Raw genomic sequence first — 379,191 nt, 5'->3', positions numbered from 1 at the left:
AGAGTTCAACGACAGCCTCGCCATCCCCCGCAATCTCTCCGACCTCGGCGTCACCAAAGCCGCCATCCCCGAACTGGTCCAGGGCGCAATCATCGACCCCTCATGCGGAGGGAATCCGATCGAATTGACCGAAGAAAACCTGACAACGCTCTTCAACGCAGCACACTGACAGGCTTGCCGAACCCATCCCTCACCTCTCATACTAGTCGGAGGTGAGGGAGATTTTCATGACGAAAGAGATTGTTCTGATCCACGGTGCTTTTGCCGGGCCGTGGTGTATGGAGGATTATGCGGGCTTCTTTCGTGCACGTGGCTGGACGGTGCATACGCCCGCGCTACGCTATCATGGTGGCGACCCCAAGGCCGACCCCGATCCCGGCCTCACCGACACGAGCGTCATGGATTATGCCGATGACATCGCAGACTTCGTGCAGGGGTTGGAGAGCAAACCTGTTCTTCTGGGCCATGCCATCGCCGGGGTAGTGGCGCAGAAGGTGGCGTCTCAGGGGTTGGCCAGCGCAATTGTCCTGATCAACCCAAACGCGGCTTGGGGCACATTGCCGGAAACCGACGACGAACGCGCTGTGCCGCGCGCGTTGATGGAGGGTGGGGCGTTCTGGAAACAGCCCATGCGCGTTGATTTCGAACTGATGGCCCCCTTTGCGCTCAACAAGATGCCCGAGGCGCAGCAGCATGAGGTGTTCGACCAGCTCGGCCCCGAAAGCGGGCGGGTGATGTTCGAGATGTTCTTCTGGATGTTCGACGATCACCATGCGATGAAGGTGGAAATCGACAAGGTCGATTGCCCGGTGCTGATTGTTTCAGGCACCGAGGACCGGGCCGTGAACCCCAACACCTGCCGCGCGCTGGCGAAACTCTATGGTGATCGCGCGACTTTCCTGCCCGTCGAGAACCACGCGCATTTTCTGTTCATGGAGCCGGACTGGGGAGGCCCAGCCGAACAGATTGCCGACTGGTTGGATCGGAATGTTGGGTAAGATGGGGTTTTACCCCATCGTCCCCGCTCCGCTTTGATGGGTTGGAAACCCATCCTACGTCAGTTGTTGGTTTGAAACGTGCTCTGCGGTTTCCAGACCAGAGAGCCATCGTCATTGCGATGACACCGCAGCAAGCGTTCCTCGCGCGTGCTGATGGTTGAGGTGACGGTATTGTCTCCGGTCAGCAGGATGAAGGCGTCTGGCGAATAGGCCATGCCGTCATAGTAGCAAAACCGCGTCTCGGCCCCGTCCGGAATGGGCGATGCAGTGCTGAGCATCTGCTGCGCGGGGGCTGCCGAGGCCAGCAGGGTCAGGGCCAGCCCTAGGGTTAGTGTTTTCATGTCGTCCTCCCGTTCGGAATTATTTCGTGGTTAAATAGGGTCTTGGACGCTCGGAACCTCAAATGTCGCTCTTGGATGACGGTTTGAAGTTAAGTGTGAACGAGATCAACGGGTTAGGCAAGGGGGCTGCGGTGTGCCGGGCTGAAGCCCGGCCTACTGGGTGGGGAGATGTTCTGCGCTATCCACCCAGTGCATGATGCAGAGCATCAGTCACGCGCCCTTCCTACCTCCTTGGTCGGGCGGGTTTCGCACACACACTCTGGCCGGATGCGAGACTAGTTATTCCTAGTCTTTAGTCTCTTCGAACTTTGGTATGCGCTTTGGTTCGGCCTCACGTTCAATTTGGGCGTATCCCTCAACCTTTCTTTCTGTAATTGTACGCGCCTCGCTGATCGCCTCCGCCAAAGGTTGCGCATCAGTGCCAAACTTTCTCACGAGATCAGAGACGTCAGAAGCAGCAGCTATAAACGATTGAAACCTTGAAATTTCGCGATGGAGCTCATTCTCGATTTTTGAGACGTGGTAGAGCATTTTTCTGCATGCCCATCCGGGTAGCGTCGTCGCTCTATCAATAATGCGCCTCGCTTCATACATTAACTCTCTAATTCGCTCTTTTTCAGATGTACTGAGCTCGGCTTGGTCGAATTCTTTGTCCAAATCATCATCGATGAAGTGTTCATCGAATTGTAGCGCAAGCACCAAAGATAGCGCTCTCGTAAGATGTGCGTTGTATTGCTGTAAACTCAGTTCGTCCTTAAGCGTCAAGTTCTCTTGAATTGACTGTCGTACTTCTTCGTCATTTACCCTTGATGCCGCAGATTTGGCTACCAATGAACTGCTAAGCAACTCAGAAAATAAGTGGTGATTTGTTTGTTTTAGTTTACCAATTTGAGCACTGCCATTTCCGCTTTTGCTCATCATGTAGACTATTATTTTGTGAAGTGCCGCAATTGGCTCTTTAGGAAGTTCACTTAAATTCAGCATTCTTAGTCCAGGATTGACAGTATAAGAATTTAGACATCCAACTCCTCCACAAACCGCGCGTTCTCCTGAATGTACTGGAACCGCAGTTCGGGTTTTTTGCCCATCAGGCGCTCGACCAGATCGCCGGTCTCGCCGGGTTCGTCCTCGTCGATGGTGACGCGGATCAGTTTGCGCGAGGCCGGGTCCATCGTGGTCTCTTTCAGGTCCTTGGCGTCCATTTCGCCCAGACCCTTGAAGCGCGAGACGTCGATCTTGCCTTTGCCGCCCAGACCTTTCTCAAGCCATTCGTCGCGCTCGGCCTCGTCCAGACAATAGACACGTTTGGCGCCTTGGGTCAGGCGATAGAGGGGAGGGCAGGCGAGGTACAAGTGGCCCGCGTCGATCATCGGCCGCATCTGGGTGAAGAAGAACGTCATCAGCAGCGAGGCGATATGCGCCCCGTCCACATCCGCGTCGGTCATGATGATGACCTTGTCATAGCGCAGGTCGTCGACGTTGAACTTGGTGCCAAGGCCAACACCCAGCGCTTGGGTCAGGTCGTTGATTTCGGCATTGGTGCCCAGTTTCGAACTGGCCGCGCCCAACACGTTCAGGATTTTGCCGCGCAGCGGCAGTAGGGCTTGGGTCTTTCGGTCGCGGCCCATTTTGGCAGAGCCACCTGCCGAGTCGCCCTCGACGATGAATAATTCCGTGCCGTCGCGTGTTGAACTACTACAGTCCACCAACTTGCCGGGGAGACGAAGTTTCTTAGTGGCGGACTTGCGTTGTGTTTCCTTCTCGGCCCGTCGGCGCAGGCGTTCTTCGGCCCTCAGTATGAGGAAGTCGAGGATCGCCCCGGCGGATTTCGTATCAGCCGCCAGCCAGTTGTCGAAATGGTCGCGGACCGAGTTTTCGACCAGCCGTTGCGCCTCGACCGTAGCCAACCGGTCTTTGGTCTGGCCGACGAATTCCGGTTCCGAGATAAAGCAGGATACCAGCGCACAGCCGCCTGTAATCAGGTCGTCACGGGTGATCTGACCAGCTTTTTTGTTGTTGATCAGCTCGCCATAGGCCTTGATCCCCTTGAGGACCGCAGCCCAGAAACCGGCGACATGTGTGCCGCCTTCGGGGGTTGGGACGGTGTTACAGTAGGACTGGATGAACCCGTCGCGCGAAGGTGTCCAGTTGATCGCCCATTCGACTTTGCCGGGGGTGCCGAACTTCTCGTTAAAGTCCACGGTGCCGGCAAAGGGCTGCTCGGCATAGGTCGACGAGCCGTTCATCGTCTCCTTCAGGTAATCCGAAAGACCGCCGGGGAAGTGAAAGGTCGCCTCGGTCGGGGTTTCGCCGTCGTCGATGGCGGATTTCCAGCGGATTTCGACGCCCGAGAACAGATAGGCCTTGGAGCGGATGGATTTGAATAGGCGCGCGGGTTTGAATTTGTGGTGGCCGAAGATGTCCGCGTCGGCGTGGAACGTGACGGTTGTACCGCGCCGGTTGGGCGCTGCGCCTACTTTTTCCACCGGACCTAGAGGGATACCGCGCGAGAAGCGTTGTTCGAATAGCTGTTTGTCGCGTGCCACCTGCACGACCATCGAATCCGACAGGGCATTCACCACCGATGCACCCACACCGTGTAGACCGCCCGAAGTCTGATACGCCTTGCCCGAGAATTTACCGCCTGCGTGCAGGGTACAGAGGATCACTTCAAGTGCCGACTTGTCGGGGAACTTGGGATGCGGGTCGATCGGAATGCCGCGCCCGTTGTCACGAACGGTCAGGGCGTAATCTGCGTGCAGCTCGACCTCTATCCGGTTGGCATGGCCCGCAACAGCTTCGTCCATTGAGTTGTCGAGTATCTCGGCCACCATATGGTGCAATGCACGCTCATCCGTGCCGCCGATATACATGCCGGGGCGTTTGCGGACCGGTTCCAGACCTTCCAGCACCTCGATGGACGAGGCGTCGTAAGCGGTCGTTGTTTCTGGCGTCAACAGATCGTCGGGCATGGGTGCTGCTCTTGTTTTTGAGTTTCCCCCATTATGGCAGGTGATGTGGTCCGGGGGAAGAGGGGCGCGAGGTGTTGTATCCGGTTTGTCGGGGCCAACGGAACCGAAGCGATATTCAGCGCTGTATTGCAGCGCGTTTACAATGACAGCCAGAGAGTTTTGTCTTTAAAGCCACCTCGAACAAGAGAACTTTTCTCAAGCACATCCGAGTATTCGTCATCCCAATCACGGAACCGGTCATTTGTGACGATAGCAGCGCCGAGATCCCGCGCTACCTGAAGAACCAGCGGGTCGGCAGGAGTACCCTTTGGCGCAACCATCACGTGGCTGCATGGCAACCCAAGCAAAGCCGCAAGGGAACTGTCGTTCATATAGCGATCTGAGATTCTGTATCCTACATTGGCATCAAAGACGACGCCCGGTGTCCGCCCCTTTGTCTTCAACTCGTCGACAACCTCGCGCACTGTGGCGATATTAGGAACACCGCCTTTCCAGTGCAAAACATTTGATCCATCGACGACAGCCCAGTTTTTCGAAGTTTTGAGCCGGCGTAGCCTTTTTCCGAACAGCAGCAGCAAACTTGCCAATGCGCACGGTCCTGTCAGCAATAACCAATCTGAGAACGCTGGATTGAACATAGCTATAGCAGAGCCAAAACAAGACAGGGCAAAAATACAGATGAGAGGGCGCACAGTTGAAAAGTCTTTGGTCAGAAAGTTGTTTCAATAGGGACGTAGCAGACAGTAGGGGTGGCTGCCCAGCATATATCAGTGATGCAAAACAAATTGATATTAAACCGCGAGCTTTCCAAGGTCTCGTCATGTTTCGAAATCCCGTTTAGGCTTTGTTCCGGAAGCAGAAATTAGGGAGCAGAAGAATTGAGCTGGATCAGAACCATTCCATTCCATGAGGCGACGGGAAAGCTGAGGAGGCTTTATGACCGGGTCACCGGGCCGGACAACAATGTGGACAATATCATGATGGCGCACAGCCTGCGGCCGCATTCGATGGAAGGCCATATGGCGATGTATAAGGCCGTGCTGCATCACTCGGGCAACAAGATACCGAAGTGGTTTCTTGAAGTGTTGGGCGTGTGGGTCAGCTCTCTGAACCGGTGCGGGTATTGCGTAGAACATCACTTTTCCGGATTGCAGCGGTTGCTGCAGGATGAGGTGCGCGGCAATGCGATCCGTGCGGCGATTGAGGCGCGTGATCCGGCCTCGGCCCCGCTGGACGCGGCACAGGTCGAAGCGATGAGATATGCGCGCAAGCTGACCGAGGCACCCGGTGATCTGACCGAGGCGGACGTGATCGCTCTGCGAGAGGCGGGGTGGGAAGATGGCGAGATTCTTGAGATCAATCAGGTGTGTTCGTATTTCTCCTATGCGAACAGAACCGTTTTGGGTTTGGGGTGTTCGACTGACGGAGACGTTTTGGGCTTGTCGCCGAACAACTCGGGCAATCCTGATGATTGGGGACATCGGTAAGTGCGGGGCTGGCCGCTCCCCCCTATGTATTTTGGGGTCATGTAAAGAACGGGCATAGGCCTGTTCTTTGACGCCCCGATAAAACCTATGTCAATTTGACACCAATCAAAGCGCGCCGTGTGACAATCGGCTAAGCATCTCCTCGACAGTGAAACCGAGGAGAACATGTATGGATGCGGCACCCCAGATCAAACAAAAATCATCTCAGATCAAAGCTGTAACTGACCTGAAGGCGGATGCCTCGGCACCAACATCCGAGAAAATCCGGCAAGCTTTTGAGAGCGGCAAGTATCCCTATGGCCGCAAGATGGCACGCAAGGATTACGAGGCGCAAAAGGCCGAGCTGCAGGCAGAGTTGCTGAAGGTTCAATTGTGGGCGCAGGAGACAGGGCAGCGGTTTGTGCTGTTGTTCGAGGGCCGCGACGCCGCCGGCAAGGGTGGGACCATCAAGCGGTTCATGGAGCATCTGAACCCGCGTCAGGCGCGTGTGGTCGCATTGAACAAGCCGACGGATGAGGAGAAGGGGCAGTGGTATTACCAGCGTTATGTGCAGCAGCTGCCCACCGTGGGCGAGATGGTGTTTTATGATCGGTCCTGGTACAACCGTGCGGGCGTCGAGCGGGTGATGGGCTTCTGCTCACCCAATGAGTATCTGGAATTCATGCGGCAGACGCCCGAGTTGGAGCGGATGCTGGTGCGCTCGGGCATTCAACTTTATAAGTACTGGTTCTCGGTCACGCAGGAAGAGCAGCAGCGGCGCTTTGGGAGTCGTGAAACTGATCCGTTGAAGCAATGGAAACTGTCACCGATTGACAAGGCTAGCCTGAGCAAATGGGATGATTATACCGAGGCGAAAGAGGCGATGTTCTTCTACACCGACACCGCTGATGCGCCCTGGACGATTGTCAAATCCAACGACAAGAAACGCGCGCGTCTGAACTGCATGCGGCATTTCCTGTCGACGCTGGACTACCCGGACAAAGACCTCAGGATCGTGGGTGAGCCTGATCCGTTGATAGTTGGGCAGGCGCATCACGTAATTCATAACTCGGACCACATTCTGGGGACAGCGCTGCATCCTGACGCGAAGATCGGTTGAAAATCGATAAACTGTAAAGCCGTTGCACCAAAGGTGATGGCTTTCGTCGCTTTGTTCTTGCGAGTCTCATTATGAAATAAGTTTGTTCCGCTCTTGTCTCGGGCAGCGCGCAAGCCTAAGGCTGGCGGAATGAACAAGGTGATGACATATCCCGGCCATTTGCGCGCAATCGCGGTGCTGGGCCTGCCATTGATTGGCGGGCATCTGGCACAGTATGCGATTGGTTTGACCGATACCGTCATGCTAGGTTGGTACGGGGTCGAGGCGTTGGCTGCCGTGACGCTGGCCAACAGCTATTACTTCGTCTTGTTCCTGTTTGGTGCCGGGTTTGGGTGGGCCGTAATGCCAATGGTGGCGACCGCTGCCGCCGAGGAGAATGAGACCAGCATTCGCCGCTCCACTCGTATGGGTCTGTGGCTATCACTGATCTATGCGACGGTGATGATGCCCCTTTTGTGGTGGTCCCATCCGATCCTGATTGCTTTGAAGCAAGAGCCGCAAGTCGCTGAAACTGCGTCAGTATACCTGCGGGTCGCGGGGTGGGGCTTGTTCCCGGCGCTGTTGGTGATGGTCCTGAAGTCCTATTTGGCCGCGCTTGAGCGGACGCAGATTGTGCTGTGGATCACGATTGTTGCAGCTGTGGTCAATGGCGTGACCAACTATGCGCTGATCTTCGGAAACTGGGGCGCGCCCGAACTTGGGGTGATTGGTGCGGCTATCGCGTCAGTGGTGACGCAGATCGTATCATTGGTGGCGGTCGTGATCTATGCGGTGCGTGCGTTGCCGGAACACAGCTTGTTTCAGCGGTTTTGGCGCCCGGATTGGGAGATGTTCATGAGCGTGCTGCGTTTGGGCGTTCCCATCGGTCTGACGACACTGGCGGAGGTGTCGTTATTCGCGATCTCTGCTGTCATGATGGGCTGGTTGGGTCCAGTGCCGCTGGCAGCTCACGGGATTGCGTTAAACCTCGCCTCGGCGACGTTCATGGTTCATTTGGGCCTGTCTAATGTGGCGACTATTCGGGCGGGCAACGCGTTGGGTCGACGGGATCGGGCGCATCTTGAGAAAGGCGCGATTACGGTGACCGGGATGTCGTTGATCGTGTCGGTCTTGACGATTGTTCTATTCCTGACATGCGCTGAGCCCCTGATCTCGCTGTTTATGGAGGCCGATGATCCGCAGCGGCCACAGATCCTGCTAATCGGTACTGGCCTGCTGGCGATGGCTGCGTTGTTCCAGCTGGTCGATGGGGCGCAGGTCATCGCACTAGGCCTGTTGCGAGGTTTGCAGGATGCAAAAATACCGATGGTGATGGCCGCACTCAGCTATTGGGTGATCGGTATCCCCGCTTCGTACTATTTCGGCTTTGTTCAAGGTATGGAGGGGATCGGAGTCTGGCTTGGCCTCGTGATTGGCCTCGCTTGTGCTGCCGTATTGTTGATGGCGCGCTTCTGGCTAAGGTCGGTGCGCGATGTAGGAGAAGTTCCCGCCTAGGGGATCATTCTTTGCTCATCCGGTCGGATTTCTTTCGAACAAGTACCGACCGCAAGTCGTGCATTGCCATCAGCAATGGGTCGGTCACGTCCTCTAATTGCGCATCCGTTGCTTTAGACTGAGCCCATTGCGTGGTCAGATTCAGGTAGTCAACCGCACGGTGTATATCATCCATATCGCGGCGGGATAGCAGGGCTTTGCGCTCTTCCATCCAGCGCGCGATTTCATCGTTGTCGGCGTCGCTTAGTACACGCTGGCCCTGCGGTTTGACCTCGCCATTGCGGATGTTGATGACCGCGATCTGTTCCATCTCGATCCGGCGATGGCGATTTTCCGTGTCGATCCTGAACACCGCTGCCCCATTTTCGCGCACGCGGAAATAGTATTCAGGCAGGGCTGTGGACATAACAAACTCCGGTATCAGGTGAGCGCGGCGCAAAAACGTTGGATGCGTGTGCAGGCTTCAGTCAGGGCCTCATCAGAGGTCGCATAGCTGACGCGGAAATTGGGGGACAGACCAAAAGCTGCGCCAAACACAACCGCCACGTCGGCCTCTTCCAGCAGGGCGATTGCGAAGGTTTCGTCCGAATCTATCACAGTGCCCGCGGGTGTGGTTTTCCCGATCAAGCCTGCGATTGATGGATAGACGTAGAACGCGCCTTCGGGTGTCGGGCACGAGATACCGTCGATTTGGCTGAGCATGTCGACGACCAGATCGCGACGGCGTTTGAAGATCTCATTATTCGGCGCAAGGAATGCTTGAGTTCCATTCAGAGCCTCGACTGCTGCCCATTGGCTGACCGAACTGGGATTCGAAGTTGATTGAGATTGCACCTTGCGCATCGCGGCGATCAACTCGACCGGGCCTGCCGCATAGCCAATACGCCAACCGGTCATGGCATAGGCTTTGGAGACGCCATTGCAGGTCAGCGTCCGATCATAAAGTCTCGGTTCCACCTGTGCGGGCGTGCAGAACTCGAACCCGTCATAGGCCAGGTGCTCATACATATCATCGGTCATCACCCAAACATGCGGATGCCGCAACAGGACATCTGTCAGTTCTTTCAGTTCAGCCCGGCTATAGCCCGCTCCGGTGGGATTCGAGGGTGAGTTGAAGATGAACCATTTCGTTTTAGGTGTGATCGCGGCTTCCAGTTGATCCGCTGTCAGTTTGAAATTGGTCTGCAGCGAAGTTTCGACGATCACTGGTGTGCCACCGGCCAGCAACACCATGTCCGGGTAGCTGACCCAATAGGGCGCGGGGATGAGGACCTCATCGCCCTCGTTCAGCGTAGCCATCAGCGCGTTGTAAAGTGTCTGCTTACCCCCGGTCCCGACCGAGACCTGAGCGGGCGTATAGTCCAATCCGTGGTCACGCTTCATCTTGGCGCAAACCGCCTGTTTCAGCTCGGGGATGCCGTCCGGAGCAGTGTATTTGGTCTTGCCCGCAGCGATGGCGGCCACGGCGGCGTCCTTGATGTTCTGTGGCGTGTCGAAATCGGGCTCGCCTGCGCTCAGCCCGATCACATCGCGCCCGGCGGCCTTCAGCTCGGCTGCTTTGGACGTCATCGCGATGGTGGGCGAGGGTTTTACGCGTGACAGTGTCGCAGACAGGAAACTCATGGTCGGCCTCGGTTTGTATGTTCAGCTCGACTGTCATAGGGTGCGCCGAAATAACGATCAAGCCAATTGAGTTTTACCCTTTGGAGACCCCGATGAACGACGAAACAGACTGGTTCGGACCGGACACCGCAACCTTCGGGGATCGCGTTGCTGGCGCACGCGAAGCCGCAGGCATGACGCAGACCCAATTGGCCCGCAGGCTTGGTGTCAAAAAAGCCACGATCACTTCGTGGGAAGATGATTTGTCGGAACCCCGCGCGAACAAGCTGTCGATGATGGCGGGGCTGCTGAATGTCTCGATCATGTGGCTTCTGACGGGCGAGGGCGACGGCATGGACGAAACAAGCCTGCATGGCGATACGGACTCGGAATTGCGCGATCTCGTTGCAGAGCTACGCACGATCCGAGGTGAGATGCGAGCCAACTCCGAGCGGCTGGCCCGCGTCGAAAAAGCGCTGCGTCTGAAATTGGAACGCAATCAATGACCGAGCCGCGCGAGACCCGGATCAAGCGCATGAAAATGCGTTCGATGCGGCGGGGCATCAAAGAGATGGATTTGATCCTGACGGCATATGCCGATCGCAATCTGTCTTCTATGGACGAGGCGGGATTGGACACATACGATGCCTTGTTGCATGAAAATGACCAGGACCTGTATCAATGGGTCACTGGTCAGGCCAGCCCGCCGGAACCGCTGGCCGAATTGATCGCGGATATCGCGCAAACCTTTCAAAAATAAGCAATCATCAGGCTTAACCGATTTTTCGGGAATTCGCGTCATGTTTTCAGAAACAGCGCGATGAATCGGAGGATTGAATGAGTATGGAGTTACAGGTCACCGCGCCCGGGACCAAGGGGTTCATGACGAGCTATCTTGAGGCGTTGGCGCTGGTCGAGCGTCTTCATCGCTTGCTTCTGGACGTTATCAAGGATGAATTCGAGCGTGTCGGCGTACTTGAGATCAACGCGGTGCAGGCCCTGCTGTTGTTCAACATAGGCGACCATGAAGTAACCGCCGGAGAGTTGAAGAGCCGTGGTTACTATCAAGGCAGCAATGTCAGCTACAATCTTAAGAAACTGGTCGAGATGGGCTATATGCACCATCAACGATGCGAGATTGACCGCCGCTCGGTACGGGTACGCCTGACGCCGCGTGGGCGTGAGATTCGCGATATCGTGTCAGACCTGTTCGCCCGCCATGCAGAAGGGCTGCAAAACCGCGGCGTGATCGGGACCGATGGGATTGAAGAGATCACCGGTTCACTGCGTCGGGTCGAACGATATTGGACCGATCAGATTCGGTATATCTACTGATAGCTTTGATGGCTGAGTTTGGGAGAGCGACAGTCCCTCAAGCTCACGGATCAGTTTACGTGTCATCGCATCTTCATAGGCTTCGAAGCCAAGGGCGACTTCGACGAAAGCATCGGGGCCTCGGATGACCCACGCGTGGTAATAAGCAGATAGCTCCCCAATCTCTACCTGGCGGGTGTCTCCTGGATTGGGGTCGTCGATGCCGATTACGAGGGCATTGATTGTAATATCAGTGTTTTGCAAAGCGGCTTTTATGTCCCGCGGGTGATGTCCGAGATTGTGTTTACCATCACCGGACAGATCCAGTGTTCGCCGCCAGCAATCGCTTTGGCTCTCCAACATCTCAGCACCGTACAACATGGCCGACCCGACCGCCGTTCCCTGCGGCGCTGATGAGCGTGTTGTGCTTTCTAAATGTTGCTGAATTCGACGCAGATCAGCAGTCGAGCGAACATCTGTCCAACCAAGCAAGAGGCGTTGGTGGCCAGGTTCGCTCCATTCGTAGATAGCGATCCGAATAAAGGTAGACGGGTTTGAAAGGATCAGTTGAACCACCTCGGGATGGCGCAACGCCGCCGCAAGGCCACTAAGTTGCAACCTGTACTCACGACTGTCGACCGAACCAGAGACATCCATTCCCAACGCCAAAGCCTGTCGACATTGCGCTGAAAGCGGGTTGGCCAGCAGGCAAAGAAGTGTCGCACACAGGCGGATCATTTCGCATTATCCGGTTGCAACGCACTAAGTTCCAACCCTTTCAATTCCCGTTCCAGTTTGCGACGCATGGCACGCTCAAAATCTTCGAACCCGGCGGCGATCTCAAGAAAAGCACCGGGTCCGTGTAGTACATTTTTCTGAAAGAACGGGATCAAGTCGATTTCTCCTTCGAAATCAGCTGCATTGATCACCAGACCATTCACGGTCGTGTTTTCGAATGGAAAGTGCTTGTAGGCGATCTGTGGCCCGTAGCCATCGTTGTTCTTGCCATCGCCCGAGATATCGATGGTTTGGAACAGACAATTCGGGGCGCTCTCCAGCAAGGTCGCCCCAAAAGCCAGTGCGTGACCCATCGCAGTTGGAAACTCGTCTTCCGATCGCTTCGATGTCCCGATCCGATGCGCGGCGGAGATCAAATTGGCCCGAGTATCGATTATCGTCCAATCCAAAAGCAATGTCTGGTTGAAACTGCCGGACCATTCATAGACGGCTAATGCAACCGGTTGAGGTGAAAGGAAGAAAGCCTCCTGCACCTCGGGCGCAATCAATGCGTTGGCCAGCCCCTGTCGTTGCAGCGCATCCTCGGTCGCGTCCACCGAGGTCGAGATGTCCATGGCCAGCGCCAGCGCCAGGCGGCAGGTCTCGGCCCAAAGGGGGCTGCCCGCGACAGCCAGCCCCAATGCTCCCAGCCAGCGGATCACCAGTGGCCGGTGCTTTCCATGCTAGACCAAGGCTCTGCCGGGGCTAACGCTTCACCATTTTGCAGCAACTCGATCGAGACATTGTCGGGCGAGCGAACGAACGCCATACGCCCGTCGCGTGGCGGGCGGTTGATCACGACGCCATTGTCCTGAAGATGCTGGCAGGTCTCGTAAATGTTGTCGACGCCATAGGCGAGGTGCCCGAAATGGCGGCTGTCGCTTGGCAGTGCGTCGTCGCCATCCCAGTTGTATGTAAGTTCAATGGGTGCGTCCTCTTGTCCCGGTGGGGCGAGGAATACCAGTGTGAACCGCGCAGCCTCGCTTTCATAACGGCGCGTTTCCTTCAGGCCCAATAGTTCATAAAACGCTATGGATTTCTCAAGATCCTTCACGCGGACCATGGTGTGGAGATATGTCAGCCCCATCGCGACTTTCCTTGCATTGGTTGTGATGCCAAGCACCTTAGCGCGCCTTCATCCCATGTCGAGGGGCTGGCCGGACACAATTCCGATTTAGCGCAATGCGCCGCACATATCGCGGTTCCGATGGCAAGCTTGCCGATATATAGTGGTCGGCGACTCATTGCTGGAAAGGATAATTTCATGCCTCTGTCTGCCGACCAACTGGCCGAGATCGAAGCTCAGCGCGCACAGTCGAGCCCGACCCGCCGCGTCGTTGCCGAAGGTATGGAAGATCATCTGTACACGGCGCATCAGGTTCTGGATCACGGGTTTGTCCGCGTTATCGACTATATGGGCGACGATGCAGCGATCTGTCAGGCCGCGCGTGTTTCCTACGGCAAAGGCACCAAATCGGTGCAAAATGATGAAGGCCTGATCCGCTATCTGATGCGCCACTGGCATTCGACCCCGTTTGAAATGTGCGAGATCAAGTTGCACGTCAAACTGCCCGTATTCGTAGCCCGCCAGTGGATCCGCCACCGCACGGCGAATGTGAACGAATATTCGGCGCGGTATTCGATACTGGATCGAGAGTTCTATATCCCGGCACCCGAACATGTCGCCGCGCAATCCGAGGTTAACAATCAGGGCCGTGGAGACTCATTGCAAGGCGAAGAGGCCGCGCGTGTGTTGGAGATACTGAAAGCGGACAGTGCGCGCTGCTATGACAACTACGAGGCGATGATCGGTCAGGACGGCCAGCAAGGGCTTGCGCGTGAACTGGCGCGGATGAACCTTCCAGCCAACATTTATACGCAATGGTATTGGAAGGTGGACTTGCACAACTTGTTCCACTTCTTGCGTCTGCGTGCCGACCCGCACGCGCAGTACGAAATCCGCGTTTACGCAGATACCATGTGCAAGATTGTCGCCGACTGGGTACCGTTTGCCTACCGCGCGTTTGAGGACTACCGCCTTGGCGCAATCAACCTCTCGGCGCAGATGGTGACCTGCTTGCGTCGGATGCTCAGCGGTGAAGATGTCACTCAGGAAAACTCAGGCATGACCGCACGGGAATGGCGTGAGTTTGAGGCTGTTATCCGAGAGGGTTGATTCAACAGAATACCGCGCACGTCCCAAGGTGGGCGCGTTCACTAGGGTTTGCGGTTAACGGCCTGAAATTGGCCGTCAACCTTCTTTTATCTTTCCCGCCGGGGCGGGCTGTGCCTTACAGCGGCTTCAAATCAGCAGCCATTTGGCGGCCGTCACGTCCGTCCTGCAACTCGTACGAGACTTTCTGATTGTCAGCGAGTCCGGTCAGACCGGATCGTTCTACGGCCGAGATATGAACAAACACATCTTTGCCCCCTTCGTCGGGCGCAATAAAACCATAGCCTTTGGTTGTATTAAACCATTTCACGGTGCCGGTTGGCATTTCCCGTGTCTCCTTCTACTTACAAGTTGTCCCACAAATTGGTGGGGGCCTTGGCTGGCAAAACCGCCACACGTCACTGTTCGCCCTCACGATACAGCCCGGGTCGCGTGTTTCGCCTTTTTCAACATTACACGGTGAAGTAAAAAATCAAGAATAACTGGGGCAGCCTGATGGGTTTGTCTAAATTTGCAGCGATTACAGGATCAGTTAGATGATGCAGCTATATGGGCTAAAAACTTGCGATACGTGCCGTAAGGCATTGAAACTGCTTCCAGATGCGGTTCTTGTTGATGTGCGCGCGCAAGGGGTTCCCAAAAATGTGCTGTCCGAGGCGTACGAGACTTTCGGCAAAGCCTTGCTCAATACGCGATCAACAACCTGGCGGGGATTGGATGATGACACACGCAATCGACCGGTGCTCGCGCTGTTGGCTGATCATCCGACCCTGATGAAACGCCCACTGATAGTATCCGATGGTCAGATGTATCTGGGCTGGACGCCTGAAACCCGTCAGGCCCTTGGTGTTGCCTGAAGAACTGCTTATGTGACACGGGCAACAAGCGGAGACCTGTGAATGCGAAACGCTGCCATGATTTTAGGCGTCATTGCCGGGCTGATCGGGATGATCGTCGGTTTTTTTGGCTACGGCTTTGTGGAACTGATCGACCAGTTTGGTGAGATCGAAGGCATTGCCGAGCAGGTAGAGAACCCCGAGTTGATCCAGACGGCTTCGATCGTGGCGCCTTTGTTGGCAATCGTTGGCGGGGCGATGGCCCATTCGCGGGCTCTGATTGCAGGCATTTTGCTGCTGATTTCTGCCGCTGGGATGTACTACGCCTTTGGCTTCGGTGTTTTCACCATGTTCCCGATTGCCTTTGCAGGCGTAGCAGGGTTGCTTGGGCTCGCCGCAGGAAAACCGGACGAGCCCAAGGCACATTTCTAGGTCACTTCAGGCGTAATAATCGATCCAGAGACAGCGGACCCGCGCCGTTGATCACAATCACCAGCAGCAGGAATGTCCACATCACGCGCTGATCCATCAACGTAATTGCGTTGTCGAATAAGCTACCTAGTTTGACGCCATGTCCGGTGACATCGGTCAGTGTTTGAACCCAGACAAATCCGATCATGCCAAGCGCGGCAAGGCGCGTCAGCAGGCCGACCAGCAAAAGCACAGGCAGGACAAATTCGGCCACTGTGCCAAAGAAGATGACGACCCGCTGGAAAAAGGTCATCTGAGTCACATCATACAGCACCGCCTCTGCAGCTTTGGGGAAGATCTGGCCGAAGGCTCCGGCCGATGGCGAAAAGATCGAGCCGTCGATTTTCAGCGTGGCCGAGTTCCAGTAGTAGACGAACAACACGGCGATAAAGACCACCCGAGCCAGGGTTGGTGTCAGCCAACCGGACGCGTGATCCGCTTTTTCCATCGCATTATTGTAAGTTGAGATCAGGGCAGTCATGTGTCCAGCCTTTCGATAGTCACAGAAGTTATTGCACCGCCCTGCAAAAGCAGTGCCAGAGTGGTTCCAAGATCAAATTCGGGTGTTTCGGCCATGGTGGATTCAAATGCCTCACCGATGGATTTGCCATCCTGAATCAGCGCGATCCATGCCGCACCACCCGTTGGCAATGGGTGAGGGGCAGGGTCGTATTCGGGACGCATGATCAAAGTATCCTGAGCGCCCGCCTCAGGTTTCGGCGCGCCTTCTTGGGTGTTAAATAGCCAGATCGCATGTACGGGCCAGCTTGAACGCAACACCTGCACCGACGGCGCGAGGGTCAGTTTGGCCTGCATCAAGTCTTCCGGTGGCAAGCTGAGCGCTTCGGCATCTATGGGTTGTCGATCAGCGGCGTGGTAAGCCCTACGCAGCGCCAGTTCCAGACGGGCAACATCTGGCAAGTAGCCCAGATGCGACAACTGCTCCATTCCTTCCAGAAATTTAGGGAATTCCTCGCCATAAAACATCATCAGGGGTGAGGACGGCGGGTGCTGGCGCAAGAATATTCCAGCCAGCCCGTCCATATTCTGCGGTCCCAACAGTTTTGTGATGACCGGGAAGGCCTGACGCATCGCCTCGGTCAGTGAGACGGCGACGTTGTTGCGATAGACGCTGAAGCGACGACCGGCCGGCTGCGCCTCGGCGTCCAGCAACCCATCGGGAATGGGCTTGTTGGCATCTAGCAGTGCCATGTGGAATGTCGTTTGCGACACGCTCATGCGGGCACGCGATCCAGCGCTTTTTGCGCGCGCTCGGCTTCGGCCCGTAACACCGGCCAGTCCGGTACATCGGTGTCCCATTCAATCAACAGGGGTTTGGGGCCGGATTTGTCTAGTACGTAGTCCAGCAGCGCCCAGACCGGGTCCACCACTTCGCGCCCGTGGCTGTCGATCAGCAAGGGATGCCCATGATCGTCCTCGTCCTCATCATGCCCGCCCAGGTGAATCTCACCGACTTGGTCCAGCGGGTAGGCATCAATATAGCCCTGCGGTGAGAAATCCAGATTGGTGGCTGAAACAAAGACGTTGTTCACGTCCAGCAGCAACCCACATCCGGTGCGCCGGGTGATTTCTCGCAAGAAATCAGGTTCGGACCATGTGCTTTCCTCGAAAGCCAAATAGCTTGAGGGGTTCTCTAACAGCATTTGCCGCCCGACAATCTCTTGTACCTCATCAATATGGTCGCAAACGCGGGCCAGAGTGGCATAGGTATAGGGCAGAGGAAGTAGATCGTTCAGGAAGTGGCTGTCATGGGTTGACCAGGCCAAATGCTCCGAAAAGCTGGCCGGGTTCAACCAGCCGACAAGATGCTTCAGGCGGTCCAGGTGATCTGGGTCAAGTGGCGTTTCGCCGCCGATCGACAGCCCGACACCATGCACTGAAATGGGGAATTGTTCGGACAGGTGACGCAGTTGTGCCAGAGGTCTGCCACCATCGCCCATATAGTTTTCGGCATGAATCTCTAGCCACGCCACAGGCTTGGCCTGTTCAAGAATCTGCGAGAAATGCTGTGGTTTGTAACCAACGCCCGGTGCTGCAGGCAGCCGGTTCGATCTGAGCGCATTGTCCAACATTTGCAAATCCCCTGATCACGTGGAAAGGGCGGGCGATCCTGCCCGCCCTTTCTGGTTCATTCGGAAAAGCCTTATGCAGGCAGGTCACGCTCCAGCGGCTCAAGCGAACCTTTGCGATCTGCACCGTCCGCTGTTTTAGGCAGCTCGATGTCGGCGCAAGTGCCTGCGTCAACCAGGGTCCATGCGTTGCCCTGATAGTCGACGGTCGAAGTGCCCGCGCAAGTTGTGCCGGGGCCGGCTGCACAGTCGTTCTGACCCGCCAGAGAAACGCCATAGCACTTTTCTTTGGCCTGGGCTGTTGCGGTTGTGGCCGCGCCGGAAACGGCTGCAGCAACTGCGCTTGCGATAACCAGTGTTTTTGCAGTGTTCGACATCTTGGTAATCCTTGTTAATGACTGCGTATGTCTGCTTGTGACAACGACAAGGTAATGGTTCAGGGGCAGCAGTTGAATTCACGAGCCCGTGTCTCACAACCCCGTCAAAGGTCGTCATGCACCCTTGAACGTTAACAAATTGTTTTTGAATTGAAAAATGATATTTGTTTCAATCCGGCCCAAAATACCGGGCCGGATTTCTAGCGGTTTGCTGCCGAATGTTACAGCAGATCGGGGGGCGTTGCAGCCACGCTCAACTCATTTGTTACAGCCTCAAGCGATTGGACCTGCGTCTGTTTTTCGCCAAGGCGACGGACACTGACCGTGCGATCTTCGACTTCACGGTGACCAACGGCCAGAATGATCGGCACTTTGCCGACCGAATGTTCGCGGACTTTATAGTTGATCTTCTCGTTGCGAATATCCGCCTCGGCGCGGATGCCTGCCGCGCGAAGGGTGCTGACCACTTCGGCCACATACTCATCGGCCTCGGAGGTGATCGAGGCCACAACGACCTGGCGCGGGGCCAGCCAGAACGGCAGCTTGCCCGCGTGTTCTTCGATCAGAATGCCGATGAAACGTTCAAACGAGCCCAAGGTCGCGCGGTGCAACATAACTGGGCGGTGTTTGCCACCATCAGCGCCGATATACGTGGCGTCCAGTCGCTCGGGCAGAACAAAGTCCACCTGATGCGTGCCGCATTGCCAATCCCGCCCGATCGCATCGGTCAGAACAAACTCGAGTTTCGGGCCGTAGAATGCCCCTTCACCCGGGTTGAGTTCCGGCTCGATCCCAGCCGCGCGGGTTGCGCTGAGCAGGGCGGCTTCAGCCTTGTCCCAAACTTCGTCCGATCCCGAGCGTTTTTCCGGCCGGTCCGAGAATTTGACCGAGAAGTTCTCAAACCCGAGGTCTTTGTAGATACCGGACAGGAACCGAATGAACTCAGCGGTTTCGGATTCGATCTGGTCTTCGGTGCAGAAGATATGGCCATCATCCTGGGTAAAGCCACGCACGCGCATGATTCCGTGCAGCGCGCCCGAAGGTTCGTACCGGTTACACGATCCGAACTCGGCCATGCGCAGAGGAAGGTCGCGATAGGATTTGAGACCCTGATTGAAAATCTGCACGTGGCAGGGGCAGTTCATCGGTTTCAGGGCGTTGACCGCCTTTTCCCGTGCATGTTCCTCGTCCACTTCGACGATGAACATGTTCTCTTGGTATTTGTCCCAATGACCCGAGGCTACCCACAGCTTGCGGTCGACGACCTGAGGGGTGTTGACCTCAACATAGCCACCTTTGCGCTGTTGCCGACGCATGTAATCTTGCAGAAGAGTGTAGATGGTCCAGCCATTAGGGTGCCAGAAAATCTGCCCTGGGGCCTCTTCCTGCATGTGGAACAAATCCATCTCGCGACCCAGCTTGCGGTGGTCGCGCTTGGCGGCTTCTTCCAACATGTGCAGATGAGCCTTAAGCTTTTCCTTGCCGGTGAAGGCCACGCCGTAGATGCGCTGTAGCATTGCGCGGTCGCTGTCGCCGCGCCAATAAGCCCCGGCGATTGACATCAGCTTGAACGCGTCGCCTGGCAGTTGACCGGTGTGCTGCAAGTGCGGGCCACGGCAGAGATCCTGCCAGTGACCGTGCCAATACATGCGCAGTGGTTCATCACCCGGGATGGATTCGATCAGCTCAACTTTATAGGGCTCATTATTGGCCTTGTAGAACTCGATCGCGCGATCGCGATCCCAGACCTCGGTGGTCACCGGGTCACGCTTGTTGATGATCTCTTTCATCTTTTTCTCGATGAGGCCGAGATCTTCGGGCGTAAACGGTTCCTCACGGTCAAAGTCATAGTACCAGCCGTTTTCGATGACGGGGCCGATGGTGACCTTGGTTGCGGGCCAAATCTCTTGCACGGCGCGGGCCATGACATGCGCCAGATCGTGTCGGATCAGCTCATTGGCTTGCGCCTCGTCCTTCATGGTGTGAATGGCGATTTGCGCGTCGGCTTCGATTGGCCATTGCAGGTCCCAATGCTGTCCGTTCACCGTGGCAGAAATGGCTTTTTTTGCCAGCGAGGTCGAGATGTCGGCGGCGACCTGTGCGGGCGTAACGCCTGCTTCATAGGATCGGGAATTGCCATCGGGAAAGGTAAGGGAGACTGACTGTGAGTCCAGGGCCATATCGGCTCTCCTCGTCGGTTTGGCGCCCACTGAACGCCCGGTTGCGGGTTATGTATGCTCGGCTCATGTGGCAGGTGGGGACACAGGTGTCAAGGGCAGGAGCGAGGGGCCAGCCTCTCGCACTCCCCGAGGTATTTTTAGCCAGATGAAGAAGGATCGGGCAATTGCAGAGAGGTGCGTGACATGCATGATGGGCGGACAAGCAAAGAGGGTAGCATGGCAGAGGCAGAATTTCTGGAAACCGCTCAGGGACGACGTCTGGCGTATCACAAGAGTGATGGGCGCGGGCCGACCATCGTTTTTCTAGGTGGCTTGAAATCAGATATGGAGGGCACCAAGGCGGTGCATCTGGAAGCGTGGGCTCGCGCGCGCGGGCAGGGGTTCCTTCGGTTTGACTATTCGGGGCACGGTGAAAGCTCGGGCGCCTTTACTGACGGGTGTATCGGGGACTGGCACGAGGATACGCTGGCAGCAGTTTCTCGGTTAACTGATGGTCCGCTGGTTGTTGTGGGATCGTCGATGGGCGGGTGGCAAGCGCTGTTGCTGGCGCGTGTCATGCCCGAGCGGATCGCAGGTATGGTGACAATTGCGGCGGCCCCAGATTTTACCGAGGACGGGTATTGGGCGTCGTTTTCGGACCAGCAAAAATCTGAACTAGAGACGGTTGGACATGTAGAACTGCCATCGGACTACATGGAGCCCTACGTCATCACCAAGCGGATGATTGAGGATGGGCGGCAGCGGTTGGTTTTGCGCGCTTCGCTTGATCTGCCTTTCCCTGTGCGTCTCCTGCAGGGAACAGCAGATACGGCCGTCTCGACCGATACGGCAGTGCGCCTGCTGGATCATGCCACTGGTCCGGACATGCAACTGCTGCTGGTCAAAGATGCGGATCACAGGTTCTCGGATGAGCGATGCCTCGGGCTGATTGAGCAGGCTCTGCGAGAAGTCCTGGAAGGCACCTGATGCGTCGCCTCGGCTGGGTTTTGGGGCGGGTGCTGGTGGGTTTGACGCTGGTTGGTGTGTTGATCTACGCCTTTGGCCCGCGCGAGCCAGTGGACCTGCATCCGCGTTTCGATCCGCGCAAATTTGGCGAAGGCGTTCAGGTTTACTTTGAAAGCATCGAATCCGCCTATGATGACATCGTGCCAGGTGTTGAAAAGCGCGTGGTCTGGCAAGATGGTTTTGTCGAACAGCGGACAGCTTATGCAGTGCTCTATATTCATGGGTTTTCCGCCACGTCCGAGGAGATCAGGCCAGTACCTGATCGCGTTGCGGACGCGTTGGGTGCCAACCTTGTCTACACAAGGCTTCAGGGGCATGGCCGCGATGGGGACGCAATGGCCGAAGGTACGGCGTCGGGCTGGATGCAGGATACAGCAGAGGCGTTGGCTGCCGCCAGGGCTGTTGGTGAGCAAGTCATTGTGATCGCAACCTCGACGGGGGCGACCCTGGCCGCCGCGGCTGCGATGGACACGGAACTGAGCACTGATGTGGCTGCGTTGGTTTTGGTGTCGCCGAACTTTGGCGTAAACTCGGCTGGTTCCTGGGTGCCATCTTTGCCGTGGGCCCGGCATTGGCTGCCGCCTTTGATGGGACAGGACCGGGATGTCTCAAGCACTGATCCCGAGAAGAACATCTTTTGGACAACCGTTTATCCATGGGAGGCGGTCGTGCCGATGTTTGCCCTTGTGGATGCGGTCAATGCGCTTGACTTCTCGGGCGCGCGGGTTCCGGCGCTGTTCTGGTTTTCTGATGATGATCAGGTGGTGCGTCCGGATAAAATGCATGAGGCGGCCAAGACCTGGGGTGGTCAGGCGATGGTTTCATTGGTGACAATGGGGCCCGGGGATGATCCGGCCTCACACGTGGTCGCGGGGCGTCTAATGTCACCGGGTCAGACCGACGCGGCGGTCGCGGGCATATTGGAGTGGCTGTCAGAGCAGGGGATTCAGAGGCAAAGCGGTGGCTGAATATGCGTAGACCGGGCAGTATGTGGAGCCTTGAGACGTTGGGTCGCGTGCGACTATCCCGGCATTTTTTCATGCGTGATTTCCTATATTCCGAGATCGGGAACTTTCACGCATTGCAAAATATTCCCGACAACCCTGATCTTGCGATCGAGACCGGGCGCGCGTTTTGCGAGACCCTGCTGGATCCGCTGGAAGAAACCTTTGGTCGTATCGCGGTGCGCTCGGGCTATCGCTCGCGATCTCTGAACCGGTTCGGGAACGAGAACAGGTTGAACTGTGCCCGCAATGACAACCCGTTGGAGTGCCACATTTGGGATTGGGGCGAAGGTGACGCACGTGTAGCAGGGGCGTCGGTGGTTATTCCGTGGTTTGCAGATCGCTATGCGCGGGGGCGCGATTGGCGCGATTTGGCGTGGTGGATGCATGACCATCTGGACTATTCCGAGATTTGGTTCTTTCCCAAATTATGCGCGTTCAATCTGGTCTGGCGTCCCAAGCCTGTACGGCGGATCGACAGCTACATCGCCCCGCGCGGCTGCCTGTTGCGGGCCGGGGCTGAACCCGATGAGCCGCTGAACCAAAGGCAGGAACGCTATGCGGATTTCCCACCGTTCCGGGCGATCAGCTATCCTTAAAGTTTTGCTTGCCCGGCGTCGGTAAACCTCTCATCCTGTAACAAAACAATAACAACGAGCGGAGGGCGCCGAGGTGATCGAGGCGTTGGTTTTTCTGCCCGGATTGATGTGCGACGCACGGGTGTTTCAGGCGCAGATCACCGCGCTGTCGCGTGAACGCGCGGCGATGGTCGCACCGATCACCGGCGGTGAGCGGTACGAAGAGATCGCGTCGGGCCTGCTGGATCAACTGCCACACCGGTTTGCTTTGTGCGGGTTTGGTCTGGGCGGTGGCGTCGCGCTTGAGATCGTGCGGCGCGCGCCTGAGAGGGTGACACGACTGGCCTTGCTGGCGACGGATGCGCAGGCCGACACACCTCATATCGCGGCGAGTCGCGAAGATCTGATCGTTGGCGCGCAGGCGGGGAGGTTGGACGAGGTGATGCGCAGGCTGATCGGCTCGGACATGTTGGCTCCGGGTCCGCAACGCATCCCGATTTTGAACGAAGTCTTGCAGATGGCCGAGGAACTGGGCCCGGATGTGTTTGTGCGTCAGATGCGAACCCTGCAGCGCCGCCCGGACCAACAAGGCACGCTGCGCCGGATCAGGATGCCCACGCTGATCATGTGTGGTGCCCATGACGCAGAGAATCCGGTCCGCAAGAATGCCTTCATGGCTGATCTCATTCCGGATGCAGAGTTGCGTGTGATCGATGAGGCCGGGCACTTTCCGACGCTGGAAGCGCCCGAAACCGTGATCGCGATGCTGAAGGATTGGCTGCGGAAACCACTGCGGCTGACCTAGTCGTAGAATGCCGCGCGTTGTTCTTTGGTCAGAATGATTGGTTGCACTACCGGCTCACCAGTCTCAGAGTCAAAGAATGGCGTTTTCTTCCAACGCCCGGACAGGCGTGATTTCAAAACACGTTTCAGTAAACCCACAGCGGCATAGCGGACTTTTTCATGGGATTGTTTGCCGTCAGCGCTGGGCACAAATCCGCGAGTTGTAACAGGACCCAGATTGTTAGGATCTGGGATTCGCTTCACGATGAATCCTGCAAACGGAAAGCTGGGAGTCTTTGGCGTCGTGGCCAGCGGCGCATTGCAGCATTTTGCATACCACCTCAACATACCTTTGGGGCTGAGTTGCATCGCCGCCAAGTGCTCAACCCCTGAATCGAACTTGATGTCTTCCGGCGCCATCTGAAATATCTCGACCGGGCCGGGCGCTGGGTCCGGTTGTTCGAAATAAAGCTGAGCCGCGCGGCAGTCATGGCAAAAACACACGACATGGGTGCCGGACTTGGCGCCGCTTTTGGTAATGCGACCTGAGAGCGCGCCGCATTCGCATCGGAAGGTAAGATCTCCTGCCGCTGCGCGGCTCATGCCACTTTGTTGCTGTTGGCAGCTCGGCGACGGGACTTGCGGCTGTTTTCGTTCATGAAATCAATCACTAGCGGGCGGATGTTATCGCGCCAGCTACGGCCTGCAAAGATGCCATAGTGACCCGCGCCGGGTTCAACATGGCTGGCCTTTTTGCTGTCGGGCAGACCGGTGCACAAATCCAGCGCCGCGATGCATTGTCCGGGGGCTGAGATATCGTCGTTTGTGCCCTCGACCGATTTCACAGCAACATCAGTGATCTTGCCGATATCTACCTTGTGACCGGCTACAACGAACTCGTTGCGCGCGATCTCACGGTTTTTGAAGACGCGTTCAACGGTCGACAGATAAAACTCGGCAGTCATGTCCATCACGGCCAGATATTCGTCATAGAAGCGATTATGAGCATCGTGGTCGGACGCCTCGTCACGGATAACCCGCTGGATCTGATCCGTGAACGCCTTGCTATGACGCTCGGCATTCATTGACATGAATGAGGCCAGCTGAAGCAAGCCGGGATACACCATCCGGCCTACGCCCTTGTATTTGAAACCAACACGCTGGATCATGGTTTCTTCCAGCTGACCCATCGTCACACGGCGACCGAAATCTGTAACTTCGGTCGGGGTTGCATCGGGGTCGACGGGACCGCCGATCAGGGTCAGGGTACTTGGCTGCGCCTTCGGCTCGACCTCGGCCAGATAGGCGGTTGCGGCCAGAGTCAGCGGTGCGGGCTGACAAACCGCAATAACATGCGTATCGGGGCCGAGCTCTTTCATAAAATCGACAAGGTAGAGCGTGTAATCCTCGACATCGAACTTGCCTTCGGACACGGGAATGTCGCGCGCGTTATGCCAATCGGTAATGTAGACCTCACAATTGACAAGCAGGCTTTTGACGGTCGAGCGGAGCAGGGTCGCGTAATGCCCCGACATCGGCGCAACCAGCAGCACCTTGCGTGGCTGTTCTTTGCGTCCATTAACGCGGAAATGGATCAGGTCGCCGAAAGGACGCTCAAGCACGGTTGTGATATCGACCAGATGGTCCTTGCCGTCTTCGCAGGTAAAGGTGCGGATGCCCCAATCAGGCTTGACGACCATACGCTGGAATGTGCGCTCGGTTACTTCGCCCCATGCAGCCATCCAGTTGAAGGCCGGGTTGGGTGTCATCGAGAACAGGGGGTAGGATGCCATCGCGCTTGCGGTTGCACCAAGCCATTGGTTGGTGTTACGCATGGTTTCCATCAGGTCATAGGTCATCATGTAGCGCATCGAATGTGCCTCCTGAGTATCAGCCTGAGAATTCGGACCATTCGCCGCTTTGCCCCCCGACGCCAACGACGTTATTCTGCACAGCAGCGAGACTAGGGGGGAATTGTTAAAATGACAACTACCGAAGACCAGACGCCAAAACTGACCGAAGAACATATTGAACGACTTAAAGAAAATATGGACAAAGTAGAAGAACTGTCCAAACGCCTGGTCGAGGTCATGGCCGGAAAAACGCCGCACACCCCCGCTCTGGATGGCCCGAATCAAGAGCTTTTTGCAAAAGCAGCAACTGCGTATTGGGCTGAAGCGTTTCAAAACCCCACAAAGCTGTTGGAGCAGCAAATTGAGTATTGGGGAAAATCGGTTCTCAACTTTGCGGAAGCGCAGAAAGCGATGACCCAAAGCGACGGGGATGTACCCCCAGCCGCTGCCAAAGATAAACGGTTTGCCAATCCAATGTGGGAAACCAACCCCTACTTTCGCCTCATTCGCCAGCAGTACCAAACCAATGCCGAAGCGATCGCGCAGGCCGTTGCATCGGTTGACGATTTGGAAATCAAGGATAAGCAGCGTCTGCAGTACTTCTCGCAACAGATCATAGATATGATGGCACCGACGAATTTTCTGGCCACCAACCCCGATGCGCTGGAAAAGGCGATCGAGACCGAAGGGCAGTCCCTGATACAGGGGCTGGAGAACCTCGTGTCGGACCTTGAGGCCAATGACGGCGAAATGGTTGTCAGGCTGGCTGACGAAAGTGCCTTTGAGATTGGCGGGAATATCGCAACTACACCCGGCGACGTCGTCTATCGCAATCGAATGATGGAACTGATCCAGTATAAACCGGTGACCGAGACGGTGCACGAAACGCCGATCGTTCTGTTCCCGCCATGGATCAACAAGTTCTATATCTTGGACCTGAAGGCTCAGAACAGCCTGATTAAATGGGTGACCGAGCAGGGCTATACCCTGTTTGTGGTCAGCTGGGTGAATGCCGATAGCTCGCACGCCGACATCGGGATGGAGGACTATATTCAGGAAGGGTTCCTGACCGCCATCGAAGAGGCGAAGAAAATCTGTAAGGTCAAGCAGGTCAATGCAGTTGGGTATTGCATCGCCGGTACGACGCTTAGTCTGACGCTTTCATTGATGAAGCAGCGCGGTGACAAGTCGATCAAATCTGCCACTTTCTTCACCACCCTGACAGACTTTGGTGAGCAGGGGGAGTTCACGCCGTTCCTGCAAAATGACTTTGTAGATGGCATCGAAGAACAGGTCTCGAAGGATGGTATTCTAAAGGCATGGATCATCGGGCGAACGATGTCTTTCCTGCGATCCAGAGATCTCATCTATACTCCGGCGATCCGCAGCTACATGATGGGTGAAACACCGCCAGCGTTTGACCTGTTGTACTGGAACGGCGACGGGGCCAACCTGCCAGGCCGGATGGCGATCCAGTATCTGCGCGGTTTGTGTCAGAGCAACGATTTCGTCAACGACGGGTTCGAATTGTTTGGCCATAAGCTGCATATCAAGGATGTCGATGTGCCTTTGATGGCGATCACCTGCGAGACGGATCATATTGCCGCGTGGAAGGATTGCTATCGCGGGGTACAGCAGATGGGCGCGAAGTCGAAGACCTTTGTGGTGTCCGAGTCCGGTCACATCGCGGGCATTGTGAACCCGCCCAGTAAGAAAAAATATGGTCACTATACCAATCCTGAGCTGAAGTGTGATGCTGATACATGGCTGAAAGAAGCTGACTTCCACGAAGGTTCATGGTGGCCGATGTGGGAAGCGTGGTTAAAGAAGCGATCAGGCAAGCAGGTTCCCGCGCGCGATACCGGCGATTCGGATCATCCGCGCCTTTGCCCGGCTCCGGGTACCTATGTTTTGGTCAAGGCAAACCGCTGATATCATTTTGAAACTCAAATTTTTCTGCATTGCAGCAAGAAAAAACTTGCAATGCTGCAATGCAGCAATCATATTGCCTTCAAGCTGATGAGAACCGGGGTGGGCCCGGAACGGCTAGAAGGATTTAGGACAATGGCAAAGACCCAAGACTTTACCGCGACCCTGAAAGACATGATGGGCGCGTTCCCGGTTGACACAACCGCTCTGGAAGACGCATTCAAATCGACCGCTTCTCTGAACGAAAAGCTGTCGGGTGTTGCTCTGGACGCAGCTGAGAAATCGGCTGAAATCTCGAACAAATGGACCAAAGAAACCCTGGCCAAACTGACCGAGATGTCGAAAGCAAAAACCGAGCCTGCGGATTACGCAAAAGCTGCAACCGACTTCGCAAGCGCGTCGGCTGAAGTTGCTGCTGAAAACCTGGCTGCTTTCGCTGAGATCGCGAAAAAAGTTCAGACCGAAACAGTTGAGCTGCTGATGGCGGCTGGCAAAGACGCAGCAGAAGATGCAACCGCAGCCGTCAAAAAAGCCACCAACGAGGTGACCGCTGCAGCAAAGAAAGCAGCAACCACCAAGTAAGATAAGACTGCGACTTAGCACCCATTCCTCCCAAATGGTGCAATCGCTGCGGGCAGGTCGCTTGACCTGCCCTTTCTTTTTGTTCTGCAGTCGCATAACCTGCGCTGCAACGCATCATCCTTGGGGAGGGTACAGGGTGTCGGAACAAGACAAACCTCTGCTGATCAAGCGCTATGCCAGCCGTCGGCTGTATAACACCGAGACCAGCGATTACGTGACGCTTGAAGATATCGCCGGTTTCATCCGCGACGGGCGCGAGGTTCAGATCATTGACCTGAAAACCGGTGATGACCTGACTCGTCAGTATCTGCTTCAAATCATTGCCGAACACGAAAGCCGTGGAGAAAATGTTCTGCCGATTAATGTGCTGAACGATCTGGTGCGCAGCTACATGGTGCCGGGTGGGGGCATGATGCCGCAATTCCTGCAAAGCTCATTCGACATGCTGCGCGAGAGCCAGTCCAAGATGATGGAAAACATGAACGCTATGAACCCGATGTCCCAGATGCCGGGGTTCGAGGCGATGCAGGCGCAGCAAAAGGCGTTTCTAAAAGCCATGACCGGTGGTCTGTCGGGGAACTGGTCAGGGCCGGATGACGAGCAAGAAACATCGCCCGAACCCAAAGAGGATTTGGACGACATCAAAAAGCAACTTGCCGAGCTGCAGCAAAAACTATCGAAGCTGAGCTAGCCTGACCGATGCGCTGGCTGTCTGTTCTGGGCGCGTTGATCTGGGCCCAGACTGCACAGGCCCAAGGCCAGTTTACATCCGTGTGGGAACCTATCTGCACAATGGGTCGGGATACGGCTGCGGGCTGCGACGAGATTCGCGCGCGCGAAATTCTGGATGCAACGACCCCGCCCTGGCGCGCCATTGGCCGGGTCAATTTTGCCAGCCGCAGTCAGCGGTCCCATTGTACAGGCGTGCTGGTGTCTGAGCGGCTGGTTTTGACCGCGGCACATTGCTTGTACAACAGCGCGCGCAACCGCTGGATTCCTCCGGCCAGTATCCGGTTTGCCGCAGGGTATCAGCGCGGCGAGGCTGCCGCCGTGTCCACTGTATTGGCCTATCGGCTGGATTCGGAACAGGGGCGCGACGGTGTATTCAACAATCGCGCCGATCTGGATTGGGCCGTGTTGGAGTTGGCCGAGCCAATTGGAGAGCAGGTTGGTTTTTTCGATATTTCCCGGACTGTCCCGCAGATGGGCTCGTTCGTGGGCTATCCCGGATTGCGGCCTCACGTGCTCAGTCGCACCGATAGCTGTAATGCCGCACAGGCCGGACAGGGGCTGATGCGCGCGATCTGCCCCGTCATGATGGGGGATTCCGGTGCGCCGTTTCTGATGCAAACAGAAACCGGGCTTGCCGTTGCCGGGATTTTGTCGCGCGTCGCGCCAACCCCTGACGGGATCGACGCATTGTTACTTTCAGTTCATGACCTTGATCTGCAATAGTACTGACGATCAGGTCCCGTAGACTGGCACCGGGCCGACAACCTCGCCAACAGAAGCCAGCAGGATGTCCGAGATTACGTCCAGTTCATCGCGCGTCAAACGCACGGGCAGACGTACATCGCAGGCCTTCATCAGCATCGCACGGGTCTGTGGCAGGTCGAACTGTTCGGGTAGGAACTGCCAGTTCCAGAAGGCACGAGCGTTATCCTGACTCAGGCCAAAGACCTGCACCTTGACACCGCGTGCCTCGGCTGCGGCGGCAAAGGCGCGGATTTCATCGTCGCTGAGGTCAACCAGATTGAATTGGATCGAATCCGGTGCGCGCTGCTCGGGTGTCAGAGGGGCAGGGACATCGATGTAGGGCGATGTGTTCAGACGATCAGCCACATAGTCATGGTTTGCCAGCCCGTCGCGGACACGGCGTGCCAATTCGGGGATTTGCGGACGAATGACTGCGGCGCTGAGGTTGCTCATGCGCAGGTTATACAGTGGCAACTGGTTCTGCCATTTGGCAAAGGCCTGTTCCAGCTCTGTTGAGCCAGAGTGCTTTTTCCAGTTGTGCTCGTATGCGCCCGACATGATGACAGCCCGCGCCACAAGATCCGCATCGTCGCTGACCAGAATGCCACCTTCGCCTGCGTTGATCATTTTATAGGACTGGAACGAGAAGCAGCCGACTTTACCGATGGTGCCAATATTGCGCCCATGCCAGGTTGTGCCCAATGAGTGGGCGGCGTCTTCGATCACCGGGATGTCGCGAGCTTCACACAGCTCCATAATCGCGTCCATGTCCGAGGTATGGCCGCGCATATGGCTGATGATCACTGCCTGCACGCTGTCCAGCTTGGCCGTGAAATCGGCCATATCGACGCGATAATTGTCCCCGACTTCGCACAGAACCGGAATGCAATCCGCGTGAACAATCGATGACGGCACGGCGGCAAAGGTAAATCCGGGGATCAGAACCCGCGCATCGCGGGGCAACCCAAGCGCCTTGAGCGACAAAAACAGCGCGGCAGAACAGGAAGAGACCGCCAGCGCGTATTTTGTGCCGAGCAGTTCGGCAAACTCTGCCTCCAGAAGAGCAACGGGCGCATCCTGAGGCGCGGTATAGCGAAACAGATCGCCTGACTTCATCAGGGCGTCGATTGCGTCTCGGGCGGCTGCGGGGATGGGTTCGGCTTCATGAACGTTGGGTACAAGCGTCATATTTGGATTTCCCGAATTTTATCTTTGGGAAATATAAATTCGATGTGCAGGCAAGCCAAGTCCCAATTCGCATCGTCAGCGAGATTTCACCAATTCGTCGTAGAGAATGTGTTCAGATACCCAGCTTGTCACGCAGCGCATACCAAGTCATGGCCAGTATCAGCAACGGCGTCCGCAAAGCAGGACCACCCGGGAAGGGCACTGCAGGAACGCGGGCCATGGTATCGAACCCCTCAGCCTGCCCCTGGATCGCCAACGCCATGAGTTGCCCCGCATGGGTCGCGGTGCCGACGCCGTGGCCAGAATAACCCGAGGCGGACAGGATATTTGGCGCAACCCGGGTCAAATAGGGCATACGCCGCATGGTGATGCCCAGCGTTCCGCCCCATGCGTAGTCGATTTTGACGTCACGCAGATGCGGGAAAATCTCGGTCATCGGCTTGCGGACTTTTGCGGCGATGTCCTCGGGGAAACGATAACCATAGCTTTCGCCACCCCCAAACAGCAGCCTGCCATCGGCGCTTAGCCGGAAATAGTTTATCACGAACTTGGTGTCAGCAACTGCGATATCTTTGGCCAAAACTTTTTGCACTTCAGCGCCCAAAGGTTCGGTTGCCGCGATGAAATTGTTGATGGGCATCACGCGCGATGCAACTTGCCGGTTCAGATCTCCGAGGTATCCGTTGCAGGCCAGAATAACGTGATCGGCAGTGATCTTGCCCTTTTCAGTGCGTACAGTGACACGAGCGCCCTGATCGATGCCAAGAACTTCGGTGTCTTCATGCAGTCTTAACCCGGCTCTGACAGCGGCGCGCGCAAGGCCGAGGGCGTAGTTCAACGGGTGTAGGTGCGCGGCACCATTGTCCAGATACCCACCCGCATAGGCTGGTGAGGGGCAGAGCCCGCGCGCGGCATCGGCATCTAAAGTTTCGATTTGGTCGTATTTGTATTTACCCGACAGATGCGCCGCGTGATCATGTAGCTCTGCGCGCTCCGAGTTGTTAAAGCCCAGAACCGCAATGCCGGGCTTCAGGTCGCAATCGATCTGATGTTTTGAGATCAGAGATTTGACCAGATCCTTGGCTTCTTCGGCCAGATCCCAAAGCTTTAACGCATCTTCATCGCCAACAAGCCGTTCAAGATCTTCTTGATCCAAACGCTGCGCGCTGCCCAGTTGGCCTCCGTTGCGACCCGAAGCCCCAAAGCCCGCGCGATGAGCTTCCAGCAGGACAACATCGAACCCAGCCTCAGCCAGGTGCAATGCTGCCGAAAGGCCCGTGTATCCGCCTCCGACAATGCAGACGTCTGCGGTATGGTCGCCTTCAAGCGCCGGGTGGCGGTCAAAGGCGTGCGCCGTCGCGGCATACCAGCTTGGCGGGTACTCCGCCTTGCGGTCATTAGAATACAGCAGGTTCATCGCGTCTTTGCCCTAGACGTTCATCAGCAGATGCTCGCGTTCCCACGGGGAAATGACCTGCAGGAACTCTTCGTACTCAGCACGTTTGACGATGCCGTAGACACGGGCGAACTCGGGACCCAGAACTTCGTGCAGGGCAGTGGCTTCATCAAACAGATCCAGAGCTTCACCCATGATCTGAGGGATATCGCCGTCGCCTTCATAGGCGTCGCCATAGAATTGGCGGCGTGGGCGTTCTTGCTGAGTCAGGCCCAAATAGCCACAGGCCAACGACAATGCGATACCAAGATAAGGGTTGCAGTCCATGCCTGCGATGCGGTTTTCGACCCGGCGCGCCTCGGGGCCGGACAGAGGTACGCGAATGCCAGTTGTGCGATTGTCGCGTGCCCACTCCAGATTAATCGGGGCCGCATGGTCTTTGACGTAACGGCGATAAGAATTCACATACGGTGCCATCACCGCCAGCCCTGCAGGCAGGTGGTTCTGCAAGCCGGCGATGAAGTTGTAGAAGGCGTCCGTTTCTCCGCCCTGAGGGCCCGAGAAGATATTCTGACCCGTTTCCATGTCGATAATCGAGTGATGGATGTGCATGGCCGAGCCCGGTTCATCTTCGATCGGTTTCGCCATGAATGTTGCAAAGCAGTTGTGACGCAACGCGGCTTCGCGGATCAGGCGTTTGAAATAGAATACCTCGTCCGCCAGCTTCACCGGATCGCCATGACGCAGGTTGATCTCTAGTTGTCCGGCACCGCCTTCTTGCGTGATCCCGTCAATCTCAAACCCCTGAAATTCGGCAAAGTCGTAGATGTCGTCGATCACCGGCCCGAATTCATCCACCGCTGTCATCGAGTAAGCCTGCCGCGCCGCCGCAGGTCGGCCCGAGCGGCCCATCATCGGCTTGATCCCTTGCGCGGGATCTACATTCGGCGCGACAAGAAAAAATTCCATCTCGGGGGCGACAACCGGCTTCCAACCTTTGTCGTGATACATCTTCACAACGCGTTTGAGCACATTGCGGGGGCTGAAAGGGATCGGCTCGCCATCTCGGTCGAACGCGTCGTGAATCACCTGCAAGGTCCAGTCGCCCGTCCAAGGAGCGGCCGACGCAGTTGAGAAATCGGGTTTCAGGATCATGTCCCGCTCGATGAAACCGTCCTCACCTGCAGCTTCGCCCCAATCCCCTGTGATGGTCTGGTAGAAAATGCTGTCGGGTAGGTGAAAATAGGATTGCTTGGCAAACTTTGACGCCGGGACCGCCTTGCCGCGGGCGATGCCGGGCAGGTCAGAGATGATGCATTCAACCTCATCCAGCCGTTTGCCTTCAAAGTAGGTGCGCGCCGCCTCAGGCAGCTGATCTGTCCAGTCGGCCATCAGGCCCTCACTTTCTTTAGGAACTCTGCCATGTGGTGTCCGATTTTGGCATTATCATCCGGGGCATCTTTTCGGTTCGCTGCCGCCTGCATCAACGCATCGGGAACCACGCCTTTGCCTCGGGTCTCCATCAAGCCCTGTATGAAGTCATTTCCATATTCAGGATGGGCCTGCACGGTCCAGATCGTATCGCCATAGGTGACCATGGCGTTTTGGCAAAAGTCATTCGTACCGGTGACCACCGCACCTGCGGGCAGTTTGGTCACTTGATCCTGATGCCAAGCATTCAAGGTGACGGTCTGATCGCCAAAGCTGTATTCCGTGCGTCCTACAGCCCAGCCACCATCAAACTTTTCCACTTTTCCACCAAGCGCTTGTGCGATGATCTGATGGCCAAAGCAAACACCAATCAAGGGGTTCCCTGTCTTCTGAATATCCCGGATCAGCTGTTCAAGCGGGGGAATCCAAGCGTGATCTTCGTATGCGCCATGACGAGATCCGGTGATGATCCACCCGTCGGCCTGATGCGCGTCTTCCGGAAACTCACCATCGACCACTGCGTAAGATTGGAATTCAAAGCCGTTCCCACCCAGTAATGCGCGAAACATGCCATCATATTCCCCGAATTGTTCATGCAATTCATCGGGTGGGTGGCCGGTTACAAGGATGCCGATTTTCATAGTTCACCAAATTTGATCAAATTTATTCTAACGAAGCGAAGCGAGCTGGGCAAGAGGTTCAGACGCTATCAAGATAGCTGAGCCAGTGCTCGTCAGGGGGGTGGGACGCGAATCGCGCAATTTCCTGCCGTTTGGTCATTACCAGGTTGCGGATCAGATCGTCCGGGAAAATGCGCGCAACTACCGGGTCAGTTTCGAAAGCAGAGATGGCCGACGGCCAGTCTGCTGCCAGCTGCGGCAGATCCGTCAACTCATAGGCATTGCCCGAAATCGGGCTGGGCGGTCGCAGGCCATCCTCGATCCCAACCATTGCCGCGCCCAGAACTGCGGCCAGCATGAGATAGGGGTTGATGTCACCGCCAGCAACGCGATGTTCGATCCGTCGGGCGGCAGGGGCACCACCCGGAATGCGCAGGGCCGCCGTGCGGTTTTCATAGGCCCAGCTTGCTCCGGTGGGTGCGTGGGCACCAGGCACCAGGCGCGTGTAAGAATTGCCATGCGGTGCGAAGATCAGCGTAGAGCCGGGCATCGCGGTCAGACATCCAGCAACCGCCGAGCGCAGTTCATCGGTTCCCTCGGCCCCTCCGTCATCGAAGACATTGCGTCCATCGACATCGACGACCGAGAAATGCACATGCATTCCGTTGCCCGCATCCTCGGCATAGGGCTTGGACATGAAGGTCGCTGTGAAGCCATGCTTGCGTGCCACGCCACGCGCCAAGGTCTTGAAAAGCCACGTATCATCGGCGCAGCGCATGGCGTCCTGATGGTTCAGATTGATCTCGAACTGGCCGATCCCGCTTTCAGATATTGCAGTCTGAGCGGGAATACCCATAGCGGCGCAACCATCATAGAGATCGGTGAAGAACGCATCAAACGCGTCCATTTCGGCCATCGACAGAACGGCTTCGTCCCGCAGCCTGCGGCGCGTGACCGGGTTGATCGGAGGCTGCGGTTGGTCGCCTGAGGCGTCAAGCAGAGTGAACTCGAGTTCGGTAGCGGCGATGACCGACCAGCCCCGTTCGGAAAATCGATCCAGAACCGCAGAAAGCGCGTGTCTCGGATCGCCTGCAAAAGGCGTGCCGTCATCGTGGTAGAGGCACATGGGCACCAGCGCGGTGGGTGTATCCAGCCAGGGCATGGGAATCGGACCACGCCCGGTGGGGCGCAACACACCATCTGCATCACCGCTTTCGAAGACAAGCGGGCTGCCTTCGATATCAGCGCCCCAGAGATCGACATTGAGCGCAGAGAACGGCATGCGTACGGCGCCTTTGTCCAACTTGGCACCGTATGAGGGCGGCACGCGTTTGCCACGCATCTGACCGTTGAGGTCACAGGCGGCGACGCGGAATGTATGCAGGGCGCTCAGGTCCATTGGGGGCTCCGTGGTCTAGTCACGAGAGGTTTAAATCAGGATTAGCGTCTTGTCACGAAATTTGATCAAATTACGAACAGGCGTCGCTTGCGGTGAGGCGCGATGTTGAAAATCAACCGACTTGTACAGTGGTCGAGACCGCTGTCTTCCGAGTTGTACAACATTCAGGTGCCCGATTGTGCCGGGCGTAGCGATGCCTATAGTCTCATATATGTTCATCTTTCTTACCATAGTGTTACTGATCGCAGGCGGGGTCGGCTATTACGTCTGGTCCAAGAGACAGGCCCGCGCGGCGCTGTTGGCGACGCGTCTGACCTCGGATCAACGGGACATCATTGATCAGCAAGTTCCCATCATCCGGCGGCTGCCCGCCGGGCTGCGCAGCCACTTGGATGGCAAGGTGAACCTGTTTCTGGATCAAGTAAGCTTCTACGGCTGCGACGGGTTGGAAGTGACTGAGGAGATGGAGCTGTCGATTGCGGCGCAGGCCTGTTTGCTCGTGATCAATAGCGACATTTGGTATGACAATCTGACGACCATTCTGATCTATCCCAATGCGTTCAAGTCAAAGCAGCAGCGGCGCTCGGGCTATGTCGTGTCCGAGAAAGAGATCGTGCGGACCGGGGAAAGCTGGGATCGCGGACCGGTCATTTTATCATGGGCACACAGCCAGCAGGGCGCTCTGGATGATCGCGACGGGCAGAACGTAGTGCTGCATGAATTTGCGCATCAGATCGATGATCTGTCCGGGGGTACAAATGGCGTACCGATCCTGAGTGAAGGGCAGAGCTTTGCCGAATGGGAAAAGGTATTCCTGACCGCCTATGACGCGCATGTTCACGCGGTTGAAAGCGGGCGTCGGACAGTCATCGATCCGTATGGCGCGACCGGGCATGAAGAGTTCTTTGCCGTTTCGGTTGAAGTGTTCTTTGAGCGCCCGAAGGCGCTGAAGCACGAGGTGCCCGAGGTCTATGAGCAGCTTTCGAAACTGTTCCGGCTGAACCCGGTGGAGTGGGCTTAGCGCGCCAGATTTAGTCGGAAGCGCATCTTGGCTTTCCGCTCGGCAGGTAGGTGGCGGTTCAGGCGTTTGTTGACCCTTCCGAAGCCCCAAACGATGACCAGCGTCAGCAGGATGAAATAGAACGCCAGAATCGGGTAGGGGATGAACGGGTTGAAAGTCTTGTCCGCGAAGTAGCTGGCGTAATAGAGCGCGTCGCCCCGTTGTTGCCAGGCCGGGAAGGCCGAGAAGAAGACCAGTGTGGTGGACTGGAAGACAAAGATCGCTTCGTTCGTATAGGCGGGCCACGCCAGCCGCAGCATTGTGGGCCAAACGATACGTCGGAAGCGCGACCAACCGGACATGCCATAGGCGTCGGCGGCTTCGATATCGCCCTTGGGGATTGAACGAAGGGCGCCATAGAAGATCTCGCCCGAATAGGCGGAAGTATTCAGGAACAGCACGATCAGCGCCCCCAGCCAGGCCGAGGTGAAGGCGTCGAACATCGGATAGGGCTTCTTCAGCGAAAGGAAGAAGAAATAGGCGAAGAAGAACTGGATGAACAGCGGCGAGCCGCGGAACAAAAAGATGAACCACTCGGACGGTTTACGCAGCCATTTATTCGACGAGGCTTTGCCGACGGCCAACGCGGTGGCGAGGAAGAACCCCGTGACCATCGCCATGATCCCGAAATAGATATTCCAGATCATGCCCGAGCCGATCAGCGTGAAGTGCTCGCACAGGGTGAAATCGGTTTTGGGCAGCAGGCGCTCGCCAAAGCCCAGCGAACGGAGGCCGTAGTCCTGAATGGTCTGGATGCAGCTCATGCGGTGGTCTCCTTGCGCAGAAGCTCTCCGCCCGATGTGGCCTGACCATGGGACAGGCGGCGCATCAGTTTCTCAAGCCCGATTTCCGAGACGCGGGTCATGCCGAGGTAGAAGATCAGCAGGGCGAGGAAGTACCACATGCGCCAGTCGCCATGAGGGTAATCGGTAAAGCGGGATGTTTTTGTGCCGCCCAACTCGCGCGCCCAATAGACGATATCTTCGATGCCCAGCAGAAACAGCAGTGGCGTGGCCTTGATCAGCACCATCCACAGGTTCGATAGGCCGGGTAGGGCGTAGACCCACATTTGCGGCACCAGGATACGCCAAAAGGTCTGGCGGCGCGTCATGCCGTAGGCTGCGGCCGTCTCAAGCTGGGCGTGTGGTACAGCGCGCATGCCGCCGAACAGGACGTTGGCGGCAAACGCGCCGAACACTATAGAGAATGTGACGACTGCAAGGAAGAAGCCGTAGGTTTCATGCACCCATTCGGGTGCAGTGCCCAGCGGCAGCTTGGCGGCCTGACAGACGATGAAGTCGTTGCCTTGCCGCACCGGATCGGTCCAGTCGGGGCAGAGCACTTTATGGCGCAGCCATTCAAAGCCCTGATCCAGAGCGATCACGAAGAACAGAAAAAAAGCGATATCAGGCACGCCACGCACGATGGCGATATAGGCCTTACCCAGCCAGCTGAGTGGCGGGAAATGCGATCGCGCTGCCATAGCGCCGGCAAAACCGAAGCTCAGGGCGACCGGGGCGGTGACGGCCAGCAGACCCAGCACCTTGAAGAACGACAAGTAGAACGACCAGTGGACGCCATTGGTCAGATAGCACGAGAACCAGCGGAACGTGCCCAGCGTGTCAGGATCAGCGCAGTAGGAGAACATAAGGCGTCTTTCGAACGGCTGGCCGGTCTCAGGTCCGGCAGGTCCGGCGCGCGAACGCGCCGGACAATTGGACGGAGGGCTTAGTTGGTTACGACCGAGCCGTCTGTGTTGTATGTAGCGATACCTTCGCCAAACCATTTGACCAGCATCTCGTTGAGCGTGCCGTCTGCCTTCATGGAAGAAATCGCGTCATCGAACTTGCCGCGCAGTTCTGCGTCGCTCTCGCGCAAGCCCATGCCGATGCCACCGCCCAGCGGGACAAGATCGCCGACAAAGACCAGCTCGCCACCGGATTCCTCAACAATCGGGACCAGGAAGTCATAGTCAGCCAGCACAGCATCCGCTTCGCCATTGCGCACGGCGGCGATGGTTTCTTCGGGGGTTGCGAATTCGACCAGAGTCGCGCCGGATTCAGCAACGTGACCGGCCTGAATGGTTGCGGTCTGTGCAGCGACGATGCCACCTTTCGTGTCGGCGCCATCTGAAGCAGCTACGTAAGCTGAGGCGGTCGGCGGGTAGTAGTTCTGGGTGAAGTCGATAACCTCATCACGCTCGTCCGTGATCGACATGCCGGCGATGATGGTATCGTAGTTGCCCGAAACCAGGTTCGGAATGATCGAATCCCAGTCGTTCTTGACCCATTCGCATTCCAGACCAGCGCGCTTGCACAGCTCGTCACCGACTTCACGCTCGAAGCCGTCGATCTCACCAGCATCATTGATGAAGTTGTACGGAGGGTAGGCGCCTTCGGTGCCCATGCGCACGGTTTCGGCCATTGCGATACCGGCGGTCAACGCCAGCGCTGCGGTGGTCAGAATCAGGTTTTTCATGAGTTACTCCCCTTTATTGGTTCTGTCCGTTGGTTAAGCCGCCTGAGTGGCGGAGAGAAAGCCCTGAAGCCGTTCGGATTCAGGGGCAGTGAAAATGTCTTCGGCTGAACCCTCTTCTTCGATCAGGCCCTGATGCAGGAACACAACGTGGCTGGAGATATCCGCAGCCATCTTCATGTCATGGGTCACGATGATCATGGTGCGGCCTTCTGCGGCCAGATCCTTGATCACTTTGATCACTTCCTGTTCCAGTTCGGGATCGAGCGCTGAGGTCGGTTCGTCAAACAGCAGCGCCTGAGGTTCCATGCACAGCCCACGTGCGATTGCGGCGCGTTGTTGCTGTCCGCCCGATAGTTGCGCCGGATAAACGTCGCATTTGTCGCCGATGCCGACCTTCTCCAGATATTTGCGCGCGCTGTCTTCGACCTCGGCCTTGTCGCGGCCCATGACAGTGACTGGAGCCTCCATCACATTCTGCAGGATGGTCATATGGGCCCACAGATTGAACTGCTGGAACACCATCGACAGATTTGTGCGGATGCGCAACACCTGCTTTGGATCGGCGGGACGGCGATGATTGTGGCTGCCAGTCCAACGGACGGGCTCGCCTTTGAACAGAATCTCGCCCTCTTGGCTGTCTTCCAACAGATTGCAGCAGCGCAGCAGGGTAGACTTCCCCGAGCCGGATGATCCGATCAGTGACACGACGTCGCCGCGATGCGCGGTGATGTCCACGCCCTTGAGCACCTCGAGTTGGCCAAAGCTTTTGTGCAGGTTCTTGATCTCAATGACGGGAGCGGCGTCTGTCACGGGCAGTCCAGATATGATTGGTGTTGGTGCGGTAATAGGGCTGAAAAATCGGGCTAATGCAATGCGCAATTGACAAGTTCACGCAGCGAAATTGCCAAATCGGGCGGTCGCGCTGTCTAAACTGTCAGTTTGTTGGGGGCATTCTGTGACTCGATGCACCATTATCGACAGGTCAGCCAGATCAATCTCTTGATTGCGGCCCAGAGATTCAGGTCACAGGATTCCGGATCAACCGAGGTGATCCTAAGCGAAACCGAATTTATTGAACTGGCTTGATCCAATCACCAAAACTGTTTGAATTTGGGAATAATTCGTTTTGAGTTAAAGATTGAAATATACGAATTCAATTCACGTAAGGGGCTTCTTGTGATCGCGCTATTATTTGCATTGTTCGCCGGCACGATGGTGCTGGCATACTTTAAGCTGGTCAGAATTTCATACGCATTGTTCGTGCTGACGCTTTTGGCGAGTGCCTACTGGCTGAAGTTTCACGCCACGACCCCCTTAACGATTCAACTGTGAGGTCGTCCAATGTCACCTGAGTTTGCTCGTAACATGAATGCGATTGGTGCACTGGCGGTTTGCCTGGTTCTGGTGCTTGCCTTCTACTTTCAGCTTGTCCTTTACGAACTGCCCTGTCCGTTATGTTTGCTCCAACGCGTGGGATTCGTGGCCGTTGGGTTCGGGCTTGCTCTGAACCTGTTGTGGGGTACGCGCGCCAGAAACTATGGCATCGTGCTGGTGGCGGCGATCTTTGGGATCAGTGTTTCGATCCGGCAGATTCTGCTGCATATCGTGCCCGGAACAGGGCACTACGGCTCCCCGGTTCTGGGCCTACACTTCTATACCTGGGCGGGAGTTGCCTTTGGTTTGATCATCCTTGGCACCGCAATCATGCTGGTATTCGAGAAGCAGTATGATCTTGCGTCGGACGTTCGGGCAACCGAACGCTTCGGAGGAAGTACATTGGCCAAAACAGCGTTTTTCCTGATTTTGGCATTGGCCGTCGCGAACGCTGGTTCGGCGCTTTTGGAGTGTGGGCCCGGCATCTGTGACGATCCGCCGACAGACTACAAGTTTCTGAATGAGCTTGAAGGCAGCGATTCATAGCGCTGACAACGCCCAAAGGCTTGCCGGTTGATCAGACCTTCGCCGCCTTTTGTCTTGCAAGCGCCGAATCCACATCGCTCACGCCGAGCAGGCTGACGACAAGGCGTAGCAGAGAATCCTCTTCACCGCTGCGGTGCCCATCCGCCAGTGCGACCGACCACATGGCCTGCACAACGGCCAGGCGGTCGTCATAGGCGATGGCCTCTTTGATGGCGCGAGTAAAGCGGACGGTGTCGGGCGCCTCGGCCTCAAGGTCTTCGGCTCGGGCGCGCAGGGCTGCGGCCTCAAATGGCGACAGGCCGTAGCGTTCGGCCGAGATGCGGTCGATTCGGGCCATCTCGGTATCGGCATAGTCATTGTCGGACCGCGCGATACGCACCAACAGGGCGGTGAGGGCCAGACGGGCATCATCTTCGACAAGCGGGTCGGGCTGCGGCTGTGTGAGCCGGGACAGGAAATCACTGAACATAAGCGTTTATATAGAGATAGCCTAGGTCGCTTCCAAGCGGCTTTGTATCCGCTCGCGTGCCGCTTTGCTGTCGTTGAAGCTGAGGCCCATGGCAATGCGGGCTTCTTCGACGATCTTGACCTCGCCCTCGTCCGAGTTGCCATCGGCCAGCACGACCTCCCACAGGGCGTCAAGCGCGGCCAAGCGTTCCTGAAGATCGGTGGTTTCGCGGATCAGTTTGCCGAATGTATCTGTTTCCGGAGCAGCTGCGTGTAATTTTTCGCAGGTGGCGCGGACCTTGGCGGCCTCGATCGCATTGTGCTGGTAAAGTCGCGCAAGAATGCGGTCGATCAGGCTGATCTCTTCCAGCTTGTAGTCGCGGTCGGCCTGCGCGACACGTACCAGCAATGCCCCCAGGGCCAGTTCGGCATCAGGATCGGGCAGTTTGTCATGTTGCGGCGGCCGAAAGGCCTGGAAGAATTTTTTCAACATATCGGCAGGATATTCCGTAATTCGAGGCGCGCCAAGCGGTGCTAGCCATCATAGCCCTGAATAATCACAAGATCGCCGGTCGAAACCGGATCGCGCAAGGCCTTGGCGGCTTGATAGGCATCGCTTTCATAGCAGGCCAGCGCCTGTTCATAGCTGGGAAATTCGATGACAACTGTGCGGTCGCGAGCCTTGCCTTCGGGCTCGCTCCTCTCGCCGCCGCGTACAAGAAACTTGGCCCCGTAATCGGCGAATGGGGCCGCATTGGCAGCAATGTAAGATTTGTAGGTTTCAATGTCGTCTACATCGACATGGGCAACCCAGTATCCTTTGGCCACAAGGTGTCCTCCGCTGGTATCGGATGCAAGGTGCGGAGGAACAGGTTGAAATGCAATCCCCTAAAAGTGGATCATCCACCGGATTGCAGCGCGGCGCGCGCTGAATCCTGTAACCAAGCGGTCATTTGCCGATAGGGAACCGGGCCATAGCTGATCCGGGCCACGCCGAGTTTCGCCAGCGTCGGCGTGTCAGGCGTGCCGGGCAGGGCGATGATGTTGACCGGCAAGTCGGTGGCCGCGCAAAGCTGGCCGATCATGGATTCGTCTTTCAGGCCCGGCGCGAAGAACCCGCTGGCTCCGGCATCGGCGTAGGCTGCCGCGCGGGCCATGGCGTCATCCAGCATCGCTTGATCATGCGTGTCCGGAGCGGCTTTGAGGAAGATGTCAGTGCGGGCGTTGATGAAGGCGGGAACACCGGCCACGTCACAGCTTTCGCGCATCGCAGCGACACGTGCTGCCTGTGTTTCGATGTCATAAAGATCTTTAGTTCCAACGACCTGATCTTCGAAGTTAAAGCCGATTACTCCGGTTTCCAGCGCGCGTTTGACATTGGCCGATATGCCAAAAGTATCCTCGGCATAAGCGCCTTCGAGGTCCATGGTGACCGGTATATCAACCGCCTCGACAATGCGGCGAGCGTTGTCTAACGCCAACTCAAACGGGATGTTCTGGCCGTCCGAAAACCCCTGCGCCATCGCGACCGGAGCACTGCCAGTTGCCAGCGCTTTGGCCCCTGCATCGCGTACAGCGACGGCGCTGCCGGGGTCCCAAATGTTATAGAGGATGACCGGATCACCCTTCTTGTGCAGGGCGGCAAATGTTTCTGCTTGGGTAATCTGATCGGTCATGGCCGGTCTCCTGTCGCTGCTATGGCGGCAGTTAACCGTGCAAACCGCCGGCGCGTAAAGATATTTCGCGCCGACTGGTACAAATCTGTTATCGGCCCGTGATCAGACCAGACGCGAGGTGTCTTTCGCGGCGCGCACGAATTCGCGGAACAGGGGGTGCGGGTCGAAGGGTTTGGATTTCAGTTCCGGGTGATACTGAACACCAATAAACCATGGGTGATCCGACCATTCGACGATTTCCGGCAGGCGACCATCCGGGGACATGCCCGAGAAATTCAGGCCTGCCTTTTCCAGTTTGTCGCGGTACTTGATGTCGACCTCGTAGCGGTGACGGTGGCGTTCCTCAATCTGGGTGCCGCCATAGACTTCCGCGACCTTCGAGCCTTCGGCCAGAACCGCATTATAGGCGCCCAAACGCATGGTGCCGCCCTTGTCGTCTCCGACTTTGCGTTCGACCTTGTGGTTGCCCTGCACCCATTCTTTCAGGTGGTAAACAACGGGTTCAAAACGCTTTTTGCCAGCCTCGTGGTCAAATTCCTCGGACCCGGCTTCGGTGATTCCCGCCGCGTTGCGTGCGGCTTCGATCACGGCCATCTGCATGCCCAGACAGATGCCCAGATAGGGCACTTTGTGTTCACGCGCATATTGAGCGGCCTTGATCTTGCCTTCTGTCCCACGCTCGCCAAAGCCGCCGGGGACGAGGATGGCGTGGAAGCCTTCCAGATGAGGTGCGGCGTCTTCGTTGTCAAACACCTCGGCATCGACCCACTCGATCTTGACGCGGACGCGGTTGGCCATGCCGCCATGGGTCAGGGCCTCGGCAATTGACTTATAGGCATCTTCAAGCTGGGTGTATTTGCCGACGATGGCTACTTTCACTTCGCCTTCGGCGTTGTGGATGCGGTCGCTGACGTCTTCCCATTTGGCCAGATCGGGCTTGGGGGCCGGGCTGATCTGGAATGCGTCCAGAACCGCCTGATCCAGACCTTCACGGTGATAGGCCAGCGGGGCGTCGTAGATGGTGCTGAGGTCTTGTGCGGCAATCACGCTGTCGGGGCGGACGTTACAGAACAGGGCCAGCTTTTCGCGTTCTTTAGTTGGAATCGGTCCCTCGGACCGGCAAACCAGAATGTCAGGGGCTAGACCGATCGAGCGCAACTCTTTCACCGAATGCTGGGTTGGCTTGGTTTTCAACTCGCCAGAGGCTTTGATATAGGGCAGCAGCGTCAGGTGCATGAAGATACACTGACCGCGCGGCTTGTCCTGACTGAACTGGCGGATCGCTTCAAAGAAGGGCAGGCCCTCAATATCACCTACGGTGCCGCCGATTTCGCAGAGCATGAAATCAACCTCATCCTCGCCAATGGCGATGAAATCCTTGATTTCGTTGGTGACGTGCGGGATCACCTGAATGGTCTTGCCGAGGTAATCTCCACGGCGTTCTTTCTCCAGCACGTTGGAATAAATCCGCCCCGAGCTGACCGAGTCGGTCTTGCGTGCCGCCACACCGGTGAAGCGTTCGTAGTGGCCAAGGTCCAGATCGGTTTCAGCGCCGTCATCGGTGACGAATACTTCGCCATGTTCGAAGGGCGACATGGTGCCCGGATCGACGTTTAGATAGGGGTCCAGCTTGCGCAGACGCACCGAATATCCGCGGGCCTGCAACAGCGATCCCAACGCCGCCGAAGCCAGTCCTTTGCCCAAGGACGAAACCACACCACCAGTGATGAAAATAAAACGCGCCATGTTTTTCGGCTGCTCCCGTGAGACGTCATTATTAGCTGCCCGGCGGTTCAAAAAACCGCTGCATCACGGGACTTCACGTATAAAGGATTCGCGCACATAGCGCAAGAGAACCGCAAGATGCTGTTGCAGTTCCCTTATGAATTTCTAGGTTTTGTGGCTTAGTCGCCAGCCTGCGGGATCAGCGGAGCATTGTCGCCTTGCGCCGGCGGCAACAATTCATCTGCCGATGGGACTGCCGGAGCGCTTTCCTCAGCCGGGGCCGGGGCAGGCACGCCCAAACGGTCAATCACCGAGCTGCCAGAAGATTTCTGGGCCGCCAGAATCGTCAGCGTGATCGAGGTGACGATAAAGCACGCGGCTAGGATCCATGTCAGCTTGCCCAAAGCAGTCGCTGCCGCACGGCCCGTCATGGCCCCGCCGCCACCGCCACCCATCCCAAGGCCGCCGCCTTCGGAACGTTGCATCAGCACAACGACAATCAGGCCCAAGGCCAGAAGAAGGTGGATGATGAGAACGACGTTTTCCATGGTGGTCCTGTACAGCGTGGCGTGTATCGCGTGGTACTTATGCAAGTTTGCCAGCGGGGGCAAGTCACGAGTTGGCATCACGTGCGGTGATGTTTCATATCACACCAAAGAGACTGGACAGAGCGCTGTTCTGTCGCGCAGGCTGCGCCTCATGCCACATGATGATCACGACCACCCGCACGCCCTGTTGCCTCCCGAACCCGCGCTGCGCGTCAAAGCGCTTGAGACGATTCTGACCCGCAAGGGTCTGATTGATCCTGCAGCGCTGGATGAAATCATCGATACTTATCAGAACAAGATAGGTCCACAGAACGGCGCGCATGTTGTTGCCAAGGCTTGGAGTGATCCCGATTTCAGAGCCGCGCTGCTGGCGGACGCCACATCGGTCGTGGCCGATCTGGGGTTTTACGGTCGTCAGGGTGAGCATATGGTGGTCGTCGAGAACACGCCTGAACAGCACAACATGGTCGTCTGCACCTTGTGCAGCTGTTACCCGTGGCCGCTGCTAGGAATTCCACCCGGCTGGTACAAATCTGACGCTTACCGCGCCCGCGCCGTGCGAGAACCGCGCAAGGTCCTGTCTGAGTTTGGCGTTACCTTGCCCGAAGGCACTTCGGTCCGCGTTTGGGATTCGACGGCCGAAATTCGTTACCTCGTCCTGCCGATGCGCCCAGAGGGCACAGAAGGATTGAACGCGGACGAATTGGCGGCGCTGGTCACCCGCGACAGCATGATCGGCACTGGGCTACCCAAGGTGCCGTCCTGACGCGGGTCCATGATATGGGAGGGCGCTTTGGTGATGGTCCGGTGAACCCGGAACCCGAAGACGCGCCGGTGTTTGCCGAAGACTGGCACGGTCGGGCGCTGGCGGTAACGCTCGCTGCGGGGTTTCTGGGGCAATGGAATATCGATGTCTCACGTCACGCGCGGGAAAGGTTGTCTCCTACGGACTACGCGCGGTTTTCTTACTATGAGAAATGGATGTCTGGTCTGGCTGATCTTCTGGTCGAAAAGGGTGTCCTGACGCTTGATGATTTGCGCGGTGTTGACGGGGATGGTGTTCATCCTCTGACTGAGCGTACCCTGATGGCTGACGCCGTCGCAGGCGCTTTGGCCAAAGGTGGACCCGCAGATCGCCCGTCGAACGTCGAAGTTCGGTTTCAAGCCGAACAAGCAGTCCGAACCTTGGGCCAGAGCGCCAATCGACTGGTTGATGGCGGCCACACCCGGTTGCCGATCTATGCCGCGGGTGCAACGGGTCGCATCCTCAGGCTGCATGGCACTCATGTCCTGCCGGATTCCAACGCCCATGGGTTGGGTGAAGCCCCCGAGCCGCTATATGCGGTCGTGTTTCCCGCCTCAGAACTTTGGGCAAACCCCGAGCATCCGGCGGATGAAGTCGTGCTGGACCTCTGGCAGTCTTATTTGGAGCCCGCATGAGCGATTGTATCACTCACTCGGCCCCCGAGCCGATTTTTGCCGAGCCCTGGCACGCGCAGGTTTTTGCGGTCACAGTGGCCTTGAACGAAGCGGGCCGGTTTGATTGGCCGGACTGGGCGGAACGGTTTTCCAATACTTTGAAACGGAACGGCCTCAAAAAAGATCTGGATGGTGGGGACGATTACTTTCACGCTTGGTTGGAGACCTTGGAGGCGCTGCTGGCTGAGCAGGGGGAAGCGCCCACTGATGATGTCCAGGATCTTCGCAATGCATGGGAAGAGGCTTACCTGACAACACCCCACGGTCATCCCGTACACTTGCGCTAAAAGCAGAGGGGGCGCTGCCCCCGCCGCCCGCCCGGGCGACTCCCCCGAGGTACTTTTGGCCAGATGAAGCAGGGGATCCGCTCTTCATCTGGCCAAAATCACCTCCGCCGGAGGCATCGCGCGCAGCACGATTTGTGTCTGCGGCGAAATATCGGTTTCCCTGCCGTCTGTGCCCGGCTATATGAGCCGGGTTTGAATATTCAGCGCAAAAGGACCGGATATGGCCAACGTGGTTGTTGTCGGCGCCCAGTGGGGCGACGAAGGAAAAGGCAAGATCGTCGACTGGCTCAGTGAGCGAGCGGATGTGATCGCGCGTTTTCAGGGTGGACATAATGCCGGGCACACGCTGGTCATTGAGGGTGAGGTTTACAAACTGCATGCGCTACCTTCGGGCGTGGTACGCGGCGGAAAGCTGAGCGTGATCGGCAATGGGGTCGTCTTGGACCCTTGGCACCTGATCAAAGAGATCGGAACGATCCGCGCGCAGGGTGTCGATATCACGCCCGAGACGCTGATGATTGCCGAGAACACCCCGCTGATCCTGCCGTTCCATGGCGAGCTGGATCGTGCGCGCGAAAGCCAGAACTCGGTGGCCAAGATCGGCACGACCGGTCGCGGGATCGGTCCATGCTATGAAGACAAGGTTGGTCGGCGTGTGATCCGGGTGGCTGATCTGGCTGATGATGCGACGCTGGCGCTGCGGGTCGATCGGGCCTTGGTCCATCACAATGCGCTGCGCAATGGTTTGGGGCTTGAGCCGATTGACCGGGATGCGTTGATCGCGCAGCTGAAAGAGATCGCACCACAGATTCTGCCGTTTGCCGCGCCCGTATGGAAGGTGCTGAACGAGAAGCGCAAGGCAGGCAAGCGAATCCTGTTCGAAGGCGCACAGGGTGCGCTGCTGGATATCGATTTCGGGACCTATCCGTTTGTGACATCGTCGAATGTGATTGCAGGCCAGGCCTCGACAGGCGTTGGGATTGGGCCGGGTTCGATCGACTTCGTTTTGGGCATCGTCAAGGCGTACACGACCCGCGTGGGTGAGGGGCCTTTCCCAACCGAATTAGACGACGAAGATGGCCAACGCCTGGGCGAACGGGGGCATGAGTTCGGCACCACGACGGGGCGCAAACGCCGTTGTGGTTGGTTCGATGCCTGTCTGGTACGTCAAACCTGCGCGACCAGCGGCGTGAACGGCATCTCCCTGACCAAGCTGGATGTGTTGGACGGGTTCGAGACGCTGAAAATTTGTGTCGGGTATGAGCTGGATGGCGATCGTCTGGACTATCTGCCGACCGCCGCCGACCAGCAAGCACGTTGCACGCCGATTTACGAAGAGATGCCGGGCTGGAGCGAATCCACCGAAGGCGCGCGCAGTTGGGCAGACTTGCCTGCGAACGCGATCAAATACGTGCGCCGCGTCGAGGAATTGATCGAATGTCCGGTCGCCCTTTTGTCCACCAGCCCGGAGCGGGAGGACACCATTCTGGTGACCGACCCGTTTGCAGATTGATGAGCAGCAACGACAAACCCGGCCTCAGCTATAAGGCACGTCGGCGGTGGTCATTGGTGCTGCTGCTGATCGGGCTCCCCATCTATATCGTTGCGGTTGTGACAATCGTGAACTGGTTGGATCGCCCGCCGATCTGGCTGGAACTTCTGGTATATGTCGCGCTTGGCATTGTCTGGGCGTTGCCGTTCAAATTTGTCTTCCGCGGGGTGGGCAAAGAGGACCCGGATCAAGATCAAAGCTAAGCCGCCCGATTGTCTTGGTGTCTTCTGCGTGGCACGATGTTTGCGACTTTCTTTCGCGGCAACCAGAGGCAGATAGGGCATGAAAAACCGGGTATTAGCGGCGGTTACCACAACATGTATCGCGAGCAGCGCTCAGGCCGATGATTGGCGCTATACCATTGCGCCTTATTTCTGGGGGCCGGAATTCAGAACCTCACTGGACGTGGGACCAAACCCGCCGGTGAACGGGGATACCTCGATCTTCGACATTCTGAAGGGCGCGTTCCTGATCGCTGGTCAGGCCCGAAATGGGCGTTGGACCATTGGTGGTGAGTTCAATTATCTCAATTTGGGTGACGATGTCTCGGTCGGTCGGTTTGACGATGCAGCCAGTTGGGATCTTGAGGGCACGATGGTCTCACTGGCGGCCAGCTATGCGGTCTATCAGGATGATCGGTCACGGTTGGAAGCGTTGGCCGGGCTGCGCCATTGGGACCTGGATGTTTCGACCACCGTGCTGGATCGCACCTTCAGCACAGATCAAAGCTGGACCGACCCGTTGATCGGCGCACGCTATAACTACGCGCTGAATGATCGCTGGAGCCTCACAGCGATGGGCAATATCGGCGGCTTCGGTTATGGCTCGGAATTCCAGTGGGAGGCGCTGGTGCAGGCTAGTTGGAATTGGCGTGAGAATATCAACGTTGCGGGCGGGTATCGCCATCTGGATGTTGAGTTTGAAGACGGGCGCGATGTGATTGATCTGATCCTGACCGGCCCTTACGTGGCGCTGGCGTTCAACTTCTGAACTTGATTGGCTTTTTGGCTGCCAGCCACGGAACGAAAAAGGGCCAGAGTTTCCTCTGGCCCAATTTTGTCTTGAGGGGGTATTGGGGGGATCTTGGTGTCAGCCAGCGGCACGCTCGTCGTCGTTCGGGCGGAACCCGATTTGGGTTGAGGCGGCGAAACGGCCACCTCCGGCCTTTTCGATTTTGCCGTCCCGCAGCAACTGACCGAATGAGCGCAAGCTTTCTTCGCGGTTAAACGAGTCCTGCTTGAGCGAGCGAACTTTGTTCATCAGCTGTGGACGCGAGAACTGCTCCTGACCTTCGATGAAGGACAGATAAGCCGCGGCAGCTTCCAGCAGGTCGAGTAGTGATTGGGCACCCTGTTCTTGCGCAAAGGCTGCAAAACCACCTTCTTCATCTGCAGTTTCCTCGTCCGCCGAGGTGACACGGCGCGGTGTCACCGGGCCGGTGTCAGCCGTTTCGGTATCCACCCGCTGTTCAGCCACCAGTTTCAATGGTGCGGCAGCATCCGGGGTGGGGCGTTCACTGGTGACCTCGATCTCGGGTCGGCGTGGATTGACGACCGAGGCCAGATCACCGCGATAATCATCCTCGGGGGTCTGAGATTTGTCTGCGCCATCTTCGCGGTCTGCTTCGGTTGCAGCAACGGCAGTGCGCAGGTGAGAATATGTTTCGCGCTGGCTGCTGGTGGCAGGATCATCCATATGGGCGCCCGCTTCGTCCATCAGGCGCGAGACGTCCTGATCCAGACCCGTCATATCGGGCAGCTCAGCCGTCGTGTTTGCCGCCAGCTCGGTTTCTACCAGCGCCATTTCGTCAAGCAGCAGCGCCTCATCCTCGGCCGAGATGACGCCATGGGTGAGGCCGGTAAGATCCGGTGATGTTTCATCTTCGTCGGTGTCGTCCTGGCCATTCAGAATGTTTGACGGGCCTTCGTCTTCAGTTTCAGGGTCGTCGTCGAGGTCCGAGAACAACACGTCCTTGTCCGTGACATCGGCTGCCGGCTGTTCGGGCGCTTCGTCCTCGTCTTCAAGTTCGGCAGTGATCGCCGGTGAGATGATCGGGGCTGCTTCGACTTCGTCCTGCTTGATGGCGGCAGGCGCGAGTGGTTCTTCGTCCTGAACGGGCAGCTCAGCGATCGTTGCCATTTGCTCGGGTTCGGCAGGCTGTTCGACCTGCGGGGCCGTTGCCGGAGCGTCGTCCGTAGCAGTGTCTTCCAGATCGGCCGGGCTCAGCGCGCCGGACTCAAAAGCGGCAGAGATTGCATCGACCTTTGGCTTCACGGGCTGCAGATAGCTGACGTCTTCGTCTTCAGAGTATCCGGCAGGGGCAGCATCGGAATGCGAAACAACAGCCCGGATTCGCTGCAGCTTGGCTGCGATACTGTCAGCGGCGGGGGCATCTTCGGATTGCGGAGCAGACGGAGCAGGGGGAACAACATCCGCGACAGGCTGAACAGGTTCAGGTGTTGTGGCTGGCGCAATTGCAGCGGGGGTCGGTGCTGCAACCGGGGCGGTTTCCGTTGCGCGCAGCAACAGGCCGGTCTCGTTCTGGCTGGCTTCAACCTTCTGTGCGGCGTCCCGCTGTGCGATCCGGGTCAGCATCTCGGCGTCAGGCTGAGGAGGTTCCGATCCGAAGTATCGGTCATCCGCTGCAAGGTCCCGGAAATACTCGGCGATCGCCTTCATTGTTTCAAATGAATCGTCAAAGCCTTCGAGGGTGCACGAGAAGGTGCCGTATGAAACGGTGAGTACCTTGTTGTTCTGTACCATCAGACGCATGTCCTTTACAAACTACCAGGTCGATTACCAGACACAGCAGGGGCAACCGACTCGAAACTCTAGCCATGAAGCTATCATTTTGTGGTTTCATTATGTCCAAAACTGGAAATTATGGTCAATCTTGTGGAAAATGGGGCAATTGTTCGCTCTGGCGGGCCAATCGGGCTGTTTGGTGGGGGCGAAATCTATTCAGAGGATGTGAATCTGGTGCTAAATCGCGTCAATTCTGCCGTTGCGGCGGATGGCGGTGCGGCTGCGTTGATTGATTCGGGACGGATGCCGGACGCAGTGATCGGCGATTTGGACTCGATTACGGCAGAATATCTGGCCCGGATTCCCAAGGATCGGTTGTTCCAGATATCCGAGCAGAACAGCACCGATTTTGACAAGGCGCTGCGCAATATGGATGCGCCTGTGGTGCTGGCAGCAGGATTTCTGGGCGCGCGGGTGGATCATCAGTTGGTGGCGTTCAATACTCTGGTTCGGTTGCAGGATCGGCCTTGTGTCCTGTTGGGCGCACGAGAAATTGTCTTTCATGCGCCACCCAGGATCAGTCTGGAGCTCACAGCAGGAGACACGGTTTCATTGTTTCCGCTGCGGCGGGTGACCGGGCGCAGCGAGGGGCTGGAATGGCCGATTGATGATCTGGTGCTGGAGCCGGACCGGCAGGTCGGGACCTCAAACCGAGCGCTAGGCGCGCTAACGCTTGAGATCGATGGACCCGGATTGCTGACGATCCTGCCGCGCGCGGCGTTGGATCAGGTCATGCAGGCGTTTCAGTCGGTCCGGACCGAGCGTTGGCCCGCTCGTGCAGGATAACGTAAAGCCCGGCCGCGATGGTGATGCCGATGCCAAGCGCGGCCAGCCCGTTTGGCAGGTCGTGGAAAATCAACCAGCCGATCAGGGTGGCGACCGGAATCTCTAGATATTGCATCGGAGCCAGAGTTGCAGACGGCGCATAGCGCAGAGACCATGTCATAAGTAGATGCGCCACGGTGCCCAGCACACCGATCCCCAGCAGCAGCCAGAGCGTCTCGGCCGTGGGCATCGTCAGGGACATTGCGGGCAGGCCGATCTGGGAACCCAGCAGGACAATCGGAAGCAATAAGACGGTAGCCATGGCCCCCGATACCGCCTGCAGTGCAACCGGGTCTGTTTCCTTGGCGATCTGCCGCGTAACCAACATGAACAGGGCGAAGACCACCGCAACGATCAGGGGCAGCAAGGCGGGCGCGCCGACCTCAGCAAAGCTGGGCTGGATCACCAGCAAGGTGCCAATGAATCCCACGACACAGGCGATCAAACGACGGGGGCCGACCTGTTCGCCCAAAACATACTTGCCCAACAGCAGCATGATGAAAGGCATTACAAAGGCGATGGCCACGGTATCGGCCAGCGGCATATATTGCAGCGCTGTGAACATCGCTGCGATCCCAATGATGTGCAGAAGGGTGCGGATCATCGTCAGGCGCAAAACGCGCGGCGTCATCTTCCATGGCTTGCCGGTCATCGCGATCAGTGGGATCAAGATCATCGCCTGAACAGCAAACCGCACCAGTACCAGCAGTCCCAAAGCTGTGGTTTCACCCAACAGCTTTGCCATCCCGTCACCCAGCGGTGCGAGCACGCAAAAACCGAGCATCAATATGATGCCGAGAACGGGGCGATCCTGAGTCATGTGTGCGACGCTAGCGGTTTCGCGGCAGAGGGGGAAGCTCTGATCTCAGGTGTCGGGCAGGGGTTGGATTTTGGTGTAATCCGGGCCGATGCAGGTGGGCAGGCCGTCACCAAGCTGCAGCCAGCTTAGCTTTTCTTCGTGCGCGACATGCAGGGTCGGGGTCAGCGTCTCGGGATTTTCCAGCGTTGCCACATAAAGGTGCATCACATCCGACATCACGGTCGAGCGGAAGGAGATTGGCGTGCCGCAATGGGGGCAGAAACTGCGCTCGACTCCGGGGGAGGAGTTGAACCATTTTGGCTGTTCCCCGGTCCAGCGCCAATTGCCGTCGCGCACCCCGAAATAGGTGGTCATCGGGGCCGCGCATTGGCGACGGCAGCTGTCGCAATGGCAGGTGACACAGGACAGAACCGGAGGGTCAACCTCGTATCCAATCTTGCCGCACAGGCAATGTCCGCGCATGTCACCCCACTTGTTCTTGCTGTCAGATCAGCAGTTCGGCACGTTGACGGCCAACCCGCCCAAAGATGTTTCCTTGTATTTCTCGTGCATATCCTCGCCGGTCTGGCGCATGGTTTCAATGGCCGCGTCCAAAGGCATAAAGTGCTTGCCGTCGCCGCGAAGCGCCAGCGATGCGGCTGAAACGGCCTTGATCGCGCCCAATCCGTTACGCTCGATACACGGCACCTGCACAAGGCCCGCGACTGGGTCGCAGGTCATGCCAAGGTGATGTTCCAACGCGATCTCGGCGGCGTTCTCAACCTGCTCAGGCGTACCGCCCATCACGGCGCACATGCCTGCCGCAGCCATGGCTGACGCGCTGCCAACCTCGGCCTGACAGCCCGCTTCAGCGCCCGAGATCGAAGCGTTGAACTTGACCAGACCACCGATGGCGGCGGCGGTCAGCAGGAAATCCTCGACATGGCTTTCGGACGCGCCGGGCACGTGATCGAGGTAATAGCGCAGAACTGATGGCAGCACGCCTGCCGCGCCATTTGTAGGGGCGGTGACAACTTGCCCACCGGCTGCGTTTTCCTCGTTTACGGCCATGGCGTAGACGCTCATCCAGTCGTTGATCGTATGCGGGGCATTCAGGTTCATGCCGCGTTCCGCCAGCAGGGCATCGTGAATGCCTTTGGCGCGGCGGCGCACGCTGAGGCCGCCGGGTAGGATGCCATCCGTTTTTAGCCCACGCTCGATGCAGTCATTCATGACCTGCCAAAGACGCGCGGTGCCTTTGGCAAAGCTATCCGCGCAACCGCGCGCGATCTCATTTTCGCGCTTCATCTGAGCGATGCTTTTACCGTTGTCTTTGGCCATTTGCAGCATTTCGGCGGCGGATTTGAACGGGAAGGGCACAGGCGCACCTTCGTCAGTTGCCTTGCCTTCGGCCAATTCCTCTTCCGTGAGAACAAATCCTCCACCGATGGAGTAGTAGACCTGACGCAGGATGACATCGCCTTGTGCGTCAGTGGCCATCAGGATCATACCATTGGCATGACCGGGCAGATTGTTGTCGTAGTCGAAGATCAGATCGGCTTTGGGATCAAAGCTCAGCGTCGGCAGGCCTTCGGGTGTCACCGTATGGGATTCTGCGATAGCTGCCAGTGTGGCTTCGGCCTTGTCGTTGTCATAGGTGTCAGGCACAAACCCGGCGAGGCCGAGAATGGTAGCGCGGTCGGTGGCGTGGCCGACGCCGGTAAAGGCCAGCGAGCCGTGCAACGAGCCGCGCAGGCCCGAAAACTCGAACGGCGAGGCGCGCATCAGGTCAAGGAACCGTGCGGCGGCCACCATCGGACCCATGGTGTGGGAAGAAGATGGGCCGATGCCCACTTTGAACATATCGAAGACAGAGAGAAACATATCAGGTAGCTGAGCCTTCTGGAGGGTTGGCGTAGGTCGGCGAGGTGAAGGGAGTGACCCCCAGCCCCTCGGCGGCAATAGCTGCGCGGGTCGACGGGTTTGATTCTAGCTGCACCAGGATTTTTTGCAGATAAGGCGTGTCGGCGAGTTGATACCAGCTGCGGTCCGCCTTAGCGGGATAAAGCGCCATCCAGCGCATCATGCAGGCGACATATATCGTCAGGACTGAAGGGTGATCAGCACTGAACCAGTCGGGCGCTTTTTGGGCTTGAGCATCCAGCAGTTTCAGGTGCTGCCGCAGCCGCGGGTGGATGCCGGAGCGTAGTGTATCGGCTTGATCTGCCGCGATGTATTTTTCGGCATAGAACAGGATTCGCAGATCGGCATGCAGGGTATTCGAGGCGAAGAACAGCCACTTCAGGAATGCCGCCCGATCAGGGCTGACCTGTGTCGGGGCTAATTGCCCATGCGTATCAGCCAGCCACAGCAGGATTGCGGCGGTCTCGAAGATCGGACCCTGGGGCGTCTCCAGCACCGGGATCAGCCCGTTCGGATTCAACGCCCGATACGCCGCACTATTCTGTGCATCGCTGGCGCGATCGACCAGTATGGTCTCATAGGGTAGGCCCATCTCTTCCAGCGCCAGTCGGATCACCAGCGAGGCGTTGTCGGGGGCGTAGTGCAGGCGGTATGGCGATTCCATGGCGACTATCTAGGGGGTCTGGCGATCACAATAGAGGCTGATTGCGACGTTTCCTATCGGAAACGCGTATTTCAGCGACATGTTAGCACAGGTATGGCGTGTTTTGCCTCTCGCAGTTGCGCGGGGCATTCCGTATAAGTCTGGCAGTATTCTTGGGGGAAGCTGCCATGATCAGAGACTTGTCGCCCATCGACAAAGCGAAATACGTTGCTGCCTGTCGCGCCGCCGATCTTGTTCAGGACGGGATGCGTGTGGGATTGGGGACAGGCTCGACCGCCGCATGGTTGGTGCGCCGCCTGGGTGAACGGGTGCGCGATGGAGGGTTGAAAATCAAGGGCGTTCCGACATCGACCGCGACGGCGCAATTGGCGCGGGAAGAAGGGATCGAGGTCGTCTCGCTGGATCAGGCCGGCTGGTTGGACCTGACAATCGACGGCGCGGATGAGTTTGATGGCGAGTTCAACCTGATCAAGGGCGGTGGTGCTGCGCTGTTGCAGGAAAAGATTGTGGCCACAGCCAGCGATCAGATGGTGGTGATCGCGGATGCAGGCAAAGAGGTTGAGACGCTGGGCGCATTCCCTCTGCCGGTTGAGGTGATCCCGTTCGGCTGGCAGACCACCCGCACCCTGATTGAAGAAGCGCTGGACACAATGGATGTGCTGGGCACCTCGGTCACTTTGCGCATGAACGGTGAGGCGCCCAAGGTTACAGATGAGGGCAATCACATTCTGGACCTGCATCTCAAGCGGATCGGCAATGCCCGCCAATTGGCACTGGTAATGAATCAGATCCCGGGTGTGGTCGAAAATGGGCTGTTCATTGATATTTGCGACAAGGTTGTCATTGGTTATGGCGATGGCCGGGTCGAATTGCGTGATATCAATGAGGGTACAGTCCTGACCGATATGCTGGGTGACGGTGGGGACAACCTGTTTTCCGATCTGGCGGACTAAAGATCAGGCAAGTAGCGCGATAAACTGCAGAAGAAAAATCACTATTTCCCGCGCCAGGGGTTGGCAGTTCAGGATTTGCGCCCAGATATCCAGTGAATTTTGGCCACGCGGAATAAAAGGAACTCGTACATGAGCTTTGACTATGATCTGTTCGTCATCGGAGGCGGCTCGGGCGGAGTTCGCGCGGCACGGGTGGCGGCGGGTGAAAACGGCGCCAAGGTGGCTCTGGCGGAAGAGGATCGTTACGGCGGAACCTGCGTGATCCGTGGCTGTGTACCCAAGAAGCTGATGGTTTTCGCTAGCGAGTTCGCGGATACGGTCGGGGACGCGCAGGCTTATGGCTGGGACATGCAGCCGGGTGCGTTCAACTGGAACACTTTCAAAATTAAGCTGCACGCAGAGCTCGATCGGTTGGAAGGTATCTACCGCAATATCCTGAAGAACAATGGTGTCGAGAGTTTCGACCAGCGCGCCCATGTCGTTGATCCGCATACGGTGGAACTGGCTGATGGTACCCGCAAGACAGCCAAGCATATTCTTGTCGCAACGGGCGGTCGTCCGGTTGTACCCGAGTTCCCCGGATCTGATCTTGCGATCACCTCGAATGAGATTTTCCACCTGGAGGAACTGCCCGAATCCATGCTGATCGTTGGCGGTGGATATATCGCCTGTGAATTTGCCGGGATCATGAATGGGATGGGGGTCAAAACGACTCAGTTCTATCGCGGGGCGCAGATTCTGCGGGGCTTTGATGATGAGGCGCGCGGGCTGATCAGTGAAGAGATGTGCCAGAACGGGATCGACCTGCATCTGGGTACCAACGTGCTTGAGATGAAAAAGCAAGGCGACAAAATCTGGGTGAAGGCCACAAATGGCTCCGAGCAGCTATTCGACGTTGTGATGTATGCCACGGGTCGCGCGCCGAATGCGGATGATCTGGGGCTTGAGGCTTTGGGCGTCGCGCGCGGTCGCAAGGGTGAGATCATCGTGGATGAGTACAGCCAGACCGGCGTGCCCTCGATCTTTGCCATTGGCGATGTAACGGATCGGGTGAACCTGACCCCTGTGGCGATCCGCGAAGGCATGGCCTTTGTCGAGACCGTCTTTAAAGGCAATCCAACGCCCGTTGATCACGAACTGATCCCGACCGCGATCTTTACCCAGCCGGAAATGGGTACTGTGGGCCTCAGCGAGGAAGCGGCTGCGGAACAGGAACCGATTGAGGTTTATGCGACCTCATTCAAGCCCATGCAGAAGGCGTTTGCCGGAGGCACACAGCGCGTGCTGATGAAGCTGATCGTGTCGCAAGAGACGCGGAAAATACTCGGCTGTCACATCGTTGCGCCGGGCGCGGGTGAGATGATCCAACTTGCCGGAATTGCCGTAAAGATGGGTGCCACCAAAGAAGATTTCGACCGTACGGTTGCAGTTCATCCGGTGATGGCCGAAGAACTGGTGACAATGCGGCAACCTGTGCGCACGGCTTGATTTGCAAGCGCGCGCACACACGTTACAAGGGAACCCGTGATCACACGGTCCAACACAAGGGAAAAGATACATATGGCGGGCAACAGCGGCGGCCCCTGGGGGGGCGGAGGCTCATCCGGAGGCGGAGGAAATCGGGGTAACAACGGGGATGGGCGCAAGCCCCCCGAAGGTGACGGCCCGCAGATCCCCGAGATCGATGAGCTGATGAAAAAGGGCCAGGAACAGCTGCGCGTCCTGATGGGCGGTCGTGGCGGCGGTGGCCGTGGTACAAATGGTTCGGGCGGCGGCGGTGGCCCCGCGTTTACCAAAGGGACCGTTGCGATCGGTCTGTTGGTTGCGGCAGGTCTGTGGGGGCTAGCAAGCTTTTATACAGTCAAACCCGAAGAACAATCTGTAGAACTGTTTCTGGGTGAGTTCTCGGCTGTCGGAAATCCGGGTCTGAACTTTGCGCCTTGGCCGTTTGTGACCGCCGAGGTCATTCCGGTCACCCGCGAACAGAACGAAGACATGGGCGGTGCCCGTGGCAGCGACGATGGTCTGATGCTGACCGGCGACGAGAATGTGGTCGATATCGACTATCAGGTTGTCTGGAACATCAATGACCCGGCGAAATTCCTGTTCAACCTGCGTGATCCGCGCCAGACGATCCGCGCCGTGTCTGAATCGGCGATGCGTGAGATTATTGCCCAAAGCGAGCTGGCGCCGATCCTGAACCGGGATCGTGGTATCATTGCTGATCGCCTTCAGGAGCTGATTCAGGAGACAATGGACAGCTACGATTCGGGTGTGAACATCGTTCGTGTGAACTTTGACAAGGCTGACCCACCGCAGGACGTGATTGCCGCGTTCCGCGACGTTCAGGCCGCCGCGCAGGAGCGTGACAGGTTGCAGAACGTCGCTGACGCCTATGCCAACCGCGTTCTCGCTGAGGCGCGTGGTGAAGCCGCGCAGGTACTGGAAGAGGCTGAAGCTTATCGTGCCCAGCAGATCAACGGTGCACAGGGTGAAGCCAGCCGCTTTAGCGCGGTTTTGGAGGAGTATTCCAAAGCACCTGATGTGACCCGCAAACGTCTGTATCTGGAACGCATGGAGCAGGTGCTGGGTGACGTGGACAAGATCATTCTGGATGAAAACTCGACAGGATCGGGGCAGGGCGTCGTGCCTTATCTGCCGCTCAACGAGTTGCGCCGTAACCCTGCAGGGGAGAGCAACTGATGCGTAAGACAACGTTTATTCTGCCGATCATCTTTCTTGCGATTGTCGGTGTTCTGTCCTCGATCTTCATCGTGGACGAGCGTGAACGCGCTCTGGTTCTGCAATTTGGTCGCGTTGTTGCGGTTAAGGAAGATCCGGGGCTGGCATTCAAAATCCCGCTGATTCAGGAAGTGGTGCGGTATGACGACCGTATCCTGTCGATTGACGTTCAGCCGCTGGAAGTGACGCCTCTGGACGATCGTCGTCTGGTGGTCGATGCCTTCGCACGCTACCGGATTTCTGATCTGGAACAGTTCCGTCAGGCCGTTGGTGTCGGCGGTATCCCGGTTGCCGAGGATCGTCTGGACCGCATTCTGCGTGCCGAAACCCGCGAAGTACTGGGTTCGGTTTCGTCCCGTGACATCCTCAGCTCGGATCGTGCCGCACTGATGCTGCGTATCCGCAACAGCGCGATTGCACAGGCACGTGCGCTGGGCGTGAACGTAATCGACGTGCGTCTGAAGGCGACCGATCTGCCGCAGGCCAACCTTGAGGCAACGTTTGACCGGATGAAGGCAGAACGTGAACGTGAAGCGACCGACGAACGCGCCCGCGGTAACGAAGCCGCGCAGCGTGTGCGCGCGCAGGCCGACCGGACCGTGGTTGAACTGGTTTCCGACGCCAACCGTGAGGCCGAGATCATTCGCGGTGAGGCGGATGCCGAACGCAACGCGATCTTTGCCGAAGCCTACGGCGCCGATCCGGAATTCTTTGAATTCTACCGGTCGCTCACTGCTTACGAGAACGCTCTGCAAGGCAGCAACAGCTCGTTGATCCTGAGCCCGGACTCGGAGTTTTTCAACTACCTTGCTTCTCCGACCGGGCGTCGGGCACCGGCAGCTGCGGCCGCTGAGTGATGGGCATGATCCTTCTGGCCTTCGGGCTGGTACTGATTGTCGAGGGGCTGGCCTATGCGCTGGCCCCTTCGCTTATTGAACGCATGCTTGAGGCGCTGCGCGCGTTGCCGGAACAGGCGCGGCGGCTGGTCGGGCTGCTTTGTGTGGTCAGTGGGCTGGTGCTGCTGTGGGGCGCATATCAGGTCGGTTTTTGATGCGATGGTTTCACGCACCGGTGATTTCCCCGCGATCCCGAGTTGCGGGCCGGGACAAACTGACTACATTGGTTGCAAAGAAGGGCATCCGGGTGATGCCAACAGAGAATTAGTCAACAAGGAGACCCCAAGTGCAGGCTAAGGCGCGCAGTGTGTCCGTCCGACGGGACGATTTTGTTATGAAGATGCGGCTGATGTGGCTGACCTTGGTGGGGGTGCTGCTGGTTTTGGCTCAATCTGTGTCCGCGCAGGCGCGGGGTGATAGCCTGGCGCCGCTGGCTGAACAGATTAGCCCTGCGGTGGTCAATATCACCACGTCGACGCTGATCGAAGGCCAGACTGGCCCGCAAGGGATCGTGCCTGAGGGCTCACCATTCGAAGACTTTTTCCGAGAGTTTCAGGATCGCAATGGCGGGGACAATGAAAATCGTCCACGTCGCAGCAATGCGCTGGGCTCGGGCTTCGTGATCTCGGAAGACGGCTATATCGTCACCAACAATCACGTGATTGCCGAAGCCGATGAGATATTGGTCGAGTTTTTTCCCGGTGATGGCCAGCCCGCGAAAGATTTGGTTGCCAAGGTAATCGGCCGGGACGAAAAGACCGACATCGCGCTGCTGAAAGTCGAGGCGGAAGGGCCGCTGAAATACGTGCAGTTCGGTGACAGCGACATTGCCCGCGTGGGCGATTGGGTGATCGCGATGGGGAACCCGCTGGGGCAGGGCTTTTCGGTGTCAGCAGGGATTATCTCGGCCCGGAATCGGGCGCTGAGCGGGTCATATGATGACTACATCCAGACAGATGCTGCGATCAACCGGGGCAACTCGGGTGGGCCGCTGTTCAACATGAATGGCGAGGTGATCGGCGTAAATACGGCGATCCTGTCGCCCAATGGCGGCTCGATCGGGATTGGTTTCTCGATGGCTTCGAACGTGGTGATCAAGGTCGTTGATCAACTGCGTGAGTTCGGGGAGACCCGTCGTGGTTGGCTGGGCGTGCGCATTCAGGACGTGACCGAGGATATGGCCGAGGCGATGGGGCTGGACAAACCCGGAGGTGCGTTGATCAGCGATGTACCGGACGGCCCGGCAAAAGAAGCGGGCCTGCTGGCCGGAGACGTGATCATCAGCTTTGATGGCGTCGAGGTCGAGGATACACGCGGCCTTGTGCGGCAGGTGGGAGAGACCACCGTTGGCAAATCTGTGCGTGTGGTCGTGCACCGTGATGGAGGCACCCAGACCGTGCTGGTGACGCTGGGCCGCCGCGAAGACGCCGAACGTGCCGAGAATGGCGAAGAGCCGGAAGCCGAAACGCCGACGGAGGAAGACAAGGATATTCTTGGCCTGACCATCGCTCCGCTGGGGGATAGCCAGCGCGAGGAATTGGGTCTGGATGCCGATGCCGAAGGATTGTTGGTGACCAATGTTGATGAATCCTCGGAAGCCTTTGAAAAGGGTCTGCGCGCCGGTGATCTTATCACTGAGGCGGGGCAGCAGAAGGTGACTTCGATCACTGATCTGGAGACACGGATGGATGAGGCGCGTGAAGCAGGACGCAAATCTCTGTTGCTGCTGGTGCGGCGGGGCGGGGAACCCCGGTTCGTAGCGCTGAGCCTAGAATAATAAACTCAGCGAACAGATCTGAAATTAGAAGGTCGGGATATTTTCCCGGCCTTTTTCATACTTTGTAAAGAAAAAAGCCATATGCCGGGGAAGGCATATGGCTCTGTACAGGGAGAGGTCGGTGGACAGATATCGGGGATGATAAAACCGACCTCCTACGGTAACGGGATTGACCTTAGGGCAATCTTAAAGCTGCGTATGTGAAGCGGATCACATCTGTGCCGAAAATTTAGATTAAATCGGATTCGGCCAGTTGCCGCAGCGCGTCAAAGTCGTGGATCTGCAGCCCGCCGCGCGAAGCTTCGACGACATTGTCGCGTTTCCATGTCGAAATGGTCTTTGACACTGCCTCACGCGTCGCACCGACAAATTCGGCCAATTCGCTCTGCGAAAGCGTGATACGTGCCGTTGGGCTGTCCTGTTGTCCTGCCAGGTGCAAAAGCTTGCGCGCCAGTCGGATCGGCATCGGCAGGAATACCTGCTCGTTCAATTGAGCGCCCATATAACGCATGCGAAGACCGGCCAAGCGGATCAGATCCACCGCAAGGTCAGGATGTTCCCGGATCTGCGCCATCATGTCTTTCTGGCGAACGCGCAGGACTTTGGAGGGCTCAGCTGCTGTTACGGTTGCGGTGCGGGGACCGCTGTCGAACAACGCGATTTCCCCGAACACCTCACCTGGGCGCATCATGCTGAGAGACAGCTTGCGCCCGCTCGACGCAAGAAATGACACTTCGAGCGCACCGGAAAGAATGGCATAAAGCGCATCGCCTTCATCGTCCTGCTCGAACAGGACATCGCCCCGATCCAATGTGACTTCGGTGGCCTGGGCTGCCAGCATGGTGCGCAGCTCTTCAGAGGCTTCGGACAGGAATCCACTGTTGGGAAATGCCATCATTCGGGCGCTGATCTCCGGGGTTGAGTAGTGCGGGTGGTGACCCAACTTTTCACAGCTTCAAGCTTAAGCCAAGAAATTTTGTTAGCTTGTTACGCTTGGGCAAGAACAGTTATTGCTTGTCGGGATCATCCATATAGCTTTGCAGCAGGTTGAACTGCATCATCAGAAACGCCATCAAGGCAATGGGAAAGCCGAAGGTTTCGATCTTGACCCATAGGTCCGTTGACATCGTGCGCCAGACCAATTCATTGGCTGCGGCCAGTACTGCGAAACAGGCACACAGACGCCGGGTGAGGATCATCCAGCCCTCGTGCTGCATGGGTAGCATCTCGTCCAGAACATATGCCAGGTAGGATTTCCCCTGCAAAAGCCCGATCCCGAGGATGGCGGAAAAGAAGCCATAGACCAGCGTTGTTTTCATCTTGAAAAACCGCTCGTCATTAAACCACGCGGTGAGGCCGCCGAAGAAAATCACCATGAATGCGGTGAAAATCTGCATCCGGCTGAGTTTGCCCGTCAGGTACCAGAGGATGCCCATGGCGGCCAACATCAGCGGAACGAACAGGATGGTGGCGACGATGAACCCAGAATACTCGGTGCCGCCGATCACGAAATTGTCATCACGCAGGCGCAGGTAGATGAAGAAGAAAGCCAGTGGGGGGCCAAGTTCCAGTACCTGTTTGAGGAATGGGTTGATGTCTTTTTTCTCTGCCATGATTCCAACCTGCTGCTTACCCGCCCATTTCAACTATTACTGCGCCGAGTGCAATCAATGCCATCAACGCAATGCGTCTGGGGCCGACAGTTTCTTTCAGCACCAGCCAGCCGATGAGTGCTGCGAAAACGGTGGAGGTTTCGCGCAGGACCGCCGCCTCTCCGACCTTGTCCAGTCGCGTGGCGAGCATGATGGCACCGAAGGACATCGGCGCGATGATGCCGCCCGCGAACCCGCGAAGCATCAGAGGTCCAAGCGCAGGGCGGTGGATCATTGCGCGGTATCTGAGCGCAGCATAGATCGGCATCGCGGCCCCGTCGATCATGAAGAACCACGCAAGGAAGGTGAACGGGTCGGCCGTAGCGCGGATACCGTAGGCATCATAGGTCGTATAGAGCGCCACGAAGAGGCCCGTGACGACCGCTAGCACCAGCGCGATTTGCAGCGTATCACGATTGGCCTCAAGGTAGCGCAGGTTATAGGCGGCAAGGCCAAAGATGCCCGCGAGAAGCGTCGCTACTCCTAGCCATTGGATGGCCGAGAAGGTTTCACCGAACAAAAGATAAGCTCCGATCACGGTGAAGAGCGGGCCAGTACCGCGCACGACCGGATAGACAACGGTATAGGAGCCTTTGGTGTAGGCCATCGCCTGCAGTACCTTATAGCCGATATGGATCAGCCAAACGACGCCAAAGATCGGCCACATGTATGGTTCGGGCCATGGCACGATAAAGAAGGCGAATGGCATCGCCATAAGGCAGTAGCAGGCATCGATCGCCCCGCGCGACATCCACGGGTCGTGGCGACCTTTTTGCAGTGCACCGAAAACCGCATGCAGAAAGGCCGCCATCAGCGCGAGGGCGAGGGCGAGTTGGTGGCCTGCTTCGGTGCCTTCGAGGGAGATCAGCCAGTCGCTCAAATCGGGGCTTTCGCTTGGGCGGAGAGAGTGGGGGGCTGTCTGCCCCCCACGCCCCCCGAAGGTATTTTCGGCCAGATGAAGGGGCGGATCAGGATTGTAGGCCCGTCAGGGCGGCGGCGAATTCTTCGGGATCAAACGGGGCGAGGTCGTCGATTTGCTCACCGACACCAATGGCGTGGATCGGAAGGCCGAACTTGTCGGCGAGGGCGACCAGCACGCCGCCTTTGGCTGTGCCGTCCAGTTTGGTCATCACGAGGCCCGAGACATCGGCCAGTTTGCGGAAGGTTTCGACCTGACTGAGGGCGTTTTGCCCGGTGGTGGCGTCCAGCACCAGCAGAGTGTTGTGCGGTGCGGTGTCGTCAACCTTGCGGATGACGCGGACGATTTTGGCCAGCTCTTCCATCAGGTCGGCGCGGTTTTGCAGGCGGCCTGCGGTGTCGATCATCAGAAGGTCAGCACCTTCGCTCTGGGCCTTGGTCAGTGCATCGAAGGCGAGCGAGGCAGGGTCGGACCCTTCGGGTGCCGTCAGTACGGGCACGCCTGCGCGGTCACCCCAGACCTGCAGCTGTTCGACGGCGGCGGCGCGGAATGTGTCTCCGGCGGCGATGACGATTTTCTTGCCGGCGGCTTTGAACTGGCTGGCAAGCTTACCGATTGTCGTAGTTTTGCCCGAACCGTTGACGCCAACAACCAGCACCACTTGCGGGCGTTTGGGGTAGATCGGCATGGGTTTAGCCACGGGTTCCATCACGCGGGCAACCTCCTGCGCCAGCAGCTGTTTGATTTCCTGGGTCGAGAGTTTGCGACCAAAGCGGCCCTCGGCCATGTTGGACGTAACGCGCAAGGCGGTGTCGACGCCCATATCCGAGGCGATCAGAAGCTCTTCGAGTTGCTCCAGCATGTCGTCGTCCAGCGTGCGGCGGACAACGGTCTTGGATTCATTTCGGCCAAACAGGCGACCCATCAAACCCTTGGATTCTGGAACCTCTGGGGGTGGAGGCGCCGGTGTGGGATCAGCCGGGATCGGAGCGGGAGGCTCGACCGGTTGGGGCGCGGGCGTGGGTTCCGGCACTTCGGGAACCGGTTGCGGTTCGGGTTCAGGTTCGGGGATCACCGGATCAGGATTTGGGGTTTCCTCGCCGCCATCCTCGACGATTGCATCCAGCCCCTCTTCGAGGCGCGATGAGGATTTGAACAGCTTGTCCTTGAGCTTTGAGAAAAACGCCATTTTTGATCTCCGCAGGTGTTCCCCTCACCTAATGTGGATTGAAGGCAGTTGCAAAGGGTCAGGTGAAGGCGATCAGAAACCCGGCTTGGGCCGCCCAGTAAAGCGGCCAGACCAGATAGGGCGTAAGCTTCAGGGTCGGGTGATTGGCAGGTAGCAGGAACTTTTCAGTCGCAAGCGCCAGGTCCGAGGCGATGAAGGCCATTGCGGCGGGAAGGGCCCAGCGTAAGGCTCCAGTTTCGGGAAGGGCAAGAACGGTGATGCCCATGCCCAGGATGATTGGAATATAAGCGAGGACGGGTACTTTGAGGTCTCCGGCGCGGGGGGTGAGCAGCGTGGCCATAACGATGCCCAGGATGATCAGGGACCAGAAGATCGCGGGGTGGTCGAAGATCTGTTCAGGGTTGCTGCTGGGGCTCGTCAAAAATAAGGCGATATAGGCCAAATGCCCCGCAGCAAATGCACCGATGCCTGCCATGAATGTGCTGTCGGTTTCGCGTGACAGAAGGGCATCGCCTATCGCGCAGAAGGTAAGGGCGAGGATCAGGAGCCATGGCGCGCTTGCCAGTATGGCGACGCCTGCCAGCAGCACGACCGATGCTGTTTTCAGCATGCTACGCAGCGTGCCGGCCGGGCGCGCGGTAAGTGGCAGGTAGGTCAGCGCGCAGGCCGCCGCAATCCAGAAAAGAAGTGTCGTCATGGTGCGTCCCCGATGTTTTTGAGGCAATCATCGCCATGATCTCGGCGGTGCATCAAGGCGTGACGTGGAGTTATCTTGCCGATCGTCGCGATGTGGAAAGGTTGAATGGCACTTGTGGGCTGCTTCTGACACAGTGTGGTCATGATCCGAATTTGCTTGATTCTGCTGACCCTTGCCTCACAGCCCGTTGCGGCGCAGTCGCCTCTGACGGGGTCTGAATTCGATGCGTATACGCGTGGAAAAACCTTGTACTACGGGTTCGATGGGCAGGCCTACGGAGTCGAACGGTATCTGCCAGACCGCCGAGTCATCTGGTCATTTCTGGATGGCAATTGCATGAACGGAGTTTGGTACGAGCAGGAAGATCAGATCTGTTTCATCTATGAGGATCAACTGGCGCCGCAATGCTGGGTGTTCTGGCAATCCGGGGGCGGTTTGATCGCGCAATTTGAGGGCGACCCGACCGCGACCGAGTTGTACGAGGCCGAGGATATTGGCGAAGAGATGTTGTGCTACGGACCGGATGTCGGGGTCTGAAATGGTCGCAGGTCTTGATAGTCCAGCATGACGTGATGTTGAAACGCGGGCCTTTCGGTTAGCCGTTCATAGTATCGACGCAAATGCGGTAACGGTGCGCGGACGATGTCGATATCGTAGTAGCGGTAAAGAACGTGGCCGAACTGTATATCCGCCAGTGTAAAATGCTCACCCGCAAGGAACGTGTTTTGGTCCAGCTCCTTGTCTGCGATTGCCAGTTTGATTTCCAAATCGCTGACAGCCCGACGGATCGCTGTTTGATCCTGCTGTTCAACGGGTGTTCGCACAATTTGCCAGAACACCGGAACGGTAAACGCCATCGCCACGTTGAGTTTCGCCCATTCGGCCCATTTGTCGATCGTGGCGCGCCGGGTAGGATCTGAAGGCCAGAATGCCTGATCGCCATATTGGGTGGCCAGATATCGCAGGATGGCGCCGGTTTCCCAAAGCGGTGGGTTGTCGCCATCTTGCAGGACGGGGATGGTTTTGTTTGGGTTCAGTGCCCGAAACGCTGCAGTGTCCAGCCCGCCGAAGCGATGGCCAAGATCGTGACGCTGGTATTCTAGGCCAAGCTCACCCACGCACCACATTAGGGCCTGAACGTTCGAGGATGTATTACGGCCCCAGATCGTCAGCATCGATCAGAACAGCGAACCCTGATCGGGCGGCGCTTGTTTGGGTTTCTTGGAGGGGGCTTTGTCCGATGCTCCGGTCTTTAGGCGACCATCGGCGAACTCGATCTCAAGCACAGTGTGACCCGAGGCCTGAGATTTGGTTGTGATGACCTCTCCTTCGGCGCGCACGACGGCGTAGCCACGCCCGAGCGTCGCTTTGTAGCTCAGCGTTTCACGTAGGCGGTCGGTGGCGTCCATCTGCTGGCGGAGGCGGTCCAGCCGTGTGGATTGCGCGGCGTTCAGGCGATCGGTCAGTCGGTTGAGGGTATCGCGCCGTGTTTCCAATTCGCGCTGGATCGGGCGCATTGACAGGCGCGAGGACATGTTGCGCCAGCGATCGCGGCGGGTTTCGACAAAGCTGCGCAGGGTCGAGGGGCGCAGACGCGCCGCACTGTCCAGCAGTTTGACGCGGCGGTTCTGAACACCCCGGATCAGCGCGTTGGGCAGGCGTTCCGAGATTTGGTCGAGCCTTTGGCGCGGGCTTTCCAGCAGTGTATCGGGGCGGGGCAGGGCTCGGGACAGGTCGCGCAGACGCTGGCTGCGGCGTTGCACGGCATCCGTGGAGGCGCGCGACAGGCGGGCCCCTTGTTCGTTGGTCCAAGCCAGCAGTTCCATGCGGACCGGTACGGCAAGTTCGGCAGCGGCGGTTGGCGTAGGCGCGCGGCGGTCCGAGACATAGTCGATCAGGGTGGTGTCCGTCTCGTGCCCGACGGCCGAGATCAGCGGGATTTCTGAGGCTGCAGTCGCGCGCGCGACGCATTCTTCGTTGAAGCCCCAGAGGTCTTCTATGGACCCACCGCCGCGCGCGACGATAATCAGGTCGGGTCGCGGGAGGGCCCCGCCCGGTGTGAGTTGATTGAAGCCTTCGATGGCGCGGGTCACTTCGGGGGCACAGTTTGCCCCCTGAACCGCGACGGGCCAGATCAGTACTTTGCGCGGGAACCGATCACGCAGCCGATGCAAGATGTCTCGGATCACCGCACCGGAGGGCGAAGTGACAACGCCGATGATCTGCGGCAAGTAGGGCAGGGGTTTCTTGCGTTCAGCCGCAAACAAGCCTTCGGATTCGAGCTGCTTTTTGCGCTTTTCCAGCAATGCCATCAGCGCGCCTTGCCCGGCGACGGCGACTTCATCGACATTCAGGTTGTATTTCGACTGGGCTCCAAAAGCTGTCAGGCGCCCGGTGACGACAACCTCGAGACCTTCTTCGGGAACAACTGAAAGACCAGAAATCTGCCCTTTCCAAGTTGTGCAGGCCAGCACGTTCCGGTCGTCCTTTATGTCGTAATACAGATGACCCGAGCGGGCCTTGAACACGCGGCCGACCTCACCACGCACACGGATTCGACCAAAGGTGCCCTGGAGCGTGCGCTTCACCTCGCCCGAGATGTCCGAGACAGTGTATTCGGGGGTGTTCTGACCCGGAATCGGGTCATCTAGCAGGTCGGACATTTCAGCGCCTTGTGTCAAATCTCTGCGCAGCTTAGAACGCCGCGCAGGCAAGGCCAAGCAGATCGGAGCGTTTCATGAATATCCTCATTCTCGGCAGCGGTGGACGCGAGCACAGTCTGGCTTGGGCGGTGATGCAAAACCCCAAATGTGATCGCCTGATTGTGGCGCCGGGGAATGCCGGGATCGCCCAGATCGCAGAGTGCGCGGCGTTGGATATCGAGGATGGCGGTGCTGTGGTCAACTTTGCCGAGGAAAACGCGATTGATTTCGTGATCGTTGGCCCAGAGGCGCCTTTGGCTGCGGGGGTTGCTGACCGGCTGCGGGAAGCGGGTGTGTTGGTTTTCGGGCCCTCGGCAGAAGCGGCGCGGTTGGAGGCCTCAAAAAGTTTCACCAAGGAAATCTGTGACGCATCCGGCGCGCCGACGGCGGCTTATGCCCGGTTCACCGAGGCAGGGCCAGCCAAGGAATACATCCGTGCGCAGGGGGTCCCGATTGTGGTCAAGGCCGATGGGCTGGCTGCCGGCAAGGGCGTGATCGTTGCGATGGACGAGCAAACCGCCCTGGACGCGATTGACGACATGTTCGGCGGAGCTTTTGGTGGCGCGGGGGCCGAAGTGGTGATCGAGGAGTTCATGGAGGGCGAGGAGGCGTCTCTGTTCGTGCTCTGTGACGGAGAGGATATCCTGTCGATCGGCACAGCGCAGGATCACAAGCGCGTCGGCGAGGGCGATACCGGGCTGAACACAGGGGGTATGGGCGCCTATTCTCCGGCCCCGGTGCTGAGCGCCGAGATCGAGGCCCTTGCGATGGATCAGATCGTGCGCCCGACGGTCGCCGAGATGAAGCGGCGCGGGACACCGTTTCAGGGTGTGCTCTACGCCGGTTTGATGATCATGGATGGTCAGCCCAGGTTGGTGGAGTACAACGTGCGGTTCGGAGATCCCGAATGTCAGGTACTGATGATGCGCCTTGGCGCTCAGGCCATGGACCTGATGCACGCGGCGGCCGAGGGTCGCTTGGCTGAGACGCGGGTGAACTGGGCCGACGATCACGCCATCACGGTCGTGATGGCGGCAAAGGGGTATCCTGGTTCTTATGAAAAAGGCACTGTGATCAACGGCCTGGGCGATCTGGCCGAGGATAGTAGCAACATGGTATTCCACGCGGGGACAAAAGCGGCTGAAGGCAAGGTTCAGGCCGCGGGTGGCCGCGTTCTGAATGTGACTGCGCGTGGGGAAACGCTGAAAGACGCACGCGACCGGGCGTATGACATGGTTGAAGGTGTTGATTGGCCTGAAGGGTTCTTCCGTCGCGACATCGGCTGGCGCGCGCTTTAACTCAGTAGTCGGGCTGCGCCCGGCTTGATGATTTCGGGGCGAGGGGCCAGCCCCTCGCGCTCCCCGAGGTATTTATGGCCAGATGAAGATCGGATCAGCACTTTAGTGCGTTGGCCAGATCTTTGAGACTGTTGATTGGTCCGAGGTCTTTTTGTCGCCAGCCTTTGCTGTACGAGACGCCTATGATCCGCGACCAGTCGGCGCTGGCGAGGATCAGCTCAGGGTGCGTTTCGCATTGGCGCAGACCGCCTGAAATAAAATCTTCTCCGATCCTGTGATTGGTAAGGCCAGGGATTGTCGCGATTTCAATGAGTTCACCGTCTTTGTAACGCCAGATGCGCAGAGTTTTCGCAAGGTGTGGGCGGTCGACATAGGCGATCTCGACATGTCCATCACCATCCAGATCGGCGGCACCGATGGGGGCGAGCCAGCGGTTGCGCGTGCCGATATGGGGGGTGGCGGCGATTTTTTGACCATTGACGTCATAGATCGCCAGTTGAGCACCCGTATGCTGCTGGGTCTCTACAACGATGACTTCGGGCAACCCGTCCTGATCGATATCGGCCAGGCGTGGGGCAAGATCTTCGAATACGCGGTCTTCAGGCAGACGTATTGTAACGGTCGAGCGTTTGGAGCTATCGACTTTTCGCCGCGCCGCCGAGGAAAGACTTGTACCGACGCCGATTTCCAAAGCACCGTATTCGATGGCGTCGCCAAGCACCCCATGGGCGTAGCGTGTTGTTGGTTCCGTGAAGCGAGCAAATACTTTGGTTTCGCCGCTGGCTGCGGGCATATTCCCCGTTAGCCAAATGCAAACCATCAGAACAGCGCCACGCGCCCGACGGTGCCAAAGGCGGTTGGGCTGACGCGGCGCATCAGAGTGCATCAGATCTGCTTTTCGGGCATCTGCACAACCAGACCATCCAGCGCGTCGGTGACCTTGATCTGGCAGGTCAGGCGCGAGCGGGCCGGGTCGGGTTCATAGGCGAAGTCAAGCATGTCTTCTTCCATGTCGTCCTTGGCGGGGATTCTCTCGACCCAGTCAGGATGAATATAGACGTGGCAGGTCGAGCAGGCGCAGGCACCGCCGCAATCGGCCTCGATGCCGGGAATGTTGTTGTCACGGGCCCCTTCCATGACTGTCAGTCCGTTGGCGACCTCGACTGTATGTTCGGTACCGCCATGCTCGACATAGGTGATCTTTGCCATTGCGTGCGTCTTCCTTTTTCGGTTGTCGAATTCTTCCTTAGTGAAGCGAGTTAAGTGTTTCTAGAGGGAATTGCGACTTGAACGGTCGCGCATGAATGTTCTTATCAACAATATTGTAATTGAGCCTGCGCCGATGTCAGAGGTTTTGATCGATCTCGTGGACCATGTGCAGGTGCACACCTATTCCATATTCGTCGTCCAATACGGGCACGCGCGTTTCAATTTCGACGTTAAATCCAATATGCTCATAAAAACTAACGGCTTCATTGTTGGCGGCTACGTCAAGGCATATCTGATTGCACTCGCCCGCCAAAGCTCGTTTTGTTGCTACTTCAAAGAGTTGGCCGGCAATACCAGTGCCCTGCATATCTGGACTCACGGCGAATTCGAGAATGTAGTAGGAGTTTTGACGCGGGGCAGGAAACAACCGATCCATCCAATGCAAGGCAGATTTTAGATGAAGCGCTTCATCTTCGCCAAGAGCATTAGCCTGATTATCCACGGAAAAATCGAAATTCGCAGAATACTCTTCGTCTGTATGCCCAATAAGGAGACCCGCAACCTTGTCGTGTTGCATGGCCGTAAAGGCATGTTTGTGTGAATACAAACCCTGTTGCGCAGGCCATTCCGTTCCGATGATCTTGTGCAAGACATCCATTTTACCAAACATGTAGCCGTTTAGTTTTGGATCTGTGCTCCAAAGAAGATCGGCGAGAGTCTCGGGCGGAACAGATTTAGAAGCCTATTGTACTATCGCAGTCAAAAGTCTCTCCTGATTCTAGCATCCAGAAAATATGACTTACGATCCAAACATACCCCCTGCTTACCGTTTAAACAAAACGTCCTGTGATTTCTGGTCCCGATGATCCCCGCGCAGTTCTGCATGTAAGGCTCGGCCTGCCTGCACGCTGGGTCGGGCGCTCATCATGTCCAGCCAGCGGGTGAAATGCGGTTTGTCCTCAAGCACCTGTTGCTGGCCTTCCCATAGGCTGGCCCAGCCCCAGATCGACATGTCGGCGATGGAGTAGAAATCGCCGGCGACGTATTCGTTTTCGGCCAGCCTGCGGTCGAGTACGCCGTAGAGACGCCCGACCTCACTGCGATAGCGGTCTTTCGGATAGGAATGGTCTTGTGGCGGGTCTAGATGTGGAGCGTATTTAAGGAAGTGATGCGCTTGGCCGGCCATCGGGCCTACGCCGCCCATTTGCCACATCAGCCATTCCTCGACTGCGATCCTGTCACGTTCGGTATTGCCGTAGAATCGCCCGGTCTTGCGGGCGAGGTACATCAGGATCGCGCCGCTTTCGAACACCGAAACAGGCGCGCCGTCAGGGCCATCCGGGTCAACGATGGCGGGCATACGGTTGTTAGGCGAGATCTTTAGAAATTCGGGATCGAACTGGTCGCCCTTGCCGATGTTGATTAAGTGGGTTTTGTAGGGCAGCTCCATCTCTTCCAGAGCGATGGACACTTTCCAGCCGTTGGGCGTGGGCCAGAAATAGAGATCAATCATGGGGCCTCCTTGAGTTTGGGCGATCATGAAGCTTTCTGCACAAACGGCAAGAGCGCGCCCGGCCGTGTTACGAAAGCGTGACCGGTGATCAGTCGGGCTTGACGTGTTCCGGGGCGGGGCGTAAACGCATCTTCATTCATGTGGCGATTTGTTACCGGATTGCGGGCCACGTTAAACAACACCGCTAAAAGGTCAGGATGAAAGACCCCTTTCGCTTGGCCGCGTCTGGGGTTTTTTGTTTGCCTCCAATGCGGGGCTGAAAGGAATGAGATGAGCGAGAGCTGGAACAAACGCACCCAAGCCGTCCATGGCGGCGTCCGTCGCAGTCAGTACAATGAAGTTTCTGAGTCGATCTTTCTGACGCAAGGGTTTGTCTACGAAAACGCCGAGCAGGCCGAGGCCCGGTTTATCGAAAGCGGCCCGGATGAGTTCATCTATGCCCGCTACGGCAACCCCACCGTGTCGATGTTCGAGCAGCGTATCGCAGCTTTGGAAGGCGGCGAGGATGCGTTTGCCACCGCTTCAGGTATGGCCGCTGTGAACGGCGCGCTGACTTCGATGCTGCAGGCGGGCGACCATGTGGTTTCAGCCAAGGCGCTTTTTGGGTCCTGTTTGTATATCCTCGAAAACATCCTGACGCGTTATGGCGTTGAGGTGACCTTTGTAGACGGCACCGATCTGGACGCGTGGGAGGCCGCGATCCGGCCTGACACCAAGGCAGTGTTTTTTGAATCCATGTCGAACCCGACGCTTGAAGTGATCGACATCACGTCCGTGTCGAGGCTGGCCCATGCGGTGGGTGCGGTTGTAATCGTGGACAACGTGTTCTCGACACCCGTGTTCTCGCGCGCGATCGAACAGGGAGCCGACGTGGTGGTCTATTCGGCGACCAAGCATATCGACGGGCAGGGCCGGGCGCTGGGCGGCGTGATCATCGGCACCAAGGAATTTATCCGTGGCACGGTCGAGCCTTACATGAAGCACACCGGCGGTGCGCTTAGCCCGTTCAACGCTTGGATCATGGTCAAAGGTCTTGAAACTATGGCCCTGCGCGTAAACGCCCAAGCCGACAGCGCGCAGAAGATTGCAGAAGCTTTAGAAGGGCATTCTGCACTGGAGCGGACACTGTATCCCGGGCTGAGAACCCATGCGCAAAACGCGTTGGTGCAAGAGCAGCTGGGCGGCAAGGGCGGCACGGTTCTATCGCTGGACATCAAGGGCGGCAAAGCGGCGGCGTTTGCTTTCCTGAATGCGCTGACGATCCCTGTGATCTCGAATAATTTAGGCGATGCCAAGTCGATCGCAACCCACCCGGCCACCACAACGCACCAGCGTCTGAGCGACGAACAACGCGATGAGTTGGGTATCACGCCGGGCCTGATCCGCCTTTCGGTGGGGCTGGAAGATGCCGATGATCTGCTCGCGGATATCGAACGCGCTTTGGCCGCCTCGCAGAGCTAGGACAGCGCCTATGACCCATGATCAGGCGGGTGTGATCCGCCTGATCGGGCGCTTTTGGTTGAAAAGTGACGGTTTTTTCCATCTAATTTCGATCCGGGATGATATTTGGCGCGTATCGTTCCGGACTGGTAATTAAACCTCGGTGGTATATAACCGTCGGCCTAGCAAGGGATCCGTGCCAATGAACATTCATCCGCGCGACATCAACGAGACACCCGATCACGATCAGGCCGCAGCAGCGCTCAAGGTGCTGCGCGAATGGGCGAAATCAGCCTCGGCGGCCGAGATCAGTCAACTGGACCCGGCCATTGCGCAGCTTGTCCCGGGGCTGTTGCCGTCAAACTATCCAGCCCTGTCGCGCGAATATCCCCAAGGGTTCGAGGCGGATGCAGCCTACAAGGCCACATTGCCGGATCTGCAAAACGGTCCGTCCAGCCTGATCCGGGGTTCGAAGCAGCAGATCCAGCATGTCGGCATCTCGAATTTCCGTCTGCCGATCCGGTTCCATCGCAAAAGCGGTGCCGAGCTGACACTTGAGACCTCGGTCACCGGGTCTGTCAGCCTTGAGGCCGAGAAGAAGGGCATCAACATGTCTCGGATCATGCGGTCCTTCTACAAGCACGCCGAGCGCACCTTTAGTTTTGAGGTGATGGAGGCAGCGCTGAACGACTATCTGACTGATCTGGATAGTTTGGATGCGCGCATACAGATGCGGTTTTCCTATCCCGATCGGATTGAGAGCCTGCGTTCGGGCTTGTCCGGATACCAGTATTACGACATCGCGCTGGAACTGGTTGATCAAGGCGGAGAACGTCTGAAGATTATGCATCTGGACTATGTCTATTCGTCCACATGCCCTTGTTCATTGGAACTTAGCGAACACGCGCGCGCAACCCGCGGGCAGTTGGCGACGCCGCATTCCCAGCGCTCGGTGGCGCGGATTTCGGTGGTTATCGATTGCAACGCCGATTGTCTGTGGTTCGAAGATCTGATCGCGCTGTGCCGCCGCGCGGTGCCGACCGAAACTCAGGTGATGGTCAAGCGCGAAGATGAACAGGCCTTTGCCGAACTGAACGCGGCCAATCCCATATTCGTGGAAGATGCCGCGCGTCTGTTCTGCGCCGAGCTGCAGGCCGATCATCATGTCGGCGATTTCCGTGTGATCGCCAGCCATCAGGAAAGCCTGCACAGCCATGATGCGGTCTCGATTCTGACCGAAGGTCCAACCTTCGAATCCGCGAGCCTGGACCCGCGTTTGTTCACGACGCTGTTTCATGTGGGCTGATTGACCCCGCGGAAGCTGCTGGAAAAACAGTCAAAAATCCTGCATGGGCGCTTTTTTGCCGCAATGCAGCAGGAAATGCTGCATCTGCACCTTGAATTGCGCTAGATTGTCCCCGAGTGCAGCTGCTGCGCATCCGCAAAAACCGGGACGCGCAGCCCGAAAGGAAACCGGGACGTGCAACGCCTTGGACCGCCAACCTGCAAATCCGCCCGGACGATTGGGGCGGGCGGGGTCCTTTACTCATCTACCCGCTGCCTCGGTTTTATCAGGAGAGACATGCAATGAATCCGATTACTCAACCGCTTGAGTTTCAGGCAGCGGCCATCCGGATGGCCGGTTACGCAATGGCCAGTCAGATGGAGATCATGCAGATCATGACGCGCGCGGCCTTTGATCTGCCGATGGTACCTCTGCACGGACTGAAGACAGCCGAGGCACCCGCACCGGTTGCCCGCAAAGCGGCGACCCTAGCAACGCGAAAACCAGCAAGACCGGCTGCAAAAGCCAAGGTTGCAGCAAAGCCTAAAGCCGCGCCGAAACCCAAAGCAGCACCAAAGCCAAAGGCGGCGGCTAAGCCTGCGGCGGCACCAGCGCCGAAAACGGCGGCTCCTAAGGTTGCGGCCGCTGCACCCAAGGCGGCCCCGGACGCCAAAACGGCTGTGAAAGCAGCACCGGCGAAGGCCAACGTATCTGCGAAACCCACCTCGAAAGCGGCCAAGCCAGTATCAACGGCGGCCAAGCCGGTTGCGGAGTTCAAATCTTCAGCACAAGCCAAGGCGCAACCGGCAGCCGCAGCGCCGAAAGCATCAGCAAACACGGCAAAAGCGGCGCCCAAGGCACCTGCGGTAGCTAAGCCCGCCCCGGCCAAGCCCGCCCCGGCAAAAGCTGCGCCTCAGGCCAAAGCGGCTCCGAAACCTGCCGCTGCAAAACCTGCGACGAAGAAACCCGCAGCTGCGTCGGCTGAGCAGGCCAAACCGGCACCGCGTCGTGCACGCGCCCCGTCGAAGCCACCCGCGATGCCGGGCGTTGAGATAAAATCCGACAGTTAACACGGATCATCTGCTTGACACCGTCGGGCTGGCGCGCCAACGCTGCCCGTCATGATGGATCTTCGCCCGGTCGGATATGTGATTGGCCTGCTGGTCGCCATTCTAGGGGCGACCATGCTACTGCCCATGCTTGTCGACATGATCGAGGGGCGGGGCGAGTGGCATGTTTTCTTTGAAAGCGCGGTCATCACACTGCTGACCGGCAGTGTTCTTGCGATGAGCTGTTCCAACGGGGTGGGCGAAGGTCTGACCATCCGTCAGACATTCTTGCTGACCTCGGGTGTCTGGGTGGCGTTGCCGGTTTTTGGCGCAATTCCGTTTCTGTTCGGCGAAACTGAACTGCGTTTCGTCGATGCCTATTTTGAGGCGATGTCGGGGCTGACCACCACAGGTTCAACCGTGATCTCGGGGCTAGACGAACTGCCACAGGGCTTGTTGCTCTGGCGGGGCGTTTTGCAATGGTTGGGGGGCATCGGAATCATCGTCGTGGCGATGGTGTTCCTACCCGAGCTGCGCGTTGGTGGGATGCAGATCTTCCGCTCGGAAGGGTTTGAAACCATGGGGAAAATTCTGCCTCGCGCGCAAGAGATCGCCGGGCAGATTTCCTTGATCTACGTATTTCTGACGGTGGTCTGCGCATTGGTTTATGCCGGTTTCGGCATGAGCTTTTTTGACGCCGTCGTGCATGCCATGACCACAATCGCTACGGGCGGGTTTTCAAACTATGACAGCTCTTTCGCCCGGTTTTCGGGACCTCTGGAATATGCCGCTGCCATCTTCATGATCCTCGCGGCGCTGCCATTTGTGCGGTATGTGCAATTGGCCAATGGTCACACAAGCTCGTTGTGGAAAGACAGCCAGATTCGGGCGTTTCTGGCAACCATCGTGGTTCTGGTTGTGATTATGTCGATCTTCCTGACTTCGGTCTTTCCGCACCATTGGGAGCAGGCATTCCGCGAGTCGCTGTTCAACATCACATCGATCATTTCGGGCACCGGGTACGCGAGTGTCGACTATATGGGCTGGGGCAGTTTCCCGGTCATGTTGTTCTTCCTGATCGGATTGATTGGCGGTTGCGCGGGGTCCACCGCGTGTTCGATCAAGGTGTTCCGCTATCAATTGCTGTTTGCGTCGATTAAAACCCAGCTCAGCCGAATTCGTTCGCCGCATGGTGTGTTCGTGCCGCGCTATGATGGACGACCGATCAGTCGCGACGTGCTGACCTCGGTCATGAGTTTCTTCATGTTCTTTGCACTATCGATGGGGGTTCTGTCGTGGGCGCTGGCCCTGACTGGGTTGGACTTTATCACCTCGGTATCGGGGGCCGCGACGGCACTGGCTAATGTGGGGCCGGGACTGGGGGAACAGATCGGGCCAGCAGGCAACTTTGCGGGGCTGAATGACGGTGCCAAGTGGCTGCTGACGATCGGGATGCTGGTCGGACGCCTTGAACTGCTGGCTGTCTACGCAATCTTTACCGTTCAATTCTGGAGAGGCTAATGAAACGACCCCTTGGGGCGCAAATCTCGCACATGCTTAAGGATCGTGGCGTTGACGTGATCTTTGGCATACCGGGCGTGCATAATCAGGAAATGTATCGCGGTATCGAAGAGGCCGGGATCACGCATGTTCTGGCCCGGCACGAGCAGGGGGCCGGTTTCATGGCCGATGGATATGCCCGCGCGTCTGGCAAGCCGGGGGTGGCCTATGTGATCACCGGACCGGGCCTGTGCAACATCATGACGCCGATGGGGCAGGCTTATTCGGATTCGGTGCCGATGCTGGTGTTGTCTTCTTGCCTCGAAGAGACACAAGCACTGCGTGGCCAATTGCATCAGATGAAGGATCAACGCGCTGCGGCCGAGACAGTTACAGACTGGTCCTGTCAGGCGAACGATGCCAAGGCTGCCTATGGTCTGATCGAGCGCGCCTTCGAAGAGTTTGAGCTGTCGCGCCCGCGACCGAAACACATTCAGGTACCCATCGCGCAATTGGAGGCCGAGGCAGCGCCTGCACCTTTTCCAAACCAAACTGCCTTGCGCAACCAGACTGTTCCACCGGATGTGGCACCGGTTCTGTCGCTGCTGAATATCGCGCAGCGGCCTTTGTTCATATTAGGCGGCGGGTGCCGGTCTAACCTTTGGCGACAGATCCTGACCCAGTTGGGGGCGGCGTGCTTCACGACGTATGCCGGTCGCGGGCTGGCCGGGTCCGATTATCCGCTGGATTTCGGATCGATGCTGCCACGACCGGGCAGCGCCAAAGTAATTGCCTCGGCTGATCTTGTCGTTGTTGTCGGTGCTGAACTGGGCGAGGTTGATCTGTGGCGCCATGATCTGGGCCACAACGCAACTATGGTGCGTGTTGATCTGGACCCGCAAGTGCTGTCAGACCACCATCGTGCGGCTGTCAAACTGCAGGCAGATGGTGAGAGTTTTGCGCATGCGCTGTGGGCAGTGTCCGATCAGGTAAAACCAGCCGCTGGTTGGTCTGCGGACGAGGTGCGCGAGGCGCGCGCGCGCTGGCGGGCCGAGGTAGATGCCGAGCGCCCGGGCATTGTCCCCGTGGTCGATGCACTCAGGGCGGCCATGCCCTTGGATACGATGATTTATTCGGACATGACCCAATTCGCGTATGTCGCGAAAGAAGTCTGGGACATGGGCTTTCCTTATCATTGGCACCACCCGACTGGATTTGGCACGCTGGGGTACGCCCTGCCAGCCGGGATCGGTGGTGCAGTAGCACGGCGGGGCAAACCCACAGCGGTCATCGCGGGTGACTATGGTTTTCACTACACAATGCAAGAGCTTGGGGTTGCTGTCGAACTCGGCCTGCCGCTACCCATCATTCTGTGGGACAATGGTAAACTCAAAGAGATTGAAGAGAGCATGGTGCGCGGACAGATCGCGCCTAATGCGGTGATCGCGCGAAACCCGGATTTCTGCAAACTGGCCGAGGCGTTCGAGGCACTGTCAGCTGCACCGAAGACGCTGGATGAGATGCAGGCCGCAGTGCGCGCCGCCTTTCAGGCCGAGGTTCCCACATTGATACGGGTCACACCGGATATCCTGTAAACCTATGAAAAAAGGCGTGCACCTTCGTGCAGCGCCTTTTCCCTGAACCTGATTGTTCAGTCCCAGCAGTGCACCAGAACGGTCATTCCGTTGGCTCTGCGGCTCAGTTCGTTGGGTGAAATCTGGGCTGAGCCTTGCGCGGGCTGACCTGAGATGCCCGCCTTGGTCAGAACCTCGGTCAGACGTGCCACATTCGCCGCAAGGCTGACCGAGTCGGGCAGGGTACGCCCATCGGAAGGGGCAGGTAGCAACATGCCAACAACGCTGCCGCTATCGTCAAAAACAGGTCCTCCCGCGTCGCCGGGCTGGGCGGACAGTGCAAGGCGTTTGACGCCATCTTCTCCATTCAGGCCGCGGATATCAGCGATTTCGCCAAAGGTCAGAGTAGGGGCACCCAACGCGCCTTCGTAAGAAAAGCCCGAAACAGCGACCTGAGACTGAATACGCGGAACGCCCGCGCGGAACTCGGCAACACTGATCGGGGCAAGGGTCTGGCTAGGACGCAGCACAGCGACACCAAGGTCGGCATCCTGCCAAGCCAGCTGAACCTCTTGGTCACCGTCCAGCGTGATGCGGGTGCAGCTTTCAGCGGCCTCGGTGACCGTCAGAACCGTACCATCAGCGTCGGCGAAGAAGCCCGATCGCGATAGCCGCGGTTTGCGGATTTGCAGTCCTGACATCAAATCGATGCGCTGGTCAGCATCCGCTCCAGCACCGGCATCCAGTACGGCATCGGTCGTGGCAAAGCTTGCGCGCATCGCGGCTAGAACTCGGGCGCGGCGAGCCTTATCCCCGGCAGGCCAGACCAGCGTGAAACCTTTGATCTTGCCGTCTTTCAGAGCTGCTTGCGTGAACGAGGTCATGCCATTTCCGCGCCCTTCAATCGTGAAGCTGTTGCCGCGCAGACTGCGCTCACCGTCCAGAGGAACGATTTCAAGCGACTGCATCACTTGATAAAGCGCCCGCAGGGTTGCGGCAGAGCCTTCCTGCGAGATCAGCAGCGCCTTGGCGTCCAGATCAGAAGTGGGGTTGAAATGGGCAAAGGGTGCCTCGTAACGGTCAAAGCCCAAGACGCCCATTGGCATATCCAGTTCGATCCCGGCTTGCGGGTCGGAATAGCGTGCCATCCCGACGCTGATCAGTGGAGCGTTGTAGTCATCCATCAGGGTTTTGCGCTGCAACGTGGTCAGAACGCCAGTCGCGTCGAACCCGTTGGAACGTTGCCAATCGCCCATCGAGCGCCGGGTGCCCTGACCAAAGGCTCCGTCAATTGTTGAATTGTAGAACCCGGCTGCCTGCAACGCAGTTTGCAGGTCTCTGCGCTCTTGCGCGGTCAAAAGGCGTTCGCCCTGCAGAGCCTGCGAACGGGTTTCATCTGCGTCCTGCAGGGTAAGACCGGCCAAGGGCTGCTCTGGTTGCGGCTCGGGCTGGATCGGGGCGGTGACGACGCCGCGGTTCAGGATGTTGGCACCGATGGGCCAGAACTGTTGCCCCAGCGCGCTGGAGAATGCGATGAAACTGTCCGATGGGATCTGACGCTCGGCCCGGTAAACGCGCAGCACCTGTTCGGCGTCGTCGCGTAAATAGGGTCCGATAACAATGGCATACCAGCCGGAATTCAACCGAAACCCGTTCACATCGGGCAGCGCGTTCGCATAGACCTGCGCCCGTTCCTGCGCCTCGCGCAGCGACGGCTGCGCCTCGATCTGAACAAAGACGCCCGCATCTTGCTGGGCAAAAGCGGCGCGCAGGCCGAAGAGGATAAAGAATGTAATAACCGTAAATACGCGTGTCATTGTCTGCCCGTGTTCTGCAGTGTTTTCACTTTGGCGCAGATTACGCGGAATCGCGGTCCGATTGCCATGCCCGGAATACGGGGAATTCTGTGTGTGGCCGCTCAGCGACAGAGTGGCCGTTTGGCCCGTTGACGCCCTTGGATGCCTTGCATAGGAAGGGCCGAACCCACCGGAACCGGGCGCTTGGGCGTCCAAGGGAATTGTCATGACCGAACCCAGAAGCGCACCACGTTCATTTCAAGAGATTATCCTAAGGCTTCAGACCTATTGGGCGTCGAAAGGCTGTGCGATCCTGCAACCCTATGACATGGAGGTCGGCGCAGGTACGTTCCATCCAGCAACCACGTTGCGGGCTTTGGGGTCCAAGGCTTGGGCAGCGGCCTACGTTCAGCCCTCGCGTCGCCCGACAGACGGACGTTATGGCGAAAACCCGAACCGGTTGCAGCATTACTATCAATACCAGGTGCTGATCAAACCCAGTCCGCCTGATTTGCAGGAACTGTATCTGGGCAGCCTTGAGGCCATCGGCATCGATATGGACCTGCACGACATCCGTTTTGTCGAGGATGACTGGGAAAGCCCCACTCTGGGTGCGTGGGGTCTGGGATGGGAGGTCTGGTGTGACGGCATGGAAGTCAGCCAGTTCACCTATTTCCAACAGGTCGGCGGCCATGACTGTGCGCCGGTTTCGGGTGAGCTGACCTATGGTCTGGAACGTCTGTCCATGTATGTACTGGGCATCGACCATGTGATGGACATGCCCTTCAACGATCCTCAGTCGCCCAGCCCGCTGACCTATGGCGACATCTTCAAGCAGACCGAAGAGGAATACGCCCGCTGGAACTTCGATATTGCCAATACCGAGGTCCTGCTGCGTCATTTCGAAGAGGCTGAAACCGAATGCGCGACCATTCTGGCGCAGGAACATGACGACCCGAAGACGGGCAAGCGCATCATCATGGCGCATCCCGCATATGATCAGTGCATCAAGGCCAGCCACATCTTCAACTTGCTGGACGCCCGCGGGGTGATTTCGGTTACCGAAAGACAGGCCTATATCGGCCGCGTTCGCGCATTGGCCAAGCAATGCGCAGATGCGTTCGTGCAGACCGAGGCTGCCGGGTTCGAAGCTTGATGCAGCGCCTAGGCCAGTCCGGGCAACAACGCCTTCAGGCCGTCTGCGATCATGCTGATTGCGATAGCCGCAAGGATCATGCCCATGAAGCGGCTCATTATCACTCGGGCATTGTCCGACAGCCGCTTAGCCAACGCCGATGCGTTCCAGAACGTGATCAAAAGCAAGGCCACCACGAACAGAAATACACCTGCATAGACAACGGCTTCGACCGGGGTTTTGATGTGGTGCGCATAAAGGATCAGTGTTGTGATTGTTCCGGGGCCGACCAGAATGGGAAAAGCCAAGGGATAGAACGCAACGGTCTCGGGCGCGGGATAGGATTTCTTTTCTCCGTCGGTTCCATGATGCGAGCTGCTCTGGTTCCCGTTCAGCATGTTCAGGCCGATCATCAGTACAACAAGGCCACCGGCGACGCGCAGGTCATCGACGCTGATGCCAAAGAGCCCAAGCGCGTGACTGCCGATCGCAGCGAAGGCGCCACCGAGGATCGTGCAATAAAGCGCAGTCTTCACAGCCACTTTGCGTTGATCCGAAATGGGCAGGTCTTGCGTAACACTCAGGAACACAGGCAAGTTGGTAATCGGATTCATGATTGCAAAAAGCGCGCCAAAGAATCCGACGGCAAGAGTGGTTTCCATGCGAGTAGCCTCGTTTCTGACCGTACTGCTTGGGAACCTGTCTTATTTTCTATGAACTTGAAAGAGGTGGCGTAAACGATGACTGGAAAATTGGTTGCGCTAATCCTTCTGATTTCTGGCTTTCTGGCCGGTGCTGGGATGTATTACCTGCAGGTTTATGGGTTCTATTATGAGGTAGAACCGCGCCCGGGCCAGGATGTGGTCCTGCTGGCGCAAGGGGCGGAAGCGCCCGAAGCCATCGCCTATACTGGGTTTAAGGCCATTGACGCCGACAGTTCTCCGATCCGGTATCGGGCCTGTTTCGAAACCGAGTTAAGGCCGGATCAGATGGTGGATTTTACCCCTGTCGAGAACCCCGAGCCATTGACCGCACCGGGATGGTTTGACTGCTACGACGCAGTTGCGCTGGCCGACGTATTGAAATCGGGTCAAGCACAGGCTTTCTTGGGCACCAAGAACATCCATTATGGTGTCGACCGGATCGTTGCCATTACACAGGATGGTAAAGGCTACGTCTGGCATGCGCTGAACAATTGCGGTGAAAAAGCCTATGACGGCACGGTTGTGGGCGAGGAGTGCCCGCCCAGGCCCGAGGGCTGATGCAGATGGGGATGGTCGTAGAGATACCGGAGTTCCTGACAGCAACGCTGGGCTTTGCGGTCTATCTGCTGGGGGCAGAGATCAACGCCCGTGTCGCACAATTGCGCAGCTTCAACATCCCCGAGCCGGTAACCGGGGGCCTTCTGGCCTCGCTCGTGGTATTGACGCTGTATCTTGGTTTCGGCATTGAGCTATCCTTTGGCTTGACCGCACGAGACTTTCTATTGGTTCTGTTCTTTGCCGGGATTGGTCTAAATGCCCGTCTGTCCGATTTGATCGCGGGTGGCAAGCCTTTGCTTTTGCTTCTGATTTTGACGCTTCTGACCATCTTTGCGCAAAACGTGATCGGCGCTGCGGGGGCCGCGATGTTCGGTTATCCGGCGCAAGCCGGGGTGCTGTTCGGGTCTGCTGCGCTGATCGGGGGGCACGGAACCGCGATCGCCTGGGCCCCCGAAGTTGCGGGCGCCACCGGTTTGAGTGGCGCAACCGAGTTGGGGGTGGCCGTGGCCACATTGGGTCTCGTGCTGGCCGCATTGGTCGGGGGGCCGATTGCGCGGCTGCTGATCGAGGGGCGCAAGCTCAGCCCCGAACGACCCGGGGAAGAGCATACGGTGGGTTTGCCCAATGAGGTCGACCAGAAATCCGAGATTGATCATCTGACAATCATGCGGGTGCTGCTGTACCTCAACCTCGCGATCATTTCAGGCGCGATCCTGAGCGAAGCAATCAGCGCCGCAGGGCTGAAACTGCCGTTGTTTGTGCCCTGCCTTATCATGGGGATCGTGATTGCCAATCTCCGCGCCATGTTCGCGCCGAATGCCAAGCCGGTCTCACGCACGCCCTCGCTGGCGCTGATCTCGGAATTCGCGCTTGGTGCATTTCTGGCGATGTCGCTGATGAGCCTGCAACTGTGGACCATCGCCGAACTGGGCCTTGCGATTGCGGTGATCATGACCGCCCAGACCCTGTTTGCCGTGGTGTTCGTGATCTGGGTTCTGTTTCCCTTGATGGGATCGAATTACCGCGCCGCCGTTCTGGCCGCCGGGTTCGGGGGGTTCGCTCTGGGTGCTACCCCCACTGCTATCGCAAATATGACCGCTGTAACCAAGCGATATGGCCCGTCGCCTATTGCCTTTATCGTACTGCCCCTTGTATCCGCATTCTTTGTGGACATCGCCAATGCCATCGTCATTCAGACGATTGTCAATTTCTAAGGACCGAAAATGCCCGACCTGCTGATCGAACTGTTTTCCGAGGAAATCCCCGCGCGCATGCAGACCCGCGCCGGTGAAGACCTGAAAAAGCGGATCACCGATGGTCTGGTCGAAGGCGGTCTGACCTATGCCTCTGCCGCTGCACTGACGACGCCGCGTCGCCTGACGCTTGCGGTTGAAGGCCTGCTGGCGGAAAGCCCGACAATCCGCGAAGAACGCAAAGGCCCAAAGGTCGGCGCGCCTGACAAAGCCATCGAAGGCTTTCTACGCGGCGCGGGACTGACCCGAGACCAGTTGGAAGAGCGCGACACGCCCAAAGGCGCAGTGTATTTCGCCACCATTGAAAAGGCGGGTCGTCCAGCAGCTGAAATCATCGCCGAGGTCTTAGAAGCTACCATTCGAAACTTCCCCTGGCCCAAATCCATGCGCTGGGGGGCTGGATCGATGCGGTGGGTACGGCCCTTGCACTCGATCCTGTGCATCCTGACCGATGAAGCAGGCGCGCAGGTCGTGCCGCTTGCGATCGAAGGGATCACGTCCGGTGATACGACTGAGGGCCATCGTTTCATGGCCCCGAACCGGTTTACGGTGACCTCGTTCGAGGATTATGCCGCCAAGCTGAAACGCGCATTCGTGGTGCTGTCGCCCGAAGAACGTGCCGAACATATCTGGAACGATGCCCAGAACATGGCCTTCGCCGCAGGTCTGGAAGTCGTCGACGACAAGGGGCTGCTGGCCGAGGTTGCCGGTCTGGTTGAATGGCCCGTTGTGCTGATGGGGCAGATCGACGAGGAGTTTCTTGAGCTGCCGCCCGAGGTACTGCAGACCTCGATGAAAGAGCATCAGAAGTTCTTTTCTGTAAAGAACCCCAAGACGGGGCGGATCGAGCGCTTCATTACCGTCGCCAATCGCGAGACCGCCGATAACGGCGCAACCATTCTGGCGGGGAACCAGAAGGTTTTATCGGCCCGTCTGGCCGATGCGAAATTCTTCTGGGAGAACGACCTGCGCGTTGCCAAGTCGGACATCGCCCAATGGACCCGCGCGTTGGAGAATGTGACTTTCCACAACAAGCTGGGCACTCAGGCGGAACGCATCGACCGCATTGCCGCGCTGGCCCGAGAACTTGCCCCGGTGGTCGGGGCGGATGCGGATCAGGCCGAGAAAGCCGCGCGTTTGGCCAAGGCTGATCTGAACTCCGAAATGGTCTATGAATTTCCTGAACTTCAAGGGCTTATGGGGCGGTATTATATCGAAGCGGCTGGCGAAGACGCTGCCGTCGCGGCTGTGGCGCAGGAGCATTACTCGCCGCTGGGGCCGTCGGATGACGTGCCCACCGCACCGCTGTCGGTGACCGTAGCGCTGGCCGACAAGCTAGATACGCTGACAGGATTTTGGGCGATTGATGAGAAACCAACCGGGTCGAAGGACCCGTTTGCTCTGCGTCGCGCGGCGTTAGGGGTAATTCGACTAATCGTGAATAATGGTCTGCGTCTTCGGTTGGACCGTTTTTTCGATAGTCAACTGGTTCGATCAGAACGCGCTATCAATGAGGCTTTGCCCGAAGCGAATGTCCGCGATCTCCTGGAAGAAATCGCAAAACATGGTGTCTTTGGTGCTTCATTCCAGACTGTCAAAGAAAAGCTTGAAGGATCGCCCGCAGCAGCATTTCTTGAGCTTGAGAAAAAGGTTCCTGACGCGTCTGACGATCTTCTTTCTTTCTTCCACGACCGCCTCAAAGTCTTCCTCCGAGACGAAGGCATCCGCCATGATGTCATCGACGCTTGTATCGCGATGGAGGGGAATGACGACCTCAACCTCCTGGTCAAACGCGCCCGCGCTCTGAATGCGGTGATTGCGACCGAGGATGGAGAGAACCTCGTGCAGGGGTTCAAGCGTGCGAACAACATCCTGTCTCAGGCGGAAGAGAAGGATGGAGTCGAATACTCTTACGGCGCGGATGTGAAGTTTGCTGAAACTGACAGCGAAAAGGCACTGTTTGCAGCGCTTGACGCGGCAGAGGCCAAGATCGATCCCGCGCTGAAGGCCGAGGATTTCCCGACAGCGATGGCGGCAATGGCCGAACTGCGCGGGCCGGTGGATGCGTTCTTTGAGGACGTGCAGGTCAATACCGATAATGACATTCTGCGCCGCAACCGTCTGAACCTGCTGAGCCAGATCCGTAAGGTCTGCTCTAGCGTTGCTGATCTGACGCGTATCGAGGGATAACGCCCTTGCGCCAAGGGCGCAGGGGCTTATGCTGCGGTGAAACCAAAAGGTGCCGCAGTGCAGAATAATCCGCATACCACGCTTATCACTCCAAAAGCGCCCGTTGCCGCCAATACCCATGGTGGCCGGGCGAAGTGCCTGCAACGACTGGTCAGGCTGGACATGCCGGTGCCGCGGACCGTGGCCCTTTCTTTTGACGCGGTGCAGCGAATTGCCAAGGGCGACATTCCCGACATCGCGGCCATTCTGGAACAGTTCGACGCCGAGTCATTGCTGTGTGTACGGCCCAGTTCGGAAGATCCTGACTGGGGTGGACCGGGGGCGGTGCTGAATATCGGCATGAACGATGCCCGATATCTGGATCGGTCTGCGGAAATGGGGGCGGATGCGGCGGCGGCGCTATATCTGCGGTTTGTGCAGAGCTATGCGCTCCATATTGCCCGTCTGGACCCTGACGTATTCGATACCATCGATGCGGATGGGCGCGAAGGGTTGAGCTTGTCCCTACGGGCGTATGAAGATGAAACCGACGAGGCCTTCCCGCAAGATCGAGGAGAGCAACTGATTGGTGTTCTGCGCTCGATGGCGCGTGCCTGGGATGGCACGTCGGCCCGGCTGCTGCGGCAGGCCAAGGGCGCACCTGCGGATGCCGGTTTGGGGCTGGTGATTCAAGAGATGATCCCGGGCGTCGGACAGGGGGAATGCGGTTCAGGCGTGTTGCAACTGATTGACCCCGCGACAGGTATGCCCCAAATCACGGGCCGCTATCTGAGCCAAAGCCAGGGGCGCGATGCTCTGGGCGAAGGTGTCGCTGCGTTATATCTGGAAAAGGACGAGCGTGGCCAATCGCTGGAGGATGTGGCGCCCGAGGCTTTTGCCGATCTCAAGGCCCACGCAGCGTTAATGCGCGAGAAGCTGCGCGAAGAGATGCAGGTCGAATTCGTGGTGCAGAACGGCAAGGTGCATATTCTGGACGGCGTGCGGGTTCCGCGCGGGTCGCGGGCCGGGATGCGGATCGCGGTGCGCCTGGCCGAAGACGGGATCATTCCGCCGCAAGAGGCCGTGATGCGGATCGACCCGCATTCGCTGAATGAACTTCTGCACCGGCAGGTCCATCCTGAGGCCGAGCGTGATGTGCTGACCACAGCCATCGCGGCCAGCCCCGGTGCAGCGACCGGTCGAATTGTCTTTACGGCTGCCGAAGCGCAGGCCAGCGCCGCGCGGGGGGAGCCCTGTATTCTTGTGCGCCGTGAAACCTCGCCCGAAGATGTGCGCGGAATGCATGCCGCAGTAGCTGTTCTGACCGAAAAGGGCGGGATCACCAGCCATGCGGCGGTGATTGGCCGTGGTCTGGGTCTACCGTGTATTGTCGGCGCGTCCGAAATGCGGTTTCAGACCAAGAAAAAGCTGCTAAGTGCACCGGATGGGCGTGTGTTCAAGACAGGCGATATTCTGACCATCGATGGGACTTCGGGTCAGGTATTGGCCGGACAACCCGAGATGCTTGAAGCGGCGCTGGATGATTGCTTTCAGACACTGATGAGCTGGGCCGATGCCGAGCGGGACATCGCCATCCGCGCCAACGCCGATACACCCGCTGACGCGCAAACTGCACGAAACTTCAAAGCAGAAGGGATCGGGTTGTGCCGAACGGAACACATGTTCTTCGATCCCGGTCGTTTGACCGTAATGCGCGAAATGATCTTTGCGCAGACCCCATCTGGACGCGCTGCTGTGTTGGAACGGTTGCTGCCGATGCAACGGCAGGATTTTGTGCAGTTGTTCCGGATTATGGAGGGGCAGCCGGTCTGCATCCGCCTGTTCGATCCGCCCTTGCACGAGTTTCTGCCCACTACGCGCACTGGTCAGCGCGAGCTGGCTGAGGCGCTGGATTTGCCAATCTCGGATGTCGAACGTCGGGTCGAGGCGATGAGCGAATACAACCCGATGCTGGGATTGCGCGGGGTTCGTCTGGGTGTCACCGTGCCGGAAATCTACGACATGCAGGCACGCGCGATCTTCGAGGCGACGGTTGGGGCCAGCAAAGAAGGTGACCCTGTCGTACCCGAGGTCATGATCCCGCTGGTCTCGGCCAAGCGCGAGGTTGAACTGGTCAAAACACGCATCGATACTGTAGCGGCCGAGGTTGCCTCGGAGCAGGGGCAGGAGTTCGACTATCGATTGGGAGTGATGGTGGAAACGCCTCGGGCCTGTCTGCGCGCGAATGAGATTGCGCCACATTCCGCTTTCCTAAGCTTTGGAACAAACGACCTGACCCAGATGACCTACGGATTGTCGCGCGATGACGCGGGGCGCTTCATGTCGGCATATGTCCGCCAAGGCGTGTTTGGCGAAGATCCATTTCACGTTCTGGATGCAGATGGGGTAGGTGAATTGCTGAAGCTGGGGGCCGAGCGCGGGCGTCAAGCCCAACCAGACGTTACGCTTTCTGTCTGTGGCGAACATGGTGGTAACCCCGAATCAATCGCAATCTGCCGGTCACTTGGATTCGACTATGTGTCCTGTTCCCCTTTCCGGGTTCCTGTCGCTCGGCTGTCTGCCGCTCAACTGGCGATTTCGTCCAAACTTGGGGGTTGACTAACTGTCTCCTACCTAGAAATAGTGGCGTAAGAAACGTTCCGCTGTCGATAATAATTGGCGGCGTGAGCGGTTTTTCTCTTGCATTTTTTTCAGAACTGGACGTCTCGCTTCGTCTGGGGTATTAGCCTCGTCGCGCCCGCCGGGGGAGGGTATGGCGCGTTTGTGCCTGTGCGAGGTTATCTGATGAGACGCTACATAGTGGCTGTTGCCGTGGGGGCCGCAGCCTTGCTACCGAGTTTGTCCTTTGCCGATAGGCAAGGCGATACAAAATCTGTTGAGTTGGTCACACGTAACGAGTTGCCAGCACAAAGCTTCCGCGATTACCTGAAACTGTTTAAGCCGCGTAAGGCGCCGGAAAAAGTCGAAATCTCCTACACCAAAGCCTGGCTGGACCAGCAGCCAAAGGCGACCGGAGATGAAAATTTCCGTTGTCTTGCCGAAGCGCTGTATTTCGAGGCCCGCGGTGAAAGCGTGCGTGGCCAGTTTGCTGTGGCCGAAGTTATCCTGAACCGTGTTGAAAGCGGTCGCTTTCCGGATTCACTGTGCGGTGTGATCAAGCAAGGAACGGGCAAGAAATATCAGTGCCAGTTCACCTACACCTGTGACGGGCAGAAAGAGATTATCAACGAAAAACGCGCTTATGATCGCGTTTCGAAAGTCGCCCGCGCCGCAATCGATGGTGTAGCTGAAGAGATGACCGCAGGTGCCACGCACTACCACACCAAGGCAGTGCGCCCGTCCTGGTCCCGCGTCTATAAAGAAACGGCGCGTATTGGCGTGCATATCTTCTACAAGCACAATTATCGCACGGCCAGCAACTGATTGACGCACCAGCGCTGGAAGGGTGCTGGCAACAGGCGTTTTACCAACTATGTTGCGAGCCAGGAGGCTTGCAATGACCATATCACGCCGACAGTTTCTGCAATCGACCCTGGCCTTGTCGATGATACCACGCGTGGCGATGGCATCTGCCACCGAACTGGTGGCACAGACTTCCCTCCAGCAGATCGCGCCCCAGGGATATCCGGAAACTCCGGTCTGGAGTTATGGCGGCGGTGTTCCGGGCGCGGAAATCCGTGTTCCGCAGGGGGCTCGGGTACGCCGCAAGCTTGTAAACATGCTGCCGCAACCAACGACCGTTCACTGGCATGGCATCCGGATCGACAATGCGATGGATGGAGTGCCCGGCCTGACGCAGGAAGTTGTGCAGCCAGAATCCAACTTTGAATATGATTTCGTGGTGCCGGATGCGGGAACCTATTGGTATCATGCGCACAACCAATCGATGGAGCAGGTCGCGCGTGGGCTTTATGGCCCTTTGATCGTCGAAGAAGCCAGCGGACCCGATGTTGATCAGGACCTGACCTTAATGCTGGACGATTGGCGCCTTGACACCGAGAGCGCAAAGATATCCAGCGATTTCGACAATGCTCATGATCTGAGCCATGCGGGTCGGCTGGGCAACATTGTAACGGTGAACGGAGAGTTTGACCCTTCTTATCCAGTGCAGGCGTCTGAACGATTGCGATTGCGGGTGATCAATGCCGCGAATGCCCGGGTATTCGACGTAGCGCTCGACGGGCTTGCTGGCTGGATTGTTGCGCTTGACGGTATGCCGCTTGAGATTCCATTGCGAGTTGAGAGCAGTTTTCCTTTAGCGCCTGCGCAGCGGGTTGACTTGATCGTTGATGTTTCAGCGGAATCCGGCCAGACGGCAAGTATTGTGAGTGTAGAACGGGATGGCGCTTACGGACTCGTCAAATTTGATGTGTTCGGAGTAGCATCGCGTATTGCTGATGCAAAAGTTAGACCGTTGCCAGCAAACCGAATGCCCGAAATTGAACTGCAGAATACACCTCTGCATCGTATGACGATGCAGGGGGGTGCAATGCGCTGGCTGGAGAGAGCCAAATTGGGCGATTCCGAGCTGTCGGGGCGCGAGTTGGCTCAGCTTGGACGATTCTGGGCTTTGAACGGATATGCAGAGCGGCCAGATGATCCGTTTCTGGATGCGCGATTGGGATCAGTTCATCGGATTGAATTCGCAAATGAAACGGCGTTTCCACATGCGATGCATCTGCATGGACACCATTTTCGCATTATCCTGCAGGACGGTACACTAGGGCCGTGGCGCGACACTGTTCTAGTCGAGCGAGGGCAGGTGCGGCAGGTAGCGTTGGTAGCTGACAATCCGGGCAACTGGCTGTTGCATTGTCACATGCTTGGCCATGCGGCATCGGGTATGATGAGCTGGTTCCGGGTCACGTAACGCCGCATTCCGTAGCTGGAAAGGCGTTTGCTGCGATGCTATACGCCCGCGAAACGCCTAAAGTGGGCTGATCATCAGTCCACCGAGCCCGAAAAGGTCCGCCGCATGAGCTCTGAAATCCGTCTTGCCTTTGCGCACCCGTCCGAACGGTCCGAGGCTACCGCCGCGCGCGGTGCGCTGGACCGCATTTCGCTGCGCGATCACATCGTTGAGGTCGAGATCGGGGCGTTTCAGGCCGAACGCGGTACCACGCAACGGATCTGCTTTAACATCGTGGTCGAGGTGCGTCCGCTGACAGACCCCATCGATGATGACGTGGATCGTATTCTGTCTTACGACCGTGTAACCGAAGCGATTGCGTTCGAGCTGGCTGCTGAGCGACTAAATTTGCTCGAGACACTGGCAGATCGCGTGGCGGAGCGCATTCTGCTTGAACCTCAGGCTGTAAGAGCCTTTGTTCGCATTGAAAAACTGGATCGTGGGCCCGGCGCGCTTGGCGTCGAGATCGTGCGCGGCAAGGATGCGGTACATCATGATGTGACCGAAGAAGAGCGGCCACATCCACGGTTGGTCTTTCTGTCGAATGCAGCGATTTCATCAGGTAATCTCACCGGCTGGATCGACCAACTTGAGAATCGCCAGCGCCCGCTGATCCTGTGTGTTGGGGCGTCTGATCTGGATGTGCCGCAGACGGGTCACGCAATGACCCAGCGCCGGATAGATCTGTTGGCAATTGAACAGAACGCCTGGGTTCTGGCTGCGCGCGATCACCGTTGCGTGGTCGTTTCAACGCGGACCGAGTTGGATTGGGCGATGAAAAACGGCCAGATTTGTGTTTGGGCACCCTCCAAAATTGTTCTGGATGCGGTCGATGGCCCCTCAGCCGCGCCGTCTGACGCGGTGGCGCTGGCTGCTTGGTTCGCGGCAACCTTTGAAGCCAGCGAGATGCTGGTTATTGGCGGAGACCTGCCCGAAGCCCCCAAAACGCCATTGCGCGCAGTTCCGGTGGAGCAGGCGCAACTGTGACCGTCTATTACCGCCCATTGGTCCAGCATGGGAGCACGCGCGTCGACGGGGCGGTGCCACTTGCAGGGCAGGTGCTGTGGTTCTCACAGGCCGAGCGGATTGAGCGCGGGCAAAGCACCCAGATCGTCGATGCCGTTGAAATCCCAAAGGAACAGCTGGATCGTCTGACCTGCGCGCGTCCAGCGATTGCCGGGCTTGATATGGCACGAACGCAGATCATGGGCATTCTGAATGCCACGCCGGATAGCTTCTCGGATGGGGGGCTGTATAACTCGGTCGAGGCCGCTCGGACCGCTGCCGCCGACATGGCGGCGCATGGTGCAAGTATTCTGGACATTGGCGGCGAATCCACGCGCCCGGGCGCTGATTTTGTGCCTGAAGACGAAGAGATTGCCCGCACACGCCCTTTGATTGAGGCAATTCGGGGCGAGACGGATGTGTTGATCTCGATCGATACTCGCAAGGCCGGTGTTGCCAAGGCGGCTCATCTGGCAGGTGCGGGACTGATCAACGATGTGTCGGGATTTACCTTCGATCCCAAACTTGCGCCATTTTGCGCGCAGATTGAGGCTCCGGTTTGTGTGATGCATATGCAGGGTGATCCGACCACGATGCAGGATGACCCGCGCTATGACAATGTTCTGCTGGATGTTTACGATTTCCTTGAGGGGCAAATCGCCCATCTTGAAGGACTGGGGCTCAGCCGCGATTTGATTGTCATCGATCCGGGCATCGGGTTTGGCAAGAATCTGGACCACAACCTGACCCTTCTGCGCAATCTCAGCCTGTTTCACGGGCTGGGCTGTCCAATCCTTTTGGGCGTTTCGCGCAAGGGATTTATTGGTCAGATCGGCAAAGAGCCGCGCAAGGATGCCCGCGCGCCGGGGTCAATCGCGGTTGCTCTGGCGGGAATATCACAGGGCGTGCAGATTGTACGGGTACATGACGTGGCCGAGACGGCTCAGGCCTTGCGTCTATGGGCCGCCGTCCGGTAATCCGGGCAAAAGGAATTTTCAGGAGACCGACTTATGCGCAAGCTGTTTGGAACCGACGGAGTGCGGGGCACCGCCAACACGCACCCTATGACGGCGGAAATGGCTTTGCGAATTGGCGCCGCTGTGGGGCGGTATTTCCGCCGCGATGCCTCGGGCGTACACCGCGTTGTTATTGGCAAGGATACGCGGCTGTCGGGCTATATGCTGGAAAATGCGTTGACGGCAGGTTTGACCTCGACCGGTATGAACGTGCTGCTGCTGGGGCCGGTGCCGACGCCTGCGGTGGGGTTGATGACGCGCTCGATGCGCGCTGATCTGGGCGTGATGATTTCGGCTAGCCACAATCCCGCGATCGACAACGGAATTAAGTTCTTTGGGCCGGACGGGTTCAAGCTTTCCGATCAGGCCGAGATTGAGATCGAGCGGCTGATCGAAGAAGGCGTAAGTCCCGCACAGGCGCAGAATATTGGTCGTGCGCGTCGGGTTGACGATGCGCGGTTCCGTTATGGCGAGCGTGTGAAATCATCGCTGCCGCGCAATCTGCGCTTGGATGGGCTGAAGGTCGTGATCGACTGCGCCAACGGTGCCGCGCACCGTACTGCGCCGGAAGTTCTTTGGGAGTTGGGAGCAGATGTGATCCCGGTCGGCATCGCGCCGAACGGCAAGAACATCAACTTCGGATGTGGCTCAACCCAGCCTCGTGTTGCGGCCGAAACCGTGGTTTCACATGGCGCCGATGTAGGTATCTGTCTGGATGGGGATGCCGACCGCGTCGTTGTGATCGACGAAACCGGCGCTGTTGCTGATGGGGATCAATTGATGGCCCTGTTGGCGACCGCGTGGTCCCGCGCGGATCAGCTGAAAGGCGGCGCCTTGGTGGCCACTGTGATGTCGAACCTCGGGTTGGAGCGGCACCTGGCCGGGCAGGGGCTGCGTCTGGAGAGGACTGCCGTTGGCGACCGCTATGTGGTTGAACGGATGCGCGAGGGTGGTTTCAATCTTGGTGGCGAACAGTCAGGTCACATCGTGATGAGCGATTATGCCACAACCGGTGACGGTCTGATGGCGGGGCTGCATTTTCTGGCAGAGATGGTGCAATCCGGCAAGAAAGCCTCGGACCTATCGCGCCAGTTTGAGACGGTGCCGCAATTGCTAAAGAATGTGCGCTTTAGCGCGGGGCAGGCCCCGCTGGAAGCGGCCAGCGTCAAAAGCGCGATTTCCGAGGCCGAGGCGCGTCTGAATGGGCAGGGGCGTTTGCTGATCCGCAAATCGGGCACGGAACCTCTGATCCGGGTGATGGCGGAATGCGAGGATGCCGCACTGCTGACCCAAGTGGTCGATGGGATCGTATCCGAGGTTGAGGCGGCGACAGGTTAACGCCCCAGCAGCATTTTCTGCAGAGTGAACCACTGGCTGATTGCCAGCCCGGTTAGGATCATGGCAAGCGCGATATAGAACCGCAGCGGCAGGGCTTCGGATAGAATCCAGGCCCCGAACACCATCGACCAAACGGGCACCTGATAGTTCACCAGCGTCAGAAAGACCGACCCGGCGCTGCGGGTGATGGATACTCGCAGCAGGGTGGCGAAGGCCGTGGGGACAAGGCCCAGAACGATCAGGGCCAGACTGGGGCGCGTTCCCTGCCACGAGGGAAGCCCCTCGGTTAGCAGCATGATAGGTATCAATAGTACTGCGCCAACCAGCAGCGTCAGGGCTGCCAGAGCCATCGGTTCAATCGGAGGGCAGCGGCGGGTCAGGATCGACGAACTGGCGTAGCACAAGGCTGCCGTGACGCAGGCCATTTGCGCCAGTGGCTGCGTACCCTGACCCAATTGCGCCAGACCGGGCCCGATCAACACAAGCGCGCCAGAGAAGCCAAGGCAAACGCCGACCAGACGCCGTAGGTTCATAGGCTCATCCGAAAAGAAATGTGCCAGCGGCAGAACCATCAGCGGAATCGCCGCCATGGACAGACCCGCAAAGGCCGAAGGGACAAATTGTTGCCCCCAGCTTAACAGCATGAAGGGAACCGCCGTCGACAGAATGCCGATGAAGAAAATCGAACTCAAAAGGGCTGGTGTCAAACTCGGAATACGCCGTCCGGTAAGGCGCATCAGCACCAGCAGCATAACGGCACCCAATGTGGTGCGCGACGTCGCCACGGTGACCGGTCCATAGCCTTCCAACGCCATGGCAACCACCATAAACGTCCCGCCCCAGATGAGGCCCAGCGTGAAAACACCGCTCCAATCCTGTTTTGTCGGTTGTTGAACCATTCCATCCACTTATCCCGCGAATCTGACGGTGTCACGCGTTGATATTGACATTAGGTAAGTCATTACTTACCGTAAACTATGGCTTACAAAGAAGTGCTTTCGGCTTTAGGGGATTCGACCCGTCGTCAGGTTTTTGAGGCGGTGGCCAAGCGCCCCAGGGCGGTTGGTGATCTGGCTGCGGATTTGCCCGTAAGCCGCCCGGCGGTCTCGCAACATTTAAAGGTCTTGTCCGATGCCGGACTTGTCGTTTGCAGGGCTGAGGGAACGCGCCGCATCTATGCCGCCCGACCCGAGGGGCTGGCCGACCTGCGCGCCTGGCTCGAGCAATACTGGTCGGACGTGTTGGAGAGTTTCGCCGCCGAGGTAAACGAAGGACGAGATGCATGATCGAACCAATCATCAAGACCATCGTTGTAAACGCAGCGCCCGAGCACGCCTTTGATGTTTTTGTAAATCGCATTGCCAAATGGTGGCCATTGGATGGGCACGCTGTCTCAGCGGCGCAAGGCAAGCCTGCGCTGGCAGTTGTGATCGAACCTCATGTCGGCGGTGCGGTTTATGAAACCATGTTCGATGGCACCCGCGCTGATTGGGGCAAGGTGTTGATCTTCGAACAGGGGGCTCGCCTGGCCTTCAGTTGGCACCCCGGCACCAACACCGACCGCCCCACGCGGGTTGAGGTCCGGTTCGCAGCCCACGGAGCCGGGCAGACCATGGTCACTCTGACCCATTCGGGCTGGGAAGTCTGGACATCTGAGGCGTCGGACAAACGCACCGGTTACGACAGTGGCTGGGATTATGTTCTGGGCGAATGCTACGCAAATGCTGTCACCAAATGAAAAGGGCGGCCACCGGGGCCGCCCTTTCGCTGACAATTGTCAGACTTAGTTCTTTTCTTTGTCGACCATTTTGCCAGCCGAGATCCAGGGCATCATGGCGCGCAGTTTTGCACCGGTTTCCTCGATCATGTGCTCATCGTTCGCACGGCGCGACGCTTTGATGGTCGGTTGGCCTACAGCGTTCTCCAGCATGAAGTCACGGACGAATTTACCCTGCTGGATGTCGTTCAGAACCTCTTTCATACGCGCTTTGGTCTCGTCGTATTTCAAAATACGCGGGCCGGTGACGTACTGGCCATATTCAGCCGTGTTCGAGATCGAATAATCCATGTTGGCGATGCCGCCTTCATAGATCAGGTCAACGATCAGCTTCACTTCGTGCAGACACTCGAAATATGCCATCTCGGGCGCGTAGCCGGCCTCAACCAGCGTTTCAAAGCCGCAGCGGATCAGTTCAACCAGGCCGCCGCACAGTACGGCCTGCTCACCGAACAGGTCGGTTTCGCATTCCTCGCGGAAGTTGGTTTCGATGATGCCCGAACGGCCGCCACCGATGGCCGAGCAGTAGGACAGGCCGATTTCCAGCGCTTTGCCGGTCGCGTCGTTGTCGACCGCGACGAGGCAAGGAACGCCGCCGCCTTTGGTGTATTCGCCGCGCACGGTGTGACCGGGGCCTTTGGGGGCCATCATGATCACGTCAACGCCTTCTTTCGGCTCGATCAGGCCAAAATGGACATTCAGGCCGTGGGCGAACGCGATGGCAGCGCCCGGCTTGATGTTGTCGTGGACGTATTTCTTGTACGTCTCAGCCTGCAGTTCGTCAGGCATGGTGAACATAATAACGTCGCACCAGCCTGCGGCTTCGGCGATGCCCATCACCTGCAGGCCTTCCGCTTCGGCTTTCTTGGCCGAGGGGGAGCCTTCGCGCAGGGCGATGACCAGGTTCTTGGCGCCCGAGTCGCGCAGGTTCAGCGCGTGGGCGTGGCCTTGCGAGCCATAGCCCAGAATCGCCACTTTTTTGTCTTTGATCAGGTTGATGTCGCAATCGCGATCGTAATAGACGCGCATTTCGCCGGTCCTTTCAGTTTCGGTTGATGTGCTTCTATCTTGCGTGATTGCTATTGGCGATAGGGTTTGGATTGGGTATTTGACAAATAGATGAAGAATAATTCTTCTAGTGAACAAAATGTGAAAAAATCATGCTTGATGATGTTGATCGACGTATACTACGCCGCTTCCAGGCCGAGCCAAGCCTGACAACGGCAGAATTGGCTGAGCGATGCCGCATCACTACGGGCGTCTGCTGGCGCCGGATCGAAAAGATGCAAGCGGCAGGAGTGATCGAGGGGCAGGAAGCCGTTATCGACTGGGCCGCCTTGGGCTATGCGGTCGAGGTCTCTTTGCGGATAACGCTGGACAAGACGCAGGCACGGGCGTTCGACGAATTCACGGCGGCGGCGCGGAACGTGGCCGAGGTGATCGAGATCCAGACCTTCCTTGGCCGGGTGGATGTGCGCCTATCGGTGTTGGCGCGAGATATGGCGCATTATCAACAGGTCTATCGCGATCGCATTCTGACCCTACCGCATATCGCCGATATCGAAGCCCTTATGCATATCGCCCGAGTCAAACGGGATGAGGTGTTGCCGGTATGATCGAACTGGATGAGATCGACCGCAGAATTCTGCGCGCGCTGGTGCAGGACGCGACCCAAAGCGCGGGAGCTCTGGGGCGCCGCTTTGGCTTATCGCAGCCCGCGACCTGGCGGCGTATTCGTCGACTGGAAGAAGCAGGCGTGATCAAGGGGCGGCGGCTGCGTCTGAATGCCGAGGCCCTGGGTTTTGGAGTGACCGTCTTTCTCGGCGTGAAACTTGCGCGAAAAGGGCAGGTCAGCCTTGAAGATTTTGAACGTGCCGTCAGCGCCATTCCCGAGGTGCAGACGGTTGAGCATGTGCTGGGTCTTTATGATTATCGCTTGCGCGTCGTGGCGCGGGATCTGGCAGACTTCGAACGGGTTCTGCGCCGAAGGGTGATGACCTTACCAGGGGCCGGAGAGGTCGAAGCCAATGTACTGCTGAGCGAAGAACGCCTGCCCGGGCCGATCGGTTAGTATTTAGTGCGGATGCGGAACCCCGGATGATGGGTCATGCGGGCGAAAGTCATCGGCTGCCCGTCCTTCCACGTGGTCCGTTCCAGCTGAATCATCGAAGTGCCAGTGGTCGTGCCCATGAAATCAGCTAGACGATTGTCCGCCGAGATCGCGCAAAAGGCGATTTCAGCTTCGGTGAACGGGGCAGCATTCAACAACCATTCGTGTGGGCCACTTTTGTTGAGGTCGGCTTGCTCGACCTCGGGCACGGCTTCGATATTGATCCAGCGTTCTTCAAGCTGGAAGGGGCGGTTGTCTGCATAGTGCATGCAGATCACGTGCAGAACGCGCGCGTCCGGTTCGACATTCAGTTGCGAGGTCAGCCAGCCGGGGCTGTAGACCACGTTCCGTTCCACCAGAGCATAGCGATAGGCTGAGTTTTGGTTCTCAACCGCTTGTCTCGCGAGTGAAATTTCAAGCTTGGCTTGTTTGCGTGGTTCTTTCTTGACCCGCGTTCCGCTTTTGCGCTTGCGCTCGACAAAGCCCTGTTCGGCGAGCTCCCTCAGCGCCCGGTTCACCGTGGCGCGGGCACAATTGAACTCTTCCGCTAATTGGGTTTCGGTGGGTAAAAGCGAGCCCTGAGGCCATATGCGGGATTCAATCCGCCGCTTTACCTCGTCTCGAACGACTTGAAAACTAATCCGCTTTTGCGCAGTCACGAGTAAAATTATCCGTTCTTGTTCAAAGTGTGTGTATCTGTTCAGAAACACGCTAGGGTGTAAAGGGGACCTGACTCTGGTTGGCGTCATTTCTGCTAATTGTGGCATGTAAAAACTCAAAATGAAATTTTTGGCTGTGGGTTACTTTGGGTCAACTTCAGGCCGCGTTTGACGCTTTACCGAGCGCGCAAGACAAGGCAGAACAAAAAGGACCCAATAGAAAGGATGCGTCATGCCGGCACTACTGAATACTGTTGACCCGGGCGGGCTGGAGGAGTTCTCGGTGGTTTTTACCGACCGTTCTCTGAACCATATGTCTGCAAGTTTTCAGCGAGTCATGCGCGATATTTCGGCAATGCTGCGTGAAGTTTACAATGCTGAAGGCGTTGCGGTCATTCCCGGCGGAGGCACCTATGGGATGGAAGCCGTCGCGCGACAGTTTGCGCGGGATGCTGATGTGCTTGTCGTACGCAATGGGTGGTTTTCATATCGGTGGAGTCAGATCATCGAGTCAGGTGATCTGACATCGTCGACCACCGTTCTCAAAGCGCGTGAAACCGGCAATTCCAGCCCGTCACCTTTTGCTCCGGCCCCGATTGATGAAGTTGTGGCGACAATCCATGAGAAACGACCGGGTATTGTCTTCGCGCCGCATGTTGAGACCTCGGCCGGAGTGATTCTGCCTGATGATTATGTGACAGCGATGGCCGCTGCTGCGCATGAGGTGGGGGCGTTGATGGTGCTGGACTGCATCGCCTCGGGCTGTGCCTGGGTCGATATGAAGGCCACCGGAGTGGATGTGCTGATCTCGGCTCCGCAGAAGGGGTGGAGCGCAACGCCATGCGCCGGTCTTGTCATGCTATCCGAACGCGCCGAGGCGCGGCTGGCAGAAACCTCATCCGATAGCTTTGCGATAGATTTGAAGAAATGGCGCCAGATCATGCAGGCCTACGAGAATGGAGGCCATGCCTATCACGCCACCATGCCGACGGATTCTCTGCTTTCCTTCCGCGACACAATGGCCGAGACACGCGCGTACGGCTTCGAAAAGCTGCGCGCGGCGCAATGGGCGCTGGGTGATGGCGTCCGGGCCTATCTTAGGGACAAGGGCGTCATGTCGGTTGCTGCCGAAGGGTTCGGCGCGCCCGGTGTGGTGGTCAGCTATACAGCAGACCCCGAAGTGCAGAACGGCAAGAAGTTCGCGGCCCTGGGCATGCAGATCGCAGCGGGCGTGCCGCTGCAATGTGACGAACCCGAAGGGTTCAGCACCTTCCGTCTCGGCCTGTTTGGCTTGGACAAGCTGTATGATGTTGACGACACGATTGCGCGCCTAAAACGGGTTCTGGATCAGGTGCTGTAATAGCGTGGCGGGCAGAAGCCCGCCCTATGGTTCAGCGGACGCCGAGGCCCATTTGCATTAGCGTCTTGCGCACGGGTGGTAAGGAATAGAGCGCATTCAGGCCCATCGCTCGTGCGTCGCGCAGCGGACGCGCTTCGATCATCGAGGCGCGGTTCAGCAGGTCGATGCCTTTGACGCGCAGTTCGATCTCGGTATGGCGGGCCTTGTGATAGGAATCCAGCATCTGCGCATCGCCTAAGCCCTCGGGCCGGGCTTGCGTCAATTCCAGCAAGCAGCGCAGATCGCCCAACGACATGTTCAGCCCCTGCGCACCAATAGGTGGCACCACATGCGCGGCCTCGGCCATCAGCGCGATGCGTTCACCCGACAACCGTTCCGCCGACTGGCTGATGATCGGCCAGATCGTCCGGCGTGAGGCCAATTTCAGCGGTCCGAACAGCCCGCAAGAGCGTTCGGTCATGGCGGCTTCGAACGCGTCGGATTCAAGGTTTAACAGTTCAACGGCACGTGGCCCACGTTCCATCCAGACAATGGCCGAGGACGGCTGGCCTTGCCAGTCGGGCAGGGGGACCAATGTGAACGGCCCGCCCGAGCGGTGAATCTCGGTCGAGACATTTTCATGCGGGATGGGATGGGTGACGGCGAAGGCGAGGGCCTTTTGGCCGTAGCGCGTGGTATGAACATTGATCCCGGCAGCTTCGCGCATTGGTGAACTGCGCCCGTCGGCGGCGATTACCAGTTTGCAGCGGATGCGGGTGCCGTCGCTCAGGCCAACCCGCGCCTCATTGGTGCGGGTGAACAGGCTGACCGTACCGGTGCCGGGGCGGAAATCGACATTCGGCAGTTCGGCCAGTCGCGCCACCATCTCGCGGCGCAGCAGCCAGTTGGGCAGGTTCCATCCGAATGGCTGGTCCGAGATATCGGCGGCGTTGAAATCACGTACGACGCGCGGTTCAGGCACATCGCCACCCGCATCCACGATGCGCATGATCTGCAGCGGCGCGGCGTGGGCATCCAGCTTGGCCCAAAGCCCGCAGTGTTCCAACAGACCGTGGGCAGGCTGCAAAAAAGCGGTGGTACGCAGATCCGATCCGTCCACGTCCCGCTCGGTGATCGGAGGCGTGGGATCGACGCAGACTACGTCGAACCCGGCAGCGCCAAAGGCGGCGGCGGCGGTCAATCCGGCGATTCCGCCGCCGGAAATCAGGATGTCACAGCTGTCAGTCATGAGTATGTCTCCGTTGCCGCAGACACTAGTGCTGTTGCGCGGTGGGCGCAAAGTGACATCCTGTCTCGTGCTTTATCCCCGAGAGATCAAAATCAGGACAAGGAACATCGTCGGCACCAGCATCAGGGCAGGAATGTAAAGACCCGGCAGGCCGAACAGAAGGATGGAACAGCCCCACATGCTGACCAGCGCCGCGGCTGTATAATAAAGGTCTTCAGCTTCGGCATTGGCCGCGTCCCGGGCCATCCAGCCAAACACGGGAATTGCAAACAAAAGGCGCTGCCAAACAGGCAGGCGCTGAGGCATCTCAAGCGCGGTCATTGGGGTCTCCGATTCTGTTCGTCGCTGAGCTGCATATGGGGTCAATTCTGCAACTGCGAAACGAACAGATCGTCGCAGTGTGACAGCCTATCGCAGGCGACCCAGAAACCCGGTCAGATCATCGGTGTGATGGTGAATATGGTCAGCCTGGTGCGGGTCAGGCGCGACGTGCACGGTACGCATTCCCATCTCGTGCGGGGCGGCCAGATTGCGCGGATCATCTTCGAACATGGCGGCTTTCGCGGTATCGATTCCATCCTGCGCAAAGATCGCCTCGAACGCGGCTTTTTGCGGCTTGGGGCGATAGCCTGCGTGTTCTACGCCATAGATCGCGTCGAACAGCCCATTCAGACCGCGTGCCGCCAGAACGCGCTCGGCATAAGGTGCAGATCCATTGGTATAGACAATGCGTCGCCCGGGCAAAGCGCGGATATGTTCCGCCAGCGCAACATCGGGTTCCATATGGCTCATGTCCACCTGATGCACGGCGTGCAGATAGGGATCGGGGTCCAGATCGTGCTCTGCCATCAGGCCCGCGAGTGTCGTGCCGTATTCGCGCCAGTAATGCGAACGCAGCCGGTCGGCCTCGGGGCGGTCGACGCCGATAGCTTGCACGACGTAATCCGTCATCAGCACTTCGATCTGATCGAACAGGCGCATATGCGGCGGGTAAAGCGTGTTGTCTAGATCGAACACCCATTGGGTGACATGGGAAAAGGCAGGTTTGACCATGCTTTGGGTTTAGGGCGATGGGCTGCGGTTTTCAATGCCGCACTTGATCGGGGGGGCGTGTGGCGGCTAGACAGGTCCGAACGAGGAGACAATTCAGCCGATGCCCCAATCCAAACAGTCCAATACGGACGCCTATAGCCTTATTCTCGAAGCGATAGACGTCGGTGTCTACAAGCCTGGTGATCGGCTGGTGGAAAGCGAACTGGCCGAGCGGTTTGGCGTTTCGCGCACTCCGATCCGCGAGGCGCTGCAGCGGCTGGAAACGCAGTCGTTGCTGGAACGGGACGGGCGGTCGTTGATCGTGGCCTCATTGGACCACAACCAGATGGCCGAGCTTTATGTTGTCCGGCGTGAATTGGAAGGGTTGGCCGCACGTCTGGCCGCAAAACACGCAACCGAAGAGGAAATTCGGGTCCTTCGGGACATGGTGGTGGCCGATAATGAGTTGATCGGAGATCCTGTTGCGCTGTCGCGGGCCAACCGGAGATTTCACGAACAGATTCACCTGGCTTCGCATAACCGCTATCTGGTGCAGCAGCTTGATCTGGTGCATCGGACCATGGCCTTGATGGCGACCACATCGCTGGCCGCAGAAGGGCGTGGCGAGATTGCGCAGAGCGAGCACAAAGGCATCGTGGACGCGATTGCGGCGCGAGACGAGGACGCGGCGGCCAAGGCGTTGCAGGATCACATTTCGGTCGCTTTCATGACGCGGCTGAAACAGGATGCGATCCGGCGCGAGAAATAGCGGCCTCACGTTCCTCGACCGCATGGCCGTGCTGGGTCTTGTCCCAGAAGAACGGATTGACCGCCAGTTCCCACAGGCCTTTGTAGGCCGCCAACACGCCCAGCGGATAGTAAAGCACCATGGTCGGCACCCAGGGTAGCAGGAACCTGCGTTTGCCTGCGATGACACCGCAGATACCCACCAATAGGTTGGCGGCTTCGGCGACGAGAAACAGAACCACGCAGGCAGTCAATAAACCGGGTGTCAGGATTGGTTGATACAGGTGGGGCAGCCCGAAAAAGATGGGCCAGAACGCCCACAAAAGCGGCGCCAGAAGGAATTGGCCCAGTGTTCCCAGAAAAAAGGCCTGTAAGCCCAAAAAGCGCAGCAACCCCAGATCGCGCAGCAATTGGCGTGGTGCGCGCATATGCACCAGATAGGTGACCATGAACCCTTTCAGCCAACGCGAACGCTGCTTTACCCATGGCCAGGCGCGAAAGTTCGCCTCTTCATAGGTCGTGGTGCTGACGATCTCGGTCCGATATCCGGCACGGCTTAGGCGGACACCCAGATCGGCATCTTCGGTGACATTATGGGCATCCCAACCGCCCAGTTCGACCAGCTTGTCGCGGCGAAAAAAGAAGGTTGTGCCGCCCAGCGGAACGACCAGACCAATTCGCGCGATGCCTTTCAGGACGACGCGAAACCAGCCGCTGTATTCGATGCTAAAACAGCGCGACCGCCAATTGGTGCGCGGATTGTAGTAGTCTAGAATACCTTGCAGGCACACCACTTCCTTTGGGGCGTTCGCGAAATGGCGGACAACGGTTTCAATCTGATCGGGTTGCGGGGCGTCTTCGGCATCCCAAACGCCCAAAATCTCTCCACGGCAGAAATCCAGGGCATAGTTCATCGCACGGGGCTTGGTAGTCAGGTCACCCCGATCCGGCACAACAATGGCGCGCATCCAGGTTGGCAGTTCTATTTGCCTGAGCGCCTCATTGGTTACGTCATCCCGCTCTTCCAGCACCAAAATGACATCCAGCAACGCTTTGGGATAGGTCAGGCGGCGCAGCCGGGCGATCAGGTCATCGGCAATCTCGCGTTCCTTATATAGCGGCACAAGGATCGAGACGCGGGGTAGGCGAAGTGACTCAGAGGTCTTTGTTGTTGGCTCAGATTTTTCTCGCCATAGATAAGCAATGAGCCCCGAGAGCCTGAGAGACAAGAACAGCCCCAGAGTCAGCAGTGCAAAGCCCAAAAGAAGGCCGAGGCCAACTATTGGGAAACAAACACAGAGTGCCGCGAACAGGATAAATCCAATGATCGGCCCACGGCGCGTCTGGGCCGACCAATTCCTGCAGCTTTGCCGCGCCTCAACGCGAGTTTCTGCAGCTTGTGCCAGCGGTTGAGCATATTGACGAGCGATGGCAGCATCGATCTGCTCGGGTCCTGCCAGAACCGGGATGATCGTGTAACCGTGGCCTTTCAATGCGTCTGCCACTGCGTCGAATGTATCTGGCCTGGCTGTAGCGATCAGCAGGATTGGCCCCACACGCATCCAGGGCAGTACATTGTGCTCCAACCAAAACTCGACCGGTTCAAGCAAGCAGAGATCTGCGGCAGGTGGTACCTGCGCAAGATCGGCGATCTGAAGGCCGGTTTGGTCAGACAGCGCCGAGAGAACCTGCGCACGGCTGGCCCATCCTTCACTGACCAGTATTTCTCCCAATGGCGCGTTCTGGAATACTTGCATCCGCAGGGCGCGCGCCAACTGGTCGGATGTGATGATGCCTTGTTCGACGAGACATGTGCCGAGCGGTTTGCGCGAATGCGGCCCGGGCACAGGCTGCGCCAGTGTCTGACGCTGGAGATTCAATTCGACCATAACGAAACCCTGCCGCATGTAACATCCGGCAGGGTTGCTTAGTCAGGGTTAACACACGGTTAACGCTGTTGAATTCGCCTTTAAGCTTGTGCTTTTTGATCCGCCATCGCCGCGGCAAAGCGTTCGAACAGGTAGAAACTGTCCTGCGGGCCGGGTGACGCTTCTGGATGATGCTGCACCGAATAAACCGGGCGGCCCGTCATGCGGATACCGCAGTTCGAGCCGTCAAACAGAGAGCGATGCGTTTCGACTACGCCATCGGGCAGTGTTTCCGCGTCCACGGCGAAGCCGTGGTTCATCGAGGTGATCTCGACCTTACCGGTTTCCATATCCTTGACCGGATGATTGGCACCATGGTGGCCGTGGTTCATCTTGATCGTCTGCCCGCCAAGCGCCAGTGCCAGCATCTGATGACCTAGGCAGATACCAAAGACAGGCAGATCTGTTGTATCCAGCACTTCCTTGATCATTGGAACTGCATATTCGCCGGTAGCCGCGGGATCGCCGGGTCCGTTTGACAGGAACACTCCGTCCGGCTTGTGTGCCAGCACCTCCGCAGCCGTTGCGGTGGCGGGCAATACGGTTACGTCGCAACCCGCCGAGGCGAGGCAGCGCAAGATGTTGCGCTTGGCACCATAGTCGATCGCGACCACCTTGTGCATCGGAGCTTCCTGACGCTGGTAGCCATCGGGCCAAGCCCAACGCATCTCATCCCAGCGATAGCTTTGGGCGCAGGTGACTTCTTTGGCCAGATCCATCCCTTCGAGACCCGCAAAACTACGCGCTGCAGCAATCAGGGCTTCGATATCGAAGTTTCCCTCGGGATCATGAGCTAGCGCCACGTGCGGTGCGCCTTGCTGGCGGATCGCGCGGGTCAGGCGGCGGGTATCGACGCCGCCGATTGCGATGCGACCACGTCGGGCTAACCAGCTTTTTAGCTCTTCTGTCGCGCGCCAATTCGACGGCTCGGTCGGGTCCCATTTGACCACCATCCCGGCTGCCACCGGGTCGCCGGTTTCGTCATCTTCGGGATTCACTCCGACATTGCCGATATGCGGGAAAGTGAAGGTCACGATCTGGCCCGCATAAGAAGGATCGGTCATGATCTCTTGATAGCCCGTCATGGCGGTGTTGAAACACAACTCGGCCTCGGTTTGACCGGTTGCGCCGAAGCCCACACCGTAAAACAGGGTTCCATCGGCCAACGCCAGACATGCGGTGGGCTTGGACGGGGCGTTCTGGGCCATGGCGCGACTCTCCTGTAAGGTAAACGGGCGCATAACTAAGTTGGTTATACGCTAGGGTCAAGTCTGTTCAAATTTTGGGCTATTGTTAAAAATCAATGAGTTACAATTAATGTCCACTGTTGTACCAACCTTTTTGTTTCGATATGGTCAGGGTTCCTTTGCCATGGGGATGGACAGACCATATGGATATGCGATCACGGGTGAACTCTGCCCTGAAGCAAGCTATGAAAGACAAAGCCGCCGAGCGTCTTTCGACACTGCGCCTGATCAATGCGGCGATCAAGGATCGTGATATTGCTTCGCGCGCCTCTGACAATGAAGAGACCAAAGGCTGCGGCGATGCCGAAGTGCTTGAAATTCTGGGTAAAATGACCAAGCAGCGCAAGGAAAGCGCACGCGCCTACGAAGAGGGCGGACGCCTTGATTTGGCCGCGCGGGAACTGCGCGAGGTTGAGGTGATTGAGGAATTCCTGCCCAAACAGCTGGACGACGACGAGGTTAGCAAGGCCATTCAGACCGCCATCACGTCTACTGGGGCGGGCTCAATCCGCGATATGGGCAAGGTGATGGGCGAGTTGAAGTCGCGCTATACCGGTCAGATGGATTTCGGCAAAGTAGGACCGATGGTCAAAGATCATCTTTGCGCTAACTCGAACGGCGCTTAGTCACGTCGATTTGCGCAGTTTCTGACTCAGATCATCAAACAGCGCGATCCGCTCGTCCTCGGACAGGAACGCGCCGATCTCAACTTCGCGCCCATCGCCGATCAGCGTTACGTAATGGGGTACCGGACCACCGCTGGTGTGCATTTCAGGACGGGCCCAATAGCGGTTGCAGGTCCATTCCTGATCGCCCTTGTCTGGGTGGTGGTGCACAAGGTGGGCTTGCGTCTGGCCTAAGGTCAGAACCTCGAACACGCTGCGCGCGCGATAATTTGTCTGGATTGCCAACCAGAGGCCCAGAACCGTCAGCAGTAGGAACGGCAGCAGACCCCACAGGACGATCGAACCCAACATCGCCAGCAGCGGGATCAGTCCGAACAGGAACACCGACAAGATGACGGTCATTGCACCACGTGGTGGCAAGGAGTTGTGCGGCCAAAGCCGCAGTTCCTGTTCAGCGTCCGAGTTTTCTGTCCATTGATAAGGCATGGCGAGAACCTAGCTCAGACCGGCGCAATGTCGAAGCAAAAATCAGTCAGACAACGTGGCCGACGCGGACCCATGACAGGGCATCGTCCAGCCGGTCATCGCCCCAGAACACTTCGTCGCGGACAACAAAGCTGGGTGCGCCGAAAACCCCCAGTTTGATGGCCTTGTTTGTCTCGTCCTCCAAGGCTGCAACAGCGTCCGGGCTGCGGGCACGGGCAAGCATCAGGCGTGGATCTTGTTGGCACCGAAGCAGGGCTTCGGAAATGGCGCTTTCGCTACCGGCTTCAATCCCGTCCTCGAACCAGATCCGATAAAGATTTTGCGTGAACCCCGCGCCCCAGCCGTCCTGCATGCCCAGCAAAGCCACCTGATTTGCCAGCGCCAGGTCAGAAATTGGATAGGGGGCGGGAAGTTTGGCGTGGATGTGATATTTTGCGGCGCGCCGCTCAATATCGCGCCACATATAGGCCGACTTCACCGGTTTGCCCGCGAAGGGTATATTTTGCTGTTCCGACATCACCGTGCGCACGTTGAAGGGGCGCCAGGTTACCGTCGCATCGTTTTCTTCGCACCAGCCATCCAGGCGCGTGATGGTCAGAAAACTGTAAGTGCTGCCGATTGAATACCAAAAGTCGATCTCGGGCATTGCAAGGCTCCTGTCAAAAGGGGCTTTGCCAACCAGAATACCGCAAAACGGAGGTTTTTTCGATCTTTGCCCAATTTAAATGGTCAAAGTAACGCTTTATCGATGGGTTCTGTCGGCTGAGGGGCAGTGCCGCAGGAAGTCATCTGGCGCAGGTCGATTTCGATCATGCGGCAGATGGACGAGATCGGAACATCGGTTACGTCGCCTTCGAACGGGTCCTCCATCGAGGCGCTGACCCGTTCAGTCACGAAGAAAATCCAGCAAACCAACGCTCCGATCGGAGCAAAGACTGCCCAGTCAAGCAGAACGGATTTTGTTACCGAGTAGCCCATGCCAGCGGTGATCGAGCGTTGGTCATTCAACGCCAGCGGTAACATGAAGATAAAAATATAGCTGAAGATGCGTCCGACCTCGGCGACCTGCCGTGGGAAGGGGGTATTCTTGATACGTTCGCTTTGGCCTTGCGCGTCTGCAAACCGTGCTAGCCGGTTCATCAGCGCCACATGCCAATAGGGGTCGATCTTGCCGGATTGCGCCAGTGATGAAAGCCGCTCACCCTGAAGAAACAACAGGTACGCGGCACGGTTGGATTTCCCTTCGAGCAGAGGCAAATCAGCCGCCAGTTGGGTATCGCGCCAGCATTCGGGTTCCTGATGCAGCGCGATTTTGTCCACGACCGGTTTGTGTCCGAACATCCACGGGCGGCGGGCACGTCCATGCGTTGCGGGCTGGCGCAGCTGAAATGCCAGCATGTTGAGCCAAGCGATATGACGTTCCAGCAATTCACGCCGTATCTCGGGCGCAAGCGGCGTGCCGTCAGCCTGAACCAGATTGCTGATCGTGTTGCCCCAATCGCGACTGGCGTTGACGATGTCCCCCCAGATCTTGCGGGCCTCGACCCAGCGGCCATAGGCCGAGGTGTTCTTGAAACCCAGAAAAAATGCCACTGCCAAACCCAGCATCGTGACCGGTGGGCTGGAGTTCGAGATCAACTCAAGCGGAGTAACTTCATCCACTAGTTCAAGCAGGAGTATCCAGGCCATGACGATGCAAATGAACCCGGCAGAGCCTTTGACCAGTTGCCGAAGTGTGATGCCGTGATGGAGAATCATGTGGCGCGCACCCGTCTTAGATTATGCTGTTTTCGCAAATACTAGCGGCCTGATCTTTGGTGCGTCTACGTGTTGGGTGCAGCAAGTTGCGGACTGGGGGCATAAAAAACACAAAGCCCCGCACGGGGCGGGGCTTTGCTGAATTTGGTTTGGATGGCGGGATTAGTGCGCGTGGCCCTTGTCCCAGTCTTCCTGCTTGGGCAGCTGCTCGAACGTGTGTTCAGGCGGCGGCGTGGGCAGGGTCCATTCCAACGTATCCGCGTATTCGTTCCACGGGTTCGGGCGTGTCTCTTTCGCACCACGCAGCAGGGCGTAGATCACGATGCCGAAGAACAGCAGGAACGAGGCGAACGAGATGAACGCACCAATCGACGAAACGAAGTTCCACTGAGCAAACGCTTCAGGGTAGTCGATATAGCGGCGTGGCATGCCCTGACGGCCCAGGAAGTGCTGCGGGAAGAAGGTCAGGTTGGCGCCGATGAAGAACAGCCAGAAGTGAACCTTGCCCCAGAACTCGGAATACTGACGGCCCGTCATCTTCGAGAAGTAGAAGTACACGCCAGCGAAGATCGCGAAGACGGCACCCAAGCTCATCACGTAGTGGAAGTGCGCAACGACGTAGTAGGTGTCGTGATAGGCACGGTCCACGCCGGCCTGCGACAGCACAACGCCGGTCACACCACCAACGGTGAACAGGAACAGGAAGCCGAAGGCGAACAGCATCGGGGTTTTGAACTCGATCGAGCCGCCCCACATGGTCGCGATCCACGAGAAGACCTTAACGCCGGTCGGAACCGCGATGACCATCGTGGCCAGCATGAAGTACGCTTGCTGACGCAGCGACATGCCAACGGTGTACATGTGGTGCGCCCACACGACAAAGCCCAGAACACCAATCGCGATGATCGCCCATACCATCGGCAGGTAGCCGAAGATTGGTTTGCGCGCGAAGGTCGCGATCACGTGGCTGATGATGCCAAAGCCGGGCAGGATCACAATGTACACTTCCGGGTGGCCAAAGAACCAAAGGATGTGCTGATACAGGATCGGATCGCCGCCACCGGCCGGATCAAAGAAGGTGAAGCCGAAGTTGCGGTCCATCAGCAGCATGGTGATCGCACCTGCCAGAACCGGCAGCGACAGCAGAATCAGCCACGAAGTGACGAAGATCGACCAGCTGAACAGAGGCACCTTGAACAGTGTCATTCCCGGGGCACGCATATTCAGGAAGGTGGTGATCATGTTGATTGCGCCGAGGATCGAGGAGGCGCCCGATACGTGCACGGCGAAGATCGCAAGGTCCATGGACATGCCGCCTTCTGTCGTCGACAGCGGTGGATACAGAACCCAGCCAACACCTGAACCAAGCTGGTCATTACCACCGGGGCTGAGCAGCGAGGCGACGCCCAGCGAGGTGCCAGCGACATACAGCCAGAAGGACAGGTTGTTCATCCGCGGGAACGCCATGTCCGGCGCGCCGATCTGCAACGGCATGAAATAGTTGCCAAATCCGCCGAACAGGGCAGGGATGACCACGAAGAACATCATCAGAACACCGTGATAGGTGATCATCACGTTCCAGAGGTGACCGTTGGGGGTACATGGATCGGCCATGAAACCTTCGAGGCACATATACTGAACACCGGGGTGCATCAGTTCGAGCCGCATATAGACAGTCATCAGAACCGAGATCAGACCGGCAAGGGCCGAAAAGACCAGGTAGAGAATCCCGATGTCCTTGTGGTTGGTCGACATGAACCAGCGGGTGAAAAAGCCGCGCTGATCTTCATGCTCGTGACCATGAATGGCTGCGTCTGCCATTAGGTGCCTCCTGTTGCAACTGTACCGCGCAGTCGGACCTCTCCAACGCGCGGGATTCCTGCTGGTTTTAGATTGCGAAGGGGCGACCTTCAATGGTCGAGTTTGATCTGGATCAAGATTAATTGTCGCGGGCAGACTGTGCTGCGCGATAATCTGACCTCGGATGCGAGGGATTTGGGGATTCAGTCCGCGATTACAAGTGGTGACGGGGAAACCCGCTTGACCCGCATCAAGCGGCGCCTCAGAACAACGGGTAAGTCCAACACCGGAGGCCTGTAATGACCGCTTATGATCCCGAAAATGTCTTTGCCAAGATCCTGCGCGGAGAAATCCCATCAAACCGTGTGTATGAAGACGACGACACCGTCGCGCTGATGGATATCATGCCCCGGGCGGACGGGCACTTGTTGGTGATCCCCAAAACCTCCTGTCGCAACATGCTGGATGCAACGCCCGAGCAACTGGCAGCGGTGATGGCGACGGTACAGAAGATGGCTCACGCTGTGAAAGAAGCGTTTGACGCTGATGGCGTCACCGTTCAGCAATTCAATGAGGCCGCAGGCGGGCAAGAGGTATTTCACCTTCATGTGCATGTATTGCCGCGCCACGAGGGCGTCTCGATACGCCCGCCCGGTAAAATGGGCGATTTTGACCTGATTGCTCAACACGCCGACAAGATCCGCGCGGCACTGACCTGATCCACCTTCGAAGCGAGCTGTCGCAGGCGTCGTGATCGCCAAACGCATGGAGCACGACACTTGCGTAACAGCGCTGCCCGTCGCAGACCTGAGGAATACGGATCAGTCTTGTTCCATTCATTTCATGCGTGCGATCCGGACTCGTAAAACATCAGGCTGCTGTCCGGCGATTTCATTAGCCCGGTTCAAGTTTTTCCATTTGCACTTTCGAGTGTGAGCAAAGCCTCTAATTGGGCCAGCGGGTGGCCAGATCTTGGCCATGGCGTACGCATTGCAACCGCCGCAGCGCGGTTTCGTCATAGCGGCGCCGATTACCCGCAGTAGGTTCGAACGGCGGTAGAAGTCCAGAACCGGATCGTAGGTGCTTTGAATCCAGTGCGAAATGAGGGAGCCCCGATTGCATTCATTTTCGAAAACACCCCCTTGAACCTCTAGTCACTAGAGGAATTATGTAGCATGGTGATTCAGTAAATAGGACACACTAAAATGGCTCATCAGCATTCCCACAAAGGGCACAGCCACGCGCATGTTGATCCGCAGGCCGGAGATGCGCGCGTTGCCTGGGCCATCGCGGTCAATATGTTCTTGACGCTGGCACAGATTGTGGGCGGGGTTATTTCAGGTTCGCTCGCCTTGATTGCGGACGCCTTGCACAACCTGTCAGATGCGATTGCGCTGGTCATCGCATTCTTTGCTCGCAAGATCGCTCGTCGACCCGCGAACGCGCGTATGAGTTTCGGGTATGGCCGGGCCGAGGTTGTAGCGGCGCTGGTTAACTACACAACACTGATCGTTCTGTCGGTCTATCTGCTGTACGAAGGCGTAATGCGGTTTGTCGAGCCCGAGCCGGTTAATGGCTGGATCGTTGTCTTGATCGCTGGGATCGCATTGGTCGTCGACCTTGTCACCGCTATGCTGACCTATTCCATGTCCAAGGACAGCATGAATATTCGTGCGGCATTCCTGCACAATGTGGCCGATGCATTGGGGTCCGTCGCCGTGATTGTCGCAGGTACCGCTGTAATTGTCTTCAACTGGACTTGGGTCGACCCAGCGGTCACCATCATGATCTCACTTTACATCCTTTGGCACGTCAAATCCGAGATCGGTGAAACCATACGCGTTCTGATGTTGGGCGCGCCAACAGAATTGGATCCGGAAGAGGTCGCCACAGCCATTGAAGGCGTATCGGGCGTGGCAGGAGTTCACCACATCCATCTGTGGAGCATGCAGGAGCGTGAGCCCGCGCTGTCGGCGCATCTGGTCATCAAACCCGACGCACAAGATAGTGCCGAGGATATCCGGGTGATGGTCAAGCAGGTTCTGCAGAACAAGTTTGGGCTTGGTCATGTTACGCTTGAAATCGAAGCCAGCGGGCACGCTTGCGTCGGATCAACCCGATTTGGGCATCAACAGATTTAGGGGCCTAAAACGAGAATTGCCGTTCCGATATGGGGTCGGAACGGCAGACTCGTAACCAAACACTTTCACGGATTTCGCAGGGCAGCCCTGAGATCACCGGTTAACACACCACTCACTCATGAACGGTCATTACATACTATGTGGTCAGATGGCGTTTGTAAGGAGAGGATGTGAAGAATCCCTGAATTTGAGGCGAATTGAGGCCATTCAAAGGAATTTTCTGAATGATTTTCGAAACAGAGTGCCCCAAATACTAGCATTGTCTTTTGCGTATTCTGGCCAGATCTGTCCGAATACGTGGAATCACCTATAAACTAGGCGCCCTCGGTGGCGAAGACCTCATCAAAGGTCTTTTTTAGCGCAACATCGACGTCATCCATGGTCACCGGCAACCCAAGATCGACCAGTGAGGTCACCCCGTGTTCCTGAATTCCGCAGGGCACGATTCCGGTGAAATGTGACAGGTCCGGCTCGACATTGATTGAGATGCCGTGAAAGCTGATCCATTTCCGCAGGCGAATGCCGATGGCCGCGATCTTGTCCTCGGCTGGCTGGCCGTTGATCGTCAGCGGCTTGTCTTGCCGTTGCACCCAGACGCCCACGCGGCCGTCGCGGATCTCACCGGTGACATTGAACTCGGCCAGAGCCGCAATCACCCATGCCTCAAGCTGCTGCACAAAGCGGCGCACATCATGACCGCGTTTGCCCACATCAAGCATGACGTAAACAACGCGCTGACCGGGGCCGTGATAGGTGTACTGTCCACCGCGCTTGCTTTCATAGACCGGAAAGCGATCCGGATCGGTCAGATCTTCTCGCTTGGCAGAAGTCCCAGCGGTATAAAGCGGCGGGTGTTCCAACAGCCAAATGCATTCGGCCGCTTCACCCGCTGCAATCGCGGCAACGCGCGCCTCCATGAAGGCAGTGGCCTCGTCGTAGTCGATCAGCCCGTCGGTAGTCTTCCATTCCATGCTCGTTCCTTAGACCGTCTGCGGGGCAGGGGGAAGGGGTCAGGCGGCCTCGGCCAGGCAGCGTTGCAGGACCTGCGCATAAGTGTCCGTGCCCTGTGCGCCGGTCAGCAGATATTTCCCTCCAAACACCATCGAAGGCACGCCCGAGATGCCTCGGCTGGTCCAGAAATCTTGTTTTTCACGCACCGGTTGGGCATGCGCACCTGATTCAAGTGCGGTTCGCGCCGCCTCCGGGTTGAGCCCGGCCGTCTCGACCGCGCCCATCAACACTTCGACGTCAGAGACATCCTGTTGCTTGGTGAAATAGGTTTCGAACAGGGTCAGTTTCAGCGGATGCTGACGCCCCTGTGTTTCCGCCCAGTCAAGCAGTTGATGCGCGGCAAAGGTGTTCACGATTCTGCTGTCATCAGTGAAATTGAAAGTGAACCCAAGTTCAGTACCCAACGCAGTCAAACGCTCGCGCGCCTGCTGGCTTTGTTCGGGCGTCGTGCCATATTTCTCGGCAATATGCTCCCTCAGATTCTGTCCCTCTGGCCCCATGTTGGGGTTCAGTTCGAACGGATGCCAGCGCAATCGGGCCAGCACATTCTCTTCCTTTAGTGCGGCATCGAGTTGACGAAAACCTACGATACACCACGGACAGACCACATCCGAGACGACATCAATCTGCACGGTAGGGCGGGGATCGGGCGAGGGCATGGCTGCTCCAGATTGCATTGTATCGCGGTTAGATATGGCTAAAGCACGTGATTTCAATCGGCTGTGTTTTTGCCTCTTCACATCGCGCGGCTCAGCGTCTATACGCCCCTCTACCAAGTCATTGGCAGTGCGGTCGTGGCGGAATTGGTAGACGCGCAGCGTTGAGGTCGCTGTGGGGTAACACCCGTGGAAGTTCGAGTCTTCTCGACCGCACCAACATCCTGAAATCGTTACCCGAAATTGTCAGGTGAGACGGGCGCCCTGTTGGTTGAAGCGATAGGTTCGATCATGGGCGTAGCCGAAATGGACGGATTCACCAGCGTTGACCTGATGCTGGCCGAACAGGCGCGCGGTGATCTGGTGATCTTGCATCATCGCGATCACGTTTGTGTCTCCACCCAGATGCTCAACATGGGTCACGTTTGCGGTCAGGGGGCCTTCGTCGGATAAGTACAAGTCCTCTGGGCGGATGCCCAATGTTGTGTCCGCGCTGTCGCCGATCACGCTGGCGGGGAAGAAATTCATCGACGGAGCGCCAAGGAAACCCGCGACGAACTGGTTGGCGGGGTTATTATATAGCTCCATCGGGCTGCCAACCTGTTCAACGCGCCCGTCGCGCAGGACGACGATCTTGTCAGCGAGCGTCATCGCCTCGGTCTGGTCGTGGGTGACGTAGATCATCGATGCATCGAGCTGCTGATGCAGATTGGCGATTTCCAGTCGCGTATTCATACGCAGGGCGGCGTCCAGATTGGATAAGGGTTCGTCAAACAGAAACAGTTTGGGTTCACGCACAATGGCACGCCCGATGGCGACACGTTGGCGCTGGCCGCCTGACAGTTCTGAGGGGTAACGGTCGATATAGGGCTCAAGGTTCAGCATCTTGCTGGCCTTGGCGACGCGTTCTTCGATGACCTGCTTGCTCTGGCCTTCCTGTTTCAGTGCCAGCGACATGTTCTTGCGCACATTCAGGTGGGGATAGAGTGCATAGCTTTGGAACACCATCGCGATGCCGCGTTTCGAGGGGGGCGTAAGGTTCATCACCTCTCCGCCAATGCGCACTTCGCCCGAGGTCACGTCCTCCAGCCCCGCGATCACGCGTAGCAGGGTGGACTTGCCGCAGCCGGAGGGGCCGACGAAGACGACGAATTCTCCGTCTTCGACTTCGATGTTAATATCTTTCAGTACCTCGACAGTGCCGAAGGACTTGTTCACGTTTGTCAGCGTCAGGGCGGTCATGTGCGTGCCTCTTTCAGCGAAATGGGTTGGCCAATGCGGATGCTTTCATCGGCAGCTAGACAGATGGCCAGCGATTGCACGGCGTCGTTCATATGGCGGGTCAGGTCGATGTCCTCGGCGATGGCGCGCAGCATATAGGCTTGTTCGGCATCGCAGAGCTGCTGATGGCCGGGCTCATCGGGCATGTCGATTGTCTGGTCGCCATCGGGGCGATGGACCAGAAGGCCGCCAACCTTGGTGTGTCCGTCGATATCGGCGGATGCGCCCTTGTTGCCATCGGTGATCGAGACCGAGCCGTTGGGCGACACGATGTCTTTCACGAAGAACGCAGTTTCGGACATCATCGGGCCCCAACCGGCCTCATACCAGCCGACCGAGCCATCCTCGAAGACCACCTGAAACTGGCCGTAGTTGTACATGTCTTCGGCGATCTCATCGCTTAGGCGCAGGCCCATGCCGTGGACTCGCACGGGGTCGGAGTCAGTGATCTGACACATCACGTCGACATAATGCACACCACAATCGACGATGGGCGAGGTGGTCTGCATCAGAGCTTTGTGTGTTTCCCAATCGGCCCCGCTGCTTTGCTGGTTGAGGTTCAGGCGGAACACATACGGCCCGCCGAGGTCGCGCGCCTCGGAAATCAGGCGCATCCACGAAGGATGGTGTCGCAGGATGTAACCGATCACCAGTTTGCGGTTGGTCTCAATGGCCTTTTCGACAACACGCTTGGCATCTGCCACAGTGGTCGCTAGCGGCTTTTCGACAAATACATGCGCCCCGGCCTCCATCGCCGCGCAGGCGAAATCGGCGTGGCTGTCGGAGTAGGTCGCCACAACCACCAGATCCGGGTTGGTTTCAGTCAGAGCTGCCTGAAAATCTGAATAAGCCGGATAGCCTGACAGGTCAGGATGGTCGACGCGACCGGATCGGTTCACCAACCCAACAATCTGCGCGTCCAGGTGGTTGTGGTGGGCCAAAGCGTGGCTCAGCCCCATATTGCCGAGGCCGGCGATCAGAACTTTGGTCATTTCACAGCTCCTGAAGTGATGCCGCGGATCAGTTGGCGCGAGAAGATGACATAGAGCACCAGCACCGGCAGGATCGCCATGCTGAGCGCCGACAGAACCGCGTTCCAGTCGGTGACGAACTGGCCGATAAAGACCTGGCTGCCCAGCGTCAGTGTTTTGGTTTCCTCGGCCGGGGCAAGGATCAGCGGGAACCAGAGGTCGTTCCAGATGGGGATCATGTTGAAAACGGCGACCGTTGCCATGGCGGGGCGGACCAGCGGCAGAACCAACCGGAAGAAGATGGTGTATTCGGACAGCCCATCGACGCGGCCTGCGTTCTTCAGATCGTCCGAGACTTGCCGCATGAATTCAGACAGGATGAACACGGCTAGCGGCAGCCCTTGTGCAGTATAGACAAGGATCAGCGCCCAGAGGGTGTTCACCAACCCGGTGGCAACCATCATCTCAAGTATCGCAACAGTGCCGATGCGGATCGGGATCATGATCCCAAGGGCCAGATAGAGGCCCATCAGGGTGTTGCCTTTGAACTTGTACTCGCTCAGGGCAAAGGCAGCCATGGCGCCAAATAGCAGAACGAAGGCCAGCGACACCACGGTCACGATCAGCGAGTTCTGGAAATAAAGGAAGAAATCCCCTTGTTTCATCACCGTCTGGTAACCGATCAGCGAGAAGCTTTCGGCATCGGGTAGGGCGAGTGGCTCGCGGAAAATCGAGCGGCGGGTTTTGAAGCTGTTGATGATGATCACGAAGACCGGGAACAGGGCAATCAACGTGTAGAGGATCAACGCCCCATGCATGGCGGCCGTGTTCAGCGGGTTATGGCGAGCTTTATTCATCCGGCGATCCTCACAGCTGATACCGGCGCATCCGGGTCTGGATGCCGAAGAGGTAGATACAGACACCTACAAGGATGATCGCGAACATGGCGCCAGCGATGGCGGAGCCCATGTGCGGGTCGCCCAGTTGCAGCTGGAAGCCAAAGAATGTGCGGTACATGAAGGTGCCCAGGATATCGGTTGAGAAATCCGGCCCCGCCAGTGCGCCTTGCGAGACGTAAATCAGGTCGAAGGCGTTGAAATTTCCAACAAATGTTAGGATTGAGATGATACCGATTGAAGGAATGATCAACGGTAGTTTGATCTTCCAGAAGGCTGAGGCTCCGGTGATGCCGTCAATTTCTCCGGCCTCGAGAATTTCTTCGGGGATCGACAGCAGGGCGGCGTAGATCAACATCATCGGGATGCCGACGAATTGCCAGACCGAGACAAGTGCCAGTGTCGTCAACGCGTATTCTTCCTTGCCCAGCCATGGTGCAAACAGCGACTTCAGACCAATGGCGTCCAGCATTGAAGGTGCGATGCCCCAGAGCGGTGACAGGATCAGCTTCCACGCGAAACCGACGATCACAAAGCTCAGAATGGTCGGAATGAAGATCGCGGACCGATAGAGCGCGGCAAACCGCAAGCGTGGATGCGACAGAAGCGCGGCCAAAGCGATGCCGATGGGGTTCTGAACCAGCATGTGGATCAGGAAGAACCAGAAGTTGTTGCCCAAAGCGTTCCAGAACTGCTCGGACCAGATCGGATCGAAGAACAGGGTGCGGAAATTCTGCAAGCCCACGTAGATACGTGTCTGATCAACCTCGGAGAACAGTGCGAGGCGCAGTGTGTTGAACAAGGGGAAGATCATCACTGCCGTGTAGACCAGCACCGCAGGGGCGAGGAAAACGGCAATGTGCCAGCGTATGCGGCGGGTCTGCATGGGAATCTCCGGCGGAAAGGTCCGGACGCGACGCGGTAGCCGCGTCCGGTGTGAGTGGCCTAGTTGTTACTGATGCGGTGCGTACCAGCTGGCCAGACCGTCTTGCAGTTGCTGACCCAGCGCTTCGGGTGTCTCGGCACCCTTGATGGCTGCAACGGATGCACCCCAAGTCTCGTTTTCTAGGTTCGGTGTGCCGCGCGACAGGATTTGGTAGGTCGAGCGGATTGTGCTTTCGCACTCATCCCGCCAACCGACGATTTCCTTGGCCAGTGGATCTTCCAGCTCGACCGGAGTGCTGGACAGCGGGAAGAAACCAGGTAGGGCGTTACCGAAGATGCTGGCGAATTCCGGGCTTGCGACCCAAGCCAGGAAGGTGCGCGCAGCTTCTTGGTTTTCGCTCGCCGCGTTCATGCCTATGCCGATATCGGTGTGGTCCGAAATATAGCAGGTATCGCCCGCGTTCTGGACCGGTGGCTTAAAGGCGCCCATTTCGAAATCGGCCTGCGTGTTGAAGCCCGAGATTTCCCAGCTGCCTGCTGGATAGACCGCTGCACGACCCAGCGTGAACAGGTTCTGGCTGTCGGGATAGGTTTGCGCTTCATACCCGTCGCCGAGATAGTCGGCCCACTTGGCCAGTGTCGCATACGGGGCGACCCACTGGGGGTCGGTCAGCTTCTGCTCGCCCTTGATCAGCGCCTGACGGCCTTCTTCACCTTTCCAGTAGTTCGGGCCGATATTGTTATAGCCCATCGTTGCGGCTTCCCACTGGTCATTGGTGCCCATCGCCATCGGGATATAGGTACCGTCTTCCTTGATCTTATCGAGGGCGGCAAAGAACTCAGCTTCGGTAGTTGGAACTTCGATGCCCAACTCATTGAACGCATCTTTGTTGTAGATGAAGCCGTGAATCACTGACGCCATCGGGACGCAGAAACTGGCCGAACCGTCATCGGTTTGCCACGCAGATTTGGCCACGTCCGAGAAGTTTCCCATGGCCTCAAGATCAGACAGATCGGTCAGGTGCCCCGACTCGTATAGCGCAAGCGAGGCATCAAACGGACGGCAGGTAATCAGATCGCCAGCCGAACCGGCCTCGAGCTTCGAGTTCAAGACAGCGTTGTATTCTGCCGGTGCTGAGGGCGAGAAGATCACTTTGATGCCGGGATTCTCGGCCTCGAACGCCGGAATGATCTTTTCCTGCCACAACGCCAGATCGTCGTTTCGCCAACTTTCGATGGTCAAAGTGGCCTCTTGCGCATAGGCGCTTGTGACCAGCGCCGTGCTCATCAAGGCAAGGCTAAGAACTTTGCGTGTCATTTGATATCTCCCAGGTTGATGGTTTCTTGGTTTTGTTTCATCCGCTCCAGCGCAGGGCGGAGGTGATCGTCGGTGTTGTTTAGCATTGCTTGCGCCGCGTCCAGGGACCCTGCGCCTACAGCCAAAAGGGCCGCGCATTTGAGGTTGCCCTCTGCCGCAGTCAACGCCTTTGTAGCCTGCGCCGAGGAAACGCCGGTCAACTGACAGACGATCCCGTTGGCTCGGGCGCGTAGCTTGTCATTGTCAGCGCGCAAATTGATCATCATGCCGTCCTGAATATGCCCCAGCTCCATCGCCATCAGCGTCGAAAGCATGTTCAGTGCGATTTTCTGCGCTGTACCAGCACCCATGCGGGTAGAGCCCGAGATCAGTTCAGGTGGTGTCGAAAGCAGGATTGGATGGTCAGAAAGCTGCAACAGTTCGGTGCCCCCGTTATTGGCAATGCCGATAACTGTGGCGCCTCTGTCCCGCGCGATCCGCGCTGCTGCGGTTGTGTACGGTGTGGTTCCGCTGGCCGAGACGGTGATCAAGGTGTCTTTGGCAGAAAGATCGGCCAGGTCTCGGGCAAGGCTGTCGGTGGCATCTTCGACATCTCCCGGCATCTCAACTCCTGAGGGCAATCCACCTGCCATGTGGATGCGAATCTGGCGGGCTGGTATCGAAAAAGTTCCCCCGAGTTCCAGCGCATCCGAGGCGGCCATCAAGCCGGAAGAGCCTGCCGCCAAATAGCGCAAAACCCCGCCCGATCGGATGGATTGCGCCATAGCTTTTGCGCCTGCGCAGAGGGTGGGCAGCGAGGAAAGCGGGGCAGCGGCAGCGTCGGCTTGCGAGCGGGCCAGCAGCTCGGCCACTTCAGTCAGCGGTCGGGCGTCAAGTCCGATCGCGTCTTGATGTAGCTGTTCGGTAACTGGCTTGGTCACGTGATTCTCCCCCGAGATTTTGAATATCATACCTTTTAGATACCATTAGTCTACCATTTTATTTTTACGCCCACTATTTTCAAGATTTAGACAACTATTACTGCATTATTGTGTAATTTGGTCTTCAATATTAGAAAAAGGTATTATAAAGGTATCTCCATGAGTCGCCCTTCTGATACCATTGTGCTGGCCGCTGATGGCGGTGGAACACGCTGCCGTCTTGCTGTTTCAGACGGCTCTGCGGTTCAGTGTGTCGAGGTTGGTGCGGCAAATGTATCAACCGATTTTGACGCAGCCTGCGCTGAGTTGATGCACGGAATTGCTGCTTTGGCCCGACTTGCCGGACTAGAGGCAACTCAAATTTCTCGTGCGCCAGCCTACTTGGGGCTGGCCGGTATCACGGGGCGCGCGCTGGCTGATCGGCTGGCAGAAAAGCTGCCATTTGACCATGTTCTGATTGAAGATGACAGGCCCGCCGCATTACGTGGTGCGTTGGGCTCGAAAGGCGGTTTCGTAGCGCATTGCGGAACGGGTTCTTTTCTGGCGGTCCAGAATGGGGATCGCAGGTCATTTGCCGGGGGCTGGGGACCTGTTCTCGGGGATCAGGCCTCGGCGCAATGGGTTGGGCGGCGGGCTTTGGCCTGTACGCTTGACTTTGTGGACGCTCTGAAGCCTGCGTCTGAATTGGCGGACAGCCTGTTGTCGCGTTTTGATGGCGCTGCTGGGATTGTCAGGACCGCCTCCAAGATGTCGCCTACCGAGTTCGGAGCGCTGGCGCCTGTTGTCACGCAACACGCAAAGCAAGGAGATGCGCTTGCGCTGTCGATCATGGAGGATAGTGCACAGTATCTGTCGGATCAGATGTTGGCGATGGGCTGGATGCCCGGCCTTTCGATCTGCCTGACCGGCGGCATCGGCCCGCAATATGCGGAATTTCTGCCTGCGCCAATGCAACAGGAGTTGGCCGAACCGCTGGGCGATCCGTTGACCGGTGCCATCGCGTTGGCCCACGCCTTTCAAAAGGAGACCCGACATGAGCGTTGCTGACTTCTTGCGGCCCGAGGGTTGGCTGGGTCAGACTGCCGGTCCGCGTTACGTGCAGTTGCGGCAGCGGCTGGAGCAGGGGATTGAAGAGGGTATTCTGGCCCCGAACAGTTCACTCCCGCCCGAGCGCGAGATTGCCGAACTGACGGACCTGTCGCGGGTGACGGTCCGCAAGGCGATTCAGGAACTTGTGCGCAAAGGCGCGATTGAACAGCGACAAGGCTCGGGGTCATTCGTGCGTCAAGCGGTTGCACGGGTTGAGCAGTCGCTGTCGCATTTGACCTCGTTTACCGAAGACATGGAGAGGCGCGGTTTTGAAACGACTTCAACCTGGTTGGAGCGCGGTATATTCCTGCCGTCGCCTGATGAGATGCTGGCGCTGGGTCTGTCGGCCAGCGATCAGGTCGCGCGCATTCATCGACTGCGCGCGGCTGGTGGGCGGCCAATGGCGCTGGAACGCGCGGCGTTGCCGCTGGATATATTACCTAACCCGACTGAGGTTACCGGATCGCTCTATGCCTTCCTCGAACACTCGGGCAATCGTCCGGTGCGCGCGATCCAGAAAATCTCGGCCATCAATCTCGAAGCGACCGAGGCCGGTTTGCTGGACGTTGCCGAAGGTACGGCAGGGCTGCGCATTCAGCGGACCTCATACCTAGAAAGCGGGCGCGTTGCTGAACTTACCCGATCCATCTATCACGGCGATGCCTACGATTTCGTGGCAGAGCTGCGTCTGTCAACCTGAAAGGCAGGGCACATGTCCAGCGAAACAACTCAAATGCGGCAGGAAATCAATGAGATACCTTTTGCCGTTGATCGGCTTCTCACTGATGGTGCCACGGCGATTACAAAGACGGCCAGCGCGATCCGCGCGCACGATCCCGGCTTCCTGATTTCGGTTGCGCGGGGTTCGTCGGACCATGCCTGCAGCTATCTGAAATACGCTTCGGAACTGCTGCTGGGCCTGCCCATGGCCTCGGTTGGGCCGAGCGTGAAATCGATCTATGGGGTCGATATGCGATGCCCCGGTGCGCTGTGTATTTCGGTATCCCAATCGGGTCAAAGCCCCGACATCGTACAGCTGACGAAGTCCCTGACAGAAGGCGGCGCGTATTCGGTGGCGATCACGAACGATACCACGTCTGCACTGGCCCAGAACGCCACCTCGGCTCTGCCCATCCTTGCAGGCCCCGAGCTTAGCGTGGCTGCCACCAAGACTTTCGTCACCTCTCTGGTCGCCGGGCTTTGGTTGCTGGCCGAGGTCAAGGGCGACGATACCTTGCTGGCTGCAATTCACAAATTGCCGGAAGATTTATCGCGGGCGATCACCTGCGATTGGAGCGCGGTGGTCGAGGCAGTCGATGGCCAATCCCTGTTCACTTTGGGACGTGGGATGTCCTGGGCAATTTCGAATGAGGCGGCGCTGAAATTCAAGGAAACCTGCCAGATTCATGCGGAAAGCTATTCCTCGGCCGAAGTTCTGCATGGCCCGGTTTCGATCGTGGATCAGGGCTTTCCGGTGATTGCGTTCTCGTCCGGAGACGCGGCTGAGGCCAACATCGCCGAAATCGCCGATGCGCTCGCAGCTAAGGGCGCAAAAGTCTTCGCAACGACCAATCAGGTGTCTGATGCCGTGAGGCTACCACATGTCCGCACCACGCACTGGATGACAGATCCGGTAGCCTCAATCGCTTCGTTCTACGGTATGGTCGAAACTGTGGCCACGCGCCGGGGCATCAATCCCGATGCACCGCGTCACCTGCGGAAAGTGACGGAGACGGTATGACCGATGCGACGATCACCTTCGCGGGCGGGCCTATCTTTGATGGTAAAACCCTGAAGGACGGCCACGCCGCCCGTTTCGTCGGCGGGCTGCTCGACAGTATTTTGCCCGAAGCCGAGTTGCCTTCGGATGAGATGGTTCAGGATCTGTCAGGCGATATTTTAAGCCCCGGCTATGTAGATTTGCAGGTGAATGGCGGCGGAGGCGTCATGTTCAACGACGATCCATCGGTCGAGACATTACAGCGTATTGCGGCGGCTCATCGCAAGCTTGGCGCGACGTCGATCCTTCCGACGCTGATCACGGACACGCCCGAAAAGACAACGGCTGCCATTTCTGCTGCTTCTCAGGCCATTCAGCGCGGAGTTCAGGGGATTGTCGGCTTGCATCTTGAGGGGCCGCATCTCTCGGTGCGACGCAAGGGCGCGCATGACGGCGGGCTGATCCGCCGGATGCAGGACGCTGATCTTGCACAGCTGATAGAAGCGGCAGGGGCGTTGCCTGCATTGATGGTCACGCTTGCGCCGGAAAGTGTCACGATTGCTCAGGTCGAAACGCTCAGCAAGGCGGGGGTCATCGTGTCGTTGGGGCACAGTGATGCCGAGTTTCAAACCTGCGTGGCTTACGCACAGGCGGGCGCGCACTGCGCCACCCATTTGTTTAACGCGATGAGTCAGTTGGGCAACCGCGAACCGGGGCTGGTTGGCGCAGTCTTGTCCAGCGGTGCGATGTCTGCCGGATTGATAGCGGATGCAATCCATGTTCACCCGCAGACGATGCGCGCCGCCTTTGCAGCTAAACAGGGGCCGGGGCATCTGTTTCTGGTGAGCGACGCGATGGCCGTTGCTGGAACGGATCTGCGGGAATTCAAGCTGGAAGGGCGTGTCATCCAACGTGAAAACAGCAGGCTGACCTTACCGGATGGAACCCTGGCCGGGGCCGATCTGAACCTGACCACCGCGCTGCGCGTGTTGACAACGGATGTCGGCGTTTCACAGACGGACGCCTTGGCAGCGGCCACACGCATTCCGGCGGATATCATTTCCCAGCGCTCAATCGCGCGCCTGAACTTGATATCGCAGGCCATTCGCATTTCTCCGGACTTGTCGCAGGCCCGTCCGGCGGTTGCTTAACCTCGCATTGCAACAAATTGCAAAACACCGCGTTTTTCGCATCTCGCCTCAACTGTAGCGGTTGTGTAAGACCTTAGGCGAACGTGGTTTGGGAATGTCTGTATGTATCAGATAATTGGAATAGTTGGCAGGGCATTGACCACCCGGATCGCGCAATGATCCAAACGCGTGGCGTTTTCATTGGTCAGCGTACGGATTGTTTGGGCGCGCGCCTGCTGATGATCCTGACCTGTATCCGTCTGGCCGAAGACTTTGGGACAGACTACCGGGTGAACTGGTTCCCGCAAGGCGCCGATGCGCCGGAGTTGGATCATCCCGAGGAGTTATTCACCAAAGACTGGATGGATGCGCATTTCCTTGATCAGGCAGAGTTCGACGCGATAAGCGCGACCGCTCTGCCAATTTGGGCCTTCCAGAACGATCCATCGCCCGAGCGGCTGATCGACCATTTGGCGTCTGGCCGTTCGGTTCTGGTCGAAGAAGCGAGCGAGATATTGGCCTTCCCGTGGGAAGAGATCGAAACCATCCGTCCCCGCTATCGCGATTTCATACATAGCGTAGGATTTGTGGATGAGGTTCGTCAGATCATGTATCGCGCGGATCAGAAGCTCTCGGGGCAGGGGGTTTCGGCTTACCACATTCGGCGCGGAGAAATCCTGAACGGATTACCATGGAAGCATTCAATCTGGCCCGCCAAGATCGAACCTGACGAGTTTTACGAGGCCCATCTGGAGAAATCCAAAGGCCAGACGGTGATCATGTTTTCGGATCAGCCAGAGGTGATAGACCGTTTCAAGCAACGGTTTCCGGAGCTCATGCAGATGTCAGATATCGCTGATCTGTCAGCTCTGACGCGGGCGCAGCGGGACTTTCTGGAGCTTTTTGCGATGTCACGGGCGGATCAGGTGATCGCGCCACACATATCTGGCTTTTCAATGGCTGCAGCCCGGATTTCGGGGCAGCAGCGTAAAGTGTTCCGCGATGGATTGTCCAAGGATGAGATGCAGGCGGCCAATGCGCGGTTCATCGAACGGGTTGCGAAGGGGCCATCGGCCTTTCCGAATCCCTCAGAGGCGGCGCATATCTATTCAAAGGCGGTGCAATATCTGTCAGCGCAGGATCGCTGCGAAGAGGCGTATGATAGTGCGAAACCTATTCTGGACGCCGGGGCCGACAACGCCTTTATGCCACTTCTGCAATCCCTGAACTGTTTTTACCTGTCGAAGTGGCAGGAAAGCGAGGCACTTGCAAAAGAGGGATTGCAGAACCCGCATCTCTGGCCCGAAGACTATTCTGTTTTGTGCGCGTTGCGCGGCGCTGTTCTTGGCATGCAGGGCAAGCGCGGTGCGGCGACGCTGCACTTTGCTAAAGCGTTCTGGTCCAAACCCTTACGGCCGGATGTTGTGGTGCTGGGGTCCAGAATGCTCTACCGCGCCCAACTTGCGCTTAGGCTAATGCCGCCTGTGGATTGGTCGTTGCAGAAGGTCGTTCGGCAACGCCGATTTCCACCGTTCAATAACCTGTATCTGGTTCAGCGCAATGTTGTTGTCAGGCGTCCTTGCAACTTCGATTTCATACTCTTGGATTGGGCCGAGTTGGCGCTGGATCAACGCGCAAGTCGTATCTTTGATCACCAACAAAGATTGGAAGCGCTTTCTACCTCACTCGATGAGGTTCACGACGTACCAGCAGACGACCCGCGATCGTTGGGCGCGAGGGTGATACTACAGAGGCATCTAGGGGAAATATCCGGAGCTCAGGCGATCGATAAAATCCGCCAGATCGTGGCTGGAGTGCCGGAAAGTGCCTTGTACCAAAAGCGGCTGTCCGAACTTTACGAAGCAGAAGGCGATACCGAAGCTGCGCATCGAACGATGGCTGAGGCGCTGGCTTGTGACCCGGAAAGCCCGTTTCTCATGTTCGCCATGGGTCGCTTGCTTGAGCGGACGGGCAAGATCGGGCAGGGCGAGAAGCTTATTCTGAAAGCTGCCGATCTTGATGACGTGACCGTCGTTATTCAGGGCATGGCGGGCCAGATACACATGCGGCGCGGGAACAAGAACAAGGCACGTCCCTATCTTGAGAAAGCGCGCGATCTCTATCCGCCTCACAAGCGCTTTACCAATCAGCTGAACCGGCTTTCGGGTCAGGCCTGACGCTAATCCAGCGCGACCTCTTGCCGTAGTTTTCCGGTTGTCTTGTCGAAGATCAGAATCCGATTGTCCTCGGTCACGACCGCATACCAGTTGTTGCCGATGGTCAACGCTTGCGCTTTTGCGCCGTCCGGAAGTTCGATCTGGTCGGGCAGCTTCGGAGTGCGGTCCGATAGGCGGATGACAATCAGGGCGAATGTCACTAGAACCCCGCCAATCATTACCGCGGTCAACAGCATGACCATCCGCCGCAGCAGTCGAAGCTGCGGTGTTTCCTGCGGTTCCTGAGGTTCGGAAGGGACAGTCATGGGCACCCGCCTGATAGAGTTTCATATCGCGGCCGCTCCGCCGCCCCGCCTTGATAAGGCGCTTGCGCGGGATGTGCCAGCGGAAGAGAACCTGTCGCGCACCCGGCTGGCCCGACTGATCAATGAGGGTGCCGTCACCGTTGATGGCGTCGCCGTAGAAGACCCCAAAGCTAAGATAACCGAAGGCGCGCAGATTGGGATCACCGTGGCCGAAGCCGAAGATAGTCATATCGGCGCTGAGGATATCCCACTTGAAGTCGTCTATGAGGACGACGATCTGATCGTGATCAACAAACCAGCAGGGATGGTCGTGCATCCGGCGCCGGGCTCGCCGAACGGTACGCTAGTCAATGCGCTGCTGCATCATTGCGGGGATGATCTCTCGGGTGTTGGGGGCGTCAAGCGCCCGGGCATCGTGCACCGGATCGACAAGGAAACCAGCGGGTTGCTGGTTGTGGCGAAATCGGATGCGGCGCATCACGGGCTGGCTGCCCAGTTCGAGGCGCATAGCGTCGAGCGCTACTATCGCGCGATCTGCTATGGTGTGCCGGATGCCAATGACCCTCGGTTGCGTGGGATCAAGGGTGTTAGCTTTGAGCCGGGCAACATCATGCGTCTGACGACACAGCTGGCACGGCACAAGACCGATCGACAAAAGCAGGCTGTGCTGTTTCACGGTGGGCGCCATGCGGTAACGCGCGCACGGATTGTCGAGGTTTTTGGAACGCCGGGCAGCCTCTCTCTGATCGAATGCTGGCTTGAGACGGGCCGAACGCATCAAATCCGTGTCCATATGGCCCATGCCGGCAACGGGCTTGTCGGAGACCCGGTTTACGGCGGAAAGCGCAAACTGGCCGCGCGGGCATTCACGCCTGAGGCCGCCGAGGCGGTGCAGGCTTTCCCCCGCCAAGCTCTGCACGCAGCAGTGTTAGGCTTCGAACACCCGGTTTCGGGCCAGGCATTACGTTTTGAAGCACCGCTGCCGCAGGATATGGCGGACCTGCTGGAAAATCTCAGAAAACCACTGAAATAAACTGCAAAGGCTTGTGAAAAAGGCCTTTTCAGCTTTCCTTTACATAGGGTTAATCTCAGACTGTTAACAGATCCTCTTGAATGTATCGGGTCTGGTACCCATATCCCATGTTAAGGGCTTAAACATTTGTCCAAGGGGCAGAAATAAATGGCAAATTACTCAAATCTTCCAGCGCCGACACCCGAGGGTGGGCTGAACCGCTATATGCAGGAGATTCGCAAGTTTCCTCTGCTGGAGCCGGAGGAAGAATATATGCTGGCCAAGCGCTGGGTCGAGGAACAGGATACCGAGGCCGCGCATAAAATGGTCACGTCTCATCTGCGCTTGGCGGCCAAGATCGCCATGGGATATCGCGGCTATGGCTTGCCGCAGGCCGAGGTGATTTCCGAAGCCAATGTGGGCTTGATGCAGGCGGTCAAGAAGTTTGACCCCGAAAAAGGCTTCCGGCTGGCGACCTATGCCATGTGGTGGATCCGCGCTTCGATCCAGGAATACGTCCTTCGGTCGTGGTCGATGGTGAAACTGGGTACAACATCGGCGCAGAAAAAGCTGTTCTTCAACCTGCGTAAAGCAAAGGCACGCATTGGCGCGCTGGAAGAGGGTGATCTGCGTCCTGAAAACGTGGCCAAGATTGCAGAAGACCTCGGAGTGACCGAGGAAGAAGTGATCAGCATGAACCGTCGGATGTCCGGTGGCGATGCGTCGCTGAACGCGACCGTGGGGTCCGAAGGCGAAGGCACCATGCAGTGGCAGGATTGGCTGGAAGATGAAGATGCCGATCAGGCTGGTGACTACGAGGCGCGCGATGAATTGGAAGCCCGGCGCGAATTGCTCGCTGCTGCGCTGGATGTTCTGAACGATCGCGAGAAAGACATCCTGACTCAGCGCCGTCTGATGGACCAGGCTGTTACGCTGGAAGAGCTGAGCACGCAGTACAATGTCAGCCGTGAACGTATTCGTCAGATCGAAGTGCGCGCGTTTGAGAAGCTGCAAAAGAAGATGCGTGAGCTTGCGCGCGAAAAAGGAATGCTGGGTTCAAACTAACCCCAGACTGATATCAGCCCGCCATATGAGCGGGCTGATTTTATTGTTATGCGAAAATGAAATCGGACTCGGACAGGTGGCTTGCCCAGACGCCTGATAGATAGATGCTGTCTCCGTCGTCCAATTCGATCTTGGTCCCGAAGAACTTTCCGTCGATATCGTCTTCGATGTCCTCAAAGCTGGTAATGCCATCGTATTCGGACAGGTCGATCTTGTCCTTGCCGACGCGGAAATCGACAATCCAGTCGTGACCGTCGCCCTCATCGAATACAAACGTATCCTTACCGCGCCCACCAAAGAGTTTGTCATTGCCTTCGCCACCGTCGATGATGTCTTTCCCTCGGCCTCCGAAGATTTTGTCATGGCCTTCATCGCCACGCAGAATATCCTTTCCGCGCCCCCCGAAGATTATGTCGTTCCCGGCACCGCCAAGCGCCACATCATTGCCCGAGCCGGTGTTGATCACGTCATTGCCACCATCACCGTGAACAAAGTCTTTGCCGCGTCCGGTAAAGATGAATTCATCGCTGCTGTCACCCAGGATAAAGTCCGTGTTCTTTTTGCCCAGAATGCCCGACACCGAGACGGGTAGAAGTACGCCGTCAAGTACGTGAATGATACCGTTTGACGCATCCACGTCGAACGCGATCAAGCCGGGATCGTCGATGCCCGGATCGGCATCGCCCAGACTGGGGGGATCGCTTTCAAGGTTCAGTTCGACTGACGACCCAAGCAGAGTTTGGATTTCAGCCCCGTCGCCTAGACCGACCACTGTGGTGCTGTCGAACTCACCATCGACCACGTGATACTTCAAAATGTTGGTTAGCAAAGGGATAGGGTCTCCGCCGCCAAGCAGGGTGAGCGCCTTGATGATGTGGCCCAATGCTCCAGCCTCGTCATCCCCTTTATACCCAAGCGTTTGTGCCAGAGTAATAAAGGCAGCGTCATTTGGGGCAAAGACGGTCAGTTCTGCCTCAGGATTGTCCAGCGTTTCCGCCAGCCCGGCTGCAATCACCGCTTCGCGGAGAATGTCGAAATCCTGATTGTCGCTGTCAAACGTTCCGGGATCACCGCTTTTTAGCACTGTTCCTGTAATCGTATGTGTTGCTGGCATTTCAGTAAGCCTCCCACCCTGTTTGCCGTTGCTCCGGATGTTGCCAGAGCGCCATCCGAGAATGATTCAGTCGATGTTTGAGCTACGGCGGCAGTATCAGACTGGATCAACAAAACTGATTTGCGAGGGCAGGTTTGACGCCGATCGATTTTAGATTATCGATATAAAGTATAAGGTTATCGGGGTTTTTTAATCTCATCAAAAAATTTACCGAGGCGTATGATTTTCAAATAGATAGAGAAAGGACTGACTTATTGGCAGGTGGTTGATAGACAGATCAGGAACTGAATTACATTGAGCTCGCCGTGAGCGGGTTACATCAATTTTTTGGGGGGCGCATGCATAAACCGGTCAATTGGGGTGTTCTGGGTGCGGCCAGATTCGCACGACAACACATGGCGCCCGCCATCCATGCGGCAGAGGGCGCGCGGCTGGCGGGGTTGGCGACCTCGGATCCGGCCAAGGCCGAGCCCTTTGCCAGATATTGCCCTGATTTGAATGTCTACAACAGCTATGAGGCATTGCTAGCCGATCCTGAGATTGAGGCGGTGTACATCCCGCTGCCCAACCATCTTCACGTCGAATGGAGCCTGAAGGCGCTGGATGCGGGCAAGCATGTGCTGTGCGAAAAGCCGATGACCATGCGGGCCGATGAGTTTGACGCGCTGATCGCAAAGAGGGACCAGACGGGTTTGCTGGCTGCCGAAGCATATATGATCGTGCATCACCCTCAGTGGCATCTGACCCGTAAACTGATCGCGGACGGAGTGATCGGCCGGCTGGTCCATGTCACCGGGGCGTTCAGCTATGACAACCGGGCGGACACGGGCAACATCCGCAACCGTGCGGAAACCGGTGGGGGCGGGCTGCGTGACATCGGGGTGTATGTTATCGGCAGCGCTCGGTTTGCGACTGGGCAAGAGCCGGTCTCGGTCAACGGTGCGATCCGGTGGGAAAATGACGTGGATGTCTTCACCGAGATACGCGCGCAGTTTCCCGAATTTACCTATTCCGCCTACGTCTCTACACGCATGCATCCACATCAGGAAATGGTGTTTCACGGAGAAGGTGGCATGATCCGTCTAACCGCTCCGTTCAATGCCCGTGTGTTCGGCGAGGCGCGGGTTGAACTGCACCGACCGGGCCTTGAAGTTCTGGTGCCCCGGTTTCCTGCGGACAACCACTATCAATTGCAGGTCGAAGCGTTCTGCCGATCGGTTCGCGAAGGGGTTGAATATCCCTGTTCATTGGAATTCGTGAGGGGCACACAAGAGGTTATCGATCAGGTCTTTGACGCCGCCGTTTCGCTCTAGCTTGCCACCCCTGTGGTGTCTCGCGTATCCTGTCCCGACCGGATCAGGAGGGCTAAATGGCGGGCGGCTGGGCGCGCGATGGCGCGGTGAGTGAACAGATCGAAGCGTCGATTTCAGATGAACTGGCGCGGATGCAGGCGCAAAAGCGACCTGTGGGCGAAAGCCTGACACATTGTGCTGAATGCGAAGAACCGATCCCCGAAAAACGCCGCCTTGCTCTGCCCGGCGTAAAGCTGTGCCTGGACTGTCAGCAAGAGCGTGACAACAGCTTCAAGACCCGCGGCGGGATCAATCGGCGGGGTTCGAAAGACAGTCAGTTGAAATAACGCGAGGAGCACCCGGTGAAGGATCAGCCGCAGAGATCAGTACTGCAAAACGGGTTGGTTCTTGGGTTCCTAGCCGCGTTTCTATGGGGCACGCACAGCGTTATCGTGCGATATTTGACTAGTGATCTCGGCGGGTTGCAGATTGCCGTATCACGCCTGTTCATCGCTGCGTTTGCGATTTACTGCATGCTGCGGGTGATGGGCGCACGGGTTTCAATCCAGTACAGGGATTGGAACTTCCGGCTGGCGGTGTTGTCGACGGTGGTGAACTATATCCTGTTCCACATAGGTTTGGAACATACAGGTGCTGCTAATGCGATGGTGCTTGAGAATACCGCGCCGTTTTTTGTGTTGATATTCCTGTATTTCTTCGCGGATACCACCGTTGGCCGGACTGATGTATTGGCGACCCTGCTGGCGATCCTCGGTGTGTTTCTGACCGTCTATCGGGATTTTCAAGGCGGGGGAGAACCCCTGCTGGGCGATCTGATGGAAATCGGGGCGGGACTTAGCTGGGCGGTGTTCTTGATTTCCAGCAGCTGCGCGATGCAGTCATCTGAGACCACTGCCGAAAGGTTGAACTTTCTGTTTGGCATCTTTTTGTGTTCGGGCGTTTTGCTGGTGCCACTGGCGGCTTTTTCTATTCAGATGCCGACCGCAAACGACGTGATCTTCTTGATCCTTCTGGGCGTTTTGCCGACCGCGCTTGCCTATTATCTTTGGTACGAGGCCGCCGCCCGCGTGTCGACATTGACGGCGACGTTGCTATTCGCCGCCTCGGTTGTGTTTACCTTTGTCAACTCGGCACTGTTTCTGGGCGCAACGATCACACCGCTTGCGATTGTCGGCGCAGTATTGATTGTTACGGCCATTTTCGTGACGACCATGAAATCCGCCAAAGAGAAATGAGGCAGCCATACAGGCTGCCTTTCTACTTTAGCTTTCCATCGCTTCCAGTTCGTCAATAAATCCCGAGATCATCGACAGGCCTTTGTCCCAGAACTCGGGATCACTGGCGTCCAGTCCGAACGGGGCCAGAAGCTCTTTATGGTGCTTGGAGCCACCAGCCCGCAGCATTTCGAAATACTTGTCCTCGAACCCGTCCGCACCGCTTTCGTAGACCGAATACAGCGCGTTCACGAGGCCATCACCGAAGGCATAGGCATAGACGTAGAACGGCGAGTGGACGAAGTGCGGGATATAGGCCCAGAAGGTCTCGTACCCGTCCATGAATTCGAATGCGGGGCCAAGGCTTTCAGCCTGAACGCTCATCCAAAGGGCGTTGATGTCGTCTGGTGTCAGCTCGCCCTCACGACGGGCGGCGTGCAGTTTGCATTCGAAGTCGTAGAAGGCGATCTGGCGAACGACTGTGTTGATCATGTCCTCGACCTTACCGGCCAGAAGCACCTTGCGCTGTTCCGCTGTCTCGGCCTGATCCAGCATTTTGCGGAAGGTCAGCATTTCACCAAAGACCGAAGCAGTTTCAGCCAAGGTCAGCGGGGTCGATGAAAGCATCTCGCCCTGATCGGCGGCCAATACCTGATGCACGCCGTGGCCCAATTCATGCGCCAATGTCATCACATCGCGCGGTTTGCCCAGATAGTTGAGCATCACGTAGGGATGAACTTCGGTCACGGTAGGATGCGCAAAGGCGCCAGGCGCTTTGCCGGGTTTCACTGCCGCATCGATCCAACCTTTCGAGAAGAATGGGGCTGCAATTTCACTCATGCGCGGATCGAAGGCGTTGTAGGCGTCCATCACCGTCTTCTCGGCCTCGGACCAATCGACGATGCGGGTGTCCTCCATCGGCAACGGAGCATTACGGTCCCACACTTGCATCACGTCCAGACCAAGCCATTTGCGTTTCAGTTCGTAGTAACGATGGCTCAGCTTGGGGTAGGCGGCCACAACGGCCTCGCGCAGGGCTTCGACCACTTCGGGCTCGACATCGTTCGACAGGTGGCGACCAGTTTGAGCAGTTGGCATGTTGCGCCAGCGGTCAACGATTTCTTTTTCCTTGGCCTGCGTATTGTGCACGCGCGCGAAGGTTTTGATATTGCTTTGGAAAACGGTGGCGAGTTCGCGCGCTGCGGCTTCACGCTTGGCGCGATCCTGCTCGGTCAGCAGGTTCAGCGTGCCTTCGATATTCAACTCTTCACCATCGACGGTGAAGGTCAGACCCGCGATTGTTTCGTCGAACAGGCGTTCCCACGCGTCACCGACAACGCCGAGGTCGTGCAGAAATTTCTCAAGCTCGTCGGATAGCTGATACGGTTTCATCGCGCGGATGCGACGGAACACGGGCTCGTATCGAGCCAGATCAGAATTGGCGGCAAAATGCGCAGCCAGCGCGTCATCGTCGATGCGATTCAGTTCCAGCGTGAAAAACACCAGAGGCGTGGTGAAGACGGTGATCTTCTCCTGCATGTCCGACAGGAACTTGGCGCGATCCGCGTCGGTGGTCAGTTGGTAATAGCGCAATCCGGCAAAGGACATGATCCGCCCGGCGATGGCGTTGATCTTTTCGTTGCGCAGTACGCAGGTCAGTAGGCCAGCTGCGTCCAATTCGGCCAGCTTACCCTCATAATCTGCGGCAAAGGACGCACATTCGCCTTCTAGCCAGTCCAGATCGCGGGCCAGTTCGGGTGCATCTTCCGAGGCATAGAGGTCCGTCAGATCCCATTCCGGCAAATTGCCCAGATCATCGGCACCGCCGCCTGCATTTGCATCACGGACGGGAAAGGGAAGGTCGCGCATGGAACACCTCGAATAAACTGCGTTGGCAAACATTTAGGCGCGGCACGTCCGGATCACAAGCAAGCTGTCTGGTCAAACCTTAATGACAGGGCTCGGGTTTTGGTTTCGCCGCGGCTGCCGCGAAATGTGCAGCAAGTTGATCAAAGACCGGCCCGCGCACCTCGAGTGCCTCCATCAGAACTTCGTGTTCGCCGTCGGGGATCTCGACCAGAGTACCGCTAGGCCAGTTGGCCATACGTGTCCGAATGGCCTTGCGGTCTACGATCTGTTCGTGGCTGCCCAAGAAGGTCAGGGCAGGGATCTCGGGCGCGGTCTGTTCCATCAGCCAGGTGCATTCATCCAGCGCCTCGCGCAGCCAGATGGTGGACGGTGCACCCAAAGCAAGTTCAGGGTGTGCGGCCAACTGATCCTGCATCATTCGGTACATCGCCGGATCGCGTGTCAGCACGTTTCCTTCGAAGGGCTGTGAGGCCACATAGCTCTCCAGCGTGGTGGTGGGCGGTGTTTTCTCGCCCAAGCCCAAGCGTGGCCCCCAATAGGCAGTTAGCTGGCTGAGCGGCTTCATGATTGGTGTAAAGAATATCCCCCACATCGGGCCCGTAAAGGCGCAGGCCGCAAAATCAGCCCCCTCCAGAACGGCGCGAAGCCCGATAGCTCCGCCCATGGAATGGCCTATGACGTACCAGGGCTTGGGCAACTCCAGTTTTTCGGCCAGTTTCAGTATTGAGCGAACGTCGTGCTGGTAATCGGTGAATTGTTCGACATGACCGATCCGCGGATCATCCAGCAGGCGATCTGCAAGCCCTTGCCCGCGCCAATCGACCGCGAGGCTTGCAAAGCCCCGGTTCACAAATTCCTTGGCGGTATCACCATATTTTTCGATGTATTCCGTGCGACCGGGGAACAGCATCACCGTGCCGTGCGTATCGCCTCCGGGCAGCCAATGTGCCACGCGGATACGTTTGCCATCTTCGGTGATCAGCCAATGCGCCGCACCATCGGCAGGGCCGCCGGCCACGTCTTCGAATAAGGGGGCCGGCGAAAACTCCATCAGGCCAGCACCGAGGCGAGTTTCATGGCAATACCCATGTCTCCGTCAACGCTCAGCTTGCCGGACATGAACGCACCGGTTGGGTTCAGGTCACCGCTGAGGATCTGTTCAAAGGTGTCCGCATCGGCGCTGAGGGTCACATCAGCATCTTCGTCGCTTACCCGCGCACCGCTTGCATCCAGAATGATAGAACCCAGATCGGCAATGGCAAATTTGGCTGACGCATCGAAATCGCCGCCCGACAGTTTCTCATTCAATGCCGCCGCGGCTTTTTCCAGAATATCGCTCATGGTCTTCCTCATATTGTTCATGCGCCGTGAATGGACATCCCCGGTCGCTACGCTACACTGACCATTGTTATGGGTATTGCAATCACCAATCTCAAACGTACCGTCGCGGCACTTGCCGTCATAGTCACGTTTTCCACCAGTTGCATCGCGCAGCAGGCGGATTCGCGGGACGAGGCATCACTGTTGCAGCAACTGGCGCAATCGACGCCCGAACAGGCCATCGGATTGGATCGGCAATTGCAGGCGCTGTGGTCACAATCAGGTTCGGCTTCAGCGGATTTGCTGTTGGAACGCGGACGCGAAGCGCTGGATGACGGGGATGTCGAGGCCGCGCTTGATCATTTGACGGCGCTTACCGATCACGCACCCGAATTTGCCGAGGGTTGGCATGTGCGCGCTTCGGTTTTCTTCGGCATTGACAGGTTTGGCATGGCTGCGGCGGATCTTGAACAGGCATTGACGCTGAATCCGAACAACTACGACGCTATCTACGGCCTTGGCCTCATCTTTGAGATCGTGGGCAAGCCAGAACAAGCACTTGAGGCTTATTCACGTGCGCTGGCTATACATCCCCATCATGAAGAAGTAACCAATGCCGTGAATCGGCTGAAGCCTCAGGTTGAAGGCAAGGCGCTGTAAGTCTTAGGGCGCAGGGGGCAAAGGTGAGCGGGTCATCCCGAATCGTGGCCGTACTTGGCCCGACGAACACAGGTAAAACTCATTACGCGATTGAACGTATGCTGGGGTACCGGACCGGTGTCATCGGTCTGCCGCTGCGGCTGCTCGCGCGCGAAGTCTATGACAAGATTGTCGCTATTCGCGGTCCGTCTGTGGTGGCGCTGGTGACAGGCGAGGAACGGATCGTACCGCCGCGCACCCAATACTGGGTCTGTACAGTTGAGGCGATGCCAGAAGGCAAGGGCACTGATTTTGTGGCGATTGACGAAATTCAGCTTTGCGTGGATCCCGAACGCGGCCATGTCTTTACTGATCGCCTGTTGCGGTCGCGCGGCACCAATGAAACGCTGTTTCTCGGCTCTGACACCATGCGCGGCCCCATCGCGGCCCTTGTGCCCGAAGCGCAGTTCATCCGGCGTGAACGGATGTCTCAGCTGGTCTATTCCGGTTCGAAAAAGATCAGCCGAATGCCTGCGCGCAGTGCGATCGTCGGATTCTCGGTCGACAATGTCTATGCCATCGCCGAGCTGCTTCGTCGCCAAAAGGGCGGGGCGGCGGTCGTCATGGGGGCGCTCAGCCCTCGCACGCGGAATGCGCAGGTTGACCTCTATCAAAACGGTGAGGTTGATTATCTGGTGGCTACGGATGCCATCGGTATGGGGTTGAACCTGGATGTGAACCATGTGGCGTTCTCATCTCTGACCAAGTTTGATGGCCGCCGAATGCGGCCTCTTGCCCCCAACGAGTTGGCCCAGATCGCAGGACGGGCCGGGCGCGGAATGTCGGATGGCACGTTTGGTGTGACGGGCGAGGCTCCGCCGCTGGATGAGGGCGTAGCCCAAGCCATTATGGACAGCCGGTTCACGCCTATGAAAAAGTTGAATTGGCGGAATGCCGCTTTGCGGTTCGGCTCAATCGACGCACTAATCGACTCGCTTGAGGTCAGCCCAGACAATGAGCACCTGATCAAAGCGCGGCCAGCTGACGATCTGAACGTCCTGAAATCTCTGTCCCAAGTCACCGAAGTTGTTGCCCGTGCCAGCGATGGACCGTCGATCCGTTTGCTATGGGATGTGTGTAGAATCCCCGATTTTCGCGGCATCAGCCATGCCGAACATGCCAGCCTGCTTGAGGTGATCTATGGCCATCTGCATGAGCGCGGAAGTATCCCCGATGATTTCATGGCGCGGCAAATCCGCCGTATCGACCAAACCCATGGCGACATTGATGCATTGTCCAAAAGGTTGGCATATATTCGCACTTGGACATATGTTGCGCAACGAAACGGTTGGGTGCGTGACGAATCCCATTGGCGCGAGGAAACGCGCACTGTAGAAGACAGGCTGTCGGACGCTCTTCACGACCGTTTGACTCAGCGATTTGTGGACCGGCGCACGTCAGTGTTGCTGCGCCGGCTCAAACAGAAGGAGGCCCTTTTGGCCGAAGTAAATGACAAGGGTGAAGTGACCGTCGAAGGCGAATTCGTCGGTCGTCTGGAAGGGTTCCGGTTTACCCCGGACAAAAGCGCGCAGGGGACTGAAGCGAAAGCCTTGAAGTCAGCCTCTCTGCAAGCACTCGCGCCGCAATTCCATCTGCGTGCCGATCGCTTCTACAATGCGCCCGATACCGAAATTGATTTCACCGATCAGGGTGGCCTGATGTGGGGCGAGTATGCCGTGGGCAAACTTGTTGCCGGTGCCGAGCCTCTCAAGCCTGTAGTCGAGGTTTTTGTCGATGAGGCCGCCGGGCCGGACGTGGAACAGAAGGTTCAGCGCCGCCTGCAGCATTTCATCGACCGCAAAGTGGCAGCCCTGTTTGAGCCGCTGCTGAACCTGTCGCGGGATGAAGAATTGACGGGCCTGGCGAAGGGCTTTGCCTTCCGTATGGTCGAGTCGTTGGGCGTGCTGCCCCGTGTGCAGGTTGCGCAAGAGGTCAAGGATCTGGATCAGGACGCCCGTGGTGCGCTGCGCAAACATGGCATCCGGTTCGGTCAATTCACCATCTTCATGCCGCTGCTGCTGAAACCCGCGCCAACGCGCCTGCGTCTGGTACTATGGGCATTGTCCGGCGGCTTGCAGGAGTTCCCCGAAGCACCACCTCCGGGTCTGGTTACCGTTCCGGTCGCCAAGGACGCGCCGCAGGGCTATGACACCATGTGCGGCTACCGCGATGCGGGCGAACGCTCAATCCGGATCGATATGCTGGAACGGCTGGCCGACATGCTGCGGTCCGAGGATAGCCGCGGTGGGTTCGAAGCCAAACCCGACATGTTGTCAATTACCGGCATGACCTTGGAACAGTTTGCAGACCTGATGCAGGGACTGGGTTACAAGGCCGAACGCGGCGAACGTGAGAAGGCCAAACCGGTCCCCACGGAGCAGCCTGTGGCGGAAGCCGAGGAACAACCCGTCATCGATGAGACACCGACCGCAAATGCCGAATCGGATGACGTCGGTATAACCGCCGAGGCGTCAGCCGAAGCCTCCGAAAGCACCGAGGCGGCAGCAGAGGCTACGGCCACTGAGAAATCAGCAGAGTCCAAATTGGATGAGCCCGAAATTGAGGTGTTCTACACCTTCACTTGGGGGCGCCAACGTCAGCAAAACCGTGGTCCGCGTCGCGAGCAGGGGCAGGGCAAGGGCAAGCCGCGTGGTAAACCTCAGGGCAAGCCGCATGGCAAGAAGGGGGGCAAGCCTCAGGGCGCCAAGACCTTCTCGTCACGGCCACCCAAAAAGGAAAAGGCAATCGATCCCGATAACCCATTTGCGGCAGCGTTGATGGGTCTGAAGGACGGCAACTGATCCGCGATGGCCGAGGCCAAGCTGCGGATCGACAAATGGTTGTGGCAGGCGCGGTTCTTCAAGACCCGTAGCCTGGCCGCCAAACAGGTCAGCGGCGGCCATGTGCGTCTGAACGGAAATCGGGTGCTGAAACCGGCGCAAGCCGTGGCACCCGGAGATGTCCTGACCTTTCTGCAGGGGCGTATTGTTCGGGTTGTACGTATCGAAGCGCTTGGCGTGCGTCGCGGCCCAGCCCCCGAGGCGCAAGCTTTGTACTTTGATATGACCGAAAAGCAGGACGTATCGCCCAAGAATCCTGCGTTTGAGGGAAAAGGTCGTCCAACCAAGAAAGAAAGACGCGCGCTTGATCTTTCTCGCATCCCAAAGGGGTGATCTGACCTTGAAGCGGCGGTCAGACTGGATTAGCTAGTCGCCAAAGCGCAAACGGGAAATCCAACATGACCTACGTTGTCACCGAAAACTGCATTGGCTGCAAATACACCGACTGTGTCGAGGTTTGTCCGGTGGATTGTTTCTACGAAGGTGAAAACACATTGGTCATTCACCCCGACGAATGCATTGACTGCGGTGTCTGCGAGCCCGAATGCCCCGCCGACGCCATCCGCCCCGACACCGAGCCGGGGATGGAGCAGTGGGTCGAGTTCAACCGGAAATACTCGGAAATGTGGCCGGTGATCGTGACCAAAAAAGACCCCTTACCCGAGGCCGAGGAACGCGACGGCGAAGAAGGCAAGATGGAGAAATATTTCTCGGAAGCCCCAGGCGAGGGCGGTTGACCGATTCGGCAGCCGGTTACCGTTCATTTGGCATCAATCTGTGCATTAATTAGTTGAGGTAGAAAGGGAATTTCCCATTTACCTTGGCGCGGTCTTTTGAGTGTCGCAAATTTGTGATATACTTAGGACCGAATGATGACTGTGATTGGGATGTGCTCCGTAAGTATGCTCGCTTTGGAGTTCTGAATTTATGACAAATAAGCCGCCTGACGGGGCCATGCAGGGCCTCGGCTGTGGTGCTTTTGTCGTCTCATATCCCGATCAGTAATGAAGGATGAATATGAATGTCGAAATCGAAAAAGCTTGAGTTCCGCCCGAACGATTATGTCGTCTACCCGGCTCATGGCGTAGGTCAGATCGTGTCAATCGAAGAGCAGGAAGTTGCAGGCTTCTCGCTTGAGCTGTTCGTGATTTCTTTTGAAAAAGACAAGATGACCCTGCGGGTACCAACCAACAAGGTCACCGAATCCGGTCTGCGGTCGCTTAGCTCGCCGGATGTTATCAGCCAGGCAATGAAGACGCTTAAAGGCAAGGCCAAGGTCAAACGCGCCATGTGGTCGCGCCGGGCGCAGGAATACGAGCAAAAGATCAACTCGGGTGACTTGATCTCGATCGCCGAAGTGGTCCGCGACCTGCACCGCACCGACGACCAGCGCGAGCAGAGTTACTCCGAGCGTCAGCTTTACGAAGCCGCGCTGGAACGTCTGACACGCGAAGTGGCCGCGGTTTCTGGCGCCGATGAGATTTCGGCTGCCAAACAGGTCGATGAGGTTCTGACCTCACGCGCAGCCTGATTGCGTTCGAGCCAATTTAAGGGTCGTCCCGAAATCCGGGGCGGCCCTTTTTCGTGACTAGGCGCTTGGTCTTGTGGTGTGTGTCGGGTATTTTTCTGTAACTGCAGGAAGATACGGGGACATGATGAAGCAAACTGTCAAGTTTCTCTACATCAGCCACGAGCCGGTCTCGGTCTGGTTTCGCTATGGGCTGATCCTGTTCGATATCGCCTCGATCATCTTTTTTGTCTCCACGGCGAATATCCCGCATGGGCCTGGGCTGACGGCGGCAAGTTTGGGTGTCGGGCTGATCATCCTAATGGATTTCTGCGCGCGGATGTGGATTTCCAAAGACCGCTGGAAACTGCTGCGCCAGATTTACACGATGGCAGACATCGTTGTGATCGTGTCGCTGCTGCTTGACCCGTTCCTGACCGGCAATCTCGCGTTTCTTCGGATATTGCGCGCGTTGCGGCTGATCCATTCCTATCATCTGCTGCGGGATTTGCGCCGAGATAGTCCTTTCTTCCGAACCCACGAGGACGCGGTGATTGCGGCGATCAATCTGATGGTCTTTGTTTTTGCAACCTCGACTGCAGTACTGGTCTTTTTCGTCCCCGAAGATGCGCAGACCCCCTATATCGACGCACTTTATTTCACTATGGCGACCCTGACGACAACGGGGTTCGGAGATATCACGCTGGGCACACCAGCGGGAAAGCTGTTTTCCGTTTTCATCATGGTTGTTGGCGTGGCGTTGTTTGTCCGTCTGGCGCAGGCGATCTTCATGCCGCAGAAAGTGCGCTACAAATGCCCAAGCTGCGGCCTGTTCCGGCACGATCCGGATGCTGTGCATTGCAAACACTGTGGCGCGACGCTGCGCATTGAAACCGGTGGGGCGTCTTAGATTGAGGCTGTTAGCGCCAGGAGGAAGATGATTTCCGAGACCTGCTGCGTGGCCCCCAGAATATCACCGGTTTGGCCACCGATCTTGGTCTTGGCGATGCGAGCGACAAAAGCCGCTGCAAGCAGGGCGCAGAGCATCGGCGTGATGGCTGATCCACCCAGCAGCAATAGCGACAGGACGATAGCCAACACGATACCGGCCAGCAACGCAGACAAGGGGGGCGCACCAACCGAATGGCTCAGCCCCGATTTGCGAGCGTTGGGTAGCGCGAGCATCAGCACCGGCAGCATGGCGCGTGAGAACAGGCAGGCGGCCAATATGCCCGTCAACAGACCCGCACCGATCAGTGCCATAACAGCAGCAATTCGAAGCAGTTGGCCCAGCAACAGGGCCAGTACGCCGTAAGTACCGATATGGCTGTCCTTCATGATCTCCAGTCGACGTTCGGTTGTGAAGCCGCCCCAAAGCCCGTCGGCCGTATCGGCTAGCCCGTCTTCGTGCATCGCTCCGGTTGCGATGATCAACGTGGCGAGCAGCAGGGCGGCGGTGGCAAGGGTTGGCAGCTGCGCCCAGATTGCAATCCAGGCGACGCCGCAAGCCAGCGCCCCCACAACAAGCCCGGCAAGGGGATAGGCCCAAGCCGCACGCGACTGGCGGGTGAACGCTTGATCGGGCAGGCGTGGCAGGGGCAGGCGCGTCAAAAGGACCAGAGCCAGCGGGATATCCCACAGGGAAAACGGGGCGGTGTCGTTTTTGGTCACTCCCAGGCCTTTCCGGGTCTTGTTGCTTTGCCAGCATTGGTTAAACACACACAACCACTCTGATGCAACGAGGCTTTCCATGCTGCCCGAACTCAATGACCTGAACAGTTTCCGCAATGCGCTGACCGGCGCACCCGGTCCGGACACCGCTGCCAAGCAGGGCGCGGAAGAGCGCAACGGTCAACTAACCAAACCGCCCGGCGCGTTGGGGCGGCTTGAGGATCTGGCGATCTGGTATGCAGGTTGGCGCGGGGATGCGCGGCCTCGGATCGATGCGCCGCAGGTCATCGTGTTTGCTGGCAACCATGGCGTAACTGCTCAAGGTGTCTCGGCGTTCCCGCCCGAAGTGACGGTGCAGATGGTCATGAATTTCGAACATGGCGGCGCGGCGATCAACCAGTTGGCAAAGGCTGCGGGCGCGAAGATGGACGTGCACGCGCTGGAGCTGGACCGTCCGACCGCAGATTTTACCCAAGCCCCCGCGATGAGCGAAGAGGAATTTCTAAGCGCACTGCGCACAGGATGGCAGGCGGTTGATCCGCAGGCCGATCTGCTGGTTGTTGGAGAGATGGGGATCGGAAATACCACGCCGGCTGCCGCCATCGCTTGCGCGCTATTTGGCGGGGATGCTGCCGACTGGACTGGCCGCGGGACCGGTGTGGATGATGCAGGTCTGGCGAACAAAACCAGGGTTGTTGCGGAAGGCGTCGCTCTGCATGGTCAGGGCGATGGACTTCATATTCTAAGGTGCCTCGGCGGACGCGAGATTGCGGCTATGGCGGGTGCGATAGCCGCCGCGCGCGTATTGCGGATACCGGTAATTCTGGATGGATTCATCTGCACCGCAGCAGCAGCCTGTCTGGCGCAGATTTCGGAAACAGCGCTTGATCACACCATCGCGGGCCACCAAAGCGCCGAGGGCGCGCATGCCGCGATGCTGGGCAAGCTCGGCAAGGAGCCATTGCTGACCCTGGGCCTGCGCTTGGGCGAGGGCTCGGGCGGGGCGTTGGCGATCAACATTCTGAAAAGCGCGGTTGCTTGCCATTCCGGCATGGCGACATTCGCTGAAGCGGGTGTGTCGGACGGTTAAGCCGACTTCTTGGCGTGTTCCTCGGCCAGTTCCAGCAGCGCGGTTTCCAGATCTTTTTCCAGTTGCCGCGCACGCTCGATGTATTTCTTGTTTTCGGCTGTGGGCATGCCGGGGATCCACAGTTCTGCAAGCTCGCGCACCGATCCCCGGTCGTGGTGATAAAAGGTTTGTTCAGCTTGTGCGGCCTCGTATTCACTGAGGCCAATGTTCTCCAATACATAGCGGCCCGCGCGTAGCGATCCGTCGAACATCTCGCGGACAATGTCGTTGGCCCCTGCCTGATACAGTTCATAGACATGGTTGCGGTCGCGGGCGCGGGCGATGATGTGCAGATCGGGCCGCTGGCGGCGGGCATATCCGACGAGACGGGTGACCTGTTTGTAGTCATCCATGGCCGCGACAAGGACCGCTGCCTTTTCGATTCCAGCAGCGCGCAGCAATTCGGGGCGAGTGGGGTCGCCAAGGAAGCCTTTGACACCGAACCGTCGCATCAGCTGGATCGTTTCGATATCGTGGTCCAGAACAACTGTTTTAAACCCGCTTGCCTGTACCAGCCGGTTGACGATCTGCCCAAAGCGACCGATCCCGGCGATGATGACAGGGCCTTTTTCGTCGATCTGATCGGGTTCAACCTGCGGATTGCTCTCGCCGAGAAAGCGCGAAAGTACGTCGTAGACGATAAACAGAAGCGGTGTGATCAACATGGTCAGCGCGATGATCATCAACAGTTTTTGCGACAAGCCCGGCGGAATCACGTTCTGCTGCGTAGAAAACGCCAACAAGACAAAGCCGAATTCACCGGCCTGGGCCAAACCCAGCGTGAACAGCCAGTGATCGCGCCCGCGCAGCTTGAAGGCGCGCCCGACGATGAACAGGATGATCCCCTTGGCCAGTATGACCAGCAAGGCCAAACCGATCAGGTCAAACGGGTCGGCGAAGAAATACCCGATATCGATCCCAGCGCCCACGGTGATGAAGAACAGGCCCAGCAAAAGCCCCTTGAACGGCTCAAGGTCGCTTTCCATTTCGTGTCGGAACTCCGAACTGGCCAGAACCACTCCGGCCAGAAACGCGCCAAGAGCGGGCGACAGGCCCACAAGGGTCATCAGGAACGAGATGCCGACCACGATCATTAGCGCCAGTGCCGTATACATTTCGCGCAGGTGGGTGGCGTGGATGAAACGGAACAGTGGGCGGGTCAGGTAGATGCCGGCCAATACGACAAACGCGACGGCGCCAATGGTGACAAGCGTAACGGCCCAGCCGGGCAGACCTTCGACCAGCGAGAGTTTGGCGTGATAATCCGCGTCTTTGGCTATGCCTACGCCACGGCTGATGGAGCCGTCATCTTCGATGTGGATACTTGCGGGCAGGGCAAGCAGCGGCAGGAAAGCTAGGATCGGGATTACGGCAATGTCCTGCGTCAGCAGGACCGAGAAGGTCGCTCGACCTCCGTTGGTTTGCATCAGGCCCTTTTCGGACAGGGTCTGCAGCACGATTGCCGTGGAAGAAAGCGACAAGGTCAATCCAACCGCCAGCGCCACCGACCATTGATGACCCGCATAGAACGCCACAGCTGCGATTGCGGCGGTCGACAGGCCGACCTGCAACCCGCCCAAGCCTAACAATTTGTCCCGCATATCCCACAAGGCACGGGGCTCAAGCTCGAGCCCGATCAGGAACAGCATCATCACGACGCCGAATTCGGCCACATGCTGTAGGCTTTCGGTCTCTGCGCCAACTAGCCCCAGAATTGGTCCAATCGCGATGCCTGCGGCCAGATAACCCAGCACCGATCCCAGACCCAGACGGGCGGAAAGCGGCACCGCGATCACCGCAGCTGCCAGATAGATCGATGCCTGATAAAGGAACTCGTTCATTATTGTCCTCTTAAATCCGCTCAGGTCGGGAGCGGCGCGTCGCGTTTCAATTGGTCCATTACGATCTGGCTTTGCACCCGTGCAACTGCAGGATGCGGCAGGATCACTTCGTGAAGCAAGGTATTGAGTGCGGATAAGTCGTCACAATAGACGTGAAGCAGATAATCTGCCTCACCTGTCATCGTCCAGGCGCTGGTGATCTCGGGGCGGGTGTTGACCATGCGGGCGAAGCCTGCGGATTGTTCGGGACCATGAGTGCCCAGATGCACCTGAATGAACCCCTGAACCTGTAGCCCCAGCCTCAGCGGGTCCAGTCGTGCGGTGTACCCAGTGATATAACCCTCGGCCTCAAGGCGCTGTCGGCGACGGCCCGCCTGACTGGCGGATAGATTCAGCACATCACCCAATTGCTGCGACGTCAGATGCGCGTCGCGCTGCAAAGCTGCGAGTATTCCGATATCAATCCGATCCAGCACGTGCGGCGTTTCCTCAAGATTTGCAATCAATATGCGGAAAGTACGCATCTAAACTTAGTTTATACGAAAACAATGCGCAGAAACAGCACTCATTAAGGCGTATTTTTGAATCAGCAAAGAAATTCCTGTTTTCCGAGGAGACGCGCCATGGGTCCTTTCCCGCATAACGCCCCGAAATCTGTCATCAGCGAAGAAAACCCAGCCGGTACCGACGGGTTTGAGTTTGTTGAATTCGCACACCCCGAGCCGCAAGAGCTGCGAGACCTGTTTGCGCGAATGGGCTTCGACTATGTCGGCTATCACCGCAACACCCCCAAGGTCGAGCTTTGGCAACAGGGTGATGTAACCTACATCCTGAACGCGGATCCTGACAGTTTTGCAGCCAAATTCGTGGCCGAGCACGGCCCCTGCGCCCCTGCCATGGGCTGGCGCGTTGTTGATGCTCAGAAGGCTTATGAGCGCGCGATCGCCAAAGGGGCTGAGCCTTATGATGGCGCAGACAAGACCATGAATGTTCCGGCGATCAAGGGCATTGGTGGTTCGCTGATCTACTTCATCGATCAGTATTATGACACCTCGCCCTACAACGAGGAATTTGAATGGCTGGAGCAGTCAAAACCGCGCGGCGATGGGTTCTACTATCTAGATCACCTGACCCACAACGTGTTCAAGGGCAACATGGACAAGTGGTTCAAATTCTATGGCGACCTGTTCAACTTCCGTGAAATCCGCTTTTTCGACATTCAAGGTAAGTTCACCGGGCTTTACAGTCGCGCGTTGACTTCACCTTGTGGTCGCATTCGCATTCCGATCAATGAAGATCGTGGAGAGACCGGACAGATCGTCTCCTACCTGAAGAAGTACAATGGCGAAGGCATCCAGCATATCGCGGTGGGCAGCGACGATATCTACGCCTCGACCGATGCCATTGCCGAGAAGGGTCTGAAGTTCATGCCCGGTCCGAACGAGGCCTATTATGACATGTCTTACGACCGTGTGTCCGGCCATGATGAGCCCAAGCATCGGATGATGAAGCACGGCATTCTGATCGACGGCGAAGGTGTAGTTGATGGCGGTGAGACCAAGATTCTGCTGCAGATCTTTTCGAAAACAGTCATTGGCCCGATCTTCTTTGAGTTCATTCAGCGTAAAGGGGATGACGGGTTTGGTGAGGGCAATTTCAAAGCCCTGTTTGAATCGATTGAACGTGAGCAGATCGAGTCGGGTGAAATCTCGGCAGCCTAAACATGAATCAATGAAATCAACCGAGCGCCGTGTCTGACCGACATGGCGCATTTTCTTTACCCGCGCGGCATCTTGAGCGTGATGTTCTTGCCGCGCTTCTGATAGCGCAACTCGCTGTCGCCGATGGCGATGACATTACCTCCGTCGATGCGATCGCCCACCTTCAGCTTTTTGTAGCGTCCGCTGGGCAGGCGGACCAAAGCACGACGGTTTGCCGGGGTGCCGTACACGCCGATTAGGTTCAACTTGCGCAGGTTAATCGCGTTGTCGATGGTTGCTTGTCTCGCAACTGACGCGGAAGACGGGATTTTGGGGTTGACCGTTCTGGGCTGGAACGAGCCAACTTCATCGGCATTACTGGCCACATTTGCGGTCGAGGCCAGCGCTGCACTCCCAGAACTAGGTTGCCGTGTCGCGCGCGCCGTGATGCTGGCAGGCCTGATTTTTGGACGGGGTACCCGTACAACAGCCAGCGCAGTCGGGGTTTCATCGACCTGCGGAGGGGTTTGCAGAGACTCGGGCCGCAGCTTGGGCCGGACCGAGGCCAGTTCTTGCCGGGATCGACCGCCAAGTTGCTGGCGTTCGAATTGATCCACCAGATTTTCCGGGCGTGGCCGCGGGCGAAACGCCGCGAGTCTCTCATCGACCTCTTCTATGACAACGGGTTCTGTTTCGAACCTGGTTGGGGGTTCGGGGGGCACGGATGCGGGACGACCCAGATAAACCATCACACCGGCCGGGTTCAACGTGCCTTCGGCACTTGGCGTCACAAGTCCGCGTTCATCCAGGTTGAACCGCTGCCCCGCTTGGCCTGGCAAAGAGATCGACTCAAAAGACGCATCTGTGTCCAGGCTGGCAAGTTCGGGTAGTGCGACGGAATCGGTCGACAGGTCCGAGCGATCGACCGATGTGAGATATTGATTATCCACGCCAGCCACAGGCGCTGGCTCCAGATCTGAAGGTTCAACAGGGGCGGTGCCGGTAAACTCACGAAACTCGGTTCTGCTCTCTGGCAGATCAGCGATGTCTTCGACCGGCTCCGGTTCAATCTTCAGTGCCTCGAGAATGGCCTCGTCCGTGGGGGTGAGCACCGGTTCTTCCTCTGCCACTTCAGGTTCTTGTGGGAGGCTTGCGATCTCGGTTTCCTGAGGTTCGGGTTGTGCCTGCGGTTCTGCCGTCACAATTTCTGGCTCTGGCTGCAGCTCGGGCTCTAACGGCTCGGCCACTTCGACAATTTCGGGGTCAGAGCTGTTGTAAGACCAGACACCCAGCAACATTCCAACCACAACCGACGCTGCGATCGCAGGAATTGCAAAGCGTTTCAGATCCGTTCCTGTCTTGGCAGACGAGGGCAGTGCTTTGGTAGCAGGCTCAAATGCAGGGGGGGCTGCATCTTCAGCGATGGCGTGAACCGGTATGTCCGGCGTATCAACGGGTTTGGGGGCCGCAATCACAGCGTCCTCATCCACAATGATCGGCAGTTCCAGAAATGGCGCGTCCAAAGTATCGTTGCCGGTTGCGCTGACCCAGAATGCCTCGGGGATAAAGCCATGATCGGTGGCAAATGCGCTGGCTTCGTCCAGCGTTTGCTGGGCCACAGCGGCAACCGGGGTCTCAGTCCCCACGTCGCCCGCGACATAAGCCAGCTCTGATAGCTCATAGGGCGTGGCTGCGGCCAACGTATCCTTGACCTTTTTCGCCGCTGCATCGGTGTCCAAACCATCGGTGTCGACAACCAAGCGGCGCACCTGATCGGATGGAATCACAAGCTTGCAACTCAGGTCATTTTCCAGCGCGAATCCCTGATCCCGAAGGGCCTGCATCTGGTCCGCGAAATCCGACGCATCTAACGGAACGGTTCCAATGCAGTACCAGTCTCCATCCGACTGATGATGCAAGGAAATGCCGTTTTCAGAAAATGACAGCGCAAAGGCGGGTTTCATAATCGCGATGAACCATAATTGTCGGCTTTTATGCAAACGCTTAGATGTCTGCCCACCGAGATTAGAGCAGGAACTCGCCGAGGGAAAGAAAAAGGCACGTTTCCCCCTTGCCGTGTACGGGCCTGACCACCCATCTTGAGGGCAAGCATCAAGGAGGGATCATCTTGAAGACACTTGCTTTTTTGGCCGCCATGGCCGCTGCCACCGCGACTCTGCCCGCCCATGCGGAAGAACGTCGCATCTCGGTCAGCGGGACCGGTACGGCTCTGGTTGCACCCGATATGGCAACGATAACGCTGGGCGTGACCAATCAGGATGCGCAGGCATCGGTAGCGATGCAGGCGACCTCGGATGCGGTGACGCAGATCCTCAAACGACTGGACGAAATGGGATTGGAGGCGCGCGATGTTCAGACGCGCGATCTGTCGCTTTCACCGGTCTGGTCGGGGCGCAGCAATTCCAGCAATGAGCCACCCAAGATCACTGGGTTCACCGCGTCCAACCGCGTTTCGGTTCGCGTACGGGATCTGGATAATCTGGGCCAGATCATGGATGCGGTCATCAAGGATGGTGCCAATGATTTCGGCGGTCTGAGCTTTGGCGTGCAAGAGCCTAAACCGCTTGAGGCTGAAGCACGGGCCAAAGCTGTGGCAGATGCGACCGAGAAGGCGCAGCAACTGGCGCAGGCGTCCGGAGTTACCCTGGGTCCCGTCCTATCGATCAACGACCACGGCGGAGGTGTTCGCCCGATGGCTCAGATGCGCGAGATGGCGATGTCGGACGCCGGTGGCGTGCCGGTCGCAGGCGGAGAGATTTCCGTGTCGGTCAATATCGCGATGGAGTTCGAAATCGCGGAGTAAGCTAGGATTCAGCGCGGGCTTGCAGCGGTTGGCGCTGCTGGCCCGATGCATCGAAATTCCCCGGCGCAAGCCAGTTCTCGAAGGCCGCCCGAATGCGCGGCCATTCGCTGTCGATTATCGAAAACCACGCCGTATCCCGGTTGCGCCCTTTGTAATGCGTCGCCTGCCGGAAGACGCCCTCGAATGTGAAACCCAAACGCTCGGCCGCGCGCTTTGATGGCGCGTTCAGCGCATCACATTTCCATTCGTAGCGGCGATAACCAAGCTCATCGAACACACGGCGCATCATCAGATACATAACCTCGGTCGATTGCGGTTTGCGCTGGAGCAGGGGAGAGAAGTGGATATGGCCTACCTCGATTGAACCCGCTGCTGGTTCGACCCGAAGGTATGAGGCCATCCCCACGGGTACCTCATCCGCGTCGAGCACCGTATGGAACATCGGGTCCGCATCCATGCAGTTTGACTGCGCCCATGCGGTGAAATCCGCCTCAGAGTCGAACGGGCCGTAGGGCAGATAAGTCCAATTGTGGCCGTCCATGTCATTGGCAAACGCCCGGTACAAGCCGGGCGCGTGCCTGTTTACATCCAATGGCACAACGGAACAGAACCGGCCCTGCATCGGTGTGTAAGGTGGCGTGGGGCGAGGAAACTCGCCCGTGACCGAAAAACCGATGGGTTGACCCAGTTCATTTGTGTTGTGCCCGGTCATCGGATCAGGCGCTGGCTTTGGACAGAGCCTGATCGAGATCAGCGATCAGATCGTCTGCATCCTCGATCCCGATGGATACGCGGACCACTCCAGGGCCTGCGCCTGCAGCTTCCTGCTGCTCGGGCGTCAACTGACGGTGGGTCGTCGAGGCCGAGTGGATGATCAGCGACCGTGCGTCGCCAAGGTTGGCCACGTGGCTGAAGATCTCAAGCGCGTTCACCAGCTTTACGCAGGCGTCATAGCCGCCCTTGACCGCAAAAGTGAACAGGGCACCCGCGCCGCGCGGGTAGTGCTTTTTTACCCTGTCGCTATAGGGCGAGGATGGCAGGCCAGCATATGTCACGTAATCCACACGGTCGTCTGCCTCGAGCCACGCTGCTATTTTCTGCGCGTTTTCGACATGGCGCTCCATCCGTAGCGATAGCGTTTCTATCCCCATCAGTGTGTAATGCGCCGCCTGAGGGTTCATCGTCATGCCCAGATCGCGTAGACCGATCGCGATGCCGTGGAATGTAAAGGCGAGCGGGCCGAAGGTCTCGTGGAATTTCAGTCCGTGATAGGCGGATTCGGGTTCGCTGAGCGAAGGAAACTTGTCATTTGCCGACCAGTCGAACTTGCCCGAATCCACGATGCAGCCGCCGGTCACGGTGCCGTTTCCGGTCAGGTACTTGGTGGTCGAGTGAACGACCAGAGTCGCGCCGTGTTCAATCGGGCGGCACAGGTAGGGCGTGGCCGAGGTGTTGTCGACGATCAGCGGAATGCCTGCTGCATCGGCTAAATCCGCCAGCGCACGGATATCGGTGACATAACCGCCCGGGTTGGCGATGGATTCGCAGAACACCGCGCGGGTGTTTTCGTCGATAGCGTCCTTGACGGCGTCCAGATCATCGGTGTCGACAAACTTGGCCGACCAGCCAAAGCGTTTGATCGTCTGGCTGAACTGCGTGACCGTGCCGCCGTACAGACGGGTCGAAGCCACCACGTTGCAGCCCGGTCCCATCAGCGGGAACAGCGCCATGATCTGCGCCGCGTGACCCGAGGAACAGCACACCGCGCCAACGCCGCCCTCAAGCGTCGCCACACGTTCCTGCAGCACCGCAACAGTCGGGTTGGTCAGGCGGGAATAGATGAACCCCACTTCCTGCAGATTGAACAGCGCGGCGGCGTGGTCAGCGTCGCGGAAGACATAAGCGGTGGTCTGGTAGATCGGTGTCTGGCGCGCGCCTGTGGCAGGGTCGGGGCGGGCCCCGGCGTGAATTTGCAGCGTGTCAAAACCGTAGGTGGGTCCGTCAGACATCGAGGAAATCTCCTGTTGGAATGTGTGTTGCTGAATCTCTAGGACATTGGCTCGCCCGGCACAATGTCCGCGTCACCGTAGCCAAAGCCCCTTAGACTTGATCGTTTTGCGAATGACCTGTTCGCGTGCGGGCAGGTTGTTTCGGTCGAACAATGCCCGGATCTTCGCACCCTTGCGCTGTATCACCAGCTTCTTCAGTGGATCATAGCCTTTGAGCACTTTTTTGATCTTGTTCGGGGCCACGACAGTTTCCAATACCTCGACCACATGATCACTTTCGCGGGCGTAGAGCATCGGGAACAGGCGATAGTGGCAGCTGACCGACCCATCCAGCAGGCCCTCGGGCAGGGCATCCCGTCCGCCACCGAAGGAATGGATGACCAGCGGCAAGGCGATCTGATCCAGCCACGGGTTCAGAACTTGCCCGGTCAGTTCGGGGATTTCCTCGTCGCGAATGGCGCGGGCATAGCCCATAAACCGCTCACCAAATTGGCGGGGGCATTTGTAGAAGAAATAACCGGCGTTAAAATACAGGTAGCGCCGCCAATAACCCTCGGGCTGGCTGGGATCGAGAGAGCTTTCGAAATCCAGCCCGAACCGGTCATACAGTGCGCGCCAGATACCGTCATATCCTGGGCCGTAGAGCGTGGGTTTGGGCCATGTTCCCTCGACCCGAAGTGAGGCGCCGGGCTGTTCGAAATCGAACGGGACGTCGGAAATTTCGCCGGTGATCAGAGTGTCGGAGTCGAAGAAGACAAAGGGCTCACCCTCTGGCATCGCCAGCAAAGCTTCGATCTTGTTGCCATTGGGATAGCTCGAGCCAAAAGCATGAGACTCAAAAGGCAGAATCTCGGCACCCAGATGCTGCAGGGCTTCAAGAACTTCGGCATCCTGAATGCTGGGGTTCTGAGGCCAAAGAGGGCCGGGCTGTGGCACCCCCACGAACAGCCGACCTTTGAACCCTGATGAGCTGTGGCGCAGCGAGGCGGCGAACAAAAGCGCCTCGTATTGCAGCCGGTTGTTTTGCCCGATGATGAGGATGTTAAATGTCGCCGGGCTTGCCTGCATCGTGTTGCGCTTTCTGATCGGGCCGGTATTCGGCCGCTGCCTCAACCGGAAGTACAACAAGCTGTGAAGGGCGTCAAAACCCCAAACATGACCGGTTTGCAAATCCGGCTCGTGCTCCCATCTAATGTGACAGCAACGCAGGAGGATTGCATATGCGGGTCAATGCAAATTTCACACAGCGGGTCGCCGTTCACTTTGATCAGACCGAATGGGTCGCGTCACCGGCTGCTGGCGTCGAACGCAAGATGCTGGACCGCATTGGCGAGGAAGTGGCGCGTGCCACAACCATCGTGCGCTTTGCCCCCGGCAGCGCGTTTTCGTCGCATACTCATGACGGGGGTGAGGAATATCTAGTGCTGGACGGAGTGTTCCAGGATGAAACCGGAGATTTCCCTGTCGGCAGCTATGTACGCAATCCCCCGACGTCCTCCCATACACCCTCGGCCAGCGAAGGCGCGACTATTCTGGTCAAATTGCATCAGTTCGACCCCGACGACCGCACCGAGGTTCGGCGCTCGATCAACGGGGGCGGAGATATCGATTTGTTCAAGAACGTGCATGAGGATGTCCAGGTGCAAACCTGGGGCGCGGGCGAACATATTGAATTGGACGCCGATAAGGGGTTTGAGGTCTTTGTTATCGAAGGTGGCTTTGCCGAGGCGGGCGAAGAATTTGGCACTTGGGACTGGTTGCGCTTGCCGCCTGGATCACGCTTTGCTGCTGTAGCAGCAGAGGGCGGAGCCCGTGTTTGGATCAAATCCGGCCACCTGGGTGGGATGGTCTGAGCCACCGCTGCCAACAAAATAGGCAATTTCTGACTGAATCCGGGCCATTCCGCCCGGATTTTTCATTTTTTGACCATTTGGCAAATTTTACCAATTGATAAAAAATCAGATTGTGGCAAGCTGGGGTCCATAACAAACATATCTACAGGGAGTAGAGTGATGGCACAGGGCCAGATGGCACCCGGGATCGTCTCCGGGCGGCTTTCCAGCGATGAGCTGACCTCGAATTTCACCGATCTGCATCCGCCACTGGCCCCGCACGAGGCCGCTGTGGCCGCCGATCGATGCTATTTCTGCTATGACGCGCCATGTGTGACGGCATGTCCTACGGATATCGATATTCCGTTGTTCATTCGCCAGATTCAGGCCGGGCAACCGCAGGCGGCAGGGCAGACCATTCTGGAGCAGAACATTCTGGGCGGCATGTGTGCCCGGGTTTGTCCGACCGAAACTTTGTGTGAAGAGGCTTGCGTGCGTGAGACGGCCGAAGGCAAGCCGGTCGAGATCGGACGCCTGCAGCGTTACGCAACCGATGATGTGATGGCCTCGGGTGCGCATCCGTTCGAGCGCGCCGCATCAACCGGCAAGACAATTGCCGTAGTTGGGGCAGGGCCCGCCGGTCTGGCCTGTGCGCATCGTCTGGCGATGCTGGGGCACGATGTGGTGATCCACGAAGGCAAGCCCAAGCCAGGCGGTCTGAACGAATACGGGATTGCGGCGTATAAATCTACCAATGATTTTGCACAGGCCGAGGTCGATTGGCTGCTTAAAATAGGCGGGATCGCGATCGAGACCGGTTCGATTCTGGGAGAGACGATTTCTCTGGAAGGGTTGCAGGAGAACTATGACGCTGTTTTCCTGTCAATAGGACTTGCGGGGGTGAACGCACTGCGGGCTGATGGGGTCGATAAAGACGGGGTGCGCCCGGCGGTCGACTTTATCTCGGATGTGCGACAGGCCAGCGATCTGGTTGATCTACCTGTGGGTCGCAATGTCGTTGTGATTGGCGGTGGTATGACTGCCGTAGATGCGGCAGTGAAATCGAAACTGCTAGGCGCTGAGCACGTCACCATCGCCTATCGCCGAGGTCGCGACGCGATGGGTGCCAGCCGGTACGAACAGGATTTGGCGGCGTCGCATGGTGTTCGGATTCTCTGCAATGTTCAGCCGGTGGCCATTCACGGAAATGGTGCCGCAGCAGAGATCGAATTGGAGTATACTGCTAGCCATGATGGTCGACTGACCGGAACGGGTGAAACTGTCCGTGTGCCGGCCGATCAGGTTCTTAAGGCCATCGGTCAGACGCTTGACGGTGCGCCGGAAGGGCTAACGCTGGATGGCAATAAGATTGCCGTGACCGGGGCGGGACGCACTTCAATGACCGGTGTGTGGGCTGGCGGAGACTGTGCGGCAGGAGGCGAAGACCTGACCGTGACCGCCGTAGCCGAAGGTCGCGATGCCGCGATGGATATCCACGCTGCACTGAGCGCGTGAAACTCAAAGACAAAGATGCAGAGCTGCATCAGGGAGGCCGGATAAATGGCTGATTTAACATCAAACTTTCTTGGAATATCAAGCCCGAACCCGTATTGGCTGGCCTCCGCGCCACCGACGGATAAGGAGTACAATGTTCGCCGCGCCTTCGAGGCCGGATGGGGCGGCGTAGTGTGGAAGACCTTGGGGGCCGAGGGGCCTCCGGTCGTGAATGTGAACGGCCCACGCTATGGCGCGATTTATGGCGCGGACCGCCGGTTGTTGGGACTCAACAACATCGAACTGATCACAGATCGGCCGCTTGAGGTGAACCTTGAGGAAATGGCCCGCGTAAAGGCGGATTATCCAGATCGCGCCCTGATCGCCTCGATCATGGTGCCCTGTGAGGAGGCTGCTTGGAAGGCCATTCTGCCGCGTGTGGCTGAAACCGGTGCGGACGGGATCGAGCTGAATTTTGGCTGTCCGCACGGGATGAGTGAACGGGGTATGGGGTCTGCCGTCGGGCAGGTGCCGGAATACATCGAAATGGTGACCCGTTGGTGCAAACAGTATTACGACCGCCCAGTTATCGTGAAGCTAACGCCGAACATTACGGATATCCGCAAACCTGCGGCGGCGGCGAAGAATGGGGGCGCGGATGCGGTATCGCTGATCAATACGATCAACTCGATCACCAGTGTCAATCTGGACACGTTCAGCCCCGAACCCTCGATTGACGGTAAAGGCAGCCATGGTGGCTACTGCGGACCGGCGGTGAAACCAATCGCGTTGTCGATGGTGTCCGAGATTGCGCGGGCTGAAGCCACGCATGGGCTACCGATCTCAGGCATCGGTGGCGTCACCACTTGGCGCGATGCAGCAGAGTTTATCTCGCTGGGTTGCGGCAATGTTCAGGTCTGCACTGCAGCGATGACCTATGGGTTCAAAATCATCGATGAATTGACGGCTGGCTTATCAGAATGGATGGATGAGAAAGGCTATGCCAATATCGACGAAGTGATCGGACGCGCAGTGCCCAATGTGACGGATTGGCAATATCTGAACCTCAACTACATCGCCAAAGCGAAGATCGATCAGGATCAGTGCATCAAATGCGGTCGCTGTTTTGCAGCCTGTGAAGATACCAGCCATCAGGCGATTTCGATGTCGGCGGATCGGGTGTTCGAGGTTATCGACGAGGAATGCGTGGCCTGCAATCTTTGCGTGGATGTGTGCCCTGTAGAGGGGTGTATTTCCATGGAGCCGATGGCCGCCGGAGCGGTTGATCCGCGCACAGGCAAGGTCGTTGATCCTGAATATGCCAATTGGACGACACACCCCAACAACCCCATGGCGAAAGCGGCGGAGTAGTCAGAGATTTTTCGTCGAAAAATCTTGGCGGAGAAAATTCGACGAATTTACTCAGAACAGAATGTCGATGGGTCCGTTGTGGCAGATGATGACATATTGATTGGCGGTGCGGATCAAATGGTATCCGCGCCGTTTCACTTCTGCCTGAAAAGCCGCGTGACCAACCTCGCGTTCGACCCAAGCAACTGAGCGTCGCCCCACAGCTCCCGTTCGAGCAGATCGGGACGAGAAAAGCTGGGTGATCCAAGGCTCGGGATCTGAGCGATACGTCTTCATGCTCCGAGCTTTTCTCAATAGGGTTAAGTGTCTCTTAAGGTGTAAGCAGTTTTCGATAGAGCGTTTCCACGAACGGAACTGCGCCTTCGAATGGGTCTTCTTCCCCAAGAATTGCCCGGACTTGAACATCGAAATCCGCATAATGCTGTGTCAGTGCCCAGATCGAGAAAATCAGATGATAGGGATGGACTCGTGCAATTTTGCCCTGAGCCATCCAGCTTGTCAGAATCGTGGTTTTTTCATCGACCAGTTTTTTGAGATCGCTGGACAAAGCTTCATGAATGCGCGGCGCGCCCTGAACAAGCTCATTGGCAAAGAGGCGGCTCTCGCGCGGCAGGTCGCGGCTCATCTCAAGCTTGCGTTGGATATAAGACAGTATTTCTTCCAGCGGGTCGCCATCCTCATTCAACGCGTGCAGGGGAGCGAGCCAGACTTCAAGCAGACCCGACAACAGGGCTGTATGGATCGCTTCTTTCGATGGAAAATAATAGAGCAGATTGGGCTTGCTTAGCCCCGCCTCAGCTGCAATTTGGTCGACGGTTGCGCCGCGAAAACCGTGGGCTGAGAACACATTCAGGGCCGCCTCGAGAATCGCTGCTCGGTTCTTTTGCTGAATCCGGGTTGGGGCGCGGTCTTTGGGCATGTTCACCTGTTGTCCTTTTTTCGGCCAGTTGAGCGTCAAATATGTCGAAAATTCCGGCAGGTCACTGCAATTTCTTGACTGATGTCGAACCCGTGATAGCGTGAGTTTGACCAGATGGTCAAATCAAGACACCAAAAGCGAGCTAAATCGCAAGCAACAGGGAAGAACAAGATGGCAGCTCCGGCGCAGAATCTCAGGATCGATGGCGACAGGTTATGGGACAGCCTGATGGAGATGGCCAAGATCGGGCCCGGTGTGGCAGGTGGAAATAATCGCCAGACCTTGACCGACGAGGATGCCGAGGGGCGCGCTTTGTTTCAGAAATGGTGTGAGGATGCAGGTTGCACCATGGGGCTGGATCAGATGGGCAACATGTTCGCCAGACGAGAAGGGACGGATCCGGAGGCATTGCCAGTCTATGTTGGGTCGCATCTGGATACGCAGCCGACTGGCGGCAAATACGATGGCGTACTGGGCGTGCTCGGTGGGTTGGAAATCATCCGGACCTTGAATGATCTGGGCATCAAAACCAAGCATCCCATTGTTGCGACCAACTGGACCAACGAAGAGGGCACGCGCTATGCGCCTGCAATGCTATCCTCGGGTGTGTTTGCGGGAATGCATACGCAGGATTGGGCCTATGACCGCGAGGATGCCGAAGGTAAGAAATTTGGGGACGAGCTGAACCGTATCGGCTGGCGCGGTGATGAAGAGGTTGGTGCCCGCAAGATGCATGCGTTCTTCGAACTGCACATCGAACAGGGCCCCATTCTGGAAGCGGAAGGCAAGGATATCGGTGTTGTGACCCATGGCCAGGGCTTGAGTTGGACGCAAGTCACGGTAACTGGCAAGGATGCGCATACCGGGTCGACCCCAATGCCGATGCGTAAGAATGCCGGGCTGGCGATGGCGCGTATTCTTGAGAAGGTGGATGAAATCGCTTGGTCTCATGCGCCTCATGCCGTTGGTGCGGCGGGGCATATCGATGTCTATCCGAATTCGCGCAATGTGATCCCGGGGAAGGTGGTGTTCACGGTCGATTTCAGATCGCCCGAGTTGGATGTGATCACCGATATGGAGAACCGCCTTCGGGTGGCAGCCGAAGATATCGTCGAAGAGATGGGTCTGCAGATCGAATTCGAGAAGGTGGGCGGCTTTGATCCGGTAAAGTTTGATGAGAGTTGCGTGGCGGCGGTGCGCGATGCGGCTGAGCGTTTGGGGTATTCGCATACGGATATCATCTCGGGCGCCGGGCATGATGCTTGCTGGATCAATCGGGTGGCGCCAACAGCGATGGTGATGTGCCCATGCGTTGATGGGTTGAGCCATAATGAAGCTGAGGAGATCAGCAAGGATTGGGCTGCAGCCGGGGCGGATGTTCTGTTGCATGCGGTCGTCGAGACGGCTGAGATCGTGGAATAGGGGGCTCTGCCCCCGTCGCCCGATGGGCGACTCCCCCGAGGTATTTTTAGCCAGATGAAGCAAGCGGCGCAGACCGCATCAGGGAGTTTAACATGAGCACTGTGATCAAGAACGGAACCGTTGTGACCGCTGATCTGACCTATAAGGCAGATGTGAAGGTCGAAGGTGGTGTGATTACTGAGATTGGGCCGGACCTGCGAGGTGATAAGGAACTGGATGCGAGTGGTTGTTATGTCATGCCCGGAGGGATCGATCCGCACACGCATTTGGAAATGCCGTTCATGGGGACGTATTCCAGCGATGATTTTGAAAGCGGGACCCGGGCGGCGCTGGCGGGCGGGACCACGATGGTGGTGGATTTCGCGTTGCCTAATCCGGGTGAAAGCCTGTTGGACGCCCTGAAGCGGTGGGACAACAAGTCGACGCGGGCGAACTGTGACTATTCGTTCCACATGGCGGTGACCTGGTGGGGTGAGCAGGTGTTTGATGACATCAAAACCGTCATCGAGACGCGCGGCATCAACACGTTCAAGCACTTCATGGCCTATAAAGGCGCGCTGATGGTGAACGACGATGAGCTTTTTGCCTCGTTCAAGCGTTTGGCCGAGTTGGGTGGCACCGCGATGGTCCATGCCGAGAATGGCGATGTGGTTGCTGAACTGAGCGCGAAACTGCTCGCCGAAGGCAATACTGGGCCGGAGGCACATGCTTATTCCCGCCCACCGCAGGTGGAAGGCGAGGCAACCAATCGGGCGATCATGATTGCAGATATGGCGGGTGTGCCGCTCTATGTGGTGCATACTTCCTGTGAGGAGGCGCATGAAGCCATTCGGCGCGCCAAGATGCAGGGCAAGCGGGTTTGGGGTGAACCTTTGATCCAACACCTGACATTGGATGAAAGCGAATACTTCCATCACGATTGGGAACATGCGGCACGGCGCGTCATGAGCCCTCCGTTCCGGAACAAGCAGCATCAGGACAGCTTGTGGAACGGTTTGCAATCGGGAACGCTGAGCGTCGTGGCAACGGACCATTGCGCCTTTACGACCGAGCAGAAACGCTATGGCGTGGGTGATTTCACCAAAATCCCGAACGGGACCGGAGGGTTGGAGGATCGGATGCCGATGCTTTGGACCTATGGTGTGAATACAGGTCGGCTGACGCCGAACGAGTTCGTGGCAGTAACTTCAACTAATATCGCCAAGATATTGAATTGCTATCCGAAAAAAGGTGCAGTTCTTGTGGGCGCGGATGCGGATCTGGTGGTTTGGGACCCGGACAAGGCCAAGGTGATCTCGGCTGACACGCAGCAGTCGTCGATCGACTACAACGTGTTTGAGGGTAAGGAAGTGCGCGGACTGCCTCGATTCACGCTGACCCGTGGCGCTGTGGCTGTGCATGATGGCGAGATCCAGACGCAGGAGGGGCACGGTAAGTTCGTGGCACGTGAGGCCAATACCCATGTGAACAAGGCGCTGAGCACCTGGAAAGAGTTGACAGCGCCCCGGCCTGTTGAGCGGACAGGTATACCGGCAACGGGAGTATAAACCCCTTGGGTCGCCTTTCTGGCGACTCGGGTCTGAGCTTCTTCAAGGCAATGGAATGAATACAGAAAATACTACTCAGCCCGTTATTGAGGCAAGGCAGCTGGATCTTACATTTCAGACGAATGATGGGCCTATTCATGCGCTGAAAGATGTGAACTTGTCGATTGGCAAGGGGGAGTTCGTTAGTTTTATCGGCCCCTCGGGCTGCGGCAAGACGACGTTCCTGCGCTGTATCGCAGCGCTGGAAACACCGACCGGCGGGACCCTGACCGTGAATGGCATGACGCCTGACGAAGCACGGCGAAAGCGCGCTTATGGGTATGTGTTTCAGGCGGCCGGGCTCTACCCGTGGCGGACCATTGCAAAGAACATCAAGCTGCCGCTTGAGATCATGGGCTATTCCTCCGCCGAGCAGGAGGAACGCGTTAGAAAGGTTCTGGAACTTGTTGATCTTGATGGATTTGGCGGTAAGTTCCCCTGGCAGCTCTCGGGCGGGATGCAACAGCGGGCCAGTATTGCGCGGGCCTTGGCATTTGATGCGGATATTCTGCTGATGGACGAACCGTTCGGTGCGCTGGATGAGATTGTGCGCGACCATCTGAACGAACAGCTTCTGGCATTATGGGCGCGCACCGAGAAGACCATCGGTTTCGTAACACATTCGATCCCCGAAGCGGTGTATCTCAGCACCAAGATCGTGGTAATGAGCCCTCGGCCTGGCCGGATCACGGATGTGATCGATAGCCCTCTGCCGAAAGAGCGGCCTCTGGATATCCGTGACACGCCCGAGTTTATCGAAGTCGCCCACCGCGTGCGAGAAGGATTGCGAGCGGGTCATGGGGATGATGTGTGATGGCGGATAAAGGCATCAGACGGGCATCCCGCGAAGATGTGGGGGATTGCGCGCGCATCATCGCGACCTGGGCCGCGCAGACCGATTGGATACCCGAGGAATTGCCAGAAGAAAAGCTGGCGGATCTGATCCTTGAGGCGTTTCCGAACAGGGACATCTGGATCGCAGGTGATCCGATTGATTGCTATATGTCTGTCGATCCGGTCGAACATAAGGTTGGTGCGCTGTATTGTTTGCGCACTGGGCAGGGCATCGGCAAGCAATTGCTGGATAAGGCGAAGGAGGGGCGCGACCATCTTTGGCTGACCACACATGTGCCAAATGTCGACGCGCAACGGTTTTATCGGCGCGAGGGCTTTGTTGAGACGGGAAGAGAGCCTCCGGTGCCACCTGACACGGTGCCTGTCATTCGGATGGAGTGGCACGCATGAAGCAGATCATTGCAGTCCTCACCGTGATCGCCGCCATTGTCGTTGTCTGGTACGCGGCCTGTATTCCTATGAATATCAAAGGGGTTCTGACTGAACAGGAGCGCGTGGGTGCTGAAGTCCAGCCACCTTCAGCCAAGGATCGCCGGGACATGGGTGAGATCGGTCTGGCCTTGAACAACGCGTTTGCAATCCCAGCCACATGGGAGCAGGACCGCCCCCGTCTGCCTGCACCCCATCAAGTTGGGATTGAGTTGTGGGAAACCACGATTGAGAAAAAAATCACCTCGAAACGCTCTCTGATTTATCATGGCTGGGTCACGCTGAGCGCCACGATGCTGGGTTTTGCTATCGGAACCGGGTTGGGCATCCTACTGGCGGTCGGGATCGTGCACAGTCGGGTGATGGATCTGTCGGTGATGCCCTGGGCGATCGTTAGCCAGACCATTCCTATCATTGCGCTGGCTCCGATGATCATCGTTGTTCTGTATTCTGTTGGGGTTCAGGGGATCATTCCGAAGGCGATCATTTCGGCGTATCTGAGTTTCTTCCCCGTCGTCGTAGGCATGGTAAAAGGGCTGCGCAGCCCGGATGCTATGCAGTTGGATTTGCTGCGAACCTACAATGCCAGCCGTTCGCAAGGGTTTTGGAAACTGCGGCTGCCGGCCTCGATGCCCTATCTGTTTACATCGCTGAAAATTGGCGTCGCTGCTTCGCTGGTCGGGGCCATTGTTGGAGAACTGCCGACCGGGGCTGTTGCCGGGTTGGGTGCACGGCTGCTGGCCGGTAGCTACTATGGCCAGACGGTACAGATCTGGTCGGCGCTGTTTGCTGCGGCCATTCTCGCCGCCTGTCTCGTCGGGTTGCTGGGGCTGATCGAGCGGACCGTCCTGAAACGAATGGGGATGGCACAATGATACCTATTCTTGGTGCAATCGCTGTCTGGTTATTGGGCTGGTGGTTGAACAGCCGTCTGGCCAGCGGACCCTATTCTGACACACGGATGGTGCGGTTTCTTGCGCCCCTGATCTTCGGTCTGACCGTGATTGGCATCTGGGAACTGGTGGTGCGTGGACTAGAAGTGCCCTTGGTCATCCTGCCCGCACCATCAGTCATCTGGGACCGTTTCTGGGACAGTTTGCCGACACTTTGGGCTGACTTTGTTCAAACGATCATCAAGGGAGCACTCAGCGGCTACATCATCGGCTGCGGTTCGGCCTTTCTCATGGCAATTGCCGTGGATAGATGGGATTTCCTGCGCCTCGGGCTTCTTCCCGTCGGCAACTTTGTTGCAGCGCTGCCTATCGTGGGCACCGCACCCATTTTAGTGATGTGGTTCGGGTTCGACTGGCATTCCAAGGCGGCGGTCGTCGTAGTGATGGTGTTCTTCCCGATGCTGGTGAACACGGTGGCAGGGCTGCGCGAAGCCACAACGATGCAGCGCGATCTGATGGAGACCTATGCCGCCACCTATTGGCAGAGCTTCCTGAAACTTCGCCTCCCCGCCGCGATGCCGTTTATTTTCAACGGGCTCAAGATTTCTACCACTCTGGCGCTGATCGGCGCTATCGTGGCTGAGTTCTTTGGCTCCCCCACATTGGGCATGGGCTTTCGGATATCGACCAGCGTCGGGCAATTGTCGCTGGATATGGTGTGGGCCGAGATTGTAGTGGCCGCGCTGGCGGGGACGGCCTTCTATGGCGTAGTGGCGATGATCGAAAAGGCGGTGACCTTCTGGCATCCGTCGCAGCGAGGATAAAGGAATAACTCAACAGACCCCATAAACGGGGCAAACATAAGCAACTAGGAGATATGAAGATGAAGAAGCTACTCAGTGGGGCGGTTGCGGCCTTTAGCCTGGCAGCCAGTGCGACACTTGCTGCGGATGAGGTGACACTACAATTGAAGTGGGTCACGCAAGCGCAGTTTGCGGGCTATTATGTGGCAAAAGACAAAGGGTTCTACGAAGAAGAGGGGCTGGACGTCACCATTCTGCCCGGTGGTCCTGATATTGCGCCCACACAGGTGATCGCAGGTGGTGGAGCAGACGTTACGGTGGAATGGATGCCGGCTGCACTTGCCGCGCGCGAAAAGGGTCTGCCTCTGGTGAACATCGCGCAGCCTTTCAAGAGCTCGGGCATGATGCTGACCTGCTGGAAAGATGCGGGGATTGCCTCGCCTGAAGATCTCAAAAATCGCACGCTGGGAGTCTGGTTCTTCGGCAACGAATTCCCGTTCATGAGCTGGATGAGTCAGCTGGGAATCGGTACCGATGGCAAAAGCGACAGCGGTGTCGAAGTGCTGAAACAAGGCTTTAACGTCGACCCGCTGCTGCAGCGTCAGGCCGATTGCATCAGCACCATGACCTACAATGAGTATTGGCAGGTCATTGATGCCGGTGTCACGCCCGAAGAACTGGTAACCTTCAAATACGAAGATCAGGGCGTCGCCACGCTTGAGGATGGTCTATATGTGCTTGAAGAAAATTTGAGCGATGCGGCCTTCACCGACAAGATGGAACGGTTTGTCCGTGCCTCGATGAAGGGTTGGAAATACGCCGAAGAGAACCCGGATGAAGCCGCTGAGATCGTTCTCGAAAACGATGCGACCGGTGCCCAGACCGAGGAGCATCAAAAGCGCATGATGGGCGAGATTGCCAAGCTGACCGCAGGGTCGAACGGGGCGCTGGATCCAGCCGATTTCGACCGCACGGTTGATACCCTGCTGGCGGGCGGATCTGATCCGGTTATCACCAAAAAGCCTGAAGGGGCATGGACACATCAGATCACCGACGCTGCGCTGAACTGAGCCAGCTACAGCAAAAGACGTGCCAATCAAACGCGGCCCTGACGGGGCCGCGTTCTTAGTTTTGAATGTCGAATTTGTGCCTGTACTTGCTGGACAGAACCTTTAGTATTTCCCTGTAATTTATAGCATTTTGTCACAGCATACGGCATGAATGGTAGGATATGCAGGAATTTGCATCAGAAATCACCCAAGCGCTCTCGCTGATCCTCGAAGGGGATGCAGAGCTGTGGGCAATTGTGTTGTTATCGCTGCGTGTTTCGATCTTTGCTGTTCTGATTTCGGCGGTCATCGGGATGCCTATTGGGGCAGCTTTGGCCGTCGCGCGGTTTCCGGGACGGCGGGCGCTGATTATCCTTGTGAACGCTCTGATGGGGTTCCCGCCAATCGTCGTCGGTTTGCTGGTCTACCTGATGTTGTCCCGATCCGGTCCTTTGGGGGTGCTGGAACTTCTCTACACACCCACCGCAATGATCATAGCGCAGGTGGTGCTGGTGACGCCGATCATGGCCGCACTTACCCGGCAGGTGGTCGAGATGCTGGCCGAAGAGTATTCTGAACAGCTCCGCTCGCTCGGCGTATCGCGGTTGGCTTCGATCCCGGTGCTGTTGTGGGACGCGCGTCTGGCTCTGGTCACCGCATTACTGGCCGGGTTTGGCCGGGCAATCGCCGAGGTAGGCGCAGTGATCATCGTCGGCGGCAATATCAATCACGTGACGCGTGTGATGACGACCACGATTGCGCTTGAGACTTCGAAGGGGAATTTGGCGCTGGCGCTGGCCTTGGGTGTGATCCTGATCGGTTTGGCCGTGGCGGTAAACGCGATGGTCAGCGCGTTGACCCTGCGGGCCGAGCGGGAAGGGCTGCGCCATGCGTGATGTCGTGACCGAGGCGCCGGGTATGTTAGAGGTCCAAGGGTTGCACATTGCACGCGAAGGCAAGGTGCTGCTCGATGTCCCGCATTTGTGCCTGGATGGCCCGGGTCCGACCATGATCTTGGGTCCAAACGGCGCTGGCAAAAGTCTGTTGCTGCGTTGTCTGCATGGTCTGATTCAACCCGACAGCGGGCGTGTCTGTCAGGACGGTGTTGTGTTGAATGCAGCCCACAAAGCGCGGCAGGCGATGGTGTTTCAAAGCCCCGTGCTGCTGCGCCGCTCGGTCGCGGCCAATCTGGACTTTGTGCTAAAGCGGAAATCGATGCCCCGTGCCTTGCGCAGGCATCGTATCGAAGCTTTGCTGGCCGAAGGTGGACTGGATGGCAAGGCACGTCAATCCGCGCGTTCGCTGTCTGGTGGCGAGGCGCAAAGGTTGGCGATCCTGCGCGCGTTGGCCTTGGACCCCAGGACCTTGTTTCTGGACGAACCCACCAGCGCATTGGATCCAAGCGCCATGCAGATGATCGAGCGGATGGTCCTGCGTGCCTCGGCCCGGGGTGTGCGCATCGTGATGGTGACGCATGACATCGGGCAGGCGCGGCGCCTGGCATCTGACATCGTGATGATGCAGGCAGGGCATGTGGTTGAACATGGGGGGGCACAGCAGGTGCTGGAAACCCCAAAAAGCAACGAGTCGCGCCGGTATCTTGCTGGCGGTCTGGTAACCTGATTAACAGAGATGGAGACTTCGAATGATCCCTGATTTCGTTCGGGCATCAATTGTCGCGCTTGGGCTGACCGCAGGCGCAGGTTTGGCCGAAGAACCCTTTATCGTTGTGCAATCAACGACCTCGACGCAGAATTCGGGTCTGCTGGACTATATCCTGCCGGGGTTCGAGGCCGAAACCGGTATCGACGTACGGGTTGTGGCCGTCGGGACCGGTCAGGCGATCCGGAACGCAATCAACGGCGATGGCGATGTTCTTCTGGTTCATTCCAAGCCCGCCGAAGAGCAGTTTGTGGCAGACGGTTGGGGCGTCGAACGGTTCGATGTCATGTACAATGATTTTGTATTGGTTGGCCCAAAATCTGATCCGGCCGGAATTGCCGGGGGCAACGACATTACAACCGCTTTGACAGCTGTGGCCGAAACGAAGGTACCCTTTGCCTCGCGCGGGGATGACAGCGGGACCCACAAAGCCGAAATGCGCAATTGGGAGGCGACAGGCGTTGACCCGACGGCGGCGTCGGGGACTTGGTATCGCGAGACCGGATCGGGGATGGGGGCAACGCTGAACGTGGCCAGCGGCATGGACGCGTATGCTCTGACCGACCGGGCAACCTGGTTATCCTTCAGAAACCGGGGCAATCTGGAGGTCTTGGTCGAGGGCGATCCGCGCCTGTTTAACCAATATGGTGTAATCCTTGTGAACCCTGAAAAGCACACAGGCGTCCGCGCCGCTGCCGGGCAGAGGTTCATCGACTGGCTGACCGGTCCTGATGGACAGGCGGCGATTGCGTCTTACACGCTGGATGGTGAGCAGTTGTTTTTTCCAAACGCACAGTAAGTTCGCCTCGGGTTGGCGCAACAAGGAATGGACGACGGATCAGCCACTGGCGCCGTTGTGGTGGATCCGACCCAGATTTGCGAGATCATAGCCGCCTAGTTCATCAGCGCGTTCGATAAAACGCTCGGATTTCAAAAACTGGGTCAGCGTCTGCATGGGGGCCTCGAAGACGGCGCGGCGCCAGATTGCAAGGTCCAGACGCTCGGAATGGGTGGGCATGAAACTCAGCCCATACGGGCGCGCCAGTGCACCGAGGCCAAAACCAACCTCTGCCTTGCCGTCACGCAGGGCGGTGGCCAGCTCTTCTTCTGTGCGGGCGCAAACAGGCAGGGTGTTCAGATCATCACGACCCAGACCGTGGGCGCCGAGCAGTGCATCGAACAGACGCTGGCTGGCGGCGCTGTCTTGACGCAGAATGATCCGTCTGCCTTTCAGATCCTGAAACCCCGAGATGTCCGAGGTGCCGGGTGCCAGCAACAGGCCGCGCTGCCGGTTGGCAATCTGGTAGAGGATCACAGGTGCTTCGCCAATCGTGTCGCGCAGGGTCTGAGTGTTGAAGCCTTCTGGTTCGTGGATATGCAAGGCCGCCGCCTGTGCGCTGCGCTCCGCAAGACGATTCAGCCCGTCGAAAGACCCATCATAGTAAGTCGCAAGCCCAGAGCCGCTTTCCCGCAAAGCCCAGTCCAGCAGGGGATCGTGGCTACCTGCCACGATCGGCGGCAGGGGTGGTTCGACGACATCGGGGCCAGAGCGTGAGGCGTTGAGCCACGCTATGATCTCGGCTTTTGGGAACAACAGCTTGCCCATGGCGCGTACACACGGGATTTCGCCCGAGGATGCCAGATCATAGGCCTTCCGCTCACCAATGCGCAGCAGATCCGCCAATTCGCGGGTGGTCAGGTATTGCGGCATTCAGTCGAGGCGTACAGCCGAACCGGACGTCTTGTCGGCGGCGCTGAAACCGAATTGATCCAGCGTGTAAGGAGCGGCGACAGTGATCACGACCATCGCGGCGACGGCGGTCAGAAAGGCTTTCATGTTCTCCTCCGGCTCAATCCTGCGGTGCGGTGGCGCTGCGCAGAAACGCGACCAGATCTAACCGGTCCTGTGCTTGCGTGATCCGCTGCATTGGCATCTTTGACCCCGGAATGTAATGGTCCGGGCCTTCGTCGAAAAGAGCATTTATTGTCTCTTCATTCCAAATAATATCAGAGTCTTGCAGCGTATCCGAGTACAAATAACCGGGCAATGTGCCCGCTTTCCGCCCAAAGATGTCGTGCAAGGTAGGGCCTGCACGTCGACCCCCATCCGGCGTCAGGCTGTGACAGATCGAACATTTGCGCGCAAATTGCCGTTCTCCGTTGCCCATCTCGCTTGGGTCTTTCAGAAAGCTGGGTTCGGCAGCGGCCATCTGTTCGCGATCGCCCAATGCTGAAACGGGCCAGCTGTACATTGCCTCATCAATGCCGCCTGCGTGAAGGTTTTGAGCATCGGCAGAAAAAGCGAGCGCCCAAACCGGACCGCGCAGGGTGGCGCGGAAATCTTGTGCAATGCGCCATTCAGCCGTGTCGATGACCATTATAAAGCCCTCACCATCACCGACAGCCAACAGCTTGCGATCGGGGCTCAATGCCATGGCGAGGATCGGGCGCCGATCCAACGTAAAGTCATGTTCTTCTTCGGTGGTGAGGCTTAGGATGCGTGTCACTCCATCGACGGTACCGTAGGCGATCCAGTTGTCTTGTGCGTTCAGGACCAATTCATTGATGCCAAAACCATGCTCGATCAGGCGATTTGTTTCCTGACCGCTGGCGACATCCCAGATACGCAACGCTCCGTCGACACCTGCCGAATAAAGCTGCTTTCCGTCCGGCGTAAAAACAACTGCATTCACCCCGCTGCCGATTGGCCCAAGCAGGGTCGGCTCGGACCCGTCCACCGGCCACAGGCCGATGGTACCATCCCAGCTGGCCGTCGCGATATGAGTTTTCGACGCTGCAATGCCGATAATCTTGCCTTTGTGCTGCCCGACTACATCCCCGCCGGGCCAGCGGCGGAGGGTGAAGTCATCCCCGGCAGAATAGATTGCAGTGCCATTGAAAACGACCGAGTTCACTGCCGCTTCGTGCCCCTCCAGCCATTCCGGTGTCTGTCCGGTCCAGAGACCGACCGAATTGTCGAAACTGGCCGTTGCGATGCGCCCATCCGGTGCCGAAGCGATCCCCATGATCGGCCCGCCATGGCCTTTGAGCGTGAAAAACTCGGACCAGGCGGGCAGGGGGGTCAAAACAAGCGCAAGAGCGAGCCAGCGCATCTATTCTGCAGGTGAGGCCGCTGCCTTGCCGGCCTCTTTTTCTTGCACCTCTTCCAGCCACAGCGAGTGGTGCTCGCGTGCCCATTGTTCTTCGACTTCACCGGTGCCCATGGCGTCAAACGCACCCTCCATGCCCACCGAGCCAAGGTAGATATGGGCGATGATGATGGCGATGAACACGTAGGCGACCATGACATGCCAAACTTGGGCATATTGCATCTCTTCCTGCGGTGACATCTGCACTGGCAGGTTCAGACCCAACGCCTGCGGAATACCTGTCGAATTGGCGATTGAGAAGGTTTTGGCGAACATCGGCAGCTCGAACGGGAATAGCAGCGACAGGCCTGACAGGCTGATAGAGACACCCAGTAGAATGCAAGCCCAGAAGATTATCTTTTGACCCGCATTGAATTTCTTGGCTGGTGGGTGGCTGTCTTTGGTGAACAAGCCCCCTCCGGCGGCCAACCATTTCAGGTCGGTCTTGTTGGGGATGTTATGGGCAATCCAATTTATGGTGATGATTATCAGTCCCAGCATGAAGGCCCATGCGAGGTTGTTGTGAAGCCACTTGCACCCTTGCGCGATAGTGGCGAACCCTTCTTTGCCAAAGACCGGGATCAAGAAATCGCGGCCATAAAGGGTCAGCAGGCCTGTGATGCCGAGCACAAGGAACGACCCGGCAAAGAGCCAGTGACCGAAACGTTCGAAACTGTTGAAACGAAGGACCGTGCGGCCGGTTTTTTCTCCGTCGATGCGGATTTTTCCTCGGATCAGAAAGAAAAGCACAATGATCGCAAGCATTCCGCCCAGAATGTAGGTTCCATATTCACGCAACGGGCCAGTTCGGAAGTTCAACCACCACATGCCGCCGTCTTGTATCAGCACGCTGTCCGCAGGTCCCTGGGATGAAACGGTGACGTCCGCAGATCCGTAACGCAGCGCGCGGTAGACGTCACTGTCAGAGGCAACACCATGGGTGCCGAACTGTCCCAGCAGGCCTTCAACATTGCCCTGACCGGTGTTTTCAGACCTGTAGCTGTTGTCGACCTTCTCGCCACGCTGGCGGGCCAGAATGTCCTCAAGCGTGGTCGCGCCGCCGGTTGTAGACCGGTCGGTCGAATCCGCAGGGGCGGCCCCCTCACTGGTTTGAGCGCCCGCAACTTGGGTCAGCGTTAGCGAAAGCAGGAAAGCGATGAATAAGCGCAACATCGGAACCTCAATAAAAATCCAATGCAGGACGACCCACATCTGCGGGTCATCCGTTTTGCTTTAGTAGACGGGGTCAGCCGTCTTTCTGATCGTAGGCCGTGCCCCAACCCCAAGCGCCCGAACCAAATCCGCGCGCGACGACACGCTCACGGTAAATAGCCGAGACCACGTCGCCATCGCCGGCGAGCAGGGCCTTGGTAGAACACATCTCGGCGCAGATGGGCAATTTGCCCTCTGCGATCCGGTTGCGTCCGTATTTGGCGAACTCTGCGGTCGAGTGCGTTTCCTCGGGGCCGCCAGCACAGAAGGTACATTTGTCCATCTTGCCTCGCGATCCGAAGTTGCCCGCCTGCGGGTATTGCGGCGCGCCGAAGGGGCACGCATAGAAGCAATAGCCGCAGCCAATGCACAGGTCCTTGGAGTGCAGGACGACCCCTTCTTCGTTCTGATAGAAGCAGTCGACCGGGCACACCGCCATACAGGGCGCATCCGAACAATGCATACAGGCCACCGAGATCGAGCGTTCACCCGGATTGCCGTCATTGATCGTCACCACCCTGCGGCGGTTGATGCCCCACGGCACCTCGTGCTCGTTCTTACACGCGGTTACGCAGGCATTACACTCGATGCAGCGTTCAGCGTCGCAGAGAAACTTTGCTCTAGCCATTATCGTCCTCCTTACGCTGACCAGATTTTGCAGAGAGTCGCTTTGGTCTCTTGCATCTGGGTCACTGAATCATAGCCATAGGTCTGGGCGGTGTTGGTACTTTCACCCAGCACATAGGGGTCTGCACCGGCAGGATACTTGTGCCGCTGGTCTTCGCCCTGGAAATGGCCGCCAAAGTGGAAGGGCATGAAGGCGACACCGGCGCCGACTCTGTTAGTCAGCATCGCCATCACCTTGACCTTGCCGCCCTCAGGACCTTCGACCCAGACCTGTGATCCGTCCCGAATACCAAGGTTGTTGGCATCGCGCGGATTGATCTCGACGAACATGTCCTGCTGGAGCTCAGCCAGCCACGGGTTCGACCGCGTCTCATCGCCGCCACCCTCATACTCGACCAGACGACCAGACGTGAGGATTATCGGGTAATCCTTTGAAAAGTCGTTCTTTTGGATCGACGCATAAAGGGTAGGTAGACGATAGGCCTGACGGTCATCGTAGGTTGGATAGTCCTCCACCAGATCGCGCCGGTTTGTATAGAGCGGCTCGCGGTGCAGTGGGATCGGATCCGGGAAGGTCCATACGACTGCGCGTGCCTTTGCGTTCCCGAAGGGCGCACAGCCATGGGCAATCGCGACCCGCTGGATACCGCCGCTAAGGTCGGTTTTCCAGTTGGTCTCTGGTCCCGCAACGGCGTCGATGGCCGCACGTTCCTCAGCCGTCAGATCACCGTCCCAGCCAAGGTCCATCAGCATCTGCATCGTGAATTCCGGATAACCATCCTGAATTTCCGACCCAACGCTATAGACCCCTTCGGCCAGCAGGTTGTCACCATCCCGTTCCACGCCGAAACGGGCGCGGAAGGTCAGGCCGCCTTCGGCCACCGGTTTGGACATATCATACAGGTTTGGTGTCCCTGTATGACCCATCTCAGCCGTTCCCCAGCAGGGCCAGGGCAGACCGTAATACTCGCCGTCGTTGGGGCCACCAATGGCTTGCAGCGTGGTTCTGTCGAACGTGTGCTGGTTGGCCATATGGCTTTTCAGACGTTCCGGCGACTGACCGGTATAGCCAATTGTCCAAAGGCCGCTGTTGAACTCACGCGTGATGCTTTCAACATTCGGGGTTTCGGGATCTTCCATCTCGATATTGCGGAAGAACCGATCCGCCCAGCCGAACTTGTTGGCGAACTTGGCCATGATGACCTCGTCCGGCAGGCTTTCGAACAGAGGTTCGACCACGCGGTCCCGCCACTGCAGCGATCGGTTCGAGGCCGTGACCGAGCCACGGGTTTCGAACTGCGTACAGGCGGGCAGCAGATAGACGCCATCGGTGCGGTCATGCAGCACGGCCGAGACGGTGGGATACGGGTCGATCACGACCAGCATGTCCAGCTTCTCCATCGCCGTCTTCATTTCCGTCATCCGGGTCTGCGAGTTGGGCGCGTGGCCCCACAGAACCATGGCGCGGACGTTGTTGTCCTGATCCATGTTAGCTGGGTCTTCGAGAACACCGTCGATCCAGCGGGAAACCGGGATGCCGCGCTCATTCTGCAGCGGTTTATCCTTGCCTTCCTTATCCTTGATCGTGGCGAACTGGCCTGCAAGCCACTCGGGCTCTTCACCCCAGACACGGGCCCAGTGACCCCATGCGCCTTTTGACAAGCCATAGTAGCCGGGCAGGGTATGGGACAGAACACCAAGGTCTGTCGCGCCTTGCACGTTGTCATGGCCGCGGAAGATGTTGGTGCCACCACCTGAGGTGCCCATGTTGCCAAGCGCAAGCTGAAGCACGCAGTAGGCGCGAGTGTTGTTGTTGCCGTTGGTGTGCTGCGTACCACCCATGCACCATACAACGGTACCGGGGCGGTTGTTCACCATGGTCCGTGCGACGCGGCGCAGCTGCGAGCCGGGCGTACCGGTGACGCGCTCAACCTCATCCGGGTTCCACTTGGCAACCTCTTCCCGGATTTGGTCCATCCCCCAGACACGGGTGCGGATGAACTCTTTGTCCTCCCAGCCGTTGTCGAAGATATGCCACAGGATACCCCAGATCAGAGCGACGTCGGTACCGGGGCGGAAGCGGACATATTCATCCGCATGGGCCGCGGTGCGCGTAAAGCGCGGGTCACAGACGATTAAAGGCGCATTGTTCTGCTCTTTCGCACGCAGGATATGCAGCAGCGAGACGGGGTGCGCCTCGGCCGGGTTACCACCGATGATGAAGATGGCCCGGCTGTTGTGCATGTCGTTGTACGAATTGGTCATGGCGCCGTAGCCCCATGTATTCGCAACACCCGCGACAGTGGTCGAGTGGCAGATACGGGCCTGATGGTCCACGTTGTTCGTGCCCCAATAGGCGGCGAACTTGCGGAACAGATAGGCCTGTTCGTTATTGTGCTTCGCAGACCCCAGCCAGTACACGCTGTCCGGCCCGGATTCTTCGCGGATGCTCATCATGCCATCGCCGATCTCGTTGATCGCCTCTTCCCAGCTGATGCGCTTCCACTCGCCACCTTCCTTTTTCATCGGATATTTCAGGCGGCGCTCGCCATGGGCGTGCTCGCGGACCGAGGCCCCTTTGGCGCAGTGTGCACCCAGGTTGAATGGGCTATCCCAGCCGGGTTCTTGCCCGATCCAGACTCCGTTCTGTACCTCGGCAACGACCGTGCAGCCAACCGAGCAGTGAGTGCATACGGATTTGATATTCTCAACGGCGGTGTTTGCCGCTGTCTGGGCACTGGCGGGCGTCACGGTTCCACCCGTGGCGCTGATCGCGGCAAGGCCGCCGATCGTCAGGCCCGAGCCACGCAAGAATGCGCGGCGATCGACGGTTTTCTCGCCGACCTGGGACAGGATACTTGTCCGCTGGGGGCGTCTCGCAACCCCGTTGGTCTTTTTCCTAAGCATTTCTTTCCTCCCTTGCTGGCCATGTAACCCATGGCTGGCTTGGTACTTCGCGAAACCGACTTCAGGGCCAATCGCAACCGTCAGTCGGGTATGACTACGTCCGGGTCAGAACCGGGCGCTGTCGAGGTATGCGCGCGTGTGCGCGGTGTCCTGCATCCGGGTTTCGTCCGTCGGCAGTTCGGCTGCTTCGGCTTTCCCAGACAGGCTGGCGGCGGCTACAGCAGCGGGCGCTGCGGTACCGGCCAGTTTCAGGAAGTCGCGGCGGGTTGCGCCTTCTTCCTTGGTCTTGCTCATGGGCTCCTCCTGTCCCAATTGCGGTTTGGTGCCTAAAGGCACCGGCGAATGGCGGGCTAGGCCGCCGTCATTCGAAAGGCTTCACGTTCGATCTCCATGAACACCCGACCAGCCGTGCCGACCGAGGCGTAGAGAACCGAGTTCTCGGCACCTTCCAAATCCGAATAGAAATGCGCGGCCCAGGGCCCGATATGTTTGCTCCAGAACGCCTTTTGATCTTCCAGCGTGGCGGGCGCGCCGAACCGACCGACGATCATGCCCGCCATCATTTCCATTAGCGAGGCGATGTTGTCTTCGGGTTCATAAACATTCTTCGCCCGGGTGATGCCCCGCGCGGCCATGTCATTGCGCAGCTGCGCCAGGGGTTTTTCGTTCAGAAATCCCGTCAGGTAGAAAGAGGCATAAGGCAGCAGTTCGCCTCGGCCCAATCCGATGAACAGTGCGTTGAATTCGCGCTCTGCGGCGGCAGGCTTGGTCACCTTGGCCACCCGTGCCATTGCCTGAATGGCCTGACCTAGAACCGAGTCATCACCGCTTAGCCCGGCCATCTGATCCAAAAGCAACTGATCGGGTGGACCGGCCAATAGCAGGCCAAGAAAATTATAGAAATCCGCACGCAGACGATCCTCAGTCGAGATATCCAATGTTTGCGCGTTGTCTGCGGTCATAGAGTTATCCTTCGAATTCGAATTTCATACGGCGTGGAGCAGGGGGGAGTTCGATTTCCTCTGGCTCTTCCATTTCAACCATCTGTGGGGCTTCCGGTTCTGGTTCGACGGCGTTGATCGGTTCTTCACCTGACTCGATCGCCTCGGGCATGTCAGCTTCTGTTTCTGCTTCGGACACTTCTGCCTCGGCAGCGAGCGCTTCGACATGCGCCAACATACCCTTGCCAACCTGATACGCGGTCTGGATGTTCTCAATCACGCAGGCCGCATCGGTATAATCCTCGCCGTAATCGACCAGCCCGTCGACATTGGCCAGAACAGGATTCAACCGCCATAGGCGCCGCAAGGCGCGGCGGCGCAAACGGTTAGGTACAGCTTTGGCCATGAAGCCCGAGACATCATCGCCGGCTTCCAGCGTGTCGGGATCGGGCAGATCAAACTCGGCCAGAATTTCGGCGTCGCTTTTTTCCTCCAACTCAGCTTGCCGCGTTGTGATAATCTGTTCCTCTGCGGCCAAAGCTTCTGCTTCGGTCTCGGCCTGAACGGCGGCCTTGCGGCGGGACCAGAAATCGCGGGCCTGGGTCATTGCAGCACCCGACGCGGAGCCCGGTAGACATCTGAATCCTGCCGGATTCGTGCATCGCCCTTGCCGTCTTCCACCAGATCGGTGCGTTTCTTGTCCCGTTTACGTTTTATGAACACCTCGTCCTGATGATGCTGCAGGGTGAAATCGCGGAGCCATGCAATCAACCCTTCGGTCATCGGAATCTTCTCAACGATCTCTTCGCCGGTATCCGCATAATCCTGACCCTCGAACGGTGAGGCGGTGATCAATACGGCATTCAGGGGTGTTTCGCCTTTCAGCTCATCCCGCAAAACCAGGTACAGCGAAGGTTGACCGTCCGACAGGTTGACCATGTAGGCTTCGGTTTCATCGGCCCAGAGGGTGAGGGGCAGGGTGGCTGCATGGTATTCGATGGCCTCACCTTCACGTCGCAACTCTTGCCAGTCGGCAGGCTTTGCACCTGGCAAAACAGCGACCGCGCGCCAGTTCCAACGCGCCCAGCGTGTCACCCCGGGTGTTCTGCGCACGACGACGCCAATTGTCATTTCAGTCCGGCTTGCGGCCTTGGCCACTGGCTCCTCCCCGGAAGGCTCTCCCCTGCCTTCCATTGATGTACTATGTTACATAAATTGGCGACCTGCCAAGTCTAGTTTCGCCTAATATGAGACATTCACTTAGAGTTTATTTCCAACTTCAGGTTTTGATGGCGATTTGTGATGAAAAATAATGCACATATCGGGATTTTCTCTGATGCTTCGCATTGCCTCGGCGCGGATTGGGTCTAAGCTGCTGATGGGGCAGAACGCAGCGTCGGGAGGGGAAATGGCCAGCAAGCTCATATTGTGTGATTGCGAGGGGACGCAGTCCCTGAACGCAGATGGTATTTCTGCAGCCTGCGATACGGAGTGCTCGAAGGTGCATACCGCCCTTTGTACGCGCCAGATTCAAACTGCCGCCGAGTTGATGACGGGCGATGAGCAGGTGGTGTTTGCTTGCGCTCAGGAAAGTGCAGTTTTTAGCGAGCTTGCCGAGGAACTGGGTGTTGAAGCCCCCGGATTTGTCGATCTGCGCGACCGAGCTGGCTGGTCCGAACAGGGGACCGATGCAACCCCCAAAATGGCTGCGCTCGCGGCTGAGGCATTACTGCCGCAGCCAGTGACTCCAAGTTTCGATGTCATCAGTGAAGGTACCTGCTGTATTGTGGGGCCCGGAGAGGTTGTCTTTCCGTTGGCCGAACAGCTGTCCGCTGTGTTGGCCGTGACTGTGCTTTTGGTTGACGATGCAGAACCGCTAAGCCGCAACTATGACGTTGCGCGCGCACGAATACGCAGACTGACCGGCGCGCTGGGCGGATTTGTTTGGCATCTGGATGAAGTGCAGCAACTAGATCCCTGTGGACGCGGAGAATTTGGTTGGAGCGCACCCCGTGACGGTGCAACGTCGCGCTGCGACATTGTTGTTGATCTGATCGGAGCAGCACCTTTGGTTAATGCCCCCGAAAAGCGCGAGGGGTACTTGCGCGCTGATCCCCGCGATGCGGTGGCCGTCGCGCGTCTTGCTTTTGAAGCGGTGCAACTGGTCGGGACCTTTGAAAAACCGCTCTATGTCCGATTGGATGAGACGCTTTGCGCCCATTCGCGAGCGGAACAAACGGGGTGTTCAAACTGTCTGGACGTCTGCCCGACCGGTGCGATCACACCGGCTGGCGATCATGTAGCCATTGATCCGATGATTTGCGCTGGGTGCGGTGAGTGTTCGGCGTTGTGCCCGTCGACTGCCATTACATATGAAGATCCTCCGGTGTCGGCGGTATTGTCGCGGATGCACATACTGGCCCGGACCTTCCGGCGCGCGGGCGGCGTTGCACCGCGATTACTGGTGCACGACGCCCATGGGGCGCAGATGATCCGGATGGCGGCCCGGTTTGGACGGGGACTGCCAGCGGATGTCATTCCGCTGGAGCTGAATGTGGTTTCGGGCTTTGGACATGCCGAGATGCTCGCAGCGCTGGCGCATGGCTTTGCGCGCGCCGATATCCTGATTAGCCCCAAGACCGAACGGGACGCGCTTGATCGTGAATTAGAGCTGGCTCTGGCAATCGCAGAGTACGACGCGCTGAGTCTGATCGATGAAACCGACCCGGATGCGCTGGCAGATCTGCTTTATGCGCAAGATGTTCTGCAGCCATTGGCTGATCCGGTGCTTCCACTGGGTAATCGTCGTCAAATAGCGCGTCTGGCGGCGCAGGCTTTGAACCCGGAGGTCGAGGTGCCGCTGGCCCTGCCCGAGAGCGCACCTTATGGCGCGATTGCAGTGAATACCGACACCTGTACATTGTGCCTGAGTTGCGTGTCCCTTTGCCCATCGGGGGCGCTGATCGATAACCCGGACAAGCCGCAGTTGAATTTCCAGCAGGACGCCTGCCTGCAATGCGGGATTTGCCGAACGATCTGCCCAGAACAGGCGATCACACTAGTGCCCCAGCTTGATCTGAGCGACCAAGCGCTGTCACAACAGGTGCTGAATGAAGAGGAACCCTTTGAATGCGTCGAATGCGGCGCAGCGTTTGGCGTTAAATCAACGGTTGAGCGGATCATGGAAAAGTTGTCGGGCACACATCCGATGTTCGCGACCTCGGATCAGGCGCGGATGATCCAGATGTGCGACAATTGCCGGGTGAACGCCCAGTTCCATAGCGCTGACAATCCATTTCAATCCGCCCCCAGACCACGGGTTGTCACAACGGATGATTACCTTTCAAAGCGCAAGGATCACTGAAGTTGCAGTGGCGCGCCCAGATCGGCGGCGCGCATGGCGGTCACGAAAGCCAGAATTGCTTCGAGGTCATCCAGGCTCATCTCGACCGGATGGATCGGCGAGGGACGCTCGGGCGGGAAAGGTTCGGTGACGCCCTCGATCTGCGTGAAAGCTGGGTGTGGGTTCAGGGCAAAGAACGCCTGAAACCGTTCCGACCAGTCGGGCATTGCGCGCAGCACTGCGAAAGACGGGGTCGAACCCAGCCCGTTCATCCGATTCTTTGGGCCAATTACGTGGCACCGGCCACAATGGGTCATCGACAGATCTTCGCCAAGCAGCGCGTTTCCGTCGACCACGACCTCTTTGGTAACAGTGGCAGTTTCGAAACTTGCGCTAAAGGGCGTGCCCTCGTCGGGGATGAAGTTTTCAACCGTCCGTCTGCCAATGTCGGAAAGTAGCCATTCACGAAACCTTACCTGCTTGGCGCTGTCGTCGATTCGTAGATGATAGACCACCCCGTCACGGGCAAAGACCGGATCGCCGGGCGAACTCGGGGCCAGTGACATGACGCCGCTTTCATCCGCAACAACACGTATTCCGGTCTTGAGAGAAAAGCGCGGAAGAATATGTTGCAAAAGACCTGAGTTTGTCACCTCATCCGGGGCGGCAAGGCCCAATGCCTCTTGCGACCAAGAGGGGGTGGCGGTGAGCGTCAGGCTCAGGCACAACAGGACAAAGCGCATGGTTAAGCCTAACGGCGGCTGACCCGATGCGTCAAATGTACAAAATGAGACGGAGACACATGCAATGAGCGGCGACTATATTCTGTCGATACGCAAGGCGCCCAGCGTGGGGCGGATCAAGGGGAAGACGGCATGAGCATCCGTGATGTAGTTCTAGCGAACTTAAAGAAGATTACCGATCCGGTTTCTGGTCAGGATATTGTGAGCGCGGGTATCGTGCGTGCATTGAATGTTGAAGGCGATACCGTTCGGTTTGTGCTGGAGATCGATCCCAAACAGGCCGAGAAGATGGAGCCCGTACGCGCCACAGCCGAACAGGCGGCGCAGATGGTTGATGGTGTTTCCAAGGTCTCGGCAATGTTGACCGCGCATTCGGACAAGGCGCCGCCTGATTTGAAGCCCAAGCCCAAGCCCTCACAAACCGGACCACAGGCCGTTCCCGGTGTGGACCGGATCATCGCGATTGCGTCGGGCAAGGGTGGCGTGGGCAAGTCCACCGTGTCGGCCAACCTTGCCTGCGCGCTGGCTGCTGAAGGCCGTCGCGTAGGCCTGTTGGACGCAGACGTATATGGCCCTTCACAACCCCGGATGCTGGGTGTGTCGGGGCGACCGGCCAGCCCAGATGGCAAGACGATCCTGCCGCTGCGCAATCACGGTGTCACCATGATGTCGATGGGGTTAATGACCAACGAAGGGCAGGCGGTTGTCTGGCGCGGCCCCATGCTGATGGGCGCCTTGCAGCAGATGATGAGTCAGGTGCAATGGGGCGCATTGGATGTGTTGATCGTTGATCTGCCCCCCGGAACCGGTGATGTTCAACTGACGCTGAGCCAGAAGTTTCAGGTGGATGGAGCCATTGTCGTCTCAACCCCGCAGGACGTGGCCCTGATCGACGCCCGCAAGGGGATCGATATGTTCAACCAGCTCAAAACCCCCATTGTTGGCATGATCGAAAACATGTCGACGCATATTTGTTCCAATTGCGGGCATGAAGAGCATGTCTTTGGTCATGGCGGTGTGGCTTCCGAGGCCGAGGCGCTGGGCGTGCCGTTGCTGGGGGAAATTCCGCTGCATCTGGATATCCGTGTTGCCGCCGACGGTGGCGCCCCCATCGTGGTCAGCAAGCCCGACAGCCCGCAGGCCGAAGCCTTCCGCAAGATCGCACGCGACATGGTTGCCAAGGGCAACGCGTGACCCAGCCGGTCTTTCCCCCATTGCTCAAAGGGCAACCTGCCAAGGCTGGCGAAGACCCGTTCGAGCGTGCCCAGGCGATGGCAGCGCTGGGCTGTGACGCGGGAACTGTGGTCCACAATATTCAGGCGGATCGTCTGCGCGTTGCGATTGTATTCGCGCCCGAGGTTCCGTTGCGGGATGCTATGGCGATGCTGCCGCTTTGTGCTGTCGGGTTCCAGAATGCGCTGGGCGCGCTGGCCCCACCCGAGGTCGCGGTGCACTTGGGTTGGGATGGGCTGATCTGTGTAAACGGTGCAAAATGTGGGACAATAAAAGTTGCAGCGTCGTCTGCCGAGGTGGATGAGGTTCCCGATTGGCTGATCGTTGGTTGGGAACTGGCCTTGCTTCAAACCAGCGATGCACCAGGGGAAACACCGGATGTTACCTCGCTCTATGATGAAGGATGCGCCGAGGTTTCTGCGACGCAGTTGGTCGAGAGCTGGTCGCGTCACATGTTGACCTGGTTGAACCGCTGGAACGAGGACGGTAACGCGCCGCTTCACGCTGAGTGGATGGGGCTACTGCGCGGTGTCGGAGAACCTATTGGAGAAGGGGGTGTCTTTCTGGGCACCGATGAGCGCTTCGGTATGCTGATCCGCGACGGCGCGGACACACATTTACGCCCGCTGACAGAATTATTGGAGACCGCCAGATGAAACTCGCCCGTGCTATCCATTTTGATGAAAGCGATATGAACGTGTTTCATTCACCCGCAAGAACCGGTGAATGGTGCATCTCGGGCGGATTCGAGTTTTCGAACTGGAGTGAGGCTGATCTGGAAGGCAAGGCGCGTCAGGCCTTTGCCAATGGATGGCTGGGGCTTGAAACCTTCGGGCGCGTTACATTTGTTGCCGTTACACAGGTCGAGCAGGCCGAGATTAACCAGATCACGCAATATCTGGCCGAGCATTTCGTGCAATTCTACGGCGCGCCTTCGGTTGAAGCCGCGTTAGAAGTGGCGCAGGCCGAAATCTCACATATGTCCGAGCTGTGCGAAGATCATGCCCCGAACACATTGCTGACCGTCGCCCGAGAGCTGACGGGGGCAGGGGTGCACGAGGCATTCCGCGTGATCACCCCGCAAGAGACGCAACTTGAAGCGTTGGCCGTCCACGGCTCGCTGGACGATTAGATCAGATCGGCGAAGCCGCCGAATTGTCCGCGCTTGAAGATCAGCCCCTGACCTGGGCGATGCATGACCTGTTCAACATGACCAACAAGGATCAGGTGGTCACCTGCCTCATGACGGGCCGACAGGCGGCAATCGAAGCGGGCGAGGCATTCCGCAAGTCGGGGGCGTCCGTCGTCATCCTCCTGCCAATCCGCATGGGAAAAATCGAACCCGTTTCGCGCGAATTGCAATGCTTGGTCGTGCTGGTCCTGCGCCATTACGTGGATCGCGTAATGTTCGCAGTTGTGGAACGCGTCGTACCGGTTCGAATCCCGATCAAGACACCACAGGACCAGCGGCGGGTCCAGCGATACAGACGCAAATGAGTTCACCGTTATTGCTGCGGGGCCCTCGGAGGTATTTGTGGTCACAACGGTGACGCCGGTGCCGAAACAGCCCAGGGCCTCGCGAAAGGCAAGGCTTTGCTCGGGGCTGGGAATGAAAGTTTTTTCCATCATCGCGCGCTCGTACATGGGCCTGTCTCAGGTGCCACGCGACGCCGGGATTGTCCACGGAAAGCTGCGGTGATTTTAGGAATTTCTGGTCAGTTCAGGTCTTCAAGCAACCGTCCGTGTTTGCGAGTCTCGGTGATGACGTCGCCAAAGGTCACCAAATTACGGGCCGTAAGCATCGGCAGCATCCGAACCAACACTTCGGCGGTCGCCACGGCATCGCCCAAAGCCGTGTGACGCAAGGCTTCCGGGATGGTTATGCCTAACCGCTCGCAGACCGCGTCCAGCGTATGCGTTTCGCTTGCCCCGAACAGCACCGCCGACAGCAGGACCGTGTCCAGAATGGGGTGGCTCCATTCCACCCCCATACGCTCGGCATGGCGGCGCAGGAAAGCCATGTCGAATGGTGCATTGTGGGCAACAATGACCGCATCACGAGCGAATTGGTGAAAGCTGCGACCGGCCTCGGCAATATCAGGCGCACCCTGAACCATCCGGTCGCTGACCTTATGCACTTTGGTTGAAGCTGGGGGGATCGGGATGCCGGGGTCGACCAGGGTATCAAGCCGTTCGCCTTCGACGATCTTACCCTTTACGACGCGCACCGCACCGATCTGTACGATCTCATCCTTATGCGGGAGCAGGCCCGTGGTTTCGGTGTCAAAGACTACGAAGCAGAGGTCCAAAAGAGGTCTATCTTCAAACGCGTCATCACCGGGTGTGTCGAGAAGTTCGAAATCGTAAACCAGCGGGCGGGCCGCGTCGGGGTCGATCTGCGCAGCACTGTCATCGAAAACCAGCATGTAACCAGGGGCATCGCCCAATGGTTTCATACGGGCCGAATAGGATTGCCGCCCATCAACACTGGTCAGCGTGCAATGGACGTCTTTCCCGGTCTTGACCAGCTTCGCATAAGAATCCGTCAGGCCCGTCGCTTCGAGATAGTCAAACAGCGACGCGTTCAACCGGGGATGTGCGATCTGTGCCAGAACCTCAGCCGCCTGCGCGTCATAGAGAACGATCTGATGCTTCGGTCCGGCTAAAAGCATTGCAACCGGAATCTCGGTCAGCAGCGCCGTTAGACGTTGTTTTTCCGAGGCCAGATGGGCCGTTTCCGCGGCCACGGCCTCAGCCGTGGTCATGGCGTTGGCAGCCAGTTGTTCGGCCAGTCCAGCGGCGGCGGGAGCCAGATCGCCCAAATAGCGCGCCGCTTGAAGGTCCAGATCCGTGCTGACCCCGGCGTGTGCGCGCGCCCGGAGTTGGGCCGAGAGCCGCTCGATTGGTTTTGCAACGTTATCATCAAAAAGAAGCCAGACTCCGGCAACCAGCGCCAACATTCCAAACGCGATCAGTATCTCTGCGAAGATGAACGCATCCATAAGCGCGGGATCACTTGCCCTCTGATAACCGACCCACAAAGCCAGGGTGCTGATGATCAGCCCTCCTGCCGCAAGTAATAGGAAGAACAGGAACACCCTCAGGCGCAGGCTCAGATGGTTCAACATAGTCAGACCCCGCAGGTTGCCTCGATTACCGGATCTTCAGCGTCGATCTTGATCCAGCTGGCGTTCAGCAAACGTCCGTCATCGGCGAATTCGGCCCCGTCTGCCAGGTTGGCGCGGCTGTTTTCGGCGCAGTTTACAGCGACCGGCATCTTCGAGACCGGTGCCCAGCGTCCAAAGAAGTAAAGATCGACCAGACGCTCGTCCGGCAAATTGGCATTTGTGCGTACCGATGTGGCGTCGATTGCAGCAAAGCGGTCGACAAAGGGCACGGCATACGTCCATGGACGATAGAAGGCGCGGCTTTCCACCTCCTGCACGATGGTGAGGCTGTCGGGCAGTTGGTCGCGCGTACGGTCATACCAAGAATACTCGCTGGTAATCGTCATACCGATCATCCCCGCACCTGCCGCAACCGGCGCGGCCCATTTGGGCAAGCGGCCCCCGGTCAGCTTGTTCACCACCATCACGACACCCGCAAAGGCAAAGCCTGCAAAAATCGTGCCGATCAGTTCCAGAAACATGTGATTTCTCCGTTCATTTCCAGTTTCTTAACCCAGCATTCCTTTGCCATGGCCAACCGCTGATTGCATGGTTTTTACCACGACAAAGGCATCGCGGAGATGACTTCGCTCAAAGTCCGACAATTCAGCGGGTGGCAGGTAATTGTCCGGTGCATCCCCGGATTTGACCAGACGCACTTGATGTTCCAATCGGGTCTCAGCGATCAGGTCATATGCGTCCAGTAAATCGCGTGCGCCGGACGCGCTGAGCACACCCGCAGCCTCGGCGGCGCTAAGACGGGCGCGGGTGTTCGCTTCGGTTAATTGTCCCTGCAGGCTGTAGATGCGTGCCAGATCCACGACAGGCACCACGCCATTATGCTTGAGGTCGAGCGTATTGCGATGCTCACCCGAACGTATGGTGGCGAATCCACGCAGCAGGCCCAGAGGAGGCGTGTGTTTCAGTGAGTTCGAAATCATATGCGCGACAAAGATCGAATTCGCATTGGCTGCCGCCAGCGTATCGGCCTGCAGGTCGGTGAACAGATCGAAGGACCCTCCGATGGGCCGCAGGTCAAACATCACCGAGGCCAGCATTTGCGCCTCAGGGTTGGGTTTGGCAATCCAGCCATTGAAATACTCGCGCCAGACACGCACGGGCTGGCACCAGCGAGGGTTGGTCGCCATCATGTCACCGGGGCAATAGAAATAACCGCAGGTATCCAGCCCGTCTGAGACGAATTTGGCCAGCGCAGCGAAGTAGGCCATATCACCGACCGCCACACTGTCATCTAGCATCAGGCAATTGTCCTGATCAGAAACTCCGGTCTGTTCCTGCCGTCCTTGCGAGCCGCAAGCAAGCCACAAGTAGGGCACTGGCGGCGCACCCAGTTCAGCCTCAGCCAGTGCCAGCAACCGCCGCGTCGCAGTGTCTGCGATGTCGGTGATCAGCCGTGTAACGATCTCGTGCCGGTTGCCGCCCGCTACGAGTTGGACCAGCAGTTGTGGTATCTCAGCGGTGACTTGAGCCATCTCTTGCGGGCTGTCGGCGCGGGCAATTCGTCCTACCAACTCGGCAGAATTGACCGCCTGATAGCGGGTGAGGTCGGTTTGGGTTACGATTCCGACCAGCTTACCGGCCTCGGAAATTGGAATATGACCGATGCCACGTTCCATCATCACGTGTAATACGTCCGAGCCGATATCTGTCGGGGCAAGAATGATTGGATCGGCGGTCATGATCGCCGAAACCGCGGTGTCAGCGGGCATCGCCTCGGCGACGTATTTGCCGGAAATATCGCGGAGGGTTGCGATACCCAACAATCTGTCCCCTTTGGTCACGCAAAGCGATGAGATATGGCGGTCGCGCATGATCTGCGCGGCGTTTTGAACCGGAGTATCGGGCGGGCAGGTGGCAGGGTCACGAGCCATCAGCACGTCAATTGCACTGGTAGCCAGGCTTTGCGGTCCGCTCCGCCCACCGCGTGAACGGTTAAAGAACTTGGACACCACATCGTGACCTTCGATCAGGTTTTTCACAAGGTCTGGCGGCAACACGATCAACACTGACGGCGTGTGCGCGCGCGCATGTGTGGCGGCTTTGCCGTCCTTCAGCAATCCGCGCTCACCAAAAGAATTGCGCAATCCCAGATGCGAAACGACAGCGCCGTTTTCATCGGTAATTTCTACCTGTCCTTCATAGATCACAAAGACGCCGGGCAGAGCGTTGCCCAGCTGGTAAATGCTGCCATCGGCATCGACTTCGCGCACTTCGATCTGCTTGGCCAGATCGTCCAAAGCATCATGGGGCAACGAGTCATAGGGGTGTACAGACTTCAGAAACCGGGTGATTTCGTCATGGGACAGGGGCATTTAGCTCTCCGGAGTTCCGAATAAAAAATCCCGCCCGGTGGTGTGCCGGGCGGGAACAGTAAGTCGAAAGATGCGATCGAAGACAAGAGCCGCCGACCGCATCACACTCAGTGATCCTGAGCTGCGCCCGCACCACGGGGAATGCGAATGCTTTCGACCATATCTTTGATCTCCTGCGGAGTCTCTTTGGTCATACCGGCAACGACGTAGGCAACGCCGAAGTTGATCATCGCACCGATGGCGCCGAACGAGGTCGACTTGATCGGACCCAGAAGCGGATCAGCATCGGTGAACGAGTTGGTGCCCGGAATGAACAGCCAGCCCTTATGCAGGAAGATGTAGACCAGGGTTACGGTCAGACCAGCCAGCATACCTGCAACCGCGCCGGTGTTGTTGATGCGGGTCGAGAAGATCCCCATCATCAGCGCCGGGAAGATCGAGGCTGCTGCCAGACCAAAGGCCAAGGCCACGGTTTGTGCCGCAAAGCCCGGAGGGTTGAGACCCAGATAGGTTGCAACGACGATGGCTACAGCCATGGCAATCCGTGCCGCCAGAAGTTCACCCTTTTCAGAGATCGACGGGTTGATTGCACCTTTGACAAGGTCATGGGACACAGCCGACGAGATCGCCAGCAGCAGGCCCGCAGCGGTTGACAGAGCAGCCGCAAGACCACCAGCAGCGACCAGACCAATCACCCAACCTGGCAAGTTGGCAATCTCAGGATTGGCCAGAACCAGGATGTCGCGGTTGAACTTGGTCAGTTCGTTACCAACCCAGCCCTTTTCTTCCGCGATCGCGGTCATGGCTTCCGACTTGTCGTTGTAGTACTGGATTTTGCCGTCGCCGTTCTTGTCTTCCCAATCCAGCAGACCGGTTTTCTGCCACGTGGCCATCCAGTCATAACGCGGATCGTTGTCGATTTCTTCGACCGAAACAGCGCCACCTTCGATGCCACCATTGGGCCACATCATGTCGGTGATGTTCAGGCGCGCCATTGCACCAACAGCAGGAGCCGTCAGGTACAGCAGAGCGATGAAGACCAGCGCCCAGCCTGCCGACCAACGTGCGTCAGACACTTTGGGAACGGTGAAGAAGCGCATGATGACGTGCGGCAGACCAGCTGTACCGATCATCAGCGACAGGGTGAACAGCACCATGTTCAGCGTATTCGAGTGGTGGGCCGTGTAGTCGTTAAAGCCCAGCTCGGTCACGATGGCGTCCAGCTTGGTCAGCAGGGGTTCACCGCTGGCGGTGTCACCAAACAGACCCAGCGCCGGAACAGGCGTGCCGGTCAGCTGCAGCGAGATAAAGATGGCCGGGATGGTATAAGCGGTGATCAGCACGCAGTACTGAGCGACCTGAGTGTAGGTCACGCCCTTCATCCCACCAAACACTGCGTAGGCAAACACAACGCCGGCGCCGATCAGCAGACCTGTAGTGTTGGACACTTCGAGGAAGCGACCAAAGGCCACGCCAACACCGGTCATCTGACCGATCACGTAGGTCACCGACGCAACGATCAGACAGATCACCGCAACGATACGTGCAGTCTGGCTGTAGAAACGATCGCCGATGAATTCCGACACGGTGAACTTGCCGAACTTACGCAGGTAGGGCGCAAGCAGCAGGGCCAGCAGCACGTAGCCACCGGTCCAACCCATCAGGAAGGTCGAGTTGTCGTAGCCGGTAAAGGCAATCAGGCCCGCCATCGAGATGAACGAGGCCGCAGACATCCAGTCCGCCGCTGTCGCCATACCGTTGGTGACCGGATGAACGCCGCGACCGGCGGCATAGAATTCCGATGTGGAACCCGCACGGGCCCAGATCGCGATGCCGATGTAAAGCGCAAAAGACGCGCCCACAAACAGCAGGTTGATGGTAAACTGATCCATGCCTATTACTCCTCGTCCACGCCGTGCTCAGCGTCGAGCTTGTTCATGCGCCAGGCGTAGTTGAAGATCAGCACCAGAAAGACCAGGATCGATCCTTGCTGAGCGAACCAAAAGCCCAGATCTGTACCGCCAACGGCGATGCCGGACAGCAGCGGACGCAGCAGAATGCCGAATCCAAACGACACCAGCGCCCAGATCGCGAGGCTGATGTAGATGAGGCGCAGGTTGGCCTGCCAATAGCCCTTGTCGGCTTCAGCAGTCTGCGCGGAGTTTGTTGAATGATCCGCCATCGCGGGTTCCTCCTTCGCTTCCCTCATTGGCGGCCCATTGCCCAACTCCTCCAGTGCGGTGGGCCGCTTCTCGGTTGTGCCAAACGCCCCGTGACGTCAGGCATAACTTCTCTGGTCCGCCAGGGCGGGTCCATTGAAGTATTCTGATTTAGGATCAAAGCCCTAGGGCTTATCTCCTCCCCTTATTTCATGACCTCGCCGACAATCCCGTGAAGGTCTTGTGCGATGTCGTCGATCTGGCCCATGGCATCGATGCCTTTCAGCACGCCCTGGGCTTGATAGTAGTCAATCAGCGGTGCGGTCTGCGCGTGATAGGCCGCCAGACGCGACGCGACCGTCTCGGCATTGTCGTCGGCGCGGCGTTTGAATTCTGTGTGTCCGCACTTGTCGCATTTGCCGTCTTCGACGGGATGCTTGTATGTGTCGTGATAGCCCTCACCGCATCCAGCGCAGGTGTAGCGACCCGAAATCCGCGTCACCATCTCGGCGTCTTCAACTTCAAGGCTGATGGCCGCGTTGATCTTCTGATCTGAAGACGCGAGCAGACCATCAAGAGCCTCGGCCTGGACTGTGGTCCGGGGGAAACCATCTAGTATGACGCCCTTGGCGCAGTCCGGTTCTGCCATGCGGTCGCGCAGGATCGCGATGACGATGCCGTCGCTGACAAGATCGCCTGCCTCCATAACCGCTTTGGCAGCATTACCAGCCTCGGTACCTGCGGCGACCGCGTCGCGCAGCAGATCACCGGTGCTGAGTTGTACAAGCCCGAACTTCTCCTCAAGCATACGAGCCTGCGTACCCTTCCCGGCGCCCGGAGGGCCGAGAAGGATCAGAACAGCGGGGGATATGGTCGTGGCAGCGTCCATCACATCCTCACTTGTTTGCCCGGTTTTCGATCAGGTCTTCGACCACTGACGGATCGGCCAGGGTCGACGTATCGCCAAGCGAACCAAAGTCGTTCTCGGCAATCTTGCGCAGAATTCGGCGCATGATCTTGCCCGAGCGAGTCTTGGGCAGGCCGGGAGCCCACTGGATCACATCAGGCGAAGCAATCGGGCCGATCTCGGTCCGGACCCAGGTGCGCAGCTCTTTCAGCAACTCATCCGACGGCTCGCGGTCATTCATCAAAGTGACATAGCAATAGATGCCTTGCCCTTTGATTTCATGGGGGTAACCAACCACAGCGGCCTCGGCGACGGCGGCATGGGCGACCAGCGCGCTTTCCACCTCGGCCGTGCCCATCCGGTGGCCGGAGACGTTGATTACATCATCGACGCGGCCAGTGATCCAGTAATCGCCATCCTCATCGCGACGGCAGCCATCGCCGGTGAAGTAGTAGCCTTTGTAGTCCGAGAAATAGGTCTTCTCGAACCGCTCATGATCGCCCCAGACGGTGCGCATCTGACCGGGCCAGCTGTCTTTGATGCACAGAACACCCTCAACGCCATTTCCCTCGATCTCAACACCGGATTGCGGGTCCAGAACCACCGGCTGGATGCCGAAGAACGGTTTCATCGCCGAGCCCGGCTTCATCGCATGCGCACCGGGCAGGGGGGTCATCAGGTGACCGCCGGTTTCGGTCTGCCACCAGGTGTCAACAATCGGGCATTTACCTTTGCCAACAACTTCATTGTACCAGTTCCAGGCTTCCGGGTTGATCGGCTCGCCGACTGTGCCCAGCGTCCGGAGATCGCTCAGGTCGCATTTCTCGACGAACTCGGTACCCTGACCCATCAGAGCGCGAATTGCCGTCGGAGCGGTGTAGAACTGGTTCACCTTGTGCTTTTCGCACACCTGCCAGAAGCGTGATGCATCCGGATAGGTCGGCACGCCTTCGAACATCAGTGTGGTCGCGCCGTTGGCCAGTGGACCGTAGACGATATAGCTGTGGCCGGTGACCCAGCCGACATCGGCGGTGCACCAGTAGACGTCGCCTTCATGGTAGTCGAATGTGATCTTATGTGTCATCGCGGCATAGACCAGATAACCGCCGGTCGTATGGACGACACCTTTGGGCTGACCGGTCGAACCGGAAGTATAGAGAATGAACAGCGGATCTTCGGCATTCATCTCGGCGGGTGCGCAATAGTCATCCGCTTCAAGCGCCATTTCGTTGTAATCATAGTCGCGACCATCGATCCAAGTGGTCTGCCCACCGGTGCGTTTGACCACCAGACATTTCACGCTGTCTTTGCAGTGCAGCAGGGCCGCGTCTGCGTTGGACTTCAGCGGAGTCTTGCGGCCACCACGTGGTGCCTCATCGGCAGTGATGACGACCTTGGCATCACATCCGTTGACTCGGGCTGCCAACGCATCGGGTGAAAACCCAGCAAATACAATCGAATGGATTGCTCCGATCCGTGCACAAGCCAGCATCGCATAGGCTGCTTCAGGGATCATCGGCAGATAGATCACAACGCGGTCACCTTTGCGCACGCCCATCGATTCGAGAATATTGGCCATGCGACAGGTGCGACGGTGCAATTCGGCGTAGGTAATGTGCTGAGCTTCGTCGTTTGGATCATCCGGTTCCCAGATGATCGCTGTCTGATCGCCGCGCGTATTCAAATGACGGTCAAGACAGTTGGCCGAGACGTTTAGCGTGCCGTCCGCATACCAGTTGATACCAACCGAACCAAAATCATAGCTGACGTCTTTGACCTGAGTATAAGGCTTGATCCAGTCAACGCGCTTGCCTTGCTCATCCCAGAATGCTTCGGGGTTGTTGATCGACGCAGCGTACATATCTGCGTATTTGTCGGCGTCGACATGCGCACGGGCGACAGTTTCTGCGGATGGCGGATATGTCTTGGCATCTGCCTGGGCAGCGGTAGTCATCTTTGAGGCTCCTCCCTCTGGACTGGATTACATGGGACCGATTTTGCCAGCCGATTAGGCAATCTCGATCCGGTTCCTCCCCAAGTTGAATAATACGGGGATCAGAAAAGAAATAAATAAATTGCCATAATCCTTGGATTTCTTTGTAAAGAAATTTCATTTTCGGCACTAACATTGTAAATAATTCTGAAATTGTGCGTAATATACACCTTAAATCAGCAAGATAGCTGTAATGACATAAGCACTCATTGGCATGTGTCTGGGGCTTTGGCCGATAGCTTCACTTTAATCTCTAAGTCTGGTGGCGATAACACCACTTATCCTCGCAGGGGTTGGCAGCTTCTAGACTTGGCGCTAGCTTCACAATCAAGCATCCCGATAGGGGGCGCAACTAAGGGAGATACCACTATGAAAAAGATGTTGAGCGGTGCGGCTTTTGCCGCCCTGAGTGTGGCGTTTGTCACCGAAGCAGCCGCGACCGAATGGAATGCCTCGGTCTGGGGTAAGCGCCGCGCATTTACCGAGCATGTTGAGAAACTGGCTGAACTGGTGAACGAAAAAACCGGCGGCGATTTCACCATCAATGTTAGCTATGGTGGATTGTCGAAGCCCAAGGAAAACCTGGATGGTATCGAGATTGGCGCGTTCGAGATGGCGCAGTTCTGTGCGGGCTATCACCGCGATAAGAACCGCGCGATCACCGTTTTGGAACTGCCCTTCCTTGGCGTAAACACATTGGATGAAGAGGTGGCCGTCAGCCACGCAGTCTATGATCATCCAGCAGTCAAGGACGAGATGGCGCAGTGGAACGCGCGCATCATCATGACTTCACCGATGCCTCAATATAACCTTGTCGGCACCGGTGACCCTCGTGATGAGCTTGCCGAGTTCGACGGTATGCGCGTACGCGCCACTGGCGGTTTGGGGCAAGCATTTGAGGCGGTTGGTGGCGTACCTACGTCCGTGCCCGCGACCGAAGCCTATAATGCGATGGAATCTGGCGTGGTCGATACCGTGGCCTTCGCTCAGCATGCGCATTTGTCATTCGGGACGATCAACGAAGCTGACTGGTGGACGGCCAATCTGAATCCTGGAACGGTAAACTGTCCGGTGGTGGTGAATATCGACGCTTATGAAGCGCTGCCTGCCGAACATCGCGAAGCGCTGGACAGCTCGATTAATGAGGCTATCGATCACTATCTGGCCAACTACGGTGGACTGCTTGAAAAGTGGGATGGCGTGCTGGCAGAGAAAGGCGTTGAAAAGGTCGAGATTGACGATGCCGTGCTTGAGGAGTTTCGCGCCAAAGCCGCTGATCCTATTCGCGCGAAGTGGATCGAAGACATGACCGCCCAGGGTCTGCCTGCGCAGGATCTTTATGATCTTGTGCAATCGACACTGCAACAGCAGCGCGGCGGTAACTGATCGCCACAGCCGGGTGTCATTAGGCACCCGGCATCTCCTTCAATCAAAGGAATGCTGAGATGGCAGGACATGCCACGGTGCTTGAGGATGGCAGTCTTCTAAGCCGGTTGGATCACCGTTTGTTACGTCTAGAGCGTTTTATGGCGCTGATCAGCGGATTCGCGGTTTTCGGGCTGATGGTGCTGGCTGTTGTGTCAGTCAGCGGCCGAAACGCATTAAACGCGCCTTTGCCCGGATATGTTGACTGGATTGAACAGGCGATGCCCCTGATCGCGTTTCTGGGTATTTCGTTTGTGCAGCGCGATGGCGGGCATATCCGAATGGATATCGTTATCTCGCGCTTGAAAGGGCGGGCGCTGTGGTTGTTCGAGCTGATCTCGGTTCTGTTGATTCTGCTGCTGATGCTGGCGCTGGTTTGGGGAAGTTGGTCACACTTTGACCGGTCCTTTGACTTCGGCGCTCCGATGTGGAGTCGCGACAGCTCGATTGATATCGGGATTCCTATTTGGCCAGCCAAGCTGCTGGCGCCCGTTGCTTTTTCGGTGCTGTGCGCCCGGCTAATCTTGCAGGTCTGGGGCTATGGACGCGCCTTCATGCTGGGGCTCGAGGCACCGGTGGCCGTACCGCTGATACAGGATGCCGCCGCACAGGCTGCAGCCGAGGCCGAACAATTCGAAGGACGTAACTGACCCATGGACACGATTGATATCGGCCTTTGGGTCACTGCCGGACTGTTGGTTCTTGTCGTCACTGGCATGCGGGTGGCATTTGCTGCAGGTCTGGCAGGGTTGGTTGGCCTTGTTTGGATATTCTGGGCGAAGTTTGGGTATGATCCCGAGCGGTTTGGTAAGGCACTGACGGTGGCCGTCAAAACGGCTGGCCAGGTGCCACATTCCAAGGTGGCGTCTCATACGCTGAGCCTGATCCCAACATTCATCCTGATCGGCTATCTAGCCTACTACGCTGGCCTGACCCGCGCCTTGTTTGAGGCGGCAAAACGCTGGGTGGCATGGGTGCCTGGCGGGTTGGCCGTTTCAACGATTTTTGCGACCGCCGGTTTCGCCGCCGTATCAGGTGCATCGGTCGCCACATCAGCCGTCTTTGCGCGCATCGCCATCCCTGAAATGCTGGCCGTCGGGTATAATAAACGTTTCGCCGCCGGTGTGGTTGCCGCTGGCGGGACCTTGGCCTCGCTAATCCCCCCATCTGCGATCCTTGTGATTTACGCCATCATTGTCGAGCAGGATGTGGGAAAACTGCTGCTCGCAGGCTTCATCCCCGGCGCGTTTTCGGCGGTGATCTATGGCTTGCTGATCGTCGGTATCGCCGTGATCTTCAAGTCCGTCGGACCACCGGTCACCGGGTTTACTTGGAAACAACGATTTGCTGCTCTTCCGGGCGCACTGCCCATTGTGGCGGTGATCCTCATCATAATCTGCTTTGTCTATAACCCCTTCGGCGACAAGGCTTGGGGCACCCCGACCGAGGGCGGGGCCATCGGGGCCTTCATCGTGTTCTGCTTTGCCCTGATCCACGGCATGCGCTGGCCTGAATTCAAATCGGCTTTGCTTGAAACCGCCAAACTGACCGCCATGATCTTCGCAATCATCTGGGGTGTTCTGATCTATGTGCGGTTTCTAGGATTTGCTGATTTGCCGGGGGCGTTTTCCGACTGGATCACTTCGCTCGAAATGTCACCTATGTTGATCCTGATCTGCATACTGCTGGCCTATGCAGTGCTGGGCATGTTCATGGATGCGATCGGTATGCTGCTTTTGACACTTCCGGTCGTGTATCCCGCCGTTATGGCCCTGAACGGAGGCGAGGCCGTCAGCGCAGCAGACAGCGCCTTTGGTATGTCCGGGCCGATGTGTGCGATCTGGTTTGGAATCTTGGTGGTCAAAATGGCCGAGTTTTGCCTGATCACACCTCCTATTGGTCTAAACTGTTTTGTTGTCGCAGGCGTGAGGCCTGATCTTAGTGTTCAGGATGTCTTCAAAGGGGTAACGCCGTTCTTCATTGCCGATGCTCTGACCATCGCACTGCTGGTGGCCTTTCCAGGGATTGTTCTATACCTGCCATCGCTTGCGGGATAGGAAAAAGCCCCGGCCAAAGGCCGGGGCACAGTTTTAGAAGTGCGGGTTCTTTATCCTGCCCGCATCAACATCCCGAACAGATCCCGCGGGTCGTCTGGGTCTGCGAGCATGTCCAATGGCTCATAGAAATCAGTGCCTTCAATCGCGCTTTTGATGTAACGTAGTGCCGAGAAGTCCTCGATCGCGAAGCCGACACTGTCGAACAACGTGATCTGTCGATCATCGGTGCGCCCTGTGGCTTGTCCGGTCATAACTTCCCACATCTCGGTGACAGGGTGATCATTCTCCAGAGCTTGAATTTCACCTTCGATCCGCGTTTGCTCGGGGTATTCTACAAAGATATTCGAGCGCAGAAGGATATCGCGGTGCAGTTCGGTTTTGCCGGGGCAATCACCGCCAATCGCGTTGATGTGCACACCGGGGCCGACCATGTTGTCGGTCAGGATGGTGGCGTATTTCTTGTCAGCGGTGCAGGTCGTTATGATCTGAGCGCCTTCGATTGCGTCCTCCGGCGTTTTGCAGGGCACGACCGTCAGCCCTTTGCCCTGCAGATTGGCTGCACATTTCGCCGTCGCGTTCGGGTCTGTGTCGTAGAGCCGGACCGTATCGATTCCGCACATGGCTTTGAAGGCGAGGCACTGGAACTCGGATTGCGCGCCGTTTCCAATCATCGCCATCGTCGTCGCGGATTTGGGCGCGAGATATTTGCCGACCAGCGCAGAGGTTGCCGCTGTCCGCAAAGCAGTCAACATCGTCATTTCGGTCAACAATGTCGGGTAACCGGTATAGACATCAGCCAGCAGGCCAAACGCGGTCACGGTCTGCAGGCCCTCAGACGTGTTCTTGGGATGCCCATTGACGTATTTGAACCCGTACGCCTCACCATCCGAGGTTGGCATCAGTTCGATCACCCCATGTGGTGAGTGGGCCGGGATGCGGGGCGTTTTGTCAAAGCTCTCCCAGCGTTTAAAATCGGATTCGATCTGCGCGGCAATCTGCGTGATCATCTGTTCGACCCCGATGTGATGGACCAGACGCATCATGTTGTCGACGGATACAAATGGCACGAGGGCCTTATCAGAAGGTTGCATCAAAGACTCCTATCGGCGGGAAAGATGGATACCAGCGATCATACAACGTACGGATCCACCGGCTGTTTCTATTGTGGGAACCGAGAGCGGCAGCGGAGTTGCACTGGCTTCGATGATCGCGACTTGAGCAGGTGTAAGAGCCTGTAGCGCTCGGCTGGACAACGCCAAGACAAGACCATCATTGCCACTAAGCTCAATCGCGTTTCCTGCAAAATCTGCAATCTGCTCATGGGACAGATCGATGACAGTACGGCCAGATTCCTCAAGCCGTGCCCGAACTGTTGCCCGACGTTCTGGGTTGGAAATCATGTCCAAACAGATAAGGGCGTAGTGCGTGCCGATCCCCATCAGGACATTGGTGTGATAGACATCACGGCCTTCAGCGTCCTTTGCATCAAAGGCAATCGGCTCATAGTTGAAATGCGTACAGAAACGCTCCAACAACACCGGATCGGCGCGGTTGGATCGAACAGTGTAGGCAATACGGCCCACGTGATCCAGAACCATTGCGCCAGTGCCCTCAAGCGCGAGGTCGTCCTGTTCGAGGCCGGAATAGTCGATGACGTCTTGCACTCGATATTCCCGCTTCAGTAACTCAATTACATCTGAGCGTCTTTCGCGTCTGCGCGATGGAACGAACATCGGATAAACAGCGACATGACCGCCTGGATGGGTCGAAAACCAGTTGTTTGGGAACACGCTGTCGGGTGTGTCACGTTCGCCTTCGTCGTCAAACACATGAACGGTCACACCAGCAGCGCGAAGCTGTTCTACTGCTTTGTCATGCTCATCCCGCGCGGCAGCAGACGTCGCTGCAGCAGATCGATTTGCCAGTGTTTGAAATGCATTGTCGTCGCGGGTTTCAGGATTCGACGCAAATGCGTGCGGGCGCACCATCACGACAGCTGAAGGAGATTGAAGAGAAATCATCAGAAGCTCCGGGTTGGGCGATCGAAGATGCGACGACCCATCAGCGAGGCTGCAAGATCGACCATCAGTTTTGCGGTTCGGCCGCGCTCATCCAGGAACGGGTTCAGCTCGACGAGGTCCAGCGAACAAACGAGACCGCTTTCATGCAACAATTCCATGACCAGATGCGCCTCGCGCTCGGTTGCGCCACCTGGGACAGTGGTTCCAACCGCAGGCGCAATCGAGGGATCAAGGAAGTCCACATCCAGCGAGACATGCAGGATGCCGTTTGCTGCGCGTACTTTGTCAAGGAAGGCCAGTAGGGGTGTCTTGATCCCGTGCTCGTCGATGCTGCGCATATCGGCGAGCATCGCGTGATCTTTTTCCAATGCCGCACGTTCGGCGGGATCGACCGAGCGCAGACCGATCATACCGACGCGATCCGTTGGGATCGGCGATATCAGCGGTGGAAAGGCGTCAAAGCCTGACTGGCCAGTGAAATAAGCGACCGGCGTTCCATGCAAATTGCCGCTGGCCGTGCTGCTGGGCGTATGAAAATCGCTATGTGCATCCAGCCAGAGCACGAAAAGAGGGCGCCCGATACGGTCTGCATGTGCCGCCATTCCTGCCACCGTGCCCATCGACAGGGCGTGATCACCGCCCATGAAAATAGGAAGGCCTTCAAGCGCGGCCTCTTGTGCCGTGCGGCTTAGCGCCTGTGTCCAGCCCACGCATTCCGGTAAAGAGAACAGATGGGTGTCTTCCGAAATGTCGACGGCATCTGGTCGCGTGTCACCGATGTCCGACACAGAATGCCCGAGATCTGACAGCGCTTGGGCGAGACCCGCGACCCGATAGGCATCTGGACCCATCCGACAGCCTTGGCGGTGTTTGCCGGCATCCATAGGCGCTCCGGCGAGAATGATGTTCATTTTGCTCATAAGTCTATCTATCGATACGATATGAGTTGAGAAAAGAGATCAAATTGGTCAAAGTGAATTGGCTAATTCCGATTTGGTAATCACGCATGGACGAACTGGACAATCGCTTATTGAACGCACTGCACAGGGACGCTCGGGCATCGTTGTCGGAACTGGCTGAACTGCTCGGGGTGACCCGAACAACCGTGCGCAGCCGACTAAAGCGGCTTCAGCAGTCTGGCGAAATCGTCGGCTTTACCGTTGTGACACGGCAGGGCGTATCGGAAAGCCCTGTTCGTGGATTGATGATGCTTGAGATCGCAGGCCGCGGGACCGAGCGGATCAGATCGCGAATCGCTGCGATGCGTCAGGTTCGGGCGGTGCACTCAACCAATGGAAGTTGGGATCTGATCGCAGAGATCGGAACCGATACACTGGATGAGCTTGATGAAGTCCTGTTCCAGATCCGTCGGATGGAGGGCGTTACACGATCTGAGACCAATCTGTTGCTCTCGACACGCAAGGGACGCTCGTGACGCGTTGGCCTAGGCCCTTTGCCGGATGGAAAATTCGTGCAAAGCTTTGAATTGACACTGATCTGAGGATCGCGGGGCAGGGGCGAACGGAATGACGACACAGCCGACAACGGAAGAGACACGCGCCGTACGTCTGGCCGAGTATGTGACAGGGCTGTTGGAAAAGCCGCTGGTCAAGATTGCGGTTCCGTTGCTGATTACAGGAATCGCGCTTGCGGTTCTGCATGACCTCTCTGCGCATGTGAAATGGTCAGATATCCAAAGCGATATCGCAGCGAAACCATGGAAATTCATGTTTTTTGCGATGTGCTGGACGGCTTTCAGTTTTCTGTCGCTTTCGTTCTACGATGTGCTTGCCGTGCAGAGCGTCGCCGATGGAAAAGTGCCTCTGCCCGTTGCGGGGATGGCCGGTGCAAGCGGCTATGCGGTATCGAACTGCCTGGGATTCTCCTATATCACCGGCACCGCGATCCGATACCGTATCTATGCGTCGCTGGGGCTTGATCTTGGCCGCGTGGCCGGGGTGATCGCGACTTCTTGGGTGGCGTTCTGGATGGGACTGATCCTGCTTTTGGGCCTGTTGCTTACAATACACCCGGATGGCATTTCCAAGGTCCTGCCGATCAGTGAAACGACGGAGACTGTGATCGGTCTGAGCATGTTGGCGGGGCTTGCGGTCTTGTTTGTCTGGCTTTCAAGCGGAGGGCGGCGATTGGCCTATGGTGGGTTTGGGTTCAACCTGCCGGGCGGCAAGCTGGCAAGTCTGCTGACAATCGCGGCGGTAGGCGATCTGTTCGGCGCTTCAATGGCGCTGTATGTGCTCATGCCGGACGATCTGGGGGTTGGCTACCCGTATTTCTTCGCGGTCTATATAGGCGCAATAGCGGTGGGTATCCTTAGCCATGCACCGGGAGGAATCGGTGTGTTCGAAGCCACTCTGATCGCTGGTCTAGGGGCGTCGGGCCGGTCTGATGTGATCGCTGCGCTTCTGCTCTACCGACTGGTCTATACGTTCCTTCCGTTTGCCATCGCCAGCCTGTCGATTGCGGTCGCGTCGGTTCTGACACAGCGCCATCGCATCGGGGGCGCGGTCACTTGGGTCTATCGCGCAATTCGCCCCATTGTCCCGATGGTGGCTGCCGGCGTCGCGGCTGTGGCAGGAGTTATCCTGTTGGTTTCAGGGGCTTTGCCTTCCAGTACGCAGAAACTTGGCGTACTGCGAGAGGTTTTGCCTTTGTCATTTGTCGAGGCATCTCATCTTGCAGGCAGCGCCGTGGGTGTCCTACTGCTACTTGTCTCACGTGGTCTATTCCGCAAGCTCTATCGGGCGTGGGTTGTTGCCATGCTTTTGATGGTGGCAGGTTTCTTCGCCTCGCTCGCCAAAGGGCTTGATACGCATGAAGCCCTTTCATTGCTGTTCACGATTGGCCTTTTGGCGATGTTTCGGGGAGCGTTTTACCGGGTAAGCGGTGCATCTATCTTTCGGTTAAATATCCCTTGGCTGGTCAGCGTCGTCGCGTTGCTGGCGGTGATTTTCTGGATTGGATTGTTCGCTTATTCCCATGTCGAATATCAAAACGCGCTGTGGTGGGACTTTGCCTGGAGTGGAGATGCCTCGCGATTCCTGCGGTCCAGCCTCGTGGTGGCCGTGATCGTTGGCATCGTGGCGGTGAACTCGCTGTTCGGCCGTGAAATCCCCGCGCCGGTTAGGACTGAAATCCCCGAAGTTGTCGAACGTCTCGTGATGGAGAGCGAAGACACCGAATCTCAGATTTCACTGACGGGTGATAAGCAATTCCTGATCTCGCCTGACGAAACCGCATTCCTTGCCTATGCCGATACTGGCAATGCGCTGATCACCAAAGGAGAGCCTGTGGGTGATGAGCAAGCGGGGCAGCAACTGATCTGGCAATTGCGAGAAATGGCCGATCGCGAAGGCAAGCTTTGTGCGTTTTACAGTGTATCGACCAAATATCTGCCGACATTCCTGGACCTCGGCCTATCGATCCTGAAGATCGGAGAAGTGGCCCGCGTACCGCTGCAGAATTTCTCGCTGGACGGAAAATCGCGCAAACGGTTCCGGCAGGCGAAGAACAGGGCCGAGCGTGAGGGGTACAAGTTCGAAATTATCCCCAAAGAACATCTTGCACCGGTGTTGCCCGAACTTCGTCAGATCTCGGACGATTGGTTGGCGCAAAAGGCAGGTGAGGAAAAGGGTTTTGCCTTGGGCGGCTTTGATGATGCCTACCTGTCTTATTTCGACCATGCGGTTCTGCGGGATGAGACGGGCAAGATCATGGCCTTCGCCAACCTGTTTCAAGGCGGAAACAAATCCGAACTGTCTCTGGATTTGATGCGTTATGAACCGGACAGCCCCAGCTTTGTCATGGATGCGCTGTTTGCTGAGATGATGGTCTGGGGGTCCGAGCAGGGATTCCACTGGTTCTCACTGGGCGCAGCGCCATTTTCAGGGATCGAAAACCGGCAGTTGGCCTCGCTTTGGAATCGGATCGGTGGGTTCGTTTATGAACATGGCGAACAATTCTACCACTTCGAAGGCCTGCGCGCCTTCAAGCAAAAATTCGATCCGGAATGGAGCCCCAACTATCTAGCCAGCCCCGGCGGGTTGGCCGCGCCACGTATCCTCTACGAAGTTAACATCCTGATCTCGGGTGGCCTGCGCGGGTTGACGAAATAGGCCTTAGTTCAAGCTGGCGCGTGTTGGCGTTTTCTCCAACAGATCACCCCAATCGGTGCGATAGGCCATCTCGGCCAGCACCGTCTCGGGTAGGAATTCCTGATTCTGCCGAATCTGCCAACCACCACCCAGACCTTTGTAGATCGCGACCAGATTCGAAGAGACCTCCTGCCGGGCCTCGATCAGGTTCGCCTGCGATCTTAATAGCGCGGTCTGCGTGTTCAGGATACGCGAATAGCTGGCGATGCCGTCTCGGTACTGATCGACCGCGATTTCAGCCGCCTTGCGCGAAGCTTCGACGCTGCGCTGATAAAAGGTGACCTGTTTGCGCGCCTGTGCGTAAGCAACCATCGCGCTTTCGACCTCGGAATACGCGGTCAGAACAGTATTCTGATAGTTGGCGATCAACGCTTGATAGGCGGCATCCTGCGCGCGGACATTGTTCTTGATGCGGCCATAATTCAGGACGTTCCAGACAACGCCTGCGCTAGCCAATCCTGTGGCGCTGTTGGTGCTGAACAGATCGCGCCCACCCGAGGCCTGCAAACCGATCGCGCCCGACAGGATGAATTGTGGATAGAGATCAGCCAACGCGATCCCCACCTGCGCCGATTGGGTGGCTGCCGCCAATTCGGCGGCGCGGACGTCAGGCCGCCGCCGTAGCAATTCGGCGGGCACACCAACGGCCACGTTGCTGCGCCCTGTTGGAATTCGGCCTGAATTGCCCATCAAGCCAGTCATCTGAGACGGCGTTTTTCCTAACAGAACCGCCAGTGCGTTCTTGGCTTGTTGGATATCGCTTTCCAACTCGGGCACGAGTGCCTTGGTGTTGTTGAGCAGGGCAGTCGATTCCTGCACATCCAACTCGGTTGTAACGCCGTTGTTAAAGCGCAGCTGAGTGAGGTCTGCCGATGCCTGCTGAATCGTGATGTTTTCCCGCGCGATGCGCAGAGCCTCTTGCAACGAACGGATGTTGATATAAAGCGCCGCTACGTCCCCGGTCAGCGTGACCAGTGCGTCGTCATAATTAGCAACCTGCAGTGCCAGATTCGATCGCGCGGCCTGTACGCCGCGACGTTGCTGGCCCCATACGTCCAGTTCCCATTGCGCATCAAACCCAACTTGCGAAGTCGAGAATTCGGTGTCCAAGGGAATAATCCGCCGGATGTCCGAAATCGGCCCAAGATTGTCGCTGATCTGTCGGCGTTGGAGCGAACCGCCCACGGCCTGCGATTGCGGGTAGAGCTCTCCGAATGCGATACCAAGCTGCGCGCGGGCCTGAAGTACGCGGGCACCTGCGACCTGTAAGGTCAGGTTCTGCGCATAGGCTTCGGCGATCAGCTTGTTCAGCGTCGGATCATTAAACGTTTCCCACCAGCGCACAACCGGAGCGCTGCGTGAGGTCAGGCCGCTCTGGCCCGCGCTGGGGTTGTTGACCTCCATCCATTGCTTCACGACCGGAGAGTTGGGGCGCACAAAATCAGGCCCCACTGGCGTACAGGCGGTGAGGGTAGCGGCGCAAAGGGCAGTGCCTAACAACCGGCGGAGTGTCATCGTACGCATCCTCAGATATCCAGTGGCCGGATGAAGTTGGCGAAGGAATAGAGGCGAATGTTGATGCGCCTCAGAAATTCAAAGCTTTTTCCCATGCCGGTGTAAATCGCCACCGCAGCGTGGCCACCTGCAGGAAAAGTATGCCCCTCAGGCACATCGACCGAGATCTGAACAGCGATCCGACCGGGCAGTTTTGGCAATTCAAAGCCGGGCAGGCGGCCTGAGGGCAAGTATTGGCCCTGACGTGTGGCCCACCAGACCGCCTCAACCTTGCCGGTCAGAATTTCTCCGGGATAGAGGTCCAGAGCAACTTCGACCGGTTGGCCGACCTCGACAAATTTCAGGTTCTGCTGGCGGAAGGTGGCTAGAATATAGGGGTCTTCTTCGGTGACAAAGCTGGCAATGGCACCCAGACGAATTTCCCCCACAACCATCCCCGGGCGGGCCTGTTGCGAAACGATCATGCCATTTTCGGGGGCATAGATCGTTGTGTTGTCGAGAAAATACTCGGCCTCGGCCAGCTGCGCCTCAGCCTCAATAATGCCGGTATTCACGCCGTCGATCTGCGAATCCAGCGCAAGGTTGGCCTTCTCAAGATTGGCCTGAGCTTCCTTAATCTTCGCCTGATCTTCCGCGACCTGTTCGTTCCAGCGGTCTAGTTCATCCTGACGGGCACCTCCGGCGGGAACGAGATTCTCGTATCGCGCTTGCTCGGTCAGCGCATAGGCCAACTGCGCGTTTGCGCGTTCGACCGCTTCACCAGCGGCGATGACATCCTGTTCAAGGATCTTCGCGTTTTGCTGCGCCGCCACCAGCTGTGCATTCGCCTTGTCCACGGCCAGCGAAAACACCGTGTCGTCGAACTTATACAGCGGATCGCCCTTAGTGACCCAGGTGTTGGGCTCGACCAAAACCTCGGACAGGATTGTGGGCTGTGTCAGGCGCGGGACGATCTGGATGGTGGAGCGCACGACGTGGCTGTCGACGGAAAAGGGTTGAAAGAAGCGCAGCGCGACCAAAAAGATCAGCAGCAGATGAGCGCCGACCCAGAATGAGACGATCCCCCACATGATGTTGAATTTCAGCCATTGCACCTTGAAGAAGATGAACCAGACAAAAATAATGTAGAAAAGCGTGATGCCTAGGGCGACGAACATGAGTGCTGAATTCCTTTGGCCTTAGGCTTGCTTTGTTTCGTCGGTATCAAGTGGGTCCTGGTATTCCGGTTTGACGGTGCCTCCCAGACGCTTGATTTCATCCCTTATGGCCTTGCGTTCTTCATCAGGGCCGCGGCGCATGTCGACGGTGACGCCGTCGTGAAACGCCCAGATAAAGGCGTGCACCCAAGGGACAATCGCCAAAAAACCCATCCATCCCATGATCTTGACCGCTTCGGCATGGGGGTGATTGCGTTTGATCGCGATACGTCCGGGCAGACCCATTATGAATAGAAACAACGCCATCACCGCTGCCAGCAGCAAGATAAGTGCCACAAATGTCAGATAGTCATAGTAGCCCAGCGGCTGCCCCAAAAGTCCCATGCTCGCGCCTCCTGTTGTTGGAAACTGTTCCATCCTCGGGCGCTGTTGTCCAGCTAATCAATCACTTTCTGGCTGATCGGAAGGATGCATCAGCATTCAATAATTTTGGTGTTCCAGTCTATGCACTTCTGATGGAGGTCGCCGGGCAGCGGTAGATCAGTATAAACCATATCAACATCGGATAATGAGGCGATGCGTGCGGGCGCGGTGCGCTGAAACTTTGAAGCATCCGCTACTAGGCTGATCTGCCGGGCTTGTTCAATGATAGTTTGACTGACCAGTACTTCTTGGAGATCGAAATCCATTAGATCCCCATCCGCATCCAATGCGGAACAGCCGATAATCGCGTGATCGAATTTGAACTGGCGGATGGTCGAGACCGCAAGATTCCCGACCAACCCACTATCTGATCTGCGCAGCACACCGCCTGCAACGACGATCTGGCAATCGGGGTTATCGGCCAGGATATTGGCAACGTTCATATTGTTGGTCACGACCATTAGGTTTTTGTGTTTCAGCAATTGGCGGGCAACGGCCTCGGTCGAGGTGCCTATGTTCATAAAGATCGAGCTGCCCTCGGGGATGTCGGCCGCGCAGCGTTCAGCGATGCGTGTCTTGGCTTCATGGTTCAGGGCGCGCCGGTCTTCGTATCCAATATTAGACACGCCAGAACGCAGAACGGCACCCCCGTGAACCCGATCCAACTTACCAGCTTCTGACAGTTCAGTCAGGTCACGGCGAATGGTTTGAACCGTCACCTGAAAGCGCTCGGCCAGTCCTTCGACAGTAACGCGGCCCTCTTGCTCGGCGACTAATAGAATGTCCGATTGGCGAAATGAGAGTGACATGGGCGGTCCTGAGCTCCGGTGTTTTCGTTTTTGTTCTAATTTTGCGGTTAAGCAAGGGAATTCGTTAGTTGCACTTATTAATACTCGTTGTTTCAGCTAAAAACGAACATTATCGAAAAATAAAGTTGACGATACGAACCATCATACTGCTAATGCGCTTGAAACTGCCACGTTGGGGAATCAATTGGATATGTCATCGGACAGCAGCCAAGTTACCGATCTTTTTGTGATCGGCGGGGGTATAAATGGGTGCGGTATCGCACGTGATGCGGCAGGTCGGGGCCTATCGGTCACCTTGGCTGAAATGAACGATCTGGCCTCGGCGACGTCGTCAGCCTCGACCAAACTGTTTCATGGCGGGCTACGGTACCTGGAATTTTTTGAATTTCGTTTGGTGCGTGAAGCGCTGGTCGAACGCGAGACCTTACTGCGCGCTATGCCCCATATCAGTTGGCCCATGCGTTTCGTGCTGCCCTATCACGCCGATATGCGTTTTGACTCTGAAACGCCGACCTCACGGTTGCTCAGTACGGTGATGCCATGGATGCGCGGGCGTCGTCCTGCCTGGCTAATACGGCTTGGCCTATTTTTGTATGACAATCTGGGCGGTCGCAAAATCCTGCCGGGTACACGTTCGCTGAACCTGCGCGCAGCACCCGAGGGGGCTCCGCTGCAAGACAAATTTGAAACCGCCTATGAATACTCGGACTGCTGGGTCGAGGATTCGCGGCTGGTGGTCCTGAACGCCCGCGATGCCGAGGCACGTGGTGCCAAGATCATGGTCAGGACCGAGGTTCTTTCGGCTGAGCGGATCGATGAACTGTGGCAGGTTACGATTCGGGATCGGGATAGCGGCAAGACCGAAACCGTCCTTGCGAAGATGTTGATCAATGCGGGCGGACCTTGGGTAGGTGACATCATCCAGACCAAGATCCGGGTCAATTCCCGAGAAGGCGTCCGTCTGGTGCGTGGCAGCCATATCGTGACACCCAAGCTGTTTGACCATGACAAGTGCTATTTCTTTCAGGGCGAAGACGGGCGCATCATCTTTGCGATCCCGTACGAGCAGGATTTCACCTTGATCGGAACCACGGATCAGGATCATTCCGACCCCTCCGAGCCTCCGGTCTGTACCGAGGCCGAGCAGGAGTATCTGTGCGCTTTCGCATCGAAATACTTCGCGAAGCCCGTTACCCGTGAAGATATCGTCTGGACCTATTCCGGCGTCCGTCCGCTATATGACGACGGCGCAAGCAGTGCCACAGCGGCCACGCGCGACTATACGCTGAAAGTGGACGCTGAGGGCGGGGCTCCGGTGTTGAATGTCTTTGGTGGAAAAATCACCACCTACAGACGCCTTGCAGAAAGCGCGTTGGAGAAAGTGGGCGAGCATTTCCCCGATCTTGCCGGACCATGGACCGCAGGCGTGCCGTTGCCAGGTGGGGATTTCCCGGTCGACGGCGTGCAGGGTTTGATCCGGAAACTGATGGTCGAATACCCGTTCCTGACCGATTTTTGGGCCCATCGATTGATCCGGGCCTATGGCACAGAAACCTGGGACCTTCTGGGCCCAGCAAAAGACCAGAGCGATCTGGGTGACGATTTCGGCGCGACATTGACCGAGGCCGAACTGGTTTGGCTGATGGACAAGGAATACGCGCGCACCGCGCAGGATGTTGTGTGGCGGCGCAATAAGCTGGGTCTAAGGCTCAGCCCCGAACAGATCAGCCGGATAGACGACTGGATGGCCAAACGGTTAACTGACTAGCGTGCGGATCAGTCGATCCAAGCAAAAAAGATACGCCCCGCAGATGTGCGGGGCGTTTTGCGATTTCAATGCCGGTCTTATGCGGCTTCTTCTGACGGTTCCGGATCGTTCTTGCTGCCTTTGACCCATTCGCGCAGGCTCTGCATCACAGCGTAAAGGACCGGTACCAGAATGACCCCGAACAGAGTGGCTGCCAGCATACCGCCGAACACGGCAACGCCGATGGCCTTCTGGCTGGCAGCTCCGGCCCCGTTCGCGGCCAGCAGGGGAACCACGCCCAAAAGGAAGGACAGGGCGGTCATCATCACAGCGCGGAAACGCTGATAGGCAGCCTCGGCCGCGGCCTCTTTGATTGACAACCCCTTGGCCCTTTGCTCCATCGCGAATTCGACGATCAGGATCCCGTTCTTTGACGCAAGCCCGACCAACATAATCATCCCGATCTGCGTGTAGAGGTTGATGTCGCTGCCAACGATTGCCACCGCTGCGACGGCACCGAACAAGGCCACGGTCACCGACATCAGGATCGAAACGGGCATTGTCCAACTTTCATATTGGCCGACAAGGAACAGGTACCCAAACAGGATCGCCAACCCAAGGATCACAACGACCAGACCGCCCGAGGCCAACTGCTGCTGCGCCGTTCCGGTCCATTCATAGGCATAGCCGGGGGGTAGGGCGGTCGCCGATTCCTCGGTCATGACATTGATGGCGTCCCCGGTGGATAGCCCCGGTGCCGGAACCGCCGTCACGGTGGCCGAGCGGAACAGGTTATGCCGCTTCAGCAGGACCGGACCCAGCACGTTTTCAACATCGATCAGCGTGCCTAGCGGTACCATCTCACCCTTGTTGGAGCGCACATAAAGCTCTGAGATATCTTCGACCTTATTCCGGTACGAGCCTTCGGCCTGGATCATCACGCGGTAGACACGACCAAACAGGTTGAAGTCATTCACGTAATACGAGCCAAGCTGCGCCTGCATGGTCTGGAAAATTTCGGCCACCGAGACTTGCAGTGTTTTGGCCTTTTCCCGATCCAGATCGACAAACAATTGCGGCACGTTCGCGCGGAAGGTGGTGTAGGCCTGCGCGATCTCAGGCCGCTGGTTTGCGGCGTAGACATAAGACCCAACGGCCGAGGCCAGATCCTGCGGCGAGCCGCCACCGGTCTGCTGCACCTCCATCTCTACCCCTGCGGACATACCAAGGCCCTGAATGGGCGGCGGGTTGAACGCAACAATCGACGCCGCAGATTCACCATTAGCAATCGCCAGAACCTGGCCCAGAATCGCATCCGCGCTGAGCTCGGGCTCCTGCCGCTCTTCCCAGTTGGTCAGGTTGACGAAGATGGCCGCGCCATTGGTGGTGGTCCCGTTCAAAAGCGAGAAGCCGTTGACCAGAACGGTGCTGGCCACACCCGGGATCTGCTGAATCTGTTCATCGATCCGCGCAGAAACCGCTTCGGTCCGTTCAAGCGTCGCAGCGTCGGGAAGCTGGATATCAACGAACAGATATCCATTGTCTTCCAGCGGAATAAACCCTTTGGACGTGTTGCCCATGATGGTCCCGGTGCCCGCCGCGAAGGCCGCAATGATCCCAAGCGAAATGACTGGCAGGATCAGTAGCTTCCGCACAATGGCGACATAGCCGCTGCGCATGCCGCCGATAAATCCCTCGAACACGGCCAGAAGCCCCTTGGGCGGCCCTGAACGCGCCCGCAGCACCAATCCGCACAGGGCCGGTGACAGTGTCAGAGCGTTGATCGACGAGATCACAACAGCGGTCGAGATCGTGACGGCAAACTGCGAATACAATCGCCCGGATATGCCGGGCATGAACGTCACCGGCACGAACACGGCCAGCAGCACCAGCGTGGTTGCGATGACGGGGCCGGTGATCTGGCCCATGGCCTTGCGGGTCGCCTCGGCAGGGGGCAGACCTTCATCGGCGATTATACGTTCGACGTTTTCCACCACGACGATGGCGTCATCTACAACGATCCCGATGGCTAGCACCAATGCGAACAGCGAGATCGTGTTCAGCGACATGCCAAAGGCCAGCAAGAATGCAAATGTCCCGATCAATGAGACTGGAATTGCCACCGCAGGAATGATCGTCGCCCGCCAACTGCCAAGGAAGATGAACACAACTGTGATCACCAATATGAATGTCAGGATGAGGGTCGAGACCACGTCATTGAGCGACTGTTCCACGAAATCCGTCGTATTGAATGGAACATCGTATTCGACATCTGTGGGAAAGGACCGTGACAGGCGCTCAAGTTCGGCCTCAACACGTTCGGACACCGCAAGGGCGTTTGCGCCGGGGGCCTGATAGATGCCGATAACGGTCGCAGGAACGCTTTCGAAATAGCCCGAGGCGGAATAGAACTGCGCCCCTAACTCGACGCGCGCAATGTCTTTGACGCGCACAATCGCACCGGCTTCGCCTGTACGGATTACAATATCTCCGAATTCATCGGCCGAGGTCAGGCGGCCTTTGGTCTTGATCGTGTACTGAAAGGTTTGTCCTTCAGGCACAGGAGGCGATCCGATTGAGCCCGCAGAGACCTCAATATTCTGTTCGCGGATGGCATTGATCACATCACCCGGAGTGATTGACAGCGCGGCCATCTTGTCCGGATCCATCCAGATCCGCATGGCGTATTCCAGATTGGTCAGAACATCCGCTTTACCCACGCCCTGAACCCGCGCCAGAGCGTCTTTCAGGTTGATTGAGGCATAGTTCGAAAGAAACACACTATCATAGGTGCCATTCGGTGATGTCAGCGTGACCAGCAACAGCATGTTGGTCGAGGCTTTTTGCGTGACAACACCGGATGAAGTCACTTCGGACGGCAGCGATGCCATCGCCTGTGCCACACGGTTCTGCACGTTGACCGAGGCGATATCGGGATCGGTGCCCACCTCAAACGTGACGTTCAACGAGTACGAGCCGTTATCCGATGAGGTCGACGTCATATAGATCATGTCGTCCACACCGTTGACCTGCGCCTCGATCGGGGCGGCGACGGTGTTTTCCACGGTTTCGGCATTTGCACCTGTATAGGTGGCCGTTACGCTGACCACCGGAGGCGTGATATCGGGAAACTGCGCAACCGGCAGAACCAGATAACCGATCCCGCCCAAAATGGTCAGGACCAGCGAAATGACAAGCGCCAGCTTGGGCCGGCTGATAAACAGGGCTGAGAACATCAGTTATTCTCCGGCTGCTCGGACGCAACGACTGCATCAACGGCGACGCCGGGGCGCACGCGTTGCAGGCCTTCGACGATGACGCTTTCGCCTTCGCGCAGGCCATCTGTGACGATAATCGCCGAATCCACGGTATCTCCGGTTGTGATGTAGCGCTGTTCCACCATCTGCTTGTCATTGACGACCAGAACGAATTCGCCGCGCTGATCACGCTGCAGCGCTGCTTGAGGGATCAATACCTGCAGCGTCGGCTCAAGCGCTTCGATCTGAACGTTCACGAAGGCACCATCAACGAGCAGACGCTTGGCATTGTCGAATTGAGCCGTGATCGTAATGGCGCCGGTCAGCGGGTCAATGCGGTTGTCGACAAAAATGATTTCGCCGGTTTCATCCAGCTCAGTACCGTTCGGCAGAGTCACATGAACATTCGGGCTTTGGCTGCTTTCAGCTAGCGTGGCCGGGTCTTCACCAAATTGTTCAAGAACCGACGTGAACTGCTTTTCATTCAACGAAAAATTCACATAGATGGGGGCTTCGCTGACCAGGGTGACAAGCGGCGGATTGTTGGGGCCCACAACATCACCGACACTGGTTTCCACGCGGCCGATGCGGCCCGAAAACGGGGCGTGGATCTGTGTGTAGCTCAGATCAAGCTCGGCCTGTTGGATCGCTGCATTGGCGGCTTTGACCTCGGCCTCGGCGACCAGTTCATTGGCTCGGGCAATGTCACGTTCTGATTCCGGTGTAGCGTCGCGCTTGTACAGCTCTTCCTTGCGGGCGAGATCGACTTTGGCCAGTTCAAGGTTTGCCTGCGCCCGATCCAGATCGGCTTTACGTGCCTCAAGCGTGGCTTCGTAAAGATCCGGTTCGATCGTGAACAGCAGGTCATCCTCATTCACCGGAGAGCCATCGTCGACGTTCTGGCTGTCCAGGAAACCACTGACGCGCGCGATAATATCGACCTTGTCGATTGCCTCGGCCCGTCCAATGAAGGTGGCCTGATCGGTGATCTCTTCGGTATAAGCTGCGGCGATCGACACCTTGGGCGCAGGGGCATCGCCCTGATCCTGCGCGACCGCTATCTGAGGCAGGCTGGAACATGCAAACAAAGCGGCAGAAACGCCGAGTGCCCTGAAATAGCCGCGTGGGCGGAGTGCTGGCTTCTTAAATGCAAGGGACATGTTGGCGCCTCGTTCAAAGTAAAGATTGCACAACCGGGCAACAGAAACCCCCGGATGAGTCGATTGATTTTATAGGCAGGATGGCGGGTTTGACGCAGTTTCTCAAGCGTGTTGAGGTAGTGCGTTGGCAAGAATCGACCCGAAATTTCTTTCCAATCTGCAGACTTAGCCTGCATCCGCAGGCGTTTATCTGCCCGATGACAATTGGGGCGGGCGAATTTTCTCTGCCAAAAACCAGCAGCGGAGAGGCTTCAGGGCTCCGCTGCGGCATTCATAAATCGAATTTTGTTGTTATTCACGCGTTCCCGCAAACCGATTCTGCCAGTCTTCGCGCTGTTCGTCCGTGATTTTGGCAAACAGCACGTCGGGAACCGAAAATTCATGGCCAGCGGGCAGGGCGCGCAGCGCGGCATCGATATCTTCGGGCCAGCTGGTATAGAGTGTGTTCATCGCACTAAGCATTTTTGCAGACGCATCGGGAATGAACGGCGCGCTCAGAACTGCATAGAGGCGGATCAGGTTCAGCCCCAGCCGCACCTGCGCCGCAGCCTGCGCAGGATCTTCCTTAAAGGTAGACCATGGTGCGGCAGCCTGCAGATACTCGTTGCCAGCGACCCAGATCGCTCGCAGCTCTTGCGCGGATTTGCGCACTTCCATCGCTTCCATGTGGCCTTCGTAGGCACGTACTCGTCTAGTAAGCTCAGCAATCAGGGTCTGTTCACGTTCGCCATACGCACCACCTTCGGGCACTGCTTCACCGAATTTCGAGCGGCAGAACTTAGTGATCCGGCTGACAAAGTTACCCAGAACATCCGCAAGATCTTTGTTCACCGACTGCTGGAAGTTCTCCCATGTGAACTCGCTGTCGCTGCTTTCTGGCGCATGGCTCAACAGCCACCAGCGCCAGTAGTCAGCGGGCAGAATAGCCAACGCCTGATCCATGAACACTCCACGGCCCTGCGAGGTCGAGAATTGGCCGCCATCATAGTTCAGGTAGTTAAACGATTTCAGGTGATCGACCATCTTCCAGGGCTCGCCCGAACCCAGAATGGTGGCCGGGAATGATAGGGTGTGGAAGGGCACATTGTCCTTGCCCATGAACTGAACGTAACGCACGTCGTCTGCGCCTTTGTCGGTGCGCCACCAACGCTCCCAATCGGCATCAGACTTACCATTGGCGTCGGCCCATTCCTTGGCGCAGGCAATGTATTCAATGGGGGCATCGAACCAGACATAGAAGACTTTGCCTTCCATGCCGGGCCAATCTTGATCACCTTTCTTGACTGGTACACCCCAATCCAGATCGCGGGTAATGCCGCGATCCTGCAGGCCGTCGCCATCATGCAACCATTTCTTGGCGATCGAGGTTGTCAGGATCGGCCAGTCTGTCTTGCTGTCGATCCACGCGTCCAACTGATCTTTCATTGCGGATTGACGCAAATACAGATGCTTGGTCTCACGCACCTCAAGATCGGTCGAGCCGCTGATCGCGCTGCGAGGCTCAATCAGGTCGGTCGGGTCCAGTTGTTTGGTGCAGTTCTCGCACTGGTCGCCACGTGCGCGATCATAGCCGCAATTGGGGCAGGTGCCTTCAATATAGCGGTCGGGCAGAAAACGGCCATCGGCGTTGGAATAAACCTGCTTTTCGCTGACTTCCCGGATCAGCCCGGCCTCATCCAGTTTGCCCGCGAAATGCTGGGTCAGCTTGCGGTTTTGTTCACTGGACGAGCGGCCAAAGTGATCAAAGCTCAGGCCAAAGCGCTTGGCGATATCGGCTTGCACCGCGTACATGTCGGCGCAGTATTCCTCCACCGGCTTACCTGCTTTGGCGGCGGCCAATTCGGCCGGAGTACCGTGCTCATCGGTTGCGCACAGGAACATGACCTCGTTCCCCCGGCCACGCTGATAACGCGCGTACAAATCGGCTGGCAATTGCGAGCCGATCAGGTTGCCGAGGTGTTTGATCCCGTTGATGTAAGGGATCGCCGAGGTGATGAGAATCCGGGCCATAATGCGCTTCCACATATCTGTCTGCGCGCCCGTCTACCTTATGTGGCCCGCAATCAAAAGCCCGCATTCATACACGCTTGAATTTAACGGGTATTACTACGCGACTTCGTGCATTCCCGGGAGTTTGTGTCGCGTTCGTCAGCGATTTCGCCCCGTGTGTACCAATGGTGTATGATGATCAGGAGAACCCAGCTTAGGGGGAATTTCATTATGCAGAGTTTATGGATGGGCTGCTGTGCCGCCGTTGCAGCTATTGTATTTACCGCCAGCGCCATCGCCGACCAGAGCGCCACAGATGATCCGGTGCATGCTTTTGACCACGCTATGCTCTCGATCTTTCACCGTGGCCAGGATGCGCTGACGGCTGAAACCCGGCCCGTCATGATTATCGCACGCGATGTCACGGTCATGACCGAAGACGGAGAGGCGAGCTATCCAAGGGATGCGCCAACCTATCAGCATCTGAAGTCCACGTCGCATGTTGTGTTGGGATTGATTGGGGCGGTGACTCCATGGCCTGATGAAAATATCGATGATGAGCGCTGGAAGGCGGAGTTTGCAATTATCATCAATGAGATAGATGTATTTCTTGCGACATTGGGCGAACTGGGCATGACCGAGGGCGACTTGGCGAGCCAGCGCAAAATGCTCGAAACAGCCCGGGCATTTGCTCAAGGTGCACTCGACAAGGATCAGATCACACGTGAAGCGGTTTCGCAGGTGATCAACGACATGCGGCCCATCTGGGCAGAGAATATGGAGAAATCTGCACGTGCGGAGTTGAACGCACTTCATTCCGCCGTGTCCGACGCACGCGCAGCCATGAGCGAAGAGGAGTGGACCAAGATGTATGTCGTGCATCACGGCGGCTCAAGCGTCAAAGACGTCAATGTCGTGCTACTGTACCTACAGCGCGTGATGCCGGAAAAGGTTGCTGCCGGGCAGGTTCTGTTCGCTGAGAACGCACACGGGAACGACGCGTTGGCCGGATATGCCGGATACGTTCGAATGCAGAGGCATGTTGGTGCATGGGTGTTCGGGGACCCTGAACGGATGCGGGTTGACCTGCTGGGATATGAGGCGGGATCGATCCTGGATGAAATGATCCCGGCACCACCGCCAAAGCCCACCGATTAGAGAATTACTCCAGCAGGTGTGAACAGGTGATACGTTTCGCACGGGCGAAAGAAATTGAGCTTAATGTCATGGTTGCAGATTGTACCTGACATTTGGATGTAAATAACCTCAGGTTGAAACACAGAATCACAACCTCTTGAAATTGTAGCAATGACTTCCCATTTAAAATGTATACAAAAGTATACAATAACGAGGGCAATCTGCTGATGTTTGACTTTTTACTAGAGGGCGCATTTGTGCCCTTTACCTTGGCGCTTGCGCTTCTGTTCGGTCTTCTGGGCCTTGAACTGATCGCATTGGTTTTCGGGGGAAGTCTTCTGGCAGGCGAGGGCGAGGTTGATCTGGACATGGTCGACGCGCCCGATCTGGACGTCGTCGACTTTGATCTGGATATCGACGCCGACATCGATCTGAGTGACTTGGAACTGGCCGAAATTGAAACCGATGTGCCTGCGGCTACGCCCGTCGGCCCGTTTGGCTGGTTGGGCATTGGCAAGATGCCATTCATGATCTGGCTCGTTGTGCTGCTGGCTGGTTTCGGCCTGAGTGGCATAGGCCTGCAACTGGCGCTGCGTGATCTGCTGGGCTTTGACTTACCTGCATGGTTGGCCGCGATTCCGGCCGGAGTATTCGGCCTATGGTTCGCACGTGGCTTTGGTGGTGTCTTCGCTCGCCTCCTGCCCAAAACCGAAACCGAAGCGATGTCGGAACGGATGCTGGCCCGCCGCCGTGGCGTGATCACTCAGGGTATCGCATCGCGAGGCCGTCCAGCCGAAGTCCGCGTCATGGATCGCTTTGGCAACACGCACTACCTTCGCGCAGAGCCGTTGCAGGACAAAGATGCGCTGGAGCAGGGAACAGAAGTCCTTGTTCTGCGTGATCGACAGCGCGACCGGTTCGTTCTGGTTCGCATGTCAGTTTAACCAAAAAATCTTAACCCCAATCCGGAGGATATTGCATGGAACTATCATTCCTGGCCGTTACAGTTGTGACTATTTTAGCCGTACTCTTGTTCATAGGCCTTGTACTTGGCCGCCTTTATCGACGCGCCACGCGCGAGATCAGCCTGGTGAAAACCGGCGCGGGCGGCAAAAAGGTCATTATGGATGGCGGCGTCATCATCGTACCGTTGCTGCACGAAGTCAGCCCGGTCAACATGAAGACTCTGCGCCTTGAGGTGCAGCGCAGCGGTGAGGCCGCGCTCATCACCAAAGACCGGATGCGTGTCGACGTGGGTGTCGAATTCTACGTCTCGGTGATGGCGACTGAAGAGGGCATCGCACGCGCCGCGCAAACGCTGGGTGATCGCACCTTTGACGTCGAGCAACTGCGTGAGATGATCGAAGGCAAGCTGATCGACGGTCTGCGTGCCGTGGCCGCTCAGATGACCATGGATGGTCTTCATGAAAACCGCGCCGACTTTGTGCAAGAGGTGCAGAATGCGGTGTCCGAAGACTTGCTGAAGAACGGTTTGTCGCTGGAATCCGTCTCGCTGACTGCGCTCGACCAGACGCCGTTTGAAGCGCTGGACGAGAACAACGCCTTTAACGCCGTGGGTATGCGCAAGCTGGCCGAGGTGATTGCCATATCCAAGAAAGAACGCGCGCAGATCGACGCCGAGGCCGAGGTTGAGGTGCGTCGTGCGGCGATGGAAGCGGAGCGTCAGAAGTTGCTGATCGAACAGGACGAACAGCAGGCGCGCATCGAGCAGGCGCAGAAGGTGGAAACTCTTCGTGTGGCGCAAGAGGCGGAGATCGCTGCGCGAACTGAAGACTCGGTACGCGAAACCGAACGCGCCCGGATTGCCCGTGAAGAGGCCATTCGTTCCGCCGAGATTGAGCGCGAGCGCAAGATCCGCGATGCCGAGATCGCCAAAGAGCGTGAGATCGAAGTCGCGGAACAGGAACGCCAGATCATCATCGCGCAGAAATCCGAAGAGGAAAGCCGCGCGCGCGCATCCGCCGATCTGGCTCGAGCCGAGGCGACCAAAGCAACCGAAGCCGTGGCTACGGCGCGCGAAGTGGCCGAGGCCGAGCGCCAGAAGCAGATTGTTCTGATTGAAGCCACCCGTGAGGCCGAACGTCAGGCCACCGCGATCCGTTTGTCAGCGCAGGCCGAGAAAGAGGCCGCCGCAGATCGCGCCGAAGCCCGCCGCGAGGAAGCGCAGGCCGAAGCAGACGCGTTGAACATTCGCGCCGAGGCCAAGAAGAACGACATGCTGGCCGAGGCGGAAGGTAAGCGTGCGATCGTAGAGGCCGACAATGCCCTGTCACCTGAGCAGATCCGGATGAAGGTCGACTTGACCCGCATTGAAACCATGCCCTCGATCATCTCGGAAATGGTCAAACCGGCCGAAAAAATCGACTCGATCAAAATCCATCAGGTTGGTGGGATCGGAGCTGCCAATGGTGGTGGTGTTTCAAGCGGTGAAAAGCCGGTTGTCAATCAGGCGTTGGATTCGATCATGGGAATGGCCGTGCAGATGCCAGCGCTCAAGAAACTGGGCGAAGAGCTTGGCTTGTCCATGGAGAACGGCGTCGGGGGCGTGGTGAACGGTGCGCTTGAGAGCACCGTGGATCCAGATGAGGTGGTCGACGTGGTCGAGGGCCATGGGCCAGCGGTCCAGCAGTAATACAGAAGGGCCGGGATTTCCCGGCCCTTTTTCATTGCTTTTCGCGAGAACCCTTGAGCAGCCTGCCGATGGTAAAGGATGTGCGCGGAGCATAGACATAATTCGTCCGTTTCTCGGGCGTCGGGCGCGAGCGCATACGGGCGAGGCCAAAAACAATAAGAAACACATGACCCAATGCAACAAAAGCAAACAGGGCTCCAGGGCCGAATTGCTGGATCAACGTGGATGAGATGTAGGGCGATGCAATCGCCCCCAGCGCGTACCAGAACATCAAGGCCGCTGCCAATTCAACGCGTTGTTCGGTCGTGGCAAAATCATTCGCATGCGCCGAGGAAACCGAGAAAATCGGAAACGTGGTCAGGCCAAAGAACCCGGCGGCCAGCATAACGCCGACCGTTCCAGTTCCGCTAGCCAACATCGTGACACCGCAGCTTAGCACCGCTGCCACGGATAGCCAGATCAGCACCCAGCGTCGATCATACTTGTCTGCGAGCCAACCCAAGGGGTACTGGGCCAGTGCGCCGCCCAGAACGAAAGAGGCCAGAAAGAATGCAATCTGATCTACGCCCAGTCCGACCTCCTGACCGTATACCGGGCCGACCATGCGCAATGATGCCGAACTGAGCGCAGCCACGATAACGCCCGCCACAGCCAGTGGTGAGCTGTGCCAGGCCAGCTTGGGGCGCAGGCGCGGGGTGTCCGGTGTCTTGGGTTGGCTGGCGCGAGTTAGGGCCAGCGGCAAGATCGATGCACAGCACAGGATCGCTAGCAGGTTGTATGAAACGTAAGAGGCGGGTGGCAGAACAGCAATGATAAGCTGTGCACAAAGCGAGGCCCCCATATCGGCGATACGATACGTACCCATCGCGCGCCCACGGGTTTCGTTGGTGACCTTGGCGTTAAGCCAAGCCTCGATCACGGTGTAACACCCGGCCACACAGGTGCCCGACGCGATACGCAGCGCGGCCCAGACATAAGGGTTTTCAGTCAGCGTATGCCCCAGCAACCCCATCGCGCCCAAAGCGGTGCAGACCGCAAATGCGCGCGAGTGCCCGACACTGCCCATAAGCCGCGGAGCCCACCAGCAACCAACAAAGAACCCAATAAAGTGCGATGACCCCAGCAGACCGATCTGTTCGGTCGAAAAATCAAGCGTCAGCCCCGAGATTGCATCCAACGGACCAACACCACCCGTTGAGAGCTGCAGCAGAATGACCGAAAGAAAGAGGGCGGCAAATGAAATGATCGTACGCATGATAGGTGCAACTTGACCTTGTCGCCACGAAATGCGCGCGCCTAATCGACGCCCTGACGTCGTTTTTTGCCTTTTTGTGGTTAATCCTGCCGGATGATTTCGGCGTGGATGTCCAGGCCGATCGTGGGTTGTACAAGATCAGGATATCCAGACGCGCCAAACTCATTTCGATTGATCGCCCCCTCTAGCCGGATGGACAGGGTGTCCAAATCATCCACCGCGCTTCCCGGTCTTCGATACAGGTTGGCGCTCAAAGTCACCGGACGCGTGATACCGCGCAGTGTGAGATCGCCGGTCACGGTTGCACCTTCAGAGATACGGCCAGTGGGTCCCAACTGAATCTTGGTCGTGATGAAACGGATGGTGGGGTATTGGGCAGCGTTCAACACACTTTTTCCCAACATCGGACCTCGGGCAAATGGTAGGTTCGTCCGCGCCCGGGCCACGTCCAGCACGACATCGACCCGGCTGTTTTGCAAGCGATTGGTATCAATCAGAATTTGGGCCGACTGTACTGGCATCGTGCCCGTCTGAAGCGCGCCGGACAAATCATAGGTGAAGCCAACGGAACTGCGCGATGCTGCCAGCGCATATGGGGTGAGGGCGGCCATCGCTGCCCGTGCCATTGGTAACGCGCAAAGGCTTGCAATCAGGCTGCGTCGGGTAAGGTTCCTCATGCCATCGCCGTGCGACCGCGCGGGCGCGAGCGTTTCATGAGCATCAGCACGATTGCGATGTTCAGCCCGTTCCAAAGGATGCCATTGATGAAAGCAAGCTGATAACTGCCAGTCACGTCATAGATCCAGCCCGACATCCAACCACCCAGAGCCATGCCGAGGATAGTCATCATCATGACAAAACCCACGCGCGCACCGGCCTCTTGCGGGGGCATATATTCACGTACAATCAGCGCGTAGCTGGGGACGATACCACCCTGGGCCAGCCCGAATAGCATGCTGACGACATAAAGCGAAACCATCCCATCATAAGGGAGAAACAGGAACAGAGCGATACATTGCAGGACCGAGCCAATCAGCAGTGTTGAAAGCCCTCCCAACCGGTCCGCGACAAGCCCCGAGATGATGCGGCTAACCACGCCGCCCAACAGCATCAGAGACAGCATCTCGGCCCCAACGGCCGGGCCATAGCCCAAGCCCACACAATAGGAGACAATATGGACCTGGGGCATCGACATGGCCACGCAGCAGCCGATACCAGCCAGCCCGAGGATGTACTGCAGGGCGCGGGGCGAAAAGCCGACGCTTTGTGCTTTGACCTGTGCTGCCGCTGCTGCCGTGCCGTGCGCCTCGACGGGAATCTGTCTGCGCAAAAGCAGGGACAGAGGAATGACGGCGACCAGGGTGATGACGGCGAGGCTTAGATAAACCTGCTGCCACCCTTCGCGCTGCAGAATGCCCGATAGCAGCGTGGGCCAGATCGCGCCCGACAGGTAGTTGCCACTGGCCACCAGTGCCACAGCAATCCCTCGCCTGCGCATGAACCAATGCGAGATATCGGCGATCAGTGGTCCAAATCCGATTGACGTGCCGAGCCCCAGCAGAAGATGCGCAACCGACAGCAGCGCGATATTCGGCGCAAGGGTTGCCAGCAGATAGCTTACCGCACTCAGCACAGCAGCGCCGATCAACGCCATTGTCACGCCCAGTCGGTCCACCAGCTTGCCTAGCCACATGTTGCCGAAGGCAAAGCCGATCATGGCGAGCGTATAGGGCATCGACGCCGCGGCTCGGTCTGCGCCAAACTCGGCCTCGATGGCGGGCATGACGACGATCACAGCCCACATGCCCACATTGACCACGGTTGCGATGGCCAGGGTGATCAGCAGGCGAAGCCAGGAATATCGGCTGTCATGGATCGGGTGTGTCATGCCGGCACGCTAGGGGGCAAGTCCGGTTTTGGCCAGTCACAAGTTATGTGATCATCGGAGCGTCTTCGGATTTGATCTGCTTTAACTGCAGTCCGGAATGAGGAGCAGCCCGCGTCACGTGCCAACTGGCCGGGGGCAGGGCGCGGGCGCGGCGGCGGGTCAGACACCAACTGCAGGCCTCGTGCCGATAGGTGGGCACCATATGCCAGCGCGTCTCAATCCCCTGTGCGCCACCATCGTCAGGCGTCAGCAATAGCCCCAGCGGAGCCTGTCCCGATATGCCGCCCTGTTCGGCAGCCAGATGCATTCGCCGGACCGGGGTCAGACCCGGCGGGCCGGGCAAATCGCCAATGACCAACGGGGCGGCACCGCTGCGCAAGGCTTCTTCCATGCACCACAACAGGTCTTCAGGTTTGTCAGGGTGGATCAGCAGAAACCGGGACGGATCGGCAAAAGGCAGCATGCCCTCGGGATGCAGCTGCGCCACCTCCCAAGCCGGGGCAATCCACATCACTGGCCCTTGAGTCTGCCCCGCCACCCACAGAGCAAAGCTACGCCGGGCAGGGCCGCAGGCTTCGTGTACACGGGCCAGTTGCAGACTGATCTGTGGGTGCAGGGCCACCCCGGGTGGGGTGCGCGCGGGCTTGCGGCCAAGAAGATTGGTGGACATGCTGATCAAATTAGCATGTTCTCATTTTGTTCTCAATTGGGGAATGCGGTCAACGCGACAGGATTAGACGCCCATCTGCGAACTGGATGTTCGAAAAGCGGTGCAGATACGCCATCCCTAGCAAGGATTGACCCAGATCGCCTTCATTGACCGAGGCCAGGATATCGCGATCGGTGATGGGGCCCAAAGACAGGCTGTCCAGCCGAACCGGCGCTGTACGCACAATTCCATTGGCCGTCGAGGCGCGGCCGAGATAGTTCAATTGATCCGTATCGATTCCAATTCGTTCGGCATCTTTCGGGCTGATGACGATATTGCTGGCCCCGGTATCGACCAGAAAGGTCACCGCTGTGCCATTCACCAGCATTGGTAAATAGTAGTGTCCATCATAAGAGCGGGGCACTTCAATCCGCTGATCAGTTACGGTCAGTTGCGGGGTCGGGCTGACGGTTGAACGGATGTCATCCCACAATCCGACAACGGCAATGACACCGATAAAGATAAACACCCATGCCGCGACCTGCTGCATGGTTTTTCCCAACGACTGACGGTTCTGAGTGATAAACCACATCAACAGGGCAGCACCCAGCAAAACCAGATAGGTCAATCGCCCAATATCGTAGCCGTCCATTCAATCACCCGAAATCAGTTTTCTCATACCAATATGGTGTTTCACGAGGCGAAACCAAAGGCTTTGAGGCCATCAAGAATGAACTGAACCGACAGTGCAGCCAGCAGCATACCCAGCAGCCGTGTCAGCACGTTTAGCCCGGTCTTACCAAGAATACGGGCGATCATGCCTCCGGCCAGAAAGAACACAAATACAACCAACATGACGGCAAGCATAACAGCGCAGGCCGCTGCGATCCCAGGGACGCCCGGGTTTTGTCCGGCCAAAAGAATGATTGTTGCGATCGATCCAGGGCCCGCGATCAGGGGTATGGCCAGGGGGAACACCGAAGGGTCAGAATGATCTTCTTCCTCGGCGCGGTCCTCGCGGCGTTTGGTACGGCGGTCGAACAGCATGTCCAGCGCAGTCAGAAACAAAAGCGCGCCACCTGCAACGCGGAAGGCTTCCATCGAGATGCCGACGAATCCAAGAACCGCTTCACCAAAAGCGGCAAAGGCGATCAGGATGAAAACCGCGGTCAGGCAGCTGCGAATGGCAATCTTACGGCGTGTGGCCGCGTCCATGTCCTGCGTCAAGGCAACGAAAATTGGCGTGGTTCCGAAAGGGTCGATCACCACAAACATCGTGGTGAAAGCCGTTATGAAAAAGGCCATGTCGATCATGCTGCGCTCTCTGCCTGTTCCAACCGTTCTGCGGCGGCGACCCATAGGGCTTCAGCCTTTTGCATGGCTTCGACCACCTCGGCGAATTTGCGGTTCCAGGTTTCCAGATCGTTGATCCGGTCATCTTCATAAAGCGCCGGATCCGCCAGCTTGGCAGAAAGCTTGTCGTGCATATCGGTCAGTTTCTCGACCCGGTCTTCGCATTTGCGCAGATCCGCACGCAGGGCCAATACGGTCTCGCGTGACGCACGTTTGGGTTTGGGCGCCTGTAGTTTATCTTTGACCGGTTTCTCGCGGGCCAGCAAAAGAGCGCGATAGGCCTCAAGATCGCCATCGAATGGCTTCACGGTGCCATCCGAGACCAGCCATAGCCGATCAGCGACAAGCGACAGTAGATGCATGTCGTGGCTGACCAAGATGACCGCGCCGGAATAGGCAGTCAGCGCTTCGACCAACGCTTCGCGGCTTTCGATGTCCAGATGGTTCGTCGGTTCGTCGAGGATCAGCATATGCGGCGCGTCGATGGTGGCGATCAGTAGCGACAAGCGCGCCTTTTGTCCGCCCGACAGGCGACCGACCAGCGTTTCTGCCTGATCCGCGTTCAATCCGAACCCCGCCAGACGCGAGCGCCACTTGCCGGGTGCTTCATTTGGGCGTAGGCGGCGCAGGTGATCCAATGGTGTTTCGTCAACATGCAGCTCATCTACTTGATGCTGCGCGAAATAGCCGATGCGCAGCTTGGAGCTTCGGGTCATTTTACCCGCCATCAGGGGTAGGCGGTCAGATAGCAGTTTTGAAAGGGTTGACTTGCCCTGACCATTCTTGCCCAGCAGAGCGATGCGATCATCCTGATCAATGCGCAGGTTCAGTCGTCGCAAAACCTCGGTCTCACCATAACCGGTCACGCCTCCTTCAAGCTGAATGATCGGTGGCGACAGCTCTTCTGGCTCGGGGAATGAAAAGGCGCGCAAAGCCGCCTCTTGTGGAGTTGAAACCAGTTGGATGCGCTCGATCATCTTCAAACGAGACTGGGCCTGTACGGCCTTTGACGCCTTATAGCGGAAACGATCCACGAAACTTTGCAGATGTGCGATGCGGGCCTTGGCCTTGGCGTTTTCCGACTCTGCTTGTGCCAGACGTTCAGCGCGACGTTCGGCAAACTTGTCGTAGGGAACCGCGTAATAAGTCAGTTTGCGATCTTCGAGATGCAGAATTGATCCGACGGCGCGGTTCAACAACCCCCGGTCGTGGCTGATGATGATAACGGTGTGAGGGTATTTGGCCAGATAGCTTTCCAGCCACAACGCGCCTTCAAGGTCCAGATAGTTGGTCGGTTCGTCCAGCAGAAGCAGATCAGGCTGAGAAAACAGCACTGCTGCCAGCGCCACGCGCATCCGCCAGCCGCCCGAGAAATCAGAACAGGGTTTCAGCTGATCCTCATCGTCAAAGCCCAATCCTTTGAGGATCGAGGCTGCCCGAGCTTCAGCCGACCATGCGTCGATATCAGCCAAACGCGTTTGAATCTCGGCAATCCGATCCGGATCGGTGGCGCTGACAGCTTCGGCCATCAATGAACTGCGTTCGACATCCGCGGCCAGAACGGTGTTTATCAGCGAGACATCCGACGACGGCACCTCCTGCGCCACGCCGCCGATCCGAGCGCGTTTCGGCAATGAGATATTGCCCGATTCCAGCGACAGCTCACCACGGATCAACCGGAAGAGCGTCGTCTTTCCGGTACCATTGCGCCCGACAAGGCCGACCTTGTGGCCATCCGGAATGGTCGCACTGGCCCCGTCGAATAGGGGACGGCCTTCGACGGCGTATGTGATGTTCTCGATCCGTAGCATGAGGCGCTCTTATCAGAGCATCCAAGACGCCGCCAGAGGTCACCATGTTCAAGCCAGAAGCAATGTGTTAGCGCTGTTCCGGTTCGTCTTCCAAACGGTTTCGATATGCGTGCGGCTCAAACTCCTCCGAACCTGATAACGCTGATCTTTGCAACGGCGCTCTCGGTTCTGACACTGAACATGTTCCTGCCGTCGCTGGCAAATATGAGCGAAGATTTCGGCGTGGATTATGGCCTGATTAACGTGTCTGTGGCCGGGTATCTATGTGTCTCGGCGGTCTTGCAATTGATCGTCGGGCCGCTGTCGGATCGTTACGGGCGTCGGCCGGTCCTGCTGATCGCGATGGGTATTTTCGTTGTCGCATCAATTGGATGCGTTTCAGCCGAGTCGATCTGGGCCTTCCTTGCGTTTCGGATGATTCAGGCCGCAGTGGTGGCCGGGCCGGTTCTGTCGAGCGCGTCGATCCGCGACCGATACCCACCAAACGAGGCCGCGAGCAAGCTCGGCTATGTCGCGATGGCCATGGCACTGGCACCAATGCTTGGGCCAATGCTAGGCGGCGCACTGGATATGCTTTTTGGTTGGCGGGCCGGGTTCGTGCTGTATTCGCTGCTTGGGGCAGGGGTGCTGTTGTTGTTGTGGGTCGATATGGGTGAAACCAACACCAATCGCTCGTCGACTTTCGCGGCGCAGATGCGCGAATACCCGCATTTGTTCCGCGCGCGTAGGTTCTGGGGTTACGCATTATGCGCCGCGTTCTCCATCGGTGGTTTTTTTAGTTTTATCACCGGCGCGCCATTGGTCGCCGCAGCCTGGTTCGACCTGAGCCCAGCAATGCTGGGTCTGGGCATCGGGATCATCACGGGCGGATTCATGGTCGGCAACTTCGTGACGGGGCGTATCGCCACGCGTACTCAGCTGACGACAATGATCCTATGCGGTCGGATCGTGGCATCTGTCGGACCGCTCAGTGGATTGCTGCTGTTCGTCGGCAACATGGGCTCGGTCTGGGTGTTTTTTGGATCAGCTATCTGCGTTGGTTTCGGAAATGGTCTGACCAACGCAAATGCCTCGGCCGGGGTGATGTCGGTGCGCCCGAAATTGGCCGGCAGCGCGGCTGGATTATCAGGTGCCTTGATCGTGGCACTGGGGGCTGTCTTGACCATGATGACCGGGACGTTCGTAAGCCCCGAAAACGGGCCTTATCTGGTGCTGAGCATGATGTGCGCCAGCAGCTTTGCAGGTCTTTTAGCAGTGCTCTATGTCCGTCGGTTGGATCGTACCGACCCACTGCCCGAGGCGATCTGAGCGATAAACGATCATAACGCTTTTCATGAGACAAATACCATGTTAGGCGGCGCGCGATGGATTTCGGCGCGGGTGTCGCGCCCTAAAGTCAAGGAGAGGCCGACATGGCACTGGAACGCACATTCTCGATCATCAAACCCGATGCAACCCGCCGCAACCTGACTGGCAAGATCAATGCCAAGTTCGAAGAAGCTGGCCTACGCATCGTCGCGCAAAAGCGCATTCACATGACCAAAGCTCAAGCTGGCAAGTTCTATGACGTGCACGCCGAGCGTCCGTTCTATGACGAACTGTGCGAATTCATGTCGTCGGCCCCCGTTGTTGTTCAGGTTCTCGAAGGCGAAGGCGCCATTGCAAAGAACCGCGAAGTCATGGGCGCAACCAACCCTGCAGACGCAGCACCTGGCACCATCCGCGCCGAGTTCGCTGAATCGGTCGGTGAAAACTCGGTCCACGGTTCGGACGCACCGGAAACTGCCGCGGTTGAGATCGCCTACTTCTTCTCGGGCATCGAACTGGTCGGCTAATCGGCCGTCAGATCACAGCTTTAGGCCGTACCCCATATCGGGTGCGGCCTTTCTTATGAGGGCAGGGCTCAAGAGTGTTTGTCCGCATTGCTTTAGTCGACAGGAGCGAAATGCCGTCATGAGCACAAACAAACGCATTGTTCTTTCCAGTGATCACGCTGCAATCGACCTCAGGCAGGCTATCTCTGCTTACGTTGAAGCCCAAGGTTGGGAGGCCGTAGATATCGGCCCGACCACATCGGAAAGCACTCATTATCCCGAACACGGAGCTGCCGCAGCGCGCCTTGTGGCTTCGGGTGATTGTCGCTTTGGTATCATCTTGTGTGGCACCGGTCAGGGTATCATGATGGCGGCGAACAAAATCAACGGCGTCAGATGTGGCGTTTGCAGTGATGTCTTTTCGGCCCAGATGATCCGTCAGCACAATGACGCAAACATGCTCTCGCTGGGGGCGCGGATTCTCGATGAAAAGCAAGCACTGGAAATCACGGCTGCTTTCCTGACATCCGAATTCGAAGGTGGTCGCCACGCTATGCGGGTCGACATGATCGAGGCTCTCGAAGCCTAGTCTGCCGACAAATCCTTGGCTGATATTCGCACGCCCAAAGCATCAAGATCGGCAATCATCTGATGCTTTGGCGTTATGCTGACTCCGGCTTTGATCGCATCGAACCGTTCGCGCAAGGCCTTCTTTTCCTCGCCCTTGCAGTCATTCCAGGGACGGCCTTGCAAGCCCATGACCAGCACATAATAACCGATGAAATGAGGGCGCGTTCCGGCCTGTAGCAGGCGCGTATAAGCCTCGTCTGCTCCCAACGCTCGCAATTCCTGAGCTGTCATAATGCCCGCACGCGCGCAGGCTTGCTCGAATGCCGGGCCAAGATTGCGGATGGAGGATATCGGATCAGACATGCCTTGTCTTATCCCGCCCGATACGGCCTGTCACCCGCTCAAGGTTGTTTGCAGCTTCCCTTTCCGCTACCCAAGCGTTGGAGGGGTCAAGCATGAACGATCTAAGCCTAGAGAATGTCGCGCAAAATTTGGACCTGATGAACCCGCACGAGGGGTTTGTCGACGACCCGTTCCCCTTTTATGATGCACTGCTTAAGCATGCGCCTGTATTGCGGCAGCCGGACGGTTCCATGTTGTTGTCGCGCCATGCGGATCTGGATGCCATTTATCGCAACACGACGCTTTATTCCTCGGATAAGGAGGCTGCGTTCGGCCCTAAATTCGGTGTTGGCTCGCCGTTATTCGAACATCATACAACTTCACTGGTGTTCTCCGATCCACCGCTGCACACGCGGGTGCGCAAGATCATGACCTCAGCCCTGACGCCCCGGGCAATCGCGCGGATGGAGCCGGGTCTGATCGAAACCGTTGATACGCTGCTGGATGATATGGCGGGCAGGGGACGGGTTGATCTGATTGCGGATTTTGCCTCGACCATTCCAATCCAAATCATCGGCAATCTGCTGGATGTACCGATGAACGAACGCGCGCCTCTGCGCGATTGGTCGTTGGCCATCCTTGGTGCTTTGGAACCCGCTTTGACAGAAGCTCAGCTGGAAAAGGGCCACACTGCTGTTCGCGAATTCAAAACCTATCTTCAGGATCTTGTTGCCCGTCGTCGCGCAAATCCGGGAGATCCGGAAACAGATGTTCTGACACGTCTGATCCGAGGCGAAGGCGCGGACGAGATGCTGAGCGAGATTGAGCTTCTGCAAAACTGTATCTTTATCCTGAATGCGGGTCACGAAACGACCACCAATCTGATCGGCAATGGGCTGGCGCTGCTTCATGACTATCCAGAACAACGCCAAAGACTACTGGAAAATAGCGAATTGATTGCCCCGGCGGTTGAAGAGGTCTTGCGCTTTCGGTCACCCAACCAATTTGGCAACCGGGAAACCACGGAGGACGTTGAAATCCGAGGACATCAGATCGCCAAAGGAACGAACCTGCATCTCTGTATCGGGGCAGCGAACCGTGATCCCGAGGTGTTCGCCGACCCGACCCGATTTGACATCACACGCAAGCCGAACAGGCACCTGGCCTTCGCGGGCGGGCCGCATGTCTGCGTTGGCCTGACTTTGGCGCGCCTTGAAGGTCGTGTTGCACTGGATCGATTGCTGAAGCGATTTCCCGATTACCAGATTCAAGGAAAACGGGTGCAGGGTGGTCGCATTCGTTTTCACGGATACGCGTCGTTGTCTGCACTTATATAATCTGTTCAATAATCTAGTAGATGTTCTTCATGTAATTACGAATTGCGTGACAACTTCAGAGTTGTCTCAAGCCCTGGCTTCCGGTTACGCGCAAGAAATGTGCCGCCGTGCATATGCGAAATTGCCGCCACAAGCGCCAGTCCAAGACCGGCATTGCGCCCGGTCCTTGCAGGATCAAGCGTGACAAACGGCATCTGCAATCGAGGCAGATCGCTTTCTGGTACGCCAGGGCCCCGGTCGCGAACGCTGAGTAAAGCATAGTCGCCGTCGTCTTGAATTTCGATGGTGATCGCTGTGCCGGGCGGGGCGTAGCGCATGGCGTTTTCAAGAAGGTTCGACAGCGCTTGAGACAGCAAAGGGCGGTGGCCTTGGATGGGTTTCGCGTTTCCAACGACCTCGAGTCGGATGTTCTGATCAGACGCGACAGGTTCGTATAACTCAACCACATCACCGACCAGTTGCAAAAGCTTTACCGGTTCAAATTGTTCGCGGCCCAGACCGGCCTCGGCGCGCGAAATCTCGGTCAGTTGGCTGAGAACGCGCAGCAAGTGGTCAATCTCTCCGGTCGCGCGCGCCATGTCGATCTCGCGATCTTGATCGCTTTTGCCGGGCTCAGCCAGGGATTCGACCCTTTGCCGCAGCCGCGACAAGGGAGAGCGCAGGTCATGAGCAATCGAATTGGAGGTTGTGCGCAGGTTGCTGATCAGTTCTTCAATACGATCCAGCATGTTGTTCAGTGTGCCTGCGACCTGATCGAATTCATCGCCCGTGCCACGTAGAGGCATGCGCAGAGCTAAATCGCCGGAAACGATATTGTCGGCTGTATTGGCGATGTCTTTCAGTCGTGAAAACACCAGCCGGGTCAGCAGCCAGCCGGTCAACAAACTCAGCGCCAATGCAGTGGCAAGTGCCAGTGCAACAGACCGGAACAGAACCCGGTCGAATTGCTGTCTGGCCAATGAATCACGCCCGACAAGCAGCCTTTCGCCACCCGGCAGCCGGACCGAAGCGGCAGAGATCGGGACATATTGATCCGTATCTTCTTTGCGAAGCTGAAGGTCGACCCAGCCGCTACCCGGAGTTATCCCTTCCGGCCAATGCGTCAGGTTGCCCGCCAGTTTCGTGCCTTGCCGACCTGTCAGCAAGTACAAGGCATCCCGCTCAGCCGCTGTCGGCAAGCGGCGGTCGATGGCCGAGATCAACCCGATCATGCCACGCCGTTCATATTCATCTGCCAGGCCCGTAAGCTCGGCCTGAACGACCGAACGCGTCTCGCCTGAAATCGTGCGATTGGCCGTAAAATACACCATCGTCAGAACGGTCGCCGTCAGCAAAGTGCTAAGCACCATGCTGGCCAGAACCAACCGAGTACGAGAGTTTTTCAGCGACAGGCGCAGGTTATCCATCCGAAACCATGTATCCGGCGCCTCGGACTGTTTCAATCACCGGGTCGGCTCCGTCTTCATCAAGCTGGCGGCGCAGTTTCGAAATATGGACGTCGACCACGTTGGTGTTCGGGTCAAAGTGGTAATCCCACACACCTTCAAGCAACATCGTGCGCGAGACGACGCGGTTTTTTCGGCGCAGAAAGAACTCCAGAATTTGAAATTCGCGCGGGGTCAGGGTGATTTCACGACCGTTGCGTGTGACCTTGCGGGTCAACAGATCCATTTCGAGATCGCGGCAGGCAAGGGTCGGCGTTTCTTCGGCTTCTTGCGGTCGACGCAACAGGGCTTCGATCCGGGCATGAAGTTCCTGGAATGAAAATGGTTTGACCAGATAATCGTCTGCGCCCGCGCGGAGGCCTTTGACTCGCTCGTCCACTGCACTCATGGCGGTTAACATCAGAACAGGTGTTTTCAACCCAGCCGCACGCATTGACTTAATCAGTGATAACCCGTCCAGCCCGGGAAGCATTCGGTCCAGTACGACCGCATCAAATCCGCCGTCAGTTGCGTGGTACAGGCCTTCGCGGCCATCTGATGCGACTTCGACAACATAGCCTTCTTCACCAAATCCCTTGGCAATGAAGTCCCGTGTGTCTTGGTCATCTTCAACGATCAACAAGCGTCTGCTCATGGTCAGGGCTCCTTCCCAATGGGATTTAAACACACATACTCTTTGAAAAAAACATGCCGGGTGCAATGGTGCACCCGGCTGTTCCGGCGGCACGTGGACAATCCGTGCCTGCCAGAATAAGCGCTCCAGATTTCCCCATCATGTGGCGCGCTTAGGTGTAGGGTTAGGCGATTTCGACCGCGACGAAGATCTGGTTGCCACCGCGATTGATCAAAACCAGAGCTGGATCCGTCTTTTCGTTCTCCAGCGCTTCTTTCAAAGCGTCTGGCGTAACTGTATCCAGATTGCCCAGTCGAACGATCACATCACCACGCTGCAATCCGGCCTTGGCCGCAGGGCTTTCGGGCTCCAGATCGGTGACAACAACACCATCGACGTTCTCGGCCACGCCAATCTCGGCGCGGGCGGTTTCGGTCAGCGGTGCCACGGTTACGCCCAGCGACGTACCTTCGAACTTGTCTTCAACCACGCTATCGGTAGCCGCCGAGGCTGACTGATGCTGACCGATTGTCAGTTCGATCTGTTCTTCTTTGCCATTTCGAAGAACAGTCAGCGTGCTATCAGTGCCTACCTTGGTCGTGCCAACCAGGATCGGAAGATCGTTACTGGAATCAACGGCTTCGTCATTGAAGGTCAGGATCACGTCACCTTGCTGCAGTACGCCATCGGCCGGGCTGTCAGGTACAACATCCGATACCAGTGCACCTGTTGCCGTATCGATACCCATCGCAGCAGCCAGTTCGGGGCTGACATTCTGGATTGACACTCCCAACCAACCGCGGCTGACCTCGCCGTCATCGCGCAGATCAGCCGTGATGTGATCTACAATATTCGAAGTCACCGCAAAGCCGAGTCCGACTGAGCCGCCGCTGGGCGAATAGATCGCCGAGTTCACACCGATCACCTCACCATCCATGTTGAATAGCGGACCACCCGAGTTGCCTTTGTTGATAGCAGCGTCGGTCTGGATGAATTCGGCGTAGGGACCTTCCGAAATATTGCGCCCCTTCGCGGAAACAATACCGGTCGTAACAGTTGCATTCAGGCCAAACGGGTTGCCGATGGCGACGACGTCTTCGCCCACGCGAATGACATCGCTGTCACCCATTTGAACGGCTTGCAGGTCTTCTCCTGCGTCAATTTTAAGCACGGCGATGTCAGTAAGCGGATCTGTACCAACGATTTCAGCTTCGAATGTGCGGTTATCGCTCAGACGTACGGTCACTTCGCTAGCGTTATCGACAACGTGGTGGTTGGTGACGATGTATCCTGCCATATCCAGCACAAAGCCTGATCCCAAACCCTGGCTGGGGCCTCGCTGCGGCATGTCAAATCCTTCAGGACCGCCGAACCGCTTAAAGAACTCGCCAAAGGGATGGTTTTCGAGGTCGAACTCTTGACCTTGTGTGGGGCGTGGTTTGGCATCTTGCTTGGCGGTGATCGTGACCACCGAAGGCGAGACGGTTTCGACCAGATCGGCCAGAGCCTCGTCTGCCATTGCGGGCAGGGCGGTGGTGGCCATCATGGCCGCGCCCAGTGCGGTAGCTCCCATCCAGCTGGATGTGCGTGGAATAAGCAGTGAGGATTTACGGATGCTCATTTTGACTCCTGTCTATTTCGGCGGTTGATCCCGCGCATTGAGACAGGAGATGCACTGGCAACCTTGGGATATCCTGAGAGAAATATTAAGAAACCTTAATTTCGCCACGTTTCGCCGCTTTAGTGACTCCGTTCAACGTGCTCGGGTAGCAAGAATCAGCTTGGGTGCCATGTGGCGAATCGGTGGATTGTTGCCGATAAAGTCAATAATTTCGAAAAAGCATTGAATTGATTCATTTTTGTTAACAAAGAAACGACGCTTTTGCGGTCTCAAAAATACTTCTCCTAAAAGTTGCGTGAGATGGAGTGTTCAAATTTCGAACACGCCCGTCGATGCCTTTGAAATAGGTAAGTTAGCCGTATTCTAAGTGCGCAACTGACGGAAACTTCTGGAAAAAGTATAAGTCGATGCAACCATTGGTAGAATCCAGAGTGTTGCATTGTTGCTCAAAAGCCAGTGCGCCTGCGCTGAAATTTACCATTTCATCCAATTTTACATTGTTTGAACGCATCGGATCAGCGACATTGGAGTTGCCCAAGTGAGGGGGGCCTTAGGCACTAGGGGGTGTCAAAGGCGCATCTCAGTCTCCATAGCGCTGAGCGGCATGTTAACGAGGGGGTCTTGTTTAGGTTCAGCAGCACAACGTCGGGAAGCCTGATTGGCGATCTGACCGCGCTTTAGAGATTGGTGAAAGTGGTAGTCCTGTTTTTGGGCATGCGACCCGGTCATTATTGACCGGGTCGCGTTTATTTGAGGGGCTGCTTTTGCGGTCGGCCCGCATTCCAACGGGTCCAATCGGCGGGTGTATCCAAATCAAGCAGCGCATTCTGGGCGGGCAGGCGATGCAGATGAACCTTGCCCTTGTAGCGTTGCACGACAATCTGCGCGCCGCTGTCACCGTTCAGTTCCGAAAGCTCTGAAAATAGAGAACGATCAAAGACGACAGGATGGCCGGGAGCGCCTTCCTCAGTAGCCCCACGCCATATCAGATTGTCAGGGTGGGTTTTGACCGATCGGAGAACGCTGTTCAGGTCTTGGGTTGTGAGGTCCGGAAGGTCCGATAACAGGATCATGACCGCAGGTGCATTTGCTGGAACGGAGGCTATTGCGCCTCTCAAACTGGCATTCATGCCTTCTTGCGCATTTGGGATTTCGACCAGTTGAACATCGAGGCCGTCCAGCACCGTATATCGGGGATGTGGGGCCGGAGGCAGGGCGATGATAACGTGACCTGCGGCAAGCGCCCGCTGAGCCACTCGGCGCAGAAGCGGCACGCCTTCAATCGGTTGCATTAACTTATCAGCACCACCCATGCGGCTGGATTGCCCGGCAGCGAGCAGGATGATGGGAATCTGGGTCATTTCGCAAGCATGCCGTCGGTGGATTAATAAGTCATCCCCGCATTCTTGCGCCATCGGGATCGAAAAGTGGGGTCGTGATGACACGCGCTTTGTGCATCTGACCTAGAATTTCAATTTCAACCGCACGTCCCTCGGTGGCCTGTTCAGTCGGGAGGAACCCCATGGCAATCGACTTGCCCGCAAAGTGCGAATACCCACCAGATGTACAGAAGCCGACAACAACGCCATCTAACCAGATCGGTTCGTACGCGTTTACATCTGCATCTGCCGCGTCGACCTCAAAAGCCACCAAGCGGCGATCAGCGCCAGATGCGCGCTCGGCCTCGGCCGCTGCTCGGCCTATGAAATCGCTGCTCTTGGAGAATGAGATAAACCGATCCAACCCGGTTTCTGCCGCTGTATAGTCGGGTGAAAATTCTCGCATCCACGAGCCAAAGAACTTGTCCAGACGCAGACTCATCATTGCGCGCATGCCAAATGGGGTCATGTCATGGGCTTGACCCGCTTGCCACAAACTCCACCAGAGTTGCCGTTGGGCCATTGGGTCGCAATAAATCTCATAACCCAGATCGCCGGTATAGCTGACACGCTGAACGATGCAGTCCGTCATGCCAATTGTCATCTCGCGCACGTCGAGGAACCTGAGCGAGTTGACTGCTTCTCGGGTGCAGGCCGACAAAACCTCGGTGGCCTTGGGGCCTGCGATCTGAAACCCATTCAACCGGTCGCTGATGTTCTCGATGCCCACGCCATGGTCCTGGTTTTTCAGGAACCAGCGCATATGAAATGCCTGACTGCCGTAGGAGGCGGTCAGGTGAAACAGGTCGTCGCCCAAGCAGGAGACGGTGAAATCACCGATCAGCTTACCTTTATGCGACAACATTGGCGTCAGTGAAACGCGGCCTGGTTTGGGTATGCGGCCCGCCATGATGCGATCCAGCCATGCACGAGCACAGGCACCGGTAATACGGTATTTTCCGAAATTGTGGACTTCGTTGATCCCAACACCTCCACGCACGGCACGAACTTCGCGGCCGGTGGCCTCAAAGGCGTTGGAACGGCGGAACGAGGGTGTCTCGAAATCCGGTTCATCGCCTTGGGCAAAGTAGTTTGGTACTTCCAGCCCGTATTGCTGCCCCCAAACGGCACCGAGATCGCTGAAGATGTCGTACATTGGTGTGGTTCGGTTGGGACGCGCTGCAGGCAGTTCCTCGTTCGGATAAGCGACGCTGAACCGCTTCTGATAGTTCTCGATCACCTTGGGGCGCGTATAGCCCGGGCTGATCCAATCGCCAAACCGCGCCACATCCATGGCAAACACATCGCGTTCGGGTTCGCCTTCGATCATCCATTGAGCAAGGGTCAAGCCAACACCACCGCCTTGGCTGAAACCGGCCATGACACCGCAGGCTGACCAGTAGTTCCGCACGCCAGGCACCGGACCGACCAGAGGGTTGCCATCCGGGGCAAAGGTAAACGGCCCATGGATGACGGATTTGACACCCGCCTCAGCGAGAACAGGGAAGCGTTTGTAGGCGAATTCGATGCTATCGGTGATCTTGTCGAAGTCATCGGGCAGCAATTCATGGCCAAACTCCCACGGGGTGCCGTCGACCGCCCAAGGCTTGCAGGGCTGTTCGTAGAAGCCGATGCACAGTCCACGCCCTTCCTGCCGCAGATAGCTTTCGCCAGCGGGGTCCATCACATGCGGGTGCTCGCTACCTGCGTCGATGATGGCCTCGATCTCGGGTATGTTATCGGTGACCAGATATTGATGCTCCATCGGATGCAACGGGAAATAGATCCCGGCCATCGCACCGACCTCGCGCGCCCACAATCCGCCCGCATTGACGATATGTTCGGCGTGAATTGTACCCTTGTCGGTCACCACGTCCCAAGTTCCGTCCGGGCGCTGGTTGGTCTCGCGCACCATGCAATGTGTTTCGATCGTAGCCCCGCCCATACGCGCGGCCTTGGCGTATGCGTGTGTTGTACCCGACGGATCAAGGTGCCCGTCCAGCGGATCATACAGCGCACCAAGGATGCCATCGGTGTTGGTGATCGGAGCAATTTTTTTGATCTCCTCAGGCCCGACGATCTCGGTCTCAAGACCCATGAATCGGTGCTTGGCGCGTTCGGCAAGCAACATGTCGAACCGGTCTTGATTGTCGGCCAGCGTGACGCCGCCGACGTGGTGCAGGCCGCACGACATGCCCGTGATCTCTTCCAGCTCTTTGTACAGCCGGATGGTATAGCCCTGCAGGGCGGCCATGTTTGTGTCACCGTTCAGGGTGTGAAACCCGCCCGCCGCATGCCAGGTCGAACCGCTGGTCAGCTCAGACCGTTCCAGCAGCATCACATCCGACCAACCGAGCTTGGTCAGGTGATAGAGGACCGAGCATCCGACAACGCCGCCTCCGATAACTGCGACACGGGTGGTGGTTTTCACGATGTTTCTCCCTCGGCTTTTGGCCGAGCCTGCCGAGGGCTCTGGCGTATTACTGTTCCGTTCGCGACACCGCGCGTCGTTTGCTGAATACGCGCGCTGTAGGGCTTAGAGAGGACGAACCTTGAGGGCGGTGATCCTGTTGCCTTCGCGGGCCGTGACCTCAAATCGGAAACCGTGGAACGAGAACACTTGGCCCACAATGGGGATCATCTGAGCCTCGTGGATCACCAACCCGGCCAGCGTGTTGGCTTCTTCATCCGGCAGCGACCAGTCTAGCGCGCGGTTTGCGTCGCGGATGGTCATCGCGCCTTCGACCAGATACTGGCCGTCGTCAGATCGGGTAACGGGGACATCTTCGTCGATGTCGAACTCGTCTGCGATCTCGCCCACGATCTCTTCCAGAATATCTTCCAGCGTGATCAGCCCGCGCAGCGATCCGTATTCGTCGACAACCAAGGCAAAATGGCTGTGCATCCGAAGAAACTCACGCATCTGGTCGTCCAGAGTGGTGGTTTCGGGCACGAAATAAGGATCGTTGGCAACCTTCGCGATGTCGAAATTCTTAAGCCGCTCTGGATCACCATCCGCGCCACCTACCTGCGCATACATTGCGCGAAACAGGTCTTTGGCGTGCACGACACCCACGATGTTTTCCTGTTCTTCACGGAACACAGGCAGGCGGGTGTGCGGGCTTTCCAGACATTGTTTCAAGATCGCTTCGGGTTCGTCATCCGCATCGATCATCTCAATATTCGAGCGATGAAGCATGATCTCTTCCACCGCGCGGTCGCCAAGATCGAGCGCGCCCAGAATACGGTCGCGATCTTCTTTTTCGACCACACCTTCGGAATGGCCCAGTTGCAATGCGCCAGCGATTTCTTCACGGACCGCAAGGATGTTGCTATCAGGGTCGATCTGTACGCCGAACAGGCGCAATACACCGCGCACCAGCAGTCGGACGGCAGCCACCACCGGAGAGAACACCGTTACGACGACGCTGATAACGGGTGCCACCAAGGCGGCGGCTTTTTCGGCGTTGGTAATCGCGTAGGTCTTGGGCAGCACCTCGGCAAAGATCAGCACCAGAAGGGTCATCACGAGCGTCGCTAGCGCCACACCGCTTTCGCCGAACAGGCGAGTAAACAGGGCGGTTGCCAACGAAGCGGCAAGGATGTTGACAAGGTTGTTGCCGAGAAGGACCGAGCCGATCAGACGTTCGTTATCATCGGTGATTTCCAGCGCTTTTTTCGCCCCGCGCGAGCCTTTGTCAGCCTGCGCTCTCAGCTTGCCGCGCGATGATGCGGTCAGCGCAGTTTCGGAGCCCGAGAAAAAGCCCGAGAGGACAAGGAGAAGAAGAATGGATCCTGTCGTGATCCAGAATGCGCCATCAAGCAGAGAAGGAGTGGGTTCCATTGGTCCTAGGTTGTTCGTGTTGCTGCAATCGTTATGGGGGTGCGGGCCCTACCAATCAAGGGGTTAGCCCTGATCTGTGGTGTCGTCTTTGGCCAGCGGGTGGTGTTCCAACACCAGTTCCGACAGGCGCTCATCCAGAACATGCGTATAGATCTCGGTTGTCGCCACATCTGCATGGCCCAACAGCGTCTGGATCGAGCGCAAATCCGCGCCATTGGCCAGCAGGTGCGTCGCAAACGCATGGCGCAGCGTATGAGGTGTGACTTTTTCAGGCGAAACACCGCCTTCGATCGCCAGTTCCTTGACCAGCAGAAAGAAGCGATGCCGCGTCAGGTGACCGGATTTCCCGCGCGACGGGAACAGGAAACGCGACGCTTGCCCCCCTTTGGAAACGGCTTTTTCCTCGGCCGCATCGCGGGCTTGCAGCCAGTCTGCCAACGCCTCGCGGGCAGGGGGGGACAGCGGAACCATCCGCTCTTTCCCGCCTTTGCCGAGGACCAGCAGCATGCGCGGATCACCTCTGGCTGAACTGACCGGCAGCGATACCAGTTCTGTCACCCGCATCCCCGTCGCATAGAGCAGTTCCATCAGGCACGTGTTGCGAATTTTGTCTGCGTCGGAACGACCCGTGCGCCGCGCTGCTGCAAGCAGGCGGTCAACTTCGGGCACGTCCAGTGTCTTAGGCAATTGCTTGGGGCGCCCTGGTCCCTTGATCTGGATGGCCGGGTTGCTTTCGCGCCAGCCTTCTTCGAAAGCAAATCGATACAATTGTTTGATCGCCGACAACCGCCGTGCCCTTGTCGAGCGCGACAGGCCCTGCGCATCGCAATCGATCAGGTAACCTTCGATCCGATCGCGATCCGCTTCGGAAAAGCCCGATTTCCGACGCGTCAACCAATCAGAGAAATCTTTCAGATCCCGGCCATAGGCGAGCAGGGTGTTGGTGGCAGCGCCAAGCTCGGCAGCTTGCGCTTCGAGGAAGGTGGAAATCCACAGCTCCTGAGACGCGGGCGCGGTCATGCTCAAGCCCCGTTCAATATCATCAACTGCAACGCGGCCCGACGTGCGGTGTCTTCAAGACCCACGCGGCGGAACGCAGCGATTGCAGCGGTCAGGTCGACCAGATTGCCGCGCGCGCCATGGGCGAACAATTGCATCGTTTCCAGAATGGCTTCGCCCAATTGATCGTTACTCAGCAGCCCGTCGATATCCGAAGGGATGGGCGCGGACCAGGCAAAGCCCTGCGAAATGGCATCCGCCAGAGGGGTTGGCGACGGCGCACGTTGCGGATCACCCTGTGCCAGGGCGGCCAGAAACATATTCGCATCGGAACCTTCAGGCACATCTTGTGCCGCGTCTTCATAAAGCTCGGACAACAGCAGAATACGCCACCGCAGATTCTCGGCGACCGAACCAGATAGTTTCATTGCTGCCAGACGCGGGGCAAAAAGTTCGGCAAACGGAACCTCAAGCCCGACGGTTTTCATCTGAGCCCAGACCTCAACAAGAGTTTTGGAAACTGCCTCGGGATTTCCGGTTTCCAATGCGGTTTCGAACCGTTGGATGGCAGCCACGCGATCCCACACGGCGCCCGAAGCAGCCGGCGAACGTTCGGTATACAGGCCAAGCAACTGATTGGGTGTCAGCGCCCCAATCCGCGTCAATCGTTCAGCAGCTTCGACCTGGGCTTTCCAGCCCGCCACATCGCGCAGATCGGCATTGGCGAACGCCCGTGGCAGCGAAGCCGTGGGCAAACGTTCACCAATGGCTTCGAACAGACGGAACGTAAGCGGATTCGGGTCGTCGGGCTGAGGAAGATACTCAGCCCCTTCGAACAATTCCGGGCTGAGAAAGCGATCGAGCAACGCAAGCTGGTCTTCGGGCAGCACCTGCAGCGCATGAGCGGCTTCGAGTGTCAGCGCAGCTGACGCCCAATCTCCACGACGGGCCTTGCAGAATATTTGCGCTGCGTAATCCCGAGACAAATTCGGCTGCGCGATCAGCGCCGTACAACTCCGGTCTTCGTCACCCGTCAGCAACGTCGCATCGAACCAGCGTTTGAAACGAGCTTGCGTATCGGTCGGACCGGCCAGCTGAACCAGAGATTGTACCGGATCGGATGCGCCCAATTGCATAAGGCGGTCCAGTCGCGCCATCAGCAATTTGTCTTCTGCCTGTCCTCCGCTCGGGGGACGTGCCTCGGAAAGGAGCAGGGTGAACAGCAGCCGTTGCATAGCGGGGTTGGACTTGACCCGCACCTGCGCGATCAGTTCCGCCAAGCGATCTGCATCGCTGTTCTGCCACAAGTTGACCGGCAGACCCGTGACGGAAGAGGCCACCATACCCAGCGGTGGCGACAGCGCCTCAAGCGGGGTGACCTGAATATCCGGCTGCAACCCTGTCTGGGTCACAGGCGGTTCCATCAGCACTGTGCCCGGCAGATTTTCTGGGGGGTCGGTCAGCCAGTCAATGATCGACAAGGGCTCCGTCGATTGTGCCTGCGCAGTTCCGGCCAGAAAAAACGCCAGAAGAGTGGTTCTAGTCGGCATTCAAGATGACCGGTTCGCGGACTTCACTTTGAGGAGCGGAAAAGTCCGCACCAAAAAACGGCCCGACATAGGCATACCCAACCAGCCCGATGAAACACAGGCAGATGAGGTAAATCAGGAACTTGATCAAACGGCCCATGGGTGAACGCTGCCTCAATTTTTGCTTTTGCCCAAGTTATAACTAGCATTTTTCTTAAGATCACGTCATTCACGACGAAATGAGCGAAATTAAGCATAACACGGTGCGTTCCGACACAGCGGCGCAATTTCAACTGCACAAAACCGTCGTTTTGGTCGGAATGATGGGGGCTGGAAAGACTGCGGTGGGCCGGGCTCTGGCGGCTCGGCTCGGCGTTCCCTTTCTCGATAGCGATTCCGAGATCGAATCGGCGGCCAACATGACCATCCCCGAGATCTTTGCCCGCGATGGCGAGGCGTTCTTTCGCAGCAAGGAAAGCCAGATCATCGGGCGGCTTCTGGATGAGGAAAAAGGCATCCTGTCGACCGGAGGCGGCGCGTTTCTAGCAGAAGGCAATCGAAATATGATCTCAGACCGCGGTGCATCTGTGTGGTTGCGGGCCGATCTGAACGTGTTGTGGAATCGCGTCAAACATAAAGACACGCGCCCGTTGCTGCGTACGGCAGACCCGTATGCAACGTTGCGCGGTTTGTACGAGGCGCGCGTGCCGATCTATGAACAGGCCGATCTGGTGGCTGACTCAGATGGCGAAACCGCAATCGAAGATATGGTGGATCGGGTGATTGCCGCATTGGTGACGCGCCCTGATATTTTGGAACGAATTTAATGCATCAAACCGTACATGTTGATTTGGCCGAGCGTTCTTATGATGTAGAGATCGGCCCCGGCCTTTTGGCGCAATCTGGGGAACGGATTGCTCCACTGATAAAGCGTAAGCGTGTCGCGGTTCTGACCGATGAGACTGTCGAGGGCCTGCATCTGGATGCACTGCGTGAAGGCCTGGCCTCAGCCGGGATCGAGATGAATGCTCTGGCACTGCCAGCGGGTGAGGCCACCAAAAGCTGGCCGCATTTTGAGCGCGCGGTAGAATGGTTGCTGGCGGAGAAGGTCGAACGGAACGACATCGTCGTTGCGCTAGGAGGGGGTGTGATCGGCGATCTGGCGGGATTTGCTGCAGCAGTGATCCGTCGCGGGGTACGCTTTGTTCAGATACCGACTTCGCTGCTGGCACAGGTCGACAGCTCGGTTGGCGGCAAGACTGGGATAAATGCGCCACAGGGCAAGAACCTGATTGGAGCGTTTCACCAGCCGTCACTGGTGTTGGCCGACACGGACGTGCTGGGTACGTTACAGACGCGGGACTTTCTCGCTGGATATGGCGAAGTCGTGAAATATGGACTGCTGGGCGATGCCCAGTTCTTTGAGTGGCTTGAAGATAACGGGCCTCTGTTAGCATCCGGCGACATGGCTGCGCGCGTGCAGGCCGTCACACGCTCGGTTCAGATGAAGGCCGATATCGTCGCGCGCGACGAGACCGAGCAGGGCGACCGGGCGCTGCTCAATCTGGGTCATACTTTCTGCCACGCGCTTGAGGCTGCAACCGATTATTCTGATCGATTGCTGCACGGTGAAGGTGTCGCCATCGGCTGTGCGCTGGCGTTTGAAACTTCTTCTCGCTTGGGGCTTTGCCCGCAAGAAGATCCAAGCCGTGTCAGGGCGCATTTGCGCGCCATGGGCATGAAGACTGATCTGGCCGATATTCCGGGTGAATTGCCGGATGCAGAAACGCTGGTCGATCTGATGGCGCAGGACAAAAAGGTCATGGATGGCCAGTTGCGTTTCATTATGGCACGAGGCATCGGACAGGCCTTCGTCACTTCAGAAGTGCCGCGCGAGACAGTGGTCTCGGTGCTTGATGATGCGCTGGCCGCCTGCTGAGATTCAGCGCCCCTGGATTACCATCAGCTCGCCGATGTTTTCGCGGGTGATATAGCCAACCATGTGTCCCGATTTGGTACAAACAGCAATTGCGGGTGCACCTTTATGCAGGCCATTCAGAACTTGGTCCAATCCGCTGGTGAGTGCGACTTGTGGTATGTTCTTATCCATAATCGACGCTGCAGGCTCGGATCGGGGATGGTCGCTTGCTAACGCTGCGAACAGTCGGTCACGGGTGACAAAACCCAAAAGGTTGCCATCCTCGGCCAAGACCGGAAACTCGTGCTGGGTCGTATGAATGACTGCTTGAGCCGCCGTCGCCAACGTATCATCGGGCGACAACGCCTTGAACTCGGTGATCATCGCATCCCGGGCCTTCACACGCCGCGCAACCGAACGTAGCGCAACGTCTTGGTTTTCGGAATTCGCGGCAATGAAGACAAAGACGGCGATCAGAACCAGGATCGGGTTGCCAGAGGTCAGCCCCAGAAAACCAAGCCCGACCGCTACGATCTGACCGCCAAGGGCGGCGATCCGCGTGGCCTTGGCACGTTCCATCTTCATACATAGCAAAGCGCGGAATACACGCCCGCCGTCCATCGGAAATGCCGGGATCATGTTGAAGGCCGCCAGCAGCAGATTCACATAGGCCAGACGGCTCAATAGGTTTGTGCCTGCCGAGTCGATCTGGGCCAGCGATCCAAGTTGTATCCCCGCGCCTAAAACCACGAGGATGGCCCAGATGACGACGTTTACGGCCGGGCCTGCTAAGGCGACCCAAACCTCCTGCATCGGTTTTTCCGGCATCCGCTCAAGACGTGCCAGCCCACCGATTGGCAGCAAAGTGATATCTGGGGTGCGAATCCCGTATCGCCTTGCCATGAGCGCGTGACCGAATTCATGCGCCACGACACAAGCAAACAAAGCCAGAACGAACAGGATGTTGTTGAGCGCAGCGGGCCAACCGCCGCTGGAATACGCTGCAAAACCAACCCAGGCGAGCAGCAGGAAGAAGGTGACATGGACCCTCAGTTCCGAGCCGAGCAATCGGCCAAGTGAGAAGGACCATGCCATGTTGTTTCTCCGTTTGGTTTAGAACGGAATCTCGTCGTCATCGATGCCGCCCGATGCAGGGGCAGGGGCGCTGGACTGGCCGGCATAGGGATCACCATAGCCTCCCCCGGCCTGACCACCGCCATAGCCACCACCGCCGCCACCGCCTTCACCGCGGGCATCCAGCATAGTCAGCTCGCTGCGGTAAGGGCGCAGGACAACCTCGGTCGAATAGCGATCCTGTCCCGACTGATCCTGCCACTTGCGGGTCTCTAACTGGCCCTCGACATAGACTTTGCTGCCTTTACGCAAATACTGCTCGGCAACGCGAACCAGAGGTTCCGAGAAGATGGCGACTGTGTGCCATTGGGTTCGATCCCGACGCTCACCAGTGTTGCGGTCTTTCCATGTCTCTGATGTTGCGATGCGCAGGTTGCACACCTTACCACCGTTCTGGAACGATCGCACCTCGGGGTCGGCACCGAGATTGCCGATCAGAATGACCTTGTTGACTGAACCCGCCATATATTCCCTCGTTTTACTCTGACTGGATGGCGCCCGAATCTGGCGCTGTATTCTGCTGCTGACCCTATACGGGCTACGACTTGGTTGAAACATGATTGATCGTGCAACGGTGAGCAGGAAAACATTAGGACTGTCTTAACCAAGCTTTCATTTCCGGCTGATTTAACTATAATCTGATTGGTTGTTGAGGGTGCAGGATTGGCATTAATGCGTTTTCTGGTCGGTGGTATCTCGGTATTGGGTCTTTGTCTGACGTCGTTCGCGACACAGGCAGAAACGCTGTCCACCAAGAATCGCAAGGCGATATTCCTCAAGCAATCCAAGGTTTTGGATAATCGGGCCGCTACGCAATATCGCGGCTCTGAACGGCTTAAACCCAAGACCGAGCGTGGGAAATTCGTCAAGCGTTACTCTGGTAACTATCGAGGCCAGTATCTGGATCATGCCAGAAAAGCAGCGCGGCAACATAACGTGCCGGAAGAACTTTTCCTGCGACTTGTTCAACAAGAAAGCGGGTGGAACCCGAATGCCAAATCCCACAAAGGGGCCTTGGGTCTTGCGCAACTGATGCCCCAGACCGCGCGGCTGCTTGGCGTCAATCCGCACGATCCGATCCAGAATCTGGAGGGTGGTGCGCGTTATCTTTCCTGGCAATACCGCAAGTTCAAGTCCTGGCGCCTTGCACTGGCAGCTTACAATGCAGGGCCCAAAGCAGTTGAAAAGCACGGTGGAATTCCACCCTACAAGGAAACCCAGAACTACGTAAAAGTGATCTGGGGGGGCTAGCTGCGCCGCAGCGTGTCTGTTTCTTGATCTACCGCCAAACGCTGTCCTAGTCTGATTGGATAACTTTTCGGACTGGTGCGAATTACGATGATTCAAGATCGACCCAACATACCGCCCGAAACAATGGCGAACTGGCAGCGTTTGGTCGACCTTGTTTCGCAGCTGGCCGATGTGCCCGCCACTTTGATCATGAAGACCGAAGCGCCGGATCATGCGGTTCTGATCACATCGGATCATCCAGAAAACCCATACCCGGTCGGCATGAATTTTCGACTGAACCCGAAGCTCTATTGTCAGGGCGTTCTGGAACGCGACGGCGAATTTGTTGTCGAGGACGCAACCTGTGACCCGGCCTGGAGCGACAATGAGGACATGGAGCATGGCATGTCCTTCTATATCGGTTTTCCGCTGAAGTGGCCGGATGGTTCGGTATTCGGAACAATCTGCGTTTTGGACCGTCACCGCAATCGCCGGGCCTTGTTGTTTCGTGAAGGTTTGGCACAGTTTGCGCGCATGGTTGAATCGGATTTGGCTTTGATCCAAGAGGTTTACCTGCGCCGAGCGCTGGAAGTGAAGTTGAATGAAACTCTGGCGCAACTGGAGCACCGCGTCGCGGCGAGGACGCGGGAGCTGCAGGAAACAAACACGGCGCTACGGGTGCTGTTGACCAGTTTGGACGACGATCGGAAAGACCGGGATCAGGATATCGTAGATCAGGTTCGCACGATGGTGTTGCCTTATCTGGACAAGTTGCGCGGGCTATTGACTGAAGGCGACGCCTCGCAAGTTTATCTGGAACTGGCCGAGCGTAATCTGCAAGAGATTACTTCAATGATTTCCGACAAGCTTTCGGATGCGTTTTCGGTCATGACGCCGACCGAGATCGAAATTGCTCAGCTGGTCATGTCGGGCAAAACCACGAAAGATATCGCCCGGGCGATGTCGCGCGAAACTTCTACAATTGATTTTCATCGTAACAATATTCGTCGAAAACTTGGCCTCGAAGGCCGTGATCAGAACTTGCGAAGCCATCTTTTGTCGATTTCGTGATTTCTGAATATGGGGATTTCCCCCATATTCCCCCCCGATTTTTCTGATCTGAGCAACCTGTGCCACGCGCGCTAGGCTGGTCGCAAGGGTGCGGACCAAGCCGGGCCTTTTCAACTCGGGAGGATAAAAAATGGATCGCAAAGATCTGAAACCCACAATTCTAAACGGAGAACGCGACACATTGGCAACTGGTCTGTCGCGTCGATCGTTCTTTATGGCTGCCGGGGCCGCCGGTGTCGGTGCAGGGGCCTCACTGCTGGGTAGCAAACCGGCCGAGGCGCAATCGCAGGCTTGGCTGCAGCCTGGCAACAATAACCATGTAATCGATCTACAGGGCTCGACTGGTCAGGCAAGTACGGGAGCGGTTGGAATCGATTATTACGGTCACTGCGCGATCAAAATTACCTCCCCAAACGGAGCGACCGTATTGTTTGATCCTTGGCGCGATGATCCCTCCGGCGCATGGGGCCTGTGGTTCCGCAACGAGTTCCCGCAGATCCCAGTTGATATCACCATGTCCACTCATGCTCATTTTGACCATGACGCTATCGAGCGGCCAAGTTCCACAATGGTTTTAGACAGGATGGCGGGCAATTTTGAATTTGCTGATCTTAAGATCACAGGTTTTGCTGACAAACATGCCTGCGTTGCGCCGGGTTGGTACGAATGGACCAACGCCTTGGCCGAGTTTGGCGCGGAAGCTTGTCCGCCCAACAACGTCGGACATATGGATATGGTGGTCTACCTTGTCGAAACCGGAGGCATTCGCACCTTGATCTGGGGCGACAACCGCCACAATCCGCCTCAGGAGTTCTGGGATGCTATAGGACAGGTAGACGTGCTGACTTTGCCCGTCGACGGATCGGAACACATCCTTAGCTTCGATCAGGGCAACGATATTGTCGCCAAGCTCAAGCCCAAGATCATCATCCCGACGCACTACCTCAATGAGGTTACGTCATACACGCTTACGACGCTGCAGGCCGCAGACGATTGGGTCAAAAGCCAGCAGAGTTACAAGATGCTCGACAGCGCCAGTCTAAAACTGGAGGCCGGAGATGTGGCGGGTATGAATCAGGAGTTCATGCACTTCGGCAACAACGTGATGACTGGCTGATTACGATCAGAAACTGCCACTCACCCACGACCTGCGTCGCCTGTCTCCCCACTAAACGTGACGCAAATTGAAAGGGCCGGTCTTTGACCGGCCCTTTTCTTTCGTTTGCGCGGATTTATTCGGCCGCAATTTTGATAACCGGCTCCATTTTGGCCAGAATGTCTTCGGCAAGGTGACATTTCACCTGATGACCATCCGCAAGTGTTTGCACCGGAGGCACATGGGATTCGCATCGCCCATCCGGCACTTCTGATTTCCAGCGACAGCGTGTTTGGAATGGGCAACCCGGCGGCGGGTTCATGGCCGAGGGGATATCGCCCTCAAGCACGATGTGCTGCTTTTCGATCGATGTGTCCGCGATTGGAACCGCACTTAGCAATGCCTCAGTGTAGGGATGATAGGGTGGGCTAAAGACCTGATCGGTGGTGCCCAGTTCAACCACATGCCCCAGATACATCACCATCACACGGTCACTGAGATAGCGTACGATTGAAAGGTCGTGACTGATGAACAGCAGCGTGGTTTTGTGCTCGCGCTGAATCTCCATCAACAGGTCCGTAACGGCAGCTTGTACGGATACGTCCAGCGCCGAAACCGGTTCATCCGCAACCACGATCCGTGCATCACCGGCAAAGGCGCGGGCGATACCGACGCGCTGCTTCTGACCGCCTGATAGCTGGCGTGGCATCCTGTCCGCGAAGGCGCGGGGCAATTTCACGAGATCCAGCAGTTCCAGCATCCGCTTCTTGCGATCGGCCTCGGAGTCACCGACGCCAAAGATTTCCAGCGCCCGGATGATTTGACGGCCTACGGTCATCGACGGGTTCAGCGTGTCGAACGGGTTCTGAAACACCATCTGCACTTCGCCAACGGTCTTGGCGTCGCGTTCTTCGATGGGCACGTCCTCGATATTGCGATTGTCCAGCAGGATCTGCCCGTCGGTGGCCGTTTCCAGCCCCATCAAGACCTTCGCAAAAGTGGATTTGCCGCAACCGGATTCGCCGACAATGGCAAGCGTCTCGGATTCATGCGCTTCAAAGCTTAGCGTCTCATTGGCCTTGACCACTTTGGTCTCACCACCGCCGAACAATGCATTCGCAGCCACCTCATAGTATTTCTTGAGGTTGTCCATTTTCAGAACAGTCCGGCCAATCTCGCCTTTCTCTTTCTGTTCACCAACGGTGATTGGCGCGTTCCAGTCGATTTCCTGGAATTTCAAGCATCGCGTGTGGTGTCGGTCGTTGCCCGGTACCGCCTCCATCAGGATATCCTTGGCGTCACAGCGACCTTCTTCGAAATAGTCGCAGCGCGGACCAAAGTTACAGCCCGGAGGCCGCTCATGGGGCAGGGGAAAGTTCCCAGGTATGGCCACCAGCGGGCGCGAGTTCTTGTCGGCGCCCGGCAGCGGGATCGAGCGGAACAGCGCTTGCGTATACGGGTGCTGCATTTCGTCGAATACATCCTTGATCGAGCCACGCTCGACGGCCTCACCTGAATACATCACGCAAAGCCGGTCGCAGGTTTCCAGCACCAGACCCAGATTGTGCGAGATGAACAGCATCGAGGTGCCGTATTTCTTGCCCAGATCCTTGACCAACTCGACCACGGCGGCCTCGACCGTCACGTCCAGAGCGGTTGTTGGCTCATCCAAGATCAACAAGGCAGGTTTCGACATCAGCGCCATCGCAATCACGATCCGCTGCTGCTGACCGCCTGACAGCTGATGCGGGAACGAGTTCAGCATCCGCTCAGGGTCGGGCAGGCGTACATCGGTGACCACTTCCAACGCACGAGCATAGGCCTCTTCGGCACCAACGCCCTCATGAATCATTGGCACTTCCATCAGCTGTTTGCCGATCTTCATCGCCGGGTTCAGCGAGGCCATCGGCTCCTGATAGATCATCGCGATTTCATTGCCACGAATGTCGCGCAGCTCCTCAGTGGTCATTTCACCCAGATCACGCCCCTTGAACTTGATCGAGCCACCGACGATGCGGCCATTCTTGCCCAAATCCTGCATGACACCCAACGCCACGGTAGATTTCCCACAACCTGATTCACCCACCAGACCGACGGCTTCGCCGGGTTGCACACTGACCGAGAAATCCATCACGGCAGGGATCTCACGAAGGCGGGTAAAGAAGGAAATCGAAAGCTTGTCGATCTCCAGGATTGGCCCGTCATAATCCGCCAGTTTGTTCATCTTATTACTCCTCGCGAGAGTCCGGGGGTTCCCCTTCATCTGGCTAAAAATATCTCGGGGGTCCGGGGGCAGAGCCCCCGGCCTCGATCACAATCAGTCCTTCAGACTTTCTTCGCGCAGACCATCCGCCAGCAGGTTCAAGCCAAGAACCAGCGACAGCAATGCCAGCGCGGGCGGCAGTGCGGGATGTAGATAGATCGACAGAAGCTTGCGCCCCTCGTTGATCGTCGAGCCCCAGTCCGGGCTTTCCGGTGGCAACCCCAGCCCGAAGAAACCCAAGGTTCCAAGTAGGATGGTCGTGTAGCCGATGCGCAGGCAGAAATCGACGATCAGCGGGCCACGCGCGTTGGGCAGGATTTCCCACAGCATGATGTACCATGGACCTTCGCCGCGCGTTTGGGCCGCAGCCACATAGTCGCGAGTTTTGATGTCCAGCGCCAGTCCGCGTACGATGCGGAACACGGTCGGAGAGTTCACGAAGACCACCGAGACGAACACCACCAGAATACCGCCTGGAATATCGAACAGATCAAGGTAGGTCGGCAGACCCCAGATGCGGTAGCTGTCGGTGTTGATGATGTAGCCACCGGTCGAAATCAGCGACAGGTAGAGCCAGAGCGCAACACCCAGAACCCCGATCAACAAAGGCGTTCGAAAACTGGGACGCGTATAGAAACGCGAATTCAGTAGAACGCCGAGGAAGATGATCGGGAACACGAACAGGATCGCGGCCATATAGTTCGGCACGCCGGTCGCTACGATCTCGGGCGTGACCAAAAGGTAGAACAGCAAGATCACGGGAAAGGCCAGGATCAGGTTCGCGAGGAATGACAGGAGCGTATCCAGACGCCCGCCATAGTAGCCTGCAGGTAAACCCAGAGTGATACCGACCATGAAGGCAAACATCGTCGCCAGCGGCGCGATCTGCACGACGATCCAGGCACCTTTAACCATACGGCTAAAGACGTCGCGCGCGAGGTTATCTCCACCCAGCAAATACCAAGCGTATTGACCGTCCTCCAGATTGGGAAGCGGGGTGCCCGGCACTTTGTTCTTCATACCCGAGACCTGCGACAGGGGATCGTGGGTTACGATCAGATCGAGTGCGCCAAATATGCCGGTGAACACCCAGAACATCACAAGGCCAAAGCCGATCATACCAATGGGGCTGTCGAACAGCTTGCCATATAGGCCCAGCTTGCGCTTGAACGCAATCGACATCGCATAAAGGATGATCAGCGACAGCCAGACGGGCAGAAACTGCTGAGAGATAGCGCCGATGATGCCAGCACTGGTCCCCATCAGGATGCCAAGGACAATGTACGCCACCGCGATTCCCACACTTGCCAAAAAGCTATAGCGCAGCGCCGATTGTATCAGGATTCTCAGGCCAGAGCTCGAACTGAGCGTCCCATCGGCATTCACAATCATCTGATCTTCGGGCAGCACGATACTTGCCAGCATCCAGACAACGATGGACAAAAGCATCAGTCCCAACGCAAGCATCAACAGCGGGTTCAGGAAGGCGATAGAGCCGGTCCAGGTAAGTGGTTCCATGATCTATCCCTCCTTACGAAATGCGGATGCGCGGGTTGAGGTAGACATAGCCGATATCCGAGATCAGCTGCGTCACCAGCACCACAAAGACCGACACGACCGAGATCGCCAGCAGCAGCTGGATGTCATTGTTGCCCGCTGCCTGTACAAGCGCCCAGCCAAAGCCCTTGTAGTTGAACAGGGTCTCGACGATCACGACACCATTCAGCAGCCATGGGAACTGCAGCATGATGACTGTAAAGGGCGCGATAAGCGCGTTGCGCAGCGCGTGTTTCATGACGATGTTCGGGAATGACACGCCTTTCAGACGCGCCGTCCTGATGTATTGCGCCGTCATCACCTCGGTCATTGAGGCGCGGGTCATCCGGGCGATATAGCCCATCCCGTAAAGCGCGATGGTCAACACTGGTAAGAAGAAATTCTCAAATGTCGGGTTCTCCATCGCTTGCGTGGCGGTGCCTTTGAACCATTTCAACCCGACGGCGGAGGATGTGAAGATCGCTATGAAGATAACGCCCGAGACGTATTCTGGGGTCGCCGTCGTCGTAATGGCAAAGGTTGAAAGCGTCCGGTCAGTGGCCGAACCTTCCTTCATCCCGGCCAGGATGCCCAGAATAAGTGCCGAAGGGACCATCAGCAGCATCACCCAGAACATCAGCCGTCCGGTCAGTGCCAGCCGGTTGCCAACAACGGTAGAGACCTCTTCCTTGAAGACAGTTGAATATCCCCAGTACCCCTGCAGGATACCGCAGAAATTCGGAGATTCCTCGGCAGTTTTGCCTGGCAGGATACATCTGCCCTGAACGGTACCGTCCTCATTCGTGTGTCGGAACGAGGGCAGGACACCGAGCCATTCACCGTATTTGATCGGCGTGGACTGGAGGTAGCCGTTTTTCTCCAGATAGCTTTCGACCTGTTCATCAGACATCCTGAAATTGCCCTGCGTCTTCGCAAGCTTTTCCAGGTTCGGGTAGAGATTGGTAAGGAAGAAGACCAGGAATGTCAGGCACAATGCTGTCAGCAGCATAATCCCCACACGCCTTAGAATAAAAAGTCCCATGTTAGCCCCTGTTGATCGGCTGGCGTGACAGGCATTTCGCCCCACGCATTGCTATTATTCTGGTCGCCGTATTGAGGACGAAGGGCCGCGCCAGATTGGCGCGGCCCTTGTAGGTTTCGGCTTAGGAAGTCAGGCCGAACTTATAAAGCTGCGGCAGGTCCGCAATGTGCTTTTCGACACCGACCATATTGTCGCGGTGGTGACGCATCGCGGTCCGCCAATACGGCTGGATGACCACGCCTTCGTCGATCATGATCGCCTGCAGTTTCGCCATCACCTCGCGGCGCATATCGACATCCGCGATCGAGTTCGCCTCGGCCAGCAGCTTGTCGAACTCTTCGTTGGCAAAACCAGATTCGTTCCAAGCGACACCCGACTTATACGCCAGTGCCAGAACCTGCGTGCCCAGCGGGCGGTGGTTCCAGTTGGTCGAGGAATACGGGTACTTGGTCCAGTCGTTCCAGAATGTCGAACCAGGCAGAACCGTGTGCTTTGCCTTGATGCCCGCATCGTTCAACTGAGCCACTACCGCAGCCGTGGTATTGCGACGCCAGTCATCGTCGATCGACTGCACTTCGTGCTCGAAATCGCCCATACCCGCTTCGTCCATCAGCGCCTTTGCGCCTGCCGGATCGTAAGGGATACGCGTCACAGCCGAGTCGTACTCGGGGTGCATCGGGCCTACATGACAGTTGTCGGCAGTGATGCCGTAGCCGGACATGCCAAGTTCAAGGCAGACGCCGTTGTCGACTGCCATGGCAAGGGCCTGACGGACCCTCTTGTCGCCATAGATTTTGTTGCCATCGGCGTCTTCAGCTAGCTGGTTGGGGCGAATGACAATGGTAAAGCCCGATGGGATTTCCGAGCGGACAAGGCCAATACTGTCAAAGATGTCGACAAACTCGCCAACCGATTCCCAGTTCATATCGATCTCTTCGGCCTCATAGGCGGCCAGGAAAGCGGCAGGGTCAGTGCCATAATCGATGAATTCGATCCGGTCGATATAGCCGCCTTTACCAGCTTCGTAGCCCCACCAGTCAAAGCCTTCGTTGCGGACCAGTACGCCCTTCACGCCGACCTCATGGCTTTCGGGCATCATGAAACCCGTACCAACTGGGTTGGACAGCATATCATTTGCATCAAAGCTGCTGTGTACGATTGCACCCGGATAGTCTGCCATGCCGGGGATGATCGTGATATCCGGCGCGTTGCACTTCAGCTTGACTGTATGCGAGTCGACAACGGTGATGGCGCCATCTGCGGCTTTCTGAGTGCTCTCATCCATCAGTGAGGCCATGCGCGAGGCCATCGAGTTCCCTTCCAGAGACCCGTCGCACCAACCTTCGATATTGCGAGCTACGTCTTCGGCAGTGAAATCGTCACCATTGTTCCACTTCACACCTTTGCGGACGTTCAGCGTGTATTCAGTGGCGTCATCATTGGCTTCCCAGCTTTCCAGCAGCATGGGTTTGAACGAGCCGTCATTATTGTATTCGACAAGATATTCCAGCCAGCCAGCCGTGAAGGTTGCGATCTGCGTCCAGTCATATGTGCGCGGGTCTTTCAGTGCGCGCACTTCCATTTGATAGCGGATGGTGCCGCCACGCTGAGGTTCGGCAGCGGCTGCCGGTGACTGCAGGCCAATCATGCCATATGCCGTCGGTACAGCAACGCCCAGCGCGGTTACACGGGTCAGAAATTCACGACGGCTCAGATTGCCCTCACGATATTCCTTGGCGTGCATCTCTGCCGCCCAATGCATCGGCTTTCCGTTGATTGTCTGGTTTTCCATAGATGTCTCCCTGTGACACATAATTTTTTTAGATTTCGTGTTTCTGATTGATAGAGCCGGGCACTACAGGGACCGTTTAGTCTCGGTTGGTAGGGCCACGGGCTTGGATTTACGATTTATCAACATCCCCATAGCCGCATTCGGCACCAGTTTTTTCCCTGCGTCAATGTTGGAAATCGTCATAGATGGTACAAAAACGACATCCGGGCAGAAAGTGAGGTTCGGAAAGTTTCAATGTGAAAGGAAACGAGACACGTTGTGACGGATAGATGGATACATATCTATCTCTCACCATGGTGCTGATTAAGGCGTTGTTATATTGGGCTTTATCGTATCCGGCGGCTGCAACCTTCAACGCGCTGCGTCAAGGTGATGCCAGAACTTCATGCGCGCACGGAACCATGTGCGTTGGCGCTTGGCAAACTGACGTGTCGCGATCGTCGCTTTTTCGCGCGCCTCATCCAGTGTCATGCGGCCGTCCAGGTAGCCCATTAGCTCCGGAACGCCGATCGCTTTACAGGAGGGAAAAGAGGGGTCATAGCGATCGCGCATGGCCTCCACTTCCACTATAGCTCCTTGGTCCAACATCAGGTCGAACCGTCGGTTTATGCGATCCAGCAGCCAGTCTTTTCTGGCGTCGAAAACAATCGGCACCGTGTTTTGAATATCCAGTATCGGGGCGGGTGTGTCAGCCTGCCAATCCGAAAGGGATCGCCCGGTTGCGTTCTGAACCTCCCAGGCGCGCTGAACACGCGCGCGATTTTGGGTGTCGATCCTCTGCAGGGTCAGACCGTCCAAACCCGCGATCAGTTCTTGCAACGGCAACTTATCCGCGTGTTCCCGGATTTCCGGCGGGGTTGCAGGGATATCGGCCATCCCCTCGGTCAGAGCTGTGAAATACAGACCGGTCCCTCCGACGATTATCGGACGAGGGCGTTGCGACAGCATCGGCGTGACCTCTCGCAGCCAATGACCAGTCGAATAGGTCTGGTCATAGGCAACATGCCCATACAAACGGTGCTGTGCGCGGGCCTCATCCTCGGGCGAGGGTCGGGCCGAGATAATACGCCAGCAGTCATAGATTTGACTGGCATCGGCGTTGACAATCACGCCTCCGAAACGCTCGGCGATCAACAGCGCCAGCGCCGATTTACCCGAGGCAGTGGGCCCGGCGATCAATACAGGTTTGTCATCGGGAATCGACGGCAATTGCGCCAAAAGCCGGTTCTCAGAGTTGTCGGCCATGACTGGTTGCCCCGTTCCTGACTATCCGCATTGAACCTGCGGAGGTTTTGCTTCATTTTGCGCCGGAAAATAACCCCGTGCCAGCCCGGAGCGCAACATGAGCCTTTCCCCTTCCGTCGAGACCACCGAGACCCCAAAAACAACATATGACCGTGTCATGTTGAAGATTTCCGGCGAGGCGCTGATGGGAGATCAGGGATTCGGACTGCATCCGCCCACCGTTCAGCGCATCGCGCAAGAGGTCAAATCGGTTCATGATCTTGGTGTTGAGATTTGCATGGTCATCGGGGGTGGCAATATCTTCCGTGGTCTGTCTGGATCTGCGCAGGGGATGGAGCGTACGACAGCCGACTACATGGGCATGCTGGCGACTGTCATGAACGCGCTGGCGATGCAATCCGCTCTGGAGGGGGTAGGGGTCTTTACACGTGTGATTTCGGCCATTCGGATGGATGAGGTGTGCGAGCCCTACATTCGCCGCCGTGCTGTTCGTCACCTTGAGAAAAAGCGGGTTTGCATCTTTGCCGCGGGAACCGGGAACCCCTATTTCACCACCGATACCGCTGCGACTCTGCGCGCTAACGAAATGGCGTGTCAGGCGATCTTCATGGGCAAGAACGGTGTGGATGGCGTTTATGACAAAGACCCCAAGGTACACTCGGATGCAGTGCGCTATGATCAGGTTTCCTATGACGATGTTTTGGCCAAGCGGCTGCGCGTGATGGACGCATCGGCCATTGCATTGGCGCGCGACAACAATCTGCCACTGATCGTTTTCGGTCTGGATGAACCCGGCGGGTTCCGCGGCATCCTGGCGGGTGAGGGGACTTATACCAAAGTTCAGGGCTAATGCTGATTTGAGCAACACTGAGCCGGGCATCTCTGCCCGGCATTTTCCTACCTAAAAGAAACTAAGCCTCGCGTGGGCCAATGACTTCGTCAGTGCACGCATTGCGTGGCGGCAAAAAATACTATTAACGCAATCACTTGACCCAACCTTCTACCTCTGGCTATCTGGCCGGGTCTGCTGGTGGTGATGGGGCCATCATGGGGGCTGCCGTCGATCCTTACCCGTTCCAAGGACCTGCGGCTGGGCTGGAAGACCTGCCTTGTTTTCGGGGATGTCCGGACTTTGCGCGGGCAACGACCCGGACTGTAGTGCATGATAAGGGAGAGAGATGCGATGGGCGCTCTTGATATTGAATTCGTTCGGGCACAGTTCCCGGCCTTTTCGGAACCCAGCCTTCAGGGACAGGCCTTTTTTGAGAATGCAGGTGGATCCTATACCTGCAAACCTGTGCTTGATCGGTTGAGCCGGTTCTACACCCAGCGAAAGGTTCAGCCCTACGCGCCCTATGAGGCGAGCCGTGCGGGTGGCGCGGAAATGGACGAAGCACGAGCGCGACTTGCCGCGATATTGGGGGTGGAAACAGATGAGCTGAGCTTTGGCCCTTCGACGACGCAGAACACCTATGTACTGGCTCAGGCATTCCGGCAGTGGATGCAGCCGGGCGAAGCGATTGTCGTGACCAATCAGGACCACGAAGCAAACTCGGGGCCCTGGCGGCGATTGGCCGATGAGGGGATCGAAATTCGGGAATGGAAGATTGATCCGGAGAGTGGGTCTTTGAACCCGCAAGATTTGGAGAATTTGCTGGACGAGAAAGTGCGGCTGGTGTGCTTTCCGCATTGCTCGAATGTCGTTGGGGAAATCAACCCGGTCACCGAAATCACCGCAATCGCACATGCTGCGGGTGCTTTTGCCTGTGTCGACGGGGTTTCTTACGCACCGCACGGGTTCCCCAATGTCGGTGATCTGGGCCCAGATATCTATCTGTTTTCCGCCTACAAAACCTATGGCCCGCATCAGGGTTGCATGGTTATTCGACGAGCTCTGGGTGAATTGCTGCCCAACCAAGCGCATTATTTCAACGGCGACGCTCTTTTCAAGCGGTTCACACCAGCCGGGCCTGATCATGCTCAGATCGCGGCCAGCGCAGGCATGGCGGACTATGTGGACCTGCTTTGTACCCATCATGGCGGACCGGAAGCAGGAGCTTCGGCAAGGGGGTCCTTTGTGCATGATCTGATGCGGGAACACGAGGTCGCTTTATTGCAACCTCTGCTGGACGCGGTCAAAGACCGGAACGCTCTGCGCCTGATCGGACCGTCTGATGCCAGTCGGCGCGCACCGACGGTAGCGTTAAGTCTGAATAAGAAGGCCGAGCCTGTTGCCGCCGAGCTATCCAAACACGGTATCATGGCGGGTGGCGGTGAATTCTACGCACATCGTCCGTTGCAAGCGATGGGCGTTGACGCAGACCAAGGGGTCTTGCGCCTTAGCTTTACACACTACACCAGCCGACAGGAAATTGATCAGCTTTTGGAGGCGCTTGACCGCGTTTTGTGATCCAGTTTCTGCGGCGCTTCGTAGTTCGAAGAAAACATGGGGCGGACATGGATTTTGATCATTCTCCGATCATTTTGTGGTTCAGGCGCGATCTTCGGTTAGGAGATCATCCGGCGCTGAGCGCGGCGGTGCAATCAGGTCGACCCATCGTGCCCGTATTTGTTCTCGATCATCAGGTTCAGACTTTGGGTGCCGCGCCGAAATGGCGCCTTGGTCTGGGCCTTGACGCTTTTGCCGGCAGGCTTGAGCAGCTTGGCAGCAAGTTGATACTGCGCCAGGGTCAAGCACTGGATGTTCTTTGTGAACTGGTCAGAGAAACTGGGGCAGGCTCCGTATTCTGGACGCGGGCTTATGATCCAGAGGCGATCAACAGGGATACCCAGATCAAGGCTGCTTTGACCGAACAGGGTATCCAGGCACAGTCTTTTGCTGGCCTGCTTTTGTTTGAGCCTTGGACGATCGCCACCAAAACCGGCCAGCCGTTTCGGGTCTTCACTCCGATGTGGCGATCAGTGCAGGGGCGCGAAGTCTCTTTGCCCGAGCCCGCGCCCACGCGGCTTATGACGCCGAAAACCTGGCCTGCGTCCGATCAATTGTCTGATTGGCGACTGGATCGGGATATGCAGCGCGGGGCCGCAGTGGTCCGCCCGTTTGTCCACCCGGGCGAAAATGCGGCGCTGGACCAGTTGGATGCGTTTCTAGAACGTATTGATCAGTATCGCGAACAGCGGGATCAACTGGATCAATCTGGAACCTCTGATCTTTCAGAATACCTTGCTCTGGGCGAGATCGGGCCGCGTACAATCTGGCATCGAGTGCAAATCGCCGACCAAACCGGGGCGCATGGTGGTGAAGGCTATCTGCGTCAGCTTGTGTGGCGTGAGTTCGCATATCACTTAATGTACCACTGGCCGCATCTTCTGAGTGCCAATTGGAAGCCTGAATGGGACGCATTCCCTTGGAATACTGATCCCGACACGCCCGAAGTGCGCGCGTGGCGTCAGGCAAGAACCGGAATTCCGCTTGTCGATGCCGGTCTAAGACAAATGTATGTCACCGGACGCATGCACAACCGAGCGCGGATGATTGTCGCGAGTTATCTGACAAAGCATCTGATGACGCATTGGAAAATCGGCGCCGACTGGTTCGGGGATTGCCTGATCGACTGGGACCCAGCTGCAAATGCGATGGGATGGCAATGGGTGGCCGGTTGCGGCCCTGATGCCGCACCGTATTTCCGTATCTTCAATCCCGACACACAGCGCGAGCGGTTTGATCCAAACTCAGGTTATGTGCGTCGCTGGATTGCCGAGGGCCAATCCGAGCCGCCATCGACCGCGCTGGCCTATTTTGATGCCGTGCCGCGATCATGGGGGCTTTCTCCTGACCAGATGTATCCCGCACCGGTGGTGGGGCTGAAGGAAGGCCGCGCCCGTGCGTTGGGCGCGTATAATGCCGGAAAAGACCAGTAAGGAACTGAAAACTTGCCAGAAACCGAATCCCGTCCTAGCTTTGACCCGCAACCGCAGAGGGGAGAGCGGATGTTCCTGACGAGCACCGAAGGGCAGGAAAACCTGCCGAGATATTTTACACAAGTCTTCAAGATGCTGAAGAGGATGGAGCGCGGCCGACTTGACATCGCGCTGCCCGACGGACGCATTTTCCGCGCGGATGCGCCACAACCAGGCCCCGTGGCACATGTGGACATCCACGACCCGGACGTCTTTTCCCGGCTGGTGCGCGAGGGAGAGCTGGGCTTCTCGGACGGCTACCTTGAAGGCGATTGGAGCACACCGGACCTACGCAGTTTCATGGACCTCGTGCATCTGGGAACTGAGACGGTCTACGATGATTTTACCGGACAGTTTCTTGTGCGAGCCTACGAAAGACTGCGGTTCTGGTTGCATCGTAACAACCGGTCACAGGCGAAAAAGAACATCTCGTATCACTATGATCTCGGCAATGATTTCTATGGCCTGTGGCTGGATGACACGATGACCTATTCCAGCGCCATATTTGAAACGGGTCAGGAAAGCCTCGAAAAGGCGCAGACTGCGAAATATGCCAGCCTGGTGGATGAAATGGGGGCCAAACCGGGGGATCATATCCTTGAGATCGGGTGCGGCTGGGGCGGGTTCGCCGAATATGCCGCGAAAGAGCGCGGGCTGCGCGTCACCGGGCTGACCATTAGCCAAGAGCAGTTGAAGTTTGCTAGAGAGCGAATTGAAAAAGCGGGACTTTCTGATCTCGTGGAGTTCAAGCTACAGGACTACCGCGATGAGCAGGGTCAATATGATGGAATTGCCTCGATCGAGATGTTCGAGGCAGTCGGTCAGAAATATTGGCCCGCATATTTCAACACGGTCCGTGATCGGTTGAAGCCGGGTGCCCATGCCACCTTGCAGATCATCACGGTCGCGGATCATCGTTGGGATATTTACAAGAACGGTGTTGATTTCATTCAGAAATACATCTTTCCCGGCGGGATGTTGCCAGCACCGTCTATCCTTAGAGATCAGATCGATCAGGCGGGGTTGACCGTTGTACGCTCAAAAGAGTTTGGCAAAAGCTACGATCTGACCCTGCGACGCTGGTACGAGACATTCAATGCCAAGTGGGATCAGATATCGGAGATGGGGTTTGATGAGCGTTTTCGCCGCATGTGGAATTATTATTTGACCGCATGTGGCGCAGCCTTTGACACCGGTAATTGTGATGTGACACAGATCACGATAGCCAAACCCAGTTGAAGAACGGAAAAATCGAATGCCTACAGCCTCACGTCTCGTCGCCGCGTTGTGTCTGCTGGTGATCGCATTCCTTGTTTCAGGCATGATTATCGACAACGGGGAAGAGGGTAAGGACTATGGTTATTTCACTTACGTGAACATAATCTTGGGTTGGATCTGCGGCTGGGTTGTCATGGGTAAACGTGCTGGCCGTGGCTGGACCGCGGCCGTCAACAACGGTTTGACCGGTGTTGCGGCGCTGGTGTTCTGGGGGCTGTTCGTTCAGGGCACCTACGAGATGTTCAGTCAGGCGATGCGCCATCGGTTTGGTGGTCCGTTTGAGGCTCTGCTTGCCATCTTTCAGATCGGGATTGGCTATGGTGAACAGCTTCTGGCTCCGGAAATCCTGCTTACGCTGGGTTTTGGTGCTGTTCTCAGCGGGATACTTACCGAAATTGCCTTTCGCCGCTGGCGTTAAATCTGATCTGCCAATTCGGGGCCTCTGCTTTGTCCAATCTGTTTTTCTATGGCACTTTGCGCCATGTCTCTTTGCTGGAACTCGTCATGGGTCGCAGCGCAGACGATTTATCGGCGATGCAGGCTGTTTTGCCCGATCACGCCGTATATGCGGTTCAAGATCAACCCTTTCCAATGATTGTCACCGAAAAGGGCAGTAAGGCCAGTGGTGTTCTGGTGCAGGGCCTAGGTGACGTCGAGCGTAGTCGATTGGCCTTCTATGAAGGCGGGTTCGAATATGAACTGCGCCCGGAGACAATTGTGACTGAGGATGGAAAAGAACATCAGGCCAAGGTGTTCTTTCCGGATACTGACATTTGGAAAAAAGGCGCACCGTGGGATCTTGAAACCTGGATCAGGGATTGGGGTGCGCTTTCGGTGTTCGCGGCAGACGAGGTGATGGCCCATTTTGGAAGAGTCGATGCCTCGGACATCGTGCGCAGCTTTCCAGCTATAAGAACACGCGCCTGGGCCAGATTAGCGGCAAGACAACGTGGAACGGGGGATGAGCGGAGCGTTGCGGATGACGTGATCGTTCATGACCGCAAGCACGCTTATGTCAACTATTTTGGGATGGATGAAATTGAACTGCAGCATCGTCAGTATGACGGCGCCCTGAGCCCGGTGCTGCATCGCAGCGGGTTGATGCAAGGGTCTGCAGTGATCGTCCTGCCTTATGATCCGGTGCGCGATACGGTGTTGCTGGTAGAGCAATTTCGCGCGCCCGTGTTCCTGATCGACGACCCCGAGCCATGGATGTGGGAGCCTGTGGCTGGCATGATCGATCCGGGCGAAACACCTCAGCAGGCGGCCACCCGCGAGGCCATGGAAGAAGCGCAGATTTCACTATACCAACTGGAATATGCAGGTGGTGCCTATTCATCCAGCGGATCGTCAACAGAATATGTTTATCTCTATGTCGGTCTTGGGGATCTGACTAGTACGGTTGAAAGCGGTGGCCTCGCTTCCGAAGGTGAGGATATCCGCAGCAGAATTCTGCCGTTTGATGAATTCATGAACATAGTAGATGCTCATGTTTTCAAGGATCTGCCGCTTCTAACTCTTGCTTATTGGTTGGCGCGGAACCGCGATCGACTGCGCGCTAAGTGATCCCTGCTTGTGATCGCGTCAGGGCACCTGTAAATCTGCTGCAATACCATATGACAAGAGGATGCCATGCGCATTGCACGAGACCTTGCCGACGCCGTCGGTAAAACACCTTTGATCCGGCTGCGTCGCGTCAGCGAAGAAACGGGATGCGAGATCCTCGGCAAGGCCGAATTCATGAACCCTGGTCAGTCCGTCAAAGACCGTGCTGCGTTGTTTATCATCCGCGATGCGATAGCGCGCGGTGATCTGAAACCCGGCGGCACGATTGTTGAGGGCACGGCCGGGAATACCGGCATCGGTCTGGCGCTGGTTGGTGCCTCGATGGGGTTCAAGACGGTGATCGTCATTCCCGAAACCCAATCTGAAGAGAAAAAGGATATGCTCCGCCTGGCGGGCGCTCAGCTTGTGCAGGTGCCTGCGGCGCCGTACCGTAATCCCAACAACTTTGTGCATTATTCGCGCCGACTGGCCGAACAATTGGCTCAAACCGAACCAAATGGCGCGATTTGGGCCAATCAGTTCGACAATGTCGCCAACCGTCAGGCACATGTGGAAACCACTGGTCCCGAAATCTGGGAGCAGACCGGCGGTAAAGTCGATGGCTTCATCTGTGCCGTTGGATCGGGTGGTACTCTGGCCGGGGTGGCCGAAGCGTTGCAGCCCAAGGGTGTCAAGATCGGTTTGGCTGATCCGATGGGGGCGGGGCTCTATTCCTTCTACACCACTGGTGAGATCGCGATGGAGGGAGGTTCTATCGCAGAAGGTATCGGACAGGTGCGGATTACCAAGAACCTCGAAGGGTTCACACCTGACCATTCCTGGCAGATTACCGATAGCGAAGCGCTGCCCTATATCTTCGATCTGCTGCGCGAAGAGGGTCTGGTGATGGGCGGGTCAACCGCGATCAACATTGCCGGTGCCGTCCGTTTGGCGAAAGAACTGGGTCCAGGGCACACCATTGTTACGATTTTGTGTGACTACGGCACCCGCTATCAATCCAAACTGTTCAATCCTGAATTCCTGCGTGAAAAGGAACTTCCCGTGCCCGATTGGATGACCGAAGCGCCGCGCAGTATTCCTGGCGTGTTTGAGGACGTGTGATGCTGCGACAGGTCCGCCTGTGTCTGGTTCTGGTGCTATTCTGCTTGATCGGTTTGGGCGGGATCGCCTCTGCCCAACTTACTGACCGGCAGAGCGAATATTATCAGGGCTGGGTCAGCACGGCGGACCGGGCGGAATCTGTTATTCGCGCGAACCGTGCATCCAACGCAGCATTAGAGAATTTGCGTTCGGAAATAAATGAGTATCGCGAAGACTTTAACAAAGCCCGAGGTGCCAACACCGATCGTATTCAGACGCTGGAAAGCCAACTCAAGGCGCTTGGCCCAAAGCCGGCTGACGGGGAAAGCGAGGCCGAAGACATTGCCAAGCTGCGCGCGCAACTCGAAACCCAGTTGAACAGTTTGCGTGTTCCCCGCATCATCTCGGAAGAGGCTTTCAGTCGCGCGAATGGGCTGATCAGCGAAATTGATCGGATCGTCCGGGACAGACAAAAGAAAGAGATGCTGAAACGCGGGCCGTCGCCGCTCAACCCCGTCTATTGGGGACCAGCCTGGGTCGACATCAAAGAGGCGACGCACAGTCTTATTAACGAAACCATCGAAAACTTGCGCTCTGATGTGGTGCGCGAACAAATCCGCGAGCGCGGTCTTGGCATTCTCGTGCTGTTGGTTGTTTCAGCAGTTCTATTGCTGTTTGGGCGCAAATGGTCCGAGAAAGGCGGCGAATATCTCCGCTCGCTAGGAGGTAGCGGCAGCGGGGTCTGGACCTTTATTGTCTCGCTGTTGCGCATTCTATTGCCTTGGTTGGGCGTGTTGGCGTTGGTCACCGCTGTCGTGCTAACTGGCGTGCTGGGCCTGCGCGGTACACTTTTGTTCCAGCAAATTCCCTATTGGGCCGCGATTATCTTCTATTTTGATTGGATCGGCCGGCAGGTCTATCTGATGGGAGCGGCGCAGAACTTCCAAAGACTGTCCGCAGGCAAAATCAGAGAATTGCGGGTTTATATCGACCTGTTGGCGGTCATGCTTATTCTGCACGAGCTGGCGCAATTGTTCGAGCAGATCGAGAATATCTCGGACGCGACCCGCGCCGTTGTTGGCTTCCCGATCGTTGTGGTATCGGCCCTTCTTTTGCTGCGTGTGCGTCAGGTCCGCCAATCAGAGCCTCAGCAAGAACAGACAGACCAAGAAGCTACCCGCCGTGGCGCAGGGTTCAGCCAATTGGTCGAGTTCCTGCGGCGCGCCTTGTTCATGCTTGGGATTGCGACTCCAATCTTGGGGGCCTTCGGATACATTAACGCCGCCGAAGCTATCGTATTTCCTGCCATCAAAACGCTGGTTCTGATTGCAGCTCTGGTGATCGTGCAGCGATTTATCGGTACAGTGTATGGCTGGCTTTCGGGGCAGGGCGACGCCGCGCGCGATTCACTGTTTTCGGTTCTGGTCGGGTTCGCGCTTGCCATTCTGGCGTTGCCGATATTAGCGCTTTACTGGGGCGCGCGGCAGACGGATCTGCTTGAAGCTTGGTCGCGATTGTTGCTGGGGTTCGATATTGGCGGGGTTACGATTTCACCCAGTAACTTCCTGACGTTCGTTGCCATTTTCGCCATTGGATATACGCTGACCCGTTTGCTGCAAAGCGGGCTGCGCAATTCACTGCTGCCGAAGACCAGCATTGATCCCGGCGGGCAGAATGCCATCGTGTCGGGTACCGGATATGTCGGAATTTTTCTAGCGGCACTGATCGCCATCATGGTTGCCGGTTTTGACCTGTCCTCGCTTGCGATCGTGGCGGGTGCTTTGTCGGTCGGCATCGGTTTCGGTCTTCAGACCATCGTATCGAATTTTGTCTCAGGGATCATCCTGCTGGTTGAGCGTCCTATCTCCAAAGGTGACTGGATCGATGTGAACGGCATGATGGGATATGTGCGCGATATCTCAGTCCGGTCGACGCGGATCGAGACGTTCGACCGGACGGATGTGATCGTTCCAAACTCGGACCTGATCAGTGGGGTGGTTACGAATTACACCCGGGGCAATACGATTGGCCGAGTGATCGTGCCTGTAGGCGTCGCCTATGGTACCGATAGCCGCAAGGTCGAAACTATTCTGGGCGAGATCGCAAACGGGCACCCGATGGTTCTGGCCAATCCCGCGCCCAGCGTAGTGTTCCAGGGCTTCGGTGCAGACTCGTTGGATTTTGAAATCCGCGCAATCCTGCGGGATGTGAACTGGGTGCTGTCTGTCAAATCCGACATGAACCACGAGATCAATCGCCGGTTCGTTGAGGAAGGTATCGAAATCCCGTTCGCGCAGCGTGACCTGTGGCTCCGTAACCCTGAGGTGCTGACGGGTCAGTCCGATCCGTCCAATGATGCTTCTGCCGTGGATGACGACCTATCACCCCAAGCGCCATCGACAAAACCAGTGGACATGACAGCAGACGATCTGGACGCGGCAGGGGATCAGGACGGCGAGGGCGACAACCACTGAGCGTGATGCGATCGGCATTTTCCCGCAAATGGTTATCGGACTGTTTCATTTTGATGTAGTCTGAAGTCATTTGCAGGAGGAATTTTGATGGTTACATTTTCACACAGCCTCGCGCGTATTGCCGTCTGGAATCTGGCCGGCTTCAATCCAGTAAACACAAGTCTGGGTATTCCAGCCAGCAGTGACCGGGTCACCCATCAAATCGAAGGGCTGGCCCTGCTGGACGCCGAACTGATCACTCTGGTCGAGGTCAGCCCCATCGAACATATCGATCGGCTGGCCTTGGGTCTGGCCGATAAGGGGCTGGACTATCAGGTCAAGATCCTGCCGCAGCCCAACGGCAATATCCATATCGGTTTTCTGCACAAACCGGGGGTCTCGGTGACAGGTTTGCAGCTGATCGACGGCTCGGAAGGTGACGATCCCGGCGGACGTCAGGCCCTGATCGCCGATGTCGAGGTCGGCAAATTCAAGGCTAAGCTGATCGCTGTGCATCTTAAATCCGGACGAGACCGGCCCGAGCAGCAGATACGTGACAGCCAATGCAGGATTATCGGAGACAAGATCGCCGAGATCCGCTCGACCCCCGGTCTGACACAGCGCACGATCCTTCTGATGGGTGATTTCAACATGATCCCCGGTCAGGACGTCAGCAATTTCCACCATCTTGGTGGGGACGACATGATGGACTTTGTTTCGTGCTGGGACCTGCAAGACCGGTTCTCGCATATTCTGGATAAGGGGCGCGCCAATTTGCTGGACGGTTTTGCCGTATCACGCACTTATTCCACCGATTATGTCCGCGGCAGCCTGCGACTGTTTCCAATGCACTGGACCATGAATATGGGGCGCGAGGCGTTCAAGGATGAGGTGTCGGATCATCTGCCATTTGTTGCCAGCTTTCGTATTTTTTGACCGGTCCATTTTTGCGAATGGGGCCTTGCACTCGGTTCAGAAATTCGCATAAGTCACCTCTACCGGAGAGGTGGCCGAGTGGTCGAAGGCGCACGCCTGGAAAGTGTGTAGGCGGGAAACCGTCTCCAGGGTTCGAATCCCTGTCTCTCCGCCATATACCCCATGAAATCTGAGATGCCTTGCGGTCTATGCGAGACTGTTTTGTGCACGGCTTTCAATGTGAAGTGTCGTGCACAATGCACCGGATTGATGAGATTTGACTCAATCTGACAACAAGGCGATGACTTGATCGGTTTCAGGTCTTCGTCGCGATGCCACTGGCACTTGAACCGCTAGAGCACGCCCTGTCGGGCAGGATTGCGCGTGGGCCGTTACGAGTGCACCAGATTTCAATGGCTCTTCGAGTAAGCATAGGTGCCCCATTAGCACGCCAGCTGCGGCCTTGGCCTCTTCCACGGCAAGGCTGTAAAGCGAAAAATGCGGGCCAGTTTTGACATCTGGGACCTCACAACCTGTGCTTCGCGACCATGTGGACCAATCGCTGCTCCACGTCTGATCGTGCAACAAGGGAGTGCCTTGAAACCCGTTGTTGCCGGTTAACTGATCCAGCAGAGCAGGGGCGCAAACCGGTTGGGTTTCATCCTCGCACAGCACAATTTGGTCAGGTGCTTCGTCCAAGGCCGCGAAGAAGATCGCCAAATCGAACATCTCACGCGAAAGGCTGGGTGGTGTTTCCAGCGCCGTGACCGAAAAATTGATATGCGGAAAACACTTTCTGATCCGGCGTAATCGTTTGGGCAACCAGAGTTGGGCAACAGCAGGCAAGGCGGCGATGTGAAAATCGGCATTTGGCTTGAGGTTCCGAAGGGCCCGAGCGGCATCGCCCATCTGATCAAAGGCTGTGGTGAAGACCGCGACAAGTGATTGACCTTGGGGCGTCAGTTCCACCCCTTGGGCGTTGCGGCGAAACAGCGGCGCACCTGCCCAACCCTCCAACGCCTTTACATGTTGTGAGATCGCACCCGGAGAAACGTTCAGCTCTTCCGCCGCCGCGACAAAGCTGACGTGACGCGCCGCGGCCTCGAACGCCCTCATTGCATTCAGCGGAGGTCCCTTGGGGCGTTTGGGGGAGACACTCATTGATCTAGCCTTAGTTTTTCTACGCCAAGAAATAACAATTCTGCTTTGCGGTGTCACGCGAAAGCCGCCAAACTGCAAAAAACAGGAGGATGTCAGATGACACTTGTACAAAGAGATTGGGTGCCTGCCGCAAGCGAAACTCTGATCCAGGACATCGCGACAAAGGCCGCATCGTTGTCGTCTGGCGATCTTCTGGCCCGGATCGAGCATCTGGCGGACGAAAACCGCCGCATTCACGAAAAAGAGTGCTTTAACCTCAACCCGGCGACAAATGTCATGAACCCGAGGGCCGAGGCGCTATTGTCTTCGGGCATTGGATCCAGACCATCGCTGGGATACCCCGGTGACAAATATGAAATGGGACTGGAGGCGATCGAAGAGATCGAAGTTATCGCCGCAGAACTATGTGCCGATGTCTTTGATGCGCAGTTCGCCGAGGTTCGCGTGCCCTCGGGGGCCATTGCCAACCTCTATGGCTTTATGGCGACCTGCAAACCCGGAGATACGATCATCGCTCCGCCCGCGTCGATTGGTGGCCACGTGACGCACCACCTGGCGGGGTGTGCCGGTCTGTTTGGTCTGCGCACTATTGAGGCGCCCGTCAACGCAGATGGGTATACCGTTGATCTGGACCGGTTGAGAGCATTGGCGAAAGCCGAACGCCCCAAGCTAATCACGATAGGCGGCAGTCTGAACCTGTTTGAGCATCCTGTGGCCGAAGTGCGTGCCATAGCGGATGAAATCGGCGCAAAGGTCATGTTCGACGCCGCCCACCAGTGCGGGATCATCGCCGGGCATGCGTGGTCCAACCCGCTGAAGGAGGGTGCGCATTTCATGACCATGAGTACCTACAAAAGCCTGGGCGGACCGGCCGGGGGTCTGATTGTGTCAAACGATGCGGAAATCGCCAAGGCGCTGGATACAATTGCTTTCCCCGGCATGACAGCCAACTTTGATGCAGCCAAAACGGCTGCACTTGCCGTCACCATGCTGGATTGGAAAGAGTTCGGCTCAGCCTATGCAGATGAGATGATTGCGATGTCCAAAGCACTTGCTGCCGCGTTGGATGCGCAAGGTGTTCCGGTCTTCGCGGGTGGAGAGGGTTTCACCAATTCGCATCAATTCGCGGTACTGGCAGCGCCGTATGGTGGCGGTCAGACTGCCTCCAAACTGCTTCGTAAATCCGGGTTTCTGGCATGTGGCATCGGATTGCCAGTTGAGCCGGTGGAAGGCGACATGAATGGCCTACGGATCGGCACGCCCGAGCTGGTCCGGTGGGGTATGACAGCAGGAGATGCAGAGCGTCTGGCAGAACTGATCCGACGTGGCTTGGGCGGTGAATCCGTTCTATCCGAGGTATCTGGATGGCGCGGTGAGTTCGATAGGTTGCATTTTGTGATTTGAACCAGTTGCGGCCAATCAGGTCTCAGGCCCTGATTGGTCGCTCGATCAGAAACGCTGTTTAGCCGTTATCCGCTTCTTTCAGACCTTCGATCTGAAGGTCGAAACCTTCCTGAATGTGGCTGGTGAAAGTTTCCAGCGCTTCGGTGACATCACCCGTCGCAATCGCGTCAACGAGCGTCAGGTGGTTTCCGAGCGATTTGGAGATATCGACGTTTTCAATCGCCGAAAACAGATGGAACGCCATTGCTTTGCCCCAAATCATATCGAACATGTCGATCAGAAATTTGTTGCCCGCCTCAACCATGAAGGCACGGTGAATGCGCCGGTTTGCGATAAAGTAGTCTCGGGTCGTCGGCTGGCTCAGATCTTCTTCGCGACGAATGAGTTCACGCAATCGATCAAGAACCTCTGGTTCAGCGTGTACCGCAAGTATGCGCGCGGCTTGACCTTCGATGGCTGCGCGTGCCTGGTATAGTTGCCGAACCTCGGTCTGGTCCATGCGCGCCAGTCGAAATCCGCCGCTGGCGGCCACTTCCAACACGCCTTCAGTCTCCAACCGCATGAGCGCTTCACGTACAGGCGTCCTGCTGATGTTCAACTCGGCGGCCAGTTTTTCCTGCACCAGCCGATCTTCACCGGTGATCTCGCGACTCATGATGGCTTCGACCAGTTGATCATAGACCTCGTCCGCCAGGCGTCTGCGTTGTGTTTTGATTTGTTTCAGAGCCACTCGGAGCCTCTCTTTCTGTCCTTCATGAATTCTGTATTCAATAAAACAACTGCTGCCAAGGCGAATGGGGTTGCTATTGTTCGTGTACTGTATACAGTATACAGGAAAGAATGGACAGGGAGCTCTTCATGTGTGGAATTGCTGGTAGAATACTGGCCGCGCCCGGGAAGGTTGGGGCGGATCTTGTTGACCTGATGGATGCGCAGGAACATCGAGGCGCCGACAGCACTGGCTTCGCCGTTTATGGTTTGCCACGAGAAACGGGATACGTTTTACGCGGAATGGGATTCGACAAGTCTCAACAGGATGCGGATCTCTCCGCGTTTGAAACGATATTGCGTGAACACGGAAGCAGCTTTCTGTCTGACCCCCAAATCGTAACGGACCAAAGTCGTCACTATTGCTTTCGGATGGAAATTTCAGACCCAAGGAATCTTCAAGCCTGGGTCGCGGACGCGGATGAGCTGACAGACCGCATTGAAGTTCAATCCTGCGGCCGTAGTCTTGAGATCATCAAGGATATTGGTGGTGCCGAAGCCGTGGCAGAAAAGCACGGCGTTCGCGATATGATAGGAACACATGGGCTGGGGCATGCGCGGCTTGCTACGGAAAGTTCGGTATTGCCTAACGCATCGCATCCGTTCTGGGCGCGCCCATTTTCGGATGTCGCGATCGTACATAACGGGCAGATCACCGATTACTTCACCTGGCGCGATAAGCTGACCCGAATGGGTTATCGGTTCTTGACTGAGAATGACAGCGAGTTGATTGCCGTCTGGGTCAGCGACCAGATGAAGGCGGGCCTGACCATGGAGCAGGCGCTAAAGAAGTCCATTACCTCTATCGATGGTGTGTTTACCTACATGATCGCAACGCCAAACGGGATTGGGTTTGCCAAAGACCGATTTGCAATGAAGCCTCTGGTCGTCGTCAACCGCAATGGCGATCTGGCGGCTGCGACCGAAGAACAAGCGGTCCGCCGGGTGATGACCGAGGAATGCGATGTGATCAACTACGACGGCCCGTCGCTGACCGGTATCTGGGGCGTCGGAAACCGGAGTTTGGCGGCATGAATGAGGTGGCTGCAAAGATGGATGAGATCGTCATCGAAGTCGGCAAGCGACATATCCGCGAGGTCAATCGTGAGATAATGGAAGCCTGCACAATGGGTCGGCCGATCCGCGTGGTAGATACGCTGTCTCGTCATAATTTGGGCGTGGGTCTGCCAGACAATGTGGATATCACTTTCGAGGGGTCGGTTGGTTATTACTGCGGCGGTCTCAATACCGGGGCGAAAATCACTATCGAACGCAACTGCGGCTGGGCCGTTGGCGAAGGTATGGCCAAAGGGCACATCACTGTCGGTGGCTATGCCGGTATGTCCTGTGGTGCTGCGATGATCGGCGGCACGATCCATGTCAAAGGCGATGCGGGGCCAAGGGTGGGCGTTGCGATGAAAGGTGGAAACATCGTCGTCGAAGGAAAGATTGGCTATCAGTCCGGCTTCATGGCGCATTCCGGTCGGATCATAGCGCTTGGCGGTGCGGGTGAATCCTGTGCTGATGCGCTTTGGGAAGGCGAAGTCTGGGTAGCTGGCGAGGTCGACAGCCTGGGTGTGGATGTCGACGTGATCGAACCGACTGCTGAAGAAGTGGCCGAGGTTGATGCGATCCTCGACCCGCTCGGGCTTGTCGACAGTTCGCGAAATTGGCGCAAAATGGTTTCGGGCCAGCGTCTTTGGTATTTTGAAAGCAGGGACGCAAGCGCATGGCTCATGATCTGAGTAAACCTTACGAATATCCGTTCGATGTTGCCTCGGAAGAGGAAATCAGGTTCCGCGATGCGGGAGCGATCGACGGCCGCCCGGCTGGCGTTCCTTCGTCGTATGACGAAGGAGGATCGACCCGCTGGACACCCGAGGCGATCTCGGAAGTTCACGCGCTGGCGCAGCTTGGGCGCTATCAGGTGCGTGGATACAACACGTTCAACAAGCAATTGCCGACTTTTGATGATCTGACATTCGTTCCTGCAACGATGACCCGCCTGCCGCTGGAAGGCTATCGCGAGAATTGCGATACGACGACCGTTCTGGGTGGAGGGCGCGGCCTTGTGGAGCGCCCACTTGAATTGAAGATCCCGATCTACATCGCTTCAATGTCCTTTGGTGCTTTGTCGGCATCGGCCAAGGCATCGCTGGGTTATGGGGCCTCGAAAGTAGGAACCATGACTTGCACGGGTGAGGGTGGCATGCTGGAAGAGGAGCGCGAAGCCTCCCAACGCCTGCTCTATCAGATGTCACCCGCGCGGTATGGTGTGGATCTGGATCATCTGCGCCGCGCGGATGCCTTGGAACTTGTCGTGGGGCAGGGTGCGAAACCCGGAACCGGGGGTCTGTTGCTGGGTATGAAGGTCAGCCCGCGCGTCAGCCAGATGCGAACTTTGCCCGAAGGCGTGGATCAGCGATCTACGATCCGCCATCCAGATTTTCTCGGCGCTGATGATTTGGCAGTGAAGATTGAAGAATTGCGCATCGCCACCAACTATCAGGTGCCAATCTTCATCAAGATGGGTGCGACACGTCCCCGGTTTGACGTGGCAGTTGCTGCCAAAGCGGGTGCAGATGTTGTAGTAGTTGATGGTGCCGAAGGTGGCACCGGCGCGTCTCCGGAGCTATTGCTAAACCATACCGGAATCCCAACGATGAGCGCTATTCGTGCCGCGCGTGAAGCATTGGACGAATGCGGCATGACCGGCAAAGTCTCTCTGGTCGCTGCCGGTGGCATTCGGTCCGGTGTGGACGCCGCGAAGTGTCTGGCCCTCGGTGCTGACGCTGTGATGATCGGCAACGCGGCCATGGTTGCGCTAGGATGCAACAGTCCGCGCTATCTCGAAGATTACGCGGCGTTGGGAACCTCGCCGGGCGCCTGCCACCATTGCCACACTGGTCGTTGCCCGGTTGGCATTGCGACGCAGGATGAAAGTCTCGAAGCTCGTATGAACCCTAATGCAGGGGCAGAGCGCATTGCGCGCTATCTGACGGCCATGACCATGGAGATTACAGCGCTTGCGAAAGCCTGCGGAAAGTCCTCGGTACACAATCTGGAAACCGAAGACTTGCGTGCGCTTAGCTTTCAAGCGTCAGCTTTCACTGGGGTGAAAATGGCTGGAATTGACAGGGCTTTTGACTGGTGAAAATCGCAGTTCTTGAGTTGACTAGCCACCCGCTGCCATTGTTGGAGGGAATGCCGCGGACTTCACAGCAGATTCAGGAGTGGATCGCCCCACACCTACCGGAAGCCGAGTTCGTAGTAGCCGGGGTCGTTGATGGAGAACCGCTCCCGGACGAGAGCGATTTCGACGGCGCTATAGTCGGCGGATCTGAATTTGGCGTTTATGATGACACGGATTGGATGCAGCCGCTACGTGCCTTCCTGGACCGTTGTCGAGAAATCCGAAAACCAGTCTTTGGTATCTGTTTCGGACATCAGATCATGGCTGACGTCTATGGTGGTCGGGCCGAGAAAGTCGAGGTAGGCAATGTCGTTGGCGCACGGCCCTTCAACTATGGCGGAGATAGCGTGGATGCATATGTCTGGCATCAGGATCAGGTAACAAGCATTCCGGACTCGGCTCGGGTGACCGGATCAGCGGGCCACTGTCCAGTTGGTGCACTGGATTATGATTTTCCTGCCCGCTCTGTTCAGTTTCATCCCGAATACAAGGCGCATCACTTGCGCGATCTGTTCACCAGAGGTCGAGAGGTGCTTTTGTCAGCTACGGAAGCGGATGATGGGATGTCCTCGGTCAGCGCGGCAAATGTGCCCGACGATATTGCAGCGCTTCAAGCAGTAGAGCTTTTTCGCGGTACATACGTCCCTGAGCAATAAGCCTTTGAGCGAGCGGCTCTTGATCCTAATCAAGTCCAGCCAAGCCGCACTATGTATACTGTATACGCAATCGGTTGGGAGATTTGGCAATGACGGGATACAAGGATTTCTTTGAGAGGATTGCGCGGATTGTGAATGCTCCACGCGAGGGAAGTATCAGCGATCTGGAGCTATCGGATCTCGGACTGTCCCGCACTGATTTGGCCATGTTGCGTTCTGGCGCGCCCAACGCGCGAGAGCGTATACTCTCGATGGCTAGTCAGTTTGGCCTGAGTGAAGATGATCTTAAGGCCCATCCTGAGCTTGGCCTTGAGTTGGCGGAAAAATGTGGACATTGTCGCCAAGCAAAGACCTGCCGAGATGCAATTCGATCAGGTGTTCGCCTGCCTCAGGAAAAGTGCCCGAATTCAGGGCTCTATGCGGCGCTTTCAGAAGGTTAACGCCCGCTTGGACTTTCTTTTGGGCTCAGTTTTCTTCGACCAGTGATCTTGAAACGATCAGCCGTTCCGAAATCCTTCATTCCAACACCTGCCGCAAACTCTGCAAAAACCGGCGCGTGTTTGAACAGATGTCCCGAGCAGCCTCCGGCGAACAGCACGTTTTCATGCTCGGGGTGCCAGTCGACAATAAAGTGCGTGTCAGGTGTCAGGATGATCTGGTTGAATTTGGAATCCACTATCCGCTCACCTTCAAGGCCCGGAAGACGATGACGGATGTAGCTGCGAGTGCGTCCTAGCGTTTCCTGTCGGATTAGCCTTTCGTCATTGTCCAGATCGATCTTGTCCGGGATGACGACCGCGGCTTTGACGCCTGAACCTTCGGATGAGGGTAGCCCGAATGAGCCCTGACCATGATCGATCCAGCAGGGCATCCGGCTCATATCGAACTCCTCGGACCCATCTGGCGTCGAGGTATAGAGGACATTCACACCAACCACCGTCGATATCGGCTTGATCGTCCTGGGGAACATGTCCGCCATCCAGGGGCCGGTTGAGACAATGATAAGATCAGCCTCAAGCGGCTTTCCATCCAGCATTGGGCGCTCTGATCCATCGGTGGTCACGCGACCGCGCTGTACGATCCCGCCCGCTCGACGAAACAGCTCAAGCCCGGTCAGGACGCAGCGATGCGCCATCAGCATTCCGGCTTCGGGTTCGAACAGGGCGTATTCGATGTCAGGAACGCGAAACTGCGGAAATCGCGATTCGATGTCCTGCCGCCCGAACTTGTAGTAGGGCACACCAACGCGGTCGAAGGTTTCGGCTGTGGCGTTCTCCCAGTCGCAATGACCGCCTGTTGCAAGAATCAGCGCACCGCATTCATACATCAGGTTCTGGCCGCTCTCGGCTTGCAGTTCCAGCCAGCGCAGGCGGCTTTCGCGGGCCCAACGTGTATAGAACTCATCCCGCCCGGAAATCGCACGGATGACACGGTTGTAATCCGTTGAAGATGCACGGGAATGTCCCGGTTCCCAGCGATCTATCAAAGTCACTGCCTCACCACGTCGTTGCAGTGTAAGCGCCGTCATGACGCCGACGATGCCGCCTCCGACAACGATGACCGAGTTCTTGGACATGATGCAGATTTTCCTTGTTTATCGATTGTCTTTGTGAATACTGTATACAGAATACAACAATTATAAAGCCAAAAAACAGGGAGAGCGCATCAATGAGTTCGGGATTTGATCTGCCCGAAGGCACGCACACCGTCATACTCGGTGTGGGTGACCTCAACGGCATCATGCGCGGCAAGCGCATTCCGGCCAGCCACTGGGACCACGTCTGCAAAAGCGGCAATGCGCTGTCGATTGCATTGATGGCGATCGATATGACGTGCGACGTCTGGGATACGCCTTATGTCAATTTCGACAACGGCTACCCCGATATGCACGTCTTCCCAATGACCCAGCCCGTCGCTGTGCCGTGGGAGCCAGGCGTCGCTGTTTGCTTTGGTCGGGCGGAAGGTATGGATCACAAGCCGGTTCCGATCGATCCGCGTCAGGCGTTGGTGCGTCAAGTTGAACGGGCCCGCGAAATGGGGTTCAAGGTCAATGTCGGTACTGAACTTGAATTCTATCTACTGGATCCGGAGACCGGACAGCCGCGCGATAGCGGGATCCAGGTCTACGGTCTGGGCCGTGCTGCGCGGATGGAGCACATCGTTGGGCCGATCCGCCAACAGATCAACGAGTGCGGTATTCCAATCGAGCAATCGAACCCCGAATACGCTGCGGGTCAGATTGAGGTGAATATCCGTTACGGCGAAGCGCTCGCAGCGGCAGATCGTGTCGTCTTGTTTAAGTCGCTGATCCGCCAGCTGGGCATCGCCCACGGCTATCTGGCAACCTTCATGCCAAAACCGTTCTTCGATCAGTCCGGCAACGGCTTCCACACACACTACTCTCTTTGGAAAGACGGCAAGAATGTCTTTGCCGATAACGGCAAGATAAACGATACTGGCAAATCCTTCATCGCCGGGCTGCAACAACGCATGTGCGAAACTGCAATCTGTGGCAGTGGCACCGTCAATGGTTATCGACGCCGTCAGCCTTATACTTTCTGCCCGATCAACACGAGCTGGGGTTATGACAACCGGACCGTTGGTATTCGGGTCATTGAAGGATCCGACAGCGCGGTGCGCGTAGAAAAACGTGACGCTGGTGCAGATGCCAATCCCTACCTTCTGCTGGCAGCCGAGATTGCAGCGGGGCTGGACGGGATCGAGCAGGGCCTGGCTCCCTCAGAGCCGACAACTGGCAACGGTTACGAAGAAGGGATCGGCGATCCGATCCCGACCGACTTGCCAACGGCGATCGAACTGGCGCGAGGATCCGAATGGCTTCGCGATCTCATGGGCGAAATGCTGTGGGAGTTGGTATTGCAACAGGCCGAGCGCGAGCTTGAATTCTTCAATCAACAGGTCACTCCGGTTGAGTTGGACCGTTACCTGAGGACCTTCTGATGCATTTGGGCAAGGTCGCCGGGACCGTCACAGCCACGGCCAAAGACGCAAAACTGGTCGGTACGAAACTGCTGGTGACGGATTTGGTCGATAGCGAAGGCAAGGTGATCGAACCGGCGCGGGTCGCTGTCGACACCTGCGGCGCCGGGGTGGGGGATACGGTTCTGCTGGTCAACGGCTCGGCGGCGCGTATGGCCGCCGGTCTGTCCACCGCGCCCATCGATCTGGCGATCATCGCGATTGTGGATCGCGTGTCCAAGACCTGAACCAAGAACACCAAACATCTAAATTTCTTTGGAGGAACTAGAAATGGCGAAACCAGTGGCGGGGCAAATGGCCTTGGGCATGATCGAAACGCGCGGACTGGTCGGCGCGATCGAAGCGGCAGATGCGATGGTCAAGGCGGCCAGCGTTTCGATTGTCGGCCAAACCAAGGCTGGCGGAGGCCTAGTCACCACCCTTGTGCGTGGTGAAGTCGGCGCAGTCAAAGCCGCCGCGGATGCAGGTGCGACAGCGGCAAATAAAGTTGGTGAAGTCGTATCCGTCCACGTGATCGCGCGCCCACATGATGAACTTGAGGCCATAATCGACAGCCTTGGTGCTGGCTCTGCGGCTTAATCCGTCTGTCTTGAGGAGACGCTATGTCAGCCGGTTTCGAGGAATTCACACGTGCAGCGACACGTGGCTCAACCCGGGGTGCACCTGAACATCCCAAGCTCGACCGAATATCGGTGTTGGGCGGCGGGGCTGATGCACGCCTGTTGGCCGCTCTTTGTCTTGCCGAAGGGGCTGAAGTCACCTTGTTTTCGGCCTATGGGGCCGAACTGTCGCTGTTGGCCCAGTCCTCGGGCATCTCGCTTCGCGGTGAAGGTCCGGTCGGGACCTATCAAGTCGATCGGGATGGGCTGTCGGTGCGCACAACCGCTGAGCTGGATGCAGCGGTGCGCGATGCACAGGTGATATTCCTGACCGGACCGCTTCACAAACAGCGCACGTATGCGATGGTGCTGGCCGATCACCTCAGCGACGGGCAAATCTTGGTCCTTGCGCCAGGACGATCCCTGGGGGCTGTGGAAACAGCGTGGCTATTGCGGATCGGAGGCTGCGCGGCGGACGTCACGCTGGTCGAGGTTCAGGGTCTGCCATACTGGTTCCGTTCAGAGGGCGCAGCTTTGACGCTTTCGCAGGCAGCACCGATGGCTGCGGCAACCTTGCCGCGCGGTCGGGAAGAAGTTCTGGACGCCGTGTCCGTCTATTTGTCCAACGTTCAGGCGGTCGACTCGGTTTTGTCGTGCGGCTTCAACGATCTGTCGGCCGCAGTCGAGATACCTGCGCTGATCCTCGGCGGTGCCGCAATGGGGACAGGTGGTCCTGACATTCCAATGGGTGGTGTTCCGCTTGAGGATAACCAGACGTTTGCGTCTCTGATTGGTCCGGACCAGACAGAGGTCATTCAGGGGCTTGCAGACGAACGGCGACGCATTGCTGCTGCGTTTGGAGTTCGTAATCTGCCGGAGACAGGGCAGTGGATATCCACCTTTGCCGGCGCCGAACGTGGCTCGGGCGCGCGTCCGATCCCGGATCAGCAAACGTCGCGCGGTATGATGCGGGATGGCGTGTTGGGCTCGCTTGTACCTTTGGTCTCAGCGGGTGAGCTTGCGGGTATCCCGAGCCCGCTGACGAACAGCCTGATCGCGATGTCCGACCGAATTTTGGGGGCGGATGTGGCTGCCGCCGGACGGCGCCTCGAAGCTATAGGGGTTTCAGCGGGCGACGTTGATCAAGCGCGCCGTATCTTTGACACCATGCTCACCGGAGCTTCTTGATGGATGCAGATCTGAAATCAATCGCCGCCGCACGGCGTGCCGCAGATAGCGCTTTCGAGGCTTATCGCGCCTTTCTGGGCACTGACCCGGCGCAGGTAGACGCAATAGTCGACGCCATGGCGCGCGCCATCGAGCCCGAGGCCGAACGGCTGGGGCAAATGGCCGTCGAGGAAACCGGATATGGGAATGTGCCGGACAAGCGCGTCAAGAACCTGTTCAACGCGCTTTCAGTCGCGGATTATCTAAGAGATGTGACAACGCTGGGGTTGCTCTGGCGCGATGATGCGACAAAGATCGCAGCCTTCGGTGAACCGATGGGCGTTGTGGCAGCTCTGATCCCGGTGACGAACCCCACTTCAACGATCATCTACAAAGTGCTTTCTGCGGTGAAGGCAGGCAATGCGATCGTGTGCGCGCCGCATCCACGTGGCGTGAGTTGTGGCATCGAAACGGTGCGAATTATGGCGCGCGTGGCTGAGCAAATGGGTGCGCCCAAGGGTCTAATCCAATGTCTGGATTCCGTGACAATTCAGGGCACAGCCGAGTTGATGAAACACCGCCGTACCTCGGTTGTGATGGCAACCGGTGGTCCGGCCATGGTCAAAGCGGCGTATTCCAGCGGCAAACCCACGCTCGCGGTCGGTGCGGGCAACGTGCCGTGTTACGTACACAAGTCGAAAGCACGCGATCTGGCGGAAGTCGCCGAGATGATCGTGACGTCGAAGAGCTTTGACTACGGGACCGCCTGCGTCAGTGAGCAGGCCGTCGTTGCCGACCCAGAAATCGCACGTGATTTGCGCCACGAGCTTAAGTTGAAAGGTGCCTATTTCTGCACTCCGGCTGAAGCGGATCGACTTGCCGGGGTGATCTTCAAAGGCGTGCAGGCCATGGACCCTGAGAAGGTGGGGCAAAGCCCGCAGGCGCTGGCGGATGCTGCCGGTTTTTCCATCCCACCACGCACCCGGTGCCTTGTCTCGGAAGAAACTGAAGTAGGTTGGCAGCGCCCGCTGTCTGCAGAAAAGCTGAACCCCGTTCTGGCGTTCTACGCGGCGAAATCCACAGACCATGGGATCGAGCTGGCGCAATCCATCGCCAAGTTCGAAGGCTGGGGTCATTCCTCGGTTATCCATTCGGACGACCCTGAGATCGTGGCCCGTTTTGCCACCGTGCCGACGGGTCGGGTACTGGTGAATACACCGGGCATCATGGGCGGTATGGGATATTCGACTGATCTGGAACCATCCTTCATGCTGGGCACCGGCACGTGGTCAGGTTCGATCACTTCGGACAATGTGACGGCCCTGCATCTCATCAACATCAAACGGGTAGCCTATGAAAGCAGACCCTGGCGCGACATTTATGAGGAGTATGGCGCATGAGCGAGATTACCATCCGGGCGCTGATGCAGATCGACAACCTGCAACCAAAATTCGCCGCCTATAACGGTGCGACGGTGCAAGGGTCGGTGCCCTTGTCCGGGGATACGGTTTTGATCGGAGAGTTTGCGCCGGGTAACGGAGTATTCTCGCTGATCGACCGGGCGCTCAAGGCATCTTCGGTTGAGGCGACAACACAGATGGTCGAGCGCGAGTTCGGGTTCTTTATCCTGCGGTCTCCGTCGAATGCGGAGGTGTCCGCCGCGCGCGATGCGATGCTGGCCGAGCTCGGCGCAACAATGTCTGACCGGTTGAAGCCGGCGATCAGTTCCACGCAGATTATCACCAGCGTCGAACCCTATCAGGCGCAACTGCTGAACAAATGGCGCAAGGGGGCTCTGATCGTTCCAGGGCAGACGTTGGGCATCGTCGAATGTGCCCCGGCTGCTTATATCTCGATTGCCGCGAATGAAGCGGAGAAGGCGGCAGAGATCGATATTGTCGAAGTGCGCGCCGTGGGGCGGTTTGGCCGCCTGTTCATCTCGGGGTCTGAAAACTCGGTCAAGACCGCCGTCGAGGCCGCAACCCGCGCGATAGAGGCGGTGGACGGGCAAGCCAACTGATGGCAGCGCCGCGCGTCATAGGTTCAGAGGCGGTCGAAGATGCCCGCCGTCGCGGTCGGATCGTGTTTGAAGTCCTGCCCGACGATATCGTGACGGCCTTGGCACGCGAAACTGCCGAGCGTGTTGGCATAAAGCTTGTCGACGGACCGCTGGAAAAGCCACAACCAACGCGTACAGACGCTACTATTTCAATGCAGCGTGTGTTGTATCGCCGCTCGCCCAAATGGGTTGCTCCGGTGCGTTCGAAACGCAAGGCCCGAAGGCTTGGCAAACTTGCCATGATCGGGGCAGGGGGCGTCGGGGGCAATGTGGCGCATCTGGCGGCGATGCAGGATATCGCGGATGAGATCGCGCTGATCGATATTGCGCCCGGAATGGCCGCTGCTACGGCGTTGGATCTGAACCACACGTCAGGCATTACCGGCGCTCGGTCACGATGTGTTGGCGGCGAGTCGCTGGACCTTGTGGCAGGTGCTGAGGTGGTCGTGGTGACCGCAGGCCGTGCCCGGCGTCCAGGTATGAGCCGCGCGGATCTGATCGATGTGAATGCGCGCGTGATCCGCCAGGCCGCTGAGGCCATACGCTCCGCTGCGCCTGATGCCATCGTCATCGTGGTGACCAATCCGCTTGACGAAATGACCGTAGAAATGCTGCGCGCAACCGGGTTCCCTCGTGAACGGGTGCTGGGAATGGCCGGTACTCTGGACAGCAGCCGGTTTCGCAACGCCCTTGCTATGGCTGCGGGAGTAGCGCCCGCTGATGTCGAAGCCTTCACGCTCGGAAGCCACGGGGACGAGATGGCGCCAATCCCAAGCCGGGCCAAAATTAAGGGCAGGGCATTAGACGTGTTTTTATCGCCTGATCAGATTGAGGCTTGCGTTCAGGACGCCGTGACCGGCGGTGGGCAGGTAGTTGCCCTGAAGAAATCCGGTTCCGCAACCATAGCACCGGCGCACGCGTCGATCGAGTTGATCGACCATATCCGGGGCGCACGCACCGGCCCGGTTCCGGTCTCGGTCATGTTGCAGGGGGAATATGGCATCGATGGGGTTGTGCTTGGTGTTCCTGCCCATCTGGGGTCTTCCGGGTTGGTCGAAGTCGAGGAGTTGAGGCTGACCGATCAGGAACAAGCAGCCTTGCAGAAAGCGGCGGATGCCATCCGATCGAGGTTGGGCCTGTGACCCTCCGCATCTGGAAGTCAGGCGGGCGGTTCGAAGAAGTTGCGTCTTATTCCCGCGCAAAGCGCGTCGGTCCCTTCGTTTGGGTGGCAGGGACCACAGCGATCGAACCCAGCGGGCGTATTCATGCGCCAGGAGATGTGGGAGCCCAGACAAAATACATTCTGTCCCGTATAGAAGAGGCGCTTAAGGCCGTCGGTGCCGAGATGCGCCATGTAGGCCGGGTCCGCGCATATCTGACCGATCTGTCGCGCGCGGGTGAATTCGCGAGCGTTCACGGAGAGGTATTCAAACATATCGATCCTGTTCTGACAGCCGTTCAAGCCGGGCTGACGCAACCCGGTTTGACGGTGGAAATCGATGTGGATGCGGTAATTCACGACGAAAACGGCGAAATCAGCGGAATCTGAACATGAGTCACCAAGAAAGGATTTGATCGAACTATCGTCTTGTGTACTGTATACAGAATACAAGAAGGGCACAATAAGACACAGGGAGCTAATGTGATGATCAAGACAGCGCTACTCAGCGGAACATGTATCGCGCTTGTGGCCTCGGCGGCCGCAGCTGAAATCAAGGTGGGCTTTATTGGATCTCTTTCCTCAGACACCGGTCTGTCGACGCTGCGTGGTGCAGAGATCGCGATTGAAGAGCTTAATGCGAATGGCGGCGTTATGGGGGAACAGATCACTCTGGTGTCTGCCGATACCGGTCAGGACCCGACTGAAGGTGTGCGGGCCTATGAATATCTGGTGGAAACCGAGGAAGTAGATTTCATCATCTCAGGCTCTATCGATGATGTTTCGTTGGGCTGGCTGCCGCGAATGCAGGAATACCGGATTCCGACGCTGGACACATGGACGTCATATATCGGAATCATCGACATGGTGGTCGAAGATCCCGAAAGCATGGCACCATATTTCATGAACATCGCCTCAGACGAGGCGCTTGCCACGCTTTATATCAATTTCGGTGCGGATGTTCTGAAGGAAAAGATGGGTTGGGACTCCGTTGTCATTCTGGCTGAGGATACAGCGTTTGGCGAGGCAATCACAGGATTGGTGACCGAGGCGCTTGCGCCGGTTGCGGGGATCGAGGTCAAGGACATCATCACCTATGATGTTGCCACCGTTGATTTTGCGCCGATCTTCAGCCGTGCGCAGGACACTGGGGCGGATTTCATCTACCAGGTCTCATCCGTAAATTCTCAGGTGGTCTCGTCGCAATATGTGAAACTGCAGGTGCCCATGGCGATGACAGGCGTGAACGTAGCTGCACTGGGTATGGAATATTGGGAAGACACTGGCGGAGCCGGGGGCGGCATCTCGACCCTGTCACCGATCCCGTCTGTAGGGTTCAAACTTGACCCGGCAAGCCAGACCTTTGTCGACACCTATCAGGCCAAGTATGACAGCCGCCCACTGCTGCCGCATTTCAATGGTTTCAACGCCTACCACGGTCTGAAACAGGCTATGGCTGCCGCGGAAGAGGCGGGTGGCTTCGACAATGTCGAAGGCTGGGCCGACGCAATGAAGAAGCAGGATCTGGTTCTTGAGATGGATGGTCAGCTTTGGCTGCGCTACGCCTTCTGGGGCGATGATGAGGTCGAGCCTGTGACAGGCCGCACCTATCCCCACAACATTCGCTTTGATCTTTCCGAGCCGTTTGATGATGCGGCCCCGTCAATGGTCGTGGTCCAGTGGTACGAAGACGGCACTGCCGCAGTTGTGTACCCCGAGAAATACGCGACGGGCGAGTTCACGCTGCCCAGCTGGGTAAAGCCATAAACCTGCCCCAACTATAGCTTGAAACGGGTGCGCGGCGACGCGCACTCGCAGCCAAGGATCCACACATGTTGCAGATACTGATTCAGGGGCTTTTGCTCAGCGGTCTCTACGCGCTCATCGCTATGGGGTTCACGCTGATCTTCAGCATCGGTCGCGTTCTGAATCTTGCCTATGGTGCCTATCTGATGGTCGGCGGCTACATTTACTTCTGGATATCGCAATCGCTTGGAATGCCTAAGCTTATGGGGGTTGCCGTGGCCGCTGCGCTGGGTGTGCTGATGGGAGTTCTGAAGTACCGTTTGATTGTCAAAACGCTCAAAGGGGATCACGTGGCCGTCGAGATTTCGACGCTGATCCTTGCGGTCGTCATTCAGGCCGGGATCGTTTTGGTCTTTGGCGACAGCAGCAAAATCCTTTTGCCGATTGTTCCCGGGGTGATCAATGTGGCCGGGGCCTCGGTCACGTATAACATCCTGATTGCAACCCTTATTAGCTGGGCAATTCTGCTAGGGCTCTATGCCTTTGTGCGGCTCACACATACCGGACGGGCGATGCAGGCGGTGTCGATGGATGCTAAAGGCGCTGCAATTTCCGGGATCGATCCGGATCGCATCAATCTGATCACCTGGGGTATCTCTGGCGCATTGGGCGCAATCGGAGGCGTCTTCTTTGCCAGCTACACTCAGCTATCGCCATCCATGTGGGTGGCTCCGCTAATCATTTCGGTGGCTGTGGTTATCGTTGGCGGGATCGGCTCGATCTTGGGCACTTTGGTGGTGGCGCATATTGTGGGCTTCCTCGAAGTCATCGTTGTGGCGACGCTTGCACCTGAGTTGCGGGGTGTCTTCACTATGCTGTTGATCATCGGGGTGCTGGTCACGCGACCGCAGGGCCTGTTCGGCCGAGAGGAGCTGTGACGATGGGGCTACGCTGGTTTCACTTTGCACTCTGGGGTGGCTTGATCGTCGGAATGTTCCTGCTTCCGCAATTCGTCTCGAACGGGACGATGCGCACGATGATCTTTGCCAACTACCTGGCGATCTTCGCTATCAGCTGGGACGTGTTGTCTGGCCGAACAGGCTATGTGAGCTTTGGTCATCCGTTCCTGATCGGTATCGGGGCCTACACCACGGCAATCCTGACCAAGCGCTTTGACGTCGCTGTCGAAATCTCGATCCCGATCGCCGTACTTGTTACCATGATCGCGGGCCTATTGGTGCTGCTTCCAGCGCTGCGTATCCGTGGAAGTTATTTTGCGCTCGTTACGCTGGCGTTCATGGAGTTGCTGTATCAACTGGTTCAGGTCATTCGCCCGGATCTGACTGGCGGAACGCGCGGCATGTCGGGCATTCAAACGCTGACACGCGGCGCGGCCAACGGGTATTACCTGTCCACGACGCTGATGTTGGCAATCGCCGTCAGCATGTGGCTTTTGATGAAGACGCGACTAGGTACGGCCTTGTCTGCCATCGGAATGAACGAGGAAAGTGTGCGCGGTTCGGGCCTCAGCACCACGCGCCTCAAAGCTTTTGCCTTTCTGACAAGTGCGATGATCGCGGGCTTGGGTGGTGCCTTCTACGTTCACTATCTGGGATCGCTCGCGCCGCGTGCGTTGTTTGATATTAACTTCCTGTTCACAATCATCGTTGCGGCACTTCTGGGGGGAACATCGACCATCATTGGCCCCATGATCGGCGCGTTCTTCATGACATTCCTGTTGGAGTATCTGCGACCGGTCCTTCCTGGCGCCGAACGGTATTTCGTCTACGGAGTCATAGCGCTGCTCCTCTACATGTATCAGCCGAAAGGCATTGTTGAGCTGGTTCGGCGTGGTTTCAAAGGCCTGGGCAAGGGGCGGACGACATGAGCGTGGCGTTACAGGTTTCAGGTCTGGTAAAACGTTTCGGCGGATTAGTCGCGACGAATGATCTGTCGTTTTCTCTCAAAGAGGGCGAGTCGCTTGGATTGATCGGTCCCAACGGGGCAGGCAAGACGACCGTGTTCAGCCAGATCATGGGTGAGTTGCGGCAAAACGGCGGAACGATCGAACTGTTCGGGCAGGAGATTTCGACACTGTCGACGCCACAACGCATTCGGGCCGGGGTCAGCCGAACCTATCAGATCCCGCGCCCGTTTGGTGATATGAGCGTAGCCGAAAATATCCGGGTTGGCCTAATGCCCGACAATATCTGGCAGATGATCGTCTCGCCCCCAGATAAAGAACGTGAGCGAGAGCTTGCGCTCAGCGTCGGGTTTACAGAAGCGGACTTGAATCGCGCGCCGACAGAACTGGCCATGGGTGATCTGCGTAAACTTGAGATGGCGCGCACAATGGCAACCGCGCCCAAGGTGATGCTGCTGGATGAAGTGTTTGCGGGTCTCACCACAGGAGAGATCACCCAAATCTCTGATCTCATTCAGTCGATGCGCAAAGATGGGATGACTTTTCTGATCGTCAGCCATGATTTGCCTGCGCTTGAGCCATTGGTCGACCGTGCGATCGCCATTGAACGGGGCACGATGATTGCCGAGGGCTCGTTCAGCGAAGTCATGAACGACAAGGCTGTTCAGGCCTCGTATCTGGGGGGCGCGTAATGTCTTATCTGGAAATCGAAAACCTGTCGGCATTCTATGGCAAGGCGCAAGCGCTGACCGACATCTCGATCACCGTCCAACCCGGTGAGATTGTCGCTGTGGTGGGTCCAAATGGGGCTGGAAAATCGACCTTGCTGGACAGCATCATGGGGCTAGTCAAAATCGAGGGCGATATCCGGCTCAGGGGGCACAGCCTTGCCGGTCGGACGCCTTCCGAAATTGTACGACATGGCGTGGGTTATGCGCCCGAACGCTTCAACCTGTTTCCCTATATGTCAGTGCGTGACAACCTAATGGTCGGTGCCTTCACGGCCCGCGAAGACATCCAGAGCAATCTGGCAATGGTACACAGCCTGTTCCCGCGTCTCGAAGAGAGGGAAGGGCAGGAGACCTCGACCCAGTCGGGCGGGGAACGTCAGATGGTCTCGTTCGGACGCGCGCTGATGACCAGCCCCGAGCTGTTGCTCGTCGACGAACCGACGATTGGTCTGGCCCCAAAAATCTGTCACGAAATCGCCGAGGTGGTGCGCAAGCTCAACAAGGAATACGGGCTGACAGTTGTAATCACCGAGCAAAACGCCAATTTCGCGCTTTCGCTTGCGAGCCGGATTTACGTGCTCGAGTCAGGACGCATGCAGACATCAGGCACCGCAGATGAGTTGCGGAATGATAAGCGATTGCTCGAGGCTTACTTTGGCGGTCACTAATAGCCGCTCAAAAGCGGTAAGTCGCGCCAATCAGTGGACCGGATTGGTCGAACTTGAAATCGTTTCCGTCGATGTCGTGGTCGAATGAGATATAGCGGTATCCACCGCGGATCAGCCAACGATCATTAATCGCATAGTCGGCTGTCAGCAGAACCTGCCATGTCTCGCTGCCACTGCGGAAGCCGCCATAGTCTACAAACCCAGTTCCTGACCATTTGTCCGAGAACTTGACGCGTGCGCGGGCCCCGATCACGGGATCGGTCCAGCTTGAATCAACCGTTGTTCGACGGCCGGGGGCCGCGCCTGGTTGCAATTCAAAGTCGGTTTCCGTGCTGAACCACCTGAATCCACCGACAATATCCACATTCGCGGTTTGATCCTCGTAGACCCTATAGCCGACATAGCCGCTGAGAAATTGCGTGGTAAAGGATGTGTCCAAGCCTGAGCTGGCAGGGCCGGGAGTGTCACTGCTGAAAGACAGATTGGTATAGTTATAGTCGGCCAACAGGGACCACCGGCCATTTGTGGCGGCAAACGCGGCCATGAAGGCAAAATCGAGATTGTCCAACGCATCGGAAAAACTCAGGGTGCCATCCAGTGTACCCATCGGTGTGCTGAGTGAGGTCTCAGTTTCCGGCATGAAAAGATAGATTGAGGCCTCATATGACCAGTCCGACTGTTGGGCCAAGGCCATTGGTGCCATCGAACCTGCCATTGCGAGGCCAAGCGCCAATCCTGTCCACTTTACTGTCACATCCATTTTCCGTCTCCCGCCAAGAACCTTGAATTGATTTCTATTGTCGCCTCATGCCAACCTAGCCAGGTGCATTGTTCGTTCTTTCATGCTGCCACGTCTTCGGATTTGCCTGCGCCGTCACCGACACGATTGATATCGGTGCTGGGAAAAAACTCGGACCAGACATGCCAGAACACGCCTGCGCGCAGGGTTTCGACCCGTTGTAGTTGGCCCTGATCAGACATTCCCCAAAAGTCACATTGGGTCACGGGGTGACCGCTGTCATTGTACCAAACGCCCAAGCTTTCAAATTTTGGATCGAGGCTGACGACGATATCCCGCCCGCCGACACGCGCGTTGACGATCCAATCGTTGTCGACAACGAAATCGTCGGTCCAGCAGGTGGCATCCTGTCCGATTGTGATCCCCCAGACATAGGTCTTGTTGGGTAATCGGTCATCCGATCGATCCATGTTGTCCATTACAGGAGCGTCCTCCTGATGCTGACGGCCAATGCCCCAGCCGAACGTGATCTCGGTCATCATGTCCAGCAGCCGCAGCAAGGGGTTTGGGGAGGGTTTGTTCAAAAACACCTCGCCTTCCGGGAAAGCCTTTTGAAATCCACGGAAAGTCATCCGATAGGTTGGCCAGGGTGTCATCTGCGCTTCGGGCCGCAGAGGGCACGCGAGACCGTCTGCATTTGTGTCACGATCCGCTTCGCGAAAGCCGTATATGTGCTGGATGGGCTCACCGGTGTCATTATCACGCAGGATCAGGTTGTTGCCGTGCTGGGCGAGAACCTCAAGGTTCAGCCGTTTTCCTTCGATGCTTGGCGCATACCCCTGACCGAGATTGGCCATGGCGCAATAGGTCATCACGACGTCTTCTCCGCCCAGCCCTTTATCATCGCCCGCCAAATGTGGGCGCATGATTTGTGCATCAGGATGGGCGCGGGCATGGCCGTCATTTGCAATCACCATCACGGGGGCAGTCGGCCCGACATATTTGCGGGCCTCGTCGATGGGAAAAAACTGCGCGTCATTTAGCTGATTTCTCAGACCTAGATGAACCCAGACATAGGGAAAGCCATAGAGAAGTAGAACAAGTAAAGCGGCAATGAGCCAAAGCCAGAACGGCCCGGCTCCCAGGGCGAAATGCGCGAGCGTTGCGAGAGCAAATGCGCCCAACCCGATGGCAATCAAGCGGTATTCATTGCGGATGAAACGCACCATATTCTCGCGCTTTACCTTCAACAGCATCTGGGACACGTCGCCCAAATCACGGAAATAGACGAACCCGATCCCAAGTGATCCGATTAAACCCAGTGCGAATAGGAGTAATCCAAGCATGTGATGATCCTAGAAACTTGAGTGAATGACGACGGCGACACCGTGCTATTGCTGCGGGGATTGGCTTTTGATCAGGAAAGCCTCGACCGCTTGTTGGGTTTCGGGGCGCAGGTTCTCGATCCCTTCATAGGGCACGCCATACGCGGGTGGCGTGTCGGGGAATTTCTCTTTGCGGGCCATGTGTCGGCCAAGGATGCGCGCGAATTCCTGCCCGCCCCAGGCGCCAACCTCGGTCGAGACTGAATATTCCTCGCGCGTGTCCCGGTAGAGATCAAAGAACTTTGCAAGAATGGCGCTTTCCCCGGCTCCCGGCAGCTTCAGCTTAAGCTGGTCCTTCACGATCGCCTCGGGTTTGTTCACCGAATAGATGATCACGTGATCTCTGCGCGCTTTGGCTTCGTCCGCAAACAATAGCGCTGCGGATTGATCGACGCCATCCACCAGACGATCTCGCGGGATGTATTGCTCGGCCCCCGCAAAACGTGAAAGCGTTGTATAAAGGTCCGACACGTGAATGATGCTGTTCAGCAAACCATCTGCCTGAATCATCCCCGGCCAGCGAATAAAGGCATCGACCCGAACACCGCCCTCGGTCGTATCCCCTTTGCCACCAGCATATATCATCGGAGTATAGCCCGATTGCGGGGCGTATTTGGTAAAGTGGCCGTTGTCCCCCATAACGATGACGATGGTATTCTCGCTGACCCCCAACTCTGCCATGCTGGCGAACAAATCACCCAGCCATTGATCCAAAAGTTGCATCTTGTCGACATAGAGACCGCCATTCGCGCTTTCGGGACCAGAACGTCCGGCGCGGGTATTATCCAGAGGGATCATCGGCCAATATTGCAGGAAGAAGGGGGTATCGTCGCTGGCAAGACGTTCAAGCTCAGACAAGGTTTTGTCCTGAAAGGCTTGGTTCATCTCATCGTATTTGGCCGCATTCCAGCGCTCCCCTGACTCCATCCGAATTTCGCGAATTGGACCGCCTGTTTCGCCTTCGATGACGGTCATCATCGCTGAGGCGTCCGGCCTGAACCAACCGTCCAGCGTGTATTTGTCATCATAATCTCTGATCGCGACCGAGACCTGCTCTTTGATTGCATCATCATTGAAAATCGTCAGCTGACCCTGCTGGTGAATGGCGTGTTGCGCATAGTCAAAGCCTTGGTTCATCGCCCAACTTTCCGCGATATCCCCCATGTGCCACTTGCCAACATGGCTGGTTGCGTAGCCAACCTGTTTCAGCACTTCGGCCAATGTCACTTCTGCCCCCGGCAGGCCAAAGCCGGCAATATCAACGGTGGTATCTCCCATTCCCATGCGTACAGGCAGCCGCCCTGTCATTTGGGCGACGCGAGTAGGGGTGCAAGAGGGTTCGGTATACATCCGAACCATGCGCATCGCGTCGTCGGAGAAATCGTTGATATTCGGCGTCGAATAACCCCGAACGGCGTTCAACTCGGGTATCCCCATGTCGCCGAATCCCAGATCATCGATCAGAACGCTGATGATGTTCGGTGGCTTACCGTTGTTGCCTTCGCGAAATGCAGCCAGGGCTTCATCCACAGCCATATCATCCTGGGCCCATTGCTCTGCGCGCTGTGCTTGCAAGATATAGAATTCGGCATCGTGTTGGATTGGGTTTTCTTGCGCGAACGTGCTGCGCGCGGCAAGGCCGACGAATAAAACCAATACCCCTGAAATCTTCATTCGATATCCCCCGATCGTGTACTGGGCGGAACGCAAACACTCCTGCCGCTGATTTCACATTAAAACATTATCATATTTAAACAGGAATTTCTGTAGCCTTCACTGCTGCCAGCTGGTGAACACATCGCGAGCCAGTTCAGATTCCGGGCGCAGGTTGTCGATGCCCTCGTAGGGGATGCCGCGCCCGATTTCGGAATGCGGGTGTTTCGCGATCATCTTCTGATGGCGTTTGATCATGTCCTGAAACGACGCTCCGGCCCAAAGTGAGTAACCGACCAAAGGGTGTAGTTCGCGTGGATCACGATAGATGTTGAAGGTCGGGGCCGCCGCTCCGGGTTGGCCGGGCGCGGGCAGGTGCATTTTGAATTCCTGCTTGACCACCGAGCGCAAAACCGGGCCTTCATAGACATATACATAATCGCGGCGACCGTTGCCTTCACCGTTCAGCAGCAGGGCGGTCTGATCGACACCATCGATGATGCGGTCGCGCGGGATATGATCAGTCGCGCCTGCGATCCGAGCCATTGTGGTATAGATATCAGACACATGAAAGATATCTCCGGCGGCGCTGTCAGGCTCGATTACTCCGGGCCAGCGAATGAATGCATCCGTGCGTACGCCACCTTCCAGATGTTGGGTCTTACCGCCACGATAGATCAGTTGATTGAGCCCCGAAGTTCCTTCGTAGTGGTACATCAGTCCATTGTCGGCCATCAAAACCACAATCGTGTTGTCGGCTTCTCCGGTTTCTTCGAGCTTGACCAGCAGGTCACCGATCCAGCCATCCAGTAGTTGCAGTTTGTCAGCATGAAACCCGCCGTTGCGAGAGATCGCGTTCTCGGCATAAACGAAATTCAGCGGGTAGAGCGGCCAATATTGCAGGAAAAACGGTTCTTCCTCGGCTGCGGCACGCTCCAATTGCTCAAGAGCCTGGCGCTGATACCTCTCGTTCATGGCTTCATACTTGGCTTGGGTCCAGACCTCGCCCGGTGACATATCCACCTCTCGAGCGGTGCCGCCTGCTTCTGCCTCGACACCGGTCACCAGCCCGTAGGGTTTGAAACGCTCATCCAGCAGAAACTGATTGTTCTGCCCCTCGGGCACGTATCCAAGCATGTTATTCGCGCGCATCGCCTCGGGGGTCATGAGGCTCAGTTGAACTTGTTGATGCAGGGGGAAGGCGGCCCAATCGAAACCTTGGTTGTGGGGGTAGGCCTGTTCGATATCACCTTGGTGCCACTTGCCGACATGCACGGTGTTGTAGCCAACCTCTTTTAGGATCTCGGGCAGGGTCACCTCGCTGGCTGGAAGGCCTTCGCCTACCAGAGCCACTTTGACTTCTGTCACACCGGCACGCACCGGATGTCGCCCCGTTAGCATTGCCGTGCGGGTCGGCGTGCACGAGGGTTCCGTGTACATTCGCATCAGCGACAAACCTTCGGTGGCGAACTGGTTGATGCTGGGCGTTTCGATGCCCATGACGTAGTTCATCTTGCGATCACCCATCTGACCAAAGCTGATGTCGTCGATCAGGATGTACAGGATATTGGGTGGTTTGCCCCCGTTTGCGTCGCGGATTTCGGCCAGTTTCGCGTCAATCTCAATGTCCTGGGCATCCCAGACCGCGCCGAACTGGGCACGCAGAAATTCGAACTCACCATCGTGAATAATCGGGTTCTGTTGGGCATATGCCGAAGCTGCAGTCAGGATTAGCGCGGGCAAAATGTGTTTCAGGGTCATTTCAAGCCTTTCGTTTTATCCAAATGCCCGGGCGTACCCGGAACGTCTGACAGCTTTGCTTCGATAGAGCTTCGCAAATCAGTAACGGTTTCCGCCAGATCCGCGAGGTACCGAGGGCGAACGCCCGTGTCGGAAAGAGGAGACTGTGCCAGCTCGGTCATCATCTCCTGATAGTCGAGGCAAATGCGGTCGAACTCACTGTCTTGGGCGCGCATGTTTCGCAGCAGAACGGAGGTTCCCGGGAATTGTGCGTCAAAGAAGTCTTCTTCGTCCATCCGCGTTGCCTTCGTGGAAATTGCTCATAAAGCATGCATTCCCTAGAATATGACTTGAACGTATAAAGCCGCATGCTACCGTAGCACCATGGGGTCAAGCCATTGTCATGAAAGGATAGTTCTTGATTTCCCGGGGGGATAACAAACAACGTGACACAGCGCTTTCTTTCTCGGATGAGGAGGTGCGAAGTGCTCTTGAGCGGGTATTGAACTCAGGTGGCTTCAAAGGATCTGCCCGAATGCGGGCCTTTCTTAGCTATGTCGTGACCGAAGCGCTTGCGGGCCGCACGGATGAGATCCGGGCCAAGACCATTGCCATGGATGTTTATGGCTACAGCGCCGACGACTTGACCAAGCGGGAAGGGGTTGTGCGCGTTGATGCGGGTCGTGTCAGGCGAAAGCTAAAAGCTTACTACGGAGGTGATGGCGCAACTGATCCCGTGGTGATTTCACTGCCTGTCGGTAGCTATGCACCCGAATTTACACTGGGGAGTTCGCGAGCCCAGAACCCACAGGGCATTCGGCGAAGAGCGTTGGTCATCGCGTTCTTTCTGGCTTTGATTGGCTTAGGCATCTGGGTATCAGGCTATTACTCAAAGAATGAGCCTCGCAGCGCTGTGGGCCGAGGGCAAAGCGCGATTTATGACGTATCTCCCGCCCGGGTAGAAGCGATAAACCTTTGCAGTGCTGGCCGCGATGTGATGTTCCCCGTCGTTGACCTATCGCGCCTGCAACCCGCTTTGCTGATTTTTGAGACGGCGATTGAGCGAGATCCACTGTTTTTCTGCGGCTATGCCGGAGCGGCACAGGTCGAGACCATGCTGGCCATTTTGTTGTTCTTTGAACCGGATGCAGAAAAGTATTTGAAGTCTGCCGATGAAAAAAGCGCCCATGCGATGGATATCGTACCTGATGAGGCCTGGGCGCTCTCGGCGCGGGCCTGGCTGGAATTTGCACTGGGCAATTACGATCGGGCATCGGCCCTGTCTCGCAGAGCCGTAGATCTGGCCCCCACCGATCCGCATGTCGCTGAGTTCGATGCACTTATTTCACTCTATACTCTGAATTTCGAGCGGATCCTGGCGCAATCTGAATGGTATGAAGAGCTCGCGGAACGCAGCGGCGGGCTTGTCTTTGGCAATGTACTAGGGTCTGCGCATTTTCATACCGGAGACTATGCAGCGGCGATCCGAACTTACGAGGACACGATCGAGCGCGGAGGACCATTTGGGCCGATTTCAGCGGCCTATCTGATGGCCGCACATTGGAACAATGGCGAACAAGTCGAGGCACGGCGTCTCGCCAATGTTTACCAGAAAACTTGGCCTGGTTTTCCGCTGGAGGCCCTGAAGCGCCGCGTATTCAAAGAGTCGCAACCGGTTGATGCGCTTATTGCAGGCGTGAGGGCAGCGGGAGTCCCGTTGATCGACGGCGAGACCGCCCGCGAAAGTGATTGACTGGCAGGGTCTTATTCGTCCTGTGCGACCAGACCCAAACCGCGCAGATAGATTCCAATTCCGCTCTCCAGAAGGTCTTCAGGCGGGAAGGGGGAACTTGCGCCGGTATTGCGTGCGAAAAGTTCGACAACACCATGGCTCATGGCCCAGATATGGGCGCTGAACATCGAAGCGGGCGGACGCTTCTCCGGCGGAATATGCTGCGACAGATCGCTGGCGGCCTTTTCAAGCACGTTTTTGGCCCGGTTCGCGGCCAGCGCCAGTTCCGGTGTACGATTGATTGAAATCCCGCTTTCGAACATCGCAATATAATAGCCGGGGTGCTTGCGGGCAAAGGCCAGATAGGCGCGGCCCGTGGCCTCAAACGCCGCAAGTGCCGAGGGTTGCCCTTTGTCATAGGCAAATTGCATCAGGTCGGCGAACATCTCAAACCCCTGCCGGGCAGCCTCGGCGATCAGGTCCTCACGCCCTTCGAAATGCCGATAGACGGCTGCGGGAGTGACCCCAGCAGTCTTTGCGGCCTCTGACAATGTAAAACCGGTCGGTCCCTTCTGTTCGATCAGGGACAAGGCGGCCTCCATCAAGGCTTGCTTTAGGTTTCCGTGGTGATATCCGCGTTTCGTCATCCCGGCCTCAGGCGCGTTTTATTGTATATATGCAGCGGCCAGGGCCTAATCCAGCGTAGGCTGAGCAGAGTGTTGCAATTAGCTTATGCATCCCAGATTTCCGGACCACCACTGATCTTTTCATCCGGCATGCCCACCACTTCCAGGTTTTTGCCTTCGTAGTCCAGTTGGCTTAGCACGGTGCGAATGGCTGCCAACCGGGCGCGTTTCTTGTCATCTGATCGAATGATCGTCCAAGGGCAGTTTTCGGAATGGCTTCGTGTAAGGGTTTCGGTAATCGACTGGCTGTATTCGTCCCATTTGTGTAGGCCTGCGATGTCGATCGGGCTGAGTTTCCACTGCTTCAGAGGGTCGGTTTCGCGGGCAAGAAAGCGGTTAAGCTGCTCGGCGCGCCCGACATTCAGCCAGAACTTGAAGATATGTATGCCATCATTGCTAAAACCGGTTTCTAAGGGGAGGACCTGCCTAAAAAACCGTTCACGCTCTTCCGTCGTGCAGAAGCCAAAGACATTTTCGACAACGCCCCGATTATACCAACTGCGATCAAAAAACACGATTTCACCGGCCGATGGGAGATGAGAGATATAGCGTTGGAAATACCATTGGCTGCGTTCTGCGTCCGAGGGTTTGCTGAGCGCCACGTTCCGCGCGCCCCTCGGGTTCAAATTCTCGCGGAACCGTTTGATGGTTCCGCCTTTGCCAGCGGCGTCACGGCCCTCGAACAGGATAGCGATGCGCTGGTCATTCTCTTTGACCCATCGCTGCATCTTGACCAGCTCAATCTGCAGACCTTCCATCTGCTGATCGTATTCCTTGCCTTTAAGCTTTTTGGAGTAGGGGTAGGTCGGGTTCAGAATTTCACCCTTCTTGGCCTCTTCAATAGCCGAGCGTATGGGTTTTGGGGCGTGGTTGTGAAAATAGTTCTCGATAGTGTCCGGGTCTGATTGGGTCATGCACGGCCTCGCCATAAAATCCATATCTTACTATGAATTACGGATGGACTTAACGCAAACCCGCGCGCTCGGCTGCGCGGTCGATTGCGGCGGCAACCTCTGGGGCGGCCACAACCTGCGGCATGTGTCCTATGCCGTCCAATTCGATCAGCTCAGCGCCAGGGATTTGTTCGATCAGGCGCTCGGAATGCCAGCCCAGCCCGACAGTCGTATCCGCGGTACCGTGGACAATTTCGGTTGGCACGGAGATCTCGCCATAGCGGGGTTGAAGCTCGGTGATTTCATCCAGCAGATTGGCACGCTGTTTGGCATTTGCGTGCATTGAAGACTGGCGCATGGTCAAGCCCGGCCCGAAATGCTCGGCATATCCTTCGGGGGCTTTTTGCGGTGCAAACACCTGGTCCAACGCCTTCGTAACAAACCAGTCAGGAACAAATGCGCTGACCAAAGGCAAAGCAAGGGCGTTGCCCGCTGTCGTCGCACCAATAGTGTTGAACGCGTCCAGAGGTGTTTCCCACGGGATCGCCGCCGGAGCGATCAGGACCAAAGCTGCGATGTTGTCGGGCCGGGTGACAGCCCAGGCAAGCGAAACCGAACCGCCATAGCTTTGCCCGGCGACGATCGGTTTATCTGCGCCTAGTTTCGATGCGGCCCTTTGTAGGATTTCCGCTTGTTCGACAATGGTTTCTCCGTCGGAGTTAAAGCTATCTGAATATCCAAGACCCGGGCGGTCAAAGACGATGACGCGATAGGTCTCGGCCAGAATTGGGGCCAGCGCAAAAGTCATGTCGCGCGTATTTCCACTGGATCCGTGGATCAGCACCACATCCGGCCCTTCTCCCATCACGACGGCATGAACTGCAACACCATCGACATCGACGATCTGGCCTTCTGGCGGAAACGAAGCCTCGGCGCTGCTTTCACGCTGCGCGCTGCGCCATGCGGTCACAAGAGCGAGACCCAAAAGCGCAACGCTGAGTGATATCAAAAGCTTACTGGCCAATTTTACTCATATCAAACGGGGTTGTCTGGTAAATTTCATTGATCCAGTTACCATAAAGCAGATGCGCGTGACTGCGCCACCTGTTCTGAGGGTTCTGGCTTGGATCATCGTCGGGATAGTAGTTGATAGGCACATTAATCGGCGTGTTATTTGCGATGTCCCGGTCATATTCCTGTTTGAGCGTATCGCTGTCATACTCAAAGTGATTGAAGATATAGAGCGCCCGATGCACGGGATCTTCGATCAGGCAGGGGCCGACATCATCACTGCCAAGCAAAGTGATCAGATCAGGAACCGCATCGATCTCGTATTGCCGCATCTCGGTCCAGCGGCTGACGGGTATCACGCAATCATCAGAAAAACCACGCAAAAATGGAGACGCGGGTGCTAGGTTCCGGTGCCGGAAGCAGCCAAAGGCCTTCGCATCCAGCATGTGTTTTTCAACGTCGTGGAAATGGTTGATCATCGCCATACCACCCCAGCATACGCCGAATGTGGAATGCACATTGGTCTGGGTCCACTCAAACACTTCGCGGATTTCATCCCAATAGGTGACGTCAGCGAAATCCAGATGTTCGATTGGTGCACCGGTTATGATCAGGCCGTCGAACTTCTGGTCCTTCACCTCCTGAAAAGGATGGTAGAACTCGGCCATATGCTCGGCGGCGGTATTCTTGGTCTGATGTTCCGTCATGCGGATCAGCGATAGCTCGATCTGCAGCGGGGTCGCTCCGATCAGGCGTGCGAACTGGTTTTCGGTCTGTATCTTCTTTGGCATCAGGTTCAAAAGCCCGATCCGAAGTGGGCGAATATCCTGCCGTGCGGCCTGATCATCAGCCATGACCATGACGCCCTCATTTGTCAGGACTTCAAAGGCGGGCAGGTCAGAGGGGATTTTGATCGGCATTTGGTCACGCTGTTGAAACTGCGAAGGAAGTCTGGAACTTAGGCGGGGTTGGGGCGGGTCTCAAGGGTGCGTTCGATCAACTCATCGAAATCGCCACTATCCCGCACTTTGGCGATGTCATCGGCTGCTATTGTAACGCCCCAATTTCGGGCCATCGCTTCATAGCGTGGCTGCCGGTGCGCCAGCGCTTGCGCATAGGTCCAGCGGATGAATGCATCCGGATCAACCTTGGTGCCGGAACACTTGTTGAGGGCGAGGTATTCGTCCCAAACCCGCTGCAGGAACTCGGCCTTATAGGACATAGGCTTTGGTGCCTTGTCGAAGCGTTTGATCAGTTCTTCAGTGTGGGCTTCATCGCCCTTGATCCAGATCATCAGGGTCTGGCGCGACAATTCGGTCAGAATGTGGTCATTTGGATTTTCAGGCTCTACCCATTCGCAGATTGACCCGCCGGTATCGCAGATAAAGTGTGGATAGCTATAAAGACGATTGGCCCGGTCTATGAAATACTTGGTATCCAACAGGGCATGGATTTCGGCCTGCCGAAACTGGTCTTGCCGCAGCTGATATTCCGAGATTTCAAGGCCGCCCAGATCGGGATTGCCCGGCTTGCCCAGATAAGTCGACACCGGGGTCAGGTTTTGAAACGTGATGTTCGATCCGATATATATTGAATCCGACAGCAAAAGCTCGCGGAGAAAGGGTACTTTCATCGCCTCAGCCTTGGCATTGTCCGCGATATGTTCGCCCATATAGCGGGTGCCGATGCGGTAATCGATTGAATAGTGGAACCAGTCCCCGGCATCTCGCAGCGTGTTTGAGACATAGGATTTTCCCAACCCGGACATACCGAAGAACAACACCTTCTTTCGCGCAGCCTGACGCCAGTCCGTTGCCGAGTTGTAGATCATAATCCGCCGTCCCTTGTTTTGCCCTAGCTAAAACGGGCCGCTGGCGGCGTCAATCGCGTCGGCGAGATCGGCTGAGGATGAGCAAGCCGATCGCCAGTACCGTAAAACCGATAAAAGCACGTGGTGGCAAAGCTTCATCGCGTACCAAAGCACCCATTAGTATTGCGATTGGCGGAATGATGAGCGTTACGAGCAGAACATTGCCGCTGCCTGCTTGTTGCAGTACGCGATAATACAGCAGATACGCCCCGGCCGTAGCGAGCAGGGCGTAATAGGCGATTGCCAGCCAGGTTTGCAGGGGCAGGGTGAAGGTCGGAACTCCATCGACCAACAACATAACAGGCGTCATCAGGATCGCAGATCCGGTCAACATACCTGCCGCGGCGATCTGAGGTGGAAGTGTGCTCATGTGGATGCGAGCCCAGATGGCTGCAAACGCATAAGAAAGCGTCCCAGCCAGGATCGCAACCTGACCCAGGTTGCTTGGGTTTAGGTTGCTAAACTGTCTGAGGCCAATTGTGATTGAAACGCCCAGAAACCCAAGCCCTACGCCAAGGAGGCGGGTTTTGGTCAGCCTCTCGTCCCGAAAAAACAAGGCCGCCAGAAGGACGCCAAAGATCGCGGTGGCAGCGTTCAGAATCGATGTCAGCCCAGTTTCGACATAGAGCTGCCCCCAGGCCATAAGCGAGAATGGCAGGACATTGTTCAACAGCCCCATTATCAGAAAAATACCCCAGACCTTCGGATCGCTCGGGACCGGTTGGCGTTGAAAGATGATGACGATCCACAACGCCAGCGCTGCCCAAAAAACCCTGTGGAAAACTGATGTTATGACGGGAATCGTATCAAGTGCGATTCGGATCGCAAGGAATGACATTCCCCAAATGACACCAAGCAGTATCAATTCGGACCAAGTGCGAGCTGTGAGTGTTTTCTGAGAAGTCATGGCTTGTTCTGGCATCTCTCAATCAGCATATCGACCCGGAACATGCGAAAAAGCCCCACCGAGATGGCGGGGCTTAATATGCACATTTGCATCTGCTTTAGTTCAGCGCGTAAGTCACCTGAATACCAACGCTCCATGCGCTGTTGCCAGTGAACGTGGCACGGTTATCGGGGCCAGTACCGTTGGCAGTGGCATCCCCAATATCCGTATAGCGTACACCACCGGAAATCTTGGCCTTTTCAAGAGAGTAAGTGCCGCCCAGGCCGATACTCCAGAACCCATCCGTCGGGCCTAGGTTCGAGACCGAGTTCCCCTGAGAGCTCTCGTAACCCAGCGTTACCGCGCCAGAGAATTCTTCGCTGAACTGATAGCCGAGACCCAGTGAGTAGGTCCATGTCGCCTCTTCGTAGTCGACCAGGTTAATACCTGTCAGACCAGTATAGACCGGCGGTGCGTACACGGTTTGCGGCCAGTCAACCCAACGGATCGAACCAAACAACAGCGTTTTTGGCGCGACACCTGTCTGGAAATCGAGATTGACCGATTGAGGCGTCACAACCTCGGTCGATGAATCAGCGCTGACGCGACCCACGACGGGTATGCCGGGTGGAACAATTCCAGTGATGGCATCGTTCGCTTCGGTCTGCGACAGATCATGTGTGATTTTCGAGTTATAGGTCAGAGCGACCCGTGCGGCGATATCTGGCCGTTCCCAAGCAACACCGACAACGTAACCGAAATCGATCTCGGCATCGGTTTCAACGCGGTATCCCCCGGACGCGAATGGTGTTGTGCTTGCACCAGCGATCGGAACTGAAACACTTGCTTTCAGACGCTGGGCGCGGAGACCACCGATAACACTGAAGCCACCATCCAATTTGTAGCGAAGCAAAGCCGTGATCGCATCGGTATCTGCTTTTGCGCGAAGCACGTCAGTTGTTGCTCCGGGAAGACCTGCCAGAGCCAAGACATTCTGCGACAAGGGATAATCCGAAGAATAGTCGATATCCGCGCCAAACGGCTCGTCATAAACCAGCGCGAAGTCGAGCTTTTCGGTCAAAGAAGTCTTGTATGCCAGATGCGGCGTGAAAAAGCTGTTCGAGACATTGCCCGAGTCAATCGTTTCCCCAAACGTCGGGCTGGTCGGGATTTGATCCTCCATCGATCCGCTTACGTCCGGCTTTGTATACCCAAGCCGAAACTGCACGACAGATCCCTCTTCGAAAAGGATGTTAACACCTTGCCCACTTCGGTCTAGGCCGCCGGCCTGCGCCGCGGTTGCCCCAATGCACAACGCGCATGTGTGCAACAACACTCGTTTCATATATTCCTCCCTACACTGTCCAAATTGCCTGTTATACGCATCCTCATTGGGCGTATTCGGCCTCGTTACCGCTTTTTACTGTCTTAAACTTTAAAATTGGGTCAACCGGTGACGGAGCGTTATTCAGCAAAATAGCTCTATGCGGGTGTTGCTGAATTGCTACGGTTCTCGGACCAAACGTTCAGGAAAATCCCGGCAAAGATCACCGCGGCCCCCAGAAGCGTCCAGTGATCCAGCGGCTCGTGATAAAGGACCATCCCGAGGATCGCGATGGTCGGAAGGCGTGCAAAATCAAACGGCACGACCACGGTCGCAGGCGCGATGGCCAGGGCATTGGTAATACAGTAGTGGGCCAATAGGCCTGCCAAGCCGACAAGCAAAAGAAGCGGCGCAGTCGTTAAGGTTGGAAGTGTTATTTGCCCATCCAGACCTGATGCAACCAGACCCAAACCGGCCTGCATCAAAGTAAGCCAGAACATAATGCATCCGATGCTGGCTGTGCGCGTTAAGGACTTGGTCGATATTGCTGTTAACGCGAAGAAAATCGCAGATGCGGCCGCAGCAATAACGCCGGGACTAAGTGTGGCGGCCCCTGGGCGGGCCACAATGAGAATCCCGGCAAATCCGATCAGGGCTGCGGTCAGACGCAAAGCGGTCAACCTCTCGTGCAGCAGCAGTGGGGACAGCAGGATCACCCAGATGGGCTGAGTGAATTCGAGTGCAAAGACCTGGGCCAACGGGATCACCGTTACTGCATAGAACCACAGGTTCTGCCCGGTGAAATGCAACACGTTCCGAATACCATGCAAACCAAGACGTTTGGTGGTTACCTGATGCCATTTGCGTGAAGCCGAGATGACGATTGCCACCACGCAGATACCAACTAGGCTGCGATAGAACATGATCTCAAAGGTGTCGTGTGTCACGCTCAGCTCGCGACCGGCAATGGCCATCGATGTGAATGAGGCGATCGCCCCTGTCATCCACAGCGCCGCCTTACCGATCTGCATTTTATTGCTGTTCATGAGATCTCTTACATGTGCCGTGGTGCAACGGGCTGAATAGATTGCGTTTTACCCGATGAAGCAAGGCTAAATGTAAGTCTGGCCGTCTATGATCGCTTTGGGTGAGCGGCTTAGATGATGCCAGTATTCTGACGCGAACCCGCAAATAAAAGGGGTTCTTAGCCGTTCGGCGTGCTGGCACTGATACTCAGGTGGTTGGCAGAGCTTTGCTGACCGAATCGTCGTTCAACACGTATCGAGCACCGGTATGAGGGCAGGTAACCTCACCACGACCAGTGAGAGGTAAATCCAACTGCTCGCCATATTCGCTCATCCAGCCAATCTGTTTTGCAGCGACGCCCACCATCAGTGCGTATGGCTTCACGTCAGCATTAACAACGGCACCTGCGCCGATAAACGCGTATTCTCCGATTGTGGCACCGTAAACGATCGTGCAATTGGCGCCCAGCGTGGCCCCTTTCTTTACCAGAGTATTGCGGTATTCGGCCTTTCGTTCGATCAATGAACGCGGGTTGTACACATTCGTGAACACCATGCTCGGCCCACAGAATACGCCGTCTTCCAGCGTGGTGTTGTCATAGTTCAAAACGTTGTTCTGAATTTTTTGCAATCGTCGCCAATTATGACCTTGTTCCCAACGAATACATTCTGCCCAAGTGAAACATTTCGGCCCAGCTTGGCGCCTCCGCAGATGTGCACCCAATGCCAGATTCGGCAGCCATCTCCGATCTGCGCGCCTTCATCGACGATTGCCGTTTCATGTACCGAGTAGTTGCTCATCGAATTGTCCTTCTCCCGTCAAATGCGGTGCATTTCAGCACTGCCGAGGGGGAATAATCATTCCCATTCAATCGTTCCGGGAGGTTTCGAGGTGATGTCGTAAGTGCATCGGTTGATGCCCTTGACTTCGTTGATGATACGCGTGGCGGTTTCACCGAGGAATTCGTGGCTGAACGGATAGTAGTCCGCTGTCATGCCATCGACGGATGTGACCGCGCGGAGGGCGCAGGCATAATCGTATGTTCGTCCATCCCCCATTACTCCGACCGTGCGCACCGGAAGAATGGCGACAAAGGCCTGCCAAATCTCATCATACAGACCATGTTTGCGAATCTGGTCGATATATATGGCATCGGCTTCGCGTAGGATCTCAAGCTTTTCGCGAGTTATCTCACCCGGGCAGCGAATGGCAAGGCCGGGGCCGGGGAAGGGGTGGCGACCGATGAAGCTGTCGGGCAGGCCCAACTCTCGGCCCAACGCGCGGACCTCGTCCTTGAAGAGTTCACGCAGAGGCTCGACCAGCTTCAAACCCATCTTTTCAGGCAGGCCACCCACATTGTGATGCGATTTGATGGTCACAGATGGACCGCCCGAAAACGACACGGATTCAATCACATCTGGATACAGGGTGCCCTGTGCCAAGAACTCGGCGCCGTCGATTGTGTCGGCGTGTTTCTGGAACACGTCGATGAACAGCTTGCCGATAATCTTGCGCTTGGTCTCAGGATCGGATTGACCATCAAGTTCACCCAGGAACAGTTCACTTTCGTCCGCGTGGATCAACTGGATGTTGTAATTGTCGCGGAACATGCCGACGACTTCGGCAGCTTCGTTCTTGCGTAGCAGCCCATGGTCGACAAACACGCAGGTCAGCTGATCGCCAATCGCCTCATGTATCAGGATCGCCGCAACCGAGCTGTCGACACCGCCAGACAAGCCACAAATGACTTTTTTGTCCCCGACCTGTTCGCGGATCTTGCGGATCATCTCGTCCCGATAAGCCCCCATGGTCCAATCGCCCTTGAACCCTGCCAGTTTGACAAAATTCTCATAGAGCTTTGCACCCTTGGGTGTGTGATGAACCTCGGGGTGAAATTGCACCGCATAGAAATGACGCGAGGCGTCGGCCGTGATGGCATACGGCGCGTTGGGTGAAGTGCCGAACACCTCAAAACCCGGAGCGATTTCGCTTACATGATCGCCGTGGCTCATCCAGACCTGCTCGTCACCTTCGGCGAACCAGCCATCGAGGATATCAAGCCGATTATTCGGAGTAACAAATGCGCGGCCAAATTCTGCGGTGCCGTGCCCGCTTTCAACCTTGCCGCCCAGTTGATGCATCATCACCTGCTGACCATAGCAGATGCCCAGGATCGGCACGCCGTAGTCAAAAATCTCTTGCGGGGCGCGGGGTGAACCCTCGCGCGTAACACTGTCAGGGCCGCCCGAAAAAATGACGGCCTTGGGCGCCATCTCTCGCACGAAATCCATCGTGACGTTCTGGTAGGGGTGGATTTCGCAATAGACGTTCAGTTCGCGCAAGCGGCGGGCAATAAGCTGCGTCACCTGGCTGCCGAAGTCGATGATCAAAAGGCGGTCATGGCTGTCTTGGGTCATGATTGGCTATTAGGTCGCAAGCCTTGCTTGTGCAAGCGTAATGACGTCAATTCAGCGAGGAGGCTGATACATGACCACCATAAAACTCAGAACTGCCGAACGAAGCGACGCCAAGTCGATACAAGTTTGTATCGCAAGCGCTTATGCCGATGCGATGAGAGACATTGCCGATCTGCCGGATGTTACGTCTGGTATCGAGGAAGAGATCGCAGAGCATCAGGTCGTCATTGCTGAAGTGGACGGTACATTTTTTGGTGTCATCATATTTGATCAACAGGCCGAGGCTATGATGATATTCAATCTCGCCGTTTCGCCAGAGGCTCAGGGCAAGGGTATTGCGCGGCAACTGCTTGCAGTTGCTGAAGCTAAGGCCGTTGAGGCCGGGCTTTCAGTCCTGCGCTTGCGGACACATCGGCTGATGCGTGCAACCCGCGAAATGTACACTCATCTGGGGTGGGTTGAGGTCGAGGTGTCAGGAAACACTGTCGTTATGCAGAAAAAGGCAAAGTAGTAACCGACAGACATATGTCGCAGCGGCCCGCGGTTCATGTCGCTTTTACCTCTAGAGCGCCGTAAACTACCTGTGGCGAAGTTTGCCGTTCATGTAACACATCTACCAAACCAACCAATCACGGGATTTACTCAATGGCAGAGGCAAACACCCGGCGCAGGGCACGGGGTGGCGGTGGTGCCGCCCGTCGTGCCGAGCGTACGGCGGTCAAGATCGAAACCGCGAAATATATCGAACGCAATATCCCCAATTTCGAGGTCCTCAACGAAGAGGCGCTGGAGATTATCGAAACCAATGCGGAAACCGTATTGGCTGAGATTGGCGTCAATTTCGTAGACAATCCGGCAGCGCTTGAGCGCTGGAAAGACGCGGGTGCAGATGTGGATGGTGAGCGCGTCCGCCTGCCGCGCGGCCTGGCACGTGAGCTGATCAAGACCGCCCCTAGCGAATTTACCCAGCACGCCCGCAATCCTGAGAAATCGGTAGTCATCGGCGGCCGCAATATGGTTCTGGCTCCGGTCTATGGTCCTCCGTTCGTACGCGATGCGCAAGGCGGACGTCGTTACGCGACAATGGACGATTTCAACAAGTTCGTGAAGCTGGCCTACATGTCCAAGTGGCTGCACCATTCGGGCGGTACGGTCTGCGAACCGACAGATATTCCGGTAAACAAGCGCCATTTGGACATGCTGATGGCGCATATGACACTGTCCGACAAACCGTTCATGGGTTCGGTCACTGATCCTAGCCGGGCGCAGGATTCGATCGAGATGTGCGAGATTCTGTTCGGCAAAGAGTTCGTGCAGAACAACACCGTGATGACATCGTTGACCAACATCAACTCGCCGATGACCTTTGACGACGTGATGATGGGTTCTCTGGAAGTTTATGCCGCAAACAATCAGGCCTGCATTATTTCGCCGTTCATCGTTGGTGGTGCTATGGCACCGGTTTCGGTCGCGGGCACGCTGACGCAGGTTCTGGCCGAGGTCATGGCAGGTGTAGCATATAGCCAGATCATCCGTCCGGGTGCTCCTGCGATCTTTGGGGCGTTCGTATCGTCGATCGACATGAATTCAGGAGCGCCGACCTTTGGCACCCCAGAGGCTTCGCACGTCACTTATGGTGCGGGTCAGTTGGCGCGCCGACTGGGTTTGCCATATCGCTCTGCGGGTTCGTTCTGTGGTTCAAAATTGCCGGATGCGCAAGCTGCGTATGAGACCGCGAACTCGTTGAACATGGGCCTTATGTCGGGTGTGAATTTCATGCTGCATTCCTGCGGTTGGCTCGAAGGCGGCTTGGTGGCGGATTTCGAGAAATTCGTCATGGATGCCGATCAGTTGGGCGTCTTGCACGGATTGGCCAAAGGTGTGGCCTATGATGAGAATGCACAGGCGATGGACGCCATCCGCGAAGTCGGTCCCGGAGGTCACTATTTGGGTTGTGCCCATACGCAAGCCAACTTCAAGGAAGCGTTCTGGAAAACCGATCTCTTGGATTACAAGCCGTTTGAGACCTGGGAAGAAGAAGGCGCCCGCGATACACGGACGCTGGCTTCGGCACGGGTTGAGCATCTGTTGGCGAACTACCAGCAGCCGCAGCTTGACCCTGATGTAAAGGCGGCGCTCGACGCATATGTTGCCGAAAAGAAAGCATCGATGCCGGACGCGTTCACCTGATTACTGATACTGCGTTGCGCGACTGGCCTGATACAGTTGCGCTTCGCCATTCAATGCAATCAGCAGATCAAGATGGCGAACCAGTGAATAGGCCGCGTCTTCTTCGATGCGCTGCGCGTTAATCTCACGCTCCAATTCCAGCAAACGGATCAACGCTGCTCCAGTGGCCGGCGTTGATCCATACCCAAGAAGCCGTTGCAGGTGGCGGTCGCGATTATAGTCCTGCGCCCCGATCTTGGCGGCACGGGCCAGTAGTCGCGGGCGGCGGAGTGTGGTGATCATGGTCATCAGGTCCTGCACGGCAGCTTTCCTTCTTTTTCAATTTCGCTGTTTGAAATGTGACACAACCTAAGCGGGTGTTGCCTTGTGCGGGATCACCCCGAACTATGGTTTCACCACTGTTTATCTTTTTGAATCAATTCTGCTCTGTGCCGTCTGCGATTAACGAACGAGTAACGAAAGCAACTCTAGTTAGATTTGGTTAACTAAGAATCCGACGGCTAAAACTGTCAGTTTGTTTTGTCGACGAGGGCGAAGAAATATGGAAAACAGCGTGGCATTCACTGTTCCGGCATGGGTTCCCGAAGGGGCGCAACGATATCTGGACCATACGGAGTCAGGGCGATCTATTCGGGATATCGCACGGTCCGCAGGGTGCCATGCCTCGACCATTCTGCGTCAGATCCGCAGGGTTGAGATGCGCAGGGACGATCCTTTGGTGGATGCAGCTCTGCATTCTCTGGCCCAGTCACACTTTGCGCCGATGGAGCGCACAGGTTCTGCATTTGCAATCGTGACGTCTGAGGCAGGACGGCCCGAAACCCAAGACGACGAATTCGAGCGCGAGTCGCTGCGTGTACTGAGGCGCATGTGTGAATCCGGTGCCGTGCTTGCCGTGGCCGAGGATATGGACAAGGCTGTTGTGGTTCGGGACAACGGCAAAGGAGGAACTACCAAAACAGCAGTTGTAGATTGCCGGATCGCGCAGGCACTGGCGCTGAATGATTGGATTTCATGCGATAGTCCGGGTCGGATCTCGCGCTACCGGATTTCAACCTCGGGCAGGGCTGCACTAAGTCATTTGATTGCCGAGGCCGAAAACCGGGCGCGTACGCAGAATGAATTTGGCATGGCGGAAGCGCAGGCCGCATTCAAACCCGCAACTGCGGGTGCAAGGGCGCCATCACAGCCTCGCGTCCGTTACAGCACTGTGGAAAGCCCGCTGATCGCTTTGGCGCGCCGCCGCGACCGGGATGGCAAGCCGTTTCTGGATGAAACTCTGGTGAGCGCGGGCGAGCGCTTGCGTGAGGATTTCGAACTGGCGCAGATCGGACCTCAGGTCACACAGAATTGGGATCGCTTTCTGACAGGCGGTGGACGCGGTGACTTTGCCTCGGACAGCCATGTGGGGCGAGGACCTTCTGGTGCCAGGGATCGTGTGGCCCGCGCGCTGTCTGACCTTGGGCCGGGTTTGAGCGACGTCGCGCTGCGCTGTTGTTGTTATCTAGAAGGGCTTGAGCTGGCTGAAAAGCGGATGGGCTGGTCTGCGCGATCAGGCAAGATCGTGCTGCGGATCGCGTTGCAAAGGCTGAAGCGCCACTACGAGGACCAGACCGAGCGGGATCGGATGATCGGCTGAACGATTCATGCAGCCATATACCGGCCTTGCGGAAATGACCCCAAATGATAGTCAGGGGTTATGAATTTCACCTTCCGCCAGCTGCAATATTTCCAGGCCGTCGCCGAACAGCGTAACTTTGGCCGTGCCGCGCAGGTCTGCCATGTGTCGCAGCCTGCGCTTTCGGTTCAAATCAAGTCACTGGAAGACTCGATCGGTGGGCCGTTGTTCGAACGGCAGGCCCGCGACATCCTGTTGACACCACTTGGACGAGACGTATTGGACTATGCCCAACATGTCCTGAACGCGGCCGAACGGTTGGATCGATTTGCGCGCGACCATTCGGGTGGCCATAGGTCCCTGTCGATCGGGATTATTCCTACGGTTGCGCCATATTTGCTACCGGGGGTACTGGCCGGGTTGCGGGCTGCGGATGTCTCGTTGCGGGTTCAGATTCGTGAGGCTCGGACCGAGCGGCTGCTATCCATGTTGGGCTTGGGCGAAATAGATGCCGCCGTACTGGCGCTGCCCCTGGGAAATGGAACTTTCCACGAAGAGCCACTGTTCGAAGATCGGTTCTTGCTGGCAGGAAGTCAGACTCGCATGAATCGATTGACCATCAGCCCGGAAGAGTTGCGGCCTGTGGACTTGAAGACAGCGCAATTGATGCTGTTGGAAGACGGGCACTGCCTGACAGATCAGGCGCTAGAAGTTTGCGGTCAGGATCGTACCAGCGGCCAAATTAATATGGGTGCGTCCTCACTTGCCACGTTGTCGCGTTTGGTCGCCGAAGGGTTTGGCCTGACGTTAATGCCTGAACTTGCGGCGCAGGCCGAGACGGATGCAGTCCCTGGTCTGCGATTGTTGCGATTTGGTGCGCCGCAACCGGCGAGGACCATTGGCCTGGTGCGTCGCAGCTCGACTGGAGCGGAGGAGTGGTTCGATCGATTGGCGCAAGTAATCCGGCAGGTCGGTGAAGACGTGGTAGCTAAAACTCGAACCTAACGAAAAAGGCCCGCCGAAATGGCGGGCCTTTCAAAGTAGTGCATGACAGGATTATGCCAGCGCCGGTTCGCGGGCTTCGTCCAGATGCTTCATTAGGTTTTCTGGGGACGACACGCCGTAAGGGTCTTCGGGGCAGTTATCCATCAGGCCGGGCTCTTCGAACCATGCCTCCACAACGCCATCGTTGACGATGGCTGCGTAACGCCACGAGCGCATGCCAAAGCCCAGATTGTCCTTGTCGACCAGCATACCCATTTTACGCGTGAACTCACCGGACCCATCAGGAATGACCTTGACGTTTTCCAGACCCTGATCGGCGGCCCATTTGTTCATGACAAAGCTGTCGTTGACGGACATGCAGTAGATTGCATCGATGCCCTTGGCCGCAAAATCGCCGTGGCCTTTTTCGAAACCAGGCAATTGATAGGTCGAGCATGTCGGGGTGAATGCGCCGGGCAGCGAGAACAGGATAACGCGCTTGCCTGCAAAATAATCCGCAGTTGTCTTGCCTTCCCAACGGAACGGGTTGGGGCCTTCGACGGCCTCATCGCGGACACGGGTGTGGAAGGTTACGTCAGGTAGTTTTGCACCGGTTTTCATCATCAAACTCCTGTGATTCACATATGTTTGCCGCGAGAGTTAAAATGATTCTAACTCGGCTTCAATGATATATGTGCTGCAATAGCATAATATCTTTGATGGCGATAAAGCATTATAAGTAATGCGTAAAATTATGTTCATGGTCACTTTCGCTGCGCGCGCGTAGACGTGCCGCATAGCGGCTATGCGCCGCTGGTGTAACCAAATGAGTCGGTCTATGTTATGAACAAAGAAAATTGACCCAAAGTCAGGAAAGCCAGCCGTGCGTGATCTGAAAATACCCGAGCAAAGACACCCCGAAAAGGCACATCGACCTGACAATGCGGCTCCGCGCAAACCGAACTGGATTCGGGTCAAAGCGCCGGGTGGCAAGGGCTATGCCGAGACGAATAAGATCATGCGTGACAACAATCTGGTCACCGTCTGCGAAGAAGCCGGATGCCCGAATGTGGGTGAGTGCTGGAGCCAGGGTCACGCGACCATGATGATCATGGGCGAGATTTGCACGCGCGGCTGTACATTCTGCAACATCGCGACCGGTAAGCCGGATACTCTGGATGCATTTGAACCGGGTCGCGTGGCGCATGCGGTGCAGAAGCTGGGCTTGAACCATGTGGTCATCACATCCGTGGACCGGGATGACCTGCAGGATGGAGGGGCTGACCATTTCGCCCAAACCATACGCGCAGTACGCCACCGCTCGCCCAAGACTACGATCGAGATTCTGACGCCGGATTTCCTGAAATGCGATCCCTCGGTGCTTGAGATTGTTGTCGAGGCCAAGCCAGATGTGTTCAATCACAATCTTGAAACGGTGCCGGGCCTATATCCTCAGGTGCGCCCCGGTGCGCGATATTTCCACTCATTGCGCTTACTGCAGCGGGTCAAAGAAATGGACCCGTCCATTTTCACCAAATCCGGCATAATGGTCGGACTGGGCGAGGACGAGCAGCAAGTTCGTCAGGTCATGGATGACATGCGCGCGGCGGATATCGATTTTCTGACTATCGGCCAGTATCTGCAGCCAACACCCAAGCATCATGGCATTGACCGCTTTGTTACACCCGAAGAGTTTGCGGCCTATGAAAAAGCTGCGTTCGGCAAAGGTTTCCTTATGGTCTCGGCAACTCCTTTGACCCGGTCGTCTTACCATGCGGGCGATGATTTCGCCCGTTTGCGCGAAGCTCGACAAAAGAAGTTGAACCAGAGGTGAAACCCGAACTTCAATCCTGGCTTACCGAAAAGCGCCATGAACTGCATCAAGTGCCTGAGATATCGGGCGAGGAACGTGGAACCGCGACGAGTATCTCGAACTTGCTTCAGGCGTGTGATCCCGATGCGGTTCTGACAGGTATTGGTGGCCACGGTGTCGCCGCGGTTTATGATAGCGGACAGCCCGGACCAACCATCGGAATCCGGTGTGAATTGGACGGTTTACCGATCCAGGAAATCTCAAGTGCCCGATACGCGTCGCAACATCCCGGAAAGGGGCATCTTTGCGGGCATGATGGCCATATGGCGATGGTGCTTGGTGTTGCCTTTGTATTGGGGGACAAGCGTCCGACCAATGGGCGGGTGGTTCTGATTTTTCAACCCGCCGAAGAAACCGGTCAAGGTGCGATTGCCTATCGTGCTGATCCCAAGTTTGCGGATATCGCTCCGGACTATGTGTTTTCTTTGCACAATTTGCCGGGTTTGGAATTGGGCGGGGTTGAGCTTTGCTCGGGTCCGGCGAATTGCGCCTCGCGTGGGATGCGAATTGTTTTGACGGGCAAAACCTCTCACGCGGCGGCCCCTCAGGATGGAGTGTCGCCAGCCGGTGCGTTGGCAGAGCTTATGCCTGCTTTGGCCATTCTGGGGCAGGGTGGGGCGCTGGATGCAGAATATGCGCTGACAACGGTAACCCATGCTAGGCTGGGTGAGGCCACTTTTGGTATCGCACCTGGTCAGGCCGAACTGTGGGTGACCCTGCGCACGGTCTCGGACAGCCGGATGGCAAGCCTGATCCGCGACGCAGAACAGCTGGTGGCTACACGTGCTCAGGCACAGGGATTAGGTGTTGAAATCACCTATGACGATGTGTTTGAGGCTTGCACAAATTCGGGTGAAGCCGTGCAGATCCTGTCAGAGGCCTGCCAAAGCCGCGACATCCCTTGCAAGCTGGTTGCGACCCCACAAAGGTTTTCGGAAGATTTCGGGCAGTTCGGAAAAGGCGCAAAAAGCGCCATGTTCTGGCTAGGCGCGGGGCGGGATCATCCGCAGCTACACAACCCTGACTATGATTTCCCGGATGCTTTGATCCCGATCGGGACAGATATTTTTCTGGCTGCTATCGAACAAACGCTCAAGGCCTGAGTTTTCTGGGCTGGCTTTCTGCCCATTCGGGCCACCACCCCATATATTCAATTCCGGCAATCATCAGGCAGATAAGGATCGCGCCAAACACCAGTTTCACGCGCCGTTCCGAGGGCGGGTTTCGCCCCCATTTTGACATGCGAACAAAGTGGCGCAGACTCATCAGTCCTGATGTTCGACAAATCGAACCTTGCCGATAAACGGCAGGTTGCGATTGCGCTGCGCATAGTCGATGCCATAACCCACGACAAATTCATCAGGGATTTCAAACCCGATCCAGTCCGAGCGGAAATCAACCTCGCGCCGGCTGGGTTTGTCCAGAAGGGCGATGGATTTCAACCGGTGCGGCTTGCGGGTACGGAGCAGCTTGGAGACGTGGTTCAGGGTATGGCCGGTATCCACGATATCCTCGACCACCAAAACATCGCGCCCTTCAATGGCGCCGCGTAAGTCCTTGAGAATACGAACTTCTCGACTGCTTTCCATCGAGTCACCGTAGGACGATGCCTCAAGAAAATCGACCTCGATGGGCAGGTCCAGCTCACGCACCAGATCAGCGATAAAGACGAAGCTGCCGCGCAGCAGGCCGACAACGACCAGCTTATCGGTGCCGCCGAATTCAGCCGTTATTTCGCGGCAAAGCTCTTCGATCCGGGCAGCAATTGCCTTGGCCGAGATCATCTCATCTATCACATATGCGCGCTGGCTCATCGCTGCCCCCTTGATCTTTGGCGCGCAACATACGAAATCACGCGCCATTGTCACCAGTTAATCCCGGATATCATGCCAACCCATTCCGAGACCCGCCCGCTGCCTTACACCGCTCAGCAGATGTATGATCTGGTCGCGGATGTGGCGAAATACCCCGAGTTCCTGCCATGGTGCGCTGCGGCCCGCATCCGTCGGACCTATCAAGCCGGAGATGGCAAGGTGATGGAGGCGGATCTGGTGATTTCATTCAAGGTATTCCGAGAACGCTTTGGCAGTCGGGTCACGCTATTTGATGAGCTGAAACGGATCGATACCGAGTATCTGGACGGTCCGTTCAAATACATGCGCTCGGATTGGGAATTCGAGGATACAGTTGATGGCTGCAACGTCTCGTTCCACGTTGATTTCGAATTCAAGAACGCGGTTCTGCAAGGAATCATTGGCGTGGTTTTCAACGAAGCCATGCACCGTATCGTCCGAGCATTCGAACAACGTGCTGCCGTCCTGTACGGCTGAGGCTTTACGCCCGAGCGGCGCGCGCTAGACTGCGCCACATGACCGATTTGACAACTGCCCTTGCCGAGTTTGCTGCTGGTTCTGTGTCGACCACGGCGCAGGCTCGTATCGTGACATCTCTATCCGCGTTGGACTGGCTTGCTGTGGGGCGGGCAGGCGCAGATGAGCCGGTTTCCCGCATCATACGTCAGATGGTTCTTTCCGAGAGCGGTGCCGCACAGGCGCGTTTGTTCGGAGGCGGTGATGCGCCGCTACGCGCAGCTGCGCTGGTGAATGGTACCATTTCTCATGCGCTTGATTATGACGACACGCATTTCGCTCATATCGGTCATCCATCGGTTGCTGTTTTTCCTGCAGCCCTTGCTCTTACTGCGTGGGAAGACCGACCTCTGGTCGATCTGCTTGAGGCAGCGCTAGTGGGAATGGAGTTATCGATCCGCATCGGTTTGTGGCTTGGTCGTGGTCATTATCAGGCCGGTTTTCACCAAACAGCCACGGCTGGTGCGTTTGGGGCTGCGGTGGCTGCGGGTCGGATTATGGCATTTGACGTAAAGCAGATGCGTGACCTGCTGGGGCTAACCGCGACCCGGGCCTCAGGGCAGAAATCACAGTTCGGGACTATGGGTAAACCCTATAACGCTGGACTTGCGGCCTCGAACGGGGTTGAGGCCGCCCAGTTGATCCGCAACGGTTTTCAACCCGGTGCTGACGCATTGGAAGGCCCGTTTGGGTTTGGGGCGACACATTTGGGGGCTGACGATTTAGCTGCTGCGCTTGATGGTTTGGGGGACGAGTGGCTGTTCGAAAGCATCAGCCACAAATTCCACGCTTGCTGCCATGGCCTGCACGCGGCGCTTGAGGCTGCGCGCGATCTCGACATCGCCGAGCCCGAGGTGGCCGAGATCAAGATCAAAACCCACCCCCGCTGGATGAGTGTGTGCAATCAACTGCAGCCGACCAGTGGGTTAGGAGCGAAGTTTTCCTATCGTACCGTGATTGCTATGCAGGCAATGGGCTACGATACAGCTCTGCCAGGGAGCTATTCCGACAAGATTTGTGCTGATCCAAGACTGCAATCCTTAAGGGACCGGATCACGGTCGAGGCGGATGAGAGTCTATCCGAGACACAAGCCCATCTGTCCCTGTTACGCCGGGACGGCGCGCGCCGCGAGGCCAGCCATGATCTGCTGGCTCCGATGTCTCTATCGGATCGCGAAGATCGCGTCAGGGAGAAAGCGGCGAAGCTGATCAGTGGGGATGAGGCAGACGCCATCTGGTCAATGCTACGCACCGGTGGGCGCGCAGCGGATTTGGCTGAAAGGCTAACTGATTAAGCGACGCGCCAATGCAGTGGAAAGCCCGGATCGAATACGGTCACGGGGCCGTCGCCGCTTTCGATTTTGGCCGGATAGACGACCTCATCGCCTTTGGTCAGCGTGATGGTCTCTTCGTTCACTGGCAGGCGATAGAAGGCCGGGCCGTTGAGTGACGCGAACGCCTCTAGCTTGTCCAACGCATCTGCGCGCTCGAACATTTCGGCCAGCAGTGACATTGTATTAGTTGCAGTGAAACAGCCGGCGCAGCCACAGGCCATTTCCTTGTTTGCATCCGTGTGCGGCGCGCTGTCTGTGCCCAAGAAGAAACGCGTATCGCCTGATGTCGCGGCGGTCAGCAGCGCCAGCCGATGCTCTTCGCGCTTGGCGACCGGCAAGCAGTAGTAATGCGGCTTGATGCCGCCCACCAGAATGTGGTTGCGGTTGATGATCAGATGATGCGTTGTAATCGTCGCACCCAGATCTTTCTCGTTCGCCTTGACGTAATCCACGCCGTTTGACGTCGTGATGTGCTCCATCACCACGCGCAGTCCGGGCGTTGCTTTGCGAATCGGATCAAGAACGCGGTCGATGAACACCGCCTCGCGATCGAAGATATCGATCTCGGCATCCGTGACTTCGCCGTGCACACATAGCGGCAGACCGATCTCGGCCATCTTCTCCAGCACCGGGCGCACCTTGTCGAAATCGCGAACGCCAGAAGACGAGTTGGTTGTTGCCCCAGCCGGGTAAAGCTTGACCGCCTTGACCAATCCGCTTGCATGTGCGGCGGCCACATCCGCCGGGTCCGTGTCTTCGGTCAGGTAGAGCGTCATCAGCGGCTCAAACGTCATATCCTCTGGCAGAGCAGCAAGGATGCGGTCCCGATAAGCTGCTGCGTCGTCACCTTTGACAACGGGCGGAACCAGATTCGGCATGATGATGGCACGGGCAAAATGGCGCGCGGTTTCAGGCAAGACGGCTTGCAGCATCGCGCCATCGCGCAGATGCAAATGCCAGTCATCGGGGCGGCGGATCGTCAGGGATTGGGTCATGGCCCCCGGCTAACACAGCCGCTTGAATGGTGAAAGACCCTCTTGACCTTGCCGATGAGACAGATCGCCGTAAGTCACTGACGGATGGTGGTCTTGACCTCTGGTTGTGGTCATGACCTGTTGGGGCGCAGGAAAAAGGGGAACTCATGACACAGCCAAACTCCATCGATGCCGTGCAAGAGCTTTTGGGCTCTGAGGGTTATGTCTGTGGCCGGGCTTTGGCGACGGTTGTGTTTCTTTCGCTGAAACTTGGTCGACCTCTATTTCTGGAAGGCGAGGCGGGCGTCGGCAAGACTGAGATCGCCAAGGCGCTGGCCGCAGGATTGGGGCGGCGCCTGATCAGGTTGCAGTGCTACGAAGGCCTTGATGCCTCTTCCGCTGTGTATGAGTGGAATTTCCCCGCCCAGATGGTGGCGATCCGAACCGCAGAAGCGTCGGGTGGGGCGGACCGAGGCGCGTTGCAGACCGAGCTGTTCTCGGATGATTATCTGATCGAGCGCCCCTTGCTGCAGGCCATGCGCCCGGATGCTACTGGGGCACCTGTACTGCTAATTGACGAATTGGACCGGACCGACGAACCCTTTGAGGCTTTCTTGCTGGAGGCGCTCAGTGACTTTCAGGTCACGATCCCCGAGTTAGGTACTGTCAAAGCGCCTGAACCGCCGATCGTGATCGTCACCTCGAACCGCACGCGCGAAGTACACGACGCACTGAAACGCCGCTGCCTATATCATTGGGTTGATTACCCTGACTTTGCGCGCGAAATCGAAATCCTGCACGCACGGGCTCCCGAAGCGGCAGAAGCGCTGAGCCGTGAGGTGGTCGCCTTTGTTCAGCGCTTGCGCACTGAAGATTTGTTCAAGAAACCGGGGGTGGCCGAGACTATCGATTGGGCCAAGTGCCTGCTGGCGCTGGACGTTATCAACCTCAGTCCCGAAGTAATCGGCGATACGTTGGGTGCCATCCTGAAATACCAGGACGACATCCAAAAGTTGCAGGGGTCCGAGGCCAAACGCATTCTGGATCAGGCGAAAGCCGATCTCGAACCGGCCTGATGCTTCATCTGTTCGAAAATATTTCGGGGGTTTGATGGCCGAACAACTCCCACTCGATATACCGGACAACCCCAAACTGGCCCAGAACATCACCCATTTTGCGCGCGCTTTGCGCAAGGCCGGACTGCCGATAGGAACTGGGCGCGTGGTTGACGCGATCCGCGCCGTGCAGGCTGCGGGGTTCACCGAGAAACGCGATTTCTACTGGACGCTGCATGCCTGTTTCGTGAACCGGCCGGAACATCGAGCGGTTTTTGCGCAAGTCTTCCGCCTCTATTGGCGCGATCCGCGGTATCTAGAACATATGATGTCCATGATGCTGCCCGCCATTCGCGGTGTTCAGGAGGAGCGCAAAGCGGATGCGGCTGAAAAGCGGGCGGCTGAGGCCTTGTTGGATGGCGTCGAACGCGACTTGCCAGAATCAACCGAGCAACAAGAGGAAAGCGAGATCGAGATCGACGCAACCCAAACCGCGTCATCCGAAGAACGCTTGCGCAACCTTGATTTCGAACAGATGAGTACATCCGAGATCGCCCAGGCCAAACGCATGCTGTCGCGCCTGAACTTACCGGTCAAACCCATTGAGTCTCGCCGAGGTCAAGCCAGTCACCTCGGTCACCGCATTGATCGCGCTCGGACACTTAGGTCAGCGATGCGGCAGGGTGGCGAACTACGCGATATCGCGCACTTGCAACCCAAACCTCGCTGGCCGAATTTGGTTGCGTTGTGCGATATCTCCGGGTCGATGAGCCAATACAGTCGGATCATTCTGCACTTTCTACACGCGGTTTCGAATGCCAAAGGCGCAGGTTGGGCCAAAGTGCACGCATTCACGTTTGGCACACGCCTGACCAACATCACCCGCCATCTGCATCAACGTGATGTCGATGCGGCGCTGGCCGCTGCTGGGGCCGAGGCACAGGACTGGGAAGGCGGAACCCGGATCGGAGAATGCCTGCATCAGTTCAATCGCGACTGGTCGCGGCGCGTCATGGGGCAGGGGGCGGTCGTGTTGTTGATCACCGACGGGTTAGAGCGGGGCGATCCCGAGATGCTGGAAAAGGAAATCGAGCGCCTGCACCTGTCGTCGCGGCGTCTGATTTGGCTGAACCCATTGCTGCGCTGGGACGGGTTCGCACCGAAAGCTCAGGGTGTGGCGACAATGCTTCCACATGTCGACAGCTTCCGCGCCGGGCATTCGATTGCGTCGCTGGAAGATCTGGCCGCCGTGATTTCGCAACCAGATGATCAGGGGCAGAAAGCGCGGCTGATGTCCGCGCTTTCAGACTAGCTGTTACGAAAGCTGCTCTTCATTGCACTTCCGTGCCATTTCCATGGCTTTGTAAGTGCCAGTCAGGTCAACGGTGAAGGCGAACTCTTTCTCCGGGAAAACGACCATCACCTTCTTCTTGGCAAGATCATCTGCGAACTGAGGGTCGTCTGACAGAACATACCCGCCCGAATAGCCCTTGGTGATGTTCCCCTTCATACCGGTGGCTTCTCCGACATAAATATTGTCGCCGATAAGGATGGCAACAGCCTCTTTCTCGCCTTTCTTGATGTTGGTTTTGGCCTTGGTGAAGACTCCAACATAGCCAACGCCGCGATCTTCGGTCAGGCCCATCTGCACGACATTTTCCGCGTCATCAACCGCTTCGATAAGGCAGGATTTCTTGTCCTGATCGATGAAAACCTTCCAGCCTTCGACCTCACCGTATTTCAGAAATGTGTCAGCCCAGCCGGTGCTGGCAGTCAACAGGCCGATCGCTGCTCCGAGTGTAAGAATGCGTTTCAACTGTTTGTCTCCGCTATGAAATATGTTGGGACGATCCCGAATAGGCCCCGGAATCGCATGCAGGCTAGAATGACGCCTTCCAACATTCAACAATTTGTGAATGTGAGTTCAAAATCGGCTTGTTAGCGCCACAAGATCGACCCGCTGAGCGCTTTTCATTGCTCCAAAGCTGACTATGTTGAACCCAAGCACGGCCGGAGGTCTAAATGGAACGATTCGATAGCAGCCCGGAAACCGCACTAAAATGGTATCGCGCCGGGAAGGGCGCGGCTTTGGCCACTGTGGTTGAGACCTGGGGCAGCGCGCCGCGCCGTGTAGGCGCGCAGTTGGTCATTGCGGGCGATGGTCGGATCGAAGGCTCGGTTTCTGGTGGTTGCGTCGAAGGTGCCGTGATCGTCGAAGCGCTGGAAGCCATAGAGGAAGGCGAGGCAAGGCTGCTAGAGTTCGGTGTAAGCGACGAGGATGCGTTTGCCGTCGGTCTGGCCTGCGGCGGTACGATCAGGGTTTTGGTTGAACCGGTCGGCAAGGTCCTGCCCGAACCAATGCTGGCCGAACTGGTCGCGGCACGGGCGCGGCGCGAATCCTTGGCCTATGAAGTCAATGTCGAGACGGGCCAGCGCGCGTTGCGCCGTAATGCCTATTCCGAACGCTTGCGTATGGACAGGTCCGGGTTCGAAGAGGATGGGCAAACCTTTGTCGCTGTCCACAACCCACCGCTACGGTTGATAGTGGTGGGAGCGGTGCACATCGCCCAAGCTCTGGTGCCGATGGCCCGGATCGCGGGCTATGACCCGGCGATTATAGATCCGCGCGAGGCCTTCGCATCGGACGCACGTTTTCCCGGAGAAACCATCCTGACGGATTGGCCGGATGAGGCTGTGTCAAAGCTTGGTCTCGACTCGCGCACGGCGCTTGTGTTGCTGACCCACGACCCCAAACTTGATGACCCCGCGCTTCAGGCCGGTTTGGCGGCCGATGTGTTCTACATCGGCGCACTCGGATCTAAGCGCACACATGCCAAACGCGTGGAGCGGATGAAGCAGGCCGGGTTCAACGATGACCAGATTTCACTGATTCACGGACCTGTTGGGCTTGATATCGGGGCGGCTGGACCGTCTGAGATAGCCGTTGCGATTCTGGCGCAGATGACGGCGGTCCTGCGAGGCAGAGCGTGAAGTTTGGTCCGGTACTCGTTTCCGACGCCAACGGCGCGATATTGGCCCATTCCGTCAAAGCGGGAAACCGCAAGCTTAGGAAAGGTATAACGCTTTCGTCCGAGCACATAGCCGAGTTGCACCAAGCCGGTCTGACCGAGGTCACAGTCGCCAGACTGGAGCAAGGTGATTGCCATGAGGACGAAGCCGCAGCGCTGCTGGCAGAAGCGCTTGCGCCAAATCCCGCACAGGCAAATCTGCGTGTCACCGAAGCCTTTACAGGCCGGGTCAACCTTTTAGCAAATGGACCAGGCGTCGCGGTGCTGGATACCGATGCCTTGCAAAAGTTCAATCAGGTCAACCCGATGATCACGGTTGCGACGGTGCCGCAATATCAGCAGATGGTGGCTGGCGGTATGGTAGCGACGATCAAGGTGATTTCGTATGCCGTACCTCGATCCGACGTTGAGAGTGCGGCCCGTCATGCGCAGGACGCTATTCGGTTATCGGTGCCCAAATACGAAAATGCGGGTCTCATCGTTACCGACATTGCTGGCGGGCCATCTAATGAAAAAGGTATCGCTGCTATTCGTAGCCGGGTTGAGGCTTTGGGTATGAATCTGGCAGATGTTCAGGTGGTGCCGCATCGGATGGGCGACTTAACAGCATCGATTTCGGCCATTCGGGGTGAGATCGTCATGATCCTGACCGGATCGGCCACGTCGGATAAAGATGATGTGGCGCCTGCTTCTGTGCGGGCGGCGGGGGGTATCGTCGACCGGTTTGGAATGCCGGTCGATCCGGGGAACCTGTTGTTTTTGGGATCTTCCGGCGAGCGCCCCATCATCGGTTTGCCCGGATGCGCGCGCTCACCAGCATTGAACGGGGCGGATTGGGTCTTGTCCCGCGTTGCTTGCGGAATCGAAACGACGGGCGCGGACATCGCAGGGATGGGTGTCGGTGGGCTGCTAAAAGAAATCCCGACGCGGCCACAGCCCCGCGCTGCCAAGAGTAAATGACGCAACGGCAATTTTGCCCCGTTTGGTAGACGCATCATTGTTAGAAGGCTGATCAGCGAAACTGCGGAAAAATCAGGCAAATATTTTTGTTCTCAAACGAAATTTACCGTGTTTAACTCTGGCTTAGCAAATAAGCCAAAAAAAGGGGAGGATCTTATGACCAAGGTCTCAATGACCGTGAACGGCGTTGCCGTCAGCGGTGATGTTGAAGGGCGGACTCTATTATCCGGATTTCTACGCGACCACCTGAATTTGACAGGCACACATATTGGCTGCGACACGGCTCAATGTGGCGCGTGCGTAGTGCACGTGAATGGTGAGGCGGTCAAATCCTGCAACATGCTGGCGCTGGAAGCAGACGGCGCGGATGTGGGCACGATCGAGGGGCAGGCGGCCGAAGATGGCACGCTGAACGTGATCCAACAGGCCTTTCAGGATCATCATGGGCTGCAATGTGGGTTTTGCACTCCGGGCATGGTGATGAGCGCTGCAGCATTGCTCAAGGATAACCCGCGCCCGACCGAAGGCGAAATTCGCAAGTACCTTGAGGGTAACCTATGCCGGTGCACAGGCTACCACAACATCGTCAAGGCAATCATGGCCGCATCGGGTCAAGACGTTTCCAGCATCGCCGCCGAGTGAGGCGGTTAAGAATTTTCGACGAAAATTCTTTTCCACGGAGGAGAACAAGCAATGCCCAAAGACAGTGGCATCGGAGCCAGTTCCAAGCGGCGCGAGGACGTACGCTTTCTGACCGGAGCAGGCAATTACACCGACGACATCAACGTACATGGCCAGGCCTATGTGCATTTCCTACGGTCCGACATCGCGCATGGCCGGATCACCAACATCGACACATCTGCCGCCGAGGGTATGCCGGGGGTTGTGAAGGTGTTCACCGGCAAGGACTTTGAAGGCGTGGGCGGAATGCCCTGCGGCTGGGAAGTAACCGACCGTCATGGCGCCCCGATGCAGGAACCACCGCATCCCATTCTGGCGCAAGGCAAGGTCCGACATGTAGGCGATCCCATCGCTGCCGTTGTCGCGGACAGCCTTGAACTCGCCCGCGATGCGGCGGAAGCGATTGAAGTGGATATCGAAGAGCTCCCCGCCGTGCTGGATATGAAAGCCGCAGCGCAGGATGGCGCGACGCTTATCCATGAGGATCTGAAGAACAACATCTGCTATGACTGGCATCTAGGCGAAGAAGACAATGACAAGGTCAATGAGGTTTTTGCCAACGCGGCCCATGTCACCACTCTGGACCTGATCAATAACCGTCTGGTCGCAAACCCGATGGAGCCGCGTGTTGCGGTGGCCGAGTACAGCCGGGGTACGGATGAGTACACGCTCTACACCACTTCGCAGAACCCGCATGTGATCCGCTTGCTGATGTGCGCATTTGTTCTGGGCTTGCCTGAACACAAAGTGCGTGTTGTAGCGCCTGATGTTGGTGGTGGATTTGGCACGAAGATTTTCCACTACGCGGAAGAGGCGTTCTGTACATTCGCTGCCAAGGCCTGCAACCGTCCGGTCAAATGGACCGCCAGCCGGTCCGAGGCGTTTATGTCGGATGCGCAGGGCCGCGACCACGTCAGCACGATTGAGCTCGCTTTGGACGCGGACAATAACTTCACAGGCCTCCGCACCAACACCTACGCCAATCTGGGCGCGTATCTGTCGACCTTCTCAAGCTCGGTTCCGACTTGGCTGCATGGCACTCTGATGGCGGGCAATTACAAGACGCCGGTCATTCAGGTGAATGTGAAGGCAATGTTCACCAACACAGTGCCGGTGGACGCTTATCGCGGTGCGGGTCGGCCAGAGGCGACCTATCAGCTGGAGCGCGTCATCGACAAGGCGGCGCGTGAACTGGGTGTCGATCCGATCGCCCTGCGTCGCCAGAATTTCATCACCCAGTTCCCGTATGACACACCGGTGGCGCTGACCTACGACACCGGGGATTACAACGGGACGATGGATAAGCTTGAAGCTGCTGCTGATTTGGCTGGCTTTGCCGCGCGACGGGCGGAAAGCGAGGCCAATGGCAAGCTGCGTGGCCTAGGCGTCAATTGCTATATCGAGGCCTGCGGCATCGCGCCCTCGAACATCGTCGGCATGCTGGGGGCCCGGGCGGGTCTTTATGATGCTGCCACGGTGCGAGTAAACGCCACCGGTTCCATCAGTGTCATGGTTGGTGCACATAGCCACGGGCAGGGGCATGAGACTGCTTTCCCGCAGGTTGTGGCCGACATGATCGGCATCGATGAGTCGATGGTCGAGATTGTGCATGGCGACACCTCGAAGATCCCGTTCGGCATGGGCACTTATGGCTCACGCTCGCTGGCGGTTTGTGGTTCGGCCATGGTTAAGGCTACCGAAAAGGTGATCGACAAGGCCAAGAAGATCGCGGCCCACCTGCTCGAGGCGTCCGAGGCCGATATCGAGCTGAAGGACGGTCAGTTCAGCGTCGCGGGCACTGACAAGTCGGTGGCCTGGGGTGATGTGACTCTGACAGCCTATGTACCGCACAACTTCCCATTGGAGGTTGAGCCGGGGCTGGAGGAGACCGCATTTTATGACCCGGCCAACTTCACCTTCCCAGCGGGGGCATATGCCTGCGAGGTTGAGGTGGATCCCGAGACTGGACAGGTGATCATCGAAGCCTTCACCGCTGCGGATGACTTTGGCAACATCGTTAACCCGATGATTGTGGATGGTCAGGTACATGGCGGTATCGGTCAGGGTATCGGTCAGGCTTTGTTGGAAAATTGCGCCTATGACGAGAATGGCCAGTTGCTGAGCGCATCCTTCATGGATTACGCAATGCCACGCGCCGATGATCTGCCGTTCTATGCGGTCGACCATTCCAGCCAGACGCCGTGTACGCACAACCCGTTGGGTGTGAAGGGCTGCGGTGAAGCTGGTGCGATTGGCTCGCCGCCTGCGGTAGTCAACGCGGTTCTGGATGCGCTGAACTCGGGTGGAAAGGCTGTTGATCACATTGACATGCCGATGAGCCCGTCGCGTGTTTGGACAGCAATGCATGGTTGAGAGGTTCGAGTGCGAGGGGCCAGCCCCTCGCGCTCCCCGAGATATTTATAGCCAGATGAAGGGCGGATCCGCGCTTTTCGGAAAGGAAGAACGAAATGTACAATTTCGAGTTTGAGAAACCCTCGACCATCGCTGACGCGGTTACTGCGTTGGGAGTTGAGGATGCGCAGGCACTGGGGGGTGGGCAAACCCTGATCCCCACAATGAAGCAGCGGTTGGCCGCGCCATCCAAGCTGGTTTCGGTCAACGGAATCGCTGAAATGAAAGGGGTCTGCGTCGAGGATGATGGCTCGGTAGCGATAGGCGGTGCAACAACCCACGCAAATGTGGCCGCTGAAGCTGCTGGTAACTATCCGGCGCTGGCAGCGCTGGCCGGCCAGATCGGTGATCCTGCGGTGCGTAATCGTGGCACTATTGGCGGTTCGATTGCCAACAATGATCCAGCGGCCTGTTATCCGGCGGGAGTGCTGGGTTCAGGCGCGACCATTGTCACCAATAATCGCCAGATAGCGGCGGATGACTTCTTTCAGGGCATGTTCACGACAGCTTTGGAAGAGGGCGAGATTATCACTTCGGTGCGTTTCCCCGTGCCTCAGGCGGCGAGTTATCAGAAGTTTTTGCAGCCCGCATCTCGGTTTGCGTTGGTCGGGGTATATCTTGCTCGGTTTGCCGATGGCGTTCGAGTTGCAGTAACCGGTGCAAGCGAGGAAGGAGTTTTCCGCTGGGCAGAGGCCGAGGAGGCCCTGAACAAAGAGTTCCGCGCGGACGCTTTGATGGGGCTGCACATCAATCCGATGAACATGATTGGTGATCTGCACGGGAGCAAAACGTATCGGGCGCATCTGGTCACTGTTATGACGAAACGGGCTGTCGAAGCTTGCAGTTGATCTGATTGTTAATCAGCTTTGAGAGCCTCGGTGAAAGCCGGGGCTCTTTATTCTTTCCGAACTCTTGGGGGCTTGGCGGGGCGCCAGTAGGCGCCGGTGTCTTCTCGTGCCGTCTGATAGCGTTCCACGCGGTCACGCGCGGCTGATCCCCCGGCGGCAAAGAGATGACCTAGCAGGCATTCAAGCACTGCCATCGCTCCGGAGAAGCTGGAAAAGTGATGTTGCGCGCGGGTACTGACAGGCAGCACGATGTCAGGGTCAACACCAGGGGCGATGACGTCGCTATCCGACAATAACGCGATGCGCATTCCGCGTTTACGCGCAAAACGCATGGATTGTATGGTGTCAGAGGAATAGGGGTGAACGGTAATAGCGAAAAGGCAGTCTGCTTCATCGGCCTCGAGCAAATCATCGATGGCTGATCCCATATGTCGCGGGATAAGCTGAAATCCTGGGTGTGCCATCCGGCCCGCATAGTGGAGATAATAGGCCAAAGCATAGCTGGCCCGGGTCGCGGTTATGAAACAGCGATTAGCTGCAATCATGTACTCTGTGACCTGTTGCATCAAATCAGGATCGGCCAGTCGCAGGGAGCGGGCTACGACGTTCAGTTCGTTTTGCGCAAACCCAGCTTGCGCAGCGCTGAATTGGTCCCCCGATTTCATGTGATCCAGCCAGCCCTGACCCAGCCGATCTTCTCGGTCTGTGACAAGGGTTTGGCGAAAGGGGCGTCTGAACGCATCAAAACTGTCGAACCCCATACGTTGTGCCAACCGAACCAGAACGTTTGAACTGACACCGATTTTCTCGGCGGTTAGTCGAACTGGGTCGAGCCCGAAATCGCCGGGATGGTCGATGATGTATTTCGCTGCGGCTTGCATTTGCTGAGGCAAGGTGTCGATTTCGTGCCGAAGCTGCTCGGTCAGTTGGGATGAGGTGTGTTGCATCCGATAAGAAAAACAAATGTTATGAAGAATGCAAATTGAAAACGTTGGCAGGTTGTCTAATTCGGGATCGTGCAAAACAGGTGACGGAATGTCAGAGACTGGTTCGAGGATGGCGGGAAGGCCATATGTGTTGGTGGCTCCGAACGGGGCGCGGCGGGGGCATGGGGATCATCCTGCGCTGCCGATCACAACGGACGAAATCGTCAAAGCTGCGAAGACGTGCAATCGGGCAGGTGCGCAAGGCCTGCACCTGCATGTTCGTGATCAGGCGGGTCAGCATTCGCTTGATGCGGGTTTGTATTGTGAAACCATTGCTGAACTGCGTGCTGCGGCCCCTGACATGGACATCCAGATTACGACAGAAGCTGCTGGCGTTTTCAGCGTTCAAGCACAACTTGCTTGTTTGCAAAATGTGCGCCCGGACTGGGCTTCGATTTCGGTGCGCGAGATTGCACGGTCGCCCGAACTTGCGCCAAAGGTCTACGCTCTGTGCGCGGAACAAGGGACTCGTGTTCAGCATATCCTCTATGATGTCGCTGACGTCGAGTTACTGACCCATTGGCAGGCTGAAGGGGTGGTAAATTCGGATCAGGTCGAGCGTCTGCTTGTCCTTGGTCGCTATGCCACGGCGCAGGAATCAAGCCCGTATGATCTGGATGTGTTTCCGCGCAACGCTGATCCATGGATGGTCTGTGCCTTTGGAGGGCAGGAGCATGCGTGCCTGCAAAAGGCCGCGCAGTTGGGCGGCGATGTGCGCGTTGGTTTTGAGAACAGCCTTTCCGGTCCGGATGGACAAGCCTGGGCTGACAATGCCGCATCCGTCGCGGCGCTGATTGATCTTCTGAAAAGGACGTCGACATGAGTCACGTATTTCCACGCCATACAAAGTCGGAACTGCCTGAGGCCGCTGGTGGTGACGGCTGTTATCTGATCGATTCAACCGGCCGTCGTTATTTGGATTGCGGGGATGCTGCCGTTTCATGCCTCGGCCATTCCAACGCCGCTGTGGTCAAAGCGGTGCAGGATCAGGTGGCGCAGATTGCGTTTGCGCATACCGGCTTTATGACCTCGGAACCGGCAGAGGCACTGGCTGATCTGCTGATTGAACACGCCCCCGGCGATCTGGACCGGGTCTACTTTGTCTCGGGCGGTTCAGAGGCGACCGAGGCTGCTATCAAACTGGCGCGGCAGTATTATCTTGAAACCGGTCAGCCAGAACGCCGCCATGTGATCGCGCGTCGGCAAAGCTATCACGGCAACACTTTGGGGGCACTTTCGGCGGGTGGCAATGAATGGCGGCGGGCGCAGTTTGCACCGATGCTGATCGAAATGACTCATATCGCTCCTTGCTATGAGTACGCCGAAAAGCCCGAGGATGAGAGCAGTTTTGAATATGGTCAGCGCGTTGCGAATGAGCTGGAGGCAGAAATCCTGCGCCTTGGGCCTGAAACGGTCATGGCTTTTATGGCAGAGCCGGTGGTTGGTGCGACGCTTGGGGCTGTTCCGGCAGTCGAGGGGTACTACAAGCGAATCCGTGAAATTTGCGATCAACACGGCGTTCTTCTGATCCTCGACGAAGTAATGTGCGGCATGGGTCGTACCGGGCATTTGTTTGCCTGTGATCATGACGATGTCGCGCCAGATATTCTTTGTATCGCCAAAGGGTTGGGGGCAGGGTATCAGCCTATCGGAGCGATGCTGTGTTCGGGTCGAATCTATGATGCGATCCGGGATGGATCGGGCTTCTTCCAGCATGGCCACACCTATATCGGTCATCCGGTTGCGACTGCGGCTGCGCTTGCCGTTGTACAGGAACTTACTTCTCGTGACCTGCCAGCGCGGGCCGGCGTAATGGGGGGCAAATTGCAGAGCATGTTGGAAAACAAGTTTGGCCAACACCCGAATGTCGGGGACATACGGGGCCGCGGCTTATTCCGAGGAATTGAGTTGGTCGAGGATCGGGATACGAAAACCCCGTTTGATCCGTCGCGTGGCGTGGCGGGCAAAATCAAGAAGGCAGCGATGGCCGAGGGATTGATCTGTTACCCGATGTCGGGAACGCGTGATGGACGCAACGGAGATCATATCCTCCTAGCACCGCCCTTTATCATCGAAGATGACCAACTGGTCGAGCTTGTAGACAAGCTGGATCGGGCGATATCCTCGGTGATCTGATTTAGGCGAGAAGCCAGAAAACAAAGAAGCCCCTCCGATTTCGGAGGGGCTTTTGTCATTCTACAAAAGAAAACCTACTTCTGTGGCAGCGGGCCAATCATCATGATCATCTGACGGCCTTCCATCTTGGGCATGTTCTCGATCTTGCCCAGATCCTTGACGTCTTCGGCCACACGTTCCAGCAGCTCACGCCCCAGGTTCTGGTGCGCCATCTCGCGGCCCCGGAAACGCAGGGTAACTTTGACCTTGTCGCCGTTTTCAAGAAACTTGAACACGTTGCGCATCTTGACGTCATAGTCATGCGTGTCGGTGTTGGGCCGGAACTTGACCTCTTTCACCTCAATGATCTTTTGCTTCTTGCGGGCTTCGCTTTCGCGTTTCTGCTGTTCGTACTTGAACTTGCCGAAATCCATGATTTTGCAGACCGGCGGGTTCGCGTTGGGCGAAATCTCAACCAGATCGAGGCCGACATCGGCGGCCATCTGCATGGCCTTTGCGGGATGAACCACCCCGACATTTTCACCTTCGGCGCCAATCAGGCGAATTTCGGGAGCACGGATCTTGTCATTGACGCGCGGGCCGGTATCTCGCTGTGGCGGCGCGTTGTGAGGTCTGCGGGCTATGGGTTCATTCCTTTGATGATTGCAGAATTTCGAGCCCGGAATTTAGACCGGGCTGAGAGGTGTTTCAAGCGGCATAAATTGCAAGCCGCATGAATTTTCCATGAATTTCGTGAGTTTTTGCCGGTTTAGGGTGTCGATAACTCCACCGGCAAACCCCATTAGCCCACAAATGCCTTTTCAATCACGAATTCCTTGGGTTCGGAATTTGCACCTTCTCGCAAGCCGAACTCTTCCAGAATTGCTTTGATGTCATGGTTGAAGGCAAGGCTGCCACAAACCATCGCGCGATCAGTATCTGGCTTGATACCACCTTCGATGCCCAGATCGGCAAATACGGTGCCGTCTTTTAACAGCTCGGTTATACGGCCCATCTTTGGGCTCTCTTCCCGCGTGGTGGTGGGATAATAGCGGATCTTGTCGGCGAAACCGTCACCAATCAGTTCGGCCAGCAACTCGTCCTGTTTGACGCCCTCGATCAACTCGCGACCGTAATCCAGTTCAGCTACGTCGCGGCAGGTATGGGTGATGATAACCTCGTCATAATCCTCATAGGTCTGCGGTTCACGCAGCAGCGACGCGAAGGGCGCAAAGCCTGTGCCGGTGGCGAAGAACCAGATGCGCTTGCCGGGCAGCAATGCGTCATGCACCAGCGTGCCGACGGGTTTGGGCCGAAGAATGATCTGATCACCAGGCTGGATGTGCTGCAGTTTTGAGGTCAGCGGGCCATCCTGCACTTTGATCGAGTAGAATTCCAGTTCCTCATCCCATGAAGGCGAGGCGATGGAATATGCGCGCAACAGCGGTTTGCCATTATCGCCCAGTAGGCCGATCATAACGAACTCACCCGAGCGAAAGCGCAAGGAAGCCGGGCGCGACACCTTGAAAGAGAACAGGCGGTCGGTCCAATGTTTGACCTCGGTCACAGTCTGGGCGTCGGGCAGAACGGGGGCCTTAACGGCGGTTGCTTCACTCACGGATTTCATCTCTGTCATCATTTCACTGCCGGTCTGCTAAACCGGTATCTCCGTTTAATCTTTGATCCAAGTCAGGAAAAGGGGCAGATTGCCCCTTTCGTATCACAGGTTGGCGATGGCGGGTCAGCCGCGCAGGCGGGCCTGGTAGTTGTTGTCCTGCCAATTGGCCCGGGCCAGCCACTGATCTTCGGGCTGCCGGTTCGCCAAGGTGTCATCAATTTCGACTTCGTCAAAGCCGCTACGACGCGCCATGGCGTATTGGTCTGCAAGAACATGGCCTTTTGCCCGCAGGCGACCTGTATAACCTTTCAGACGCAGAACACGCGCGATGGTGAAACCGCGCCCATCCGCTGAGGATGGAAAGTCCACGCGCACCATTTGGGCGCTGCCCAGCCGGTCAAACAGTTCATCGGGGTCAGTGTCCGAGGCGATATCCAGCGCAACCACGTCATTCGCTGCATCGTCCAGCGTGACATAGCCATCGGTCCAATCATCGGGGGCAAAGCCCTCGTCGTTTACGATTACGTTCATGTTTTCTCTCCGATGCGCACCATTTTTCCATCAACGAAATGGATGCCGCATTCTTCCTTGTTCTGATCGCGCCAGCGCCCGGCGCGGGGGTCTTCGCCTTCTTTGACCGGCGAGGTGCAGGGCGCACAGCCGATCGAGGGGTATCCTTTGGCCACCAGCGGATGCCGGGGCAGGTTGTTTTCGTCCATATAGGCGCGCACATCCTCGGGTGCCCAATGGGCCAGCGGGTTGACCTTGATCCGGCCGGTTCCGTCCTCGACCTCGAAAAAGTCCAGCGCGGCACGGGTGCCGGACTGAAACCGTTTGCGCCCGGTGATCCAGCCACAATACCCAGTCAGAGCTTTCTGCAGCGGGAAGGTCTTGCGCAGGTTGCAGCAAGCATCGGTGTCACGCAGACGTAACGCGCCATAAGGATCGTCGCGCTGAACATCTTCATCCTCGGCGCGGATGATCTGCACATTGCGCAGGCCCAGACGCTCGCTGACCTCCTGCTGGTATTCCAGCGTTTCGGCAAACAGCATCTGGGTGTCCACGAACAGCACTGGGGTCATCTTGTCGACCACTGCAGCCATATGCAGCAACACCACCGATTCCGCGCCAAAGCTGGAGACCAGAGCAAGCTCCTCGATCTCGTCCAAAGCGCCATGCATCACATCATGGGCACTGTGGTGGCGGAAGCGGGCGTTCAGCGCCTCGACCTTTTCGGTCAGTTCGGCGCGGTCAGCCCCCAGTTCCGTTTGGATCAGGTCAAGCGGCATTGGCCTGTGCCTCGGGGTAGAGCGCCGCTTTGAACGGTGCCATGCCAACGCGGCGATAGGTCTGCAAGAAGGTCTCTTCGGCGCTGTCGCGCTGCTCCAGATATGTGTCGACGATGCGCTCTACCGCCGGAACGATCTCGTCATAGGCGAAGCCCGGGCCAGTACGATCACCGATGGCGGCGGATTCGGTACCGTCACCACCCAGAGTGATCTGGTAGTTTTCGACGCCAGCGCGGTCTAGGCCAAGAATGCCGATGTGACCCACATGGTGGTGACCACAGGCGTTGATGCAGCCTGAAATCTTGATCTTCAGGTGACCGATATCATGCTCCAGCTTCAAGTCTTCGAACCGGGTCGCGATTTCCTGCGCCACGGGAATCGAACGTGCCGTCGCCAGTGCGCAGTAATCCATACCGGGACAGGCGATAATGTCGCTGATCAAGCCGATGTTGGCGGTCGCCAACTCGTGTTCTTTCAGCGTTGCGTGGATCGCGGGCAGGTCGGATTTGTGGACATGGGGCAGGATTACGTTCTGCTCATGGCTGATACGCAGTTCGTCATAGGCGAACTCTTCGGCCAGATCGGCCATCACGCGCATCTGCTCGGCAGTCGCATCGCCCGGCGTCTGGCCGTGCTTCTTGATCGAGATCGTGACGATCGCGTGGTCCGCGTTCTTGTGCGGCGCGATGTTGGTGTCGACCCACGAACGGAAGACCGGATCGTTGGTATAGGCACTCTCGAACGAGGCAACGGAACCATCACGGAAGGCTGGAGGCGCAAAGTGGCCTTTGATTTTGTCCAGCAGGTTCATATCCGCGCCTTTGAATTGCGGGCGAACCTTCAAAAAGCGTTCGTTCACTTTGGCACGGATGGCGTCGATACCATGCTCGTGCACGGTGATCTTGATACGTGCCTTGTACTTGTTGTCGCGACGGCCGATCTGGTTCCACACGGAAACGGTGGCCTCAAGATAGGCCAGCAGGTCGTCAAAGGCGACGAATTCCGATAGCTCTTTGCCGATCATGGGCGTACGGCCCAGACCACCGCCAACGATGACGCGGGCACCCAGAACGCCATCACGCTCGACCAGTTGCAGGCCGATGTCATGCGCCTTGATCACGGCGCGGTCATTCTCGCTGCCGGTGATGGCGATCTTGAATTTGCGCGGCATGAACTGGAATTCAGGATGGTCGGTCGACCACTGGCGCAGCAGTTCGGCATAGGGGCGCGGATCAGCGACCTCATCCGCGGCGGCACCGGCGAAATGATCGGCGGTCACGTTGCGGATGGTGTTACCCGAGGTCTGGATGGCGTGCATGCCAACCTCGGCCAGTGCGTCCAGCATATCCGGCACGTCGTTCAGCTTCGGCCAGTTGTACTGAATGTTCTGACGGGTGGTAAAATGGCCGTAACCTTTGTCCCATTTCTCGGCCAGCAAAGCGAGCTGACGCATCTGAGCACTGGACAGCGTGCCATATGGAATAGCGACCCGCAGCATATAAGCGTGCAATTGCAGATACAGACCATTCATCAGGCGCAGTGGCTTGAATTCGTCTTCAGTCAGCGAACCGTCAATGCGACGCTCAACCTGCGCACGGAACTGCGCGTTGCGTTCTGCCAAAAATGCTGTGTCGAACTCGGAGTAGCGATACATGTTTAGCTGTCCTTAGTTGCAGCCCCGGACCCGGGGCCTTGAAGGGGAGAGAGAATGGCCTGAGATCAGGCCCGAGGCTGCGGGGAGGTTTCCTGTTTGCCGTGGGCATAGTTGGACGGACCAGTCCGGCGGAAATCCTCCCGAAAGTGGGTGGGTTCGGGGCCGTTTTCTCCGGCCACCGCGTCGGCAAGATAGGCGCCGACGATCTTGTTGGCCTGACGCGCGGCATCCAGCAGACGAACCTGCGCGTGAGCTTCGTCCGTGATCAGTTCGGCATCGGACAACTCGCGCGACCACCGGTCATCTTCGGTCTGGTAAATCACATCACCTTCCAACAAGTCGTTGGCGGTGACGACTTTGGGGGTAAAAGCGCGGGCCATCAGGCAAGCTCCTTATTGAAAACCGAGACTTTGTGCGGGTATTGCGCAACTCGGGCGACGCCGGGTTTGTGAATGCGCATATTTGTTTGTTTGACCTGCATCGGATCATCTCGTGACTGATTTGACTTGAGTGCCAATATAGGAAATATTCCCGTCAAATCGCCATATGCGCGAAGAAATAAGAACAAACGTTCTATATGCGGTGAGTGAAAGAAGGTTTGTTCTGAATTGGAAGGGAAATTGGAATGTCGGTGCGAATAGACGACACGGATCGGAAAATTCTAGCCGAGCTGCAACGGGATGCCAGCCAGTCGCTTGACGAAATCGCAGCCCGTGTAGGGAGCTCCAAGACGCCGGTTTGGAATCGCATTCGCAAGCTGAAGGGGGCAGGAGTCATTGGCCAGCAGACCGTATTGCTGGATGCCGAAGCGTTGGGCTTTGAGGCCACATTCTTTGTGCTGATCCGTACGTCGGAACATGAAGCGGAGTGGCAGCAGAAGTTCCTGAAAGCGTTGCGCGATCGTCCAGAGGTTCAGGAAGCGCACCGATTGGCGGGAGACATTGATTACATTCTGAAAGTGCGCGTCAAGAACGCGCGTGCGTATGATGCGTTTTATCAGGCGTTGATTTCAGAGGTGCGAGTGCACAACGTAACAGCCTTGCTTTCGATGGAAGAGATCAAATCGACCACCATGCTACCACTGAAGTCTGTCGGATAGGATGAAGCGTGAATGGGGGCGCCGCCCCCGCCGCCCGAAGGCGACTCCCCCGAGATATTTATGGCCAAATGAAGCACGGATCCGGGTTTCTTGACAGGATATTAAGTCAGCCCGTTACCATGAGTTTGGTCAGCCCGTGGAAATGGTAGCTGTCCGAATACTGCGGCTCTGCCGTCAGCTTTAGCTTTGGGCATTGCTGGAACAGCATGGGCAGGGCGATCCGCATCTCAAGCCGGGCCAGCGGAGCGCCTACACAGAAGTGAAGGCCACCACCAAAGCTAGTATTGGCGCTTACATCTCGCATCGGGTCGAATGTATCGGGTTGGGACCAAGCAGCAGGGTCGCGATTGGCGGCGCCCAGAAGCAAGGCAACTTCGTCACCAGGCGCAAAGCGGTGACCGAAGAGTTCAATATCTTCATAGGCATAGCGTCTGAACATGTGCAGTGGTGGATCGAAACGCAGGATTTCCTCGACTGCGCCGTCGATGGTGCCGGGCGTCAGGACATACTGCTGTGTACCCGTCGTCAACATAGTCTTCACGCCATTGCCGATGGCGTGCACGGTGGCTTCGTGACCGGCGTTCAGCAACAAAATGCAGGTCGTGATCAGTTCGTCGCGCGAGAGTTTTTCACCATCTTCCTCTGCCGCGATCAACCGGGTGATCAGATCGTCACGCGGGTCAGTGCGGCGTTTTTCGATGTATTCTTCGAGATAGGTGGTAAAGGCTTGTGTGGCACGGACGGCTTCGTCTTCGGTCTGGCGCGTCCGGTTTGCCTGATACATGGCCACCATGGCGTGCGACCACTGCAACAGTTGCGGTGCCATGTCTTCCGGCACACCAAGCAGACGGCAGATCGTGATCACGGGGACCTGGGTGCAATAGGCCTCCAGCAGATCGAAGGGGCCAGCGGGGAACTGCTTGATCAAATCGTGGCACAACTGTTCAGTGGACCCCTCAAGCGCCGTGATCGCGCGAGAGGTAAACGCCCGCAGTACCAGAGAACGCAATCGAGTATGACGCGGGGGTTCAAGCTCTAACATCGAATGGGATTCGACTTCTAGCCAGGGTGCAAGATGGTCTGGGCCGGGTTTTGCAAGTTCCGCCGGGATTTCACGCCCGAAGCGCCGATCGCGCAGCAGAATTTGCACCGCTTTGTGCGAGACAGCCGCGACAAGGCCGTAGTCTTTCCAGTAGAACAGATCGCCCGACTGACGTGCGCTGACATAAAAGGGGTATGGGTTTTGCACGAATGCCGGGTCGGTCGGGGATTGGGTCAGCGTCTTCATGCGGTGCAGACTTGCCATGGCGGCTGCTGAATGCAAGACCCTAGATATGCAACGTTTTTGGATCATAGCCGGTTTCTTATGCGCGGTCGGATTGCTGTCAGCGGCGGTCTGGACTTATGGCTATCGTCAGGCCCTGTCGCAACTGAGCGAGAAGGCCGAGGCCGATTTAGAACTGGCCGCCGACCGTCTGAGCACTCAAATGCAGGTCTATCAGGAAGTGGCCGCCTTGATGGCGGACCATCCTGCTTTGCAGGAGCTAGAAACATCAGAACAGCAACGGGCCGCCCGAAAGGTGCTGCTGGATGTGGCAGACAAAACCGCTGCCGTTAACGTTATGTACCTGAATCCGGAGGGTCAGGTTCTGGTCGCGGCCCAACCGGTGACGCAGCGCGATATGTCCGCACATCCGGCCTTCGAGCGCGCCATGCAGGGGGCCCTGGGCAGCGCACATGGGGTCGAAGACGCAAGCAGTGACCGCATTTATTCATACGCGGCCCCATCATTCGGGGATTTGGGCCAAATAGAAGGCGCGTTGATGGTTCTGGCCGATGTGCAGGATGTGGAACAAACATGGCGCGGCAGTACCGATGCGGTGTTTTTCGTTGATACGGATGGGGTTGTCTTTATCTCGAACCGATCGGATCTGCTACTATGGCGCCGCGGGCAAGGGCAGCAAGGGCTGATGTCACCAGAAGGTGAGAATGTCGATTTCGCCTCAACCCGGATTGCGGGATATGAAGTGTGGAAGCTCAATTGGGGTCGCTATCTGCCCCGTCGCGCCCTGCATCTGACGCTCGATCTTCCGGTGATTGCGATGACCGCAGAGATGCTGGTTGATGTCGCCCCGGCGCGCCGGTTGGCGGGGTTGCAGGCGGCGGCGGTTGCGGCGATCTGTTTCGCCTTTGGTGCTTTGTTGTTTCTGGCCTCGGAACGCCGTCGGACACTTGCAGAGGCAAATACCGTGCTGGAAAGCCGGGTCGCGCAACGTACGCGCGCTTTGACGGCGGCTAATAGCGCTTTGCGTCACGAAGTTGCCGAGAGGCAGGAGGCGGAAGCCGCGCTCAAACAAGCGCAGGCCGATTTGGTTCAGGCTGGTAAGTTGAGCGCTTTGGGCAAGATGTCGGCAGGCATCAGTCATGAATTGAACCAGCCCTTGATGGCGATTCAGCAGTTTGCCGACAACGGATCTGCTTTTCTTGAGCGCGGCAAGGGCCAGAGAGCTGGCGAAAATCTGGGCCGCATTTCCGATATGGCCGCACGCATGGCGCGGATCATCAAGAACCTGCGGGCCTTTGCGAGAAATGAAAGCGAACCAATGGGGCGCGTTGATCTGGTTCAGGTTCTGAACACTGCCACAGAATTGACCGAGGCGCGCCTGCGCGATGAGAACGTCGCGTTGGAGTGGGTGCCGCCAAAGACTGCGGTCTATGCTTGGGGTGGAGAGGTGCGTCTGGTGCAGGTGTTTGTCAACCTAATCAATAATGCAGCGGATGCGATGGTCGATCGACCGACGCGCAGAATATTGGTCACTCTGTCAGGGGGAAAGCCTATTCGCGTGTCGGTGCGGGATACCGGACCCGGCATCGAGGACCCCGACCGCGTGTTTGAGCCGTTCTACACCACAAAAACGGTTGGGACGTCCGAAGGGATGGGTCTGGGGCTGTCGATATCCTACGGTCTGGTTCAGAGCTTCGGGGGGGATATTCGCGGTGCCAACACGGACGAGGGTGCTGAATTCACGGTTGAACTGGAACCCTTTGAAGAAGATGAGGCAGCATGATCCGCAAAGTGCTTTTGGTCGATGATGATGCCGCCGTACGTGAGGCCTTGGCGCAAACCCTCGAATTGGCCGAGTATGAACCGGTCACCGCGGGATCTTTCGTGGCCGCAAAGGATCATATTCATCGTGACTTCGGCGGTGTGATCATCTCGGATATTCGCATGCCGGGGCGGGATGGGTTTCATCTGCTCGCATACGCGCGCGAGGTTGATCCTGAGCTTCCGGTGGTATTGCTGACAGGTGAAGGCGATATCCCGATGGCGGTACAGGCCATGGGGCAGGGAGCATTTGATTTTCTGGAAAAGCCCTGTGCAGCAGCGGACTTATTGGCGGTACTCGAGCGAGCCTTCGCAGCGCGCGCAGAAATTCTGCAGGAACGCGAGCAACGGCGCGAACTTGAGCGTGGCGATCCCGCAGCACGCATGCTGTTTGGGTTGTCAGATCAAGCCGAGGCCTTGCGTGAGCGAGTGCGGAGCGTAGCGCCAACACGGGCCGAGGTACTGGTTACCGGGCCAGCGGGTAGCGGAGTTTCAAAGGTCGCTGAAGTTGTCCATCTGATGTCTCCGGTTGGACAGGGGCCATTTGTCAAACGCCCTGCCTCAGGCCTGAACCCGGATGATTTGTTGCGTGTCTGTAAGGATGCGGCAGGCGGATCGCTGTATCTGGATGAGATCTCGGCGATGTCGGATGCCACGCAATACGCCGCGCTGGAACTGATCGAACAAGGGACGGAAGCCAGAATCATCGCAGGGGCAACGGCCGATTTGTCGGACCTTACTGCACAGGGAAGGTTCAATGCCGATCTGTTCTATAGGTTGGATGTCATGCGGGTGCGAATCCCGGCCCTGTCAGAACGGCCCGAGGATATCCCCGTCATCTTTCGCCGCTATGTGGCGCAGGCCGCTGAGCAGGCCGGGATTGCGGAACCTGAAGTGACACCCGAGCATCTGGCCTCGCTGATGGCGCAGGATTGGCCGGGCAATGCCCGATCGTTGATGTCGGCGGCAATGCGGTTTGTGTTGGGGATGCCGGATGAGGTTGCACAGGCCGCTGATCTGGGGTTGAGCGAGCAATTGGCGCGTGTTGAGAGGTCTTTGCTGATTGCAGCCCTTGGGCGCCACAATGGCAAGGCTGCGGATGCCGCCAAGGCACTGAAGCTGCCGCGCAAAACTTTTTATGACAAGCTGACCCGCTACCACATTAGGCCAGAAGACTATCGTCGTTAGCAAAACACTTCCGCTAGGGCGAACTGCGGTTGCGCTGTGGCTTAAGCGAGCGATTCGCTCGCATCGATTCGGATATTGTGCGGAAATTCGCACAAGGTGCTGACTACCTGTGCGAAAAATCGCACAGCGTAGTTCTGCCGAAACACCAGATTTATAACGGACATCATTTAACCGTAAGAAATTATTTGGAAAAAACAGATTTCAGCAACATCTAAACAAAATGTTGAGAGTGAGGAGCCGATTCGGTTCACTCCGCAACATACGGCGCTGATTGGGCGCTCGATGGAAGTTTTAGGGAAGTCTGGGAGGATAAGACTGATGAAATTCCTGACAACGGCAGCAACCGCAATCGCACTGTCCGTGACAGCGACCGCTGGTGTAGCAGCTTGCGATGATGGCGAGATCGTCGTGAAGTTTGCGCATGTGACCAATACGGACAAACACCCCAAGGGCATCGCCGCTTCGCTGCTTGAGCAGCGCGTCAATGACGAGATGAACGGCGTGATGTGCATGGAGGTTTATCCGAACTCCACTCTTTACAACGATGACAAGGTTCTTGAAGCGATGCTGCAGGGCGACGTGCAGTTGGCCGCGCCCTCGCTGTCGAAGTTTGAGAAATTTACAAAGCAATTCCGCCTGTTCGATCTGCCGTTCATGTTCAAGAACATCGATGCTGTGGATGCGTTCCAAGCCTCGGCTGATGGTCAGGCGATGAAAGACAGCATGCAGCGCCGCGGCCTGCAGGGGCTGGCATTCTGGCACAATGGCATGAAACAGATGTCTGCGAACAAGCCGTTGGAAGATCCTTCGGATGCGAACGGCCTGAAGTTCCGCGTTCAGTCTTCGGACGTATTGGTTGCCCAGATGGAAGCAATTGGTGGCAGCCCTCAGAAGATGGCGTTCTCGGAAGTGTACGGTGCTCTGCAACAGGGCGTTGTTGACGGGCAGGAAAACACCTGGTCGAACATCTACGGCAAGAAGTTCTTCGAGGTGCAGGACGGCATCACAGAAACGAACCACGGTATCATCGATTATCTGGTTGTAACCTCAGTTGACTGGCTGGACAGCCTGGAGCCTGAAGTTCGCGATCAATTCCTGACGATTCTCGCCGAAGTGACCGAGACTCGTAACAAGGAGGCCTTTTCCGTAAACGAAGCTGCCAAGGCTTCGATCACTGACGCAGGGGGCATCATCCGGGAACTGAACCCCGAGCAGCGCCAGGCCTGGGTCGATGCGATGAAGCCAGTCTGGGATAAATTTGCCAGTGACGTTGGTCAGGACAAGATCGACGCCGCACAGGCGATCAACGCCGGGTTCTGATCCCGGTTCAAGCCACGCGTCCGGGGACTGGGGAGTTATGGACGCATAGGCTGGGCGGGCCTTAGTGGCCCGCCACACTCCCACCACTCTCATCAAAAAAATGCGGGGACAGAGAGATGTCTGGTGCGAAACCCGACCAAGGCGGGCTGGTCGACCATATCGAAGAAACCATGATTGCGTGCCTGTTGGGTCTGATGACAATTGTCACCTTCGCCAATGTGATCGCGCGGTTTGTATTCAATTCTAACATTCTTTGGGCGCTGGAACTGACAGTATTCACCTTCGGTTGGTTGGTGCTGCTGGGTGCGTCTTATGCAGTGAAAAAGCATGCACATCTGGGTGTTGATGCGATCCTGAACATGCTGGCCCCCGCGCCACGCCGGGTTTTGGCGCTGATAGCCGTGGCTTGCTGTCTGGTGTTTTCTCTGCTCCTGCTCAAGGGTTCGTATGACTACTGGGCAGTGTTTGCCGATCTGCCGCCCACCTCGGGTCGCTGGTTTCCGACCGGCTTTGACATGAGTGCGCGCAGCCAGAGCTTCTATGAAGTTGATGATATCCCGATGGTCGCGCCGCTGCGGTTTCTGGAAGATATGATCAACTATGGCGAGTATTACGAGAAACTGCCCAAGGTCGTTCCGTATTTCGTTCTGCCTCTTTCGATGTTGCTGCTGGTGATCCGTTTTGCACAGGTCGCAGTACAGATTTGGCGCGGTGAAACTGATCGCCTTGTAGCTAGCCACGAGGTCGAGGACGAGATCGAAGAAGTCCGCGCCCAGCAGGGGGAGCATGACTGATGGACGTCGTACTACTTTTCTCGATGGTCATTGGCCTATTGTTGATCGGAGTTCCGATTGCGGTGGCACTTGGTCTCAGCTCGACCCTCTTCCTGCTGATCTATTCCGACAGCTCATTGGCTTCGGTCGCTGGCACGCTGTTCGAGGCATTTGAGGGGCATTTCACCCTCTTGGCTATCCCGTTTTTCATTCTCGCGTCATCTTTCATGACCACAGGTGGAGTGGCGCGGCGGATCATCCGGTTCTCGATCGCATGTGTAGGGCACTTGCCCGGAGGTCTGGCAATTGCTGGCGTCTTCGCGTGTATGTTGTTTGCGGCCTTGTCGGGTTCGTCTCCGGCGACAGTTGTCGCAATCGGGTCGATCGTCATCGCTGGCATGCGTCAGGTGGGCTATTCCAAGGAATTCGCCGCCGGTGTGATCTGTAACGCAGGTACACTGGGCATTCTGATTCCGCCATCAATCGTGATGGTGGTCTATGCGGCAGCCGTGGAGGTTTCGGTCGGGCGGATGTTCCTTGCGGGCGTTATTCCGGGTTTGATGGCCGGTCTGATGCTGATGATCACCATTTACGTCATGGCCAAGGTCAAGAACCTTCCCAAAGGCGATTGGAAAGGTTGGGGCGAAGTCTTCACGTCAGCACGCGAGGCCGGCTGGGGTCTGTTCCTGATCGTCATCATCCTCGGCGGTATCTACGGAGGTATCTTTACCCCGACCGAGGCCGCGGCTGTTGCTGCCGTCTATGCGTTCCTGATCGCAAGTTTTGTCTACAAGGATATGGGTCCGCTCAGCACCGAAGGGGATGCGCAGAACATCTCGCTGCTCAAGAAACCCTATGCGTTGATCACGGCCTTTGTGCACCCCGACACCAAGCATACACTTTTCGAGGCGGGCAAACTGACTGTCACGCTGCTGTTCGTGATCGCCAACGCGCTGATCCTGAAACATGTGCTGACGGATGAGCAGGTGCCCCAGCATATCGCAAGCGCCATGCTATCGGCGGGTCTGGGGCCAGTGACTTTCCTGATTGTGGTCAACGTGATCCTGCTGATCGGTGGCCAGTTCATGGAGCCCTCAGGTCTGCTGGTCATTGTGGCCCCGCTGGTGTTCCCGATTGCCATCGAGCTGGGCATCGATCCTATCCATCTGGGCATCATCATGGTGGTGAACATGGAGATCGGGATGATCACGCCTCCGGTCGGGTTGAACTTGTTCGTAACCTCGGGCGTGGCGGGTATGCCGATGATGAGTGTTGTGAAGGCAGCGTTGCCGTTCTTGGCCGTGCTGTTCGTCTTCCTCATCATGGTTACTTACATCCCGTGGATTTCGACATTCCTGCCCAACACTTTCATGGGGCCTGAGATCATAACCAACTAGATCGGTTAAACCGAGCATATGAACCGGGCGGTGTAATCCGCCCGGTTTTTTTGTCTTGAAACTGATGCTTAAACCCATATCTGAGGATCAGAGGACGACCTCACCATCATGGACGATTATTCGGGACGACCCGATCTCGGAAAGTGAGGTGTTCTTATGCCCTGGATATTACTGTTGTTTGCTGGCCTGCTCGAAATCGTCTGGGCCGTCGCGATGAAGCAGACCGCTGGTTTCACGCGGCTGTGGCCGACGGCGATCATGGGTGTTGCGATGATCGGGTCATTTGGCCTGCTTGCAATGGCCATGCGGGATCTGCCGCTTGGTACCGCCTATACGATCTGGACCGGGATCGGCGCAGTAGGGGCGTTCACTGTTGGCGTCCTTTTCCTGGGCGAAGCGCTGACGCCCATGCGGATCGGCGCTGCGGTTCTAATCGTGACGGGTTTGGTCATCATGAAACTGGCCTAAGCGTTGACCGCCAGATTGGTGTCGGGCAGCTTTGCGAAACAACTCCGAACAAAGGACACCTGCATATGCTGACCGAAACCGATGCACGCTTGCTGCGCGTTGCCTATGATGAGGCGAAAGCTGGATTTGACGAAGGAGGCTGCCCAATCGGTTCAGTGCTTGCGCGGGGTGGTGAGGTCGTTGCGCAAGGGCGTAATCAGCGTGTCCAACTGGGCGACCCGATTGCCCATGGGGAAATGGATGCGCTGCGCAAGGCAGGGCGGCAGAAGACCTATCGCGATACTGTGCTCTATACCTCGCTGTCGCCTTGCATGATGTGTTCTGGCACGATCGTACAGTTCGGTATCCCGCGTGTTGTGATCGGAGACACCGTGAATTTTGGCGGCAATGAGGACTTCCTGCGCGATCGCGGTGTAGAGGTCATCATCGCAGATGACCCGGACTGCATTACATTGATGAAGCGTTTTATCGAAGAGAAGCCCGCGCTTTGGGCCGAAGATATTGCCGAATGAGGTTGGCGATCAGGCGTGTTCAAGCGCCTGAATGATGCCCGAGAAATCATTTGCTTTCAGACTGGCGCCACCCACCAACGCTCCGTCAACATTTGAAACGCCAAAAATCTCGGCAGCATTACCGGGTTTGACCGATCCGCCATACAGCAGGCGGACTGACCGGCCGACACCTTCGCCAAATCGGCGTTCCAGACGTGCGCGTATGAAATCGTGCACTTCTCCGATCTCTTCCAAAGTTGGAACCTTGCCGGTGCCGATGGCCCAGATCGGCTCATATGCGACAATCAGGTTCTCGCCTGTCGCTTGATCCGGGATCGAACCCGACATCTGTCCACCGATGATATCCAGAGTATTTGCTGCTTCGCGCTGCTCAAGGCTTTCACCGACGCAGATGATCGTCTTCAGGCCTGCATCCATGGCGGTGCGGGCTTTGGCACGGATGTCTTCGTTCTGCTCAGCATGATCTTCACGGCGCTCGGAATGGCCAAGGATCACTGCGCTTGCCCCTGCATCCAACAGCATCTCGGCACTCAGATCCCCGGTATGCGCACCCGAGAGCGCCGCGTGGCAGTCTTGGCCACCAACGGTAATGCCCGAACCTTCAACCGTATTTGCCGCGCGATGAAGCAAAGTAGCTGGTGGGCATATCAGGATTTCTACCGCAGAAGATGGGTGCGAGGCTTTCAACGCTTCTAACTCGCTCAGCGCAACGCCAGTTCCGTTCATTTTCCAGTTGCCTGCCGCCAACTTACGCCGCATCGCGATACCTCCGGTTTTCTGCTTTGAACCCTCGGATATCACCCGCAGGCGGGACTGACAATTCCGGTTGCATAGCGCTACGTGTCGGGACACATTGCGCGCGTTGTCGCGGAGGATGGCATGATAGACGATCTCGATCTCGCCAAATTGGATCTGCGTGATCCAGCTGAGATGGAAAAGCTGAGACATGCTGTTCGCCAGATCGGATTTCTAACAATCTCCAATTCCGGCCTCGATGCCGCCCGTGTGCAGCTGGTGATTGACGCGTATCGCGATTTTTTTCGTCAACCCGATGAGATCAAGCAGAGCGTCGATATGGCAGCTACGGGTGCCAACCGCGGTTGGGGTGCGCTGCGTTCCGAACAGGTGGATCTCAGGGCGAACCCGGATTTCAAAGAAGTCTTTGATAGCGGTTTTGAACTGCCAGCCGATGATCCCTATGCGGGGCGTGGATTAAGTGTGTATGCCCCAAATCTCTGGCCAGACGGGGCCGACGCGTTTCGGAGAACGATCCAGAGTTACTATTCAGACGCCTGCTCAGTTGCCATTCGCGTTTTGCGCGCGATTGCGATTGCCATCGGTAGGGATGCAAACAGTTTTGATGCGGCCTTTGATACGCCAATGGCGCTGCTGCGCGGTAACTTCTATCCCCAACGCCCTGATTGGGCAGGAGAAAAGGACTTTGGTATCGGCGCGCATACGGATTATGGCTGCCTGACTTTGCTGGCCACGGACGGCACACCGGGTCTGGAAGTTCGTATGCCTGATGGCGATTGGCAAGCTGTAAACGCCACACCGGGACAATTCATAATCAATTTCGGCGAGATGCTGGAGTTTTGGACCGCAGGAGAAGTCAAAGCGACCGAGCATAGGGTCAAAGGCAGCGTGAACGAGAGGATCTCGGTTCCGTTGTTCTTCAATCCTTCTTACGACACAAATGTTGCGCCGCCGGGTTCATACGCCACGATCCGCGCCGGAGAGCACCTGACGCGGCGATTTAATGAGACCTACGTCCACCTAAAAGCTGCGAGTTAGCGTTGTTCAGCCAAGGTTTCGTCGAACTTGATCGATTCTCCGCATCCGCATGCATCGACTACATTCGGGTTTCGGAACTTAAACCCGGCCTCAAGCAGTGAAACCTCGTAGTCGATCTCGGTTCCGAACAGGAACATCTGTGCCATGGGGGCGATCATCACACGCGCGCCATCCTGCTCGACCACTTCGTCATTCGGGTCGGCATCATCGACATAGTCCATGGTGTATTCCATCCCCGCGCAGCCGCCTTTCTTGACGCCGATGCGCAATCCGGTGTGACCGCCGGATTTCATAAGCCGAACAATCTGTTCAGCAGCTTTAGGTGTCATGGTCACGGCTTGTTTGCCGGGAATGCCAAACATGGTGGGCTCCGTTATCGCGCGTTATCTCTAATCTAAGGCCGACACGCGCCGGGCTCAAGAGAGAGCCTGTTCAAATATACACTCCGCGCAGGGTTGTCACGATGGTGCGCGAAGCTTTAGCGTATCTGAAGTAAAGGACAGGCATTCCAGAGAGGTTTGGATCGATGAGAGCGCAGAACTGGGCAGGAGCAGCCATTTTCACATCTATGTTGCTGGCGTCCGCGTCTGCGGCACTTGCGATAGATGACACAAAACGGCACCCGGTCAACTGTGCTACCGCACCCGGTGATCTGCGCGCAATCGCAGCTGAAAAGAAACATGCCGAGGACCAGCAGGCTGAAAGCGTGTTCTCGATCCTCCCTGCCGGTGCCTTGCTGGGTCTCGTCACAGGAACCGAGAGCAAGCACCTGAAGATGCTGTCAGGCGACTATATAAAAGAGCTGGACGCGCGCGCTGCTGAAATCAAGTCGACCTGTAACATCGAATAATCAAACAAAAAGGGCCGCTCTCGGGCAAGAGCGGCCCGGAATGGGCCCATTGAATGGGGGATGGCTATGGTCAGAGGCCCATGCAATTCACGAAGTATGTCAATTTAGCGGGGCAATCGGATAAGACGCCCGCTACTCGACATCCTGCGCCAGCACGTCCAGCAGATCGAAAAACGCATGCTTAATCACTGGGTCAGTACCTGAGGACCTTGTGACCCAGCATTGTGACAACATGAAAACGGTTAAGTAACACGCAGTACACCGTTTTGTAACATCGCCATGTTTTTTGTGAGTAAATCGGGCGTTACATGAAACCCAGCTCAAGCCGGGCTTCATCTGACATCATTTCCATGCCCCAAGGTGGCTCCCAAGTCAGTTCGACGTCGACCTCTTTGACGCCTGCAACGGGTTCGATTGCTTCCACGATCCAACCGGGCATTTCGCCTGCGACAGGACAACCTGGTGCAGTGAGGGTCATGATCACCTTGACCGCGTTTTCTCCGGTGATGTCGATCGTATAGATCAGACCGAGATCGTAGATATTGACTGGTATTTCTGGGTCAAACACCGTCCGGCAAGCTTCGACCACGGGTTCGTAGAGCGGGTGATCGATGGTCGAGGGAGCGATTAGGGGGCTGCCTTCGAACTGTTCACTGGGGTGGGTCATTGATGCCTCGGGTCTGTTACCTGAGAAATTATATAGGGAAAGTGCCGGGCAGCGTCCAGAGGTGCCGTGGCGCCTGATTTGGGCGCCACGACAGATCAGTCGTTGATGTCGTGCTTGAAGGTTTTGACTTGGCCGTGCGGCAAGGCAAACATACGGCGCAGAACCAGCCATGCGACCAGTGACAGAACGGCAAATATCAACAGCAGAACAGGCAGGGATGGCGTGAGGCCAGGGACCAGCAAAACCACTCCGGTAATGGCTGCGCCGATGGCAAAACCCAGGAAAATGAAGCCGGGCAGCGCGACCTCAAGGATGCCCAGAGCAAGCGCTCCGGCCAACCAAATCCACCACGTCAGCCAGAAAGGATCGGCCATCATTTTCCTCCTTTAAGCATGTTAAAGGCATTGCCGAAGGCTTCAAGTGCGTTTGCAGGCACAACGATGGTCTGCGAGCCGGTGCCGTTGCCCAGGGCGTTCAGCGATTCCACCTGTTTCAACGCAACCTGATACTGTGCCGCTTCCAGCCCGTTGTCCTGAATGGCCTTTGCTACGACCTGAGTCGCATAAGCTTCGGCCTCAGCCGAGATTCGGCGGGCCTTGGCGGTCTGCTCTGCCGCATAAAGTTCGGCATCTGCTTGCAGCTCAACGGCACGCTTTTGGCCCTCGGCCTCGGTGACCTGTGCGCGGCGGGCACGTTCGGCGTTCAATTGCTGCAACATCGCGTCACGAGTGGCCTGATCAAGATTTACGTCCAGAATCTCGGCGCGGGTTACTTCGATCCCCCAATCGTCAACAGCGGTTTCTACGCTTTCCTGAATACGTTCAATCAGTTGCGCCCGGTTCGATTGCACTTCATCCAGGTCCATCTTGCCGATCTCGGCGCGGACGATACCGGCTACAGTCGTTGCAATCGCACCGTCGACATCGCGGATGCGATAAACCGTCTTTTCCGGCTCGAGAATGCGGTAGAACACCGAGGTATCGATCTGCACCAGAACGTTGTCCTTGGTAATTGCGTCTTGCGTTGCGTTTGGCAACTGACGCTCAAGGATGGATATCTTGTGGCGGGCAACATCTAGAAAAGGAACGATAAAATTGATCCCGGGCCCAAGCACCGAATGCAGGCGGCCAAACCGTTCAACCACGTACTTTTCGGATTGAGGCACGATTTTGATGCCTTTGAATATGACAATGGCAATAAGCGCCGCTGCCAGCAGGTAGATAATGTTCGAAGTAATCAGTCCGATAATCTGGTCTTCTATCATACTGTCCTCATTTATTGTGTACTATGGTATACATATGGGGATTGAGTCGCTCAATTTCAACTCTGGTATGGATTGTGCTGGCCGGAATGCAAATCGGTGAAAACGTTCATACCGGCCAGAAATTCCCTTTTGTGGCAGCTTTGCATCCCACTGGTGTTTGCGTTATCGGACGAGGATGAAACTGATTATCGATACAGACCCCGGCATCGACGACGCAATGGCCATTGCCTATGCCGCCGCTGCGTCCGAAATTGACCTGATCGGCCTGACCACCGTGTTCGGCAACACCCATGTGCATCAATCCAGCCGCAATGCGCGGTTTCTGGTGGACAAACTAGGGCTGGGCATTCCCGTGGCCCAAGGCGCGCCATTCGCTTTGGGAGAGACCACGCATTCACCTTCGGAACATGTGCATGGCCCCGAAGGTTTTGGTGACCTGACCAAGATTGATGAGATCGGTGAAAACCACGCCCTGTCCGCCGCAGAGTTTCTGGTCGACATGGCGCGCACCCATCGCGGTGAACTGGTTGTATGTGCGGTTGGGCCATTGACCAATATCGCTGATGCCATGCGATTGGACCCCGAGTTTGCGGACAATCTTGGCAAGCTCGTTATCATGGGTGGTGCTGTATTCTGCCCGGGCAACATCACCGAACATGCCGAGGCGAATATCTATCACGATGCCAAAGCTGCAGACGAAGTCTTTGCCGCGCCGCCGCCTACGATTCTGGTGGGATTGGATGTGACTCTGAAAACGCTCTACGAGACCGCTGATTTTGAGGCGCTCGCTGAACGTTCCCCTGACATGGGTGGTTTTCTGCGTGATATCTCGCGCTTCTATTTAAAGTTCTACAAAGAGATCGGTGGGCTTGAAGGGTGCGGACTGCATGACTCGACTGCCGTTATCGCCTGCACCCATGAACCGATGTTCGAAATGGTCGAAACGGGTTTGCAGGTGGCGTTGGACGGGGCTGAGATCGGTGCGACTCGTCCTGACCCTGCACGGCCACCAGTGCGAGTGTGCCGGGATGTCGATGGGGCAGGGGTGGTGCGCCTGTTTACGGACCGTGTAGCCTCGCTGCCCTGACGGGTTGCAATGCCCTTGCAGATCGGGCAAAGCCTGCCCGGTTCAGCGATCCAAGGCGTTACCATGACCCAGCGATTTTCTTTCAACCTGAAAGCCACCGATGGCAAGGCCCGCACAGGCGTGATCAACACGCCGCGCGGTGAGGTGCGAACGCCGGCGTTCATGCCTGTGGGCACAGCCGCGACCGTCAAGGCGATGATGCCGGAAAGTGTGCGCGCCACGGGTGCCGATATTCTGTTGGGCAACACCTATCATCTGATGCTGCGCCCCACGGCCGAGCGGATTGATCGTTTGGGAGGCCTGCACAAATTCATGAACTGGGACCGCCCCATCCTGACGGATTCGGGCGGGTTTCAAGTGATGTCGCTGGCGGGTTTGCGTAAACTGACTGAGAAGGGCGTGACCTTTAAATCTCACGTCGATGGCTCGAAGCACGAATTGACGCCGGAACGGTCGATGGAAATCCAACGCCTTTTGGGCTCGGACATCGTCATGTGCTTTGATGAATGCCCTGCGCTGCCCGCCGATCGCGACCGTATCGCCGAGTCCATGCGCCTTTCGATGCGGTGGGCCGCGCGGTCGCGCGAAGCGTTTGGAGACCGCCCCGGACATGCCCTGTTTGGGATCATGCAGGGCGGGCTGGAACAAGATCTTCGGGAAGAAAGTGCCGAGGCACTTAAGCAGGTCGGTTTTGAAGGCTACGCCGTCGGCGGCCTTGCCGTGGGTGAGGGGCAGGAGGCCATGTTCAGCTGCCTTGACTATGCGCCTGACTTCTTGCCCCAGGATAAACCGCGTTATCTGATGGGCGTAGGCAAGCCTGATGATATCGTAGGTGCCGTTGCACGCGGGATAGATATGATGGATTGCGTTCTACCTTCGCGGTCGGGTCGCACCGGGCAGGTGTTCACGCGTTACGGTGTGGTCAATATCAAGAACGCCCGCCATGCTGACGACCCACGCCCGCTGGATGAGAACTGCACATGCCCCGCGTGTTCAAGTTATTCTCGGGCCTACTTGCATCACGTGTTCCGCTCGAACGAGATGATCTCGGGCATGCTGCTGACTTGGCACAATCTGCATTACTTTCAGGAAATCATGCAGGGAATGCGGGGCGCGATTTCACAGGGCACATTCGCAGAGTGGCAATCGCAATTCCACTCGCTTCGGGAGCAAGGCGATATTGAACCGCTGTAGATTGTGGCCATTGCGGTGACAAACGCGGTATTTTTTGCTATACTGTTCGCGCATTATTTACCATTTTCATTTGTTTTGTTCAGGAGGATTCAATGCCTCGCTTTATTGTTTCTATCGCAATCGTTCTTTGCGCATCGACATCTCTTGCGGATGTCTGGACCTTCGAAACCCCGTCCGAGAATATTCAGTGTGTCGTCGGGCAGGGGGCGAGTGTTTCGGACCTGTCTTGCACTATAATTGAGCGGAATGGTGCGCCTGCGTTCCCGCGCCCGGCGGATTGTCAGTCGGACTGGGGACATGATTTTTTCATGACCAATACGGGCGCCGTCCGCATGCTGTGCCAACCAGTCAGCCATAACCGGGATGGATTTGACCGTGCAGACTACGGCGTAACCGGAGAGTTTGGCGGGTTCGTTTGCCATTCCTCGAAAAAGGGCTTGGAATGTAGAAACGAAGTCGGTCATGGCTTCTTTTTGTCCCGAGCTAAGCAGAGGGTGTTCTGATCCACGCTGGATGATTTGTTGCCCGTTTTAATGCTGGGTTCGCTAAAATCGGTGGATATGTCTGTCGGATGCCTTGAAGTCCCCAAATCATCCGGTCATGCTGCATCACGACAAATGACGATGAGGTTGAAATGGGGGAACAGGTGCCCCACCTTTATCGTCCAAGACAGGAGATGGCCAAAGGTTGCCTGAATCAGGGACCAGCGCCGTCTTGCCAATGATAAGGATAGAGCATGCAAGAGCCTCTGAATTCCTCATACCCCGTCCTGCCGCTGCGCGATATCGTGGTCTTCCCACATATGATCGTGCCGCTGTTCGTGGGCCGTGACAAATCGGTCCGCGCCCTGGAAGAGGTGATGCAGGATGACAAGCAAATTCTGTTGTCCAGCCAGATTGATCCTGGTGAGGATGATCCGGAAATCGACGGTATCTACCGCTCGGGCGTTCTGGCCAACGTGCTGCAACTGCTGAAACTGCCCGATGGCACCGTGAAGGTGCTTGTCGAGGGGCAGGCGCGGGTGCAGATCACGGAATTTCTTGAAAACGATCAGTTTTTCGAAGCGCGCGCCGAGTATCTGACCGAGATTCCGGGCGATGTCACCACGACCGAAGCGCTGTTGCGCACCGTCGCGGACGAGTTTGAGCGCTATGCAAAAGTGCGCAAGAATATCCCCGAAGAGGCGCTGGCCGCCGTCGGTGAAACCACCGAGCCTGCAAAGTTGGCCGACCTTGTGTCAGGTCATCTGGGCATCGAGGTTGAACAGAAACAGGAACTGCTTGAGACGCTCTCGGTGAGCGAGCGGCTTGAGAAGGTCTATGGCCTGATGCAGGGCGAAATGTCGGTTCTGCAGGTCGAGAAAAAGATCAAGACCCGCGTCAAATCCCAGATGGAGAAGACGCAGCGCGAGTACTATCTGAATGAGCAGATGAAAGCCATTCAGAAGGAGCTTGGCGATGGTGAGGACGGCAGCAACGAAGTTGCCGAACTGGAAGCCAAGATCAACGAGACCAAGCTGTCGAAAGAGGCGCGCGAAAAGGCCGAAGGTGAGCTGAAAAAGCTCAAGAACATGTCGCCCATGTCGGCTGAAGCGACCGTTGTGCGTAACTATCTGGACTGGATCCTGTCACTGCCGTGGGGCACCAAATCTCGCGTTAAAAAGGATCTGGGTCGCGCGCAGGACATTCTGGATGCCGATCACTATGGACTTGAGAAAGTCAAAGAGCGGATCGTCGAATATCTGGCGGTTCAACAGCGCTCGAAAAAGCTGAAAGGCCCGATCCTGTGCCTTGTTGGCCCTCCGGGTGTGGGTAAAACCTCGCTGGGTAAATCGGTCGCAAAAGCCACGGGGCGCGAATTCATTCGCATCTCGCTGGGTGGTGTGCGCGACGAATCTGAGATTCGTGGCCACCGTCGGACTTATATCGGGTCGATGCCCGGCAAGATCATTCAGGCGCTGAAGAAGGCGAAAACCACAAACCCTCTCATCCTGCTCGATGAAATCGACAAGATGGGGCAGGATTTCCGTGGCGATCCAGCCTCGGCGATGCTGGAGGTGTTGGACCCGGAACAGAACAACACGTTCATGGATCATTATCTTGAGGTCGAGTATGACCTGTCCAACGTGATGTTCCTGACCACGTCTAACAGCTACAACATGCCTGGGCCTCTGCTAGACCGGATGGAGATCATCCCACTGGCTGGTTACACCGAAGAGGAAAAGAGCGAGATCGCCAAGCAACACCTGATCGACAAACAGGTCAAAAACCATGGTCTGAAAGCCAAGGAGTTTGAGCTGACCGATGAGGCGCTACAATCGATCATCCGCACGTATACCCGTGAGGCGGGTGTGCGGAACCTCGAACGCGAAATCGCCAAAGTGGCGCGGAAATCGTTGACCAAGATCATCAAGAAAGAGGCGGAGACCGTAAAGGTGACGCCCGACAATCTGGATGATTTTCTTGGAGTGCCCAAGTTCCGTTATGGCTTGGCTGAACAGGACGATCAGGTTGGTGTAGTCACTGGCTTGGCCTGGACTTCGGTCGGTGGTGATCTGCTGCATATCGAGGCTCTGAAACTGCCCGGCAAAGGGCGGATGAAGACCACTGGTAAGCTGGGCGATGTGATGAAGGAATCGATCGACGCGGCGTCGTCTTACGTCCGATCAATTTCGCCTCAGATCGGGGTTAAACCGCCGCAGTTCGACAAAATCGATATCCACGTGCACGTGCCCGATGGTGCGACGCCAAAGGATGGTCCGTCTGCGGGCTTGGCTATGGTGACCTCGATTGTTTCGGTCCTGACCGGTATTCCTGTGCGCAAGGACATCGCCATGACAGGCGAGGTTTCGCTGCGCGGCAACGCGATGCCGATTGGCGGGCTGAAAGAAAAACTGCTGGCTGCCCTGCGTGGCGGGATCAAGACCGTCCTCATTCCCGAAGAGAATGAAAAGGATCTGGCAGATATCCCCGACAACGTGAAAGAAGGGCTGGAGATCATCGCGGTCAAACACGTCTCGGAAGTACTGGAGCAAGCGTTGATACGTAAGCCCGATTCAATTGAGTGGGATGAGGCCGCTGAAGAGGCCGCTGCCGCTGCCGCCAAGGCGGCCGAAGGGGCAGGACCGTCGGCAACAGCCCACTAAGCCTGAAACAGATTAATTAGAAAGGCGGGGTCATTTCCCGCCTTTTTTTTGTTCAAAGTCCAATGACAGGTTTGGCCGGGTCCAGCACCTCTTCGTTTTCGATGTAAGCCTGGAATTTTTTGTCCGACAGCGCCGAGCGTACGGCGAGCGCAAAAATCACCGCCGAAAATGCCGCACACAACACAATGTCCCAACCAAACGGGATCTGCTTTTGCGCGCCTTCTCCAAACTGACCCATGTAAGAGATCAGCCCCAAACCACAGAAATAGGGCATCAGCCAAAGCGCCTCGGTTGCGTCCATTTCATCGAGCCGATTGTGAAAGCGGATCAGCAGCAGCGCCATGCCGATGAGCAGTGCAATTCCCAGCCTCCAGACCGTGTCCCATCCGCTCCAGTAGACGATCAGGGTTGAGATCGCGAAGGCCGTGAGCCCGACAAGTTTGACGGCGGGAATACGGATTGAGCGCGGGCGGTCAGGCATCAGATCACGTAAGCACACCACGGCGATTGGGCCGACCGCGAATGAAAGCACAATGGCGGCCCCGTTCAGGGCGATTACGGTTGCGAACGGGACCGTCAGTAAAAACAGAGTGCCAATCAGAAAGTTGAGAGCCAAGGCCCAAAGCGGTACTCCGAACGATGACAAGATCTGCAAACGTTTCGGCAGGAACCCGTTTTGCGACAGGGCCAGAGCGATACGAGCGTTCGATCCTGTTGCAACCAACCCATTGCCAAACGGGCCGATGACCGACCCGACGTTCAGCAAGCTGAGGAACCACAATATCCCGACGGACATGATGACGCCATCCAACGGACCTTGCCCACCGAAGCTGAGACTCGCCCAGCCATCGCGGATCATTGTGGGATCAAGCGCGCCGATAAAGGCCACCTGTAATCCAAGGTAGATCAGGGCACATAATACAATGGACAGAACCAGAGCAGCCGGGATGTCGAATTTTGGGTTTCGAACTTCTCCCGCCATATCAACAACATGTCGGAAACCTATAAAGGAAAAGATCACTCCACCGGTTGATACTGCGGCCATGATGCCTTTCAGGCCGTAGGGGGCGAAACCGTCAGGTGCGGAGAAATTCTGCACGTCAAAGCGGGTCGCGATCAACAACACGGACAATACTATCGGAATGGCAATCTTGGCCCAGGTCAGCGTTGCATTTACCTGTGCAAAAAATTTTACGCCCAGTGCGTTCACAGCGACGAACAGCAACATGAACAGCAAGGCGACCGAAACACCAGCGCCGGTCAGTTCGCCGGTATCTGCGGCGTGGAGCCATGACGCGTAGGGCGCGAGGTATTTAAGCATGGCTTCAACTTCGATCGGAGCGGTGGTGTTGTAGCCAATCCAGGCCGTCCATCCCATCGCCATCGACACGATGTTGCCGTGTGAGAACTGAGGGACGCGTGCGATTCCGCCTGGGATAGGTAACATCGCTGAAATCTCGGCGAATGTTATTGCCAGTATGAACATCGCAACGGCGCCAATAATCCAAGAAAGAACCGCGGCGGGGCCTGCGTGTTGCACGGCGAGTAGGGGGCCGAAAAGCCAGCCTGACCCAATGATTCCTCCAACCGAAATGAAGGTCAGGCCGACCAGGCCAATTTCCCGCTTCAGTTTCGCCATGTTATTTCTCGCCCAAAGAGGGGTGCCTTATTGGTGGCTATGACATCAGGATAAGCAGGCCACGGGAAACATGGCAAGTGCCACATATCATGCAGAAAATTCGTGAAAACGAGGTCTGCCCGATTCATCTTCTAAATCCTGCTGGGCGTGTTCTTCGAAACGCGATCGCCGGCAATAGGTATTTGAAGTGGAATCGACTCGGAACATGAGGCACGCTGGTCGTCTGTGCCAAGGTAGGAGAACCCAGGATGCCTCTGTACAATGATATGTTCGAGCTTTCGGTCGAAGATATGGATATAATCGAAGAGGCCATGCGTCATGCCATAGCTTCCAGATCGAATGTCCCTGTTGACGAGAGGGTAGAAGAAAGGGAAACCCGTGAAGACTTTGTGCGCAAGGCACACGACCTTCTGGGGCGTCTGCATGACCAAAAGGTTTTTTATCGTCCTAAATCCGGCGTGTATGTCGGTGGATAACAGCATTGTGCTCGCAGCGTTGAACTAAATGGTTCCAAAACGCTTCAACTATGTCGCATAAGCATTTGAATAATATGGTGGGTGATAAGAGATTTGAACTCCTGACATCTTCGATGTGAACGAAGCGCTCTACCACTGAGCTAATCACCCATAGCGGCGTTTGATACAGCGGCTTGTGTTTCGCCGCAAGTTCAAAGCGTTCAAATTGCAGCGCGTCAGACGAAATCCGGTTTTCACACATTGCCCGCCAAGTCGGATAGATCGGAAAAAATCAGGTTCGAGCAAAAAACTTGAAAACGCCGCTTGACGATGCCGGGGTGTAGCCATAATACACCCCAACGTTCAGAGATGAACGGGCAGTGGGCGGTTGTAGCTCAGTTGGTTAGAGTACCGGCCTGTCACGCCGGGGGTCGCGGGTTCGAGCCCCGTCAACCGCGCCATCGCTGCCAGCCTTTGATCCGGGCAAACGGATCGCACATAGACCCTAAATGCGCGGTTGTAGCTCAGTTGGTTAGAGTACCGGCCTGTCACGCCGGGGGTCGCGGGTTCGAGCCCCGTCAACCGCGCCATTTTCCTTCGATTTAGAAAGTCATACGCCCTTGTGGGCGTTTTTTTGTGCCGACATCTTACTGATCTTATGGTTTATTGCCTGCAAAACATCAGGGGCAAGCAGTGACCAGTCTAAATCGAGTTATCATGGCACGGCGCAGCCGGCAGTGGGTTCGTAGCCTAAAGCCGGAAACACTTGATGTCATTGAGATTTCTGGTTCGTGGGGTAAGCAATTTGGATTTTGCAGCTATGAACAGATTTGGCACAAGCAACATGATATCTGCACCGGACCCGTTCTGGACAAGCAGCAGCAGGTGCGAAAGGTCGATCTGGTTTTGGCCAATCAGGTGTGGGAGCACTTGGATCGCCCGGTTGAAGCCACGCTGAACGTGCTAGAGATGCTAAGGCCCGGAGGGTATTTCTGGCTGGCCGTCCCGTTCTTCATTCCGTTTCACGCTGCTCCGCATGACTGTTCGCGCTGGTCTGCGCGCGGATTGAAAAACCTGCTCACTGAGTGTGGGTTCGACCCGGATCTCATCCGGGCTGAACAGTGGGGCAATCGGCATGCCGCTTTGCGCAATCTCGAACTTGAATGGCCTCCTGTTTATGACCCTGAGACAGACAATTTGGAGAACGATCCCGATTTTCCAATCTGCGCATGGGCTCTGGCGAAGAAAACCAGTGCTTAAGCCGAGTGTCGAAAAATCGCCTGTTCTTACTTTGTTCTAATTTTTTGGTTGGAGACTCAGCCGCTCTCGCCTATCTCTGAGTGACGTTGGTTGTTGGGGGCCTGAATGGCTGAGCTGAAGAATATCGAGGTGCGCGGTGCGCGCGAGCATAACCTCAAGAGCATTGATGTCGACATCCCACGGGATCAGCTAGTGGTGATCACTGGCCTGTCGGGCTCGGGTAAGTCTTCTTTGGCATTTGATACGATCTATGCCGAAGGGCAGCGCCGCTATGTCGAAAGCCTGTCGGCCTATGCGCGCCAGTTCCTCGACATGATGGAGAAGCCTGATGTGGATCACATCAGCGGACTAAGCCCCGCGATTTCGATCGAGCAGAAGACGACCTCAAAAAACCCGCGTTCGACCGTGGGCACCGTAACCGAGATCTACGACTATCTGCGCTTGCTCTTTGCCCGTGCTGGTACGCCTTACAGCCCGGCCACAGGATTGCCGATTGAGGCACAGCAGGTGCAGGACATGGTCGACCGGATCATGACGATGGAGGAGGGCACGCGCGGCTATCTGCTGGCCCCCATCGTTCGTGATCGGAAGGGTGAATATCGGAAAGAATTCCTTGAGCTGCGCAAGCAGGGTTTTCAGCGCGTCAAGGTAGATGGTGAGTTCTATGAATTGGATGAGCCGCCGACACTGGACAAGAAGTTCCGCCACGATATCGACGTCGTTGTCGATCGTCTGGTGGTACGAGAAGGCATGGAAACACGCCTGGCCGACAGCCTAAGGACCGCACTGGATCTGGCGGACGGGATCGCAATCCTCGAAACCGCACCGAAGGAGGGCGACCCGGTACGGATCACATTCAGTGAGAATTTTGCTTGCCCGGTCAGTGGGTTCACCATCCCCGAGATCGAGCCGCGCCTGTTCTCATTCAACGCGCCCTTTGGGGCTTGCCCCGATTGCGACGGGCTTGGGGTCGAACTGTTCTTTGATGAACGTCTGGTCGTGCCGGACCAGACATTGAAACTCTATGACGGGGCACTTGCGCCCTGGCGAAAGGGTAAATCACCATATTTTCTGCAAACGATCGAAGCTATCGCGCGACATTACGAGTTTGACAAGAACACTCCCTGGAAGGACTTGCCCAAGAAAGTCCAGCAGGTGTTTCTGCGCGGGTCTGGTGATGAAGAGATCCAGTTCCGTTATGATGAAGGTGGCCGCGTCTATCAGGTTACCCGAAGCTTTGAAGGCGTCATCCCCAACATGGAGCGCCGCTATCGCGAGACTGACAGCGCCTGGATTCGCGAAGAATTCGAGCGCTATCAAAACAACCGACCCTGCGGCACATGCAAAGGCTACCGTCTGCGTGCTGAGGCGCTGGCCGTCAAAATTGCGGGTTTGCACGTTGGACAGGTCGTCGAAATGTCGATCCGCGAGGCGTTGGCCTGGGTTGAGGATGCCCCAAATCATCTGAGCGCACAAAAGAACGAGATCGCGCGCGCAATTCTCAAGGAAATTCGCGAGCGGTTGGGTTTTTTGAATAATGTTGGATTAGAGTATCTTACGATGTCTCGTTCAAGTGGTACCCTGTCCGGAGGTGAAAGTCAGCGTATCCGTCTGGCGAGCCAGATCGGCTCGGGCCTGACCGGGGTATTGTATGTACTCGACGAGCCATCGATTGGTCTGCACCAACGCGACAATGATCGTCTGCTGGGAACGCTTAAGAATTTGCGTGACCAGGGCAACACGGTCATCGTCGTTGAACATGACGAAGAGGCCATTCGCGAGGCGGATTATGTGTTTGATATCGGTCCCGGTGCAGGAGTGCATGGGGGACAGGTGGTCAGCCACGGTACGCCCGAGCATATCGCCGGCGATGCGGCCTCGATCACCGGTCAATATCTTTCGGGCACGCGCGAGATCCCGGTGCCGGTTGAGCGGCGAAAGGGTAAGAAGCAAAAAGTAGCCGTTGTTAAGGCGACGGGAAACAACCTCAAGAACGTTACGGCCGAATTTCCGCTGGGAAAATTTGTTTGTGTGACCGGTGTGTCTGGCGGTGGAAAATCGACGCTGACGATTGAGACTTTGTTCAAAACCGCCTCGATGCGGTTGAACGGCGCTCGCCAGACACCGGCGCCCTGTGAAACGATCAAAGGGCTAGAGCATCTGGACAAGGTGATCGACATAGATCAGCGACCCATTGGCCGGACTCCACGTTCAAATCCAGCGACTTACACCGGGGCTTTCACCCCGATCAGAGACTGGTTTGCCGGGTTGCCAGAAGCCAAAGCGCGTGGATACAAGCCCGGGCGGTTCAGCTTTAACGTCAAAGGCGGCCGGTGCGAAGCGTGTCAGGGTGATGGCGTCATCAAGATTGAGATGCACTTTCTGCCTGATGTTTATGTCACCTGCGAAACCTGCAAAGGCGCGCGATATAACCGTGAGACGCTTGAGATCAAGTTCAAGGGTAAGTCCATCGCGGATGTACTTGATATGACAGTGGAAGATGCGCAGGAGTTTTTTAAAGCGGTGCCATCGATCCGTGACAAGATGGATGCCTTGGCTCGCGTTGGGCTCGGCTACATCAAAGTTGGTCAACAGGCGACCACGCTCTCCGGTGGTGAGGCGCAGCGTGTAAAGCTCTCTAAAGAACTGAGCAAGCGATCAACGGGTCGAACGCTGTATATTCTGGACGAACCCACAACGGGTCTGCATTTCGAGGACGTGCGTAAGCTATTGGAAGTCCTGCACGAACTGGTCGACCAAGGAAATACTGTTGTTGTCATCGAACATAATCTCGATGTCGTAAAAACCGCCGACTGGATAATCGACATTGGCCCGGAAGGTGGCGATGGCGGAGGTCAGATTGTGGCTGAGGGTACGCCCGAAGACGTCGCTGAATGTGAGCGTAGCCACACTGGGCGTTATCTGAAGCCAATGCTGGATGGGCAAGCCGTAGCTGCCGAATAGGAACAGAGCGAGAGAAGAAAATGCTGCGAATTTTCTTCTCTGTTGCTTCGTAGAGCGCTGCGTTCTTAGGTTGTTCAGTCTCTGGACCGCTTCTCAAATCGCGGTAACATGGCGCTGAAATCGCGACCCAAGCCATTTTCTTGTTCGACAAACTGTTCATATAGCTTTGTCGCAACCTGTCCCATGGGCGTATCAGCGTCCGCACTTTCGGCAGCCTGTTGGCTGAGACGTAGGTCTTTCAACATCAGCTCGGCGGCGAAACCAGGGGTGTAGTTATTGTCGGATGGGCTTTCGGGTCCAACGCCTGGGGCAGGGCAATAGGCGTTCATTGTCCAGCTGTACCCTGACGAGGTGCTGACCACATCGAACATCTTTTGCCGGTCCAGTCCCAGTTTATCGGCAAGTGCAAACGCCTCGCAGGTCGCGATCATCGTCACGCCGAGGATCATGTTGTTGCAGATTTTGGCGGCCTGACCCGCGCCAGCTTCACCGCAGTGAACCGCTTTTTGCCCCATGATTTCAAATAACGGAGCCGCCTTGGCAAAAGCTGCGTCAGATCCACCGGCCATAAAGGTCAAAGTGCCTGCAGCGGCCCCACCAATCCCGCCGGATACAGGTGCATCGACTGATAGCAGACCAGCCTGAGCAGCTTGCTGCGCCACCGCGCGGGCGCTGTCGACATCGACCGTAGAGCAGTCAATCAGAACCGCACCGTCTTGCATTGCCGGGACGACTTCATTGGCCACAGTGCGCAGAATCTGCCCGTTGGGAAGCATGGTGATGACGGCGTCGGCTTCCGCAGCTGCAGCGGCGCCAGAGGACGCCATGGAAACGCCTTCGATGGCGACATCAACTTGATCAAAGCCGATGACGTCATGGCCCGCGCGCGCCAGATTGGCCGCCATCGGGCCGCCCATGTTGCCAAGCCCTATGAATGCGATTTTCATCCCTTACTCCTCTGAAAAGCTTAAAGCATCCGCACCGAGCGGTTGCAGCATCTTGGACACCGCGACTGCAGGCACATCCAAATCAGCAAACTGCCATTTCGGGTTGCGATCCTTGTCGATGATCTGGGCGCGAATGCCTTCCAGAAAATCGCCATGCTTCATCGCGCGATAAGTAAACCGGTACTCCAGATCCAGCGCTTTTTGCAATGTCAGGCCGGTTCCGCGCAGCCGATGCAACATCTCGACAGCACAAGCCATGGAGATAGGAGAGTTTCGCTGCAGGGTGCCGAGAATTTTTGTCGAAAATTCTGTGTCATCGTTGCGCAAGCTGTTCAGGATATCGCCAAGACTTTCTCCGCTAAATAGCCGGTCGATCTCGCCCTGCATTTCAGCCAAGGGGCTATCCGGTGCGGGCACTGCATGCTCATCCACCAGTTCCGCCCGTCCAGAGGCTTCCAACTGGTCTATCAGCCCCGCCCAATGCTCTTGGGGAATGAAATGGTCGGCAAACCCGGCATAGATCGCATCTCCGGGCCCCATGCGGTGGCCGGTGGTGCCCAGATACTCGCCCAATCGCCCCGGCGCCAGCGCCAACATCAGCGATCCGCCCACATCAGGAACCAGCCCGATTGAGCATTCCGGCATCGCGATCTTTGAGCTTTCTCCAACCACTCGATGGCTGCCATGGCACCCGATGCCAACCCCGCCACCCATGGTGAAACCTTGCAGGAAGCTGATCACTGGTTTTGAGTACTCAAAAATCAAGGCATTCAGGCGGTATTCGTCGCGCCAAAACGTTTGGCCATAAGCATAGTCCGCCTTGGTGCCGGTCGCATAAAGGTCGGCAATATCTCCGCCAGCGCAAAAGGCTTTGTCGCCTTCGGCATTGAGAATGATCAGATCGACTTGATCATCCTCACGCCAGTTGCGCAGAGCGGTATCGATGGCCATGCACATCTCATAGCTAAGGGCGTTCAGGGCGTGGGGTCGTGTCAGCGTGATGCGCCCGGCTCGGCCTGTGGTGCGAATGTCGATATCAGACATCAAAGACCTCAGCGATTGGAGAGCATCTGGCGCGCAACGATCACGCGCATGATCTCGTTCGTGCCTTCCAGAATTTGGTGCACGCGCAGATCCCGCACCAGTTTCTCGATGCCATAATCCGCCAGATAGCCATATCCACCGTGCAATTGCAGACACTGATCCACGACTTTCGATCCGGTTTCGGTTACGAACTTCTTGGCCATCGCGCAGAATTTTGTGGCGTCCGGTGCGCCCTGATCAAGTTTCCACGCTGCCTGACGCAAGAATGTGCGCGCCGCCTGTAGCTCAATCTCCATATCTGCCAGTCGGAACTGCAGCGCCTGAAACTGATCGATCGATTGTCCAAAGGCCTTGCGCTCGGACATATACTGCAACGTCATGTCCAGACCGTTCTGAGCTGCCCCCAGCGAGCAGGAGGCGATGTTCAGGCGGCCACCGTCCAGCCCCATCATCGCGTATTTGAAACCGTCGCCTTCAGCCCCGACCAGATTGCTGGATGGAATTTTACAATCGTCAAACTGAACTTGCGCGGTTGGCTGGCTTTTCCAACCCATTTTTTGTTCCAGACCACCGAAACTCAGGCCCGGCGTGCCGTCTTCGACATAGACGGTAGAGATTCCTTTAGGGCCGTCTTCACCCGTGCGAACCATGCAGACATAGGCATCCGAATAGCCGCCGCCGGAAATGAACGCTTTTGTGCCGTTGAGCGTGAAGCCTTCATTGGTCCGTTCAGCGCGCGTTTTCAGCGCCGCAGCGTCCGATCCCGATCCGGGTTCCGTCAGGCAGTAGCTGAGGACGGTTTCGAGGCTGAGGATACTTGGCATAATGCGGGACTTCAGATCGTCACTGCCAAAGCTGTCCAGCATTTTGGCGCACATGTTGTGAATCGACAGGAACGCCGCGACCGAGGGACAGGCCATCGATAGCGCTTCGAACACCAGTGTCGCATCCAATCGCGTCAAACCCGAACCACCAGCCTCTTCCGAGACATAAAGTCCACCAAATCCTAGTTCGCCGATTTTGGGCCAAAGCTCTTTGGGGATGGTTCCGTCTGCTTCCCACTGACGCGCGAAGGGGGCGATGTGGTCTTGGCCAAAGGCGTAGGCCATGTCGAAAATGGCCGTTTGTTCTTCGGTCAGCGCGAAATCCATGACGTGTGCTTCCTGATGGCTATAGAATTGAACGAGCGTTTTATTCTTCAATCCTTACAGAAATTTTTCAATGACGGCAAACCCGGCGATTTAGGGGATTTCTGGACGGTGAGGTATACTGCGGGAATTCTGCTTTCTTGATCATTACGGAGTATTCTTATGTCGTCACACAAGCTTGCTGTTATCGCGATTCACGGCATGGGCAGCCAGTACAATCCTCAGAACCAGCCCCCATCCACGACCCCAACGTTTTCCAAAGGGCTGAAACGACGCGTATCGAACCGGGTCGGCGCGGATATGGATGATGTGATCTGGCACGAGGTGGTCTGGGCACAGATCCTGCAAGGGCGGCAAAAGGCATATCTGCGTAAGGTCAACCGCAGCCTAGGATACGACAAGCTGCGCGAGTTTGTAGTGTGCAATCTGTCGGATGCTGCTTCTTACCGACCAACTCCGGATGATGGCGATAAGATCTATGAGGCGATCCACAAGAAAATCGAGAATGTGATGGGGGTCGTCAAATACCAGGTCGGACCACAGGGGCCTGTACTGATCCTGGCGCATTCGCTGGGTGGGCACATAATGTCGAACTATATTTATGACATGCAAAGACATCTGCGTCAGGGTGGTTCACCGGTTCACCCGACAGATGTTGAAAACATGAAAACCGTTGCTGGCCTCGTGACGTTTGGGTGCAATATTCCGATTTTTCTGTTCGCATATCCCGAGAATGAGATTTTTCCGATCATGGCCCCGAACCGCGCGCTGCCGCCTGCGTTGCAGTTTTCGACCTGGTGGCGAAACTACTATGACAAGCATGATGTTTTGGGTTTTCCTTTGGGCAAAAGCGCGCCAAGCTATGAACAGCTCGCTCAAAGTGGGGCCTTGAAGGATAAGCCGATCAATGCGGGCAAAATCTTTACGTCGTGGAACCCGCTTTCGCATAACGGATACTGGACGGATCGCGATTTGTATGAACCCGTAGCGGACCGGATCAAGGAGATTTTGGCGGCGGTTTGACTTTATAGGTCGGCGTGAAATTCCTCGATCAGGTGCTTGACCACCGCCATGCCCGGATCATCCCCGCGCGCTAAAGCTTCAGCGTAAACACGGCGTTGGCGGGTGGCGGAGGTGCCATTTTCTGCGATCTGCCGAAGTCGGGCGAGTTCGGTCATGGTGCCCAATGCCTCGGTGTCTTCGGCCAACATGCCCATCAGCTCTCCGATCAGTTCAGCCATCGGCTTGATTGAGCGATCACCGAAATCGATCAGACCTTCGCCCACACCGTAGCGCTGCGCGCGCCAACGGTTTTCGCCGATCAGAAACTTATCATATTGCCGCCAACGAAGATTGCGGTCTTTCAGGCGGCACAGCATCCGGGTCAGCGCCTGCACTAGCGCTGCAAGCGAAAGCGTATGTTCAAGCCTTGGCTGTACGTCCATGATGCGTGTTTCTAGGGTGGGGAACCGGTGAGATGGACGTAGGTCCCACCAGATCTTCGAGGTGTCCTCGATCACGCCGAGTTCGACCAGCACGCCAGTGGTGCGTTCGTATTCGCCCCAACTGCCGAACACCGGGGGCAGACCGGTCCGGGGCAGATTGTCGAACACGGTGAGCCTATAGGAGGAAAGCCCGGTATCTTCGCCGTTCCAATAAGGAGACGAGGTCGACAACGCCAGCAGATGGGGCAGAAAGTAAGAAAGCTGGGGTACCAGGTCGGCGCGCAAGGCTTGATCTTCGACGCCCACATGCACATGCATTCCGCAGATCAGCATCCGCCGCGCCACGCCGCCCAAAGCATGCTGCAGGGCGTCATAGCGTTCTTTCCGTGTATGGTGCTGGTCTTTCCAGTTCGCAAACGGGTGGCAAGAGACCGCGATCGGAGCCAAATTATACTCGGCTGCACGTTTTGAAACACAAGAACGCAGGCGCTTTAGATCTTCGCGCGCCGATCTGATCGTAGCATGTGGGCGGGTCCCGACTTCGATCTGGCACTGCAGAAATTCCGGGCTGACCTGGCCTTCGAAATCTGCCTGACAAGCTTCCATCAATGCTGCGGGCGCCTCGGCGAGCTGCAGACTGTCTTGATCGACCAGCAGGTATTCCTCTTCAATGCCGATCGTGAATTCCTGCTGCATGGCGGCCCTCGTTGGTCAATTCACATCAGTGAATACGGAAATTAGCGTTTTGCCAAGGGTTTGGCCTGTCGGTTCTTGCGGAAGTCCTGCGTGCACAGGTAAAGAGCGGGCGCAACGTAATGTGGAGCCGTCCTCGTGAAACCCAGAAAATTTCCGCAGATCAATGCAGCCCTAGATGAGTTGGGCGTCAAGCTGATCGACAAGGTTACGGAACAGGATGAACGGGCGCGGCTGGAAGCGTTCGAACGGGCAGGGGGATTGACCAGGCCCGCTTATGCCCTGTCGCCGGGAATGGACGGATTCGATATCGCGCAACTTGTCGAAGAGTATACGCGCCATTCCGATGCGCTTGCAGCTTTGAAGGACCCGGCGCGAAACCAAACCGGTTATTACACCGGCAACGGATATTACGATAGCCCGGATGCGGATGCGCTTTACTTGATGATCCGCCGCTTTCAGCCCAAGCGCGTGATCGAGGTCGGCTGCGGGAACTCTACCCGCGTGACGCGGCAGGCGATCATAGATGGTGGTTTGGATACGACGATCACGGCAATTGATCCGTACCCGCGCGCAGATATCGCCCATGTCGTCGATCAGTTTGAGCAGAAGCGACTGGAAGAAGTAGATCCCGCGCTGTTCGATCAGCTTGAGGCTGGGGATGTTCTGTTCATCGATTCAAGCCATGTGGTTCGGATGAGCAACGATGTCGCCCATCTATTCTGTCGGATCATTCCGGCGCTGAAACCCGGCGTTGTCATTCATGTCCACGATGTTTTTCTGCCTTATGAATATCCCAAACGGTTCTTCTATGACTGCCCAGGATGGGGTGAGCAGTACATGTTGCACGCCTTGCTGCAATCCGGTTTCTATTCAATGCTTTGGCCCGGATATTACCTTCAGCAGGATCGCCCCGACGCCGTCGCAGCGCTGCCGTTTCTAGAAGAGGGCCGTGCGCAGAGCATCTGGGTTCAGCTCAAAGAAAATTGATTTCTGTGTGATCCGGTTCGAACCCAGGCCCGTAACCCTTTTCATAACAAGCTGGAGAGGAGTTAACAGCCATGTTCCGCCGCACATTCATGGGCGCTGCCGCCGCATTCGCACTTGCACTGCCCGTCAAGGCACAGGCCGCTGATATCGTAGATACCGCAGTTGCTGCCGGGTCTTTCAACACCCTGGTTGCTGCCGTTCAGGCCGCGGGCCTGGTTGATACGCTGAAAGGCGATGGGCCCTTCACCGTCTTTGCACCCACGGATGAAGCTTTTGCAGCTCTGCCTGAAGGCACTGTTGAAACCCTACTTCTGCCAGAAAACAAGGACCAGTTGGTGTCGATCCTGACCTACCATGTCGTACCAGCCAAAGTGATGTCCGGCGACATTGCAGGAAAGCGCGCGAAGGTTTTGACCGTGCAAGGCGACCGACTAAGCGTGAACGCAAAAAATGGCGTGAAAGTTAATGGTGCCAAAGTTGTGCAGGCCGACATCGAAGCCAGCAACGGCGTCATTCACGTTGTCGACGAAGTGATCATTCCCGAATAAATCTACCACCTTCACGAATACAAAAGCCCCGTTCCTGATGGACGGGGCTTTTTTGTGTTTCGTGTATAAACTCGCCGTTTAGACCAAACGTACCTGAGTACCGACCTTTACCAGCGGATACAGCTCTTCAACGTGCTGGTTATAAAGACCGATACAGCCGGACGAGCTCTGACGTCCAATCTTGCGGGTATCATAGGTGCCGTGAACCAGGTAGGCAGGCCAGCCAAGATACATAGCGCGAGTTCCCAATGGGTTTCCAGGTTCACCACCCTCCATGCGAATTGGCAACGAGGGATCGCGCTCGCGCATTGATGGGGTTGGTGTCCAGCTTGGGTTCTCCGCCTTGCGTGTGACTTTGGTATAGCCGCGCTTGGTCAGCTCTTCGCTCATCGGGACAGAACTGGGGTACAGCTTGTAGGTTCCATCCGGCCCCCAGTAATGAACAGCCCGGCTGGTGATATCGGCCAACAATGCGCCGACGCCCAACTCGTCAAAGTGATCCTGCCAATTCTGTTGCGAGAACGATGAAACGTTACGACGTACTGGAAGCTGCGTGCTGATTGCTTCCTCGGTCTGTGGGAAAGCATCAGTGCTTTGAGCACGCACGATAGCAGGGGCCGCAATCAGCGATGCAGCGCCCAAAAGGGCGTGACGACGGGTAAAACGATTTTGGGACAAGGTTGCCTCCAGGGAGTTATGAGCTGTTCGGATAGTTGAATTACCGATAAAATATTAGTGAATGCCTGCTTTTTCCAGAGGGCGACCTCTGAATTTCTTGTGAGGTACGCGATCAGGCAGCAACTGGCGCATGCACGAAAAAACCCGACCCATGTAGGGCCGGGTTTCCTGATTTGTAAGCTGTATGATCAGTCCATCGCTTTGAAGTTGAACTCGCCACCTTCCTTGATGCCCGACGGCCAGCGCGATGTCACTGTTTTGGTGCGGGTGTAGAACTTGAAGCTGTCCGGACCGTGCTGGTTCAGGTCGCCGAACATCGATTTCTTCCAGCCGCCAAAAGTGTGGTAGGCCAGCGGAACCGGGATCGGAACGTTGATGCCGACCATGCCGATGTTCACACGGCTGGCAAAGTCACGCGCCGTATCACCGTCGCGGGTGAAGATCGCAGTGCCGTTGCCGTATTCATGATCCATCGCCAGTTTCAGCGCCTCTTCATAAGAACCCGCGCGTACGGTTGACAGGACCGGGCCAAAGATCTCTTGCTTGTAGATATCCATCTCGGGTGTGACGTTGTCGAACAGGTGCGGGCCGACAAAGAAGCCGTCCTCATAGCCCTGCAGGCTGAAGTCGCGGTTGTCGACAACCAGCTTAGCGCCTTGCTCAACACCCGAGTTGATCAGGCCAAGGATACGCTCTTTCGCGGCGGCAGTAACAACTGGCCCCATGTCTACATCGTCACCTGCTGTGTAGGGGCCGACTTTCAGCTTTTCGACACGCGGGATCAGTTTTTCGATCAGTGCGTCTGCGGTTTCTTCGCCCACAGGCACGGCCACCGAGATTGCCATGCAGCGTTCGCCAGCCGCGCCGAAACCTGCACCGACCAGCGCATCAGCAGCCTGATCCAGATCGGCGTCAGGCATAACGATCATGTGGTTCTTGGCACCACCGAAACACTGCGCCCGTTTGCCGTTGGCGGTTGCACGAGCATAGATGTATTGCGCAATCGGGGTTGAACCCACGAACGACACGCCCTGAATGATTTCGCTGTCCAGCAGGGTGTCCACGGCCTCTTTGTCACCGTTTACGACTTGGAACACGCCCTTGGGCAGACCAGCTTCGACAAACAGCTCTGCCAGCATCAATGGAACAGAGGGGTCGCGCTCGGACGGCTTTAGAACAACTGCGTTGCCGCAGGCCAGCGCCGGGCCAACGTGCCAAAGCGGCATCATTGCGGGGAAGTTGAATGGCATGATCGAAGCGACCACGCCCAGCGGCTGACGCATCGAATACATATCGATGCCCGGGCCCGCGCTGTCGGTGAACTCACCTTTCAGCATCTGGGGCGCGCCGATGCAGTATTCTATCACTTCCAGACCACGCTGCAGATCACCCTTGGCGTCCGGGATGGTTTTACCGTGCTCGCGGCTGAGAGCCTCGGCCAGCTTGTCCATGTCGCGGTTCATCAAGCCAACCATCGCCATCATAACGCGCGCGCGCTTCTGCGGGTTGGTTGCGCCCCAAGCGACCTGAGCTGCTGCAGCGTCTTCGATCGCAGCGGTGGTCTCGGCGACACTGGCCATCGGGCATTGGTACTGCACTTCACCCGTTGCTGGGTTGAATACATTGTCAAAGCGGCCAGATGTGCCAGCGACATTTTCGCCGTTGATGAAATGGGTCAGGTTCTGCATTGCAAACTCCTCCGGATTAAGTTGCGCGAAGAATAGACTTGCGAAAATCACCTGAACAGAGGCAATATTTCAAATCAGTTTTGCAAAAATGCAAAGGGTAGAGCATGACGCCGAATTGGGATGATTTGCGGGTTTTCCTGGCGGTCGCGCGCGATGAAAGCCTTTCAGGGGCGGGGCGGATTCTCAAGATCGACCCGGCGACTGTCGGGCGCAGAATCGCGCGGCTCGAAGCGGCATTGGATGCGGTGTTGTTCACGAAATCACAGCAGGGCTATGTGTTGACGACTGCGGGACAACGCCTGATGGAGCATGGGCTGCAGGCAGAAGAGGCTATGCGCGCTGCGACTGGTGTCATGTCAGGCTCTGCCAAATCGCTAAGCGGTCAGATCAGAATTGGTGCCCCGGATGGAAGTGCCAATTACCTGTTGCCACAGGTCTGCGCCAAGATCAGCGATGCCAATCCTGATCTCGACATTCAGATCCTGGCGTTGCCGCGCATCATCAACCTATCCCGGCGAGAGGCCGACATGGCGGTAACAGTCAGTGCGCCCACCGCAGGGAAACTGCTGGTGCAGAAGATATCCGACTATCGGCTGCATATGGTCGCAACGAAGGAATACCTGAGTCGTCACGCCGAAATTCGATCCATCGAGGATCTAAAAGGGCATCGGATGATAGGCTATATTCCGGACATGATTTTCGACCGCGAGCTGGACTATCTCAACGACATTGGTGTTGAACGTGTCGCGCTTGCATCAAACTCTGTTTCCGTTCAGCTGCGACAAGTTTCGCTGGGAACAGGGGTCTGCGTGGCACATGATTTCACATTGCCGTTCCATCGGGGATTGCAGAAAATCCTGACGGATCAGGTCAGTCTGACCCGGGGGTTCTATCTGGTCCGCCATCAGGGCGATCAGCGCAATGAGCGGTTGAACCGCTTTGCCGAGGCGTTGACGCGCGGAATACGGGACGAAGTAGCGCGGCTTGAGCGCGAAGCTTCACCTTGACACATTCACACATTCCGGCAACGCTTTGGAAAACAGTACGTAATTCCGGAGGTTTTCGCTTATGCTTGTACAGGCCATTCTCAAATCCAAGGCCAGCGGCGGTGTGGAGACGGTCGAGCCAACGGCATCCGTTTCTCAGGCTGCCGAGATTCTTGCGGAAAAGCGGATTGGTACTGTGGTCATTTCCGAGGATGGGGGGCAGACGGCAGCGGGCATTTTATCCGAACGAGACATTGTTCGCGAGTTGGCTGCCAGCGGCAGCGGATGCTTGGATAAACCCGTTAGCAACTATATGACCAAGCAACTTGTGACCGCCAGCCAGCAGGATACTGTTGAGTCTATCCTGTCCCAGATGACCGAAGGACGATTTCGCCACATGCCTGTATTGGAAGATGGCAAACTGGTCGGCATCGTTACGCTGGGTGATGCGGTCAAGGCGCAACTTGCTGAACTTGCTATGGAAAAAGACGCGCTTGAGGGCATGATCATGGGGCATTGAACGCGGGGGCTGTTTCAGCCTCTTGCACCTGCGGCAAAGTTATGTTTGCTTGCGCAGAAATATTGTTGCGCTGGAGAGCCCAATGCGGGTTGGATTATATCCCGGTACTTTCGACCCTATCACCATGGGTCATATAGACATTATTCGCCGCGCGGCTGCGCTGGTGGATAAGCTCGTCATTGGTGTTGCTATCAACCGGGACAAGGGCCCGCTGTTTTCTTTGGAAGAGCGTGTCGCGATGATCGAGGCCGAATGCGCCCATCTAACCGAGCAGACTGGCACCGAGATTGTCGCGCATCCGTTTGAAAACCTGCTGATCGATTGCGCCCGCGATGTAGGCGCTCAGATCATCGTGCGCGGACTGCGTGCGGTTGCGGATTTCGAGTATGAATTCCAGATGGTTGGGATGAATCGCGCGTTGGACGACTCGATTGAGACCGTGTTCTTGATGGCGGAGGCACGGCATCAAGCCATTGCGTCGAAACTGGTCAAAGAAATCGCCAGATTGAACGGGGACGTGTCAAAATTCGTCACGCCCCGCGTCAATTCCGCCTTGAAAGAGCGGTTAGGATAGCGCGCCCATCGCGGCGGCTGTGTCCAGCATCCGGTTCGAGAAGCCCCATTCGTTGTCGTACCATGCAAGCACACGAACCAATGTGCCGTCAGTTACTTTGGTTTCAGCCAGTGAAACCGTCGAGCTATGCGAGTCGTGGTTGAAATCGATCGAGATCAAGGGGCGATTCTCGGCCGCCAGCACGCCGGGGATTTTGGCGGCGGCTTCTACAAAGAGGGCATTGACCTCTTCTTCGGACGTCGGTCGCGAAACCTCAGCAACCAGATCAACGACTGAGACATTGGGCGTTGGGACACGAATGGCTTGCCCGGTCAACTTACCAGCAAGCTGCGGCAGAACCAGACCAACAGCCGATGCCGCGCCAGTTGTCGTCGGAATCATCGACAGTGCTGCTGCGCGCGACAGGTAGGGGTCTTTACCCGCAGTGTCGTGAACCGGTTGGCTGGCCGTGTATGCATGAACTGTGGTCATGTTGCCGTGTTTGATTCCCAGTCCTGCGTCCAAAGCCGCCGCGACCGGTGACAGGCAGTTGGTGGTGCACGAGGCATTGGAAACAACGATATCGTCGGCAGTTAGCTCATGATCGTTTACGCCGAACACGACTGTCTTCACGCCGCCGTCGCCACGGGCAGGGGCCGAGATCAATACTTTCTTTGATCCGTTTTTCAGGTGCCGCTCAGCTGCTTCACGGGTCCGGAAAACACCGGTGCATTCCAGAACCACATCCACATCAGACCAGTCCAGTGCTTCGGGATCACGCTCGCTGGTCAGCCGGATGGGCCCAGCACCCACATCCAGACCTGCATCAGTCAGAGTTACGGGTTTGGAATAGCGTCCATGCACACTGTCGAACTCGAACAGATGTGCGTTCATTTCGGGCTTTGCCAGATCGTTGATTGCGATGATTTCAACATCAGTACGTCCGGATTCCATGACGGCCCGAAGAACGCCGCGCCCGATCCGTCCAAATCCATTGATTGCCAGCTTGAGTGTCATAATGCGCTCCGTCAGAACATGGTCCATAGATGGTTAGCGCTAACAAAGCCAGATTGGCGCGAAAGTCAAGAAAAACCTCTGTCAGCGCCAGAAGGCGAGCCAATCCAGGAAATCGTAGAGCTTCTTGCCCAGGAACAGCAGGTGTTCGGTGCCGAATAGTGCCACGTCCAGCATCAGACCGCCCAGAATTAGGATTCCAAGCCAGATGGCGATTTGATTTGTCATTTCTGCGCCCTGAACGTAAATGCCCGCTCAGATAACCTGAGCGGGCATAAAGGTACAAGCGATGTGCGAAGGGTCAGTTAAGGCGGCCCATCGCCACGGCGACATCCGCCATACGCACCGAGAATCCCCATTCGTTGTCATACCATGCCAATACGCGCACCATTCGGTTGTCGACAACTCGGGTCTGATCCGGCGCAAAGATCGAGCTTTCTTCGGTGTGGTTGAAATCGGTCGAAACCAGCGGCGCGGGCTCATACCCTAGAACGCGCTGCATCGGGCCTTTCGCTGCCTCTTCGACGATGGCGTTGACCTCTTCGACAGTGACGTCGCGCGAGGCGCGGAATGATAGATCAACGGCCGAGACGTTTGGAGTGGGCACGCGGATCGCCGAGCCGTCCAGACGCCCTTTGAGATTCGGCAGAACCTCACCCAGCGCGGCTGCAGCCCCGGTCGAAGTCGGGATCATCGACATGGCGGCAGCGCGGGCGCGATACAGATCGCTGTGGCGACGGTCCAGCGTCGGTTGGTCGCCGGTATAGGCGTGAATCGTGGTCATGATGCCATGCTCGATGCCGATACCTTCGTCCAGAACCTTGGCAAGCGGAGCAAGGCAGTTGGTGGTGCAAGAACCGTTCGACACCATATTGTCGTTTGCGGTCAGGCTGTTGTGGTTCACACCAAATACGATGGTCTTGTCGACATTTTTGCCGGGAGCCGATAGCAGAACCTTACCAGCGCCGCGCTCAAGATGGGTTTTGGCTTTCAGGCCGTCGTTGAATTTACCGGTGCATTCCAGAACGACATCGCAGCCTTCCCAGTCCAGCTCGTTCATATCGTAGGTCGAGAACATCTCCATCGGGCCGCGACCCAGATCCATGGTGTTGCCTTCGACCGAGACGTCGCGTGGGAAACGTCCATGGATGCTGTCGTATTTCAACAGATGCGCCGAGGTTTCCAGCGGGCCGGTGGCGTTGACCTTGATCACTTCGATGTCGTTGCGCGCCGATGCGGCGATGTGCGACAGAGTACAGCGGCCGATGCGGCCAAAACCATTGATACCGACCTTGATGGTCATCCGACGTCTCCAAAAATGCGCTTGCGTTGCAGGCCATATAGCCGCGAATATTGAATCTCAAAAGGGCAAAAATGGCATATTTTTAAGGTGTTAGCGCAAACCTGCGCCGATTGCGCTAACGCTTGCGCTAGCCGTTGGATCAGGTAGGGTCCGATCGAACAGATGAATGGAAAGGAAGCGCGATGAGTGGTCTGTTGGCCCTGTTGGACGACGTGGCGGGCATTGCAAAGGTCGCGGCGGCTTCGGTGGACGATGTGGTGGCCGCTGCCGGCAAGGCTGGGGCCAAGACTGCGGGTGTGATCATTGACGATGCGGCCGTGACGCCCAAATACGTTCAGGGTTTTGCCCCAGCGCGGGAACTGCCGATCATCTGGCGCATCGCGCGCGGATCGATCTTCAACAAGATCATTCTGTTGTTGCCAGTGGCATTGCTACTAGCCAATTTTGCGCCTTGGTTGATCACACCGCTGCTTATGCTCGGTGGTTCATATCTGTGTTTTGAAGGGGCCGAAAAGATTTTTCATGTCTTGTTCCCACACGGAAGCCACGCGATCGAAGAGGATATGAAAAATCCTGATCCTGGCCATCTGGAAGAAAAGAAGGTGAAGGGTGCGATCAAGACTGACTTTATCCTGTCTGCCGAAATCATGACCATCGCTTTGGCGGCCATTGAAGCGCCGAATGTGTGGATGCAAGCCGCGACGCTGGCCGTTGTGGGCGTTGGGGTCACCGTCGCCGTTTATGGCTCGGTCGCTCTGATCGTGAAAATGGATGATGTCGGGTTGTTCCTGGCGCAAAACGCTCCGACGCCGATAGGGCGTGGAACGGGAAGGGGCCTCGTCAAAGCGATGCCCGTTGTTATGAAAGTTCTGTCTATCGTTGGTACTGCTGCGATGCTGTGGGTCGGCGGGTCGATCATGATCCACGGTATGGAGGTCCTGGGCTTTGGCTGGCTGGGCCATCACATTTACGACTGGGCAAATGCTGCGAGTCATGCTGTGTCTGAACAATGGGCAGGCGCGGTAAAGTGGATCGCGAAGGCGACAATGGATGGTGTATTCGGTCTGGTCTATGGGCTGGCGCTGATACCGGTGGCAACCAAGCTGCTGTCCCCCGCGATCAGCGCGATTTCGGGATCTGCGAACAAACACTGAAATCAGGATCATGTGACGTGAGGTTTCATCTGGCACAACGGTAAGAGCGGGGTAAGTTCCAATCGAAGCATATCCGGTGTGAGATCGATGACTAAACTCAGCCTTTCCCAAGTCCTTGCCAGTTCAGATCGGTTGAACGGGATGCTGCAGTTTCCGGTGCCGCCAAACTGGATGCAAGGCCGTACAACATATGGCGGCTTCTCGTCTGCCTTGCTGCTGGCTGCTGCGAGAAATGCGATCGATGTTCTGCCGCCATTACGCTCGGCCCTGATCAATTTTACCGCGCCCATCGGTTCACCTCCGCTGATCGAAACCGAGGTGCTTCGCAATGGGCGGAATGTCACAACGATCAATACACGAGCAAGGATTGAGGGGAATACAGCCGCACTTGGGACATTTACGTTTGGCAAGGCACAGGACAGCCATGTGGCGTTCGAACATCCGGCTAAGGCAGAGATACAGCCAGAGATCACAGAACACTATTTCCCGCCAGATTTGCCAAAACTTCCCATCGCATTTCTTGAGAACTTCGACGTTCGGTTGATCGACGGGGCGCGGCCATTTGCTGGTGCAGAGCGTGGCTATGTGAAGGTTTGGGCGCGCCATAATGATGCCGACATGCGCGATAGGATCGAAGGGTTGATCGCAATTGCGGACCTATTGCCACCGGCCATATTCCCGACATTGAAGAAGCCGGGAAACAACTCGTCAATGAACTGGATTTTCAACGTGCTGTCCGAGGATATTCATACTCGCGATGGATGGTGGTTGATGGAACATCAATTGACAGCTGGACATGACGGCTACAGCTCTCAGGTCATGCGGATGTGGAACACCGATGGTGATCTAATTGTCGATGGTATGCAGTCAGTAATAATTTTCGTCTAACAAAAAAGGCCCCGGTTTTAACCGAGGCCTTCTGACTTATTTGGGTAGGTTCAACCCAGCAGTTCTTTGACCTTGGCGATTGTTGCCTCGGTCGTGATGCCGAAGTGCTTGTAGAGCTCTCCGGCGGGTGCCGACGCACCAAAGCTGGACATGCCGATGAACCCGGCTTTGGCCTCGCGACCACGCTCGCCCAGAAGCCAACGGTCCCAGCCTCCGGCGCGAACCGCAGCCTCGATACCGACGCGGACGGCTCCCGCAGGTAGTACGCGCTTGCGGTAGGCTTCGTCTTGTTCGGCAAACAGCTCCATACAGGGCATGGAAACGACCCGAGTGCCGATGCCTTCGGCCTCAAGTATTGCTTTAGCTTCCATCGCCAGCGAAACCTCGGAACCTGTGGCAATCAGAATCGCCTGACGCTTGTTTTCTGCGTCAGCCAATACATAAGCGCCTTGCGCGGTCAGGTTTTTGGCTTTGTGCTGGGTCCGAACAGTTGGCACGCCTTGACGGGTCAGCGACAGGACTGAGGGGCTATCCTTGAAGGTCAGCGCCAATTCCCAGGCTTCGGCGGTCTCAATCGTATCGGCTGGGCGGAACACATAAGTGTTCGGCGTCGCGCGTGAGATCGCCAGATGTTCCACCGGTTGGTGCGTCGGACCGTCTTCGCCCAGACCAATCGAGTCGTGGGTCATCACAAACACCGTCGGGATCTTCATAAGTGCAGCCAAACGCATCGAGGGCCGCGCATAGTCGGTGAAGGCCATGAACGTACCGCCATACGGGCGAATGCCACCATGCAGCGCCATACCGTTCATAGCAGCGGCCATACCGTGTTCACGAATGCCGTAATGGATATACCGACCCTTGCGGTTTTCCGGAAGGAACACGCCCATATCAGCCGATTTGGTGTTGTTCGATCCAGTCAGGTCAGCCGAGCCGCCAATGGTTTCGGGCATGATCGGGTTAACGACATTCAACACCTTCTCTGAAGAGGCGCGTGTGGCCAGCTTTGGCTGGTCTTCCGACATCTGTTTCTTGAACGACCGGATGGCGCCGGCCAGCTTCTTTGGCGCCTCAAACGCATAGGCGCGGTTGAATTCGGCTTGTTTACGTTCGGAGACTTGCGCAAAACGCTCCTCCCACGCTGCGCGCTCGGCTTTGCCACGTGCACCAATGGCCTCCCAAGCGGCTTTGACCTCAGCAGGGATGACGAACGCATCATGCGGCCAGTCATATGCTTCTTTGGCGGCGTTCAACTGATCCTGATCGGTCAGAGCGCCATGGCCTTTTGAAGTGTCCTGCGCCGCGTGACCCAGTGCAATGTGGCTTTCACAAGCAATCATCGTCGGTTTGTTCGACTTCTTCGCCTGCACGATGGCCGCATCGATGGCCTTGGGGTCGTGGCCGTCAATCTCAAGCACATGCCAGCCCGAGGCCGCAAAACGGCGCACCTGATCGGTGCGGTCGGCGATGTCGACTGTGCCGTCGATGGTGATGTTGTTGTTATCCCAGAAGACGATCAGTTTGCTTAGCTCGTGGCGACCGGCCAAAGTGATCGCCTCTTGGCTGACGCCTTCCATCAGGCAGCCGTCGCCCGCAATCACGTAGGTATAGTGATCAACGATCTTCTTGCCATAATGCGCACGCTGAATTTCCTCGGCCATCGCAAAGCCAACGGCATTCGAAATGCCCTGACCCAAAGGTCCGGTAGTGGTTTCGACACCATCGATCAGGAAGTTCTCGGGGTGCCCGGCAGTTTTGGCGCCCAATTGACGGAAGTTCTTGATCTCTTCCAGCGTAACATCGCCATGACCGGTGAGATACAGCAGCGAATAGACCAGCATCGAACCGTGACCCGCCGATAGGATGAACCGATCGCGGTCCGGCCAGTTCGGGGCAGTGGCGTCGAATTTGAGGTGCTTTTCGAACAATACGGTCGCAACATCGGCCATGCCCATCGGCATACCGGAATGGCCGGAATTGGCGGCGGCGACAGCGTCGAGGGTCAGGGTGCGGATGGCCGCAGCCTTGTCCCAGTGTTCGGGGTTGGCATTGCGCAGCGCAGTCAGGTCCACGGGCGTAGTTCCTTTGGTTTACGGGCAGATGGGCGCTGAATACCATCCGATTGTCAAAGTGCAAGCAGAACCGCGTGGCACACCGAATTGGCGCTTCAAGAGCGGTGTGCAAGTGGTTGAAACCAAACAGTGGGTATTTTCTGTCGCATTCCGTTAGACTAGGGCTGAGCGCCGCCGCTTTTGATTCGGGTAGGCGAATATCAGAACGAACCTTGATAAAGAGGTGACACAGGCATGAGTCAGATCGAAGAACTACAACGCCGTATTATCACCGCGATGGAGCGGATCGGTAATGGTGTCGAGGCCTTGCACGATGCTGGATCCGCAGCCGGTGATGACACGTCGCTGCGAACGGCGCTTGAAGAAGAGCGGGTGGCCAATGCCCAGCTTGAGGAACGGCTGAAAACGATCAAAGAGAGACACGCGCAAGAGATTGACGCGCTGCGTGCGCAACCGGCACCGAGTTCGGAAGTGGATGCGCTGCGTGCGCAATTGGCCGAGGCGACCTCTCAGCTCGCCACGGTTGAGGCTGCGCGGGCCGAATTGGCGGATGCCAAGGCTGCGCTTGAAAACACGGACGAAGTCGAGGGCTTGAAGGCTGAGATTGAGACTCTGCGATCACATCAGGGCGCCGCAGAAGAGGCCAATACGTTGCGCGCGCAGGTCGAGAAACTGACCCCAATCGCGGATCGCGCGGAAGAGATGGAGGCCGAATTGGCGCGTCTGCGGGCTGAACTGGTCGATAGCGAGCTGTTAACCGAACTCAATGCCGAGCTTGAGATGCTGCGCGCGGAACGGGCTAGCCATGGGGCCGCGATGTCCCGGTTGGATGATGATTTGCAACGGCTTCGCAATGCAAACGATCAGCTCCGGAGCGCTGTCGATGAATTACGCGCCGCCGCAGAGGACGGTGTCACGGATGCTGACATGCTGAACCGGGCCACGACAGCCGAATTAGAAGCCATACGTGCCGCGCGCGCGTCGGACGCAGCCGAAGCGCATGCGGTCCTGGCTCGACTTGAGCCATTGCTAAGTCATGCCAATCTGGCCGAGGGAGAGGTGGAATAATGCCCGAAGTAACCATTCATATCGGTGGCCGCGGCTTTGATGTCTCGTGCCAGGACGGTGAAGAACCGTTTCTGCAAGCGGCAGCCAGACTGCTGGATGATGAGGCTCAGGTTTTGTCGGACCAGATCGGACGTATGCCGGAATCGCGGATGCTGCTGATGGCGGGACTCATGTTGGCAGACAAGGCAGCCGCGCATGAAGATCGCATGAAACTGGCCGAGGCCAAGCTGGTTGAATTGGAGACTGAATTGAAGCGGCTCCGCAGCCAACCGCAGCCGGAACCTGAACGGATCGAGGTCGCGGTAGTGCCGCCATCTGTCACGGATACGCTGGCTGAAATGGCGGCGCGCGCCGAAGCCCTGGCGGCAGTCATTGAAGAAAGGACGGCCTAATGCCGATCGCCCGAATGGCCTTTTGCGCGGCCGTCGTCTCGCTGACTGGCACGATGGCAAAGGCCGATATCGACATTCTGTCCGTGACGTTTACCTGTGAAAACAACACGCAAGTGCCGGTGTCCTACTTTAACGCCTCAAATGGCGATGGGGCGGCTGCGATGATGATCGATGATCAGTTGATCCCCATGAAACAGGTTCCAAGCGGCTCGGGCATCCGGTATGAATCCGTCGGAGGGGCAGGGACATACACCCTGCGCTCCAAGGGGTGGGATGCCACGATCAGCCATCAGGCCGAAGGCGACACAGCCCCGGAACTCGTATTGTTCAAGGACTGTAGCAGCCGATAGCTTACGCGTTTGCTTCGCGGATTTTGTCCGCAGCGTCTTTGTTGTAGCCCACACTGTTTTCATCGAACAGTGTGTCTAGCTCACCCGAAAGCGTCATTTCAGTGATAATGTCGCAACCGCCGACAAACTCGCCTTTGACATAAAGCTGAGGCACGGTTGGCCAGTCGGAGTAGTCCTTGATGCCCTGGCGCACAGCTTCGTCAGCCAGAACGTTCACATCGGTGTATTCGACACCCATGTAATTCAGAACACCGGCCACCCGGGATGAGAACCCGCACTGCGGCATCTCTTTGGTGCCTTTCATGTAAAGCACCACATCGTTGGCTTTGACGGTTTCGTCGATCTGGGTCTTAACGTCGCTCATCTTGCTTTTCCTTTTCATCCGCTTGCGCGGCGGTCGTTCGGTTATCGGGCAGTTCAGGTGCCCATCCTTCTTCTTCAAGCCGCCGGTGTTCTGCTTGTGCAAGCGTCACCGGATCAAGCCCGTATCGTTCAATTCCCCCAACCTTGCTAAGCGTATCGGGGTCAGGGCGCATATCCGACAGTTTTCGTTTTCTGTTGCGTTTGACATAGGCTTCGATGAGGGCGGCGACAACTATCAATGCACCAAGAAGAGATATCCAAAAGGGCCAGCCACTCATCTTTTCAAAGCCACTTAGGCGCTTTTTTGAAAGTAGTTCTGTGTCATTCAGGTACCTTCGTCGTCAACGCCAGCGCGTGCAATTCCCCATCAGATCCATCCATCTTGCCTTTCAGCGCAGCGTAAACCGCACGCTGTTGCTGAACGCGGTTTTTGCCGCGAAAGCTTTCGTCCACGACCATGGCGGACATGTGCACGCCATCGCTGCCACCAACCTGAATTTCCGCATTGGGAAAGCTTTCGCGCAGCAGGGTTTCAATCTCGTGGGCGCTCATCGGCATGTAGGTTCACTCCTGTAGGTCTTTCCCAAGATGTAGAGTGATGGGAGCGGGCGTGCAAGATGTCGAGCATTTTTCAGATACGCGAATCCCGCGCCTATGGAAGACGCGGGAATTCTGGAATTCGGAAGAGACGATTTATCAGGCGACCGCGGCG

General features: G+C 57.1%; 375 protein-coding genes, 5 tRNA genes, 2 pseudogenes and 1 riboswitch (1 of these 383 running past the window's edge). Of the genes and pseudogenes, 193 read left to right on the top strand and 189 right to left on the bottom strand.

The window, feature by feature from the left end; genetic code table 11:
* Window positions 1–169, top strand: a pseudogene (locus ACR0NM_RS07810) (iron-containing alcohol dehydrogenase); the annotation flags it as partial.
* 58 nt (window positions 170–227) lie between these two features.
* Window positions 228–998 carry an alpha/beta hydrolase gene (locus tag ACR0NM_RS07805; protein ID WP_480613895.1) on the top strand — a complete coding sequence of 257 codons (771 nt, stop codon included), beginning with the start codon at window positions 228–230 and terminating at the stop codon, window positions 996–998.
* Window positions 999–1,057: 59 nt separating this feature from the next.
* Here the strand turns inward: ACR0NM_RS07805 and ACR0NM_RS07800 are convergent, their stop codons facing one another.
* The 4 genes from ACR0NM_RS07800 to ACR0NM_RS07785 form a co-directional block, all read right to left on the bottom strand.
* Window positions 1,058–1,339: a hypothetical protein gene (locus tag ACR0NM_RS07800; protein ID WP_170420982.1), complete on the bottom strand. Its 282-nt coding sequence runs from the start codon at window positions 1,337–1,339 to the stop codon at window positions 1,058–1,060.
* A gap of 285 nt (window positions 1,340–1,624) precedes the next feature.
* The gene (locus ACR0NM_RS07795; protein WP_480613892.1) at window positions 1,625–2,323 is read right to left on the bottom strand and encodes a hypothetical protein; all 699 of its coding nucleotides are present in this window, start codon (window positions 2,321–2,323) and stop codon (window positions 1,625–1,627) included.
* A gap of 29 nt (window positions 2,324–2,352) precedes the next feature.
* Complete coding sequence (parE, locus tag ACR0NM_RS07790; RefSeq protein ID WP_170510755.1) at window positions 2,353–4,311, bottom strand: DNA topoisomerase IV subunit B; 1,959 nt, start codon at window positions 4,309–4,311, stop codon at window positions 2,353–2,355.
* 137 nt (window positions 4,312–4,448) lie between these two features.
* A complete protein-coding gene (locus tag ACR0NM_RS07785) occupies window positions 4,449–4,898 on the bottom strand; it encodes an NYN domain-containing protein (RefSeq protein WP_480613890.1) in 450 nt (149 codons plus the stop codon).
* 291 nt (window positions 4,899–5,189) lie between these two features.
* On the opposite strand from ACR0NM_RS07785, the gene ACR0NM_RS07780 reads away from it, so the two are divergent.
* The 3 genes from ACR0NM_RS07780 to ACR0NM_RS07770 all read left to right on the top strand — a co-directional run bounded on the left by ACR0NM_RS07780 (window position 5,190) and on the right by ACR0NM_RS07770 (window position 8,391).
* Window positions 5,190–5,798 (top strand): carboxymuconolactone decarboxylase family protein, encoded by a 609-nt coding sequence (locus ACR0NM_RS07780; protein ID WP_480613888.1) that lies wholly within the window; start codon window positions 5,190–5,192, stop codon window positions 5,796–5,798.
* Between the two features lie 169 nt (window positions 5,799–5,967).
* A complete protein-coding gene (gene ppk2 / locus ACR0NM_RS07775) occupies window positions 5,968–6,897 on the top strand; it encodes a polyphosphate kinase 2 (protein ID WP_170404818.1) in 930 nt (309 codons plus the stop codon).
* 129 nt (window positions 6,898–7,026) lie between these two features.
* Window positions 7,027–8,391, top strand: a complete 1,365-nt coding sequence (locus tag ACR0NM_RS07770; protein WP_170404822.1) for an MATE family efflux transporter — start codon at window positions 7,027–7,029, stop codon at window positions 8,389–8,391.
* Window positions 8,392–8,395: 4 nt separating this feature from the next.
* On the opposite strand, the gene ACR0NM_RS07765 is transcribed toward ACR0NM_RS07770, so the two are convergent.
* Window positions 8,396–8,797: a hypothetical protein gene (locus ACR0NM_RS07765; protein ID WP_170404825.1), complete on the bottom strand. Its 402-nt coding sequence runs from the start codon at window positions 8,795–8,797 to the stop codon at window positions 8,396–8,398.
* Window positions 8,798–8,811: 14 nt separating this feature from the next.
* Entirely contained in the window at window positions 8,812–10,014 is a 1,203-nt protein-coding gene (locus tag ACR0NM_RS07760) for a pyridoxal phosphate-dependent aminotransferase (protein WP_170393657.1), read from the bottom strand.
* A 92-nt stretch (window positions 10,015–10,106) separates the two neighbouring features.
* Between ACR0NM_RS07760 and ACR0NM_RS07755 the strand changes: the two genes are divergently transcribed.
* The 3 genes from ACR0NM_RS07755 to ACR0NM_RS07745 all read left to right on the top strand — a co-directional run bounded on the left by ACR0NM_RS07755 (window position 10,107) and on the right by ACR0NM_RS07745 (window position 11,328).
* Window positions 10,107–10,499 carry a helix-turn-helix domain-containing protein gene (locus tag ACR0NM_RS07755; RefSeq protein ID WP_170393655.1) on the top strand — a complete coding sequence of 131 codons (393 nt, stop codon included), beginning with the start codon at window positions 10,107–10,109 and terminating at the stop codon, window positions 10,497–10,499.
* Window positions 10,496–10,753 carry a succinate dehydrogenase assembly factor 2 gene (locus ACR0NM_RS07750; RefSeq protein WP_170393653.1) on the top strand — a complete coding sequence of 86 codons (258 nt, stop codon included), beginning with the start codon at window positions 10,496–10,498 and terminating at the stop codon, window positions 10,751–10,753. Before ACR0NM_RS07755 ends, ACR0NM_RS07750 begins: the two co-directional genes overlap by 4 nt.
* A gap of 77 nt (window positions 10,754–10,830) precedes the next feature.
* Window positions 10,831–11,328 (top strand): MarR family winged helix-turn-helix transcriptional regulator, encoded by a 498-nt coding sequence (locus ACR0NM_RS07745; RefSeq protein ID WP_170393651.1) that lies wholly within the window; start codon window positions 10,831–10,833, stop codon window positions 11,326–11,328.
* On the opposite strand, the gene ACR0NM_RS07740 is transcribed toward ACR0NM_RS07745, so the two are convergent.
* Genes ACR0NM_RS07740 through ACR0NM_RS07730 form a run of 3 tightly spaced genes read right to left on the bottom strand, consistent with a single transcriptional unit; the run spans window position 11,275 to window position 13,171 of the window.
* Window positions 11,275–12,045 (bottom strand): DUF1194 domain-containing protein, encoded by a 771-nt coding sequence (locus tag ACR0NM_RS07740; RefSeq protein ID WP_170404838.1) that lies wholly within the window; start codon window positions 12,043–12,045, stop codon window positions 11,275–11,277. The two genes, ACR0NM_RS07745 and ACR0NM_RS07740, sit on opposite strands and share 54 nt — an antisense overlap.
* Window positions 12,042–12,746 carry a DUF1194 domain-containing protein gene (locus ACR0NM_RS07735; protein ID WP_480613886.1) on the bottom strand — a complete coding sequence of 235 codons (705 nt, stop codon included), beginning with the start codon at window positions 12,744–12,746 and terminating at the stop codon, window positions 12,042–12,044. The genes ACR0NM_RS07740 and ACR0NM_RS07735 overlap by 4 nt, the downstream gene beginning before the upstream one ends.
* Window positions 12,743–13,171 carry a VOC family protein gene (locus ACR0NM_RS07730; RefSeq protein ID WP_170393645.1) on the bottom strand — a complete coding sequence of 143 codons (429 nt, stop codon included), beginning with the start codon at window positions 13,169–13,171 and terminating at the stop codon, window positions 12,743–12,745. Before ACR0NM_RS07730 ends, ACR0NM_RS07735 begins: the two co-directional genes overlap by 4 nt.
* Window positions 13,172–13,348: 177 nt before the next feature.
* On the opposite strand from ACR0NM_RS07730, the gene thyX reads away from it, so the two are divergent.
* Window positions 13,349–14,260: an FAD-dependent thymidylate synthase gene (thyX, locus tag ACR0NM_RS07725; RefSeq protein WP_170801312.1), complete on the top strand. Its 912-nt coding sequence runs from the start codon at window positions 13,349–13,351 to the stop codon at window positions 14,258–14,260.
* 115 nt (window positions 14,261–14,375) lie between these two features.
* On the opposite strand, the gene ACR0NM_RS07720 is transcribed toward thyX, so the two are convergent.
* Window positions 14,376–14,582 carry a cold-shock protein gene (locus ACR0NM_RS07720; RefSeq protein WP_008758035.1) on the bottom strand — a complete coding sequence of 69 codons (207 nt, stop codon included), beginning with the start codon at window positions 14,580–14,582 and terminating at the stop codon, window positions 14,376–14,378.
* Window positions 14,583–14,796: 214 nt separating this feature from the next.
* On the opposite strand from ACR0NM_RS07720, the gene ACR0NM_RS07715 reads away from it, so the two are divergent.
* Window positions 14,797–15,114, top strand: coding sequence for an arsenate reductase family protein (locus ACR0NM_RS07715; protein WP_480613945.1), 318 nt, complete (start codon window positions 14,797–14,799; stop codon window positions 15,112–15,114).
* Between the two features lie 42 nt (window positions 15,115–15,156).
* Complete coding sequence (locus ACR0NM_RS07710) at window positions 15,157–15,525, top strand: hypothetical protein (RefSeq protein WP_170393641.1); 369 nt, start codon at window positions 15,157–15,159, stop codon at window positions 15,523–15,525.
* A 1-nt stretch (window position 15,526) separates the two neighbouring features.
* Here ACR0NM_RS07710 and ACR0NM_RS07705 read toward each other — a convergent pair whose 3' ends face one another.
* The 5 genes from ACR0NM_RS07705 to thrS all read right to left on the bottom strand — a co-directional run bounded on the left by ACR0NM_RS07705 (window position 15,527) and on the right by thrS (window position 20,211).
* The gene (locus ACR0NM_RS07705) at window positions 15,527–16,045 is read right to left on the bottom strand and encodes a DoxX family membrane protein (RefSeq protein ID WP_170404850.1); all 519 of its coding nucleotides are present in this window, start codon (window positions 16,043–16,045) and stop codon (window positions 15,527–15,529) included.
* On the bottom strand, window positions 16,042–16,803 hold the full coding sequence (locus ACR0NM_RS07700; RefSeq protein WP_480613883.1) for an HvfC/BufC family peptide modification chaperone: 762 nt from the start codon (window positions 16,801–16,803) through the stop codon (window positions 16,042–16,044). Before ACR0NM_RS07700 ends, ACR0NM_RS07705 begins: the two co-directional genes overlap by 4 nt.
* On the bottom strand, window positions 16,800–17,657 hold the full coding sequence (gene bufB / locus ACR0NM_RS07695) for an MNIO family bufferin maturase (protein ID WP_480613881.1): 858 nt from the start codon (window positions 17,655–17,657) through the stop codon (window positions 16,800–16,802). Before bufB ends, ACR0NM_RS07700 begins: the two co-directional genes overlap by 4 nt.
* A 71-nt stretch (window positions 17,658–17,728) precedes the next feature.
* Complete coding sequence (locus ACR0NM_RS07690) at window positions 17,729–18,031, bottom strand: BufA1 family periplasmic bufferin-type metallophore (protein ID WP_010439128.1); 303 nt, start codon at window positions 18,029–18,031, stop codon at window positions 17,729–17,731.
* 221 nt (window positions 18,032–18,252) lie between these two features.
* On the bottom strand, window positions 18,253–20,211 hold the full coding sequence (thrS, locus tag ACR0NM_RS07685; protein WP_170421002.1) for a threonine--tRNA ligase: 1,959 nt from the start codon (window positions 20,209–20,211) through the stop codon (window positions 18,253–18,255).
* Window positions 20,212–20,427: 216 nt separating this feature from the next.
* Between thrS and ACR0NM_RS07680 the strand changes: the two genes are divergently transcribed.
* From ACR0NM_RS07680 to ACR0NM_RS07665, 4 genes are all read left to right on the top strand, one after another.
* The gene (locus tag ACR0NM_RS07680; protein WP_170393631.1) at window positions 20,428–21,177 is read left to right on the top strand and encodes an alpha/beta fold hydrolase; all 750 of its coding nucleotides are present in this window, start codon (window positions 20,428–20,430) and stop codon (window positions 21,175–21,177) included.
* Window positions 21,177–22,184, top strand: coding sequence for an alpha/beta hydrolase (locus tag ACR0NM_RS07675; protein ID WP_480613879.1), 1,008 nt, complete (start codon window positions 21,177–21,179; stop codon window positions 22,182–22,184). The genes ACR0NM_RS07680 and ACR0NM_RS07675 overlap by 1 nt, the downstream gene beginning before the upstream one ends.
* A 20-nt stretch (window positions 22,185–22,204) precedes the next feature.
* Window positions 22,205–22,819 (top strand): hypothetical protein, encoded by a 615-nt coding sequence (locus ACR0NM_RS07670; RefSeq protein WP_480613943.1) that lies wholly within the window; start codon window positions 22,205–22,207, stop codon window positions 22,817–22,819.
* Window positions 22,820–22,892: 73 nt separating this feature from the next.
* A complete protein-coding gene (locus tag ACR0NM_RS07665; RefSeq protein ID WP_480613877.1) occupies window positions 22,893–23,603 on the top strand; it encodes an alpha/beta fold hydrolase in 711 nt (236 codons plus the stop codon).
* Here ACR0NM_RS07665 and ACR0NM_RS07660 read toward each other — a convergent pair.
* The gene (locus ACR0NM_RS07660; RefSeq protein WP_480613875.1) at window positions 23,600–24,184 is read right to left on the bottom strand and encodes a DUF6151 family protein; all 585 of its coding nucleotides are present in this window, start codon (window positions 24,182–24,184) and stop codon (window positions 23,600–23,602) included. The genes ACR0NM_RS07665 and ACR0NM_RS07660 overlap by 4 nt on opposite strands.
* Window positions 24,181–25,452, bottom strand: coding sequence for a polyhydroxyalkanoate depolymerase (gene phaZ / locus ACR0NM_RS07655; protein ID WP_480613873.1), 1,272 nt, complete (start codon window positions 25,450–25,452; stop codon window positions 24,181–24,183). Before phaZ ends, ACR0NM_RS07660 begins: the two co-directional genes overlap by 4 nt.
* Window positions 25,453–25,563: 111 nt before the next feature.
* On the opposite strand from phaZ, the gene ACR0NM_RS07650 reads away from it, so the two are divergent.
* The 4 genes from ACR0NM_RS07650 to ACR0NM_RS07635 all read left to right on the top strand — a co-directional run bounded on the left by ACR0NM_RS07650 (window position 25,564) and on the right by ACR0NM_RS07635 (window position 29,400).
* Window positions 25,564–27,366, top strand: coding sequence for a PHA/PHB synthase family protein (locus ACR0NM_RS07650; protein ID WP_480613871.1), 1,803 nt, complete (start codon window positions 25,564–25,566; stop codon window positions 27,364–27,366).
* A 132-nt stretch (window positions 27,367–27,498) separates the two neighbouring features.
* Window positions 27,499–27,945, top strand: coding sequence for a phasin family protein (locus tag ACR0NM_RS07645; RefSeq protein ID WP_170393620.1), 447 nt, complete (start codon window positions 27,499–27,501; stop codon window positions 27,943–27,945).
* A gap of 136 nt (window positions 27,946–28,081) precedes the next feature.
* The gene (phaR, locus tag ACR0NM_RS07640) at window positions 28,082–28,636 is read left to right on the top strand and encodes a polyhydroxyalkanoate synthesis repressor PhaR (protein ID WP_170404880.1); all 555 of its coding nucleotides are present in this window, start codon (window positions 28,082–28,084) and stop codon (window positions 28,634–28,636) included.
* A gap of 8 nt (window positions 28,637–28,644) precedes the next feature.
* Window positions 28,645–29,400: a trypsin-like serine peptidase gene (locus ACR0NM_RS07635; RefSeq protein WP_480613869.1), complete on the top strand. Its 756-nt coding sequence runs from the start codon at window positions 28,645–28,647 to the stop codon at window positions 29,398–29,400.
* 9 nt (window positions 29,401–29,409) lie between these two features.
* Here ACR0NM_RS07635 and ACR0NM_RS07630 read toward each other — a convergent pair whose 3' ends face one another.
* The 5 genes from ACR0NM_RS07630 to ACR0NM_RS07610 all read right to left on the bottom strand — a co-directional run bounded on the left by ACR0NM_RS07630 (window position 29,410) and on the right by ACR0NM_RS07610 (window position 35,455).
* Entirely contained in the window at window positions 29,410–30,609 is a 1,200-nt protein-coding gene (locus tag ACR0NM_RS07630; protein ID WP_480613867.1) for a DegT/DnrJ/EryC1/StrS family aminotransferase, read from the bottom strand.
* A gap of 112 nt (window positions 30,610–30,721) precedes the next feature.
* Window positions 30,722–32,026, bottom strand: coding sequence for an NAD(P)/FAD-dependent oxidoreductase (locus ACR0NM_RS07625; protein WP_480613865.1), 1,305 nt, complete (start codon window positions 32,024–32,026; stop codon window positions 30,722–30,724).
* 12 nt (window positions 32,027–32,038) lie between these two features.
* Window positions 32,039–33,397 (bottom strand): glutamine synthetase family protein, encoded by a 1,359-nt coding sequence (locus ACR0NM_RS07620; RefSeq protein ID WP_170731847.1) that lies wholly within the window; start codon window positions 33,395–33,397, stop codon window positions 32,039–32,041.
* Window positions 33,397–34,077: a type 1 glutamine amidotransferase gene (locus ACR0NM_RS07615; RefSeq protein ID WP_170817601.1), complete on the bottom strand. Its 681-nt coding sequence runs from the start codon at window positions 34,075–34,077 to the stop codon at window positions 33,397–33,399. The genes ACR0NM_RS07620 and ACR0NM_RS07615 overlap by 1 nt, the downstream gene beginning before the upstream one ends.
* 58 nt (window positions 34,078–34,135) lie before the next feature.
* Complete coding sequence (locus tag ACR0NM_RS07610; protein ID WP_480613863.1) at window positions 34,136–35,455, bottom strand: glutamine synthetase family protein; 1,320 nt, start codon at window positions 35,453–35,455, stop codon at window positions 34,136–34,138.
* Between the two features lie 193 nt (window positions 35,456–35,648).
* Between ACR0NM_RS07610 and ACR0NM_RS07605 the strand changes: the two genes are divergently transcribed.
* Window positions 35,649–36,476 (top strand): M90 family metallopeptidase, encoded by an 828-nt coding sequence (locus ACR0NM_RS07605; protein ID WP_480613861.1) that lies wholly within the window; start codon window positions 35,649–35,651, stop codon window positions 36,474–36,476.
* Here the strand turns inward: ACR0NM_RS07605 and ACR0NM_RS07600 are convergent.
* The 4 genes from ACR0NM_RS07600 to ACR0NM_RS07585 form a co-directional block, all read right to left on the bottom strand.
* Complete coding sequence (locus tag ACR0NM_RS07600) at window positions 36,473–37,279, bottom strand: ABC transporter permease (protein WP_170393602.1); 807 nt, start codon at window positions 37,277–37,279, stop codon at window positions 36,473–36,475. The genes ACR0NM_RS07605 and ACR0NM_RS07600 overlap by 4 nt on opposite strands.
* On the bottom strand, window positions 37,276–38,163 hold the full coding sequence (locus ACR0NM_RS07595) for an ABC transporter permease subunit (protein WP_170511102.1): 888 nt from the start codon (window positions 38,161–38,163) through the stop codon (window positions 37,276–37,278). The genes ACR0NM_RS07600 and ACR0NM_RS07595 overlap by 4 nt, the downstream gene beginning before the upstream one ends.
* Before the next feature lie 80 nt (window positions 38,164–38,243).
* Window positions 38,244–38,993, bottom strand: coding sequence for a transporter substrate-binding domain-containing protein (locus ACR0NM_RS07590; protein ID WP_170393598.1), 750 nt, complete (start codon window positions 38,991–38,993; stop codon window positions 38,244–38,246).
* Between the two features lie 33 nt (window positions 38,994–39,026).
* Window positions 39,027–39,803 carry an ABC transporter ATP-binding protein gene (locus ACR0NM_RS07585; protein ID WP_170393596.1) on the bottom strand — a complete coding sequence of 259 codons (777 nt, stop codon included), beginning with the start codon at window positions 39,801–39,803 and terminating at the stop codon, window positions 39,027–39,029.
* A 366-nt stretch (window positions 39,804–40,169) separates the two neighbouring features.
* Here ACR0NM_RS07585 and ACR0NM_RS07580 point away from each other — a divergent pair, with 366 nt between their 5' ends.
* Both ACR0NM_RS07580 and ACR0NM_RS07575 read left to right on the top strand, forming a co-directional pair.
* Window positions 40,170–40,325 carry a DUF5993 family protein gene (locus ACR0NM_RS07580; RefSeq protein ID WP_223118239.1) on the top strand — a complete coding sequence of 52 codons (156 nt, stop codon included), beginning with the start codon at window positions 40,170–40,172 and terminating at the stop codon, window positions 40,323–40,325.
* Between the two features lie 9 nt (window positions 40,326–40,334).
* Entirely contained in the window at window positions 40,335–40,913 is a 579-nt protein-coding gene (locus tag ACR0NM_RS07575; RefSeq protein WP_170393594.1) for a disulfide bond formation protein B, read from the top strand.
* 31 nt (window positions 40,914–40,944) lie between these two features.
* Here ACR0NM_RS07575 and ACR0NM_RS07570 read toward each other — a convergent pair whose 3' ends face one another.
* The 6 genes from ACR0NM_RS07570 to secG form a co-directional block, all read right to left on the bottom strand.
* The gene (locus ACR0NM_RS07570; RefSeq protein ID WP_170393592.1) at window positions 40,945–41,382 is read right to left on the bottom strand and encodes a tellurite resistance TerB family protein; all 438 of its coding nucleotides are present in this window, start codon (window positions 41,380–41,382) and stop codon (window positions 40,945–40,947) included.
* A 21-nt stretch (window positions 41,383–41,403) separates the two neighbouring features.
* Window positions 41,404–41,853, bottom strand: coding sequence for a tellurite resistance TerB family protein (locus ACR0NM_RS07565; protein WP_170393590.1), 450 nt, complete (start codon window positions 41,851–41,853; stop codon window positions 41,404–41,406).
* Between the two features lie 41 nt (window positions 41,854–41,894).
* Entirely contained in the window at window positions 41,895–42,188 is a 294-nt protein-coding gene (locus ACR0NM_RS07560; protein WP_170801283.1) for a DUF1330 domain-containing protein, read from the bottom strand.
* A gap of 71 nt (window positions 42,189–42,259) precedes the next feature.
* Window positions 42,260–43,036, bottom strand: a complete 777-nt coding sequence (locus tag ACR0NM_RS07555; protein WP_170393586.1) for an isocitrate lyase/PEP mutase family protein — start codon at window positions 43,034–43,036, stop codon at window positions 42,260–42,262.
* A gap of 102 nt (window positions 43,037–43,138) precedes the next feature.
* Window positions 43,139–44,782, bottom strand: a complete 1,644-nt coding sequence (locus ACR0NM_RS07550; protein ID WP_170421030.1) for a CTP synthase — start codon at window positions 44,780–44,782, stop codon at window positions 43,139–43,141.
* Between the two features lie 158 nt (window positions 44,783–44,940).
* The gene (gene secG / locus ACR0NM_RS07545; protein WP_170422417.1) at window positions 44,941–45,309 is read right to left on the bottom strand and encodes a preprotein translocase subunit SecG; all 369 of its coding nucleotides are present in this window, start codon (window positions 45,307–45,309) and stop codon (window positions 44,941–44,943) included.
* Window positions 45,310–45,460: 151 nt separating this feature from the next.
* On the opposite strand from secG, the gene nthA reads away from it, so the two are divergent.
* The 6 genes from nthA (at window position 45,461) to ACR0NM_RS07515 (ending at window position 49,617) form a co-directional block, all read left to right on the top strand.
* Entirely contained in the window at window positions 45,461–46,075 is a 615-nt protein-coding gene (gene nthA, locus ACR0NM_RS07540; RefSeq protein ID WP_170393582.1) for a nitrile hydratase subunit alpha, read from the top strand.
* A complete protein-coding gene (gene nthB / locus ACR0NM_RS07535; RefSeq protein ID WP_480613941.1) occupies window positions 46,072–46,749 on the top strand; it encodes a nitrile hydratase subunit beta in 678 nt (225 codons plus the stop codon). The genes nthA and nthB overlap by 4 nt, the downstream gene beginning before the upstream one ends.
* A complete protein-coding gene (locus ACR0NM_RS07530) occupies window positions 46,746–47,075 on the top strand; it encodes a nitrile hydratase accessory protein (protein ID WP_170393579.1) in 330 nt (109 codons plus the stop codon). Before nthB ends, ACR0NM_RS07530 begins: the two co-directional genes overlap by 4 nt.
* Before the next feature lie 220 nt (window positions 47,076–47,295).
* Complete coding sequence (locus ACR0NM_RS07525; protein ID WP_170393577.1) at window positions 47,296–48,588, top strand: adenylosuccinate synthase; 1,293 nt, start codon at window positions 47,296–47,298, stop codon at window positions 48,586–48,588.
* Window positions 48,588–48,830 carry a DUF2842 domain-containing protein gene (locus ACR0NM_RS07520; RefSeq protein ID WP_170393574.1) on the top strand — a complete coding sequence of 81 codons (243 nt, stop codon included), beginning with the start codon at window positions 48,588–48,590 and terminating at the stop codon, window positions 48,828–48,830. Before ACR0NM_RS07525 ends, ACR0NM_RS07520 begins: the two co-directional genes overlap by 1 nt.
* 79 nt (window positions 48,831–48,909) lie before the next feature.
* Window positions 48,910–49,617: a porin family protein gene (locus ACR0NM_RS07515; RefSeq protein WP_170563396.1), complete on the top strand. Its 708-nt coding sequence runs from the start codon at window positions 48,910–48,912 to the stop codon at window positions 49,615–49,617.
* Window positions 49,618–49,716: 99 nt separating this feature from the next.
* Here ACR0NM_RS07515 and ACR0NM_RS07510 read toward each other — a convergent pair whose 3' ends face one another.
* Window positions 49,717–51,390 (bottom strand): hypothetical protein, encoded by a 1,674-nt coding sequence (locus ACR0NM_RS07510; protein WP_480613859.1) that lies wholly within the window; start codon window positions 51,388–51,390, stop codon window positions 49,717–49,719.
* A gap of 120 nt (window positions 51,391–51,510) precedes the next feature.
* Between ACR0NM_RS07510 and ACR0NM_RS07505 the strand changes: the two genes are divergently transcribed.
* Window positions 51,511–52,218 (top strand): thiamine diphosphokinase, encoded by a 708-nt coding sequence (locus ACR0NM_RS07505; protein WP_480613857.1) that lies wholly within the window; start codon window positions 51,511–51,513, stop codon window positions 52,216–52,218.
* Here the strand turns inward: ACR0NM_RS07505 and ACR0NM_RS07500 are convergent.
* The 4 genes from ACR0NM_RS07500 to ACR0NM_RS07485 are packed head-to-tail and all read right to left on the bottom strand — an operon-like array spanning window position 52,163 to window position 55,643.
* Window positions 52,163–53,077, bottom strand: a complete 915-nt coding sequence (locus tag ACR0NM_RS07500) for a DMT family transporter (RefSeq protein ID WP_480613855.1) — start codon at window positions 53,075–53,077, stop codon at window positions 52,163–52,165. The genes ACR0NM_RS07505 and ACR0NM_RS07500 overlap by 56 nt on opposite strands.
* A 45-nt stretch (window positions 53,078–53,122) precedes the next feature.
* Complete coding sequence (locus tag ACR0NM_RS07495) at window positions 53,123–53,539, bottom strand: GFA family protein (protein ID WP_480613853.1); 417 nt, start codon at window positions 53,537–53,539, stop codon at window positions 53,123–53,125.
* Between the two features lie 27 nt (window positions 53,540–53,566).
* Window positions 53,567–54,940, bottom strand: a complete 1,374-nt coding sequence (locus ACR0NM_RS07490) for an L-serine ammonia-lyase (RefSeq protein WP_170511074.1) — start codon at window positions 54,938–54,940, stop codon at window positions 53,567–53,569.
* A 1-nt stretch (window position 54,941) separates the two neighbouring features.
* Complete coding sequence (locus ACR0NM_RS07485; RefSeq protein WP_480613851.1) at window positions 54,942–55,643, bottom strand: glutathione S-transferase family protein; 702 nt, start codon at window positions 55,641–55,643, stop codon at window positions 54,942–54,944.
* A 167-nt stretch (window positions 55,644–55,810) separates the two neighbouring features.
* Here ACR0NM_RS07485 and rpiA point away from each other — a divergent pair, with 167 nt between their 5' ends.
* The 6 genes from rpiA (at window position 55,811) to ACR0NM_RS07455 (ending at window position 62,011) form a co-directional block, all read left to right on the top strand.
* Entirely contained in the window at window positions 55,811–56,596 is a 786-nt protein-coding gene (rpiA, locus tag ACR0NM_RS07480; protein ID WP_480613849.1) for a ribose-5-phosphate isomerase RpiA, read from the top strand.
* Between the two features lie 129 nt (window positions 56,597–56,725).
* Entirely contained in the window at window positions 56,726–58,084 is a 1,359-nt protein-coding gene (gene gor / locus ACR0NM_RS07475; RefSeq protein WP_170626075.1) for a glutathione-disulfide reductase, read from the top strand.
* Between the two features lie 72 nt (window positions 58,085–58,156).
* Window positions 58,157–59,299, top strand: coding sequence for an FtsH protease activity modulator HflK (gene hflK / locus ACR0NM_RS07470; protein ID WP_170393723.1), 1,143 nt, complete (start codon window positions 58,157–58,159; stop codon window positions 59,297–59,299).
* Window positions 59,299–60,195 carry a protease modulator HflC gene (hflC, locus tag ACR0NM_RS07465; protein WP_170393556.1) on the top strand — a complete coding sequence of 299 codons (897 nt, stop codon included), beginning with the start codon at window positions 59,299–59,301 and terminating at the stop codon, window positions 60,193–60,195. Before hflK ends, hflC begins: the two co-directional genes overlap by 1 nt.
* On the top strand, window positions 60,195–60,389 hold the full coding sequence (locus ACR0NM_RS07460) for a DUF2065 domain-containing protein (protein ID WP_170393554.1): 195 nt from the start codon (window positions 60,195–60,197) through the stop codon (window positions 60,387–60,389). Before hflC ends, ACR0NM_RS07460 begins: the two co-directional genes overlap by 1 nt.
* Before the next feature lie 179 nt (window positions 60,390–60,568).
* Window positions 60,569–62,011 (top strand): Do family serine endopeptidase, encoded by a 1,443-nt coding sequence (locus ACR0NM_RS07455; RefSeq protein ID WP_480503421.1) that lies wholly within the window; start codon window positions 60,569–60,571, stop codon window positions 62,009–62,011.
* A gap of 229 nt (window positions 62,012–62,240) precedes the next feature.
* On the opposite strand, the gene ACR0NM_RS07450 is transcribed toward ACR0NM_RS07455, so the two are convergent.
* From ACR0NM_RS07450 to ACR0NM_RS07430, 5 genes are all read right to left on the bottom strand, one after another.
* Window positions 62,241–62,909, bottom strand: coding sequence for a Crp/Fnr family transcriptional regulator (locus tag ACR0NM_RS07450; RefSeq protein WP_170393550.1), 669 nt, complete (start codon window positions 62,907–62,909; stop codon window positions 62,241–62,243).
* A 109-nt stretch (window positions 62,910–63,018) separates the two neighbouring features.
* Window positions 63,019–63,624, bottom strand: coding sequence for an inner membrane-spanning protein YciB (locus ACR0NM_RS07445; protein ID WP_170393548.1), 606 nt, complete (start codon window positions 63,622–63,624; stop codon window positions 63,019–63,021).
* A 16-nt stretch (window positions 63,625–63,640) separates the two neighbouring features.
* Window positions 63,641–64,543 (bottom strand): DMT family transporter, encoded by a 903-nt coding sequence (locus ACR0NM_RS07440; RefSeq protein WP_170404938.1) that lies wholly within the window; start codon window positions 64,541–64,543, stop codon window positions 63,641–63,643.
* Window positions 64,544–64,631: 88 nt separating this feature from the next.
* Window positions 64,632–65,771, bottom strand: a complete 1,140-nt coding sequence (ftsY, locus tag ACR0NM_RS07435) for a signal recognition particle-docking protein FtsY (protein WP_480613847.1) — start codon at window positions 65,769–65,771, stop codon at window positions 64,632–64,634.
* Window positions 65,772–65,829: 58 nt separating this feature from the next.
* Window positions 65,830–66,468, bottom strand: a complete 639-nt coding sequence (locus ACR0NM_RS07430) for a lysoplasmalogenase family protein (RefSeq protein WP_480613845.1) — start codon at window positions 66,466–66,468, stop codon at window positions 65,830–65,832.
* A 141-nt stretch (window positions 66,469–66,609) separates the two neighbouring features.
* On the opposite strand from ACR0NM_RS07430, the gene ACR0NM_RS07425 reads away from it, so the two are divergent.
* On the top strand, window positions 66,610–67,005 hold the full coding sequence (locus tag ACR0NM_RS07425) for a hypothetical protein (RefSeq protein ID WP_170393540.1): 396 nt from the start codon (window positions 66,610–66,612) through the stop codon (window positions 67,003–67,005).
* Here the strand turns inward: ACR0NM_RS07425 and ACR0NM_RS07420 are convergent.
* Together ACR0NM_RS07420 and xseA are read right to left on the bottom strand one after the other, a co-directional pair.
* A complete protein-coding gene (locus ACR0NM_RS07420) occupies window positions 66,981–67,643 on the bottom strand; it encodes a glutathione S-transferase family protein (protein ID WP_170465498.1) in 663 nt (220 codons plus the stop codon). The two genes, ACR0NM_RS07425 and ACR0NM_RS07420, sit on opposite strands and share 25 nt — an antisense overlap.
* A 3-nt stretch (window positions 67,644–67,646) precedes the next feature.
* Complete coding sequence (xseA, locus tag ACR0NM_RS07415) at window positions 67,647–69,131, bottom strand: exodeoxyribonuclease VII large subunit (RefSeq protein ID WP_480613843.1); 1,485 nt, start codon at window positions 69,129–69,131, stop codon at window positions 67,647–67,649.
* 74 nt (window positions 69,132–69,205) lie between these two features.
* Here xseA and purD point away from each other — a divergent pair, with 74 nt between their 5' ends.
* On the top strand, window positions 69,206–70,468 hold the full coding sequence (gene purD / locus ACR0NM_RS07410; protein WP_480613841.1) for a phosphoribosylamine--glycine ligase: 1,263 nt from the start codon (window positions 69,206–69,208) through the stop codon (window positions 70,466–70,468).
* 94 nt (window positions 70,469–70,562) lie between these two features.
* On the opposite strand, the gene ACR0NM_RS07405 is transcribed toward purD, so the two are convergent.
* From ACR0NM_RS07405 to ACR0NM_RS07390, 4 genes are all read right to left on the bottom strand, one after another.
* Complete coding sequence (locus tag ACR0NM_RS07405) at window positions 70,563–71,354, bottom strand: FG-GAP repeat domain-containing protein (RefSeq protein ID WP_480613839.1); 792 nt, start codon at window positions 71,352–71,354, stop codon at window positions 70,563–70,565.
* Entirely contained in the window at window positions 71,354–71,677 is a 324-nt protein-coding gene (locus ACR0NM_RS07400) for a 2Fe-2S iron-sulfur cluster-binding protein (protein WP_170393530.1), read from the bottom strand. The genes ACR0NM_RS07405 and ACR0NM_RS07400 overlap by 1 nt, the downstream gene beginning before the upstream one ends.
* Before the next feature lie 136 nt (window positions 71,678–71,813).
* Window positions 71,814–72,347: a GNAT family N-acetyltransferase gene (locus ACR0NM_RS07395; protein WP_480613837.1), complete on the bottom strand. Its 534-nt coding sequence runs from the start codon at window positions 72,345–72,347 to the stop codon at window positions 71,814–71,816.
* 153 nt (window positions 72,348–72,500) lie between these two features.
* A complete protein-coding gene (locus tag ACR0NM_RS07390) occupies window positions 72,501–73,190 on the bottom strand; it encodes a glutathione S-transferase N-terminal domain-containing protein (RefSeq protein WP_480613835.1) in 690 nt (229 codons plus the stop codon).
* Window positions 73,191–73,320: 130 nt separating this feature from the next.
* A riboswitch (SAM riboswitch) is annotated at window positions 73,321–73,398 on the top strand.
* A 62-nt stretch (window positions 73,399–73,460) separates the two neighbouring features.
* On the opposite strand from ACR0NM_RS07390, the gene metZ reads away from it, so the two are divergent.
* From metZ to ACR0NM_RS07365, 5 genes are all read left to right on the top strand, one after another.
* Entirely contained in the window at window positions 73,461–74,651 is a 1,191-nt protein-coding gene (metZ, locus tag ACR0NM_RS07385) for an O-succinylhomoserine sulfhydrylase (RefSeq protein WP_480613833.1), read from the top strand.
* A gap of 181 nt (window positions 74,652–74,832) precedes the next feature.
* On the top strand, window positions 74,833–75,936 hold the full coding sequence (folE2, locus tag ACR0NM_RS07380; RefSeq protein WP_170635548.1) for a GTP cyclohydrolase FolE2: 1,104 nt from the start codon (window positions 74,833–74,835) through the stop codon (window positions 75,934–75,936).
* A 281-nt stretch (window positions 75,937–76,217) separates the two neighbouring features.
* Window positions 76,218–76,985, top strand: a complete 768-nt coding sequence (locus ACR0NM_RS07375) for a hypothetical protein (protein ID WP_480613831.1) — start codon at window positions 76,218–76,220, stop codon at window positions 76,983–76,985.
* A gap of 51 nt (window positions 76,986–77,036) precedes the next feature.
* The gene (locus tag ACR0NM_RS07370) at window positions 77,037–78,485 is read left to right on the top strand and encodes a TrkH family potassium uptake protein (RefSeq protein ID WP_170393516.1); all 1,449 of its coding nucleotides are present in this window, start codon (window positions 77,037–77,039) and stop codon (window positions 78,483–78,485) included.
* Window positions 78,485–80,059, top strand: a complete 1,575-nt coding sequence (locus ACR0NM_RS07365; protein ID WP_480613829.1) for a thiamine pyrophosphate-binding protein — start codon at window positions 78,485–78,487, stop codon at window positions 80,057–80,059. Before ACR0NM_RS07370 ends, ACR0NM_RS07365 begins: the two co-directional genes overlap by 1 nt.
* 56 nt (window positions 80,060–80,115) lie before the next feature.
* Here the strand turns inward: ACR0NM_RS07365 and ACR0NM_RS07360 are convergent, their stop codons facing one another.
* Entirely contained in the window at window positions 80,116–81,855 is a 1,740-nt protein-coding gene (locus ACR0NM_RS07360; RefSeq protein ID WP_480613828.1) for a serine protease, read from the bottom strand.
* 205 nt (window positions 81,856–82,060) lie between these two features.
* Between ACR0NM_RS07360 and ACR0NM_RS07355 the strand changes: the two genes are divergently transcribed.
* A complete protein-coding gene (locus ACR0NM_RS07355; protein WP_480613826.1) occupies window positions 82,061–82,990 on the top strand; it encodes a glycine--tRNA ligase subunit alpha in 930 nt (309 codons plus the stop codon).
* An 8-nt stretch (window positions 82,991–82,998) separates the two neighbouring features.
* Here ACR0NM_RS07355 and ACR0NM_RS07350 read toward each other — a convergent pair whose 3' ends face one another.
* Window positions 82,999–83,631 (bottom strand): MarC family protein, encoded by a 633-nt coding sequence (locus ACR0NM_RS07350; RefSeq protein ID WP_170626061.1) that lies wholly within the window; start codon window positions 83,629–83,631, stop codon window positions 82,999–83,001.
* Window positions 83,632–83,709: 78 nt separating this feature from the next.
* Here ACR0NM_RS07350 and ACR0NM_RS07345 point away from each other — a divergent pair, with 78 nt between their 5' ends.
* From ACR0NM_RS07345 to glmM, 9 genes are all read left to right on the top strand, one after another.
* Window positions 83,710–84,231, top strand: a complete 522-nt coding sequence (locus ACR0NM_RS07345; protein WP_170731879.1) for a DUF6446 family protein — start codon at window positions 83,710–83,712, stop codon at window positions 84,229–84,231.
* A 5-nt stretch (window positions 84,232–84,236) separates the two neighbouring features.
* Entirely contained in the window at window positions 84,237–85,445 is a 1,209-nt protein-coding gene (gene gltS / locus ACR0NM_RS07340; RefSeq protein ID WP_480613939.1) for a sodium/glutamate symporter, read from the top strand.
* Window positions 85,446–85,454: 9 nt separating this feature from the next.
* Entirely contained in the window at window positions 85,455–87,674 is a 2,220-nt protein-coding gene (gene glyS / locus ACR0NM_RS07335) for a glycine--tRNA ligase subunit beta (RefSeq protein ID WP_480613823.1), read from the top strand.
* Between the two features lie 36 nt (window positions 87,675–87,710).
* Complete coding sequence (locus tag ACR0NM_RS07330; protein ID WP_480613821.1) at window positions 87,711–90,272, top strand: putative PEP-binding protein; 2,562 nt, start codon at window positions 87,711–87,713, stop codon at window positions 90,270–90,272.
* A gap of 186 nt (window positions 90,273–90,458) precedes the next feature.
* Window positions 90,459–91,097 (top strand): cell wall hydrolase, encoded by a 639-nt coding sequence (locus tag ACR0NM_RS07325; protein WP_170393504.1) that lies wholly within the window; start codon window positions 90,459–90,461, stop codon window positions 91,095–91,097.
* Window positions 91,098–91,170: 73 nt separating this feature from the next.
* Window positions 91,171–92,544, top strand: coding sequence for a multicopper oxidase family protein (locus ACR0NM_RS07320; RefSeq protein ID WP_480613819.1), 1,374 nt, complete (start codon window positions 91,171–91,173; stop codon window positions 92,542–92,544).
* A 105-nt stretch (window positions 92,545–92,649) separates the two neighbouring features.
* Window positions 92,650–93,570: a dihydroneopterin aldolase gene (locus ACR0NM_RS07315; protein ID WP_170393501.1), complete on the top strand. Its 921-nt coding sequence runs from the start codon at window positions 92,650–92,652 to the stop codon at window positions 93,568–93,570.
* Entirely contained in the window at window positions 93,567–94,565 is a 999-nt protein-coding gene (folP, locus tag ACR0NM_RS07310; RefSeq protein ID WP_480613817.1) for a dihydropteroate synthase, read from the top strand. Before ACR0NM_RS07315 ends, folP begins: the two co-directional genes overlap by 4 nt.
* A 33-nt stretch (window positions 94,566–94,598) precedes the next feature.
* On the top strand, window positions 94,599–95,942 hold the full coding sequence (gene glmM / locus ACR0NM_RS07305) for a phosphoglucosamine mutase (RefSeq protein ID WP_480613815.1): 1,344 nt from the start codon (window positions 94,599–94,601) through the stop codon (window positions 95,940–95,942).
* On the opposite strand, the gene ACR0NM_RS07300 is transcribed toward glmM, so the two are convergent.
* Complete coding sequence (locus ACR0NM_RS07300; RefSeq protein ID WP_170405007.1) at window positions 95,939–96,841, bottom strand: DMT family transporter; 903 nt, start codon at window positions 96,839–96,841, stop codon at window positions 95,939–95,941. The two genes, glmM and ACR0NM_RS07300, sit on opposite strands and share 4 nt — an antisense overlap.
* Before the next feature lie 78 nt (window positions 96,842–96,919).
* On the opposite strand from ACR0NM_RS07300, the gene ACR0NM_RS07295 reads away from it, so the two are divergent.
* Both ACR0NM_RS07295 and ACR0NM_RS07290 read left to right on the top strand, forming a co-directional pair.
* Window positions 96,920–97,228, top strand: coding sequence for a metalloregulator ArsR/SmtB family transcription factor (locus ACR0NM_RS07295; protein ID WP_170421087.1), 309 nt, complete (start codon window positions 96,920–96,922; stop codon window positions 97,226–97,228).
* The gene (locus tag ACR0NM_RS07290; protein ID WP_170610148.1) at window positions 97,225–97,680 is read left to right on the top strand and encodes an SRPBCC family protein; all 456 of its coding nucleotides are present in this window, start codon (window positions 97,225–97,227) and stop codon (window positions 97,678–97,680) included. Before ACR0NM_RS07295 ends, ACR0NM_RS07290 begins: the two co-directional genes overlap by 4 nt.
* A gap of 45 nt (window positions 97,681–97,725) precedes the next feature.
* Here the strand turns inward: ACR0NM_RS07290 and ilvC are convergent, their stop codons facing one another.
* Window positions 97,726–98,748, bottom strand: coding sequence for a ketol-acid reductoisomerase (gene ilvC / locus ACR0NM_RS07285; protein ID WP_480613813.1), 1,023 nt, complete (start codon window positions 98,746–98,748; stop codon window positions 97,726–97,728).
* A 131-nt stretch (window positions 98,749–98,879) separates the two neighbouring features.
* Here ilvC and ACR0NM_RS07280 point away from each other — a divergent pair, with 131 nt between their 5' ends.
* The gene (locus ACR0NM_RS07280) at window positions 98,880–99,335 is read left to right on the top strand and encodes an Lrp/AsnC family transcriptional regulator (RefSeq protein WP_480613811.1); all 456 of its coding nucleotides are present in this window, start codon (window positions 98,880–98,882) and stop codon (window positions 99,333–99,335) included.
* A complete protein-coding gene (locus tag ACR0NM_RS07275) occupies window positions 99,332–99,790 on the top strand; it encodes an Lrp/AsnC family transcriptional regulator (protein ID WP_170393485.1) in 459 nt (152 codons plus the stop codon). The genes ACR0NM_RS07280 and ACR0NM_RS07275 overlap by 4 nt, the downstream gene beginning before the upstream one ends.
* On the opposite strand, the gene ACR0NM_RS07270 is transcribed toward ACR0NM_RS07275, so the two are convergent.
* Window positions 99,787–100,488, bottom strand: coding sequence for a GntR family transcriptional regulator (locus ACR0NM_RS07270; protein ID WP_170393483.1), 702 nt, complete (start codon window positions 100,486–100,488; stop codon window positions 99,787–99,789). The two genes, ACR0NM_RS07275 and ACR0NM_RS07270, sit on opposite strands and share 4 nt — an antisense overlap.
* Before the next feature lie 232 nt (window positions 100,489–100,720).
* On the opposite strand from ACR0NM_RS07270, the gene ACR0NM_RS07265 reads away from it, so the two are divergent.
* Window positions 100,721–101,848, top strand: a complete 1,128-nt coding sequence (locus tag ACR0NM_RS07265) for an aminotransferase class V-fold PLP-dependent enzyme (RefSeq protein ID WP_480569194.1) — start codon at window positions 100,721–100,723, stop codon at window positions 101,846–101,848.
* A gap of 31 nt (window positions 101,849–101,879) precedes the next feature.
* On the opposite strand, the gene ACR0NM_RS07260 is transcribed toward ACR0NM_RS07265, so the two are convergent.
* The 3 genes from ACR0NM_RS07260 to ACR0NM_RS07250 all read right to left on the bottom strand — a co-directional run bounded on the left by ACR0NM_RS07260 (window position 101,880) and on the right by ACR0NM_RS07250 (window position 104,129).
* Window positions 101,880–103,076: a UbiH/UbiF family hydroxylase gene (locus ACR0NM_RS07260; RefSeq protein WP_480613809.1), complete on the bottom strand. Its 1,197-nt coding sequence runs from the start codon at window positions 103,074–103,076 to the stop codon at window positions 101,880–101,882.
* 72 nt (window positions 103,077–103,148) lie between these two features.
* On the bottom strand, window positions 103,149–103,397 hold the full coding sequence (locus tag ACR0NM_RS07255) for a hypothetical protein (protein ID WP_480613807.1): 249 nt from the start codon (window positions 103,395–103,397) through the stop codon (window positions 103,149–103,151).
* A gap of 87 nt (window positions 103,398–103,484) precedes the next feature.
* On the bottom strand, window positions 103,485–104,129 hold the full coding sequence (locus tag ACR0NM_RS07250) for a pyrimidine 5'-nucleotidase (RefSeq protein ID WP_480613805.1): 645 nt from the start codon (window positions 104,127–104,129) through the stop codon (window positions 103,485–103,487).
* Window positions 104,130–104,229: 100 nt separating this feature from the next.
* On the opposite strand from ACR0NM_RS07250, the gene ACR0NM_RS07245 reads away from it, so the two are divergent.
* The gene (locus ACR0NM_RS07245; RefSeq protein WP_170393473.1) at window positions 104,230–104,877 is read left to right on the top strand and encodes a GntR family transcriptional regulator; all 648 of its coding nucleotides are present in this window, start codon (window positions 104,230–104,232) and stop codon (window positions 104,875–104,877) included.
* Here ACR0NM_RS07245 and ACR0NM_RS07240 read toward each other — a convergent pair.
* Both ACR0NM_RS07240 and carA read right to left on the bottom strand, forming a co-directional pair.
* A complete protein-coding gene (locus tag ACR0NM_RS07240; protein WP_480613803.1) occupies window positions 104,834–106,762 on the bottom strand; it encodes a glycosyltransferase family 2 protein in 1,929 nt (642 codons plus the stop codon). The genes ACR0NM_RS07245 and ACR0NM_RS07240 overlap by 44 nt on opposite strands.
* A gap of 62 nt (window positions 106,763–106,824) precedes the next feature.
* Window positions 106,825–107,991 carry a glutamine-hydrolyzing carbamoyl-phosphate synthase small subunit gene (gene carA, locus ACR0NM_RS07235; protein ID WP_170393471.1) on the bottom strand — a complete coding sequence of 389 codons (1,167 nt, stop codon included), beginning with the start codon at window positions 107,989–107,991 and terminating at the stop codon, window positions 106,825–106,827.
* Window positions 107,992–108,173: 182 nt separating this feature from the next.
* Between carA and ACR0NM_RS07230 the strand changes: the two genes are divergently transcribed.
* On the top strand, window positions 108,174–108,656 hold the full coding sequence (locus tag ACR0NM_RS07230) for a GatB/YqeY domain-containing protein (RefSeq protein ID WP_480613801.1): 483 nt from the start codon (window positions 108,174–108,176) through the stop codon (window positions 108,654–108,656).
* Here ACR0NM_RS07230 and ACR0NM_RS07225 read toward each other — a convergent pair whose 3' ends face one another.
* From ACR0NM_RS07225 to ctaD, 4 genes are all read right to left on the bottom strand, one after another.
* Window positions 108,657–109,142, bottom strand: a complete 486-nt coding sequence (locus ACR0NM_RS07225) for a DUF2244 domain-containing protein (protein ID WP_170510555.1) — start codon at window positions 109,140–109,142, stop codon at window positions 108,657–108,659.
* A gap of 46 nt (window positions 109,143–109,188) precedes the next feature.
* Window positions 109,189–109,788: a 2-hydroxychromene-2-carboxylate isomerase gene (locus ACR0NM_RS07220; protein WP_170393465.1), complete on the bottom strand. Its 600-nt coding sequence runs from the start codon at window positions 109,786–109,788 to the stop codon at window positions 109,189–109,191.
* An 83-nt stretch (window positions 109,789–109,871) separates the two neighbouring features.
* Window positions 109,872–110,900 (bottom strand): bestrophin family protein, encoded by a 1,029-nt coding sequence (locus ACR0NM_RS07215; protein WP_170405037.1) that lies wholly within the window; start codon window positions 110,898–110,900, stop codon window positions 109,872–109,874.
* Window positions 110,901–111,062: 162 nt separating this feature from the next.
* Window positions 111,063–112,721 carry a cytochrome c oxidase subunit I gene (gene ctaD, locus ACR0NM_RS07210; protein WP_170393460.1) on the bottom strand — a complete coding sequence of 553 codons (1,659 nt, stop codon included), beginning with the start codon at window positions 112,719–112,721 and terminating at the stop codon, window positions 111,063–111,065.
* A gap of 278 nt (window positions 112,722–112,999) precedes the next feature.
* Between ctaD and ACR0NM_RS07205 the strand changes: the two genes are divergently transcribed.
* Together ACR0NM_RS07205 and ACR0NM_RS07200 are read left to right on the top strand one after the other, a co-directional pair.
* Window positions 113,000–113,419 carry an HIT family protein gene (locus ACR0NM_RS07205; RefSeq protein ID WP_170610159.1) on the top strand — a complete coding sequence of 140 codons (420 nt, stop codon included), beginning with the start codon at window positions 113,000–113,002 and terminating at the stop codon, window positions 113,417–113,419.
* Between the two features lie 486 nt (window positions 113,420–113,905).
* On the top strand, window positions 113,906–114,841 hold the full coding sequence (locus ACR0NM_RS07200; RefSeq protein WP_480613798.1) for a cation diffusion facilitator family transporter: 936 nt from the start codon (window positions 113,906–113,908) through the stop codon (window positions 114,839–114,841).
* A 314-nt stretch (window positions 114,842–115,155) separates the two neighbouring features.
* Here ACR0NM_RS07200 and lipB read toward each other — a convergent pair whose 3' ends face one another.
* Both lipB and ACR0NM_RS07190 read right to left on the bottom strand, forming a co-directional pair.
* Window positions 115,156–115,812 carry a lipoyl(octanoyl) transferase LipB gene (gene lipB / locus ACR0NM_RS07195; RefSeq protein WP_170610163.1) on the bottom strand — a complete coding sequence of 219 codons (657 nt, stop codon included), beginning with the start codon at window positions 115,810–115,812 and terminating at the stop codon, window positions 115,156–115,158.
* A 39-nt stretch (window positions 115,813–115,851) separates the two neighbouring features.
* Window positions 115,852–116,511 (bottom strand): DsbA family oxidoreductase, encoded by a 660-nt coding sequence (locus ACR0NM_RS07190; protein ID WP_170610165.1) that lies wholly within the window; start codon window positions 116,509–116,511, stop codon window positions 115,852–115,854.
* A 129-nt stretch (window positions 116,512–116,640) separates the two neighbouring features.
* On the opposite strand from ACR0NM_RS07190, the gene ACR0NM_RS07185 reads away from it, so the two are divergent.
* A tRNA-Leu gene (locus ACR0NM_RS07185) sits at window positions 116,641–116,727 on the top strand.
* Between the two features lie 27 nt (window positions 116,728–116,754).
* On the opposite strand, the gene ACR0NM_RS07180 is transcribed toward ACR0NM_RS07185, so the two are convergent.
* The 6 genes from ACR0NM_RS07180 to ACR0NM_RS07155 form a co-directional block, all read right to left on the bottom strand.
* The gene (locus ACR0NM_RS07180; RefSeq protein ID WP_170405045.1) at window positions 116,755–117,750 is read right to left on the bottom strand and encodes an ABC transporter ATP-binding protein; all 996 of its coding nucleotides are present in this window, start codon (window positions 117,748–117,750) and stop codon (window positions 116,755–116,757) included.
* On the bottom strand, window positions 117,747–118,781 hold the full coding sequence (locus ACR0NM_RS07175; protein ID WP_480613796.1) for a Gfo/Idh/MocA family protein: 1,035 nt from the start codon (window positions 118,779–118,781) through the stop codon (window positions 117,747–117,749). Before ACR0NM_RS07175 ends, ACR0NM_RS07180 begins: the two co-directional genes overlap by 4 nt.
* On the bottom strand, window positions 118,778–119,617 hold the full coding sequence (locus ACR0NM_RS07170; RefSeq protein WP_170393445.1) for a carbohydrate ABC transporter permease: 840 nt from the start codon (window positions 119,615–119,617) through the stop codon (window positions 118,778–118,780). Before ACR0NM_RS07170 ends, ACR0NM_RS07175 begins: the two co-directional genes overlap by 4 nt.
* A 10-nt stretch (window positions 119,618–119,627) precedes the next feature.
* A complete protein-coding gene (locus ACR0NM_RS07165; RefSeq protein WP_170393443.1) occupies window positions 119,628–120,542 on the bottom strand; it encodes a carbohydrate ABC transporter permease in 915 nt (304 codons plus the stop codon).
* Between the two features lie 66 nt (window positions 120,543–120,608).
* The gene (locus tag ACR0NM_RS07160; RefSeq protein WP_170393441.1) at window positions 120,609–121,859 is read right to left on the bottom strand and encodes an ABC transporter substrate-binding protein; all 1,251 of its coding nucleotides are present in this window, start codon (window positions 121,857–121,859) and stop codon (window positions 120,609–120,611) included.
* Window positions 121,856–122,779, bottom strand: a complete 924-nt coding sequence (locus ACR0NM_RS07155; protein ID WP_170393438.1) for an N-acetylmuramic acid 6-phosphate etherase — start codon at window positions 122,777–122,779, stop codon at window positions 121,856–121,858. Before ACR0NM_RS07155 ends, ACR0NM_RS07160 begins: the two co-directional genes overlap by 4 nt.
* Before the next feature lie 159 nt (window positions 122,780–122,938).
* Here ACR0NM_RS07155 and ACR0NM_RS07150 point away from each other — a divergent pair, with 159 nt between their 5' ends.
* The 5 genes from ACR0NM_RS07150 to ACR0NM_RS07130 all read left to right on the top strand — a co-directional run bounded on the left by ACR0NM_RS07150 (window position 122,939) and on the right by ACR0NM_RS07130 (window position 128,895).
* Window positions 122,939–123,826 carry a glucosamine kinase nucleotide-binding domain-containing protein gene (locus tag ACR0NM_RS07150; protein ID WP_480613794.1) on the top strand — a complete coding sequence of 296 codons (888 nt, stop codon included), beginning with the start codon at window positions 122,939–122,941 and terminating at the stop codon, window positions 123,824–123,826.
* Complete coding sequence (locus ACR0NM_RS07145) at window positions 123,813–124,568, top strand: GntR family transcriptional regulator (protein ID WP_170393434.1); 756 nt, start codon at window positions 123,813–123,815, stop codon at window positions 124,566–124,568. Before ACR0NM_RS07150 ends, ACR0NM_RS07145 begins: the two co-directional genes overlap by 14 nt.
* Window positions 124,569–124,580: 12 nt before the next feature.
* Window positions 124,581–125,609 (top strand): SIS domain-containing protein, encoded by a 1,029-nt coding sequence (locus ACR0NM_RS07140; RefSeq protein WP_480613792.1) that lies wholly within the window; start codon window positions 124,581–124,583, stop codon window positions 125,607–125,609.
* Window positions 125,606–126,739: an N-acetylglucosamine-6-phosphate deacetylase gene (nagA, locus tag ACR0NM_RS07135; RefSeq protein WP_480613790.1), complete on the top strand. Its 1,134-nt coding sequence runs from the start codon at window positions 125,606–125,608 to the stop codon at window positions 126,737–126,739. Before ACR0NM_RS07140 ends, nagA begins: the two co-directional genes overlap by 4 nt.
* Before the next feature lie 155 nt (window positions 126,740–126,894).
* Window positions 126,895–128,895 carry a tetratricopeptide repeat protein gene (locus tag ACR0NM_RS07130; protein ID WP_480613788.1) on the top strand — a complete coding sequence of 667 codons (2,001 nt, stop codon included), beginning with the start codon at window positions 126,895–126,897 and terminating at the stop codon, window positions 128,893–128,895.
* Between the two features lie 2 nt (window positions 128,896–128,897).
* On the opposite strand, the gene ACR0NM_RS07125 is transcribed toward ACR0NM_RS07130, so the two are convergent.
* Window positions 128,898–129,200 carry a DUF6476 family protein gene (locus tag ACR0NM_RS07125; RefSeq protein WP_170563212.1) on the bottom strand — a complete coding sequence of 101 codons (303 nt, stop codon included), beginning with the start codon at window positions 129,198–129,200 and terminating at the stop codon, window positions 128,898–128,900.
* On the opposite strand from ACR0NM_RS07125, the gene ACR0NM_RS07120 reads away from it, so the two are divergent.
* Window positions 129,199–130,233, top strand: a complete 1,035-nt coding sequence (locus ACR0NM_RS07120) for an RluA family pseudouridine synthase (protein ID WP_170610198.1) — start codon at window positions 129,199–129,201, stop codon at window positions 130,231–130,233. The two genes, ACR0NM_RS07125 and ACR0NM_RS07120, sit on opposite strands and share 2 nt — an antisense overlap.
* A 147-nt stretch (window positions 130,234–130,380) precedes the next feature.
* A complete protein-coding gene (gene rpoH / locus ACR0NM_RS07115) occupies window positions 130,381–131,277 on the top strand; it encodes an RNA polymerase sigma factor RpoH (protein ID WP_170393423.1) in 897 nt (298 codons plus the stop codon).
* Between the two features lie 46 nt (window positions 131,278–131,323).
* On the opposite strand, the gene ACR0NM_RS07110 is transcribed toward rpoH, so the two are convergent.
* Window positions 131,324–132,391, bottom strand: a complete 1,068-nt coding sequence (locus tag ACR0NM_RS07110) for a fasciclin domain-containing protein (protein ID WP_170626043.1) — start codon at window positions 132,389–132,391, stop codon at window positions 131,324–131,326.
* Between the two features lie 338 nt (window positions 132,392–132,729).
* On the opposite strand from ACR0NM_RS07110, the gene ACR0NM_RS07105 reads away from it, so the two are divergent.
* Genes ACR0NM_RS07105 through ACR0NM_RS07095 form a run of 3 tightly spaced genes read left to right on the top strand, consistent with a single transcriptional unit; the run spans window position 132,730 to window position 134,939 of the window.
* Window positions 132,730–133,704, top strand: coding sequence for a Gfo/Idh/MocA family protein (locus tag ACR0NM_RS07105; protein WP_480613786.1), 975 nt, complete (start codon window positions 132,730–132,732; stop codon window positions 133,702–133,704).
* Window positions 133,705–133,760: 56 nt separating this feature from the next.
* The gene (locus tag ACR0NM_RS07100) at window positions 133,761–134,030 is read left to right on the top strand and encodes a DksA/TraR family C4-type zinc finger protein (RefSeq protein ID WP_480613784.1); all 270 of its coding nucleotides are present in this window, start codon (window positions 133,761–133,763) and stop codon (window positions 134,028–134,030) included.
* A gap of 15 nt (window positions 134,031–134,045) precedes the next feature.
* The gene (locus ACR0NM_RS07095; RefSeq protein WP_480613782.1) at window positions 134,046–134,939 is read left to right on the top strand and encodes a DMT family transporter; all 894 of its coding nucleotides are present in this window, start codon (window positions 134,046–134,048) and stop codon (window positions 134,937–134,939) included.
* 27 nt (window positions 134,940–134,966) lie between these two features.
* Here ACR0NM_RS07095 and ACR0NM_RS07090 read toward each other — a convergent pair whose 3' ends face one another.
* The 3 genes from ACR0NM_RS07090 to ACR0NM_RS07080 all read right to left on the bottom strand — a co-directional run bounded on the left by ACR0NM_RS07090 (window position 134,967) and on the right by ACR0NM_RS07080 (window position 138,128).
* On the bottom strand, window positions 134,967–136,787 hold the full coding sequence (locus ACR0NM_RS07090; protein ID WP_480613780.1) for a M3 family oligoendopeptidase: 1,821 nt from the start codon (window positions 136,785–136,787) through the stop codon (window positions 134,967–134,969).
* Between the two features lie 79 nt (window positions 136,788–136,866).
* Complete coding sequence (locus ACR0NM_RS07085) at window positions 136,867–137,838, bottom strand: alpha/beta fold hydrolase (RefSeq protein WP_480613778.1); 972 nt, start codon at window positions 137,836–137,838, stop codon at window positions 136,867–136,869.
* Window positions 137,838–138,128 (bottom strand): SCP2 sterol-binding domain-containing protein, encoded by a 291-nt coding sequence (locus ACR0NM_RS07080; protein WP_170393409.1) that lies wholly within the window; start codon window positions 138,126–138,128, stop codon window positions 137,838–137,840. Before ACR0NM_RS07080 ends, ACR0NM_RS07085 begins: the two co-directional genes overlap by 1 nt.
* Before the next feature lie 30 nt (window positions 138,129–138,158).
* On the opposite strand from ACR0NM_RS07080, the gene ACR0NM_RS07075 reads away from it, so the two are divergent.
* From ACR0NM_RS07075 to ACR0NM_RS07050, 6 genes are all read left to right on the top strand, one after another.
* Window positions 138,159–138,767, top strand: a complete 609-nt coding sequence (locus ACR0NM_RS07075; protein WP_170405089.1) for a tetratricopeptide repeat protein — start codon at window positions 138,159–138,161, stop codon at window positions 138,765–138,767.
* A 23-nt stretch (window positions 138,768–138,790) separates the two neighbouring features.
* Window positions 138,791–141,607: a helicase-related protein gene (locus ACR0NM_RS07070; RefSeq protein WP_480613776.1), complete on the top strand. Its 2,817-nt coding sequence runs from the start codon at window positions 138,791–138,793 to the stop codon at window positions 141,605–141,607.
* A 6-nt stretch (window positions 141,608–141,613) separates the two neighbouring features.
* Complete coding sequence (locus tag ACR0NM_RS07065; RefSeq protein ID WP_480613774.1) at window positions 141,614–141,979, top strand: RNA-binding S4 domain-containing protein; 366 nt, start codon at window positions 141,614–141,616, stop codon at window positions 141,977–141,979.
* 65 nt (window positions 141,980–142,044) lie between these two features.
* A complete protein-coding gene (fdxA, locus tag ACR0NM_RS07060) occupies window positions 142,045–142,383 on the top strand; it encodes a ferredoxin FdxA (protein WP_010439399.1) in 339 nt (112 codons plus the stop codon).
* Window positions 142,384–142,667: 284 nt separating this feature from the next.
* Complete coding sequence (locus ACR0NM_RS07055) at window positions 142,668–143,177, top strand: CarD family transcriptional regulator (protein ID WP_010439402.1); 510 nt, start codon at window positions 142,668–142,670, stop codon at window positions 143,175–143,177.
* Between the two features lie 124 nt (window positions 143,178–143,301).
* Entirely contained in the window at window positions 143,302–144,063 is a 762-nt protein-coding gene (locus ACR0NM_RS07050) for an ion channel (protein ID WP_170406404.1), read from the top strand.
* On the opposite strand, the gene cobS is transcribed toward ACR0NM_RS07050, so the two are convergent.
* A complete protein-coding gene (gene cobS, locus ACR0NM_RS07045) occupies window positions 144,060–144,824 on the bottom strand; it encodes an adenosylcobinamide-GDP ribazoletransferase (RefSeq protein WP_480613772.1) in 765 nt (254 codons plus the stop codon). The genes ACR0NM_RS07050 and cobS overlap by 4 nt on opposite strands.
* A gap of 79 nt (window positions 144,825–144,903) precedes the next feature.
* Here cobS and cobT point away from each other — a divergent pair, with 79 nt between their 5' ends.
* Window positions 144,904–145,914 (top strand): nicotinate-nucleotide--dimethylbenzimidazole phosphoribosyltransferase, encoded by a 1,011-nt coding sequence (gene cobT, locus ACR0NM_RS07040; RefSeq protein ID WP_480613770.1) that lies wholly within the window; start codon window positions 144,904–144,906, stop codon window positions 145,912–145,914.
* Here the strand turns inward: cobT and ACR0NM_RS07035 are convergent.
* Both ACR0NM_RS07035 and ACR0NM_RS07030 read right to left on the bottom strand, forming a co-directional pair.
* Window positions 145,911–147,794 (bottom strand): monovalent cation:proton antiporter-2 (CPA2) family protein, encoded by a 1,884-nt coding sequence (locus tag ACR0NM_RS07035; RefSeq protein WP_170393396.1) that lies wholly within the window; start codon window positions 147,792–147,794, stop codon window positions 145,911–145,913. The two genes, cobT and ACR0NM_RS07035, sit on opposite strands and share 4 nt — an antisense overlap.
* Window positions 147,795–147,814: 20 nt before the next feature.
* Window positions 147,815–148,270: an Lrp/AsnC family transcriptional regulator gene (locus tag ACR0NM_RS07030; protein WP_170405101.1), complete on the bottom strand. Its 456-nt coding sequence runs from the start codon at window positions 148,268–148,270 to the stop codon at window positions 147,815–147,817.
* Between the two features lie 147 nt (window positions 148,271–148,417).
* On the opposite strand from ACR0NM_RS07030, the gene hppD reads away from it, so the two are divergent.
* The gene (gene hppD, locus ACR0NM_RS07025) at window positions 148,418–149,515 is read left to right on the top strand and encodes a 4-hydroxyphenylpyruvate dioxygenase (protein ID WP_480613768.1); all 1,098 of its coding nucleotides are present in this window, start codon (window positions 148,418–148,420) and stop codon (window positions 149,513–149,515) included.
* A 56-nt stretch (window positions 149,516–149,571) separates the two neighbouring features.
* Here the strand turns inward: hppD and ACR0NM_RS07020 are convergent, their stop codons facing one another.
* A complete protein-coding gene (locus ACR0NM_RS07020; protein ID WP_480613766.1) occupies window positions 149,572–151,458 on the bottom strand; it encodes a hypothetical protein in 1,887 nt (628 codons plus the stop codon).
* Between the two features lie 164 nt (window positions 151,459–151,622).
* Here ACR0NM_RS07020 and ACR0NM_RS07015 point away from each other — a divergent pair, with 164 nt between their 5' ends.
* Entirely contained in the window at window positions 151,623–152,318 is a 696-nt protein-coding gene (locus ACR0NM_RS07015) for an SIMPL domain-containing protein (protein ID WP_170421149.1), read from the top strand.
* Window position 152,319: 1 nt separating this feature from the next.
* On the opposite strand, the gene ACR0NM_RS07010 is transcribed toward ACR0NM_RS07015, so the two are convergent.
* The 3 genes from ACR0NM_RS07010 to ACR0NM_RS07000 form a co-directional block, all read right to left on the bottom strand.
* Window positions 152,320–153,030, bottom strand: a complete 711-nt coding sequence (locus tag ACR0NM_RS07010; RefSeq protein ID WP_480613764.1) for a GNAT family N-acetyltransferase — start codon at window positions 153,028–153,030, stop codon at window positions 152,320–152,322.
* 4 nt (window positions 153,031–153,034) lie between these two features.
* On the bottom strand, window positions 153,035–154,327 hold the full coding sequence (locus ACR0NM_RS07005; RefSeq protein ID WP_170595912.1) for an O-acetylhomoserine aminocarboxypropyltransferase/cysteine synthase family protein: 1,293 nt from the start codon (window positions 154,325–154,327) through the stop codon (window positions 153,035–153,037).
* 72 nt (window positions 154,328–154,399) lie between these two features.
* A complete protein-coding gene (locus ACR0NM_RS07000; protein ID WP_480613762.1) occupies window positions 154,400–155,395 on the bottom strand; it encodes a hypothetical protein in 996 nt (331 codons plus the stop codon).
* Between the two features lie 152 nt (window positions 155,396–155,547).
* Here ACR0NM_RS07000 and ACR0NM_RS06995 point away from each other — a divergent pair, with 152 nt between their 5' ends.
* From ACR0NM_RS06995 to preA, 3 genes are all read left to right on the top strand, one after another.
* On the top strand, window positions 155,548–156,180 hold the full coding sequence (locus tag ACR0NM_RS06995; RefSeq protein ID WP_480613760.1) for a cupin domain-containing protein: 633 nt from the start codon (window positions 155,548–155,550) through the stop codon (window positions 156,178–156,180).
* 159 nt (window positions 156,181–156,339) lie between these two features.
* Entirely contained in the window at window positions 156,340–157,674 is a 1,335-nt protein-coding gene (locus tag ACR0NM_RS06990) for an NAD(P)-dependent oxidoreductase (protein ID WP_480613758.1), read from the top strand.
* 45 nt (window positions 157,675–157,719) lie between these two features.
* On the top strand, window positions 157,720–159,024 hold the full coding sequence (preA, locus tag ACR0NM_RS06985; protein ID WP_170393380.1) for an NAD-dependent dihydropyrimidine dehydrogenase subunit PreA: 1,305 nt from the start codon (window positions 157,720–157,722) through the stop codon (window positions 159,022–159,024).
* A gap of 51 nt (window positions 159,025–159,075) precedes the next feature.
* Here preA and ACR0NM_RS06980 read toward each other — a convergent pair whose 3' ends face one another.
* Window positions 159,076–159,300: an N-(5'-phosphoribosyl)anthranilate isomerase gene (locus ACR0NM_RS06980; RefSeq protein ID WP_480613756.1), complete on the bottom strand. Its 225-nt coding sequence runs from the start codon at window positions 159,298–159,300 to the stop codon at window positions 159,076–159,078.
* Window positions 159,301–159,334: 34 nt separating this feature from the next.
* Complete coding sequence (locus ACR0NM_RS06975; protein ID WP_170393378.1) at window positions 159,335–159,943, bottom strand: TetR family transcriptional regulator C-terminal domain-containing protein; 609 nt, start codon at window positions 159,941–159,943, stop codon at window positions 159,335–159,337.
* Between the two features lie 171 nt (window positions 159,944–160,114).
* On the opposite strand from ACR0NM_RS06975, the gene ACR0NM_RS06970 reads away from it, so the two are divergent.
* From ACR0NM_RS06970 to ACR0NM_RS06925, 10 genes are all read left to right on the top strand, one after another.
* Window positions 160,115–161,365, top strand: coding sequence for a Zn-dependent hydrolase (locus tag ACR0NM_RS06970; protein WP_480613754.1), 1,251 nt, complete (start codon window positions 160,115–160,117; stop codon window positions 161,363–161,365).
* Between the two features lie 92 nt (window positions 161,366–161,457).
* A complete protein-coding gene (gene hydA, locus ACR0NM_RS06965) occupies window positions 161,458–162,912 on the top strand; it encodes a dihydropyrimidinase (protein WP_170689802.1) in 1,455 nt (484 codons plus the stop codon).
* Between the two features lie 55 nt (window positions 162,913–162,967).
* Complete coding sequence (locus ACR0NM_RS06960; RefSeq protein WP_170421163.1) at window positions 162,968–163,765, top strand: ABC transporter ATP-binding protein; 798 nt, start codon at window positions 162,968–162,970, stop codon at window positions 163,763–163,765.
* Window positions 163,765–164,196, top strand: coding sequence for a GNAT family N-acetyltransferase (locus ACR0NM_RS06955; protein WP_170393374.1), 432 nt, complete (start codon window positions 163,765–163,767; stop codon window positions 164,194–164,196). Before ACR0NM_RS06960 ends, ACR0NM_RS06955 begins: the two co-directional genes overlap by 1 nt.
* Window positions 164,193–165,110 (top strand): ABC transporter permease, encoded by a 918-nt coding sequence (locus ACR0NM_RS06950; protein ID WP_480561692.1) that lies wholly within the window; start codon window positions 164,193–164,195, stop codon window positions 165,108–165,110. The genes ACR0NM_RS06955 and ACR0NM_RS06950 overlap by 4 nt, the downstream gene beginning before the upstream one ends.
* Window positions 165,107–165,952 (top strand): ABC transporter permease, encoded by an 846-nt coding sequence (locus ACR0NM_RS06945; RefSeq protein WP_170421165.1) that lies wholly within the window; start codon window positions 165,107–165,109, stop codon window positions 165,950–165,952. Before ACR0NM_RS06950 ends, ACR0NM_RS06945 begins: the two co-directional genes overlap by 4 nt.
* Window positions 165,953–166,011: 59 nt before the next feature.
* Complete coding sequence (locus ACR0NM_RS06940) at window positions 166,012–167,001, top strand: ABC transporter substrate-binding protein (RefSeq protein WP_170393369.1); 990 nt, start codon at window positions 166,012–166,014, stop codon at window positions 166,999–167,001.
* 161 nt (window positions 167,002–167,162) lie between these two features.
* Entirely contained in the window at window positions 167,163–167,876 is a 714-nt protein-coding gene (locus ACR0NM_RS06935; protein WP_480613751.1) for an ABC transporter permease, read from the top strand.
* Window positions 167,869–168,603: an ATP-binding cassette domain-containing protein gene (locus tag ACR0NM_RS06930; RefSeq protein ID WP_170626031.1), complete on the top strand. Its 735-nt coding sequence runs from the start codon at window positions 167,869–167,871 to the stop codon at window positions 168,601–168,603. The genes ACR0NM_RS06935 and ACR0NM_RS06930 overlap by 8 nt, the downstream gene beginning before the upstream one ends.
* Window positions 168,604–168,625: 22 nt before the next feature.
* Window positions 168,626–169,441, top strand: a complete 816-nt coding sequence (locus ACR0NM_RS06925; RefSeq protein ID WP_480613749.1) for an ABC transporter substrate-binding protein — start codon at window positions 168,626–168,628, stop codon at window positions 169,439–169,441.
* 39 nt (window positions 169,442–169,480) lie between these two features.
* Here the strand turns inward: ACR0NM_RS06925 and ACR0NM_RS06920 are convergent, their stop codons facing one another.
* From ACR0NM_RS06920 to ACR0NM_RS06875, 10 genes are all read right to left on the bottom strand, one after another.
* A complete protein-coding gene (locus ACR0NM_RS06920; RefSeq protein ID WP_480613747.1) occupies window positions 169,481–170,353 on the bottom strand; it encodes a substrate-binding domain-containing protein in 873 nt (290 codons plus the stop codon).
* Entirely contained in the window at window positions 170,354–170,479 is a 126-nt protein-coding gene (locus ACR0NM_RS06915; RefSeq protein WP_255612119.1) for a hypothetical protein, read from the bottom strand.
* 13 nt (window positions 170,480–170,492) lie between these two features.
* Window positions 170,493–171,755, bottom strand: coding sequence for a c-type cytochrome (locus ACR0NM_RS06910; protein WP_480613745.1), 1,263 nt, complete (start codon window positions 171,753–171,755; stop codon window positions 170,493–170,495).
* Window positions 171,756–172,964 carry a formate dehydrogenase subunit gamma gene (locus ACR0NM_RS06905; RefSeq protein ID WP_170421178.1) on the bottom strand — a complete coding sequence of 403 codons (1,209 nt, stop codon included), beginning with the start codon at window positions 172,962–172,964 and terminating at the stop codon, window positions 171,756–171,758.
* 73 nt (window positions 172,965–173,037) lie between these two features.
* On the bottom strand, window positions 173,038–173,631 hold the full coding sequence (gene fdh3B, locus ACR0NM_RS06900; protein WP_037307340.1) for a formate dehydrogenase FDH3 subunit beta: 594 nt from the start codon (window positions 173,629–173,631) through the stop codon (window positions 173,038–173,040).
* 11 nt (window positions 173,632–173,642) lie between these two features.
* The gene (locus tag ACR0NM_RS06895; protein ID WP_170393362.1) at window positions 173,643–176,537 is read right to left on the bottom strand and encodes a formate dehydrogenase subunit alpha; all 2,895 of its coding nucleotides are present in this window, start codon (window positions 176,535–176,537) and stop codon (window positions 173,643–173,645) included.
* A 105-nt stretch (window positions 176,538–176,642) separates the two neighbouring features.
* Window positions 176,643–176,831 carry a ubiquinol-cytochrome c reductase iron-sulfur subunit N-terminal domain-containing protein gene (locus ACR0NM_RS06890; RefSeq protein WP_170393361.1) on the bottom strand — a complete coding sequence of 63 codons (189 nt, stop codon included), beginning with the start codon at window positions 176,829–176,831 and terminating at the stop codon, window positions 176,643–176,645.
* Between the two features lie 56 nt (window positions 176,832–176,887).
* Entirely contained in the window at window positions 176,888–177,499 is a 612-nt protein-coding gene (locus tag ACR0NM_RS06885) for a molecular chaperone TorD family protein (protein WP_170405167.1), read from the bottom strand.
* A 4-nt stretch (window positions 177,500–177,503) separates the two neighbouring features.
* The gene (locus ACR0NM_RS06880) at window positions 177,504–178,085 is read right to left on the bottom strand and encodes a DUF3306 domain-containing protein (RefSeq protein ID WP_170393359.1); all 582 of its coding nucleotides are present in this window, start codon (window positions 178,083–178,085) and stop codon (window positions 177,504–177,506) included.
* A complete protein-coding gene (locus tag ACR0NM_RS06875; protein ID WP_170393358.1) occupies window positions 178,082–178,636 on the bottom strand; it encodes a DUF3305 domain-containing protein in 555 nt (184 codons plus the stop codon). Before ACR0NM_RS06875 ends, ACR0NM_RS06880 begins: the two co-directional genes overlap by 4 nt.
* 250 nt (window positions 178,637–178,886) lie before the next feature.
* Between ACR0NM_RS06875 and ACR0NM_RS06870 the strand changes: the two genes are divergently transcribed.
* Window positions 178,887–180,842: a 4Fe-4S binding protein gene (locus ACR0NM_RS06870; protein ID WP_480613937.1), complete on the top strand. Its 1,956-nt coding sequence runs from the start codon at window positions 178,887–178,889 to the stop codon at window positions 180,840–180,842.
* On the opposite strand, the gene ACR0NM_RS06865 is transcribed toward ACR0NM_RS06870, so the two are convergent.
* Window positions 180,836–181,564 carry a cytochrome c family protein gene (locus tag ACR0NM_RS06865; RefSeq protein WP_170405173.1) on the bottom strand — a complete coding sequence of 243 codons (729 nt, stop codon included), beginning with the start codon at window positions 181,562–181,564 and terminating at the stop codon, window positions 180,836–180,838. The genes ACR0NM_RS06870 and ACR0NM_RS06865 overlap by 7 nt on opposite strands.
* A gap of 132 nt (window positions 181,565–181,696) precedes the next feature.
* On the opposite strand from ACR0NM_RS06865, the gene ACR0NM_RS06860 reads away from it, so the two are divergent.
* Genes ACR0NM_RS06860 through ACR0NM_RS06850 form a run of 3 tightly spaced genes read left to right on the top strand, consistent with a single transcriptional unit; the run spans window position 181,697 to window position 183,929 of the window.
* Window positions 181,697–182,758, top strand: coding sequence for an Mrp/NBP35 family ATP-binding protein (locus ACR0NM_RS06860; protein WP_480613743.1), 1,062 nt, complete (start codon window positions 181,697–181,699; stop codon window positions 182,756–182,758).
* On the top strand, window positions 182,755–183,453 hold the full coding sequence (locus ACR0NM_RS06855; RefSeq protein WP_170510430.1) for a biotin/lipoate--protein ligase family protein: 699 nt from the start codon (window positions 182,755–182,757) through the stop codon (window positions 183,451–183,453). The genes ACR0NM_RS06860 and ACR0NM_RS06855 overlap by 4 nt, the downstream gene beginning before the upstream one ends.
* The gene (locus tag ACR0NM_RS06850; RefSeq protein WP_170662265.1) at window positions 183,450–183,929 is read left to right on the top strand and encodes a DUF6505 family protein; all 480 of its coding nucleotides are present in this window, start codon (window positions 183,450–183,452) and stop codon (window positions 183,927–183,929) included. The genes ACR0NM_RS06855 and ACR0NM_RS06850 overlap by 4 nt, the downstream gene beginning before the upstream one ends.
* On the opposite strand, the gene ACR0NM_RS06845 is transcribed toward ACR0NM_RS06850, so the two are convergent.
* The 8 genes from ACR0NM_RS06845 to acs form a co-directional block, all read right to left on the bottom strand.
* A complete protein-coding gene (locus ACR0NM_RS06845) occupies window positions 183,926–184,426 on the bottom strand; it encodes a flavin reductase family protein (RefSeq protein ID WP_480613741.1) in 501 nt (166 codons plus the stop codon). The genes ACR0NM_RS06850 and ACR0NM_RS06845 overlap by 4 nt on opposite strands.
* Before the next feature lie 86 nt (window positions 184,427–184,512).
* A complete protein-coding gene (locus ACR0NM_RS06840) occupies window positions 184,513–185,925 on the bottom strand; it encodes a 3'-5' exonuclease (protein ID WP_170421193.1) in 1,413 nt (470 codons plus the stop codon).
* Between the two features lie 2 nt (window positions 185,926–185,927).
* Window positions 185,928–186,446, bottom strand: coding sequence for a hypothetical protein (locus ACR0NM_RS06835; protein WP_170393351.1), 519 nt, complete (start codon window positions 186,444–186,446; stop codon window positions 185,928–185,930).
* Window positions 186,447–186,473: 27 nt separating this feature from the next.
* Window positions 186,474–188,297, bottom strand: a complete 1,824-nt coding sequence (locus ACR0NM_RS06830; protein WP_480613738.1) for a DUF294 nucleotidyltransferase-like domain-containing protein — start codon at window positions 188,295–188,297, stop codon at window positions 186,474–186,476.
* A gap of 107 nt (window positions 188,298–188,404) precedes the next feature.
* Entirely contained in the window at window positions 188,405–190,189 is a 1,785-nt protein-coding gene (locus tag ACR0NM_RS06825) for a sodium:solute symporter family protein (RefSeq protein WP_170393349.1), read from the bottom strand.
* 5 nt (window positions 190,190–190,194) lie between these two features.
* Window positions 190,195–190,479, bottom strand: coding sequence for a DUF4212 domain-containing protein (locus tag ACR0NM_RS06820; RefSeq protein WP_010439512.1), 285 nt, complete (start codon window positions 190,477–190,479; stop codon window positions 190,195–190,197).
* A 182-nt stretch (window positions 190,480–190,661) separates the two neighbouring features.
* Complete coding sequence (locus ACR0NM_RS06815; protein WP_480613736.1) at window positions 190,662–191,345, bottom strand: adenylate kinase; 684 nt, start codon at window positions 191,343–191,345, stop codon at window positions 190,662–190,664.
* A gap of 7 nt (window positions 191,346–191,352) precedes the next feature.
* Window positions 191,353–193,317, bottom strand: a complete 1,965-nt coding sequence (gene acs / locus ACR0NM_RS06810) for an acetate--CoA ligase (protein ID WP_480613734.1) — start codon at window positions 193,315–193,317, stop codon at window positions 191,353–191,355.
* 408 nt (window positions 193,318–193,725) lie between these two features.
* Between acs and ACR0NM_RS06805 the strand changes: the two genes are divergently transcribed.
* From ACR0NM_RS06805 to ACR0NM_RS06795, 3 genes are read left to right on the top strand one after another with little or no spacing between them, the layout of a single operon-like run.
* A complete protein-coding gene (locus ACR0NM_RS06805; protein WP_170393346.1) occupies window positions 193,726–194,742 on the top strand; it encodes a C4-dicarboxylate TRAP transporter substrate-binding protein in 1,017 nt (338 codons plus the stop codon).
* Window positions 194,743–194,801: 59 nt separating this feature from the next.
* Entirely contained in the window at window positions 194,802–195,431 is a 630-nt protein-coding gene (locus ACR0NM_RS06800; protein ID WP_170393345.1) for a TRAP transporter small permease subunit, read from the top strand.
* 3 nt (window positions 195,432–195,434) lie between these two features.
* Window positions 195,435–196,838 carry a TRAP transporter large permease gene (locus ACR0NM_RS06795; RefSeq protein ID WP_170393344.1) on the top strand — a complete coding sequence of 468 codons (1,404 nt, stop codon included), beginning with the start codon at window positions 195,435–195,437 and terminating at the stop codon, window positions 196,836–196,838.
* Between the two features lie 50 nt (window positions 196,839–196,888).
* Here ACR0NM_RS06795 and ACR0NM_RS06790 read toward each other — a convergent pair whose 3' ends face one another.
* Genes ACR0NM_RS06790 through rocF form a run of 3 tightly spaced genes read right to left on the bottom strand, consistent with a single transcriptional unit; the run spans window position 196,889 to window position 199,779 of the window.
* On the bottom strand, window positions 196,889–197,932 hold the full coding sequence (locus ACR0NM_RS06790) for an ornithine cyclodeaminase (protein WP_170393343.1): 1,044 nt from the start codon (window positions 197,930–197,932) through the stop codon (window positions 196,889–196,891).
* A gap of 6 nt (window positions 197,933–197,938) precedes the next feature.
* Window positions 197,939–198,859, bottom strand: coding sequence for a citrulline utilization hydrolase CtlX (gene ctlX / locus ACR0NM_RS06785; RefSeq protein ID WP_170393342.1), 921 nt, complete (start codon window positions 198,857–198,859; stop codon window positions 197,939–197,941).
* Window positions 198,859–199,779, bottom strand: a complete 921-nt coding sequence (gene rocF, locus ACR0NM_RS06780) for an arginase (RefSeq protein WP_170510828.1) — start codon at window positions 199,777–199,779, stop codon at window positions 198,859–198,861. Before rocF ends, ctlX begins: the two co-directional genes overlap by 1 nt.
* A gap of 86 nt (window positions 199,780–199,865) precedes the next feature.
* On the opposite strand from rocF, the gene ACR0NM_RS06775 reads away from it, so the two are divergent.
* Window positions 199,866–200,294: an Lrp/AsnC family transcriptional regulator gene (locus ACR0NM_RS06775; RefSeq protein ID WP_170393340.1), complete on the top strand. Its 429-nt coding sequence runs from the start codon at window positions 199,866–199,868 to the stop codon at window positions 200,292–200,294.
* A gap of 91 nt (window positions 200,295–200,385) precedes the next feature.
* Window positions 200,386–202,992, top strand: coding sequence for a bifunctional lysylphosphatidylglycerol flippase/synthetase MprF (mprF, locus tag ACR0NM_RS06770; protein ID WP_480613732.1), 2,607 nt, complete (start codon window positions 200,386–200,388; stop codon window positions 202,990–202,992).
* Between the two features lie 3 nt (window positions 202,993–202,995).
* Here mprF and ACR0NM_RS06765 read toward each other — a convergent pair whose 3' ends face one another.
* The 4 genes from ACR0NM_RS06765 to ACR0NM_RS06750 form a co-directional block, all read right to left on the bottom strand.
* Window positions 202,996–204,546 (bottom strand): efflux transporter outer membrane subunit, encoded by a 1,551-nt coding sequence (locus ACR0NM_RS06765; protein ID WP_480613730.1) that lies wholly within the window; start codon window positions 204,544–204,546, stop codon window positions 202,996–202,998.
* Window positions 204,547–204,557: 11 nt separating this feature from the next.
* Window positions 204,558–205,703, bottom strand: coding sequence for an HlyD family secretion protein (locus tag ACR0NM_RS06760; RefSeq protein WP_170393337.1), 1,146 nt, complete (start codon window positions 205,701–205,703; stop codon window positions 204,558–204,560).
* A 21-nt stretch (window positions 205,704–205,724) separates the two neighbouring features.
* Complete coding sequence (locus ACR0NM_RS06755; protein ID WP_170393336.1) at window positions 205,725–206,087, bottom strand: DUF3302 domain-containing protein; 363 nt, start codon at window positions 206,085–206,087, stop codon at window positions 205,725–205,727.
* An 89-nt stretch (window positions 206,088–206,176) separates the two neighbouring features.
* The gene (locus tag ACR0NM_RS06750; RefSeq protein ID WP_170421208.1) at window positions 206,177–206,935 is read right to left on the bottom strand and encodes a DeoR/GlpR family DNA-binding transcription regulator; all 759 of its coding nucleotides are present in this window, start codon (window positions 206,933–206,935) and stop codon (window positions 206,177–206,179) included.
* 190 nt (window positions 206,936–207,125) lie between these two features.
* Between ACR0NM_RS06750 and glpD the strand changes: the two genes are divergently transcribed.
* Window positions 207,126–208,703 (top strand): glycerol-3-phosphate dehydrogenase, encoded by a 1,578-nt coding sequence (glpD, locus tag ACR0NM_RS06745; RefSeq protein WP_480613935.1) that lies wholly within the window; start codon window positions 207,126–207,128, stop codon window positions 208,701–208,703.
* A gap of 77 nt (window positions 208,704–208,780) precedes the next feature.
* On the opposite strand, the gene ACR0NM_RS06740 is transcribed toward glpD, so the two are convergent.
* The 3 genes from ACR0NM_RS06740 to metG all read right to left on the bottom strand — a co-directional run bounded on the left by ACR0NM_RS06740 (window position 208,781) and on the right by metG (window position 215,109).
* The gene (locus ACR0NM_RS06740) at window positions 208,781–211,918 is read right to left on the bottom strand and encodes an efflux RND transporter permease subunit (protein WP_480613728.1); all 3,138 of its coding nucleotides are present in this window, start codon (window positions 211,916–211,918) and stop codon (window positions 208,781–208,783) included.
* The gene (locus ACR0NM_RS06735; RefSeq protein ID WP_170393332.1) at window positions 211,918–213,099 is read right to left on the bottom strand and encodes an efflux RND transporter periplasmic adaptor subunit; all 1,182 of its coding nucleotides are present in this window, start codon (window positions 213,097–213,099) and stop codon (window positions 211,918–211,920) included. Before ACR0NM_RS06735 ends, ACR0NM_RS06740 begins: the two co-directional genes overlap by 1 nt.
* A gap of 291 nt (window positions 213,100–213,390) precedes the next feature.
* Window positions 213,391–215,109, bottom strand: a complete 1,719-nt coding sequence (gene metG, locus ACR0NM_RS06730; protein ID WP_480613726.1) for a methionine--tRNA ligase — start codon at window positions 215,107–215,109, stop codon at window positions 213,391–213,393.
* Between the two features lie 210 nt (window positions 215,110–215,319).
* On the opposite strand from metG, the gene ACR0NM_RS06725 reads away from it, so the two are divergent.
* The 3 genes from ACR0NM_RS06725 (at window position 215,320) to ACR0NM_RS06715 (ending at window position 218,878) form a co-directional block, all read left to right on the top strand.
* Window positions 215,320–216,246, top strand: a complete 927-nt coding sequence (locus tag ACR0NM_RS06725; RefSeq protein ID WP_480613724.1) for a hypothetical protein — start codon at window positions 215,320–215,322, stop codon at window positions 216,244–216,246.
* A gap of 206 nt (window positions 216,247–216,452) precedes the next feature.
* A complete protein-coding gene (locus ACR0NM_RS06720) occupies window positions 216,453–217,169 on the top strand; it encodes an OB-fold-containig protein (protein ID WP_170662288.1) in 717 nt (238 codons plus the stop codon).
* A 35-nt stretch (window positions 217,170–217,204) separates the two neighbouring features.
* Window positions 217,205–218,878 carry a flotillin domain-containing protein gene (locus ACR0NM_RS06715; protein WP_170595861.1) on the top strand — a complete coding sequence of 558 codons (1,674 nt, stop codon included), beginning with the start codon at window positions 217,205–217,207 and terminating at the stop codon, window positions 218,876–218,878.
* A 31-nt stretch (window positions 218,879–218,909) separates the two neighbouring features.
* On the opposite strand, the gene ACR0NM_RS06710 is transcribed toward ACR0NM_RS06715, so the two are convergent.
* From ACR0NM_RS06710 to ACR0NM_RS06680, 7 genes are all read right to left on the bottom strand, one after another.
* Complete coding sequence (locus ACR0NM_RS06710; RefSeq protein ID WP_170393328.1) at window positions 218,910–220,133, bottom strand: MFS transporter; 1,224 nt, start codon at window positions 220,131–220,133, stop codon at window positions 218,910–218,912.
* An 80-nt stretch (window positions 220,134–220,213) separates the two neighbouring features.
* Window positions 220,214–220,810: a YceI family protein gene (locus tag ACR0NM_RS06705; RefSeq protein WP_480613721.1), complete on the bottom strand. Its 597-nt coding sequence runs from the start codon at window positions 220,808–220,810 to the stop codon at window positions 220,214–220,216.
* Window positions 220,807–222,021, bottom strand: a complete 1,215-nt coding sequence (locus tag ACR0NM_RS06700; RefSeq protein WP_480613719.1) for an MFS transporter — start codon at window positions 222,019–222,021, stop codon at window positions 220,807–220,809. Before ACR0NM_RS06700 ends, ACR0NM_RS06705 begins: the two co-directional genes overlap by 4 nt.
* 43 nt (window positions 222,022–222,064) lie before the next feature.
* Window positions 222,065–222,691, bottom strand: coding sequence for an ImuA family protein (locus tag ACR0NM_RS06695; RefSeq protein WP_223118162.1), 627 nt, complete (start codon window positions 222,689–222,691; stop codon window positions 222,065–222,067).
* A gap of 49 nt (window positions 222,692–222,740) precedes the next feature.
* Complete coding sequence (locus tag ACR0NM_RS06690) at window positions 222,741–223,322, bottom strand: TIGR02281 family clan AA aspartic protease (RefSeq protein ID WP_170405245.1); 582 nt, start codon at window positions 223,320–223,322, stop codon at window positions 222,741–222,743.
* Between the two features lie 41 nt (window positions 223,323–223,363).
* Entirely contained in the window at window positions 223,364–223,984 is a 621-nt protein-coding gene (locus tag ACR0NM_RS06685) for a MarC family protein (RefSeq protein WP_170393323.1), read from the bottom strand.
* The gene (locus ACR0NM_RS06680; RefSeq protein WP_480613717.1) at window positions 223,981–225,834 is read right to left on the bottom strand and encodes an ABC-F family ATP-binding cassette domain-containing protein; all 1,854 of its coding nucleotides are present in this window, start codon (window positions 225,832–225,834) and stop codon (window positions 223,981–223,983) included. Before ACR0NM_RS06680 ends, ACR0NM_RS06685 begins: the two co-directional genes overlap by 4 nt.
* 105 nt (window positions 225,835–225,939) lie before the next feature.
* On the opposite strand from ACR0NM_RS06680, the gene ACR0NM_RS06675 reads away from it, so the two are divergent.
* From ACR0NM_RS06675 to rpiB, 3 genes are all read left to right on the top strand, one after another.
* Window positions 225,940–227,142, top strand: a complete 1,203-nt coding sequence (locus ACR0NM_RS06675) for a multidrug effflux MFS transporter (RefSeq protein ID WP_480613715.1) — start codon at window positions 225,940–225,942, stop codon at window positions 227,140–227,142.
* 104 nt (window positions 227,143–227,246) lie between these two features.
* Entirely contained in the window at window positions 227,247–227,669 is a 423-nt protein-coding gene (gene ndk / locus ACR0NM_RS06670; protein WP_008757405.1) for a nucleoside-diphosphate kinase, read from the top strand.
* A gap of 118 nt (window positions 227,670–227,787) precedes the next feature.
* Window positions 227,788–228,237, top strand: a complete 450-nt coding sequence (rpiB, locus tag ACR0NM_RS06665; RefSeq protein WP_170393320.1) for a ribose 5-phosphate isomerase B — start codon at window positions 227,788–227,790, stop codon at window positions 228,235–228,237.
* On the opposite strand, the gene ACR0NM_RS06660 is transcribed toward rpiB, so the two are convergent.
* A complete protein-coding gene (locus tag ACR0NM_RS06660; RefSeq protein ID WP_170393319.1) occupies window positions 228,234–228,581 on the bottom strand; it encodes a TfoX/Sxy family protein in 348 nt (115 codons plus the stop codon). The two genes, rpiB and ACR0NM_RS06660, sit on opposite strands and share 4 nt — an antisense overlap.
* Before the next feature lie 92 nt (window positions 228,582–228,673).
* On the opposite strand from ACR0NM_RS06660, the gene ACR0NM_RS06655 reads away from it, so the two are divergent.
* Window positions 228,674–229,897 (top strand): cytochrome P450, encoded by a 1,224-nt coding sequence (locus ACR0NM_RS06655; protein ID WP_480613713.1) that lies wholly within the window; start codon window positions 228,674–228,676, stop codon window positions 229,895–229,897.
* Window positions 229,898–229,932: 35 nt separating this feature from the next.
* On the opposite strand, the gene ACR0NM_RS06650 is transcribed toward ACR0NM_RS06655, so the two are convergent.
* The 9 genes from ACR0NM_RS06650 to ACR0NM_RS06610 form a co-directional block, all read right to left on the bottom strand.
* Complete coding sequence (locus ACR0NM_RS06650; RefSeq protein WP_480436965.1) at window positions 229,933–231,339, bottom strand: sensor histidine kinase; 1,407 nt, start codon at window positions 231,337–231,339, stop codon at window positions 229,933–229,935.
* Complete coding sequence (locus ACR0NM_RS06645; RefSeq protein ID WP_170393316.1) at window positions 231,296–231,976, bottom strand: response regulator transcription factor; 681 nt, start codon at window positions 231,974–231,976, stop codon at window positions 231,296–231,298. Before ACR0NM_RS06645 ends, ACR0NM_RS06650 begins: the two co-directional genes overlap by 44 nt.
* Before the next feature lie 163 nt (window positions 231,977–232,139).
* Window positions 232,140–233,576 carry a Do family serine endopeptidase gene (locus tag ACR0NM_RS06640; protein WP_480613711.1) on the bottom strand — a complete coding sequence of 479 codons (1,437 nt, stop codon included), beginning with the start codon at window positions 233,574–233,576 and terminating at the stop codon, window positions 232,140–232,142.
* A gap of 746 nt (window positions 233,577–234,322) precedes the next feature.
* Window positions 234,323–234,937 carry a nucleotidyltransferase family protein gene (locus ACR0NM_RS06635; protein WP_480613709.1) on the bottom strand — a complete coding sequence of 205 codons (615 nt, stop codon included), beginning with the start codon at window positions 234,935–234,937 and terminating at the stop codon, window positions 234,323–234,325.
* Window positions 234,938–234,968: 31 nt separating this feature from the next.
* Window positions 234,969–237,386: a GcvT family protein gene (locus ACR0NM_RS06630; RefSeq protein WP_480613707.1), complete on the bottom strand. Its 2,418-nt coding sequence runs from the start codon at window positions 237,384–237,386 to the stop codon at window positions 234,969–234,971.
* A 105-nt stretch (window positions 237,387–237,491) separates the two neighbouring features.
* Complete coding sequence (locus ACR0NM_RS06625; protein ID WP_170393312.1) at window positions 237,492–238,799, bottom strand: HlyC/CorC family transporter; 1,308 nt, start codon at window positions 238,797–238,799, stop codon at window positions 237,492–237,494.
* A gap of 63 nt (window positions 238,800–238,862) precedes the next feature.
* Window positions 238,863–239,819, bottom strand: coding sequence for a site-specific tyrosine recombinase XerD (locus ACR0NM_RS06620; protein WP_480613705.1), 957 nt, complete (start codon window positions 239,817–239,819; stop codon window positions 238,863–238,865).
* Between the two features lie 2 nt (window positions 239,820–239,821).
* Window positions 239,822–241,348, bottom strand: coding sequence for a hypothetical protein (locus tag ACR0NM_RS06615; protein WP_480613703.1), 1,527 nt, complete (start codon window positions 241,346–241,348; stop codon window positions 239,822–239,824).
* On the bottom strand, window positions 241,338–241,487 hold the full coding sequence (locus ACR0NM_RS06610) for a hypothetical protein (RefSeq protein WP_170393309.1): 150 nt from the start codon (window positions 241,485–241,487) through the stop codon (window positions 241,338–241,340). Before ACR0NM_RS06610 ends, ACR0NM_RS06615 begins: the two co-directional genes overlap by 11 nt.
* 79 nt (window positions 241,488–241,566) lie before the next feature.
* On the opposite strand from ACR0NM_RS06610, the gene ACR0NM_RS06605 reads away from it, so the two are divergent.
* Window positions 241,567–242,154 carry a shikimate kinase gene (locus ACR0NM_RS06605; RefSeq protein ID WP_170405283.1) on the top strand — a complete coding sequence of 196 codons (588 nt, stop codon included), beginning with the start codon at window positions 241,567–241,569 and terminating at the stop codon, window positions 242,152–242,154.
* The gene (gene aroB / locus ACR0NM_RS06600) at window positions 242,154–243,266 is read left to right on the top strand and encodes a 3-dehydroquinate synthase (RefSeq protein WP_480613701.1); all 1,113 of its coding nucleotides are present in this window, start codon (window positions 242,154–242,156) and stop codon (window positions 243,264–243,266) included. The genes ACR0NM_RS06605 and aroB overlap by 1 nt, the downstream gene beginning before the upstream one ends.
* 3 nt (window positions 243,267–243,269) lie before the next feature.
* Here aroB and ACR0NM_RS06595 read toward each other — a convergent pair whose 3' ends face one another.
* Window positions 243,270–244,340: a site-2 protease family protein gene (locus ACR0NM_RS06595; protein ID WP_480613699.1), complete on the bottom strand. Its 1,071-nt coding sequence runs from the start codon at window positions 244,338–244,340 to the stop codon at window positions 243,270–243,272.
* Between the two features lie 18 nt (window positions 244,341–244,358).
* A complete protein-coding gene (ssb, locus tag ACR0NM_RS06590; RefSeq protein WP_170635618.1) occupies window positions 244,359–244,844 on the bottom strand; it encodes a single-stranded DNA-binding protein in 486 nt (161 codons plus the stop codon).
* A gap of 207 nt (window positions 244,845–245,051) precedes the next feature.
* Between ssb and ACR0NM_RS06585 the strand changes: the two genes are divergently transcribed.
* The 3 genes from ACR0NM_RS06585 (at window position 245,052) to ACR0NM_RS06575 (ending at window position 247,797) form a co-directional block, all read left to right on the top strand.
* Window positions 245,052–245,630 (top strand): lytic transglycosylase domain-containing protein, encoded by a 579-nt coding sequence (locus tag ACR0NM_RS06585; RefSeq protein WP_170421251.1) that lies wholly within the window; start codon window positions 245,052–245,054, stop codon window positions 245,628–245,630.
* Window positions 245,631–245,717: 87 nt separating this feature from the next.
* On the top strand, window positions 245,718–246,680 hold the full coding sequence (locus ACR0NM_RS06580; protein ID WP_170405297.1) for a LuxR C-terminal-related transcriptional regulator: 963 nt from the start codon (window positions 245,718–245,720) through the stop codon (window positions 246,678–246,680).
* A gap of 130 nt (window positions 246,681–246,810) precedes the next feature.
* Complete coding sequence (locus ACR0NM_RS06575; protein ID WP_170510750.1) at window positions 246,811–247,797, top strand: MBL fold metallo-hydrolase; 987 nt, start codon at window positions 246,811–246,813, stop codon at window positions 247,795–247,797.
* A 115-nt stretch (window positions 247,798–247,912) separates the two neighbouring features.
* Here ACR0NM_RS06575 and ACR0NM_RS06570 read toward each other — a convergent pair whose 3' ends face one another.
* The 5 genes from ACR0NM_RS06570 to miaA form a co-directional block, all read right to left on the bottom strand.
* Window positions 247,913–250,000 (bottom strand): dipeptide ABC transporter ATP-binding protein, encoded by a 2,088-nt coding sequence (locus ACR0NM_RS06570; RefSeq protein WP_170393301.1) that lies wholly within the window; start codon window positions 249,998–250,000, stop codon window positions 247,913–247,915.
* A gap of 93 nt (window positions 250,001–250,093) precedes the next feature.
* Window positions 250,094–251,557, bottom strand: coding sequence for an ABC transporter permease subunit (locus ACR0NM_RS06565; RefSeq protein WP_170393300.1), 1,464 nt, complete (start codon window positions 251,555–251,557; stop codon window positions 250,094–250,096).
* 13 nt (window positions 251,558–251,570) lie between these two features.
* Window positions 251,571–252,617, bottom strand: coding sequence for an ABC transporter permease (locus ACR0NM_RS06560; protein ID WP_170393299.1), 1,047 nt, complete (start codon window positions 252,615–252,617; stop codon window positions 251,571–251,573).
* 121 nt (window positions 252,618–252,738) lie between these two features.
* Window positions 252,739–254,409: an ABC transporter substrate-binding protein gene (locus tag ACR0NM_RS06555; RefSeq protein WP_480613697.1), complete on the bottom strand. Its 1,671-nt coding sequence runs from the start codon at window positions 254,407–254,409 to the stop codon at window positions 252,739–252,741.
* A 351-nt stretch (window positions 254,410–254,760) separates the two neighbouring features.
* On the bottom strand, window positions 254,761–255,654 hold the full coding sequence (gene miaA / locus ACR0NM_RS06550) for a tRNA (adenosine(37)-N6)-dimethylallyltransferase MiaA (RefSeq protein WP_480613695.1): 894 nt from the start codon (window positions 255,652–255,654) through the stop codon (window positions 254,761–254,763).
* 97 nt (window positions 255,655–255,751) lie between these two features.
* On the opposite strand from miaA, the gene pyrH reads away from it, so the two are divergent.
* The 10 genes from pyrH (at window position 255,752) to ACR0NM_RS06500 (ending at window position 267,042) form a co-directional block, all read left to right on the top strand.
* The gene (gene pyrH / locus ACR0NM_RS06545) at window positions 255,752–256,504 is read left to right on the top strand and encodes a UMP kinase (protein ID WP_170405311.1); all 753 of its coding nucleotides are present in this window, start codon (window positions 255,752–255,754) and stop codon (window positions 256,502–256,504) included.
* Between the two features lie 333 nt (window positions 256,505–256,837).
* Window positions 256,838–258,064, top strand: a complete 1,227-nt coding sequence (locus ACR0NM_RS06540; RefSeq protein WP_480613693.1) for an aminotransferase class V-fold PLP-dependent enzyme — start codon at window positions 256,838–256,840, stop codon at window positions 258,062–258,064.
* A 47-nt stretch (window positions 258,065–258,111) separates the two neighbouring features.
* Window positions 258,112–259,536 carry a cryptochrome/photolyase family protein gene (locus tag ACR0NM_RS06535; RefSeq protein WP_170731995.1) on the top strand — a complete coding sequence of 475 codons (1,425 nt, stop codon included), beginning with the start codon at window positions 258,112–258,114 and terminating at the stop codon, window positions 259,534–259,536.
* 69 nt (window positions 259,537–259,605) lie between these two features.
* Window positions 259,606–260,814, top strand: coding sequence for an SAM-dependent methyltransferase (locus tag ACR0NM_RS06530; RefSeq protein WP_170393292.1), 1,209 nt, complete (start codon window positions 259,606–259,608; stop codon window positions 260,812–260,814).
* A gap of 16 nt (window positions 260,815–260,830) precedes the next feature.
* The gene (locus ACR0NM_RS06525; RefSeq protein WP_170405320.1) at window positions 260,831–261,271 is read left to right on the top strand and encodes a TrgA family protein; all 441 of its coding nucleotides are present in this window, start codon (window positions 260,831–260,833) and stop codon (window positions 261,269–261,271) included.
* A 29-nt stretch (window positions 261,272–261,300) separates the two neighbouring features.
* The gene (locus ACR0NM_RS06520) at window positions 261,301–262,419 is read left to right on the top strand and encodes an NUDIX domain-containing protein (RefSeq protein WP_480613691.1); all 1,119 of its coding nucleotides are present in this window, start codon (window positions 261,301–261,303) and stop codon (window positions 262,417–262,419) included.
* A gap of 66 nt (window positions 262,420–262,485) precedes the next feature.
* Window positions 262,486–263,520, top strand: coding sequence for a cysteine synthase A (locus ACR0NM_RS06515; protein ID WP_170662323.1), 1,035 nt, complete (start codon window positions 262,486–262,488; stop codon window positions 263,518–263,520).
* A complete protein-coding gene (locus tag ACR0NM_RS06510; RefSeq protein WP_480613689.1) occupies window positions 263,520–265,973 on the top strand; it encodes a DUF3772 domain-containing protein in 2,454 nt (817 codons plus the stop codon). Before ACR0NM_RS06515 ends, ACR0NM_RS06510 begins: the two co-directional genes overlap by 1 nt.
* Before the next feature lie 87 nt (window positions 265,974–266,060).
* Complete coding sequence (locus tag ACR0NM_RS06505; protein ID WP_170510728.1) at window positions 266,061–266,888, top strand: exonuclease/endonuclease/phosphatase family protein; 828 nt, start codon at window positions 266,061–266,063, stop codon at window positions 266,886–266,888.
* A 64-nt stretch (window positions 266,889–266,952) separates the two neighbouring features.
* Window positions 266,953–267,042: transfer RNA gene (locus ACR0NM_RS06500), tRNA-Ser, on the top strand.
* A gap of 107 nt (window positions 267,043–267,149) precedes the next feature.
* Here ACR0NM_RS06500 and ACR0NM_RS06495 read toward each other — a convergent pair.
* Complete coding sequence (locus ACR0NM_RS06495) at window positions 267,150–268,028, bottom strand: LysR family transcriptional regulator (RefSeq protein WP_480613687.1); 879 nt, start codon at window positions 268,026–268,028, stop codon at window positions 267,150–267,152.
* 96 nt (window positions 268,029–268,124) lie between these two features.
* On the opposite strand from ACR0NM_RS06495, the gene ACR0NM_RS06490 reads away from it, so the two are divergent.
* Complete coding sequence (locus ACR0NM_RS06490) at window positions 268,125–269,432, top strand: aminotransferase class I/II-fold pyridoxal phosphate-dependent enzyme (protein WP_480613685.1); 1,308 nt, start codon at window positions 268,125–268,127, stop codon at window positions 269,430–269,432.
* Window positions 269,433–269,490: 58 nt separating this feature from the next.
* Here ACR0NM_RS06490 and ACR0NM_RS06485 read toward each other — a convergent pair whose 3' ends face one another.
* Complete coding sequence (locus ACR0NM_RS06485; RefSeq protein WP_170405336.1) at window positions 269,491–270,162, bottom strand: GntR family transcriptional regulator; 672 nt, start codon at window positions 270,160–270,162, stop codon at window positions 269,491–269,493.
* A gap of 128 nt (window positions 270,163–270,290) precedes the next feature.
* Here ACR0NM_RS06485 and ACR0NM_RS06480 point away from each other — a divergent pair, with 128 nt between their 5' ends.
* From ACR0NM_RS06480 to ACR0NM_RS06460, 5 genes are all read left to right on the top strand, one after another.
* Window positions 270,291–271,235 carry a class II glutamine amidotransferase domain-containing protein gene (locus ACR0NM_RS06480; RefSeq protein ID WP_170421277.1) on the top strand — a complete coding sequence of 315 codons (945 nt, stop codon included), beginning with the start codon at window positions 270,291–270,293 and terminating at the stop codon, window positions 271,233–271,235.
* The gene (locus tag ACR0NM_RS06475; RefSeq protein ID WP_170405341.1) at window positions 271,232–271,945 is read left to right on the top strand and encodes a GltB/FmdC/FwdC-like GXGXG domain-containing protein; all 714 of its coding nucleotides are present in this window, start codon (window positions 271,232–271,234) and stop codon (window positions 271,943–271,945) included. Before ACR0NM_RS06480 ends, ACR0NM_RS06475 begins: the two co-directional genes overlap by 4 nt.
* Window positions 271,930–273,354, top strand: coding sequence for an FMN-binding glutamate synthase family protein (locus tag ACR0NM_RS06470; protein ID WP_170393281.1), 1,425 nt, complete (start codon window positions 271,930–271,932; stop codon window positions 273,352–273,354). The genes ACR0NM_RS06475 and ACR0NM_RS06470 overlap by 16 nt, the downstream gene beginning before the upstream one ends.
* Window positions 273,355–273,404: 50 nt before the next feature.
* Window positions 273,405–274,049, top strand: a complete 645-nt coding sequence (locus ACR0NM_RS06465; protein WP_480613683.1) for a type 1 glutamine amidotransferase — start codon at window positions 273,405–273,407, stop codon at window positions 274,047–274,049.
* A gap of 89 nt (window positions 274,050–274,138) precedes the next feature.
* The gene (locus ACR0NM_RS06460; RefSeq protein ID WP_170405345.1) at window positions 274,139–274,489 is read left to right on the top strand and encodes a hypothetical protein; all 351 of its coding nucleotides are present in this window, start codon (window positions 274,139–274,141) and stop codon (window positions 274,487–274,489) included.
* Here the strand turns inward: ACR0NM_RS06460 and ACR0NM_RS06455 are convergent.
* Window positions 274,486–275,625, bottom strand: coding sequence for an FAD-dependent oxidoreductase (locus tag ACR0NM_RS06455; RefSeq protein ID WP_170405348.1), 1,140 nt, complete (start codon window positions 275,623–275,625; stop codon window positions 274,486–274,488). The two genes, ACR0NM_RS06460 and ACR0NM_RS06455, sit on opposite strands and share 4 nt — an antisense overlap.
* Window positions 275,626–275,717: 92 nt before the next feature.
* Here ACR0NM_RS06455 and ACR0NM_RS06450 point away from each other — a divergent pair, with 92 nt between their 5' ends.
* The 13 genes from ACR0NM_RS06450 (at window position 275,718) to ACR0NM_RS06390 (ending at window position 287,102) form a co-directional block, all read left to right on the top strand.
* Window positions 275,718–277,010, top strand: coding sequence for a glutamine synthetase family protein (locus ACR0NM_RS06450; RefSeq protein WP_480613681.1), 1,293 nt, complete (start codon window positions 275,718–275,720; stop codon window positions 277,008–277,010).
* Entirely contained in the window at window positions 277,010–277,276 is a 267-nt protein-coding gene (locus tag ACR0NM_RS06445; protein WP_480613679.1) for a EutN/CcmL family microcompartment protein, read from the top strand. The genes ACR0NM_RS06450 and ACR0NM_RS06445 overlap by 1 nt, the downstream gene beginning before the upstream one ends.
* Before the next feature lie 43 nt (window positions 277,277–277,319).
* Complete coding sequence (locus ACR0NM_RS06440) at window positions 277,320–277,628, top strand: BMC domain-containing protein (protein WP_170393275.1); 309 nt, start codon at window positions 277,320–277,322, stop codon at window positions 277,626–277,628.
* Between the two features lie 23 nt (window positions 277,629–277,651).
* Complete coding sequence (locus ACR0NM_RS06435; RefSeq protein WP_480613677.1) at window positions 277,652–278,836, top strand: hypothetical protein; 1,185 nt, start codon at window positions 277,652–277,654, stop codon at window positions 278,834–278,836.
* Complete coding sequence (locus ACR0NM_RS06430; RefSeq protein ID WP_170465420.1) at window positions 278,836–280,215, top strand: aldehyde dehydrogenase family protein; 1,380 nt, start codon at window positions 278,836–278,838, stop codon at window positions 280,213–280,215. The genes ACR0NM_RS06435 and ACR0NM_RS06430 overlap by 1 nt, the downstream gene beginning before the upstream one ends.
* Complete coding sequence (locus ACR0NM_RS06425) at window positions 280,212–280,835, top strand: BMC domain-containing protein (protein ID WP_170393272.1); 624 nt, start codon at window positions 280,212–280,214, stop codon at window positions 280,833–280,835. The genes ACR0NM_RS06430 and ACR0NM_RS06425 overlap by 4 nt, the downstream gene beginning before the upstream one ends.
* Complete coding sequence (locus ACR0NM_RS06420) at window positions 280,835–282,016, top strand: malate dehydrogenase (protein ID WP_480613675.1); 1,182 nt, start codon at window positions 280,835–280,837, stop codon at window positions 282,014–282,016. Before ACR0NM_RS06425 ends, ACR0NM_RS06420 begins: the two co-directional genes overlap by 1 nt.
* A complete protein-coding gene (locus ACR0NM_RS06415) occupies window positions 282,013–282,423 on the top strand; it encodes a Rid family hydrolase (protein ID WP_480584880.1) in 411 nt (136 codons plus the stop codon). The genes ACR0NM_RS06420 and ACR0NM_RS06415 overlap by 4 nt, the downstream gene beginning before the upstream one ends.
* 96 nt (window positions 282,424–282,519) lie before the next feature.
* On the top strand, window positions 282,520–283,800 hold the full coding sequence (locus ACR0NM_RS06410) for an ABC transporter substrate-binding protein (RefSeq protein ID WP_480613673.1): 1,281 nt from the start codon (window positions 282,520–282,522) through the stop codon (window positions 283,798–283,800).
* Between the two features lie 65 nt (window positions 283,801–283,865).
* Window positions 283,866–284,717, top strand: coding sequence for a branched-chain amino acid ABC transporter permease (locus tag ACR0NM_RS06405; protein WP_170510277.1), 852 nt, complete (start codon window positions 283,866–283,868; stop codon window positions 284,715–284,717).
* Window positions 284,718–284,719: 2 nt separating this feature from the next.
* Complete coding sequence (locus ACR0NM_RS06400) at window positions 284,720–285,667, top strand: branched-chain amino acid ABC transporter permease (RefSeq protein WP_170510686.1); 948 nt, start codon at window positions 284,720–284,722, stop codon at window positions 285,665–285,667.
* Complete coding sequence (locus ACR0NM_RS06395) at window positions 285,664–286,395, top strand: ATP-binding cassette domain-containing protein (protein ID WP_170635719.1); 732 nt, start codon at window positions 285,664–285,666, stop codon at window positions 286,393–286,395. The genes ACR0NM_RS06400 and ACR0NM_RS06395 overlap by 4 nt, the downstream gene beginning before the upstream one ends.
* Window positions 286,395–287,102, top strand: a complete 708-nt coding sequence (locus tag ACR0NM_RS06390) for an ABC transporter ATP-binding protein (protein WP_170393266.1) — start codon at window positions 286,395–286,397, stop codon at window positions 287,100–287,102. Before ACR0NM_RS06395 ends, ACR0NM_RS06390 begins: the two co-directional genes overlap by 1 nt.
* Window positions 287,103–287,109: 7 nt before the next feature.
* On the opposite strand, the gene ACR0NM_RS06385 is transcribed toward ACR0NM_RS06390, so the two are convergent.
* The 5 genes from ACR0NM_RS06385 to ACR0NM_RS06365 form a co-directional block, all read right to left on the bottom strand.
* On the bottom strand, window positions 287,110–287,862 hold the full coding sequence (locus tag ACR0NM_RS06385; protein WP_255612112.1) for an outer membrane protein: 753 nt from the start codon (window positions 287,860–287,862) through the stop codon (window positions 287,110–287,112).
* A gap of 80 nt (window positions 287,863–287,942) precedes the next feature.
* A complete protein-coding gene (locus ACR0NM_RS06380) occupies window positions 287,943–289,187 on the bottom strand; it encodes a DUF3179 domain-containing (seleno)protein (RefSeq protein WP_480613671.1) in 1,245 nt (414 codons plus the stop codon).
* 45 nt (window positions 289,188–289,232) lie between these two features.
* A complete protein-coding gene (locus tag ACR0NM_RS06375) occupies window positions 289,233–290,900 on the bottom strand; it encodes a sulfatase-like hydrolase/transferase (protein WP_170421294.1) in 1,668 nt (555 codons plus the stop codon).
* Window positions 290,901–290,999: 99 nt separating this feature from the next.
* Window positions 291,000–292,640 carry a sulfatase-like hydrolase/transferase gene (locus ACR0NM_RS06370; protein ID WP_480613669.1) on the bottom strand — a complete coding sequence of 547 codons (1,641 nt, stop codon included), beginning with the start codon at window positions 292,638–292,640 and terminating at the stop codon, window positions 291,000–291,002.
* Window positions 292,637–292,915 (bottom strand): hypothetical protein, encoded by a 279-nt coding sequence (locus ACR0NM_RS06365; protein ID WP_170421299.1) that lies wholly within the window; start codon window positions 292,913–292,915, stop codon window positions 292,637–292,639. Before ACR0NM_RS06365 ends, ACR0NM_RS06370 begins: the two co-directional genes overlap by 4 nt.
* Window positions 292,916–293,154: 239 nt before the next feature.
* Here ACR0NM_RS06365 and ACR0NM_RS06360 point away from each other — a divergent pair, with 239 nt between their 5' ends.
* Window positions 293,155–294,372 carry a tetratricopeptide repeat protein gene (locus tag ACR0NM_RS06360; RefSeq protein ID WP_480613667.1) on the top strand — a complete coding sequence of 406 codons (1,218 nt, stop codon included), beginning with the start codon at window positions 293,155–293,157 and terminating at the stop codon, window positions 294,370–294,372.
* A gap of 11 nt (window positions 294,373–294,383) precedes the next feature.
* Here the strand turns inward: ACR0NM_RS06360 and ACR0NM_RS06355 are convergent, their stop codons facing one another.
* From ACR0NM_RS06355 to guaA, 10 genes and pseudogenes are all read right to left on the bottom strand, one after another.
* A complete protein-coding gene (locus ACR0NM_RS06355) occupies window positions 294,384–294,998 on the bottom strand; it encodes a TetR/AcrR family transcriptional regulator (protein ID WP_170393260.1) in 615 nt (204 codons plus the stop codon).
* Window positions 294,999–295,081: 83 nt separating this feature from the next.
* On the bottom strand, window positions 295,082–295,951 hold the full coding sequence (gene ppk2 / locus ACR0NM_RS06350) for a polyphosphate kinase 2 (protein WP_170393259.1): 870 nt from the start codon (window positions 295,949–295,951) through the stop codon (window positions 295,082–295,084).
* Between the two features lie 49 nt (window positions 295,952–296,000).
* A complete protein-coding gene (locus ACR0NM_RS06345) occupies window positions 296,001–296,954 on the bottom strand; it encodes an alpha/beta fold hydrolase (protein ID WP_480613665.1) in 954 nt (317 codons plus the stop codon).
* Window positions 296,944–297,861 (bottom strand): homoserine O-acetyltransferase MetA, encoded by a 918-nt coding sequence (metA, locus tag ACR0NM_RS06340; RefSeq protein WP_170393257.1) that lies wholly within the window; start codon window positions 297,859–297,861, stop codon window positions 296,944–296,946. The genes ACR0NM_RS06345 and metA overlap by 11 nt, the downstream gene beginning before the upstream one ends.
* A 38-nt stretch (window positions 297,862–297,899) precedes the next feature.
* A complete protein-coding gene (locus ACR0NM_RS06335; protein ID WP_170610378.1) occupies window positions 297,900–298,772 on the bottom strand; it encodes an ATPase in 873 nt (290 codons plus the stop codon).
* A 49-nt stretch (window positions 298,773–298,821) separates the two neighbouring features.
* Window positions 298,822–299,718: a DMT family transporter gene (locus ACR0NM_RS06330; protein WP_170393704.1), complete on the bottom strand. Its 897-nt coding sequence runs from the start codon at window positions 299,716–299,718 to the stop codon at window positions 298,822–298,824.
* Between the two features lie 97 nt (window positions 299,719–299,815).
* Window positions 299,816–301,042 (bottom strand): OmpP1/FadL family transporter, encoded by a 1,227-nt coding sequence (locus tag ACR0NM_RS06325; protein WP_170393255.1) that lies wholly within the window; start codon window positions 301,040–301,042, stop codon window positions 299,816–299,818.
* Window positions 301,043–301,179: 137 nt separating this feature from the next.
* On the bottom strand, window positions 301,180–302,067 hold the full coding sequence (locus ACR0NM_RS06320) for a DMT family transporter (protein WP_480613663.1): 888 nt from the start codon (window positions 302,065–302,067) through the stop codon (window positions 301,180–301,182).
* Between the two features lie 187 nt (window positions 302,068–302,254).
* Window positions 302,255–302,847, bottom strand: a pseudogene (locus ACR0NM_RS06315) (acyltransferase).
* A 57-nt stretch (window positions 302,848–302,904) separates the two neighbouring features.
* Window positions 302,905–304,464, bottom strand: coding sequence for a glutamine-hydrolyzing GMP synthase (gene guaA, locus ACR0NM_RS06310; protein ID WP_170421311.1), 1,560 nt, complete (start codon window positions 304,462–304,464; stop codon window positions 302,905–302,907).
* A 70-nt stretch (window positions 304,465–304,534) separates the two neighbouring features.
* Here guaA and ACR0NM_RS06305 point away from each other — a divergent pair, with 70 nt between their 5' ends.
* Window positions 304,535–304,975: a GNAT family N-acetyltransferase gene (locus ACR0NM_RS06305; RefSeq protein ID WP_170562949.1), complete on the top strand. Its 441-nt coding sequence runs from the start codon at window positions 304,535–304,537 to the stop codon at window positions 304,973–304,975.
* 134 nt (window positions 304,976–305,109) lie between these two features.
* Complete coding sequence (locus tag ACR0NM_RS06300) at window positions 305,110–306,654, top strand: trimethylamine methyltransferase family protein (RefSeq protein WP_170393250.1); 1,545 nt, start codon at window positions 305,110–305,112, stop codon at window positions 306,652–306,654.
* On the opposite strand, the gene ACR0NM_RS06295 is transcribed toward ACR0NM_RS06300, so the two are convergent.
* Window positions 306,655–306,954, bottom strand: a complete 300-nt coding sequence (locus tag ACR0NM_RS06295; protein WP_170510243.1) for a DUF6477 family protein — start codon at window positions 306,952–306,954, stop codon at window positions 306,655–306,657. It lies immediately after the preceding gene.
* A 241-nt stretch (window positions 306,955–307,195) separates the two neighbouring features.
* Between ACR0NM_RS06295 and ACR0NM_RS06290 the strand changes: the two genes are divergently transcribed.
* Both ACR0NM_RS06290 and ACR0NM_RS06285 read left to right on the top strand, forming a co-directional pair.
* Entirely contained in the window at window positions 307,196–308,293 is a 1,098-nt protein-coding gene (locus ACR0NM_RS06290; RefSeq protein WP_480613660.1) for a DUF6456 domain-containing protein, read from the top strand.
* 60 nt (window positions 308,294–308,353) lie between these two features.
* A complete protein-coding gene (locus ACR0NM_RS06285; RefSeq protein WP_170405404.1) occupies window positions 308,354–309,277 on the top strand; it encodes a hydrogen peroxide-inducible genes activator in 924 nt (307 codons plus the stop codon).
* 51 nt (window positions 309,278–309,328) lie between these two features.
* Here ACR0NM_RS06285 and ACR0NM_RS06280 read toward each other — a convergent pair whose 3' ends face one another.
* Window positions 309,329–309,877 carry a redoxin family protein gene (locus tag ACR0NM_RS06280; protein WP_480613658.1) on the bottom strand — a complete coding sequence of 183 codons (549 nt, stop codon included), beginning with the start codon at window positions 309,875–309,877 and terminating at the stop codon, window positions 309,329–309,331.
* A gap of 262 nt (window positions 309,878–310,139) precedes the next feature.
* Here ACR0NM_RS06280 and lipA point away from each other — a divergent pair, with 262 nt between their 5' ends.
* Together lipA and ACR0NM_RS06270 are read left to right on the top strand one after the other, a co-directional pair.
* A complete protein-coding gene (gene lipA / locus ACR0NM_RS06275; protein ID WP_480613656.1) occupies window positions 310,140–311,090 on the top strand; it encodes a lipoyl synthase in 951 nt (316 codons plus the stop codon).
* The gene (locus ACR0NM_RS06270) at window positions 311,087–312,232 is read left to right on the top strand and encodes an amidohydrolase (protein WP_170562937.1); all 1,146 of its coding nucleotides are present in this window, start codon (window positions 311,087–311,089) and stop codon (window positions 312,230–312,232) included. The genes lipA and ACR0NM_RS06270 overlap by 4 nt, the downstream gene beginning before the upstream one ends.
* Before the next feature lie 162 nt (window positions 312,233–312,394).
* Here ACR0NM_RS06270 and hpt read toward each other — a convergent pair whose 3' ends face one another.
* Window positions 312,395–312,943, bottom strand: a complete 549-nt coding sequence (gene hpt / locus ACR0NM_RS06265) for a hypoxanthine phosphoribosyltransferase (protein ID WP_480613654.1) — start codon at window positions 312,941–312,943, stop codon at window positions 312,395–312,397.
* A 72-nt stretch (window positions 312,944–313,015) separates the two neighbouring features.
* On the opposite strand from hpt, the gene ACR0NM_RS06260 reads away from it, so the two are divergent.
* Together ACR0NM_RS06260 and ACR0NM_RS06255 are read left to right on the top strand one after the other, a co-directional pair.
* Window positions 313,016–313,459: a type II toxin-antitoxin system RatA family toxin gene (locus tag ACR0NM_RS06260; protein WP_170801000.1), complete on the top strand. Its 444-nt coding sequence runs from the start codon at window positions 313,016–313,018 to the stop codon at window positions 313,457–313,459.
* Between the two features lie 38 nt (window positions 313,460–313,497).
* Window positions 313,498–314,793 (top strand): MmgE/PrpD family protein, encoded by a 1,296-nt coding sequence (locus ACR0NM_RS06255; protein ID WP_480613652.1) that lies wholly within the window; start codon window positions 313,498–313,500, stop codon window positions 314,791–314,793.
* Here ACR0NM_RS06255 and pyrC read toward each other — a convergent pair.
* Window positions 314,790–315,827 carry a dihydroorotase gene (gene pyrC / locus ACR0NM_RS06250; protein WP_170817703.1) on the bottom strand — a complete coding sequence of 346 codons (1,038 nt, stop codon included), beginning with the start codon at window positions 315,825–315,827 and terminating at the stop codon, window positions 314,790–314,792. The two genes, ACR0NM_RS06255 and pyrC, sit on opposite strands and share 4 nt — an antisense overlap.
* 146 nt (window positions 315,828–315,973) lie before the next feature.
* Here pyrC and ACR0NM_RS06245 point away from each other — a divergent pair, with 146 nt between their 5' ends.
* Complete coding sequence (locus ACR0NM_RS06245) at window positions 315,974–316,882, top strand: AAA family ATPase (RefSeq protein WP_170510219.1); 909 nt, start codon at window positions 315,974–315,976, stop codon at window positions 316,880–316,882.
* 34 nt (window positions 316,883–316,916) lie between these two features.
* Window positions 316,917–318,173, top strand: a complete 1,257-nt coding sequence (locus ACR0NM_RS06240) for a vWA domain-containing protein (RefSeq protein ID WP_480613650.1) — start codon at window positions 316,917–316,919, stop codon at window positions 318,171–318,173.
* Between the two features lie 3 nt (window positions 318,174–318,176).
* On the opposite strand, the gene ACR0NM_RS06235 is transcribed toward ACR0NM_RS06240, so the two are convergent.
* Window positions 318,177–318,677: a hypothetical protein gene (locus tag ACR0NM_RS06235; protein WP_170510628.1), complete on the bottom strand. Its 501-nt coding sequence runs from the start codon at window positions 318,675–318,677 to the stop codon at window positions 318,177–318,179.
* A gap of 206 nt (window positions 318,678–318,883) precedes the next feature.
* On the opposite strand from ACR0NM_RS06235, the gene ACR0NM_RS06230 reads away from it, so the two are divergent.
* The 5 genes from ACR0NM_RS06230 (at window position 318,884) to ACR0NM_RS06210 (ending at window position 324,791) form a co-directional block, all read left to right on the top strand.
* Entirely contained in the window at window positions 318,884–319,852 is a 969-nt protein-coding gene (locus ACR0NM_RS06230; protein WP_170817705.1) for an XdhC family protein, read from the top strand.
* Window positions 319,849–320,850: a molybdopterin-binding protein gene (locus tag ACR0NM_RS06225; protein ID WP_480613648.1), complete on the top strand. Its 1,002-nt coding sequence runs from the start codon at window positions 319,849–319,851 to the stop codon at window positions 320,848–320,850. Before ACR0NM_RS06230 ends, ACR0NM_RS06225 begins: the two co-directional genes overlap by 4 nt.
* A 156-nt stretch (window positions 320,851–321,006) precedes the next feature.
* Window positions 321,007–321,492, top strand: coding sequence for a (2Fe-2S)-binding protein (locus ACR0NM_RS06220; RefSeq protein ID WP_170393234.1), 486 nt, complete (start codon window positions 321,007–321,009; stop codon window positions 321,490–321,492).
* A 51-nt stretch (window positions 321,493–321,543) separates the two neighbouring features.
* A complete protein-coding gene (locus ACR0NM_RS06215) occupies window positions 321,544–323,904 on the top strand; it encodes a xanthine dehydrogenase family protein molybdopterin-binding subunit (protein ID WP_480613646.1) in 2,361 nt (786 codons plus the stop codon).
* A 95-nt stretch (window positions 323,905–323,999) separates the two neighbouring features.
* On the top strand, window positions 324,000–324,791 hold the full coding sequence (locus ACR0NM_RS06210) for an FAD binding domain-containing protein (protein ID WP_480613644.1): 792 nt from the start codon (window positions 324,000–324,002) through the stop codon (window positions 324,789–324,791).
* Between the two features lie 47 nt (window positions 324,792–324,838).
* On the opposite strand, the gene ACR0NM_RS06205 is transcribed toward ACR0NM_RS06210, so the two are convergent.
* Window positions 324,839–325,738, bottom strand: a complete 900-nt coding sequence (locus ACR0NM_RS06205) for a MurR/RpiR family transcriptional regulator (protein WP_480613642.1) — start codon at window positions 325,736–325,738, stop codon at window positions 324,839–324,841.
* 88 nt (window positions 325,739–325,826) lie between these two features.
* Here ACR0NM_RS06205 and ACR0NM_RS06200 point away from each other — a divergent pair, with 88 nt between their 5' ends.
* Window positions 325,827–326,600, top strand: a complete 774-nt coding sequence (locus tag ACR0NM_RS06200) for a beta-keto acid cleavage family enzyme (protein ID WP_480613640.1) — start codon at window positions 325,827–325,829, stop codon at window positions 326,598–326,600.
* The gene (locus tag ACR0NM_RS06195) at window positions 326,597–327,913 is read left to right on the top strand and encodes an aspartate aminotransferase family protein (protein WP_170732058.1); all 1,317 of its coding nucleotides are present in this window, start codon (window positions 326,597–326,599) and stop codon (window positions 327,911–327,913) included. Before ACR0NM_RS06200 ends, ACR0NM_RS06195 begins: the two co-directional genes overlap by 4 nt.
* 74 nt (window positions 327,914–327,987) lie before the next feature.
* On the opposite strand, the gene infC is transcribed toward ACR0NM_RS06195, so the two are convergent.
* From infC to ACR0NM_RS06165, 6 genes are all read right to left on the bottom strand, one after another.
* A complete protein-coding gene (gene infC / locus ACR0NM_RS06190) occupies window positions 327,988–328,449 on the bottom strand; it encodes a translation initiation factor IF-3 (protein WP_238528775.1) in 462 nt (153 codons plus the stop codon).
* Window positions 328,450–328,694: 245 nt separating this feature from the next.
* Window positions 328,695–329,528, bottom strand: a complete 834-nt coding sequence (locus tag ACR0NM_RS06185) for a ferredoxin--NADP reductase (protein ID WP_170595767.1) — start codon at window positions 329,526–329,528, stop codon at window positions 328,695–328,697.
* 105 nt (window positions 329,529–329,633) lie between these two features.
* Window positions 329,634–330,041 (bottom strand): DUF934 domain-containing protein, encoded by a 408-nt coding sequence (locus ACR0NM_RS06180; RefSeq protein WP_170393227.1) that lies wholly within the window; start codon window positions 330,039–330,041, stop codon window positions 329,634–329,636.
* Window positions 330,038–330,799, bottom strand: a complete 762-nt coding sequence (locus ACR0NM_RS06175) for a phosphoadenylyl-sulfate reductase (protein WP_170510600.1) — start codon at window positions 330,797–330,799, stop codon at window positions 330,038–330,040. The genes ACR0NM_RS06180 and ACR0NM_RS06175 overlap by 4 nt, the downstream gene beginning before the upstream one ends.
* Window positions 330,789–332,453 (bottom strand): nitrite/sulfite reductase, encoded by a 1,665-nt coding sequence (locus ACR0NM_RS06170; RefSeq protein ID WP_170645978.1) that lies wholly within the window; start codon window positions 332,451–332,453, stop codon window positions 330,789–330,791. The genes ACR0NM_RS06175 and ACR0NM_RS06170 overlap by 11 nt, the downstream gene beginning before the upstream one ends.
* A 65-nt stretch (window positions 332,454–332,518) precedes the next feature.
* Window positions 332,519–332,833 (bottom strand): DUF2849 domain-containing protein, encoded by a 315-nt coding sequence (locus ACR0NM_RS06165; RefSeq protein ID WP_170393224.1) that lies wholly within the window; start codon window positions 332,831–332,833, stop codon window positions 332,519–332,521.
* 245 nt (window positions 332,834–333,078) lie between these two features.
* Between ACR0NM_RS06165 and ACR0NM_RS06160 the strand changes: the two genes are divergently transcribed.
* Entirely contained in the window at window positions 333,079–333,552 is a 474-nt protein-coding gene (locus ACR0NM_RS06160; protein ID WP_010439761.1) for an Lrp/AsnC family transcriptional regulator, read from the top strand.
* A 106-nt stretch (window positions 333,553–333,658) separates the two neighbouring features.
* Here the strand turns inward: ACR0NM_RS06160 and ACR0NM_RS06155 are convergent, their stop codons facing one another.
* The gene (locus ACR0NM_RS06155) at window positions 333,659–334,840 is read right to left on the bottom strand and encodes a cytochrome P450 (RefSeq protein WP_480613933.1); all 1,182 of its coding nucleotides are present in this window, start codon (window positions 334,838–334,840) and stop codon (window positions 333,659–333,661) included.
* Window positions 334,841–334,886: 46 nt separating this feature from the next.
* Between ACR0NM_RS06155 and ACR0NM_RS06150 the strand changes: the two genes are divergently transcribed.
* The 7 genes from ACR0NM_RS06150 to ACR0NM_RS06120 all read left to right on the top strand — a co-directional run bounded on the left by ACR0NM_RS06150 (window position 334,887) and on the right by ACR0NM_RS06120 (window position 342,316).
* Window positions 334,887–336,620: an ATP-binding protein gene (locus ACR0NM_RS06150; RefSeq protein WP_170595762.1), complete on the top strand. Its 1,734-nt coding sequence runs from the start codon at window positions 334,887–334,889 to the stop codon at window positions 336,618–336,620.
* Complete coding sequence (locus tag ACR0NM_RS06145; RefSeq protein ID WP_170393221.1) at window positions 336,617–337,846, top strand: sigma-54-dependent transcriptional regulator; 1,230 nt, start codon at window positions 336,617–336,619, stop codon at window positions 337,844–337,846. The genes ACR0NM_RS06150 and ACR0NM_RS06145 overlap by 4 nt, the downstream gene beginning before the upstream one ends.
* Before the next feature lie 318 nt (window positions 337,847–338,164).
* Entirely contained in the window at window positions 338,165–339,166 is a 1,002-nt protein-coding gene (locus ACR0NM_RS06140) for a DctP family TRAP transporter solute-binding subunit (RefSeq protein WP_304621967.1), read from the top strand.
* A 116-nt stretch (window positions 339,167–339,282) separates the two neighbouring features.
* A complete protein-coding gene (locus ACR0NM_RS06135; RefSeq protein ID WP_480613637.1) occupies window positions 339,283–339,960 on the top strand; it encodes a TRAP transporter small permease in 678 nt (225 codons plus the stop codon).
* Window positions 339,960–341,336: a TRAP transporter large permease gene (locus ACR0NM_RS06130; RefSeq protein WP_170393218.1), complete on the top strand. Its 1,377-nt coding sequence runs from the start codon at window positions 339,960–339,962 to the stop codon at window positions 341,334–341,336. Before ACR0NM_RS06135 ends, ACR0NM_RS06130 begins: the two co-directional genes overlap by 1 nt.
* Window positions 341,337–341,492: 156 nt before the next feature.
* Window positions 341,493–341,804 (top strand): DMT family transporter, encoded by a 312-nt coding sequence (locus tag ACR0NM_RS06125; RefSeq protein ID WP_170595757.1) that lies wholly within the window; start codon window positions 341,493–341,495, stop codon window positions 341,802–341,804.
* A 65-nt stretch (window positions 341,805–341,869) separates the two neighbouring features.
* Window positions 341,870–342,316, top strand: a complete 447-nt coding sequence (locus ACR0NM_RS06120) for a nucleoside deaminase (protein ID WP_480613635.1) — start codon at window positions 341,870–341,872, stop codon at window positions 342,314–342,316.
* 9 nt (window positions 342,317–342,325) lie between these two features.
* Here the strand turns inward: ACR0NM_RS06120 and tpiA are convergent, their stop codons facing one another.
* Complete coding sequence (gene tpiA, locus ACR0NM_RS06115; protein WP_480613633.1) at window positions 342,326–343,075, bottom strand: triose-phosphate isomerase; 750 nt, start codon at window positions 343,073–343,075, stop codon at window positions 342,326–342,328.
* Window positions 343,076–343,195: 120 nt separating this feature from the next.
* Between tpiA and ACR0NM_RS06110 the strand changes: the two genes are divergently transcribed.
* Window positions 343,196–344,110 carry an isopenicillin N synthase family dioxygenase gene (locus ACR0NM_RS06110; protein WP_480613631.1) on the top strand — a complete coding sequence of 305 codons (915 nt, stop codon included), beginning with the start codon at window positions 343,196–343,198 and terminating at the stop codon, window positions 344,108–344,110.
* Here the strand turns inward: ACR0NM_RS06110 and ACR0NM_RS06105 are convergent.
* A complete protein-coding gene (locus tag ACR0NM_RS06105; RefSeq protein WP_170465407.1) occupies window positions 344,107–344,472 on the bottom strand; it encodes a HesB/IscA family protein in 366 nt (121 codons plus the stop codon). The two genes, ACR0NM_RS06110 and ACR0NM_RS06105, sit on opposite strands and share 4 nt — an antisense overlap.
* Before the next feature lie 164 nt (window positions 344,473–344,636).
* Here ACR0NM_RS06105 and ACR0NM_RS06100 point away from each other — a divergent pair, with 164 nt between their 5' ends.
* Entirely contained in the window at window positions 344,637–344,960 is a 324-nt protein-coding gene (locus ACR0NM_RS06100; RefSeq protein ID WP_170393212.1) for a hypothetical protein, read from the top strand.
* A 304-nt stretch (window positions 344,961–345,264) separates the two neighbouring features.
* Here ACR0NM_RS06100 and ACR0NM_RS06095 read toward each other — a convergent pair whose 3' ends face one another.
* From ACR0NM_RS06095 to ACR0NM_RS06085, 3 genes are all read right to left on the bottom strand, one after another.
* Complete coding sequence (locus ACR0NM_RS06095; RefSeq protein ID WP_170393211.1) at window positions 345,265–345,627, bottom strand: SUF system Fe-S cluster assembly protein; 363 nt, start codon at window positions 345,625–345,627, stop codon at window positions 345,265–345,267.
* 95 nt (window positions 345,628–345,722) lie between these two features.
* Window positions 345,723–346,001, bottom strand: a complete 279-nt coding sequence (locus ACR0NM_RS06090) for an NfeD family protein (RefSeq protein WP_480613629.1) — start codon at window positions 345,999–346,001, stop codon at window positions 345,723–345,725.
* Window positions 346,001–346,891 (bottom strand): SPFH domain-containing protein, encoded by an 891-nt coding sequence (locus ACR0NM_RS06085; protein WP_170393209.1) that lies wholly within the window; start codon window positions 346,889–346,891, stop codon window positions 346,001–346,003. The genes ACR0NM_RS06090 and ACR0NM_RS06085 overlap by 1 nt, the downstream gene beginning before the upstream one ends.
* A gap of 175 nt (window positions 346,892–347,066) precedes the next feature.
* On the opposite strand from ACR0NM_RS06085, the gene ACR0NM_RS06080 reads away from it, so the two are divergent.
* The 4 genes from ACR0NM_RS06080 (at window position 347,067) to lon (ending at window position 352,317) form a co-directional block, all read left to right on the top strand.
* Window positions 347,067–347,978: a nucleoside hydrolase gene (locus ACR0NM_RS06080; RefSeq protein ID WP_480613627.1), complete on the top strand. Its 912-nt coding sequence runs from the start codon at window positions 347,067–347,069 to the stop codon at window positions 347,976–347,978.
* Window positions 347,979–348,041: 63 nt separating this feature from the next.
* Window positions 348,042–349,172 (top strand): tRNA guanosine(34) transglycosylase Tgt, encoded by a 1,131-nt coding sequence (gene tgt, locus ACR0NM_RS06075; protein ID WP_480613931.1) that lies wholly within the window; start codon window positions 348,042–348,044, stop codon window positions 349,170–349,172.
* 92 nt (window positions 349,173–349,264) lie between these two features.
* Window positions 349,265–349,675 (top strand): DUF6636 domain-containing protein, encoded by a 411-nt coding sequence (locus tag ACR0NM_RS06070; RefSeq protein ID WP_480613625.1) that lies wholly within the window; start codon window positions 349,265–349,267, stop codon window positions 349,673–349,675.
* 233 nt (window positions 349,676–349,908) lie between these two features.
* Window positions 349,909–352,317: an endopeptidase La gene (lon, locus tag ACR0NM_RS06065; RefSeq protein ID WP_170610440.1), complete on the top strand. Its 2,409-nt coding sequence runs from the start codon at window positions 349,909–349,911 to the stop codon at window positions 352,315–352,317.
* A gap of 52 nt (window positions 352,318–352,369) precedes the next feature.
* Here the strand turns inward: lon and ACR0NM_RS06060 are convergent, their stop codons facing one another.
* Window positions 352,370–353,956 carry an APC family permease gene (locus ACR0NM_RS06060; RefSeq protein ID WP_170562901.1) on the bottom strand — a complete coding sequence of 529 codons (1,587 nt, stop codon included), beginning with the start codon at window positions 353,954–353,956 and terminating at the stop codon, window positions 352,370–352,372.
* Window positions 353,957–354,204: 248 nt separating this feature from the next.
* Between ACR0NM_RS06060 and ACR0NM_RS06055 the strand changes: the two genes are divergently transcribed.
* Window positions 354,205–354,432, top strand: coding sequence for a hypothetical protein (locus ACR0NM_RS06055; protein WP_170405503.1), 228 nt, complete (start codon window positions 354,205–354,207; stop codon window positions 354,430–354,432).
* A 75-nt stretch (window positions 354,433–354,507) separates the two neighbouring features.
* Here the strand turns inward: ACR0NM_RS06055 and ACR0NM_RS06050 are convergent.
* Window positions 354,508–354,582 (bottom strand) — tRNA-Val (locus tag ACR0NM_RS06050).
* A 213-nt stretch (window positions 354,583–354,795) separates the two neighbouring features.
* On the opposite strand from ACR0NM_RS06050, the gene ACR0NM_RS06045 reads away from it, so the two are divergent.
* From ACR0NM_RS06045 to uvrA, 4 genes are all read left to right on the top strand, one after another.
* Window positions 354,796–354,872 (top strand) — tRNA-Asp (locus ACR0NM_RS06045).
* 52 nt (window positions 354,873–354,924) lie between these two features.
* Window positions 354,925–355,001: transfer RNA gene (locus ACR0NM_RS06040), tRNA-Asp, on the top strand.
* Between the two features lie 127 nt (window positions 355,002–355,128).
* Window positions 355,129–355,671, top strand: a complete 543-nt coding sequence (locus ACR0NM_RS06035; RefSeq protein ID WP_480584937.1) for a methyltransferase domain-containing protein — start codon at window positions 355,129–355,131, stop codon at window positions 355,669–355,671.
* 105 nt (window positions 355,672–355,776) lie between these two features.
* Window positions 355,777–358,635 carry an excinuclease ABC subunit UvrA gene (gene uvrA, locus ACR0NM_RS06030; RefSeq protein ID WP_170662441.1) on the top strand — a complete coding sequence of 953 codons (2,859 nt, stop codon included), beginning with the start codon at window positions 355,777–355,779 and terminating at the stop codon, window positions 358,633–358,635.
* A gap of 74 nt (window positions 358,636–358,709) precedes the next feature.
* Here uvrA and mmsB read toward each other — a convergent pair whose 3' ends face one another.
* From mmsB to ACR0NM_RS06015, 3 genes are read right to left on the bottom strand one after another with little or no spacing between them, the layout of a single operon-like run.
* A complete protein-coding gene (gene mmsB / locus ACR0NM_RS06025; RefSeq protein WP_480613622.1) occupies window positions 358,710–359,582 on the bottom strand; it encodes a 3-hydroxyisobutyrate dehydrogenase in 873 nt (290 codons plus the stop codon).
* Between the two features lie 3 nt (window positions 359,583–359,585).
* Window positions 359,586–360,626, bottom strand: a complete 1,041-nt coding sequence (locus ACR0NM_RS06020; protein WP_480613620.1) for an enoyl-CoA hydratase/isomerase family protein — start codon at window positions 360,624–360,626, stop codon at window positions 359,586–359,588.
* Window positions 360,627–360,634: 8 nt separating this feature from the next.
* On the bottom strand, window positions 360,635–361,777 hold the full coding sequence (locus tag ACR0NM_RS06015; RefSeq protein ID WP_170421396.1) for an acyl-CoA dehydrogenase family protein: 1,143 nt from the start codon (window positions 361,775–361,777) through the stop codon (window positions 360,635–360,637).
* Between the two features lie 159 nt (window positions 361,778–361,936).
* Between ACR0NM_RS06015 and ACR0NM_RS06010 the strand changes: the two genes are divergently transcribed.
* Window positions 361,937–362,797: a hypothetical protein gene (locus tag ACR0NM_RS06010; protein WP_170393198.1), complete on the top strand. Its 861-nt coding sequence runs from the start codon at window positions 361,937–361,939 to the stop codon at window positions 362,795–362,797.
* Window positions 362,798–362,799: 2 nt separating this feature from the next.
* Here ACR0NM_RS06010 and ACR0NM_RS06005 read toward each other — a convergent pair whose 3' ends face one another.
* Window positions 362,800–363,915, bottom strand: a complete 1,116-nt coding sequence (locus tag ACR0NM_RS06005; protein WP_170510546.1) for a carboxylate-amine ligase — start codon at window positions 363,913–363,915, stop codon at window positions 362,800–362,802.
* Between the two features lie 135 nt (window positions 363,916–364,050).
* Here ACR0NM_RS06005 and ACR0NM_RS06000 point away from each other — a divergent pair, with 135 nt between their 5' ends.
* Together ACR0NM_RS06000 and ACR0NM_RS05995 are read left to right on the top strand one after the other, a co-directional pair.
* Window positions 364,051–364,902 carry a class I SAM-dependent methyltransferase gene (locus ACR0NM_RS06000; protein ID WP_480613618.1) on the top strand — a complete coding sequence of 284 codons (852 nt, stop codon included), beginning with the start codon at window positions 364,051–364,053 and terminating at the stop codon, window positions 364,900–364,902.
* A gap of 71 nt (window positions 364,903–364,973) precedes the next feature.
* Window positions 364,974–365,450 (top strand): fasciclin domain-containing protein, encoded by a 477-nt coding sequence (locus tag ACR0NM_RS05995; RefSeq protein WP_170393195.1) that lies wholly within the window; start codon window positions 364,974–364,976, stop codon window positions 365,448–365,450.
* 78 nt (window positions 365,451–365,528) lie between these two features.
* Here the strand turns inward: ACR0NM_RS05995 and ACR0NM_RS05990 are convergent, their stop codons facing one another.
* Both ACR0NM_RS05990 and ACR0NM_RS05985 read right to left on the bottom strand, forming a co-directional pair.
* Window positions 365,529–366,128 (bottom strand): L,D-transpeptidase, encoded by a 600-nt coding sequence (locus tag ACR0NM_RS05990; protein ID WP_170393194.1) that lies wholly within the window; start codon window positions 366,126–366,128, stop codon window positions 365,529–365,531.
* A gap of 188 nt (window positions 366,129–366,316) precedes the next feature.
* A complete protein-coding gene (locus tag ACR0NM_RS05985) occupies window positions 366,317–367,816 on the bottom strand; it encodes a CoA-acylating methylmalonate-semialdehyde dehydrogenase (protein WP_170405524.1) in 1,500 nt (499 codons plus the stop codon).
* A gap of 104 nt (window positions 367,817–367,920) precedes the next feature.
* Here ACR0NM_RS05985 and ACR0NM_RS05980 point away from each other — a divergent pair, with 104 nt between their 5' ends.
* The 3 genes from ACR0NM_RS05980 (at window position 367,921) to coaD (ending at window position 369,896) form a co-directional block, all read left to right on the top strand.
* Window positions 367,921–368,823 (top strand): LysR family transcriptional regulator, encoded by a 903-nt coding sequence (locus ACR0NM_RS05980; protein WP_170625962.1) that lies wholly within the window; start codon window positions 367,921–367,923, stop codon window positions 368,821–368,823.
* Between the two features lie 61 nt (window positions 368,824–368,884).
* Window positions 368,885–369,322, top strand: coding sequence for a CBS domain-containing protein (locus tag ACR0NM_RS05975; protein WP_170405529.1), 438 nt, complete (start codon window positions 368,885–368,887; stop codon window positions 369,320–369,322).
* A gap of 82 nt (window positions 369,323–369,404) precedes the next feature.
* The gene (gene coaD, locus ACR0NM_RS05970) at window positions 369,405–369,896 is read left to right on the top strand and encodes a pantetheine-phosphate adenylyltransferase (RefSeq protein WP_170393190.1); all 492 of its coding nucleotides are present in this window, start codon (window positions 369,405–369,407) and stop codon (window positions 369,894–369,896) included.
* On the opposite strand, the gene gap (ACR0NM_RS05965) is transcribed toward coaD, so the two are convergent.
* The 3 genes from gap (ACR0NM_RS05965) to gap (ACR0NM_RS05955) form a co-directional block, all read right to left on the bottom strand.
* Window positions 369,888–370,892: a type I glyceraldehyde-3-phosphate dehydrogenase gene (gene gap, locus ACR0NM_RS05965; protein WP_170510534.1), complete on the bottom strand. Its 1,005-nt coding sequence runs from the start codon at window positions 370,890–370,892 to the stop codon at window positions 369,888–369,890. The genes coaD and gap (ACR0NM_RS05965) overlap by 9 nt on opposite strands.
* A gap of 81 nt (window positions 370,893–370,973) precedes the next feature.
* Window positions 370,974–371,117 carry a hypothetical protein gene (locus ACR0NM_RS05960; RefSeq protein ID WP_010439846.1) on the bottom strand — a complete coding sequence of 48 codons (144 nt, stop codon included), beginning with the start codon at window positions 371,115–371,117 and terminating at the stop codon, window positions 370,974–370,976.
* Window positions 371,118–371,190: 73 nt separating this feature from the next.
* Complete coding sequence (gene gap, locus ACR0NM_RS05955; protein ID WP_170393188.1) at window positions 371,191–372,192, bottom strand: type I glyceraldehyde-3-phosphate dehydrogenase; 1,002 nt, start codon at window positions 372,190–372,192, stop codon at window positions 371,191–371,193.
* 182 nt (window positions 372,193–372,374) lie between these two features.
* Here gap (ACR0NM_RS05955) and ACR0NM_RS05950 point away from each other — a divergent pair, with 182 nt between their 5' ends.
* Together ACR0NM_RS05950 and ACR0NM_RS05945 are read left to right on the top strand one after the other, a co-directional pair.
* Window positions 372,375–373,346, top strand: coding sequence for a DUF808 domain-containing protein (locus ACR0NM_RS05950; RefSeq protein ID WP_170421414.1), 972 nt, complete (start codon window positions 372,375–372,377; stop codon window positions 373,344–373,346).
* Between the two features lie 87 nt (window positions 373,347–373,433).
* Complete coding sequence (locus ACR0NM_RS05945) at window positions 373,434–374,234, top strand: thioesterase family protein (protein WP_170421417.1); 801 nt, start codon at window positions 373,434–373,436, stop codon at window positions 374,232–374,234.
* 50 nt (window positions 374,235–374,284) lie between these two features.
* On the opposite strand, the gene tkt is transcribed toward ACR0NM_RS05945, so the two are convergent.
* Complete coding sequence (gene tkt, locus ACR0NM_RS05940) at window positions 374,285–376,306, bottom strand: transketolase (protein WP_480613615.1); 2,022 nt, start codon at window positions 376,304–376,306, stop codon at window positions 374,285–374,287.
* A gap of 234 nt (window positions 376,307–376,540) precedes the next feature.
* Here tkt and ACR0NM_RS05935 point away from each other — a divergent pair, with 234 nt between their 5' ends.
* From ACR0NM_RS05935 to ACR0NM_RS05925, 3 genes are read left to right on the top strand one after another with little or no spacing between them, the layout of a single operon-like run.
* The gene (locus ACR0NM_RS05935) at window positions 376,541–377,374 is read left to right on the top strand and encodes a hypothetical protein (protein WP_480613613.1); all 834 of its coding nucleotides are present in this window, start codon (window positions 376,541–376,543) and stop codon (window positions 377,372–377,374) included.
* Complete coding sequence (locus ACR0NM_RS05930; protein ID WP_170393183.1) at window positions 377,374–377,766, top strand: cell division protein ZapA; 393 nt, start codon at window positions 377,374–377,376, stop codon at window positions 377,764–377,766. The genes ACR0NM_RS05935 and ACR0NM_RS05930 overlap by 1 nt, the downstream gene beginning before the upstream one ends.
* Window positions 377,766–378,116, top strand: coding sequence for an MliC family protein (locus ACR0NM_RS05925; RefSeq protein WP_170405544.1), 351 nt, complete (start codon window positions 377,766–377,768; stop codon window positions 378,114–378,116). Before ACR0NM_RS05930 ends, ACR0NM_RS05925 begins: the two co-directional genes overlap by 1 nt.
* 1 nt (window position 378,117) lies before the next feature.
* Here ACR0NM_RS05925 and grxD read toward each other — a convergent pair whose 3' ends face one another.
* The 4 genes from grxD to purL all read right to left on the bottom strand — a co-directional run.
* Complete coding sequence (grxD, locus tag ACR0NM_RS05920; protein WP_170393181.1) at window positions 378,118–378,480, bottom strand: Grx4 family monothiol glutaredoxin; 363 nt, start codon at window positions 378,478–378,480, stop codon at window positions 378,118–378,120.
* Window positions 378,467–378,757, bottom strand: a complete 291-nt coding sequence (locus ACR0NM_RS05915; protein WP_170393180.1) for a hypothetical protein — start codon at window positions 378,755–378,757, stop codon at window positions 378,467–378,469. Before ACR0NM_RS05915 ends, grxD begins: the two co-directional genes overlap by 14 nt.
* 43 nt (window positions 378,758–378,800) lie before the next feature.
* Window positions 378,801–379,037 (bottom strand): BolA/IbaG family iron-sulfur metabolism protein, encoded by a 237-nt coding sequence (locus ACR0NM_RS05910; RefSeq protein ID WP_170393179.1) that lies wholly within the window; start codon window positions 379,035–379,037, stop codon window positions 378,801–378,803.
* A 138-nt stretch (window positions 379,038–379,175) separates the two neighbouring features.
* Window positions 379,176–379,191: the end of a phosphoribosylformylglycinamidine synthase subunit PurL gene (purL, locus tag ACR0NM_RS05905; protein ID WP_170393178.1), read on the bottom strand. 2,144 nt of this gene lie beyond the right edge of the window; 16 of the gene's 2,160 nt are visible here — the last part of the coding sequence; the start codon falls outside the window, past its right edge — the gene reads right to left on this strand; it ends in the stop codon at window positions 379,176–379,178.

This window comes from Ruegeria sp. AF2 (assembly GCF_056542025.1).
Note: the sequence above shows the minus strand (reverse complement) of the source record. Positions and strands in the feature narration are given on the sequence as shown.

What these genes read in the sequence shown, in the direction of transcription:
- ACR0NM_RS07110 (WP_170626043.1), bottom strand. Translation starts at nt 132,391, where the DNA reads ATGCCAGCAACACATACGATTACAGGAACAGTGCTAAAAAGCGGTGAT.
- ACR0NM_RS07760 (WP_170393657.1), bottom strand. Translation starts at nt 10,014, where the DNA reads ATGAGTTTCCTGTCTGCGACACTGTCACGCGTAAAACCCTCGCCCACC.
- ACR0NM_RS07315 (WP_170393501.1), top strand. Translation starts at nt 92,650, where the DNA reads ATGAGCTCTGAAATCCGTCTTGCCTTTGCGCACCCGTCCGAACGGTCC.
- nagA (WP_480613790.1), top strand. Translation starts at nt 125,606, where the DNA reads ATGACCGATGCGACGATCACCTTCGCGGGCGGGCCTATCTTTGATGGT.
- ACR0NM_RS07600 (WP_170393602.1), bottom strand. Translation starts at nt 37,279, where the DNA reads ATGAGCTGCATCCAGACCATTCAGGACTACGGCCTCCGTTCGCTGGGC.
- ACR0NM_RS07180 (WP_170405045.1), bottom strand. Translation starts at nt 117,750, where the DNA reads ATGACCGCCCTGACGCTGACAAACGTGAACAAGTCCTTCGGCACTGTC.
- ACR0NM_RS06035 (WP_480584937.1), top strand. Translation starts at nt 355,129, where the DNA reads ATGGCACGGCGCAGCCGGCAGTGGGTTCGTAGCCTAAAGCCGGAAACA.
- hflK (WP_170393723.1), top strand. Translation starts at nt 58,157, where the DNA reads ATGGCGGGCAACAGCGGCGGCCCCTGGGGGGGCGGAGGCTCATCCGGA.
- ACR0NM_RS07370 (WP_170393516.1), top strand. Translation starts at nt 77,037, where the DNA reads ATGATGGATCTTCGCCCGGTCGGATATGTGATTGGCCTGCTGGTCGCC.
- ACR0NM_RS07710 (WP_170393641.1), top strand. Translation starts at nt 15,157, where the DNA reads ATGCGAAACGCTGCCATGATTTTAGGCGTCATTGCCGGGCTGATCGGG.
- ACR0NM_RS06440 (WP_170393275.1), top strand. Translation starts at nt 277,320, where the DNA reads ATGGCGAAACCAGTGGCGGGGCAAATGGCCTTGGGCATGATCGAAACG.
- ACR0NM_RS06575 (WP_170510750.1), top strand. Translation starts at nt 246,811, where the DNA reads ATGGATCGCAAAGATCTGAAACCCACAATTCTAAACGGAGAACGCGAC.
- ACR0NM_RS06690 (WP_170405245.1), bottom strand. Translation starts at nt 223,322, where the DNA reads ATGGACGGCTACGATATTGGGCGATTGACCTATCTGGTTTTGCTGGGT.
- ACR0NM_RS06460 (WP_170405345.1), top strand. Translation starts at nt 274,139, where the DNA reads ATGACGGGATACAAGGATTTCTTTGAGAGGATTGCGCGGATTGTGAAT.
- ACR0NM_RS06060 (WP_170562901.1), bottom strand. Translation starts at nt 353,956, where the DNA reads ATGGCGAAACTGAAGCGGGAAATTGGCCTGGTCGGCCTGACCTTCATT.
- aroB (WP_480613701.1), top strand. Translation starts at nt 242,154, where the DNA reads ATGCATCAAACCGTACATGTTGATTTGGCCGAGCGTTCTTATGATGTA.
- lon (WP_170610440.1), top strand. Translation starts at nt 349,909, where the DNA reads ATGCAAGAGCCTCTGAATTCCTCATACCCCGTCCTGCCGCTGCGCGAT.
- phaZ (WP_480613873.1), bottom strand. Translation starts at nt 25,452, where the DNA reads ATGCGCTACATGATGACCTATGACCTGATGGAAACCATGCGTAACACC.
- ACR0NM_RS06880 (WP_170393359.1), bottom strand. Translation starts at nt 178,085, where the DNA reads ATGACCCAGGCCCGCGATTTCTGGTCCCGCCGCAAGGCCGCCGTTCAG.
- ACR0NM_RS06815 (WP_480613736.1), bottom strand. Translation starts at nt 191,345, where the DNA reads ATGGACGCTGCCACGACCATATCCCCCGCTGTTCTGATCCTTCTCGGC.
- preA (WP_170393380.1), top strand. Translation starts at nt 157,720, where the DNA reads ATGGCTGATTTAACATCAAACTTTCTTGGAATATCAAGCCCGAACCCG.
- ACR0NM_RS06950 (WP_480561692.1), top strand. Translation starts at nt 164,193, where the DNA reads ATGAAGCAGATCATTGCAGTCCTCACCGTGATCGCCGCCATTGTCGTT.
- ACR0NM_RS06380 (WP_480613671.1), bottom strand. Translation starts at nt 289,187, where the DNA reads ATGCTTGGATTACTCCTATTCGCACTGGGTTTAATCGGATCACTTGGG.
- ACR0NM_RS07570 (WP_170393592.1), bottom strand. Translation starts at nt 41,382, where the DNA reads ATGTTCAGTGATTTCCTGTCCCGGCTCACACAGCCGCAGCCCGACCCG.
- ACR0NM_RS07265 (WP_480569194.1), top strand. Translation starts at nt 100,721, where the DNA reads ATGCCGGCACTACTGAATACTGTTGACCCGGGCGGGCTGGAGGAGTTC.
- ppk2 (WP_170404818.1), top strand. Translation starts at nt 5,968, where the DNA reads ATGGATGCGGCACCCCAGATCAAACAAAAATCATCTCAGATCAAAGCT.
- ACR0NM_RS07295 (WP_170421087.1), top strand. Translation starts at nt 96,920, where the DNA reads ATGGCTTACAAAGAAGTGCTTTCGGCTTTAGGGGATTCGACCCGTCGT.
- hppD (WP_480613768.1), top strand. Translation starts at nt 148,418, where the DNA reads ATGGGTCCTTTCCCGCATAACGCCCCGAAATCTGTCATCAGCGAAGAA.
- ACR0NM_RS06715 (WP_170595861.1), top strand. Translation starts at nt 217,205, where the DNA reads ATGGAACTATCATTCCTGGCCGTTACAGTTGTGACTATTTTAGCCGTA.
- ACR0NM_RS06580 (WP_170405297.1), top strand. Translation starts at nt 245,718, where the DNA reads ATGATTCAAGATCGACCCAACATACCGCCCGAAACAATGGCGAACTGG.
- ACR0NM_RS07240 (WP_480613803.1), bottom strand. Translation starts at nt 106,762, where the DNA reads ATGCGGCAGGGTTTCGTTATGGTCGAATTGAATCTCCAGCGTCAGACA.
- ACR0NM_RS06135 (WP_480613637.1), top strand. Translation starts at nt 339,283, where the DNA reads ATGTCTGGTGCGAAACCCGACCAAGGCGGGCTGGTCGACCATATCGAA.
- mmsB (WP_480613622.1), bottom strand. Translation starts at nt 359,582, where the DNA reads ATGAAAATCGCATTCATAGGGCTTGGCAACATGGGCGGCCCGATGGCG.
- ACR0NM_RS07290 (WP_170610148.1), top strand. Translation starts at nt 97,225, where the DNA reads ATGATCGAACCAATCATCAAGACCATCGTTGTAAACGCAGCGCCCGAG.
- ACR0NM_RS06895 (WP_170393362.1), bottom strand. Translation starts at nt 176,537, where the DNA reads ATGCTTAGGAAAAAGACCAACGGGGTTGCGAGACGCCCCCAGCGGACA.
- ACR0NM_RS05985 (WP_170405524.1), bottom strand. Translation starts at nt 367,816, where the DNA reads ATGCAGAACCTGACCCATTTCATCAACGGCGAAAATGTCGCTGGCACA.
- ACR0NM_RS07220 (WP_170393465.1), bottom strand. Translation starts at nt 109,788, where the DNA reads ATGCCCGAGATCGACTTTTGGTATTCAATCGGCAGCACTTACAGTTTT.
- ACR0NM_RS06870 (WP_480613937.1), top strand. Translation starts at nt 178,887, where the DNA reads ATGGCCAGCAAGCTCATATTGTGTGATTGCGAGGGGACGCAGTCCCTG.
- ACR0NM_RS06390 (WP_170393266.1), top strand. Translation starts at nt 286,395, where the DNA reads ATGTCTTATCTGGAAATCGAAAACCTGTCGGCATTCTATGGCAAGGCG.
- ACR0NM_RS06765 (WP_480613730.1), bottom strand. Translation starts at nt 204,546, where the DNA reads ATGACACTCCGCCGGTTGTTAGGCACTGCCCTTTGCGCCGCTACCCTC.
- ACR0NM_RS07660 (WP_480613875.1), bottom strand. Translation starts at nt 24,184, where the DNA reads ATGAGCCGCGCAGCGGCAGGAGATCTTACCTTCCGATGCGAATGCGGC.
- ACR0NM_RS06335 (WP_170610378.1), bottom strand. Translation starts at nt 298,772, where the DNA reads ATGATCTACAACTCGGCAACGGACTGGCGTCAGGCTGCGCGAAAGAAG.
- ACR0NM_RS06560 (WP_170393299.1), bottom strand. Translation starts at nt 252,617, where the DNA reads ATGGGACTTTTTATTCTAAGGCGTGTGGGGATTATGCTGCTGACAGCA.
- ACR0NM_RS07505 (WP_480613857.1), top strand. Translation starts at nt 51,511, where the DNA reads ATGGTCAATCTTGTGGAAAATGGGGCAATTGTTCGCTCTGGCGGGCCA.
- ACR0NM_RS07530 (WP_170393579.1), top strand. Translation starts at nt 46,746, where the DNA reads ATGAGCGATTGTATCACTCACTCGGCCCCCGAGCCGATTTTTGCCGAG.
- ACR0NM_RS06420 (WP_480613675.1), top strand. Translation starts at nt 280,835, where the DNA reads ATGGCAGCGCCGCGCGTCATAGGTTCAGAGGCGGTCGAAGATGCCCGC.
- ACR0NM_RS07550 (WP_170421030.1), bottom strand. Translation starts at nt 44,782, where the DNA reads ATGGCGCGTTTTATTTTCATCACTGGTGGTGTGGTTTCGTCCTTGGGC.
- hpt (WP_480613654.1), bottom strand. Translation starts at nt 312,943, where the DNA reads ATGAGCCAGCGCGCATATGTGATAGATGAGATGATCTCGGCCAAGGCA.
- guaA (WP_170421311.1), bottom strand. Translation starts at nt 304,464, where the DNA reads ATGACCCAAGACAGCCATGACCGCCTTTTGATCATCGACTTCGGCAGC.
- ACR0NM_RS06400 (WP_170510686.1), top strand. Translation starts at nt 284,720, where the DNA reads ATGGGGCTACGCTGGTTTCACTTTGCACTCTGGGGTGGCTTGATCGTC.
- ACR0NM_RS06205 (WP_480613642.1), bottom strand. Translation starts at nt 325,738, where the DNA reads ATGCAACACACCTCATCCCAACTGACCGAGCAGCTTCGGCACGAAATC.
- ACR0NM_RS06475 (WP_170405341.1), top strand. Translation starts at nt 271,232, where the DNA reads ATGAATGAGGTGGCTGCAAAGATGGATGAGATCGTCATCGAAGTCGGC.
- ACR0NM_RS07745 (WP_170393651.1), top strand. Translation starts at nt 10,831, where the DNA reads ATGAGTATGGAGTTACAGGTCACCGCGCCCGGGACCAAGGGGTTCATG.
- ACR0NM_RS06800 (WP_170393345.1), top strand. Translation starts at nt 194,802, where the DNA reads ATGGCAGGACATGCCACGGTGCTTGAGGATGGCAGTCTTCTAAGCCGG.
- ACR0NM_RS07430 (WP_480613845.1), bottom strand. Translation starts at nt 66,468, where the DNA reads ATGACGACACTTCTTTTCTGGATTGCGGCGGCCTGCGCGCTGACCTAC.
- ACR0NM_RS07160 (WP_170393441.1), bottom strand. Translation starts at nt 121,859, where the DNA reads ATGACACGCAAAGTTCTTAGCCTTGCCTTGATGAGCACGGCGCTGGTC.
- ACR0NM_RS07625 (WP_480613865.1), bottom strand. Translation starts at nt 32,026, where the DNA reads ATGAACCTGCTGTATTCTAATGACCGCAAGGCGGAGTACCCGCCAAGC.
- ACR0NM_RS07085 (WP_480613778.1), bottom strand. Translation starts at nt 137,838, where the DNA reads ATGGAGTTTTCGCCGGCCCCCTTATTCGAAGACGTGGCCGGCGGCCCT.
- ACR0NM_RS06570 (WP_170393301.1), bottom strand. Translation starts at nt 250,000, where the DNA reads ATGAACAAACTGGCGGATTATGACGGGCCAATCCTGGAGATCGACAAG.
- ACR0NM_RS06450 (WP_480613681.1), top strand. Translation starts at nt 275,718, where the DNA reads ATGAGTTCGGGATTTGATCTGCCCGAAGGCACGCACACCGTCATACTC.
- ACR0NM_RS06775 (WP_170393340.1), top strand. Translation starts at nt 199,866, where the DNA reads ATGGACGAACTGGACAATCGCTTATTGAACGCACTGCACAGGGACGCT.
- ACR0NM_RS07280 (WP_480613811.1), top strand. Translation starts at nt 98,880, where the DNA reads ATGCTTGATGATGTTGATCGACGTATACTACGCCGCTTCCAGGCCGAG.
- ACR0NM_RS06210 (WP_480613644.1), top strand. Translation starts at nt 324,000, where the DNA reads ATGTACAATTTCGAGTTTGAGAAACCCTCGACCATCGCTGACGCGGTT.
- ACR0NM_RS06845 (WP_480613741.1), bottom strand. Translation starts at nt 184,426, where the DNA reads ATGATGGAAAAAACTTTCATTCCCAGCCCCGAGCAAAGCCTTGCCTTT.
- ACR0NM_RS06175 (WP_170510600.1), bottom strand. Translation starts at nt 330,799, where the DNA reads ATGCCGCTTGACCTGATCCAAACGGAACTGGGGGCTGACCGCGCCGAA.
- ACR0NM_RS05935 (WP_480613613.1), top strand. Translation starts at nt 376,541, where the DNA reads ATGAGTCAGATCGAAGAACTACAACGCCGTATTATCACCGCGATGGAG.
- ndk (WP_008757405.1), top strand. Translation starts at nt 227,247, where the DNA reads ATGGCACTGGAACGCACATTCTCGATCATCAAACCCGATGCAACCCGC.
- ACR0NM_RS07395 (WP_480613837.1), bottom strand. Translation starts at nt 72,347, where the DNA reads ATGTTTGGTAAAATGGATGTCTTGCACAAGATCATCGGAACGGAATGG.
- ACR0NM_RS07255 (WP_480613807.1), bottom strand. Translation starts at nt 103,397, where the DNA reads ATGACCGCGCTTGAGATGCCTCAGCGCCTGCCTGTTTGGCAGCGCCTT.
- ACR0NM_RS06395 (WP_170635719.1), top strand. Translation starts at nt 285,664, where the DNA reads ATGAGCGTGGCGTTACAGGTTTCAGGTCTGGTAAAACGTTTCGGCGGA.
- ACR0NM_RS06535 (WP_170731995.1), top strand. Translation starts at nt 258,112, where the DNA reads ATGGATTTTGATCATTCTCCGATCATTTTGTGGTTCAGGCGCGATCTT.
- ACR0NM_RS07650 (WP_480613871.1), top strand. Translation starts at nt 25,564, where the DNA reads ATGACAACTACCGAAGACCAGACGCCAAAACTGACCGAAGAACATATT.
- ACR0NM_RS07755 (WP_170393655.1), top strand. Translation starts at nt 10,107, where the DNA reads ATGAACGACGAAACAGACTGGTTCGGACCGGACACCGCAACCTTCGGG.
- ACR0NM_RS06920 (WP_480613747.1), bottom strand. Translation starts at nt 170,353, where the DNA reads ATGCCGCAATACCTGACCACCCGCGAATTGGCGGATCTGCTGCGCATT.
- ACR0NM_RS05930 (WP_170393183.1), top strand. Translation starts at nt 377,374, where the DNA reads ATGCCCGAAGTAACCATTCATATCGGTGGCCGCGGCTTTGATGTCTCG.
- ACR0NM_RS06620 (WP_480613705.1), bottom strand. Translation starts at nt 239,819, where the DNA reads ATGACCGCGCCCGCGTCTCAGGAGCTGTGGATTTCCACCTTCCTCGAA.
- ACR0NM_RS06170 (WP_170645978.1), bottom strand. Translation starts at nt 332,453, where the DNA reads ATGTATCGCTACTCCGAGTTCGACACAGCATTTTTGGCAGAACGCAAC.
- ACR0NM_RS07205 (WP_170610159.1), top strand. Translation starts at nt 113,000, where the DNA reads ATGACCGCTTATGATCCCGAAAATGTCTTTGCCAAGATCCTGCGCGGA.
- ACR0NM_RS07390 (WP_480613835.1), bottom strand. Translation starts at nt 73,190, where the DNA reads ATGATTGATCTCTATTTCTGGCCCACGCCCAACGGCTGGAAAGTGTCC.
- ACR0NM_RS06825 (WP_170393349.1), bottom strand. Translation starts at nt 190,189, where the DNA reads ATGGATCAGTTTACCATCAACCTGCTGTTTGTGGGCGCGTCTTTTGCG.
- ACR0NM_RS05980 (WP_170625962.1), top strand. Translation starts at nt 367,921, where the DNA reads ATGACGCCGAATTGGGATGATTTGCGGGTTTTCCTGGCGGTCGCGCGC.
- ACR0NM_RS07445 (WP_170393548.1), bottom strand. Translation starts at nt 63,624, where the DNA reads ATGGCAGAGAAAAAAGACATCAACCCATTCCTCAAACAGGTACTGGAA.
- ACR0NM_RS06805 (WP_170393346.1), top strand. Translation starts at nt 193,726, where the DNA reads ATGAAAAAGATGTTGAGCGGTGCGGCTTTTGCCGCCCTGAGTGTGGCG.
- ACR0NM_RS06385 (WP_255612112.1), bottom strand. Translation starts at nt 287,862, where the DNA reads ATGGATGTGACAGTAAAGTGGACAGGATTGGCGCTTGGCCTCGCAATG.
- ACR0NM_RS07170 (WP_170393445.1), bottom strand. Translation starts at nt 119,617, where the DNA reads ATGAATAAAGCTCGCCATAACCCGCTGAACACGGCCGCCATGCATGGG.
- ACR0NM_RS06640 (WP_480613711.1), bottom strand. Translation starts at nt 233,576, where the DNA reads ATGAGCATCCGTAAATCCTCACTGCTTATTCCACGCACATCCAGCTGG.
- ACR0NM_RS07405 (WP_480613839.1), bottom strand. Translation starts at nt 71,354, where the DNA reads ATGCACTCTGATGCGCCGCGTCAGCCCAACCGCCTTTGGCACCGTCGG.
- ACR0NM_RS06830 (WP_480613738.1), bottom strand. Translation starts at nt 188,297, where the DNA reads ATGCCCCTGTCCCATGACGAAATCACCCGGTTTCTGAAGTCTGTACAC.
- ACR0NM_RS07125 (WP_170563212.1), bottom strand. Translation starts at nt 129,200, where the DNA reads ATGACTGTCCCTTCCGAACCTCAGGAACCGCAGGAAACACCGCAGCTT.
- ACR0NM_RS07120 (WP_170610198.1), top strand. Translation starts at nt 129,199, where the DNA reads ATGGGCACCCGCCTGATAGAGTTTCATATCGCGGCCGCTCCGCCGCCC.
- ACR0NM_RS07065 (WP_480613774.1), top strand. Translation starts at nt 141,614, where the DNA reads ATGGCCGAGGCCAAGCTGCGGATCGACAAATGGTTGTGGCAGGCGCGG.
- ACR0NM_RS07130 (WP_480613788.1), top strand. Translation starts at nt 126,895, where the DNA reads ATGATCCAAACGCGTGGCGTTTTCATTGGTCAGCGTACGGATTGTTTG.
- ACR0NM_RS06125 (WP_170595757.1), top strand. Translation starts at nt 341,493, where the DNA reads ATGCCCTGGATATTACTGTTGTTTGCTGGCCTGCTCGAAATCGTCTGG.
- ACR0NM_RS06525 (WP_170405320.1), top strand. Translation starts at nt 260,831, where the DNA reads ATGCCTACAGCCTCACGTCTCGTCGCCGCGTTGTGTCTGCTGGTGATC.
- ACR0NM_RS07680 (WP_170393631.1), top strand. Translation starts at nt 20,428, where the DNA reads ATGGCAGAGGCAGAATTTCTGGAAACCGCTCAGGGACGACGTCTGGCG.
- rpiB (WP_170393320.1), top strand. Translation starts at nt 227,788, where the DNA reads ATGAGCACAAACAAACGCATTGTTCTTTCCAGTGATCACGCTGCAATC.
- ACR0NM_RS06355 (WP_170393260.1), bottom strand. Translation starts at nt 294,998, where the DNA reads ATGACGAAACGCGGATATCACCACGGAAACCTAAAGCAAGCCTTGATG.
- pyrC (WP_170817703.1), bottom strand. Translation starts at nt 315,827, where the DNA reads ATGACCCAATCCCTGACGATCCGCCGCCCCGATGACTGGCATTTGCAT.
- ACR0NM_RS06490 (WP_480613685.1), top strand. Translation starts at nt 268,125, where the DNA reads ATGACACTTGTACAAAGAGATTGGGTGCCTGCCGCAAGCGAAACTCTG.
- ACR0NM_RS07715 (WP_480613945.1), top strand. Translation starts at nt 14,797, where the DNA reads ATGCAGCTATATGGGCTAAAAACTTGCGATACGTGCCGTAAGGCATTG.
- ACR0NM_RS07055 (WP_010439402.1), top strand. Translation starts at nt 142,668, where the DNA reads ATGTCGAAATCGAAAAAGCTTGAGTTCCGCCCGAACGATTATGTCGTC.
- ACR0NM_RS06890 (WP_170393361.1), bottom strand. Translation starts at nt 176,831, where the DNA reads ATGAGCAAGACCAAGGAAGAAGGCGCAACCCGCCGCGACTTCCTGAAA.
- metA (WP_170393257.1), bottom strand. Translation starts at nt 297,861, where the DNA reads ATGCCGATCAAAATCCCCTCTGACCTGCCCGCCTTTGAAGTCCTGACA.
- ACR0NM_RS07425 (WP_170393540.1), top strand. Translation starts at nt 66,610, where the DNA reads ATGATCCGAATTTGCTTGATTCTGCTGACCCTTGCCTCACAGCCCGTT.
- ACR0NM_RS06505 (WP_170510728.1), top strand. Translation starts at nt 266,061, where the DNA reads ATGGTTACATTTTCACACAGCCTCGCGCGTATTGCCGTCTGGAATCTG.
- ACR0NM_RS07300 (WP_170405007.1), bottom strand. Translation starts at nt 96,841, where the DNA reads ATGGTTCAACAACCGACAAAACAGGATTGGAGCGGTGTTTTCACGCTG.
- ACR0NM_RS06555 (WP_480613697.1), bottom strand. Translation starts at nt 254,409, where the DNA reads ATGGAAAACCAGACAATCAACGGAAAGCCGATGCATTGGGCGGCAGAG.
- glpD (WP_480613935.1), top strand. Translation starts at nt 207,126, where the DNA reads ATGTCATCGGACAGCAGCCAAGTTACCGATCTTTTTGTGATCGGCGGG.
- ACR0NM_RS06145 (WP_170393221.1), top strand. Translation starts at nt 336,617, where the DNA reads ATGATCCGCAAAGTGCTTTTGGTCGATGATGATGCCGCCGTACGTGAG.
- bufB (WP_480613881.1), bottom strand. Translation starts at nt 17,657, where the DNA reads ATGTTGGACAATGCGCTCAGATCGAACCGGCTGCCTGCAGCACCGGGC.
- ACR0NM_RS06090 (WP_480613629.1), bottom strand. Translation starts at nt 346,001, where the DNA reads ATGGCCGATCCTTTCTGGCTGACGTGGTGGATTTGGTTGGCCGGAGCG.
- ACR0NM_RS06330 (WP_170393704.1), bottom strand. Translation starts at nt 299,718, where the DNA reads ATGACTTCTCAGAAAACACTCACAGCTCGCACTTGGTCCGAATTGATA.
- ppk2 (WP_170393259.1), bottom strand. Translation starts at nt 295,951, where the DNA reads ATGACCCAATCAGACCCGGACACTATCGAGAACTATTTTCACAACCAC.
- ACR0NM_RS07595 (WP_170511102.1), bottom strand. Translation starts at nt 38,163, where the DNA reads ATGTTCTCCTACTGCGCTGATCCTGACACGCTGGGCACGTTCCGCTGG.
- ACR0NM_RS06195 (WP_170732058.1), top strand. Translation starts at nt 326,597, where the DNA reads ATGAGTCACGTATTTCCACGCCATACAAAGTCGGAACTGCCTGAGGCC.
- ACR0NM_RS07360 (WP_480613828.1), bottom strand. Translation starts at nt 81,855, where the DNA reads ATGACACGCGTATTTACGGTTATTACATTCTTTATCCTCTTCGGCCTG.
- ACR0NM_RS06110 (WP_480613631.1), top strand. Translation starts at nt 343,196, where the DNA reads ATGATAGACGATCTCGATCTCGCCAAATTGGATCTGCGTGATCCAGCT.
- ACR0NM_RS06615 (WP_480613703.1), bottom strand. Translation starts at nt 241,348, where the DNA reads ATGCCGACTAGAACCACTCTTCTGGCGTTTTTTCTGGCCGGAACTGCG.
- ACR0NM_RS07750 (WP_170393653.1), top strand. Translation starts at nt 10,496, where the DNA reads ATGACCGAGCCGCGCGAGACCCGGATCAAGCGCATGAAAATGCGTTCG.
- ACR0NM_RS06860 (WP_480613743.1), top strand. Translation starts at nt 181,697, where the DNA reads ATGAGCATCCGTGATGTAGTTCTAGCGAACTTAAAGAAGATTACCGAT.
- ACR0NM_RS06095 (WP_170393211.1), bottom strand. Translation starts at nt 345,627, where the DNA reads ATGACCCACCCCAGTGAACAGTTCGAAGGCAGCCCCCTAATCGCTCCC.
- ACR0NM_RS06610 (WP_170393309.1), bottom strand. Translation starts at nt 241,487, where the DNA reads ATGGGCCGTTTGATCAAGTTCCTGATTTACCTCATCTGCCTGTGTTTC.
- ACR0NM_RS06360 (WP_480613667.1), top strand. Translation starts at nt 293,155, where the DNA reads ATGCGGGCCTTTCTTAGCTATGTCGTGACCGAAGCGCTTGCGGGCCGC.
- ACR0NM_RS07605 (WP_480613861.1), top strand. Translation starts at nt 35,649, where the DNA reads ATGCCTATAGTCTCATATATGTTCATCTTTCTTACCATAGTGTTACTG.
- ACR0NM_RS07555 (WP_170393586.1), bottom strand. Translation starts at nt 43,036, where the DNA reads ATGACCGATCAGATTACCCAAGCAGAAACATTTGCCGCCCTGCACAAG.
- ACR0NM_RS06005 (WP_170510546.1), bottom strand. Translation starts at nt 363,915, where the DNA reads ATGCAGCAGGAATTCACGATCGGCATTGAAGAGGAATACCTGCTGGTC.
- miaA (WP_480613695.1), bottom strand. Translation starts at nt 255,654, where the DNA reads ATGGCCGACAACTCTGAGAACCGGCTTTTGGCGCAATTGCCGTCGATT.
- ACR0NM_RS07225 (WP_170510555.1), bottom strand. Translation starts at nt 109,142, where the DNA reads ATGCCTTATCAATGGACAGAAAACTCGGACGCTGAACAGGAACTGCGG.
- ACR0NM_RS07610 (WP_480613863.1), bottom strand. Translation starts at nt 35,455, where the DNA reads ATGGACCTGAGCGCCCTGCATACATTCCGCGTCGCCGCCTGTGACCTC.
- parE (WP_170510755.1), bottom strand. Translation starts at nt 4,311, where the DNA reads ATGCCCGACGATCTGTTGACGCCAGAAACAACGACCGCTTACGACGCC.
- ACR0NM_RS07275 (WP_170393485.1), top strand. Translation starts at nt 99,332, where the DNA reads ATGATCGAACTGGATGAGATCGACCGCAGAATTCTGCGCGCGCTGGTG.
- ACR0NM_RS06130 (WP_170393218.1), top strand. Translation starts at nt 339,960, where the DNA reads ATGGACGTCGTACTACTTTTCTCGATGGTCATTGGCCTATTGTTGATC.
- ACR0NM_RS06285 (WP_170405404.1), top strand. Translation starts at nt 308,354, where the DNA reads ATGAATTTCACCTTCCGCCAGCTGCAATATTTCCAGGCCGTCGCCGAA.
- ACR0NM_RS06945 (WP_170421165.1), top strand. Translation starts at nt 165,107, where the DNA reads ATGATACCTATTCTTGGTGCAATCGCTGTCTGGTTATTGGGCTGGTGG.
- ACR0NM_RS06480 (WP_170421277.1), top strand. Translation starts at nt 270,291, where the DNA reads ATGTGTGGAATTGCTGGTAGAATACTGGCCGCGCCCGGGAAGGTTGGG.
- uvrA (WP_170662441.1), top strand. Translation starts at nt 355,777, where the DNA reads ATGGCTGAGCTGAAGAATATCGAGGTGCGCGGTGCGCGCGAGCATAAC.
- ACR0NM_RS07705 (WP_170404850.1), bottom strand. Translation starts at nt 16,045, where the DNA reads ATGACTGCCCTGATCTCAACTTACAATAATGCGATGGAAAAAGCGGAT.
- ctaD (WP_170393460.1), bottom strand. Translation starts at nt 112,721, where the DNA reads ATGGCAGACGCAGCCATTCATGGTCACGAGCATGAAGATCAGCGCGGC.
- ACR0NM_RS06370 (WP_480613669.1), bottom strand. Translation starts at nt 292,640, where the DNA reads ATGACCCTGAAACACATTTTGCCCGCGCTAATCCTGACTGCAGCTTCG.
- ilvC (WP_480613813.1), bottom strand. Translation starts at nt 98,748, where the DNA reads ATGCGCGTCTATTACGATCGCGATTGCGACATCAACCTGATCAAAGAC.
- lipB (WP_170610163.1), bottom strand. Translation starts at nt 115,812, where the DNA reads ATGGAATGGAAGACTACCGACGGGCTGATCGACTACGACGAGGCCACT.
- ACR0NM_RS07455 (WP_480503421.1), top strand. Translation starts at nt 60,569, where the DNA reads ATGAAGATGCGGCTGATGTGGCTGACCTTGGTGGGGGTGCTGCTGGTT.
- fdh3B (WP_037307340.1), bottom strand. Translation starts at nt 173,631, where the DNA reads ATGGCTAGAGCAAAGTTTCTCTGCGACGCTGAACGCTGCATCGAGTGT.
- ACR0NM_RS06515 (WP_170662323.1), top strand. Translation starts at nt 262,486, where the DNA reads ATGCGCATTGCACGAGACCTTGCCGACGCCGTCGGTAAAACACCTTTG.
- ACR0NM_RS06100 (WP_170393212.1), top strand. Translation starts at nt 344,637, where the DNA reads ATGAGAGCGCAGAACTGGGCAGGAGCAGCCATTTTCACATCTATGTTG.
- ACR0NM_RS06200 (WP_480613640.1), top strand. Translation starts at nt 325,827, where the DNA reads ATGTCAGAGACTGGTTCGAGGATGGCGGGAAGGCCATATGTGTTGGTG.
- tgt (WP_480613931.1), top strand. Translation starts at nt 348,042, where the DNA reads ATGACCCAGCGATTTTCTTTCAACCTGAAAGCCACCGATGGCAAGGCC.
- ACR0NM_RS06735 (WP_170393332.1), bottom strand. Translation starts at nt 213,099, where the DNA reads ATGTCCCTTGCATTTAAGAAGCCAGCACTCCGCCCACGCGGCTATTTC.
- ACR0NM_RS06710 (WP_170393328.1), bottom strand. Translation starts at nt 220,133, where the DNA reads ATGCGTACGATCATTTCATTTGCCGCCCTCTTTCTTTCGGTCATTCTG.
- ACR0NM_RS06160 (WP_010439761.1), top strand. Translation starts at nt 333,079, where the DNA reads ATGTCGGTGCGAATAGACGACACGGATCGGAAAATTCTAGCCGAGCTG.
- ACR0NM_RS06675 (WP_480613715.1), top strand. Translation starts at nt 225,940, where the DNA reads ATGCGTGCGGCTCAAACTCCTCCGAACCTGATAACGCTGATCTTTGCA.
- ACR0NM_RS06290 (WP_480613660.1), top strand. Translation starts at nt 307,196, where the DNA reads ATGGAAAACAGCGTGGCATTCACTGTTCCGGCATGGGTTCCCGAAGGG.
- tpiA (WP_480613633.1), bottom strand. Translation starts at nt 343,075, where the DNA reads ATGCGGCGTAAGTTGGCGGCAGGCAACTGGAAAATGAACGGAACTGGC.
- ACR0NM_RS06320 (WP_480613663.1), bottom strand. Translation starts at nt 302,067, where the DNA reads ATGAACAGCAATAAAATGCAGATCGGTAAGGCGGCGCTGTGGATGACA.
- ACR0NM_RS06795 (WP_170393344.1), top strand. Translation starts at nt 195,435, where the DNA reads ATGGACACGATTGATATCGGCCTTTGGGTCACTGCCGGACTGTTGGTT.
- xseA (WP_480613843.1), bottom strand. Translation starts at nt 69,131, where the DNA reads ATGTCCGACCTGCTAGATGACCCGATTCCGGGTCAGAACACCCCCGAA.
- ACR0NM_RS06410 (WP_480613673.1), top strand. Translation starts at nt 282,520, where the DNA reads ATGATCAAGACAGCGCTACTCAGCGGAACATGTATCGCGCTTGTGGCC.
- ACR0NM_RS07000 (WP_480613762.1), bottom strand. Translation starts at nt 155,395, where the DNA reads ATGCAGGCAAGCCCGGCGACATTTAACATCCTCATCATCGGGCAAAAC.
- ACR0NM_RS06685 (WP_170393323.1), bottom strand. Translation starts at nt 223,984, where the DNA reads ATGATCGACATGGCCTTTTTCATAACGGCTTTCACCACGATGTTTGTG.
- ACR0NM_RS06055 (WP_170405503.1), top strand. Translation starts at nt 354,205, where the DNA reads ATGCCTCTGTACAATGATATGTTCGAGCTTTCGGTCGAAGATATGGAT.
- ACR0NM_RS07450 (WP_170393550.1), bottom strand. Translation starts at nt 62,909, where the DNA reads ATGATGGCATTTCCCAACAGTGGATTCCTGTCCGAAGCCTCTGAAGAG.
- ACR0NM_RS06585 (WP_170421251.1), top strand. Translation starts at nt 245,052, where the DNA reads ATGCGTTTTCTGGTCGGTGGTATCTCGGTATTGGGTCTTTGTCTGACG.
- ACR0NM_RS05960 (WP_010439846.1), bottom strand. Translation starts at nt 371,117, where the DNA reads ATGACAAATCAAATCGCCATCTGGCTTGGAATCCTAATTCTGGGCGGT.
- rpiA (WP_480613849.1), top strand. Translation starts at nt 55,811, where the DNA reads ATGATCAGAGACTTGTCGCCCATCGACAAAGCGAAATACGTTGCTGCC.
- ACR0NM_RS07565 (WP_170393590.1), bottom strand. Translation starts at nt 41,853, where the DNA reads ATGTTGAAAAAATTCTTCCAGGCCTTTCGGCCGCCGCAACATGACAAA.
- ACR0NM_RS07080 (WP_170393409.1), bottom strand. Translation starts at nt 138,128, where the DNA reads ATGAGCGATATTCTGGAAAAAGCCGCGGCGGCATTGAATGAGAAACTG.
- ACR0NM_RS06865 (WP_170405173.1), bottom strand. Translation starts at nt 181,564, where the DNA reads ATGCGCTTTGTCCTGTTGTGCCTGAGCCTGACGCTCACCGCCACCCCC.
- ACR0NM_RS06465 (WP_480613683.1), top strand. Translation starts at nt 273,405, where the DNA reads ATGCCGCGGACTTCACAGCAGATTCAGGAGTGGATCGCCCCACACCTA.
- ACR0NM_RS06430 (WP_170465420.1), top strand. Translation starts at nt 278,836, where the DNA reads ATGGATGCAGATCTGAAATCAATCGCCGCCGCACGGCGTGCCGCAGAT.
- ACR0NM_RS06705 (WP_480613721.1), bottom strand. Translation starts at nt 220,810, where the DNA reads ATGAGGAACCTTACCCGACGCAGCCTGATTGCAAGCCTTTGCGCGTTA.
- ACR0NM_RS07700 (WP_480613883.1), bottom strand. Translation starts at nt 16,803, where the DNA reads ATGAGCGTGTCGCAAACGACATTCCACATGGCACTGCTAGATGCCAAC.
- ACR0NM_RS07010 (WP_480613764.1), bottom strand. Translation starts at nt 153,030, where the DNA reads ATGACCGGGCACAACACAAATGAACTGGGTCAACCCATCGGTTTTTCG.
- thrS (WP_170421002.1), bottom strand. Translation starts at nt 20,211, where the DNA reads ATGGCCCTGGACTCACAGTCAGTCTCCCTTACCTTTCCCGATGGCAAT.
- ACR0NM_RS06325 (WP_170393255.1), bottom strand. Translation starts at nt 301,042, where the DNA reads ATGAAACGAGTGTTGTTGCACACATGCGCGTTGTGCATTGGGGCAACC.
- gap (WP_170510534.1), bottom strand. Translation starts at nt 370,892, where the DNA reads ATGACACTCAAGCTGGCAATCAATGGATTTGGACGGATCGGGCGCGGC.
- ACR0NM_RS07105 (WP_480613786.1), top strand. Translation starts at nt 132,730, where the DNA reads ATGCATAAACCGGTCAATTGGGGTGTTCTGGGTGCGGCCAGATTCGCA.
- rpoH (WP_170393423.1), top strand. Translation starts at nt 130,381, where the DNA reads ATGGCAAATTACTCAAATCTTCCAGCGCCGACACCCGAGGGTGGGCTG.
- ACR0NM_RS07175 (WP_480613796.1), bottom strand. Translation starts at nt 118,781, where the DNA reads ATGACCAAAGTTCTGATCGCCGGCCTCGGCAATATGGGGCTGAGCCAC.
- ACR0NM_RS06660 (WP_170393319.1), bottom strand. Translation starts at nt 228,581, where the DNA reads ATGTCTGATCCGATATCCTCCATCCGCAATCTTGGCCCGGCATTCGAG.
- ACR0NM_RS06760 (WP_170393337.1), bottom strand. Translation starts at nt 205,703, where the DNA reads ATGTTCGTCGCCCTAGGCATCACGCTTTTCTACATTATTTTTGTCTGG.
- ACR0NM_RS06015 (WP_170421396.1), bottom strand. Translation starts at nt 361,777, where the DNA reads ATGGATTTCGCGCTGACCGAAGAACAAACGGCCATTTTCGACATGGCC.
- ftsY (WP_480613847.1), bottom strand. Translation starts at nt 65,771, where the DNA reads ATGGCGTTTTTCTCAAAGCTCAAGGACAAGCTGTTCAAATCCTCATCG.
- ACR0NM_RS06150 (WP_170595762.1), top strand. Translation starts at nt 334,887, where the DNA reads ATGCAACGTTTTTGGATCATAGCCGGTTTCTTATGCGCGGTCGGATTG.
- ACR0NM_RS06835 (WP_170393351.1), bottom strand. Translation starts at nt 186,446, where the DNA reads ATGTTTCTGGAACTGATCGGCACGATTTTTGCAGGCTTTGCCTTTGCG.
- ACR0NM_RS06955 (WP_170393374.1), top strand. Translation starts at nt 163,765, where the DNA reads ATGGCGGATAAAGGCATCAGACGGGCATCCCGCGAAGATGTGGGGGAT.
- ACR0NM_RS05915 (WP_170393180.1), bottom strand. Translation starts at nt 378,757, where the DNA reads ATGAGTGGCTGGCCCTTTTGGATATCTCTTCTTGGTGCATTGATAGTT.
- ACR0NM_RS06305 (WP_170562949.1), top strand. Translation starts at nt 304,535, where the DNA reads ATGACCACCATAAAACTCAGAACTGCCGAACGAAGCGACGCCAAGTCG.
- ACR0NM_RS06885 (WP_170405167.1), bottom strand. Translation starts at nt 177,499, where the DNA reads ATGACCGCAGACAACGCGCAAACATTGGATATCTCGACTGAGGATCGT.
- ACR0NM_RS06540 (WP_480613693.1), top strand. Translation starts at nt 256,838, where the DNA reads ATGGGCGCTCTTGATATTGAATTCGTTCGGGCACAGTTCCCGGCCTTT.
- ACR0NM_RS06020 (WP_480613620.1), bottom strand. Translation starts at nt 360,626, where the DNA reads ATGTCTGATATCGACATTCGCACCACAGGCCGAGCCGGGCGCATCACG.
- ACR0NM_RS06280 (WP_480613658.1), bottom strand. Translation starts at nt 309,877, where the DNA reads ATGAAAACCGGTGCAAAACTACCTGACGTAACCTTCCACACCCGTGTC.
- folE2 (WP_170635548.1), top strand. Translation starts at nt 74,833, where the DNA reads ATGAACATTCATCCGCGCGACATCAACGAGACACCCGATCACGATCAG.
- glmM (WP_480613815.1), top strand. Translation starts at nt 94,599, where the DNA reads ATGCGCAAGCTGTTTGGAACCGACGGAGTGCGGGGCACCGCCAACACG.
- ACR0NM_RS06625 (WP_170393312.1), bottom strand. Translation starts at nt 238,799, where the DNA reads ATGGAACCCACTCCTTCTCTGCTTGATGGCGCATTCTGGATCACGACA.
- ACR0NM_RS07260 (WP_480613809.1), bottom strand. Translation starts at nt 103,076, where the DNA reads ATGACTGACAGCTGTGACATCCTGATTTCCGGCGGCGGAATCGCCGGA.
- ACR0NM_RS06240 (WP_480613650.1), top strand. Translation starts at nt 316,917, where the DNA reads ATGGCCGAACAACTCCCACTCGATATACCGGACAACCCCAAACTGGCC.
- ACR0NM_RS07075 (WP_170405089.1), top strand. Translation starts at nt 138,159, where the DNA reads ATGGACATCCCCGGTCGCTACGCTACACTGACCATTGTTATGGGTATT.
- ACR0NM_RS06230 (WP_170817705.1), top strand. Translation starts at nt 318,884, where the DNA reads ATGGAACGATTCGATAGCAGCCCGGAAACCGCACTAAAATGGTATCGC.
- ACR0NM_RS06635 (WP_480613709.1), bottom strand. Translation starts at nt 234,937, where the DNA reads ATGACCCAGATTCCCATCATCCTGCTCGCTGCCGGGCAATCCAGCCGC.
- ACR0NM_RS07720 (WP_008758035.1), bottom strand. Translation starts at nt 14,582, where the DNA reads ATGCCAACCGGCACCGTGAAATGGTTTAATACAACCAAAGGCTATGGT.
- ACR0NM_RS07615 (WP_170817601.1), bottom strand. Translation starts at nt 34,077, where the DNA reads ATGAAAATCGGCATCCTTGTAACCGGCCACCCACCCGATGAATTGCAT.
- ACR0NM_RS06255 (WP_480613652.1), top strand. Translation starts at nt 313,498, where the DNA reads ATGACCGATTTGACAACTGCCCTTGCCGAGTTTGCTGCTGGTTCTGTG.
- ACR0NM_RS06655 (WP_480613713.1), top strand. Translation starts at nt 228,674, where the DNA reads ATGAACGATCTAAGCCTAGAGAATGTCGCGCAAAATTTGGACCTGATG.
- ACR0NM_RS07740 (WP_170404838.1), bottom strand. Translation starts at nt 12,045, where the DNA reads ATGATCCGCCTGTGTGCGACACTTCTTTGCCTGCTGGCCAACCCGCTT.
- gor (WP_170626075.1), top strand. Translation starts at nt 56,726, where the DNA reads ATGAGCTTTGACTATGATCTGTTCGTCATCGGAGGCGGCTCGGGCGGA.
- carA (WP_170393471.1), bottom strand. Translation starts at nt 107,991, where the DNA reads ATGGCCCAGAACGCCCCGTCCAAGCCCACCGCATGTCTGGCGTTGGCC.
- ACR0NM_RS06300 (WP_170393250.1), top strand. Translation starts at nt 305,110, where the DNA reads ATGGCAGAGGCAAACACCCGGCGCAGGGCACGGGGTGGCGGTGGTGCC.
- ACR0NM_RS06080 (WP_480613627.1), top strand. Translation starts at nt 347,067, where the DNA reads ATGAAACTGATTATCGATACAGACCCCGGCATCGACGACGCAATGGCC.
- ACR0NM_RS07800 (WP_170420982.1), bottom strand. Translation starts at nt 1,339, where the DNA reads ATGAAAACACTAACCCTAGGGCTGGCCCTGACCCTGCTGGCCTCGGCA.
- ACR0NM_RS06495 (WP_480613687.1), bottom strand. Translation starts at nt 268,028, where the DNA reads ATGAGTGTCTCCCCCAAACGCCCCAAGGGACCTCCGCTGAATGCAATG.
- metG (WP_480613726.1), bottom strand. Translation starts at nt 215,109, where the DNA reads ATGGCCCGGATTCTCATCACCTCGGCGATCCCTTACATCAACGGGATC.
- ACR0NM_RS06070 (WP_480613625.1), top strand. Translation starts at nt 349,265, where the DNA reads ATGCCTCGCTTTATTGTTTCTATCGCAATCGTTCTTTGCGCATCGACA.
- fdxA (WP_010439399.1), top strand. Translation starts at nt 142,045, where the DNA reads ATGACCTACGTTGTCACCGAAAACTGCATTGGCTGCAAATACACCGAC.
- secG (WP_170422417.1), bottom strand. Translation starts at nt 45,309, where the DNA reads ATGGAAAACGTCGTTCTCATCATCCACCTTCTTCTGGCCTTGGGCCTG.
- ACR0NM_RS06165 (WP_170393224.1), bottom strand. Translation starts at nt 332,833, where the DNA reads ATGGCCCGCGCTTTTACCCCCAAAGTCGTCACCGCCAACGACTTGTTG.
- ACR0NM_RS06435 (WP_480613677.1), top strand. Translation starts at nt 277,652, where the DNA reads ATGTCAGCCGGTTTCGAGGAATTCACACGTGCAGCGACACGTGGCTCA.
- ACR0NM_RS06680 (WP_480613717.1), bottom strand. Translation starts at nt 225,834, where the DNA reads ATGCTACGGATCGAGAACATCACATACGCCGTCGAAGGCCGTCCCCTA.
- ACR0NM_RS05975 (WP_170405529.1), top strand. Translation starts at nt 368,885, where the DNA reads ATGCTTGTACAGGCCATTCTCAAATCCAAGGCCAGCGGCGGTGTGGAG.
- ACR0NM_RS07020 (WP_480613766.1), bottom strand. Translation starts at nt 151,458, where the DNA reads ATGAAACCCGCCTTTGCGCTGTCATTTTCTGAAAACGGCATTTCCTTG.
- ACR0NM_RS07200 (WP_480613798.1), top strand. Translation starts at nt 113,906, where the DNA reads ATGGCTCATCAGCATTCCCACAAAGGGCACAGCCACGCGCATGTTGAT.
- ACR0NM_RS06935 (WP_480613751.1), top strand. Translation starts at nt 167,163, where the DNA reads ATGCAGGAATTTGCATCAGAAATCACCCAAGCGCTCTCGCTGATCCTC.
- ACR0NM_RS07355 (WP_480613826.1), top strand. Translation starts at nt 82,061, where the DNA reads ATGACCGAACCCAGAAGCGCACCACGTTCATTTCAAGAGATTATCCTA.
- ACR0NM_RS07630 (WP_480613867.1), bottom strand. Translation starts at nt 30,609, where the DNA reads ATGACGCTTGTACCCAACGTTCATGAAGCCGAACCCATCCCCGCAGCC.
- ACR0NM_RS06645 (WP_170393316.1), bottom strand. Translation starts at nt 231,976, where the DNA reads ATGAGCAGACGCTTGTTGATCGTTGAAGATGACCAAGACACACGGGAC.
- thyX (WP_170801312.1), top strand. Translation starts at nt 13,349, where the DNA reads ATGCCTCTGTCTGCCGACCAACTGGCCGAGATCGAAGCTCAGCGCGCA.
- ACR0NM_RS07730 (WP_170393645.1), bottom strand. Translation starts at nt 13,171, where the DNA reads ATGGGGCTGACATATCTCCACACCATGGTCCGCGTGAAGGATCTTGAG.
- ACR0NM_RS07490 (WP_170511074.1), bottom strand. Translation starts at nt 54,940, where the DNA reads ATGTTTCTCTCTGTCTTCGATATGTTCAAAGTGGGCATCGGCCCATCT.
- ACR0NM_RS07090 (WP_480613780.1), bottom strand. Translation starts at nt 136,787, where the DNA reads ATGCGCGACCTTCCCTTTCCCGTCCGTGATGCAAATGCAGGCGGCGGT.
- ACR0NM_RS06905 (WP_170421178.1), bottom strand. Translation starts at nt 172,964, where the DNA reads ATGTTGCGCTTATTCATCGCTTTCCTGCTTTCGCTAACGCTGACCCAA.
- ACR0NM_RS06245 (WP_170510219.1), top strand. Translation starts at nt 315,974, where the DNA reads ATGACACAGCCAAACTCCATCGATGCCGTGCAAGAGCTTTTGGGCTCT.
- ACR0NM_RS05925 (WP_170405544.1), top strand. Translation starts at nt 377,766, where the DNA reads ATGCCGATCGCCCGAATGGCCTTTTGCGCGGCCGTCGTCTCGCTGACT.
- grxD (WP_170393181.1), bottom strand. Translation starts at nt 378,480, where the DNA reads ATGAGCGACGTTAAGACCCAGATCGACGAAACCGTCAAAGCCAACGAT.
- ctlX (WP_170393342.1), bottom strand. Translation starts at nt 198,859, where the DNA reads ATGATTTCTCTTCAATCTCCTTCAGCTGTCGTGATGGTGCGCCCGCAC.
- ACR0NM_RS06365 (WP_170421299.1), bottom strand. Translation starts at nt 292,915, where the DNA reads ATGGACGAAGAAGACTTCTTTGACGCACAATTCCCGGGAACCTCCGTT.
- ACR0NM_RS06405 (WP_170510277.1), top strand. Translation starts at nt 283,866, where the DNA reads ATGTTGCAGATACTGATTCAGGGGCTTTTGCTCAGCGGTCTCTACGCG.
- ACR0NM_RS07215 (WP_170405037.1), bottom strand. Translation starts at nt 110,900, where the DNA reads ATGATTCTCCATCACGGCATCACACTTCGGCAACTGGTCAAAGGCTCT.
- ACR0NM_RS06740 (WP_480613728.1), bottom strand. Translation starts at nt 211,918, where the DNA reads ATGTTCTCAGCCCTGTTTATCAGCCGGCCCAAGCTGGCGCTTGTCATT.
- ACR0NM_RS07645 (WP_170393620.1), top strand. Translation starts at nt 27,499, where the DNA reads ATGGCAAAGACCCAAGACTTTACCGCGACCCTGAAAGACATGATGGGC.
- coaD (WP_170393190.1), top strand. Translation starts at nt 369,405, where the DNA reads ATGCGGGTTGGATTATATCCCGGTACTTTCGACCCTATCACCATGGGT.
- ACR0NM_RS06105 (WP_170465407.1), bottom strand. Translation starts at nt 344,472, where the DNA reads ATGTTTGGCATTCCCGGCAAACAAGCCGTGACCATGACACCTAAAGCT.
- ACR0NM_RS06180 (WP_170393227.1), bottom strand. Translation starts at nt 330,041, where the DNA reads ATGAACGTAATCGTAAACGACGAGGGCTTTGCCCCCGATGATTGGACC.
- ACR0NM_RS07320 (WP_480613819.1), top strand. Translation starts at nt 91,171, where the DNA reads ATGACCATATCACGCCGACAGTTTCTGCAATCGACCCTGGCCTTGTCG.
- ACR0NM_RS07400 (WP_170393530.1), bottom strand. Translation starts at nt 71,677, where the DNA reads ATGGCAAAGATCACCTATGTCGAGCATGGCGGTACCGAACATACAGTC.
- ACR0NM_RS06375 (WP_170421294.1), bottom strand. Translation starts at nt 290,900, where the DNA reads ATGAAGATTTCAGGGGTATTGGTTTTATTCGTCGGCCTTGCCGCGCGC.
- ACR0NM_RS05950 (WP_170421414.1), top strand. Translation starts at nt 372,375, where the DNA reads ATGAGTGGTCTGTTGGCCCTGTTGGACGACGTGGCGGGCATTGCAAAG.
- ACR0NM_RS06010 (WP_170393198.1), top strand. Translation starts at nt 361,937, where the DNA reads ATGTCGTCACACAAGCTTGCTGTTATCGCGATTCACGGCATGGGCAGC.
- ACR0NM_RS06960 (WP_170421163.1), top strand. Translation starts at nt 162,968, where the DNA reads ATGAATACAGAAAATACTACTCAGCCCGTTATTGAGGCAAGGCAGCTG.
- mprF (WP_480613732.1), top strand. Translation starts at nt 200,386, where the DNA reads ATGACGACACAGCCGACAACGGAAGAGACACGCGCCGTACGTCTGGCC.
- glyS (WP_480613823.1), top strand. Translation starts at nt 85,455, where the DNA reads ATGCCCGACCTGCTGATCGAACTGTTTTCCGAGGAAATCCCCGCGCGC.
- ACR0NM_RS06850 (WP_170662265.1), top strand. Translation starts at nt 183,450, where the DNA reads ATGAAACTCGCCCGTGCTATCCATTTTGATGAAAGCGATATGAACGTG.
- ACR0NM_RS06470 (WP_170393281.1), top strand. Translation starts at nt 271,930, where the DNA reads ATGGCTCATGATCTGAGTAAACCTTACGAATATCCGTTCGATGTTGCC.
- ACR0NM_RS07620 (WP_170731847.1), bottom strand. Translation starts at nt 33,397, where the DNA reads ATGGCCGACTGGACAGATCAGCTGCCTGAGGCGGCGCGCACCTACTTT.
- ACR0NM_RS07515 (WP_170563396.1), top strand. Translation starts at nt 48,910, where the DNA reads ATGAAAAACCGGGTATTAGCGGCGGTTACCACAACATGTATCGCGAGC.
- ACR0NM_RS07805 (WP_480613895.1), top strand. Translation starts at nt 228, where the DNA reads ATGACGAAAGAGATTGTTCTGATCCACGGTGCTTTTGCCGGGCCGTGG.
- ACR0NM_RS05945 (WP_170421417.1), top strand. Translation starts at nt 373,434, where the DNA reads ATGACTAAACTCAGCCTTTCCCAAGTCCTTGCCAGTTCAGATCGGTTG.
- hydA (WP_170689802.1), top strand. Translation starts at nt 161,458, where the DNA reads ATGAGCACTGTGATCAAGAACGGAACCGTTGTGACCGCTGATCTGACC.
- ACR0NM_RS07420 (WP_170465498.1), bottom strand. Translation starts at nt 67,643, where the DNA reads ATGCTGACGATCTGGGGCCGTAATACATCCTCGAACGTTCAGGCCCTA.
- ACR0NM_RS06995 (WP_480613760.1), top strand. Translation starts at nt 155,548, where the DNA reads ATGCGGGTCAATGCAAATTTCACACAGCGGGTCGCCGTTCACTTTGAT.
- ACR0NM_RS05910 (WP_170393179.1), bottom strand. Translation starts at nt 379,037, where the DNA reads ATGCCGATGAGCGCCCACGAGATTGAAACCCTGCTGCGCGAAAGCTTT.
- ACR0NM_RS07485 (WP_480613851.1), bottom strand. Translation starts at nt 55,643, where the DNA reads ATGGAATCGCCATACCGCCTGCACTACGCCCCCGACAACGCCTCGCTG.
- ACR0NM_RS06605 (WP_170405283.1), top strand. Translation starts at nt 241,567, where the DNA reads ATGAGCGAAATTAAGCATAACACGGTGCGTTCCGACACAGCGGCGCAA.
- nthA (WP_170393582.1), top strand. Translation starts at nt 45,461, where the DNA reads ATGCCACATGATGATCACGACCACCCGCACGCCCTGTTGCCTCCCGAA.
- ACR0NM_RS07250 (WP_480613805.1), bottom strand. Translation starts at nt 104,129, where the DNA reads ATGGTCAAACCTGCCTTTTCCCATGTCACCCAATGGGTGTTCGATCTA.
- ACR0NM_RS07165 (WP_170393443.1), bottom strand. Translation starts at nt 120,542, where the DNA reads ATGCAGACCCGCCGCATACGCTGGCACATTGCCGTTTTCCTCGCCCCT.
- ACR0NM_RS07590 (WP_170393598.1), bottom strand. Translation starts at nt 38,993, where the DNA reads ATGAAAAACCTGATTCTGACCACCGCAGCGCTGGCGTTGACCGCCGGT.
- ACR0NM_RS07190 (WP_170610165.1), bottom strand. Translation starts at nt 116,511, where the DNA reads ATGCCCTCGCCCGATCCCCGCCCTACCGTGCAGATTGATGTCGTCTCG.
- ACR0NM_RS07770 (WP_170404822.1), top strand. Translation starts at nt 7,027, where the DNA reads ATGAACAAGGTGATGACATATCCCGGCCATTTGCGCGCAATCGCGGTG.
- ACR0NM_RS06915 (WP_255612119.1), bottom strand. Translation starts at nt 170,479, where the DNA reads ATGAAAGCCTTTCTGACCGCCGTCGCCGCGATGGTCGTGATCACTGTC.
- ACR0NM_RS07495 (WP_480613853.1), bottom strand. Translation starts at nt 53,539, where the DNA reads ATGCGCGGACATTGCCTGTGCGGCAAGATTGGATACGAGGTTGACCCT.
- ACR0NM_RS07765 (WP_170404825.1), bottom strand. Translation starts at nt 8,797, where the DNA reads ATGTCCACAGCCCTGCCTGAATACTATTTCCGCGTGCGCGAAAATGGG.
- ACR0NM_RS07230 (WP_480613801.1), top strand. Translation starts at nt 108,174, where the DNA reads ATGGATATGCGATCACGGGTGAACTCTGCCCTGAAGCAAGCTATGAAA.
- ACR0NM_RS07100 (WP_480613784.1), top strand. Translation starts at nt 133,761, where the DNA reads ATGGCGGGCGGCTGGGCGCGCGATGGCGCGGTGAGTGAACAGATCGAA.
- ACR0NM_RS05995 (WP_170393195.1), top strand. Translation starts at nt 364,974, where the DNA reads ATGTTCCGCCGCACATTCATGGGCGCTGCCGCCGCATTCGCACTTGCA.
- ACR0NM_RS06840 (WP_170421193.1), bottom strand. Translation starts at nt 185,925, where the DNA reads ATGTTGAACCATCTGAGCCTGCGCCTGAGGGTGTTCCTGTTCTTCCTA.
- ACR0NM_RS06140 (WP_304621967.1), top strand. Translation starts at nt 338,165, where the DNA reads ATGAAATTCCTGACAACGGCAGCAACCGCAATCGCACTGTCCGTGACA.
- ACR0NM_RS07345 (WP_170731879.1), top strand. Translation starts at nt 83,710, where the DNA reads ATGACTGGAAAATTGGTTGCGCTAATCCTTCTGATTTCTGGCTTTCTG.
- ACR0NM_RS06720 (WP_170662288.1), top strand. Translation starts at nt 216,453, where the DNA reads ATGTTTGACTTTTTACTAGAGGGCGCATTTGTGCCCTTTACCTTGGCG.
- ACR0NM_RS06120 (WP_480613635.1), top strand. Translation starts at nt 341,870, where the DNA reads ATGCTGACCGAAACCGATGCACGCTTGCTGCGCGTTGCCTATGATGAG.
- ACR0NM_RS07035 (WP_170393396.1), bottom strand. Translation starts at nt 147,794, where the DNA reads ATGAACGAGTTCCTTTATCAGGCATCGATCTATCTGGCAGCTGCGGTG.
- purD (WP_480613841.1), top strand. Translation starts at nt 69,206, where the DNA reads ATGAATATCCTCATTCTCGGCAGCGGTGGACGCGAGCACAGTCTGGCT.
- ACR0NM_RS07575 (WP_170393594.1), top strand. Translation starts at nt 40,335, where the DNA reads ATGTCACCTGAGTTTGCTCGTAACATGAATGCGATTGGTGCACTGGCG.
- ACR0NM_RS06925 (WP_480613749.1), top strand. Translation starts at nt 168,626, where the DNA reads ATGATCCCTGATTTCGTTCGGGCATCAATTGTCGCGCTTGGGCTGACC.
- ACR0NM_RS06510 (WP_480613689.1), top strand. Translation starts at nt 263,520, where the DNA reads ATGCTGCGACAGGTCCGCCTGTGTCTGGTTCTGGTGCTATTCTGCTTG.
- ACR0NM_RS06425 (WP_170393272.1), top strand. Translation starts at nt 280,212, where the DNA reads ATGAGCGAGATTACCATCCGGGCGCTGATGCAGATCGACAACCTGCAA.
- ACR0NM_RS06595 (WP_480613699.1), bottom strand. Translation starts at nt 244,340, where the DNA reads ATGGCATGGTCCTTCTCACTTGGCCGATTGCTCGGCTCGGAACTGAGG.
- ACR0NM_RS06215 (WP_480613646.1), top strand. Translation starts at nt 321,544, where the DNA reads ATGCCCAAAGACAGTGGCATCGGAGCCAGTTCCAAGCGGCGCGAGGAC.
- ACR0NM_RS06750 (WP_170421208.1), bottom strand. Translation starts at nt 206,935, where the DNA reads ATGTCACTCTCATTTCGCCAATCGGACATTCTATTAGTCGCCGAGCAA.
- ACR0NM_RS07145 (WP_170393434.1), top strand. Translation starts at nt 123,813, where the DNA reads ATGAGCGTTGCTGACTTCTTGCGGCCCGAGGGTTGGCTGGGTCAGACT.
- ACR0NM_RS07510 (WP_480613859.1), bottom strand. Translation starts at nt 51,390, where the DNA reads ATGGTACAGAACAACAAGGTACTCACCGTTTCATACGGCACCTTCTCG.
- ACR0NM_RS06725 (WP_480613724.1), top strand. Translation starts at nt 215,320, where the DNA reads ATGCAGAGTTTATGGATGGGCTGCTGTGCCGCCGTTGCAGCTATTGTA.
- ACR0NM_RS07460 (WP_170393554.1), top strand. Translation starts at nt 60,195, where the DNA reads ATGGGCATGATCCTTCTGGCCTTCGGGCTGGTACTGATTGTCGAGGGG.
- ACR0NM_RS06990 (WP_480613758.1), top strand. Translation starts at nt 156,340, where the DNA reads ATGGCACAGGGCCAGATGGCACCCGGGATCGTCTCCGGGCGGCTTTCC.
- cobT (WP_480613770.1), top strand. Translation starts at nt 144,904, where the DNA reads ATGCTGCCCGAACTCAATGACCTGAACAGTTTCCGCAATGCGCTGACC.
- ACR0NM_RS06445 (WP_480613679.1), top strand. Translation starts at nt 277,010, where the DNA reads ATGCATTTGGGCAAGGTCGCCGGGACCGTCACAGCCACGGCCAAAGAC.
- ACR0NM_RS06220 (WP_170393234.1), top strand. Translation starts at nt 321,007, where the DNA reads ATGACCAAGGTCTCAATGACCGTGAACGGCGTTGCCGTCAGCGGTGAT.
- ACR0NM_RS06755 (WP_170393336.1), bottom strand. Translation starts at nt 206,087, where the DNA reads ATGGGACTTTTGGGGCAGCCGCTGGGCTACTATGACTATCTGACATTT.
- ACR0NM_RS06155 (WP_480613933.1), bottom strand. Translation starts at nt 334,840, where the DNA reads ATGAAGACGCTGACCCAATCCCCGACCGACCCGGCATTCGTGCAAAAC.
- ACR0NM_RS06980 (WP_480613756.1), bottom strand. Translation starts at nt 159,300, where the DNA reads ATGAAGACGTATCGCTCAGATCCCGAGCCTTGGATCACCCAGCTTTTC.
- ACR0NM_RS06455 (WP_170405348.1), bottom strand. Translation starts at nt 275,625, where the DNA reads ATGTCCAAGAACTCGGTCATCGTTGTCGGAGGCGGCATCGTCGGCGTC.
- acs (WP_480613734.1), bottom strand. Translation starts at nt 193,317, where the DNA reads ATGACTACCGCTGCCCAGGCAGATGCCAAGACATATCCGCCATCCGCA.
- ACR0NM_RS07245 (WP_170393473.1), top strand. Translation starts at nt 104,230, where the DNA reads ATGCCCCAATCCAAACAGTCCAATACGGACGCCTATAGCCTTATTCTC.
- ACR0NM_RS07140 (WP_480613792.1), top strand. Translation starts at nt 124,581, where the DNA reads ATGTCCAGCGAAACAACTCAAATGCGGCAGGAAATCAATGAGATACCT.
- ACR0NM_RS06910 (WP_480613745.1), bottom strand. Translation starts at nt 171,755, where the DNA reads ATGCGCTGGCTCGCTCTTGCGCTTGTTTTGACCCCCCTGCCCGCCTGG.
- ACR0NM_RS07500 (WP_480613855.1), bottom strand. Translation starts at nt 53,077, where the DNA reads ATGACTCAGGATCGCCCCGTTCTCGGCATCATATTGATGCTCGGTTTT.
- ACR0NM_RS06530 (WP_170393292.1), top strand. Translation starts at nt 259,606, where the DNA reads ATGTTCCTGACGAGCACCGAAGGGCAGGAAAACCTGCCGAGATATTTT.
- ACR0NM_RS06695 (WP_223118162.1), bottom strand. Translation starts at nt 222,691, where the DNA reads ATGTCCACCAATCTTCTTGGCCGCAAGCCCGCGCGCACCCCACCCGGG.
- ACR0NM_RS06085 (WP_170393209.1), bottom strand. Translation starts at nt 346,891, where the DNA reads ATGATAGAAGACCAGATTATCGGACTGATTACTTCGAACATTATCTAC.
- ACR0NM_RS07520 (WP_170393574.1), top strand. Translation starts at nt 48,588, where the DNA reads ATGAGCAGCAACGACAAACCCGGCCTCAGCTATAAGGCACGTCGGCGG.
- ACR0NM_RS07050 (WP_170406404.1), top strand. Translation starts at nt 143,302, where the DNA reads ATGAAGCAAACTGTCAAGTTTCTCTACATCAGCCACGAGCCGGTCTCG.
- ACR0NM_RS07525 (WP_170393577.1), top strand. Translation starts at nt 47,296, where the DNA reads ATGGCCAACGTGGTTGTTGTCGGCGCCCAGTGGGGCGACGAAGGAAAA.
- ACR0NM_RS06940 (WP_170393369.1), top strand. Translation starts at nt 166,012, where the DNA reads ATGAAGAAGCTACTCAGTGGGGCGGTTGCGGCCTTTAGCCTGGCAGCC.
- ACR0NM_RS07325 (WP_170393504.1), top strand. Translation starts at nt 90,459, where the DNA reads ATGAGACGCTACATAGTGGCTGTTGCCGTGGGGGCCGCAGCCTTGCTA.
- ACR0NM_RS06930 (WP_170626031.1), top strand. Translation starts at nt 167,869, where the DNA reads ATGCGTGATGTCGTGACCGAGGCGCCGGGTATGTTAGAGGTCCAAGGG.
- ACR0NM_RS07365 (WP_480613829.1), top strand. Translation starts at nt 78,485, where the DNA reads ATGAAACGACCCCTTGGGGCGCAAATCTCGCACATGCTTAAGGATCGT.
- ACR0NM_RS07795 (WP_480613892.1), bottom strand. Translation starts at nt 2,323, where the DNA reads ATGCTGAATTTAAGTGAACTTCCTAAAGAGCCAATTGCGGCACTTCAC.
- ssb (WP_170635618.1), bottom strand. Translation starts at nt 244,844, where the DNA reads ATGGCGGGTTCAGTCAACAAGGTCATTCTGATCGGCAATCTCGGTGCC.
- ACR0NM_RS06260 (WP_170801000.1), top strand. Translation starts at nt 313,016, where the DNA reads ATGCCAACCCATTCCGAGACCCGCCCGCTGCCTTACACCGCTCAGCAG.
- metZ (WP_480613833.1), top strand. Translation starts at nt 73,461, where the DNA reads ATGAGCGAGAGCTGGAACAAACGCACCCAAGCCGTCCATGGCGGCGTC.
- gap (WP_170393188.1), bottom strand. Translation starts at nt 372,192, where the DNA reads ATGACCATCAAGGTCGGTATCAATGGTTTTGGCCGCATCGGCCGCTGT.
- ACR0NM_RS07150 (WP_480613794.1), top strand. Translation starts at nt 122,939, where the DNA reads ATGAGTCGCCCTTCTGATACCATTGTGCTGGCCGCTGATGGCGGTGGA.
- ACR0NM_RS07350 (WP_170626061.1), bottom strand. Translation starts at nt 83,631, where the DNA reads ATGGAAACCACTCTTGCCGTCGGATTCTTTGGCGCGCTTTTTGCAATC.
- ACR0NM_RS06700 (WP_480613719.1), bottom strand. Translation starts at nt 222,021, where the DNA reads ATGACACACCCGATCCATGACAGCCGATATTCCTGGCTTCGCCTGCTG.
- gltS (WP_480613939.1), top strand. Translation starts at nt 84,237, where the DNA reads ATGGGGATGGTCGTAGAGATACCGGAGTTCCTGACAGCAACGCTGGGC.
- ACR0NM_RS06565 (WP_170393300.1), bottom strand. Translation starts at nt 251,557, where the DNA reads ATGGAACCACTTACCTGGACCGGCTCTATCGCCTTCCTGAACCCGCTG.
- ACR0NM_RS06975 (WP_170393378.1), bottom strand. Translation starts at nt 159,943, where the DNA reads ATGCCCAAAGACCGCGCCCCAACCCGGATTCAGCAAAAGAACCGAGCA.
- ACR0NM_RS06970 (WP_480613754.1), top strand. Translation starts at nt 160,115, where the DNA reads ATGGCAGCTCCGGCGCAGAATCTCAGGATCGATGGCGACAGGTTATGG.
- hflC (WP_170393556.1), top strand. Translation starts at nt 59,299, where the DNA reads ATGCGTAAGACAACGTTTATTCTGCCGATCATCTTTCTTGCGATTGTC.
- ACR0NM_RS07635 (WP_480613869.1), top strand. Translation starts at nt 28,645, where the DNA reads ATGCGCTGGCTGTCTGTTCTGGGCGCGTTGATCTGGGCCCAGACTGCA.
- ACR0NM_RS07005 (WP_170595912.1), bottom strand. Translation starts at nt 154,327, where the DNA reads ATGTCTGACGGACCCACCTACGGTTTTGACACGCTGCAAATTCACGCC.
- ACR0NM_RS07675 (WP_480613879.1), top strand. Translation starts at nt 21,177, where the DNA reads ATGCGTCGCCTCGGCTGGGTTTTGGGGCGGGTGCTGGTGGGTTTGACG.
- pyrH (WP_170405311.1), top strand. Translation starts at nt 255,752, where the DNA reads ATGAGCCTTTCCCCTTCCGTCGAGACCACCGAGACCCCAAAAACAACA.
- ACR0NM_RS07690 (WP_010439128.1), bottom strand. Translation starts at nt 18,031, where the DNA reads ATGTCGAACACTGCAAAAACACTGGTTATCGCAAGCGCAGTTGCTGCA.
- rocF (WP_170510828.1), bottom strand. Translation starts at nt 199,779, where the DNA reads ATGAGCAAAATGAACATCATTCTCGCCGGAGCGCCTATGGATGCCGGC.
- ACR0NM_RS07375 (WP_480613831.1), top strand. Translation starts at nt 76,218, where the DNA reads ATGAATCCGATTACTCAACCGCTTGAGTTTCAGGCAGCGGCCATCCGG.
- ACR0NM_RS06185 (WP_170595767.1), bottom strand. Translation starts at nt 329,528, where the DNA reads ATGACAGAGATGAAATCCGTGAGTGAAGCAACCGCCGTTAAGGCCCCC.
- ACR0NM_RS07670 (WP_480613943.1), top strand. Translation starts at nt 22,205, where the DNA reads ATGTGGAGCCTTGAGACGTTGGGTCGCGTGCGACTATCCCGGCATTTT.
- ACR0NM_RS06820 (WP_010439512.1), bottom strand. Translation starts at nt 190,479, where the DNA reads ATGGCGGATCATTCAACAAACTCCGCGCAGACTGCTGAAGCCGACAAG.